General features: G+C 66.4%; 410 protein-coding genes, 11 tRNA genes, 1 other RNA gene, 1 pseudogene and 1 riboswitch (1 of these 424 running past the window's edge). Of the genes and pseudogenes, 258 read left to right on the forward strand and 165 right to left on the reverse strand.

The window, feature by feature from the left end; translation table 11 throughout:
- Positions 1-122 precede the first annotated feature (122 nt).
- From ACZ75I_RS07080 to ACZ75I_RS07095, 4 genes are all read left to right on the forward strand, one after another.
- Positions 123-1,229, forward strand: coding sequence for an NAD(P)/FAD-dependent oxidoreductase (locus ACZ75I_RS07080; protein WP_180870565.1), 1,107 nt, complete (start codon positions 123-125; stop codon positions 1,227-1,229).
- 170 nt (positions 1,230-1,399) lie between these two features.
- Entirely contained in the window at positions 1,400-1,702 is a 303-nt protein-coding gene (locus ACZ75I_RS07085) for a helix-turn-helix domain-containing protein (protein WP_258009546.1), read from the forward strand.
- Positions 1,695-2,978, forward strand: coding sequence for a type II toxin-antitoxin system HipA family toxin (locus ACZ75I_RS07090; protein ID WP_472958870.1), 1,284 nt, complete (start codon positions 1,695-1,697; stop codon positions 2,976-2,978). Before ACZ75I_RS07085 ends, ACZ75I_RS07090 begins: the two co-directional genes overlap by 8 nt.
- Positions 2,979-3,092: 114 nt before the next feature.
- Positions 3,093-3,168 (forward strand) — tRNA-Gly (locus ACZ75I_RS07095).
- A 67-nt stretch (positions 3,169-3,235) separates the two neighbouring features.
- Here ACZ75I_RS07095 and ACZ75I_RS07100 read toward each other — a convergent pair.
- On the reverse strand, positions 3,236-3,583 hold the full coding sequence (locus tag ACZ75I_RS07100) for a hypothetical protein (protein WP_343204186.1): 348 nt from the start codon (positions 3,581-3,583) through the stop codon (positions 3,236-3,238).
- Positions 3,584-3,773: 190 nt separating this feature from the next.
- Here ACZ75I_RS07100 and ACZ75I_RS07105 point away from each other — a divergent pair, with 190 nt between their 5' ends.
- The 4 genes from ACZ75I_RS07105 to ACZ75I_RS07120 are packed head-to-tail and all read left to right on the forward strand — an operon-like array spanning position 3,774 to position 8,029.
- Entirely contained in the window at positions 3,774-5,237 is a 1,464-nt protein-coding gene (locus ACZ75I_RS07105) for an efflux transporter outer membrane subunit (RefSeq protein WP_472958871.1), read from the forward strand.
- Complete coding sequence (locus ACZ75I_RS07110) at positions 5,234-6,373, forward strand: ABC transporter permease (RefSeq protein ID WP_180870572.1); 1,140 nt, start codon at positions 5,234-5,236, stop codon at positions 6,371-6,373. The genes ACZ75I_RS07105 and ACZ75I_RS07110 overlap by 4 nt, the downstream gene beginning before the upstream one ends.
- Positions 6,374-6,383: 10 nt before the next feature.
- Entirely contained in the window at positions 6,384-7,112 is a 729-nt protein-coding gene (locus ACZ75I_RS07115) for an ABC transporter ATP-binding protein (protein ID WP_180870574.1), read from the forward strand.
- Positions 7,109-8,029, forward strand: coding sequence for an HlyD family secretion protein (locus ACZ75I_RS07120; RefSeq protein ID WP_346476750.1), 921 nt, complete (start codon positions 7,109-7,111; stop codon positions 8,027-8,029). Before ACZ75I_RS07115 ends, ACZ75I_RS07120 begins: the two co-directional genes overlap by 4 nt.
- A 4-nt stretch (positions 8,030-8,033) precedes the next feature.
- Here the strand turns inward: ACZ75I_RS07120 and ACZ75I_RS07125 are convergent, their stop codons facing one another.
- Entirely contained in the window at positions 8,034-8,483 is a 450-nt protein-coding gene (locus tag ACZ75I_RS07125) for a hypothetical protein (protein ID WP_134968034.1), read from the reverse strand.
- 131 nt (positions 8,484-8,614) lie between these two features.
- On the opposite strand from ACZ75I_RS07125, the gene ACZ75I_RS07130 reads away from it, so the two are divergent.
- From ACZ75I_RS07130 to ACZ75I_RS07155, 6 genes are all read left to right on the forward strand, one after another.
- A tRNA-Gly gene (locus tag ACZ75I_RS07130) sits at positions 8,615-8,690 on the forward strand.
- Between the two features lie 142 nt (positions 8,691-8,832).
- Positions 8,833-8,908 (forward strand) — tRNA-Gly (locus tag ACZ75I_RS07135).
- 66 nt (positions 8,909-8,974) lie between these two features.
- A tRNA-Cys gene (locus ACZ75I_RS07140) sits at positions 8,975-9,048 on the forward strand.
- 221 nt (positions 9,049-9,269) lie between these two features.
- On the forward strand, positions 9,270-9,695 hold the full coding sequence (locus tag ACZ75I_RS07145; protein ID WP_472958872.1) for a hypothetical protein: 426 nt from the start codon (positions 9,270-9,272) through the stop codon (positions 9,693-9,695).
- Complete coding sequence (locus ACZ75I_RS07150) at positions 9,646-10,098, forward strand: tyrosine-type recombinase/integrase (RefSeq protein WP_472958873.1); 453 nt, start codon at positions 9,646-9,648, stop codon at positions 10,096-10,098. Before ACZ75I_RS07145 ends, ACZ75I_RS07150 begins: the two co-directional genes overlap by 50 nt.
- Entirely contained in the window at positions 10,031-10,624 is a 594-nt protein-coding gene (locus tag ACZ75I_RS07155; protein ID WP_472958874.1) for a hypothetical protein, read from the forward strand. The genes ACZ75I_RS07150 and ACZ75I_RS07155 overlap by 68 nt, the downstream gene beginning before the upstream one ends.
- A gap of 843 nt (positions 10,625-11,467) precedes the next feature.
- Here the strand turns inward: ACZ75I_RS07155 and ACZ75I_RS07160 are convergent.
- The gene (locus ACZ75I_RS07160; RefSeq protein ID WP_346476753.1) at positions 11,468-11,800 is read right to left on the reverse strand and encodes a hypothetical protein; all 333 of its coding nucleotides are present in this window, start codon (positions 11,798-11,800) and stop codon (positions 11,468-11,470) included.
- A 100-nt stretch (positions 11,801-11,900) separates the two neighbouring features.
- On the opposite strand from ACZ75I_RS07160, the gene ACZ75I_RS07165 reads away from it, so the two are divergent.
- From ACZ75I_RS07165 to ACZ75I_RS07185, 5 genes are all read left to right on the forward strand, one after another.
- Entirely contained in the window at positions 11,901-12,062 is a 162-nt protein-coding gene (locus tag ACZ75I_RS07165) for a hypothetical protein (protein ID WP_019658981.1), read from the forward strand.
- A 430-nt stretch (positions 12,063-12,492) separates the two neighbouring features.
- Positions 12,493-12,954 carry a PA2169 family four-helix-bundle protein gene (locus ACZ75I_RS07170; protein WP_180870580.1) on the forward strand — a complete coding sequence of 154 codons (462 nt, stop codon included), beginning with the start codon at positions 12,493-12,495 and terminating at the stop codon, positions 12,952-12,954.
- Between the two features lie 207 nt (positions 12,955-13,161).
- Positions 13,162-13,575, forward strand: a complete 414-nt coding sequence (locus ACZ75I_RS07175; protein ID WP_472958875.1) for a hypothetical protein — start codon at positions 13,162-13,164, stop codon at positions 13,573-13,575.
- 336 nt (positions 13,576-13,911) lie between these two features.
- Positions 13,912-14,826 (forward strand): ADP-ribosylglycohydrolase family protein, encoded by a 915-nt coding sequence (locus tag ACZ75I_RS07180; protein WP_180870585.1) that lies wholly within the window; start codon positions 13,912-13,914, stop codon positions 14,824-14,826.
- 206 nt (positions 14,827-15,032) lie between these two features.
- Positions 15,033-15,302: a hypothetical protein gene (locus ACZ75I_RS07185; RefSeq protein ID WP_005415995.1), complete on the forward strand. Its 270-nt coding sequence runs from the start codon at positions 15,033-15,035 to the stop codon at positions 15,300-15,302.
- A 22-nt stretch (positions 15,303-15,324) separates the two neighbouring features.
- Here ACZ75I_RS07185 and ACZ75I_RS07190 read toward each other — a convergent pair whose 3' ends face one another.
- Complete coding sequence (locus tag ACZ75I_RS07190; protein ID WP_472958876.1) at positions 15,325-16,401, reverse strand: alpha/beta hydrolase family protein; 1,077 nt, start codon at positions 16,399-16,401, stop codon at positions 15,325-15,327.
- Positions 16,402-16,584: 183 nt separating this feature from the next.
- On the opposite strand from ACZ75I_RS07190, the gene ACZ75I_RS07195 reads away from it, so the two are divergent.
- Positions 16,585-17,418, forward strand: a complete 834-nt coding sequence (locus ACZ75I_RS07195; protein WP_005415997.1) for an AraC family transcriptional regulator — start codon at positions 16,585-16,587, stop codon at positions 17,416-17,418.
- 3 nt (positions 17,419-17,421) lie between these two features.
- Here ACZ75I_RS07195 and crcB read toward each other — a convergent pair whose 3' ends face one another.
- Together crcB and ACZ75I_RS07205 are read right to left on the reverse strand one after the other, a co-directional pair.
- Positions 17,422-17,814: a fluoride efflux transporter CrcB gene (gene crcB, locus ACZ75I_RS07200; RefSeq protein WP_061478548.1), complete on the reverse strand. Its 393-nt coding sequence runs from the start codon at positions 17,812-17,814 to the stop codon at positions 17,422-17,424.
- A gap of 81 nt (positions 17,815-17,895) precedes the next feature.
- Positions 17,896-17,959, reverse strand: a riboswitch (Fluoride riboswitch).
- A 22-nt stretch (positions 17,960-17,981) separates the two neighbouring features.
- On the reverse strand, positions 17,982-18,383 hold the full coding sequence (locus ACZ75I_RS07205) for a helix-turn-helix domain-containing protein (protein ID WP_061478466.1): 402 nt from the start codon (positions 18,381-18,383) through the stop codon (positions 17,982-17,984).
- Between the two features lie 111 nt (positions 18,384-18,494).
- Here ACZ75I_RS07205 and ACZ75I_RS07210 point away from each other — a divergent pair, with 111 nt between their 5' ends.
- Positions 18,495-18,698 carry a helix-turn-helix domain-containing protein gene (locus tag ACZ75I_RS07210; RefSeq protein WP_061478465.1) on the forward strand — a complete coding sequence of 68 codons (204 nt, stop codon included), beginning with the start codon at positions 18,495-18,497 and terminating at the stop codon, positions 18,696-18,698.
- Between the two features lie 358 nt (positions 18,699-19,056).
- Entirely contained in the window at positions 19,057-19,293 is a 237-nt protein-coding gene (locus ACZ75I_RS07215) for a hypothetical protein (RefSeq protein ID WP_061478464.1), read from the forward strand.
- 9 nt (positions 19,294-19,302) lie between these two features.
- Here ACZ75I_RS07215 and ACZ75I_RS07220 read toward each other — a convergent pair whose 3' ends face one another.
- Positions 19,303-20,352 (reverse strand): 4Fe-4S dicluster domain-containing protein, encoded by a 1,050-nt coding sequence (locus ACZ75I_RS07220; RefSeq protein ID WP_472958877.1) that lies wholly within the window; start codon positions 20,350-20,352, stop codon positions 19,303-19,305.
- Positions 20,349-20,636 carry a hypothetical protein gene (locus ACZ75I_RS07225; protein ID WP_014036651.1) on the reverse strand — a complete coding sequence of 96 codons (288 nt, stop codon included), beginning with the start codon at positions 20,634-20,636 and terminating at the stop codon, positions 20,349-20,351. Before ACZ75I_RS07225 ends, ACZ75I_RS07220 begins: the two co-directional genes overlap by 4 nt.
- Before the next feature lie 179 nt (positions 20,637-20,815).
- On the opposite strand from ACZ75I_RS07225, the gene ACZ75I_RS07230 reads away from it, so the two are divergent.
- Positions 20,816-21,256 (forward strand): group III truncated hemoglobin, encoded by a 441-nt coding sequence (locus tag ACZ75I_RS07230; protein ID WP_180870591.1) that lies wholly within the window; start codon positions 20,816-20,818, stop codon positions 21,254-21,256.
- A gap of 44 nt (positions 21,257-21,300) precedes the next feature.
- On the forward strand, positions 21,301-22,710 hold the full coding sequence (gene hemN / locus ACZ75I_RS07235; RefSeq protein WP_472958878.1) for an oxygen-independent coproporphyrinogen III oxidase: 1,410 nt from the start codon (positions 21,301-21,303) through the stop codon (positions 22,708-22,710).
- 21 nt (positions 22,711-22,731) lie between these two features.
- Here hemN and ACZ75I_RS07240 read toward each other — a convergent pair.
- Positions 22,732-22,818: transfer RNA gene (locus ACZ75I_RS07240), tRNA-Leu, on the reverse strand.
- 132 nt (positions 22,819-22,950) lie between these two features.
- On the opposite strand from ACZ75I_RS07240, the gene ACZ75I_RS07245 reads away from it, so the two are divergent.
- The 4 genes from ACZ75I_RS07245 (at position 22,951) to ACZ75I_RS07260 (ending at position 27,055) form a co-directional block, all read left to right on the forward strand.
- Positions 22,951-23,385 carry a BLUF domain-containing protein gene (locus ACZ75I_RS07245; protein ID WP_088497736.1) on the forward strand — a complete coding sequence of 145 codons (435 nt, stop codon included), beginning with the start codon at positions 22,951-22,953 and terminating at the stop codon, positions 23,383-23,385.
- A 143-nt stretch (positions 23,386-23,528) separates the two neighbouring features.
- On the forward strand, positions 23,529-24,815 hold the full coding sequence (locus ACZ75I_RS07250; RefSeq protein ID WP_134968039.1) for a nucleotide sugar dehydrogenase: 1,287 nt from the start codon (positions 23,529-23,531) through the stop codon (positions 24,813-24,815).
- A 55-nt stretch (positions 24,816-24,870) separates the two neighbouring features.
- Entirely contained in the window at positions 24,871-26,493 is a 1,623-nt protein-coding gene (locus ACZ75I_RS07255; protein ID WP_061478458.1) for an FMN-binding glutamate synthase family protein, read from the forward strand.
- Between the two features lie 100 nt (positions 26,494-26,593).
- The gene (locus ACZ75I_RS07260) at positions 26,594-27,055 is read left to right on the forward strand and encodes a GNAT family N-acetyltransferase (protein ID WP_472958879.1); all 462 of its coding nucleotides are present in this window, start codon (positions 26,594-26,596) and stop codon (positions 27,053-27,055) included.
- Positions 27,056-27,094: 39 nt separating this feature from the next.
- On the opposite strand, the gene ACZ75I_RS07265 is transcribed toward ACZ75I_RS07260, so the two are convergent.
- A complete protein-coding gene (locus tag ACZ75I_RS07265; protein WP_180870596.1) occupies positions 27,095-28,342 on the reverse strand; it encodes a TIGR03862 family flavoprotein in 1,248 nt (415 codons plus the stop codon).
- Positions 28,329-28,763, reverse strand: a complete 435-nt coding sequence (locus ACZ75I_RS07270; protein WP_049414258.1) for an FKBP-type peptidyl-prolyl cis-trans isomerase — start codon at positions 28,761-28,763, stop codon at positions 28,329-28,331. Before ACZ75I_RS07270 ends, ACZ75I_RS07265 begins: the two co-directional genes overlap by 14 nt.
- 70 nt (positions 28,764-28,833) lie before the next feature.
- Between ACZ75I_RS07270 and ACZ75I_RS07275 the strand changes: the two genes are divergently transcribed.
- The 4 genes from ACZ75I_RS07275 to ACZ75I_RS07290 all read left to right on the forward strand — a co-directional run bounded on the left by ACZ75I_RS07275 (position 28,834) and on the right by ACZ75I_RS07290 (position 31,971).
- The gene (locus ACZ75I_RS07275; RefSeq protein WP_151354700.1) at positions 28,834-29,199 is read left to right on the forward strand and encodes a DUF6164 family protein; all 366 of its coding nucleotides are present in this window, start codon (positions 28,834-28,836) and stop codon (positions 29,197-29,199) included.
- A gap of 251 nt (positions 29,200-29,450) precedes the next feature.
- Positions 29,451-30,218: a sulfurtransferase gene (locus ACZ75I_RS07280; protein ID WP_061478453.1), complete on the forward strand. Its 768-nt coding sequence runs from the start codon at positions 29,451-29,453 to the stop codon at positions 30,216-30,218.
- 190 nt (positions 30,219-30,408) lie between these two features.
- Entirely contained in the window at positions 30,409-31,404 is a 996-nt protein-coding gene (locus tag ACZ75I_RS07285) for an LLM class flavin-dependent oxidoreductase (protein WP_072166700.1), read from the forward strand.
- 69 nt (positions 31,405-31,473) lie between these two features.
- A complete protein-coding gene (locus ACZ75I_RS07290) occupies positions 31,474-31,971 on the forward strand; it encodes a pyridoxamine 5'-phosphate oxidase family protein (protein WP_472958881.1) in 498 nt (165 codons plus the stop codon).
- A gap of 112 nt (positions 31,972-32,083) precedes the next feature.
- Here the strand turns inward: ACZ75I_RS07290 and ACZ75I_RS07295 are convergent, their stop codons facing one another.
- Entirely contained in the window at positions 32,084-32,743 is a 660-nt protein-coding gene (locus tag ACZ75I_RS07295) for an exopolysaccharide biosynthesis protein (RefSeq protein ID WP_053501113.1), read from the reverse strand.
- Positions 32,727-34,031, reverse strand: coding sequence for a hemolysin family protein (locus ACZ75I_RS07300; RefSeq protein WP_005416017.1), 1,305 nt, complete (start codon positions 34,029-34,031; stop codon positions 32,727-32,729). The genes ACZ75I_RS07295 and ACZ75I_RS07300 overlap by 17 nt, the downstream gene beginning before the upstream one ends.
- 292 nt (positions 34,032-34,323) lie before the next feature.
- Here ACZ75I_RS07300 and ACZ75I_RS07305 point away from each other — a divergent pair, with 292 nt between their 5' ends.
- Positions 34,324-34,950, forward strand: coding sequence for a DUF47 domain-containing protein (locus ACZ75I_RS07305; RefSeq protein ID WP_004152833.1), 627 nt, complete (start codon positions 34,324-34,326; stop codon positions 34,948-34,950).
- Between the two features lie 13 nt (positions 34,951-34,963).
- Positions 34,964-36,085, forward strand: coding sequence for an inorganic phosphate transporter (locus ACZ75I_RS07310; RefSeq protein WP_472958883.1), 1,122 nt, complete (start codon positions 34,964-34,966; stop codon positions 36,083-36,085).
- A 381-nt stretch (positions 36,086-36,466) separates the two neighbouring features.
- Here the strand turns inward: ACZ75I_RS07310 and ACZ75I_RS07315 are convergent, their stop codons facing one another.
- The 3 genes from ACZ75I_RS07315 to parE form a co-directional block, all read right to left on the reverse strand.
- On the reverse strand, positions 36,467-37,963 hold the full coding sequence (locus tag ACZ75I_RS07315; RefSeq protein ID WP_252744315.1) for a S10 family peptidase: 1,497 nt from the start codon (positions 37,961-37,963) through the stop codon (positions 36,467-36,469).
- A gap of 111 nt (positions 37,964-38,074) precedes the next feature.
- On the reverse strand, positions 38,075-38,653 hold the full coding sequence (locus ACZ75I_RS07320) for a GNAT family N-acetyltransferase (RefSeq protein ID WP_346476765.1): 579 nt from the start codon (positions 38,651-38,653) through the stop codon (positions 38,075-38,077).
- Between the two features lie 126 nt (positions 38,654-38,779).
- Positions 38,780-40,669 (reverse strand): DNA topoisomerase IV subunit B, encoded by a 1,890-nt coding sequence (gene parE / locus ACZ75I_RS07325; RefSeq protein ID WP_346476766.1) that lies wholly within the window; start codon positions 40,667-40,669, stop codon positions 38,780-38,782.
- A 170-nt stretch (positions 40,670-40,839) separates the two neighbouring features.
- Here parE and ACZ75I_RS07330 point away from each other — a divergent pair, with 170 nt between their 5' ends.
- From ACZ75I_RS07330 to truD, 10 genes are all read left to right on the forward strand, one after another.
- The gene (locus ACZ75I_RS07330; RefSeq protein WP_019658885.1) at positions 40,840-41,073 is read left to right on the forward strand and encodes a hypothetical protein; all 234 of its coding nucleotides are present in this window, start codon (positions 40,840-40,842) and stop codon (positions 41,071-41,073) included.
- Between the two features lie 400 nt (positions 41,074-41,473).
- Complete coding sequence (locus ACZ75I_RS07335; RefSeq protein ID WP_005416023.1) at positions 41,474-43,138, forward strand: CTP synthase; 1,665 nt, start codon at positions 41,474-41,476, stop codon at positions 43,136-43,138.
- 89 nt (positions 43,139-43,227) lie between these two features.
- Complete coding sequence (gene kdsA, locus ACZ75I_RS07340; protein WP_049412800.1) at positions 43,228-44,058, forward strand: 3-deoxy-8-phosphooctulonate synthase; 831 nt, start codon at positions 43,228-43,230, stop codon at positions 44,056-44,058.
- Complete coding sequence (locus ACZ75I_RS07345; protein ID WP_242891890.1) at positions 44,055-44,402, forward strand: hypothetical protein; 348 nt, start codon at positions 44,055-44,057, stop codon at positions 44,400-44,402. The genes kdsA and ACZ75I_RS07345 overlap by 4 nt, the downstream gene beginning before the upstream one ends.
- The gene (locus ACZ75I_RS07350; protein ID WP_061480167.1) at positions 44,402-44,731 is read left to right on the forward strand and encodes a hypothetical protein; all 330 of its coding nucleotides are present in this window, start codon (positions 44,402-44,404) and stop codon (positions 44,729-44,731) included. The genes ACZ75I_RS07345 and ACZ75I_RS07350 overlap by 1 nt, the downstream gene beginning before the upstream one ends.
- A 96-nt stretch (positions 44,732-44,827) precedes the next feature.
- On the forward strand, positions 44,828-46,120 hold the full coding sequence (eno, locus tag ACZ75I_RS07355) for a phosphopyruvate hydratase (protein ID WP_134968047.1): 1,293 nt from the start codon (positions 44,828-44,830) through the stop codon (positions 46,118-46,120).
- Between the two features lie 4 nt (positions 46,121-46,124).
- Positions 46,125-46,478, forward strand: a complete 354-nt coding sequence (gene ftsB / locus ACZ75I_RS07360; RefSeq protein ID WP_472958886.1) for a cell division protein FtsB — start codon at positions 46,125-46,127, stop codon at positions 46,476-46,478.
- On the forward strand, positions 46,475-47,173 hold the full coding sequence (gene ispD, locus ACZ75I_RS07365) for a 2-C-methyl-D-erythritol 4-phosphate cytidylyltransferase (protein WP_005416029.1): 699 nt from the start codon (positions 46,475-46,477) through the stop codon (positions 47,171-47,173). The genes ftsB and ispD overlap by 4 nt, the downstream gene beginning before the upstream one ends.
- Before the next feature lie 34 nt (positions 47,174-47,207).
- Entirely contained in the window at positions 47,208-47,705 is a 498-nt protein-coding gene (gene ispF / locus ACZ75I_RS07370; RefSeq protein ID WP_061480165.1) for a 2-C-methyl-D-erythritol 2,4-cyclodiphosphate synthase, read from the forward strand.
- Positions 47,702-48,733, forward strand: coding sequence for a tRNA pseudouridine(13) synthase TruD (truD, locus tag ACZ75I_RS07375; protein ID WP_072166692.1), 1,032 nt, complete (start codon positions 47,702-47,704; stop codon positions 48,731-48,733). The genes ispF and truD overlap by 4 nt, the downstream gene beginning before the upstream one ends.
- 70 nt (positions 48,734-48,803) lie before the next feature.
- Here truD and ACZ75I_RS07380 read toward each other — a convergent pair whose 3' ends face one another.
- On the reverse strand, positions 48,804-49,343 hold the full coding sequence (locus ACZ75I_RS07380) for a Smr/MutS family protein (RefSeq protein ID WP_072166690.1): 540 nt from the start codon (positions 49,341-49,343) through the stop codon (positions 48,804-48,806).
- 209 nt (positions 49,344-49,552) lie between these two features.
- Between ACZ75I_RS07380 and surE the strand changes: the two genes are divergently transcribed.
- From surE to ACZ75I_RS07400, 4 genes are read left to right on the forward strand one after another with little or no spacing between them, the layout of a single operon-like run.
- Positions 49,553-50,332 (forward strand): 5'/3'-nucleotidase SurE, encoded by a 780-nt coding sequence (gene surE / locus ACZ75I_RS07385; RefSeq protein ID WP_061480162.1) that lies wholly within the window; start codon positions 49,553-49,555, stop codon positions 50,330-50,332.
- On the forward strand, positions 50,329-51,006 hold the full coding sequence (locus ACZ75I_RS07390; RefSeq protein WP_061480161.1) for a protein-L-isoaspartate(D-aspartate) O-methyltransferase: 678 nt from the start codon (positions 50,329-50,331) through the stop codon (positions 51,004-51,006). The genes surE and ACZ75I_RS07390 overlap by 4 nt, the downstream gene beginning before the upstream one ends.
- Positions 51,007-51,024: 18 nt before the next feature.
- A complete protein-coding gene (locus ACZ75I_RS07395; protein WP_005416033.1) occupies positions 51,025-51,639 on the forward strand; it encodes a YqaA family protein in 615 nt (204 codons plus the stop codon).
- Entirely contained in the window at positions 51,636-52,418 is a 783-nt protein-coding gene (locus tag ACZ75I_RS07400) for a peptidoglycan DD-metalloendopeptidase family protein (protein WP_346476767.1), read from the forward strand. Before ACZ75I_RS07395 ends, ACZ75I_RS07400 begins: the two co-directional genes overlap by 4 nt.
- 138 nt (positions 52,419-52,556) lie before the next feature.
- Here ACZ75I_RS07400 and ACZ75I_RS07405 read toward each other — a convergent pair whose 3' ends face one another.
- Positions 52,557-52,931, reverse strand: coding sequence for an Mth938-like domain-containing protein (locus tag ACZ75I_RS07405; RefSeq protein ID WP_061480160.1), 375 nt, complete (start codon positions 52,929-52,931; stop codon positions 52,557-52,559).
- A gap of 13 nt (positions 52,932-52,944) precedes the next feature.
- Positions 52,945-53,250, reverse strand: coding sequence for a ribosome assembly RNA-binding protein YhbY (yhbY, locus tag ACZ75I_RS07410; RefSeq protein ID WP_057495897.1), 306 nt, complete (start codon positions 53,248-53,250; stop codon positions 52,945-52,947).
- A 65-nt stretch (positions 53,251-53,315) separates the two neighbouring features.
- Between yhbY and rlmE the strand changes: the two genes are divergently transcribed.
- The 15 genes from rlmE (at position 53,316) to ACZ75I_RS07485 (ending at position 68,651) form a co-directional block, all read left to right on the forward strand.
- Complete coding sequence (gene rlmE / locus ACZ75I_RS07415; protein WP_006431652.1) at positions 53,316-53,948, forward strand: 23S rRNA (uridine(2552)-2'-O)-methyltransferase RlmE; 633 nt, start codon at positions 53,316-53,318, stop codon at positions 53,946-53,948.
- Positions 53,949-54,017: 69 nt separating this feature from the next.
- Complete coding sequence (ftsH, locus tag ACZ75I_RS07420) at positions 54,018-55,952, forward strand: ATP-dependent zinc metalloprotease FtsH (protein WP_005416038.1); 1,935 nt, start codon at positions 54,018-54,020, stop codon at positions 55,950-55,952.
- A gap of 102 nt (positions 55,953-56,054) precedes the next feature.
- Positions 56,055-56,240, forward strand: coding sequence for a hypothetical protein (locus tag ACZ75I_RS07425; protein ID WP_061480158.1), 186 nt, complete (start codon positions 56,055-56,057; stop codon positions 56,238-56,240).
- A 588-nt stretch (positions 56,241-56,828) separates the two neighbouring features.
- Complete coding sequence (gene folP, locus ACZ75I_RS07430; protein ID WP_134969534.1) at positions 56,829-57,725, forward strand: dihydropteroate synthase; 897 nt, start codon at positions 56,829-56,831, stop codon at positions 57,723-57,725.
- The gene (gene miaA / locus ACZ75I_RS07435) at positions 57,725-58,678 is read left to right on the forward strand and encodes a tRNA (adenosine(37)-N6)-dimethylallyltransferase MiaA (protein ID WP_180871019.1); all 954 of its coding nucleotides are present in this window, start codon (positions 57,725-57,727) and stop codon (positions 58,676-58,678) included. Before folP ends, miaA begins: the two co-directional genes overlap by 1 nt.
- Positions 58,679-58,775: 97 nt before the next feature.
- The gene (hfq, locus tag ACZ75I_RS07440) at positions 58,776-59,051 is read left to right on the forward strand and encodes an RNA chaperone Hfq (protein WP_004152891.1); all 276 of its coding nucleotides are present in this window, start codon (positions 58,776-58,778) and stop codon (positions 59,049-59,051) included.
- A 14-nt stretch (positions 59,052-59,065) separates the two neighbouring features.
- On the forward strand, positions 59,066-60,376 hold the full coding sequence (hflX, locus tag ACZ75I_RS07445) for a ribosome rescue GTPase HflX (protein WP_154350533.1): 1,311 nt from the start codon (positions 59,066-59,068) through the stop codon (positions 60,374-60,376).
- A 121-nt stretch (positions 60,377-60,497) separates the two neighbouring features.
- Positions 60,498-60,992, forward strand: coding sequence for a CinA family protein (locus tag ACZ75I_RS07450; protein WP_061480169.1), 495 nt, complete (start codon positions 60,498-60,500; stop codon positions 60,990-60,992).
- A 34-nt stretch (positions 60,993-61,026) separates the two neighbouring features.
- Positions 61,027-62,709 carry a 2-polyprenylphenol 6-hydroxylase gene (ubiB, locus tag ACZ75I_RS07455; protein ID WP_061480168.1) on the forward strand — a complete coding sequence of 561 codons (1,683 nt, stop codon included), beginning with the start codon at positions 61,027-61,029 and terminating at the stop codon, positions 62,707-62,709.
- A gap of 182 nt (positions 62,710-62,891) precedes the next feature.
- Complete coding sequence (gene lexA / locus ACZ75I_RS07460; RefSeq protein ID WP_005416045.1) at positions 62,892-63,527, forward strand: transcriptional repressor LexA; 636 nt, start codon at positions 62,892-62,894, stop codon at positions 63,525-63,527.
- Positions 63,528-63,731: 204 nt separating this feature from the next.
- The gene (gene recA, locus ACZ75I_RS07465) at positions 63,732-64,769 is read left to right on the forward strand and encodes a recombinase RecA (protein ID WP_005416046.1); all 1,038 of its coding nucleotides are present in this window, start codon (positions 63,732-63,734) and stop codon (positions 64,767-64,769) included.
- A 110-nt stretch (positions 64,770-64,879) separates the two neighbouring features.
- Complete coding sequence (recX, locus tag ACZ75I_RS07470) at positions 64,880-65,371, forward strand: recombination regulator RecX (protein ID WP_061480154.1); 492 nt, start codon at positions 64,880-64,882, stop codon at positions 65,369-65,371.
- Positions 65,372-65,480: 109 nt separating this feature from the next.
- Entirely contained in the window at positions 65,481-68,129 is a 2,649-nt protein-coding gene (alaS, locus tag ACZ75I_RS07475; protein WP_472958889.1) for an alanine--tRNA ligase, read from the forward strand.
- 147 nt (positions 68,130-68,276) lie between these two features.
- Complete coding sequence (gene csrA, locus ACZ75I_RS07480) at positions 68,277-68,480, forward strand: carbon storage regulator CsrA (protein WP_004152909.1); 204 nt, start codon at positions 68,277-68,279, stop codon at positions 68,478-68,480.
- Between the two features lie 78 nt (positions 68,481-68,558).
- Positions 68,559-68,651, forward strand: a tRNA-Ser gene (locus ACZ75I_RS07485).
- Positions 68,652-68,770: 119 nt separating this feature from the next.
- Here ACZ75I_RS07485 and ACZ75I_RS07490 read toward each other — a convergent pair.
- A complete protein-coding gene (locus ACZ75I_RS07490; RefSeq protein WP_472958891.1) occupies positions 68,771-71,101 on the reverse strand; it encodes a TonB-dependent receptor in 2,331 nt (776 codons plus the stop codon).
- 223 nt (positions 71,102-71,324) lie between these two features.
- On the opposite strand from ACZ75I_RS07490, the gene ACZ75I_RS07495 reads away from it, so the two are divergent.
- Positions 71,325-71,807, forward strand: coding sequence for a LuxR family transcriptional regulator (locus tag ACZ75I_RS07495; RefSeq protein WP_472958892.1), 483 nt, complete (start codon positions 71,325-71,327; stop codon positions 71,805-71,807).
- A gap of 68 nt (positions 71,808-71,875) precedes the next feature.
- On the opposite strand, the pseudogene aceE reads toward ACZ75I_RS07495, so the two are convergent.
- Positions 71,876-72,173: pseudogene (gene aceE / locus ACZ75I_RS07500) on the reverse strand (pyruvate dehydrogenase (acetyl-transferring), homodimeric type); the annotation flags it as partial.
- A 327-nt stretch (positions 72,174-72,500) separates the two neighbouring features.
- Between aceE and ACZ75I_RS07505 the strand changes: the two are divergent.
- From ACZ75I_RS07505 to ACZ75I_RS07520, 4 genes are all read left to right on the forward strand, one after another.
- Positions 72,501-73,016 carry an RNA polymerase sigma factor gene (locus tag ACZ75I_RS07505; protein WP_072166673.1) on the forward strand — a complete coding sequence of 172 codons (516 nt, stop codon included), beginning with the start codon at positions 72,501-72,503 and terminating at the stop codon, positions 73,014-73,016.
- Positions 73,013-74,035: a FecR family protein gene (locus tag ACZ75I_RS07510; RefSeq protein ID WP_472958893.1), complete on the forward strand. Its 1,023-nt coding sequence runs from the start codon at positions 73,013-73,015 to the stop codon at positions 74,033-74,035. Before ACZ75I_RS07505 ends, ACZ75I_RS07510 begins: the two co-directional genes overlap by 4 nt.
- A gap of 140 nt (positions 74,036-74,175) precedes the next feature.
- A complete protein-coding gene (locus tag ACZ75I_RS07515; protein ID WP_061480146.1) occupies positions 74,176-77,109 on the forward strand; it encodes a TonB-dependent receptor in 2,934 nt (977 codons plus the stop codon).
- A 10-nt stretch (positions 77,110-77,119) separates the two neighbouring features.
- Positions 77,120-78,715, forward strand: a complete 1,596-nt coding sequence (locus tag ACZ75I_RS07520) for an alkaline phosphatase D family protein (protein WP_180871038.1) — start codon at positions 77,120-77,122, stop codon at positions 78,713-78,715.
- 109 nt (positions 78,716-78,824) lie between these two features.
- On the opposite strand, the gene ACZ75I_RS07525 is transcribed toward ACZ75I_RS07520, so the two are convergent.
- The 4 genes from ACZ75I_RS07525 to ACZ75I_RS07540 form a co-directional block, all read right to left on the reverse strand.
- The gene (locus ACZ75I_RS07525) at positions 78,825-80,933 is read right to left on the reverse strand and encodes a phosphocholine-specific phospholipase C (protein WP_472958894.1); all 2,109 of its coding nucleotides are present in this window, start codon (positions 80,931-80,933) and stop codon (positions 78,825-78,827) included.
- A gap of 8 nt (positions 80,934-80,941) precedes the next feature.
- Positions 80,942-83,320 (reverse strand): TonB-dependent receptor domain-containing protein, encoded by a 2,379-nt coding sequence (locus tag ACZ75I_RS07530; protein WP_180871040.1) that lies wholly within the window; start codon positions 83,318-83,320, stop codon positions 80,942-80,944.
- A gap of 115 nt (positions 83,321-83,435) precedes the next feature.
- Positions 83,436-84,362, reverse strand: coding sequence for a c-type cytochrome (locus tag ACZ75I_RS07535; protein ID WP_472958895.1), 927 nt, complete (start codon positions 84,360-84,362; stop codon positions 83,436-83,438).
- Positions 84,359-85,705, reverse strand: coding sequence for a c-type cytochrome (locus ACZ75I_RS07540; RefSeq protein ID WP_472959049.1), 1,347 nt, complete (start codon positions 85,703-85,705; stop codon positions 84,359-84,361). The genes ACZ75I_RS07535 and ACZ75I_RS07540 overlap by 4 nt, the downstream gene beginning before the upstream one ends.
- A 182-nt stretch (positions 85,706-85,887) precedes the next feature.
- Between ACZ75I_RS07540 and ACZ75I_RS07545 the strand changes: the two genes are divergently transcribed.
- The gene (locus tag ACZ75I_RS07545) at positions 85,888-87,006 is read left to right on the forward strand and encodes an alpha/beta hydrolase (protein ID WP_005416104.1); all 1,119 of its coding nucleotides are present in this window, start codon (positions 85,888-85,890) and stop codon (positions 87,004-87,006) included.
- Positions 87,007-87,087: 81 nt separating this feature from the next.
- Here the strand turns inward: ACZ75I_RS07545 and ACZ75I_RS07550 are convergent, their stop codons facing one another.
- Together ACZ75I_RS07550 and ACZ75I_RS07555 are read right to left on the reverse strand one after the other, a co-directional pair.
- A complete protein-coding gene (locus ACZ75I_RS07550) occupies positions 87,088-88,227 on the reverse strand; it encodes an MFS transporter (RefSeq protein WP_151354883.1) in 1,140 nt (379 codons plus the stop codon).
- A 169-nt stretch (positions 88,228-88,396) separates the two neighbouring features.
- Positions 88,397-89,098 (reverse strand): pirin family protein, encoded by a 702-nt coding sequence (locus ACZ75I_RS07555; RefSeq protein WP_061480138.1) that lies wholly within the window; start codon positions 89,096-89,098, stop codon positions 88,397-88,399.
- 140 nt (positions 89,099-89,238) lie between these two features.
- Here ACZ75I_RS07555 and ACZ75I_RS07560 point away from each other — a divergent pair, with 140 nt between their 5' ends.
- A complete protein-coding gene (locus tag ACZ75I_RS07560; protein WP_188218083.1) occupies positions 89,239-90,159 on the forward strand; it encodes a LysR substrate-binding domain-containing protein in 921 nt (306 codons plus the stop codon).
- 572 nt (positions 90,160-90,731) lie between these two features.
- Here ACZ75I_RS07560 and ACZ75I_RS07565 read toward each other — a convergent pair.
- The 10 genes from ACZ75I_RS07565 to ACZ75I_RS07610 form a co-directional block, all read right to left on the reverse strand.
- Positions 90,732-90,808: transfer RNA gene (locus ACZ75I_RS07565), tRNA-Arg, on the reverse strand.
- A gap of 32 nt (positions 90,809-90,840) precedes the next feature.
- Positions 90,841-90,917, reverse strand: a tRNA-Arg gene (locus ACZ75I_RS07570).
- A 69-nt stretch (positions 90,918-90,986) separates the two neighbouring features.
- Positions 90,987-91,063 (reverse strand) — tRNA-Arg (locus ACZ75I_RS07575).
- Positions 91,054-91,980 carry an alpha/beta hydrolase family protein gene (locus ACZ75I_RS07580; protein ID WP_472958898.1) on the reverse strand — a complete coding sequence of 309 codons (927 nt, stop codon included), beginning with the start codon at positions 91,978-91,980 and terminating at the stop codon, positions 91,054-91,056. Before ACZ75I_RS07580 ends, ACZ75I_RS07575 begins: the two co-directional genes overlap by 10 nt.
- The gene (thiD, locus tag ACZ75I_RS07585) at positions 91,977-92,786 is read right to left on the reverse strand and encodes a bifunctional hydroxymethylpyrimidine kinase/phosphomethylpyrimidine kinase (RefSeq protein WP_180870287.1); all 810 of its coding nucleotides are present in this window, start codon (positions 92,784-92,786) and stop codon (positions 91,977-91,979) included. Before thiD ends, ACZ75I_RS07580 begins: the two co-directional genes overlap by 4 nt.
- A 127-nt stretch (positions 92,787-92,913) precedes the next feature.
- Positions 92,914-93,582: a YoaK family protein gene (locus ACZ75I_RS07590; protein WP_111201580.1), complete on the reverse strand. Its 669-nt coding sequence runs from the start codon at positions 93,580-93,582 to the stop codon at positions 92,914-92,916.
- Between the two features lie 12 nt (positions 93,583-93,594).
- Positions 93,595-94,101 (reverse strand): hypothetical protein, encoded by a 507-nt coding sequence (locus ACZ75I_RS07595; protein ID WP_472958902.1) that lies wholly within the window; start codon positions 94,099-94,101, stop codon positions 93,595-93,597.
- Entirely contained in the window at positions 94,098-95,498 is a 1,401-nt protein-coding gene (locus ACZ75I_RS07600; protein ID WP_005409049.1) for a PhoH family protein, read from the reverse strand. The genes ACZ75I_RS07595 and ACZ75I_RS07600 overlap by 4 nt, the downstream gene beginning before the upstream one ends.
- 84 nt (positions 95,499-95,582) lie before the next feature.
- A complete protein-coding gene (locus ACZ75I_RS07605; protein WP_005416113.1) occupies positions 95,583-96,062 on the reverse strand; it encodes a peroxiredoxin in 480 nt (159 codons plus the stop codon).
- A gap of 79 nt (positions 96,063-96,141) precedes the next feature.
- Entirely contained in the window at positions 96,142-96,702 is a 561-nt protein-coding gene (locus ACZ75I_RS07610; protein ID WP_005409051.1) for a glycine cleavage system transcriptional repressor, read from the reverse strand.
- Positions 96,703-96,866: 164 nt separating this feature from the next.
- Between ACZ75I_RS07610 and dapA the strand changes: the two genes are divergently transcribed.
- Complete coding sequence (gene dapA, locus ACZ75I_RS07615) at positions 96,867-97,760, forward strand: 4-hydroxy-tetrahydrodipicolinate synthase (protein ID WP_061480294.1); 894 nt, start codon at positions 96,867-96,869, stop codon at positions 97,758-97,760.
- 32 nt (positions 97,761-97,792) lie between these two features.
- Entirely contained in the window at positions 97,793-98,308 is a 516-nt protein-coding gene (locus ACZ75I_RS07620; protein ID WP_005416115.1) for a hypothetical protein, read from the forward strand.
- A 169-nt stretch (positions 98,309-98,477) separates the two neighbouring features.
- Here ACZ75I_RS07620 and fdxA read toward each other — a convergent pair whose 3' ends face one another.
- Entirely contained in the window at positions 98,478-98,801 is a 324-nt protein-coding gene (gene fdxA, locus ACZ75I_RS07625) for a ferredoxin FdxA (RefSeq protein WP_005409054.1), read from the reverse strand.
- A gap of 194 nt (positions 98,802-98,995) precedes the next feature.
- Here fdxA and ACZ75I_RS07630 point away from each other — a divergent pair, with 194 nt between their 5' ends.
- On the forward strand, positions 98,996-100,420 hold the full coding sequence (locus ACZ75I_RS07630; protein ID WP_472958907.1) for a sugar porter family MFS transporter: 1,425 nt from the start codon (positions 98,996-98,998) through the stop codon (positions 100,418-100,420).
- Between the two features lie 536 nt (positions 100,421-100,956).
- On the opposite strand, the gene ACZ75I_RS07635 is transcribed toward ACZ75I_RS07630, so the two are convergent.
- Positions 100,957-101,031 (reverse strand) — tRNA-Glu (locus ACZ75I_RS07635).
- Between the two features lie 52 nt (positions 101,032-101,083).
- On the opposite strand from ACZ75I_RS07635, the gene pcnB reads away from it, so the two are divergent.
- The 6 genes from pcnB to pgi all read left to right on the forward strand — a co-directional run bounded on the left by pcnB (position 101,084) and on the right by pgi (position 106,686).
- Positions 101,084-102,457, forward strand: a complete 1,374-nt coding sequence (pcnB, locus tag ACZ75I_RS07640; RefSeq protein ID WP_154350543.1) for a polynucleotide adenylyltransferase PcnB — start codon at positions 101,084-101,086, stop codon at positions 102,455-102,457.
- A gap of 3 nt (positions 102,458-102,460) precedes the next feature.
- Entirely contained in the window at positions 102,461-102,946 is a 486-nt protein-coding gene (folK, locus tag ACZ75I_RS07645; protein WP_061480291.1) for a 2-amino-4-hydroxy-6-hydroxymethyldihydropteridine diphosphokinase, read from the forward strand.
- A 34-nt stretch (positions 102,947-102,980) separates the two neighbouring features.
- Positions 102,981-103,796 carry a 3-methyl-2-oxobutanoate hydroxymethyltransferase gene (gene panB, locus ACZ75I_RS07650; RefSeq protein WP_014646749.1) on the forward strand — a complete coding sequence of 272 codons (816 nt, stop codon included), beginning with the start codon at positions 102,981-102,983 and terminating at the stop codon, positions 103,794-103,796.
- Entirely contained in the window at positions 103,793-104,632 is an 840-nt protein-coding gene (gene panC / locus ACZ75I_RS07655; RefSeq protein ID WP_061480289.1) for a pantoate--beta-alanine ligase, read from the forward strand. The genes panB and panC overlap by 4 nt, the downstream gene beginning before the upstream one ends.
- A gap of 162 nt (positions 104,633-104,794) precedes the next feature.
- Positions 104,795-105,175 (forward strand): aspartate 1-decarboxylase, encoded by a 381-nt coding sequence (gene panD, locus ACZ75I_RS07660; RefSeq protein WP_006432456.1) that lies wholly within the window; start codon positions 104,795-104,797, stop codon positions 105,173-105,175.
- Positions 105,172-106,686, forward strand: coding sequence for a glucose-6-phosphate isomerase (gene pgi / locus ACZ75I_RS07665; protein WP_049439728.1), 1,515 nt, complete (start codon positions 105,172-105,174; stop codon positions 106,684-106,686). The genes panD and pgi overlap by 4 nt, the downstream gene beginning before the upstream one ends.
- Positions 106,687-106,788: 102 nt before the next feature.
- On the opposite strand, the gene ACZ75I_RS07670 is transcribed toward pgi, so the two are convergent.
- Together ACZ75I_RS07670 and ACZ75I_RS07675 are read right to left on the reverse strand one after the other, a co-directional pair.
- Positions 106,789-107,352, reverse strand: coding sequence for a response regulator transcription factor (locus tag ACZ75I_RS07670; RefSeq protein WP_005409063.1), 564 nt, complete (start codon positions 107,350-107,352; stop codon positions 106,789-106,791).
- A complete protein-coding gene (locus ACZ75I_RS07675) occupies positions 107,349-108,575 on the reverse strand; it encodes an ATP-binding protein (RefSeq protein WP_049414674.1) in 1,227 nt (408 codons plus the stop codon). Before ACZ75I_RS07675 ends, ACZ75I_RS07670 begins: the two co-directional genes overlap by 4 nt.
- Before the next feature lie 114 nt (positions 108,576-108,689).
- Between ACZ75I_RS07675 and ispG the strand changes: the two genes are divergently transcribed.
- The 3 genes from ispG (at position 108,690) to ACZ75I_RS07690 (ending at position 111,533) form a co-directional block, all read left to right on the forward strand.
- A complete protein-coding gene (ispG, locus tag ACZ75I_RS07680; protein WP_049423521.1) occupies positions 108,690-109,955 on the forward strand; it encodes a flavodoxin-dependent (E)-4-hydroxy-3-methylbut-2-enyl-diphosphate synthase in 1,266 nt (421 codons plus the stop codon).
- The gene (locus ACZ75I_RS07685; protein ID WP_061480287.1) at positions 109,936-110,715 is read left to right on the forward strand and encodes a phosphatase PAP2 family protein; all 780 of its coding nucleotides are present in this window, start codon (positions 109,936-109,938) and stop codon (positions 110,713-110,715) included. Before ispG ends, ACZ75I_RS07685 begins: the two co-directional genes overlap by 20 nt.
- Before the next feature lie 170 nt (positions 110,716-110,885).
- Positions 110,886-111,533 carry a response regulator gene (locus ACZ75I_RS07690; protein WP_005416124.1) on the forward strand — a complete coding sequence of 216 codons (648 nt, stop codon included), beginning with the start codon at positions 110,886-110,888 and terminating at the stop codon, positions 111,531-111,533.
- A gap of 98 nt (positions 111,534-111,631) precedes the next feature.
- On the opposite strand, the gene ACZ75I_RS07695 is transcribed toward ACZ75I_RS07690, so the two are convergent.
- From ACZ75I_RS07695 to zwf, 5 genes are all read right to left on the reverse strand, one after another.
- Positions 111,632-112,291 carry a bifunctional 4-hydroxy-2-oxoglutarate aldolase/2-dehydro-3-deoxy-phosphogluconate aldolase gene (locus ACZ75I_RS07695; protein ID WP_472958908.1) on the reverse strand — a complete coding sequence of 220 codons (660 nt, stop codon included), beginning with the start codon at positions 112,289-112,291 and terminating at the stop codon, positions 111,632-111,634.
- A gap of 205 nt (positions 112,292-112,496) precedes the next feature.
- Positions 112,497-114,413 carry a phosphogluconate dehydratase gene (gene edd, locus ACZ75I_RS07700; protein ID WP_061480284.1) on the reverse strand — a complete coding sequence of 639 codons (1,917 nt, stop codon included), beginning with the start codon at positions 114,411-114,413 and terminating at the stop codon, positions 112,497-112,499.
- A gap of 58 nt (positions 114,414-114,471) precedes the next feature.
- Entirely contained in the window at positions 114,472-115,194 is a 723-nt protein-coding gene (pgl, locus tag ACZ75I_RS07705) for a 6-phosphogluconolactonase (RefSeq protein ID WP_472958909.1), read from the reverse strand.
- Entirely contained in the window at positions 115,191-116,198 is a 1,008-nt protein-coding gene (gene glk / locus ACZ75I_RS07710; protein WP_061480283.1) for a glucokinase, read from the reverse strand. Before glk ends, pgl begins: the two co-directional genes overlap by 4 nt.
- Positions 116,195-117,631 (reverse strand): glucose-6-phosphate dehydrogenase, encoded by a 1,437-nt coding sequence (zwf, locus tag ACZ75I_RS07715; protein WP_061480282.1) that lies wholly within the window; start codon positions 117,629-117,631, stop codon positions 116,195-116,197. The genes glk and zwf overlap by 4 nt, the downstream gene beginning before the upstream one ends.
- Before the next feature lie 352 nt (positions 117,632-117,983).
- On the opposite strand from zwf, the gene ACZ75I_RS07720 reads away from it, so the two are divergent.
- Positions 117,984-119,066 (forward strand): ABC transporter ATP-binding protein, encoded by a 1,083-nt coding sequence (locus ACZ75I_RS07720; protein WP_346477122.1) that lies wholly within the window; start codon positions 117,984-117,986, stop codon positions 119,064-119,066.
- A gap of 103 nt (positions 119,067-119,169) precedes the next feature.
- On the opposite strand, the gene ygfZ is transcribed toward ACZ75I_RS07720, so the two are convergent.
- A complete protein-coding gene (ygfZ, locus tag ACZ75I_RS07725) occupies positions 119,170-120,045 on the reverse strand; it encodes a CAF17-like 4Fe-4S cluster assembly/insertion protein YgfZ (RefSeq protein ID WP_472958910.1) in 876 nt (291 codons plus the stop codon).
- Between the two features lie 39 nt (positions 120,046-120,084).
- On the opposite strand from ygfZ, the gene ACZ75I_RS07730 reads away from it, so the two are divergent.
- From ACZ75I_RS07730 to ACZ75I_RS07775, 10 genes are all read left to right on the forward strand, one after another.
- Complete coding sequence (locus ACZ75I_RS07730; RefSeq protein WP_005409075.1) at positions 120,085-120,255, forward strand: DUF1674 domain-containing protein; 171 nt, start codon at positions 120,085-120,087, stop codon at positions 120,253-120,255.
- Positions 120,256-120,311: 56 nt separating this feature from the next.
- Entirely contained in the window at positions 120,312-120,704 is a 393-nt protein-coding gene (gene sdhC, locus ACZ75I_RS07735; protein ID WP_005416132.1) for a succinate dehydrogenase, cytochrome b556 subunit, read from the forward strand.
- Positions 120,701-121,087: a succinate dehydrogenase, hydrophobic membrane anchor protein gene (gene sdhD / locus ACZ75I_RS07740; protein ID WP_005409077.1), complete on the forward strand. Its 387-nt coding sequence runs from the start codon at positions 120,701-120,703 to the stop codon at positions 121,085-121,087. Before sdhC ends, sdhD begins: the two co-directional genes overlap by 4 nt.
- Before the next feature lie 31 nt (positions 121,088-121,118).
- Entirely contained in the window at positions 121,119-122,909 is a 1,791-nt protein-coding gene (gene sdhA, locus ACZ75I_RS07745) for a succinate dehydrogenase flavoprotein subunit (protein WP_014036803.1), read from the forward strand.
- Positions 122,910-122,975: 66 nt separating this feature from the next.
- On the forward strand, positions 122,976-123,761 hold the full coding sequence (locus ACZ75I_RS07750) for a succinate dehydrogenase iron-sulfur subunit (RefSeq protein ID WP_005409079.1): 786 nt from the start codon (positions 122,976-122,978) through the stop codon (positions 123,759-123,761).
- Between the two features lie 98 nt (positions 123,762-123,859).
- The gene (locus tag ACZ75I_RS07755; RefSeq protein WP_049413478.1) at positions 123,860-124,108 is read left to right on the forward strand and encodes an FAD assembly factor SdhE; all 249 of its coding nucleotides are present in this window, start codon (positions 123,860-123,862) and stop codon (positions 124,106-124,108) included.
- Complete coding sequence (locus ACZ75I_RS07760) at positions 124,059-124,508, forward strand: hypothetical protein (protein ID WP_061480279.1); 450 nt, start codon at positions 124,059-124,061, stop codon at positions 124,506-124,508. The genes ACZ75I_RS07755 and ACZ75I_RS07760 overlap by 50 nt, the downstream gene beginning before the upstream one ends.
- Before the next feature lie 23 nt (positions 124,509-124,531).
- Positions 124,532-125,773: a lipoprotein-releasing ABC transporter permease subunit gene (locus ACZ75I_RS07765; RefSeq protein WP_005416136.1), complete on the forward strand. Its 1,242-nt coding sequence runs from the start codon at positions 124,532-124,534 to the stop codon at positions 125,771-125,773.
- The gene (gene lolD / locus ACZ75I_RS07770) at positions 125,766-126,479 is read left to right on the forward strand and encodes a lipoprotein-releasing ABC transporter ATP-binding protein LolD (RefSeq protein ID WP_032954095.1); all 714 of its coding nucleotides are present in this window, start codon (positions 125,766-125,768) and stop codon (positions 126,477-126,479) included. The genes ACZ75I_RS07765 and lolD overlap by 8 nt, the downstream gene beginning before the upstream one ends.
- A 187-nt stretch (positions 126,480-126,666) precedes the next feature.
- Positions 126,667-127,116: a DUF6491 family protein gene (locus ACZ75I_RS07775; protein ID WP_053500546.1), complete on the forward strand. Its 450-nt coding sequence runs from the start codon at positions 126,667-126,669 to the stop codon at positions 127,114-127,116.
- A gap of 67 nt (positions 127,117-127,183) precedes the next feature.
- Here ACZ75I_RS07775 and ACZ75I_RS07780 read toward each other — a convergent pair whose 3' ends face one another.
- From ACZ75I_RS07780 to ftsY, 3 genes are all read right to left on the reverse strand, one after another.
- Positions 127,184-127,453: an oxidative damage protection protein gene (locus ACZ75I_RS07780; RefSeq protein WP_019661206.1), complete on the reverse strand. Its 270-nt coding sequence runs from the start codon at positions 127,451-127,453 to the stop codon at positions 127,184-127,186.
- Between the two features lie 5 nt (positions 127,454-127,458).
- On the reverse strand, positions 127,459-128,583 hold the full coding sequence (gene mutY, locus ACZ75I_RS07785; protein ID WP_180870311.1) for an A/G-specific adenine glycosylase: 1,125 nt from the start codon (positions 128,581-128,583) through the stop codon (positions 127,459-127,461).
- Positions 128,584-128,685: 102 nt separating this feature from the next.
- Positions 128,686-129,972, reverse strand: a complete 1,287-nt coding sequence (gene ftsY, locus ACZ75I_RS07790; RefSeq protein WP_180870314.1) for a signal recognition particle-docking protein FtsY — start codon at positions 129,970-129,972, stop codon at positions 128,686-128,688.
- 129 nt (positions 129,973-130,101) lie between these two features.
- On the opposite strand from ftsY, the gene ACZ75I_RS07795 reads away from it, so the two are divergent.
- Positions 130,102-130,401: a hypothetical protein gene (locus tag ACZ75I_RS07795; RefSeq protein WP_061477965.1), complete on the forward strand. Its 300-nt coding sequence runs from the start codon at positions 130,102-130,104 to the stop codon at positions 130,399-130,401.
- Positions 130,402-130,530: 129 nt separating this feature from the next.
- Here the strand turns inward: ACZ75I_RS07795 and htpG are convergent, their stop codons facing one another.
- A complete protein-coding gene (gene htpG / locus ACZ75I_RS07800) occupies positions 130,531-132,420 on the reverse strand; it encodes a molecular chaperone HtpG (RefSeq protein WP_472958911.1) in 1,890 nt (629 codons plus the stop codon).
- A gap of 621 nt (positions 132,421-133,041) precedes the next feature.
- On the opposite strand from htpG, the gene rsmD reads away from it, so the two are divergent.
- The 6 genes from rsmD (at position 133,042) to ACZ75I_RS07830 (ending at position 137,853) form a co-directional block, all read left to right on the forward strand.
- Entirely contained in the window at positions 133,042-133,620 is a 579-nt protein-coding gene (gene rsmD / locus ACZ75I_RS07805) for a 16S rRNA (guanine(966)-N(2))-methyltransferase RsmD (protein WP_242893453.1), read from the forward strand.
- 26 nt (positions 133,621-133,646) lie between these two features.
- Entirely contained in the window at positions 133,647-134,156 is a 510-nt protein-coding gene (coaD, locus tag ACZ75I_RS07810; RefSeq protein ID WP_005416145.1) for a pantetheine-phosphate adenylyltransferase, read from the forward strand.
- 59 nt (positions 134,157-134,215) lie between these two features.
- Positions 134,216-134,707, forward strand: coding sequence for a hypothetical protein (locus ACZ75I_RS07815; RefSeq protein ID WP_004153167.1), 492 nt, complete (start codon positions 134,216-134,218; stop codon positions 134,705-134,707).
- A 132-nt stretch (positions 134,708-134,839) separates the two neighbouring features.
- Positions 134,840-135,121 (forward strand): YfhL family 4Fe-4S dicluster ferredoxin, encoded by a 282-nt coding sequence (locus ACZ75I_RS07820; RefSeq protein ID WP_004153175.1) that lies wholly within the window; start codon positions 134,840-134,842, stop codon positions 135,119-135,121.
- Positions 135,118-136,848, forward strand: a complete 1,731-nt coding sequence (ggt, locus tag ACZ75I_RS07825) for a gamma-glutamyltransferase (protein ID WP_180870322.1) — start codon at positions 135,118-135,120, stop codon at positions 136,846-136,848. Before ACZ75I_RS07820 ends, ggt begins: the two co-directional genes overlap by 4 nt.
- 117 nt (positions 136,849-136,965) lie before the next feature.
- Positions 136,966-137,853, forward strand: a complete 888-nt coding sequence (locus ACZ75I_RS07830; protein WP_346476925.1) for an MBL fold metallo-hydrolase — start codon at positions 136,966-136,968, stop codon at positions 137,851-137,853.
- Positions 137,854-137,894: 41 nt separating this feature from the next.
- Here the strand turns inward: ACZ75I_RS07830 and ACZ75I_RS07835 are convergent, their stop codons facing one another.
- Positions 137,895-138,188, reverse strand: coding sequence for a PsiF family protein (locus tag ACZ75I_RS07835; RefSeq protein WP_061477959.1), 294 nt, complete (start codon positions 138,186-138,188; stop codon positions 137,895-137,897).
- A 185-nt stretch (positions 138,189-138,373) separates the two neighbouring features.
- On the reverse strand, positions 138,374-139,006 hold the full coding sequence (gene upp, locus ACZ75I_RS07840) for a uracil phosphoribosyltransferase (protein WP_005416149.1): 633 nt from the start codon (positions 139,004-139,006) through the stop codon (positions 138,374-138,376).
- Positions 139,007-139,175: 169 nt separating this feature from the next.
- On the opposite strand from upp, the gene ACZ75I_RS07845 reads away from it, so the two are divergent.
- The 6 genes from ACZ75I_RS07845 (at position 139,176) to ACZ75I_RS07870 (ending at position 147,181) form a co-directional block, all read left to right on the forward strand.
- Positions 139,176-141,737: a TonB-dependent receptor gene (locus ACZ75I_RS07845; RefSeq protein ID WP_346476924.1), complete on the forward strand. Its 2,562-nt coding sequence runs from the start codon at positions 139,176-139,178 to the stop codon at positions 141,735-141,737.
- On the forward strand, positions 141,737-142,852 hold the full coding sequence (locus ACZ75I_RS07850) for an NHL repeat-containing protein (RefSeq protein ID WP_180870327.1): 1,116 nt from the start codon (positions 141,737-141,739) through the stop codon (positions 142,850-142,852). Before ACZ75I_RS07845 ends, ACZ75I_RS07850 begins: the two co-directional genes overlap by 1 nt.
- A 14-nt stretch (positions 142,853-142,866) precedes the next feature.
- Positions 142,867-144,216, forward strand: coding sequence for a purple acid phosphatase family protein (locus tag ACZ75I_RS07855; protein WP_258009534.1), 1,350 nt, complete (start codon positions 142,867-142,869; stop codon positions 144,214-144,216).
- 10 nt (positions 144,217-144,226) lie between these two features.
- Positions 144,227-144,841: an inorganic diphosphatase gene (locus ACZ75I_RS07860; RefSeq protein ID WP_472958912.1), complete on the forward strand. Its 615-nt coding sequence runs from the start codon at positions 144,227-144,229 to the stop codon at positions 144,839-144,841.
- Between the two features lie 89 nt (positions 144,842-144,930).
- The gene (locus tag ACZ75I_RS07865; RefSeq protein ID WP_472958913.1) at positions 144,931-146,346 is read left to right on the forward strand and encodes a cryptochrome/photolyase family protein; all 1,416 of its coding nucleotides are present in this window, start codon (positions 144,931-144,933) and stop codon (positions 146,344-146,346) included.
- Between the two features lie 139 nt (positions 146,347-146,485).
- Entirely contained in the window at positions 146,486-147,181 is a 696-nt protein-coding gene (locus ACZ75I_RS07870; RefSeq protein ID WP_005416156.1) for an OmpA family lipoprotein, read from the forward strand.
- A gap of 259 nt (positions 147,182-147,440) precedes the next feature.
- On the opposite strand, the gene ACZ75I_RS07875 is transcribed toward ACZ75I_RS07870, so the two are convergent.
- A complete protein-coding gene (locus tag ACZ75I_RS07875) occupies positions 147,441-148,472 on the reverse strand; it encodes a LysR family transcriptional regulator (protein WP_180870334.1) in 1,032 nt (343 codons plus the stop codon).
- A 147-nt stretch (positions 148,473-148,619) separates the two neighbouring features.
- Here ACZ75I_RS07875 and ACZ75I_RS07880 point away from each other — a divergent pair, with 147 nt between their 5' ends.
- The 6 genes from ACZ75I_RS07880 (at position 148,620) to ACZ75I_RS07905 (ending at position 156,443) form a co-directional block, all read left to right on the forward strand.
- Positions 148,620-148,847, forward strand: a complete 228-nt coding sequence (locus tag ACZ75I_RS07880) for a hypothetical protein (RefSeq protein WP_049414419.1) — start codon at positions 148,620-148,622, stop codon at positions 148,845-148,847.
- The gene (locus tag ACZ75I_RS07885; protein ID WP_099486957.1) at positions 148,844-149,614 is read left to right on the forward strand and encodes an SDR family NAD(P)-dependent oxidoreductase; all 771 of its coding nucleotides are present in this window, start codon (positions 148,844-148,846) and stop codon (positions 149,612-149,614) included. The genes ACZ75I_RS07880 and ACZ75I_RS07885 overlap by 4 nt, the downstream gene beginning before the upstream one ends.
- A 91-nt stretch (positions 149,615-149,705) precedes the next feature.
- Positions 149,706-150,929: an efflux RND transporter periplasmic adaptor subunit gene (locus tag ACZ75I_RS07890; protein ID WP_472958915.1), complete on the forward strand. Its 1,224-nt coding sequence runs from the start codon at positions 149,706-149,708 to the stop codon at positions 150,927-150,929.
- Between the two features lie 127 nt (positions 150,930-151,056).
- Positions 151,057-154,227 (forward strand): efflux RND transporter permease subunit, encoded by a 3,171-nt coding sequence (locus tag ACZ75I_RS07895; protein WP_111201968.1) that lies wholly within the window; start codon positions 151,057-151,059, stop codon positions 154,225-154,227.
- Positions 154,228-154,290: 63 nt separating this feature from the next.
- Positions 154,291-155,028 (forward strand): SDR family oxidoreductase, encoded by a 738-nt coding sequence (locus tag ACZ75I_RS07900; RefSeq protein ID WP_049470334.1) that lies wholly within the window; start codon positions 154,291-154,293, stop codon positions 155,026-155,028.
- The gene (locus ACZ75I_RS07905; protein ID WP_472958916.1) at positions 155,022-156,443 is read left to right on the forward strand and encodes an efflux transporter outer membrane subunit; all 1,422 of its coding nucleotides are present in this window, start codon (positions 155,022-155,024) and stop codon (positions 156,441-156,443) included. The genes ACZ75I_RS07900 and ACZ75I_RS07905 overlap by 7 nt, the downstream gene beginning before the upstream one ends.
- Positions 156,444-156,486: 43 nt before the next feature.
- Here the strand turns inward: ACZ75I_RS07905 and ACZ75I_RS07910 are convergent, their stop codons facing one another.
- Positions 156,487-156,864: a VOC family protein gene (locus ACZ75I_RS07910; protein WP_472958917.1), complete on the reverse strand. Its 378-nt coding sequence runs from the start codon at positions 156,862-156,864 to the stop codon at positions 156,487-156,489.
- A gap of 142 nt (positions 156,865-157,006) precedes the next feature.
- Between ACZ75I_RS07910 and ACZ75I_RS07915 the strand changes: the two genes are divergently transcribed.
- Positions 157,007-157,270 (forward strand): hypothetical protein, encoded by a 264-nt coding sequence (locus ACZ75I_RS07915; RefSeq protein WP_032959134.1) that lies wholly within the window; start codon positions 157,007-157,009, stop codon positions 157,268-157,270.
- A gap of 19 nt (positions 157,271-157,289) precedes the next feature.
- Here the strand turns inward: ACZ75I_RS07915 and ACZ75I_RS07920 are convergent, their stop codons facing one another.
- The 3 genes from ACZ75I_RS07920 to hchA all read right to left on the reverse strand — a co-directional run bounded on the left by ACZ75I_RS07920 (position 157,290) and on the right by hchA (position 159,969).
- The gene (locus tag ACZ75I_RS07920) at positions 157,290-158,147 is read right to left on the reverse strand and encodes an endonuclease/exonuclease/phosphatase family protein (protein WP_346476920.1); all 858 of its coding nucleotides are present in this window, start codon (positions 158,145-158,147) and stop codon (positions 157,290-157,292) included.
- Positions 158,148-158,387: 240 nt separating this feature from the next.
- Complete coding sequence (locus ACZ75I_RS07925) at positions 158,388-159,092, reverse strand: PA1136 family autoinducer-binding transcriptional regulator (RefSeq protein ID WP_346476919.1); 705 nt, start codon at positions 159,090-159,092, stop codon at positions 158,388-158,390.
- A 4-nt stretch (positions 159,093-159,096) separates the two neighbouring features.
- Positions 159,097-159,969, reverse strand: a complete 873-nt coding sequence (gene hchA / locus ACZ75I_RS07930) for a glyoxalase III HchA (protein WP_180870343.1) — start codon at positions 159,967-159,969, stop codon at positions 159,097-159,099.
- 379 nt (positions 159,970-160,348) lie between these two features.
- Here hchA and ACZ75I_RS07935 point away from each other — a divergent pair, with 379 nt between their 5' ends.
- Complete coding sequence (locus ACZ75I_RS07935) at positions 160,349-161,572, forward strand: cytochrome P450 (protein WP_229298538.1); 1,224 nt, start codon at positions 160,349-160,351, stop codon at positions 161,570-161,572.
- Positions 161,573-161,589: 17 nt separating this feature from the next.
- Here ACZ75I_RS07935 and ACZ75I_RS07940 read toward each other — a convergent pair whose 3' ends face one another.
- From ACZ75I_RS07940 to ssrA, 3 genes are all read right to left on the reverse strand, one after another.
- On the reverse strand, positions 161,590-163,611 hold the full coding sequence (locus ACZ75I_RS07940; protein ID WP_180870345.1) for an esterase/lipase family protein: 2,022 nt from the start codon (positions 163,609-163,611) through the stop codon (positions 161,590-161,592).
- A gap of 136 nt (positions 163,612-163,747) precedes the next feature.
- Positions 163,748-164,230 carry a hypothetical protein gene (locus ACZ75I_RS07945; protein WP_061477943.1) on the reverse strand — a complete coding sequence of 161 codons (483 nt, stop codon included), beginning with the start codon at positions 164,228-164,230 and terminating at the stop codon, positions 163,748-163,750.
- Positions 164,231-164,388: 158 nt separating this feature from the next.
- Positions 164,389-164,742: a transfer-messenger RNA gene (gene ssrA / locus ACZ75I_RS07950) on the reverse strand.
- A 220-nt stretch (positions 164,743-164,962) separates the two neighbouring features.
- Here ssrA and ACZ75I_RS07955 point away from each other — a divergent pair.
- Complete coding sequence (locus ACZ75I_RS07955; protein ID WP_061477942.1) at positions 164,963-165,535, forward strand: hypothetical protein; 573 nt, start codon at positions 164,963-164,965, stop codon at positions 165,533-165,535.
- 75 nt (positions 165,536-165,610) lie between these two features.
- Here the strand turns inward: ACZ75I_RS07955 and smpB are convergent, their stop codons facing one another.
- The gene (gene smpB, locus ACZ75I_RS07960; protein WP_005416174.1) at positions 165,611-166,114 is read right to left on the reverse strand and encodes an SsrA-binding protein SmpB; all 504 of its coding nucleotides are present in this window, start codon (positions 166,112-166,114) and stop codon (positions 165,611-165,613) included.
- 57 nt (positions 166,115-166,171) lie between these two features.
- Here smpB and ACZ75I_RS07965 point away from each other — a divergent pair, with 57 nt between their 5' ends.
- Together ACZ75I_RS07965 and ACZ75I_RS07970 are read left to right on the forward strand one after the other, a co-directional pair.
- Positions 166,172-166,597, forward strand: a complete 426-nt coding sequence (locus ACZ75I_RS07965) for a type II toxin-antitoxin system RatA family toxin (RefSeq protein ID WP_061477941.1) — start codon at positions 166,172-166,174, stop codon at positions 166,595-166,597.
- 3 nt (positions 166,598-166,600) lie between these two features.
- Entirely contained in the window at positions 166,601-166,858 is a 258-nt protein-coding gene (locus tag ACZ75I_RS07970) for an RnfH family protein (RefSeq protein WP_180870347.1), read from the forward strand.
- Positions 166,859-166,892: 34 nt separating this feature from the next.
- On the opposite strand, the gene ACZ75I_RS07975 is transcribed toward ACZ75I_RS07970, so the two are convergent.
- Positions 166,893-167,285: an outer membrane protein assembly factor BamE gene (locus tag ACZ75I_RS07975; RefSeq protein ID WP_005409234.1), complete on the reverse strand. Its 393-nt coding sequence runs from the start codon at positions 167,283-167,285 to the stop codon at positions 166,893-166,895.
- 103 nt (positions 167,286-167,388) lie between these two features.
- Here ACZ75I_RS07975 and fur point away from each other — a divergent pair, with 103 nt between their 5' ends.
- A complete protein-coding gene (gene fur, locus ACZ75I_RS07980) occupies positions 167,389-167,796 on the forward strand; it encodes a ferric iron uptake transcriptional regulator (protein WP_005409235.1) in 408 nt (135 codons plus the stop codon).
- 58 nt (positions 167,797-167,854) lie between these two features.
- Here fur and ACZ75I_RS07985 read toward each other — a convergent pair whose 3' ends face one another.
- Positions 167,855-169,099, reverse strand: a complete 1,245-nt coding sequence (locus tag ACZ75I_RS07985) for an SGNH/GDSL hydrolase family protein (protein WP_346476917.1) — start codon at positions 169,097-169,099, stop codon at positions 167,855-167,857.
- 97 nt (positions 169,100-169,196) lie between these two features.
- Here ACZ75I_RS07985 and ACZ75I_RS07990 point away from each other — a divergent pair, with 97 nt between their 5' ends.
- Entirely contained in the window at positions 169,197-170,114 is a 918-nt protein-coding gene (locus ACZ75I_RS07990) for a LysR family transcriptional regulator (RefSeq protein ID WP_134968051.1), read from the forward strand.
- A gap of 122 nt (positions 170,115-170,236) precedes the next feature.
- Here ACZ75I_RS07990 and recN read toward each other — a convergent pair whose 3' ends face one another.
- Positions 170,237-171,898 carry a DNA repair protein RecN gene (gene recN, locus ACZ75I_RS07995; RefSeq protein ID WP_346476916.1) on the reverse strand — a complete coding sequence of 554 codons (1,662 nt, stop codon included), beginning with the start codon at positions 171,896-171,898 and terminating at the stop codon, positions 170,237-170,239.
- A gap of 115 nt (positions 171,899-172,013) precedes the next feature.
- On the opposite strand from recN, the gene hrcA reads away from it, so the two are divergent.
- From hrcA to dnaJ, 4 genes are all read left to right on the forward strand, one after another.
- On the forward strand, positions 172,014-173,078 hold the full coding sequence (hrcA, locus tag ACZ75I_RS08000; protein WP_005416180.1) for a heat-inducible transcriptional repressor HrcA: 1,065 nt from the start codon (positions 172,014-172,016) through the stop codon (positions 173,076-173,078).
- 63 nt (positions 173,079-173,141) lie between these two features.
- The gene (gene grpE / locus ACZ75I_RS08005) at positions 173,142-173,657 is read left to right on the forward strand and encodes a nucleotide exchange factor GrpE (protein ID WP_061477936.1); all 516 of its coding nucleotides are present in this window, start codon (positions 173,142-173,144) and stop codon (positions 173,655-173,657) included.
- Between the two features lie 181 nt (positions 173,658-173,838).
- On the forward strand, positions 173,839-175,761 hold the full coding sequence (gene dnaK / locus ACZ75I_RS08010; RefSeq protein WP_005416183.1) for a molecular chaperone DnaK: 1,923 nt from the start codon (positions 173,839-173,841) through the stop codon (positions 175,759-175,761).
- A gap of 154 nt (positions 175,762-175,915) precedes the next feature.
- Positions 175,916-177,040: a molecular chaperone DnaJ gene (dnaJ, locus tag ACZ75I_RS08015; RefSeq protein ID WP_072168303.1), complete on the forward strand. Its 1,125-nt coding sequence runs from the start codon at positions 175,916-175,918 to the stop codon at positions 177,038-177,040.
- 122 nt (positions 177,041-177,162) lie between these two features.
- Here the strand turns inward: dnaJ and ACZ75I_RS08020 are convergent, their stop codons facing one another.
- Positions 177,163-177,960, reverse strand: a complete 798-nt coding sequence (locus ACZ75I_RS08020; protein WP_061477934.1) for an AraC family transcriptional regulator — start codon at positions 177,958-177,960, stop codon at positions 177,163-177,165.
- Positions 177,961-178,032: 72 nt separating this feature from the next.
- Here ACZ75I_RS08020 and ACZ75I_RS08025 point away from each other — a divergent pair, with 72 nt between their 5' ends.
- The 3 genes from ACZ75I_RS08025 (at position 178,033) to ACZ75I_RS08035 (ending at position 181,831) form a co-directional block, all read left to right on the forward strand.
- Positions 178,033-179,232 carry an MFS transporter gene (locus ACZ75I_RS08025; protein WP_005416188.1) on the forward strand — a complete coding sequence of 400 codons (1,200 nt, stop codon included), beginning with the start codon at positions 178,033-178,035 and terminating at the stop codon, positions 179,230-179,232.
- A gap of 569 nt (positions 179,233-179,801) precedes the next feature.
- A complete protein-coding gene (gene pdxY, locus ACZ75I_RS08030) occupies positions 179,802-180,710 on the forward strand; it encodes a pyridoxal kinase (RefSeq protein WP_472958922.1) in 909 nt (302 codons plus the stop codon).
- Positions 180,707-181,831 (forward strand): prephenate dehydrogenase, encoded by a 1,125-nt coding sequence (locus tag ACZ75I_RS08035; protein ID WP_472958923.1) that lies wholly within the window; start codon positions 180,707-180,709, stop codon positions 181,829-181,831. The genes pdxY and ACZ75I_RS08035 overlap by 4 nt, the downstream gene beginning before the upstream one ends.
- A gap of 259 nt (positions 181,832-182,090) precedes the next feature.
- On the opposite strand, the gene ACZ75I_RS08040 is transcribed toward ACZ75I_RS08035, so the two are convergent.
- From ACZ75I_RS08040 to ACZ75I_RS08060, 5 genes are all read right to left on the reverse strand, one after another.
- A complete protein-coding gene (locus ACZ75I_RS08040) occupies positions 182,091-182,285 on the reverse strand; it encodes a hypothetical protein (RefSeq protein WP_005416191.1) in 195 nt (64 codons plus the stop codon).
- 70 nt (positions 182,286-182,355) lie between these two features.
- The gene (locus ACZ75I_RS08045) at positions 182,356-184,128 is read right to left on the reverse strand and encodes an ABC transporter transmembrane domain-containing protein (RefSeq protein WP_472958924.1); all 1,773 of its coding nucleotides are present in this window, start codon (positions 184,126-184,128) and stop codon (positions 182,356-182,358) included.
- Positions 184,121-184,717 carry an IMPACT family protein gene (locus ACZ75I_RS08050; protein WP_072168299.1) on the reverse strand — a complete coding sequence of 199 codons (597 nt, stop codon included), beginning with the start codon at positions 184,715-184,717 and terminating at the stop codon, positions 184,121-184,123. The genes ACZ75I_RS08045 and ACZ75I_RS08050 overlap by 8 nt, the downstream gene beginning before the upstream one ends.
- A gap of 40 nt (positions 184,718-184,757) precedes the next feature.
- Positions 184,758-185,753 (reverse strand): hypothetical protein, encoded by a 996-nt coding sequence (locus ACZ75I_RS08055; protein ID WP_472958925.1) that lies wholly within the window; start codon positions 185,751-185,753, stop codon positions 184,758-184,760.
- Positions 185,750-186,268, reverse strand: coding sequence for an RNA polymerase sigma factor (locus tag ACZ75I_RS08060; protein WP_229298559.1), 519 nt, complete (start codon positions 186,266-186,268; stop codon positions 185,750-185,752). Before ACZ75I_RS08060 ends, ACZ75I_RS08055 begins: the two co-directional genes overlap by 4 nt.
- A gap of 247 nt (positions 186,269-186,515) precedes the next feature.
- On the opposite strand from ACZ75I_RS08060, the gene ACZ75I_RS08065 reads away from it, so the two are divergent.
- Entirely contained in the window at positions 186,516-189,356 is a 2,841-nt protein-coding gene (locus tag ACZ75I_RS08065) for a bifunctional diguanylate cyclase/phosphodiesterase (RefSeq protein WP_154350569.1), read from the forward strand.
- A gap of 19 nt (positions 189,357-189,375) precedes the next feature.
- Here the strand turns inward: ACZ75I_RS08065 and ACZ75I_RS08070 are convergent, their stop codons facing one another.
- Positions 189,376-189,969 carry an LOG family protein gene (locus ACZ75I_RS08070; RefSeq protein WP_005416197.1) on the reverse strand — a complete coding sequence of 198 codons (594 nt, stop codon included), beginning with the start codon at positions 189,967-189,969 and terminating at the stop codon, positions 189,376-189,378.
- A gap of 255 nt (positions 189,970-190,224) precedes the next feature.
- Positions 190,225-191,721: an aminotransferase class III-fold pyridoxal phosphate-dependent enzyme gene (locus ACZ75I_RS08075; RefSeq protein WP_472958926.1), complete on the reverse strand. Its 1,497-nt coding sequence runs from the start codon at positions 191,719-191,721 to the stop codon at positions 190,225-190,227.
- A gap of 210 nt (positions 191,722-191,931) precedes the next feature.
- Here ACZ75I_RS08075 and queA point away from each other — a divergent pair, with 210 nt between their 5' ends.
- The 6 genes from queA to fabV all read left to right on the forward strand — a co-directional run bounded on the left by queA (position 191,932) and on the right by fabV (position 199,620).
- Positions 191,932-192,999 (forward strand): tRNA preQ1(34) S-adenosylmethionine ribosyltransferase-isomerase QueA, encoded by a 1,068-nt coding sequence (gene queA, locus ACZ75I_RS08080; RefSeq protein WP_472958927.1) that lies wholly within the window; start codon positions 191,932-191,934, stop codon positions 192,997-192,999.
- A 129-nt stretch (positions 193,000-193,128) separates the two neighbouring features.
- Complete coding sequence (gene tgt, locus ACZ75I_RS08085) at positions 193,129-194,259, forward strand: tRNA guanosine(34) transglycosylase Tgt (RefSeq protein ID WP_014646826.1); 1,131 nt, start codon at positions 193,129-193,131, stop codon at positions 194,257-194,259.
- A gap of 134 nt (positions 194,260-194,393) precedes the next feature.
- Complete coding sequence (gene yajC, locus ACZ75I_RS08090; RefSeq protein ID WP_005416201.1) at positions 194,394-194,738, forward strand: preprotein translocase subunit YajC; 345 nt, start codon at positions 194,394-194,396, stop codon at positions 194,736-194,738.
- A gap of 61 nt (positions 194,739-194,799) precedes the next feature.
- A complete protein-coding gene (gene secD, locus ACZ75I_RS08095; RefSeq protein ID WP_072168294.1) occupies positions 194,800-196,656 on the forward strand; it encodes a protein translocase subunit SecD in 1,857 nt (618 codons plus the stop codon).
- 16 nt (positions 196,657-196,672) lie between these two features.
- A complete protein-coding gene (gene secF, locus ACZ75I_RS08100) occupies positions 196,673-197,653 on the forward strand; it encodes a protein translocase subunit SecF (protein WP_049413603.1) in 981 nt (326 codons plus the stop codon).
- Positions 197,654-198,360: 707 nt separating this feature from the next.
- Entirely contained in the window at positions 198,361-199,620 is a 1,260-nt protein-coding gene (gene fabV, locus ACZ75I_RS08105) for an enoyl-ACP reductase FabV (protein ID WP_472958928.1), read from the forward strand.
- Between the two features lie 114 nt (positions 199,621-199,734).
- Here the strand turns inward: fabV and ACZ75I_RS08110 are convergent, their stop codons facing one another.
- From ACZ75I_RS08110 to ACZ75I_RS08120, 3 genes are all read right to left on the reverse strand, one after another.
- Positions 199,735-201,804: an EAL domain-containing response regulator gene (locus ACZ75I_RS08110; protein ID WP_180868553.1), complete on the reverse strand. Its 2,070-nt coding sequence runs from the start codon at positions 201,802-201,804 to the stop codon at positions 199,735-199,737.
- 91 nt (positions 201,805-201,895) lie between these two features.
- Positions 201,896-203,080: a BaiN/RdsA family NAD(P)/FAD-dependent oxidoreductase gene (locus ACZ75I_RS08115; protein WP_180868551.1), complete on the reverse strand. Its 1,185-nt coding sequence runs from the start codon at positions 203,078-203,080 to the stop codon at positions 201,896-201,898.
- Positions 203,077-203,625: a YaeQ family protein gene (locus ACZ75I_RS08120; RefSeq protein WP_180868550.1), complete on the reverse strand. Its 549-nt coding sequence runs from the start codon at positions 203,623-203,625 to the stop codon at positions 203,077-203,079. Before ACZ75I_RS08120 ends, ACZ75I_RS08115 begins: the two co-directional genes overlap by 4 nt.
- Positions 203,626-203,749: 124 nt before the next feature.
- Here ACZ75I_RS08120 and ACZ75I_RS08125 point away from each other — a divergent pair, with 124 nt between their 5' ends.
- On the forward strand, positions 203,750-204,619 hold the full coding sequence (locus ACZ75I_RS08125; protein WP_472958929.1) for a pseudouridine synthase: 870 nt from the start codon (positions 203,750-203,752) through the stop codon (positions 204,617-204,619).
- Positions 204,620-204,632: 13 nt separating this feature from the next.
- Here the strand turns inward: ACZ75I_RS08125 and ACZ75I_RS08130 are convergent, their stop codons facing one another.
- Positions 204,633-205,121, reverse strand: a complete 489-nt coding sequence (locus tag ACZ75I_RS08130; protein ID WP_472958930.1) for a YaiI/YqxD family protein — start codon at positions 205,119-205,121, stop codon at positions 204,633-204,635.
- A 302-nt stretch (positions 205,122-205,423) separates the two neighbouring features.
- On the opposite strand from ACZ75I_RS08130, the gene ACZ75I_RS08135 reads away from it, so the two are divergent.
- The 4 genes from ACZ75I_RS08135 to ACZ75I_RS08150 all read left to right on the forward strand — a co-directional run bounded on the left by ACZ75I_RS08135 (position 205,424) and on the right by ACZ75I_RS08150 (position 208,742).
- On the forward strand, positions 205,424-205,633 hold the full coding sequence (locus ACZ75I_RS08135) for a cold-shock protein (RefSeq protein ID WP_005416210.1): 210 nt from the start codon (positions 205,424-205,426) through the stop codon (positions 205,631-205,633).
- A 186-nt stretch (positions 205,634-205,819) separates the two neighbouring features.
- The gene (locus ACZ75I_RS08140; protein ID WP_057500523.1) at positions 205,820-206,509 is read left to right on the forward strand and encodes a glutathione S-transferase family protein; all 690 of its coding nucleotides are present in this window, start codon (positions 205,820-205,822) and stop codon (positions 206,507-206,509) included.
- Positions 206,510-206,541: 32 nt separating this feature from the next.
- Complete coding sequence (locus ACZ75I_RS08145) at positions 206,542-208,107, forward strand: protein adenylyltransferase SelO (protein WP_472958931.1); 1,566 nt, start codon at positions 206,542-206,544, stop codon at positions 208,105-208,107.
- A gap of 98 nt (positions 208,108-208,205) precedes the next feature.
- A complete protein-coding gene (locus tag ACZ75I_RS08150; RefSeq protein ID WP_346477108.1) occupies positions 208,206-208,742 on the forward strand; it encodes an adenine phosphoribosyltransferase in 537 nt (178 codons plus the stop codon).
- A gap of 92 nt (positions 208,743-208,834) precedes the next feature.
- Here ACZ75I_RS08150 and dbpA read toward each other — a convergent pair whose 3' ends face one another.
- Together dbpA and ACZ75I_RS08160 are read right to left on the reverse strand one after the other, a co-directional pair.
- Positions 208,835-210,211 carry an ATP-dependent RNA helicase DbpA gene (gene dbpA, locus ACZ75I_RS08155; RefSeq protein WP_180868545.1) on the reverse strand — a complete coding sequence of 459 codons (1,377 nt, stop codon included), beginning with the start codon at positions 210,209-210,211 and terminating at the stop codon, positions 208,835-208,837.
- A gap of 84 nt (positions 210,212-210,295) precedes the next feature.
- Positions 210,296-211,375: a YeiH family protein gene (locus ACZ75I_RS08160; protein WP_472958932.1), complete on the reverse strand. Its 1,080-nt coding sequence runs from the start codon at positions 211,373-211,375 to the stop codon at positions 210,296-210,298.
- A 101-nt stretch (positions 211,376-211,476) separates the two neighbouring features.
- Here ACZ75I_RS08160 and ACZ75I_RS08165 point away from each other — a divergent pair, with 101 nt between their 5' ends.
- Together ACZ75I_RS08165 and ACZ75I_RS08170 are read left to right on the forward strand one after the other, a co-directional pair.
- Positions 211,477-212,352: a LysR substrate-binding domain-containing protein gene (locus ACZ75I_RS08165; RefSeq protein ID WP_472958933.1), complete on the forward strand. Its 876-nt coding sequence runs from the start codon at positions 211,477-211,479 to the stop codon at positions 212,350-212,352.
- 165 nt (positions 212,353-212,517) lie between these two features.
- Positions 212,518-214,401 carry an ATP-binding cassette domain-containing protein gene (locus tag ACZ75I_RS08170; protein ID WP_061477914.1) on the forward strand — a complete coding sequence of 628 codons (1,884 nt, stop codon included), beginning with the start codon at positions 212,518-212,520 and terminating at the stop codon, positions 214,399-214,401.
- A 154-nt stretch (positions 214,402-214,555) separates the two neighbouring features.
- Here ACZ75I_RS08170 and ACZ75I_RS08175 read toward each other — a convergent pair whose 3' ends face one another.
- The gene (locus ACZ75I_RS08175; protein WP_005416218.1) at positions 214,556-215,017 is read right to left on the reverse strand and encodes a c-type cytochrome; all 462 of its coding nucleotides are present in this window, start codon (positions 215,015-215,017) and stop codon (positions 214,556-214,558) included.
- Between the two features lie 9 nt (positions 215,018-215,026).
- Positions 215,027-215,410 carry a c-type cytochrome gene (locus ACZ75I_RS08180; protein WP_472958934.1) on the reverse strand — a complete coding sequence of 128 codons (384 nt, stop codon included), beginning with the start codon at positions 215,408-215,410 and terminating at the stop codon, positions 215,027-215,029.
- Positions 215,411-215,615: 205 nt separating this feature from the next.
- Here ACZ75I_RS08180 and ACZ75I_RS08185 point away from each other — a divergent pair, with 205 nt between their 5' ends.
- Genes ACZ75I_RS08185 through ACZ75I_RS08195 form a run of 3 tightly spaced genes read left to right on the forward strand, consistent with a single transcriptional unit; the run spans position 215,616 to position 223,362 of the window.
- A complete protein-coding gene (locus ACZ75I_RS08185; RefSeq protein WP_472958935.1) occupies positions 215,616-216,761 on the forward strand; it encodes an efflux RND transporter periplasmic adaptor subunit in 1,146 nt (381 codons plus the stop codon).
- Complete coding sequence (locus ACZ75I_RS08190; RefSeq protein WP_472958936.1) at positions 216,758-220,279, forward strand: efflux RND transporter permease subunit; 3,522 nt, start codon at positions 216,758-216,760, stop codon at positions 220,277-220,279. Before ACZ75I_RS08185 ends, ACZ75I_RS08190 begins: the two co-directional genes overlap by 4 nt.
- The gene (locus tag ACZ75I_RS08195; protein ID WP_472958937.1) at positions 220,276-223,362 is read left to right on the forward strand and encodes an efflux RND transporter permease subunit; all 3,087 of its coding nucleotides are present in this window, start codon (positions 220,276-220,278) and stop codon (positions 223,360-223,362) included. The genes ACZ75I_RS08190 and ACZ75I_RS08195 overlap by 4 nt, the downstream gene beginning before the upstream one ends.
- A 135-nt stretch (positions 223,363-223,497) precedes the next feature.
- Here the strand turns inward: ACZ75I_RS08195 and ACZ75I_RS08200 are convergent, their stop codons facing one another.
- The 6 genes from ACZ75I_RS08200 to ykgO all read right to left on the reverse strand — a co-directional run bounded on the left by ACZ75I_RS08200 (position 223,498) and on the right by ykgO (position 227,995).
- Positions 223,498-224,718 carry a TraB/GumN family protein gene (locus tag ACZ75I_RS08200; RefSeq protein ID WP_472958938.1) on the reverse strand — a complete coding sequence of 407 codons (1,221 nt, stop codon included), beginning with the start codon at positions 224,716-224,718 and terminating at the stop codon, positions 223,498-223,500.
- 4 nt (positions 224,719-224,722) lie between these two features.
- Positions 224,723-225,253 (reverse strand): GNAT family N-acetyltransferase, encoded by a 531-nt coding sequence (locus tag ACZ75I_RS08205; RefSeq protein ID WP_005416225.1) that lies wholly within the window; start codon positions 225,251-225,253, stop codon positions 224,723-224,725.
- Between the two features lie 14 nt (positions 225,254-225,267).
- Positions 225,268-226,155, reverse strand: a complete 888-nt coding sequence (locus tag ACZ75I_RS08210; RefSeq protein WP_472958939.1) for a carbon-nitrogen hydrolase — start codon at positions 226,153-226,155, stop codon at positions 225,268-225,270.
- 162 nt (positions 226,156-226,317) lie between these two features.
- Positions 226,318-227,355: an agmatine deiminase family protein gene (locus ACZ75I_RS08215; RefSeq protein ID WP_005416227.1), complete on the reverse strand. Its 1,038-nt coding sequence runs from the start codon at positions 227,353-227,355 to the stop codon at positions 226,318-226,320.
- A gap of 39 nt (positions 227,356-227,394) precedes the next feature.
- Positions 227,395-227,694 (reverse strand): hypothetical protein, encoded by a 300-nt coding sequence (locus ACZ75I_RS08220; RefSeq protein ID WP_227837998.1) that lies wholly within the window; start codon positions 227,692-227,694, stop codon positions 227,395-227,397.
- Positions 227,695-227,869: 175 nt separating this feature from the next.
- Positions 227,870-227,995, reverse strand: coding sequence for a type B 50S ribosomal protein L36 (gene ykgO, locus ACZ75I_RS08225; RefSeq protein WP_005409283.1), 126 nt, complete (start codon positions 227,993-227,995; stop codon positions 227,870-227,872).
- Between the two features lie 197 nt (positions 227,996-228,192).
- Between ykgO and cmk the strand changes: the two genes are divergently transcribed.
- From cmk to galU, 8 genes are all read left to right on the forward strand, one after another.
- Positions 228,193-228,870 (forward strand): (d)CMP kinase, encoded by a 678-nt coding sequence (cmk, locus tag ACZ75I_RS08230; protein ID WP_049411481.1) that lies wholly within the window; start codon positions 228,193-228,195, stop codon positions 228,868-228,870.
- A 198-nt stretch (positions 228,871-229,068) separates the two neighbouring features.
- Entirely contained in the window at positions 229,069-230,754 is a 1,686-nt protein-coding gene (rpsA, locus tag ACZ75I_RS08235; RefSeq protein WP_005416230.1) for a 30S ribosomal protein S1, read from the forward strand.
- Positions 230,755-230,841: 87 nt separating this feature from the next.
- Entirely contained in the window at positions 230,842-231,147 is a 306-nt protein-coding gene (locus tag ACZ75I_RS08240) for an integration host factor subunit beta (RefSeq protein WP_005409286.1), read from the forward strand.
- A 77-nt stretch (positions 231,148-231,224) separates the two neighbouring features.
- A complete protein-coding gene (locus tag ACZ75I_RS08245) occupies positions 231,225-231,509 on the forward strand; it encodes a LapA family protein (protein WP_061477908.1) in 285 nt (94 codons plus the stop codon).
- A gap of 6 nt (positions 231,510-231,515) precedes the next feature.
- Positions 231,516-232,694, forward strand: a complete 1,179-nt coding sequence (gene lapB, locus ACZ75I_RS08250; RefSeq protein ID WP_005416232.1) for a lipopolysaccharide assembly protein LapB — start codon at positions 231,516-231,518, stop codon at positions 232,692-232,694.
- A 3-nt stretch (positions 232,695-232,697) separates the two neighbouring features.
- The gene (locus tag ACZ75I_RS08255) at positions 232,698-233,687 is read left to right on the forward strand and encodes an MraY family glycosyltransferase (RefSeq protein ID WP_180868520.1); all 990 of its coding nucleotides are present in this window, start codon (positions 232,698-232,700) and stop codon (positions 233,685-233,687) included.
- Between the two features lie 3 nt (positions 233,688-233,690).
- Complete coding sequence (locus tag ACZ75I_RS08260) at positions 233,691-235,604, forward strand: polysaccharide biosynthesis protein (protein WP_032954120.1); 1,914 nt, start codon at positions 233,691-233,693, stop codon at positions 235,602-235,604.
- Positions 235,601-236,479 (forward strand): UTP--glucose-1-phosphate uridylyltransferase GalU, encoded by an 879-nt coding sequence (galU, locus tag ACZ75I_RS08265; RefSeq protein WP_072168277.1) that lies wholly within the window; start codon positions 235,601-235,603, stop codon positions 236,477-236,479. Before ACZ75I_RS08260 ends, galU begins: the two co-directional genes overlap by 4 nt.
- A 501-nt stretch (positions 236,480-236,980) precedes the next feature.
- On the opposite strand, the gene ACZ75I_RS08270 is transcribed toward galU, so the two are convergent.
- From ACZ75I_RS08270 to ACZ75I_RS08280, 3 genes are all read right to left on the reverse strand, one after another.
- Positions 236,981-238,189: an acetyl-CoA C-acyltransferase gene (locus ACZ75I_RS08270; RefSeq protein WP_005409292.1), complete on the reverse strand. Its 1,209-nt coding sequence runs from the start codon at positions 238,187-238,189 to the stop codon at positions 236,981-236,983.
- A 69-nt stretch (positions 238,190-238,258) separates the two neighbouring features.
- Positions 238,259-240,631, reverse strand: a complete 2,373-nt coding sequence (locus tag ACZ75I_RS08275; protein ID WP_180868518.1) for a 3-hydroxyacyl-CoA dehydrogenase/enoyl-CoA hydratase family protein — start codon at positions 240,629-240,631, stop codon at positions 238,259-238,261.
- Between the two features lie 39 nt (positions 240,632-240,670).
- Positions 240,671-241,324, reverse strand: coding sequence for a TetR/AcrR family transcriptional regulator (locus tag ACZ75I_RS08280; RefSeq protein ID WP_061477903.1), 654 nt, complete (start codon positions 241,322-241,324; stop codon positions 240,671-240,673).
- Positions 241,325-241,669: 345 nt separating this feature from the next.
- Here ACZ75I_RS08280 and ndk point away from each other — a divergent pair, with 345 nt between their 5' ends.
- From ndk to der, 7 genes are all read left to right on the forward strand, one after another.
- Positions 241,670-242,095 carry a nucleoside-diphosphate kinase gene (gene ndk, locus ACZ75I_RS08285; RefSeq protein WP_005409295.1) on the forward strand — a complete coding sequence of 142 codons (426 nt, stop codon included), beginning with the start codon at positions 241,670-241,672 and terminating at the stop codon, positions 242,093-242,095.
- Positions 242,096-242,105: 10 nt separating this feature from the next.
- Entirely contained in the window at positions 242,106-243,311 is a 1,206-nt protein-coding gene (gene rlmN / locus ACZ75I_RS08290) for a dual-specificity RNA methyltransferase RlmN (protein ID WP_472958941.1), read from the forward strand.
- Positions 243,298-244,083: a type IV pilus biogenesis/stability protein PilW gene (gene pilW / locus ACZ75I_RS08295; RefSeq protein WP_472958943.1), complete on the forward strand. Its 786-nt coding sequence runs from the start codon at positions 243,298-243,300 to the stop codon at positions 244,081-244,083. Before rlmN ends, pilW begins: the two co-directional genes overlap by 14 nt.
- An 18-nt stretch (positions 244,084-244,101) precedes the next feature.
- Positions 244,102-244,971, forward strand: a complete 870-nt coding sequence (locus ACZ75I_RS08300; RefSeq protein WP_049413003.1) for a RodZ domain-containing protein — start codon at positions 244,102-244,104, stop codon at positions 244,969-244,971.
- Between the two features lie 65 nt (positions 244,972-245,036).
- Positions 245,037-245,675 carry a YfgM family protein gene (locus ACZ75I_RS08305; protein ID WP_472958945.1) on the forward strand — a complete coding sequence of 213 codons (639 nt, stop codon included), beginning with the start codon at positions 245,037-245,039 and terminating at the stop codon, positions 245,673-245,675.
- The gene (bamB, locus tag ACZ75I_RS08310) at positions 245,675-246,883 is read left to right on the forward strand and encodes an outer membrane protein assembly factor BamB (RefSeq protein WP_111007940.1); all 1,209 of its coding nucleotides are present in this window, start codon (positions 245,675-245,677) and stop codon (positions 246,881-246,883) included. The genes ACZ75I_RS08305 and bamB overlap by 1 nt, the downstream gene beginning before the upstream one ends.
- Before the next feature lie 18 nt (positions 246,884-246,901).
- A complete protein-coding gene (gene der / locus ACZ75I_RS08315; RefSeq protein ID WP_005413118.1) occupies positions 246,902-248,299 on the forward strand; it encodes a ribosome biogenesis GTPase Der in 1,398 nt (465 codons plus the stop codon).
- A gap of 132 nt (positions 248,300-248,431) precedes the next feature.
- Here the strand turns inward: der and ACZ75I_RS08320 are convergent, their stop codons facing one another.
- Complete coding sequence (locus ACZ75I_RS08320) at positions 248,432-248,803, reverse strand: hypothetical protein (RefSeq protein ID WP_472958946.1); 372 nt, start codon at positions 248,801-248,803, stop codon at positions 248,432-248,434.
- Between the two features lie 4 nt (positions 248,804-248,807).
- Here ACZ75I_RS08320 and ACZ75I_RS08325 point away from each other — a divergent pair, with 4 nt between their 5' ends.
- Positions 248,808-249,254: a hypothetical protein gene (locus tag ACZ75I_RS08325; protein WP_472958947.1), complete on the forward strand. Its 447-nt coding sequence runs from the start codon at positions 248,808-248,810 to the stop codon at positions 249,252-249,254.
- A gap of 31 nt (positions 249,255-249,285) precedes the next feature.
- Here the strand turns inward: ACZ75I_RS08325 and ACZ75I_RS08330 are convergent, their stop codons facing one another.
- Together ACZ75I_RS08330 and ACZ75I_RS08335 are read right to left on the reverse strand one after the other, a co-directional pair.
- Entirely contained in the window at positions 249,286-249,921 is a 636-nt protein-coding gene (locus tag ACZ75I_RS08330; protein WP_472958948.1) for a LysE family translocator, read from the reverse strand.
- A gap of 74 nt (positions 249,922-249,995) precedes the next feature.
- Positions 249,996-250,811, reverse strand: a complete 816-nt coding sequence (locus ACZ75I_RS08335; RefSeq protein ID WP_346476465.1) for an AraC family transcriptional regulator — start codon at positions 250,809-250,811, stop codon at positions 249,996-249,998.
- Between the two features lie 89 nt (positions 250,812-250,900).
- Between ACZ75I_RS08335 and moeB the strand changes: the two genes are divergently transcribed.
- The 7 genes from moeB to ACZ75I_RS08370 all read left to right on the forward strand — a co-directional run bounded on the left by moeB (position 250,901) and on the right by ACZ75I_RS08370 (position 262,481).
- Positions 250,901-252,037 carry a molybdopterin-synthase adenylyltransferase MoeB gene (gene moeB / locus ACZ75I_RS08340; RefSeq protein WP_472958949.1) on the forward strand — a complete coding sequence of 379 codons (1,137 nt, stop codon included), beginning with the start codon at positions 250,901-250,903 and terminating at the stop codon, positions 252,035-252,037.
- Between the two features lie 348 nt (positions 252,038-252,385).
- Positions 252,386-254,218: a monovalent cation:proton antiporter-2 (CPA2) family protein gene (locus tag ACZ75I_RS08345; RefSeq protein WP_472958950.1), complete on the forward strand. Its 1,833-nt coding sequence runs from the start codon at positions 252,386-252,388 to the stop codon at positions 254,216-254,218.
- Positions 254,219-254,823: 605 nt separating this feature from the next.
- Complete coding sequence (gene folD, locus ACZ75I_RS08350) at positions 254,824-255,702, forward strand: bifunctional methylenetetrahydrofolate dehydrogenase/methenyltetrahydrofolate cyclohydrolase FolD (protein WP_180868502.1); 879 nt, start codon at positions 254,824-254,826, stop codon at positions 255,700-255,702.
- A gap of 270 nt (positions 255,703-255,972) precedes the next feature.
- The gene (gene guaB / locus ACZ75I_RS08355) at positions 255,973-257,430 is read left to right on the forward strand and encodes an IMP dehydrogenase (protein ID WP_005416248.1); all 1,458 of its coding nucleotides are present in this window, start codon (positions 255,973-255,975) and stop codon (positions 257,428-257,430) included.
- Positions 257,431-257,537: 107 nt separating this feature from the next.
- On the forward strand, positions 257,538-258,014 hold the full coding sequence (locus ACZ75I_RS08360; protein ID WP_472959050.1) for a hypothetical protein: 477 nt from the start codon (positions 257,538-257,540) through the stop codon (positions 258,012-258,014).
- Positions 258,011-259,576 carry a glutamine-hydrolyzing GMP synthase gene (gene guaA / locus ACZ75I_RS08365; RefSeq protein WP_005413109.1) on the forward strand — a complete coding sequence of 522 codons (1,566 nt, stop codon included), beginning with the start codon at positions 258,011-258,013 and terminating at the stop codon, positions 259,574-259,576. The genes ACZ75I_RS08360 and guaA overlap by 4 nt, the downstream gene beginning before the upstream one ends.
- A gap of 409 nt (positions 259,577-259,985) precedes the next feature.
- Positions 259,986-262,481: a DEAD/DEAH box helicase family protein gene (locus tag ACZ75I_RS08370; RefSeq protein WP_472958951.1), complete on the forward strand. Its 2,496-nt coding sequence runs from the start codon at positions 259,986-259,988 to the stop codon at positions 262,479-262,481.
- Between the two features lie 356 nt (positions 262,482-262,837).
- Here ACZ75I_RS08370 and ACZ75I_RS08375 read toward each other — a convergent pair whose 3' ends face one another.
- The 4 genes from ACZ75I_RS08375 to ACZ75I_RS08390 form a co-directional block, all read right to left on the reverse strand.
- Positions 262,838-263,962, reverse strand: coding sequence for a helix-turn-helix domain-containing protein (locus ACZ75I_RS08375; RefSeq protein WP_472958952.1), 1,125 nt, complete (start codon positions 263,960-263,962; stop codon positions 262,838-262,840).
- Positions 263,943-264,647 carry a hypothetical protein gene (locus ACZ75I_RS08380; protein ID WP_154582349.1) on the reverse strand — a complete coding sequence of 235 codons (705 nt, stop codon included), beginning with the start codon at positions 264,645-264,647 and terminating at the stop codon, positions 263,943-263,945. Before ACZ75I_RS08380 ends, ACZ75I_RS08375 begins: the two co-directional genes overlap by 20 nt.
- Before the next feature lie 257 nt (positions 264,648-264,904).
- Positions 264,905-265,261: a hypothetical protein gene (locus ACZ75I_RS08385; protein ID WP_136639449.1), complete on the reverse strand. Its 357-nt coding sequence runs from the start codon at positions 265,259-265,261 to the stop codon at positions 264,905-264,907.
- Positions 265,262-265,790: 529 nt separating this feature from the next.
- Complete coding sequence (locus ACZ75I_RS08390; protein ID WP_472958953.1) at positions 265,791-266,723, reverse strand: LysR family transcriptional regulator; 933 nt, start codon at positions 266,721-266,723, stop codon at positions 265,791-265,793.
- 97 nt (positions 266,724-266,820) lie between these two features.
- On the opposite strand from ACZ75I_RS08390, the gene ACZ75I_RS08395 reads away from it, so the two are divergent.
- Positions 266,821-267,648 (forward strand): type 1 glutamine amidotransferase domain-containing protein, encoded by an 828-nt coding sequence (locus tag ACZ75I_RS08395; protein ID WP_472958954.1) that lies wholly within the window; start codon positions 266,821-266,823, stop codon positions 267,646-267,648.
- Positions 267,649-267,741: 93 nt separating this feature from the next.
- Here ACZ75I_RS08395 and ACZ75I_RS08400 read toward each other — a convergent pair whose 3' ends face one another.
- The gene (locus ACZ75I_RS08400; protein ID WP_472958955.1) at positions 267,742-268,317 is read right to left on the reverse strand and encodes a 5' nucleotidase, NT5C type; all 576 of its coding nucleotides are present in this window, start codon (positions 268,315-268,317) and stop codon (positions 267,742-267,744) included.
- A gap of 549 nt (positions 268,318-268,866) precedes the next feature.
- Between ACZ75I_RS08400 and ACZ75I_RS08405 the strand changes: the two genes are divergently transcribed.
- The 3 genes from ACZ75I_RS08405 (at position 268,867) to ACZ75I_RS08415 (ending at position 271,022) form a co-directional block, all read left to right on the forward strand.
- Entirely contained in the window at positions 268,867-269,598 is a 732-nt protein-coding gene (locus ACZ75I_RS08405) for a hypothetical protein (protein ID WP_472959051.1), read from the forward strand.
- A gap of 78 nt (positions 269,599-269,676) precedes the next feature.
- On the forward strand, positions 269,677-270,156 hold the full coding sequence (locus tag ACZ75I_RS08410) for a hypothetical protein (protein WP_472958956.1): 480 nt from the start codon (positions 269,677-269,679) through the stop codon (positions 270,154-270,156).
- Positions 270,157-270,239: 83 nt separating this feature from the next.
- Positions 270,240-271,022, forward strand: coding sequence for a 3-hydroxybutyrate dehydrogenase (locus ACZ75I_RS08415; RefSeq protein WP_472958957.1), 783 nt, complete (start codon positions 270,240-270,242; stop codon positions 271,020-271,022).
- On the opposite strand, the gene ACZ75I_RS08420 is transcribed toward ACZ75I_RS08415, so the two are convergent.
- Entirely contained in the window at positions 271,019-271,390 is a 372-nt protein-coding gene (locus ACZ75I_RS08420) for a DUF4180 domain-containing protein (protein ID WP_472958958.1), read from the reverse strand. The genes ACZ75I_RS08415 and ACZ75I_RS08420 overlap by 4 nt on opposite strands.
- A gap of 143 nt (positions 271,391-271,533) precedes the next feature.
- On the opposite strand from ACZ75I_RS08420, the gene ACZ75I_RS08425 reads away from it, so the two are divergent.
- Positions 271,534-272,820: an alpha/beta hydrolase family protein gene (locus ACZ75I_RS08425; RefSeq protein ID WP_472958959.1), complete on the forward strand. Its 1,287-nt coding sequence runs from the start codon at positions 271,534-271,536 to the stop codon at positions 272,818-272,820.
- Between the two features lie 53 nt (positions 272,821-272,873).
- On the opposite strand, the gene ACZ75I_RS08430 is transcribed toward ACZ75I_RS08425, so the two are convergent.
- The 3 genes from ACZ75I_RS08430 to ACZ75I_RS08440 are packed head-to-tail and all read right to left on the reverse strand — an operon-like array spanning position 272,874 to position 274,116.
- The gene (locus ACZ75I_RS08430) at positions 272,874-273,332 is read right to left on the reverse strand and encodes an SRPBCC family protein (protein WP_472958960.1); all 459 of its coding nucleotides are present in this window, start codon (positions 273,330-273,332) and stop codon (positions 272,874-272,876) included.
- A gap of 2 nt (positions 273,333-273,334) precedes the next feature.
- Positions 273,335-273,649, reverse strand: a complete 315-nt coding sequence (locus ACZ75I_RS08435) for an ArsR/SmtB family transcription factor (protein ID WP_005416268.1) — start codon at positions 273,647-273,649, stop codon at positions 273,335-273,337.
- A gap of 11 nt (positions 273,650-273,660) precedes the next feature.
- On the reverse strand, positions 273,661-274,116 hold the full coding sequence (locus ACZ75I_RS08440; protein ID WP_472958961.1) for an SRPBCC family protein: 456 nt from the start codon (positions 274,114-274,116) through the stop codon (positions 273,661-273,663).
- Between the two features lie 233 nt (positions 274,117-274,349).
- Between ACZ75I_RS08440 and ACZ75I_RS08445 the strand changes: the two genes are divergently transcribed.
- Both ACZ75I_RS08445 and ACZ75I_RS08450 read left to right on the forward strand, forming a co-directional pair.
- On the forward strand, positions 274,350-274,937 hold the full coding sequence (locus tag ACZ75I_RS08445; RefSeq protein ID WP_065195952.1) for a TetR/AcrR family transcriptional regulator: 588 nt from the start codon (positions 274,350-274,352) through the stop codon (positions 274,935-274,937).
- Positions 274,938-275,029: 92 nt separating this feature from the next.
- Positions 275,030-275,530, forward strand: a complete 501-nt coding sequence (locus ACZ75I_RS08450; protein WP_472958963.1) for a hypothetical protein — start codon at positions 275,030-275,032, stop codon at positions 275,528-275,530.
- An 11-nt stretch (positions 275,531-275,541) separates the two neighbouring features.
- Here ACZ75I_RS08450 and ACZ75I_RS08455 read toward each other — a convergent pair whose 3' ends face one another.
- The 3 genes from ACZ75I_RS08455 to ftrA form a co-directional block, all read right to left on the reverse strand.
- A complete protein-coding gene (locus ACZ75I_RS08455; RefSeq protein WP_472958964.1) occupies positions 275,542-276,225 on the reverse strand; it encodes a chemotaxis protein CheW in 684 nt (227 codons plus the stop codon).
- Positions 276,108-276,551, reverse strand: coding sequence for a BLUF domain-containing protein (locus ACZ75I_RS08460; RefSeq protein WP_472958965.1), 444 nt, complete (start codon positions 276,549-276,551; stop codon positions 276,108-276,110). Before ACZ75I_RS08460 ends, ACZ75I_RS08455 begins: the two co-directional genes overlap by 118 nt.
- Before the next feature lie 95 nt (positions 276,552-276,646).
- Positions 276,647-277,648 (reverse strand): transcriptional regulator FtrA, encoded by a 1,002-nt coding sequence (gene ftrA, locus ACZ75I_RS08465; RefSeq protein ID WP_472958966.1) that lies wholly within the window; start codon positions 277,646-277,648, stop codon positions 276,647-276,649.
- A gap of 337 nt (positions 277,649-277,985) precedes the next feature.
- Between ftrA and ACZ75I_RS08470 the strand changes: the two genes are divergently transcribed.
- The 9 genes from ACZ75I_RS08470 to ACZ75I_RS08510 all read left to right on the forward strand — a co-directional run bounded on the left by ACZ75I_RS08470 (position 277,986) and on the right by ACZ75I_RS08510 (position 288,607).
- On the forward strand, positions 277,986-280,562 hold the full coding sequence (locus ACZ75I_RS08470) for a TonB-dependent receptor plug domain-containing protein (protein ID WP_472958968.1): 2,577 nt from the start codon (positions 277,986-277,988) through the stop codon (positions 280,560-280,562).
- Positions 280,563-280,643: 81 nt separating this feature from the next.
- Positions 280,644-281,225: an FMN reductase gene (gene msuE / locus ACZ75I_RS08475; protein ID WP_472958969.1), complete on the forward strand. Its 582-nt coding sequence runs from the start codon at positions 280,644-280,646 to the stop codon at positions 281,223-281,225.
- A 156-nt stretch (positions 281,226-281,381) separates the two neighbouring features.
- A complete protein-coding gene (locus ACZ75I_RS08480) occupies positions 281,382-281,744 on the forward strand; it encodes a DUF3088 family protein (protein ID WP_053462765.1) in 363 nt (120 codons plus the stop codon).
- 14 nt (positions 281,745-281,758) lie between these two features.
- Positions 281,759-282,736 (forward strand): MsnO8 family LLM class oxidoreductase, encoded by a 978-nt coding sequence (locus ACZ75I_RS08485; protein ID WP_472958970.1) that lies wholly within the window; start codon positions 281,759-281,761, stop codon positions 282,734-282,736.
- Positions 282,737-282,754: 18 nt separating this feature from the next.
- The gene (locus tag ACZ75I_RS08490; protein ID WP_472958971.1) at positions 282,755-284,098 is read left to right on the forward strand and encodes an LLM class flavin-dependent oxidoreductase; all 1,344 of its coding nucleotides are present in this window, start codon (positions 282,755-282,757) and stop codon (positions 284,096-284,098) included.
- Positions 284,099-284,102: 4 nt separating this feature from the next.
- Complete coding sequence (locus ACZ75I_RS08495) at positions 284,103-285,323, forward strand: M20 aminoacylase family protein (RefSeq protein WP_472958973.1); 1,221 nt, start codon at positions 284,103-284,105, stop codon at positions 285,321-285,323.
- The gene (locus ACZ75I_RS08500) at positions 285,320-285,871 is read left to right on the forward strand and encodes a GNAT family N-acetyltransferase (protein WP_180868450.1); all 552 of its coding nucleotides are present in this window, start codon (positions 285,320-285,322) and stop codon (positions 285,869-285,871) included. Before ACZ75I_RS08495 ends, ACZ75I_RS08500 begins: the two co-directional genes overlap by 4 nt.
- A complete protein-coding gene (locus tag ACZ75I_RS08505; RefSeq protein ID WP_180868447.1) occupies positions 285,868-287,613 on the forward strand; it encodes an ABC transporter permease subunit in 1,746 nt (581 codons plus the stop codon). Before ACZ75I_RS08500 ends, ACZ75I_RS08505 begins: the two co-directional genes overlap by 4 nt.
- A 16-nt stretch (positions 287,614-287,629) precedes the next feature.
- Complete coding sequence (locus ACZ75I_RS08510) at positions 287,630-288,607, forward strand: ABC transporter substrate-binding protein (protein WP_472958974.1); 978 nt, start codon at positions 287,630-287,632, stop codon at positions 288,605-288,607.
- 59 nt (positions 288,608-288,666) lie between these two features.
- Here ACZ75I_RS08510 and ACZ75I_RS08515 read toward each other — a convergent pair whose 3' ends face one another.
- Positions 288,667-291,786 carry a galactose-binding domain-containing protein gene (locus tag ACZ75I_RS08515; protein ID WP_472958975.1) on the reverse strand — a complete coding sequence of 1,040 codons (3,120 nt, stop codon included), beginning with the start codon at positions 291,784-291,786 and terminating at the stop codon, positions 288,667-288,669.
- Positions 291,787-292,300: 514 nt separating this feature from the next.
- Here ACZ75I_RS08515 and ACZ75I_RS08520 point away from each other — a divergent pair.
- Positions 292,301-292,798 (forward strand): helix-turn-helix transcriptional regulator, encoded by a 498-nt coding sequence (locus ACZ75I_RS08520; RefSeq protein WP_180868443.1) that lies wholly within the window; start codon positions 292,301-292,303, stop codon positions 292,796-292,798.
- A 27-nt stretch (positions 292,799-292,825) separates the two neighbouring features.
- On the opposite strand, the gene ACZ75I_RS08525 is transcribed toward ACZ75I_RS08520, so the two are convergent.
- Positions 292,826-293,902 carry an MBL fold metallo-hydrolase gene (locus tag ACZ75I_RS08525; protein WP_180884423.1) on the reverse strand — a complete coding sequence of 359 codons (1,077 nt, stop codon included), beginning with the start codon at positions 293,900-293,902 and terminating at the stop codon, positions 292,826-292,828.
- A gap of 104 nt (positions 293,903-294,006) precedes the next feature.
- Here ACZ75I_RS08525 and ACZ75I_RS08530 point away from each other — a divergent pair, with 104 nt between their 5' ends.
- Positions 294,007-294,618 carry a TetR/AcrR family transcriptional regulator gene (locus ACZ75I_RS08530; RefSeq protein ID WP_346476442.1) on the forward strand — a complete coding sequence of 204 codons (612 nt, stop codon included), beginning with the start codon at positions 294,007-294,009 and terminating at the stop codon, positions 294,616-294,618.
- On the opposite strand, the gene ACZ75I_RS08535 is transcribed toward ACZ75I_RS08530, so the two are convergent.
- Both ACZ75I_RS08535 and ACZ75I_RS08540 read right to left on the reverse strand, forming a co-directional pair.
- Entirely contained in the window at positions 294,615-296,561 is a 1,947-nt protein-coding gene (locus ACZ75I_RS08535; protein WP_472958976.1) for an EAL domain-containing protein, read from the reverse strand. The two genes, ACZ75I_RS08530 and ACZ75I_RS08535, sit on opposite strands and share 4 nt — an antisense overlap.
- 96 nt (positions 296,562-296,657) lie before the next feature.
- Complete coding sequence (locus ACZ75I_RS08540) at positions 296,658-297,374, reverse strand: SDR family NAD(P)-dependent oxidoreductase (RefSeq protein ID WP_180868437.1); 717 nt, start codon at positions 297,372-297,374, stop codon at positions 296,658-296,660.
- A gap of 278 nt (positions 297,375-297,652) precedes the next feature.
- On the opposite strand from ACZ75I_RS08540, the gene ACZ75I_RS08545 reads away from it, so the two are divergent.
- Positions 297,653-298,456, forward strand: coding sequence for an APH(3')-II family aminoglycoside O-phosphotransferase (locus ACZ75I_RS08545; protein ID WP_180868435.1), 804 nt, complete (start codon positions 297,653-297,655; stop codon positions 298,454-298,456).
- Here ACZ75I_RS08545 and ACZ75I_RS08550 read toward each other — a convergent pair.
- Positions 298,429-298,854 (reverse strand): DoxX family protein, encoded by a 426-nt coding sequence (locus ACZ75I_RS08550; protein WP_154350658.1) that lies wholly within the window; start codon positions 298,852-298,854, stop codon positions 298,429-298,431. The two genes, ACZ75I_RS08545 and ACZ75I_RS08550, sit on opposite strands and share 28 nt — an antisense overlap.
- 144 nt (positions 298,855-298,998) lie before the next feature.
- Here ACZ75I_RS08550 and ACZ75I_RS08555 point away from each other — a divergent pair, with 144 nt between their 5' ends.
- The 3 genes from ACZ75I_RS08555 to ACZ75I_RS08565 all read left to right on the forward strand — a co-directional run bounded on the left by ACZ75I_RS08555 (position 298,999) and on the right by ACZ75I_RS08565 (position 301,724).
- Positions 298,999-299,589 (forward strand): TetR/AcrR family transcriptional regulator, encoded by a 591-nt coding sequence (locus tag ACZ75I_RS08555; RefSeq protein WP_180868433.1) that lies wholly within the window; start codon positions 298,999-299,001, stop codon positions 299,587-299,589.
- Entirely contained in the window at positions 299,586-300,620 is a 1,035-nt protein-coding gene (locus tag ACZ75I_RS08560; RefSeq protein ID WP_472958977.1) for a heparan-alpha-glucosaminide N-acetyltransferase domain-containing protein, read from the forward strand. Before ACZ75I_RS08555 ends, ACZ75I_RS08560 begins: the two co-directional genes overlap by 4 nt.
- A 99-nt stretch (positions 300,621-300,719) precedes the next feature.
- A complete protein-coding gene (locus ACZ75I_RS08565) occupies positions 300,720-301,724 on the forward strand; it encodes an aminoglycoside phosphotransferase family protein (RefSeq protein WP_061477860.1) in 1,005 nt (334 codons plus the stop codon).
- Between the two features lie 118 nt (positions 301,725-301,842).
- Here ACZ75I_RS08565 and ACZ75I_RS08570 read toward each other — a convergent pair whose 3' ends face one another.
- The 7 genes from ACZ75I_RS08570 to amaB all read right to left on the reverse strand — a co-directional run bounded on the left by ACZ75I_RS08570 (position 301,843) and on the right by amaB (position 308,485).
- On the reverse strand, positions 301,843-302,730 hold the full coding sequence (locus tag ACZ75I_RS08570) for a DMT family transporter (RefSeq protein ID WP_005416295.1): 888 nt from the start codon (positions 302,728-302,730) through the stop codon (positions 301,843-301,845).
- A gap of 29 nt (positions 302,731-302,759) precedes the next feature.
- Complete coding sequence (gene murB, locus ACZ75I_RS08575; RefSeq protein ID WP_472958978.1) at positions 302,760-303,821, reverse strand: UDP-N-acetylmuramate dehydrogenase; 1,062 nt, start codon at positions 303,819-303,821, stop codon at positions 302,760-302,762.
- An 8-nt stretch (positions 303,822-303,829) separates the two neighbouring features.
- Positions 303,830-304,885, reverse strand: a complete 1,056-nt coding sequence (locus ACZ75I_RS08580) for a quinone-dependent dihydroorotate dehydrogenase (protein ID WP_472958979.1) — start codon at positions 304,883-304,885, stop codon at positions 303,830-303,832.
- Between the two features lie 8 nt (positions 304,886-304,893).
- Positions 304,894-305,664, reverse strand: coding sequence for a class I SAM-dependent methyltransferase (locus ACZ75I_RS08585; RefSeq protein ID WP_061477857.1), 771 nt, complete (start codon positions 305,662-305,664; stop codon positions 304,894-304,896).
- A 4-nt stretch (positions 305,665-305,668) separates the two neighbouring features.
- A complete protein-coding gene (locus ACZ75I_RS08590) occupies positions 305,669-305,953 on the reverse strand; it encodes a DUF4190 domain-containing protein (protein ID WP_005413144.1) in 285 nt (94 codons plus the stop codon).
- A 160-nt stretch (positions 305,954-306,113) separates the two neighbouring features.
- Positions 306,114-306,953 (reverse strand): SDR family NAD(P)-dependent oxidoreductase, encoded by an 840-nt coding sequence (locus ACZ75I_RS08595; protein ID WP_472958980.1) that lies wholly within the window; start codon positions 306,951-306,953, stop codon positions 306,114-306,116.
- Positions 306,953-308,485 (reverse strand): L-piperidine-6-carboxylate dehydrogenase, encoded by a 1,533-nt coding sequence (gene amaB, locus ACZ75I_RS08600; protein WP_472958981.1) that lies wholly within the window; start codon positions 308,483-308,485, stop codon positions 306,953-306,955. The genes ACZ75I_RS08595 and amaB overlap by 1 nt, the downstream gene beginning before the upstream one ends.
- 183 nt (positions 308,486-308,668) lie before the next feature.
- Between amaB and ACZ75I_RS08605 the strand changes: the two genes are divergently transcribed.
- Together ACZ75I_RS08605 and ACZ75I_RS08610 are read left to right on the forward strand one after the other, a co-directional pair.
- Positions 308,669-308,745: transfer RNA gene (locus ACZ75I_RS08605), tRNA-Arg, on the forward strand.
- Positions 308,746-308,823: 78 nt separating this feature from the next.
- Positions 308,824-309,288 (forward strand): GNAT family N-acetyltransferase, encoded by a 465-nt coding sequence (locus ACZ75I_RS08610; protein WP_472958983.1) that lies wholly within the window; start codon positions 308,824-308,826, stop codon positions 309,286-309,288.
- 26 nt (positions 309,289-309,314) lie between these two features.
- Here the strand turns inward: ACZ75I_RS08610 and ACZ75I_RS08615 are convergent, their stop codons facing one another.
- Together ACZ75I_RS08615 and ACZ75I_RS08620 are read right to left on the reverse strand one after the other, a co-directional pair.
- On the reverse strand, positions 309,315-309,674 hold the full coding sequence (locus ACZ75I_RS08615; RefSeq protein WP_134967971.1) for a response regulator: 360 nt from the start codon (positions 309,672-309,674) through the stop codon (positions 309,315-309,317).
- Positions 309,664-310,827 carry a two-component system sensor histidine kinase NtrB gene (locus ACZ75I_RS08620; RefSeq protein ID WP_472958985.1) on the reverse strand — a complete coding sequence of 388 codons (1,164 nt, stop codon included), beginning with the start codon at positions 310,825-310,827 and terminating at the stop codon, positions 309,664-309,666. Before ACZ75I_RS08620 ends, ACZ75I_RS08615 begins: the two co-directional genes overlap by 11 nt.
- Before the next feature lie 151 nt (positions 310,828-310,978).
- Between ACZ75I_RS08620 and ACZ75I_RS08625 the strand changes: the two genes are divergently transcribed.
- The 5 genes from ACZ75I_RS08625 to ACZ75I_RS08645 all read left to right on the forward strand — a co-directional run bounded on the left by ACZ75I_RS08625 (position 310,979) and on the right by ACZ75I_RS08645 (position 317,124).
- Positions 310,979-314,086 carry a response regulator gene (locus ACZ75I_RS08625; RefSeq protein WP_061477848.1) on the forward strand — a complete coding sequence of 1,036 codons (3,108 nt, stop codon included), beginning with the start codon at positions 310,979-310,981 and terminating at the stop codon, positions 314,084-314,086.
- Positions 314,083-314,907 (forward strand): CheR family methyltransferase, encoded by an 825-nt coding sequence (locus tag ACZ75I_RS08630; protein WP_005416310.1) that lies wholly within the window; start codon positions 314,083-314,085, stop codon positions 314,905-314,907. Before ACZ75I_RS08625 ends, ACZ75I_RS08630 begins: the two co-directional genes overlap by 4 nt.
- Positions 314,907-315,482 carry a chemotaxis protein CheB gene (locus tag ACZ75I_RS08635; RefSeq protein WP_049413816.1) on the forward strand — a complete coding sequence of 192 codons (576 nt, stop codon included), beginning with the start codon at positions 314,907-314,909 and terminating at the stop codon, positions 315,480-315,482. The genes ACZ75I_RS08630 and ACZ75I_RS08635 overlap by 1 nt, the downstream gene beginning before the upstream one ends.
- Positions 315,479-316,612: a hybrid sensor histidine kinase/response regulator gene (locus tag ACZ75I_RS08640; RefSeq protein ID WP_111201732.1), complete on the forward strand. Its 1,134-nt coding sequence runs from the start codon at positions 315,479-315,481 to the stop codon at positions 316,610-316,612. Before ACZ75I_RS08635 ends, ACZ75I_RS08640 begins: the two co-directional genes overlap by 4 nt.
- 83 nt (positions 316,613-316,695) lie before the next feature.
- Entirely contained in the window at positions 316,696-317,124 is a 429-nt protein-coding gene (locus tag ACZ75I_RS08645) for a BLUF domain-containing protein (RefSeq protein ID WP_005416313.1), read from the forward strand.
- A 15-nt stretch (positions 317,125-317,139) separates the two neighbouring features.
- On the opposite strand, the gene ACZ75I_RS08650 is transcribed toward ACZ75I_RS08645, so the two are convergent.
- Positions 317,140-317,460: an ArsR/SmtB family transcription factor gene (locus ACZ75I_RS08650; RefSeq protein WP_180868413.1), complete on the reverse strand. Its 321-nt coding sequence runs from the start codon at positions 317,458-317,460 to the stop codon at positions 317,140-317,142.
- 86 nt (positions 317,461-317,546) lie between these two features.
- On the opposite strand from ACZ75I_RS08650, the gene ACZ75I_RS08655 reads away from it, so the two are divergent.
- From ACZ75I_RS08655 to ACZ75I_RS08665, 3 genes are read left to right on the forward strand one after another with little or no spacing between them, the layout of a single operon-like run.
- The gene (locus ACZ75I_RS08655; protein WP_180868411.1) at positions 317,547-317,984 is read left to right on the forward strand and encodes a YeeE/YedE family protein; all 438 of its coding nucleotides are present in this window, start codon (positions 317,547-317,549) and stop codon (positions 317,982-317,984) included.
- Positions 317,981-318,418 (forward strand): DUF6691 family protein, encoded by a 438-nt coding sequence (locus tag ACZ75I_RS08660; protein ID WP_180868408.1) that lies wholly within the window; start codon positions 317,981-317,983, stop codon positions 318,416-318,418. The genes ACZ75I_RS08655 and ACZ75I_RS08660 overlap by 4 nt, the downstream gene beginning before the upstream one ends.
- Before the next feature lie 43 nt (positions 318,419-318,461).
- Positions 318,462-319,514: a linear amide C-N hydrolase gene (locus ACZ75I_RS08665; RefSeq protein WP_180868406.1), complete on the forward strand. Its 1,053-nt coding sequence runs from the start codon at positions 318,462-318,464 to the stop codon at positions 319,512-319,514.
- On the opposite strand, the gene ACZ75I_RS08670 is transcribed toward ACZ75I_RS08665, so the two are convergent.
- Entirely contained in the window at positions 319,511-320,290 is a 780-nt protein-coding gene (locus ACZ75I_RS08670; RefSeq protein WP_154350669.1) for a DUF6491 family protein, read from the reverse strand. The two genes, ACZ75I_RS08665 and ACZ75I_RS08670, sit on opposite strands and share 4 nt — an antisense overlap.
- A gap of 81 nt (positions 320,291-320,371) precedes the next feature.
- Between ACZ75I_RS08670 and ACZ75I_RS08675 the strand changes: the two genes are divergently transcribed.
- From ACZ75I_RS08675 to thrC, 6 genes are all read left to right on the forward strand, one after another.
- On the forward strand, positions 320,372-321,067 hold the full coding sequence (locus ACZ75I_RS08675) for a helix-turn-helix transcriptional regulator (RefSeq protein WP_472958986.1): 696 nt from the start codon (positions 320,372-320,374) through the stop codon (positions 321,065-321,067).
- Between the two features lie 173 nt (positions 321,068-321,240).
- Complete coding sequence (locus tag ACZ75I_RS08680; protein WP_134968649.1) at positions 321,241-322,191, forward strand: DMT family transporter; 951 nt, start codon at positions 321,241-321,243, stop codon at positions 322,189-322,191.
- Between the two features lie 138 nt (positions 322,192-322,329).
- A complete protein-coding gene (locus ACZ75I_RS08685; protein ID WP_346476428.1) occupies positions 322,330-322,467 on the forward strand; it encodes a hypothetical protein in 138 nt (45 codons plus the stop codon).
- Between the two features lie 83 nt (positions 322,468-322,550).
- Positions 322,551-325,055 carry a bifunctional aspartate kinase/homoserine dehydrogenase I gene (thrA, locus tag ACZ75I_RS08690; protein ID WP_134968648.1) on the forward strand — a complete coding sequence of 835 codons (2,505 nt, stop codon included), beginning with the start codon at positions 322,551-322,553 and terminating at the stop codon, positions 325,053-325,055.
- Positions 325,052-325,966, forward strand: a complete 915-nt coding sequence (locus tag ACZ75I_RS08695; protein WP_346476427.1) for a homoserine kinase — start codon at positions 325,052-325,054, stop codon at positions 325,964-325,966. The genes thrA and ACZ75I_RS08695 overlap by 4 nt, the downstream gene beginning before the upstream one ends.
- Before the next feature lie 29 nt (positions 325,967-325,995).
- Positions 325,996-327,285 (forward strand): threonine synthase, encoded by a 1,290-nt coding sequence (thrC, locus tag ACZ75I_RS08700; RefSeq protein WP_346476426.1) that lies wholly within the window; start codon positions 325,996-325,998, stop codon positions 327,283-327,285.
- Between the two features lie 129 nt (positions 327,286-327,414).
- Here thrC and ACZ75I_RS08705 read toward each other — a convergent pair whose 3' ends face one another.
- Complete coding sequence (locus ACZ75I_RS08705; RefSeq protein WP_005416324.1) at positions 327,415-328,167, reverse strand: Crp/Fnr family transcriptional regulator; 753 nt, start codon at positions 328,165-328,167, stop codon at positions 327,415-327,417.
- Positions 328,168-328,293: 126 nt separating this feature from the next.
- On the opposite strand from ACZ75I_RS08705, the gene hisS reads away from it, so the two are divergent.
- The 18 genes from hisS (at position 328,294) to cueR (ending at position 348,954) form a co-directional block, all read left to right on the forward strand.
- On the forward strand, positions 328,294-329,688 hold the full coding sequence (gene hisS / locus ACZ75I_RS08710; protein WP_346476425.1) for a histidine--tRNA ligase: 1,395 nt from the start codon (positions 328,294-328,296) through the stop codon (positions 329,686-329,688).
- 439 nt (positions 329,689-330,127) lie between these two features.
- The gene (locus tag ACZ75I_RS08715) at positions 330,128-330,436 is read left to right on the forward strand and encodes a YerC/YecD family TrpR-related protein (RefSeq protein WP_088497315.1); all 309 of its coding nucleotides are present in this window, start codon (positions 330,128-330,130) and stop codon (positions 330,434-330,436) included.
- 34 nt (positions 330,437-330,470) lie between these two features.
- A complete protein-coding gene (gene hisG / locus ACZ75I_RS08720) occupies positions 330,471-331,382 on the forward strand; it encodes an ATP phosphoribosyltransferase (protein WP_472958987.1) in 912 nt (303 codons plus the stop codon).
- Positions 331,379-332,674: a histidinol dehydrogenase gene (hisD, locus tag ACZ75I_RS08725; protein WP_472958988.1), complete on the forward strand. Its 1,296-nt coding sequence runs from the start codon at positions 331,379-331,381 to the stop codon at positions 332,672-332,674. Before hisG ends, hisD begins: the two co-directional genes overlap by 4 nt.
- On the forward strand, positions 332,671-333,765 hold the full coding sequence (gene hisC / locus ACZ75I_RS08730; RefSeq protein ID WP_346476423.1) for a histidinol-phosphate transaminase: 1,095 nt from the start codon (positions 332,671-332,673) through the stop codon (positions 333,763-333,765). The genes hisD and hisC overlap by 4 nt, the downstream gene beginning before the upstream one ends.
- Entirely contained in the window at positions 333,762-334,835 is a 1,074-nt protein-coding gene (gene hisB, locus ACZ75I_RS08735; protein WP_346476422.1) for a bifunctional histidinol-phosphatase/imidazoleglycerol-phosphate dehydratase HisB, read from the forward strand. Before hisC ends, hisB begins: the two co-directional genes overlap by 4 nt.
- Positions 334,832-335,434 carry an imidazole glycerol phosphate synthase subunit HisH gene (gene hisH, locus ACZ75I_RS08740; protein WP_346476421.1) on the forward strand — a complete coding sequence of 201 codons (603 nt, stop codon included), beginning with the start codon at positions 334,832-334,834 and terminating at the stop codon, positions 335,432-335,434. Before hisB ends, hisH begins: the two co-directional genes overlap by 4 nt.
- Positions 335,431-336,165, forward strand: a complete 735-nt coding sequence (gene hisA, locus ACZ75I_RS08745) for a 1-(5-phosphoribosyl)-5-[(5-phosphoribosylamino)methylideneamino]imidazole-4-carboxamide isomerase (protein WP_346476420.1) — start codon at positions 335,431-335,433, stop codon at positions 336,163-336,165. Before hisH ends, hisA begins: the two co-directional genes overlap by 4 nt.
- A complete protein-coding gene (gene hisF / locus ACZ75I_RS08750) occupies positions 336,159-336,935 on the forward strand; it encodes an imidazole glycerol phosphate synthase subunit HisF (protein ID WP_242891565.1) in 777 nt (258 codons plus the stop codon). The genes hisA and hisF overlap by 7 nt, the downstream gene beginning before the upstream one ends.
- Positions 336,925-337,545 (forward strand): bifunctional phosphoribosyl-AMP cyclohydrolase/phosphoribosyl-ATP diphosphatase HisIE, encoded by a 621-nt coding sequence (gene hisIE / locus ACZ75I_RS08755; protein ID WP_242891574.1) that lies wholly within the window; start codon positions 336,925-336,927, stop codon positions 337,543-337,545. The genes hisF and hisIE overlap by 11 nt, the downstream gene beginning before the upstream one ends.
- Positions 337,546-337,672: 127 nt before the next feature.
- The gene (locus tag ACZ75I_RS08760; protein ID WP_346476419.1) at positions 337,673-339,262 is read left to right on the forward strand and encodes a calcineurin-like phosphoesterase family protein; all 1,590 of its coding nucleotides are present in this window, start codon (positions 337,673-337,675) and stop codon (positions 339,260-339,262) included.
- Between the two features lie 35 nt (positions 339,263-339,297).
- Complete coding sequence (locus tag ACZ75I_RS08765; RefSeq protein ID WP_346476418.1) at positions 339,298-339,582, forward strand: hypothetical protein; 285 nt, start codon at positions 339,298-339,300, stop codon at positions 339,580-339,582.
- An 84-nt stretch (positions 339,583-339,666) separates the two neighbouring features.
- Positions 339,667-340,689: a glucokinase gene (locus ACZ75I_RS08770; protein WP_164093008.1), complete on the forward strand. Its 1,023-nt coding sequence runs from the start codon at positions 339,667-339,669 to the stop codon at positions 340,687-340,689.
- Positions 340,690-340,740: 51 nt separating this feature from the next.
- The gene (locus ACZ75I_RS08775; RefSeq protein ID WP_134968760.1) at positions 340,741-341,739 is read left to right on the forward strand and encodes a glycosylasparaginase; all 999 of its coding nucleotides are present in this window, start codon (positions 340,741-340,743) and stop codon (positions 341,737-341,739) included.
- Positions 341,736-342,473, forward strand: coding sequence for a copper homeostasis protein CutC (locus tag ACZ75I_RS08780; protein WP_134968759.1), 738 nt, complete (start codon positions 341,736-341,738; stop codon positions 342,471-342,473). The genes ACZ75I_RS08775 and ACZ75I_RS08780 overlap by 4 nt, the downstream gene beginning before the upstream one ends.
- Before the next feature lie 393 nt (positions 342,474-342,866).
- Complete coding sequence (locus tag ACZ75I_RS08785) at positions 342,867-345,824, forward strand: TonB-dependent receptor plug domain-containing protein (RefSeq protein ID WP_346476416.1); 2,958 nt, start codon at positions 342,867-342,869, stop codon at positions 345,822-345,824.
- A gap of 161 nt (positions 345,825-345,985) precedes the next feature.
- Complete coding sequence (locus tag ACZ75I_RS08790) at positions 345,986-348,487, forward strand: heavy metal translocating P-type ATPase (RefSeq protein WP_346476415.1); 2,502 nt, start codon at positions 345,986-345,988, stop codon at positions 348,485-348,487.
- A gap of 11 nt (positions 348,488-348,498) precedes the next feature.
- Complete coding sequence (gene cueR / locus ACZ75I_RS08795; protein WP_061477821.1) at positions 348,499-348,954, forward strand: Cu(I)-responsive transcriptional regulator; 456 nt, start codon at positions 348,499-348,501, stop codon at positions 348,952-348,954.
- 79 nt (positions 348,955-349,033) lie between these two features.
- On the opposite strand, the gene ACZ75I_RS08800 is transcribed toward cueR, so the two are convergent.
- Complete coding sequence (locus ACZ75I_RS08800) at positions 349,034-349,228, reverse strand: heavy-metal-associated domain-containing protein (protein ID WP_061477820.1); 195 nt, start codon at positions 349,226-349,228, stop codon at positions 349,034-349,036.
- A 189-nt stretch (positions 349,229-349,417) separates the two neighbouring features.
- Positions 349,418-352,492: a TonB-dependent receptor gene (locus ACZ75I_RS08805; protein ID WP_472958989.1), complete on the reverse strand. Its 3,075-nt coding sequence runs from the start codon at positions 352,490-352,492 to the stop codon at positions 349,418-349,420.
- 1,119 nt (positions 352,493-353,611) lie between these two features.
- Between ACZ75I_RS08805 and ACZ75I_RS08810 the strand changes: the two genes are divergently transcribed.
- From ACZ75I_RS08810 to ACZ75I_RS08835, 6 genes are all read left to right on the forward strand, one after another.
- Complete coding sequence (locus tag ACZ75I_RS08810; RefSeq protein ID WP_180870842.1) at positions 353,612-356,077, forward strand: GH92 family glycosyl hydrolase; 2,466 nt, start codon at positions 353,612-353,614, stop codon at positions 356,075-356,077.
- Between the two features lie 96 nt (positions 356,078-356,173).
- Positions 356,174-357,223, forward strand: coding sequence for a LacI family DNA-binding transcriptional regulator (locus tag ACZ75I_RS08815; RefSeq protein ID WP_061479246.1), 1,050 nt, complete (start codon positions 356,174-356,176; stop codon positions 357,221-357,223).
- A 60-nt stretch (positions 357,224-357,283) separates the two neighbouring features.
- Positions 357,284-358,597 carry an L-fucose:H+ symporter permease gene (gene fucP / locus ACZ75I_RS08820; RefSeq protein WP_005416346.1) on the forward strand — a complete coding sequence of 438 codons (1,314 nt, stop codon included), beginning with the start codon at positions 357,284-357,286 and terminating at the stop codon, positions 358,595-358,597.
- 7 nt (positions 358,598-358,604) lie between these two features.
- Positions 358,605-359,600 (forward strand): carbohydrate kinase family protein, encoded by a 996-nt coding sequence (locus tag ACZ75I_RS08825; protein WP_180870840.1) that lies wholly within the window; start codon positions 358,605-358,607, stop codon positions 359,598-359,600.
- Positions 359,597-360,823: an AGE family epimerase/isomerase gene (locus tag ACZ75I_RS08830; protein ID WP_134968971.1), complete on the forward strand. Its 1,227-nt coding sequence runs from the start codon at positions 359,597-359,599 to the stop codon at positions 360,821-360,823. The genes ACZ75I_RS08825 and ACZ75I_RS08830 overlap by 4 nt, the downstream gene beginning before the upstream one ends.
- 90 nt (positions 360,824-360,913) lie before the next feature.
- A complete protein-coding gene (locus tag ACZ75I_RS08835) occupies positions 360,914-363,532 on the forward strand; it encodes a beta-mannosidase (protein ID WP_472958990.1) in 2,619 nt (872 codons plus the stop codon).
- An 86-nt stretch (positions 363,533-363,618) separates the two neighbouring features.
- On the opposite strand, the gene mtnC is transcribed toward ACZ75I_RS08835, so the two are convergent.
- From mtnC to ACZ75I_RS08860, 5 genes are all read right to left on the reverse strand, one after another.
- Positions 363,619-364,314 carry an acireductone synthase gene (gene mtnC, locus ACZ75I_RS08840; protein ID WP_061479251.1) on the reverse strand — a complete coding sequence of 232 codons (696 nt, stop codon included), beginning with the start codon at positions 364,312-364,314 and terminating at the stop codon, positions 363,619-363,621.
- A gap of 3 nt (positions 364,315-364,317) precedes the next feature.
- Positions 364,318-364,875, reverse strand: a complete 558-nt coding sequence (locus tag ACZ75I_RS08845) for a 1,2-dihydroxy-3-keto-5-methylthiopentene dioxygenase (protein ID WP_021204389.1) — start codon at positions 364,873-364,875, stop codon at positions 364,318-364,320.
- A gap of 92 nt (positions 364,876-364,967) precedes the next feature.
- The gene (locus tag ACZ75I_RS08850; RefSeq protein ID WP_472958991.1) at positions 364,968-365,609 is read right to left on the reverse strand and encodes a methylthioribulose 1-phosphate dehydratase; all 642 of its coding nucleotides are present in this window, start codon (positions 365,607-365,609) and stop codon (positions 364,968-364,970) included.
- Between the two features lie 556 nt (positions 365,610-366,165).
- Entirely contained in the window at positions 366,166-367,593 is a 1,428-nt protein-coding gene (locus ACZ75I_RS08855; RefSeq protein WP_472958992.1) for an amino acid permease, read from the reverse strand.
- Between the two features lie 80 nt (positions 367,594-367,673).
- Entirely contained in the window at positions 367,674-369,149 is a 1,476-nt protein-coding gene (locus ACZ75I_RS08860) for an amino acid permease (protein ID WP_005416354.1), read from the reverse strand.
- A 132-nt stretch (positions 369,150-369,281) separates the two neighbouring features.
- On the opposite strand from ACZ75I_RS08860, the gene ACZ75I_RS08865 reads away from it, so the two are divergent.
- Complete coding sequence (locus ACZ75I_RS08865) at positions 369,282-369,896, forward strand: NUDIX hydrolase (RefSeq protein WP_005416355.1); 615 nt, start codon at positions 369,282-369,284, stop codon at positions 369,894-369,896.
- Positions 369,897-369,990: 94 nt separating this feature from the next.
- Here the strand turns inward: ACZ75I_RS08865 and serA are convergent, their stop codons facing one another.
- Positions 369,991-371,232 carry a phosphoglycerate dehydrogenase gene (gene serA, locus ACZ75I_RS08870; protein ID WP_472958993.1) on the reverse strand — a complete coding sequence of 414 codons (1,242 nt, stop codon included), beginning with the start codon at positions 371,230-371,232 and terminating at the stop codon, positions 369,991-369,993.
- A 181-nt stretch (positions 371,233-371,413) separates the two neighbouring features.
- On the opposite strand from serA, the gene ACZ75I_RS08875 reads away from it, so the two are divergent.
- From ACZ75I_RS08875 to ACZ75I_RS08885, 3 genes are all read left to right on the forward strand, one after another.
- On the forward strand, positions 371,414-372,802 hold the full coding sequence (locus ACZ75I_RS08875) for an FAD-binding oxidoreductase (RefSeq protein WP_180870828.1): 1,389 nt from the start codon (positions 371,414-371,416) through the stop codon (positions 372,800-372,802).
- Positions 372,803-372,863: 61 nt separating this feature from the next.
- Positions 372,864-373,163 carry a DUF2388 domain-containing protein gene (locus ACZ75I_RS08880; RefSeq protein ID WP_049447145.1) on the forward strand — a complete coding sequence of 100 codons (300 nt, stop codon included), beginning with the start codon at positions 372,864-372,866 and terminating at the stop codon, positions 373,161-373,163.
- Between the two features lie 70 nt (positions 373,164-373,233).
- Positions 373,234-375,072, forward strand: coding sequence for a DUF7844 domain-containing protein (locus ACZ75I_RS08885; RefSeq protein WP_472958995.1), 1,839 nt, complete (start codon positions 373,234-373,236; stop codon positions 375,070-375,072).
- Here the strand turns inward: ACZ75I_RS08885 and ACZ75I_RS08890 are convergent.
- Positions 375,050-376,126: an ATP-binding protein gene (locus tag ACZ75I_RS08890; RefSeq protein WP_111200475.1), complete on the reverse strand. Its 1,077-nt coding sequence runs from the start codon at positions 376,124-376,126 to the stop codon at positions 375,050-375,052. The two genes, ACZ75I_RS08885 and ACZ75I_RS08890, sit on opposite strands and share 23 nt — an antisense overlap.
- A complete protein-coding gene (locus tag ACZ75I_RS08895) occupies positions 376,126-376,842 on the reverse strand; it encodes a response regulator (protein WP_005416361.1) in 717 nt (238 codons plus the stop codon). Before ACZ75I_RS08895 ends, ACZ75I_RS08890 begins: the two co-directional genes overlap by 1 nt.
- Positions 376,843-376,971: 129 nt before the next feature.
- Here ACZ75I_RS08895 and ACZ75I_RS08900 point away from each other — a divergent pair, with 129 nt between their 5' ends.
- From ACZ75I_RS08900 to ACZ75I_RS08915, 4 genes are all read left to right on the forward strand, one after another.
- The gene (locus tag ACZ75I_RS08900; RefSeq protein ID WP_180870823.1) at positions 376,972-378,120 is read left to right on the forward strand and encodes an efflux RND transporter periplasmic adaptor subunit; all 1,149 of its coding nucleotides are present in this window, start codon (positions 376,972-376,974) and stop codon (positions 378,118-378,120) included.
- Positions 378,121-378,156: 36 nt separating this feature from the next.
- Positions 378,157-381,306 carry a multidrug efflux RND transporter permease subunit gene (locus tag ACZ75I_RS08905; RefSeq protein ID WP_346476407.1) on the forward strand — a complete coding sequence of 1,050 codons (3,150 nt, stop codon included), beginning with the start codon at positions 378,157-378,159 and terminating at the stop codon, positions 381,304-381,306.
- Positions 381,287-381,679: a nuclear transport factor 2 family protein gene (locus ACZ75I_RS08910; protein WP_061479260.1), complete on the forward strand. Its 393-nt coding sequence runs from the start codon at positions 381,287-381,289 to the stop codon at positions 381,677-381,679. Before ACZ75I_RS08905 ends, ACZ75I_RS08910 begins: the two co-directional genes overlap by 20 nt.
- Positions 381,680-381,762: 83 nt before the next feature.
- Positions 381,763-382,455 (forward strand): COG3650 family protein, encoded by a 693-nt coding sequence (locus tag ACZ75I_RS08915; protein WP_180870819.1) that lies wholly within the window; start codon positions 381,763-381,765, stop codon positions 382,453-382,455.
- Positions 382,456-382,619: 164 nt separating this feature from the next.
- Here ACZ75I_RS08915 and yeiP read toward each other — a convergent pair whose 3' ends face one another.
- The 5 genes from yeiP to ACZ75I_RS08940 all read right to left on the reverse strand — a co-directional run bounded on the left by yeiP (position 382,620) and on the right by ACZ75I_RS08940 (position 386,192).
- Positions 382,620-383,186, reverse strand: coding sequence for an elongation factor P-like protein YeiP (gene yeiP / locus ACZ75I_RS08920; RefSeq protein WP_005409468.1), 567 nt, complete (start codon positions 383,184-383,186; stop codon positions 382,620-382,622).
- A gap of 49 nt (positions 383,187-383,235) precedes the next feature.
- Entirely contained in the window at positions 383,236-384,006 is a 771-nt protein-coding gene (locus tag ACZ75I_RS08925) for an SDR family oxidoreductase (RefSeq protein ID WP_180870817.1), read from the reverse strand.
- Positions 384,007-384,106: 100 nt separating this feature from the next.
- Complete coding sequence (locus ACZ75I_RS08930) at positions 384,107-385,003, reverse strand: hydroxymethylglutaryl-CoA lyase (protein WP_180870815.1); 897 nt, start codon at positions 385,001-385,003, stop codon at positions 384,107-384,109.
- A complete protein-coding gene (locus ACZ75I_RS08935; protein WP_072169000.1) occupies positions 385,000-385,401 on the reverse strand; it encodes a VOC family protein in 402 nt (133 codons plus the stop codon). The genes ACZ75I_RS08930 and ACZ75I_RS08935 overlap by 4 nt, the downstream gene beginning before the upstream one ends.
- Positions 385,402-385,403: 2 nt before the next feature.
- On the reverse strand, positions 385,404-386,192 hold the full coding sequence (locus tag ACZ75I_RS08940) for an enoyl-CoA hydratase/isomerase family protein (RefSeq protein WP_061479265.1): 789 nt from the start codon (positions 386,190-386,192) through the stop codon (positions 385,404-385,406).
- Positions 386,193-386,311: 119 nt separating this feature from the next.
- Between ACZ75I_RS08940 and ACZ75I_RS08945 the strand changes: the two genes are divergently transcribed.
- Genes ACZ75I_RS08945 through ACZ75I_RS08955 form a run of 3 tightly spaced genes read left to right on the forward strand, consistent with a single transcriptional unit; the run spans position 386,312 to position 388,673 of the window.
- Entirely contained in the window at positions 386,312-386,566 is a 255-nt protein-coding gene (locus ACZ75I_RS08945) for a FeoA family protein (protein WP_049464336.1), read from the forward strand.
- Positions 386,563-388,428, forward strand: a complete 1,866-nt coding sequence (feoB, locus tag ACZ75I_RS08950; protein ID WP_138953578.1) for a ferrous iron transporter B — start codon at positions 386,563-386,565, stop codon at positions 388,426-388,428. The genes ACZ75I_RS08945 and feoB overlap by 4 nt, the downstream gene beginning before the upstream one ends.
- Complete coding sequence (locus ACZ75I_RS08955) at positions 388,428-388,673, forward strand: DUF6587 family protein (protein ID WP_346476404.1); 246 nt, start codon at positions 388,428-388,430, stop codon at positions 388,671-388,673. Before feoB ends, ACZ75I_RS08955 begins: the two co-directional genes overlap by 1 nt.
- Before the next feature lie 67 nt (positions 388,674-388,740).
- On the opposite strand, the gene ACZ75I_RS08960 is transcribed toward ACZ75I_RS08955, so the two are convergent.
- Complete coding sequence (locus ACZ75I_RS08960) at positions 388,741-389,202, reverse strand: DUF4304 domain-containing protein (protein WP_072168998.1); 462 nt, start codon at positions 389,200-389,202, stop codon at positions 388,741-388,743.
- 191 nt (positions 389,203-389,393) lie between these two features.
- Here ACZ75I_RS08960 and ACZ75I_RS08965 point away from each other — a divergent pair, with 191 nt between their 5' ends.
- From ACZ75I_RS08965 to ACZ75I_RS08985, 5 genes are all read left to right on the forward strand, one after another.
- Complete coding sequence (locus tag ACZ75I_RS08965) at positions 389,394-390,065, forward strand: 4-hydroxy-tetrahydrodipicolinate reductase (protein WP_346476403.1); 672 nt, start codon at positions 389,394-389,396, stop codon at positions 390,063-390,065.
- 307 nt (positions 390,066-390,372) lie between these two features.
- Complete coding sequence (carA, locus tag ACZ75I_RS08970) at positions 390,373-391,500, forward strand: glutamine-hydrolyzing carbamoyl-phosphate synthase small subunit (RefSeq protein WP_061479270.1); 1,128 nt, start codon at positions 390,373-390,375, stop codon at positions 391,498-391,500.
- Positions 391,501-391,649: 149 nt separating this feature from the next.
- Positions 391,650-394,892 carry a carbamoyl-phosphate synthase large subunit gene (carB, locus tag ACZ75I_RS08975; protein ID WP_472958996.1) on the forward strand — a complete coding sequence of 1,081 codons (3,243 nt, stop codon included), beginning with the start codon at positions 391,650-391,652 and terminating at the stop codon, positions 394,890-394,892.
- An 8-nt stretch (positions 394,893-394,900) separates the two neighbouring features.
- Complete coding sequence (gene greA / locus ACZ75I_RS08980; protein WP_181453298.1) at positions 394,901-395,365, forward strand: transcription elongation factor GreA; 465 nt, start codon at positions 394,901-394,903, stop codon at positions 395,363-395,365.
- Positions 395,366-395,369: 4 nt separating this feature from the next.
- Positions 395,370-396,287, forward strand: a complete 918-nt coding sequence (locus tag ACZ75I_RS08985; RefSeq protein WP_180870800.1) for a phosphoglycerate mutase — start codon at positions 395,370-395,372, stop codon at positions 396,285-396,287.
- 99 nt (positions 396,288-396,386) lie between these two features.
- Here the strand turns inward: ACZ75I_RS08985 and ACZ75I_RS08990 are convergent, their stop codons facing one another.
- On the reverse strand, positions 396,387-397,427 hold the full coding sequence (locus tag ACZ75I_RS08990) for a DUF1176 domain-containing protein (RefSeq protein WP_180870798.1): 1,041 nt from the start codon (positions 397,425-397,427) through the stop codon (positions 396,387-396,389).
- Positions 397,428-397,584: 157 nt separating this feature from the next.
- Between ACZ75I_RS08990 and recJ the strand changes: the two genes are divergently transcribed.
- The 10 genes from recJ (at position 397,585) to ACZ75I_RS09040 (ending at position 413,844) form a co-directional block, all read left to right on the forward strand.
- The gene (gene recJ, locus ACZ75I_RS08995) at positions 397,585-399,342 is read left to right on the forward strand and encodes a single-stranded-DNA-specific exonuclease RecJ (protein ID WP_346476402.1); all 1,758 of its coding nucleotides are present in this window, start codon (positions 397,585-397,587) and stop codon (positions 399,340-399,342) included.
- 143 nt (positions 399,343-399,485) lie between these two features.
- Positions 399,486-402,395 carry a VIT domain-containing protein gene (locus ACZ75I_RS09000; protein ID WP_346476401.1) on the forward strand — a complete coding sequence of 970 codons (2,910 nt, stop codon included), beginning with the start codon at positions 399,486-399,488 and terminating at the stop codon, positions 402,393-402,395.
- Between the two features lie 78 nt (positions 402,396-402,473).
- Positions 402,474-402,722 carry a hypothetical protein gene (locus ACZ75I_RS09005; RefSeq protein WP_061479275.1) on the forward strand — a complete coding sequence of 83 codons (249 nt, stop codon included), beginning with the start codon at positions 402,474-402,476 and terminating at the stop codon, positions 402,720-402,722.
- A protein-coding gene (gene prfB, locus ACZ75I_RS09010; protein ID WP_111008336.1) for a peptide chain release factor 2 occupies positions 402,645-403,770 on the forward strand; the annotation gives its coding sequence in 2 pieces (ribosomal slippage) (positions 402,645-402,719 and positions 402,721-403,770; 1,125 coding nt in all). The genes ACZ75I_RS09005 and prfB overlap by 78 nt, the downstream gene beginning before the upstream one ends.
- Before the next feature lie 153 nt (positions 403,771-403,923).
- Positions 403,924-404,706 (forward strand): helix-turn-helix transcriptional regulator, encoded by a 783-nt coding sequence (locus ACZ75I_RS09015; protein WP_019661470.1) that lies wholly within the window; start codon positions 403,924-403,926, stop codon positions 404,704-404,706.
- A gap of 869 nt (positions 404,707-405,575) precedes the next feature.
- Positions 405,576-406,961, forward strand: coding sequence for an NAD-dependent succinate-semialdehyde dehydrogenase (locus ACZ75I_RS09020; protein WP_346477153.1), 1,386 nt, complete (start codon positions 405,576-405,578; stop codon positions 406,959-406,961).
- 63 nt (positions 406,962-407,024) lie between these two features.
- A complete protein-coding gene (locus ACZ75I_RS09025; protein ID WP_061479277.1) occupies positions 407,025-408,665 on the forward strand; it encodes an acetolactate synthase large subunit in 1,641 nt (546 codons plus the stop codon).
- A gap of 146 nt (positions 408,666-408,811) precedes the next feature.
- Positions 408,812-410,323, forward strand: a complete 1,512-nt coding sequence (gene lysS, locus ACZ75I_RS09030) for a lysine--tRNA ligase (RefSeq protein WP_072168989.1) — start codon at positions 408,812-408,814, stop codon at positions 410,321-410,323.
- Positions 410,324-410,527: 204 nt separating this feature from the next.
- Complete coding sequence (rpfG, locus tag ACZ75I_RS09035; protein ID WP_049435901.1) at positions 410,528-411,673, forward strand: cyclic di-GMP phosphodiesterase response regulator RpfG; 1,146 nt, start codon at positions 410,528-410,530, stop codon at positions 411,671-411,673.
- The gene (locus ACZ75I_RS09040) at positions 411,670-413,844 is read left to right on the forward strand and encodes a response regulator (RefSeq protein WP_061479279.1); all 2,175 of its coding nucleotides are present in this window, start codon (positions 411,670-411,672) and stop codon (positions 413,842-413,844) included. The genes rpfG and ACZ75I_RS09040 overlap by 4 nt, the downstream gene beginning before the upstream one ends.
- A gap of 70 nt (positions 413,845-413,914) precedes the next feature.
- Here ACZ75I_RS09040 and ACZ75I_RS09045 read toward each other — a convergent pair whose 3' ends face one another.
- The 5 genes from ACZ75I_RS09045 to betI all read right to left on the reverse strand — a co-directional run bounded on the left by ACZ75I_RS09045 (position 413,915) and on the right by betI (position 420,719).
- Entirely contained in the window at positions 413,915-414,787 is an 873-nt protein-coding gene (locus ACZ75I_RS09045; RefSeq protein WP_014647007.1) for a crotonase/enoyl-CoA hydratase family protein, read from the reverse strand.
- A gap of 161 nt (positions 414,788-414,948) precedes the next feature.
- Positions 414,949-416,625, reverse strand: a complete 1,677-nt coding sequence (locus ACZ75I_RS09050) for a long-chain fatty acid--CoA ligase (RefSeq protein ID WP_061479281.1) — start codon at positions 416,623-416,625, stop codon at positions 414,949-414,951.
- Between the two features lie 208 nt (positions 416,626-416,833).
- A complete protein-coding gene (gene betA / locus ACZ75I_RS09055; RefSeq protein WP_061479282.1) occupies positions 416,834-418,516 on the reverse strand; it encodes a choline dehydrogenase in 1,683 nt (560 codons plus the stop codon).
- 101 nt (positions 418,517-418,617) lie between these two features.
- Positions 418,618-420,090: a betaine-aldehyde dehydrogenase gene (gene betB / locus ACZ75I_RS09060; RefSeq protein WP_472958997.1), complete on the reverse strand. Its 1,473-nt coding sequence runs from the start codon at positions 420,088-420,090 to the stop codon at positions 418,618-418,620.
- A 38-nt stretch (positions 420,091-420,128) separates the two neighbouring features.
- Positions 420,129-420,719, reverse strand: coding sequence for a transcriptional regulator BetI (gene betI, locus ACZ75I_RS09065; RefSeq protein WP_472958998.1), 591 nt, complete (start codon positions 420,717-420,719; stop codon positions 420,129-420,131).
- A 170-nt stretch (positions 420,720-420,889) separates the two neighbouring features.
- On the opposite strand from betI, the gene ACZ75I_RS09070 reads away from it, so the two are divergent.
- Positions 420,890-422,440, forward strand: coding sequence for a BCCT family transporter (locus ACZ75I_RS09070; RefSeq protein ID WP_472958999.1), 1,551 nt, complete (start codon positions 420,890-420,892; stop codon positions 422,438-422,440).
- 125 nt (positions 422,441-422,565) lie between these two features.
- Here ACZ75I_RS09070 and acnA read toward each other — a convergent pair whose 3' ends face one another.
- On the reverse strand, positions 422,566-425,319 hold the full coding sequence (gene acnA / locus ACZ75I_RS09075) for an aconitate hydratase AcnA (protein WP_472959000.1): 2,754 nt from the start codon (positions 425,317-425,319) through the stop codon (positions 422,566-422,568).
- A gap of 301 nt (positions 425,320-425,620) precedes the next feature.
- Here acnA and ACZ75I_RS09080 point away from each other — a divergent pair, with 301 nt between their 5' ends.
- The 3 genes from ACZ75I_RS09080 to acnB are packed head-to-tail and all read left to right on the forward strand — an operon-like array spanning position 425,621 to position 428,886.
- The gene (locus ACZ75I_RS09080; RefSeq protein ID WP_005409505.1) at positions 425,621-425,845 is read left to right on the forward strand and encodes an AbrB/MazE/SpoVT family DNA-binding domain-containing protein; all 225 of its coding nucleotides are present in this window, start codon (positions 425,621-425,623) and stop codon (positions 425,843-425,845) included.
- Between the two features lie 6 nt (positions 425,846-425,851).
- Positions 425,852-426,250 (forward strand): type II toxin-antitoxin system VapC family toxin, encoded by a 399-nt coding sequence (locus ACZ75I_RS09085; protein ID WP_005416402.1) that lies wholly within the window; start codon positions 425,852-425,854, stop codon positions 426,248-426,250.
- A gap of 44 nt (positions 426,251-426,294) precedes the next feature.
- Positions 426,295-428,886 (forward strand): bifunctional aconitate hydratase 2/2-methylisocitrate dehydratase, encoded by a 2,592-nt coding sequence (gene acnB / locus ACZ75I_RS09090; protein WP_072168981.1) that lies wholly within the window; start codon positions 426,295-426,297, stop codon positions 428,884-428,886.
- A 144-nt stretch (positions 428,887-429,030) separates the two neighbouring features.
- On the opposite strand, the gene ACZ75I_RS09095 is transcribed toward acnB, so the two are convergent.
- From ACZ75I_RS09095 to ACZ75I_RS09190, 20 genes are all read right to left on the reverse strand, one after another.
- Positions 429,031-430,506, reverse strand: a complete 1,476-nt coding sequence (locus ACZ75I_RS09095; protein WP_180871127.1) for an XVIPCD domain-containing protein — start codon at positions 430,504-430,506, stop codon at positions 429,031-429,033.
- Entirely contained in the window at positions 430,503-431,141 is a 639-nt protein-coding gene (locus tag ACZ75I_RS09100; protein ID WP_180871125.1) for a hypothetical protein, read from the reverse strand. Before ACZ75I_RS09100 ends, ACZ75I_RS09095 begins: the two co-directional genes overlap by 4 nt.
- Before the next feature lie 414 nt (positions 431,142-431,555).
- Entirely contained in the window at positions 431,556-432,629 is a 1,074-nt protein-coding gene (locus ACZ75I_RS09105; protein WP_180871122.1) for a protein-glutamate methylesterase/protein-glutamine glutaminase, read from the reverse strand.
- On the reverse strand, positions 432,626-433,222 hold the full coding sequence (gene cheD, locus ACZ75I_RS09110) for a chemoreceptor glutamine deamidase CheD (protein ID WP_014037083.1): 597 nt from the start codon (positions 433,220-433,222) through the stop codon (positions 432,626-432,628). Before cheD ends, ACZ75I_RS09105 begins: the two co-directional genes overlap by 4 nt.
- The gene (locus ACZ75I_RS09115; protein WP_032959442.1) at positions 433,219-434,073 is read right to left on the reverse strand and encodes a CheR family methyltransferase; all 855 of its coding nucleotides are present in this window, start codon (positions 434,071-434,073) and stop codon (positions 433,219-433,221) included. Before ACZ75I_RS09115 ends, cheD begins: the two co-directional genes overlap by 4 nt.
- Before the next feature lie 52 nt (positions 434,074-434,125).
- Positions 434,126-436,396: a methyl-accepting chemotaxis protein gene (locus ACZ75I_RS09120; RefSeq protein ID WP_472959001.1), complete on the reverse strand. Its 2,271-nt coding sequence runs from the start codon at positions 436,394-436,396 to the stop codon at positions 434,126-434,128.
- 901 nt (positions 436,397-437,297) lie between these two features.
- The gene (locus tag ACZ75I_RS09125; RefSeq protein WP_472959002.1) at positions 437,298-439,676 is read right to left on the reverse strand and encodes a methyl-accepting chemotaxis protein; all 2,379 of its coding nucleotides are present in this window, start codon (positions 439,674-439,676) and stop codon (positions 437,298-437,300) included.
- Between the two features lie 101 nt (positions 439,677-439,777).
- The gene (locus ACZ75I_RS09130) at positions 439,778-440,161 is read right to left on the reverse strand and encodes a hypothetical protein (RefSeq protein ID WP_061480764.1); all 384 of its coding nucleotides are present in this window, start codon (positions 440,159-440,161) and stop codon (positions 439,778-439,780) included.
- A gap of 135 nt (positions 440,162-440,296) precedes the next feature.
- Positions 440,297-440,788: a chemotaxis protein CheW gene (locus ACZ75I_RS09135; protein ID WP_134969444.1), complete on the reverse strand. Its 492-nt coding sequence runs from the start codon at positions 440,786-440,788 to the stop codon at positions 440,297-440,299.
- A gap of 205 nt (positions 440,789-440,993) precedes the next feature.
- Positions 440,994-441,767: a flagellar brake protein gene (locus ACZ75I_RS09140; protein ID WP_061480762.1), complete on the reverse strand. Its 774-nt coding sequence runs from the start codon at positions 441,765-441,767 to the stop codon at positions 440,994-440,996.
- Between the two features lie 160 nt (positions 441,768-441,927).
- Positions 441,928-444,177 carry a methyl-accepting chemotaxis protein gene (locus ACZ75I_RS09145; protein WP_472959003.1) on the reverse strand — a complete coding sequence of 750 codons (2,250 nt, stop codon included), beginning with the start codon at positions 444,175-444,177 and terminating at the stop codon, positions 441,928-441,930.
- Between the two features lie 371 nt (positions 444,178-444,548).
- The gene (locus ACZ75I_RS09150; RefSeq protein ID WP_134971682.1) at positions 444,549-446,537 is read right to left on the reverse strand and encodes a chemotaxis protein CheA; all 1,989 of its coding nucleotides are present in this window, start codon (positions 446,535-446,537) and stop codon (positions 444,549-444,551) included.
- A gap of 45 nt (positions 446,538-446,582) precedes the next feature.
- Positions 446,583-446,948, reverse strand: a complete 366-nt coding sequence (locus ACZ75I_RS09155) for a response regulator (protein ID WP_005409521.1) — start codon at positions 446,946-446,948, stop codon at positions 446,583-446,585.
- Positions 446,945-447,253 carry an STAS domain-containing protein gene (locus tag ACZ75I_RS09160; RefSeq protein WP_061478730.1) on the reverse strand — a complete coding sequence of 103 codons (309 nt, stop codon included), beginning with the start codon at positions 447,251-447,253 and terminating at the stop codon, positions 446,945-446,947. The genes ACZ75I_RS09155 and ACZ75I_RS09160 overlap by 4 nt, the downstream gene beginning before the upstream one ends.
- Before the next feature lie 289 nt (positions 447,254-447,542).
- Positions 447,543-448,802, reverse strand: coding sequence for a chemotaxis protein CheW (locus tag ACZ75I_RS09165; protein ID WP_472959004.1), 1,260 nt, complete (start codon positions 448,800-448,802; stop codon positions 447,543-447,545).
- Positions 448,799-449,581, reverse strand: a complete 783-nt coding sequence (locus ACZ75I_RS09170; protein WP_069138615.1) for a ParA family protein — start codon at positions 449,579-449,581, stop codon at positions 448,799-448,801. The genes ACZ75I_RS09165 and ACZ75I_RS09170 overlap by 4 nt, the downstream gene beginning before the upstream one ends.
- Before the next feature lie 4 nt (positions 449,582-449,585).
- Complete coding sequence (gene motD, locus ACZ75I_RS09175) at positions 449,586-450,602, reverse strand: flagellar motor protein MotD (RefSeq protein WP_005416419.1); 1,017 nt, start codon at positions 450,600-450,602, stop codon at positions 449,586-449,588.
- A gap of 1 nt (position 450,603) precedes the next feature.
- Complete coding sequence (locus ACZ75I_RS09180; RefSeq protein ID WP_049413360.1) at positions 450,604-451,344, reverse strand: flagellar motor protein; 741 nt, start codon at positions 451,342-451,344, stop codon at positions 450,604-450,606.
- A 90-nt stretch (positions 451,345-451,434) separates the two neighbouring features.
- Entirely contained in the window at positions 451,435-453,294 is a 1,860-nt protein-coding gene (locus tag ACZ75I_RS09185; RefSeq protein WP_180870882.1) for a chemotaxis protein CheA, read from the reverse strand.
- 2 nt (positions 453,295-453,296) lie between these two features.
- On the reverse strand, positions 453,297-453,736 hold the 3' portion of the coding sequence (locus ACZ75I_RS09190) for a protein phosphatase CheZ (protein ID WP_032129220.1). 166 nt of this gene lie beyond the right edge of the window; only the last 440 of its 606 coding nucleotides appear in the window; the start codon falls outside the window, past its right edge; it ends in the stop codon at positions 453,297-453,299.

Raw genomic sequence — 453,736 nt, forward strand, 5'->3', positions numbered from 1 at the left:
TCCCGACAGGGGGCGTTTTTCGTTTGCCTGGCGCCTGCTTCATCCCCACTTCACCGCCACTCCTTCGCCTCGCCACGCGCCAGTTCGAAGCTGCATCTGTGTTCCTCCAGAACGATGCAGCCATGCCCCAAACTCCCTCCGCCTACGACCACGATGTGGTCATCGTCGGCGCCAGCTTCGCCGGTGCCGCCTGCGCGTTGGCTGCTGCTCAATACGGCTTGCGCGTCTGCGTGCTGGAACGCAAGACCGACCCCGGCGAGCGCCCGCACACCACCGGCATCGTGGTGAAGGAAGCGATGGAGCAGACCTGGCTGGGGCGCATGCCCGAACATCTGGTGCAGCGGGTCGCCAACGTGCGCCTCTATGCGCCGAACCTGCGCAGCGTATTGCTGGCCGCACCGGGCTATTACTTCCTCACCACCGATACGCCGAACGTGATGCGTTGGCTGGCCAGCGAACTGCGCGCGAACGGTGTCGACCTGCGCCTGCAGCAGTCCTTCACCGACGCTCGCCGCTGTGGTGACGGCTGGCAGGTCGAAGGGACAGGGCGCTGCGCCTATCTGGTCGGCGCAGATGGCGCACGCTCACGCGTTGCCCAGCGCACCGGGCTTGGCCAGGTGCGTGACAACCTCTACGGCGTCGAGCGTGAGTTCGCCGGCCTGCAGGTGACAGAGGGTGACGCGTTGCATTGCTTCGTCAGCAAGCGCTTTGCACCGGGCTACATCGGCTGGGTCGCGCAGAATCCGACCGGCCTGCAGGTCGGGCTGGCCCTGCGTCATGATCCGCGACAGGCGCGGCCGCTGGATATTGATGGTTTCCTTGAGCATGTGCGCGATGTGGTCGGCATCCCGCCATCTGCGCGTCCCTCGGCCACCCGCGCTGGCCTGGTGCCCTGCGGCCGACCGGATGGGCCGATCACCGGCCAACGCGTGATCCTGACCGGCGACGCGGCGGGCATCGTCTCGCCGCTCTCCGCAGGGGGCATCCACTCCTCGTGGCGGCACGGCTGGGCGGTCGGCGAGGCGATGGCCCGCCATCTGCGTGGGCAGGGGCCGGAAGCGGAACGGGTGGCGCGGCAGGTGGCGCCGGCATTCCATGGCAAGCGCCTGCTGCGCTGGGCGATGGATCATCTGCAGGCGGACTGGCCGTTCAACGCACTGCTGCACACGGCGGCCACGCGGCGCTTTGCCGAGCAGGTCTACTTCCACCGCCGTGGCCTGCGCACGTGACGCGCGCTCTGCCAATTTAATTCCAGAATTTTGTATTTATATAGCTGAATTCGCAAATAAAACACAAGATTCGGGAGTTAAATCAATTGAATGGAGTTGGGGTTAATTCTATAATTTTGTGTGCTAAATGGCATAGATAGGGGATCATGCACGCTATGTTGGATTTAAGCTTGAGCAAGCCCAGCGAGGTCGTCAAGCGACTCTGCGGGCGCTTGCGTACAGAACGCATGGCGTTGGGCATGACACAGTCGGATCTGGCCGGGCGTGCCGGCATTGGTACCAACACCGTGTCCAACCTGGAGGCCGGGCGCAATGTTGGCTTCGAGGCGGTGGTCCGCGTGGCGATGGTCCTTGGTCGGATCAACGAGCTCGAAGGCCTGTTCCAGCCAAAGTTGGACAGCATCGAAGACATTCGGCGCTACGAAGAGGCTGCGAACCGCCTCCGGACGAAGAGGAAGCCCCGTAATGCCTGAACAGGTGAAGGTCTTCTACGAAGGGTGGGGAGAGCGATGGCACTGGGGAACGCTGATCTCCAGCATCGCCCTGACCGGTCGCCCGCTGATCGCGTTCGAGTACAGCAACGAGGCCCGGCGAAGGGGACTGGAACTGTCTTCGTACAAGCTGCCGCTGGCCGGCCCTCCGTTGCGGCGGGATTTTCCGGACCATCAGCTGCAACTGCCCGGGCCTGTGTATGACGCGTTGCCAGACGGCTGGGGCATGCTGCTGATGGACCGCATGTTCAGGCGCCGCGGAATCAACGCAGCACGCATTGGCCCGCTCCAGCGGCTGGCCTATATCGGTGGCAACGCGATGGGGGCCATGACGTTTGAGCCCGTGGCGCCCGAAGGTGAGGCGCCGAAGGTCCATGTACCGCTCGAGCAGCTTTCCGCGGAAGTGCAGCAGGTGCTCCACGGAGAAGGTGGTGAATTCCTGCAGACCTTGCTGCTGGTGGGTGGTTCGCCCCAAGGTGCAAGGCCCAAGGCCCTGGTCTATCGCGATCCGCGATCGGGCGCGTTCACCACGGCCGTCACGCCCGGCTTCGAAGCCTGGTTGATCAAGTTCCCGGCCAGAGAAGAGCATGCCGAGGTGTGCGCCATCGAAATGGTCTACGCCGAGTGCCTGCGCAGGTGTGGCATCGAGACCCCGGACACGCAGTACTTCAGCCTGCCCAACGGGCTGGCCGCGTTCGCCAGCAAGCGCTTTGATCGCCACGATGGGTTGCGTGTGCCGATGCAGAGTCTTGCTGCATTCACGGGCGCCAACTACCAGACGGCGGGGTCGTTGGACTATGTCAACTTCCTGCGCGCGACCCGGTTGTGCACCAATGACGTGCGGCAAATGGCCGTGGCCTTCAAACGTGCGGTCTTCAACGTTGCGTTCAACAACCGGGACGATCATCCGAAAAACTTTGCCTACATCATGTCGCCGGATGGGCAATGGCGTTTGGCTCCGGCCTACGACGTGACCTTCTGCGAAGGACCCAACGGATATCACCAGATGGACGTCATGGGGGAGGCACTGGAGATTTCCCGTGCTGACCTGCTTCGCCTTGCCGAAGAGGCAGAAGTGCAGCGCGGGGACGCCAGTCTGGCGATTGGCAGCATTTGCGACGTGGCCAGCCAATTCACGGAAATCGCCAACAGCATGTACTCAAACGTTATTGCTCAAGACACCTTGATCATGATCCAGGGGCGCATCAACGAGAACGTAGCTCTGTTGCGGGAAGTCCGGCGTGGCCTGCGGACCTGAGGGCCGGGTCCAAGGGCCTGAACGCCGCCCCACAATGCGGCCGAAAATTCCTGTTGACGCCGTGCAGCAATATCGACACAATAGCGCTCCTTCGACGCAGGTCGAACGAAATCTGCGGGAATAGCTCAGTTGGTAGAGCGCAACCTTGCCAAGGTTGAGGTCGCGAGTTCGAGTCTCGTTTCCCGCTCCAGATTCAAGAAGAACGCTCCCGAAAGGGAGCGTTTTTCGTTTGTCACGCCGGTTGCACCACCACCGCGCTAGCGTGCCTTGCCGGGCAGGGCGCTGCACCAGGTCCGGGCATTCTGCCGGTCGAAACCGGGGCAGCGCTTGTCCTGCGGGATGTAGACGTAGGGAACGTCATCCTCGTAGGTGAAGTGGTAGTAGTAGGTGCGGTCCTTCCCATACAACCAGTAGTTCGACGAGCCGTCGTTGATCGCATACGGCTCGAAGGTGAGGATCGAGGATTCGGCGGGAATGAAGTTGCTGCGCTCCATCAGTAGCAGCAGGGCGTTCGAGACCAGTGGGGTGGTCAGGACGAGCACGATCACACCGACAGTCGCTGTCGTGATCGAGCCAATCAGCAGCCAACGGCGAGGGTGTTTCACGGTCGTGCAGCATCGAAGCAAGGAATTGCCGCAATGTGCAATACGCCGTGAAAGTCGTCCAGTGTTCCGTGCCGGGAACGCATTGAAAGCGTAGTGAAAGGCTGGGTCGGCGTTGCCTGAACCGCACGCGTGCTGTGACCTTTTTCGGACGATTTCTCCATGTTCGCTCCACAATCGCGCGGTAGCCTTCATGCTCCTTCTACACGTTGGCGGGCTGGTGGTCAGGCGTATCACTTCAGTGGCAGTGCCCAGGACAGGGCGAGGACTCTCCCTGCAGGCAGTGCTGCGCCCCGGCGTGTTGTTGGCAACCCTGGCCTTGGCGGGTTGCACGTCGGTGTCCGTCCCGGACCTGCCTGATCGCACACCCAGCGCCTGGACCCAGGTACCGCAGGGGCAGGGTGTGGCGGTGGACGCCAGGCAGTGGTGGAAGGTGCTGGCCGACCCGGCGCTGGACGGACTGGTGGACCAGGCCATCGCAGGCAACCTTGATCTGCAGCAGGCCACGTTGCGCCTGCAGGCAGTGCGGATCGTCGCCGGCGCCTCGGATTCGCGCTTCCTGCCGGAGATCTCGGCCAGCGCCAAGCAGGTACAGGACGCCGCCGCGGTCGACACCTACTTCCACGCAGGCATCGAAGCGATCTGGGACCTGGGGCTGTTCGGCGCCGCCGAGAGCGCGCAGCTGAGCGCGCAGGCCTCGGCCGGCAACGCCGAGGCGCTGCGCAATGCCGCACAGGTGGCGGTGATTGCCGACGTGGTGCGCAGCTATCTGGACCTGACCGTGGCACAGGCCCAGCAGGACCTGCTGGCCCGGCAGCAGGCTGTGGACGACCGCGGCGAACAGCTGGCGCTGGTCCGTCAGCGGCTGCGTCTAGATGAGCCGGGCGAGCTGGAACGGCTGCGCGCGCGGCAGGCGGCCACCCGTGCGGCCATCGCGCAGGCGCGGGAAAACGCCGACAACGCCGCCCGTGCGCTGGCATTGCTGCTGGGCCGTGACGGCCCGGATCCGGCCTGGCGCGCGTATCGCACGCCGCCGAAGCTGGGCACGTTCTCGCTGCAGCAGGTTCCCGCGGATCTGCTGCGCCACCGCCCGCAGATCCTGCTGGCCGAGTCGGAAGTGATGCGGGCTGCCGCCAGCAAGGGCTCAGCGCGCGCGGCGATGTATCCGCGGGTCAGCTTGGGTGGCTCCATCCTGTACGCCTACAACCTTACCCAGAACGCGCGCTCCAACTCCGACTCTAGTCCGTCGATCGGCCCGTACATCGATATTCCGCTGTGGGACTGGGGGCAGCGCCGCGCGCGCTTCCATGCCGACGAGAAGCAACTGGACGCCGCCTTGCTCGGCTACCGCAAGGCCGTGCTGGAAGGCGTTAGCGAAGTGGAAGGTGCACTGGGTAGCCTGGCGCGCCAGGACAGCAGCATCCAATCGCTGCGTGCGGCCAATGATGCCGCCAACCAGCAGGTCAAGCGGCAGGCGCGGCAGGTGCAGCTGGGCCTGTCCAGCGAGTTCGACGGGCTGGATACGCAACGCGCCGCACTCGCCTCGCAGGCCGACCTGATCGCTGCGCAGGGCGCGCGCGTGCTGGCCTTTGCATCGCTGTACCGCGCCCTCGGCGGTGCCCCGCTGCCTGCCGAGGGTGAGGGCGAACCGCAATGATCGCACTCGCGCGCAAGACCCTGGCCTATGAGTGGCGCCGTTTCCTGCCGGTGGTGCTGGCGATGTGTTTCGCCGGTGTACTGTTGATCGTGCAGGCGGCACTGGTGCTGGGCATCTTCGGTACCGCTGCGATCTACGTGAAGGCGTCCTCGGCTGATATCTGGGCCGGTTTCCCCGGCACCCAGAGTGTCAATTACGGCCATGCAATCAGCGCGGATGTGGAAAGCCATCTGCGCATGGACCCGGATGTCAGCCGCGTCGAGCCCTACGAGTGGGTCGATGGCGAATGGCGGTCCAGCGCGCAGGGCACCGGCAATGTGTCGGTGTACCTGTCCGGTATCTCCACCCGGGACGACGCGATGATGTTCGCGCGCATCCTCCCTGCCAACCTGCGCGCGCAGCTGCGCGAGCCGGGTGCGGTGATCGTCGACAGCGCCGATCTGGATACGCTGAGCGTGGACCTGCAGAACAACCGTGCCTGGATCAATGGCAAGGCGGTGCGCGTGGTCGCCGCACAACCGGGCCTGCGCGGCCTCGGTGGCGTCAACGTTCTGGCCTCGCTGGACACCGCGCGCGCCATCGCCGGCACTGACCCGCACGAGGGCAGCACCTATTTCGTGGCGGGCCTGCGCTCGCCGGACCTGGCCGACCGCGTGCGTGACCGCTTGGCCGCGTCGATGGGCCAGGCCACACCGGTCGAGTTCTGGACCGCGCCGGCGTTCGCCAGCCGTTCGCAGCAGTATTGGCTGTTCGATACCGGCGCAGGTATCGCCGTGTTGTTCATGGCCGTCATCGTCTGCTTCGTCGGCGCGGTGATCACCAACCAGTCGTTCGCCTCGGTGGTGGCCGGCTCGGTACGCGAGTACGCCACGCTCAATGCACTCGGTGCAGGCCGCTATGCGCTGGCACGGGTGGTATTCGAGCAGGCATTGCTGATCGGTGGCGTGGGCATGCTGCTGGCGGCGGCGTTCAGTACCGTGGTGCTGCTGATCGCGCAGACCCAGCGCGTACCGGTGCAGGTGACGCCGATGGTGGTCCTCGGCTGCGCGGCGCTGGTGGCGGTGATGGCCATGCTCTCCAGCATCATGGCGGTGCGCAGTGTCGTCCGCTCCGATCCATCGTTGCTGCTGCGTTGAGGACCGGCCGATGACTTCCACACATGCCATCGCCCCGACCCTGCAGGCCGACGCATTGGAAAAAGGCTTCATGTCCGGTGATGTGCAGGTGCCGGTGCTGCGTGGCCTGTCGCTGGACATCTATCCCGGCGAGCTGACCCTGGTATCCGGCCCGTCCGGCTGCGGCAAGAGCACGCTGCTGTCGCTGCTGTCCGGCCTGTCCGCACCCGATGGCGGTCGCGTGCACGCGCTGGGCCAGGATGTGGGCCACATGACCCGCAGTGAAGTGGAGCGTTTCCGCCTGCATCATGTCGGCTTCGTGTTCCAGGGCTTCAACCTGTTCCCGGCGCTGACCGCGCTGGAGCAGGTGCAGCTGCCACTGGGCTACCGCGGCATGGGCAATCGCGAAAGCGAACCGCTGGCCCGCAAGGCGCTGGAAGAAGTCGGCCTCAGCCATCGCAGCCACATGCGCCCGGCGCAGCTGTCCGGTGGCGAGAAACAGCGCGTGGCGGTTGCCCGCGCGTTTGCCAAGTCGCCGACCCTGATCTTCGCAGACGAACCCACCAGCGCGCTGGATGCCGAGAACGGCCAGCGCGTGATCGACATCCTGCATCGCTACGCACGTGCGCATGGCGCCACCGTGCTGTGCGTGAGCCACGATCCGCGCCTGATCCGGCATGCCGATCGGGTGATCGCCATGGAAGACGGCATGGTCCGTGATGACCGCCGCCAGAACGAAACCGTAGAGTCCGCCCCATGACCAAGACGTCGCATCTGCTTCCCCTCAGCCTGGCCCTGTCCGCGGCACTGCTGCTCGGCGCCTGTTCCAGGGAAGCGCCCACCGCCGCGTCGGCCCCCTCAGGCAAGGCGGGTACTGCCGCCGACGGCAAGGTCGCCGTGGCGCGGGGCATCATTGACGTCGAAGGTGGCCTGATCGCACTGGCACCGCCGGTGGATGGCTCGATCACTGCAGCGCCGGTGAAGGAAGGCGCCACGGTGAAGACGGGGCAGCTGCTGCTGTCGCTGGATGGCGCCCTGTTGCAGCAGGAAGTGGCAATGGCCACCGCCGATCTGGCCTTGGCCAATGACCGCCTGAAGGGCAGCCAGGCGCAGCTGCGCGAACTGGAGCGCAACGCCACCCGACTGTCCACGGGCGCCAGCGAAGGTGTGTCCTCGAACCAGCAGGCCGATGCGGCCAAACAGCAGCTGGCCGGTGTGCGTGCCGATGTCGAGGTGGCTGGTGCGCAGGTGGACATGGCGCAGCACAAGCTGGAGCACGCGAAGCTGAAACTGCAGCAGATGTCGTTGAGCGCGCCGGAAGCCGGCACCGTGGTCGGCCAGGTGCCGGGCGTCGGTGCCTTCGTGCAGGCGGGCAAGCCGGCGATCTCGTTGTTGCCGGCGCGCCCGCTGCAGGTGCGCGCCGAACTCAGCGCCGCCTACGCCGATGCCGTGCAGGTGGGCATGAAGGCTACTGTCGTGCCGGATAGTGATGGTGCGGAGAACACGGGCACGCTGCCGCCTGCACGCGTGGTGCGCATCAGTCCGGTGTTCGCGCAGGCACGCCTGCCTGAAGATGCAGGGCGTGGCGTGGCCAAAGTGGTGGAGTGCGTGCTGGAGTTCGATGGGCAAGCCAAGGCGCGCTTCGGCCAGCACGTGCGGGTGGAGTTCCGGAAGTAGGTCTCTAGCGCTGCGGCGGGGGAGTCTGTGGTGACCCGCGCCGGCAGAGCGCCCGCCACGCGCTCACCGCCGACACCACACACAGCGCCAGCAGCAATCCCACGTCCAGCAGCAGCAACCACAGCAGGTGCATGCCTTGTACCGGCGGCTGGTGCATCGCCGACAGCATCCACGGTATCGACCACACCAGCAGCAGGGCGAACGCGATAAGCAGGCGCAGCCACAGGCGTTTGAGTTTCCACGGGCGCACGATCAGTGCCGCCACCACCAGTTCAACCGTGCCCAGCAACGCGAACACGATGACGGTGCTGGTCGGGTAGGGCAGCTGGGCGCCTTCCAGGCGATGCAGCAGCCAGTAGTCTGGGGTGAAGCCAGCATTGACAAGTGCGGCGATCAGCGCCAACCAGGTCAGCGCGACCAGCAACCAGAACAGGCGGACGTAGCGTCTAGGCATCGGCGGTGTCCGTGCTTGGGCGGGGCAGCGTACCCCAGCCCGGACGCTCGTGACCGCATGATGTGAAGACTGTTGACGGCGTGAAGGAATTTGGACACAATAGCGCTCCTTCGACGCAGGTCGAAGAATCTGCGGGAATAGCTCAGTTGGTAGAGCGCAACCTTGCCAAGGTTGAGGTCGCGAGTTCGAGTCTCGTTTCCCGCTCCAGATTCTACAGGGCCCCGGTAGGGGCCTTGTTTTTCTCCCGCCCCGGCAAGGCGGGGCACGTTGGGCCACAAGGCTTTACGCGCAGTCAGAAAAGTGAAATCGCTGGTGTGTTTTCCGGATTTCCGGTAGCATGTCGGCTTACGCGGGAATAGCTCAGTTGGTAGAGCGCAACCTTGCCAAGGTTGAGGTCGCGAGTTCGAGTCTCGTTTCCCGCTCCATGTTCCGACAGGCCCCATCTTGGGGTTTTGTCTTGTCAGGGCTAGGTTCCTGGCGCGCAGTACGTTGGCCTCATGGCAGAGTGGCTATGCACCGGATTGCAAATCCGTTTACAGCGGTTCGATTCCGCTTGAGGCCTCCAAATAAAGCCCTGATTTATCAGGGCTTTTTCTTTGCCTGGCGTTTAGCGTTGCTGGCCGAAATCCCCTGATTCGGCCCTGAAATCATCGGTCTGCCACCCGTTTTTGGGTGGCAAACTCGCGTTAACATGTGCCGAGTGCGTTTACGTGAGTTTGAGCAGGGATGGCAACCAAGCGACGCCGGGGCGACTCCTGGTAGTACACGATCAAGCGGGCGGGACTGTTGCCCCAGCCGGTCTACCTGAGCTTTGCGTCGGAGGCGGAGGGCGACGAGTATGTGCGCCGCCTCGAAGCGCTGCTCGACCGTGGGGTGGTGCCGGAGGAGCTGGCCAATACCAAGGCGGCTGCGAAGGATCTACGCAGCCAGGTCAGCGAGTATCGGAGCGCGCAGCACATCTCGGTGGATGATGAGCAACTGCTGCCTGTGCTGCTTTCGCGACTGCCGATCGGCATTACGCTGCCGCAGCTGACCTTCACCTGGGCGACCGAGTGGGTGACCACCATGAAGCGCGAGCAGAACCTTGCGCCTTCAACGATCCGGCACTACGTGGGGGCGCTTTCGTGCCCTGGATTGGCTGGCTGCTCACGGCGCGCTGCCAATGAACCCTCTGCGACTCCTGCCTCGGGGTTATTCGACGTACACGGCTGATGACAAGATCGCCGTGAAGCGCATAGATGGTGAAGCGAAAGCTGACCAGGAGCGTGATCGCCGTCTGGAGCCTGGTGAAGAAGAACGCATCCGCGAGATCCTCGCCGGCGCAAAGCCGCCGGGGCGGCAGCGGCCGCTCGATCTGCCGCAGCGGGAGGCGCTGATTCTAATGTTCGACATGGCGCTGGAAACCGCCATGCGCATGCGGGAGATCTATACGCTAGAGCGCAGCCAACTCGATGTGGCGCGGCGTACGATCTTCTTGGACAAGACAAAGAACGGGAGCAAGCGTCAGGTACCCATGACTTCGGTACTGCTGGCGAAGCTTGCGGCGTATGAGGGTGATTTCGAAGGCCATCTATTCCCGTTCTGGGGAGGCGAGTGGCGCCGTTGTTCAGTCTGATGCGAAGGACCTTGCGCTGCATGTTCGCGCGAGCTATCCGGTCAGCCCTTGGCTCTGGCGCGACACCCAGCCGAACCATGTGTTGCAGGAGGACATCGTGCTGACGGAGAGCCTCCAGATGCGGAGCGCGCCGCTGTACGACGCAGTTATCGTGACCGGCGAGCTGGCCGGCAAGGGCGTGACCTGCAAGGTGAGAAAGGCTGGCGAGGCCGGGCAGCTCTTTGCTCAGCAAGTAAGCAGCCCGCTCATCAGCGTGGCGGCTGCCGGAGCGGAGCGAGGGCGGAATGTTCTATGCGATCGAGGGGAGCAGGCTGCGGTGGACCTGACAGTGCCACTGTTTCCGAAGCCGCTGAAGCCGGGCGAGGTTGGCGCAATCATGCCCTTGGATCTGGTGGAGGTGGTCGGGGCTGAAGGCACCTGGCACGGGCAGTGCGATTCGCTGCGCATTGAGGTCGTGATCGATCAGCAGGCCGTTGTGATTGAACAGACCGCCACTCTGGAGAGGCACTACACCGATGCGGACTGACCTCTGGGATCAATTTGGCGAGTTGGTAAGCAGTAGCCCTCGCTTGCTCGCGACAGTCACCGCTCACAGCAGTGACGGCACCAGCACGTTGACCACTTATGACGGGGGGCAGATGCGGGCCTTTGGCCAGCTCCAGTTGGCCATTCCATACAACGTGTGGGTCAGAGGTGGGCGCCTGATTGAGGCCGCACCCAACATGCCGCTCATCGAAGTGACCATCTAGCAAGACAGGGCGCCGCCCGGATGCCGGCAAGCATCCGGGCAGCGCCGCAACACAGGTGATCTCAGCACCTGGCATTGGCGGTGGCCCCGTCGCCCTCGCGAGAGCGGCGGGATTGTCGGCTTCACCACAAGCTAGCCACGTCATAGGTTCATCTTTCTCGTGAAGCGTCGCGGGGCGGTAACGTGCCAAGGCGCACCATCGTCTGGCGGTGAGTTCATCGCGATGGAGTGATTTATGTATGAACGACGTCGAGGGCTACAGGTACGCATCCAGCACCAACTTGAAGGGCTGCGAGCGATATGGATACGGGTCAAGTATCGGAGTGAAAGGCTTCAAGCGATACGGGTACATGCTCGGCGCAGAAGCGACCGTTCCATTGAGGCTGCTTTCCTGCGAGCAGCAAATCCAGCTCAAGATGTTCAGTGAGGCCTGTGCGCGAATCTAGTGGAACATGATCTAGAGGGCTGAAGTCTCAAAAATGCAAGTAGGAGCAATTAGCGTAAAACTTGAGTGGGCGGCGTAGAACTGCGCCGTCCATCATCGTTCTATTTGCCCGCAGGCGGCTTGGCTTGGGGCGCTCTTGCTTGAGAAATGCAGTGTGAGTGAAGTCGGGTCCTTCATCAGTGGAGGAGGTGGTCCCAGCATCGAGACGCAAATTCTCTGGCGGCGGCCTCATTGCTCATGTCGCGTGATCGCATGTTGAGTCTCCTCACTAGATCGTCAAGCCAGGCTTCACGGCTTCCATGTGGATCTCTTGTGTAGATGTCGCATGCGATTTTGATGATCGGTTGAATATCTAGGCCGAAGCTGGCTCCAGGAAATGCACCGGAGCCGAAGTGCACGCGCCAATAGATGATCTCTCGTTCGACATCAACGAAGCTTGTATCCCTGCTCATGGCATTTTCCTCGAATGCGCCAAGGTCAGTGTACGCCTGTTGGTCGAATGGGCTCATTCATGTGCTCGGTTCAGTCTTCTCTTGGAAAGCGACCTGCAGCTAACGGGGCGGCGCGCATGCTTCCAGTGCGGTGAGTCCACCGCGATGGAGTAAAGCTATGAATGACTTCAAACGTGATGCATCCAATACCAACAAGCCCGCTGTGGCGGAGCCGGATGCAGGGAAGCAGAAGCAACAGCAACAGGAGCAAGAACGCCAGGACAAGGAGTCCAAAGAGCGTAATGCCAATGAAGGCGGAGCTCATAAGTCGAACAAGTAAGATCGACTGTGAGTAGTTGAAAGAGGGTGGCGCAGGTTTGCGCTGCCCCTTTCTGTAGAAGGAGCGAAGTGCATGAACAGGCTGAGAGACAGGAGCACAGACGCAGAGGCTTTGATGGTGCGGGTGGCATATCAACTTCGGAGCCCGTCTGAGACCACGTTGCTGCCATGCAAAAGGTGCCGGAGACCAAGTCCTGGCGGCTATCTATGTGCCAATTGCCTATGCGACGATCTCGCCGTTCTGATTGAGAACTCGGGGGCTGCAAGTAGATGGCTTTCCTCAGTAAAGATTGCTATCAAAGATGAGGAGACTGTCCTTCTATATGCGAGGAGGGCCGCATCCAAATAGCTGTTTCCCCTCCGGCTACAAGTCGGCAGCGTGACGGACACGGCTTCGAAATTTGCGATTGAACCAATTAGGGAGAAGTGCCATGGGCCTTCAAACCATGCAGTCTAGAATTGAGAGCCGCCTCAATGACTTGATAGAGATATCGCGAGACGGGAAGGCGTTCTATGAGGAAGCCTCGGATCGAATAGAGAGCTCGGAGCTTTCTGATCTCTTCATGGGCATTGCAGGGGTTAAAGGCGAGCTGGTCGAAGAGATCAGTAAAATTGTTTCCACAAGTGGTGGTCGCCCCGCAGAGCGAGGCACATTCGTGGGCGCGATGCATCAGTACTATGGGAAGATGCTCGCCGCGTTTGGCGAGACCCAGTACCAATATGTGAAAGAGTTGGAGAAGTCTGAAGCGCGTCTCGTTCAGACATTCAACGAAGTTCTCAATGATCCGGACCTGTCTCAGGACGTGAAGAGGGAGGTCGCGCGGATGATTCCCAAAGTCAGTGAATGCCATTCCGTCATGGTGAATCGGCTGCAATCGATGCATCGGCACTGAGGCTGGATTTTCCGCTGCTAACGGATTTTCCACACATGTCCTGCGCGTAGGCTTGGTTCGCGTGTTCGGCGGTTGGAGCGGTCGAAATGCCTTGCAGAGTCCTAACCTTGGCGCATCGGACTGACTCATCGATCAGGCACAGTCGATTGCTGGCACCATCGTCGCGCCGGCACCCAGTCCGAGCGATTCAGGCAGGTCGCAGCCGAGATGCAGAATCAGCTTTTGGCGTTGCCTGCGGCTATTCTTGTCGCGGGTGCGGCGTTTGAGGCAGGCAAGGTTTATAAGAATGTTGCTATTTTTCTCGGTGTGGCCGTTTTTGTAGTGCTGATGTTCCTCTTGATCAGGAATCAAAGGAATTCCGTAGCTGCTATCGGTGCTGAAATCGCGCTCCGGAGAAGCAATCTCGAAGGGCAGCCGGATGCGGTTGCGGCGATGTACATCCCCGCTTTTTCAGCATTGGAGAAGCGGGTCGACACCCAGCATAGGACGCTGACCGTCTTACTCGTCCTTTCGATAGTTGTTTTCTGCTTCGCCGCATACGCTTCTCTGGACAGCGCATTGGGCGGCCGCGTCAGCGCGAGCGGACTCGCCCTAGTGAAGCTTGCGTTCTGTCTGCACTGAAGTTGCGAGCTCACCCGTGACGATCTGCGACGCCGCGTCATAGGTGCTCTCTGGGGACAGGGCGGAGTGTTGCATTGGCAGAAGTGAGGATCCCTCATCTCGATGATCCTCAAGGATGGCGGGCGGAATGGGTGGAAAGCCTTATTAAACTATTGATTTGGCATGGTTTGAGGTGGATTGCAAATCCGTTTACAGCGGTTCGATTCCGCTTGAGGCCTCCAATTGAAAAGCCCTGACTCCGGTCAGGGCTTTTTTGTTTGGCTGCGATCAGTTCCCCGCTCGCGATCACCGCCCGGCTGTCAGTTATGGCAGATGCGGTGGCGCTACACTCGTGTGATGAGCCAGATTGATCACTTCCGCGGCGCCTTGCTCGGCCTGGCGTGCGGCGATGCCGTCGGTACCACGCTGGAGTTCAAGCCTCGTGGCAGCTTCACCCCGATCACCGACATGGTGGGCGGTGGGCCGTTCCAGCTGCAGCCGGGGCAATGGACCGACGATACCTCCATGGCGATGTGCCTGGCCGAGAGCCTGGTGCGTTGCGACACCTTGGATGTGCACGATCAGATGAACCGCTACGCCAACTGGTACCGGCATGGGTACTGGAGTGCGACCGGCGAGTGCTTCGATATCGGTATGGCAACGCGGGCTGCCATCGACCGGTTCCTGCAGGACGGCCAACCGCTGGCGGGTAGTGACGACCCACGCAGCGCCGGCAATGGCTCGATCATGCGTTTGGCGCCGGTGGCATTGCGCTACGCCGGGACTCCCGACCTGCAGGCAATGGCCGAGCTGAGTTCGCGAACGACGCACGCTGCGCAGGAGTGCCTGGAGGCGTGCCGCCTGCTGGCCGTCGCGCTGGAGCGGGCGTTGGCAGGCGGCACCCGTGACGGGGTGCTGGATCTCAGCAATGTTCCCGTCGAGAGCGTGCGGCTGCAGCAGATCGCGGCGGGCGGCTACCGCGGTGCCGCGCGTGAGCAGATCCGTGGCAATGGCTATGTTGTCGACAGTCTGGAAGCTGCACTCTGGTGCTTTGATCGCCACGACACCTTTGAAGCCGTCGTACTCGAGGCGGCCAATCTTGGCGAGGACGCCGACACCACGGCCGCCATTGCGGGGCAGCTGGCGGGCGCATTCCATGGTGCGCGCGGAATCCCCGGGCGGTGGTTGCAGCGGCTGGCCCTGCGTGCCGAAATCCAGGCGCTGGCCGATGCGCTGCACGCCTTGAACCAGGGCAGCGACCGCGCTGCGTGAGTCGGGTTCCCTGCCTGTGAACTGCGCCGGCAGGGCGCTCCCTGCGGCCGCCATTTCCGACGCCGCGCAGCCGTTCGCCGCGCCCCGGTCGCCAGTCTCAGCCGGCCACGACATGGAAAGGCGCTATGGTCGAGTTCCACGTCTCAGGGAGCCGCAATGGCGAGCAAGGACATCACGCGTCGTTCCAGCCACGGAGCGAAACGGAAATGAGCAAAGTCACGGCAGATGTGCGCTGGTTGACCTTCCGCTTGAAGAACGGGCAATCCATTGGCCCGGATCGGCTGAAGGACGGATGGGTCATCGCCTCGGAAACCGCCCGCTGCGGGGTGCGCCGCGAGCATATCGAAGGGTCGGGCCTGGTGTATGCCCTGTACGCGCCGGCCAACCTGGCCTCACCACGGCGCGCGGAAATGCGCATGCGCGAATTCCTGATGAGCTCGGGCTACACCTTCACGATGGGCACGCTGGGCGGCTGACCTGCGCGTGGGCCGCGATTGCTCAACGCTGCGCGGCCTTCAACGCCTCGATGATCTGCGCGCCGGAGAAGCCACAATGGCCTTCGCCAACGGGCGGCAGCACCTGTGGCAGCGGACGGGCGCCGGCCCGTGCGGCCGTCTGCGGGTACACCGTCTGCATGCGCGGCACGATCGTCGGGTCGTTGTTGTTGAACTGGATCACCAGTGGTCGCCTCAACGCACCGCTCAATGCCAGCTCCCTGCGGACAGCGGCCTGCGCGGCAGGCACGGCATCGACACGTTGCACGCCGGCATTGAACGCCATGTCGTCACCGAAGCCGCTGTAAGCCACACCTCTGTTGCCCACCGGCATGCCGCCACTGCGCGTGGCCAGTTCGTGCAGGACCAGAGCATGCAGGCTGATCGTGCCGGCCAGTGCATCAGCGGACACCTGCAGCCGCTGTGCCAGCAACGCGGCATGCGAGGGGCTGCGTTGCAGCGCATTGGAGATGCCCTGGTACAGTTCGCCCTGTGGCAGCGCAGCCGCGTCGCGTGAGACCAGGCCCGCAGCCGGCAGGCCTTCGGCCTTGGCAAAGAAGTAATCGAAAGCGACCAGCGTGGTCAGCAGATCACTCGCGATCTGTTCGCCACTGAGATTGGCGCCGCATAGCGACACGCCACCAGCGTAGTGTTGCGGGAACCGTTCGAGGCTGGCGAGGGTCACGGCGCCGCCCATCGAAAATCCCAGCATCCAGATATGGCGCACATGCTTGAGTTCAGCCACTGCATGCCGGCGCAGGCGTTCCATGTCGGTGATCGCATCGGCCACCGCCCAGCCCTGGCTGGCATAGGCGCTCTGCGCGACGGCGTAGCCTGCCGCCAGCAGTGGCGCGGTGCCGTCATTGGCAGCCATCGGCGTAGCACGTGGCATGCCTACCGGCTCGTAGCCGTGCGCCAGCATCACCAGGTCACCGTTCCAGTCGGCCGGCACGTCCAAGCGCCACGGCGCGCCCTGCAGCTCGCCACTGAACGTGCGCGGAGATGCAGCGGGTGCGGCCATCACCGGTGTCGCAGGGAATAGCAGGGCGAGGGAGAGGGCATATCGTAGCCAGCGACACATCACGGGCATTCCATCCGGGAATCGCGTCAGCTTAGACGCCGCCAGCAGCCTGCGCGCGCTGCACTGCCGCAGGAAGGGCGGGCTGGGGGGGCGCCCGCTCCCGGAGTTGATCACGTCCGCTACGGGAGGATTCCGATACGATGTGTCGCCTTGATCTCTTTCTACTTTACCCAGGGTCCCGTCATGGTCGACCGGCTCGCCATTCTGCTTGAACGCTTTGCGGTCACTGCCTCGGTGTTCCATGCCGGCGCGCTGTGTGGCATCAACTCGCTGGCGGGCGAGGATGACGCCGGGCAGCTGCACCTGGTGCGACGTGGCCCGCTGCAGGTCAGCCATGGCCAGCAGACCGTCCAGGTCGAGGTGCCGAGCCTGCTGCTGTACCCACGGCCGATGCCGCATCGGTTCAGTACCGATCCGCAGCATGGCGCCGACATGGCCTGCGCCAATCTGCATTTCGAGGGCGGGCGGCTCAACCCGATCAGCGCGGCGTTGCCCGATTTCATCTGCCTGCCGCTGGCCGACCTGTACGGCGGCAACGCAGCGCTGGAGCTGCTGTTCGAAGAAGCCTTCGAGCAGCGCTGTGGGCGTGCGGCGATGGTCAACCGGCTGTTCGAGGTGGTGATGATCCAGGTGCTGCGGCAGCTGATGGAAGGGGGCGAGATGCGTGGTGGCCTGTTTGCCGGGCTGGGGCATCCGCGGCTGCGGCTGGCGCTGGTGGCGATGCATGAAGCGCCCGCACAGTCCTGGACCCTGGAAGACCTGGCCGAGGTCGCCGGCATGTCACGCAGCGTCTTTGCTGCCAGTTTCCGTGAGGCGATGGGCACTACCCCGGGCCAGTACCTGCAGGGCTGGCGGGTGGGCCTGGCGCAGCAGGCGCTGCGCCAGGGGCGCCCATTGAAGCGGATCGCTGACGACGTCGGCTATGGCAGCGAAGCCGCACTGTCGCGTGCATTCAAGGCACATACCGGACAGTCGCCGCGGGAGTGGCGCGGACAGGCCCGCGCCGGCGCGGGCTGAGCCTCAGCCCAGCACCAGCCGGGCCAGTTTCATGCCACCGAACAGGCCAACCAGGCCCAGCGCCACCGAACCGCCGGCGTACAACGCTGCCAGGCCATGCTGGCCGCGCTGCAGCAGCAGACCGATTTCCAGCGCGTAGGTGGAAAATGTGGTGTAGCCGCCGAGGACGCCGGTGGCCAGCAGAAGGCGCAACTGCGGTGAGGCGCCATTGCGCAGGGCGAAGGCTTCGACCAGCACGCCCATCAGCAGTGCACCGCTGATGTTGATCAGGAAGGTCGACCATGGCCACGGGCTGCCGACTGATACCCGCGCACCGATCAGGTTGCAGGCATAGCGAAGGCAGGCGCCGAGCCCGCCGCCGATGAAGACCAGCAGATAATTGTTCAATGCGTGCATCACGTGCCTCGGTTGCGGGTTCGCTGATTCGATGGCGAACGCCGACGGCAGGCACGGCCCGCCATCGACGAACACCGGTTCGTCCTGGCAGGAGCCATCAGCCCTTTCGGGCGGTTATCGGGGGAGCCCCATCCCCATCCGCGACCATGCTACCAGTGGCAGTGCATTCACGTCATCGAGGTCGTCAGCACCCGGATGACCTTGCTGCGGCTGAAGCCGTCCATCAGCAGTTCGAAGGCCAGCAGGTCCAGGGCCGCGTGGCGGCGATGGTCGATCTGCAATCCCTTCTCCTCCACCAGATGGCTGACCAGTTCGTAGGCGTCCTGCCAGACATCCAGGTGGGCCTGGCTGGGGATATAGGTATTGCCCCGCTCACCGACGCCAAGCCCGCTCACGCCGTACAGCAGTTCACGCGCGTCCAGTTTGGCCGCATCGGCGATGCGGAACAGCTGTTCGGCCTTCACATGGGCGGGGCTGACATGGTCGTTGAGCCAGTTGCTGATGGTTGCCGTCGTCGAATCGGCGGCGCGGGCCAGATCGGCCGGGCGAGGATGCCCGGCTTTCTTCATGGCAATGGCGAGTCGTTGGCCGAGAGTATTCATCTATGCAAGCCAGCTTAACGCGTGGATCGCAAAGTGCCCTTGTTCCAAGAATAAGTCTGGTTAACAGAAGGACCGACCGTGACCGAATTCTGGAGCAAGGGGCAGGTACGCGCCCGGCTGGGTTTCCGGACCGATGCCGAACTGGCGCGCTTTTTTGGCATAAGCCGATCTGCAGTGTCGCAATGGCCCAAGAACTTTCCGATTCCTGCGCTACGCCAATACATTCTGCATCAGCGCTACCCCAACCTGTTCCCCGCGACTGAGGCTACGCAGGGCGAGTAAGCCTCAACTACGCCGCCTTTTGTCGCATATAGCACTCTAAACAGTATTTGCTAAGTATGCTTAGCAACATTGGAAACTTCGATGGAACGGGACTGGCTCATCGATGGCGCCTACCAAAGCGGGGCCGGGAAATCGGGGCAGCGTGTCGGGTCCGACCCATCCGGGCACCCCGTCTCCCCGCATGTGGTTTCGTGAACGATTAATAATTTCGATCACGAAAGTCGCGTTATGTAATTGACCTGTCGTGAAATCTATGACTAATTGGGATCAACCGGACGTGAAGCCCGGGAGTCTTTCAGTAGCTCGCAAGTGAGTCGGTAGACCGTCAACGATGCAGAACAAGTCCAACGGAGGTCGTATGGAATACGGCATGCATGGCTTGGCTGAACGGGTACGCCGCGAACTGGAAGCCAGTTATCACAAACACGGATGCGGTCCGGCGTTCTGGGATACCTACCAGCAGGTGCTGGACCGCCTGGTCCCGCAGGGGACCGAGCGTACCGAAGTCACCAATGAAATGGCGCTGATCATCGAGCAGCTGGGCATCGTCCGACGTGCGCAGCTGGTTCCGCCGCACGCCAACGGGCAGCGTTGATCCGTTGATTCAAAGCAGGCGCCAGGCGCCGCAGGCCAACAGCGCCAGCAGCATCGACAGCAGTGCCAGGGTCCGCGGTCGCCACCATTGCCGCGGTTGCCCGGCCATGGCCTGCGGACTGCAGTAGCGTACCAGCCCCGGGCCGAAACCGGCCTGGTGCTGCTGCTGCGAGCAGGCCTCCAGGCAGGCGCCGCAGGCCAGGCAATCGGCCTGAGGTCCCTGGCGGATATCCAGTTGCATCGGGCAGGCGCTGACACAGGCAGCGCAATCGGTGCAGTCGCCCAGGCGGTCGGCGCTGAAGGTAGGCATCGGTCCGGCCAGCAGCGGATGTGCAGCGCGGAACACGTAGTCCTGTGCGGTGGTCGGGTCGAGCAGGCCACGGCCGCGTCCGAGCACGCCCCCCAGCCCAGACGGACGCATGCCGCGCGGTTCGCCGCGGCGCGCGTCGTACAACATGCGCGGTGTATGCGGATCGGTCAGCAGCGGCTGCAGGCGCGCGAACGGGCACAGCGAACGGCACACCTGCTCGCGCAGGAAGCCGGCATTGCCCCAGGTGGCGGCGGCATAGAACAGCACCCAGAACGTTTCCCAGCCGCTCCAGCCGGCATGCGGCGCGGCGGCCACCAGTTCTTCGATCGGGCTGAACAGACCGACGAACGTGATGCCGGTCCACAGCGACAGCAGCCCCCATGCCACCTGGGTGGCAGGGCGCACGGCGGGCGCTGGCAAGGCCCGGGCCATGGCGCGCGCAATCCAGTCGAAGGCGCGGCGCCATAGCGTCTGCGGGCAGGCGTGGCCGCACCAGATGCGGCCGGCGAGGTGGGTGAGCAGCGCGAGGCCGACCGCCAGCACCGCCAGCAACCCGATCAGCACGCCGACATCGCTGGGCCACAATGTCCAGCCAAACAGGTCAAAGCGCCGCGCGTTGATGTCCAGCAGCAGGGCCTGCCGCCCATTCCAGCGCAGCCATGGCAGGGCATAGAACAAGGCCAGCAAGAGCATGCTGAGCGCGCCGCGCCAATGCCAGCGGCGTGGGATTCCGGTGCAGGGCGTGCTCATCCCAGCGGCAGCTCGTCGTCGTCGTCGCTTGGCATCGGTCGCTGCAGGTACCAGGTGACCGCGCTGGACAGTGCGGTCACCGACCAGAACATGAAGAATCCTGCCGTATAGCCCAGTTCGCGGCTGATCGCCGTACCCGGAAAGCTGATCGCCTGCAGACGCAGCGGGTCGACAAAGGCGAAGAACACCACGCTGGCCAGGCCTGCAGCGATGAAGCTGGGCCAGAGGATGGCGCCCCAGTGCTGGATCAGCTGCTGGCGGCGGCTGGGAGAGGGTCTGTTCATGCTGTCCCGGATCGGAATGAGGGCGGCGCGTATACTCCGCCGAGGCTGGCGCAGCATCCGCAGGGCATGCTTCCTGCAGGCGTGCCAGCCTAGGTGCAGCGAACTGCGCCGACATTGATCTGGATCAACGGCGGTGCCGGCCGGCTACGGCACACTGCCGGCAAGCTTTGGGTGCCCCGATGAACGCAATGCCGCCGCCCGTCCTGCCCGTCGCCTCGCCCGGGTTGTGCACCGAGCTGGAAGTGACCCGCCTGGTCCACGACTTCTATGCGCGCGTGCGCGAGGAAGAGCGGTTGGGGCCCGTGTTCGAGGCACACGTCCGCGACTGGCCGGAACACCTGGCGCAGCTGGTCGATTTCTGGTCGGCAATGCTGCGCGGCACGCGCCGCTTCAAGGGCTCGCCGATGTCCAAGCACATGGCCATCGAGCTGGACAAGGACCTGTTCGACCGCTGGCTGGTGCTGTTCCGGATCACCACCGCCGAGTGCGGCAACCCGCCCATGCAGGTGCTGGCCAACGACGTCGCCACGCGCATCGGTGACACCTTCTGGAAGCGCTACCAGATGCTGCGCTGGCCGCAGGTCGGCCTGCCGGTGCTGGGAATCCCCGCCCGCGATTGATCTGGGTCAAGGCGGTCGGGTACGCCCGGCGCGATGCTGGCGGCATGGACACGTTCTCTCCCGCCGCCGGCGGTCTTGCCTGGACCTTCGACCCCGACCTGCTGCGCCGGCATGACCGGCCGGGGCCGCGCTACACCTCGTATCCGACCGCGCCTCATTTCCACGATGGCTTCGATGCGCCGGCACTGCGCCAGGCAATCGCCGACAGCAACCAGCTGGCCCGCGCGCTGTCGCTGTACGTGCATGTGCCGTTCTGCTCCAGCCCCTGCTTCTACTGCGGCTGCAACCGGGTGATCACCCGCGACCGCGGCCGTGGCCACAGCTACGTCGCGCGCGTGCTGGCCGAGGCCGACCTGCTGGCGCCGCAGTTCGAGGACGGCCGTGAGGTCATCCAGCTGCACCTGGGCGGGGGCACGCCGAACTTCCTCGAGGCCGAGGCGATGACCACGCTGGTGGAAGGACTGCGCCGGCGCTTTGATTTCAGCGATTCGCCGCAGCGCGATTTCTCGATCGAACTCGATCCGCGCTTCATCGATACCCGCGATGTCGCCATGCTTGCACGGCTGGGCTTCAACCGGGCCAGCCTGGGCGTGCAGGATTTCGACCCACAGGTACAGGAAGCGATCAACCGCGTGCAGGGCGTGCAGCAGACGCTGGACATCCTGCAGGCCTGCCGCGACAGCGGCATGCGTTCGGTCAACGTCGACCTGATCTATGGGCTGCCGGGACAGAGCCTGGAAGGGTTTGGCCGCACCCTGGAACGGGTGCTGGCATTGCGCCCGGATCGCCTGGCGGTGTACGGCTACGCACACCTGCCGCATCTGTTCCGCGCACAGAAGCAGATCGACGAACGCCGCTTGCCTTCGCCGGAAGACAAGCTGGCGCTGCTGGGCCTGGCGGTGGAGAAACTCTCTGCGGCCGGCTACCAGTACATCGGCATGGATCACTTCGCATTGCCGGAAGAAGATCTGTCACGTGCGCAGCGCGCCGGGCAGCTGCATCGCAATTTCATGGGCTATACCACCCACGCCGACACCGATCTGCTCGGCCTGGGCGTGAGTGCGATCAGCCACATCGGTGCCACCTACAGCCAGAATCCGCGCGACCTGCCGTCGTGGGAGGATGCCGTGGACCAGGGGCAGTTGCCGGTGTGGCGCGGTGTGGCGCTCAGCGCCGACGACCAGCTGCGCGCAGAACTCATCCAGCAGCTGATGTGCCAGGGCGAGGTGGACGGTGCGGTGCTGGGCCAGCGCCATGGCGTGGATTTCGAGCAGTACTTCGCCGAAGACCTGCGTTCGGTACAGCGGCTGCAGGAAGACGGCCTGGCCGAGTACCGTGACGGTGTAGTGCGCGCCAGCGAGCCTGGACGGCCATTGCTGCGGCTGCTGGCGATGTGCTTCGACCCATACCTGCGTGCCGTCTGCGAGCAGCCGCGCTACTCGCGTGCAATCTGACGTTCGTCGTGAAAAGTGCGATGGTGCCCGGAGCCGGAATCGAACCGGCATGGGGTTGCCCCCGGCGGATTTTAAGTCCGATGCGTCTACCAGTTTCGCCATCCGGGCCTGCAGCGCGGCGCCGATTGTAGCCCAGCTGCAGAATCCCGACCGGATTGCAGTGGAGCGGCGGTGTGCTTAACTGTCGCTCCCATTCATGTCATAGTCCAAAGCCTCGTTCCCAGGGGGGGGAGCCACCCGATGTCGCTGCACGCGATTGCCTATGCCAGCGAGGCCCGCGCCGACCTGCAGACAACCGATCTTGACCGCCTGCTGGCCGATGCCACGGCATTCAACCGAGTAGCCGGTGTCACGGGTGTGCTGATGTTCGATGGCAGCCGTTTCCTGCAGTACCTGGAAGGCCCGGAGGATGGCATCGATTCGGTGTACCAGCGCATCGCCAATGCGCGCAGCCATGGACAACTGAAGGTGCTGTGCCGCGCGCCGGTGGCGCAGCGGGCATTCCCGCGCTGGTCGATGGGGACCCGGCGCATTGATACAGAACTGCTGGTACAGATCGTCGACGCCTCATGGCCGGGCTTCGTGCTTGGCGGCGGTGGCTTCGAGCGCCTGCTGCAGGCCTGGACCGGCGCCGATGGCGAACTGGAGCCGGCCGCGGTCGCACTGGGCTCCTGACCCCACCTTGGCGGCCGGGCACCCGGGCCGTTAGGCTGTAGCCTTTCTCGCATGGATCTTCCCGGAGTGGCAAAGCGAATGAGTAGGTCGGCCATGCCCATGGCAGTACGCATGCGATTTCAGCCGTTGCATGGGATGCGGCGTTGAGCGCGCCGCTTGCGGCAGCAGCGTCGCCGCGCTTCGCGGTGATCGGGCTGGGCTACGTGGGCCTGCCACTGGCGGTGGCCTTCGGCCGGCACTGGCCGACGCTCGGCTTCGACATCGATGCTGATCGCATCGCCGAGCTCCGCGACGGCCAGGACCATACGCTGGAAATGGAGGCCGATGAGCTGGCCAGTGCGCAGCAGTTGCAGTACGGCAGCGATCCTGCTTTGCTCGATGCCTGCAATGTCTACATCGTTACCGTGCCGACCCCGATCGATGCCTATGAGCAGCCCGATCTGGAGCCGCTGCGTTCGGCGACGCGGCTGATCGCCAGCCACCTGCGTGCGGGTGACCTGGTGATCTACGAATCCACGGTGTACCCCGGCACCACCGAAGAGGTCTGCGTGCCGCTGCTGGAGCAGCTGTCCGGGCTGCGCTTCAACGAAGACTTCTACTGTGGTTACAGCCCGGAGCGGGTCAGCCCCGGCGACCGACAGCGGCGCCTGGCCGATATCCGCAAGATCACCTCGGGGTCGACACCGGAAGTGGCTGCGGTGATTGATGGCCTGTACCAGCGCATCATCGCCGCCGGTACCTTCCCGGCGCCGTCGATGCGTGTGGCCGAAGCGGCCAAGGTGGTGGAGAACATCCAGCGTGACGTCAACATCGCGCTGGTCAATGAGCTGGCGCTGATCTTCGACCGGCTCGGCATCGACACCCAGGATGTGCTCGACGCCGCCGGCAGCAAGTGGAACTTCCTGCCGTTCCGGCCGGGCCTGGTCGGCGGCCACTGCATCGGCGTGGACCCGTACTACCTGCTGCACAAGTCCGAGAGCGTGGGTTACCACCCGGACCTGATCCACACCGCGCGGCAGGTCAACAACCGCGTCGGTGAGCACGTGGCGTCGCGTGTGCTGGCAATGCTGGCCGAACGCGGCCGCGCACCTGCGCAGTCGCGTATCCTGGTGCTGGGCGTGACCTTCAAGGAGGATTGCCCGGACCTGCGCAACAGCCGCGCGCTGGAACTGGCGCAGCGCCTGCGTGATGCCGGCGCACAGGTGGAGGTCAGCGACCCGTGGGTCGGCCCGGCGGCATTGGCCGACGCGGGCGTGCACTGGCTGGCCGAGCCGTTGGCGGGGAGTTACGACGCCGTAGTTCTGGCAGTGGCCCATGCCCGATTCAAAGCCATGGATGACGCCGCAATCCAGGCGCTGCTGGCGCCCGGCGGCATCGTCTACGACGTGAAATCGGCCTGGCCGCGCAACGTGGTTGACGGTCGCCTGTAAACGCCGGTGATGGCCGGCGCGGTAGACTCGCAGGCAGTTGCAACCAAGGAACGCCATGCACCGGTATATCGTCTACCTGCTTGCCATCCTGATGTTTCCCATCTGCCTGTGGTTGGCCACGATCTGGCCGGCCTGGTACTGGGGCGTCGGCCTGACTGCCGCGATGGTGGCGCTGGGGACCTGGGATCTGCTGCAGAAGCGCAGCACGCTGCGCCGCAACTATCCGGTGATGGCGCATTTCCGCTATGGCCTGGAATCAATCGGCCCGGAAATCCGCCAGTACTTCGTGCAGAGCGACCTGGAGGACGTGCCGTTCTCGCGCCAGCAGCGTGCGCTGATCTACCAGCGCGCAAAGAACGAAATGGACACGGTGCCGTTCGGTACCCTGCGCAGTACCTATGCGGTGGATTACGAGTGGATCAACCATTCGCTGGCTCCCACCTCCATTGCCAAGCATGATTTCCGCGTGCTGATTGGGCCGAACTGCGCCAAGCCTTATTCGGCCAGCGTGTTCAACATCTCGGCGATGAGCTTCGGTTCGCTCTCGGCCAACGCGATCCGCGCACTGAACGAAGGTGCGCGGCGCGGTGGCTTCTACCACGACACCGGCGAAGGTTCGATTTCGCCCTACCACCGCGAGATGGGCGGCGATCTGGTCTGGGAAATCGGCTCGGGCTACTTCGGCTGCCGTGACGAGAAGGGTGGTTTCAGCGAAGAGCGCTTCGTCGCCAACGCTACCCACGACCAGGTCAAGATGATCGAGATCAAGCTGTCGCAGGGTGCCAAGCCGGGCCACGGCGGCGTGCTGCCGGCACCAAAGGTGACCGCCGAAATATCGGTGACCCGTGGTGTTCCGATGGGCGTGGACTGCGTATCGCCGTCGCGTCACTCGGCATTCTCGACGCCGGTCGAACTGTTGCAGTTCGTGGCCCGGCTGCGCGAGCTGTCCGGTGGCAAGCCGGTCGGTTTCAAGCTGGCCATCGGCCACCCCTGGGAATGGTTCGGCATCGCCAAGGCGATGCAGGAAACCGGGCTGCTGCCGGACTTCATCGTGGTTGATGGTGCCGAGGGAGGCACCGGCGCGGCGCCGGCTGAATTCGTCGACCATGTCGGCGTACCGATGCATGAAGCACTGCTGCTGGTGCACAACACCCTGGTCGGCCTGGACCTGCGCGAGCGCATCCGCATCGGCGCCGCTGGCAAGATCACCAGTGCGTTCGACATCGCGCGCACCATCGCGCTGGGTGCCGACTGGTGCAATGCCGGCCGAGGCTTCATGTTCGCGCTGGGCTGCATCCAGTCGTTGAGCTGCCACACCGACAAATGCCCGACCGGCATCGCGACCCAGGACCCTGCGCGCTGGAAGCATCTGGATGCACCGGACAAGGCCACCCGTGTGTACAGCTATCACGAGCACACGCTGCATGCCTTGAAGGAACTGTTGTGCGCGGCGGGCCTGAACGATCCGGCCGAGCTGGGGCCGGAGCACATCCTGCGTCGCGTGTCGCCGGTGGAAATCCGTTCGCTGGCGTCGCTTTACCGCTACCTGGAACCGGGCGAGCTGCTGCACAAGGTGCCCGATCATGCGGTATTCCATGCCTTCTGGGCCGATGCGCGCAGCGACTCGTTCCAGCCGCCGCCGAAGATCCAGGCTCTGCGCGCCAGCAAGTCGCGGTAGCGTGATGTTGTAGAGCCGAGCCCATGCTCGGCTGCTGTTCTCATCGCGAGGTCGGAACGAAGAACAGCCGAGCATGGGCTCGGCTCTACGAGGAGATGTCATGCAGTTCAGGACCGGTACCATCGACGATGTCGCCACGCTGTGGGCGCTGCGCACGCGTTGCGTGCGCGAGACCTGCAGCAGCCATTACCCACCCGAGATCATTGCGCCCTGGTCGGCGTCGCCCCCGCCGTCGCAGTATGCGCGGCTGGTGTCGCAGGGCGGATGCGTAGTGGCGGAGGACGGGCAGGGTGGCCTGCTCGGCTTCGGCGTCTTTGATGTCGATGCCAATGAAGTCGATGCGTTGTTCGTCGATCCGGATCATGGCGGCCTGGGCATTGGCCGGGCGCTGATGCAGCGCCTGCTGGCGATGGCTGATCGTGAGCGCGAGGTGGTGCTGTCGGCCTCGCTCAACGCCGTGCCGTTCTATCAACGGCAGGGCTTTGTCAGCGTGGGTGAGGAAGCCTATGCACATCCCAGCGGTGTGGCGTTGGCCTCGGTGAGCATGCGCAGGCCGTGGTGATGTGCCGTCGAGCATGGGCTCGACGCTACACGGCAGGCGTCACCGCCCGGCCAACCAACCGATCACGCCCTCGGCGGCACGCCGGCCACTGGCGTAGCACGCGGTCAGCAGGTAGCCGCCGGTGGGGGCCTCCCAGTCCAGCATTTCACCGGCGCAGAACACGCCAGGAACGGCCCGCAGCATCAGGCCGTCATCCAGCGCATCCAGGCGCACGCCACCGGCGGTGCTGATCACCTCGGCCATCGGCCTTGGGCGCAGCAGGCGCAGCGGCAGGTGCTTGAGCGTGGCGGCCACAGCCGGCAGGTCGTTGCCGGCCTCCCTGCCAAGAATCTCGAACACGAGTGCGGCCTTCACCGCATCCAGACCCGCCTGGCGGCGCAGGTGCTCGCCGAAGCTTCGGCCCTTGCGCGGACGTGACAGGTCGGCCAGCAGGCGCGCCTCGTCGCGACCCGGCACCAGGTCCAGCCACAGCATAGCGTGGCCATCGCGGTTGATGGTCTCGCGCAGGTCGGCGGCCAACGCGTAGACCAGGCTGCCTTCAATGCCGTATTCGCTGGCCACGCACTCGCCTTGCAGCGACAGCGGTTGTCCAGCCAGGTCGATCCAGTGCGCGACCACCGGCTTCAATGGTGCGCCGGCGTTGCGCTGGGCAAAGAACGGCGTCCAGTCCACGTCGAAGCCACAATTGGCTGACTGCAGCGGCGCGATGTCCACGCCACGCGCCTGCAGTGGCACGACCCAGGCGCCGTCGCTGCCCAGCTGCGGCCAACTGCCGCCGCCCATCGCCAGTACCGTGGCATCGGGGTGCACATCGATTTCCCCCGCCTCGGTGGCAAAGCGCAGGGCGCCGTCGTCGCTCCAGCCGATCCAACGGTGGTTGGCATGCAGGCGCACACCCTGATCCTTCAACCGGCGCACCCAGCCGCGCAGCAGCGGCGCCGCCTTGCGGTCGACCGGGAACACGCGGCCGGAGCTGCCCACATAGGTTTCCACGCCCAGGCCGGCGGCCCAGTCACGCAATGCCTGCGCGTCGAAGCCATCCAGCCAGCTGCCGACCACGGCGGCCTGCTCGCGGTAGCGGCTGTCGAACAACGGCCGCGGATCGGAATGGGTGAGGTTGAGCCCGCCCTTGCCGGCGATCAGGAACTTGCGGCCAGGCGACCCCTTGGCCTCGTACAGGTCGACCTCCAGCCCAGCGGCACGCAGGCGTTCGGCGGCGAACAGGCCGGCCGGGCCGCCGCCAATGACGACGACCCGATGGGGCATGGCGGCATTACGGTTTGACATCGAGCAGCTCGACGTCGAACACCAGCGACGAGCCCGCCGGAATCGGGCCGACCTTGCGGTCCCCGTAACCGTAGTCCGGCGGAATCATCAGCGTGCGCTTGCCGCCGACCTTCATGCCGGCCACGCCCTCGTCCCAGCCGCGGATGACCTGGCCGGCGCCGAGCGCGAAGGTGAACGGCTCGCCGTGCTTGAAGGAGCTGTCAAAGGTCTTGCCGTGCCTGGTCTCGGTACGGTTGTCGTAGATCCAGCCGGTGTAGTGCACCGTGACCTTGCTGCCGGCGATGGCTTCGGCGCCGGTGCCGGGCACGGTATCGATCCGCTCGAAGGTGGTCAGCGTGCCGCCGGGCGGCGGGCCGGATGGTTCGGTCGAGCAGCCAGCGGCGGCGAGGGACAGCAGCAGGGGAAGCAGCAGGCGGCGCATCGGGCGTCTCCAGAAGGGCGCGGGGCGAGGGCGGCAAGGGTAGCGCATCGGCGCCGGGTATCATGGGGCCATGGCAAAACTCCTGCTCAATCTGCGCAATGTCGGCGACGACGAATATGCCGATGTCTGCACGCTGCTCGATCAGCACGGCATCGCCTGGTATCGCACCGAACCCAGCCCGTGGGGCATTTCCAATGGTGGCCTGTGGCTGCGCGACGACGCTGATCATCCGCGTGCGAAGGCGCTGATGGCGGAGTACCAGGCGGCGCGCGGCGTGCGCGTGCGGGCTGAACGCGAGCAGGCATTGCGCGAGGGGACGGCGGAGACATTTGGCAGCCTGTTCCGGCGCCGGCCGGCCTATGTGGTGCTGGTGCTGCTGGCGATGGCCGGCGCGGCGGCGCTGGTGCTGCTGCCGTTCCTGCTGTTGCGGGGGTAACGGGTTTCGGCCGGGTTGCACCCGGCACCCGCAGAGGCAACGGCAACGTCAGAAGCGGTTTCCGTGGGATGGCGCGGCGGTGTGGGCAGGCGGGTCATGCCGTAAACCCATCTTTGGGGGCCAGATCAAACGGTCCCGGCTACCCAAACCGCCACGCTTCTGACAGTTCCCGCGATCTGAAGTTGATCCACGCCATCCGTGGATGAACGGGTAAATCTGACCCTGGGGCGGTCTGGCGCTAAAATGGCGGGATGATCGCCAATACCGCTGCCTATCATTTCGCCGTCATCGACGCTCCCCAGGCCCTGTGCGACCAGCTGCTGGCCCGTGCCGGGACGGCGCAGCTGCGCGGCACGATCCTGGTGGCCGGCGAGGGGCTGAACCTGTTCCTGGCGGGGGCGCCGGAGGCGGTCGAGGGCTTCTATGCAGCGCTGCGTGCCGATGCGCGTTTCGCCGGCATGCGGGTCAAGACCAGCCTGAGCGAGCACCAGCCGTTCGCGCGGCTGAAGGCCAAGGTCAAGGACGAGATCATCAGCTTCCGTCGCGATGACGGCCAGCCGTTGGACTATCCGCGCGCACCGTCGGTCGATCCGGCCACCGTGCAGCGTTGGCTGCGGCAGGGGCATGACGATGCCGGCAAGCCGGTGGTGATGCTCGATACCCGCAACCTGCAGGAAGTGGAGTACGGCACCTTCAAGGATGCGCTGGTGTTGCCCATCCGCAAGTTCACCGACCTGCCCGAGGCGCTGGCGCCACATCGCGATGCGCTGCGGGACAGCACCGTGGTCAGTTTCTGCACCGGCGGCATCCGCTGCGAGAAGGCCGCGCTGTGGATGGTCAATGACGGCATGGACAATGTGCTGCAGCTCGATGGCGGCATCCTCGGCTACTTCGAGGAGGTGGGTGGCGAAGGCTACGAAGGCCGCTGCTTCGTGTTCGATGAGCGCGTGGCGCTGGATGCCGAGCTGAAGCCGATGGTCGACCAGCCGCTGCCCGAACCGCGCCCCAGCGCGTTCTGACTGCATTTCTGTAGAGCCGAGCCCATGCTCGGCCGCTGTTGGTCGACGAAAGGCAGCCGAGCATGGGCTCGGCTCCACGATCCGGTGGGCGCTGAACCTGCCCTACGGGAATCAGCATCCCGCCACCGTCACTGGCCGCTGCGCCCGGCCGCCCCCATGCAAGGGTGATCCTGTGACGGAAAACCGCCTGATGATCCCGTTGTCGATCCTTGACCTGGCCCCGGTCTGCGAGGGCAGTGACACCACCGCCGCCTTCGCCAACATGCTGGAACTGGCGCAGCACGCCGATGCGCTGGGCTACCGCCGCTACTGGCTGGCCGAACACCACAACATGCCCGGCATCGCCAGTGCCGCCACCGCCGTGCTGATCGGCCATGTTGCCGGTGGCACCCGGCGCATCCGTGTCGGCGCCGGCGGCATCATGCTGCCCAATCATGCCCCGCTGCAGGTGGCCGAGCAGTTCGGAACGCTGGCCTCGCTGTATCCGGACCGCATCGACCTTGGCCTGGGCCGTGCGCCGGGCACCGATCAGCCGACCGCGCGTGCACTGCGCCGCTATTTCGACAGCGCCGACCAGTTCCCGCAGGACGTGCGCGAGCTGCTGCACTACTTCGAGCCGGTCCAGCCTGGACAGGCGGTGCAGGCCGTTCCGGGGGGTGGCCTGCGGGTCCCGACCTGGATCCTCGGTTCAAGCCTGTTTGGCGCACGCATGGCCGCCTCGATGGGCCTGCCGTATGCATTCGCCTCGCATTTCGCGCCGGACGTGATGGACGAAGCGCTGGCGGTGTACCGCCGCGAATTCCGCCCCTCGGCCACGTTGAAGCAGCCGCACGCGATGCTGGCCCTGAACGTTGTTGCCAGCGACAGCGAGGCCGAGTCGCGTCGCCTGTTCACCAGCCAACAGCAGAGTTTCGTCAACCTGCGCCGCGGCCGGCCGGGCAAGATCCCGGCGCCGATCGACGACATTGAAGCCTTCTGGGAGCCGCACGAAAAGCTCGGCGTGGAACGGGCCCTGGCCTGCACTGTACTGGGCGATCCGCAGCAGGTGGCCGAGGGTATCGCCGCTTTCGTTGAGCGGCACAAGCCTGACGAGCTGATGCTCACTGCCAACCTGTATGACCACCGTGCGCGCCTGCGTTCCTTCGAGCTGGCGATGAACGCCTGGCATGGCCGCCACGCGGGCTGAACAATCGCGTCACGGCCCGTTGCGGCCGATCCGCGTCTGATGGGAGCTCCCCTTTCTGGAGTTCCCACCATGGCCGAGACCCGTGCCGAACACATTGCCCAGCTGGCTGAACTGATCAAGGACGTGGAGGTGGCGATGTTCACCACCACCGGCGTCGATGGGCGGCTCTACAGCCGGCCGTTGGCCACCCAGCAGGTCGCCTTCGACGGTGACCTGTGGTTCGTGATCACCGCCGACAGCCCGAAGGTGGCCGAGATCGCGCTCAACCCGCGCGTCAATGTGGCCTATGCCTCGCCATCGAAGAACACCTATGTGTCTGTGGCGGGGCGGGCGCGGGTTGTCGATGATCGCGCGAAGATCGAAGAGCTGTGGTCGCCGGCGATGAAGCTGTTCTTCCCCGCCGGCAAGGAAGACCCCAACCTTCGCCTGATCCACGTGCGCGCCGATAGCGCCGAATACTGGGATGGCCCGGGCACCTTGCTGGGCAAGGCATTGAGCTTCGTGCTGTCGGCGGTGCAGGACGATCCGGCACCGCTGGCGGACAACGGATTCGTCGACCTTCGGTGATTGCCGCATCCACGCGTTGCGTGGATCTAGCGGATGCCGGTAGTGCCGGCCGTTGGCCGGCGACCCTGGAAACGTGGCAGCCGGTCATCGGCCGGCTCTACCGGATGCCGCTTCAGAACCAGCGCTGGAAAAGTTCCACTGTATAGCCCACCAGCTGCCCCGAACTGAAGCCGAAGAACGCGATCGCCACCAGCGCTGCGATCCAGTTGAACAGCATCAATGCACCATCGCGCTCCAGCAGCGCCAGCGAGAACAGCAGCAGCTGGAAACCGAACAGGAAGTTGGTGAACGGAATCGGCAATGACAGCAGGATGCCCAGCAGTACCAGCAGCAGGCCGCTGAAGGCGTGCGCGGGCAGCGGTGTCAGCAACTGCGGCAGGCGAGGCTTCAGCATCCTGTCCAGCCGCCGCAACGGGCGATCGATACGGTCCAGGAAGCGGTGCATAGTGCCGCGCTTCGGCCCGCGTCGGGCAATGAAACCGGGCAGCCAGGGCCGGCGCAGGCAACACAGCATCTGCAGTCCGATCAGGACCACGAGTGGGCCGCTGACCGCACCCCCCATGCCCGGGATCGGGATGAACGAGGGCAGGATCGCCACGAACAGGAACACGCCAAACGCGCTCTGCTGCAGGTTGCTGAGGATCTGGCCAAGCGGCATGTGCTCGGCAGGATCGCCGGAGGCGAACATCTCCAGCAGGGTGCGGATGCCCTCGTTGCGGTAGGTCGGGCGCTGCGCGCCCTGGCCCTGGCCGGCCTCAGGCGGTGAGCTCATCGGCCTGCTCGTCGGATAACGTGCGCAGCAGCAGCTTGTCCACCCGCGCGCCGTCCAGGTCGACCACCTCGAAGCGCCAGCCGGCCCAGTCGAAGTACTCGCCTGCGTGCGGGATGCGGCCGAAGTAATGGATGCACATGCCGGCCAGCGTGTAGTAGTCGCCATCCTCGGCATCGGGCAGGTCGTTGCTTCCGATCAGCTCGCGCAGGTCTTCGATCGGCAGCGAGCCGTCGACCAGCAGCGAGCCGTCCTCGCGGGTCACCACCAGTGCGTCTTCATCGGCATTCTCCACCGCCTGCAGGCGGCCAACCACGGCGCCCATCAGGTCGCTGATGGTCACCAGGCCCTGGATCTCGCCGTATTCGTCCACCACCAGCGCCATCGACTGCTGCTCCTCGCGGAAGATCTCCAGGAGCTTCATCGCGTGGGTCGATTCGGAGACGTACAGCGGTTCGCGCAGGGTCTGGAACAGCGCGTTGTCCCCGCGCGCCATGCGCGTGGCCAGCGATTTCAGCTCCAGCACGCCGACCACGTCCATGTCGTTGTCGCGGTACACCGGGTACCGCGAGAACTCGTGCTCGGCCATGATGTCCAGATTGCGCTCCAGCCCGGCCTGGGTGTCGAGCCAGGCAATGCGGTTGCGCGGGGTCATCAGGCTGTCGGCGGTGCGGTCGCCCAGGCGCATGACGCGGTTCATCATGTCGCGCTCGTGGGCGTCGATCACGCCAGCTTCGTGGCTCTCGGCCACCAGCATCCGGATCTCTTCTTCAGTCACCTGCGCGGCCTCGTCCTTGCCCAGGCCCAGCACCTTCAGTACCAGCTGGGTGGTCTTGGACAGGAGCCAGACGAAGGGCAGGGCCAGCCTGGCCAGCCAGCTCATCGGCATCGCGACCAGGCCGGCAATGGCCTCGGAGCGGGTCAGGGCCAGACGCTTGGGCACCAGTTCGCCGAAGATCAGCGTGATGAAGGTGATCAGCGAGACCGCCAGGGCGGTGCCCACTTCGCGCGCGTACGCAAAGCCGGGCATCAGGCCCTGCAGCCAGCCGGCGATCGCGTCGCCGATCGCATCACCACCGAGGTAGCCGGTCAGTACGCCGATCACGGTGATGCCGATCTGCACCGTGGACAGGAAGCTCTCCGGCTTCTCCGAAAGCTCCAGCGCCTTGGCGGCGCGCTTGGAGGTGGCGGCCATCTGCTTCAGGCGGCTCTTGCGCGAGGTCATGACCGACATCTCGGACATGGCGAAGAAGCCGTTCAGCAGAACAAGCGCGAAGACAATCAGGATCATTTCAAACACGGGCGTCGTCCCCGGTTGGTGGCAGGGAGGGCGGGTGCTTGCGATGGCGGCTGGCGCTCAGGAACAGGGTCCGGCGCGGCGCAGGGGGATAAGGGTCGTCGTCCATAAGGTGCGCCCGGAGGCGCGCTGGCATCTTAGCAAAGGGGCGTGGCAGGGTGGCAACCGCCTGTTCAGGTTGGGGGTCCCAGAGCCCGGAAAGGGCGCGGGGATACCCGTGATGGTCATCTAGCCGTCATAATTCGCTCTGGTGCCGTCCTTCCCGCGACGGCTGACAGGTTTCTCAATGTTCTCTCTGCAGACCATTTTCGGTTCCGGCAAACAGTTCTACACCCTGCTCGATGAGGCTGCCGTCGCGGCTTCCGATGCCGCCAAGGCGCTGCATTCCATGCTCCGCGAGGCCGATCGCCAGCCCGCGCTGGACGCCTTCAAGCTGGCCCGCCTGCGCGAACGCGCGGCCTCGGACAAGATCAGCCAGGCGCTGGTGGACAGCTTCATGACCCCGATCGAGCGCGAAGACATCGAAGCGCTGGGTTCGGCCCTGTACAAGATTCCGAAGCAGATCGAGAAGTTCGCCGATCGCTATTCGCTGGCCACGACCCACCTGGAGCACATCGACTTCGCGCCGCGCGCGGCGATGCTGGAACAGGCCGCCGGCGTGGTGGTGGAGATGGTGGCCGACCTGCGCCACATGAACCTGGACCGGATGACCGCGCTGAACGAGAAGCTGCGCTCGCTGGAGAACGAGGCCGACCGCCTGATGCTCGAGCTGTACCGCGACATCTACTCCGGTCGCCTGGACAACCTGCAGATGTTCCTGCTGAAGGAATTCTTCGAGATCCTGGAAAAGGCCATCGACCGTTGCCGCGAGGCCGGCGTGGTGGCGTACCAGATCGTGTTGAAGAACAGCTGACGGACGCCGCCGCATGTTGACCCTTGTCCTGGTGGTGATCCTGGCCGCGCTCGTCTTCGAGTTCATCAACGGCTTCCACGACACTGCCAACTCCATTGCCACCGTAGTGGCGACCAAGGTGCTCTCGCCCGGCTGGGCGGTGATGCTGGCCGCCTTCATGAACCTCATCGGTGCGCTGACCGGTACGGCGGTGGCGCTGACCATCGCCTCGGGCCTGCTCAACACCAACGTGGTCGAGGTTACTCCGCAGGTGATCCTGTGCGCCCTGCTGGGCGGCATCATCTGGAACCTGATCACCTGGTGGAAGGGCCTGCCGTCCTCGTCCTCGCACGCCCTGATCGGTGGCCTCTGTGGTGCCGGCCTGGCCGCGGCCCACAACAACTGGGACGCGCTGATCTGGTCGGAGCGCCTGGGCAGCTGGGCGCAGAACAAGGGCCTGCTGTGGAAGGTGTTCGTACCGATGATCACCTCGCCGATCGCCGGCTTCCTGCTCGGCATCGTGGTGATGGTGCTGCTGTGGGCGTTGATCGCCGGCCTGGCCAAGATCGGTGGCGCCATCGGCCGCCTGGCCCGCCCGCGCATCGTCAATGCCTTCTTCGGCAAGGCGCAGATCGCCTCGGCGGCCTACATGGGCTTCGCCCACGGCCACAACGACGCGCAGAAGACCATGGGCATCATCGCGATGACCCTGATTGGTGCCGAAGCCACCGGCGCACTGAACGATCTGCCGTCCTGGCTGGCCTTCATGCACCCGGACACGCACGCCGGTGACGGCATCGCCATGTGGATCGTACTGACCTGTGCGGTGGTGATGGCTGCCGGTACCGCCTCGGGTGGCTGGAAGATCATCAAGACCCTGGGCCACAAGATGGTCAAGCTGCACCCGATCCACGGCTTCGCCGCGGAGACCAGCTCGGCCACCATCCTGACCCTGGCGGCCCACTTCGGCATGCCGGTCTCGACCACGCACAGCATCTCCACCGCGATCATGGGCGTCGGCTTCGCCAAGAACCCGCGTTCGCTGAAATTCGGCGTGATCGAACGCATCGTCTGGGCCTGGATCCTGACCATCCCGGCCGCAGGCGGCTGTGCGTACCTGATCCTGAAGCTGTTCGAGCTGTTCGGCTGGACCTGATCGCCACGCCAAGGTGCACACGAAAAAGCCCGCCGACTACCGGCGGGCTTTTTTCATGGGCAGTGAATCCTTCCGGACACATCGTGTCGACCAAGGTCGACACCTTGCCAGAGCAGAAACAGGGATCCGATCCCGTGCCGACCAACGGTCGGCACCCACCAACAGCGCACGGAAACTGTCGAAGGCGGGGTGGGATGGGCAGGCGGGGGCGCAGAGCGCCATGGATGGCGCTCTACGAGGCACGCAGGAGCAGTTTTTGCCGTCCCCCGCCTGCCTATCCCACCCCGCCAACCCACGGAAACCCTGCTTTTGCCGTTGCAGTAGCAGTTGCAGTTGCCGTTGATCCGGCGGGTGCCGGGCCGCAGGCCCGGCCGACCGTCCTCAATTGCGTTGGAACAGCGCCTGCACATCCCTGCGGAACGCCGCCTGGCTGTCCGCCCGGCTGTAGAACATGTGCCCGCCCGGATAACTGCGCACCTGCACCCGGTCCGGATTGCTGCCCATCGTCGGCATCTGGTCCACGGTCAGGATCGAACCCATGAACGGGCACGACAGGTCGTTCCAGCCATGCACGATCAGCACCTGCAGGTGCGGGTCGATCGCCACGGCCTGGCGCAGCTGGGTCACCGCGCCATCGCGCAGCTCGCCATTGCGGTCCCACAGCCGGTTCACGTCGTAGTTCAGCGCCTGGTACCGCGCATCCACCTTCCAGCCGACCACGCGCGTCACGAAGTCGACCATCGCCGTGGTGGTCGGCGCGATGATGCTGTCCAGCAGCGGATCGTTGGCGCGCTGCTCCGGATCGTTCGGGAATGGATCGAACGCGGTCACGTTGGAATCGTAGCGGCTGCCCAGCGTGCCCTTGTCGCGGAACACTTCACGCAGGTAGGCCTGGGTTTCCAGCCGACCACCGGCACGGCGCACGAACTGCGGGTCCAGCCCGGTCAGTTCGGTCACCCGGCGCAGCATCGCCTCGGTCGCCTGCGGATCGCTGCGGCCCTTCATCAACGCGGTGGCGTAGTCGCCACGGGTGTACTCCACCACGTCGCGCATCGCTGCATCGGTCAGCTTGCCCTGGCGCTCCAGGTGCGCGGCGGCGATCGACGGCAGGGTCTGCATCCACGCCATCGGCGAGACATCGGCGTTGTCTTCCAGGGTCGGGCTCAGGTACGGCGAGACCAGTACCAGGCCGTTCATCGCAACTCCCAGCCGGGTCTGCAGGTAGTGGGTGATGCGCGGGCCGCGGTAGCCGCCGTAGCTCTCGCCGGTCAGGTACTTGCGCGACGCCATGCGCTGGTTGCGCAGCAGCCAGTCGTAGATCGAGCGTGACAGGTATTCGATGTCGGCGCTGGGGTTGTACAGCGCCTTCTTCGCTTCGTCGTCGCCGATACGCGCGCGGCTGAAGCCGGTGCCGACCGGATCGATGAACACCAGATCGGTGAAGTCCAGCCAGGTGCCGGGGTTGTCGTGCAGCGTCGCCGGCGCCGACGCGCTGTCACCCTCGGAGCCGAAGGTCACCACCTTGGGCCCGATCGCGCCCATGTTGAGGTAGACCGACGATGCCCCGGGGCCGCCATTGAGCGCGAAGGTCACCGGCCGGTCCTTGCCCGGCATCGTGTAGGCGGTGAACACCACGTCGGCAATCACCTTGCCCTTGGCATCGCGTACCGGCAGGGTGCCGACGGTGGCGGTGTAGTCCAGGGTGCGGCCGGCCAGGCGCATGCTCTGGCGGGCCGAGGCGTCTGCGGGCAACGCAGGTGCCTCGGTCTTGTCGTCTTTCGGATCGGGCTTGGCGTCGGCATCAGGCGCGGCCAGCACGCTGGCTGGGGCGATGAGCAGGCCGACGCAGAGCGCGGCAGTGTGCAACAGGGACTTCATGGCACCGGCTGGGCAGCGGAAGGGGATTCTGATGCTAGGCCGGTGGCGGCCCATGCCGTATGTGTCCAAAGGCATGGCCCCGGCGTTGCGGCCGCGATTGGCCAGCTTGGGTCAAGCGGGCAGGGCGCCTGCCGCTTTGTCATCGGCAAGCAGGCCGTAGACGGCCGAGTCGGCCAGTTCCCCCTGGATGCGCCAGCGCTGGCGCAGCACTCCCTCGCGGCGGAAGCCCAGGCGTTCGAGCACGTGCGCGGAGGGTGCGTTGCGCGGGTCGATCTCGGCTTCCACGCGGTGCAGGTGGAGGGTGCCGAACAGGTAGGCCAGTACCTGCTGCAGGGCCTCGTGCATGTAGCCCTGGCCCTGGCGATCCGGTGCCAGCAGGTAGCCGATCTCGGCGCGGGCTGCAGTGCGGTCCACTGCAAACACCACGCAGATGCCCAGCAGTGGACCTTCCAGTGATTCGCGCACGGCCAGCTTCAGCTGGGTACCGATGGCATGGGCTGCGAGATCATCGTCGATCTGCTCGCGCGCCTCGGCCTGTCGCGTCCAGGCCGGATGATTCCACCAGCGCATCACATCGGGATTGGACTGCAGCGTAAACAGCGCGGCGGCGTCGTCACGGCGGATCGGGCTCAGGACCAGCCGTGCACTGTGCAGCGGCAGGTCGGGGAACAGCAGCGAGTGGCTGGCCAATACGGTGGTCCACGCGGATGGACGCGCATTATGGCGCCGCCGGGTTTGCCGATGGGGGCGGAATGCCCGGGGCGGATGGGGTCGGATCCCTTTCCCGGCGGGAAACGGATCCGACCCCGCGAGGGATCAGACTTCCAGCGAAGCCAGGTCGCCCTTCGACTCCAGCCAGCCCTTGCGGTCGGACGCGCGCTTCTTGGCCAGCAGCATGTCCATCAGCGAGCGGGTCTGCTCGCCATCGTCCACGGTCAGCTGTACCAGGCGGCGCGTATCCGGGTGGATGGTCGACTCGCGCAGCTGCGGCGGATTCATCTCGCCCAGGCCCTTGAAGCGGGTCACGTTGATGGCGCCCTTGATCTTCTCGCGTTCGATCTTGTCCAGCATCGAGCGCTTTTCTTCTTCGTCCAAGGCATAGAACACCTGCTTGCCTACGTCGATGCGGAACAGCGGCGGCATCGCCACGAACACGTGGCCGGCATCGACCAGCGCCGGGAAGTGCTTCAGGAACAGCGCGGTCAGCAGCGTTGCGATGTGCAGGCCGTCGGAGTCCGCGTCGGCCAGGATGATCACCTTGCCGTAGCGCAGGCCGCTGATGTCGTCCTTCCCCGGATCGCAGCCGATGGCGATGGCCAGGTTGTGTACTTCCTCCGAGGCCAGCACGCTGTTGGACGAGACTTCCCAGGTGTTCAGGATCTTGCCACGCAGCGGCATGATCGCCTGGAAATCCTTGTCGCGGGCCTGCTTGGCGCTGCCGCCTGCCGAGTCACCTTCCACCAGGAACAGCTCGGTGCGCGACAGGTCCTGGCTGATGCAGTCTGCCAACTTGCCGGGCAGGGCCGGGCCCTGGGTGACCTTCTTGCGGACGACCAGCTTCTCGGTCTTCAGGCGCGCGCTGGCACGCTCGATGGCGATCTGCGCGATCTTCTCGCCCAGCTCCACATTCTGGTTGAGCAGCAGGCTGAAGGCATCATGGGCGGCACCTTCGATGAAGCCGGCCGCCTGGCGCGAGGACAGGCGCTCCTTGGTCTGGCCGCTGAACTGCGGGTCGGTCATCTTCAGCGACAGCACGAACGACACGCGGTCCCACACGTCTTCCGGGGCCAGCTTGACGCCACGCGGCAGCAGGTTGCGGAAGTCGCAGAACTCGCGCAGCGCCTCGGTCAGGCCGGTACGCAGGCCGTTGACGTGGGTGCCGTGCTGGGCGGTGGGGATCAGGTTGACGTAGCTTTCCTGCACCAGCTCGCCTTCCGGCAGCCAGGCCACTGCCCAGTCCACGACCTCGGTGTCCTTCTTCAGGCTGCCGACGAACAGCTCGGCCGGCAGCATCTCGCGATCGCCCAGCTCCAGCTTCAGGTAATCGCGCAGGCCGTCTTCGTAGTACCAGGTATCGAGTTCACCGGTGGCTTCATCGGTCAGCTTCACAGTCAGGCCCGGGCACAGCACGGCCTTGGCGCGCAGCAGGTGCTTGAGCGCGCGCACCGCGAACTTCGGCGTATCGAAGTACTTCGGGTCCGGCCAGAAGCGCACGCGGGTACCGGTGTTCTTCTTGCCGACGCTGCCGACCACTTCCAGCGGCGTGGCACGGTCGCCGTTGCGGAAGGTGATGCGGTGTTCGGCACCGTCGCGCTTGATGTGCACCTCCACCAGGGTCGACAGCGCATTGACCACGCTGACGCCGACGCCGTGCAGGCCGCCGGAGAAGGTGTAGTTGTTGTTGCTGAACTTGCCGCCTGCGTGCAGGCGGGTGAGGATCAGCTCGACACCCGGGATCTTCTCCTCCGGATGGATGTCCACTGGCATGCCGCGGCCGTCATCGCTGACCTCCACGCTGCCGTCCTTGTACAGGGTGATCTCGATCGAACGGGCGTGGCCGGCGAGGGCTTCGTCCACCGAGTTGTCGATCACTTCCTGCGCCAGGTGGTTCGGGCGCGCGGTGTCGGTATACATGCCGGGACGGCGCTTGACCGGGTCAAGGCCGGACAGGACTTCAATATCGGCGGCGTTATAACGGGCGTTCATCTGTCTTCGAAAGCTTGGAGCGACGGGCAAGTGTGGGGTCTGGCACGGGATTTTGCACGCCTGCGGTTCAGTCTCGGCGACGCAGAGGGGGTAAAATGGCAGCCGCTGGAATCTGAACGCCGGCGCTCCGTTGGATCAGAACGTCCAAGCCATACCGCGAGGAGGACTCCATGAAGAAGTTGCTGACCATTGCGATCCTGGCCGCTGCCGCTGTTGCAGTGCCGCTGGTGGTGGCGCAGAACGCCGGCCAGTCGGCCCCGCAACAGGGTGATCAGGCCGACAAGGCCCAGGCCGAGGCCGATGCCAAGGCCAAGCGCCGGGCCCAGGCCAATGCCCAGATGAAGGCGCAGGGCCAGCCGGCCCCGCAGCAGGAAGAGGAAGAGGAAGCGCGCAAGAAGCGCTGATCCCGCAGCCTGCCAGGCGCCCTTGCGACAAGGGTTGCGCTCCGGAACGCCCCGCTCAGCGGGGCGTTTCTTTTTGGGAACGTGGCGTCTGCCCCTTGGGTTGGCGGCCATCAATCTGTAAACTATGGCTTTCCGGGAGTAAGTGCGTGTCCACCCTTTGCGAATGGGCTGGAGCGGCCAAGCGTGGCTTCCAGCATGGCGGGTCGCAGGTGACGGTCGATTTGGCCGGCACGGCCGCCCCGACCTCGCACGATGGTTCCGGTCCGGCGCCTGCCGCCGCACGGATCCGCACCTCCCTCGCTGCCTCAGCGAACCGGAAAACCCCCTCTGAGCACCATGCCCGCCCTCCGGGTGCGCGTGGTGCTGCCGTTTTCCATTTCCAGACAGGATGCTTGCAGCCATGACTCCCTTGATTTTCGTAACCGGCGGCGTGGTGTCCTCGCTCGGCAAAGGCATTGCCGCCGCGTCGCTGGCCGCCATTCTCGAAGCCCGTGGCCTGAAGGTCACGATGATGAAGCTCGACCCGTACATCAACGTCGACCCGGGCACCATGAGCCCGTTCCAGCACGGTGAGGTCTATGTCACCGACGACGGCGCGGAGACCGACCTCGACCTGGGCCACTACGAGCGCTTCGTGCGAACCCGCCTCAGCCGCAAGAACTCGGTCACCACCGGCCGCATCTACGAGAACGTGATCCGCAAGGAGCGCCGCGGCGACTACCTGGGCGCGACCGTGCAGGTCATTCCGCACATCACCGACGAGATCCGTCGCTGCATCGACGAAGCCACCGAAGGCTACGACGTGGCACTGGTCGAGATCGGCGGCACCGTTGGCGACATCGAGTCGCTGCCGTTCCTGGAGGCGATCCGCCAGGTGCGCACCGAACGTGGCCCGGAGAAGGCGCTGTTCATGCACCTCACTCTCGTGCCGTACATCGGCGCCGCCGGTGAGCTGAAGACCAAGCCGACCCAGCACTCGGTGAAGGAGCTGCGTTCGATCGGCATCCAGCCGGATGTGCTGCTGTGCCGCTCCGAGCAGGCGGTGCCGGATTCGGAGCGCCGCAAGATCGCCCAGTTCACCAACGTTTCCGAGCGTGCGGTGATCAGCGTGCCGGACGTGGACGTGCTGTACCGCATCCCGTCCGGCCTGCATGCACAGGGCCTGGACGAAATCGTGGTGAACCAGCTGAAGCTGGCCGACAAGGCCGGTCCGGTCGATCTGTCGATGTGGGAAGACGCGGTCGATGCGACCCTGCACCCGCTGGACGAAGTGACCATCGCCGTGGTCGGCAAGTACGTCGATCACCAGGACGCCTACAAGTCGGTCGGCGAAGCACTGAAGCACGGCGGCCTGCGCCAGCGCACCAAGGTCAACCTGAAGTGGCTGGAAGCACAGGACCTGGAAGGTACCGACATGGCCGCACTGGCCGATGTCGACGGCATCCTGGTTCCGGGTGGCTTCGGTGACCGTGGTTTCGAAGGCAAGGTGCTGACCTCGAAGTTCGCCCGCGAGCAGCAGGTGCCGTACTTCGGCATCTGCTACGGCATGCAGGCGGCGGTGGTCGATTACGCGCGCAACGTGGTTGGGCTGGAAGGTGCCAACAGCACCGAGAACGATCGCCAGTCGCCGAACCCGGTGATCGGCCTGATCACCGAATGGCGCACCGCCAGCGGCGATGTCGAGAAGCGTGACGACAAGAGCGACCTCGGCGGCACCATGCGCCTGGGCCTGCAGGAGCAGCGCCTGAAGCCGGGCACGCTGGCCCGCGAGCTGTACGGCAAGGACGTGGTCGCCGAGCGCCACCGCCACCGCTACGAGTTCAACAACCGCTACCGCACCCAGCTGGAAGATGCGGGCCTGGTGATCGCCGGCAAGTCGATGGACGACACCCTGGTGGAAGTGGTCGAGCTGCCGCGCGACGCCCACCCGTGGTTCCTGGCCTGCCAGGCGCACCCGGAATTCCTGTCCACGCCGCGTGACGGCCATCCGCTGTTCATCGGTTTCATCCGTGCCGCGCGCGAGCGCAAGGCCGGCGGCAAGCTGCTTTCCGAAGCGCGCGCCTGACTTGTGAATGGGGGCTTCGGCCCCCATCCTGCATGCTTCAACCCCCAGCGCACCGGCCTGTCCGGTGCTGCGGACAACAAGGAAACGCCATGAAACTGTGTGGATTCGAGGTCGGGCTGGACCAGCCCCTGTTCCTGATCGCCGGCCCCTGCGTGATCGAGTCGATGCAGCTGCAGCTCGATACCGCCGGCAAGCTGAAGGAGATTACCGACAAGCTCGGCGTCAACTTCATCTTCAAGTCCAGCTTCGACAAGGCCAACCGCACTTCGGGTACCGCCTTCCGCGGCCCGGGCATGGAAGAGGGCCTGAAGGTCCTGGCCGAGGTCAGGAAGCAGATCGGCGTGCCGGTGCTGACCGACGTCCACGAGTACACCCCGATGGACGAAGTGGCCTCGGTGGTGGATGTGCTGCAGACCCCGGCGTTCCTGGTCCGCCAGACCGACTTCATCCGCAAGGTGTGCTCGGCCGGCAAGCCGGTCAACATCAAGAAGGGCCAGTTCCTGGCGCCGTGGGACATGAAGCCGGTCGTGGAGAAGGCCAAGGCCACCGGCAACGAGCAGATCATGGTCTGCGAGCGCGGTGCCAGCTTCGGCTACAACAACCTGGTCAGCGACATGCGTTCGCTGGCGGTGATGCGCGAGACCGGTTGCCCGGTGGTGTTCGACGCCACCCATTCGGTGCAGCTGCCGGGCGGGCAGGGCACCAGTTCCGGTGGCCAGCGTGAGCACGTGCCGGTGCTGGCCCGTGCCGCCGTGGCGGTGGGCATCTCCGGCCTGTTCGCCGAGACTCATCCGGACCCGTCCAAGGCGCTGTCCGATGGTCCCAACGCGTGGCCGCTGGACCAGATGGAGGCCCTGCTCGAGACGCTGATGGAACTCGACGCGGTGACCAAGAAGCACGGTTTCTCGCGCTTCGCGTGAGTCGTGACCCGTGGGTGGCGCTGGAAACCCAGCGTCACCGCCGGCACTGGAGACAGTGGCCGTGGGGCCTGATCGCGCTGGGGCTGTCCGTGGTGTTCACCGTGGGCGTGTTCTGCCTGGTGCTGATCAGTGCTGCATCGGTGCGGCCACCGGGTGATGGCAGCAGCGCGCCCGATCTTCGGGCGTACTTCATTGCGCTGCTGGTGGCAGAGCTGGTCGGCGCCGTGGGGTGCGTCGCTGCCGCCGTACTGGCCTGGCGCCTGAACCGTGGCAAGGTGGCCGCCGGGTTGGCGATCGTCCTGCTGTCGCTGTGGCTTGGTGCCCTGTTCTACGGGCTGTTCTGATGAATGCGACCCTGGCAACCCGTGATCGGCCCTGGGGCCTGATCGCGCTGGCGCTGGCTGTTCTTGCCTGGGCCGGCCTGATGGCAGCTGTATTCGCCTTCGCCGCCAGTTTCGGTTCGCCCGGGGATGGCAGCCATGGCATGCAGGCCATGCAGTACTGGATCCTGGCTGCACTGACCATGCTCGTGCTGTCCTTTGTTGGCAGCCTGGTGGCGATGGTGATGGCCTGGCGTTGCCGCCGCGGCGGCGTATTGGCCGCCATTGCCGGTGGCCTGCTGGTGGTACTGGTGTCGTTGATCCTGATGGTGATCGGGGCCACTCTGGCCTGACGGCGCCTGCGCCATTTGGCAAGTGGCGGGCAGCCGGGGATAATCACGCGGCATTCGTTTTGTCGCCCCCTCTCCAGACAGGTAACCGGCCCGACCATGAGTACGATCCGCAGCATCCACGCCCGTGAAATCCTCGACAGCCGTGGCAATCCCACGCTGGAAGCCGAAGTCATCCTGGAGGACGGTTCGTTCGGTCGCGCCGCGGTTCCCTCCGGCGCCTCGACCGGTACCAAGGAAGCGGTCGAGCTGCGTGACGGCGACAAGACCCGTTACCTGGGCAAGGGCGTGCGCAAGGCCGTGGACAACGTCAACACCACGATTGCCGCCGCGCTGAAGGGCTTCGAAGCCACCGACCAGGCCGGCCTCGACCGTCGCCTGATCGATCTGGACGGCACCGAGAACAAGGGGCGGCTGGGTGCCAACGCGCTGCTGGGTGTTTCGATGGCCGCCGCGCACGCCGCCGCCGCATCCAGCAAGCAGGCGCTGTGGCAGTACCTGGCTGCCCGGACCGGCGTGGCGCCGTCGCTGCCGGTGCCGATGATGAACATCATCAACGGCGGCGCGCATGCCGACAATAACGTCGACTTCCAGGAGTTCATGGTGCTGCCGGTGGGCTTCACCTCGTTCTCCGAAGCATTGCGCGCTGGTACCGAAATCTTCCATTCGCTGAAGTCGGTGCTGAAGGGCCACGGCCTGAGCACGGCGGTGGGCGACGAAGGCGGCTTCGCGCCGGACTTCCGCAGCAACGTCGAAGCGCTGGACACCATCCTCGAAGCGATCGGCAAGGCTGGCTACACCGCCGGTGAAGACGTGCTGCTGGGCCTGGACGTGGCCTCCAGTGAGTTCTTCGAGAACGGCAAGTACAACCTGGTCGGCGAGAACAAGCGCCTGACCTCCGAACAGTTCGTCGACTTCCTCGCCGACTGGGCCGCGCAGTACCCGATCATCACGATCGAAGACGGCCTGGCCGAGAACGACTGGGCGGGCTGGAAGCTGCTGACCGACCGCATCGGCAAGAAGGTGCAGCTGGTCGGTGACGACCTGTTCGTGACCAACCCGAAGATCTTCCAGGAAGGCATCGACTCGGGCACCGCCAACGCGATCCTGATCAAGGTCAACCAGATCGGCACCCTCAGCGAAACCCTGGAAGCGATCGCCATGGCCGACCGCGCCGGCTATGCCGCCGTGGTCTCGCACCGCTCGGGCGAAACCGAAGACACCACCATCGCCGATATCGCGGTGGCCACTACCGCCACCCAGATCAAGACCGGCTCGCTGTGCCGCAGCGATCGCGTGGCCAAGTACAACCAGCTGCTGCGCATCGAGGAAGCCCTCGGCGCCGGCGCGCGTTACGCCGGTCGTGACGCGTTCGTTTCGCTGAAGCGCTGAGCCGATGCGCGACTGGCGCTGGATGCTGCTGGTGCTGGCCCTGTTGCTGGGCTGGCTGCAGTACCGCTTCTGGTTCGGTCCGGGCAATTCGGGTGAAGTGATGATGCTCGAAGCCCAGGTCGCCAACCAGGAGCGGGACAATGAGGGCCTGCAGCAGCGCAACGACGCGCTGGCCGCCGAAGTGAAGGACCTCAAGGAAGGCCAGTCCGCCATCGAGGAACGCGCGCGCAGCGAGCTGGGCATGATCAAGCCCGGCGAGAAGTTCTACCGCGTGGTCGAGGATGCGCCGGTCCGTCCGGCGCAGCCCGCTGCAGGCGTCAATGTCCAGGCCGGCGATCACCCGGCGGACGTGCCATGAGCGCGGCGATCTGGGTGGTGGTTCCGGCTGCCGGCCGTGGCGCCCGCTTTGGTGCGCCGCTGCCCAAGCAGTACCTGCAGGCGGGTGGGCAGATCCTGCTCGCCCATACCCTGGACGCGCTGCTGGCGCATCCGGCCGTGGCCGGCGCAATGGTGGTGATCGGCCAGGACGATGGCGACTGGCCGGGCTGGAGCGAATGGGCCGGCAAACCGGTACTGACCTGCATCGGTGGCGCGACCCGTGCCGCCTCGGTGCTGGCCGGGCTGCAGGCACTGCCGGACTCGGTGCGCGCCGACGAATTCGTGCTGGTCCACGACGCCGCGCGACCCAACCTGTCGCTGGCCGATCTTGGCCGCCTGCTTGAAGTCGGGCGTGCCGATCCGGTCGGGGCGATCCTGGCCGCACCGGTGCGCGACACCCTCAAACGTGCGGGCGACGACGGTGGCATCGATGGCACCGAACCGCGCGAGCGGCTGTGGCGTGCGCTGACACCACAGCTGTTCCGCCGCCACCAGCTCAGCCGCGCGCTGTCTGACGCCGCCGCTGCCGGTGTTGAAGTCACCGACGAGGCCATGGCCATGGAGCGCCAGGGCCAGCGCCCGCTGCTGGTGGAAGGCAGCGAGGACAACTTCAAGGTCACCACCCCGGCCGATCTGGACCGGTTCGAATTCGTACTTTCCCGCCGCGCCGGCTGACTGCCTGCGCGGCCCTGCTGCAAGGGCTGCATCCATGAGCACCGCACCGTTCCCGCCCGTCCGTATCGGCCAGGGCTACGACGTCCATGCCTTCGGTGAAGGCGATCACATCATGCTCGGCGGGGTGAACGTGCCGCACAGCTGCGGCGTGCTGGCGCACAGCGACGGCGACGTGATCCTGCACGCCTTGTGCGATGCGATGCTCGGTGCGCTGGCGCTGGGCGATATCGGCCAGCATTTCCCGCCGAGCGATGATCGCTGGAAGGGCGCCGACAGCAGCGATTTCGTGCGCCATTGCGACAGCCTGCTGCGCGAGCGTGGCTGGCGCGTTGGCAACACCGACATCACCGTGATCTGCGAGCGGCCGAAGGTTGGCCCGCATGCGCTGGCCATGCGTGAGCGCATTGGTGGGTTGCTGCAGCTGCCGCTGGACGCGGTCAGCGTCAAGGCCACCACCTCGGAGAAGCTGGGCTTCACCGGCCGCAGTGAAGGCATCGCCGCGCAGGCGGTCGTGTTGCTGGTGGCGGCATGATCCCGCTGCCGTTGGCGTTTGGTGCGCCGCTGTTGACGGCACGCATCCGCACCACGCCGGACGATTTCCAGGTCGATGAACTGCCGGCCTTCGAGGCCACCGGTGAAGGCGAGCACCTGCTGCTGCACATCCGCAAGCGCGGCGCCAACACCGTGCATGTGGCCAAGCTGCTGGCCAAGTGGGCGGGCCTGCCGGAAATGGCGGTGAGCTACGCCGGCATGAAGGATCGGCATGCGGTCACCACCCAGCGTTTCAGCGTGCACCTGCCCAAGCGCATCGCACCGGACCTGGCCGAGCTGGCCAGTGACGAGATCGAAGTGCTCGAAGCGACCTGGCACAACCGCAAGCTGCAGCGTGGCGCACTGGCCGGCAACCGCTTCAGGCTCGTGCTGCGCGAGGTGCAGGGCGATGCTGCGGCGATCAGCGAGCGCCTGCAGCAGATCGCCGGGCGCGGCCTGCCGAACTGGTTTGGCGAGCAGCGCTTCGGCCGCGACGGCGGCAACGTGCCTGCGGCATTGGCGATGTTCGGTGGCCGCCGCATGCGCAAGGACCAGCGTTCGCTGCTGCTGTCAGCCGCGCGCTCGGCGCTGTTCAATCGTGTGCTCGCCGCGCGCGTGGAGCAGGGCAACTGGGATCAACCGCTGGACGGTGAAGTGTGGATGCTCGATGGCAGCCGCAGCGTGTTCGGCCCCGAACCCTACACCGACGTGCTGGCCGAGCGCCTGGCGCGTTTCGACATCCATCCCAGCGCGCCGCTGTGGGGCGAAGGCGAGCTGCGCAGCGCCGACGCTGCACGTGAGCTGGAGCTGGCCGCGCTGGACGACGAGGAATCGAAGGCGCTGCGCGCTGGCCTGGAAGACGCACGGCTGAAGCAGGAGCGCCGCGCGCTGCGCCTGCGCCCGGCATTGCTGCAGCATCAATGGCTGGCCAGTGATGTACTGGAACTCTCGTTCGCGTTGCCGCCGGGCTGCTACGCCACCGCCGTGCTGCACGAACTCGGCCCCGTCGAAGACGCTGCGCAGGCCTGACAGAAAAAGGGGACGGAGGGAGTCAACTCGTTTGTGGCACAAACGACTTGATTCCCTCCGTCCCTGTTTCTCAACGCCGTGCCAGCAGCACCAGCACCGCGCCGGTGCCGCCTTGCCCGGCCGGCGCCGAATGAAACGCCAGCACGTCGTTGCGCAGCCGCAGCAGACGATCGACCAGGTTCTTCAGCACCGGTGCACCGCCATCGGACTGCAGGCCCTTGCCGTGGATGATGCGCACGCAGCCATACTCGTGTGCATGCGCTTCCAGCAGGAACTGGCGCAGCAGGGTTTCCGCCTGCGCGGCGGTGGCGCCGTGCAGGTCCAGCTCATCCTGCACCGAATACTGGCCGCGCTTGAGACGCTGGAACAGGCGCGGTGGCAGGTTGTCGCGGCGGTAGCTGGCCACGTCGCCCGCTTCCAGCGGCGTACTGTCGCGCAGCAGCCGGGCGAACTCGCCCGCGGCTTCGGCGTCGTCGCGTTCGGCCATGCGTGCGCGCGGCTTCGGCCGGGGCGCAGCAGGTGCCGGTTCGGCATCCTTGCGCAGCGGCGTCACTTCACCGATGGCCGCACGGAACAGCGCGGCCGGATCTTCGTCTTCAGGGTGCGACATGCGCACAGGGTAAACCGCCGGCGCGGGTCTGCCTATGACGGTTCGATGTCGGCCGTGACCGCCGGCAGGGTAGGACCGGCGGCTCGCATGCGGCACAATAGACGATGCCCTTGCAGGGTCGACGGCTTCCGCAGGGGAGTACGACGGTCCCGCCCACACTGCACGGTGACGGAATCGAATTCTTGGAAAATCAAGCGGTTAAATCGAAGATGCGAATCCTGGTCAGTAATGACGATGGTGTCGACGCCGCAGGCATCCGGATGCTTGCTTCGGTGCTGCGCGAGGCTGGACACGAAGTCACGGTGGTCGCGCCTGATCGCGATCGCTCCGGTGCCAGCAACTCGCTGACCCTGGACCTTCCGATCCGGCTCAAGCGCATCGACCATTACACCGTCTCGGTGGCGGGCACGCCGACCGACTGCGTGCATCTGGCGCTGACCGGCCTGCTTGAATTCGAGCCGGACATCGTCGTGTCAGGCATCAACAACGCCGCCAACCTCGGCGACGACGTGATCTATTCCGGCACCGTCTCGGCGGCGATGGAAGGCCGCTTCCTCGGCCTGCCGGCGGTGGCGGTCTCGCTGGTCACCCGCAACCACGATCCGAAGCACTTCGACACCGCCGCGCGTGCCGCAGTGGAGATCGTGGCCCGGCTCAAGGCCGATCCGCTGCCGGCCGACACCATCCTCAACGTCAACGTGCCGGATCTGCCGTGGAGCGAGGTCCAGGGCTTCGAGGTCACCCGCCTTGGCAACCGCCATCGTGCCGAAGGCTGCATCGCGCAGAAGGATCCGCGCGGCAACGACGTGTACTGGATCGGCCCTGCCGGGCGCGAGCAGGACTCCGGCCCGGGCACCGACTTCCACGCGGTGCGTACCGGCCACATCTCGATCACCCCGATCCAGGTGGACCTGACCCGCTACCAGGCGCTGGAGAAAGTGGCCAGCTGGGTGGGTGGCCTCAGCGCCGCGCTGGACCGGCCGGCATGAGTCCACGCCTGCGACTGCAGCCGGAAGCTGTCGGCATCGGCATGACCTCGCAGCGCGTGCGTGACCGTCTGGTCGATCGCCTGCGCGAAGCTGGCATCGTCGACGAGTCCACCTTGAACGCAATCCGGGTAGTGCCGCGCCACCTGTTCATCGATGAAGCACTGGCCTCGCGTGCCTATGAGGACACCGCGCTGCCGATCGGCCATGGCCAGACCATCTCGCAGCCCTGGGTGGTCGCCCGGATGACCGAGGCGGTGCTCCAGGTCGCGCCGAAGCGCGTGCTGGAAGTCGGCACCGGCTCGGGCTACCAGGCCGCCATCCTGGGCGCGCTGGGCCTGGAGGTCTACACCGTGGAGCGAATCGGTGACCTGTTGCGGCAGGCACGCAAGCGCTTCCGCGCACTGGGCATGAACATCCGCACCAAGCATGACGACGGTCGCGCCGGATGGGCCGAGCACGGTCCGTTCGATGCCATCGTGGTCACCGCCGCGGCGCCTGCACTGGTCGATGAACTGGTCGGGCAGCTGGCTGAAGGGGGGCGCCTGGTGGCGCCGGTGGGTGGCCCGGGCGGACAGTCGCTGGTGCAGCTGGACCGCAAGCCCGATGGCAGCATCGAACAACACGTGCTGGCGCCGGTCACGTTCGTGCCGCTGCTGTCTGGCATGCTCGACTAATCCACGGAGCAGGGTTGCATGAAGATTTTCGGGCCGCTGTACGAGCGGGCGATGAAGTGGGCGGCGCACGAACGCGCGCCGACCTATCTGACGGTATTGAGTTTCTTTGAAGCGATCATCTTCCCGGTGATGCCGGAAGTGATGCTGGCACCGATGTGCGTGGCCCAGCCCAAGCGTGGCTGGTGGTTCGCCACCCTCAGCCTGGCGGGCTCGATGGTCGGCGCGCTGGTTGGTTATGCGCTGGGTCATTACGCTTTCGAGGCGATCAAGCCAGTGTTCGAGGCGCTGGGCATGCTTCCAGCGATCGAGCAGGGCATCACCACCGTGCAGGCGAAGATGGCCGAATCACCGTGGGCGGTGTTCACCTTCCTGGTGCTGGGCGGCTTCATGCCGATCCCGATGAAGGTCTTCACGTGGGCATCGGGTATCGTCGGCGTACCGATGCCGCAGTACCTGTTGAGCATGTTGATCGGTCGTGGCAAGCGCGTGTTCGTGCTGGCCGCGGTCATCCGTATCGGTGGTGCGCGTGCCGAAGCGGCGCTGCGTCGCTGGATTGAACCGCTGGGCTGGATCGCCACCGTGCTGGTGGTGGTGCTGATCGCCTGGCTTGTATGGAGGTCGAAGTTCGCATGAATCCTGATCGTCTGAGCAAGGGAGTGCGCGTCGGCGCGCTGGCGTTGCTGGTTTCCACACTGGCCGCCTGCGGTACCGCCACCGTGGTCCGCCCGGGCGGCGGCAACGCTGGTGGCGTGACCACGCCGAAGACCTCGGTACCCAAGCCTGGGCAGACCGTGGTGGTGCGCAAGGGCGACACCATCTATGCGCTGGCCCGCATCCATGACATCACCCCGGCCGACCTGATTGCCTGGAATCGTCTGGACAACCCGTCGACCATCTACCCCGGCCAGGTGATCCGCCTGTATCCGCAGGGGGCCACCAGCGGCCGTGCGCCGACCACGGTGGTCACCCCGCCGCGTTCGGCTGGCAGCAGTGGCGGCAGCACCGCGCCGGCCCCGGCGCCGGTCGGGCCGGTGAAGAGCAACATCGCCTGGCGCTGGCCAGCCGATGGCGCGATCGTCGGCCGCTATGTGGCCGGTGACGCGACCAAGCAGGGCGTGGACATCGCCGGCACCAGCGGCCAGCCGGTCAAGGCAACCGCCAACGGTGTGGTGGTGTACTCCGGTGCCGGCCTGGTCGGCTACGGTGAACTGATCATCATCAAGCACAGCGACCAGTGGCTGTCCGCCTATGGTCACAACCGCAAGCGCCTGGTGAATGAAGGGCAGAGCGTGAAGGCTGGCGAGCAGATCGCCGAAATGGGCCGCACCGGTGCGAACCGCGACATGGTCCACTTCGAGATTCGCTACAACGGCAAGCCGGTCGATCCGCAGCAGTACCTGCCGGCACGCTGATCACCGTGTGATCGGGTAGCGCCGGGTCACGCCCGGCGGCTTTCCGCGCCGCGTCGCGGCGCCGCCCGAGCATGGGCTCGGGCGCTACAGAGTACGTGTGATCCAGGGTACCGCCGGGCCATGCCCGGCGACGCCACGTCAGCCTTCGAGAATGAAGGCGGCGGCGACCTTGCGGCCTTCGCCGGCCAGGATGTTGAAGGTGCGTGCGGCAGCCGGATTGTTCATCACTTCCAGGCCGATGCCGCGGGACAGGCAGGCGGCCATCACCACCGCCGGCGGGAACACCTGGCGGTCACCGGTACCCAGCACGATCAGCGCCGGGTTCAGCGCCAGGATCGGCTCGAGGTCCGCCAGCTGCAACGCAGCGGCACTCGCCACCGGCCAATGCGCGACCAGCTGGTCCGGGGTCAGGAAGAAGCTGCCGTCCAGCACCTGGTCATTGACCTTGGCCGAGCGGCCATCGGCGGCGCGCAGGCTGTAGGCGTAGTCGGGTGGTTCGTGGTTCAGCTGCATGACGGTAGGGCGATCAGCCGCGCGGCAGCACGATCTGGCGCTGTTCCCTGCTCGGGCGGTACAGCACGGCGACGTGGCCGATGCGCTGCACCAGCGCGCTCCCGGTGGCTTCGACGATCTCACCGATCATCACGTCACGGGCGTCGCGATCCTCGGCAGCGACCTTCACCTTGACCAGTTCGTGGCGCTCCAGCACTTCGTTCAGCTCAGCGATGAAGGCCGGGGTCACGCCCTTGCCGCCGGTCTGCAGCAGGGCCTTCAGGTCGTGGGCTTGGCCGCGCAGGAAACGGGTCTGGGAGGCGGTCAGGGCGATGGACATGCAGGAAAACACGGTTGAATGGGGCGATCAGGGTATCATGAGGACCCCATCAGCCCCTATTTTCAATGGCTACCCGCAGCAAAAGCAGCCAGCGCTGGCTCAAGGAACACTTCTCCGACCCCTTCGTGAAGAAGGCGCAGGCCGAAGGCATGCGCTCGCGCGCCGCCTACAAGCTCGAAGAGCTGCTTGAACGTGACCGGCTGCTGAAGCCGCACATGGTGGTGGTCGACCTCGGCGCGGCACCGGGCGGCTGGTCTCAGCAGGTTCGGAGACAGATTGGCGACACCGGCCGCGTGCTGGCCCTGGACATCCTGGACATGCCGCCGCTGGCCGGCGTGGAGTTCCTTCATGGTGACTTCAGGGAAGAAGCCGTCCTATCGCAGTTTGAAGCCATGCTCGGGGATCAGCCGGTAGACCTTGTGCTGTCGGACATGGCCCCCAATAAGAGTGGTGTAGGCGCGGTCGACCAGCCGCGGATGATGCACCTGGCGGAGCTGGCCCTGGATTTTGCCGACAACCATCTGAAGACCGGTGGGGCATTCCTGATCAAGCTGTTCCAGGGCGAGGGCTTTGACGACTACGTGCGCGAGATGCGCCGCCGGTACGACAAGGTCTCCATCCGCAAGCCGGAAGCCTCGCGCAAGCGCTCTCCCGAGGTGTACGCCTTGGGTCAGGGAAAACGCGCCCACATGAAGTAAGCTCGCAATGTACGCAAGTTCGACCCCCACGCAACGCCAGCACTGAGAGGAACACCGGAGCCAATGAGGATGAACGACTTGACCAAGAACCTCCTGCTATGGGTGGTCGTCGCCGTCGTGCTGATGGTGGTCTTCCAGAGCTTCTCGCCGAAGTCCTCCGGAGCCGGCGCGCAGGGTGCGTCGTACTCGCAGTTCCTGGACCAGGTGGACAGCGGCAACGTGCAGAAGGTCGCCTTCGGCGGCGACATGCGCGGCGGCACCAGCCAGCTGACCTACACCACCCGCGGCGGGCAGACATCCACCATCACCGCACCGTTCGATCGCGACCTGATCAACGTGCTGCGCACCAAGAACGTGGAGATCGTGCAGGAGGAGCCGTCCAGCGGCATCTCCCTGGGCGCGATCCTGATGAATTTCCTGCCGGTCATCCTGATCATCGGCTTCTGGTTGTTCATCATGCGGCAGATGCAGGGCGGGGGCGGCGGTGCCAAGGGCGCGATGTCCTTCGGCAAGTCGCGCGCCAAGCTGCAGGGCGAAGACCAGATCAAGGTCACCTTCGCCGACGTCGCCGGCTGCGATGAGGCCAAGGAAGAAGTGGGCGAGCTGGTCGACTTCCTGCGCGACCCGTCCAAGTTCACCAAGCTGGGCGGCAAGATTCCGCGCGGCGTGCTGATGGTGGGCCCGCCGGGTACCGGCAAGACGCTGCTGGCCAAGGCCATTGCCGGCGAAGCCAAGGTGCCGTTCTTCTCGATCTCCGGTTCGGACTTCGTGGAAATGTTCGTGGGCGTCGGCGCCAGCCGCGTGCGTGACATGTTCGAGCAGGCCAAGAAGCATGCCCCGTGCATCATCTTCATCGACGAAATCGACGCCGTCGGTCGCCACCGTGGCGCCGGCCTGGGCGGCGGTCATGACGAGCGCGAGCAGACCCTGAACCAGCTGCTCGTCGAAATGGATGGTTTCGAGGGTGGCGAAGGCGTGATCGTGATCGCCGCGACCAACCGCCCGGACGTGCTGGACCCGGCGCTGCTGCGTCCGGGCCGTTTCGACCGCCAGGTCGTGGTTGGTCTGCCGGACGTGAAGGGCCGTGAGCACATCCTGAAGGTCCACATGCGCAAGCTGCCGCTCGCCGACGATGTCGAGCCGATGGTGATCGCGCGGGGTACCCCGGGCTTCTCCGGTGCTGATCTGGCCAACCTGTGCAACGAGGCGGCCCTGTTCGCCGCGCGTGGCAACGAGAAGGAAGTCCGCATGGACCACTTCGACCGTGCCCGTGACAAGATCCTGATGGGTGCCGAGCGCCGCTCGATGGCCATGAGCGAAGAAGAGAAGACCCTGACCGCCTACCACGAAGCCGGCCACGCCATCGTCGGCCGCCTGGTGCCCGAGCACGACCCTGTCTACAAGGTCACGATCATCCCGCGCGGCCGTGCGCTGGGCGTGACCATGTACCTGCCGGAAGGCGACAAGTATTCGATGAACCGCGTGGCGATCAAGTCGCAGCTGTGCTCGCTGTACGGTGGTCGTGTGGCCGAGGAGCTGATCTTCGGTGCCGACAAGGTCACCACGGGCGCTTCCAACGACATCGAACGCGCCACCAAGATGGCCCGCAACATGGTCACCAAGTGGGGCCTGTCCGACCAGCTCGGCCCGATCGCCTATGGCGAAGAGGATGACGAGGTGTTCCTGGGCCGATCGGTCACCCAGCACAAGAGCGTGTCCAACGACACCGCGCGTCGCATCGATGAGGAAGTGCGCAAGATCCTCGACGAAGCCTACGCGCGCACCACCGAGCTGATGACGGCCAACCTGGACAAGCTGCACGCGATGTCCCAGCTGCTGCTGCAGTACGAGACGATCGACGCGCCGCAGATCGACGCCATCATGGAAGGCCGCGATCCGCCGCCGCCGGCCGGCTGGAGCAAGTCGAACAAGGATGGTGGCAACGACAAGGGCGGCGACGCCCGTCCGCTGCCGCCGATCGCGGGCCCGGCCGAATCGCACTGACGGCCCGCTGTACGTGACACCAGACGAGGCCGGGGCAACCCGGCTTCGTCGTTTCCGGGCTACCGGCCCATTCCGAAGAACCGAACTGACGCTGGAGCCCGCATGTCTGCCCCGAAGCCCGAACCGATTTCCCACACCGCCGAAATGGTCATCGCCACCGTGGTCGGCGTGGGTGTGGGCCTCGGAGCCGACAATCTGCTGCTGGGCTGCGTGGTGGGTATCGCGGTCGGCATCGTGCTGAGCATCGCCAGGACCCTGTACGTGGACCGCAGGCGCCGCCGCCGTTGAAGGGTGTCGGCAGGGCTGCGCCCTGCACCCGTGGTAGTGCCGGCCGCTGGCCGGCAACCTCAATAGCAAAAGCAAAAGCAAAAGCAAAAGCGGGCTTTCCGTGGGATGGCGGGGCGGTGTCGGAGTGCGGGGACGCTGCAAATACGTCCCTGTAAGCTTGGCAGCCGCATCCATGCGGCTGACACCCCGCCCTCCGACACCGCCCCACCTCTGACAGGTTTCTGCTGCTGTTGGTGGGTGTCGACCTTGGTCGACACGGCAGATCCACGCCATGCGTGGATGCATTTCGATTCCAATTCGAAATATTCGATTCCGATGGAGATTCAGCCACGCATGGCGTGGATCTACTGCAGATCGCGGAAATCTGTCGAAGGCGGGGTGGGTCCGGTTGCGGGGGCGTGAGCCGCATGGATGCGGCGACCGAGCTTACATGGACGTACTTGCAGCGGCCCCCGCAACCGGACCCACCCCGCCATTCTTCAGTGAACCCGCTGTTGCTCCGGCTGTTGCTGTCGCTCTGGCCTCTGCGGGTGCAGGGCGCCGCCCTGCCGAACTAAACTACCTTTCGTTGTCCCAGCAGGATTGCCCATGTTCGATACCTCGCCCCAGCTCGACTGCGCCGGCCGCATCCTGCGCCTCGACCGTGCCCAGGTCATGGGCATCGTCAACGTCACCCCGGACTCGTTTTCCGATGGCGGCGCGCACGACACCACCGAGGCCGCAGTCGCTCATGGCCTGAAGCTGGTCGAGGAGGGCGCGGACCTTCTCGATATCGGCGGCGAATCGACCCGCCCGGGCGCCACGCCGGTATCGGTCGAGGAGGAGCTGGGCCGGGTGATTCCGGTGATCGAGCAGCTGGCGGCCCGGACCCACGTGCCGATCAGCATCGACACCTTCAAGCCGGAAGTGATGCGCGCGGCCGTGGCCGCTGGCGCCGGCATGATCAACGACATCTTCGGCCTGCGCCAGGAGGGGGCGCTGGACGCCGCCGCGGAAACCGGCGTGCCGGTAGTGCTGATGCACATGCAGGGCGAACCGGGCCACATGCAGGCCGATCCGCACTACGACGATGTGGTCGCCGAGGTGCACGGCTTCCTGGTGCAGCGCCTGTTCGCTGCCGAGATGGCAGGCATCGCGAAGAAGAACCTGCTGATCGACCTCGGTTTCGGCTTCGGCAAGACCACCGGCCACAACATGACCCTGCTGGCGCGTTCGGAGCGCTTTCTGGAGCTGGGCGTGCCGATGCTGGCCGGCCTGTCGCGCAAGCGCAGTCTCGGTGAACTGACAGGTCGCGATACGCCGTCCGAGCGGGTAGCGGCCTCGGTGGCCGCGCACCTGATCGCAGTCCAGCGTGGCGCGCGCATCGTACGCGTGCATGACGTGGCGGCCACAGTTGATGCGCTGAAGATCTGGCAGGCGGTGCAAGCCGTACCGACGCCGCGCGCCGACGCTGCGCCGACGATCCGCTGGCCGGACGAAGACTGATGGGTATTGATCGGCGGCCACTGGCGATCTCCGTGATGGGGCCGACCGCCAGTGGCAAGACCGCCACTGCGATCGCCCTGGCACGGCAGCTGGATGGGGAAATCGTCAGCGTCGACTCGGCACTGGTATACCGCCACCTGGACATCGGTTCGGCCAAGCCCGATGCGACGGAGCGCGCGCAGGCGCCGCACCATCTGCTGGACCTGCGTGACCCCTGGCAGACCTACTCGGCGGCCGAGTTCGCCGCCGATGCCGGGCGGGTCGTGGCCGACATCGTGGCGCGTGGCAGGACGCCGATCCTGGCCGGTGGCACCGGCCTGTACTTCCGGGCGCTGCTGCAGGGCCTGTCGCCGATGCCGGAGGCCGACCCGGCATTGCGCGAAGCGCTCAGCGCCGAGGCGGCCGAGCGTGGCTGGGCGGCACTGCACGCCGAGCTGGCCAAGGTCGACCCGGCCGCCGCCGCACGCATCCATGCCACCGATCCGCAACGCATCCAGCGGGCGCTGGAGGTCTATCGCCTGACCGGTATCCCCATTACTGAATGGCAGCGCCGGCCGGGCGTAGCGCCATTGCCGGTGCGCACCCTCAAGCTGATCCTCGCCCCACGCGACCGTGCGGTTCTTCACCAGCGCATCGAGGCGCGCTTCGACGCCATGCTGGGGCAGGGGTTTCTCGACGAGGTGCGGGCATTGCGCGCGATGCCGGAAATGGCTGCCGTGGCGGCGCCCCTGGACCTGCCGGCAGTGCGCGCGGTCGGCTATCGGCAGGCCTGGGAGTACCTGGACGGGGAGGGGGATGCCGCCCGTTTCCGTGACAAGGCGATCTTCGCCACCCGGCAACTGGCCAAGCGCCAGCTGACCTGGCTGCGCGGCGAGCTTGATGCGCGCTGGTTCGACCCCCATGTTGATGGGGAGCGCCTGGCCAGCGCGGTGTCGACCTTCGTCGCACGCTGATTCCCTGCCAGCCGTGTAACATCCATCGGTCGGCGGGCGGCTCGGGGGCCGCGGCAACCGTCGGCAACCCAATAAGAACAATAATCAGGAGTGTGCAATGTCCAAGGGGCAATCGCTGCAGGATCCTTTCTTGAACGCACTGCGGCGCGAACGCGTGCCGGTTTCGGTGTACCTGGTGAACGGCATCAAGCTGCAGGGCACGATCGAGTCGTTCGACCAGTTCGTGGTCCTGCTGCGCAACACGGTCAGTCAGATGGTCTACAAGCATGCCATTTCCACCGTCGTTCCGGCACGCAACGTAAAGGTCGGTCCGGGCGGTGGGTACGTGCAGTCGGGTGAAGGTGGTCAGGCAGGTGATGAAGCAGACGAGTAATACCGGAGCGGTGAATGTTTGACCGCTCGAAAAAGGGTGAACACGCCCTGTTGATCCAGCCCCATTTCGGCAAGCTGGAAGACGATGTGCTCGAAGAATTCGGTGATCTGGCCCGCTCGGCCGGGGCCAGCATCGCCGCGACGATCACTGCGCGCCTGGACCGTCCGAATCCGTCGACCCTGATCGGCAGCGGCAAGCTGGACGAGATCAAGGCTGCGGCCGACGCCAGCGGGGCCGACCTGATCCTGGTCAACCATGCATTGAGCCCGGGCCAGGAGCGCAACCTGGAACGTTTCCTCGAGCGCCGGGTGATCGACCGCACCGGCCTGATCCTGGACATCTTCGCCCAGCGTGCGCACAGCCACGAAGGCAAGCTGCAGGTCGAACTGGCACAGCTGCGCCACCTGGCTACGCGGCTGGTGCGCGGCTGGACCCATCTGGAGCGCCAGCGCGGCGGTTCGATCGGCCTGCGCGGCCCGGGTGAAACCCAGCTGGAAACCGACCGCCGCCTGCTGCAGAAGCGGGTGGAGCAGCTGCAGAAGCGCCTGGAAAAGGTCGAAGTGCAGCGCACCCAGATGCGCCGTGCGCGTGTGCGCAGCGAGCTGCCGCGCGTGGCCCTGGTGGGCTACACCAACGCCGGCAAGTCGACTCTGTTCAACGCCATGACCGGCGCTGAGGCCTATGCCGCCGACCAGCTGTTCGCAACGCTGGATCCGACCGTGCGCCGCATCGCGGTGCCGGGGGGCAACGTGGTGCTGGCCGATACCGTCGGCTTCGTCCGCGATCTGCCGCATGATCTGGTCGCGGCGTTCCGCTCGACCCTGTCCGAGGCGCGCGAGGCCGACTTCCTGCTGCATGTGGTCGACGCTGCCGATCCGCACCGCGAGGAGCGCATCGCCCAGGTTGACGAGGTGCTGACCGCAGTCGGTGCCGGTGACCTGCCGCAATTGCTGGTGTTCAACAAGATCGACCGCATCGACGGCGCCGACGTGCGCCACGATGGCCAGGACGGTATCCCGGATGAGTCGCGTCGTGAGCGGGTCTGGATTTCCGCGCGTGACGGGCGGGGGCTGGAGCTGCTGCAGGCGGTGCTGGGCAAGCGCCTGGGCCTGCAGCATGTCTCCGGCGAACTGCGCCTGCCGCCGGATGCCGGCCGCCTGCGCGCGCGCCTGCACCAGCTGGAAGTGATCCGCAGCGAGCAGGCTGATGAAGACGGTTGGCTGTTGCAGGTCGACCTGCCGATCGCCGAAGCTGAAAAGCTGGCCGCCAGTGCCGATGGCGCGCCGATCCGCGCGCTGCTGCCGGAGAAACTGCCGGAGTGGTGAGGTAGCGGCCGATGCCCGGTAGTGCCGGCCGCCGGCCGGCAGCGCAACCATCCGGATGGGCGCGACATCTGGCTGTCATCTGCGGTACAACGTGCAGGTTCTTCACCCCACCGTCATGCCGATGTCCATCCCCACCGACGCTGAACTCAATATCCAGTCCGCCGCGCTTGGGCAGCGCCTGCAGCAGGCCTCGCTGCAGCTGGTGACCGCTGAAAGCTGCAGTGGTGGCTGGATTGCAAAGTGCATGACCGACATCGCAGGTTCGTCGGCATTCTTCGACTGCGGCATGGTGGTCTACAGCTACGAAGCCAAGCAGCGGCTGTTGGGCGTGAGGGCGCAGACCCTGGAGCAGTACGGTGCGGTCAGCCGCGAAACCGTGCTGGAGATGGTGTCGGGTGCGCTGGTCAATTCCGGTGCCGGCATCGCGGTGGCGGTGACCGGCATTGCCGGACCGGGCGGTGGCAGCCCTGGCAAGCCGGTCGGCAGCGTCTGGATCGGCTGGAAGCGGCGCGGCGGCTACGCCCGCGCCGAGCTGTTCCAGTTCGAGGGCGACCGCGAAGCCATCCGCCGGCAAACCGTAGCGGCGGCATTGCGCGGCATCGACGCCCAGCTGTGACATGCTGCTCCGGTAATTGTCCGGAGCACGCATGATGTGGGAAACGCTGGGCACGGTCCGTGACCTGGGCCGACTGCAGGAAATTGCGGTCGTCCTGATCCGCTATGGCTTCGGTGACGTGGTGCGGCGCATCGGCCTGGCCACCACGCTGGAGCGCGCAGGGCGCCTGTTGCACTGGAACGAGGATCGCCAGGAACTGCTGCGGATGACCGCGCCGGTGCGCGTACGCAGCGCGATGCAGGATCTCGGCCCGACCTTCGTCAAGCTCGGGCAGGTGCTGGCGACGCGCGTCGACCTGCTGCCGCCGGAATGGATCGCTGAACTGTCCGAGCTGCAGAACGCGGTACCCGCGCTGCCGTATGCCGATATCCGCGAGCAGCTGGAGGCCGACCTGGGCGCCTCGCCTGCAGACGTGTTCGCCTTCCTCGATGAAATCCCGATGGCCGCCGCCTCGCTGGCGCAGGCCCATCGCGCGCGCCTGCATGACGGCCGCGAGGTGGTGCTGAAGGTGCGGCGCCCCGGTATCCGCGACGTGGTCGAGGCCGACCTGCGGTTGCTGGCGCGCCTGGCCGAAATCGTCGAGGCGCGGCTGCCGGACCTGCGCCGCTATCGTCCAGCCGAGGTCGTGCAGCAGTTCACCGTGTCGCTGCGCCGCGAGCTGGATTTCGCCGCCGAATGCCGCAACGCCGAGCGCATCGCGCGCAACTTCAGTGGTCGTGACGACATCCTGATCCCCAGCGTGCACTGGCAGTGGACCTGCGAAAGCCTGAACGTCCAGGACTTCGTCGACGGCATTCCCGGGCGTGACCTGGCCGGCGTCGATGCGGCGGGCCTGGACCGGCGCGAACTGGCTCGGCGCGGTGCCGGCATCGTGCTCAAGATGGTGCTGGAGGACGGCTGCTTCCACGCCGACCCGCACCCCGGCAACATCCTCTACCTGCGTGACGGCCGCATCGGCGTGATTGACTTCGGCATGGTCGGCGCGCTGTCTGAAGTGCGCCGCTTCCAGGTCGCGCAGCTGCTGCACGGGCTGGTCGAGCAGGACCCGCAGGGCGTGGCCGATGTGCTGCTGGACTGGGCCGGCGGCGTGGAAGTGGACGAGAACCGCCTGCAGCACGACATCAGCCAGTTCGTCGACCAGTATCGCGGCGTGCCGCTGAAGGACCTGCGCATCGGCCTGATGCTGGGTGACATTACCCAGCTGCTGCGCAGCTACAGCCTGACCCTGCCGGCCGATCTGGCGCTGATGATCAAGGCCTTCCTGACCCTGGAAGGCATGGGCCGCCAGCTGGACCCGGATTTCGACATGGCCAGTGCCGCGCGCCCGTTCCTTGAACGGGTGGTGCTGCAGCGCTATGCGCCCAGGGCGCTGCTCAAGCGTGGCCGACGCAGCCTGCTGGGCCTGGTCGACTTCGCCGGGGAATTGCCGCGCGACCTGCGCAAGCTGGTCCAGGCCGCACGCCGCGGCCGCCTCCAGCTGAAGGTGGAAACCACCGCGCTGCAGGGCTTCGGCGAACAGGTGAATCGGGCAGCGAACCGGCTGGTGATGGGTATCGTCACCGCCGCGCTGATCATCGGGTCCTCGATCGTCATGCACAGCGTTGGCGGGGTCTCCAGTCGCTGGCTGCTGGCGCTGGGGGTGTGCGGGTTCATCGGCGCCGGCTTCTGTGGCGTGTGGATCCTGTACTCGATATGGAGGAGCGGCAAGCACACATAGTGTGCTTACCGCAGCGGTTCCCCACTGGAACCGCGGAATCGTTGCGCGATTCCTGTAGGGCCAATCGCTGGTCGGCTGCCTTTTGCCTTTGCCGCCCGGCCATTGGCGCAACTGCCGAGCATGGCTCGGCACTACAGACCCGGCACTTGCAGTTGTGCGCATTAGTAGTAATACTACTAACCATGGACCTGACCGACACCCAGCAGGCGATCCTGCAGTTGATCGCCGAGCGTATCGAGAGCGAAGGCGCACCGCCGTCGCAGACTGAAATCGCACGTGCGTTCGGCTTCAAGGGCGTGCGCGCGGCCCAGTACCACCTGGAAGCCCTGGAGCAGGCCGGTGCGATCCGTCGCATCCCGGGCCAGGCTCGCGGCATCCGTCTGGTGCAGGCACCGCCGGTCGAAAAGCTCGCCGAGCCGGGCCTTCCGGACAGCGTGCTGCGCTTGCCGGTGCTGGGCCGGGTCGCTGCCGGCCTGCCGATCGGTGCCGACATCGGCTCCGACGATTTCGTGGTGCTGGACCGGGTGTTCTTCTCGCCGGCGCCGGACTACCTGCTGAAAGTGCAGGGCGACTCGATGATCGACGAGGGCATCTTCGACGGCGACCTGATCGGCGTACACCGCACTCGCGACGCCCGTTCCGGGCAGATCGTGGTGGCCCGCATCGATGACGAGATCACCGTCAAGCTGCTGAAGATCGCCAAGGACCGCATCCGCCTGCTGCCACGCAATCCCGATTACAAGCCGATCGAGGTGCTGCCGGACCAGGATTTTGCGATCGAAGGCCTCTATTGCGGCCTGCTTCGGCCCAATCGTTGACCCGCTCCATAGTGCATTACCCCGCGGTCTTTTGTGGCGATTCTCTGGTTCCACTGAGGTTGGTACGGATGTCCGATAATTCTTTTCAGAGCGCCGGGCAGAATCTCAGCCTGTGCGATACGTCCGACTTAAAGTGAACCCATGGCAAAGAAGACCCCCAAAGACAGCACCCCCAACGACATGACCTCTGCAAGGACCAATACGATGGACGAGAACAAGAAGCGCGCCTTGGCTGCTGCTCTGGGCCAGATCGAGAAGCAGTTCGGCAAGGGCTCGGTGATGCGCATGGGCGACCGCGTGGTCGAGCCCGTCGAAGCCATCCCGACCGGTTCGCTGATGCTCGACATCGCACTGGGCATTGGCGGTCTGCCGAAGGGCCGTGTCGTTGAGATCTACGGCCCGGAATCCTCGGGCAAGACTACCCTGACCCTGCAGGCCATCGCCGAATGCCAGAAGATGGGCGGTACCGCGGCCTTCATCGACGCCGAGCACGCGCTTGACCCGATCTACGCCGCGAAGCTGGGCGTGAACGTGGACGACCTGCTGCTGTCGCAGCCGGATACCGGTGAGCAGGCGCTGGAAATCGCCGACATGCTGGTCCGTTCGGGCTCGGTCGACATCCTGGTGGTCGACTCGGTCGCCGCGCTGACCCCGAAGGCCGAAATCGAAGGCGAAATGGGTGACCAGCTGCCGGGCCTGCAGGCCCGCCTGATGAGCCAGGCGCTGCGCAAGCTGACCGGCAACATCAAGCGTTCCAACACCCTGGTGATCTTCATCAACCAGCTGCGCATGAAGATCGGCGTGATGATGCCGGGCCAGAGCCCGGAAACCACCACCGGTGGCAACGCGCTGAAGTTCTATGCCTCGGTCCGCCTGGACATCCGCCGTATCGGTGCGATCAAGAAGGGCGATGAGATCATCGGCAACCAGACCAAGATCAAGGTCGTCAAGAACAAGCTGGCGCCTCCGTTCAAGCAGGTCATCACCGAGATCCTGTACGGCGAAGGCATCAGCCGCGAGGGCGAACTGATCGACATGGGCGTGGATGCCAAGCTGGTCGAGAAGGCCGGCGCCTGGTACAGCTATGGTGAAGAGCGCATTGGCCAGGGCAAGGACAATGCCCGCGGCTACCTGCGCGACAACCCGACCGTCGCCGCCAAGCTCGAGGCCGAGCTGCGTGAGAAATTCCAGCCGGCCGAAGCGGCCCGCGAGGAAGGCGACGACGAAGGCGACGACGAGTAAGGCTTGCTGTGGGGCAGGGCGGCGCCGTCAGTGACGTCGCCCTGTCCCGCAGGTTCGAATCGCCCAGGGATGGGCAGGGCGCCAAGGACGGCGCCACCCTTGGAGCACCGATGTCCGACGCCGAAGACATTCCCACCGGCCGCAAGCGCCGGCAGCGTGAGCAGACTCCCGTACAACGGGCGCTGGGCCTGCTGGTCCGCCGCGAGCACTCGCGCAAGGAACTCACCCGCAAGCTGACCGCCCGTGGCATCGAAGACGAAGCCGCGCAGGCCGCTGTCGCCAAGCTGACCGAGGCGGGCTGGCAGGACGACACCCGTTTTGCCGAGAACCTGGTGAGGATGCGCGCCAACACCGGTTATGGGCCGATCCATGTCCGCGCCGAGCTGGGGACCCACGGCCTGGACAGTGCCGCGATTGCTGCAGCGATGGACAGCTACGAAGGCGACTGGCAGGAGAACGCCCGTGATCTGGTCCGCCGACGCTTTGGCGAGGCCGGTCCGCAGGACCTGACGCAGCGGCGCAAGGCCGCCGATCTGCTGGCCCGACGGGGCTTCGACGGCGACAGCATCCGCCGTGCGACCCGCTACGACCCGGATGACTGAGACTGGCGGCGCCGGGCCTGATACCCTTTAGGTTTTCGGCGGTCCCTCGCGACTCTGGCCAACACGGCCGGTGGTCCGGGTCCGCCGGCCCGCAGACTGCCAGCCCCCAATGAACGCATCCGCCAAATTCACGACATCCCAGATCCGCAGCGACTTCCTTGAATTCTTCAAGGGCAAAGGCCACACCATCGTGCCCTCGGCGCCGCTGGTGCCGGGCAATGATCCGACCCTGCTGTTCACCAACTCCGGCATGGTGCAGTTCAAGGACGTGTTCCTCGGCGCGGAGAAGCGTAGCTACGTGCGCGCGGCCGACGTGCAGCGCTGCCTGCGCGCGGGCGGCAAGCACAACGATCTCGACCAGGTCGGCTACACCGCACGCCACCACACCTTCTTCGAAATGCTGGGCAACTGGTCGTTCGGCGACTACTTCAAGAAGGACGCGATCGCCTGGGCCTGGGAACTGCTGACCCAGGTCTGGAAGCTGCCGGCCGAACGCCTGCTGGTCACCGTCTACCAGACCGATGACGAAGCCTATGCGCTGTGGCGCGACATGGTCGGCGTGCCGGAAGAGCGCATTGTGCGCATCGGCGACAACAAGGGTGCGCCGTTCGCTTCGGACAACTTCTGGCAGATGGCCGACACCGGTCCGTGTGGTCCGTGCACCGAGATCTTCTACGACCACGGCGACCATATCGCCGGCGGCCCCCCGGGTTCGCCGGATGAAGACGGCGACCGCTTCATCGAAATCTGGAACCTGGTGTTCATGCAGTTCGACCGCCAGCCCGACGGCACCCTGGTGCCGCTGCCGGCGCCGTGCGTGGATACCGGCATGGGCCTGGAGCGCCTGGCTGCGATCCTGCAGCACGTGCACACCAACTACGAGATCGACCTGTTCCAGGCGCTGATCCGCAAGGCCTCCGAGCTGACCGGCACCGCCGACCTGGAGAACAAGTCGCTGCGCGTGATTGCCGACCACATCCGCGCCTGCTCGTTCCTGATCGTCGACGGCGTGCTGCCGTCCAACGAAGGCCGGGGTTACGTGCTGCGCCGTATCATCCGCCGCGCCCTGCGCCACGGCTGGATGCTGGGCGTGCGCCAGCCGTTCTTCAGCAAGCTGGTGCCGACGCTGGTCGAGCAGATGGGCGAGGCCTATCCGGAACTGCCGGCGGCGGTGGACACTGTCATCCGTGCGCTGCAGGCCGAGGAAGAGCGTTTCGCCGAAACCCTCGATGCCGGCATGAAGATCTTCGAAGACGTGGCCGGCAAGGCCAGCAATGGCGTGATCCCGGGCGTTGACGCCTTCCGCCTGTATGACACCTATGGCTTCCCGCTCGACTTGACCCAGGACATCGCCCGCGAGCGCGACCTGACCGTCGACATCGCCGGCTTCGATGCCGCGATGGAGCAGCAGCGCGAGACCGCGCGCGCGGCCGGCAAGTTCGGTGGCGGCGTGACCCTGCCAGCCGAACTGGTGGCGACCCTCAGCCCGACCCAGTTCCTGGGCTACGACCGCCTGCAGGCCGACGGCCTGAGCGTGCTGGCCCTGCTCAAGGACGGTCGTCCGGTGCAGTCGGCCGATGCGGGTGACGCAGTCATCGTCATCACCAACCAGACCCCGTTCTACGCCGAGTCCGGCGGCCAGGTCGGCGACACCGGCGTGCTGACCGGCAACGGCGTGCGCATGGTCGTGGAAGACACCCAGAAGTTCGCCGGCCAGTTCCATGGCCACGTCGGCACCCTGTCCGACGGCGGCCTGAAGGTCGGCGACGTGCTCTCCGGCCAGGTCGATGGCGACCGCCGCGGCGCCACCATCCTCAACCATTCGGCCACCCACCTGCTGCACGCCGCCCTGCGCGAAGTGCTGGGCACCCACGTGCAGCAGAAGGGCTCGCTGGTCGCCCCGGACCGCCTGCGTTTCGACTTCTCGCACTTCCAGCCGATCAGTGCCGACGAACTGGCGGTGATCGAGCGCAAGGTCAACCAGCAGGTGCGCGCCAACAACGCCGCCGAAGTGCACACCATGGGCATGCAGGAAGCGCTGGACTTCGGCGCGATGGCCCTGTTCGGCGAGAAGTACGGCGAGCACGTGCGCGTGCTGAAGATGGGTGACTACTCCACCGAGCTGTGCGGTGGTACCCACGTCAACCGTACCGGCGACATCGGCCTGTTCAAGATCACCTCCGAGAGCGGCGTCTCCGCGGGCGTGCGCCGCATTGAGGCCGTGACCGGCCAGGGCGCGCTGGACTACGTGGACGCCGAAGAGGCCCGCCTGGCCGAGGCCGCTGAGCTGCTCGGCGGCAGCGCCGCCGACGTGGTCGAGAAGATCCGTGCCCTCGGCCAGCGCCAGAAGCAGCTGGAGCGCGAACTGGAGGCCGTGAAGGCCAAGGTTGCTGCGGGTGCCACGGCCGACCTGTCCGGCCAGGCCGTCGAGGTCGCTGGCGTGAAGGTGCTGGCTGCCCGCCTGGAGGGCTTCGACGCCAAGGCCCTGCGTGACGCCATGGATCGCCTCAAGCAGCAGCTGGGCGACGCGGTGATCGTGCTGGCCGGCGCCCAGGACGGCAAGGCGGCCCTGGTCGCAGGCGTGAACGGCAGCGCAATGGGCAAGGTCAAGGCCGGGGAACTGTTGTCCCATATCGCCGGTCAGATCGGGGGCAAGGGCGGCGGACGCCCGGACCTCGCCCAGGGTGGTGGCGAGGACGGGCCCGCCCTTGCCACTGCGCTGGCTGCAGTCGTCGAATGGGTCAGCCCCCGCCTGTGATGAACCTGGCCGTCCCCCTCCTTGTAGGAGCGGGACGGCTGACGGTACCATTGCGAATCTTTTCCCTTTGTCGTGGTAGCGCTTCTTGACGGAGCGTCAAGCCGGTGGGGGATACCCTTCCACACGGTTCCATGGAGACTTACAAAAATGTTGATCCTGACTCGCCGCGTCGGCGAAACCCTGATGATCGGAGACTCGGTGAGCGTCACCGTGCTTGGCGTCAAGGGTAACCAGGTGCGTATCGGCATCACTGCGCCGAAGGACGTCGCTGTGCATCGCGAAGAGATCTATCAGCGCATCCAGCGTGGTGATGAAGCCGGTGGCACCGGTAGCGAAAATTCTGCCGAATAACGCTTTACCTTCGCACTCGATTAACGTTATGATTCACGCCCCGCTGAGGTGCAACGCACCAGACGCGGAGAAAACCCCGGAGTGATGCCCGAGTGGCCGAAGGGGCTCCCCTGCTAAGGGAGTATAGGGTCAAAAGCTCTATCGAGGGTTCGAATCCCTCTCACTCCGCCAGATACAAAGAAGCGCCTGCAGATCCTCGATCTGCAGGCGTTTTTCTTTGCGCGGATGCAGGGTCCCGGCGTGCCATCCAGCGATCATTGATCGCTGATGGCGACCGAATCAGGCTCTCCTCAGAGCTTTAGCGTCACACCCACCTGGAAGCCCCGCCCCGGCAGCGGCGCGATGTACTTCAGCGGCGAGTTGTGTGGACGCGCTTCCTCATTGAGCAGGTTGCTGCCGTTGACGAACACTTCCATGCCGGCGATGTAGCTGCTGCGCACCGGCAGTTCGCGGCTGACCTGCAGATCAACCAGGTTGAACGCGTCCAGCGGGATTTCCTCGCTGACGTTGCGGCCGAGGTACTTCTGCGTGTCGTAGTAGGTGCTCGACAGCTGCGCCTTCCAACCTTCGCGCTGCCATTGCAGGTTGGCACCGTAGCGGTTGGTCGGCATGTTCGGGAGATACTCGCCATCGTTGTGGGCGCGCAGCGGATCGGGGTGGTCGGCCTTGTTCTTCACCAGATCGGCGAAGGCAGAGATGTTCAACGTGCCATACCGGCCCAAGTCCAGCACCTGAGATGCGTCGATCTCGAAACCCTTCACCGTGGTGTCGGTCTGCTTCCAGTACTTGAGCGGCAGACGGTTGGCGGTCTGCAGGCCGGAATGGCCGAGGTAGAGATAGTTTTCGTACTTCATCCGGTAAGCGGTGGCCGACAGCTCGAAACCGCCGATGTGGAACAGGCCGGTCAGCTCCAGGTTCTTCGCGCGCTCAGGCTTGAGGTTCTGGTTGCCTTCTTCCTGGGTCATCACCGAATAGTGTGCGTTGCTGGCATACAGCTCGTTGATCTCCGGTGCGCGCTGCGAGGATGCGTAGCGCACCTTGGTGGCGAACAAGGGGCCTAGCTCGACATACGATCCGAGGGTGTAGCTGTTGAGCCGGTAGTCGCGGTCCTGCAATTTCGTGTTGGCGGCATTGCGCGCTGTCTTGAAGCGGCTTGGTTGCAGGTCATGGTCAACGCGCTCGTGGCGCACGCCTGCATCGAAACTGGCCCAGCCGAAGTCCAGCGTCTCCTTCAGGAACACCGCGTTGCTGCGGGTGTCGACGTCGGGCAGGTAGCGCAGTGAACCGCTGCCGGTGACCTGGCGCGACTGGTGGCTGAAGCCGAGCAGGCCGCTGAGCGGACCGACGCGCTGATGGCTCAGAAGCAGCTCGGCCTGGGAGCTTTCGAAGTCGTAGTCATTGGCCTTGGATGCACCGAGGCGCTCGCCCGACGTGTTGTCCAGCCTGGAAACTCGCAGCTCCGCGCGCTCGAACCACGGCAGCGGATCGCGCAGCAGGGCGTCCAGCGCGTAGCGTTCCTGCTTGATCACCACGCCCACCGGCAGGCCATCGGCATCGTTCGAACCGAACGACAGGTTCTGCATCGAGAATCCCGGCACGCCGTATTCGCTGTCCTTGGCATCGATGCTGACACCCACGTAGCCACGGTCGAAAAACAGCGTCGAGCCGAAGGCCACCTGCGAGTTGCGTGCGTAGCTGTTGCCCAGCCGGTGATGGTAGTCGGGCGTGACATCGTTGTTGATCTGCTTCTGCACGTACGACGGCGTGCCGGGCACGTAGGCCGGGTTGGCCGGATTGATGTAGGTGCGGCGCTGCCAGACCGAGGTCGGATGGTTGGTGTAGAACGAGAAGTCACCATCGGCCCAGTCCGGATTTTCGCTCATGAACTGGTCGATGTAGGGCTGCGAGGCCTTGTTGTAGATCTGCTGGACGCGCGCCTCTTTCTGGCAGCTGTCGGCCAGCGCCGAGTTGACGCCGCCGGTCGGCGGGAACAGGCGGGTGTTGCAGACGGCGGCCTTGCTGTTGCCCGGGATGTCGTAGTGCGAGATGCGCTGACGCGAGACCTGCAGGTTGGTCGAGAGGTTGCGCTGGTTGTTGAAGTTCATGCGGAAGCCCTGCGCGTCGGCGGCATTGAAGCCCTGGCGAAGGACCAGCTCCATCGACTGCTCCGTGTCTTCCATGCTGCGCGGGATGAGGCCCGAATCGATCTCCACGCTGCCGCCGATCGCATTGCCGCCATAGCGCACGGTATCGGAGGACTTGTTGACGATGACGCTGCGCACGAACAGTGGATCGAACGGAATGTTGATGTCGCCGCTGATCGCGTTCATGCCGAGAATGGACTGGCCATCCTGCAGGATCTGCACGCGGTTGCCGCTGAGGCTGCGGATGACCGGGGCGCCCGCGTTCGGCCCGAAGGCGCTGCTCTGCACGCCGGAGACATGTTCGAGCAGGCTTCCGAGGGTACGGTTCTGTGCCTGTGGATTGTCGACGGTGACCCGGCTGTCGACGCGCGAGGGCGGGGAGGCCTGGACCTGGAGGGTGGGAAGGGCAGGCGCGTCCGCAGCGTGGGCGGTGTGGACAGCGAGCAGGATGGCGGCAGCAAGCAGGTGGCGACGCATGGCAGGACTCGTGAAATAGGAGTGAAATGTTATAACGTAACGCTTTGTATCGACAAGGACGTGATGAGGCCTTGCCGCCAGACCTGAATCGCGGGAGGCGCGAACGAGGTTGCCGCGCGTTCAGCGCCCTGCCTTGTGCGGGGCCCCGATGCTGTGCACGATCCGAAGCGCTGCGCCCCACAACGCGTCACGCAGCACCTTCTTCACTGGAACGGAGCAACGTATGAAGCTGTTGTCCGCTGTGTTGTCGTGTGCGTGTTCGCTGCCGGCCGGGTCGGCGCTGGCGGTGGAAGCATCCCCGTCGCCGCTGCTGGGGCGCTGGTCGCTGGACACCGCGACCTCGGCACTGCCCGAGGCGCAGCGTCCGAAGCGGGTGGTGCTGGAGTTCAAGGACGCCGGTGGTGGCCGCTGGAGCTCGCACGTGGATATCGTCCTGCATGATGGCAATACCATGAAGTCCGACGGTACGCTGGCGCTGGACGGTACGCCGGGCCGTTTGTCCGGCACCTATGGCGCGGACAAGGCCAACCTGAAGCTGCCGGCGCCGAACACCCTGGTGATGCAGCTGGTGGACCACGGTACGCCGGCCTCCACCCGTATCTACACCGTGGCCGATGACCAGGCGACGATGACCGAGACCAAGGCGTTCTACGCTCACGACGGGACGCCGATCCTGCAGACCAACCTGTTCAAACGCATGCCGTAGCGATCCTGCGTTCACCACGCCCGCACAACGGGCGTGGTGAACACCGCCGCCTTACACCGGGGCCGGGTCGCGCTTGCCGGTGTCGATGCCATACCTGCCCATGGCGTCCTGCATCCAGCACGCAGCACCATGACCATCACGTTCCAGCGGATCATCGCGTTCAGGCGGCGCTCGACGGCCAGGTCGCCCGGCCGTCCATGCGCGGGTATGCAGGTCGTCGTGCTGCTGGGTGTCCAGCCCGCTCAGCTGATCGATCAGGTAGTGCGCGCGTGGCCGGCCACCGGCCTGCATCACCGCCTGCAGCGATTCACGCCACTCCCGCGTTTCCAGCGGGTCGGTATCGAAGGGGATCAGAAATTGGTTCATGACTGTCTCCGGAGGGCGCCGGTCGGACGTCTGCCTAGGCGACAACACCATCAGGGCGCACAGCACTGGAGCGGGGTCGCCACGGCAATGCCGGGACGCGAAGGGCGGCCGCGGCAGCCACCGAGGGGGCAAGCCTAGGCCCGTCCTCGCGCCTTTGATAGGCAGGCCCGGCTTCGGTTTCTGGCAAGCAAGAGTTGCAGCAGCGCGCCGTATCGTGCGCCGACGCGCCGGGCGGGGAATGCCTGGTACGTTCGTCTGCTGCAACGCCCCTGTCATCAATGGCCGTCACCCTGCTGGGCTTTCCAGCCTCGGGGTGGTTGGCCGGCCGTGAACAGCGTGAGGATCTGGGAGAAGAGCTACGAACTGCGGCGCCGGCTGCTGCGTGGCTTCTTCCTGCGTCGCGGTTCGGCCAGCGAGGATGCCGAAGACCTGGCGCAGGAGGTCTACCTGCGGCTGCTGCGCAGCACCGGCGAGGATGCCGACGCGGTCGAGAACCCGGAAGCCTACCTGTTCACCGTGGCGGCCAACCTGGCGCGCGAGCATGCACGAGCGCGGTCGTCGCTACCGCCGCTGGAGGACGTCGATCTGCTGGCCGAAGTGCTGAAAAGCGAAGAAGACATCGAGGGCGAATTCGAGCGTGCGCAGCGCTGGAACGATATCCGCAGCACCATCGCGCGGTTGCCGGCGACCACGCGCCGGGTGATGGAGCTGCATTACCGCGACGGGCTGGACTGCCCGGGAATCAGCCAGCAGCTGCAGGTGTCGGTGCACATGGTGCGCAAGCATATCGGCAAGGGGCTGGAGGCCTGCAGGAAGGCGCTGGGCGCCAGGGAGCTCACATGAATCGGTATCCATCACGCAGGCCTGACGACGCGATCGAACGTGAGGCGGCGCACTGGTTCCTGTGCAATCGCGAGGGGGGGCTGGACAAGGCCGGGCGTGTCGCGTTCCTCGACTGGATGAAGCGCTCGCCCGAGCATGTTCGCGCCTACATGCGCGCGCTCGCGTTACACCGGCAGGTGGGCGAGGCGCTGCAATCGCTGTTGGCTGATGCGGCGCTGGTGCCACCGCAGCAGGTCGCCGCCAAGGTGGTGCCGCTGTTCGGTCGTGCGCACGCGCCGCCCCGCGCCGTGCTGCGTCGCGGTCGCGTGCGCTGGTGGACGGTCTCTGCCGCGGCCTGTGTTGCCCTGCTCGGCGTGGGCCTGGTTTCGCAGATGATGCCCACCCAGCAGCTCTACAGTGCCGGGCATGGTGAACTCCGCGACCTGGTGCTGCCCGACCAGACCCAGGTGCGGCTCAACGCGGACAGCCGACTGCGGGTACGCATGAGCTGGTTCAGTCGAAGGGTGGAGCTGCTGCAGGGGGAGGCCACGTTCGACATCGCCCGCGACCGCCGTCCGTTCGAGGTGGAAGTGAACGGCCTGGAGATCCGGGATATCGGCACTGTATTCGATGTATCGCGACGGCTGCAGAGCACCCGCATCGGCGTGGTCTCCGGCGAGGTCGAGGTCTGGAGCCAGGGCGCGGGTGCCCGCCGCCTGGCCCAGCTGGAGCAGGGCCGGGTGGTGCAGGTCGACGCGCGAAGCCATGCCGTCGAGTCAGTGGACATGCCGCTGTCGATGCTGCTGGACTGGCAGCAGCGCAAAGTGTCCTTCCTCGATGAGCGGCTCGATGAGGTGGCAGCTGCCTTCAACCGGCACAACCAGGTGCAGGTGCGCGTACTGGACGAAGGCGCGGCATCGGCACGGTTATCCGGCAGCCTCGACGCGCATCGCATCGGTGCGCTGCAGGCTTTCCTTGAACGCGACCCACGCTTCGTGGTGAGGCGCGAAGGCGACACAGTGCGGGTCGGCAGTCGCTGAGGCCCGCACGGTCGTGAGCTGTCAGAAAAAATTCATCGAATCCGCGTTCTCCACTTCGGTGGATGCGGGCTCTTACTTGGGAGAAGCCGCTGCCAAGTCACGCGGCGACCTCGCAGCCTTTTCTCTTCCAAGGACCCGTGATGCGTAACACGCTCTACCTGTCGATCATCCTCGCCCTGTCTCCCTGCAGTGTGCCAATGGCGGCCGCGGCCACTGCCGATGGCCTTGAAACCCGCGTGTCGGCGGCGATCGCGGCGCAACCGCTGGCACGTGCGCTTGAGCAGTTGTCGCGCAGTTCCGGCGTACAGTTCCTGTACTCGGGCAGCGGCGAAGCGCACATGGCCGGGGCTGTGCCGCGGGGCGCCACCGTCAAGCAGGCGTTGGACGCACTGCTGGCGGGTACCGGTCTGGGCTACACCGTGGTGGATGGCAATGTCATCGCCATCGATCCGGCACCCGCACGCAACGCGCCGAAGCCAGCCGCGCCGATGCCGCGCGAGGCCGGGGCGGTGCTGGCGCCGACCCTGGGCACGGTGAAGGTGATTGCCGCGCATGAGGTCATCGACCAGAAGAAGTCGTCGCCGGTGATCAAGGATTCGGTGGTCTACGACGAGATGGACAGCTACGGCGACGAGACCCTGGCCGAGAGCCTGATGGCCGCTCCAGGCCTGAGTGCGGTGGAGGATGCCGGCGAACCACGCTACGTGACCGTGCGCGGCGTGCAGGCCAACCTCAACTACACCACCATCGATGGCATCGCGATCGCCAGCGTGGGGGGCAGTGGCTCCGGGGAGCGCATGAACAACCTGCAGCTGATTCCCAGCGACATCGGTACCCGAACCGACATCTACAAGAGCTTCAGTGCGGAGCAGGCACCGGATGCGATCGGCGGTGTGATCGACATCATCAGCCGTAGTGCCTTCGACCGGTCCGGCAGGTACGTGTTTGCCGATGTGGCAGGCATCTATTCCACTGCCGAGACCAACGTCGAGCGCAGCGCCGGCGGCAACCACGAGACCCTGGGCCATTTCGGCAAGAGCGCCAAGATGGTGTTCTCCAACCAGTTCGGCGCCGACCAGGAATTCGGCATCGTTGCGGTGGCACGCTATGAGCAGCGTTCACGCAACAGCGTCAAGCGCTGGGTGGAGTCGAACTACTACTACAACGACGCTGGAAAATACCTCACCGACGGCACCACGGGTCCGGACGAGGCCAAGGGCTGGAACGGCCTGCGTGCGCCTGGCAACTTCAGTACCGGCACCTATACCAACTTCATCACCAACTTCGGTGGCTCCGCCAAGCTTGAGTGGAAGCCCTCGGATGATCCGTTCTACGCATCGCTGCTGCTGTACTCGTACCGGTTCTACGAGAACTCGACGATGAACAAGACGGATCTGTATGGCAACGCCAAGTTTCCGATCCGCAACCAGACCGAGGACAGCGGCACCACCCAGATCAACAGCATCTACATCAAGAACCGTCACGACCGCTGGGACCGCAGCAACCGTGGCGCCATCGCCAGCTTCAACTGGGACGTCGGCGACCGTTCGCGCCTGACCCTGCGTGGTGGCCACACCGAAGAGACCTTTCACAACAACCAGGTCTACTGGGGTGTGCGTGCCTATCCAAGCAATCTGTTCGTCGACTACGAGAATGACAGTCACGGGTTCCCAAACGCGGTAGCGGTTTCTGATTCCAGCCTGTTGACCAGCTCCGCGTTCAAGCTCAATCCGGCGCAGGCCTATGTCTCCCCGCGCGATGCCAAGGAGAGCATCGACAACCTGCGCGCGGACTTCAGCTACAACATCGACGCCGATGCGCGTGGCTTCGGCCTGGCCACCGGTGCCGAGTACCGCCACCTGAAGATCTGGCAGGACATCGACTTCGACTACTTCAGGAGCAGTGCCACGCTCAACGACTACCTGTACCCGGGGTCGACGCTGCTGGGCAGCGTGCCGGGCTTCCCTCTGATCGACAACCGCAAGTGGAACGAGGAACTGCTGCCGAAGCTGGGCAACAACAATGCGGCGTATCCGAATGCCAACTTCACCAGCGACTACAAGTACGTGGAGGACATCACCAATGCCTATGTGTCCGCTCACTACGCCTGGGACCGGCTGCTGCTGATCGGCGGCCTGCGTTACGACCACACCCGCTTCGATGCCTACAGCCCGTTCAGCGATGATGGCGGCAGTACGTATACCTCCGCCTTCCGCAACACGAGCGGTGGCTACAACAACCTGCTGCCTTCGTTGAATGCGACGTTCAAGCTGAGCGAGGACCAGCGCCTGCGCTTCTCCGCCAGCCGTACGCTGGGCCGGCCGACGCCGAGCAACATCGCCCAGGCCACCAGCACCAGCTGTGGCGATGACGAGGAGGGCAGGGGCTTCTGCACCATCAAGCAGGGCAATGCCAACCTGCAGCCGCGCCGTTCCACCAACGTCGACCTGGCGTGGGACCTGTATTTCAACGGCAACAATGGCCTGGTCTCGGTGGCGCTGTTCGACAAGGTGATCAAGGACGATATCTACACCCTGACCACGTTCGAGAACGTGGGGGACACCCGCTACCGGGTCACCCAGCCGATGAACACCGACGAGTCGAAGCTGCGTGGCGTTGAGTTCGCGGTGGCCAATCGCAATCTGCAGTGGGGCCGCCAGCGCTTCGACATGTACTTCAACGCGACGCGTCTGGAAGGCCAGACCAACTACCGCATCACCGATGGCACCGAGCGGCGCCTGGACCGCCTGCTGTACCAGCCGGACTGGTCGCTCAATGGGTCGGTGATCTGGCGCATGCCGTGGAAGAGCTCGCAACTGCGCCTGTCCGGAACCTACCGCAGCCGGATGCTGGTCGACTTCGGTGACACCGAATGGCTGGATTCGTACTACGACCCATACATGACGTTCAACATGGCTTTCAGCCACAAGGTCGGCAAGCACGTAACGCTGAAGTACGAGGCCAAGAACCTGTTCAACACCCAGCCAACCTACAGCACCGGTCCGAACGGGCGTTTCCGAACCGAGATCGACGACTACGGCCGCTTCTTCTATTTCCACATCATCTACAACTGAGGGTTCACCCGTGGAGACGATCAATCGCAGGCGATTCCTGGCCTTGGCCGGCTTGTCGGCCGCCGGGGCCTGGATGGGCACGGCGCACGCACTGGCCGCGCAGGCCGATGCCACCGCGCTGAACCCGCGCAACCTGCTGGCCAAGCCGCGCTTTGCCAGCACACCCTTCACCCTGGGCGTGGCCTCGGGTGATCCCTCGGCCGATGGCGTGGTGCTGTGGACGCGCCTGGCGACCGAACCGCTGGTGTTCGGCGGTGGCATGCCGACCCGGCCGATGGCGGTCGAATGGCAACTGGCAGCAGACGATGGCATGCGCAAGGTGGTGCGCCAGGGTTCGGCAATGGCGCATCCCGAACTCGGCCACGCCGTGCACGTGGAGCTGGACGGGTTGGCGCCCGGACGGCCCTACTGGTACCGCTTCACCGTAGGCGGCCACGCCAGTGCGGTCGGTTGTACCCGCACGCTGCCCGCAGCCACGGCCGCAGTGGATCGTGTGCGCTTTGCGGTGGCCGGTTGCCAGCACTACGAAGAAGGCCACTACACCGCGTGGCGGCGCATCGCCGACGAACCGCTGGATTTCGTCTTCCACTACGGTGACTACATCTACGAAGGCGAAAGCCAGCCGGGCCTGCGGAAGATGAACGGCCAGCCGTTCACCAACCTGCGCAACCACGTCGGCCCGCAGATCTACACGCTGGATGATTACCGCCGCCGCTACGCCCAGTACAAGAGCGATCCCGACCTGCAGGCCGCGCATGCGGCGGCACCGTGGTTCGTCACTTTTGACGACCATGAAGTGGACAACAACTGGGCCGGTGCCGAAGACCAGGATGACACGCCCAGCGAAGTGTTCCTGCTGCGTCGCGCACAGGCGTTCCAGGCCTACTACGAGAACATGCCACTGCGCCGCTCGGCATTCCCGCGCGATGGCCACATGCAGATGTACCGGCGCGCACGCTACGGCACGCTGATGGACCTGCACCTGCTCGATACCCGTCAGTACCGCAGCAAGCAGGTGAACATGGCGTTGCGTGAGGAGGTGGAATCGACGGAGCGCAGCATTGTGGGGGCGAAGCAGGAGCGCTGGCTGTTCGACGGCTTGGCCGATGCTGCACCGCGCTGGCACACGATCGCCCACCAGGTGGCGCTGGGCAACTACATGCGCGAGAAGGACGGCGTGGTGCAATCGTCCGACGACCAGTGGTCAGGCTATCTGGACAGCCGCCGGCGCCTGCTTGACCACATCCAGAAGGTGGGCTTCGGCAACGTAGTGACTGCCTGCGGCGACGCGCATCGCCACTATGCGAGTGATCTGGTGCAGGACCACCGTGACTCGGGCGTGATCTCCAGCGAGTTCCTTGCCACTTCGATCACGTCGGGGGCCGATGGCCAGGGCGTTGACGCGTATGCCATGAACCAGCTTGCGCACAGTCCCTACCTGAAGGCGACCACCGACAAGCGTGGCTACGTGCTGTGCGATGTCACCCGCGATGCTTGGATCGGCGACATGAAGACGCTGGATACCGTAATGCAGCCGAATGGCGCGCTGCAGAGCTGGAAGCGCTATGCGGTGGAGCACGGCCGGCCGGGGCTGCAGGAGGCCTGAATCTACCGGTCTGCGCTGTAGAGCCGAGCCCACGCTCGGCTGCTTTTTCGGTGCAATGCGACCAGGGCGAGAAGTAGCCGAGCGTGGGCTCGGCTCTACAGAGGGCTCCTCAATCGTGCTCGAACCGCAATGGCTCGCTGCCCATTGCCGGGTCACTGGTGCCGGGGCGCCCATCCTCGGCGCGGCCGGCCAGTCGCAGTGCACTGTCGCCCGCACCGATGCGCAGGTCGTACCACCCTGCGGTGGGCGCCGCGTCCCACGCCACCGTGGCCTCAGCATGCGCCGGCAGCACCAGCGCCTGCTCCGGCATGTGCCCGGCATAGGCGCCGGCCTGCACCCGCACATTCTGCGCGCTGTTGTGCAGATTGCGCAGGTGCAGCCGTAGCTGGCCGTCCGCGCGCTCGATCGAAGCCTGCACGGCAGGCGCCTTGACCGCACCCTGGAAGTGGCGGTGGAAGCCGTTCGGACCAAGCAGCCAAAGGTCATAGCGGCCCTGGGCGTCCAGCGGCCAGCGCTCGCGCAGTGGCGTACCTGGCAGCAGCGTGTAGCGGCGTGGTACCGCATCCAGCCGCAGCCGATCGTAGACATGCAGCACGGCCGCCGCGCCTTCGCAGGACAGCGTCAGATCCACACCCGAGGCATCGACTGCGGCAATCGATGCCTGCGGACGATAGGGTAGGGCGCGCGCCGGGCGTACACCGCTTTCCTGTTTCGCTGGTTTCAGCCCCTCTGGCAGCGTGGGCACGGTGCGTCCCGGCAAGGCAGCGGCGCGTGCGGCAACCGCACTCACGTCGGGCAGGCCGCGGACGAACGGGCGGGTATCGCGCTGGGCAAAGTCGAACGCAGTGCTGAGGTCGCCGCAGACCGCGCGGCGCCACGGCGAGATGTCCGGTGCGGCCACGCCAAAGCGGCGCTCGATCAGCCGTATGACCGAGGTGTGGTCGTACACCTGCGAATCGACCCAGCCGCCGCGACTCCACGGCGAGATCACGTACAGGGGCACGCGCGGTCCCAGACCGTACGGGCGCCCGCGCAGTTCGGCGAGATCGTACTTTTCGGCACCCGGTGCCGGGTGCCGGTGGTACTCGCCTTCGGTGCTGACCGAGGACACACCCGCCCAGCCACCGTCCACCGGCGAAGGCGGGGCAGGGGGCGGCATGTGGTCGAAGAAGCCATCGTTCTCGTCGAACATCAGCAGCAGGGCGGTGCGGCTCCACACGTCCGGATCGGCGGTCAGCGCATCCAGCACGCGTGCGGTATAGGCCGCGCCCTGTGCCGGGCTGGACGGGCCGGGATGTTCGCTGCCGGCCGCGTCGGCGATGATGAAGCTGACCTGCGGCAGGCGCCCGTCAATGACGTCCTGGCGCAGCTGCGTCAGGCCCCGCGTGCTGACCCCGCGCGCGCGCAGCTGCGGGTCATGCCCTGGCGCCGCGCGGTGGGCCTGACGGAAGGCCTCGAAACCCGCCAGCGGGTTGTCGGTGAAGTTGTCGGCCATGTCCTGGTAGATCTGCCAGGACACGCCGCCCCTCTGCAGGCGCTCGACATAGCTGGTCCAGCGGTACGACGCCGGGTGCCCACCCTGTTCAGGGAAATTGTCGTGCGAGTTGGCGATCACCGGGCCACCAGCGTGGGCCTGCGGATCGTTGTGGCCGGTCCACAGGAACACCCGGTTCGGGTTGGTGCCGGCCTGCATTGCGCAGTGGTAGGCATCGCAGATCGTGAAGGCATCGGCCAGCGCGAACTGGAACGGTAGGTCGCTGCGCTGGAAGTAGCCCATCGAGTGGTTCTGCTTGGCCTTCGGCCATTGCCCCATGCGACCTTGGTCCCAGGCGCGCTGCGCATCGGGCCAGGTATGCGGCGTGCCTTCCACGCGCATGTAGCCGAAGTGCGCGGCGGTATCCAGCGGGAACGGCGCGATCGCGCGCTTGCCGCTGGCATCGGGCTGCAGCCACAGGCTGCGGACGCGGCCACCTGCTTGCAGCGCGGCGGCCGGGGCGACGAACCGATCACCGAAGCCACGTACGCCCGGCAGCGTGCCGAAGTAGTGGTCGAACGAACGGTTCTCCTGCATGAACACCACGATGTGCTGCAGGTCTTCCAGGCTGCGCGTCTGCGCGGCGGGGGCGATCGCTGCGGCCCGGGCGATGCTGGGCAGCAGTGGAGAAAGGCCGGCGGCAACGCCGGCCTGCAACAACCGGCGTCGGCCGATATCGGTCACGGGCTCACTCACAGGTCCACGCGGAAAGAGATCCCGACGGTGCGCGGAGCGCCGATGAAGGCATTGTCGCGGCCGTCCACCCCGGCAAGATACCGCTTATCGGTGAGGTTGCTCACCACCAGGTTGGCGCCCATGCCCTTCAGGCGCGGCGACAGGCCCTGCAGGTCGAAGCCGATGTTGGCGTTGAACACGGTGGCCGACGGCAGCTTGTTGACGTTGGCGGCGTCGAGATAGCGCGTGCCCAGGTAACGGCCGGACAGGCCGAAGTTCCAGTTCTCACCCTGCCAGTCTGCCGACAGGACGAGGGTCTGTTCGGGCTGGCCGATCACCTTGGCGCCGTCGACGATGCCCAGCTGGGTATCACGCGCGGCATCGCCACTGCCCAGGTACTTGGAGCGGTTGTAGGTATAGGCGGCGTTGAGGCGCCAGCCGTTGTCCCAGCCATAGCCGAACGCCGCTTCCAGGCCGTTGCTTTCCACGCCGCCGAAGTTCTCGTAGACACCGTCGGTCTCGCCCAGGTAGTCAATGCCGCTGACGAAGCCGGCCGGCAGGTAGACGATGCGGTTGTCGAACTTGATGTTGTACAGCGTGACCGAGGCGGTCAGCGGCCAGCGGCTGATGCGCATGCCCACTTCAATGTTGTCAGCGGTCTCCGGCTCGACGTTGCGGAAGCGCTGTGGGTCGGTCTCGCCGAGCACGCCGGAAGGAATCGCGGCGAAGTTCTGCGAGAAGCCGGCGAACAGCTCCATGCCTTCCACGCCCGGCGCCCAGGTCAAGCCGGTGGACAGCAGCGGGTCGGACCTGGAATCGGATCTGACGTGCTCGCTGGCACCGATCACGCGGCGGCGCGACTGGTCGACGAAGAACTGCTTCACGCCCAGGCGTGCGCTGAACGGCCCGAACCTCGCCACGTCCTCGACGTAGTACATCTGCTCGTCAACCTTGTACTTGTCCTCGAACTGTACCCAGTACGGTTGATGGTCGAAGGCGATATCCTGGCCGACGTTGAGCAGGCGATGCCAGTCGCGGCGTGCCGATCGGTCCAGCTTCTCCACCCACAGGCCGCCACGGATCGTGTTGTCGACCGTGCCGAAGGTCTGCCGCCACTCGACGTCGGCGGTCACGCCCATGCGGTCGTTGTCGTAGTGCGTGTGGCGATACGACTGCGCGCCCAGCACGTTGCCGGCGTAGCAGTTCGGATCATATTCGGCAGTGAAACCCAGCCGCGGTGTGCAGTTGGCCAGGCGCTGCGCGGCGCTGCCGTCGGGATTGACGAAGAAGATCTGGCCACGGTTGCTGCCGCCGTACACGGTCTTTCCACCGATGTACTCCGATTCGGGGCGGCCGGCACCATCGTCGCTGACCTGTGCCAGGTAAGGTGGCAGCCAGTCGCCACGACCTTCCATGCGGTGCCCGTAAGCCGCCACCGAGGCCTTGAAGCCGTTGCCACCGTCGAAGGCCGCGCGCAGGTAGCCGAAGGTGTTCTCGCGCAGCGCACGCGAGCCGGAACGGTAGTTCTGGTCCAGGTAGGGAATGCCGGTGAGGGTGCCGACCAGGTTGTCACGATCAGGATTGGTGGCGAAACCCCTCGGTGAGACGCTGGTGTATTCCGGCTCGTCCGCATCGTTGTAGGACAGGTAGCCGGTCAGCGTCCAGCGGTCCAGTTCGGTGATGAACTTGCCGGCGATGTGGTCGTTGCTGGCGTGCCCGGTGCCGTCGATCCAGTCGTGCACCTTCGACGAGGAGGCGCTGACCCAGGCGCGGGTGTGGCCGCCGAGCAGGCCGGTGTCGTAGCGCACGTAGTACTTGCGCGCCTCGTTGTCACCGGCGCCGACCACGAAGCGCAGGCGGCTGTCCTGCAGCGGATCGCTGGTGAGGAAATTGAGGGTGCCGCCCAGGGCCTCGTTCGAGCGCGAGGAGATATCGGCAGTGCCCTGGCTGACTTCCACCGTTTCCAGGTCGAGGGTGTCGATGTAGCGGTTGGCCAGCGAGCCGCCGCCGTAACCGGAACCGCCGTTGGGCAGGCCGTCGATGGTAGTGCCGATCTGCTGCGTATCGCGGTTGGTGACGAAGCCGCGCATGCTGATCTGCGTGCCCCACACCGACGAACCGGTGGCATCGGCTTCGCTGACCACCACGCCGGGCACCTCGTTGAGTGCATCGTTGACGCTGCTCATCACGGTCTGCCGGTTCAGCGTTTCCGCGCGCACCGACGTCTTGGCGTAGCTGGTGGCCTGCCCGATCACCTGCACCTGGTCGAGGGTTCGCGCATCGCTGCTGCGCGCTTCGGCCGTCTCGACCTGCGGTGCTTCGGCCAGGGCGTCCAGTGCGGGGGCGATCAGCAGGGCAAGCAGCGAGACACGGGGAAAGCGCGCAGACGTTCGCATCGAGACCGGACCTTCAGGGGAGGGAAGCCCCGGAGTGTCGGCAGTGCCAATGACATCGGCATGACGTGGCGATGCAGGAATCGTGTTGTGCGACGGCCGGCACCTGCTGCCGGCATCAGTACCGCGCGTCCTTGGGTTTCGGGTCGCGCGGCCAGTCCTTGCCCTTGTTGGCGAAGTCCGGCCGCGGCTGGTTGATGAAGTAGCTGGCGATGTCCACCGCATCCTGGTCGGGCATCACCTGCTGCCCCAGCGGAGGTTCGCGGGTCACTGCCGGTGGCATGTTGTGCTTGACGAAACCGGCCGCCTTATACAGGCGCGCCATGCCGGCGCCGATGTTGAAGCTGTGGTCGCCCCATAGCGGCGGGAAGGCGATGTCACCACTGGCGTCGCGCCGGCCTTCGCCGTTGTCGCCGTGGCAGGCAGCGCACTGCGCGGCGTACAGCGCCTGGCCGCGGATCGGATCCGGGGCCAGCGTGCTGTCGATGGGCCCTTCGCTTGGCGCGGCGACTTTTGCACCGTCCGGCACTGCACTGTTTAGCCACGCCATGTAGTCGAGCATCGCGCGCATCTGTGGCGCGTCTTTCGGCAGCGGCTTGCCGTTCATCGAACGCTGCAGGCAGCCATTGATGCGTTCGGTCAACCCGATCACCTTGCCAGGCCGCGGCATGTAACGCGGATAAGCGCCGCCACCGGTGTTGAAGTAGTGGTTTCCGAAGGGACGCTTGCCCTCGGCCATATGGCACGAGTTGCAGTTCAGATCGTTGCCGACATTGTCCGGCAGCAGCCGTGCGGTCTCGTTGAGGAGGCGGCGGCCGAGCATCACCGACTCGGCATTGCCGAGCCCGGCGATTTCTTCGGCGCTGGGCGCGTGGTAGTGGCCGACCACCTTGCCCTGTGCATCGAGGATATCGATCGTGCCGGTCACGGCGGCATCCAGATCCGGGTACAGATGACGGTAAGCGAGGGTACCGGCGCCGGCCAGCAGCACGACGGTGATCGCACTGCCGATCAGCAGGCGGGAACGCGTGCGCGAACGCTTCATTGTGCGGTCTCCTGCGGAACGTAGTGCACCGGCTTGTCGCGCACCACCCGGCGCATGCGCGCCACGTCGACCTCGCTCACTGCGCTGGCCTGATTGCCCCAGCTGCTGCGGATGAAGGTCAGGATCTGTGCCAGCTGCGCATTCGGCAGCTGCTCGAAGCCTGGCATGGTGAAGGCCATGCGGTCGTGCGGGGTCTGTGGCGTGCGGCCGCCGATCAGGGTCACCTGCACCAGCGAGCTGGGATCGTCAGCGAACACGATCGAGTTGCCGGCCAGGGCCGGATAGACGCGAGGCATGCCGCGGCCGTCGGCACGGTGGCAGGCCTGGCAGTGCTCGGCATAGGCCAGCGAACCGGCCACGCGGTAGTCGCCGCTGCGCAGTGCGGCGGTGGTGGTGTCGGTGCCGGGCGACCACTGTGCGCTGCGTCCTTCGCGGGCGGGCAGCTGCTTCAGGTAGCGCGCCATCGCCAGCAGGTCCGCGTCGGACAGGTACTGCGTGCTGTGCTCGACCACGTCGGCCATGCCACCGAAAGCCGCAGAGCGTTCGGTGCGGCCAGTGCGCAGGAAATCGACGATCTCACCTTCGCTCCAGCTGGCCAGGCCGGTCGATTCGCTGCGCAGGTTCTTCGCGTACCAGCCTTCCAGCACCGAACCGGACAGGAACTGGCGGCTGCCATCATCGGCCATCGCCTTTTCCTGGAACGCCAGCCCGCGTGGCGTGTGGCAGGCACCGCAATGCGCCAGGCCTTCTACCAGTTCGGCACCACGCTGCTGGCCGGCGTCCAGCGACGGATCCGGGCTGAAGCTGCGTGGGCGTGCGAACAGCAGTTGCCACCATGCCAGAGGCCAGCGCATATTGGCGGGCCATGGAATCGTGCTGTCGGCGTTGTCCTGCTTCACCGGCTGCACCGAGCCCATGAAATAGGCGTACAGCGCCTTGATCTCGGCGTCGCGGGCAATCACGTACGAGGCGTACGGCATTGCCGGATACAACGGCTGGCCATCGTGACGGATGCCGCGACGTACCGCGCGTTCAAAGTCGGCATAGTCGTAGGCGCCGATGCCGGTTTCCGGATCGGGGGTGATGTTGGTCGAGTAGATCGTCCCCATCGGCGTCTGCATGCCGAGGCCACCGGCGAACGGCTTGCCGCCCGGCGCGGTGTGGCAGGCCGCACAGTCGGCGGCGCGCGACAGGTACTGCCCCTGTGCGATCAGCGCCGGGTCGTGGATGTCGACCTGCGCGGCCTGCCGAGGTGCGAACCAGTAGGGCGTGCTGCGGGCGATGCCATAGGCGGCGGCCAGCGTGGCGGCCAGGGCAATGGCGAGCTTGAACGAGGTGCGCATGGGGGCACTGTGGGCAAGCATGCCGGCGTATTCATTGATCCGGATCAATGCCGAGGTCGATCGCGCCATTGTGACAACCTGAATCGATCCCGCATTGTCATCAAGCCGTCATCCACGCGCGATAGATGGCCCACGCCCGCGTCGTTAACCTGCCACGCTGTCGCATCCTTTCCCGATTGCCCATGAAGCGCCTGCTGCTGTTGTTGCTGGCGTGCGCCGGCCTGTGGCTGGCTGCATGCTCATCCTCGATCAACGCCTCGTCCACCTCGCTTGCCGACCGGCTGATCGCGCCAGGCGGCGTGTCGACCCTGCTCGATCGCCCGCGCATCGCCGCGGCCATTGCCGGGCTGCCCAACCGGCATGGCTTCGCAGCGGGTCGCGATGGCGTGCCGATCTTCTGGCGCGTGTTCGACCCCGGTGACTACGGCGCGCGGTACCACTACCTTCCGCAGCGTCATGAGAACGGCCTGCCTCTTGATACCGGCCTGAGTCTGGCCGTGCCACAGCCGTTCCGCGCGCAGGCGCCACGCGGCACCGTGGTGCTGCTGCATGGGTGGATGATGAATGGTGATTCGATGCTGCCATGGTCGCTGCAGCTGGCCGAGTCCGGCTACCGCGTGGTCACGCTCGACCTGCGCAACCATGGCCAGTCCGGTGCAGGACCGTCCGGCTATGGCACCTATGAATCGGATGACGTGGTCGATGTCATCGGCGAGCTGCGCGCGCGCGGCGAAGTGACCGGCCCGCTGTACCTGTTCGGTGTGTCCTATGGTGCGGCCACGGCGGTGTTCACCGCCGACAAGCTGGGTGACCAGGTAGCCGGTGTGGTGGCGATGGAATCGTTCGCCAATGCCGGTGCGGCGATCCGCACGATGATCCCGCACCTGATGGGACTGCAGCCGGAGGGCCTGAAGGCGCAGGCGGTGGCGTCGTACGCACGCTGGCGCTATGGGGGCCAGGACATCAACCAGGTGATCGCCGCCGCCAGCCGCCGTATCGATGTCGATCTGGACCGCGTCGACGTCGCGCGTGCGCTGGCCGATACCCGCGCCTGCGTGCTGCTGCTGCACGGTCAGGGTGACCAGCACATTCCGGTCAGCCAGGGCCGACAGCTTGCGCAGGCCAACCCGCGCGCGCACTACATCGAAATGCGTGGAGAGGACCACATCACCCTGCCGCTGCGGCTGGACCTGCTGGCCGGCGTGGTCGATGACTGGATGGCGCGCGACGAGCACCACCCGCAGAGCGCGTGCCCAGCCCCACAGCTGCCGGCCCAGGCCGAATGGCTGGCACACGGCTGAAAAATGGGGACGGAGGGGATTAAGTCGTTTGCAGCACACTCGGGGCAGATGCGACTTAATCCCCTCCGTTCCCTTTTTCTGTCAGGCCACGCGTCGGGCCAGTGAGCGGGCGGAGGCGGCTACGCCCAGCAGCAGTACGGCGACGCACAGGAAGGCAAAGCCGAGGCTGGTGGCGTGCGCCACGGCGCCGATCGCAGCCGGGCCAGCGAGGATGCCGGCGTAACCCAGTGTGGTCACGGCAGTGATTGCGATGCTTTCCGGCATCACCCGCTGCTGGCCTGCCATCGAGAACAGCGCCGGCACGATGTTGGCGCAGCCCAGCCCGACCAGTACGTAGCCGGCCAGCGCCACCGGAAACGAGGGCACCAGTGTGGCCAGGGTGAAGCCTGCCGCGGCCGTGATACCGCCAAAGACCAGGGTGCGGGTGCGGCCGAGGTGCTCGACGATGCCGTCACCGAACAGGCGCATTGCCGTCATCGCCAGGGTGAACAACGCGAAGCCGGCGCCGGCCTGGTCACGCGGCACCTGCCGCACTTCGGCCAGGAACACGGCGCTCCAGTCCAGCATCGAGCCTTCGGCGAGGAACACCACGAAGGCCAGTACGCCGATGAACAGCACCACGCCATGCGGCAGTGCCAGCAGCGGGCCTTCGTGCAGGATCCGTTGCGGACGCCAATGCGGCGCCGACAGCATCGCAACCAGCAGCAGTGCCACCACCGAAACCAGCGCGGCCAGCCACAGCGGCGTGCCGAGGATCAGCAGCCCGGTCATGCAGCCAGCACCGACGAATCCACCGATGCTGTAGAAGGCGTGGAAGCCGGACATCATCGCGCGCCCGGCATCGCGCTCGACCGCCACCGCCTGCATGTTCATCGCACAATCCAGTGCACCGACGCCGGCACCGAACACGAACAGCGCCGCGCCCAGCGACACCGGCGAGGGTGCCAGCACCAGCAAGGGCAGGGCGCACAGCATCATCGCGCAGGTGATCACCATCACCCGGCGGCAACCCAACCGCCCCGTCAGTGCACCTGCCAGCGGCATCGCCAGCAGCGAGCCGAGCCCGAGGCACAGCAGCACGGCGCCGAGGCTGGCGTCGGTCAGCCCGGCCTTGGCCTTGGCGTAAGGCACCATCGGCGCCCACGCGGCGGTGGCGAATCCAGGAATGAAGAAGGCGGCACGGGTGGCGTGCTGCTGGGCACGCGGAGATGAAGGCGTCATGCGAGAGCGGATCCGGATAAACACTGCCATGAAAGCGTTTCCAGTCGCATCGGGCAAGGGGCATTCGGGTCACCGAAGGCCGAATACGATTGCGGGCCGTCCATCAGGCGCAGCGGGCCCGGCGATGCCTTTCCGCATCGCCGGGCCACGTCTTCAGGACAGGGCGTGTTTACAGCGGCAGGTCGAACACCAGCACTTCGGCGTCGTTGCCGTTTTCCAGGGTCAGCTGGGCTTCGTCACTGACCTGCAGCGCATCACCGGCTTCCAGGGTGATGCCGTTGACCTGCAGCTGGCCACGCGCCACCTGCACATAGGCGCCACGACCGTTGCCGAGGGCGTGATGCAGCTTCTGGCCGCCATCAAGAATGGTGGCGAAGATGCGGGCATCCTGGTGGATGCGCAGCGAACCGTCGGCGCCGTCCGGCGAAGCGATCAGGCGCAGCTGGCCGCGCTTGCTGTCCGGCGAGAAGTGGGTCTCTTCGTACGACGGCACGATGTTCTCGGTGTCCGGGAAGATCCAGATCTGCAGGAAGTGCACGGTCTCGTCGGCCGAGTGGTTGAACTCGCTGTGGGTGACGCCGCTCCCGGCGCTCATGCGCTGCACGTCGCCGTAGCGCAGCACCGAACCGGTGCCCATCGAGTCCTTGTGTTCCAGTGCACCGCCCAGCACGTAGGAGATGATTTCCATGTTGCTGTGGCCGTGGGTGCCGAAGCCCTGGCCGCCGATCACCTTGTCTTCGTTGATCACCCGCAACGGGCCGAAGCTGACGTAACGGGGGTCGTAGTAGTTGGCGAAGGAGAAGGTATGGCGCGAGGACAGCCAGCCATGCTCGGCCAGGCCACGGGTAGCGCTCTTGCGGATCTGCAGCATGAGGGAATCTCCTTGTTCGATGGTTTCGATGGGGCGGGGTGGGCCAGTGACCGCTGTGTTTCCCCGTTGGAGAGAAGTATCCGCTTGCGTCCGAGGTTTGAAAAACGGATAGTTTTGACGACCATCATCGAAAAATTCGAATGCTCAAGCTCAGCCTCGATGCCCTGCAGATCCTGGATGCCATCGACCGCCGTGGCTCCTTTGCCGCCGCCGGCAAGGCCCTGCACAAGGTGCCCTCGACGATTTCCTATACCGTGGCCAAGCTGGAGGAGGATCTGGGCGTGCAGCTGTTCGACCGGGTCGGCCCACGTGCAGAGCTGACCGAGGCCGGGCGCGCGCTGCTGGACGAAGGCCGACACCTGCTGCGCGCTGCCCGCGAGCTGGAGCTGCGGGTGCGCCGGGTGGCGTCGGGTTGGGAGACCGAACTGACCCTGGCGGTGGACTCGGTGTTCCCGACCTGGCTGCTTGGGCCGGACATCGCCGCATTCCGTGAGGCCGAGGCACCAACCCGGTTGCGGTTGATCGGCGAGGCCCTGTCCGGCACCTGGGAGGCCCTGCTCGACCGCCGTGCCGACCTGTTGGTCGGCGCGCCGGGCGAAGGGCCCAGTGGTGGCGGCTATGTGGTCGAGCCGCTGGGCACGGTGGCGTTCGTGTTCGCGGTGGCACCCGATCATCCGTTGGCCAACGTGCAGGGCGTGCTGGGCCGTGAGCAGCTGGTCGAGCATTGCGCGATCGCCGTTTCCGATTCGGCGCGCAGGCTGCTGCCGCGCACGGTGGGCCTGTTGATGGGGCAGGAGATGCTGACCGTGCCAGACATGGCCAGCAAATTGAAGCTGCAGTGCGAAGGCGTGGGCTTCGGCTTCCTGCCCGAGCCATGCGCGCGCGCTGCGGTGGCGCGTGGCCAGCTGGTGATCCGCGAGGTGGAGGAACACAAGCCGGAGGAAACGTTCTGGCTGGCCTGGCGCACCGGTGAGGATGGCGCGGCACTGCGCTGGTGGCGCGAGCGTCTACGCAGGCCGGAGCTGCTGTCGCAGTGGTGGCAGGCGATGGCCAAGGGGTAGGGGATTGGCAGGGCTGCGCCCTGTACCCGCTACGATCCAGAGCAACAGCAACAGCAACAGCAGAAGCTGGTTTGCTGAGGGATGGCGGGGTGGGTCCGGTTGCGGGAGACGCCGTAGACCCGTCCATGGGGGCTTGGCCGCGGCATCCATGCCGCGGACACTCCCGCAACCGGACCCACCCCGCCTTCGACACATTCCTGGGGCTGTTAGTGTGTGTCGACCTTGGTCGACACGATAGATCCACGCCATGCGTGGATGCTTTTCGATCTTGATTCGAAATATTCGATTCCGACGGAGATTCATCCACGCATGGCGTGGATCCATCAGATCGCTGAAATCTGTCAGAGGTGGGGCGGCATGGGCAGGCAGGACCGTTGGCGGCATGGATGCCGCCATCGAGCCCCCATGGATGGGTTTACGGCGTGTCCTGCCTGTTCATGCCGCCCCGCCATCTCTCGGAATGCCAGCTGTTGCTGTTGCTCCGGCCGTAGCTTCTGCAGGTGCAGGGCGCAGCCCTGCCGAAAAAACACACATAAAAAAACAGCAGGCCGAGGCCTGCTGTTTCGGTGTAATGGTGCGCCCGGAGAGATTCGAACTCCCGACCGCCTGGTTCGTAGCCAGGTACTCTATCCAACTGAGCTACGGGCGCCAATTACATAAACTTGTTGTGCCGACTGTGTATGGTGCGCCCGGAGAGATTCGAACTCCCGACCGCCTGGTTCGTAGCCAGGTACTCTATCCAACTGAGCTACGGGCGCGCGGTACACAATCAACTTATTGCCTAATTTTACTGCATTTTCAGCGGCGGATGCTGAAAACCTGTCGAGTGGTGCGCCCGGAGAGATTCGAACTCCCGACCGCCTGGTTCGTAGCCAGGTACTCTATCCAACTGAGCTACGGGCGCCCTGCGACAGGAGCGGAATTATGCGGATGTCGGCGCACACCGTCAACAGTTTTGTGAAAATTTTCATCCAACTGAATGAAAAAGCTGTCCGCCACGGCATCCGGTGCCTTCAGCCAGGCGAAATGATCGGCGCGCGTGCCCAGTTCCTGCGCCGACAGCACGCGCAGCTTCGCGTCCACATTCGGCAGCTTTGCCAGCAACGCCTGCATCGATCCGGTCGGAGCCAACCAGTCGTGTTCCATCAGTACGGCCTGTGCGCTGCCGTGCACGCGCGTCATCTGTGCGTCGAGGTCTTCACCCATGCCCGCGGCAGCGTAGTGGTTGTTCAGGCCGACGCGCGCCCAGTCGGCGATCAGTCCGCGTGCTTCGGTGCCACCGAAGCCGAGACGACGGCCATGCAGCACGCCCTGGCGCTGCGCGATCCACGGCAGGAAGCGGTAGACCAGTGGCAGCAGCCAGCCGCGCGGTGGCGGGAATCCACGCCAGAACGGTGAGCCGCTGGCCGCCAACCACAAGTGATGGAAGTGCAGAGGGTTGCGGCCGGCGTGCACGCAGGCCAGCTGCCCGCCCAGGCTGTGGCCACCGATGATCCAGGGCAGGGGGCCTGCTTCCTCGTCTGCGGCCGCCATGACCGCTTGGCTGGCCGGCAGATCCTGCTCGAGTACCTCGCGATAGCCCCAGTCCTGCGCGCGCGACGGGCGTAGTGAGCTGCTGCCGTTGCCGCGCCACTCATGCAGGTAGACCGCCACGCCCTTCGCTGCCAGCGCCTGTGCCAGCGGCAGGTAGTGGCGCGCGGCCACACCCAGCGCTGGCAGCCACAACAAGCGGGCGATGGGCTGTGCGGGCATGCAGGCCATCACTTCGTAGCGATGCCCGTCGTTGCACTGCACTGGAAGGAGGGCCGGCGTCAGGTTCATGCGTGCGGTGCCGCGCCGAAGTGGTCGAGCACCAGTACCTCGCTGCGGCCGGGGGCATAGCCCTGCTGCAGGCCGCGCGCAACGTAGTCGATGCCGGCTTCGCAGGCGTTGGCCAGGCTCAGGCCGTTACACAGCTGTGCAGCGATGGCCGAGGCCAGCGTGCAGCCAGTGCCGTGTGCATCCAGCGGCAGGCGGGCGTGGATGAATTCTTCGCTGCTCACGCCGTCGAAGTAGCGGTCGATTACGCGGTTGCCTTCCTGCAGGTGGCCACCTTTCAGCAGCACCGCACCGGCACCCAGGTCGAGCAGGGCGGAGGCCACCTGTTCGGCGTCATCGCCGTTGCCGATCTTCCGTCCGGCCAGCAGCTCCGCTTCCGGCGTGTTCGGCGTGATCAGCGTGGCCAGCGGGATCAGCCGCTCACGCATGGCCTGCAGAGCGCTGTCTTCCAGCAGGCGCGCGCCGCTGGTGGCGACCATCACTGGGTCCAGCACTACGTGTGGCGGGCGATGGCGCTCCAACGCATCTGCGACGGCATTGATCACCTCGGTGTTGGCCAGCATGCCGAGCTTCACCGCATGGATGTCGAAGTCATCGAAGCAGGCATCCAGTTGTGCACGCAGGAAATCGATCGGCGGCACGTGCACGGCGATGACGCCACGGGTGTTCTGTGCGGTCAGTGCGGCGATCGCGGAGAGTCCGTGCACGCGATGTGCTGCAAAGGCCTTCAGGTCGGCCTGGATGCCTGCGCCACCGCCGGAGTCGGAGCCGGCGATGGTGAGGGCGGATACGGGAGTGGTCGGGCTCATCAGGCGATTGTGCCGTGGTCCCGCAGGGGAGGGTAGATCCACGCCATGCGTGGATGCCTTTGATCCGTCAGGCGCGGTCAGATCCCTTTTCCGCAGGAAAAGGGATCTGGCCCCCGCAGCGCGGCCCTCAATGCCGCCAACGCGCCCACTGCTGGTACACCACATAGCCCAGGCCGGTCAGGCCGGTGAGCAGGGCGGGAGCAAGCAGGGCGTCGTACTGCCAGCGCGTGAACAGCCAGGCGCCGATCACGCCGCCGGCGAGGAAGCCACTGATGATCAGGCCGCTGAGGGTCAGTCGTCGTACCTGCAACGGCAGCCCGCGCAGCAGGTGGCCCAGGCCGATGCCGAGATCGGTGAACATGCCGCTGAGATGGGTGGTGCGCACCACCGCGCCGCTGAAGGTCGTGGCCATTGCATTCTGCAGGCCGCAGGCCATGGCGGCGGCCAGTGCGCCCCAGATCTGGTGCTCTTCAAACAGGGGAATGGCCACCAGCAAAAGAGCCGATTCCAGCGCCAGTGCCACGCCGTAGCGCCGGCCCAGCTGCAGGGTGCTGTCCTGGATCAGCAGGCCGCTGAGCATCGCGCCCAGCGAGAACGCGATCAGCAGGCCCCACAGGTGGCCGACCGCGCGCCAGTCGCCCTGGGCCAATGCCATGCCGAGCTGGCTGGTGCTGCCGGTCATATGGCTGACCGCCTGATGCTCGAACCCGAGGAAGCCGACCACGTTGACCATGCCGGCCACGCACGAGAGTGCGACCGCGCCGATCCAGACCCAGGTGGGCAGGCGTATTCCCATCGGCGAGGCCCCTCAGGGCCCGCCGAAGCCGCCGTTGAACTGCAGCTCGCTGAAGGTGTTGCTGGCCGGGTCGAACACGGCGCCCCAGAACTGTGCGCCGCCATCGCAGACGCGGATCGCTTCGCGGGCCGGATTGATGCCGCTGTCGTCGGGCAGGTGGAAGGCGTTGATGTAGATCAGCCGCTTGCCGGCGCTTTCGATGCCGACGTACTGGCGGTCGAAGCCCAGCACCTTCGGTACCTGCGCTTCCAGCGACGACAGCTTCGCCTCCAGCTGGTCGACCTGCTGCCGGCTGGGCGCCCAGTAGCCCGACACCCGCCCGGCCTCGCGGCCGGGGCTGGGGCGCGAGCAGGTGTCGAGCACCTGCGCGGCGATGATCGGGCGAGTGACCACCCAGGACTGGCCGGTGCGCTCGGCGGTGGGCACGCTGGCCGGGCCGCGCGTGGTCGTACAGGCACCGAGCACGGCGGTGAGGGTGATCGCAGCCGTGGGCAACAACAGGCGCGTGCAGCGGTTCACAACACCTCCGAAGCGTAATCGGCCAGGCGCGAACGCTCGCCACGGCGCAGGGTGATGTGCGCACTATGCGGCCAGTTCTTGAAGCGGTCCACCGCGTAGGTCAGGCCCGAAGTGGTCTCGGTCAGGTACGGGGTGTCGATCTGCTCGACGTTGCCCAGGCACACGATCTTGGTGCCCGGGCCGGCGCGGGTGATCAGCGTCTTCATCTGCTTGGGGGTGAGGTTCTGCGCCTCGTCCAGGATCAGGTAGCGCGACAGGAAGGTGCGGCCGCGCATGAAGTTCATCGAGCGGATCTTGATGCGGCTGGCCAGCAGGTCGTTGGTGGCCTGGCGGCCCCATGTGCCGCCTTCCTGGTTGTGCGTGAGCACTTCCAGGTTGTCGGTCAACGCGCCCATCCACGGCGTCATCTTCTCTTCCTCGGTACCGGGCAGGAAGCCGATGTCTTCGCCGACGCTGACCGTGGCGCGGGTCATGATGATCTCGCGGTAGCGCTGCTGGTCCATTGTCTGCGCCAGGCCGGCGGCCAGTGCCAGCAGGGTCTTGCCGGTGCCGGCGGTGCCCAGCAGCGTGACAAAGTCGATCTCCGGGTCCATCAGTGCGTTGAGGGCGAAGTTCTGCTCGCGGTTGCGTGCGCTGATGCCCCACACGGCGTGGCTGCCGTGGCGGAAATCATCGACCAGCGACAGCACCACCTTGCCATCGCCGACCACGCGGCTGACGCGCAGCTCGACTTCATCCTCGCCCGGCAGGTAGACGTACTGGTTCGGATACCACTCCTCGCCGTCCTGCGCCTGGATTTCGTAATGCGAGCGGCCCTTGTCGCTCCAGCTGCGCAGGTCGTCGCCGTGGCGTTTCCAGAAGTCTTCCGGCAGCTCGGTAGCGCCGGTGTAGAGCAGGCTGAAATCGTCCAGCGCGCGATCGTTCTCGTAGTCCTCGGACACGATGCCGGCGATGGCGGCCTTGATCCGCAGATTGATGTCCTTGGAGACGAACACCACCGGCAGGTCGGGGGTTTCTTCCTTCAGGGCCAGGATCGCGCCGAGGATGGCATTGTCCGGAATGACCTTGCCAAAGCTCTTGCCCGCGTCGAAATGGCTGGTCTGGAAGCGCAGCTTGCCGGCGCTCTGCTTGCCGCGCAGCTGCAGGCCGTTGGGGCGCTGCAGCGGAATGCCGTCGGCCAGGTTGTCCAGGCCGGATTCCTGTACCAGCTCGTTGAGGAAGCGGCTCACCTGGCGGGCGTTGCGGCTCGCTTCGGAGGTGCCCTTCTTGCCGTTGTCCAGCTCCTCGATCACCTGCATGGGCAGGTAGATGTCGTGCTCCTCGAATTTGAACAGCGCGGTCGGATCGTGCATCAGCACGTTGGTATCCAGCACGTAGATGCGCTTGCCTCGGGTCATCGTCGATTCCTGGTTACGGACAGGGAAAAACCACCACGGCCTGCTGCGGGGCAGGGTGATGGCAGACACAGTAGGCAGTGGGACTCACTTGGACTGGGAGGCCTTCAGTTCGGCGAGAACGGCATCGGCATGGCCGGCAACCTTGACCTTGCGCCAGGACTGCACGATGCGGCTGTCGGGGGAAATCAGGAAGGTGCTGCGTTCGATGCCACGTACCTGCTTGCCGTACATGTTCTTCATCCTGATCACGTCGAAGGCGGTGCACAGCGCTTCGTCGCCATCGCTGACCAGCGGGAAATTGAAGCCCTGCTTGGCACAGAAGTTGTCGTGCGACTTCACCGAGTCGCGCGAGACGCCCAGCACGACGGCGCCGGCTTTCCTGAACTTCGGCAGCAGGGCGTTGAAGTCGATGCCTTCGGTGGTGCAGCCCGGGGTGCTGTCCTTGGGATAGAAGTACAGCACCAGCCATTGGCCGGCATAGTCGCCGAGGGTGGCCTGGTCGCCGCCGGACAGGGCCAGCGGCAGGGAGAGGGTGGTGCTGTCCAGGGTGTCGCCGTTGTTCATGAGGTCCTTCTGTCGAGCCTGGGTTCTTGCCATTACAGCTACATGAAACGCCACGCGCCCGTGAGAGACGCGCGAAGAATCAGAACTTCATCGGATCCATGATCGCGTCCAGGTTCAGGTGGTCGCAGAACTCGAGGAAATCGTCGCGCAGCGCGGCGATATGCATGTTGGCCGGCACGCCGATGGTGACCTGTGCGCTGAACATTTCCGCGCCGGTCTGCATGGCGCGGTAGCGCGTGCTCTGCAGGTTCTCGATGGTGATGCCCTGGCGGTCGAAGAAGTCGGCCAGCTGGAACAGGATGCCCGGCTTGTCGGCGGCGATCACTTCGACGATGTACGGCAGCAGGTTGGACTGCGCCTGCTTGGCGGCGGTGCGGTACCAGACCAGCTTCAGGCCTTCCTCGCGCTCCAGCCGGGTCAGCATCGCCTCGAGCTTGGCCACCGAGTCCCAGGAGCCGGTGGCCAGGGCGGTGACCGAGACATCGCGGCCGACCGTGGCCAGGCGTGCATCCACCAGATTGCAGCCGCTGTCGGCGATGCGGCGGGTGACGGACAGCAGGGGGGACTCCGGATGCGTCGTATAGGCGTTGATCAGGAGGTGGTTTTCGCTCGGCGCGGGGCGCGGGGTGGTGTCGGTCAAGGCGATTCCGGGTAATGCATGCGTTAGTCTGAATGCCCGCCAGAGGCGGGGATCCACCGGTGTCCAGCATACTTGCCCGTGCTTTCGCGCCGCAAGTAACATTCAAGTCGCCCCCGGCCTTTCGTGGCGGGCGTTTTCCCTTCCCAGCCAAGAGCAGCACGTCCTTGTCCCTTTCCGGTCTCATCACCGCGCTGGCGACCCCGTTCCGGGCCGACGGCGCCCTCGATCCCGACGGTTGGCAGCGCCTGCTGCACCTGCAACTGGAAGGTGGCGTCCATGGTGTTGTCGTAGCCGGCTCTACCGGCGAAGCGGCAACCCTCACCGACGCCGAGTACGACCTGCTGCTGGCCAGCGCGGTCGAGCGCATCGGCGGCCGCATTCCGGTCATGGCCGGTACCGGTCTTTCGGGCACTGCCAAGACCATCGAACAGACCCGTCGTGCCGCCGCCCTCGGCGCCAGCCACGCGCTGGTGGTCACGCCGCCGTACGTGCGCCCCACCCAGGCCGGCCTGATCGCGCACTACCGTGCGGTGGCCGACCAGGGCGGGCTGCCGGTCGTGCTGTACAACGTGCCCGGCCGTACCGGTTGCGACATGCAGCCTGAGACCGTGGCCGAGCTGGCCAGCCACCCCAACATCGTCGGCATCAAGGAGGCGGTGGGTGACACCGGCCGGGTGCAGGCGCTGCTCGCTCTGCGCAGCCCACAGTTCGCCGTGCTCAGCGGTGACGACGGTACGGCCGCGCGTTCGATCCAGGCCGGTATCGACGGCCTGATCTCAGTGGGTTCCAACGTGCTTCCCGGTGCCTACCGCCGGATGTGCGAGCTGGCCGCCGCACACGACCACGAAGCCACCGCGTCGTGGGATGCGCGCCTGCATCCCTTCCATGATTTCTGCGGCGTCGAACCGAACCCGATCCCGGTCAAGGCGCTGCTGCGCCGCATCGGCATCGGTCACGACCTGCGCCTGCCACTGCTGCCGTTGTCGGCAGCGCATCATCCGGCTGCCGACCATCTTGCCGGCGACATCGCCGCCCTCGAAGCCCTTTCCAGCCACTGACCTTCCGTCTTGGTCTGACCCAGGAGATTCACATGCGTCAATCCGTTTCCACCGTCCGCGTGCTGTCCTATGCCCTGCTTGCTGTGGCGGTCGCTGCCGGTACCACCGGCTGCTTCAAGCGCGGCGCCAAGGGCGACTACGCCCTGGCCCCGGAAATGCGTCCGCTGGAAGTGCCGCCGGACCTGAACCTGCCCAATGCCACCACCGACAACAAGGTGCCGACGTTGGCCTCGGCCACCAAGCCGGCGGCGCCGGTTGCTGCGGCTCCGGCAGCCGGCAGCACCGGTTTCACCATTGCCGGTGGCAAGGATGAAGCCTTCGCCAAGGTCGGTACCGCGCTGGAAGGCGTGGAGGGCGTGACCATCGCCAGCCGCGCGCAGTTGCTGGGTTCGTACGACGTGGCCTACGAGGGCAGCAACTTCCTGGTCCGCGTAGTGGCCGTCGATGCCGGCGCCTACATCTCCGCGGTTGACCCGCGTGGCCTGCCGGCCACCGCCGAAGCGCCGGTGAAGCTGATCGCCGCTCTGAAGGCGAAGCTCGCCCAGTAAGGGCTGGTCGGGTGGCTGCGGGCCTTGGTCCGCACCCGCCTTGGGTAGCGCCGGGCCATGCCCGGCGAGCTTGAAGCGCGGCCCAGGATCCGCCGGGCATGGCCCGGCGCTACCGGAAATGGAAAAGGGCGCCCAAGGCGCCCTTTTTCGTTGTCGCAGCAGGCGCTTCTCAGCGCTCCAGCAGCTTCAGCTTGTCCGGCTTGCCATCCCATTCGCCGGCGTCGGCGGGCGGGTCCTTGCGCACGGTCAGCACCGGCCACTCCTTCGCCAGCTCGGCGTTGAGGGCAACGAAGCCTTCCTGTCCGGCAGGAACATCGTCCTCCGGGAAGATCGCATTGACCGGGCACTCCGGCTCGCAGAGGGTGCAGTCGATGCACTCATCCGGGTCGATCACCAGGAAGTTCGGGCCTTCGTGGAAGCAATCCACGGGGCACACTTCCACGCAATCGGTGTGTTTGCACTTGATGCAGTTTTCGGTGACGACAAAGGGCATGGGCTTGGGGGTGGATCGATTCCTGAACCCGCCAATTCTAGAACAGGTTGGCCCCCGCTGTCGGCGCGGGGCGGAAAACGGGCGTCTGGCAGGCGCGACCGTGGGAGTCATTGGCGGCACGGCGGGGGCTGTGCGACGCTGCGGGGCACTCGGTCGCCCACCGTGGCCGGACTCCCTTCCCAGCAGGATCGTCCATGTCCCAAACCCAGCCCAGCACCGCGCCCCAGGGCGGTGAGAACACTGCATTCATCGTCCTGATCAGCTGCGTGGCCACCCTTGGTGGATTCCTGTTCGGTTTCGACAGTGGTGTCATCAATGGCACGGTCGATGGCCTCCGCCAGGCCTTCAACTCCAGTGAGGCGGCGCTCGGTTTCGAAGTCGCCTCGATGCTGCTGGGCTGCGCGATCGGCGCCTTCCTGGCCGGGTGGCTGGGTGATCGCCTGGGGCGCCGCGGTGTCCTGATCGTGTCCGCGCTGATGTTCCTTGTCTCGGCGCTCGGTGCCGGCGCGGCCCACGCGTCCTGGCTGTTCATCGCCGCCCGCGTGCTGGGCGGTTTCGCGGTGGGCGCGGCCAGCGTGATGTCACCGGCCTACATCGCCGAAGTCGCCTCGGCGCGTTACCGCGGCCGGCTGGCCACGGTGCAGCAGATGGCGATCATCTGCGGTTTGTTTGCGGCCTTCCTCAGCAATTACCTGCTGGCGCGTGCCGCCGGCGCCTCGACCGCGCCCCTGTGGCTGGGCCATGAGGCCTGGCGCTGGATGTTCTGGATGCAGGCGCTGCCCTCGGGGCTGTTCCTGCTGTTGTTGCTGGTGATCCCGGAAAGCCCCCGTTTCCTGGTGTTGAAGGGGCGCCAGGGGCAGGCGAGGGCGGTGCTGGCGCGGCTGTACGGCGAGGCCGCGGCCACCGCCAAGCAGGCCGAGATCGAGGCGAGCCTGGCCCAGGACCAGCACAAGCCGCGCTTCGGCGACCTGCGCAACAAGGCCACCGGCAAGCTGCGCCCGATCCTCTGGGTGGGTATCGGCCTGGCCATGTTCCAGCAGCTGGTCGGCATCAACGTGGTGTTCTACTACGGCGCGGTGCTGTGGCAGGCGGTGGGTTTCTCGGAAAGCGACGCGCTGCTGATCAACGTGTTGTCCGGCGCGCTGAGCATCGGTGCCTGCCTGCTGACGGTGCTGCTGATCGACCGCATCGGGCGCAGGCCGCTGCTGTGGGTCGGCTCGGTCGGCATGTCGGTGGCGCTGGTGCTGATGGTGGTGGCGTTTGCCAGCGGCAGCCTTGTCGATGGGCGCCTGCAGCTGTCCGATGGCATGGGGCGGCTGGCGCTGGTGGCAGCCAACGTCTACGTGGTGTTCTTCAACATGTCCTGGGGCCCGGTGATGTGGGTGATGCTGGGCGAGATGTTCCCCAACCAGATCCGCGGCCCGGCGCTGGCGGTGGCGGGTGCGGCGCAATGGACCTCGAACTTCGCGATCACCGTGACGTTCCCGATGCTGCTGGCCGGCATCGGCCTGGCCGGCGCCTATGGCATCTACGCCGTCGCGGCGATCCTCTCGATCGTCTTCGTGGTCCGCTACGTGCGCGAGACCAAGGGCAAGGAGCTGGAGCAGATGGAAGGCTGACGGCCGGCCCGTGTTTCAGCGCCTCCTTTCTCCGTGGGGAGGCTGCAGGCCAGCCGATCCAGGACACGCCGTAAACCCATCCATGGGGCTCGATGGCGCCATCCATGGCGCCAACGGTCCTGGATCGGCTGGCCTGCAGCCTCTCGACACATTGCGGGTGGCGGACGCAGGTCTGCGCGTCGGGATTGAATTGGCTGCGGAGGAGCGAGGCTGTTCGTGCCGCCGTCGCGGGAAACTGTCAGGAGGGGGTGGGTCACCCTTGACCGGACCGTTGGCGCCATGGGTTGGGCGCATGCGCCCGACGGGTTGGGCAGGAGCCCAACCCTGGTCTTGCCGCGTGCGCAGGACAGCGCACGCGAGCAAGGCGCCATCGAGCCCCATGGATGGGCTTTTGCGTGTCCAGGCCAGGGTGGCCCGCCCCCTCCCACGCAGGAACAGGGAGGCGCACAAGCGGCCAATCCGACCGCAATCACTGCAACCCCGGAAAACAGAAAAGCCCGCACAAGGCGGGCTTTTTCGGTTCCTGCTGCGGCGACTGGCGCTCCCTAGGGGACTCGAACCCCTGTTTTAGCCTTGAGAGGGCCACGTCCTAACCACTAGACGAAGGGAGCGTAACTGTGTCGCTGCCGAGGCAGGAGCGCTAGTATATGCACCTCGATGCCATTGGGCAATCCCGAAACTTCAACCGGAAGCGCCAACATCATTTCCCCTGCTACATCACCGTTCAGCCTGCGCGTCATCCCGCGCGACCAGCACACGATCTCCCGCAAGGACATCAGCCCGAACGCCCTGCGCGTGCTTTATCGCCTGCGCGATGCCGGCTTCGGCGCCTACCTTGTCGGCGGCGCGGTGCGCGACCTGCTGGTCAATGGCCAACCCAAGGATTTCGACGTGGCCACCGATGCCACGCCCGAACAGGTCAAGCAGCTGTTCCGCAACTGCCGCCTGATCGGTCGTCGGTTCCGCCTCGCCCACGTAGTGTTCGGCCGCGAAATCATCGAAGTCGCCACCTTCCGTGCCAACAGCGATGACGGCAGCGGCGACCGCGAGATGGAAAACGGCATGCTCGTGCGCGACAACGTGTACGGCACCATCGAAGACGACGCCATCCGCCGCGACTTCACCTGCAACGCCCTGTACTACGCCATCGAGGACTTCTCGGTGCGCGACTACACCGGCGGCTTCGAAGACGTCCAGGCGCGCCTGATGAAACTGATCGGCGATCCCGAGCAGCGTTATCGCGAAGACCCGGTGCGCATGCTGCGTGCGGTGCGCCTGGCGGCCAAGCTCGGCTTCCAGATCGAAGAGGGCACCGCCGCGCCGATCCCGCACCTGGCTGGCCTGCTCAACGAAGCCGCACCGGCACGCCTGTTCGAGGAGGTGCTCAAGCTGTTCCTGTCCGGGCACGGCGTGGCCAGCTTCGAAGGCCTTGAGCGTTACGGCCTGCTCGACGTGCTGTTCCCGGAGAGCGCCAAGGCGCTGAAGTCCAACCGCACCGGCGCGCTGCGCCGCATGCTGGTCGAAGGCCTGGCCAACACCGATGCCCGCGTGGCCAACGACGAGCCGGTCTCGCCGGCGTTCCTGTTCGCGTTGCTGCTGTGGCCGGCGTTCTGCCGCGCACAGGCGACCCTGCTCAAGCAGGGGGTGGCACCGGAAGAAGCGCAGCGCCGCGCCGCCGACCGGGTCACCGTGCAGCAGCTCAGCACCATCGCGCTGCCGCGCCGCTTCTCGCTGCCGATGCAGGAGATCTGGCTGCTGCAGTCGCGCTTCAGCTCGCGCCAGCGCAAGCGCGTGTTCCGTACCCTGACCCACCCGCGCTTCCGCGCCGCGTTCGATTTCCTCAGCCTGCGCCAGGTCGCTTCGTCCGAGCATGCAGTGGATGTCGAGTTCTGGCGCGAAGCACAGGCGCAGTCCGGTCGCGAGCTGGAGTCGTCGCTGGATGCGATGCACAGTGAAGACGGCGATGACGAGAGCGGGGCACCGCGCAAGCGCCGCCGTCGCCGTCGACGTCCCGGTGCTGCTGCGGCGGGCGAGTAAGCGATGACCCTCGCCTGGATCGGCCTCGGCGCCAACCTTGGCGACGCGGCCGCGACCGTCGGCGCGGCGATTGCCGCGCTGGATGGCCTGCCGGGAACGCGCCTGCGACAGGCCTCGCGGCTCTATGCAACGCCGGCCTGGGGCAATGAAGACCAGCCGCCGTTCGTCAATGCCGTGGCTGCGGTCGAAACCACCTTGCCGGCCGATGAGTTGCTGCAGGCGATGCTGGCGCTGGAGCGGGGCTTTGGCCGCGTGCGCGATCCGGCGGTGCACTGGGGGCCGCGCGCGCTGGACCTGGACCTGCTGCTGTATGGCACGCAGGTCCTCGATCAGCCCGGTCTGCAGGTACCCCATCCCTACCTGCACGAGCGCGCCTTCGTGTTGGTGCCGCTGGCCGAAATCGCGCCTGATCTGGCCATTCCCGGTCATGGCAGCGTGCGGGATGCAGTGGTGCGGGTGGATGCCTGCGGGATTGCGCCGATAGGGTGATAATGACCGGGTTATCTCCCCCGGTTATCAGCACATGAGCACCCACGCAGACAGCAAGCCCTGGACCGTTCCCGCCCTGGCCGAGGCCAAGCGCAATGGCCAGAAGCTGGTCATGTTGACCGCCTACGACGCTGGCTTCGCCCGCACTTTCGACGCGAATGGCGTTGATCTGATCCTGATCGGCGATTCGCTGGGCATGGTCGTGCAGGGCCATGATTCGACCTTGCCGGTGACCGTGGCCGACATGGTCTACCACACCCGCGCCGTGGCCCGCGTACTGCAGCGAGCGCTGCTGGTGGCCGACCTGCCGTTCGGCGCCGACGCCACCCCGGAACGCGCGCTGGATGCATCGCTGCAGCTGCTGCAGGCCGGTGCCGAGATGGTCAAGATCGAAGGTGCCGGCTTCAAGGTCGACATCATCCGCTACCTGGTCGAGCGCGAGATTCCGGTCTGCGCGCACCTGGGCCTGACCCCGCAATCGGTGCTGCGCCTGGGCGGCTTCAAGATCCAGGGCCGCGGCGATGCTGCGCGCCAGCTGGTGGAGGATGCCAGGGCGGTGGCCGCCGCAGGCGCCAGCATCATGGTGCTCGAATGCGTGCCGACCCCCGTCGCCGCCGAAGTGACCGCTGCGGTGGATGTGCCGACCATCGGTATCGGTGCTGGCCCGCAGTGCGATGGCCAGGTGCTGGTGCTGCACGATTTCCTCGGCCTGGACAGTGGCCATCGCCGTCCCAAGTTCGTCAAGGATTTCCTTGCCGAAGGCGGCTCGGTGGCCGGTGCCACCCGCGCGTTTGCCGACGCCGTGCGCGATGGCAGCTTCCCCGACGAACAGCACGCCTACGCCCAATGATCCAGACCTTCAACGAGCTCGGCGCGCTGCGCGGGCAGATCGCCCAGTGGAAGCGCGAGGGCCTGCGCGTGGCGCTGGTGCCGACCATGGGCAACCTGCATGGGGGCCACCATTCGCTGGTGGCCCTGGCCCGCCAGTACGCCGACAAGGTGGTGGCGAGCATCTTCGTCAACCCGACCCAGTTCGGGCCGAACGAGGACTTCAGCCGCTACCCGCGCACGCCCGAGGCGGACGTGGCCGGGCTGGAGCAGGCAGGCTGCGATGCGGTGTGGCTGCCCAGCGTCGAGGCGATGTACCCGCTGGGCGTGGACAAGACCACGCGCATGCACGCGCCGGGCGTGAGTGAAGTGCTGGAAGGTGCCAGCCGTCCGGGGCACTTCGATGGCGTCTGCACGGTGGTGGCACGCCTGTTCCTGCAGGTGCAGCCGGACGTGGCCGTGTTCGGTCGCAAGGACTACCAGCAGCTGGCCGTGATCAAGCAGATGGTGGCCGAGCTGTCGTTCCCGGTCCAGATCGTCGGCGCCGAGATCGTGCGCGACGAGGACGGCCTGGCCAAGAGCTCGCGCAACCAGTACCTGAGCGCCGAACAGCGTCCGGTCGCGACCACCATCCACCGGACCCTGCTGGGCATGCGCGAAGGCTACGTGGCCGGGCAGGCACGTGAACGCATCGAGGCCGAGGCCACTGCCGCATTGCAGGCGGCCGGTTTCCAGGTTGACTACGCGGTGCTGCGCACTCCGGAGCTGGCCGAGCCGACCTTCGACGGCGGCGGCCGGGTGGCGCTGATCGCCGCACGGCTGGGTACCACCCGGCTGATCGACAACCTGGAGTTCTGAGTTCCGGCGGTGCCGCGCGATGCATGGGGTCAGATCCCTTTCCCAGGGGAAAAGGGATCCGACCCCGGTTTCACCGCCTACCTGAACAGGTTGCCGGCCGTAATGCCCCGCGCTGTGCGGGTGCTAGAATCCGCTCTTTCCTTTGCCGTTGCAGCGCCCCCCATGCACCTGTCCCTGCTCAAGACCAAGATCCACCGCGCCACCGTCACCCATTCCGAGCTGAACTACGAAGGCTCGATCGCCATCGACGACAACCTGCTGGCTGCCACGGGCATCCGCGAGTTCGAACAGGTGCATATCTGGGACGTGACCAACGGTGCGCGCTTCTCGACCTATGCCATCCGCGCCGAAGCCGGCAGCGGCGTTGTCTCGCTCAACGGTGGCGCCGCGCGCCACGTGCAGGTCGGCGACATCATCATCATCGCCGCGTTCGCCAGCATGACCGAGCAGGAAGCTGACAGCTTCAAGCCGAAGCTGGTGTACGTTGATGGCAACAACCAGATCACCCACACCAACGACACGATCCCGACCCAGGCCGCATGACAACGAACAACGGATTCGACTCGCTGCATTCCCACGCCCAGCGCCTGAAGGGCGCAAGCATTCCCAGCCTGCTCGCCGCCGAACCCGGCCGCGTGCAGGACCTGGCGCTGCGGGTCGGTCCGTTGTACGTCAACTTCGCCCGTCAGAAGTACGATGCCGCGGCGCTGCAGGCGTTGCTGGCGCTGGCTGCCGACCGTGATGTCGGCGGCGCCATCACCCGCCTGTTCCGCGGCGAGCAGGTCAATCTGACCGAAGGCCGCGCCGCGCTGCATACCGCGCTGCGTGGCGACGTGGTCGATGCGCCGGTGGCGGCCGAGGCCTATGCCACCGCGCGCGGCATCCGCCAGCGCATGGGCGTGCTGGTGCGCGCGCTGGAAGACAGTGGCGTGACCGATGTGGTCAGTGTCGGCATCGGGGGGTCCGACCTCGGCCCGCGCCTGGTCGCCGATGCGCTGCGCCCGGTCACCGGTGCGCGCCTGCGTGTGCATTTCGTGTCGAATGTGGACGGCGCCGCCATGCAGCGCACGTTGGCCACGCTGGATCCGGCGAAGACTGCCGGCATCCTGATCTCCAAGACCTTCGGTACCCAGGAAACCCTGCTCAACGGCCAGATCCTGCACGACTGGCTGGGCGGCAGCGAGCGCCTGTATGCGGTCAGCGCCAATCCGGAGCGCGCTGCCAAGGCCTTCGCGATCGCCGCCGATCGCGTGCTGCCGATGTGGGACTGGGTTGGTGGCCGTTATTCGCTGTGGTCGGCGGTTGGTTTCCCGATCGCGCTGGCGATCGGCTTCGAACGTTTTGAACAGCTGCTGGAAGGCGCCGCGCAGATGGATGCGCATGCGCTGGATGCACCGCTGGAGCGCAACCTGCCGGTGCTGCACGGCCTCACCGACATCTGGAACCGCAACCTGCTGGGCCATGCCACGCACGCGGTGATGACCTACGACCAGCGCCTGGCGCTGCTGCCGGCTTACCTGCAGCAGCTGGTGATGGAAAGCCTGGGCAAGCGCGTGCAGCGCGACGGCCAGCCGGTCACCGTCGACACCGTGCCGGTTTGGTGGGGCGGGGCAGGGACCGACGTGCAGCACAGCTTCTTCCAGGCGCTGCACCAGGGCACCAGCATCGTTCCGGCCGATTTCATCGGCTGCGTGCACAACGATGATCCCTACACGATCAATCACCAGGCCCTGCTGGCCAACCTGCTGGCGCAGACCGAAGCGCTGGCCAATGGCCAGGGCAGCGAAGATCCGCACCGCGACTACCCGGGAGGCCGGCCGAGTACGCTGATCCTGCTCGACGCGTTGACCCCGCAGGCGCTGGGTGCACTGATCGCCATGTACGAGCACGCTGTATACGTGCAGTCGGTGATCTGGAACATCAACGCCTTCGACCAGTTCGGTGTCGAGCTGGGCAAGCAGCTGGCCAGTGGCCTGTTGCCGGCGCTGCAGGGCGAGGATGTGGCGGTTGCCGATCCGATGACCCGCGAGATCCTGGCGCAGTTGAAGGGCTGATGCACGGGTAGTGCCGGCCGCTGGCCGGCATCCAGGCGATGCTTCAGTCGTTCACGAGGTTGCCGGCCAGCGGCCGGCACTACCGGTGCACGGCGTGGCGTCTCACCGGCTCGGATCGCGTTCCGGGCTGGGCCGCTTGGCCAGCTTGCGCTGCAGCGAGCGCCGGTGCATGCCGAGCAGGCGTGCGGCCGCTGACACGTTGCCGCCGGTCTCGTGCATTGCCTGCTGGATATGTTCCCACTGCAGGCGGCTGATCGGCGTCATTGCATCGGGCACTTCCATTTCGCCATCGTCGGCCGGGCCGTCGTCCTCCTCACCGAGGGCGCGCAGGATCATCGGCACCGTGGCCGGCTTCGGCAGGTAATCATCCGCGCCCAGCTTGATCGCCTCCACTGCGGTGGCGATGCTGGCATAGCCGGTCACCAGCAGGATGCGCATGTCCGCGCGCAGTGCGCGCAGCGGCTGGATCAGCGCCAGGCCGGAATCGCTGCCCAGCTTCAGGTCGATCAGCGCGAACGCCGGCGGATGCTGGCGGGCCAGTGCCAGGGCACTGGCGGCATCCTGTGCGGTCTGTGTTTCCAGGCCCTTGCGGGCCAGGCTGCGCTGCAGGGTACGCAGGTACAGCTCGTCGTCGTCGACCAGCAGACCAAGGGTTGAGGCGCTCATGGGGTTTCCTCGCGTGGGGCCAGCGGCAGGCGGAAGCCGACGCGGCTGCCGGCCCCCTGGGCCGGGCGCATCCACATCTCGCCGTCGAGGCGTTCGATGGTGGCATGGGACAGGGCCAGGCCGACGCCCATGCCCTCGCTCTTGCTGCTGCCGAACAGCTTGCCCGGCAGCACGGCGGCACGGGCGTCGAAACCATGGCCGTAGTCGCGTACTTCGCCGATCAGGTCGTCGCCCTCGATGCGCAGGTCCAGGTCCACGCGCGGCCGGCCGGCCTTCTCGCCGGCATCGGCGGCATTGTTGAGCAGGACCATCAGCAGATGGCCTACGCCCGGGTCGAGTGGCAGCCGCAGCGGCGCATCGTCGTTGCGATGCAGGTCGATGGTCGGCCGCACCAGGCGCCATTGCTCCAGCACCTGCTGGGCGCTGGAGTGGCTGCGACCCGGTGCATCGGCCGAAGCCGGGGCGGCCAGTGCCAGCACGCGCTCGCGGCACTGAACCAGCAGCTCGCGCAGGGTCTCCATGTCCTCGCGCACTTCCGGCTCTTCGCTGCGCTCGGCGACATCGTCGGCGAGCAGGGTCATGGTCGCCAGCGGCGTGTTCAGTTCATGTGCCACCGAGGCGGCATGGGTGGCCAGGGCGACGATGCCCTCGTTGCGGGCGAAGCGCTCACGCAGCGCCGACAGTTCCAGTTCGCGCTCCCGCAGGGCCAGTGCCAGGCGGGTGGAGAAGGCCAGCACCACTGTGGCGGAAATCAGGAAGTTGGCGACCACGCCCCAGCGATTGAGGTCCTGAGCGCGGAAGTAGCCGTCCGGCAGCGCCTGCCCGAAGATGCCGCTGGCGGCGTAGCCGAGCAGGCAGGCCAGCGCGACCGCCAGTGCCCAGCGCAGGGGCAGGGCGAACGCGGCCAGCGCGATCAGGATCAGGAACAGTGAACTGAACGGGTTGGCCATGCCGCCGCTCCAGCCCACCATCCAGGTCAGGATGATCACGTCCACCAGGATATGGCCGAATGCGGTCAGCGGCGCAGTGTCGGCCGCTTCCGGGCGCAGCTGGGTGTAGACGTTGAACAGGGCCAGCACCGCCACGCCGGCCCACAACGGCAGCTGCGGCAACGGCAGGCCCAGCACCCAGGTCGCGACCAGGATGGTGGCGGCCTGGCCGCCTACGGCAAGCCAGCGCAGGCTGCACAGGGTACGGAGAAACGGGGCGTCGGGACCGGTCATTCACGCTCATCGTATGCGTTCATGCGTGTACATGCCTGCGACAATCGGCCGCAGCCGTGCCGCAGGCTGAATGCGAGTCACCCCGAATGCGGGAGTGGGCGGTAGAATGCGCCCATGCACGACGCCGTCACCCGCCCGACTCCCCCCTCCGATGCCACCGCCTGGCCCCGTCGCCAGACCCATGCCGTCCAGATCGGCGGGGTCACCGTAGGCGGAGGCAAGCCGGTGGTGGTGCAGTCGATGACCAACACCGATACCTCCGACGTGGCCTCCAGCGTGAAGCAGGTGGCCGAGTTGTGGCGTGCCGGCTCGGAGATGGTGCGGTTGACCGTCAACACCGTGGAAGCCGCTGCGGCCATTCCGCGCATCGTCGACAAGCTGGCGATGATGGGTATCGATGTACCGCTGATCGGTGACTTCCACTACAACGGCCACCAGCTGCTCACCGCTGAACCGGCATGTGCGGAAGCGTTGGCCAAGTACCGCATCAACCCGGGCAATGTCGGCTTCGGCAAGAAGAAGGACCTGCAGTTCGCCCAGTTGATCGAGTTCGCGATCCGCTACAACAAGCCGGTGCGCATCGGTGCCAACTGGGGCTCGCTGGACCAGGCCCTGGCGGCCAGGCTGATGGACGAGAACAACCTGCGCGAGCAGCCCTGGGACGCCGGCCGCGTGCTGCGCGAGGCGCTGATCCGTTCGGCGCTGGATTCGGCCGAGCAGGCGGTGGAACTCGGCCTGCCGCGCGATCGCATCGTGCTGTCGGCCAAGGTCAGTGGCGTGCAGGAACTGATCGCGGTGTACCGCGACCTGGCCCAGCGCTCGGACTTCGCCCTGCACCTGGGCCTGACCGAAGCCGGTATCGGTAGCAAGGGCATCGTCGCCTCGTCGGCAGCGCTGAGCGTGCTGCTGCAGGAAGGCATCGGTGACACCATCCGCATCTCGCTGACCCCGGAGCCGGGCCAGTCGCGCACGCAGGAAGTGATCGTCGCCCAGGAACTGCTGCAGACCACCGGCCAGCGCGCCTTCACGCCGCTGGTCACGGCCTGCCCGGGCTGCGGCCGCACCACCTCCGAGTTCTTCCAGGAACTGGCCAAAGTGGTGCAGAACCACGTGCGCGAGAAGATGCCGCTGTGGAAGATCCACCACCCGGGTGCGGAGAACATGACCCTGGCGGTGATGGGCTGCATCGTCAACGGGCCGGGTGAGTCGCGCCATGCCAACATCGGCATCTCCCTGCCGGGCACGGGCGAGACGCCGGCGGCACCGGTATTCGTCGATGGCGAGAAGAAGGTGACCTTGCGTGGCGACAACATCGCCCAGGAGTTCGTCGCCCTGATCGACGATTACGTCGAACACAAATATGTCCGAAGCGCCGGATAAGCCTGCGATCCTCGCCGCACCGGAGTCGGCCTCCGGTTTCCGCCACTGGATGGCGCGCAATGCCTGGCGCCTGGTCCTGCTGTTCGGCGGCGTGCTGCTGCCGCTGGCCGGCTTCGTCGCCCTGGCGGACGAAGTGCACGAATTTGAATCGTTCCATTTCGATGCGCCGCTGCTGTGGCAGATGCATGGCCTGCATTCGCCATGGCTGGACCGCTTCTTCGTGCTCATCTCGAAACTGGGCTACGAGTGGTTCCTGATCCCTGCTGACGTGCTGATCATCGGTGCGCTGCTGGGCTACCGGCGCTGGCGCGAGGCGACCTTCGTCGCGGTCAGTTTCGTGGGATCGGCGTTGCTGAACATGGGCAGCAAGCACTTCTTCCAGCGCCAGCGCCCCAGCCTGTGGGAGTCGATTGCGCCGGAATCGACGTTCAGCTTCCCCAGCGGGCACGCCATGGGCTCGATGACCCTTGCCGCGACCCTGGTGCTGCTGGCCTGGAATACACGCTGGCGCTGGCCCGTACTGCTGCTGGCGCCCCCGTTCAGCCTGCTGGTGAGCGTCTCACGGGTCTATCTGGGCGTGCATTATCCCTCGGACATCCTGGCCGGATGGTGTGCCGCGCTGGTTTGGGTGGTAGGGTGCTATCTGGTCATGTTCAGTCGCCGGCATCCTTGGCGACGTCGGGATTCGCCGCCAGCGACGGCCAGCGAAGCATCATCACAGGGGGGTGACGTGGATGACCCTTCCGCGGCGTCTACGTAATAGATCAGTTGTTTCGTTGCAGCAGGTTCTGCAAGACAGGGGGCAAGCACAACGCGCGTTACTGTGATGCGCAAGGCAGAACGCCCGGATCGCGTCCCGAACGCGCTTGCAGGGGTATCGGCGTCCTGCCTAGCTTGACCTGCAATGGCCGCATTCGAAGAGGTACGTGAATGACGATTCGAGTCTACCTGGTGGATGACCATGCGCTGGTCCGCACCGGGATGAAGATGATCCTGTCGGGGGAGACCGACATCGAGGTGGTGGGCGAAGCCGAGACCGGTGAAGACGCACTGCGCGACGTCCGCCAGCTGCTGCCGGACGTGGTGCTGTGCGACCTGCACCTGCCCGGTGTGAGTGGCATGGAAGTGACCGAGCGCATCGTCCGCAGCCACCGCAACACCCGCGTGGTGATCGTGTCGGTGCTGGAAGACGGGCCGCTGCCGAAGCGCTTGCTGGAGGCGGGGGCCGCGGGCTACATCGGCAAGGGCTGCGATGCACAGGAGCTGCTGCGCGCGGTGCGCGATGTGGCCATGGGCCGTCGCTACCTGGGCACCAGCATCGCGCAGAACCTGGCCTTGTCGACGGTGGAGGGCAATGGTTCGCCGTTCGACAGCCTGTCGCCGCGAGAACTGGAAGTAGCATTGCTGCTGACCCAGGGCCTGCGCCAGGAAGACATCGCGCGGCGCCTGAGCCTGAGTGCCAAGACGGTGAACACGCACAAGGCGCGGTTGTTCGAGAAGATGGGGATCCACGACAACATCGCGCTGGCGCGCATGGCCAGCCAGTACGGGCTGGTGGATCCGGCGCGGCCGTTGTAAGGGTTTCGGTCTTCCGTAGAGCCGAGCCCATGCTCGGCTGCTCTCCATTCCGCTGGAGTGGAGCCGAGCGTGGGCTCGGCTCTACAGCTGCGTTCGGCTCAGTGGCCGCGAACGCGCTGGATGATCTTCGCGGCGTCGGCGGCGCTGGCGCGCACCTTGTCCCATTCGCCGTCGGCGATCCAGTTGCCCGGTACCATCCACGAACCGCCGATGCAGACCACGTTCTTCTGCTCAAGGTACTCGGCGGCGGTGTTCTCGGTGATGCCGCCGGTCGGGCACAGCTTCAGGTCCGCCACCGGGCCGGCCAGTCCCTTGATCATCGCCAGCCCGCCCACGGCCGTGGCCGGGAACAGCTTGCACACGCGGAAGCCGCGGGCGTAGAGCGACAGCAGCTCGGTCGGCGTCGCCGCACCTGGCACCACCGGCAGTGGCACAGCGGCAAGCGCATCAGCCAGCGCCGGCGGCGTACCCGGCGTCACCAGGAAGTCCGCACCCGCATCGATCGACTGCTGCATCTGCTCCACGGTCAGCACCGTGCCTGCACCCACCACCACATCGGGCAGCTCGCGCTTGAGCATTGCCAGCGCTTCCATCGCCACCGGCGTGCGCAGCGTCAGCTCGATCGCCGGCAGACCACCTTCCAGCAGCGCCGCACTCACCGCGCGGGCCTGGTCCAGCGTATGAATCGTCACCACCGGCAGGATGCCCGCCGCATGCAACAGCTCCGCCGCCTTCACCTGATGTTGTTCGATACCCATGCTTTTGCCCTTGCCTTTGCTCTTCTTGATTCAGTGGCCGCAGCGCAAATGACGCGCCGGGAATTGTCCAAGGGCAGTAGAGCGCCCTGGCCGGGACCGTGAGCGGCATGGATGCCGCGATCGAGCCCCCATGGATGGGTTTACGGCGTGTCCCGGCCAGGGCGCTCTACTGCCCAAGCCGGGAAGCCTGCCGCGGCTTTTCGCGTCAGGCGTCTTTCGCCTCGTGCGGTGCCGCCGCAGCCGCCGCATCGTGCCCCAGCTCGTACTCCGCGTCGTAGTCCCACGGCCCGCCATCGGCCGCCGCCGGCCCGCACGAAATCGAAATCGCGCCCTGATCGGCCGGGCCCACCACGCGACGGTTGATCGCGAACAGGTTGCGGCCCAGGTCATGCGCGGCCGGCGCGGTGTTCGGCGCCAGCGGACGTGCTGCCCATTCCGCCGCGTCCACCAGCACTTCCAGCGTGCCGGCCTCGCCGTCGAGGCGGATCATATCGCCCTCGCGGACCTTGGCCAGCGGGCCACCGCGCGCCGCTTCCGGCGTCACATGGATGGCCGCTGGGATCTTGCCCGACGCACCGGACAGGCGGCCGTCGGTGACCAGCGCCACGCGCCGGCCCTGGTTCTGCAGCAGGCCCAGCAGCGGTGCCAGCGAATGCAGTTCGGGCATGCCGTTGGCACGCGGACCCTGGTAACGCACCACCGCCACGAAGTCCTGCGGCAGCAGGCCACCGGCGTGCAGCTTGTTCAATACCTGCGGTGCATCGACCACCACCGCCGGTGCTTCGATCGTCCGGTACTGCGGTTTCACCGCCGACAGCTTGATCAGCGACTTGCCGAGGTTGCCGCGCAGCAGGCGCAGGCCACCCTGGTGCTCGAACGGATTGTCGACCCCACGCACCACTTCGTCATCGGCACTGTGTTCCAGGCCCGGCAGGTAGACCAGCCGGCCGTCACGCAGCTGCGGCTCGCGCGCATAGTCGGCCATGCCGCCACGCGCGACGCTGACCAGGTCGCCGTGCATCAGGCCCGCCTTGATCAGCTCGCCGAACACGAAGGCCGGGCCGCCAGCGGCCGCGAAACGGTTCACGTCGGCCTCGCCGTTCGGATAGACACGGGCCAGCAGCGGAATCAGCTGCGACAGTTCGTCGAAGTCGTCCCAGGTCAGCACGATGCCGGCCGCACGCGCCACCGCGATCCAGTGGATGGTGTGGTTGGTCGAACCACCAGTGGCCATCAGCGCGATGACCGCATTGATGATCGCGCGCTCGTCGATGATCCGGCCCAGCGGGCGGAAGTCGTCGCCCAGTGCGGTGATGTCCAGCGCGCGTTCGGTTGCCTCGCGGGTCAGGGCGTCGCGCAGCGGCGTGCCCGGATTGACGAACGAGGCGCCCGGCAACTGCACGCCCATGGCTTCCAGCAGCACCTGGTTGGAGTTGGCCGTGCCGTAGAAGGTGCAGGTGCCCGCACCGTGGTACGACGCGGACTCGGCTTCCAGCAGCTCTTCGCGGGTGGCCTCACCGGCGGCGTAGCGCTCGCGCACTTCGGCCTTCTGCTTGTTCGGGATGCCCGGGGTCATCGGGCCGGCGGGTACGAACACCGCCGGCAGATGGCCGAAGGCCAGCGCACCGATCAGCAGGCCCGGCACGATCTTGTCGCACACGCCGAGGTAGACGGTGGTATCGAACATGTCATGGCTGAGGCCGATGGCCGTGGCCTGGGCAATGACATCGCGCGAGAACAGCGACAGCTCCATGCCACCACGGCCCTGGGTGACACCGTCGCACATTGCAGGGACGCCGCCGGCGACCTGTGCGGTGGCGCCCAGCTCGCGGGCGATGTCGCGGATCTGTTCGGGATAGGTCTCGAACGGCTGGTGGGCCGACAGCATGTCGTTGTAGGCGGTGATGATGCCCAGGTTCGGCGTCACGCCGCCGCGCAGGCGGCTCTTGTCGGTGCCGCCGCAGGCGGCGAACCCGTGGGCGAGGTTGCCGCAACTCAGGCGGCTGCGGAACGGGCCCTCACGCAGGGAGGCATCGATCGCGGCCAGATAGGCGGCGCGCGAGGCGGCGCTGCGGCGGATGACGCGCTCAGTGATGGCTTGCAGTTGAGGATGGAGGCTCATTGGCTACCGGCGTTCGTGGTGGCGAGAGGCAAGCGGCGGCACGGCGCCGCCGCCGACATCAATCAGCCCAGTGGACGCGCAGGCGCGCGCCTTCCAGGTTGATCGCATTGAGGATCGGATACTGCTGGGCATCGTTGCTGTCCAGCGCCTGGCGCAGTACCTGCAGCTTCTGCTTGCCGCGCAGCAGCAACAGGCGCTGGCGGCACTGGCGCAGGCCGTGCGGGGTCAGCGTGATGCGCAGCGGCCACTGGTTCGCGCCTGGGCAGCCAGTGGCATCCAGCGCGGCGTAGGGCAGGGTGCTTTCCAGTGCGCGTGCGAGGTCTTTCGAGCCCGGGAACAGCGAGGCGGTGTGCCCGTCGTTGCCCATGCCCAGCGCTACCAGGCTCGGCGGCTGGCTGTGCTGCGCCTGCAGGTTGGCGGTGTACACGCATTCGGGCAGTGGCTTGCCGATCCGTACCAGCGGATCGAAGTGGGCGCCCTCGGTACGCTTGAGCAGGTGCTCGCGCACCAGCCAGGCGTTGCTGTCGCGATCCTGCGGCGACAGCCAGCGCTCGTCGGCCAGGCTCACTTCAACCCGGTCCCAGTGCACGTCCAGTTCGGCCAGCGCCTGGTAGACCGGGGCCGGCGTGGTGCCGCCGGACAGCAGGATGCGGGCGCGGCCCACTTCATTGATGTCGTGGTTGAGGGTGCGTGCCATCTCAGCGGACACCGCTTCGATCCAGCCGTCGGCGTCGCCGTGCTGGATGAACTCGATGCGATCGTCGTGGAAGCTGGGGTTCATGCGGCAACTCCTGGTGCGTCACGTTCGGCGTCGGTGGCATAGGCGGCGGCGCCCAGCAATCCGGCGTGGGGATGCATCACTGCCAATGAGGGCACGCGCGCCATGATCGAGGAGAAGCGGCCCTTGTGTTCGAAGCGCTGGCGGAAACCGGAGTGCTGCAGCGAATCGAGCATCTTCGGGGTCAGGCCGCCGGTCAGGAACACGCCATCCCAGGCGCCCTGGGTGAGCACCAGGTCACCGGCGATGGCGCCGAACACGGCGCAGAACACGTCCACGGTGCGCATTGCCTGCGGATCACCGTGCAGGGCGCGGGCGGTCACGTCCACCGGCTGCAGCTGGCCCGGGTCGATACCGGCCATCTCGCACACGGCGCGGTGGATGTTGACCAGGCCGGGGCCACAGATCAGGCGCTCGTTGGAGACGCGGCCGAACTGTTCGGACAGGATCTCGAGGATGCGGATCTCTTCCGGGGTTCCCGGCGGGAAACTGACATGGCCGCCTTCGGTTTCCAGCGGGTAGCAGCGGCCGTGGCGCATGATCAGGCCGCCCACGCCGAGGCCGGTACCCGGCCCGATCACTGCGTAGTTGCGCGGCTGGCCCGGCTTGCCCGGTACCCAGGCGGCACCGCCGACCTGGACCACGTCCTCGGGCTGCAGCAGCGAGATCGCCATCGCCTGTGCGGCAAAGTCGTTGATCAGGTGCAGTTCGTCGAAACCGAGCATCGCTGCGGTGCGGCTGCGCGAGATCACCCACGGATGGTTGGTGATGCGTGCTTCATCACCATCAACGCGACCGGCCACTGCGAACACGCCGCGGCTTGCGGTGGCACCGATCTGTTCCAGATGGTGGCGCGCGGCATCACCCAGCGAAGGGAACTCCGTCACCGCGTACTCGCGGATGCTGTCCTTCTGCAGAGGTGCGTCCTGCGAGGTGTCAGCCAGGGCGAAGCGGGCATTGGTGCCACCGATGTCGGCCACCAGCACCGGCTGCGAACTGGCCCTCATGCCGACGCTCCACTGTCCGGTGCGTCCACGCCCTGCGGCAGGAACTCGCCGGCATTGCTCGGGCCCCATTGGCCGGCGGGGTAGGGTTCCAGCGGCAGCTTGGCGTCCTTCCAGGCGTCGGCCACGCTGTCGATCCAGGCCCACGCTGCACGCACTTCGTCGTCGCGTACGAACAGCGTGTGATTGCCATTGAAGGCGTCCAGGAACAGGCGCTCGTAAGCGATGCGGCGATGCAGGCCGGTTGGCACCGACAGTTCCAGTTCCAGCGGATGCAGTTCCAGCGCGCCCCATTCCGGGCCGGCCAGGCTGCTCATCAGGCCCAGTTCGATGTTTTCCTGCGGCTGCAGCTGGAACACCAGGCGGTTCGGTGCGGCCTGCGCGCGCTGCGGGCGCTCGAACAGCCAATGGGTGACCGGCTTCAGCGTGACCACCACGCGGGTGGTGCGCTCGGGCAGGCGCTTGCCGGTGACCAGATGGAACGGCACGCCGCTCCAGCGCCAGTTGTCGATATGCGCGGTGACACCGGCGAAGGTTTCCACGTCGCTGCCTTCCGGCGGCTGGTAAGCCTGCGCCGGCTGGCCGTTGATGGTGCCGGCGGTGTAGCGGCCGCGGATGCTGTCACGCGCGGCGTGCTTCGCGTCGAGCGGGCGAAGGGCGCGCAGCACCTTGACCTTCTCGTCGCGGATGCGGTCGGCCTCCAGCGACGCCGGCGGCTCCATCGCCACCATGCACAGCAGCTGCAGGATGTGGCTCTGCACCATGTCGCGCAGCGCGCCGGAGCGGGCATAGTAGGCGTCACGGCCATCCACGCCTTCGCTCTCGGCCACCAGGATGTGCACCGATTCGATGTAGTTGCGGTTCCACACCGCTTCCAGCAGCGTATTGCCGAAGCGCAGCGCGATCAGGTTCTGCACTGCCGCCTTGCCCAGGTAGTGGTCGAGGCGGAACACGCGGTCCTCGTCGATCCACTGGCCGATGGTGCTGATGATTTCCTCGGCGCTCTGGCTGTCGCTGCCGATCGGCTTCTCCAGCATCAGGCGTGCCGGCGCGGCGAGGGCGCCGCCCTTGGCCAGGCCTTCGCAGGTGGAAATGTACAGGCCCGGCGGAATGGCGAGGTAGCTGACGCACTTGCGGTGCACCAGGTCGGAGACCGCAGCGGCAACCGAGTCGACGTCGCGCAGGTCCACCGAACGGTAGTCGATGCGGCGCAGCAGGGCAGCGATGTCGTCCTGCGTGGCCATCGGCATGGCCTGCTGCAGGCGCGGCCGCAGGATGTCATGGAAGGCTTCGGTGTCATGCCCGGACAGGGCCAGTGCGCGGATGCGGAAGTCCTCCGGCAGCAGGCCGTCGCCAAGCAGGCGAAGCAGCGAAGGGAACAGGTAGCGCTGGGCCAGATCACCTGTGGCACCGAACAGGAAGAGGGTGTCGTGCATCGCTCGAGTTTCAGATCCGGGTGACATCGTTGTCAATCGCTTCATGGCTGGGTTCGGGGGACATCCGCGCAACTGCCTGTCCGAGGTTCGTCAGGGGCGATCTCCGGGGTAGCGGGAGACCGTTCCATTCGAAACCACTGCCCCGGCGGAAGCTTCGTTCCACCGCCGACGCAGATCGGTGCGCACCGATCATCGGATAGTGCCACGTGAAAACGTTTACATGGCAGAATGGGCAACTGTATTCGATTGCAGTGCTCGCCGTCATGCCGCAAGCGCGCAATCATCACTGCCATCGGGAGGGCCGAGGCAGTCCCAAAAGACAGCCCGGCTTCGGGCGGACCGGATAGGTGATATGGCAAAAGTGCAGTTGCAGGGTGTGCGCAAGGTCTATGACAACGGCCAGGTCGCGGTGAAGGACGCCAGCTTCGAGGTCGCCGATGGCGAGCTGATGGTGCTGGTCGGTCCGTCCGGCTGTGGCAAGTCGACCCTGTTGCGGATGGTGGCGGGCCTGGAAGAGATCAGCGGCGGCACGCTGACCATCGGTGATCGCGTGGTCAACGACGTGGCGCCGAAGGATCGCGACATCGCCATGGTGTTCCAGAGCTACGCGTTGTACCCGCACATGACCGTGGCCGAGAACCTGGCCTTCGGCCTGAAGCTGCGCGGGCATGACAAGGCGACCATCGACAAGCGCATCGCCGAAGCGGCGCAGACGCTGGGCCTGACCGAGATGATGGACAAGCTGCCCAAGGCGATGTCCGGTGGCCAGCGTCAGCGCGTGGCACTGGGCCGGGCGCTGGTGCGCGAGCCGGCGGTGTTCCTGCTCGACGAGCCGCTGTCCAACCTCGACGCCAAGCTGCGGCACAGCGTGCGTACCGAGATCGCGCAGCTGCACCGCAAGCTGGGCACCACCATGATCTACGTGACGCACGACCAGGTCGAAGCGATGACCCTGGGCCAGCGCATCGTGGTGCTGAAGGACGGCATCATCCAGCAGATCGATACGCCGATGGCGCTGTACGATCGCCCGGCCAACCTGTTCGTGGCCGGTTTCCTCGGCAGCCCGGCGATGAACGTGCTGCGTGGCACGCTGCAGGGCGATGCCGGCGGCGTGAGCGTGATCGACGGCGAATGGCGTGCACCGCTGGGCCAGGCCACGATCGATCCGGCATGGCTGCAGAAACCGATCGCGGTGGGCGTGCGCCCGGAGCACCTGCAACCGGCTGCTGCCGATGATGCGCACGCGTTCATCGCGCGCATTGAGGGCATCGAACCGGTCGGCAACGAGATCTTCGTCAACCTCAGCAGTGGCCAGCATGCGCTGACCATGCGCGTGGCACCGCAGTCGCTGCCAGCAGTGGGCGAGCAGATCCGCGTGGCGATCCATCCGCAGGGACTGCACTTCTTCAACCCGGAAACCGGCGAGCGCCTCTGACGCTGTAGAGCCGAGCCCACGCTCGGCTGCTTCGTTGCGGTGCGGACCAACGGTCCGCACCCACCATGGCGGCGGTAGCGCCGGGCCGTGCCCGGCGTGAACCTCAGCGCGCCAATCCATCCAGTAGCGGCACACGCTGCGCCACCGCACCACCCACCTGCAGGTCGGCGTCACTGGCTTCCAGCGGCAGCACCGCCAGCGCCAGGTTGCCGGCCACGCTGGCGACCGTGCCCAGCGTCGCGCCGTCCTGCAGCACGCCATCGCCGGCCTGTGCCGGTGCCGCGGTATGCAGCAGCTGCACCGCGCGCTTGGCCTTGCCGAGGAAATGGGTGCGGGCGACGATTTCCTGGCCCGGGTAGCAGCCTTTCTTCACGCTGTAGCCATTCAGGCGGTCCAGGCCCAGCTGCTGCGGGGTCCACACTTCGCGCTGGCTTTCGTCCAAGCGCGGCAATCCGTAGCGCAGGTCGGCCTGGCGCCAGGCGAGGGCGAAGGCGGCTTCATCGATTTCGCTGCCGGATGCAACGGCATCCGTCGCCCCGATGCGCAGGGTCCGCGGCAAGGCGTCGCTGCCCAGGTCCAGCTCCCAACCGTCACCTGCGGTCTGCGCAATCGCGGCGACACTGGCGGCCTCGGGTGCGGTGAACGCGCCGGCCACCGCCAGATCGCTGCGCACCTGCACCTTCACCTTTCGGCGGAACACGAAGCGCTGCAGTTGCGACGCAATCGCATCGGCATCGCCGTCGGCCAGCACCAGCATCACGTGATCGTCGGCCAGCCGGAGCAGCTGGAACACTGCCAGGGTGCGGCCCTTGGCACTCAGCCAGGTGCTCCACTGCCAGTGCAGCAGGGGCAGCGCGGTGACGTCGCTGCTGAACTGGGCGTGGGCGAAGGTGGCCGCATCCGGGCCCTGCAGGCTCAGCAGCTGGTGGCCGGGCAGGCGCGGATATCCGACGAAAGCAGGGGGCAGGTTGTCAGGCACGTGAACGAGGTCTAAAATTTGTGCGTTGCGAGACCGAACATGATAGGCCAAACAACCCCCACTCCCGACGACGAATCTGAAGCCCCGCTGGTCCCCGCGGCACCCGTGCCCGTGGAACAGGAAAAAGCAGAGGAATTCGGCGGCCGCGGCGGACTTGATCCGGTGCGGTATGGCGATTGGGAGAAAAACGGACGCTGCATCGATTTCTGATCAGCATTGAGCCAACGCGGCCGCGTGCCGCCCAGCCGAGACAACGAGCCCAGCGAATGGCGACCAGACAACGCCCACTTTCCCCGCACCTTCAGGTGTATCGCTGGCAGATTCAGATGGCCACCTCGATCCTGCATCGAGCCACCGGCATCTTTCTGTCTGTTGGTGCCCTCATCATCGCTGCCGGCCTGCTGGCCCTGATGATGGGGCCCGAGTCCTGGAACTGCTTCACCGGCCATGCCGGGGCCTGGTATGGCCGCGTGTTCCTGTTCGCGTGGACATGGTCGTTCGCCTATCACCTGTGCAATGGCATCCGCCATGTGGTGCAGGACTTCGCCATCGGCTTCAGCATCCCTGCCTTCATCCGCAGCAGCTGGCTGTCGGTCATCGGCAGCCTGGTGATCACCCTGCTGGTGTGGGCCTATGTGATGTTCGGAGGTGCCGCGTGAGCAAGTTCCGTACCCCGCTGAAGAACGTGCGCGGCCTGGGCTCGGCCAAGACCGGCACCGAGCACTTCGTGCACCAGCGCCTGACCGCCGCCGCGCTGGTGGTGCTGGGCATCTGGTTCCTGGTCTTCGTGCTGGGCCTGCTGGGCTCGGATTACGCGACCGCCGCCGCCGCCGTGGCCAAGCCGTGGAATGCAGTGCCGTTGATCGGCCTGCTGATCGCCATGTTCTGGCACGCGCAGCTCGGCATGCAGGTCGTGCTGGAAGACTACATCCACGAATCGCTGCTGGCCCTGGTGCTGCAGACCGCGGTGAAGTTCGTCGCCGTGCTCGGCATGATCGTCAGTGTGTTTGCGGTGGGCCGCATCGCCCTCGGCGTTGCCTGAGCCCAGGCACCTACACAGGAATCCAGATTAGATGTCCGCTTACAAGATCACCGAACACAAGTACGACATGGTCGTGGTCGGCGCCGGCGGTGCCGGCCTGCGCGCCACGTTCGGCCTGGCCGCCAAGGGCCTGCAGACCGTGTGCCTGACCAAGGTCTTCCCGACCCGTTCGCACACCGTTGCCGCCCAGGGCGGTATTTCGGCCGCACTCGGCAACATGGGCGAGGACGACTGGCGCTACCACTTCTTCGACACCATCAAGGGGTCGGACTGGCTGGGCGACCAGGACGCCATCGAGTACATGTGCCGTGAGGCCATCCCGGCCATCATCGAACTGGAACACTACGGCGTGCCGTTCTCGCGCACCGCCGAAGGCAAGATCTACCAGCGTCCGTTCGGTGGCATGACCACCAAGTACGGCGAAGGCCCGGCGGCGCAGCGTACCTGCGCGGCGGCCGACCGTACCGGCCACGCGATGCTGCATACCCTGTACCAGCAGTCGCTGAAGCACGATGCGCGCTTCATGATCGAGTACTTCGCGCTCGACCTGATCTTCGACGACGAAGGCGCCTGCCGCGGCGTGCTGGCCCTGGACATGTCCGATGGCACGCTGCACCTGTTCCGCGCCCAGGGCGTGGTGCTGGCCACCGGCGGCTACGGCCGTGCCTACTTCAGCGCCACCTCGGCGCACACCTGCACCGGCGACGGTGGCGGCCTGGCCATGCGTGCCGGCATCGCCATGCAGGACATGGAGTTCGTGCAGTTCCACCCGACCGGCATCTACGGCGCCGGCTGCCTGATCACCGAGGGTGTCCGCGGTGAAGGCGGCATCCTGCGCAACAGCAGCGGCGAGCGCTTCATGGAGCGCTATGCACCGCACTACAAGGATCTGGCCTCGCGCGACGTGGTCAGCCGTTCGATGACCATCGAGATCCGCGAAGGCCGCGGCGTCGGCGAGCACAAGGACCACATCCTGCTCGACCTGACCCACCTCGGCCCGGGCGTGATCGACGAGAAGCTGCCGGGCATCGCCGAGAGCGCCCGCATCTTCGCCGGCGTCGACGTGCACAAGCAGCCGATCCCGGTCATTCCGACCGTGCACTACAACATGGGCGGCATCCCGACCAACTACCACGGTGAAGTGGTGCAGAAGGTCGGCGACAACGACAACGCCGTGGTGCCGGGCCTGTACGCCATCGGCGAAGCGGCCTGCGTGTCCGTGCACGGCGCCAACCGCCTGGGCTCGAACTCGCTGCTCGACCTGGTGGTGTTCGGCCGTGCGGTGGCCAACCGCTGCGCCGAGACCATCAAGCCGGGTGCCGCGCACAAGCCGCTGCCGGCCGATGCCTGCGACAAGGCGCTGGGCCTGCTGGACAAGCTGCGCCACGCCAACGGCGATACCCCGACCTCGGTCATCCGCGATCGCATGCAGCGCACCATGCAGGCCGACGCGGCCGTCTTCCGCACCAGCCAGACGCTGAAGGAAGGCTGCGAGAAGATGGACAAGATCTTCGACTCGTTCCAGGACGTGAAGGTCTCCGACCGTTCGCTGGTCTGGAACTCGGACCTGATCGAGACCTACGAGCTGAACAACCTGCTGCTCAACGCGGTGGCGACGATCAACTCGGCCGAACAGCGCAAGGAAAGCCGTGGTGCGCATGCGCACGAGGACTATCCGGACCGCGACGACGTCAACTGGCAGAAGCACACCCTGGTCAGCGTCGACGAGAAGGGCAAGTGCAGCTTCGACTACCGTCCGGTGCACATGTACACGTTGACCGACGACGTGTCCGTGGTGCCGCCGAAGCCGCGCGTGTACTGATCCGACCCCGCCTACCATGCAATCCGCGCCCACGGGCGCGGGCCGCCTGAGCCAACGAGAGCAGCCATGGCCGAGTTTTCACTCCCCAAGAATTCCAAGATCACGAAGGGCAAGCACTTCCCCGTCAAGAACGGCGGCAAGAATGTGCGCACCTTCAAGATCTACCGCTGGAGTCCGGACGACGACAGCAACCCGCGCACCGATACCTATGAAGTCGATCTGGACGCCTGTGGCCCGATGGTCCTGGACGCCCTGATCAAGATCAAGAACGAGATCGACCCGACCCTGACCTTCCGCCGTTCCTGCCGCGAAGGTATCTGTGGTTCGTGCGCGATGAACATCGACGGCACCAACACCCTGGCCTGCACCCGAGCCATCTCGGACTGCGGCAAGAAGGAAGTGCCGATCTACCCGCTGCCGCACATGAACGTGGTCAAGGATCTGGTTCCGGACCTGACCCACTTCTACGCGCAGTACGCCTCGATCAAGCCGTGGATCCGCACCCAGACCCCGGCACCGCCGGACCGCGAGCGCCTGCAGTCGCCGGAAGACCGCAAGAAGCTCGACGGCCTGTACGAGTGCATCCTGTGCGCCTGCTGCTCGACCAGCTGCCCGAGCTACTGGTGGAACGGCGAGCGTTACCTGGGCCCGGCAATCCTGCTGCAGGCCTACCGCTGGATCATCGACTCGCGCGATGAGGACACCGGTGCGCGCCTGGACGATCTGGAAGATCCGTTCAAGCTGTACCGCTGCCATACCATCATGAACTGCGCCCGGACCTGCCCGAAGGGCCTGAACCCGGCGCTGGCGATCGCCGAGATCAAGAAGCTGATGATGGAGCGCCGCGCCTGATACAGGCCTGGCAGTACCCGGTGGAGCCACGTCACGCGAGGCTGCGCCACTCAGTAGAGCCACGCCATGCGTGGCTTTGCTGTATCTGGAGAAGCACGATGGAAGACGATGTCCTGCTGAAGAAGCTGCGCTGGCGCTGCCGCCGCGGCATGCGCGAACTGGACCAGCTGTTCGGCCGCTACCTGGACCGTGAGTGGAGCACTGCACCGACCGGAGAGCGCGAGGTTTTCCTGTTCCTGCTCGACTGCGAGGACGATAAGTTGTGGCGCTGGTTCATGGGCTATGAGGCCTGCCCGCATGCGCACGCGATCCCCCTCATGCAGAAGATCCTCGCCCTCAAGCCTTGAGTGGCGCCCCTCGCGGCTGCAGGCCGCCGCCCAGTTGGCGGTGCTGCTGGCCTCCCCCTGGTTGTTGCGCGCCTCGGATCTGCCTGCGCGGCTGCTGATGCCCGCGCTGCTGCTGGCCTGGGGCGTCGGCTTGGCCGAACTGGCCTGGCGCCAGCGCAGGCCGCGCGTGCAGGTGCTTCTGCCTCCGCTTCCCGAGGCATTGCAGGTGGCCGGACGGGACGTCGATACGCCACGGCTGGTGGTGCGTGGCCCATGGTTGTTGTTGCTGTGGCGTGAGGATCGGCGCCGCCGGCGCCTGCTGTTCTGGCCGGATGTGCTCGATTCAGGGCAGCGACGTGAACTGCGACTGGCCGTGGCCACACGCAGCGTTTCCCGTCGGCCCCGGTCAATGGCACCATAAGCTGAATTGACCGGCGTGCCTGCATGTTCAAACCCATTCCCGTGGCCATCGGCCTGCGCTACCTGCGCGCCAAGCGCCGCAACGGCTTCATTTCCTTCATCTCGATGGCATCGATCCTGGGCATCGCGCTCGGCGTTACGGTGCTGATCACCACCCTGGCGGTGATGAGCGGTTTCCAGAAGGAAATCCGCAGCCGCCTGCTGCAGATGACCGCCCATACCACCATCAGCCGCGACGGCGAGCCGATGCCGGACTGGATGCGGGTGGTTGATGTTGCCCGCAAGGATCCGCGCGTGGCGGGTGCCGCGCCGTACATCGAGATCCAGTCGATGATCAGCGGCCCGCGCGTGCAGGGCGCGATCATCCAGGGCATCGATCCGGCGCTGGAGCCGAACGTCTCGGTGATCGACAGGAAGGTCACCAAGGGCAGCTATGACAGCCTCAAGCCGGGCAGCTTCAACCTGCTGCTGGGCAAGGAGCTGGCGATCTGGCTGGGCGTGGACGTTGGCGACCAGGTGCTGGTGACCTTTGCCGAAGTGCAGGGCACGCCGGCCGGTGCGGTGCCACGGATGAAGCGCTTCACCGTCAGCGGCATCTTCGAGGCCGGGTACAACGAGGTCGATCGCGGCGTCGGCTTCGCCAACATGCAGGACCTCGAGCGTGTTCTGCGCAGTGACGGCGCCACCGGCGTGCGGCTGAAACTGCACGACATGGACCGTTCGCTGGAAGTGGGCGTGGACCTGGCGCAGAGCCTCGGCGGTGCCTACCGCGTGAGTGACTGGACGCAGCAGAACGCCAACCTCTACCACTCGCTGCGCATGGAGAAGGTGGTGATGGGCATCCTGCTGTCGCTGATCATCGCCATGGGGGCCTTCAACCTGGTGTCCTCGCAGGTGATGCTGGTGACCGACAAGCAGGCCGACATTGCCATCCTGCGCACCCTGGGCCTGACCCCGGGCGGGGTGATGCAGGTGTTCATGGTGCAGGGCTCGTTGATCGGCATCTTCGGCACGCTGGCCGGCCTGATCGGTGGCATCACCCTGACCCTCAACCTGGAGCGCATCCTCGGCGCCATCGAGAGCGTGTTCAACGTCAAGCTGCTGCCGGAGGATGTCTATTACATCACCGGCCTGCCGACCGACATGCAGACCGGCGACGTGGTGGCGATCACCGTGGTCGCGCTGCTGATGAGCTTCCTGGCCACCCTGTATCCCGCCTGGCGGGCAGCACGCACCCAGCCGGCGGAGGCCCTGCGTTATGAATAAGGTCGTCAACCGCGGCGATGAAGTGATCCGCGCCGAAGCGCTGGGCAAGACCTATGCCGAAGGACGCATGCAGACCCCGGTGTTCGATGGGCTGGACCTGACCGTGACTGCTGGCGAGACGGTGGCGATCATCGGTGCCTCCGGTGCCGGCAAGAGCACGCTGCTGCACCTGCTGGGCGGCCTGGACATTCCGACTGCCGGCGAAGTGTATGTGACCGGCCAGCGCATGTCGGCGCTGTCGGATACCGCGCGCGGCCTGCTGCGCAACCAGGCGCTGGGCTTCGTCTACCAGTTCCATCACCTGCTGCCGGAGTTCACCGCGCTGGAGAACGTGATGATGCCGGTGCTGCTGGCCGGCACCGCCGTGGCCGAGGCGAGCAGCCGGGCCACCACGCTGCTGGAAGCGGTCGGCCTCGGCCATCGCCTGGACCACAAGCCGGGCGAGCTGTCCGGCGGCGAACGCCAACGTGCCGCAGTGGCGCGCGCGCTGGTCAATCATCCGGCCTGCGTACTCGGCGACGAGCCGACCGGTAACCTGGATGACCGCACCGCCGGCACCGTGTTCGAGCTGATGCTGGAACTCAACCGCGCGCGTCATACCAGCCTGGTGCTGGTGACCCACGACCGCAGCCTGGCACGGCGCCTGGACCGGGTGCTGGAGCTGCGCGAAGGGCGCCTGCACGCACTGGCCCACGCCGACGTCTGAGCGCTGGGACCGCTTTGGTAGAGGCCGGCCTTGGGTGGCTGCTCCTGCAGGGCAAGCGCCAACCAAGGTTGGCGTCTACCGTGGTCCGGCCAGTAGCCGCCGACCGGCGGCTGAATGGGGCGCGAGCCGTCGCGCCGGCGTTGCCAGCCCGGGCGCATGATGGCGACAGTTCCCCGAGGAGATCGCCATGAAGACCCCGATCCTGATGGCTGGGCTCTGCCTGGCACTGGCCGCCTGTGCGACCACCGGCCGGCTCAGCAGTACCGAGAAACTGGATCTGTACCGTGCCCACGCCGGCGCGCCGCAGAATGACATGCAGTTCTTTGGCAGCCTCAATGGCTGGACCGAGCTGGGCGACAGTGCGCTGGCGGTGTGGACCCGTCCCAGCGAAGCCTATCTGCTGGAGTTGAATGGCCCCTGCCAGGACCTGCCATATGCGACCGCCATCGGCCTGACCAGCAGCATGGGCCGCGTGTCGTCGCGCTTCGACAAGGTGCTGGTGCGCGACCCCACCGGCGGCCCGCGCCTGCCGTGCTTCATCAACAGCATCCGCAAGCTGGACGTGAAGGCCCTGCGTGCGTCCGAACAGGAGCTGCGACAGGCGCAGGTGCAGGAGCGCGAGGAATCCGGGAAATAAACGGGTAGCGCCGGGCCATGCCCGGCGGATGCCTGGACGCCGGGCATGGCCCGGCGCTACCGGCAGGTCAGGCTTCCGGAACGAAGCCAGCCGGCTTCTCTGCGTCCTTCTCGAACAGGAACTTGACCAGTTCGCCTTCAAGGAACGCACGATGTTCCGGCGTGCGCGGCGACAGCCGGTTCTCGTTGATCAGCATGGTCTGGTGGGCCAGCCACGCGGCCCAGGCCTGCTTGCCGATGTTGTTGAAGATGCGCTGGCCCAGCTCGCCGGGGTAGGGCACGAAGTCCAGGCCCTCGGCATCGCGTTGTTCGTACTGGCAGAAGACGGTTCGGGGCATGGCACTCACTCGTGGTTGCGGGGTTTGCTGGAATTTCGTTTCGGCGTCTTGATCGTGGCGCCGTCGAGCAGTTTGCGGATCGGTGCCGGCAGGCCCAATGCGGGTAGCTCGTCGTTGGCGACCCAGCGCAGCGTGGGTTCTTCCACGCGCAGGCCGCGCACCTTCCGTGACAATACCTGCAGGTGCAGCCTGTAGTGGCTGAAGGTGTGCTGCAGCACCGGCAGTTCCTCCGCATCTTCCAGCGAGCCGTCGACATGTGCGTCGAACCAGTCCTGCAGGTCGCTGCCGGTCTCGGCCTGCGGCAGCGTCCACAGCTGCGCCCAGATGCCGGTGTCCGGCCGCTTCTGCAGCAGCACGCGCTGCTGGGCGTCGCGCAGCAGCAGTGCAACTGCTTCGCGTTCGGGCAGGGTCTTGCTGGGCTTGGGCGTGGGCAGTTCAGCGGTGCGGCCTTCGCGCCGCGCCACGCATGCGTCCTGCAGCGGGCAGATCACGCAGGCCGGCTTGGCCCGGCTGCATACCGTCGCGCCCAGGTCCATCTGCGCCTGGGTGTAATCGGCCATGCGCCCGGCCGGCACCTGCGCGACGTGCGCCTCGGCAATCGCCCACAGTTGTTTCTCGATGGCCGGCAGGCCGGGAAAGCCGTCGATGCCGTGGTAGCGGCTGAGCACGCGCTTGACGTTGCCGTCGAGAATCGCGAACCGCTCGTTCCAGGCCTGGCTGAGGATCGCACCGGCGGTGCTGCGGCCGATGCCGGGCAGGGCATGCAATGCATCGAAGTCGCGCGGCAGGTCGCCGTCGTGCAGTTCCACGCAGCGCTTTGCCGCGGCATGCAGATTGCGTGCACGGGCGTAGTAGCCGAGCCCGGCCCACTGCGCCATCACTGCGTCATTGCTGGCGGCAGCGAGGTCGGGCAGGGTCGGGAAGTGCTGCAGGAACCGCTGGAAGTACGGGATGACCGTAGCCACCTGGGTCTGCTGCAGCATGATTTCCGACAGCCAGACCCGATGGGGGCTGCGCGGGTGCTGCCAGGGCAGGTCATGGCGACCGTGGTCGTCGAACCAGTGCAGCAGGCGGGCGACGAAGTCGTCTTCCTGGGTAGTGTCGGCGCTTGCGTGCGGCTGGCGGGGCATGAGTGTTCCGGAAGGAGGCAGCCACCCATGGGGTGGCTCTGATTCGCCCTGGTGGAGCCACCCATGGGTGGCTGCACCAGATTGCGGTGGCTGCGCGATCTATCAGGCGCCCAATGCTTCGGGCAGCAGGGCGTCGACGAAGGCTTCCGGGTCGAACACGCGCAGGTCTTCCGGGCGCTCGCCAATGCCGGCGAAGCGGATCGGAATGCCGAACTCGCGGGCCAGTGCGAACACCACGCCGCCCTTGGCGGTGCCGTCCAGCTTGGTCACCACCAGGCCGGTCACGTTCACTGCGGCATTGAACTGGCGCAGCTGCGACAGCGCGTTCTGGCCGGTGGTGCCGTCGATCACCATCAGCACTTCGTGCGGGGCGGTGGGGTCGATCTTGCCGAGCACGCGGCGGATCTTGCCCAGCTCGTTCATCAGCCCGGACTGGGTGTGCAGGCGGCCGGCGGTATCGGCGATCAGCACCGACGTGCCGCGGGCCTTGCCGGCCTGCAGCGCGTCGAATGCCACCGAAGCGGCATCGGCGTTCTGCCCCTGCGCGACCACGGCCACGCCGTTGCGCTCGCCCCAGGCCTGCAGCTGGGCCACGGCGGCGGCGCGGAAGGTATCGCCGGCAGCCAGCATCAGGCTGTGGCCGTCATCCTTGAAGCGCTTGGCCAGCTTGCCGATGGTGGTGGTCTTGCCGACGCCGTTGACGCCGACGGTGAGCACCACGAAGGGCTTGGCGTTGCGGTCGATCACCAGCGGCTTGGCCACCGGCTGCAGGATCGCGATCAGCTCGGCGCGCAGCGCGGCCAGCAGCGCATTGGCGTCGGCGAACTCGCGCGACTTCATGCGCTTGCGCAGGCCCTCGACCAGATCGGTCGTGGCGCCCACGCCGACGTCGGCGGTGATCAGGGCGGTTTCCAGCTCGTCCAGCAGATCGTCGTCGAGCTTGGGGTTGCGCGAGAACAGGCCGCCGAAGCTGCGCGCGATGACGCTGTTGCGCAGGCGTTCGCGCCAGCCGGGCTTGCCGGCGGGCGCCGGCGGGGCATCCACCAGCGCCGGCAGGTCGGTGGCCGGGGCGGTTGGTTCCTCGACCGGAATGACCGGAGCCAGAGGGGCCAGCACAGCGGCCGCAGCGAGCGCTTCAGCCTGGACGTCCTCGGACGCGGTGGCCTGCTGCGCAGCTGGCACGGCAGGCACTTCGGCGACGGGGGCCTGTACGGCGACGGTGGCCGGTTCCGGTGCCTTGGCTTCGACCACCGCGGCGGTGGGTGCGTCTTCGGCCGGGGCGGCCGACGGGAACGCCGCCGCCAGCTCTTCAGCCGAGTAGTGCTGGGTCTTGGGCGCCTCCGTGGTGGGGGCATCCTGGGGCTTCTTGCGGCGGAAAAAACTGAGCATTGGCAAAAGGCGCTGAAATCAGAGGGATATGCTACCACTCGGGCCTGTCGGGCCGATGTGGACTCAAGGTCGCGGCCGGCCGGCCGCTAACCGGTCCGGAGGGTTGCGCGGAGCGGCCCGGAGACCGCCATGAACAACGTGATGGGAATCGCCCTAGGCGGCATGCGTGCGGCCCAGCAGGGCGTGCAGGTGGCAGCGCACAACGTGGCCAATCTGGCGACCCCCGATGCGCAGCGCCTGCAGTTGCAGCGCGGTGCCACTGGACAGGGCGGGGTGCAGGCCTCGGTGACTGCCGCCGGCGCCGATGTCGGTGCACCGCTGGGAGATCTGCTGGCGGCGAAAGCCGAGGTAGTGGCCTTCGCCGCCAATGCCTCGGTGATCCGCCGCCAGGACCAGATGCTGGGCTCGCTGCTGGATCGCGAAGCCTGAACCCCCTCCGCAGGCGCGAACCGCCGCCCCTGGTGGGTGCCAACCTTGGTTGGCACGCTTTTGGGGCGCCAACCAAGGTTGGCCTCTACCAAGGCACCGCCGGGCCATGCCCGGCGACCACCGCCTCGATCAGGCCGACAGCTCCAGCAGCAGTTTGTTCAGGCGCGCCACGTAGGCGCCCGGGTCCTTCAGGCTGTCACCGGCGGCCAGTGCGGCCTGGTCGAACAGCACCCGGCCGAGGTCGTCGAAGCGCGCGCCATCGGCTTCGGCGTCGAGCTTGGCGATCAGCGGATGGCCCGGGTTGATCTCCAGCACCGGCTTGCTGTCCGGCACCTTCTGCCCGCTGGCTTCCAGGATCTGGCGCATCTGCAGGCCCAGGTCCTGCTCGCCGATGGCCAGCACCGCCGGCGAATCGGTCAGGCGGTGCGACACGCGCACCTCGGCCACTTCGTCACCCAGGACCGTCTTGAGCCGCTCGACCAGGCCCTGCTTGTCCTTTGCTGCAGCTTCCTGTGCCTGCTTGTCCGCATCGGTTTCCAGTGCGCCCAGGTCGAGATCGCCACGGGCGATGTCGACGAAGCCCTTACCGTCGAAATCGGTCAGGTAGCCCATCAGCCACTCGTCGATGCGGTCGGTCAGCAGCAGCACTTCCACGCCCTTCTTGCGGAACACTTCCAGGTGCGGGCTGTTGCGTACCTGGCTGTAGCTCTCGCCGGTGAGGTAGTAGATCTTGTCCTGGCCTTCGGTCATGCGGCCGATGTAATCGGCCAGCGACACGCTCTGCGCATCGCCGTCGCCGCGGGTGGAGGCGAAGCGCAGCAGGCCGGCCACCTTCTCGCGGTTGTTGTAGTCCTCGGCCGGGCCTTCCTTCAGCACCTGGCCGAACTCCTTCCAGAACGTGGCGTATTGCTCGGGCTTGTCGGTGGCCAGCTTCTCCAGCATGTCCAGCGAACGCTTGGTCAGCGCCGATTTCATCGAATCGATGACCGGGCCGGACTGCAGGATCTCGCGCGAGACGTTCAGCGACAGGTCGTTGGAATCGACCACGCCCTTGATGAAGCGCAGGTACAGCGGCAGGAACTGCTCGGCCTGGTCCATCACGAACACGCGCTGCACGTACAGTTTCAGGCCCTTGGGCGCATCGCGGTGGTACAGGTCGAACGGCGCGCGGCCGGGCACGTACAGCAGCGAGGTGTACTCCAGCTTGCCCTCGACCTTGTTGTGGCTCCACGCCAGCGGGTCGCTATGGTCGTGCGCTACGTGCTTGTAGAACTCGGTGTACTCGGCGTCGCTGATCTCGGTGCGCGGGCGGGTCCACAGCGCGCTGGCGCGGTTGACGGTCTCCCACTCGACGGCGGCGCCTTCTTCACCTTCCTTCGGCATCTGGATCGGCAGACCGATATGGTCCGAGTACTTCTTGAGGATGCTGCGCAGGCGCCAGCCATCGGCGAAGTCGTGCTCGCCTTCCTTCAGGTGCAGCACGATGCGGGTACCGCGCTCGCCCTTGTCGACGGTGGCCACTTCGAAATCGCCTTCGCCACGCGAGGTCCAGCGCACGCCTTCGGCTGCAGCCAGGCCGGCGCGGCGCGAGGTCACTTCCACTTCGTCGGCGACGATGAAGGCGCTGTAGAAGCCGACGCCGAACTGGCCGATCAGCTGCGAATCCTTCTTCTGGTCGCCGGACAGCTGCCGCAGGAAGTCGCCGGTGCCGGACTTGGCGATGGTGCCGAGGTGGGCGATGGCTTCGGCGCGGCTCATGCCAATGCCGTTGTCTTCGATGGTGATGGTGTGGGCGGCGGCGTCGAAGCTGACGCGCACGCGCAGCTCGCTGTCGCCTTCCAGCAGCGCCGGCTGGGTCAGGGCCTCGAAGTGCAGCTTGTCGGCGGCGTCGGCAGCGTTGGAGACCAGCTCGCGCAGGAAGATTTCCTTGTTGGAGTACAGCGAGTGGATCATCAGCTGCAGCAGCTGCTTGACTTCGGTCTGGAAGCCAAGGGTTTCGGTCTGGGTGGTCTCGGTCATCGATAGGGCTCCATGTGCAATGCCGCGCCAGCGCGTGCGGCCTCGCCAAGGGGTAGGGATGATTGTCCCGAAATCAAGGGGTTGGTCGGCAGGGCTTGCAGCCCTGCACCTGCAGAGGCCGAAGCAACAGCAACAGCAACAGGCGAAGCAACAGCAACAGCGGGTATTACGTGGGATGGCGGGGTGGTGTGGGTTGGCAGGACACGCCGTAAACCCGTCCATGGGGGCTCGATGGCGCCATCCATGGCGCCAACGGTCCTGCCAACCCACACCGCCCCGCCTCTGACAGGTTCACTCGGCTGTTGGTAGGTGCCGACCGTTGGTCGGCACATCTGTCAGATATCGATACATCCAATGGGGTCAGATCCGTTTTCCGCAGGAAAACGGATCTGACCCCGCCTGCATGTCGAGCATCGGATCGCGTCTGGGGTGGAGCCCCCTGAGTCAGGGGGCGGCCGCGAAGCGGCGGGGGTGTGGAAGCTGGTAACTGGGGCCCGCGTTTCGCGCAGCGAAGCGTGGGAGCGACAGCGCGCATGCGTTGGCGCGTCCCCGGGCGCCGCCCGGCCGAACTACAATCCCGCTCATGCTGAATTTCTCGAATGAACCCCGCCGGGGGCGCCGGTGAGCGGCCGCGGGGGCAATGACGGCCAGGTCCGCATCATCGGCGGTCGCTGGCGCAATACCCGCCTGCCGGTGCCGACCCTGCCGGGACTGCGGCCCAGCAGCGATCGTGTGCGCGAAACCCTGTTCAACTGGCTGATGCCCAAGCTCGGCGGGGCCCGTGTGCTGGACCTGTTCGCCGGCAGCGGCGCATTGGGCCTGGAAGCGGTCTCGCGCGGTGCCGCCCACGCCACCCTGGTCGAGCGCGATGCGCAGCTGGGACGCAACCTGACCGCCGCCGTGGCCAAGCTGCAGGCCAGCGACCAGATCAGCGTCGTGCAGGCCGATGCCCTGCGCTGGCTGCAGGGTGCGCCCGCGCAGCAGGCCGATCTGGTGTTCATCGACCCGCCATTCGCCGATGGCCTGTGGCAGGACGTGCTGGCCCAGCTGCCGCGGCACCTGACCGCCGACGCCTGGCTGTACCTGGAGTCGCCGGCCGGCCACGTGCCGGTGCTGCCGCAGGGCTGGCTGCTCCACCGTGAGGGCGGCACCCGTGAGGTGCGCTTTGCCCTGTACCGCCGTGCCACTGCTACACTTTGACCTCATCTGAACATCTGCTACCGCCCATGACCGTGGCCAACCGCCGCATCGCCGTCTATCCCGGCACGTTCGACCCGATCACCAACGGTCACATCGACCTTGTGAGCCGGGCCGCGCCGCTGTTCGAAAAGGTCGTGGTCGGCGTGGCGCAGAGCCCGTCGAAGGGCCCGGCGCTGCCGCTGGAACAGCGCGTGCAGCTGGCGCGTGGCGCCCTGGCCCACCATGGCAATGTCGAAGTCATCGGCTTCGATACCCTGCTGGCCCATTTCGTACGTTCGGTCCAGGGCGGGGTGCTGCTGCGCGGCCTGCGCGCGGTGTCCGACTTCGAGTACGAATTCCAGATGGCCAGCATGAACCGCCACCTGATTCCCGAGGTCGAGACCCTGTTCCTGACCCCGGCCGAGCAGCACAGCTTCATTTCGTCCTCGCTGGTCCGCGAGATCGCGCGCCTGGGCGGCGACGTGTCCGGTTTCGTGCCGGCCGCGGTGCTCGAAGCCCTGCGCAAGGTCCGCGAAGCGAAGGCGGCACAGTCGTAAGCCCGCCGTACCTGCACCCCATCACGTACAACACCACGCACCATTCCGGGAGGAAATCCATGAACACCACCATGCGCGCGATGCTGATCGCTTCGTTGGCCCTGGCCTTCACCGCCTGCAAGAAGGAAGAGGCCGCTCCGGTCGACGAGGCCAAGCAGGCCCTGGTCGCTCCGTCCAAGGACGACGATGCCGGCTGGAAGAAGTACCTGCAGGAAGTGGCGATCCAGAACATGGGCAACATCACCAACAGCCCGTTCCTGTACTACCTCTCCCCGGAATCGGACCCGGACTTCCAGGCCAAGTACGAGCGCCAGACCGAGAGCGCGACCCAGGCCGTGGCCCGTGGCGTGCAGCCGGGCAACATGCTGGCCTTCGGTTCGTCGGCCTCGGGCAAGATGGCTGACATGATCCAGGCCGTGTTCAAGGACGTGTCGCCGGATTCGATGAAGGGCGTGCGCGTCGTCTTCATCGGCCAGTCGGCCGACAACGCCCGCGTGCAGGCGGCGATCCAGCCGACCGGCGCCGAGTACATTTTCGTCGAAGCCAAGTAATACCGAGCCATGGCGGCCATGCCCCGGCATGGCCCGGGCGGCGCCCCGCAAGGGTGCCGCTGATGACCTGACCGGCCCGCGCGCCCGCGCTGGCCGGTCCTTTGTCCCAAGGCGCGGGCGAGGAGTATCGCCATGTCGCTGAAAATCAACGAGCTCTGCGTCAACTGCGACGTCTGCGAGCCGGCCTGCCCGAACCAGGCCATTGCGATGGGTGAAACCATCTACGTGATCGACCCTGCGCGCTGCACCGAATGCGTGGGTCATTTCGACGAGCCACAGTGCGTGGTCGTCTGCCCGGTCGAGTGCATCGACCCGGATCCGGAGATCGTGGAAACGGAAGACCAGCTGCTGGCCAAGCTGCGCCAACTGCAGCACGATCACCCCGAACTCTATGCGGAGCCCCCATCCGAATGAAGACGCTGATCGTCCGCCCCCTGTTGCTGCTCGGCCTGCTGCTGAGTCCGATCGCCTGGGCCGACAGCCCGGCCCGTGCCGAGCGCCCCGACGGCGCAGCCATTGCCAGCGGCCACGCGCTGGCCACCCAGGCCGGTATCGACATCCTGGCGCAGGGCGGCAACGCCTTCGATGCTGCGGTGGCGGTGTCGTCCACGCTGGCGGTGGTCGAGCCGATCAGTTCCGGTCTGGGCGGTGGGGGCTTCTTCCTGCTGCATGACGCGGCTACCGGCAAGGACGTGATGCTGGACGCGCGCGAGACCGCGCCGGCGGCGGCCACGCCGCAGGCCTTCCTCGACAAGCAGGGCAACCTCGACCGCGACCGCTCGGTCAACGGTGCCTGGTCGGCGGGTATTCCCGGCCTGCCTGCGGCGCTGGTCGAACTGTCGGCCCGGCACGGCAAGCTGCCGTTGTCGGCCTCGCTGCAGCCGGCGATCCGCATCGCACGCGAAGGCTTCCCGGTGTACGACCGCATGGCCAAGGGCTACGCGTCGCGCCGTGAAGTGATGGAGCGCTATCCCGGCACGCGTGAAGTCTATCTGCGCAACGGCAAGCCGATCGCCAGCGGTGACCTGTTCAAGCAGCCGGAGCTGGCGCAGACGCTGGAGCGCCTGGCCGCTGGAGGTTTCGACGGCTTCTACAAGGGCCAGACCGGAAAGCTGTTGCTGGCGGGCGTCAAGCAGGCCGGTGGCAAGTGGACCGCCGAAGAGCTGGCCGGCTATCGCGTGAAGCAGCGCGAGCCGATCGTGTTCAACTACAACGGCTGGAAGATCACCACCGCGCCGCCGCCGTCGTCCGGTGGCATCGCGCTGGCCAGCATGCTGCAGATCCTGGAAGGCTGGGACATCAGGAAGATGGATCCGGCGCACCGTACCCATCTGGTGGTGGAGTCGATGCGCCGTGCCTACCGCGACCGTACGTTCTTCCTCGGCGATCCGGACTTCGTGCAGATCCCGCAGAAGGTGCTGACCAGCAAGGACTACGCACAGGGCCTGCGCGCGACCATCCATCCGGAAAAGGCCACGCCCAGCGACCTGCTGTCGGGCAACCCGACGCCGCTGGAAGACGACGAGACCACGCACTTCTCGATCATCGACCGCGACGGCAACCGCGTCGGCGCCACCCAGACCGTCAACCTGCTGTACGGCTCGGGGCTCATTCCCAAGGGCACCGGCGTGCTGCTGAACAACGAGATGGACGATTTCGCGCTGAAGCCGGGTACGCCCAATGCCTTCGGCGTGATGGGCTACGAGGCCAATGCGCCGAAGCCGGGCAAGCGCATGCTCAGCTCGATGACGCCGACCTTCATGGAAAACAGCGACAAGGTGATCGTGCTGGGCACCCCGGGTGGCAGCCGCATCATCACCATGGTGCTGCTGGGCATCCTCGGCTACGACGCCGGCCTGGACGCGCAGCAGGTTGCCGCGCTGCCGCGCTACCACCACCAGTGGCTGCCGGACCTGATCGAAGCCGAGGACGATGCGTTCGACGCGGCGACGGTGAAGCAGCTGCAGGCGATGGGCCACAGGATCGACCTGCCGGGCAATGTCGCCGCCGGCGGTCGCGGTTCCAGCCACGTGTGGGGCAACCTGCAGACCGTGGAATGGGACCGCAAGGCGAACAAGCTGTTCGGTGGCAGCGACCCGCGCAATCCGGTGGGCAGTGCCCAGGTCGTGCCGGCCCACTGATGTGGTGGTGCCGGCCACTGGCCGGCAATCCGCAGATCACCAGGACCCCGCCAACCGGCGGGGTTTCCTGTTTCCTTTCTAGCGATTATTTAACGGTCCGGCGCCGATAATCGACGCATGAAACTCTGGTCTATTCTTGGAAACTCGCAGCGCCTGGACGGCGGCGCGATGTTCGGCAACGCGCCGCGTGCGTTGTGGGAAAAATGGGCGGCTCCGGACGAGCTCAATCGCATCGAGCTGGCCTGCCGTGCGCTGCTTGCCAGTCCGCTGGAAGGCAAGACGGTACTGTTTGAAACCGGTATCGGTGCGTTCTTCGACCCGCGCATGCGCGAGCGCTACGGCGTGCAGGAAAGCCAGCACGTGCTGATCGATTCACTGCGCGAAGCGGGTTTCGAGCACGAGGACATCGACGTGGTGGTGCTCAGCCACCTGCACTTCGATCATGCCGGTGGCCTGCTTGCCGCATGGAGCGAAGGGCGTGAGCCCGAGCTGCTGTTCCCCAACGCAACCTATGTGGTTGGTGCGCAGCATTGGCAGCGCGCCGTGCAGCCACACCCGCGCGATCGGGCCAGTTTCATTCCTGAGCTGCCCGGCCTGCTGCAGGCCAGTGGCCGCCTGGAAGTGGTGGATGGCAAGTACTCGAAGGCGCTCGGCCGCAGCGTGCGCTTCAGCTACAGCGATGGGCATACGCCGGGGCTGATGCTGGCCGAGATCGTTGGCCACGCGCATGCCGGGGAAGATCCGCACGGTGGCGTGGTGTTCTGTGCCGACCTCATCCCAGGTCGTTCATGGGTGCACGTGCCGATCACCATGGGCTATGACCGCAATGCCGAATTGCTGATCGACGAGAAACGGCAGTTCCTTGAAGACAAGCTGGCGCGCAACGTGCGGCTGTTCTTCACCCACGACCCGCAGGTGGCGCTGGCGCAGCTGGGCCGTGATGACAAGGGACGTTTCGTGACCCTGCACGAACAGGGCGAGCTGAAGGCGCGCGCCCTGGGGTAATGGCAGAGCCGAGCGTGGGCTCGGCTCTGCATCACTCGTCGTTACGACGCCTTCAGGCAGCTGCTCATGAAGGTCTTGCGCGCATCGCCTGCCAGTTTCTTCGCGCCCGCTTCAGCGTTGCACTTGCGCATGCGTTCCTGCTGCGTATTGACCGGCTTGGTTTCGGCGGCCTGGCCACTGAGGCAGGAGCTCTGCGCGGTCTTGTAGGCATCCCCCTTCAAGCCCTTGTTCTTGGCCGAGCATTCGGCCATGCGTTGCTGCTGCGGGGTGGTGGCGTTGGCAGCCAGGGGCAGGCCGGCCAGCAGGACGGCGGCCAGCAGGAATGAGGCCTTCATCGCGAGCTCCAAGGGTGGCGGGTGCGCGGAGCATTCGCCTCCGGCCGGCAAGGCCACGTGAAGAATCACGCGTCGGCCACACCCGCGTCCACGGGCGTTCACGTGCCGCGGCGAAGCGCGCCCGCGAACGGTTGTCGGGTCAGAGCCCTCTCCTGCGGAGAGGGATCCGACCCCGGTTCGCCGGATCAGCCGACGCGGGTGCCGAAGATGCGGTCACCCGCGTCGCCCAGTCCGGGCAGGATGTAGCCCTTGTCGTTGAGCTGGGCATCGATGGCCGCAGTGTAGATTTCCACGTCCGGGTGCACGGCCTTCACTGCTTCGATGCCTTCGGGCGCGGCCACCAGGAAGATGCCCTTGATGCGACGGGCGCCGGCGCGCTTGAGCATGTCGATGGTGGCGATCAGCGTGCCGCCGGTGGCCAGCATCGGGTCGAGGATCAGTGCGTCGCGCTCTTCCAGGCGGCCGGTCAGGCGCTCGAAGTAGGGCACCGGCTGCAGGGTTTCTTCATCGCGCTGCAGGCCGACCACGCTGACACGGGCCGCCGGGATCAGCGACAGCACGCCGCTGAGCATGCCCAGGCCGGCACGCAGGATCGGCACCACGGTGATCTTGGCGCCGGCAATGCGCTGCACCGTCACCGGGCCGGCCCAGCCGGCCAGGGTGTGCGGCTCGGTATCCAGGTCGGCGGTGGCCTCGTAGGCCAGCAGCGTACCCAGCTCGTTGGCCAGTTCGCGGAAATCCTTGGTGCTGAGCGCAGCGTTGCGCATCAGGCCGATCTTGTGCTGCACCAGCGGGTGGCGCACTTCGACGATCTTCATGGTCGGGAAGGGGAATAGGGAGAGAGGCCGCCATTTTGCCGGATTGCCGTGTCGAACCCCAAACCAGGCCCGGGGCCGCTGTACATGAAATGTGCAGACGCATGTCACGGCCATGCAACCTTGCGGACATACCGTGCAGACCCATTCTTAACAGGAATGGGGATTCCCAGTGCATAACAAGACTCCGTTGGCCGTTGCCATTACCCTGACCCTGGCAATGGGGGCTGCGGCACCGCTGCAGGCCGCCGGGCAGCAGGCGGTAGCCGCCACCGGCGCCGTGGCGGCAGACGCGGTCGACCTTGACCGTATCGAGGTGCGCGCCCAGCTCGAATCGCAGATCCGCGCGGTCGACCTCAAGCGCGGCAGCAACGCCATCGAAGACGCGGTGTCCTCCGATGCCCTGGGCCAGTACCCGGACAAGAACGTGGCCGAATCACTGCAGCGCCTGCCGGGCATCAGCGTGACCCGTGACCAGGGCGAGGGCCGTTTCGTGGTCATCCGTGGCCTGGACGCCAATCTCAACAGCGTCAGCGTGGATGGCATCGCCGTGGGCACGCCGGAGGATTCCAGCCGTGCCGCGCCGCTGGACGTGATCCCGTCCGATTCCACCGAACGCCTGCGCGTGGTGAAGTCGCCGACCCCGGACATGCCCGGTGATGCGATCGGCGGTGCCGTGCTGGTGGAATCGGCCTCGGCCTTCGACCGCGACGGTCGCAGCCTGCGTGGCAAGATCGAGGGCAGTCACCAGCAGCTGTCCGGCGAGACCAGCCCGAAGGCGGCCTTCAACTACAGCGAAGTGTTCAACGACACCTTCGGCGTGGCGCTGGGCGTGAACTACCAGAAGCGCAGGTTCGAGTCGGACAACACCGAAGTGGAGTACGACGGCGAGGACGATGCCGCCCCCGGTGACGTGACCGCGATCAACCTGCAGCACCGCAAGTACGAGATCGAGCGCAAGCGCATCGGCGCCAACCTCAACCTCGACTGGCGGCCGGACGAAGACAGCAGGTACTACCTGCGCACGCTGTACAGCCAGTTCGACGATGCGGAGACCCGCCAGCGCGTGATCTTCAACTTCGACGACGCGAAGATGATCAAGACCGGCACCGACCAGTACCGCCTGGATGGCATGCCGAAGGATTCGATCGACAAGCGCATGCGCTACCGCACCAAGAAGGAAAACACCTTCGCGGCCAGCCTGGGCGGCGAGAACAAGTTGACCAACGCCGTGGTCGATTACCGGATCGGCTACACCCGTACCGAAGAGCGCGTGAACGACGAGATGGAGGCGCGTTTCAAGCTCAACGGCAAGGCGTTCAACGGCAGCCTGGACCAGAGCAGCCGGCTGCCCAGCTACAGCTTCGACAACCCGCAGTGGCTGGACAACAGCAACTACGCGTTCGACCGCTTCGTGCTTTCGCCCAAGCAGGTGAACGACAAGGAGCACAGCGCGCAGGTCAACGTGCGCTTCGACGGCGACAGCAGCAGCATCAAATTCGGCCTGCTGGGCCGCTGGCGCGACCGCGACGTCAATGTGGATGAGCGCGAACTGCGTGTCGGCCCGAAGGTGGCGCTGGCGGGCTGGACCACCTCCTCGCCCGAACATCGCCACGGCAACTTCGGCGACGGCATGGATTCGGCTGCGATGCGTGCCTTCTGGGCGGCCAATGGCAGCCAGTACAGCGCCCGCCCGCAGGACGTCGGCGGCAATGCGATGACCTCGCTGGAAGAGGATTACGTGGCCAGCGAGGACATCTTCGCCAGCTACGCCATGGGTACCTGGGATGTGGGTGCGCTGCGCATCATCGGCGGCGTGCGCGTGGAGAACACCCGCTTCAAGGCGATCGGCAACCAGGTGGACGTGGCCGCCAACGGCCGCAGCTTCACCGTCACCCCGCGCGTGGCCAACAGCAGCTACACCAACGTGCTGCCGGGCCTGCACCTGCGCTATGACGCGGCTGATGACTGGGTGCTGCGCGCCTCGGCCAACAAGACCGTATCGCGCCCGTCCTTCGGCGACGTCTCGCCGCGCGTGGGTTACAGCCGCGGTGACGAGGAAGTGCGCCTGGGCAACCCGGAACTGGATCCGTACGAGTCGAAGAACATCGACCTGTCGGTGGAGAAGTACATCGGCAGCAGCGGCATCGTTTCGCTGGGGCTGTTCCACAAGTCGATCGATGGCTACATTGTCGAAACCGTGCGCACCAATGATCCGGCCTACGGTGGATTCGATGTGACGCAGCCGATCAATGGTCGCAAGGCCACCGTGCGTGGTGCGGAGTTCAACTGGCAGCAGCAGCTGGCCTTCCTGCCGGACGGCCTGGATGGCCTGCTGGTCGGCGCCAGTGGCACCTGGCTGGATACGAAGTTCGATGCCGGCATCAAGGACCGTGCGGGCGAGGACTTCACCCTGCCACGCGCCTCCAAGCACGTCTACAGCGCGCACATCGGCTATGAGAAGTACGGCTTGAGCACGCGCCTGGCGGCCGTGTACCGCAGCGAGTACCTGGACAGCATCGGCAAGGGCCGCGCGTTCGATATCTACGTTGCGCCGAATACCCAGCTCGATTTCTCGCTTGACTACAGGTTCACCCCGCGCGTGAGCGTCTACTTCGAAGCGCAGAACCTGCTGGACAAGCCGCTGGAGCTGTACCAGGGCACCCGTTCGCGCACCCTGCAGATGGAAGAGTACGGCCGCACCTATGCGCTGGGCCTGAAGGTGGCGCTGTGATGGTGCGTGGCGTCACCGTCCTGGCCGCCGCGCTGGCAGCTACGCTGGTCGCCGGCTGCACGCCGGCCACCGGCAGCGATCCGGTTGCGGGAGCGGCCGCGCCGGCCGCCGGGGGCGAGCGCGTGGTGACCACCATCGCCGAAGCCTTCCTGTCACCGATGACCCCGGCCGACAACATCGACTCGCCGGCGGCCTGGCGCGCGCCGGACGGCGCACTGTGGCTGATCGCCACCGCCAAGGCTACCGACAAGCTGGTGGTCTACGACGGCAGCACCGGACAGCACCTGCGTGACGTCGGCAGCAGCGGCACCGCACCGGGGCAGTTCGACCGCCCAAATGGTATCGCGGTGATCGACGACCTGCTGTGGATCGTGGAGCGCGACAATCATCGCGTGCAGGTATTGAGCCTGCCGGACTTCGCACCGCTGGCGACGTTCGCTGCGGACGACCTGCGCAAGCCGTACGGGCTGTGGGTAGACCGCCGCGCCGATGGCTACAGCGTCTACGTCACCGACTCCTGGGACAACGGCGAGGATGCGCAGGGCCGTGACATCCTGCCGCCGCTGGCCGAGCTGGACAAGCGCGTGCGCCAGTATCACGTGACCCGCGATGGTGCGAAGGTCGAGGCGAAGCTCGTCGCCAGCATCGGTGACACCAGCGAAGCCGGTGCACTACGCGTAGTCGAATCGATCTGGGGCGACCCGGATAACGACCGCCTGCTGATTGCCGAAGAGGACGAGAGCTACGCCAGCGAGTTCAAGGTCTACACCCTGTCAGGTCGCTTCACCGGTACCACCTTCGGTCGCGACGTGTTCAAGGCCCAGGCCGAAGGCGTGACCCTGCGCACCTGCGGCAAGGATGGCTGGTGGATCACCACCGAACAGGGCAAGCAGCGCAGCGTGTTCCATCTGTTCGACCGGCATACGCTGAAGCCGGTCGGCGCGTTCCAGGGCAATACCGTGGCCAACACCGACGGCATCTGGATGATGCAGCAAGCCAGCGCGCGCTTCCCGCACGGTGCGCTGTATGCCGTGCACGACGACCAGGGCGTGGTTGCGTTCGACTGGGAGAGCATCGCCAAGCAGTTGGCGCTGCCGCTGGAGTGTGGCGCATGAGCGGGCACTGCGTGATGCGTACGCTGGCGCTGAGCTTGCTGCTGGCGCTGCCGTCGCTGTCGTTCGCAGCGGCCGAACCGAATACCCAGGTGCCGGCGGGCAGCCGCCACTACGCAGCAACGACGGTACCTGACCGCATCGTCGCCTCGCCGGCGGTCGATCCCAGCCATGGATTCGCTGTCGCCTGGCGTACCGACGGCAGCGTGCAGGCACCGCTGCTGGAGATTGCCCTCGCCGGAGATTCGCCGGCCATCGAGGGCATCCGCCAGGTGCGCGCAACGACCCGTTCGCTACAGACCGAGAATGGTCTGTCGCATCATCATCGCGCCGACATCAGCGGCCTGCAGCCGGATACCCAGTACGTCTACCGCGTGCAGGGCAACGGCAGCTGGAGCGCCTGGAACCAGTTGCGCACACTGGCCGCGGCCGACCAGCCGCTGACCCTGCTGTACTTCGGTGATACCCAGAACAAGAACGTCAGCCATGTCAGCCGGGTAGTGCGCGCCGCGCAGAAGGCCGCACCGCAGGCGCGCATGAGCCTGTTTGCCGGCGACCTGGTCAGCGGCGGCGACAACATGGATGACAGTGAGTGGGGCGAGTGGTTTGCTGCGACCAGCTGGCTGGCGCAGGAAACCCTGGTGGCCCCGGCCATCGGCAACCACGAGTATTTCGAGGAGTTCGAGGACACCCCGCAGGAACGCCGCGTGCTGGGCAAGCATTGGCCGGTGACGTTTGCGCTGCCGGGCAATGGCGCCAGCGCCGCGCAGCAGACCAGCTACTGGTTCGATGCGCAGGGCGTGCGCGTGGCCGTGGTCGATGGCACTTCGGCACTCGACCTGGGCACCGCCAAGGCACAGGCACAGTGGCTGGACAAGGTACTGGGCGGCAATCCGCAGCCGTGGACCATCGTGCTGCTGCACCAGCCGTTCTACTCGCCGCGCGAAGGACGCGAGAACGCCGCGTTGCGTGACGTGCTGCTGCCGGTGGTACGCCGCCATAACGTCGACCTGGTGCTGCAGGGCCACGATCACACCTATGGTCGCCGTGGTGAAGGGCAGGCCGCGACGCCGCAGTACGTGGTGACCGTGGCGGGGCCGAAGCAGTACCGTCTCTCCGACGAGGCACGGAAGACGATGGATCCGGTGGCCGAAGACACCCAGTTGTTCCAGGTGTTGAACATCGACCCGCAGCGCCTGCGCTATGAAGCACGCACCGTGACCGGCCGTCTCTACGATGCCTTCGAACTGCGCCGCGATGCCAAGGGGGGAAAACAGCGCATGGAGCTGACCGAAGGCCGCATCGCACCGCGCGACTGCCCGCGTGCGCAGACTGCCAAGGGTCGCGCCGATCGCTGCTGGGAATGAGGAAATCCAGATGAAAACCGTACGCCGTCTTGTCCCCATGGCTGCCATCGGCGGGGCCCTGCTCCTGCTCGCGACGGCGGTGACCGCCGCCGATAGCGTGCTGCATCCGTTCCTGGCGGCGCAGCCGAAGCAGGCTCCGCAGGAAGTGAATCTGGCGGTGGAGATTCCGGCCGGCAGCTTCACCAAGTACGAGATCAAGGAAGACGGCCTGGTGCATGTGGACCGCTTCCAGTCGATGCCGGTCGCCTATCCGGCCAACTACGGTTCGATGCCGCGTACCCTGGCCGGTGACAACGATCCGCTGGATGCACTGGTGCTGACCCGCGAACCGCTGCATCCGGGCGTGATCGTGCGCTTCCGGCCGATCGGCTACCTGAAGATGATCGACGGCGGCGAGCACGACGAGAAGATCATCGGGGTGCCCACCGACAAGGTTGATCCGAGCTACGCCAACATCCGCGATCTGGCCGATCTGCCGGAGATCGAACGGCAGCGCATCGAGGCCTTCTTCCGGGTCTACAAGGACCTGCCGGCCGGGCGCAACCCGGTGCAGCTCAACGGTTGGGGCAACGCCGCCGACGCGCGCGGGCTGATCAGTGAAGCGATGGAGCGATTCAAGCAGTAGACCCACGCCATGCCTGGATGGCCGGGCGCGCGCATCTCCTTCACCACCGCTGGCTATCATGTGCGCCTTCCACAACGAAGGCAGTGCATGTGTCGGTAGCGTTGGTATGGTTCCGCCGTGATCTGCGGCTGCAGGACAATCCGGCCCTGCAGGCCGCGCTGGATGCCGGTCACGACGTGGTGCCGGTCTACATCCATGCGCCGCACGAAGAAGGCGGGTGGGCGCCGGGTGCCGCCTCCGATGCGTGGCGCCACCGTTCACTGGCCGCGCTGGATGCGGACCTGCGCACGCGGGGTTCCTCGCTGGTGCTGCGCAGTGGTGACAGCCTGCCGGCCCTGCAGTTGCTGATCGAGCAGACCGGCGCCGGGGCGGTCTACTGGAACCGCAAATACGAACCGGCCACCCAGCCACGCGACGCCACCATCAAGCGCATGCTGCGCGAGCAGGGCATCGACACGCAGAGCTGCAATGGCAGCCTGTTGTTCGAGCCTTGGGACATCGCCACCCAGCAGGGCCAGCCGTACAAGGTATTTACGCCGTACTGGCGCAACGTGCTCAGTCATTGGCGCCTGCCGGCACTGCAGGCCGCACCGGAGGCACTGGCGACGCACGCGGTCGACAGCCTCGCAATTGATGATCTCCAGCTTGCACCGACGCTGGATTGGGATACCGGCTTCTGGGAGCACTGGCAGCCGGGCGAAGCCGGTGCGCTGGAGGCGCTGTCGGTGTTCGAGGACGGCGCCTTGCACGGTTACCGCGAGCAGCGAGACCTGCCCGACCGAGTGGGCACCTCGCGGATGTCGCCGCACCTGCATTTCGGTGAGATCGCACCGTGGCGCATCGCGCATGCGCTGGAAAGACTGCGCAGTGCCGGCACCGATGCCGACATCGACGGCTATCTGCGGCAACTGGGCTGGCGTGATTTCGCCTACCACCTGTTGCATCACTTTCCGAAGACGCCCACGGACAACCTCAATCCGCGTTTTGACCGCTTCCCCTGGGCGGCGCCGACTGCAGCGCAACTGCACGACTGGCAGCGCGGCAACACCGGCGTGCCGATCGTTGATGCCGGACTGCGCGAGCTGTGGCACACCGGCTACATGCATAACCGGGTTCGGATGATCGTGGCCAGTTACCTGTGCAAGCACCTTCGCGCGCACTGGCTGCATGGCGCGCGCTGGTTCTGGGACACCCTGGTCGATGCCGATCTGGCCAACAACACGATGGGCTGGCAATGGGTGGCCGGGACCGGCGCCGATGCCGCGCCGTACTTCCGGGTGTTCAACCCGGTCACCCAGGCCGAGAAGTTCGATCCGCAGGCCCGCTACATCAGCCGCTGGGTGCCCGAGCTGGCGGCGCTGCCGGTGAAGGCGCGGTTTGCGCCGTGGCAGCATCCTCTGCTCCTGGCCGCACACGCGCCTGACTATCCACGCACGCCGATGGTGGACCTGGCTGAGGGCCGCGATGCTGCGCTGGCGGCATACCGCCAGTCGGAGGCGGGGTAAAGGGTGACCCGAGCGATCCAGTCAGTTAGCTGAACGCGGCCCTGTCGGCGCACCGGATCATCATCCCGACATCGCATTCGGCTGTTTATCCTCTCTGCGCCCGCAAGCCGCCGGCCGACCGGAAACCAAGGAGAACCTCATGATCCGCAACACCACCCGCAACGTCGCACTGGCCCTGATGAGTGCGGCCGTCCTGTCGGCCTGCGCCACCGGCGGCTCCTATGTGCAGAGTGACCAGTACGGCAACCCGACCGAACAGCAGAACCGGACCGGCCGCAACGCGCTGATCGGTACCGCCATCGGCGTGGCGGCCGGCCTGCTGACCGGCGACAGTGCTACCGAGCGGCGCCAGCACGCGCTGATCGGTGCCGGTATCGGCGCACTCAGCGGTGCCGCCGTCGGCCAGTACCAGGATCGCCAGGAACGCGCACTGCGCGAGCGCACCGCCAACACCGGCATCGATGTGCAGCGCCAGGGCGACAACATCATGCTGAACCTCCCGGACGGCATTACCTTTGACTTCGGCAAGGCGACCCTGAAGCCGCAGTTCTATGGCTCGCTCAACGGCGTGGCCGGTACGCTGCGTGAGTACAACCAGACCATGATCGAGGTGGTTGGCCACACCGACAGCATCGGCAGCGACGCGGTCAACAACCGCCTGTCGAAGGAACGCGCCGACTCGGTCGCGCAGTACCTGATCGGCCAGGGCGTGCAGAGCGTGCGTATCGAAACGCTGGGCGCCGGCAAGGCGTACCCGATTGCCGACAACAGCACCGATGCCGGCCGCGCCAAGAACCGCCGCGTCGAGATTCGCGTGATTCCGCTCAAGCAATAACGCGTAGCGTTACTGCTTGAGCCGGTCCGGCCATCGGCCGGAGCGAAAATGCCGCCCTTGCAGGCGGCATTTTTGTGGGTGCCGAGCGTTGCTCGGCACACCGATAGCGTTCCCGGTCGCGGCTTCTCCGAACGGCGCCGACCAAGGGCGGCATCTACCGGACGCGAGGCGCAGCCGGAACGAAAATGCCGCCCTTGCAGGCGACATTTTCTGTAGGTGCAGAGCCTGCTCGGCACACCGATTGCGTATGTAGAGCCGGTCATGCCGCCGAAGCGGCCACCTTCTCCAGTATCCGCTTGCCACTGTTCTCCAGCGCGGCATCTTCCTTTGCCTTCTGCTGCTGCGCCAGCTTCGCGCCGGGGCACTGCGCCAGCATGTAGTTGGCATCGAAGTTGAGCTTCTCGACCAGGAAGTCGACAAACGCACGCACCTTCGGCGAGACCAGGCGGCCGCCGGCGAATACGGCATTGAAGTCCACTTCCGGGCCGGTCCAGCCGGCCAGCACGCGGCGCACCATGCCCGATTCGACGAACGGCTTGGCCATCACATCACCGGTCAGCAGCAGGCCTTCGCCACAGACCAATGCACCATTCAACGCAGACATGTCGTTGGCGGTCATCAGCGGGGTGACCGGGAAGTCGCGCAGTTCGCCCCCGTTCTCGCCCAGCTGCCAGGTGAAGCGCGGCGAGTTGCCGGTATGGTACGGCTTGCGCATCGCCAGGATGCGATGGAACTGCAGCTCTTCCGGATGCAGCGGTTCGCCATAGCGCTCAATGTAGGCCGGACTGGCGAACACCTGCGTGCGCAGGCTGCCCAGCTTGCGCGCGACCAGATTGGAATCGGGCAGGGCACCCACGCGCAGCGCCAGGTCCGCTTCACCGGCGATCAGGTCCAGCTTCTCGTTGCCCATGTGCATGTCCAGGCGGATCTCTGGATACTGCGCATGGAACTGGCCCAGCAGCGGCGCAATCCAGGTGATGCCGATCGAGTAGGGCACAGTGAAGCGCAGCCAGCCGCGCGGGCCGGACTGCAGCTGGCTCACCGCGCTCTCGGCTTCTTCCAGCTCGCGCGCGATGCGCTGGCAGTGCTCGTGATAGATCGAACCGGCTTCGGTCAGGCCGAGGCGGCGCGTGGTCCGGTGCAGCAGGCGCGCGCCCAGGCGCGTTTCCAGCTCCTGCACTTTGCGGCTGACCGTGGTCTTGGGCAGGCCGAGCGATTTGGCAGCGGCAATGAAGCTGCCTTGCTCGACCACTTTGACGAAGATCAGCGTCTCGTTGAGATCGTGCGACATGGTCGGGGGTCCTGGACGTCGGGGATGGGACAATCGTGACAGAATGATTGGACCGGGTGCGGGATGATTATTCCCCTTAATCAGGACTAATCAAGTAAAGGTTTGAGGTCTATCGTGGCGCCATTCGTTAATTGGAGCCCGTCCGCCATGAGCCTGCGCAACATTCTTGCCCGACTCCGGAACGCCGGCCAGAACACCCTGGACCTGGCGATGACCGTCGAAGCCCGTCCGAGTTCCTTGGTACACAAGGACTTTCGTGAGTTTACCGCGCCCATGCGTCAGCAGCGTGGCGGTGCCATCCGCCTGGTCCCACACAAGGGCGACCGCCTGCGTCGAATCGGGACTATCCCGGATTTGGGAGGAAATGTCCCGTGAATGGGATACTGACGCCCGAAGTCCTGGTCCTTGGTGGTACCGGTGCCGTCGGCCAGGGCGTGGTCGGCGCGTTGCTGGAAGCCGGCAGCCCGGTGCTGGTGGTGGGCCGCGATCCGGGCCGGCTGGCCGCGCTGCATGAGCAGTTCGCGGATGAGCCCGGACTGGAGACGCTGCTGGGTTCGCTCAGCGATGACGGCTCGGCACGCGCGCTGGCCGAACGCATCGCGCAGCGCCCGCGTCCGCTGGCCGCCGTGATCGCCGCAATGGGAGGTCCTTATCGTCGCGGCCGGGTGACCGACCGCAACGGCGATGAACTGCTGGGCGCGATGCAGGCCGACCTGATGCCGCACGTGCACGCGGTGCGTCACCTGCTCCCGCTGCTGCAGGACAACGTGCATGCGCGCCGCTATGTGATGATCGGCAGCCCGGCCAACGCCAAGCCCTGGGCGGGCTACGGCGAGACCTCGATCACCACCGCCGCACTGCGCATGTACGCGCAGGTGGTGCACCAGGAAGCGCAGGCGCTGGGCGTGCGCGCGCAGATGCTGGAAGTCTGCAGCCCGGTGTGTACCCCGGCCAACGCGGCCAATGCCTGCATCGAGTGGCCCAGCTCGCTGCTGGTCGGTCGTCGCGTGGTCTCCCTGCTTGACGGGTGCCGCGACAACCGCGCCATCGTCCGCTGCGACAGCAGCGATGCCGAATTGCCGCGTGGCCTGCTGCACCTGGAAGTTCCTCCGCTGTGGCGCGACACCGCAGGCATCGCTTGACCTCGACCATGGTTGAGGTCGCAGTATTCGCCGCCGATTTTTGCAACACGTTCTCATATCGCTGTACCACCCCTCCGTACGGATGCATGCCATGACTTCCCCCAATACCACCCCACATCGTTTCGGCCATCGCATTGCGATGGCCGGCGTGTCGATCCTCGCCGCGGCCGTGCTTGCAGCCTGCAGCGGCGGCCATGCCGAAGAAGGCGGTGCACCGCCGCCGCCGCAGGTCAGCGCCGCGCCGGTGCTGGTCAAGCAGGTCAGCCAGTGGGACGAGTTCAGTGGCCGCGTCGAAGCGGTGCAGAGCGTTGAACTGCGTCCGCGCGTGTCCGGCTACATCGACAAGGTCAACTATGTCGAAGGCCAGGAAGTGAAGAAGGGCGAAGTGCTCTTCACCATCGACGCGCGCAGTTACCAGGCCGAGTACGATCGGGCAGCCGCCGAACTGGCCCGCGCCCGTACCCAGGCCACGCTGGCCCGCAGCGAGTCCGAGCGCGCCAAGCGGCTGTCCGAGCAGCAGGCGATCTCCACCGAGACCGCCGAGCAGCGCCGTGCGGCTGCCGACCAGTCCGGCGCCGCCGTGCAGGCCGCGCAGGCAGCATTGGATGCAGCCCGCCTCAATCTTGAGTTCACCAAGGTGCGGGCACCGATCGACGGCCGTGCCGGCCGCGCGATGGTCACCGCCGGCAACCTGGTCACCGCCGGCGACAGCGCCAGCGTGCTGACCACGCTGGTCTCGCTGGACACGGTGTTCGTCTACTTCGATGCCGACGAAAGCACCTTCCTGCGCTACGCCCAGATGGCACGCAAGGGCGAGCGCCCGAGCGAGCGTGACAGCGCGCTGCCGGTGAAGGTCGGCCTGTCCGGTGAAGAAGGCTACCCGCACACGGGCAAGGTCGACTTCCTCGACAACCAGGTCGCCCGCAGTACCGGGACCATCCGCGTCCGTGCGCTGCTGGACAACGCCGATCGCCAGTTCACGCCGGGCTTGTTCGCCCGCGTGCAGCTGCTTGGCAGCGGCCAGTTCCAGGCGCTGCTGATCGACGACAAGGCCGTGCTGACCGACCAGGACCGCAAGTACGTGTACGTGGTCGACAAGGATGGCAAGGCCCAGCGCCGTGACATCCAGCTCGGCCGCACCGCCGACGGCCTGCGTATCGTCGAGCACGGCCTGGCCGCCGGTGACAAGGTGATCATCGATGGCGTGCAGAAGGTCTTCATGCCGGGCATGCCGGTGCAGGCCAAGGCGGTGGCGATGCAGCCACAGCCGGCGCCGGCACCGAGCCGCGATGCCACCGCTGCCCTGATGCACTGATCCGTCGTCTCCTGATCCGCGTTTCCGCTTAGCTGCCGGCGCCAGCGGCAGCCTTCCCTGCCTTCGTCATCCCGGCGAGGGGCGGGGTGGCTGTTGCCCGCCGAATGCCTTTCCCAGGAATTCCTCCATGGACTTTTCCCGCTTCTTCATCGACAGGCCGATCTTCGCGGCGGTGCTGTCGATCGTGATCTTCGCCGCAGGCCTGATCACGATTCCAATCCTGCCGATCAGTGAGTACCCCGAAGTGGTGCCGCCGTCGGTGGTCGTACGCACGGTGTATCCGGGCGCCAACCCCAAAGTCATTGCCGAGACCGTCGCCACGCCGCTTGAAGAGGCGATCAACGGCGTCGAAGGCATGATGTACCTGAAGTCGGTGGCCGGCTCGGACGGCGTGCTGCAGATGACCGTTACCTTCCGCCCGGGCACGGACCCGGACGCAGCGGCGGTGAAGGTGCAGAACCGCGTGGCGCAGGCGCAGGCGCGCCTGCCCGAGGACGTGCGCCGGCAGGGCGTGACCACGCAGAAGCAGTCGCCGACCTTCCTGATGGTGGTGCACCTGACCTCGCCGCAAGGCAAGTACGACACCCTGTACCTGCGCAACTACGCGCGCCTGCACGTCAAGGATGCGCTGGCGCGTATTCCGGGCGTGGGTGACGCGCAGATCTTCGGTGGCGGCGACTACGCCATGCGTGCCTGGCTGGACCCGGACAAGGTGGCCTCGCGCGGCCTGACCGCCAGCGACGTGGTGCGTGCCATGCGCGAGCAGAACGTGCAGGTTTCGGCCGGCCAGCTCGGCGCCGAACCGCTGCCGGACAGCAAGTTCCTGACCCTGATCAATGCCCAGGGCCGTCTGAAGACCGAAAAGGAATTCGGCGACATCGTGCTCAAGAGCGGCACCGATGGCGAGATCGTGCGCCTGGCCGACGTGGCCCGCCTGGAACTGGGTGCGGGCGACTACACCCTGCGCTCTCAGCTGGACGGCAAGAACGCGGTGGGTATCGGTATCTTCCAGTCGCCGGGTGCCAACGCGCTGGAAATCCGCGACCAGGTCATCTCGACGATGGACGAGATGCAGAAGACCATGCCGGCCGATGTGAAGTACGAAGCGGTGTATGACACCACCATCTTCGTGCGCGACTCGATCAAGGCCGTGGTCTCCACGCTGCTGGAAGCGATCGCCCTGGTGGTGCTGGTCGTGATCCTGTTCCTGCAGACCTGGCGTGCGTCGATCATTCCGTTGATCGCGGTGCCGGTGTCGGTGGTGGGTACGTTCGCCGCGCTGTACCTGCTGGGCTTCTCGATCAATACGCTGAGCCTGTTCGGCCTGGTGCTGGCGATCGGCATCGTGGTCGACGACGCGATCGTGGTGGTGGAGAACGTTGAACGCAACATCGAGGAAGGCCTGTCGCCTACTGCCGCTGCACACCAGGCCATGCGTGAAGTGTCCGGCCCGATCGTGGCGATCGCGCTGGTGCTGTGTGCCGTGTTCGTGCCGATGGCCTTCCTGTCCGGTGTCACCGGCCAGTTCTACAAGCAGTTCGCGGTCACCATCGCCATTTCCACGGTGATCTCGGCGATCAATTCGTTGACCCTGTCGCCAGCCCTGGCCGCGCGCCTGCTGAAGGCCCATGGCGCTCCGAAGGACGGCCCGAGCCGCCTGATCGACCGCCTGTTCGGCTGGGTGTTCCGTCCGTTCAACCGCTTCTTCAAGTCCAGCTCGGAGAAGTACGAGCGTGGCGTGGCCCGCATCCTCGGCCGCCGCGGTGCGGTGTTCGTGGTCTACGCGATCCTGCTGGTCGGTACCGGCGTGATCTTCAAGCTGGTACCGCCGGGCTTCATTCCGACCCAGGACAAGCTGTACCTGATCGCCGGTGTGAAGCTGCCGGAAGGTTCGTCGATCGCCCGCACCGATGAAATGCTGCGCAAGGTCGCCAAGATCGCCCAGGAAACCGATGGCGTCGCTCACACCATCTCGTTCCCCGGTCTGAACGCGCTGCAGTTCACCAATACGCCGAACACCGGTGTGGCGTTCATTCCGCTCAAGCCGTTCGCCGAGCGCCATGGCCGCACCGCCGCGCAGATCAATGCCGAGATCAACCAGAAGATTGCCGGCCTGCAGGAAGGCTTCGCGTTCGCGATGATGCCGCCGCCGATCCTCGGCCTGGGCAATGGCAATGGCTACCAGATGTTCATCGAGGACCGTGGCAATCTGGGTTACGGCGCGCTGCAGAATGCGGTGCAGGCCATGCAGGGCACCGTCGCGCAGACGCCGGGCATGGCCTTCCCGATTTCCAGCTACCAGGCCAACGTGCCGCAGCTCGATGCCGAGGTCGACCGCGTCAAGGCCAAGGCACAGGGCGTGCAGCTCACCGAGCTGTTCGACACGTTGCAGACCTACCTGGGTTCGGCCTACGTCAACGACTTCAACCAGTTCGGCCGCACCTGGCAGGTGATCGCCCAGGCAGATGGTCCGTACCGCGAGACGGTCGAGGACATCGGCAAGCTGCGTACCCGCAACGACCGCGGCGAGATGGTGCCGATCGGTTCGATGGTCACCATCAAGCAGACCTTCGGCCCGGACCCGGTGCTGCGCTTCAATGGCTATCCGGCAGCGGACCTGGCCGGTGAAGCCGACCCGCGCCTGCTGTCCTCGGCCGAAGCGATGACCAAGCTGACCGAGATCGCCGGCAAGGTGCTGCCGGTGGGCATGACCACCGAATGGACCGACCTGAGCTACCAGCAGGCAACCCAGGGCAAGGCCGCCTTCATCGTGTTCCCGGTGGCGATCATGCTGGCCTTCCTGGTGCTGGCCGCGCTGTACGAGAGCTGGTCGCTGCCGCTGGCGGTGATCCTGATCGTGCCGATGACCCTGCTGTCCGCGCTGTTCGGCGTGTGGCTGACCGGAGGTGACAACAACGTGTTCGTGCAGGTCGGCCTGGTGGTGCTGATGGGCCTGGCGTGCAAGAACGCGATCCTGATCGTCGAATTCGCCAGAGAGCTGGAGATGGGCGGCAAGGGTATTGTTGAAGCCGCGCTGGAAGCCTGCCGCCTGCGCCTGCGCCCGATCGTGATGACCTCCATCGCCTTCATCGCCGGCACGGTGCCGCTGGTGCTGTCTCACGGTGCAGGCGCCGAAGTGCGCTCGGTGACCGGCATCACCGTGTTTGCTGGCATGCTGGGTGTGACGCTGTTCGGCCTGTTCCTCACCCCCGTGTTCTACGTGGCCCTGCGCAAGTTCGTCACCCGCAACGGTGGTGGCCAGCTGGTGCAGCACGGCGAACCGACCATCCACCACTGATACGGAACTCCGCCGCCGGTCGTTGGCCGGCGGCCACTCTCCCCACAGACAAGGCATGCATCCATGAACACCCATCAGAACAAGATCGCGCTGGTGACCGGCGCCACCCGTGGCATCGGCCTGGAAACCGTGCGCCAGTTGGCAGAGGCCGGCGTGCACACGCTGCTGGCCGGTCGCAAGCGCGATACCGCGGTGGAGCTGGCACTGAAGCTGCAGGCTGAAGGCCTGCCGGTCGAAGCCCTGCAGCTGGACGTGACCGACGCGGCCAGCATCGCCGAAGCGGTCGAGCAGGTGCGCCAGCGCCACGGTCGCCTCGACATCCTGGTCAACAATGCCGGCATCATGATCGAGAACCCGGCGCAGGCGCCGTCCGAGCAGTCGCTGGACACCTGGAAGCGCACCTTCGACACCAACGTCTATGCGCTGGTCGCGGTAACCCAGGCATTCCTGCCGCTGGTCAAGCAGTCCAAGTCCGGACGCATCGTCAATGTGTCCAGCATGCTCGGCTCGCAGACCCTGCACGCGGATCCTTCGTCGGGCATCTACGACTTCAAGATCCCGGCCTACAACGCGTCCAAGGCCGCAGTGAACAGCTGGACCCTGAGCCTGGCCTATGAGCTGCGCAACACGCCGATCAAGGTCAACACCGTCCATCCGGGTTACGTAAAGACCGACATGAACGGCGGCAACGGCGAGATCGAAATCAGCGAAGGCGCGCGTTCCAGCGTGGAAATGGCGCTGATCGGTGAATCCGGTGCCAGCGGCAGCTTCACCTACCTGGGCGAGGTGCTGCCATGGTGATCCGCACGTTGGCGATGGCCGTCTCCAGCCTGGTGCTGGCGGGCTGTGTCAGCGTCGGCCCGAACTACAAGGCCCCGGTGCAGGAACCGGTGGTCCTGCAGGGCGCACAGCAGCCGGTGTTCAGTACCGCTTCGCCGGTCGCCAGCTGGTGGGCGCAGTTCGATGATCCAGTGCTGGAACAGCTGGTGCACGGCGCACTGTCGGACAACCTGGACCTTCGCGTGGCCGTGGCCCGCGTCAGCCAGGCCCGCGCGGTGTTCGTGGAAAGCCGCCTCGACCAGGCTCCGCACGTCACCGCTGGCGGCAGCTACGACCGCCGCAAGCAACCCGATCCGCAGCTGGGTGGGCAGCGGGTGTTCAGTGAAAGCTACCAGCTCGGCTTCGACGCCGGCTGGGAGCTGGATCTGTTCGGCCGCAAGCGCCGTGCTGCTGAAGCCGCGCGCGCCGACCTCGGTGCCGAGCAGGCCAACCTGGCCGATGCGCAGGTCCTGGTCGCCGCTGAAGTGGCACGCAACTACTTCGAGCTGCGTGGTACGCAGAAGCGCATCGCGGTGGCCCAGCACACGCTGGAAAACCTGCGCGATACGCAGAGGCTGACCGAGGCGCGCTGGGAGCTGGGCGCAGGCAGCGAGCTGGATGTGCAGAGCAGCCGTGCCCGCCTGAAGGCGATCGAGGCTGACATCCCGTTGCTGGAAGTGGCCGAGGCGCAGTCGCGCAACCGGCTGGCCGTGCTGCTCGGCCAGCGCCCGGAAGTGCTGACTGACATGCTCGCGCCGCACGACGTACCGGCCTTCGCCAAGGCACTGCCGCTGGGCGATACCCGCGAACTGCTGCGCCAGCGTGCCGACGTGCGCGTGGCCGAGCGTCGCCTGGCGGCTGCGACCGCACGCGTGGGCGTGGCCACGGCGGACCTGTTCCCGCGATTGTCGCTGTCCGGCTTCGTCGGGTTCCTCGGCGGCGATGCCAGCGGCCTGGTCAATGGCAGCAACAAGGCATGGTCGCTGACCCCGTCGCTGAGCTGGGCGGCATTCGACTTCGGCACCGTGCGTGCACGCCTGCGTGCCAGCAAGGCTGAAGCCGAAGGCGTGGCCGCGCAGTATGAGCAGGCGGTACTGCTGGCCCTGGAAGACACCGAGAACGCGCTGACCCGCTATTCCAAGCAGCAGGCACGGTTGGCGATCGTGGTCGAGCAGGCGCAGGCGGCACGGCGTGCCGAATCGCTGGCGCAGATCCGCTATCGCGAGGGCTCGGAGGACTTCCTGACCCTGCTGGATGCGCAGCGCACGCAGCTGGCAGCCGATGATGCGTTGGCGGCGGCCGAGTCCGAGGTCAACGTCAGCGTGGTGGGCGTGTACAAGGCGCTGGGCGGCTGGGGGCAATCACCGCAGCAACCGCGCGTGGCGCAGGTGCAATGACTCCAGGGGGGACGGAGGCCGTGGCTTCCGTCCCTTTGCTCTTTCAGGGCCACTGATTGGCCGGCACCTCGCGCTCGCGCATGCGCACGATGCAGAAGCGATGGCCGGTCGGTGCTTCCATCACCCACCAGCGCTTGACGAAGCCTATCCGTCGCGCGCCGAGCTTCTCCAGGCGGTCGGCCTCGGCATCGATGTCGTCGCTCTCGATGTCCAGATGCACCCGTGACGGGTGATCGACCCGCTGGACCTCAACGTCCAGGCCCGCCGGTGCGCCCAGCAGGTCGGCATACTCGGCGCCCCCATCGGCACGCGCCGCCTGTGCCTGCAGGCGGAGCGCGGCGGCCCAGAAACGGGCGCCTTCGTCGGCGGGAAGGTCCTGGCAGTCGATGATGAATCCAGCCAGCCGGCTCTGGTGTGCCATGTGCTGCTCCGCAGTTCGAGGGGTACGCGGCAGGGTAGCGCGGTGCATTTCGCGTACGTCTTCACCTTGGTGACGCTTCTGACTCTGCCGGATTGCGGGCCCGCCGTGTAACTAGTGGGTCAGGCACTCGGGAGGACAGGTGATGGCGGACGGAAGGCGGGATACCCAACGGATGTTGTTCGGCGATCCGGGTCCACCGGGTGCGGGGCTGTCAGTGGCAGTCGTGGTGCTGCTGGTGCTGGCGACGATGGCCGCAGCGGTCGGTTTCCTGCGCCTGCAGGATTCGATGCTGGGACTGGGCCTGATCGGCGTGGCGGTGTTCCTGGCGATAGGGGCCCGCATCTGCCAGGCGCGCGATCAGCATCAGGCCCTGTATCGCCTGCTGTCGCGGCAGCCGCCGCCGTAGCTGCGGCTGCCGTGCGGGGTCAGTGCTGCGGCCAGTCCAGTTCGACCACCAGCGGGAAATGATCCGATGGCAGCACGCCATCGATGCGGCGGTCATCGGTCAGGAAGCTGCGCGCGTGGAAACCGCGCACAAGCACCCAGTCCAGCTGCGCGGTGGCCTTGCCAGTGAAGTCGTGGAAGGTCAGTCGCGGGCCCTGCGGTGTCTTCACCTGGGTACGGGTGTCGTGCAGTATGCGGGTGAATGCCTTGTAGGTGTCGCCGCCGGGTTCGCTGTTGAAGTCACCGGTCAGCACCACCGGCAGGTCGGCCGGCAGGCCGGCCACGCGCCTGCCGATCAGCTCGGCACCTTTCACCCGTCGTGGTTCGTCCTCGTCGCGGTAGGGCAGGTGGGTATCCATGAAATAGAAGCGGCGGCCGTCATCGATGCGGCGGAACAGCGCCCAGGTGACCATGCGTGGATACAGGTTGCCCCAGGTGATGCTGCCGGGCACATCGGGCGTATCAGACAGCCAGAAGTTGCCTGATTCCTCGATCGCCAGCACCTTGCTGTCGTAGAACACGCCCATGTGCTCGTCGCCGCTGCCGCCGCGGCGGCCCTCGCCGAACCAGCGGTAGCCGGGCAGGTGCTGGGCGAGGTAATCGGCCTGCTCCTGCACCAGCTCCTGGGTACCGATCACCGCCGGGTGCGCATCAAGGATGACCTTCACCATCGCATCGCGACGATCGGGCCAGCGCTTGCCGGGCTCGGTATCGGCCGGGGTGCGCACATTGAACGACATCACCTTCAACGGCGCAGGGGCTGCGGCCCAGGCGCTGGTCAGAGGCAGGGCAAGCGCCAGCAGCGCAGACAGCGCGGGGCGACGGAAACGCGACAACATCGTGGAATCCCTCCATTCCATGAAAACGGTTTCATGGAGCATGCCACGAATGCGCGGACAGCGTTATGCAGGGATGGGTGGCTCGCGGATGCCGGGCGTGCGATGAACGCCCCGCCCGGTGGACCGCGCACCGGCGATCACGGGTCGTAGCTCATCCCGTCGCCTGCCTTCTGCAATCGCGCAGATGCACAGGGCGTATGCAGCACGCTGATCAGGCAGCAGGAAGTGCCTCGATCCTGATCAGTCTTCAATCTCGCCACGGCGGCCTGCCGCGCGCACTGCCTGAGCGGTGGTGGCCACGCCAAGTCGTTGCCGTGCTCGCCGCAGGTGGTTCTCAACGGTGCGCGCAGACAGCCCCAGCGTGGCCGCTATCTCTGCCTGGCGCCGTCCAGCGGCGACCCAGCGCAGCACCTCGCGTTCGCGTGCGCTCAGCGCGCCCGCGGGGATATCCGCAGGCGCTTCGGCAAGCTGGCGCGCCGCACGGAAGGCTGATGTTCCGACCATTTCCAGCAGCAGGCGCGCGCTGGCGGATGCATCAATCGAGGTGCCGGCGAAACTGACCGCACCCTCCAGACCGGTCGGGCCGAACACCGGCACCTGCAACCCATGCAGGCCATCGCCGCGCGGCTGCTTCACCACCTGGTAGCGTTCGCCGCGCACGCCCTGGCGCTTGCTCCAGAAGAACGGCGCAGTGCTGTCCAGTACATGGCGGTTGACCGGGCAGGCGTGCAGGTAGCGGGCGAGCCCGGTGGCGCTGCCGTCGTCGAACCAGTCACCTTCGATCCAGTACACGCGCTGTGCGCCGCGCTCCAGCCCGGTTCCGGTGGCAAACACCAACAGGCGGTCGTAGCCCAAGGGTGAGGCGGCGGCGCGCAGCACGCCGCCCACCGCAGGCAATGACCGAGCCTGTTCCAGTTCCAGCAGCGCGGGCACCAGCGCAGGCATGGGCTCAGCGCCCCGCCAGTGCATCGAGCAGCGTACGCGCGGCCAGCTTGCCCAACGCATTGCCGGCCAGCGGGCTGTCGCCGGTCAGCAGCAGGCGATCCTGCAGCACGCTGCCATCGATGCCCTCATTGACGATCTGCACGCCCTGCTGGGCCAGTCGTTCGCCGAAGAACCAACGCAGCTGCCCCGGCATGTAGCCGATCTCCGGTGTCTGCCGGTCCATTGCGTCGGGGAAGGCACAGATGCGGTAGCCACGGAACAACGAGGCACCCTCGGCTTCGTCGACGCCCGCCGCCAGCAGCGCCGCCGGGCCATGGCAGAGGGTGATGATGTGGCGCTGCTCGGCCATGGCCCATTGCAGCGCGGCCTTCACCGCCGCGCTCTCCGGCAGGCCGATCAACGCGCCGTGCCCACCGGGAATGAAGACGGCGGCGTAGTCCGAATCGGCGCCCAGGCCGGCCACCACCTGGTCCAGCTGCAACGGCTGGCGGAAGCGTGCCTGGTAGCGTTCGTACAGGGCGCCGATCTCGCGGTCCTCGTGTGGAAAGGCCCACCATTCGAACTTGACGGCGTTGCCGGACAGTGTCGCCACGTCGATGTCGAAGGCGGCCTTGTCCAGGTGGTACATCGGCAGCAGGGTTTCCACCGGATGGTTGCCGGTGGAGAACAGGTGGCCATTGGCGGTCGGCAGATAGCGCTCGTCGGCGGCGATCATCAGCACCTTCCAGCGGCCATCGCGGCGCGCATCCGGATAGTCGGCGCCGGACAGGTCGCTCTTGGGCGAGGTGAACTGCGACAGCGAATACGGCGACGGGAAGAAGGCATCGCGCTCGGCCGGATCGGGGCTGGGCTGGCGGCTGGGCTCTTGCGTGTTCATGCAGACCTCCGTTGGGGGAAAGTGAGCCCAGCATAGGAGGCTGCGTGCGCAGGCGCGATGAGGGATTCCCCTCAATCGGCCGCAACCCGGATGCTGCAGCGCGCCACCCGGCCGGTTGGACAGTGGGATTATGTCGTGTTATCTAGCCAGTGCCGGGATAATCCCGGCATAACCACACAGCAAGCAAAGGAATGAAAATGAAAAGATTCGCCCGAGCATTGCGCGTCACTCTGAATATTCATCCGAACGAAAAGAGCAGCGTGTGGAATACCTGGCCTCTGTGGGTCGAATTCTGATCCTGCGGGCCAAACCCGCGATCGAGCGGTAGCAAGACGAAGGGACTCGTCTTTCGAGTCCCTTCCTGCCGGAGACGCACTGCATGCAAGGGATGTCGAATGAAGGCAGCGCCATTGCTGCCGAGCGCCTGGCTGCGCGCGTGGAGCGCGAAGGGCCTGTGCTGAAGCTGGAAACCGGTGGAATCGGGGTGTTCTGCCCGGAGCTTGCCGGCAAGGTCGACAAGGAAAATTCCGAGCAGCTGTACGTCGTCGAGTCGCTGGCCGACCTGTTCCGCCGTCACGAGCGCGTGCGCTGGACCGAAGTGCGCAGCCTGATCGCCGCCTGCAGTGCTGAGCTCACCGGAGCACAGACCCTGGAGGCACTGCAGTCGCGCATGAGGCAGGCTCTGGATGGGGTATGCGGGCACGCGCTGGATGCCACGCCGGCGGTGTGGAAAGTGATGGCCCATCCCTTGATCCCGCTGGTGATCGACGGGCTCGATGCCCGCGGCACCGCAGCCATCGAACGCGCCCTGCATCTGCGCTACACCACCCAGGTCGAGCAGGTCATCCATCGGCGCCACCTGCTGCGCAACTTCCTCATCGGCCGTGCCGAATCACGGGCGATCGCCGCCGAACTCAAGCGCCGGCTCCGCAGTGGACGTTCGGCGCTGGACTACGCGCAGTCATTGCTGAGCCTGCGAGAGCGCATCGGCCTGGACAAGGTCACCTACCTAGTCACCGTGCAGCTGATCGCCATTTCCGGCGTGCCCGGCATGATGGCCGCCTGCCTGCTGTTGGCGATGCAGATGCATCCACACTGGCGCCAGCGCATCGAGGAGGAGTTCGCGCCGCTCTCGGATGAGGAGATCCATGCGCTGCCGATGGCCAGGATTCCCTGCACGATGCGCTTCCTGAAGGAAGTGATGCGGCTGTACTCCACGCCCTTCAACAACCGCCGGGTGGCCGCCTGCGATCTGCAGGTGGAAGGGCAGGCCATCGCCGAAGGCACAGTGTTCGAGTTGAGTTCGTTCATCCAGCACCGCTCGGCAAAGTACTGGGATGACCCGCTGCAGTTCGATCCCGATCGCTGGTTGCCCGAACGGCGCAAGCGTACCGCCGGCATCTATGTGCCTTATGGCTTCCCCACGCGTTCCTGCGTGGGATCGGCGGTCGGCAATGCACAGCTGGTATTGCTGTGCGCGCTGCTGGCACGCGAGTTCCGCTTCACCCCCAGCGCCGACTATCGGCCCGAGGTGCGCATGGAGGGCTTTGCGATTCCGGCGGCGCTGCATGGCACGTTCTCGCGGCGTACGGCCGGTGCCTGATCTGTCGGGACGGCGGCTTACTTTCCCGTTCGCCCGTGTGCCTGCATGTCCTCATGCAGGATCCGCCGCAGCTCGACGATGGCCGGCGTAGCTTCCTGCACGCTGTGCCCGGACACGATCACCTTCTCCGAATCCGCGTGCGGCAGGTGCGAACTCCAGTAGGGCACCAGCCCGTCATCGGTCTTCTCAAGTGGGCCATCGGCCTTGGCGCGGGCGACGATCGAGTGGTAGTGCACCTTCGGTGACATCGGCAGGTCAGCCACGGCGCGGACGAACGGGTCGTCCTTGTCCAGGTTCTGGATGCTGTTCATCTGGTAGCCGTGCTTGCCGTCATTGCGGTCGATCTGGCCGTCGTTGGCAATGGTGGCGACGTCTTCCAGCACGGTCAGTGGCAACCGCACCAGCCGGCCGATCCACCGGCCGAGGCGGGTGCCCGCCACGTCGGTGCCGCGATGCGGCGTGGCGATGAACACCACGCGGGACACTTCCGGTTCCGGCAGGAAGGTCAGCACCGGTGCGCCTTTGGTGCGCAGCAGTTCGCGCTGGGCGGGCGTCATCTGCGCGGTGGCCAGCAGGGTGTCGACCAGGTGGTCGCCGGAGGAGGAGATCATCAACCGTGCGATCACCCCGCCCATGCTGTGCCCCACCAGCACCATGTCATGCGAGGCCTGCGCCTTGCCGCTGGGGTCAAAGTGCTTGAACACTTCAGCCAGCGTGTGGCGCATCGCATCGTGGCTCATCGCGATGGGCATGTTGGTCGGGTAATAGAACTGCCAGACCTGGAACTCCCGGCGGATCTCGTCGTCGCGCAGCAGTTCGTTGGCCACGTTGACCCAGGCTTCCGGACTGCTGGCCAGGCCATGGATCATCAGCAGCACGCGGCGGTTCGGGTCGTAGGGCTGCATCATGTACAGATGCGGCGTGTCGATGCCGCCCTTGCCACCGAACAGCGTGCGCAGCGACTGTCGGCTGAAGTTGGAGCGGGCCAGCCACAGCGCATAGCCGGCAGTGAAATTGGCTGCCAGTGGCACCTGCTGGCCGTGCAGGGTTACTTCCGAAACCTGGTAGGGATCGTGGATCTCCAGCTCCGGCTCGTCATCGTGCAGCACCTCCCACAGGTTTTTCCCCGAGAAGCGCAATAGCACCGTCATCGATGGCGAGGGCATCTCGCTCCAGCTCTGCGTGGCAGAACGTCTTGCCTGCGCCGCCTGCGCCGCCGCCGGAGGCGTGGTGGTCGTGCTGCCGGCCTGGTCATCCATCACTGCCACCAGTTCGGCACCGAAGCCATCGCGGCGATGCACGCTTCGCAGCGTGCCGGTGAACGACAGCGAGGCGGCGGGTACCAGCTCGCTGGGGGTACGCTGGTCCAGCGCCGATGCTTCGTCTGAAGGGGCCAGCACGAAGGTCCAGCGGCCCAGTTGGAAATGGCTGGCCTGGCCGTGCACGCGCCCGGTGGCATAGGCGTTGTAAAGCTGCACCGAGGCTTCCTGCACAGCCAGGTTGTAGTAGTCGCGCACCTGGGTCTGGCGGTCTTCGAAGCCGCGCTGGTTCGCCGTGCGCTCGGTGAAGAACAGATAGGCATAGGCCTGGCGCGCGACCTGCATCCACGCATCGAGGCGTGGCTGGAAGTCGGCATCCAGCTCGGTGACGGCGGTCTTGGCACGGCCGGATGCCGAGTACTCGCGCTTTGGCGCCGGCAGGGTCATCGCATACTGCAGCCACAACTCGGCCAGGCTGGAGCGCTTGTCTTCCTCGCGCACCACGATGCTGCCTTCCATCGCCTCGATGCAGGGCAGGCCGGGCTTGGCACAGACGCCCTCATCGAGCCCGGCCACGCGCAGGGTCTCAATGGTCGCCGCGCTGAGCTTGCCGGAAGTCAGGATGTCACCGCGCTTGAGCGCGATGTACTGGCCGGGCGTGACCGAGGCAACCTGCACCGACGGCCCGAACTGGCGCAGCGTCGCGCAGCCGCCCAGGGTGAGCAGCACGGTGATGATGAGGGTCGTGCGGCCGATGAAGCCCAAACCCGTGGTAGCCATGCGATCCTCCTGCGCGGTGGCGCCACTCTAGCGGTGGGCCTGTCAAAGCGGAATCTACCGGCTGGGTCGGGCTTGGCGGCGAGTGCGGTTGGTAGATTCGGGCAGTTCCGTGCGCCGGCTGCAGGTTCCTAGCCCATCAGCGGCTGATCTGGCACTTCACCGCCGCCGAATAGCCCTCGTAGTCGTCACCCGCGATCACGTGCAGGGTGTGGCGCTTGTCGATGCGCTTCACGTAGGAAGGTTCCTCGGTATTGGCATGCTCGTTGACCTCGGTCACCGACCAAGCCCTGGCCAGGCGCTTGGGATCGACGCCGTTGAAGTACACGAAGAGGCCTTTCTCGCCTTCGGCCACATTCACATCGGCACTGCTGACCGTGCCGCCAAACAGCGCGACCGGCTTGTCCTCCGGCTCGAACGTGCCGCCCGGCTTCTTGGCCAGGCCGGCCGCCTGCAGCGCATCGATGGCGTCGGCCGCACTGAAATCCGAGCCTGCCTTGCAGGCCAGCAGCGCCTCCAGCGTGGCGATGCCGGGCGGCGCGATGGCCGGGGCTGCGGCGTGCGTGGCTGGGGCGGCGGCGAGCGCGGTGAGGAGCAGGGACATCGCGAGGGGGGCTTTCATGGCAGATCCTTCTGGCGGTCGCGGATGAAGGGACTGTTGTGTTGGAGGTGTCATCCCGATTATGCGTCACACGTCCTGCGCGACGGGCAGGCACAAAAAAGCCGGAACCCCAGTTGACGGGAGATCCGGCTTCTTGCGGCCTCGACAGGCCTTACAGATGGTGGAGGTGGGCGGAATTGAACCGCCGTCCGAAGGCACTCCATCCCCAGCACTACATGCTTAGCTCACCGTTGGATCTCGTCCCCGAACAGCACGGTGCGCGAAGCGCATCCGGGAACCAGCCTGTTGTGTTCTAGTGCCGGACTGACAGGCAGCCGTCCAGCGCGATTCCATGATAGTGACTCTACACCGCGAGCATGGACACAAGCGGTTTCGAGGCTTAGGCCTTAAGCGGCCAGAGCGTAGTTGTCGTCGTTGGCAACTAGAGTTTTGCAGCTGGATTTACGAGGAAAGCTACCCCCTCGGCATGCGCCAGGCGACTTCACAACCCCCGTCGAAACCAATGCACCCCCGGTTTCTTCAAGTTCTGCAAGGTACAAGGCCTGTTTCGTGTCGCCACGGTCAGTGCCTGCCCAACAGTGGCAATGCTACGGCAAAACAGCTGAACAGTCACCTTGGCAATCCACAACAAGTTGTAGAGCCTCCGTCATAGCGGATTGGTAACGTCATGGGCACGAATTTGCGACACACTGGCGGCGACCATCCGGGCCAGGACAAACACGGAGACTGTGGGTGACCGAGGCAAGCCAACAACGCAGCCTACGACAGCTGGTCGGGCCCGTCGGGGCCGACTATCAGCGGCGCGCGCTGCCGCCCGGCTGGGTCTGGGCGGTACTGGCGGCGTTGCTTGCGGCCACCGCGCTGACCGAACTGCCGGCCACAGCGGCCGCAGCACTGGTCGCCAGTGCGGTGGTGGTGCATTGGTCGCAGCGCGGTCGCATCCATTGGCTGGGCTGGCGTCTGCCGGGCATGGCGGTGTTGGCGGCCCTGCTGTGGGGGCCGGAAGTGCTGTCGCAGTGGTTCGAGCACGGGCTGGCCGTGGTCCTGATGTCGCTGGCGAGCCTCAGCATCGGCGTGCATGTGTGGCAGTCGCGGCAGCTGGCGCGACAGTTGCAGGGCGCGGCCGATTCGCTGGATGACGCCCAGCTGCTGGCCCTGTTGCCGGCCGATGCGGCCCAGATGGCACAGCAGTGGCGCGCGGGCGATGACCGGCATGCCCCGGAACTGGCGGTCGTAATGCACCTGGCCGTGATGCACGCGGCGCTGGCACCGCGCATGCGCGGGCAGGGCATGCTGGCGGGGTGACCCGCCTTTTGTAGAGCCGAGCCTGCGCTCGGCTGCCCTTCTTGCCGAAGCCGAGCATGGCTCGGCGCTACAGCCTTACGCGTCGCGGTTGCCGCGACGCATCACACGCTGCTTCTCGATCGCCCAGTCGCGGTCCTTGGCGGCATCGCGCTTGTCATGGGTCTGCTTGCCCTTGGCCAGCGCGACTTCGAGCTTGATCTTGTTCTTGCTCCAGTACATCGCAGTGGGCACGATCGTGTAGCCATCGCGCTCGACCTTGCCGATCAGCTTGTCGATCTCGTTCCGGTGCAGCAGCAGCTTGCGCTCGCGCCGGTCATTGGCCACCACGTGGGTGGAGGCCTGGATCAACGGGGTGATCTGTGCGCCGATCAGGTAGATCTCGCCGCGCTTCACATAGGCGTAGGCGTCGATGATGTTGCCGCGGCCTGCGCGGATCGACTTGACCTCCCAGCCCTGCAGGGCGAGGCCGGCCTCGAAGCGCTCTTCGATGTGGTACTCGTGGCGGGCACGCTTGTTCAACGCGATGGTTTTGTTGGCCGTCGCGCTCTTTGCTTTATCCTTGCCGCTGTTCTTGCTCATTTCCGTATTGTCTCCGATTCGGGCCCGCCCGGTCGATTGCCGAAACGTCCTGTATTCATGCCTACTATCCGCCGCAGCGCCCTGGTCGAACATTCGGCCGCGCGCATGTTCGACCTGGTCAATGATGTCCAGGCCTATCCGAGCCGTTTCCGCTGGTGCTCGGCTGCCCAGATCATGGAACAGGGCGAGGACCGCCTGGTGGCGCGCCTGGACCTGGGCCTGGGTTCGTTCAGCACCTGGTTCCAGACCGAAAACACCCTGCGGCGACCGCACAGCATCGATATGCAGCTGCGCGATGGCCCGTTCAAGCAGCTGCACGGCCGCTGGGAATTCCATGCGCTGGCCGAGGATGCCTGCAAGGTCACCCTGACCCTGGAGTTCGAACCCAGCTCGCGCCTGCTCGGTCCGGCGCTGGCGATCGGCTTCCAGGGGCTGGCCGATCGCATGGTCAACGATTTCGTCCGCGTCGCCGACGAGGGCTGAGCGATGATCGAGGTCGAGGTGGTACTGGCCTGGCCGCAGCAGGTGCTGTCGTGCCGCCTGCAGCTGGAAGAGGGGGCCACCGTCGCCGATGCTGTCGCGGCGGCCGCACTGGAAGGCAGTGCCGATTGTCCCGCCGTCGCCGTGCATGGCGTACTGGCACGCCCGCACCAGGTTCTGCTGGACGGCGACCGCATCGAACTGCTGCGCCCGCTGCTGGCAGATCCGAAGGATAACCGCCGGCGTCGCGCGCTCGGCGGTTGATTCCAGCAGCCGCACCTGCGGACGGGCAGGGGGCTCAGCGGCCCTTCTTCTTCTTGTCCTTCGGCAGATTGCGGCCGAACTGGCGCACGGTCTGCTGGGCCAGGGCCTTGTCGTTGCCCGGGAAGTAATCGCCTTCCCAGCGGGTCACGGTGTCATTCTCGAAGAACACCACGAAGTTCTTCACTTCGGTACGGCCCAGGCGGTTCACGCGCTGGCTGGAGGTGTAGTCCCAGCGCTGGGCGTGGAACGGGTCGGGAATGGACGGGGTGCCCAGCAGCGCGGTGACCTGCTGCTTGCTCTGCCCGACCTGCAGCTTGGCCACGGCATCTTCCCGGATCAGGTTGCCCTGATAGATGGGTTGCTTGTAGATGATGCCGCACCCGGTGGTGGACAGGGCGACGGCGGCGACCAACAGGAGATTGCGCATCGGGACTGGCGGTTGGGGAAATCAAACCGATGATACACTCCCGGCGTGCCACCGCGACCCAATCCGAGGCAGCTGGCGCTAAATCGCCAATGAACGGAGACCTATGGAAACCCACGACCTGCGTAAAGTCGGCCTGAAGGTGACCCATCCGCGGATGCGGATCCTGGCGCTGCTCGAGCAGCGCAATGCCCAGCACCACATGACCGCCGAAGACATCTACCGCCAGCTGCTGGAGCATGGCGACGAGATCGGCCTGGCCACGGTGTACCGGGTGCTGACCCAGTTCGAGGCCGCCGGCCTCGTGCTCAAGCACAATTTCGAGGGCGGCCAGGCGGTCTACGAACTGGACCGTGGCGGCCACCACGACCACATGGTCGACGTGGACAGTGGCAAGATCATCGAGTTCGAAAGCCACGAGATCGAGGAGCTGCAGCGCAAGATCGCCGCAGACCATGGCTACGAGCTGGAAGAGCACTCGCTGGTGCTGTACGTGCGCAAGAAGCGCAAGTAAGCCGTTCCGGCCAGCTGGATGCGACGAAACCCCGGGCCTGCCCGGGGTTTTTCGTTGCTTACGGTAGATCCACGCCATGCGTGGATGGCCCCATGAGCACCTCAAGATCGACCGCCTCAGCCATGGCCCGGTTGCCGGCATCACCCGGGTGGAGGTGGTCGCCGGAGTCGTAGGCGGCGGCCATCCGTGAGGGATCGGCCGGGTCGCGCAGCGCCGCGTCCAGGTCGATCACTGCGTCGAACGGGCTGTCCGTGCGCAGCCAGGCATTGATCCGCTGGCGCAGGCCATCCTTGTCCGGGTGGTAGTAGTCGTCCATTGGCGTGCCGGGCAGGGCGTCGGCAAACGGCGGCAGGGTGGCGCCAATGATCCGCACGCCACGATGGCGGGCCTGTTCTGCCAGCGCGCGATACCCCGCCTGCAGTTCGGCCAGCGTGGGCCGGGCCTGGTTCCGGGCGAATGCGGTACCTGGCCAGCTGATGTCATTGATGCCGATCAGCACGATCACACTGGATACCGCAGGCTGGTCCAGCGCGTCGCGCCGGAAGCGGACCAGGGCGGATTCACCCATGCCGTCGCGCAGCAGCCGCCCCCCGGAAATGCCGGCGTTCACCACGGCTGTGCCCCGCGCTGCCAGGCGCGCGGCCAGATGATCGGTCCAGCGCTGGTCCTGGTCGAGGCTGGCGGTGGCACCGTCGGTGATCGAATCCCCGATCACCACCACGCTGCGCGCGTCGGCGCCGGCCTCGACGTCAATTCCGGTCAGCAGCAGGCGGGCGGTGGTGCTGCTGGCTGCGCTCAGGTCCTGGGCCCGGCTCTGGTCGCCGGGGGCGATCCAACTGGTCTGGCGGCCTTCCCAATGGAACGTCTGAACGGTTGCCGGCCCCGGCACAAAGACGCTGACCTGCACTGCCTGGCGGTCATCCGTGGCCAGCGGGAGCGGATCGCTCAGCTGTTCCTGACCGGGCCCGATCAACACCCCGGGCTGGCCGCCGAAGCTGAGCGGTTGCGGGATGGCGCCCGCGCGTGCGGCCACGCTGGCTGCTCCGATCCGCAGCGGCTGGGTGCCGTAGGCATTGCTCAGCCGCACCCGCAGCCGCGGGCCGCCCAGGCTGATGCGCGCCGTTTGGCGGAAGGTATGGTCCTGCAGTGTGGCCGGGACCAGGGTCGGGAACAGGAAATCCGCGTTCCAGACCGGCTGCGGGCTGGCCTGCCAGCTGGCGACCCAGTGCGGGGCGGATGCGGCACTGGCGGCGCCGGACACGGCGAGCAGGGCGGTGGCGGTGAGCTGGCTCAAGCGGTTCATCGGGCAGTCCCGAGTGGAGGGACCGCCATGGTGATTCCGTGCTTATCTGTGAACTAGACTGCGCATGGACAATCATCTGTGAACTGGATTCATTGCCATGGCGCGACCTGACATCAACCGATCCGGCGAACTGGAAGTGTTCGTGCGCGTGATCGAGACCGGTGGCTTCTCCGCCGCCGCCCGAACGCTGGACATGACCCCGTCGGCGGTGAGCAAGCTGGTGGCGCGGCTGGAGCAACGGTTGGGCACGCGCCTGCTGCAACGCTCCACCCGCCAGCTGCAGCTGACCCCGGAAGGCTGCGCGTTCTACGAGCGTGGCCTGCGCGTGCTGGCCGACCTGGAGGAGGCCGAGCGTTGTGCCAGCGCCCATGCCGAGCCGCGCGGGCGGCTGCGGGTCAACTCCAACGTGCCGTTTGGCCGCCATTTCCTGTTGCCGCTGCTGCCGGCGTTCCTTGAGCGTAACCCGCAGGTGGGCGTGGACCTGACCCTCAACGACGAGGTGATCGACCTGCTGGAGCAGCGCACCGACGTGGCAGTGCGGGCCGGGCCGCTGAAGAGCTCCAGTCTGGTGGCGCGACGGCTGGGCGCGACGCGGATGATGATCGTGGCTGCACCGGCCTACGCGCAGCGGCACGGGCTGCCACGCACTGCCGAGGAGCTGCAGTCGCACAACCGGCTGGACATCGGCCACGCGCGTGCGATGCAGGGGTGGCCGTTGCTGCAGGAGGGGCGCGAGCGGATGCTGCTGCCCAGTGGCAATGCCCGCGCCAGCAACGGCGATGCGCTGCGCCAGCTGGTGCTGGGCGGGCTGGGCATGGCGCGGCTGGCGGCATTCCAGGTGCAGGAGGACATTGCTGCCGGGCGCTTGCTGCCGGTGCTGGAAGAGGCCAATCCCGGCGACCTGGAAGAGGTGCACGCGGTGTTCCTGGGGCAGGGCGGTTACCTGCCGCTGCGGGTGCGCGCGTTCCTCGATTTCCTGGTGGAGAACGTCGACCTGACGCAGCCACGGGGGTAATGCCGGCCGCTGGGGTGAGCTGTGCCACGCTGGTGCGCGGAAGCCGAGCATGGGCTCGGCGCTACACGTCGGTTCGTTCGGGAAATCCTGTAGAGCCGAGCCCGCGCTCGGCTCCGCCGGCCTCAGGCCTGCAGCAGCTTGCGGGCGGCGGCGCGCGCTTCCTTGCTCACTTCCACACCGCCGAGCATGCGCGCCAGCTCTTCCTCGCGCGCCTTGTTGTCCAGCTTTTCCACTGCGCTCTGGGTCATGCCTTCCACCGGGGCCTTGCTGACCCGGTAATGGGCATGGCCCTTGGAAGCGACCTGCGGCAGGTGGGTCACGCACAGTACCTGGCGCTTCTCGCCGAGCGCGCGCAGCTTCTGGCCGACGATGTCAGCCACCGCGCCGCCGATGCCGGAGTCGACCTCGTCAAACACCATGGTTGGCACTGCATCCAGGTCCAGCGCGGCCACTTCAATGGCCAGCGAGATGCGTGACAGTTCACCGCCCGAGGCCACCTTGCGCAGGGCGCGCGGCGGCTGGCCGGCGTTGGCCGCCACCAGGAACTCGACGCGCTCGGCACCCTGCGGGTCGGGCTTGCCGTTGTCCTGTGGCTCCAGTTCGATCAGGAACTGGCCGCCGCCCATGCCGAGCTCGGCGATGATGCCGGTGGTGGTGGCCGACAGTTCGGCAGCGGCGCTGCGGCGGCTGGCAGTCAGCACTTCAGCCTGCACGCGCCAGGCGGCGGCGGCCTTGTCGATCTCGCCGGCCAGGCGCTGCAGGCGCTCGTCGGCGCCACGCAGCTGCTCCACTTCGGCATGCATGCGCTCGCGCTGCGCGCCCAGTTCGTCCATCGGCACGCGGTGCTTGCGGGCCAGGTCGTGCAGGCGGCCGAGGCGGCGCTCGTTCTCCTCGAACTGTTCCGGGTCGGCATCCAGATCGTCGTGCACGCGATCAAGCAGCGACAGGGCTTCGTGCAGCTGGATCGAGGCGTTCTCGATCAGGCCGTCCACTTCGCCCAGGCGCGGGTCGTGCTCGACCAGCCGCGACAGCTCGTGGCGCACCTGCTGCAGCAGGTCCAGCGCAGAGCTGCCGTCATCGCCGTTGAGCTGGTTGCTGGCCGCCTGGCAGGCGCTCAGCAGGGCGCTGGCGTGGGCCTGGCGACGGTGGCTGGCGCTAAGCGCGGCAATCGATTCCGGTTCCAGGTCCTCGCGGTCCAGTTCGCGCAGCTGGTGCTCCAGGAAGCCGATCCGGTCACTGACGTCGCCCTGTTGCGACAACGCCAGCGATTCATCGACCAGTGCCTGCCAGGCCGCGGCGGCGTGGCGCACCTGGCGGCGCTCGTTCTCGTTGCCGGCATAGGCATCCAGCAGGGCCAGCTGCGACGGGCGCGCCAGCAGCGCCTGCTGTTCATGCTGGCCGTGGATCTCCACCAGCAGCGAGGCCAGATCGCCCAGCTGTGCCAGCGTCACCGGGCGGCCATTGATCCAGGCCCGCGAGCCGCCGTCGGCGCGGATCACGCGGCGCAGCTGGCATTGGTCCTCGTCGTCCAGCTCGTTGTCGGCCAGCCACTGGCGGGCGGCCTGCAGCTGCTCCAGCGCGAACTCGGCGGAAAGCTCGGCGCGTGCGGCGCCATGGCGGACCACGCCGCTGTCGGCGCGCAGGCCGGACAGGAAGCCCAGTGCGTCGACCATCAGCGACTTGCCGGCGCCAGTCTCGCCTGAAACCACGGTCATGCCTGGCCCGAACTCCAGTTCGGTGGCGCGGACGACGGCGAAATCCTTGATCGAAAGATGTCTGAGCATGGGTAAGGGGGTGTCAGCAGCCGCGCAACGCTAGCACGCGGGCGCGGGAGGTCCAATGACTTGCCAAGGCGATGCGCCGCCATTATCTAGTGTCCGTGTCTCACAGGTTGATTCCATGCACGGTTCTCCCGACCAGCTTGCCCCGCGTGCGCGCCACCTGCTGCGCACGCTGATCGCGCGATACATCCAGGACGGCGAGCCGGTCGGCTCGCAGACGCTGGCGCGCGTGGCCGGCCTGGAGGTCAGCCCGGCCACCATCCGCAACATCCTGGGCGACCTGGAGGATCTGGGCCTGCTGGCCTCGCCACATACCTCGGCCGGCCGCGTCCCGACCGCGCATGGCTATCGGGTGTTCGTCGACAGCCTGCTGCAGATGCAGCCGCCGGGCGAGGGCGAGCTGGCCCGGTTGCGCCAGGAGCTGGCCGGCGGCGGCAGTACCCAGGCCCTGCTCGGCAGCGCCTCGGAGCTGCTGTCGGCGATGAGCCACTTCGTCGGCGTGGTCAGCGCACCGCGGCGCGAGCAGTTCGCCTTCCGCCAGATCGATTTCGTGGCGCTGGACGGGCGCCGGGTGCTGGCGATCCTGGTATTTGCCGACAACGAGGTGCAGAACCGGGTGATCGAGACCCGGCAGGAGTTTGCGCCGGGCCAGCTGGAGCAGGTCGCCAACTACCTCAATGCGCATTTCGCCGGCCTGCCGATGGCCGAGATCCGTACCCGCCTGCTGCTGGAGCTGCGCGACGCCCGGTCCGAACTGGAGCAGTTGCTGGCCCACAGCATCGAACTGGCCGAGCAGGCCCTGCAGCCGGCGGCCGACGACATGCTGGTGGCCGGGCAGACCCGCTTGATGGGCGTGCAGGACCTGTCCGACCTGGAGCGCCTGCGCGAACTGTTCGAGCTGTTCTCCAGCAAGCGCGAGATCCTGCAGCTGCTGGAGCGGACCATCCAGGCGCCGGGGGTGCGCATCTTCATCGGCGAAGAGACCGGAATGATGCCGCTGCAGGGCGTCTCGCTGGTCACCGCCCCGTATACCGCCAATGGCCAGGTGCTGGGCGTGCTGGGCGTGATCGGTCCCAAGCGGATGGCCTACGACCGGGTGATCCCGCTGGTCCAGGCCACCGCCGATGTGCTTGGCGCGGCCTTTTCGCCGGCCGGACGCACGCCGGGAACATCCGACGCTTGAAACGCAGCATCCCGCCCACACTAGGGTGGGTGGAGGCGGGGAGTGACCGCCAGGGACCCAGACATGAACCACGAACATCCAGATATCGAATCCCAGCAGAGTGCCGCCGATGCGGCTGCCACCGCCGGCGTCAACGACGAAGTCGAGCGTCTGCGCGCCGAAGTCGAGCAGGTCAAGGCCGATGCGCTGCGTGAGCGCGCCGACCTGGAAAACCAGCGCAAGCGCGTTGCCCGTGACATCGAGCAGGCCCGCAAGTTCGCCAACGAGAAGCTGCTGGGCGAGCTGTTGCCGGTGTTCGACAGCCTGGATGCCGGCCTGAAGGCCGCCGGCGACGACCCGCACCCGCTGCGCGAAGGCCTGGAGCTGACCTACAAGCAGCTGCTCAAGGTCGCTGCCGACAACGGTCTGGTCCTGCTGGACCCGATCGGCCAGCCGTTCAACCCGGAGCACCACCAGGCCATCAGCCAGGCGCCGACCCCGGGCGCTGCCCCGGGCAGCGTGGTGACCGTGTTCCAGAAGGGCTACCTGCTCAACGAGCGCCTGCTGCGGCCGGCGCTGGTGGTGGTGGCCGCCGACTGACCCTGCCGGGCCGGGCGGCGGGAATGACCTGCGACCCGGCCCGACGCTGAACGCGCCGGGCGACCGGAAACACAGCGTTCGGGAGGTGGCTTGAATGTTCCACGGGCCTCCCCCACATCGTATTCATCCACCGGTCGAACGGCCGGACTGACCCCAACAAGCATCCTCAGGAGTCTCCCCCATGGGCAAGATCATTGGTATCGACCTCGGCACCACCAACTCGTGCGTGGCGATCATGGACGGCGGCAAGGCCCGCGTCATCGAGAATTCGGAAGGCGATCGCACCACCCCGTCGATCGTCGCCTACACCAAGGACGGCGAAGTCCTGGTCGGTGCCTCGGCCAAGCGCCAGGCCGTGACCAACCCGAAGAACACCTTCTACGCGGTGAAGCGCCTGATCGGCCGCAAGTTCACCGACGGTGAGGTGCAGAAGGACATCGCCCACGTCCCGTACAGCATCCTGGCCCATGACAATGGCGATGCCTGGGTCGCCACCAGCGACGGCAAGAAGATGGCCCCGCAGGAAATCTCGGCCAAGGTGCTGGAGAAGATGAAGAAGACCGCCGAGGACTTCCTCGGTGAGAAGGTCACCGAAGCGGTCATCACCGTGCCGGCCTACTTCAACGACAGCCAGCGCCAGGCGACCAAGGACGCCGGTCGCATCGCCGGCCTGGACGTCAAGCGCATCATCAACGAGCCGACCGCGGCTGCGCTGGCCTACGGCCTGGACAAGGGCGACAACAAGGATCGCAAGATCGTGGTGTACGACCTGGGCGGCGGCACCTTCGACGTCTCGGTGATCGAGATCGCCAATGTCGACGGCGAGAAGCAGTTCGAAGTGCTGGCCACCAACGGCGACACCTTCCTGGGTGGCGAAGACTTCGACAACCGCGTCATCGAGTACCTGGTTGAAGAATTCAACAAGGACCAGGGCATCGACCTGCGCAAGGATCCGCTGGCCCTGCAGCGCCTGAAGGATGCTGCCGAGCGCGCCAAGATCGAGCTGTCCAGCGCCCAGCAGACCGAAGTGAACCTGCCGTACGTCACCGCTGACGCGTCGGGTCCGAAGCACCTGAACATCAAGCTGACCCGCGCCAAGCTGGAAGCACTGGTGGACGACCTGATCAAGAAGTCGATCGAGCCGTGCCGCGTCGCCCTGAACGATGCCGGCCTGCGTTCGAGCGACATCAGCGAAGTGATCCTGGTCGGCGGCCAGACCCGCATGCCGAAGGTGCAGCAGGCGGTGACCGAGTTCTTCGGCAAGGAACCGCGCAAGGACGTCAACCCGGACGAAGCCGTGGCACTGGGTGCGGCGATCCAGGGCGGCGTGCTGGGCGGCGACGTCAAGGACGTGCTGCTGCTGGACGTGACCCCGCTGTCGCTGGGTATCGAAACCATGGGTGGCGTGTTCACCAAGATCATCGAGAAGAACACCACCATCCCGACCAAGGCCTCGCAGGTGTTCTCCACCGCCGAGGACAACCAGTCGGCCGTGACCGTGCACGTGCTGCAGGGTGAGCGCGAACAGGCCCGCTTCAACAAGTCGCTGGCCAAGTTCGACCTGTCCGGCATCGAGCCGGCCCCGCGTGGCCTGCCGCAGGTGGAAGTGTCCTTCGACATCGACGCCAACGGCATCCTGCACGTGTCGGCCAAGGACAAGAAGACCAACAAGGAACAGAAGGTCGAGATCAAGGCCGGTTCGGGCCTGTCCGAGGAAGAGATCGCGCGCATGGTCGCCGACGCGGAAGCCAACCGCGAAGAAGACAAGAAGTTCCAGGAACTGGTGCAGGCCCGCAACCAGGCCGACGCCCTGATCCACGGCACCCGCAGCGCCATCACCGAGCACGGCAGCAAGGTCGGCGGCGATGTCATCGGCAAGGTCGAGGCGGCGCTGGCCGACCTGGAAACCGCGATGAAGGGCGACGACAAGGCACAGATCGAAGCCAAGTCGAAGGCACTGGAAGAAGCTGGCCAGTCGCTGTTCGCCGCTGCTTCGGCCGACCAGGGCGGTGCCCCGGGGGCCGACGCCGGCAATGCCGGCAAGGCGCAGGATGACGTGGTCGACGCTGAGTTCACCGAAGTCAAGGACGACAAGAAGTCCTGATCCGGACCGACGCGGGACGCTGGCCACCAGCGTCCCGTTGTCGCATCAGGGTCCTGACCGCCCACCGGCGTGTCGGGGCGCCCGACGCAAGAGCGGACCTGGTTCCGCTCTTCCGCTTTGACGAATCCCGACTTTCCGGAACCCGATTCACGATATGAGCAAGCGCGATTACTACGAAGTGCTGGGCGTTGCCCGCACCGCCACCGACGACGAGCTGAAGAAGGCCTACCGTCGCTGCGCGATGAAGTTCCACCCGGACCGCAACCCGGGTGATGCGGCGGCCGAGGCCTCCTTCAAGGAGTGCAAGGAAGCCTACGAAGTGCTGTCCGACGGCAACAAGCGCCGCATGTACGACAGCCACGGCCACGCCGCGTTCGAGCACGGCATGGGCGGCGGCGGTCCGGGTGGTCCGGACATGAACGATATCTTCGGCGATATCTTCGGCAACATCTTTGGCGGGGGCGGCGGTGGCCCACGCCAGGCCCGTCGCGGCGCCGACATCGGCTACGTGATGGAGCTGGATCTGGAAGAGGCCGTGCGCGGCGTCGAGCGCCGCATCGAGATTCCGACCCTGGCCGAGTGCGGCGACTGCGATGGCAGTGGCTCCGAGGACGGCAAGGTCGAGACCTGCAATGTGTGCCATGGCCGCGGCCAGGTGCGCATCCAGCGCGGCATCTTCGCCATGCAGCAGGCCTGCCACAACTGCGGCGGCCGTGGCCAGATCATCGCCAAGCCCTGCAAGACCTGCCACGGCAACGGCCGCGTCGAGGAAGACAAGGTGCTGTCGGTGAAGGTGCCGGCGGGCGTCGATACCGGTGACCGCATCCGCCTGCAGGGCGAGGGTGAAGCCGGGCCGGCCGGTACGCCGCCGGGCGACCTGTACGTGGAAGTGCGCGTGCGCGAGCATGCGATCTTCCAGCGCGATGGCGACGACCTGCACTGCGAAGTGCCAATCCGCATCTCGCAGGCGGCACTGGGTGACACCGTGCGCGTGGCTACCCTCGGCGGCGAAGCGGAGATCCGCATTCCGGCCGAGACCCAGACTGGCAAGCTGTTCCGCCTGCGCGGCAAGGGTGTGCGTTCGGTGCGCAGCCGCAGCGAAGGCGACCTGTATTGCCGCGTGGTGGTGGAGACGCCGGTCAACCTCACCACCGAACAGCGCAAGCTGCTGGAGCAGTTCGAAGCCACCTTCGTCGGCGAGGAAGCGCGAAAGCATTCGCCGAAGTCGGCCACCTTCATCGACGGCGTGAAAGGCTTCTGGGACCGGATGACGTCCTGAGTTTTTCAACCGGAGCGTTGAGCGGAAGCGCCGGGCCATGCCCGGCGTTCTCGTTTGCGATCCGCGATGGTTTCCGCCGGGCATGCGCCGCGATGGTGGATCCACGCCATGCGTGGATGCCGTTACCGGAAAAACGCCGCAGGTGTCTGCCCCAGCTGGCGCTTGAACATGCTGGTGAACGCGCTGGGGCTGTCGTAGCCCGTCGCCAGCGCGACATCGATGACCTTGTCGCCGACCGCCAGCCGTTCCATCGCGGCCAGCAGCCGTGCCTGCTGCCGCCACTGGCCGAAGGTCATGCCCAGCTCGTTGGCGAAATGCCGCTGGATGGTTTTCACGTCCACCTCCAGCGCCTGCGCCCAGTCCTGCAGCGTGGCGTCATCGCCCGGGTGCTTCTGCAGGTGCAGGCAGATCCGCTGCAGGCGCGGGTCGGTTGGCGCGGGCAGGTGCAACGGCAGCACGTCCATGCGGTGCAGCTCATCCAGCAGCAGGCGGACCACGCGGCCATCGCGGCTGTCCTCGATGTGCTCGCCCTTGACCAACGTGGCGGCCTGCAGCAGCTCGCGCAGCAGGGGCGAGACCTGCACCGCGAACGGTTCGGCGGGCAACTGCGGGGCGAACGACGGGTCGATGTACAGGCTGCGCATGTGCACGGCGGCGATGCAGTCCACCGCGTGCACCATCCCGGCCGGCATCCAGATCGCGCGGTTCGAGGGCACCACCCAGCGGCCGACTTCCGAGCGCACCACCATCAGGCCGGAGATGGCGTAGACCAGCTGGTGGCGCTGGTGCTTGTGCCCCGGAATGTGGGTACCTACCGGGTACTGGGTAACCCGATAGGTGACCGGGCGATGCAGTGGAACCTCCCGCCAGGGCGCGGCCGGATCGACGTCACTGGCAATGTCCTTTTTGCGATAGGGCATGACCTGAACGCGGCAGAAGGGAGGGAAGGGCAACCGTAGCATGCGGGGCTCGCCCCCAACCTGACTGCGTCCATGTCGACCCTGGCTTCTCCCGCAACGACCTCACGCCCGGCGGCCCCCGGCGTGCTGGCCGCCATCTCCACCTCGCACGTCGTCAACGACATGATGCAGTCGCTGATCCTGGCCATCTATCCGGTGATCAAGGGCGGCTTCAATCTCAGCTTCACCCAGATCGGCCTGATCACGTTGACCTACCAGCTCACTGCGTCGATCTTCCAGCCGTTGATCGGTGTAGCCACCGACCGCCGCCCGGCACCGTATTCGCTGCCGATCGGCATGGCTTCGACCCTGTGCGGGATGCTGTTGCTCGGCTTCGCACCGAACTACGCGATGGTGCTGCTGGCAGCGGCAATGGTCGGCATCGGCTCGGCGATCTTCCATCCGGAGGCCTCGCGCATCGCGCGGCTCGCCTCGGGCGGCCGTCATGGCTTCGCGCAGTCGGTGTTCCAGGTGGGGGGCAATTTCGGTACCGCGTTGGGCCCCCTGATTGCGGCGGCAGTGATCGTGCCGTACGGCCAGCATGCCGCGTCGTGGTTCGCAGGCGCGGCCCTGATCGGCATCGCGCTGCTGACCTATGTCGGCCGCTGGTACGCGCTGCATCTGGGCACGCCGCGCCCAGCCAGTACCGCCTCGATGGCGCCGCGCCATCCACCACGCACGGTGGCCAAGGTGCTGGCGATCCTGCTGGTGCTGATCTTCAGCAAGTACTTCTACATGGCCAGCATCGGCAGCTACTTCACCTTCTACCTGATCCACCATTTCGGCATTCCGGTGGCGCAGGCGCAGCTGCACCTGTTCGCGTTCCTGGTGGCGTCCGCCGCTGGCGGCTTCCTCGGCGGCCCGTTGGGTGACCGGATCGGCCGCAAGCCGATCATCTGGACCTCGATCCTCGGCGTGGCGCCGTTCGCGCTGATGCTGCCGCATGCCGACCTGTTGTGGACGACGGTGCTCGCGGTGCTGATCGGCTTCGTGCTGTCTTCGGCGTTCTCGGCGATCGTGGTCTATGCGCAGGAGATGATGCCGCACCGCATCGGCATGGTGTCCGGCCTGTTCTTCGGTTTCGCGTTCGGTATGGGCGGGCTGGGTGCCGCCGTGCTCGGCCTGTTGGCGGACAGGACCAGCATCGAGTACGTCTACCAGTTGACCGCGTTCCTGCCGTTGCTGGGCATCGTGGCGGCGTGGCTGCCGCCGTCGCGGCCTGCTGCTCACTGAGGGGGTTTGGTTTGCAGGGCTTGCAGCCCTGCACCCGCAGAGGCAACGGCAACAGCCGAAGCGCGCTATCCGTGGATTGGCGGGGTGGGTCCGGTTGCGGGGGACGCCGTGAATACGTCCCTGTAGGCTCGGTCGCGCCATCCATGGCGCTCACGCCCCCGCAACCGGACCCACCCCGCCTTCGACAGTTTCCTGCGATTTGTCGGAACGGTGTACTGCTCTGGTAGGTGTCGACCTTGGTCGACACGGTAGACCCATGCCATGCGTGGATGAATTCATTCGATATCTGACAGATGTGTCGACCAAGGTCGACACCCACCAACAGCCGCAGTTACCAACAGCCGCGTGAACCTGTCGAAGGCGGGGCGGTGTCGGAATGCGGGGACGCAGCAAGTACGTCCGTGTAGGCTTGGCAGCCGCATCCATGCGGCTGACACCCCGCACTCCGACACCGCCCCGCCACCCCACGGATAGCTCGCTTTTGCCGTTGCCGTTGCCGTTGCTTGCAGCTTCGGCAGGTGCAGGGCTGCAAGCCCTGCCGAAAATCCCCTTGGGCGTAGAATGCGGCCATGAGCGAATCCCTTGATAATCACCTGGTCCACGGCCGCCGCCAGCGGCCGGATGGCCCGTCGCCGATCGATGTCATCTCGGTCCAGTCGCAACTTGTCTACGGCCACGCCGGCAACAGCGCTGCCGTACCGCCGATGCGCGCGCTGGGCGTGCGTGTGGCAAGCATTCCGACGGTGCTTCTCAGCAACGCGCCGTTCTACGACACCACGCGTGGCCGCGTGCTGCCGGCCGACTGGTTCGCCGACCTGCTGCTGGGCACCCACGAACGCGGCCTGCCGCAGCGGGCGAAGATGCTGGTCTCCGGCTACTTCGGCAGCACCGCCAACGGTGCTGCCTTCGCAGACTGGCTGGACGACATCCTGCCGGGCTGCCCGCAGCTGCGCTATTGCCTGGACCCGGTGATTGGCGACACGCACACCGGCCCCTACGTGGAACCCGGGCTGGAAGCGATCTTCGCCGAGCGCCTGCTGCCGCATGCCTGGCTGGTGACGCCGAACGCTTTCGAACTGAATCGCCTGACCGGCATGCCGGCGCTGGCCGAGGCCGATGCCCTCGCCGCCGCGCGCACGCTGCTGGATAGCGGCCCGCATTGGGTGATCGCGCACAGCGTGGGCGGCACCCCGGGTGAACTGGTGACCCTGGCCGTCGGCCGCGAGGAAACCTGGCGCTGGACCTCGCCGCTGCTACCGGTGGACGTGGCGGGTACCGGCGATGTGCTGATGTCGCTGGTGGTGTCGTTCCTGCTGCGCGGCGAATCGATGCAGCAGGCGATTTCGCGTGCGATTGCCGGCACCCATGCGGCGCTGGAGGCGACCCTGGACAACGGCTTCGAGGAATTCGACGTGGTCGCCGCCGCGCCGGCGGCGCTGGCCGAAGGAATGCGCTTCCGCGCCGAACGCGTGGCATGAGCGGCCTGGACCCACGCACGCCGCGCACGGTCGGCATCATCGGCAGCGCTGGCGCCTACGGGCGCTGGCTGACCCGCTTCTTCCAGCAGCACCTGCAGCTGCAGGTGATCGGCCACGATCCGGCCGACCCAGGTTCGCACACGCCGGAACACCTACTGGCGCAGGCCGATGTGCTGGTGTTCTCGGCACCGATCCGGCACACCCCGGCGTTGATCGCCGAGTACGTGCGGCAATCGGCGGGCCGCGAGCAGGGCAGGCTGTGGCTGGATGTGACCTCGGTAAAGGAGGCGCCGGTGCAGGCGATGCTGGCGTCGCAGGCCGAAGTGGTCGGCCTGCACCCGATGACCGCGCCACCCAAGGCGCCGACCCTGAAGGGGCGGGTGATGGTGGTCTGCGAAGCGCGGCTGCAGCTCTGGCAGGCGTGGGTCGATACGCTGTGCGCCGCGCTGCAGGCCGAGTGCGTGCGGGCCACGCCGCAGCACCACGACCAGATGATGGCGCTGGTGCAGGCGATGGTGCATGCCACCCATCTGGCCCAGGCCGGCGTGTTGCGCCAGTACCAGCCGCAGCTGGGCGATCTGGCTGCGATGATGCCGTACCGTTCGGCATCGTTCGAGCTGGATACGGCGATCATTTCGCGCATCCTGTCGCTCAACCCGGCGATCTACGAAGACATCCAGTTCGGCAACCCGTATGTGGCGCCGATGCTGGAGCGGCTGGTGGGCCAGCTGCAGGCCCTGCAGGCGCAGGTCGGGCAGGGCGACGACCGTGCACGTGGTGCCTTCCGCGAGCAGCTCCTGTCGGCCAATCGCAGCGCTTTCGGTGAGCAGGCGCTGGCGGACGGCAACTATACGTTCGAACGCGTGGGCTATCTGCTGGCTGACCTGACCGAGCGCAATGCGCTGTCGGTGCACCTGCCGGAAGACCGGCCCGGGTCGCTGCGTGAGCTGCTGAATGTATTCGAGCAGCATCGCATCAGCCTGGCCTCGATCCATTCCTCACGTACGCCCGGCGGCGAAGTGCACTTCCGCATCGGGTTCATCGCCGGCAGTGATCCGGCCGCGATCACCCGGGCGGCCGCGGAAGTGGATGCCAGCGGCATCGGGCGGGTGCTCGGCTGACCACATTCATCCACAGGTGGTGTGGATGGATCCTGAGCAAATGTGTGGATAACCTCGCTCAGCCCTTGCTGGCAAAGGCTGTCAAGATACCTGGCGAAAAATTGGCCACGCTTCTTTGTAGGGTCGAGCCATGCTCGACTGCTTTTGGCGACAAGCGTGTCGACCCAGGTCGACACCTACCAGAGCGGAGGATGGAGATCCGGTAGCGCGAGCGCGGAGCAGCACGAATGCGGTAGCGCCGGGCCATGCCCGGCGAACCTCAAATCGTCAACCGCAGTTCACCACCACTGGTGGTGAACTCGCGCCCATTGCGCACCAGCTGGCGCCCGTCATCCAGCTCATAGCGCGGCGTGGCTTCGGAGTGGTGCCCGCTGCCGTTCGCCTCGGGCTTGAATTCGATGATGATGTGGCTTTCGCCATTACTGTCCACGGCGGGGAACTGACGGAACGACATCGCGTACCTCCTTCAGCGGATGCTGCGGGTGCGCGGCCAGCTTGGTCTTGCCGATGTTAGCCGACCGTCATCAATCGATGAACTGCAGTCGTGCCAGTTCAGCGTACAGTCCGCCTTCGGCCAGCAGCTGCGCATGGGTACCTTCGGCGACGATACGGCCCTGGTCCATCACCACGATGCGGTCGGCCTTGAGCACGGTGGCCAGGCGGTGGGCGATGACCAGCGTGGTGCGACCGGCCATCAGCCGCTCAAGTGCCTGCTGCACGCCATGCTCGCTCTGCGCATCCAGCGCGCTGGTGGCTTCGTCCAGCAGCAGGATCGGCGCATTCTTCAGCAACGCGCGGGCGATCGCCACGCGCTGTTGCTGGCCACCGGACAGGCGCGCACCGCGTTCGCCCAGCTCACTGTCGTAGCCTTGCGGCAATGCCCGCAGGAAGCTATCGGCCTCTGCTGCACGTGCGGCGTCCTCGACCTCGGCGTCGCTGGCCTGCAGCCTGCCGTAGCGGATGTTGTCGCGTGCACTGGCTGCGAACAGCGTCGGCTGCTGCGGTACCAGTGCCAGCTGCGCGCGCAGCTCGGCCGGATCGACCTGGCGCACGTCGATGCCATCCACGCAGATGCGGCCGCCGGCCGGATCGTGGAAGCGCAGCAGCATCGACAGCACCGTGCTCTTGCCTGCGCCCGACGGGCCGACCAGGGCCACGGTCTCACCCGGGCGCACATGCAGATTGAAGTGGTCCAGCGCGGCCTGGTCCGGGCGCTGCGGGTAGTGGAACACCACGTCGTCGAACTGGATTTCGCCGCGTAGCGGTTGCGGCAGTGCGTGCGGCTGCGCCGGCGCACGGATCTCGATGTCTTCCTGCAGCAGCTCGCCGATACGGCCCATGCCACCGGCCGCACGCTGCAGCTCGTTCCACACTTCGGCCAGGGCGCCTACCGAGCCGCCGCCGATCAGCGCGTACAACACGAACTGGCCCAGCGTGCCGGCACTGAGGCGGCCGTCGATGACATCGTGCGCGCCCAGCCACAGCACGCCAACGATGGCGCCAAATACCAGCAGGATGGCGCTGGCAGTAACCAGCGATTGCGCACCGATGCGCCGGCGTGCGGCACTGATGGCATCGCCCAGCGCCTTGTCAAAGCGCCCGCGCTCATAGGGCTCGCGCGCATGCGCCTGCACCGTGCGCACGGCGCCCAGCGTCTCGCTGGCCAGGCTGTTGGCATCGGCGATGCGGTCCTGGCTGCTGCGCGCAACCGTGCGCAGCTTGCGCGCGCCGATGATGATCGGCAGCACCGCCAGCGGGATGCCGAGCAGTGACCACGCGGCCAGCCGCGGGCTGGTGACGAAGAGCATCGCCAGGCTGCCGACCACGGTGACGCTGCTGCGCAGGGCGACTGACATGGTCGAGCCGACCACGCTGCGCAGCAGTTCGCTGTCGGCGGTCAGGCGCGAGACCAGTTCGCCGCTGCGGCTGCGGTCGTGGAAACCGGCGCCGAGCTGGATCAGGTGTGCGTACAGGCGGCTGCGCAGGTCGGCGACGACCTTCTCGCCCAGCAGCGACACGAAGAAGAACCGTGCGGCCGTCGCCAGTGCCAGCACCACCGCCACCAGCATCAGCAGGGCGAAGGCACGGTTGATCTGGCCACCGCTGGTGAAGCCGTGGTCGATCATCTGCTTCACGGCGGGGGGCAGGCTCAGCGTGGCGGCCGAAGAGACCGCCAGGGCCAGCAGCCAGGCGGTGAACAACCCGCTATGGCGGCGCACGAACGGCCACAACGTCCGCAGGCTGCCGAGGCGGCGCAGCGGCGGGGTCGAGGCAGGGGCGTCGTCCTTGTCAGTCATCCTGGGTGTCGTCTTGTATGCGGATACGGTCACGGGTGGCGTCGCGCAGGCGGATTTTCAATGCATCGACCTGATCGGCCGGCAATTCGGCCCGCAGGCACACGCCGTTGGCATCGAACCGTTCATCGAGCTTCCCGGCACCGAAGGCGGGCAGGGTGGCGTGCAGGGTGCCCAGGTCCTCGAAGCCGGCCAGCAGCTGCAGCCGGGCCATCGCCACCAGGGGCAGGCGGGGGGCGGTGCGCAGGCACTCGGCGGCAGCGCCACCGTAGGCGCGCACCAGTCCACCGGCGCCCAGCTTGATGCCGCCGAACCAGCGCGTCACCACCACCATCACGCGGTCGAACCCCTGGCCATCGATCGCCGCCAGAATCGGTCGTCCGGCCGTTCCAGCGGGCTCGCCGTCGTCGCTGGAGCGGTAGTCCTGGCCGTACCGGTAGGCCCAGCAGTTGTGGGTCGCGTCGGCTGCTGCAACCTGCTGCAGGATCGCCATCGCCGCTGCGGCGCTGTCGATCGGCGCAGCATGGGCGATGAAACGACTGTGTTTGACTTCCAGCGTGTGGCTGACAGGCTGGGCGAGGGTATCGAGCATTCCCGTCATTCTACGGGGTCGCCGGAGGTCACGTTCTGCTTCAGTCGTCCAGCAACGGGCGCAGGTCGCGCGGCAGGCGGGCTTCCGGATACTGCTGCACGTAGCGCTCCAGGCTGGCGCGGGCCAGATCGCGCTGGCCGTCGTCGCGACGCGCGCGGATTTTCTGCAGCCACTGCCGGCGCGGCAGTCGCGCGTCGGCGTCCACCTCGGCCTGCACGGCATCCGCGCTCAGGCCCGCATCGCTGCTGCGGCGCATGATGCCCGGTGCGGAACGGCTGGGCGCCTCACGCTTCATCGAGGTGATCTCCACCCGATCCAGCGCCTGCGCCCGCTCGGCCGAGGCCTCGGCGGCATTGGCTGCCGAGGCCTCGGCCGTGCGTGCTTTCATTGCCCCGGACGCTGCCGGCGCGAATGCCGGTGCGGGTGCCGAGTAGGCGGTCGGTGCAGGTGGCGCTGGCGGTGCTGCAGCCGGAGCGGGCGGGAGCGTCGCAAAGGAGGTGTCGGCGGCCGCATCCGCAGCCATGGATCGTGCGGCCTGGGCCGGCACTTCAGCGGTCTTGGCCGGCGCAGGCTTGTGCGCACGCGCGATGGCCGGTGCCGGGGCAGCGGAAACAGGGGCGGACTCGGGTGCTGCCGGCGCAGCGGCTGGTTCCGCAACCGCCACTGCGCTGTGGGCCGAACCACTTCCAGCGGCCTGATCGGCAGCCGCGACGTCTTCTGCCGCAGCCGGTGCTGCGGCAACAGCAGTCCCGCCCGCCGGAACCGGCGGCGGTTCAGGACGCAGCTGCCAGGCGATGCCGATGGCGAACACCATCGAAGCGGCGATGCCGAACACCGCTGGCCAACGCGGGCCTGTGCGCTGCTTGCGCGGCGCCTCGGGAGAGGCGGCAACATCGGTACCCGGAGCGTCCACGGCGGCACGCGCCGCGGCCAGGATGGCGGCGTCCAGTGCGGCCGGTGGTGCCTGCTCGGCGCGACGGCCGAGCAGCCGGGCCAGCTCGCGTTCTTCCGGCGTCAGCGGTTCGTCTCGGTTCATGCGTTCAATCCCGCACGCAGCTTGTCCATCGCATAGCGCAGCCGCGATTTCACGGTTTCCCGGCCTACGCCGGTGATCTGGCCGATCTCCTCCAGGCTCAGTTCCTGATCCAGCCGCAGTTGCAGCACTTCGCGCTGCTCCGGCGGCAATTGCTCCATCGCCAGCTGGATGCGGCGACGTTGTTCGAATTCGGAAAGTTCGGCTTCCGGGGTCTGCCCGTCCTCAATCGCGGCCAGGCGCAGGTCCGCGTCGGCCGGCGCGGCAGGGCGATGGCGGGCGGCGCGCCAATGGTCGTTCAGGCGGTTGTGGGCGATGCGGAACAGCCAGGTGCTGAACGCCGCTTCGGGCTGCCACCCGGCACGGGCGCTGATCACCCGCTGCCAGACGTCCTGGAAGATCTCCTCGGCCAGCGCGTTGTCGCGCAGTTGGCGCAGCAGGAAGCCGAACAGTCGTTTGCGATGGCGCGCATACAGGCTTTCGAACGCGTGCAGGTCGCCGCCGGCCCAGGCCAGCATCAAGGCTTCATCGGTTGGCAGTGCGCTGGCTTCCACGGCGTACAGGGTAAGGCCTGCAGGCGATGGCGCATAGCCGGTGGCAGGGGCGGGCAGGGCGAGGGTCATGGCTCGGAAGGGGCTGCAGACGGCAGGAAAAACGTACGGGCGCACGATTCGGGGTTTACGGGCTTCCATTGCCCCCCGGGTGGCGCGCTATGCTCGTCGGCTCAGGGGAGGCGACGCATAGACGGCGCCAAGAGATTGTCATTTGTCCACGCATGCTGAACCGGCGGAAGAGCCACCACACGAGGCCGTGCTGAGCACGGCGCTGGTGCGCGCGTTGCATGCGCTTTTGCCGGAAACGGCTGTGGTCCGCGTCGGCTGGGACGACCCGCAGCTCGGGCGTGGTCAGGACGGGTGGCCGGCCGACGGGGCGGCAGGCGCGTTCACTGCGCCGGGCATCGGCGACGGCTGCCATGGCTGGAAACATGACGGTGCACGCCTGCAGCTGTCGGTGGAAGGCGCCGTGCCTTCCGCGGCGTGGTGGGGGCTGGCCCGTCAGGCCATGGAACTGGCACTGCAGCGTGGCCGCCAGGCCGGGCAGATCAAGGCGCTGGAAGAGGCTGAACGGTTGCAGCAGGCGCTGTTCCAGATCGCCGATCTGGCCGGCGCCGATCTGGAGATGTCGGAGATGCTGCGTCACGTGCACGGCGTGCTCGGCACGCTGATGTATGCGGAGAACTGCTACATCGTTGAATACGATGATGTGCGTGACCAGATCCGCTTCCTGTACTTCGCCGACCAGGTCGACGATTTCGTCGCCGACCCGTCGCAGAGCCATGACGCCGCCGAGATGCCGCGCAGCCTGACCGTCGCGCTGCTGCGCCACGGCAAGCCGCTCAGCGGACCCTCGCGCGAACTTCTGGCACGCGTGGTCGAGCAGGAGCACGACCCGCAGCGTGGCCCCGAGAGCCTGGACTGGCTGGGTGTGCCGATGCTGCGCGATGGCCGGGTATGCGGCGCAATCGTGGTGCAGAGCTATGAGCTGGCGGCCCGTTATGGCGAGGCCGAGCGGGCGTTGCTGGGCTTTGTCGCGCAGCACGTGCAGACTGCGATGGATCGGCGCCAGGCGCAGGTCCGGCTGGAGCAACAGGTGGAGCGGCGCACGCTGGAACTGCAGCGTGCCAACCGCAGCCTGCAGGATGAAGTGGCGGAGCGCCGGCGCGCCGAGCAACTGCAGACCGCGCTGTACAACATTGCCGAAATGGCGATGTCGGCCGACAGCCTGGCCCAGTTCTACGGGCAGGTGCATGGCGTGGTCGGGCGCCTGCTCGATGCGCGCAACTTCTATATCGCGCTGGTGAACGGAAGCGGCAACGGCCTGGACTTCGTCTATTCGGTGGACGAGCACAATGCCAGCCGTGCACCTCGTCCGTTCAGTCGCGGCCTGACCGAATACGTGGTGCGCAACCGGCGGCCCCTACTGGCCTCACGCGCCCAGATCGATGCGCTGCTGGCCAGTGGCGAGGTGCGTGAATCCGGCGCGCGCTCGCATTGCTGGCTGGGCGTGCCGCTGCTGCGCGATGACGAGGTGGTCGGTGCGATCGTGGTGCAGAGTTACAGCGAGAACAGTACGTTCAGCGTGCACGATCAGCGGCTGCTGACGTTCGTTGCGCAGAACATCGGAACCGGGTTGGCGCGCCAGCGCGACCAGCAACGGCTGCGTTTGGCGCATGCCGAACTGGAAAAGCGCGTGGAGGAACGCACGCGTGAGCTGGCCGAGGTCAACGAGAAGCTGCTCGGCCAGATCGGCGAGCGCCTGCGGGCCGAGCAACGCCTGACCCATCAGGCCATGCACGATGCGCTGACCGGCCTGCCCAACCGGCTGCACCTGCTCGATCGCCTGCAGGATGCGCTGGCGCTGGCCAAGCGCGAGGGTGGGCCGGTGTTCGCCGTGCTGTTCCTCGACCTGGATCGCTTCAAGCTGGTCAACGACAGCATCGGCCACGCCGCGGGTGACCGCATGCTGGTGGAGGTGGCAAAGCGCATCGTATCGATGGCCGGTGCCGATGATGTGGTGGCACGGCTGGGTGGTGATGAATTCGCGGTACTGCTGCAATGCCCGCAGGGCCTGGCACAGGCGCTGGATTTCGGCCAGCGCTTGTTGCTGGCATTGCAGGAATCGATATGGATCGCCGGCCGCGAGTTGTTCCCATCCGGCAGCCTGGGCATCGCGTTGTGGAATCCGCGCTACCGTACCGGCGAGGAACTGCTGCGTGATGCGGATGCGGCGATGTACCGGGCCAAGGCACAGGGCCATGACCGCTGCGCGATCTTCGACGAGGACATGCGTGAACAGGCCATGCGCAGCCTCGACCTGGAAGCCGATCTGCGCCGCGCGATCAACAACCGTGATTTCGTTCCGTTCTTCCAGCCGATCGTGCGCCTGTCCGATGGCGAAGTGGTGGGACATGAGGCATTGCTCCGCTGGCAGCACGAGCGTCGTGGCCTGCTGTTGCCCGGCGCGTTCCTGGAGCTCGGAGAGGAAAGTGGCCTGATCGAACAGGTCGACTGGCTGATCTACGAGCAGGTCATCGCGCGCCTGGCCGAAGGTGGGCAGAGCTATGTCTCGGTGAACGTTTCGCCGCGCCATTTCCGCTCGGCCGAGTTCAGCGACCGCCTGTTCGGCCTGCTCGACGCGTGTGGCGCCGATCCGCGCCGGCTGCGGCTGGAGATTACCGAGGTCGCGCTGCTGGACGATGCGCCGCACACGCTGCGCATCCTGCAGGGCCTGCGCGAGCGTGGCATCCAGGTGCAGCTGGACGACTTTGGTACCGGCTTCTCTGCGCTGTCCTACCTGCACCGATTCCCGATCAGTACATTGAAGATCGACCAGAGTTTCATCGCCGGCCTGCACGGGCCGGAAGTGCAGAGCACGCGCGCGCTGGTCGAAGGCGTGCTGTCACTGGCCCGCACCCTGGGCATCGAAACCATTGGCGAAGGCATCGAGACCGAGGCGCAGCGGCAGACACTGCGCGAACTCGGTTGCGACTATGGCCAGGGCTACCTGCTGGGCCGTCCCGCACCGTGGGCACGGACGCTGGCGTGAGCCACCGCGACGGTTCACTTCAGCGCAGAGCCGAGCGACGTTTCTCGTCGATCCACTTCGAGGCCTGCGCCGGCTGGTAGTTCTGCATCCACACCAGCATTTCCTCGATGTCCGAGCCGTACCAGAGGTCCTGGCGCTGGTCCGGATGCAGGAAACGCTCTTCCACCATGCGGTCGATCATGCCGATCAGCGGCGCGTAGAAACCTTCCACATCGAGGAACGCGCACGGCTTGTTGCCGATGCCCAGCTGGCGCCAGGTCAGCATCTCGAAGATCTCTTCCATGGTGCCGAAGCCACCGGGCAGGGCAACGAAGCCATCGGCGAGGTCGAACATGCGCGACTTGCGCTCATGCATCGAGCCGACGATCTCCAGTTCGGTCAGGCCGCGGTGGGCCACTTCCCAGTCGGCCAGCTGGCGCGGGATCACGCCGGTCACCTCGCCGCCAGCGGCGAGCACGGCGTTGGCCACGGTGCCCATCAGGCCAACGTTGCCGCCGCCATACACCAGGCGCAGGCCATCGCGGGCGATGCGATCACCCAGGGCAATGGCGCGTTCGGTGTAGGCCGGCTTGCTGCCAGCGTTGGAACCACAGTACACACAGATCGATTTCATGGATCTTCTGTCTCTTGACCGGAAACGAAAACGCCCCGTCACCGACCGCAAGGCGGTCAGAGACGGGGTGTCCTTGGATTATGAGCCCTTCTGTAGAGCCGAGCCATGCTCGGCTGCTCTTCGTTCAGATCGCGGCAAAGGCCAGCCGAGCATGGGCTATGCCGGTCGTCCTGACCGGCACCCTTCGGGCCGTCGCCAGCGACGTTGGCAGCGGCTCCTGCCGCTGCCTTCGGCTCTACGTACGTAAGCGGCGGCTTACGCCGCCGCGGCCTGCTCGCGGCGCGGGCCTTCACGCAGGGCACGTCCCACCATGCCGACCAGCAGGTCCAGCTCCTGGCTGTCCATGCCGAAGTGCGGGGTGAAGCGCAGCGAGTTCTCACCACCGTGAATCACGTTGATGCCGTGCTGGCGCAGCCATTCCTCGGTGGAGTTGGCGCCGTAACACTTGAACTGCGGCGCCAGCTCGCACGAGAACAGCAGCCCGGTGCCCTGCACCTTGGTGATCAGGCCACCCAGCTCGCTCTTGAGCTGTTCCAGTTTGCGCACGGCCTCGGCGCCACGTTCGGCGATGTTGGCGCGTACCTGTGGGGTCAGCTGGACCAGGGTGGCGCAGGCCACGTCCAGCGCACGCGGATTGCTGGTCATGGTGTTGCCGTAGATGCCCTTGCGGTACAGCTGCGCGGCATGCTCGGTCACCGCCAGCACCGACAGCGGGTACTGCGCGGCGTTGAGCGCCTTGGAATAGGTCTCCATGTCCGGCGGGTCGAGGCCTTCGAAGCCCGGGTAATCGACCACCGACAGCACGCCATGCGCGCGCAGGCCGGCCTGGATCGAGTCGAGCAGCAGCAGGCTGCCGTGGGCACGGGTCAGTTCGCGGGCCACGGCATAGAACGACGGCGGCACCGAACGGCCCGGATCGCCTTCGCCCATCACCGGCTCCAGGAACACCGCCTCGATGAACCACTGGTTGCGCGCGGCATCCTCGAACACCTTGCGCAGGCCGGCCTCGTCGTAAGGCGCCACGGTGATCACCGAGTCCTCGCCGCGGTAGCTGGCCAAGTGCTGCATGTAGCTCTTGCGACTGGAATCCGAATAGAGGGCAGGGCGGTCGGTACGGCCATGGAAGCTGCCCTTGACCACCACGCGCTTGATCGCAGCGCCAGCGTGGCGCGCACCCGGGTCTGTCTGCAGCTTGGCGTTGACGTCGGCGATGCGCGCGGCCAGGCCGACCGCTTCAGAACCGGAATTCAGGCACATGAAACGGGCGAACGGGCAGCCGCCACGGCGGTGGCCGATCTCGGCGCGCAGGGCGGTGATGAAGCGCTGCTGCGACAGGCTGGGGGTCATGATGTTGGCCATCACCTGTGGGCGCGCCATGGCTTCCAGCACAGCGTCCGGGGTGTGCCCGAAGCCGAGCATGCCGTAGCCGCCGGCGTCGTACAGCACGGCGCCCTTCAGGGTGACCACCCATGGGCCGCGCGCGGCCAGCGCCACGTACGGGGTCACCGCGTCATCGGCATAGAAATTGACGAATCCGTCCTGCATCGCGTCGATCTGTGCCTGTTCGTCCTGCGCCAGCAGCGGTCCCAGGTCGGCCTGCACGCGCGCGAATTCCTCGGCGGCGGCGTCCACTGCGGCGATCAGCTGCGGGTGGTTGGCGGACAGGGCGGTCAGGGTGGCATCGTCCAGGCCGGTGGTGAGGCGGGTGCCGGGCTGGTTGCGCAGGGGGGCGAGGCGTTCGATGAAGCTCATTGCAGATCTCCTGAAACAATGGGTCGCACGGGCCATCAAAAGCAAAACGCGCGTCATCACGCGCGCTTGGGGCAGGCTCGTGCAGCGGACTTCCGGTTCGATGCTAGCACTTGTTTTTTTGCGCGATAACCCCGCAGAAACCTGCTGCATAGCAGCATTTTGCGCGACGTTCGCCGCGAAGTGCGCCGGCTCGCAGACGCTGGACGTACAATGCGCGCCATTGTCGACCTGTTGCCGCCCACCGCCTTGAAGAAGTCCGATTTCCATTACGACCTGCCGGCTGAACTGATCGCGCAGGCTCCCCTGGCCGAACGCTCCGCCAGCCGCCTGCTGCTGGTACCGCCGGCGCCCGGTGCCTTCACCGACCTGCAGGTGCGCGACCTGCCGTCGCTGCTGCAGCCGGGCGACCTGCTGGTGTTCAACGACACCCGGGTGATTCCGGCGCGCCTGTTCGGGCGGAAGGCCAGCGGCGGACGCGTGGAGATCCTGATCGAGCGCCTGCTCGGCGCTCAGCAGGCGCGTGCGCAGGTCGGCGCCAGCAAGTCGCCGAAGGCCGGCAGCCGCATCGCGCTGGATGCCGGTGGCGAAGCCGAGGTGCTGGGCCGCGATGGCGAGTTCTACGTGCTGCAGTTCCATGTGCCGGAATCGCTGGAACAGTGGCTGCTGCGCGCCGGCCGCCTGCCGCTGCCGCCCTACATCCAGCGCGAACCGGGCGTGGACGACCGCGAGCGCTACCAGACCGTGTTCGCGCGCGAAGTGGGCGCGGTGGCGGCGCCGACCGCCGGCCTGCATTTCGACGAGCCACTGCTGGCGGCGCTGAAAAACAAGGGCGTGGAGTTCGGCCACGTCACCCTGCACGTGGGCGCGGGCACCTTCCAGCCGGTACGCGCCGATGACCTGAAGGACCACGTGATGCACCGCGAGTGGCTGAACGTCGGCGCCGAACTGGTGCAGCAGGTGCGGCGCACGCGCGCCGCCGGCGGCCGGGTGATCGGCGTCGGCACCACCGTCGTGCGCGCGCTGGAAAGCGCGATGCGCGATGGCGAACTGCTGCCGTTCGCCGGCGAGACCCAGATCTTCATCACCCCGGGCTACCGCATCCGCAGCGTCGACGCGATGGTGACCAATTTCCACCTGCCCGAAAGCACGCTGCTGATGATGATCTCGGCGTTTGCAGGCAAGGACCGCGTGTTCGAGGCCTACCAGCACGCGATCGAGCAGCGCTACCGCTTCTTCAGCTACGGCGACGCGATGCTGCTGTTCCCGCAGGCGGGCTGAGCGGGCAGGGCACCTTGGGAGGGCAGAGCGCCTGGGAAGCCGGGGTACTTATGGGTGCGTGGGTGCGCACCTTGGTGCGTACGCCTTCTTGGGAGACAATAGACAACTATTTGCCCGAATGACCGCTCCATGTCCCGACTGCAGTTCCAGCTCCAGACCCGCGACGGCCGTGCCCGCCGTGGCCGCCTGACCTTCCCGCGTGGCACGGTGGAAACGCCGGCCTTCATGCCGGTGGGGACCTATGGCTCGGTCAAGGGCATCCTGCCGGACCAGGTGCGGGCGCTGGGCGCCGAGATCATCCTCGGCAACACCTTCCACCTGTACCTGCGCCCGGGCCTGGACATCATCGCCGACCACGGCGGGCTGCACGGCTTCTGCCGCTGGGATGGCCCGATCCTGACCGACTCCGGTGGTTTCCAGGTGTTCTCGCTGGCCCATCGACGCAAGATCACCGAGCAGGGCGTGACCTTTGCCTCGCCCACCGACGGCGCCCGCGTGTTCCTCGGTCCCGAGGAGAGCATGAAGATCCAGAAGGTGCTCGATTCGGACATCGTGATGATCTTCGACGAGTGCACCCCGTACCCGGCCACCGAAGACGTTGCCCGCCGTTCCATGGAGCTGAGCCTGCGCTGGGCCCAGCGCAGCCGCAACGCGCATGACGAGCTGGGCAACGACGCGGCCTTGTTCGGCATCGTCCAGGGGGGCGTGCACACCGACCTGCGCAGCCGCTCGGCCGACGCCCTGCAGGCGATCGGCTTCGACGGCTACGCCATCGGCGGCCTGGCCGTGGGCGAGCCGGAGCACGAGCGCAATGCCATGCTCGACCACCTGGATCCGGAGCTGCCGGGCGACCGGCCGCGTTACCTGATGGGCGTGGGCCGGCCGGAGGACCTGGTCGAGGGCGTGGCGCGCGGCGTGGACATGTTCGACTGCGTGATGCCGACCCGTAATGCGCGCAACGGCCACTATTTCACCTCGTTCGGCACCGTTCGCATCCGCAATTCCCAGTACGCGCGGGACATGGACCCGATCGAGCCGGGCTGCGGCTGCGTGGCCTGCACCGGCGGTTACACCCGGTCCTACCTGCGCCACCTGGACCGCTGCAACGAGATGCTGGCGCCGATGCTGGGCACCCTGCACAACCTGTTCTATTACGAAAAGCTCATGGCCGACATCCGTGCCGCGATCGAGGCGGGAACCTTCCTGGCCTTCCGCGAGTCCTTCTACGCGGCACGCGGAGCGGTGGCCCCGCCGCTGTAACCCCGACGCCCCCCTGCCGAACGTCCCAAGGACGAACGCCCGGGGCCGTGGCATACTTCAAGGCTGACCCAGATCCGCGGTCGACACCCCCGCCCCTCAAGGGACGGGAGCGCCGCCCAACCAAAGGACCAACGATGAACCTGCTTGCTTTCCTGATTCCCGCCGCCCACGCCCAGGCCGCCGGCGGCCAACCGCAGGGCATGGGCCTGACCACGCTGCTGTTCCCGATCATCCTGATCGCCATCATGTACTTCCTGATGATCCGCCCGCAGATGAAGCGGCAGAAGGAGCACAAGGCCATGCTGGAGAAGATCAAGCGCGGCGATGAAGTGCTGACCAACGGCGGCATCGCCGGCAAGGTCACCGACATTGGCGACCACTTCATCACCGTCGAAGTGGCCGACAACGTGCGCATCCGCGTGCAGAAGGGCGCTGTCGGCAGCGTGCTGCCGACCGGCACCCTGGATTCGGCCAAGTAAGCCACTCCCTTTCCGAAGCACAACCGCGGCGCCGGGGATGGCGCCGCGCGGGACCCAAGCAATGCTCGAATTTCCACGCTGGAAGTACGTCGTCATCCTGATCGTACTGGCGCTCAGCGCGCTGTACGCGCTGCCCAACATCTACCAGAAGGACCCGGCCATCCAGATCACCGCCAACCGTGGCGGGCAGATCGACGATGCGCTGCGCGACCGTGTGCTGGCCGATCTGAAAAAGGCCGGCATCGCCACCATCGGTGCCGAAAAGGAGGGGGAAAGCCTGATCGTCCGCCTGTCGGACCTGAAGTCGCAGTCCGCTGCCAGCGACGTCCTGCGTGACACCGTCGGCGAGAAGTACACCGTGGCGCTGAACCTGGCTTCGACCGTGCCCGACTGGCTGGCCAACCTCGGCGGTCGCCCGATGGTGCTGGGCCTGGACCTGCAGGGCGGCGTGCATTTCGTGCTGCAGGTCGATCAGAAGGCTGCCCTCGACAAGCGCCTGGATGCCTATACCGAAGACGTGCGCAGCACCCTGCGTGACGCGCGCATCGCCTACCAGTCGGTGGAACGCCGCGCCGACAACAGCATCGTGGCCAACCTGAGCCCATCCGCCGGCGATGACGCGGCGCAGCGTGCCCGCGCCGCGCTGGTCAAGGCACAGCCGACCCTCGGCTATGACGTCAGCGGCAACCGCATCACGGTCACCGTGCCGGAGACCGAGATCACGCAGATCGCCAACGGCGCCATCGAGCAGAACATCAACACCCTGCGCAACCGCGTGAACCAGCTCGGCGTGGCCGAGCCGATCATCCAGCGCCAGGGTGCCGACCGTGTGGTCGTGCAGCTGCCCGGCGTGCAGGACACCGCCGAAGCCAAGCGCATGATCGGTGCCACCGCCACCCTGGAGTACCGTGCGGTGGTTGAAGGCAATGCGCAGGACGCCATCAACTCCGGCCGCATTCCGCCGGAAGCGAAGGTCTACCAGCAGCGTGACGGCCGCGGCCCGATCCTGCTGAACAAGCGCGTGATCGTCACCGGCGACCAGATGGTCGGTGCGCAGGCGGTGACCGATTCGAACAGCGGCTCGCCGGCCGTCAGCGTGACGCTGAACAACGTCGGTGGCCAGCGCATGTTCGACTTCACCAGCGCCAACGTGAACAAGCCGATGGCGGTGGTCTACACCGAGCGCGTGCCGACCGTAACCGTCGTCGACGGCCAGGAAGTGCGTGGCTTCAAGGTCAACGAGGAAGTGATCTCGGTGGCCAACATCAACGGCGTGTTCGGCAAGAACTTCCAGACCACCGGCCTGCAGAAGAAGGAAGCCGAAGACCTGGCCAAGCTGCTGAAGTCGGGTTCGCTGGCTGCGCCGATGGACTTCGTCGAGGAGCGCGTGGTCGGCCCGAGCCTCGGCGCCGAGAACGTCAAGAACGGCATGCGCGCGGTGGTGTTCGCGTTCCTGTTCACCCTGGTGTTCTTCAGCGTGTACTACCGCATGTTCGGTGTGATCACCTCGGCAGCGATGCTGTTCAACCTGCTGATCGTAGTGGCGGTAATGTCGCTGTTCGGTGCCACCATGACCCTGCCGGGCTTTGCCGGCCTGGCATTGTCGGTCGGCCTGTCGGTGGACGCCAACGTGCTGATCAACGAGCGTATCCGTGAAGAGCTGCGAGCCGGCGTGCCGGGCAAGACGGCGATCGTGACCGGTTACGAGCGTGCCTCGGGCACCATCCTCGACGCCAACCTGACCGGCCTGATCGTCGGCGTGGCGCTGTTTGCATTCGGTACCGGTCCGCTGAAGGGCTTCGCGCTGACCATGATCATCGGTATTTTCGCCTCCATGTTCACCGCGATCACCGTGTCGCGCGCGCTGGCGACGCTGATCTACGGCCGCCGCAAGAAGCTCCAGAACGTGGCCATCTGACGGGACGACACGCACAATGAAACTGTTTCCGCTGCACATCCTCCCGAACGACACCAAGATCGACTTCATGCGTTGGCGCCATGTCGCCATGGCAGTCACCATCGTGGTGTTCCTGGCCTCGGTCGCCATCATCGGCATCAAAGGCTTCAACTACGCACTGGACTTCACCGGCGGCACCCTGATCGAAGCCCGCTTCGACAAGGCGGTGGATGTTGAGCAGGTCCGCACCAAGCTCGAGCAGAGTGGCTTCGAAGGCGCCCAGGTGCAGAGCGTCGGTGGCAACACCGACCTGCTGATCCGCCTGGCCCCGCACGGCGAGCATGCTCCGGGTACCGGCGATGCCGCCCACGAGGACAAGGCCACGGCCGCTGCCGTGGTGAAGGCGTTGTCCACTGCCGACAATCAGGCCACCGTGCTCCGCAACGAGTTCGTGGGCCCGCAGATCGGCAAGGACCTGGCGATGAATGGCCTGTATGCCACCATCTTCATGCTGGCCGGCTTCCTGATCTACATCGCGGTGCGCTTCGAGTGGAAGTTCGCGGTCACCGCCAGCATCGTGGCGATGTTCGACCTGATCGTGACGGTCGCTTACGTGTCCCTGCTGGGCCGTGAGTTCGACCTGACCGTGCTGGCCGGCCTGCTGTCGGTGATGGGCTTTGCGATCAACGACATCATCGTGGTCTTCGACCGCGTTCGTGAGAACTTCCGCAGCCTGCGCGTGGACTCGATGGAAGTGCTGAACCGTTCGATCAACCAGACGCTGTCGCGTACGGTGATCACTGCCGTGATGTTCTTCCTGTCGGCGCTTGCCCTGTACCTGTACGGTGGCAGCTCGATGGAAGGGCTGGCCGAGACGCACATGATCGGCGCGGTGATCGTGGTGCTGTCCTCGATCCTGGTGGCGGTGCCGATGCTGACGATTGGTGTGCTGCGCGTGAGCAAGCAGGACCTGCTGCCGAAGGCGAAGGACGTCGAGGCCCTGGCCCGTCGCCCGTAAGCGTTCGCGCTGCACGCAACACACAGAGAACCCCGCGCAAGCGGGGTTTTTTGTGTGCAGGGCTTGCAGCCCTGCACCCACGGTAGTGCCGGCCGCTGGCCGGCAACAGCAACAGCAACAGCAACAGCGTGCCTTCCGTGGGTGGGCGGGGCGGTGTCGGAGTGCGGGGACGCCGCAAGTACGTCCGTGTAGGCTTGGCAGCCGCATCCATGCGGCTGACACCCCGCACTCCGACACCGCCCCACCTTCGACGGGTTCACGCGGCTGTCGGTAGGTGTCGACCTTGGTCGACACATCTGTCAGATATCGAATGAATTTAACCGTGTCGACCAAGGTCGACACCTACCAGGGCCGCACGCCGTTCCAACAGATCGCGGAAGTCTGTCGAAGGCGGGGTGGGTCCGGTTGGGGGGGCGTGAGCCGCATGGATGCGGCGACCGAGCTTACATGGACGTACTTGCAGCGTCCCCCTCAACCGGACCCACCCCGCCCACCCCCAGGAACCCAGCTTTTGACGTTGCTCTGGCTCTGGCCGTTGCTCAGGCCTCTGCGGGTGCAGGGTGCAACCCTGCAAAAGAAACACCACCCTACGCCAGCGTCGGTTGTGCATTCGGCCCCCGCGCACTACGATCCTGCGGTTCGCGCGCGTGCGCGCCCGTACTCCTGCTGAGCGCCACGTGCGCCGCATCTGCCAACCTGAGGTATCCATGGTCATCAAACCGCGCGTCCGCGGCTTCATCTGCGTCACCACCCACCCGACCGGCTGCGAGGCCGCGGTCAAGCAGCAGATCGACTACATCCGCGCGCGTCCGCCGATCCAGAACGGTCCCAAGCGTGTGCTGGTGATCGGCGCCTCCACCGGCTACGGCCTGGCCGCACGCATCACCGCTGCCTTCGGCAGTGGCGCTGCCACCCTCGGCATCTTCTTCGAACGCCCGGGCAGTGAAACCAAGCCGGGTACCGCAGGCTGGTACAACTCGGCCGCGTTCCACAAGTACGCCGACGAAGCCGGCCTGTACGCCAAGAGCATCAATGGCGATGCCTTCTCCGATGAAGTGAAGGCGAAGACCATCGAAATGATCAAGGCCGATCTGGGCCAGGTCGACCAGGTTGTCTACAGCCTGGCCGCGCCGCGCCGCAAGCACCCGAAGACCGGCGAGATCATCAGCTCCACGCTGAAGCCGATCGGCGAGCCGATCACCCTGCGCGGGCTGGATACCGACAAGGAAGTGATCACCGAGACCATCCTGCAGCCGGCCACCCCGGAAGAAATCGCCGGCACCGTCGCGGTGATGGGCGGCGAGGACTGGCAGATGTGGATCGATGCGCTGGCCGATGCCGGCGTGCTGGCCAATGGTTGTACCACCACGGCCTTCACCTACGTGGGCGAAGAAATCACCCAGGCAATCTACTGGAATGGCTCGATCGGCGCGGCCAAGAAGGACCTGGACACCAAGGTGCTGGGCCTGCGCGAAAAGCTGGCGAAAATCGGCGGCGACGCGCGCGTGTCGGTGCTGAAGGCCGTGGTGACCCAGGCCAGCTCGGCCATTCCGACCATGCCGCTGTACCTGTCGCTGCTGTTCAAGGTGATGAAGGAAAAGGGCACTCACGAAGGCTGCATCGAGCAGCTCGACGTGCTGTACGACATCCTTTACGGCGGCAAGGCTGATGGCGTGGCGGTTGATCGCCTGCGCCATGACCTGGTCGATGGCGACGGCCACACCGTCGCGCTGGTCGATGAGGAAGGCCGCCTGCGTGCGGACTACAAGGAAATGGCCGCAGACGTGCAGGGCAAGGTGGTCGCGCTGTGGCCGCAGGTGACCAACGAGAACCTGTACGAAATCAGCGACCTGGCCGGTTACAAGGCCGACTTCCTGCGTCTGTTCGGTTTTGGCGTGGAGGGCGTCGACTACGAGGCCGACGTCAACCCGGACGTGAAGATCGGCAACCTGGTCGACATGACCTGATCAAGCAGAAGGCCGGCGAAAGCCGGCCTTCTCGTATGTGTAGAGCCGAGCCATGCTCGGCTCCTCTTCGCTTGAGTCCCGCAGCCGAGCATGGCTCGGCTCTACAGAGAGGCGTTACCCGAACTCGAACCCCATCTCCGGCAACGCCGGACCGACGAAGTCGCCCTGCACGTAATCCACGCCGGCACTGAACAGCAGCGTCATCGAGTTGGCATCGCTGACGAACTCGGCAATGGTGCGGATGCCCGCTTCCTGAGCACGCGCGGTGATCTGGCTGATGCGGTCGATGTTCTCGCGGGTGGCGGCCAGGTCGCTGGTGAAGCCCCGGTCCAGCTTGAGGAACTGCGGCTGGAAGTGGGCCAGCAGCTGGAACGAGTCCAGCCCGGAACCGAACTGCTCCAGGCCGATGCGGCAGCCCAGTGGCGCCACTTCGGCAAGGAACTGCTGTGCACTGCGCAGGTGGGTGAACACCTTCGCTTCCGGTGCATGCAGCCACAGCCGTTCGCCGGGCACGCCCTGTGCCTGCAGCTCGCGGCGCAGGGTGGCAATCATCTGTGGGTCATCGAACGATTCCGGCGTGACCTTCACCAGCACCTGGGTGGCATGACCCGCACGTGCGCGTTCACCCAGCACCGCGATCGCCTGCGAGACCACCCAGCGGTTGATGTCGGCCAGCAGGCCGTGTTCCTCGGCGATGCCCAGGAACGCGGTCGGGCTCAGCAGCTCGCCATTGTTTTCCAGGCGCAGATAGGCTTCGTACAGCTCCAGTGGTTCGCCCTGCAGGTTCAGCACCGGCTGGTAGTGAAGCTGGAAACCGTCGCCGGCCAGCGCCTCGCGGATGCGCGCCACCCAGCGCTGCACACGCTCTTCCTCGACGCGGTCAGCGGCAGCCGGGTCGAAGATGCGGCAGGTGTTACCCAGCTCGGCTGCAGCCTGGGTGCATTCGCTGGCGCGCGCCAGCACCTGGCCGATGCTGGCGATCTTCTCACCGACCTGCACGCCACCGATGCTGACCGTCACCGTGGCCGAGCGTGCGCCGATGCTGAAGACGTGTGCGGCGTAGGCTTCTCGGATGCGCTCGGCCAGCGCCACGGTCTGTGCGTAGGGCCCGGCCTGCAGCACGGCGAAATTGTGCTCGCCGAAACGGGCCAGTTGCGCGTCCTCGCCAACCACTTCGGCCAGCAGGGCGGCGAGGGCGCCGATCAGGGTGTCGGCCGAGGCCAGGCCGATATCCGGCAGCAGGCGCGCGTAGTGGTCCGGCTCGATCAGCAGCAGGCCGAACTGGCCCTCGCTGCGCCCGGCCTGGGCCACCGCGCTTTCCAGCTGTAGCATGAAGGTCGGGCGATTGAGCAGGCCGGTGACCTGGTCGCGCTGGCGCAGGTCCTCGACCTCGCGTGCCAGTTCGGGGTCGAACTCCATGCGGCGGCGGAGAACCACCTGCAGGCAGGACTCGCCCTCGTAGGTGGCCGCCGCAAATTCCATCGTCGCCGGGAACGCACTGCCGTCCTGGTGGCGCGCGTCGAGCTGGTACTGGGGCGGCGGCGCCTCGCCACGGCTGAGGCCCTTCAGCAGCTGCTTGAAGCCCTCCACGTGCTGGGCGGCGACCATGTCCAGCAGCGAAATGCCTTCGATGTCGTCGAAATGCTCGTAGCCGAACATCTCCAGGTAGGCGTCGTTGGCGCGGATGTGCATGCCTTCATGCACGTAGGCGATGGGGTCGCGCGAGGAGGCGATCAGCGCGTCGCAGCGGCGCTCGGTCTCGCGCATTTGCGCCTCGATGCGGCGCAGGCCGCGGCGCGCCTGCAGGTCCACCCACTGGTCGCGGACCACGGCGAGCAGGTGCTCGGGGCGCTGGCGCAGGGCGAGGGCACGGATGCCATGGCTGCTGGCCTGCACCAGTTCGTCCTCGTCGATGCGCTCGGCCAGCAGCACCAGCGGGATGTCCTTGCCGCTGGCGGCGATGTGCTGGGCTGCCAGCTGCAGCGGAATGCCCTGCGACGGCGAGGCCAGCACCAGGTCGATGGCCTGGCTGGTCAGCACCTGGGCCAGCTCGGCTGCATCCTGTGGGCGCCACGGGCGTACCGCGATGCCGCTGTTGCGCAGGGTGCTGACGATGGCTTCGGCATTCTCGCCGCTGTCATCGACGATCAGCAGCCGGATGGTGATGTCGTTCGCGTTCTGCATGCACTGCTCCCCAATCTGCGAATCTAGATACACGATGCGCGGCGAACCGTCCATGCGCGTCCCCCTTGCGCGCATGGAACGGCGAAGTGGTTCACACCACGCCGCCCGCTGCGTGCCCGCTTGCCCAGGCCCATTGGAAGTTGTAGCCGCCCAGCCAGCCGGTCACGTCCAGCACCTCGCCAACGAAGTGCAGGCCGGGGACGCGCTTGGATTCCATCGTTGAGGATGACACTTCGGCGGTGTCCACACCGCCCAGGGTGACCTCGGCGGTGCGGTAGCCTTCGGTGCCGCTGGCCACCAGCGGGAATGCGCCCAGCAGCTGCGCAGCCTGGCGCAGCACCGGCTCGTCCAGCTGGCGCACGGGGCGGTCGGGCAGCCAGTGCTCGCACAGCCGCTGTGCCAGCCGCTTCGGCAGTACCTCGCCCAGCACCGTGCGCAGCTCGGCGGCGGGGCGGTCGCGCTTCATCTGGCGCAGCCACTCGCCCGCATCCTGGCCCGGCAACAGGTCCAGCTCCAGCGCATCGCCGGGCTGCCAGAACGAAGAGATCTGCAGGATGGCCGGGCCGCTCACGCCACGGTGGGTCAGCAGCATGAAGTTCTGGAAGCTCTTGCCGTTGCAGCGCGCCTCGATCGGCAGTGCGACGCCGCTGAGGTCGGCCAGCCGCTCCTGGTGCTTGCCGCTGAGGGTCAGCGGTACCAGCCCGGCGCGGGTCGGCAGCACCTGGTGGCCGAACTGGCGGGCCACTTCATAGCCAAAGCCGCTGGCCCCCATGCTGGGAATCGACAGGCCGCCGGTGGCAACCACCAGCGAGGCGCAGTGGAACAGGCCCTGCGTGGTGTGCACGCGGAACCCGTCGCTGCCGTGCTCGATGCGCTGCACGCTGCATTCGGTGCGGATCTGGGCACCGGCCGCCTGGCATTCGTCCACCAGCATCTTCACGATCTGCTTGGACGAGATGTCGCAGAACAGCTGCCCCAGTTCCTTTTCGTGATACGCGATGCCGTGTTTGTGCACCAGCTCGATGAAGTGCCAGGGCGTGTAGCGGGCCAGCGCCGACTTGCAGAAGTGCGGGTTGGCCGACAGGAAGTTGGCCGGGGTGGTGCCGGTGTTGGTGAAGTTGCAGCGGCCACCGCCGGACATCAGGATCTTCTTGCCGACCTTGTTGGCATGGTCGATCACCTGCACCTGGCGGCCGCGCTGGCCGGCAGTGATCGCGGTCATCAGCCCGGCTGCGCCGGCGCCGATGACCACCACATCGCAACGGATGGCGCTCATGCGTTGGAGCGCTTGCGCCAGTTCGGGATCACGTCGAGCTGGATCTGGTCGTTGAGCAGCTGCACTTCACCGTCCTGGATCAGCACGCTCCAGCGCATCGCGCGCTGGATCTGCTGGCCCCACAGCTCTACGAAGGCACCGTCGAGGTCGACCACCGAAAGATTGTCGAAGCGCGCCAAGCCCTTGCTCTGCTTGCCCCACCAGATCTCCGAGGCGTTGCCGCCATAGTTGACCACCTGCACCTGGCGGCTGCGGTTGCTGGCCTTGCGGATGCGCGATTCGTCCGGATGGCCCAGATCGATCCACTGCAGGATGTCGCCGGTGTAGTCGTGTTCCCACAGGTCGGGTTCGTCATCGGTGCTCAGGCCGCGGCCGAACTCCAGGCGGTCGCCGGCGTTCAGCGCGAAGGCGAGCAGGCGCACCATCAGGCGCTCGTCGGTCTCGGACGGATGCTGGGCCAGGGTCAGGTTGTGGGTCGCGTAGTAGCCGCGATCCATGTCGCTGATCTGCAGTTCGGCCTTGCGGATGGTGGCGGTAAGAGCCATGGGGGATCCGTGGACTAAAGAGGACAATGATAGAGGTTTGCTCCGGGGGTGTCCGTGGCCGGGCTGTCTGCGCAGCGTCAACGGTGGCACGCTTGCGTTCTTTCCTGTGGCCGGAGTGGACGCCATGACCTTGCCCAGCCGACTGCAGTTGCCGCCCGGGCCCTGGGCCACCCTGCTGGATGGCCTGTGTGCACGTTTCCCGCGCATCGCGCGCGCGCAATGGCAGGATCGCTTCGCGCGTGGCCGTGTGCTGGATGCGCAGGGCAGGGCGCTCACTGCGGACATGCCCTGGCAGGTCGGGCGGGAGATCCAGTACTTCCGCGAGGTGGCCGACGAACCGGTGATTCCCTTTGTCGAGACCATCGTCCATCTGGATGCGCACCTGCTGGTAGCCGACAAGCCGCATTTCCTGCCGGTGACACCTGCGGGTGGGCATGTGCGCGAGACGCTGCTGGCGCGGCTGGTCGCCCGCACCGGCAATGCCGATCTGGTGCCGCTGCACCGGCTGGATCGGCTGACGGCCGGGCTGGTGCTGTTCTCGACCCAGCGAGGGTCGCGCGATGCTTACCAGCGCCTGTTCCGTGAGCGGCGCATCGAGAAGACCTATGAGGCCCTGGCACCGGCGCTGCCGGGGCTGGCGTTTCCGTTGCAGCGGGACAGCCGGTTGGTGCCGGGCGAGCCGTTCTTCCGCATGTTCGAAGTGCCCGGTGAACCCAATGCGCGCAGCCGGATCGAGCTGATCGAGGCCGAAGGGGCGATCTGGCGCTACCGGCTGCTGCCGGAGACCGGCCGCAAGCATCAGTTGCGCGTGCACATGGCCATGCTGGGGGTGCCGATCTTGGGTGACGACCTGTACCCGCAGCTTCGGCAACGGCCACTGGATGTGGCCGAGTCACCGCTGCAGCTGCTGGCGCGGGCCCTGGCCTTCGACGACCCGTTGAGTGGCGCACGACGGATGTTCAGCAGCGGCCGCAGCCTGAGCCTTCCGGCTTAGGGCGGCCAGGCGCTCAGCCGGCCGGGCGTCGCGCCAGCCAGCGGTCCAGCTCGGCGGCGAACAGCTGCCGGTCGCGGGGTCCCAGGGGCGGCGGTCCGCCGGTCTGGACCCCGGCACCGCGCAGTTCCTCCATGAAATTGCGCATCGACAGCCGCTCGGCCATGTTGTTTGGGGTGTACAGCTGGCCGCGCGGGTTCAGCGCCACGGCCTTTTTCTCCAGCACCAGCGCAGCCAGTGGGATGTCCTGGGTGACGACCAGGTCTCCGGCGGCGACCCGCTCGACGATGGCGCTGTCGGCCACGTCCAGGCCCTGCGGCACCTGGATCGAGCGCAGCCAGCGTGAGGGCGGGGTGCGGATCCACTGGTTGGCGACCAGGGTCAGTTCGATCCCCACCCGTTCAGCCGCACGAAACAGGATGTCGCGAATGACAGTGGGACAGGCGTCCGCGTCCACCCAGATGCGAGGGGGCGCGTATTCAGCGGGGGTTTCAGCTTCAGTCATTTCCCCAGTGTAGGGTAGGAAAAACCTGAATGGGGGCTCGGGGTTAGCCGCGAACGGCTGCCAACCCTTGTCACGCCTAGCGGGTGACCTGGTCCCATGAACGTCGGGACTATCGCTTTTTGCGGAAAACACGCGTATCGTGCGACCCACTGTGTTTGCTAGGGTCACCGTGAATCGTGGCCTGGTGCAGTTGATCTCACGATCCGCTCATCGATCCGCTTTACCAACGCCTGCAACTCAGTCTCGGCCCCGATACCCGGTGGCTGCGATTTTTTTCAACATGTGTTTCAGGAGTTAGTAAAATGTCTGAACGTCAGACCGGCACCGTCAAGTGGTTCAACGACGCCAAGGGCTTCGGCTTCATCACCCCGGAAAGCGGCCCGGACCTGTTCGTGCACTTCCGCGCGATCCAGGGCACCGGCTTCAAGACCCTGCAGGAAGGCCAGAAGGTTACCTTCATCGCCGTCCAGGGTCAGAAGGGTATGCAGGCTGACCAGGTGCAGGCGGTCTAATCCGTCTGCTACCGTTGGGTAGCCAGAACGCCGGAAGCGAGAGCTTCCGGCGTTTTTTATTGCCCGCTGTTTTTTGTAGAGTCGAGCCACGCTCGACTGGTTTCAAAGACAGTGGAGCATGGCTCGACTCTACAAAGGGCATGCAGCCGGCGCGGTAGGATGGAGGCCTTCCCAAGGATCGTCCCCATGCGCATCGTTCATCACCTGGAAAACTCCCGTTCGCTGCGCGTGCTGTGGATGCTGGAGGAGCTGGGGCTGGACTACGAACTGCGCCGCTATCCGCGTGACCCGAAGACGCTGCTGGCGCCGCCGGAACTGCGCAACGTGCATCCGCTCGGCAAGTCGCCGGTGCTGCAGGATGGCGAGCTGGTACTGGCCGAGTCCGGTGCGATCCTCGACTACCTCGCTGACCGTTACGACACGCAACGCCAGCTGTCGCCGTCACCGATGCCGGCCGACGGGGCCGAACGCATCGCTTACCGCTACTGGCTGCACTACGCCGAAGGCTCGGCGATGCCGCCGCTGCTGCTGACCCTGGTGATGGGCCGCATACGCAACGCGCCGATGCCGTTCTTTGCGCGCCCGATCGCACGCAGCATTGCCGACAAGGCCGAGCGCGGCTTCATCGGCCCGCAGCGGCGGCTGCATCTGGACTGGATGGAGCGCCGCCTGGCTGAAAGCCCGTGGTTTGCCGGTGAGCGCTTCAGTGCGGCCGACATCCAGATGAGCTTCCCGATCCAGGCTGCGGCCGCACGGGGTGGTGGCCTGGACGACAAGCCGGCGCTCCGTGGCTTCCTCAAGCGCATCAGCGAGCGCCCGGCCTACCAGCGTGCCGAGGCCCACGGTGGCCACCTGCAGGCGCTCAGCGGCAATTGAGGCGGGCGGCCGTCGCCCCCATCTTCAGCACCATGGATACCGACAGCCTCCGTTTCGACAACCGCCTGCTGCACACCCTGCCGGGCGACCCCGAATCCGGCCCGCGCAGGCGTGAAGTGCTGGGCGCGGCCTGGTCGCCGGTGATGCCGACCCCGGTGGTGGCGCCCACGTTGCTGGCGTGGTCGCCTGAGGTTGCCACGATGCTCGGCTTCGATGCTGCCGAGATCGAGAGCGAAGGCTTCGCCGATGTATTCGGCGGCAACGCGCTGTACGCCGGCATGCAGCCATGGGCCGCCAATTACGGTGGCCATCAGTTCGGCCATTGGGCCGGCCAGCTCGGCGACGGACGTGCGATCTCGCTGGGCGAGCTGGTGGCACCCGATGGCCGCCACTGGGAGCTGCAGCTGAAGGGGGCCGGGCCGACGCCTTACTCGCGCGGTGCCGATGGACGGGCAGTGCTGCGCTCGTCGATCCGCGAGTTCCTGTGCAGCGAAGCGATGCACCACCTGGGCGTGCCGACCACGCGCGCGTTGTCGCTGGTCGGTACCGGCGAGGAGGTGGTGCGCGACATGTTCTATGACGGCCACCCGCGTGCCGAGCCTGGCGCCATTGTGTGCCGGGTCTCGCCGTCGTTCCTGCGTTTCGGTTCGTTTGAGCTGCCGGCCTCGCGTGGCGAGACTGCCTTGCTGCAACAGCTGGTGGACACCTGCATCGCCCGTGATTTCCCCGGGCTGGAGGAGCAGGGCGAGGCACTGTATGGCGACTGGTTCGCGCAGATCGCGGTGCGCACCGCCGAGATGATCGCGCACTGGATGCGTGTCGGCTTCGTGCATGGTGTGATGAACACCGACAACCTGTCCGTGCTCGGTCTCACACTTGATTACGGCCCCTATGGCTGGGTCGAGGATTTCGATCCGGAGTGGACGCCGAACACCACCGACGCCCAGGGGCGCCGCTACCGCTTCGGCACCCAGCCTCAGGTGGCGTACTGGAACCTGAGCCGATTGGCGCAGGCGTTGTCGCCACTGTTCGCCGATGTCGCACCGCTGCAGGCGGGCCTGGCGGCCTACCAGTCCACCTTCGTGGCCTGCACGCGTCGCGATGCTGCATCGAAGCTGGGGCTGGCTGCTGCCAACGATGACGACCTGCAGCTCTACCAGCGCTGGCAGCAGCTGATGCAGGAGGGCGCCATGGACATGACCCTGGCCTGGCGTGCACTGATGCGCATCGACCCGTCGGCAGCGGACGCTACGGTTCTGGACGCGGTGTACTACGACGAGGCGCGCAAGCATGCGGTGCAGGCGCCGTTGCAGCAATGGCTGCAGGACTACGCAGCGCGCCTGCATAGCGATCCGCTGTCGGCCCGCGAACGCTTGGCGAAGATGGCAGCGGCCAACCCGCTGTACGTGCTGCGCAACTGGCTGGCCCAGGAGGCGATCGACCGCGCAGAGCAGGGTGACCTCGGCGGTGTGCATGCGCTGCAGGACGTGCTGCGCGACCCATATACCGAACGCCCGGGGCTCGAGCACTTCGCTGGCAAGCGCCCGGCGTGGGCCGACAACCGCGCCGGCTGCTCGATGCTGTCCTGCAGTTCCTGAGGCTGGGTTTCGGCAGGGCTGCGCCCTGCCGACACCCCCAACAGGCAGCCGGCGCCCGGAACAGGTACCCTATGCCGCCATCAGATAGCCAATGTGACATGACCGACGCCATTGTCGTTCCGCAGTGGGCCTCCCGCCTGCGCGACATCGCCGACTTCCCCAAGCCCGGCATCCTGTTCAAGGACATCATGCCGCTGCTCGCCCACGGCGAGGACTTCCGCGGCGCGATCACCGCGATGGCCGACCGTTGGCGCGACCAGAAGCTGGACGCGGTGGTCGGCATCGAATCGCGTGGTTTCATCCTCGGCGCCGCGATGGCACTGGAGCTGGGCGTGGGCTTCGTGCCGGTGCGCAAGCCGGGCAAGCTGCCGGGCGAGGTGCTGCGCGAGGAATACACGCTGGAGTACCGCAGCGACTGCATCGAAGTGCACGCCGACGCGTTGCCGTCCGGTGCCCGCGTCGCGATCATCGATGACGTGCTGGCCACCGGCGGCACGCTGGTCGCTGCGTTGTCGCTGGTTCGCCGCCTGGGTGTTGAAGTGGTCGGTGCAGGCGTGCTGGTCGAGCTCGACGGCCTGGGCGGGCGGGCCCGCTGGGAGGCGGGCTTGCCACTGCACACCGAACTGGTGTTCTGATCGAAGGGTGAATGCCAACCAGGGTTGGCATCTACCAGAGCGAAGGGCCGGGAGCCGGTCGTTGCCAACCGTGGTTGGCAACGCGGCTTCAATCACATCATCCGTACGCGGAAACGACGGCCCTTGATCTTGCCGGCTTCCAGCCTGGCGACGGCCTTGTTGGCCTGTTCACGCGCGATCGCCACATAGGAGCGGGTCGGGAAGATCGCGATCTTCCCGATGAACTTGCTCGACAGGCCGGCATCGCCGGTCAGTGCGCCGAGGATGTCGCCCGGGCGCAGCTTGTCGGTCTTGCCGCCGTCGATGCGCAGAGTGCGCATCGCCGCCTGCGGCAACTCGGCCGGGCGCGAGGTCGCCAGTGGCGTCTTCTGCCAGTCCAGCGGCTGACCCATCTGCGCTTCGATGGCTTCGGCGCGGGTCTTCTCGCGGCCGGCCACCAGGCTGATCGCCAGGCCGCTGGCACCGGCACGGCCGGTACGGCCCACGCGGTGCTGGTAGCTCTCCACGTCGGTCGGCAGCTCGTAATTGATCACCGCCGCCAGCTCTTCCACGTCCAGTCCGCGCGCGGCGACGTCGCTGGCGACCAGCACGTTGCAGCTGCGGTTGGCCAGCCGCAACAGCACTTCCTCACGGTCGCGCTGCTCCATGTCGCCGTGCAGGGCCAGTGCGGAGAAGCCGAACTGCTGCAGCGAGTTGGCCACTTCGTCCACGTCCTTGCGGGTATTGCAGAACACCACCGCCGATTCCGGCGTGTACTTCAACAGCAGGCCGGCCAGCGCCTTCTGGCGATGCGCCGGTTCCACCTCGCAGAACAGGTGGCGGATGGCCGGTGCCTGGTCGGCACCTTCCACGGTCACCTCCACCGCGTCGCGCAGCAGGTCACGCGCCATGGCGCGGATGCTGTCGGGGAAGGTGGCGGAGAACAGCAGGCTCTGGCGATCCCTGTGGGTGCGGCCGGCGATCTCGCGGATGGGCTCCTCAAAACCCATGTCGAGCATGCGGTCGGCCTCGTCCAGCACCAGCGTGCGCACCGCGCCAAGATTCAGCGCGCGCTTGCGTGCCAGCTCCTGCACGCGGCCGGGCGTACCGACCACCACGTGCGGATCGTGGCCTTCCAGCGAGGCCAGCTGCGGGCCCAGCGGCACGCCACCCACCAGCAGCAACAGCTTCAGGTTGGGAATGCCGGTGGCCAGCTTGCGGATCTGCTTGCCGACCTGGTCGGCGAGTTCGCGGGTCGGGCACAGGACCAGCGCCTGCACGCGGATCAGGCTGGGGTCGATGGACTGCAGCAGGCCCAGTCCAAAGGCGGCGGTCTTGCCGCTGCCGGTCGGCGCCTGTGCGATCACATCGCGGCCATCCAGGATGGCCGGCAGGCTCTGCGCCTGCACGGGGGTGAGGGTGGTGTAGCCGAGGGCGTCCAGGCCGGGCTGCAGGGCCGGGCTCAGCGGCAGGGTCGAGAAATCAGTCATGGCGCATTGTACCCGCCCGCGTGGCCGGTCCCGTCTAATGGGGTGGGGTCGGGTGGGCGCCGACCCTGGTCGGTACGCTCCTGCTCAGCCCAGCACCGCCAACACACCCTGGTGGATCGCCAGGCCACCGAACAGCAGCCAGGCGAACAGGATCAGCGCCAGCAGCAGTGGCTTCAGGCCGGCCTGGCGCAGCGCCGAGACATGGGTGGTCAGGCCCAGTGCGGCCATCGCCATCGCCAGCAGCACAGTATCCAGCTGCACCAGCCCGGCCTGCAGGCCGGCCGGCAGCAGGTGCAGTGAATTGAAACCGGCCACTGCCACGAAACCGAACGCGAACCACGGCACTACGATGCGCGCCTTGCTGCCGTCGGCGCTGGCCTTGCCGCCACGCGCCAGCCACAACGACAACACGACCAGGAACGGCGCCAGCAGCATCACCCGCACCATCTTGGTGATCACCGCGGTATCGGCGGCGGCTTCGCTGACCGCGCGGCCGGCGGCCACCACCTGCGCCACTTCATGCACCGTCGCACCAGTGAACAGGCCGTACTGCCGTGCGTCCATCGCCAGCCAGCCGTGCGATTGCACCAGCGCATACAGGGCGGGGTACAGGAACATCGCCAGCGTGCCGAACACCACCACCGTAGAGACCGCGACGGTGACCTGCGCAGCGCGGCCGCGCACCACCGGTTCGGCGGCCATCACCGCTGCCGCACCGCAGATCGCGCTGCCAGCACCGATCAGCATTGCCGCCTCGCGTTCCATCTTGAACACACGTACGCCCAGCCAGCCGGCCAGGCCGAAGGTGCTGGCGACCACCAGCACGTCCATCAGCACGCCGCTGACGCCGACATGGCCGATGTCCTGGAAGGTCAGGCGCAGGCCGTACAGCACAATGCCGGCACGCAGCAGCCAGTGCTTGGAGAAACCGACACCGGCCGCGCTGCTCGGCGCCAGCCGAGGGTAGAGCGTGTTGCCGACCACGATGCCGGCCACGATGGCGACGGTCAGTGCACTCAGGCCATGCGCCTGCAACCAGGGAAGCTCGGCCAGGTACAGCGATGCCGCCGCGATCAGGCCCACCAGCAGAAGGCCGGGCAGGCGCGGCTGCCAGCGCTGGCGCAGGGCGGGCAGGGACCAGGAGGAGAGAGCGGGGGCGTTCATGGCAGGGCAGGGCTGTGGTGACGAGGCAAGCGTGCGCCTTCGTTCATGACCTGTAAAACGAATAATATGGGTGAAATCTACCTGTCCAGAAGGTAACGGTAATGCGCCTGACGTTGCGCCAGCTCCAAGTCTTCGTTGCCATCGCCGACCACGGCAGCACCATCGCCGCCGGCCAGGCCATCGCGCTCTCGCAATCGGCCAGCAGTGCCGCCCTGCAGGAACTGGAGGCGCATTTCGGTACTCCGCTGTTTGACCGCATCGGTCGTCGCCTGGCCCTGAACGGCCATGGCCGCGCACTGCTGGAGCCGGCGCGCACCCTGCTGGTCAATGCCGCCGATCTGGAGCGGCAGCTGGCCGCCGGCGGCGACCCATCGCAGGGAGCACCGCTGCGATTGGTGCTGGCCGCCAGTACCACCATCGGCAACTACCTGCTGCCGCCGCGCATTGCGGAACTGCTGCGGCAGGCGCCACACGCCGAGGTCGATCTGCGCATCGACAACAGTGCTGGCGTAGTCGCCGCCGTGCAGCGCCTGGATGTGGACGCGGGCCTGATCGAAGGCCCGTGCCATGAACGCGGTTTGCAGGTCACGGCCTGGCAGCAGGATCCGCTGGTGATCGTCGCCGCCGTCGACGCGCCGCCGCGCTGGACGCTGGACGAACTGCGCCGCGCACGCTGGCTGCTGCGTGAGCCGGGCTCCGGCACCCGCGAAGCGGTGGAGCAGGCGCTGTTGCCGCATCTGCGAGGTTTCGCGCAGACCCTGCAGCTGGGCAATACCGAAGCGATCAAGCAGGCTGCGATCGCCGGCCTCGGATTGGCCTGCCTTTCGCGTCACGCGCTGGAAGAGCCGCTGGCGCTGGGCCGCCTGCGCGTGCTCGAGACGCCGCTGCCCGGCCTGCAGCGCACCCTGTGGCTGGTGCGCCACCCCGGCAAGCAATGGCTGCCAGGGTTGCAGGCGTTGCTGGGGGAGGTGGGGTAGCCGGGATCCATCCGCACAGCGCGAATTCCACGACGGGATCCGCGCCCCGCCGCCCCACAGGAAACCAGCTTTTGACGTTGCCGTTGAGGTTGCCGGCCAGCGGCCGGCACTACCGCGGGTGCCGGGTGCAACCCGGCCGACGCCCCCAACCCGTACAATATCCGGATGCCTCTGATTACTCTGCAGAACGTCGACTTCAGCGTCGGCGGCCCGTTGTTGCTGGAAAAGGCCGAACTGTCGATCGAGCCGGGCGAACGCATCGCCCTGATCGGCCGGAACGGCGCCGGCAAATCCACCTTGCTCAAGCTGCTGTCCGGCGACCACAAGCCCGATGACGGCGAAGTCCGTGTGCAGCAGGGCGTGCGCGTCACCCGCCTGGAGCAGGAAGTGCCACATGGCGCCGCCGGCTCGGTGTTCGACGTCGTCGCCGATGGCCTCGGTGAACTGGGCCAGTGGCTGGCCGAGTTCCACCATCTCAGCCATGCCGAGGTCTTCGATGGCGAAGCCCTGGGCAACGTGCAGGCCAAGATCGACGCCGCCAACGGCTGGGGCCTCGATCAGCGCGTCAGCGAAACCCTGACCAAGCTCGACCTGGACGGCGAGGCCGAGTTCGGCCGCCTGTCCGGCGGCATGAAGCGCCGCGTGCTGCTCGCCCGCGCGCTGGTGTCCAGCCCTGACGTGCTGCTGCTGGACGAACCGACCAACCACCTCGATATCGAAGCCATCGACTGGCTCGAAGCGTTCCTGAAGGGTTGGAGCGGCAGCGTGGTGTTCGTTACCCATGACCGCCGCTTCCTGCGTGCACTGGCCACCCGCATCGTCGAGATCGACCGCGGCCAGGTCACCAGCTGGCCGGGCGACTGGGCCAACTACGAACGTCGCCGGGAGGAACGCCTCAACGCGCAGGCGCAGGAAAACGCGCGCTTCGACAAGCTGCTGGCGCAGGAAGAGGTCTGGATCCGCCAAGGCATCAAGGCGCGCCGCACCCGCGATGAGGGCCGCGTGCGCCGCCTGAAGGCGATGCGCGTGGAGCGTTCGCAGCGCCGTGATCTCAGCGGCAACGTCAAGATGGAAGCCGCGCAGGGCATCAGCTCCGGCAAGAAGGTCATCGACGTCAAGGATATTTCGTTCGCCTTCGGTGAGCGCACCATGGTCCGCGACTTCACCACCACCATCATGCGCGGCGACCGCATCGGCCTGATCGGCCCCAACGGCAGCGGCAAGACGACGCTGCTGAAGCTGCTGCTGGGCGAGCTGCAGCCGGCCAAGGGCGAAGTCAACGCCGGCACCAACCTGCAGATCGCCTATTTCGACCAGTACCGCGCGGTGCTGCGCGAAGACTGGAGCGCGATCGAGAACGTGGCCGAAGGCCGCGATTTCCTCGAGTTCAACGGCAAGCGCAAGCACGTGCATGCCTACCTGCAGGACTTCATGTTCACCCCCGAGCGCGCGCGCGCGCCGATCACCCGCCTGTCCGGTGGCGAGCGCAACCGCCTGCTGCTGGCCAAGCTGTTCGCGCAGCCGTCCAACCTGCTGGTGATGGACGAACCGACCAACGACCTGGACGTGGAAACCCTGGAGCTGCTGGAAGAGCTGCTGGGCGAGTACACCGGTACGCTGCTGCTGGTCAGCCACGACCGTGACTTCATCGACAACGTGGTGACCTCCACGCTGGTGATGGAAGGCGACGGCGTGATCGGCGAGTACGTCGGTGGCTACAGCGACTGGCAGCGTTATGCGGCCAGCGTGGCAGCACCTGCCGCGACCCCCGCCGCCAAGCCGGCAGCCGCAGCACCTGCCGCACCGGCTGCTGCCACCCCGGCTGCGCCCAAGCGCAAGCTGGCCTACAAGGAAGCGCGCGAGCTGGAGCAGCTGCCGAAGACCATCGAGAAGCTGGAAAGCGATGTCGAAGGGCTGACCTCGGCGATGAACGATCCGTCGTTCTACACCCGCAGCAGTGCCGAAGTGACCGCGCACACCCAGCAGCTGGCCAAGGTGCAGGCCGAGCTGGATGCCGCGTACGCGCGCTGGGAAGAGCTGGAAGGCTGAGCGTTGACCGGCGCCAGCGGTTGCGCCGATTGATGTAGAGCCGAGCCCACGCTCGGCTCAGCAGATCCACGCCATGCGTGGATATCCGGAATCTGTGCGGACCAACGGTCCGCGCCTACCAACCGACGGTCCGCACTGGCCGGGGGGGCGACCGTCATTTGACCCCGTGCAGATCCCGCAACTGGCTCGGCCGGCTGCCGAAATACGCGGCCAGATCGGCGATGTCCTGATCGCTCAGGTCCTTCGCCTGCGGCGTCATCAGCGCATGCTGGCGGTCGCCGGCGCGGTAGGCCTGCAGCGCATGCGCCAGATAGTCGCCGTACTGGCCACCCAGTTTCGGATAGGTCGGATCGATCGGCGCATTGCCGTCGGCCCCATGGCAGTCGATGCAGCTCTGGTTGGTGGCCTTGCCCTTCACCTTGGCGCGGGCTTCACCGGCGGCCTCGCGGCCTGCCGGCAGGCCGGCGGAGGACGAAGAGCCGTGTTCGCCGCTGGCATGGCCCGGGTCGGCGGCGGATTTCTCGCTGTTTTCCACCTGCGACTGCGAACAGGCCGCCAGCAGCAGGGCAACGGACAGGGCGATGGCGTGACGCATCGGATGCGCGGCTTTCGACATGGGCGGGCCTTACTTGACGGTGGACAGGTAAACAGAGAGATCGGCGATCTCCTGTTCGCTGAAACTCATCGACTGCGCCTGCATCGTCGGATGCCGGCGCTTGCCCTGGCGGTACTCGGTCAGGGCCTGGGCCAGGTACTGCTGGGTCTGGCCGCCGATCTTCGGCACCCGGTAGCTGGGGTAGGCGTTCTTGTAGCCGGTGATGCCGTGGCACCCCTGGCAGGTGTAGGCCAGGACACGGCCATTGTCGAAGTTGCCGGTGGGCTTGGCAGGCGCCGGCGCGGCGGCAGGCGCCGGGGCGGGTGTGGCAGGAGCGGGAGCGGGCTGTGCGGCGGCCCCAAGGGGCAGGAGGACGGCCAGAGCGAGACAAGCGGCGAGCGGCTGCGGGCGCATGGTGTCGTTTCCGGGGATTCGGGTCTGGTCGTTCCGGCGTGGGGTACGGAACGACCCGAGTATAGCCTCAGGTTTCATCTAGCTGAAATGGGGGCGGGCCGACCAGCGGCGTGAAGACACCATGACCTTTGGGATATGGTGTTGCCGTGAAGTGGTGCATTACTTTGCTACCACACCTGCCCACGCATCCTCCAGGGAACTGACGATGTCGCACCTAACCTTCCTGTCCGGCCGTCGCAGCGGAATCTGCGCTGCCGCACTGCTGATCTCCACCTCCCTGCTGCTGGGCGGTTGCGCCGCAGGGCCCAATTCCGAAGCCAAGGCTGCCGAGACCAAGGAGGAGAAGAAGGTCGACGCTGTCCCGGTCGAAGTGGCGGTGGCCAGCCATCGTGCCGTCGCAGCCAGCTACACCGGCACCGCGGCGCTGGAGCCACGTGCCGAGTCGCAGGTGGTCGCCAAGACCTCCGGCGTAGCCCTGGCGGTGCTGGTCGAGGAAGGGCAGCGGGTCACCGCCGGCCAGCCGCTGGTGCGGCTGGACCCGGACCGCGCGCGCCTGGCCGTGGCGCAGAGCGAAGCGCAGATGCGCAAGCTGGAAAACAACTACCAGCGCGCACAGAAGCTGGTCGGCCAGCAGATGGTCAGCGCCGCCGATGTCGACCAGCTGCGCTACGACCTGGAGAACGTCCGTGCGCAGTACCGCCTGGCCACGCTGGAGCTGTCCTACACCACGGTCGTGGCACCGATCTCCGGTGTGATCGCCTCACGCTCGATCAAGACCGGCAACTTCGTGCAGATCAATACACCGATCTTCCGCATCGTCGACAACTCGCGGCTGGAGGCCACCCTCAACGTACCCGAACGTGAGCTGGCCACCCTGCGCGCCGGCCAGCCGGTGACGCTGGCGGCCGACGCACTGCCGGGCCAGAGCTTCACCGGCACCGTTGACCGCATCGCGCCGGTGGTGGACTCGGGCAGCGGCACGTTTCGCGTGGTCAGTGCCTTCGATGGCGCCGCCCACGCGCTGCAGCCCGGCATGTTCGGCCGCATCCGCATCGATTACGACCAGCGTGCCGATGCGCTGGTGGTGCCGCGCCTGGCGTTGCTCGATGACGGTGAACCTGCGGTGTTCCGCGTGCGCGAAGGCAAGGTCGCACGCGTTCCGGTCAAGCTGGGTTACGCCGAGGGCCCTTGGGTGGAGATCCGTGATGGCCTGGCGGCCGGTGATCAGGTGGTCACCGCCGGCAAGGTCGCGCTGCGCGACGGCACCGCAGTGCAGGTGATCGCCGATCCGAAGGCGAAGGCGGTCGCGGCGGCCGCCAAGCCCGCAGACAAGGCCGGGAGCAAGCAATGACCGCCCCGGGCCACGACCACGGTGCCTCGCCGGCGAGCGACGGCGCCGCCGCCGGCATGCGCGGCGGCCTGGTGGAATTCGCCACGCGCCGCCGCGTGACCATCGCCATGTGCACGGTCACCCTGCTGCTGTTCGGCCTGATCGCGCTCGGCAACCTCAAGGTCAACCTGCTGCCCGACCTGAGCTACCCGACGCTGACCGTGCGCACCGAATACACCGGTGCGGCGCCGACCGAAATCGAAACCCTGATCACCCAGCCGGTTGAAGAAGCGGTGGGCGTGGTCAAGAACCTGCGCAAGCTGAAGTCGGTCTCGCGCACCGGCCAGAGCGATGTGGTGCTGGAGTTCGCCTGGGGCACCAACATGGACCAGGCCAGCCTGGAGGTGCGTGACAAGATGGAAGCGCTGAACCTGCCGCTGGAGGCCAAGGCTCCGGTGCTGCTGCGCTTCAATCCGTCCACCGAGCCGATCATGCGCCTGGTGCTGTCGAACAGGACGGCGCCGACCAGCGATGCCGATGCGGTCCGCGAGCTGACCGGCCTGCGCCGCTATGCCGATGAAGACCTGAAGAAGAAGCTGGAGCCGGTCACCGGCGTGGCAGCAGTGAAGGTGGGCGGTGGACTGGAGGACGAGATCCAGGTCGACATCGACCAGCAGAAGCTGGCGCAGCTGAACCTGCCGATCGACACCGTCATCAAGCGCCTGAAAGACGAGAACATCAACATCTCCGGCGGCCGCCTGGAGGAAGGCTCGCAGCGCTTCCTGGTGCGTACCGTCAACCAGTTCGCCGACCTCGAGGAAATCCGCAACCTGCTGGTCACCACCCAGGCCGCCAACGGCAGCGCAGCCGACTCGGCGCTGCAGCAGATGTTCAACATCGCCGCGTCGACCGGTTCGGCTGCAGCCATCGCGGCGGCGTCGGCGGCACAGAGCGCATCATCCGGCGGCGGCTCCAGCGTGGTCGCCAACGGCGTGCCGGTGCGCCTGAAGGACGTGGCCACCGTGCGCCAGGGCTACAAGGAGCGCGAAGCGATCATCCGCCTGGGCGGCAAGGAGGCGGTCGAGCTGGCCATCTACAAGGAAGGCGACGCCAACACCGTGTCGACCGCCGAAGCGCTGCGCAAGCGCCTGGAGCAGATCAAGGGCACGTTCCCGTCCGATGTCGAGCTGACCACCATCGAGGACCAGTCGCGCTTCATCGAGCACGCCATCGCCGACGTCAAGAAGGACGCGGTGATCGGTGGCCTGCTGGCGATCCTGATCATCTTCCTGTTCCTGCGCGATGGCTGGAGCACGTTCGTGATCAGCCTGTCGTTGCCGGTATCGATCATCGCCACGTTCTTCTTCATGGGCCAGCTCGGCCTGAGTCTGAACGTGATGTCGCTGGGCGGCCTGGCCTTGGCCACCGGCCTGGTAGTGGATGACTCGATCGTGGTGCTGGAGAGCATCGCCAAGGCCCGCGAGCGTGGCCTGGGCGTCCTGCAGGCGGCCATTGCCGGCACCCGCGAAGTGAGCATGGCGGTGGTTGCCTCAACCCTGACCACCATCGCCGTGTTCCTGCCGCTGGTGTTCGTAGACGGGATTGCCGGACAGCTGTTCCGCGACCAGGCGCTGACCGTGGCGATCGCCATCGCGATCTCGCTGCTGGTGTCGATGACCCTGATCCCCATGCTGAGCTCGCTGAAGGGGCGGCCACCGCTGGCGTTCCCGGAAGAGGCGCCGAACGCAGCATGGCAGCCGCAGAAGCGCTGGCAGAAGCCGGTCGCGCTGGGCCGCCGTGGCGTGGTTGCCAGCGTGCGCTGGAGCTTCTATGCGCTGGCCTGGCTTGTCGTGCGCGTGTGGCGTGGCGTGGTGGCAGTGGTCGGCCCGGTAATGCGCAAGGCCAGCGACCTGGCGATGAAACCCTATGCAGGCGCCGAGCGAGGCTACCTGCGCCTGCTGCCGAGTGCGCTGGCGCATCCCGGCAAGGTGCTGGGCGTGGCAGCCATCATCTTCGTGGCGACCATGGCGCTGGTACCGATGCTTGGCGCGGACCTGATTCCGCAGCTGGCGCAGGACCGGTTCGAAATGACGGTGAAGCTGCCGGCCGGCACGCCGCTGAAGCAGACCGATGCGCTGGTGCGCGAGCTGCAGCTGGCGCACGGCAAGGGGGAGGGCGTGGCCTCGCTGTATGGCGTCAGTGGCAGCGGCACCCGGCTGGATGCCAGTCCGACCGAAAGCGGTGAGAACATCGGCAAGCTGACTGTGGTGATGGAAGGTGGTGGCAACGCGCGCACCGAAGCAGCAATCACCGAGCGCCTGCGCGGCACCATGAGCCAGCACCCGGGCGCCCAGGTCGACTTCGCGCGGCCGGCATTGTTCAGCTTCTCCACGCCGTTGGAAATCGAACTGCGCGGGCAGGATATGGCCACCCTGGAAGTGGCCGGGCAACGCCTGGCGGCGATGCTACGCGGCAATGCGCACTACGCCGACGTGAAATCGACGGTGGAAGAGGGCTTCCCGGAAATCCAGATCCGCTTCGACCAGGAGCGCGCGGGTGCGCTGGGCCTGACCACCCGCCAGATCGCCGACGTGGTGGTGAAGAAGGTGCGCGGCGACGTCGCCACCCGCTACAGCTTCCGTGATCGCAAGATCGACGTGCTGGTGCGTGCCCAGGAAGGTGACCGCGCCAGCGTCGAGAGCATCCGCCGGCTGATCGTCAATCCGGGCAGCAGCCGCCCGGTCACCCTGGACGCGGTGGCCGACGTGGTCGCCACCACCGGCCCCAGCGAGATCCATCGTGCCGACCAGACCCGGGTAGCGGTGGTATCGGCCAACCTGCGCGACATCGACCTCGGCGCAGCCATGCGCGAAGTGCAGCAGATGGTGGCCGAGCAGCCGCTGGGCGCGGGCGTTGGCCTGCACATCGGTGGCCAGGGCGAGGAGCTGGCGCAGGCGGCGAAGTCGCTGATCTTCGCCTTTGGACTGGCGATCTTCCTGGTCTACCTGGTGATGGCCTCGCAGTTCGAGTCGCTGTTGCACCCGTTCGTGATCCTGTTCACCATCCCGCTGGCGCTGGTCGGCGCGATCCTGGCGCTGATGCTGACCGGAAAGCCCATCTCGGTGGTGGTGTTCATCGGCCTGATCCTGCTGGTCGGCCTGGTCACCAAGAACGCGATCATCCTGATCGACAAGGTCAACCAGCTGCGCGAAGCCGGCGTGGCCAAGCATGAGGCGCTGGTGGAAGGTGCGCGTTCGCGCCTGCGCCCGATCATCATGACCACGCTGTGCACGTTGTTCGGCTTCCTGCCGCTGGCGGTGGCAATGGGCGAGGGCGCCGAAGTGCGTGCACCGATGGCGATCACCGTGATCGGTGGCCTGCTGGTGTCGACGCTGCTGACGCTGCTGGTGATCCCGGTGGTGTACGACCTGATGGATCGTCGCGGCGACGCCTACTACCGTGAGCGCGGCCGCAAGCATGCCGGTGAAGGCCTGCATGGCGACGAGGGCGGCACGGCAGGTGTGGAGGAGCCGGCATGAGCGTTGCCGAGTTCTCCATCCGCCGCCCGGTCACCACCATCATGTGCTTCGTGTCGCTGGTGGTGATCGGCCTGATCGCTTCGTTCCGGCTGCCGTTGGAGGCGCTGCCGGACATCTCCGCGCCGTTCCTGTTCGTGCAGATCCCATACACCGGTTCGACGCCCGAGGAAGTGGAGCGGACCATCATCCGCCCGGTCGAGGAGTCGCTGGCGACGATGACCGGCATCAAACGCATGCGCTCATCGGCCACCTCCGAGGCGGCGCTGATCTACATCGAGTTCAGCGACTGGGACCGCGACATCGCCATTGCCGCGTCCGACGCGCGCGAGCGTATCGATGCGATCCGCAGCGACCTGCCCGACGACCTGCAGCGCTACAACGTGTTCAAGTGGTCCAGCAGTGACCAGCCGGTACTGAAGGTGCGCCTGGCCAGCACCACCGACCTGACCACTGCCTATGACATGCTCGACCGTGAGTTCAAGCGGCGCATCGAGCGTATTCCCGGTGTGGCCCGCGTCGATATCACCGGTGCACCGCCGAACGAGGTGGAGATCGCCATCGATCCGAACCGGCTCAACGCGCATGGGTTGAGCATCAACGAGCTGAGCGAGCGCCTGCGCACGCTGAACTTCTCGATCTCGGCCGGGCAGATCGACGACAACGGCCAGCGCGTGCGCGTGCAGCCGGTGGGCGAGATCACCGACCTGCAGGAAATGCGCGACCTGGTGATCAACGCCAAGGGCCTGCGCCTGGGCGATATCGCCGACGTGCGCCTGAAGCCGGCACGGATGAACTACGGGCGCCGCCTGGACGGCAACCCGGCGGTGGGCCTGGATATCTTCAAGGAGCGCAGTGCCAACCTGGTGGACGTCTCGCGTGCGGCGCTGGCCGAAGTCGAGGCGATCCGCGCGCAGCCGTCGATGCGCGACGTGCAGATCAAGGTGATCGACAACCAGGGCAAGGCAGTGACCTCGTCACTGCTGGAGCTGGCCGAAGCCGGTGCGGTCGGCCTGATCCTGTCGGTGACGGTGCTGTTCTTCTTCCTGCGCCATTGGCCGTCGACGCTGATGGTGACCCTGGCCATTCCGATCTGCTTCACCATCACCCTGGGCTTCATGTACTTCGTCGGGGTGACGCTGAACATCCTGACCATGATGGGCCTGCTGCTGGCCGTGGGCATGCTGGTCGACAACGCCGTGGTGGTGGTGGAGAGCATCTACCAGGAGCGCGAGCGCATGCCGGGGCAGCCACGGCTGGCATCGATCATCGGCACCCGCAACGTGGCCATCGCGCTCAGCGCCGGTACGCTGTGCCACTGCATCGTGTTCGTGCCGAACCTGTTCGGCGAAACCAACAACATCAGCATCTTCATGGCGCAGATCGCGATCACCATCTCGGTCTCGCTGCTGGCCTCGTGGCTGGTCGCGGTCAGCCTGATCCCAATGCTGTCCGCACGCATGGCCACACCCAAGCTGGTGCACTCGCAGACCGGCCTGATCGCGCGCCTGCAGCGGCGCTATGCACAGCTGCTGGACTGGTCACTGCATCACCGCGGTTGGAGCCTGCTCGGCATCCTGCTGGTGGTGCTGGTCAGCCTGGTGCCGATGAAGCTGACCAAGGTCGACATGTTCGGTGGCGAGGGCGGCAAGGACATCTTCATCGGCTACATGTGGAAGGGCGCCTACACCTACCGGCAGATGTCCGAGGAAGTGGCGCGCGTGGAGAGCTGGATCGACCAGAACCGCGAGCGCCTGCACGTCAAGCAGGTGTACTCCTGGTACAGCGAGCAGGAAGGCAGCTCCACGGTGGTCACCCTGGACGAGAAGTACGCCAAGGACATCAAGGCGCTGCAGGAAGAATTGCGCAAGGGCCTGCCGAAGTCCGCCCGCACCGACTATTTCGTCGGCAACCAGGGTGGCGATGGCGGGGGTGGCGGCAACCAGGGCGTGCAGGTGCAGCTGGTCGGCGATTCCAGCTCGATGCTGCAGGAGATCGGCCAGGAAGTGGTGCCGTTGCTGGCGCAGCGTGCCGAACTGCGGGACGTGCGCATCGACAATGGCGAGAAGGGCGGCGAGCTGAAGGTGCGCGTCGACCGTGAGCGTGCCGCAGCATTCGGCTTCAACGCCGAACAAGTGGCCAGCTTCGTCGGCCTGGCGCTGCGCGGCGCACCGATGCGCGAGTTCCGCCGCGGTGACAATGAAGTGCCGGTGTGGGTGCGCTTTGCCGGCGCCGAGCAGAGCAGCCCGGAAGACCTGGCCGGTTTCAGCGTGCGTACCGGCGATGGCCGCAGCGTGCCGCTGCTGAGTCTGGTCACCGTGGACGTTGGTTCGTCGGCCACCCAGATCGGCCGTACCAACCGTCAGACGACATTGACCATCAAGGCCAACCTGGCCGGGAAGGTCACCGCACCGGACGGGCGCAAGGCGATAGAGGCCGTGCTCAAGCCGATGAACTTCCCGGCGGGCTACGGCTTCACCTTCGATGGCGGCGACTACGGCAACGATGACGAAGCGATGCAGCAGATGGTGTTCAACCTGCTGATCGCGCTGGTGATGATCTACGTGGTGATGGCGGCGGTGTTCGAGTCGCTGCTGTTCCCGGCGGCAATCATGAGTGGCGTGCTGTTCTCGATCTTCGGCGTGTTCTGGCTGTTCTGGATCACCGGCACCTCGTTCGGAATCATGTCCTTCATCGGCATCCTGGTGCTGATGGGCGTGGTGGTGAACAACGGCATCGTGATGATCGAGCACATCAACAACCTGCGGCGCAGCGGCATGGGCCGTACCCAGGCGCTGGTGGAAGGCTCACGCGAACGCCTGCGCCCGATCATGATGACCATGGGCACGGCGATCCTGGCGATGGTGCCGATCTCGCTGACCGACACGCAGATGTTCGGCAATGGCCCGGAGTATTCGCCGATGGCGCGCGCGATTGCGGGCGGCCTGGCGTTCTCGACGGTGGTCAGCCTGCTGTTCCTGCCGACGATCTATGCGGTGCTCGATGACCTGCGCTCGGCCGTGACGCGGTTGATCCGCCGTGCACGCGGGCTGGAGAGGATGGAGCCGGGCGCTGCCCGGCTGTAATGCGCGCCAACGTGTTGTGGTGTGGGGGAGGCCGGTCGTAGTGGGGCGGTCTCCCCCTTTTTTTCTGCTCGCCGCGTCGCGGCGTCGCCCGAGCATGGGCTCGGGCGCTACAGATTCTGTGGCCGGTTGAGAGGCTTACCCCGCCACCTTGCCCCACACCTTGAAGGTGGTCAGCCACAGGCCGAGCATGCTGCCGATGTTGGTCAGCATGAAGGTCAGCACCACGCGGGTAACGCGATTGCGGTACCAGCCCTTCAGGCTCTGCGCATCGTCGCGCAGCTTCAGGAAGTCCTCGTAGGTCGGCTTGCGCAGGCGCGCTTCCACCAGCGCCGAGAATGCGCCGGTCGGGATGCTCAGGCGGAACGGCTTGAACGGGGCCACCGCGATCGCGGTGAGGATGCTCAGCGGGTGACCGCCTGCCAGCAGGCAGCCCAGGCCCGCCAGGCCGCCGGTATACATTGCCCAGGTCGCCAGCAGCTCGGTGCCCACGCCCAGGCCGCCGCGGTAGAAGCCCACACCGATGCCGGTCGCCACGATCGCCAGGATGCCGAGCGTGAACCACGGGATGTTGCGCTTCTTCGGCACCGCCTCCAGCTCGGCGCGCAGCGGCGCCGGTGCCTCGGTATCGGTTTCCAGATAGCGCGCCAGCCCGGCCAGGTGACCGGCACCGACCACCGCCAGCACTTCTCGCTGCTGCGGGTCGTGCGCTTCGCGCAGGCGCGTGGCCATGTAGCGGTCGCGCTCACCGATGATGGTCTCGTACAGCGCCGGGCTCTCGCTGGCGAACTCACCGAAGCTCGATTCCAGCATGTCGCCCTGCTTGAGCTTCTCGATCTCGTTCTCGCCCACTTCTTCGGACGAGAACAGGCCGGCGCCGAGGCCGGCAACCAGCTTCAGCTTGCCGAAGAAGCCCAGCCGTTGCGACGCGCGGCGGAAGGTCAAGCCGACCTCGCGGTCGATCAGGTGCACCGGCAGGTTGCGTTCGCGGGCGAGTTCCACCGCACGTTTCAGCTCGGCACCGGGCTCGATGTCGAGTTGCTCGGCCAGGCGACGCTGATAGGCGGACAGAGCCAGGTTGGCGGCGAACAGGGCGACGCGGCCCTTGCGGATCACCTCGACCAGGTCGAGCTTGGCGAGTGTGTCGGGGTCGCTCAGCGCCTGCAGGCGCTGCGGGTCCAGCTCGACGGCAACGGCATCGAAGCGGCCGCTGTCGATGGCTTTTTCAACGGCCTCGACGCTGGCGCGGGAGACGTGGGCGGTGCCCAGCAGGGTGTAGCGCACGCCGTCGCGTTCGACGACGCGCACCGGCTGGCCGGCGAACAGGTCGTCGCCGGTCTCGGGAAGGGTTTCGGTCATGGGTTCATTCATTGGAGGGTGCGGTGTCGGCGCCATCGCCGAGCGCGCGCTGCATCTGCACGGTGTCGAGCCAGCGGCCATGCTTGCGGCCGAGGCCGCGGAACACGCCCACCAGCTCGAAGCCGAAGCGTTCGTGCAGCTTGATCGAGGCGGTGTTGGTCGGTTCGCCGATCACCGCCACCATCTGCCGGTAGCCACGTGCCACGCAGGCGTCGATCAAGGCCTGCAGCAGGCCGGTGCCGACACCCTTGCCCTGGAACGCGGCATCGACGTAGACCGAGTTCTCCACGGTCCACTGGTAGGCAATGCGGGTGCGATAGGTGTTGGCATAGGCATAGCCAGCCACCTGGCCGTCGATCTCGGCGACCAGGTAGGGGAAGCCACGATCGATGATGTCGCGCATGCGGCGCAGCATCTCGGTCGCGTCCGGGATGTCGTACTCGTAGGTGTTGACGAAATCGGTCACTTCCACCGCATAGATGGCGGTGATTGCGTCGATGTCGGCCGGACCGGCATCACGGATGAGGACGGCCATGCGCGGGCTCCGGCTCAGTCGATGTAGCGCTTGAGCAGGTCGCCGTATGCATCGATGCGGCGATCACGCAGGAACGGCCAGATGCGGCGCACATGCTCGCTGCGCTGCAGGTCGACGTCGCACAGCAGCACGGTGGCCTCGGTGCCGGCCTCGGCCAGGAACTCGCCCTGCGGGCCGAGCACGTGGCTGTTGCCCCAGAACTGGATGCCCGACGCGCCCAGCGGCGACGCCTCGTGGCCGACGCGGTTGCAGCTCAGCACCGGCAGGCCGTTGGCCACGGCGTGGCCACGGTGGCTCAGCACCCAGGCGTCGCGCTGGCGGGTCTTATCGTCCTGCACGTCGTCCGGGTCCCAGCCGATCGCGGTCGGGTACAGCAGCAGCTCGGCGCCGGCCAGCGCCATCAGGCGTGCCGCTTCCGGGTACCACTGGTCCCAGCACACCAGCACGCCCAGGCGGCCCACCGAAGTATCGATCGGCTTGAAGCCGATGTCGCCTGGGGTGAAGTAGAACTTCTCGTAGAAGCCCGGGTCGTCCGGGATGTGCATCTTGCGGTACTTGCCGAGCAGGCTGCCGTCCTTTTCAAACACCACCGCGGTGTTGTGGTACAGGCCGGCAGCGCGGCGCTCGAACAGCGAGCCGACCAGCACTACGCCATGCTTCTTCGCCAGTGCGCCCAAGCGCTCGGTGCTCGGGCCCGGAATGGATTCGGCCAGGTCGAATTCATCCACCGATTCGTGCTGGCAGAAATACGGGCCGTTGTGCAGTTCCTGCAGCAGCACCAGCTTGGCACCCTGCGCAGCCGCCTCGGCCACGCGTGCTTCGATCACCGCCAGGTTGGCGGCGGCATCACCGTGGTTGCGCTCCTGGATCAGGGCGACGGTAAGGGGGCTGCGCGAGTTCATGCGGGGCGTTCCTGCGGGGGAAAACCTGCATGTTAGCGCGGATGGGCGGCGACGGCGTGTTGCGCGCTGAATGGGTGATGGTAGTGCCGGCCGCTGGCCGGCATCCCCATCAATCCGTCAGGCATTGCCTGGTTGCCGGCCAGCGGCCGGCACTCCCTTTTCTCAAACCTTCAACAACCCGGCCGGCAGCTGCATGGTGATGCAGTGCAGGCTGCCGTTCTGCCAGATCAGCGAGCGGCAAGGCACCTGCACGATCTCGCGACCCGGATGCGCCTGGGCCAGCACATCACGGGCCAGGTCGTCGGCCGGGTCGCCATAGGCCGGCATCAGCACCGCGCCGTTGACGATCAGGTAGTTGGCGTACGACGCAGCAAGACGGCGGCCTTCGTCGATCACCGGCCGCGCCCACGGCAGCGGGAACAGGCGATACGGCTGGCCGTCCTTGGTGCGCAGCGCGGCCAGCTCGTTGCCCATCGCCTGCAGCTCGGCGTAGTGCGAATCGCTCTCGTCGTCGCAGGCCTGGTAGACGATGCTGTCAGCGGAGGCGAAGCGGGCGAGGGTGTCGATGTGGGCGTCGGTGTCGTCGCCTTCCAGGTAGCCGTGGTCCAGCCACAGCACGCGGTCCTGCTGCAGCCAGTCGGCCAGGTCGGCGCTCAGGCTGGCGCGGTCGCGGTCCGGGTGGCGTTCGTGCAGGCACTTCCAGGTGGTCAGCAGGGTGCCTTCGCCGTCGGTCTCGATGCCACCGCCTTCCAACGCGAACGGAATGCTGCGCACCGGGGCGTCGTTGAACACGCCAGCCTGGTCGAGCACGCCCACCAGCTGATCATCCAGGGTGGCGTCGAACTTGCCGCCCCAGCCAGTGAAGCGGAAGTCCAGCAGCTGGAAACCGCCGTCGGCGCGGCGCAGGGTGATCGGGCCGGAGTCGCGCAGCCAGGTATCGTCGTAGGCGGCCGTGGTGAAGTGGACCTTGTCCATGTCGATGCGGTTGGAGCGCAGCCGCATTTCGGCATAGGTCTCCACATCGTCGTCGGCCACGCAGATCAGCACCGGCTGGAAGCGGGTGATGGCCGCGACCAGGGCGATGTAGGTCTCTTCCACCTGGCCCAGGCGGTCGGCCCAGTCGGTGTCGGCGGTAGGCCAGGCAATCAGGACGCCGCTCTGGGCTTCCCACTCGGCAGGAAAACGAAGGGTCTGGTTCATGGTCTCGCTACACAGGCCCGCCCACGGCGGGTAAAGGGATCAACGGATCGGTGGTTTCGGGCCGATTTCGTTCGGGTCCGCCTGGTTGGCCACCACGTCGATCACCTTCTGCTTCTCGAAGTAGACGGTGAACTGCGGGTACACCCAGCGGTTGATGGTCGGCCACTGCCGCTTCTGCCCGCCACGCGGCTGCAGTTGTTCGCTGGGCGCGCCGAACTGCGCCTGCACCTGCTGCATGCTCTGGCCGCGCACGGGCAGGGCACCGGCCGGCTTCTCGCGGGCACGGTCGACAAGCAGGGTATCGGCCAGTGCCGGTGTGGCGGCGGCCAGGGTGGCCATTACGGCCAGGGCGGACAGGTAACGCTTCATCTCGATCTACTCCCCAGTGGTCAAGAAAGGCGATTACAGCAAAAACGGCAGGAAAAAGCCGCATAAACAAAAAACCGCCCGAAGGCGGTTTCTTGCATCGGGTCGGCCCCGCGTAGGGCCAGCCGCAGCCGGAAGGCTGTGAGGCTTAGCGCTGACGCGCCTTGAAACGCGGGTTCGACTTGCAGATGACGAAGATCTTGCCACGACGACGCACGACCTTGCAGTCACGGTGACGGGCCTTCGCCGACTTCAGGGAGGACAGGACTTTCATGGCATACCTCGGCGTAAACAGTAGTTGTTCGGGTGGAGCGTGGCCGCGATATGCGAAAGACAATCGGCAGTTGACGCTCGTTCAAGCCCGCCATTCTACCGGGCTTTTCCTCATGGTTTCAAGTGGTTGCACAAAAGATCCCGCTGGGGGCGTCTGGCAGGGGCTAGAATGGCCTCTTCACACGCTCTGGGACCCCCATGAATCCACTCGCTCCCGTCCTGACCATCGACGGCCCATCCGGGGCCGGCAAGGGTACCATCAGCCGCATCATCGCGCGCAGGATGGGCTGGCATTACCTGGATTCGGGCGCGCTGTACCGGGCGGTGGGCGTGGCCGCAAGCTGGGCCGACATCGACACCTCCGACGCCTCCGCGCTGGTCCGCTGCACCTTCGACACCCACGTTCAGTTTGTCGAGCAGGGCGATGCCATGCGGGTCATGGTCAACGGCACCGATGCCACCGACGAGCTGCGCCTGGAGACCACCGGGGCGCTGGCCTCGGCCATTGCCGCCATCCCGGAGGTCCGGGCCGCCCTGAAGGAGCGCCAGCGCGCATTCAGGGAACTGCCAGGCCTGGTCGCCGACGGCCGCGACATGGGCACGGTGATCTTTCCGGACGCCCCCTACAAGGTCTTCCTGACCGCCAGTGCCGAGGAGCGCGCCGAGCGCCGGCATAAGCAGTTGAAAGACAAGGGGGTTTCTGTTAACTTTGATGACCTCCTGCGCGAGATCATGGCCCGCGACGCCCGTGATGCTCAGCGTACCGTGGCGCCCCTGAAGCCGGCAGACGATGCTGTCCTCATCGACACCACAGGCATCGGCATCGATGATGTCGTTGCCCGAGTGATGGATCTGCTTCCGGTTCCGGCTGCCTGATCCGTTCGCGCGGGAGCACTGCCAGCCGCATCGGCAGTGGTCGCGCATAGCAGTGCTGTACCAGCCCCGTCGCGCAATGATGCGTGGCGGTTTTCCTACTACACACGACCTGCGTTTCCGGGGTCGACCAACAGGCGGGCGGTCGCCATTCCCCTGAAGGGGACGCCACCGACCCATGTGTCCAACAGAGTAAATCTAATGACCGAATCATTTGCCGAACTGTTTGAAGCCAGCCAGGCCAACCTGGCCAAGCTGAAGCCGGGCGCCATCGTCAGCGGTACCGTTGTTGAAGTCCGCGGCGACGTCGTGGTGATCAACGCTGGCCTGAAGTCCGAAGGCATCGTGCCGATCGAACAGTTCCGTAACGACGCTGGCGAAATCGACGTCGCCGAAGGCGACATCGTCAAGGTCGCCCTCGACTCGATCGAGAACGGCTTCGGCGAAACCGTCCTGTCGCGCGAGAAGGCCAAGCGCGCGATGGTGTGGGACGAGCTGGAAGAAGCGTTGGAAAAGAACGAAACCATCACCGGCCGCATCAGCGGCAAGGTCAAGGGTGGTTTCACCGTGGACATCAAGGATGTCCGCGCCTTCCTGCCGGGTTCCCTGGTCGATGTGCGCCCGGTGCGCGATCCGGCCTACCTGGAAGGCAAGGAACTCGAGTTCAAGCTCATCAAGCTGGACCGCAAGCGTAACAACGTCGTGGTCTCGCGCCGCGCTGTCGTCGAAAGCGAGCACTCGGAAGAGCGCGAGCAGCTGATGGACAAGCTGCAGGAAGGCGCGATCCTGAAGGGTGTCGTCAAGAACCTGACCGATTACGGCGCGTTCGTGGATCTGGGCGGTATCGACGGCCTGCTGCACATCACCGACATGGCGTGGAAGCGCGTGCGTCACCCGTCGGAAGTCGTGAACGTCGGCGACGAGCTGGACGTCCGCGTGCTGAAGTTCGACCGCGAGCGCAACCGCGTTTCGCTGGGCCTGAAGCAGCTGGGCGAGGATCCGTGGGACAACATCGGCCGTCGTTACCCGGCCAACAGCCGCGTCTTCGGCAAGGTCTCCAACGTCACCGATTACGGTGCGTTCGTTGAGATCGAGCCGGGCGTCGAAGGCCTGGTGCACGTCTCCGAGATGGATTGGACCAACAAGAACGTCAACCCGTCCAAGGTTGTCCAGGTGGGTGATGAAGTCGAAGTGATGGTGCTGGACGTCGATGAAGAGCGTCGCCGCATCTCGCTGGGCATGAAGCAGGTTGCCGCCAATCCGTGGGAAACCTTCGCTGCCACCCACAAGAAGGGTGACAAGGTGTCGGGCCAGATCAAGTCGATCACCGACTTCGGCATCTTCATCGGCCTGGACGGCGGCATCGACGGCCTGGTCCACCTGTCCGACATCAGCTGGAACACCACCGGCGAAGACGTCGTTCGCAACTTCAAGAAGGGCGATACCCTGGACGCCGTCGTCCTGGCCGTCGATCCGGAGCGCGAGCGCATCTCCCTGGGCGTGAAGCAGCTGGAGCAGGATCCGTTCGGCCAGTACATGGCTGCCAATCCGAAGGGCTCCAAGGTCGAAGGCGTGGTGAAGGAAGTCGACGCCAAGGGCGCGATCATCGAGCTGGCTGACGGCATCGAAGGTTACGTCTCGGCCCGCGACATCGCCAACGAGCGCGTTGACGACGCCACCCAGCACCTGAAGGTCGGCGACAAGGTCGAAGCCAAGTTCGTGGGCATGGACCGCAAGGGCCGTACCCTGCAGCTGTCGATCAAGGCCAAGGACGACGCTGAAATGCGCGAAGTGCTGGAGGAATACCAGTCCTCTTCGGCTTCCAGCGGCACCACCCAGCTGGGCGCGCTGCTGCGTGCACAGCTGAACGGCAACAAGTCCGAGTAATCGGCCTTAGGCTGTTCGTTGTTTCCTGGACGGCCCGGGCATTGCCCGGGCCGTTTCAGGCTGAGATGCCCCTGATGTGAGCCGGTAATGACCAAATCCGAACTGATCGAAATCCTTGCGCGCCGCCAGGCGCACCTGAAGGCCGATGATGTCGATCTGGCGGTGAAGTCGTTGCTGGAAATGATGGGCGGATCGCTGTCCGCCGGGGATCGCATCGAAATCCGTGGATTTGGCAGCTTCTCGCTGCACTATCGTCCGCCGCGCTTGGGTCGCAACCCGAAGACCGGCGAATCGGTTGCCCTGCCGGGCAAGCATGTCCCCCACTTCAAGCCGGGCAAGGAACTGCGCGAGCGGGTCAGCAGTGTGCTGCCGCTGGACGCCGATCCGGCCTGAGCCTGCCGTCGCGCCACCGCGTGCGAATCCAGCCGCGAGTCGGATAAGCTACGGACTCCTGCCACTGGAGCTGTCGCATGAAGGTTTTTCGTCTGCTGGTCCTGCTGGCGGTACTCATTCTTGGGTTGATCATCGGTGCCATGAACATGGACGAGATGACCATCAACCTTGTTTTCACCCAACTGAAGACCTCGGTCGGCGTGGCAATCATTGCCGCATTGCTGATCGGCGTCATCGTCGGTGCTGGCCTGGTGCTGGTGAGCGTGGTCATTCCGCTCTACGGCCAGCTGCGTCGCGCCAACAAGTCCGCTGCCGCTTCGCCGGCACCGGTTGCTTCCCCCCAATCTTTTGATGGACGTTGATCGAAGATGGATTTCGTCACCGAGTGGTTCTGGTTCTTCCTGTTCGTACCGCTGGCCGCACTGGCCGGCTGGGTGATCGGGCGGCGTGGTGGCCAACGCCACGGTGACAGCCAGGTCAGCCGCCTGTCGAGCACCTATTTCCGTGGCCTGAACTACCTGCTCAACGAGCAGCCGGACAAGGCCATCGAGCTGTTCCTGCACATCGCCGAGCTGGACAAGGAAACCTTCGAGACCCAGGTCGCGCTGGGCCATCTGTTCCGCCGTCGTGGCGAGGTCGACCGCGCCATCCGCCTGCACCAGGGCCTGGTCAATCGCCATGACCTGAGTGACGCACAACGCGTGCAGGCCCTGCTGGCCCTGGGCGAGGACTACATGAAGTCCGGCCTGCTGGACCGTGCCGAGACCGTGTTCACCGAGCTGGCCCAGCTGGATCAGCGCGCACCGCAGGCGCTCAAGCACCTGATCGGCATCTACCAGGCCGAGCGTGACTGGGAAAAGGCCATCGACAACGCCACCCGTTTCGAGGATGTCACCGGCGAGCCGATGGGCAAGCTGATCGGGCAGTTCGAGTGCGAACTGGCCGAGCGATTCCGTGGCGCCGGCAAGCTGGAAGAGGCGAGGGCAGCGATCGCCCGCGCCTATCAGGCCGATGCGATGTCGGTGCGCGCCGGCATCATCGAGGGCCGGTTGGAAACCGACGCAGGCAATCCTGAGGCCGCCGTGCGCGCCTTCGAGCGCGCCGCGCGCAACGATCCCGAATACCTGCCGGAACTGCTGCCGGCGTTGATGCAGAACTATCGCAAGGTGGGCGATCTGGCAGGTGCGCGCGCGTTCCTGTCGGAGATGACCGAGCATTACCGTGGCATTGCCCCGGTGCTGGCGCTGACCCGCCTGATGGAAGAACAGGAGGGCGTGGCCCCGGCGCGTGCCTACCTCGGCCGCCAGCTGAAGGATCGTCCGTCGGTGCGTGGCGAGTCCGCGCTGATCGACCTCACCCTCGCCGAGGGCGCCGATTCCACCGCCACCCTGCATGACCTCAAGCACATCACTGACCAGCTGCTGGTGCGCAACCCGGCCTATCGCTGCACCCGCTGCGGCTTCGGTGCGCGTACCCACCACTGGCAGTGCCCGAGCTGCAAGGAGTGGGGAACGGTCAAGCCACTGCTGAACTACGCGGTGCTCTGATCCATGCCCTGGCTTGTGATGGGCGCGCTGCTGGGGCTCGCCCTGCTGAGTGCGGTGCTGACCTGGGCTGCACGTGGCTATGCGCTGCGCCAGCAGTTGATGGACCAGCCCGGCGAACGTCGCAGCCATAGCGTCGCTACCCCGCGCGGTGGCGGCATCGCCATCGTCATCAGCCTGCTGGTGACTGCAGCCGTGGCCATCTGGGCTTGGCCCGAAAGCACGCCGACAGTGCTGGTGGCCAGCCTTGGGCTGGTGCTGGTGGCCGGTATCGGCTGGTGGGACGACCACAGGCCCCTGCCAGCGATGCGTCGCCTGCTGGTGCATTTCATCGCCGCAACGCTGCTGGCCGGCCTGGTCAAGGTGAATGGTGGCAGCTGGCTGTTGGCGGCGCTGGTGCTGCTGTTCACCGCCTCACTGATCAACATCTGGAATTTCATGGACGGCATCAACGGCATTGCCGCCAGCCAGGCCGTCGTGGCGATGCTGGGGCTGGCGCCGGTGCTGCCGTGGCCGTACTCGCTGGCTGCCGTGGCCCTGGGCCTGGCCTGCCTTGGATTCCTGCCGTTCAACTTCCCTCGGGCCCGGATCTTCATGGGCGATGTCGGAAGCGGCGCGTTGGGGTATGCGGTCGCAGCGGTACTGGCGCTCGCCAGCGTGCGTACCGATATCAACTGGATCCTGCTGCTGGTCCCGGTTTCGCCGTTCCTCGTGGACGCGGGCTTCACACTGCTGGCGCGCATCATTTCAGGACAACGCTGGATGGAACCCCATACCCAGCACGTCTACCAGCGCGCGGTGCAGGCAGGAGCCAGTCACCCCCAGGTGACAGGGATGTACTTTGCTTTGGGCCTGTTCAGTATTACAGTGTTCAATGTCTGCTCCAATTTGCAGCCGAGGTGGGAGGCTGCCGTGGCGATCGCGTGGTTCACCGCGCTGAGCGTCCTCTGGCTCCTCCTGCGCAATGGAATGCGCTACCGACAAGGAAATACCTGACTTATGGCTTCACCCTGGCGGGACAGAATCCTCGGCCTGATGCCGCGTTCGGCCATCGTCTGCCACGACCTCTTCATGGTCTGGGCATGCTGGCAGTTGCTCCATGCAGGGCGTTACTCGATCCTGCCCAACGCTCCGGCGCTGCCCCTGTGGAACGTCGATACCACCCTGGTCCTGCTGCTGCAGGGCTTGGTGTTCTGGCGCGTGGGCCTGTATCGCGGGCTGTGGCGGTTCGCCAGCGTCAGCGACCTGCTGAACATCTTCAAGGCCAGCTTCATCGGCATGGTCGCCATCGTTCTGGTGCTGATGTGGAAGCGCTTCGACGGCGTGCCGATGTCGGTGCTGGTGATCTACCCGTTCGCGCTGTCGGCCCTGCTGGGCGCACCGCGCCTGCTGTACCGGGCCTGGAAGGATTACCAGGCACTGCAGTCCGATTCCAGCGCCCGCCGCGTGCTGATCCTCGGCGCCGGCCAGGCGGCGGAAACACTGGTGCGCGACCTGCGTCGTTCCGGCAACTTCGAGCCGGTCGGCCTGCTCGACGATGCACCGCACCTGCGAGGTGCCAAGCTGCAGGGCCTGCCGATCCTCGGCACCCTGGATGACGCCCCGACGGTGGTCCGCGAGACCGCTGCCAAGCTGCTGGTCATTGCCATGCCGTCACTGGACGCCGCAGGCATGCAGCGCGTTGTCGCGATCTGCGAAAGCACCGGTGTGCCGTTCCGTACCGTTCCCAAGCTCAGCGACATCCTGCAGGGCCAGTCGCTACCGGGCCAGCTGAAGGAAGTGGCGATCGAGGACCTGCTGGGCCGCAAGCCGATCATGCCGGACTGGAACCTGATCCGCGGCTGGTTGGGTGGGCGCACTGTGATGGTTACCGGCGCCGGTGGTTCGATCGGCTCGGAGCTGTGCCGCCAGTGCGCGCGGCATGGTGCCGGTCGCATCATCCTGCTGGAGATCAGCGAGCTGCTGTTGCTGACCATCGAAGGCGAGCTGCGGCGTAGCTTCCCCGATGTCGAGATCGAGGCGGTGCTGGGCGACTGTGGCGACCCTGCCGTGATCCGCCACGCGCTGTCGCTGCACCCGGTCGATACCGCCTTCCATGCCGCCGCCTACAAGCACGTGCCCGTGCTGGAGCGGCAGCTGCGCGAAGCGGTGCGCAACAACATCCTGGCGACCGAGAACGTCGCCCGCGCGTGCCTGGAAGCCCGCGTGGAGCATTTCGTGTTCATTTCCACGGACAAGGCGGTCGACCCGGTCAATGCGCTGGGTGCGAGCAAGCGCTACGCCGAGATGATCTGCCAGAGCCTGGACCAGAAGTCCACGCACACCCGTTTCGTCACGGTGCGCTTCGGCAACGTGCTGGCGTCGGCCGGCAGCGTGGTGCCGCTGTTCCGCGAGCAGATCCTGCGCGGTGGTCCGGTCACGGTCACCGACCCGGAAGTCAGCCGTTACTTCATGACCATCCCCGAGGCCTGCCAGCTGATCCTGCAGGCGGCCGCGTCGGCGTCGCATGGTGCGATCTACACCCTGGACATGGGCGAGCCGGTGCCGATCCGCGTGCTGGCCGAGCAGATGATCCGCCTGACCGGCAAGCAGCCGTACAAGGACATCCAGATCATCTACACCGGCTTGCGCCCGGGCGAGAAGCTGCACGAGACCCTGTTCTATTCGGACGAAGACTACCGTTCGACCGCGCACCCGAAGATTCTCGAGGCCGGCGTGCGTACGTTCTCGCGCGACCTGGTGCTGGGCAATGTTCCGCGCCTGCGCGAGGCGATTGCCAGCTACGACACTGCCAGCATCCAGGAAATCCTGTTTGCGACGATGCCGGAATTCTCGCCAATCGAACAGGATGCTTACATTTCATCCGCTAAAGTCGTGCCCTTTCCGGCACGTGAGGCGAACAGGCACCAATGAGCAAGCGAATTCGCAAGGCAGTTTTCCCGGTGGCAGGACTGGGAACGCGTTTCTTGCCAGCAACCAAGACTGTGCCGAAGGAGATGCTGCCGATCATTGACCGGCCGCTGATCCAGTACGCCGTTGATGAAGCCATCGAAGCCGGCTGCGACACGCTGGTGTTCATCACCAACCGCTACAAGCATGCGGTCGCCGATTATTTCGACAAGGCCTACGAACTGGAGCAGAAGCTCGAGCGCGCCGGCAAGCAGGAGCAGCTGGAGCTGATCCGGCATGTGCTGCCCAATGGCGTGCGCGCGATCTTCGTGACCCAGGCCGAGGCGCTGGGCCTCGGGCACGCAGTACTGTGTGCCAAGGCTGTGATCGGTGACGAGCCGTTCGCGGTGCTGCTGCCCGACGATCTGATCTGGAACCGCGGTGCCGGTGCGCTGAAGCAGATGGCCGACCTCAATGAGGCCAGCGGTGCCAGCGTGATCGCGGTCGAAGACGTCCCGCACGAAAAGACCGCCAGCTACGGCATCGTCGCCACTGAGGCGTTCGATGGCCGCAAGGGCCGCATTTCGCAGATCGTCGAGAAGCCGAAGCCGGAGGACGCGCCGAGTGACCTGGCGGTGGTCGGCCGCTACGTGCTGAGCCCGAAGATCTTCGAACTACTGGAACAGACCCGGACTGGTGCCGGTGGCGAGATCCAGCTGACCGATGCGATTGCCGAGCTGCTGAAGACCGAAGAAGTCGATGCCTATCGTTTCGAGGGCACCCGCTTCGACTGCGGCACGCACTTGGGGCTGGTGGAGGCGACGATCCGCTTCGCGCTGGACAACCCGAAGCTGGCCGGCCCCGCGCGGGAGAAGCTGGCGGCGATGCTGGCGGAATAAGGGTTCTATCAAGCGCTCCGTGCAGCGCCTTGATCGATACGTGATGGGCGGGACGGGTGGGCCTTTGCAGGACACGCCGTAAACCCGTCCATGGGGGCTCGATGGCGCCATCCATGGCGCCAACGGTCCTGCAAAGGCCCACCCGTCCCGCCTGCCAAGTTTCCTGCGGGCGCGGACGGGAAGGGCGGAATCAAAGGCGAGAGCAACAAGCAAAAAAGAGAGCAACAAGCAAAAAAGGCAGCCAATGGCTGCCTTTTTTGCTTGTTGGGGTCAGATCCCCTTGCGCAGCAAAGGGCTCTGACCCCGGCTCTTGCCTTGCCTTTGCTCACCCTTCCGCCGAGCGGAATGCCGGGTGGCGCGGGTGGGTGAGGCTGACCGGGACTGTCAGCGGCATGGATGCCGCTGACAAGCCCCCACGGACGGGTTTACGGCGTGTCCCGGGCAGCCTCACCCACCCGGGCCCCACAGCCAACCAACAATCAGCCGGCAACGCTTTGAACCTTACAGCGCCTCGAAAATACCCGCCGCACCCATGCCGGTGCCGATGCACATCGTCACCATGCCGTACTTCTGCTGGCGACGACGCAGGCCGTGCAGCAGGGTCGCGGTACGGATCGCGCCGGTCGCGCCCAGCGGATGGCCCAGGGCGATCGCGCCGCCCAGCGGGTTGACCTTGCTCGGGTCCAGGCCGCAATCGCGGATCACTGCCAGCGACTGCGCGGCGAAGGCTTCGTTCAGTTCAATCCAGTCCAGCTGGTCCTGGGTCAGGCCGGCCTGCTTCAGGGCCTTCGGGATCGCGGCGATCGGGCCGATGCCCATCACTTCCGGGCGCACGCCGGCCACCGAGAAGCTGACGAAACGGGCCAGCGGGGTCAGGCCGTAGTCCTTGATCGCCTGCTCCGAGGCCAGCAGCACGGCACCGGCGCCATCGCTCATCTGCGACGAGTTGCCGGCGGTGACGGTGCCGCCGAACTGGCCGTTGCGGAACACCGGGCGCAGCTTGGCCAGGCCTTCAGCGGAGGAATCCGGGCGCGGGCCCTCGTCGGTGTCGGCGATCTTGTTGCGGGTGATGATGCGCTGGCCATCGGCCAGGTCCGGCAGGTGCGAGACGATCTCGTACGGGCTGATTTCGTCCTTGAACTCGCCGTTCTGGATCGCGGCCATGGCCTTCTGGTGCGAGGCCAGGGCGAACGCGTCCTGGTCTTCGCGCGAGACCTTCCACTCTTCGGCCACCTTCTCGGCGGTGATGCCCATGCCGTAGGCGATGGCGACGTGGTCGTTGTCGAACACGCTCGGTGCCATGGCGATCTTGTTGCCCATCATCGGCACCATCGACATCGACTCGGTGCCGCCGGCCAGCATCAGGTCGGCGTTGCCCAGGCGGATCGCGTCGGCGGCCTGCGCCACGGCCTGCAGGCCAGAGGAGCAGAAGCGGTTCACGGTCTGTGCGGCGATGGTGTTCGGCAGACCGGCCAGCAGCACGCCGATGCGCGCCACGTTCATGCCCTGCTCGGCTTCCGGCATGGCGCAGCCGATGATGGCGTCATCGATGCGGTTGACGTCCACGCCCGGGGCCTGGGCGACGACGCTGCGCAGCACGTGCGCAAGCATGTCGTCGGGGCGGGTGTTGCGGAACATGCCCTTGGGCGCCTTGCCAACCGGGGTACGGGTGGCGGCGACGATGTAGGCGTCCTGGATTTGCTTGGTCATTGCAGTGATCTCTTGAATAGGGGTTGGAAGAGGTTGCCGGCCAGCGGCCGGCACTACCGATGTCTTCCGTCAGTTCCGCAGCGGCTTGCCGGTCTTGAGCATGTGCGCGATGCGGGCCTGGGTCTTTTCCTGCTGGGCCAGTTCGACGAAGTGCTTGCGCTCCAGGGTCAGCAGCCACTCTTCGTCGACCAGGGTGCCGCGGTCGACCTTGCCGCCGCACAGCACGGTGGCGATGCGCTCGGCGATCTCGTAGTCGTACGGGCTGATGAAGCGGCCTTCCAGCATGTTGACCAGCATCATCTTGAAGGTGGCGATACCCACGTCACCGGCGACCTGGATGCGGCGTGCCGGCAGCGGCGGACGGTAGCCGGCTTCGGCCAGGGCGCGTGCTTCGGCCTTGGCGATGTGCAGGGCCTCGTAGCTGTTGAACACCACCTTGTCGGTGCTGCGCAGCAGGCCCAGCTCCTTGGCGTTGACCGCCGAGTTGGACACCTTGGCCATCGCCACGGTCTCGAAGGTCTTCTTCAGTTCGGCGAACACGTCGCCACCCGGGCCCGCAGCCTGCGAAGCGCGCACCGCCAGTTCCTTCAGGCCGCCACCGGCCGGCAGCAGGCCGACACCGGCCTCGACCAGGCCGATGTAGCTTTCCAGGAAGGCCACGGTCTTGGCGCTGTGCATCTGGAACTCACAGCCACCACCCAGGGCCAGACCGCGCACGGCAGCCACCACCGGCACCAGCGAGTACTTGATGCGCTGGCTGGTGCGCTGGAAGTTGGCGACCATCTCTTCGAACTGGTCGACCTTGCCGGCCTGCAGCAGGCCCAGTGCACCGGCCAGGTCGGCACCGGCGGAGAAGGGTTCCTTCTGCTGCCAGATCACCAGGCCCTGGAAGTCCTTCTCGGCGCGGCTGACGCATTCCTGCAGGCCATCCAGCACCTGGTCGGACACGGTGTTCATCTTGGTCTTGAAGCTGACCACGGCGATGCCATCACCGTCGTGCCACATGCGCAGGCCGTCGTTCTCGAACACGGTTTCGCCCGGCGCGAACTGTTCGCCCAGCAGCGGATCCGGGAAGCGCTGGCGCTGGTACACCGGCAGCGACGAACGCGGCAGCTTGGCGTTGCGCGACGGGCTGTAGCTGCCCTCGGCGGCGTGCACGCCGTCGCGGCCATCGAACACCCAGTCCGGCAGCGGTGCGTTGCTCATGCTCTTGCCGGCCACGATGTCATCGGCGATCCACTGCGCGACCTGCTTCCAGCCGGCGGCCTGCCAGGTCTCGAACGGGCCCAGCGACCAGCCGTAGCCCCAGCGGATGGCCAGGTCGACGTCGCGCGCAGTCTCGGCGATGTCGGCCAGGTGGTAGGCGCTGTAGTGGAACAGGTCGCGGAAGGTCGCCCACAGGAACTGCGCTTGCGGGTGCTGGCTTTCGCGCAGCTTGGCGAACTTCTCGGCCGGGTTCTTGATCTTCAGGATCTCGACCACTTCCGGGGCGGCGGTGCGGTCGGCCGGGCGGTAGTCCTGCTTCTCCAGGTCCAGCACCACGATGTCCTTGCCGACCTTGCGGAAGATGCCGGCGCCGGTCTTCTGGCCCAGCGCGCCCTTGGCAATCAGCGCGTCCAGCCACTTCGGCGACTTGAAGAATTCATGCCACGGGTCATTCGGCAGGGTGTCGCCCATGGTCTTGATGACGTGCGCCATGGTGTCCAGGCCGACCACGTCCGAGGTGCGGTAGGTGGCCGACTTCGGGCGGCCGACCAGCGGGCCGGTCAGGCCGTCCACTTCGTCGAAGCCCAGGCCGAACTGCTGGGTATGGTGGATGGTCGACAGGATCGAGAACACGCCGATGCGGTTGCCGATGAAGTTCGGGGTGTCCTTGGCGTACACCACGCCCTTGCCCAGGGTGGTGACCAGGAAAGCTTCCAGGCCTTCCAGCACGGCGGCATCGGTGGTGGTGGCCGGGATCAGCTCGGCCAGGTGCATGTAGCGCGGCGGATTGAAGAAGTGCACGCCGCAGAAGCGGTGGCGCAGCTGCTCGGGCAGCACGTCGGCGAGCTTGTTGATGCCCAGGCCCGAGGTGTTGGAGGCCAGCACCGCGTGGTCGGCCACGAACGGGGCGATCTTCTTGTACAGGTCCTGTTTCCAGTCCATGCGCTCGGCGATGGCCTCGATGATCAGGTCGCAGTCCTTCAGCTGCTCCAGGCCGGACTCGTAGTTTGCCGGGGTGATGGCTTCGGCAAGCGACTTGCTGGCCAGCGGCGCGGGACTCAGCTTGCCCAGGTTGGCGATCGCCTTCAGCACGATGCCGTCGGCCGGACCTTCCTTCGCAGGCAGGTCGAACAGCACGGTGTCGACGCCGGCGTTGGTGAGGTGGGCGGCGATCTGGGCACCCATGACGCCGGCACCCAGCACGGCGGCGCGGCGGACTAGCAGGGAATTGGACATGGTGTAGGGCCTTTGTTGGTCAGCAGTTACTGGGTGGAATCAGACGGAAGCGGGCAGGGCGCTGGCGCGTGCGGCGGCGCGGAACCCGGCTTCGGCGAAATGGATCAGTTCGTGGGCGGCATGGGCACGATGCGCCGCTTCGGTGACACCGGCGGGACGCTTGATCAGCCCGAAGTCGGCCATGGCATAGGTGAGCGAGCCGGCCAGGAAGTCCAGGCGCCAGTACAACTCTTCCTTGCTCAGGCCGGGCACGCACTCGCCGATGGCCTTGCCGAATGCACGCAGCACGTGGCCGTAGTGGTCGGACAGGAACTTGCGCAGGTTGTCGTTCTTCTCAGCGTAGGCGCGGGCAATCACGCGCACGAAGGCGCCGCCGTTCTGGCGGTCCTGGGCCAGTGCCAGGGCCGGTTCGACGAAGGCGGCCAGCACCGGGCGCAGTTCGCCCGGATGCTCGGCGCGGGCGCGTTCGAGCTGAGACAGGCGGGCGCCGGTCATCTCGTCCATGCGGCGGCGGAATACCTCGTTGACCAGGTTTTCCTTGGAACCGAAGTGGTAGTTGACCGCTGCGATGTTGACGTCGGCCTGGCTGGTGACCTGGCGCAGCGACGTGCCGGCGAAGCCGTGCTGTGCGAACAGCTCCTCGGCCGCGCCGAGGATCCGGTCCTTGGTCGAGAAGTGTGCGGGCTTGGCCATCGGTGGGCGGACCTTAATCAAACGATTGTTTGATACTAGAACCAGACGGTAGCGTATGGCATTTTGCAGTGCAGCAAAATCGGCCGGCTCGGTCAGATTTCACTCAGGTGGGTGAATGGGTGGACCTGAACCTGTAGAGCCGAGCCCATGCTCGGCTGCTCTTCGGCCCAAGGGCCAGCCGAGCATGGGCTCGGCTCTACAGGAGGGCCGCAGGCCCTCTACCACCCAGCCGCTTTATCTTTTACAATTCGCCTACGTTTATCAGGCTAAGCCCGCGTCCCGACGCGGGTTTTTTTCATGTTACCCTTCGGGCCATCAGCGGCCCGATTCCATTGGAGACATCCCATGGCGCTGGAGCGCACCCTTTCGATCATCAAGCCGGACGCCGTTGCCAAGAACGTCATCGGCGAAATCTACGCCCGCTTCGAGAAGGCCGGCCTGAAGGTCGTGGCCGCCAAGTACAAGCAGCTGTCCCGTCGTGAAGCCGAAGGCTTCTACGCCGTGCACCGCGAGCGTCCGTTCTTCAACGCGCTGGTCGAATTCATGATCTCCGGCCCGGTGATGATCCAGGCCTTGGAAGGCGAGAACGCCGTCCTGGCCCACCGCGATCTGCTGGGCGCCACCAACCCGAAGGAAGCCGCGCCGGGCACCATCCGCGCCGACTTCGCCGAATCCATCGATGCCAATGCCGCCCACGGCTCGGACTCGGTCGAGAATGCCGCGATTGAGATCGCCTACTTCTTCGCCGCCACCGAAGTCGTCTCGCGCTGAGAGTAATGCCGTGAACGAGGTCGTACAGTCCCCCGCCATCCAGCCGCTGCCGAAGTCGGCACCCACGGCTGGCAAGCAGAACCTGCTCGACCTCGATCGCGCGGGCCTGGAGAAGTTTTTCGTCGAGGTCCTCGGCGAAAAGAAGTTCCGTGCCCATCAGGTGATGAAGTGGATCCACCATCGCTACGTCACCGATTTCGATGAAATGACCGACCTCGGCAAGGTCCTGCGCGCCAAGCTGCAGGCCCATGCCGAGGTGCTGGTTCCCAACATCGTGTTCGACAAGCCCTCCGCCGACGGCACCCACAAGTGGCTGCTGGCGATGGGCGTGGATGGCAAGAACGCCATCGAGACCGTGTACATCCCGGACAAGACCCGCGGCACGCTGTGCGTGTCCTCGCAGGTCGGTTGCGGCCTGAACTGCACGTTCTGCTCCACCGCCACCCAGGGCTTCAACCGCAACCTGACCACCGCCGAGATCATCGGCCAGGTGTGGGTTGCCGCACGCCACCTGGGCAACGTGCCGCACCAGATGCGCCGCCTCACCAACGTGGTGATGATGGGCATGGGCGAGCCGCTGATGAATTTCGACAACGTCGTGCGCGCCATGAGCGTGATGCGCGACGACCTGGGCTACGGCCTGGCCAACAAGCGCGTGACCCTGTCGACCTCTGGCCTGGTGCCGCAGATCGACCGCCTGTCTGCCGAAAGCGACGTGTCGCTGGCGGTGTCGCTGCATGCGCCGAACGACGCGCTGCGCGAGACGCTGGTGCCGCTCAACAAGAAGTACCCGATCGCCGAGCTGATGGCCTCGTGTGCACGCTACCTGCGCGCCAACAAGCGCCGCGAATCGGTCACCTTCGAATACACCCTGATGAAGGGCATCAACGACAAGCCCGAGCATGCCCGCGAGCTGGCCCGCCTGATGCGCCAGTTCGACAACGCGGTGCAGGCCAAGGATTCGGGCAAGGTCAACCTGATCCCGTTCAACCCGTTCCCGGGCACCCGCTACGAGCGTTCGGAAGAAGCACACATCCGCGCCTTCCAGAAGATCCTGCTCGACAGCAACGTGCTGACCATGGTCCGCCGCACCCGTGGCGACGACATCGACGCCGCCTGTGGCCAGCTCAAGGGCCAGGTGATGGACCGCACCCGCCGCCAGGCGGAATTCAACAAGACGCTGCAGGCGGGGAAGGGGAGCGATGCCGTGGCCTGACCGCCTCTGGCTGGTTCTGTTCGCAGGCGTGCTGGCCGTTGCGGTCGGCGGCTGTAAATCCCATCCCAAGGCCAAGCTCGGGCCGAGCCAGGCGCCGGTCTATTCGGTGGCTGACCCGGAAAGCGTGCGGCGCGAAGTGCGCTGGCGCGACCTGTTGACCCTGGCGACCCGTGACATGCAGGTCGGCAATCTCGACGCCGCCGAGCGCAAGGTGCGCGAAGCGCTGAAGCTGGCGCCCGAGGCGCCCGACGCGCTGGTGCTGCAGGCCGGCATCGATGACCGTCGTGGCCGCACCCGCCAGGCGGGCGAGAATTTCCGCAAGGCCGCCGAGCTGGCGCCGCAGCGCGGAGACGTGCTCAACAACTACGGTGCCTGGTTGTGCCAGCAGGGCCAGCCGGCCGAATCGCTGGTCTGGTTCGACCGCGCGCTGCAGGCGCCGGGTTATGCCACCCCGGGCGAAGCGCAGGCCAATGCCGGCAGCTGCGCACTGGATGCGGGCCAGCTTGAACGTGCCGAACGCGACCTGCGCGCGGCACTCGTCGCGGCGCCGGCCAACCCGGTGGCGCTGGAGTCGATGGCCCAGCTGAGCTTCCGCCAGGGCCGCTACATGGAGGCCCGGGCCTTCGCCGAACGTAGGATTGCGGCTGCACCCGCAACGCGTTCCGTGTTACAACTTGCGTCTCAAATCGAAGCGAGGCTGGGCGATCGGGCGGCATCTGATCGTTATCTGCAGCGGATTCGACAGGAATTTCCGCAGGAAGCGGGCTCCTAACTCCAGGGTTGATGCATTGTGATTGATGACCAGACTGTGAGCGCTCTCGAGACTGCGGCCGGCTGCGGCACCCGCCTGCGCCAGGCCCGTGAAGCGGCCGGACTGACCCTCGAAGATGTCGGCTCGCGCCTGCGCATGCCGGTCCAGGTGGTCAAGTCCCTGGAAGAGGAACAATGGCAGAAGCTGGGGGCGCCGGTGTTCGTGCGCGGCCAGCTGCGCAGCTATGCGCGCCTGCTCGACGTGGACGTGGGCGAGCTGCTGGAGCAGGCCCAGGTCGGCCCGGTGGTTCCGCCCACCCTGGTCAGCCATACCCATACCCCGCGTGCGCGCCGTATTGCCGAGAACCTCGGCCGGCGCGTGCTGTATGTCGGCATCACCGCCGTGCTGGCGGTGCCGGTGTGGTTCGCCACCCGTGGCCACTTCGACGGCAGCGCGACCCCGTCGCCGAGCACCGCCTCGCTGGACGTGATCCCGGCCGCCGTGCCGGTCACGCCGTCCGCAGCCGGTAGCGAGACGGCCGCCCCGGCCGAAGCGGCCACGGCCCCGGCCAGCAAGCCGGCGGCCACCCCTTACGTCGCCTCGCTGGCCCCGGTGCCGCGCCCGGCGCCGGCCCCGGCTGCCGGCAATGCGCTGGAAATGCAGTTCAGCGGCGACAGCTGGGTCGACATTGGCGGCCCGGACGGCAGCACCGTCGAGAAGGCACTGATCAAGTCCGGCGAGACCCGCAGCTTCACGCCGGGCCAGGTGACCCGGGTGACCCTGGGCAACGCCTCGGCGGTCCAGGTTCAGCAGAACGGCGCTATCGTCGATCTGACCCCCTACCAGCGAGCCAACGTGGCACGCTTTCAGGTATCCTCTGAAGGCTCCGTAGTCCCGGTTTCGCACTGAGGCGCGGTTTCACCACCTTCGATTAAACCCAATGGTCCCTCCCGACGGGCGGGGCGAGAGTACGCATGGCGATCGACGATCTGCTCGACGAGCACGAACAAAGTGAACGCGTCCGCAGCTGGCTGCGGAAGAATGGCGCCAGCATCCTCGGTGGCGTAGTCATCGCCATCGGTGCCATTGCCGGCTGGCAGTGGTACCAGAAGGATCAAGGCAGCAAGCTGGCCTCGGCCAATGTCGAGTACCAGAAGGCCCTGCAGGGCCTGCAGCAGAACAAGCTTGACGACGCCGCCAAGGCGGTCAAGGCGCTCGAAGCCGGCCCGTCCAGCATCTACGGCGACCTCGCGGCGCTGCAGCTGGCCAAGGCCCAGGTCGACGCCGGCAAGAACGAAGACGCACTGGCCACCCTGCGCAACGTGAAGGTCGAAGGTGACCTGCAGCGCGTGGTCGACCAGCGTGTGGCGCGCCTGCTGGTGGCCACTGGCAAGAGCGACGAGGCCATCAAGCTGCTGGGCAGCGCCACCGACAGCAGCAGCCTGGAAATCCATGGCGATGCGCTGATGGCGCAGGGCAAGCGCGATGAGGCCCGCGTACAGTACGAGAAGGCGCTGAAGACGCTGGACGTGGCAGCGCCGCAGCGGCGCCTGCTGGAAACCAAGGTTATGGATGCCGGCGGCACCGTTGCCGCCCCTGCGGAGTCGGTTTGATGAGTCAGAAGGTCATGATCACCCGCGTCGCCACCGTGCTCCTGATGGGCATGGCCCTGACCGGCTGCGGCACCATGAAGGGCTGGTTCGCCGGCAAGGACGCGGCGGCGAAGAAGGCACAGGAACCGGCTGAGCTGGTCAAGTTCGAGCCGACCGTGAAGGTCAGCAAGATCTGGTCGGTCAACCTCGGCAAGGGCGAGCGTCGCATCGGTGTGCGCCAGGGCCCGGCGGTGGCCAACGGCCACGTGTTCGCTGCGGCGATCACCGGTGGCGTGCACGCCATCGACCTGCAGACCGGCAAGAAGGTCTGGACCTGGGAGCCGAAGAAGGAAAAGAAGAAGGCCAAGCTGCGCCTGTCCGGCGGCCCGGGTGTCGGTGAGAACCTGGTTGTGATCGGCACGCTGGATGGTCAGGTCATCGCGCTGGACATCAACGACGGCAGCGAGAAGTGGCGTGCCCGTGTTCCGGGTGAAGTGATCGCCGCGCCGGCCGTTGCCCAGGGCATGGTCTACGTGCGCAGCAACGACGGTCGTGTGACCGCCTTCGATGTCGGCAACGGCACCCAGAAGTGGTTCAACCCGAGCGAGCTGCCGGCGCTGACCGTGCGCGGCAACGCGCCGGTGGTGACCGGCCCGGGCGTGTTGTTCATCGGCAAGGACGAGGGTGCGGTCGCGGCCCTGGCCCAGCAGGATGGCCGCACGCTGTGGGAACAGAACCTCGGCAACGGCGAAGGCCGCACCGAGCTGGAGCGCATGGCGGACGTCGACGGCGCACCGGTGCTCGACGGCAACACCCTGTACGTGAGCAGCTTCAAGAACCAGACCATGGCCATCGAAGGCCCGACCGGTCGCCCGCTGTGGGCGCGCGACCATGGCGGCGCAGGTGGCGTGGCGGTATCGTCCGGCAATGTGTTCGTGACCGACAACAAGGGCGGCGTGTTCGGCCTGGACAAGGCCAGCGGCGCAGCCATGTGGTCGCAGACGGCACTGGCCCGTCGCTCCCTGACCGGCCCGGCACTGCACGGCGACTACGTCGTGGTCGGTGACTACAAGGGATACGTGCACTGGTTGCAGACCTCCGATGGTGCGATGGCGGCACGGGCAAAAAGTGGCGGCGACGCCCTGCTGGCCCAGCCGGTCGTCGTAGACGGGGTGCTGCTGGTGCAGAACGTGGATGGCAAGCTGACCGCCTTCCGGTTGGCAAACTAAAAAATTGGAGTAATCGCGATGCTGCCTCTGGTCGCCCTGGTTGGACGGCCGAATGTCGGCAAGTCGACTATTTTCAATGCGCTTACGCGCACCCGTGACGCGCTGGTCCATGACCAGCCTGGCGTCACCCGCGACCGCAACTACGGTGTCTGCCGCCTCGACGAGGACAACCATTTCCTCGTCGTGGATACCGGCGGTATCGCCGGGGAAGACGAAGGCCTGGCCGGCGCCACCACGCGCCAGGCCCGTGCGGCCGCGGCCGAAGCCGACCTGATCCTGTTCGTCGTCGACGCGCGCGAGGGCACCTCGGCGCTCGACGACGAGATCCTGGCCTGGCTGCGCAAGCTGTCGCGCCCGACGCTGCTGCTGATCAACAAGATCGACGGCACCGACGAGGACAGCGTGCGTTCCGAGTTCGCCCGTTACGGCTTCGGCGAGATGCTGACCGTCTCGGCCGCGCATCGCCAGGGCCTGGACGACCTGCTGGACGAAGTGATCCAGCGCCTGCCGGAAGAAGGCAGCGGCGAAGAGCTGGACAACGACCCGAACCGCATCCGCATCGCCTTCGTCGGCCGCCCGAACGTGGGCAAGTCGACCCTGGTCAATCGCATCCTCGGCGAGGAGCGCATGATCGCCTCCGACGTGCCGGGTACCACCCGCGACTCGATCGCGGTGGACCTGGAGCGCGACGGCCGTGAGTACCGCCTGATCGACACCGCCGGCCTGCGCCGTCGTTCGCGCGTGGACGAGGTCGTCGAGAAGTTCTCGGTGGTCAAGACCATGCAGTCGATCGAACAGTGCCAGGTGGCCGTGCTGATGCTGGACGCCACCGAAGGCGTGACCGACCAGGACGCCACCGTGCTCGGTGCGGTGCTCGACGCCGGCCGCGCGCTGGTGATCGCCATCAACAAGTGGGATGGCCTGACCGAGTACCAGCGCGAGCAGGCCGAAACCATGCTGTCGCTGAAGCTGGGCTTCGTGCCGTGGGCCGAATCGGTGCGCATCTCGGCCAAGCACGGCTCGGGCCTGCGCGAGCTGTTCCGCGCGGTGCATCGTGCGCACGAATCGGCGAACAAGACCTTCACCACCAGCGAAGTGAACAAGGCGCTGGAAGTGGCCTACGAGACCAACCCGCCGCCGACCATCCGCGGCCATGTCTCCAAGCTGCGCTACGTGCACCCGGCCGGTTCCAACCCGCCGACCTTCATCGTGCACGGCACGCGCCTGAAGGAGCTGCAGGAGTCGTACAAGCGCTACCTGGAGAACTTCTTCCGCAAGCGCTTCAAGCTGATCGGCACGCCGGTGAGCTTCATCTTCCGCGAGGGGACCAACCCGTACGAGGGCAAGAAGAACGTCCTCACCGAACGGCAGGTCAAGGCCAAGCGGCGCTTGATGAAGCACGTCAAGGGCAAGTGATTCACGGGAAGGCGGCTGCAGGGCCGCCTTTTTCGTTGCGGCGAACCGGTCTGTAGAGCCGAGCCCATGCTCGGCTGCTTTTCGCGGATTGACGAGGCGCGCTGCGTGCGTCAGCCGAGCATGGGCTCGGCTCTACAGATCTCGATCTGGGCGACCGCCGCGACGTGCGCGGCAATGTGGCAAGGCGCATGGGATGCTGCGGGGTGCGGCCATCATCGATTCCGGCAGCCGCGCCTGCCCCGTGATGCTTGCCCAGACCAGGGTGGTACCCAATGCTCCTGCCAGGTACGCCACCGACACCGCCCCGGTCACCAGGCCTGCGGCATGCTCCAGCCACGGAAGGAGTCGGCAATACCTCCGTGCCCAGCGCAGATGGCCGCCGAGCCATGCCATCAGCAGGCCGAGCGACAGCGCGACGCCGCTCAGGCCGGCCACGTAAGCGGCCTTGGTGCCAGTGTCGGCAACGAGGCCGGTAAGCAGGGCAGCCACCGCGAACTGCAGCATCCAGTTGCTGGTGCTGGCGAGCGCCAACAGGCATCCAGCCTCGGCGTGCGGCCAACGGGAGCGGGCCCTCAGGCCAGGGCATCTGCAGGGAAAGCGGAGAGAGGGTGGTCAGCCCGGCATCGCGCAGGCACATGCCCGCCAGGCGCAACAGCAGGAGGCAGCCCGTGCACTGCATCGCCAGCGTCCACAGGCCGCGGTTTCCCAGCATGGCCGCTGCAACGAAAGCCATGGCGCAGATGACGCCCGTACCGATGGCGATACCGAACGACGCGGCCATGGCGGCGTGCCCGCCCGCGCCCATTGCGGTGCGCAGGATCTTCGCGTGATTGGAAGCAGGCAGGAGCATGGCGAAGCCGTACAGCACCGCGACGATGAAGAACTGCTGCACGTAAACCTGCCACCGACCTACAGAAAGTGCCGAGTGTGGGCTGGTGCGGACGCGCCGTATTGAACGCTATTGCGACAGGCGCGAATCGCCGGTATCAGCCCACCCACAGCGACACGACGATCCATAGCGCCAGCGCAATCATCAGGAGCCCTGCGGCGCGCTCCAGCCAGGGCAGGGCGCGTGCGAATCGGCCCAGCACCCACGGGTGGCCGACCAGCGCGGCTACCAGCAGATCCCATAGCAGGACGATGCCGAACATCCACGCGCCATAGAAGAACTTCGTTGCGGTGCTGGCCTGCGGACCGTTGAGCATTGCCGCCAACGTTGCGTAGAACAGCGCATTCTTCGGGTTCAGCAGCGCAGACAGGGCGCCCAGCCCTGCCGCCTTCCACCATCCGTGGGCACCGTCCGCTCGCGATCCGGCGGCAGCGTCAGATGCCTGCAGCGTCGTCGAACCCGCATGGCGCAGGAACAGCGTGCCGAGGTACAGCAGGAACCCGCAGCCCGCCAACTGCACCGCAATGAACCCTGCGCTACCTACGCGCAGCATGGCCATTCCGGTGAAGGCGGCCACGATGAAGACGCCATTTCCGAGGGCGATGCCTGCGCAGGCGCCACTGGCGGTGCGCCAGCCAGAGGTGATCGCAGTGCGCGCAACAAGGAAGAAGTCGGGGCCGGGTGAGAGCAGGGCGAGAAAATGTACGGTGGCGATGACCAGGAACTGTTCCATCGGGTCCGGCGGCGGCTGGCGGGGGCGCCAGTGTGGGGATGCGCCGCGCGATGGTATTGAACGTTATTGCAGGCTCAGCGCCGGTACTGGCCCGGGGTCGCACCGGCGTGGGCCTTGAAGACCCGCTGGAAATGGCTCTGGTCGGCGAACCCCAATGCATGGGCGACCACGGCCAGGGCCTGCCCTTCGCACAGCCGCCGCCGGGCCTCCTGGATGCGCTGGTCGATCTGCCAGGCGTGAGGGGTCAGGCCCGTGGCACGCCGGAAGGCGCGGATCAGCTGGTAGCGGCTCATGCCTGCCAGCGATGCCAGCTCCTGCAGGGCCGGGGTGTGTTCGAGCCGCTGGCGCAGAATGTCCATCACCGGCTGCAGCCGCTGCTGTAATGCGGCATCTTCGGGCGGGCCGGTGACGGCTACACCATCGTGTTCATCCAGATCGCCGACGAACGCGATCAGGGCAGCTTCCTTGACGCTGACCGGATCGTCGGAGAACAGCGTCCGGTTGAGCTGGCAGTACTGTTGGTAGCGCGCGCGATGGTTGGAAATCCGGATCGGTTCCTGCTGCCAGTCGGGTTCGGGCAGGTCGTCATACTCGTTGCGGACCTCGGCCATCCAGCGCGCGTCCAGATGCAGCATCTGGTAGCTCCAGACCTGGCCGGGCAGGGGGTTGCAGGCGTGCACGCGGCCTGCAGGTACGCCGACCAGGCTGCCAGGCTGCAGCAGGCGCGGTCCCTCCACGGCACCGGTGAACAGGCTGCTGCCGGCGTCCACGGCGCCGATCGAGAAGGTGTCATGGCTGTGCGGGCGATGGCAGGCGCGGCTGTCGCAGGCCCGCCGGCTTTCGACGAAGGGCATGCGCGGGTCACGCCAGAATTCGGTGGCAGAGCGCATGCAGCGGTTCCGGGATGCAGGGGGCAACGCCCGCATGGTGCCATGTTCGGGGCAAGGCGCGGCGAAGGTGTCTGCGCGATAATGCGGCCATGAGCATCCAAGAGCTTTCCCCCGCGCAGGCGTGCGAGCGCCTGGCCCACGGCGCCGTGCTGATCGATGTGCGCGAGGCGCACGAACGGGCCGGCGGGATGGCCGAGGGCGCGCGCGGCGTGGCCAAGGGCGAGCTGCAGGCCGACCCGGCCGCGCATCTGTCGCGGCGCGACCAGGAGATCCTGCTGATCTGCCAGAGCGGCAAGCGCTCGGCCGATGCCGTGCAGTTCCTGCTGGAGGCCGGCTACACCCGCGTCGCTTCCGTGACGGGCGGCACCGTGGCCTGGCGCGAGCAGTCGCTGCCACTGGTGCAGCCGTTGGCCAGTGCCGCCGATCGCGACTTCTTTGATCGTTATTCGCGCCACCTGCTGCTGCCGCAGGTGGGCGAGGTCGGCCAGCGCCGGCTGCAGCAGTCGCGCGTGCTAGTGCTGGGCGCGGGCGGCTTGGGTGCGCCGGCCGGCTTCTATCTGGCCGCCGCCGGGGTAGGGCACCTGCGCTTCGCCGACCACGACCGCGTGGAGCGCAGCAACCTGCACCGGCAGATCGTGCATACCGAAGCCAGCGTCGGCCAGCTCAAGGTCGATTCCGCGCGCGAGCGGCTGCTGGCGTTGAATCCGTCGATCGCGGTCGAGGCGGTGCCGGAGCGGGTGACCTCTGAGAACGTGGATGCGCTGCTCGAGGGCGTGGACGTGGTGCTGGATGGCTCGGACAACTTCCCGCTGCGCTACCTGCTCAACGACGCCTGCATCAAGCACGCCAAGCCCCTGGTCTACGCCGCCATCGAGCGCTTTGACGGCCAGGTAAGCGTGTTTGATGCCGGCCGTCAGCGAGGCGTGGCGCCGTGCTACCGCTGTTTGTTCCCGGAGCCGCCGCCGCCGGAGTTTGCGCCGAACTGTTCCGAGGCCGGTGTGCTGGGTGTGCTGCCCGGCCTGGCCGGGGTGCTGCAGGCCACCGAGGTGCTGAAGCTGCTGCTGGGCATCGGCGAGCCGCTGGTCGGCCGCCTGCTGCGCTTCGACGCGCTGGGCATGCGCTTCCGCGAGACCGGCATCCGGCCGGACCCGCATTGCCCGGTATGTGCGCCGGGTGTGCCGTTCCCGGGGTATATCGATTACGCCGCGTTCTGCCGAGGTGGTTGAACCCGGCCGGGGCATCATCCACGCATGGCGTGGATCTACGGGGCGCGGCGGCTGTGCGTCTTCCACGCGTGGCGTGGATCTACTGTGGAGCCGAGCCCATGCTCGGCTGCTTCTGGCCTCGGCACGAAGAGCAGCCGAGCGTAGGCTCGGCTCTACAGGTTGTGGTTTCGGATTGTGCCAACCAAGGTTGGCACCCACCGACGCACGTGCATGGTTTCGGGATGATGTTGGGGGTCACTCCCTGCATCGTTCCATCGCCAAGACAATCCGGCGCAACATGCGTGCTATTGCCGACATCGGCATTGCTCTATTGTTGAACCCGATTCTGGATCTTGGGGAAAACACCGCATGGCGGTAGAAGCAGCGACCAGCGAGCTGGTCAAGGTCGTCGCCCTGTTGGGCGCGGCGGTGGTGATGGTGCCTTTGTTCCGCCGGGCCGGCCTGGGCTCGGTGCTGGGCTACTTCGCCGCTGGCCTGGCGATCGGACCGTTCGGGCTGGGCTGGTTCTCCGACCCGCAGGCGATCCTGCATACCGCCGAACTCGGTGTGGTGATGTTCCTGTTCGTGATCGGCCTTGAAATGCGGCCCTCGCACCTGTGGAGCCTGCGTAAGGAGATCTTCGGGCTGGGCACGCTGCAGATCGTCACCTGTGCGCTGGTGCTGACCAGCATCGCCAAGCTGTTCGGCCTGCCGTGGCAGGTGGCCTTCATCGGCGCCACCGGCTTCGTGCTCACCTCCACTGCGGTGGTGATGCAGCTGCTGGCCGAGCGCGGTGACATCGCGCTGCCGTCGGGGCAGAAGATCGTCTCCATCCTGCTGTTCGAAGACCTGCTGATCGTCCCGTTGCTGGCGCTGGTGGCCTGGATGGCGCCGGGCGCGGGCAGTGCCGATGGCGAGGGTTCGCGCTGGCTGTCGGTGGCGATCGGCGTCGGTGCCATCGTCGGCCTGGTGCTGGTCGGCCGCTTCCTGCTCAACCCGTTGTTCCGCGTACTGGCCGAATCGAAGGCGCGCGAGGTGATGACCGCCGCCGCGCTGCTGGTGGTGCTGGGCGCGGCGCTGCTGATGCAGCTGTCCGGCCTGTCGATGGCGATGGGCGCGTTCCTGGCCGGCGTGCTGCTGAGCGAATCGACCTTCCGCCACCAGATCGAAGCGGACATCGAACCGTTCCGCGGCATCCTGCTCGGCTTGTTCTTCCTCAGCGTCGGCATGGCGCTGGACCTGGGCGTGGTGGCTGGCAATTGGCAGCTGATCCTCGGCCTGGTGCTGGCGTTGATGGCGGCCAAGGCGCTGTGCATCTACGTGGTCGCGCGCATCATGGGCAGCGACCACGCGCAGGCGCTGGACCGCGGCGTGCTGATGGCGCAGGGCGGCGAGTTCGCCTTCGTGCTGTTCTCCGCTGCCGCCTCAGCCGGCGTGATCAACCTGGAGATCAATGCCAACTTCACCGCCGTGGTGGTGCTGTCGATGGCGCTGACCCCGCTGGTAGTGCTGGTCTACAAGCGCATCGCACCGAAGCCGACGGTGAACATGGACGGCGTGGACGAGGCCGAGGGCCTGTCCGGCAGCGTGCTGCTGATCGGCTTCGGCCGCTTTGGCCAGGTTGCCAGCCAGTCGCTGCTGGCGCGCGACGTGGACGTGACCATCATCGACAACGATGTGGAGATGATCCAGAGCGCGGCGCGCTTCGGTTTCAAGATCTACTACGGCGACGGTACGCGACTGGACGTGCTGCATGCCTCGGGCGCGGCGACCGCGCGTGCGATTGCGGTGTGCGTGGACAAGGCCGAGGCCGCCGACCGCATCGTCGAACTGGTGTCGCACGAGTTCCCGCAGGCCAAGCTGATGGTGCGCTCGTTCGACCGCGAGCATTCGCTGCGGTTGATCCATGCCGGTGTCGATTTCCAGATCCGCGAGACGTTTGAATCGGCGGTGCTGTTTGGCCAGGCCGCGCTGGTGGAACTGGGTGCGGATGAGGATGACGCGGTGGAGATTGCCGAGCAGATCCGGCGCCGCGATGCCGAGCGTTTCGAGTTGGAAATTGCTGGTGGTGGTTTGAATGCCGGCGCGCGGATGATCTATGGCAACAGCCCGCAGGGCGTGCCGACGCCGACGCCGTTCACCGCGCCGAAGCGGGAGAGCAAGACACTGAACCCGCAGGATGTGCCGGAAGAGGAAGAGTAGAGCCGAGCCCATGCTCGGCTTGCTCTTCGGCCGGGTTGCGATAAAGCCGCGCTGCGCGCGTGAGCCGAGCGTTGGCTCGGCTCTACAAGGGCGGGTCGGACGGTTGTAGAGCCGAGCCCATGCTCGGCTGCTCTTCGGTCAGGTTGCGAAAAAGCCGCGCTGCGCGCGTGAGCCGAGCGTAGGCTTGGCTCTACAAGGGCGGGTCGGACGGTTGTAGAGCCGAGCCCATGCTCGGCTGCTCTTCGGTCAGGTTGCGAAAAAGCCGCGCTGCGCGCGTGAGCCGAGCGTAGGCTCGGCTCTACAAGGGCGGGTCGGACGGTTGTAGAGCCGAGCCCATGCTCGGCTGCTCTTCGGCCGGGTTGCGAAAAAGCCGCGCTGCGCGCGTGAGCCGAGCGTAGGCTCGGCTCTACAAGGGCGGGTCGGTCGGCTGCAGAGCCGAGCCCATGCTCGGCTGCTCTTCGGCCGGGTTGCGAAAAAGCCGCGCTGCGCGCGTGAGCCGAGCGTAGGCTCGGCTCTACAAGGGCGGGCGGATCGGTGCCGTGGCGGTGGGCGAGGGGGCCTGAATCAGGGACAATAGCGTCCCCGCCGTCCCACGCCTGCCCCCGATGACCGATTCTGCCCCCCAGCATCCTGCCCGCATCCTTGATGGCCGCCGCATCGCCGAGGACCTGCTCGACAGCCTGAAGGTGCGCGTCGACGCCCGCGTGGCCGCCGGCGGCAGCCGCCCGGGCCTGGCCGTGGTGCTGGTGGGGGGCGATCCGGCCTCGACCGTGTACGTGCGCAACAAGCGTCGTGCCGCCGAGAAGGTCGGCATCGAAGCACATGACTACGACTTGCCGGCCGGCACCACTGAAGCCGAGCTGCTCGAGCTGATCGACCAGCTCAATGCTGACCCGAAGATCCACGGCATCCTGATCCAGCTGCCGCTGCCGGGGATCCCCGACGCGCGCCGGCTGATCCAGCGCATCGACCCGCGCAAGGACGTGGACGGCTTCCACCCGGAAAACGTCGGCCACCTGGCCCTGCGCGAGTTCGGCCTGCGCCCGTGCACCCCGCGTGGCATCACCACGCTGCTGGGCCACACCGACCAGCCGGTGCGCGGCCGCAACGCCACCATCGTGGGCGTGAGCAACCATGTCGGCCGGCCGATGGGCCTGGAGCTGCTGATCGCCGGCTGCACCGTGACCAGCTGCCACAAGTTCACCCCCAAGGACGTGCTGGAACAGGCCGTGCGCAACGCCGACATCCTGGTGGTGGCGGTCGGTCGCCCGGGCATCGTGCCGGGAGAGTGGGTGAAGCCGGGCGCGGTGGTGATCGACGTCGGTATCAACCGGTTGGATGACGGCCGCCTGGTGGGCGACGTCGGGTTTGAGGCGGCCGCCCAGCGGGCCAGCTGGATCACCCCGGTGCCGGGTGGCGTGGGCCCGATGACCGTGGCTACGCTGATGCAGAACACCCTGGAAGCGGCGGAAGCGCTGAGCTGACCTTTTGGGGGTGGGAGCCGACCGTTGGTCGGCACAATGCCGGGGCAGGCCGAACCAAAGGCGTCGCCGGGCCTCGGGCCTCCTGTAGAGCCGAGCCCATGCTCGGCTCATCGCGGTCTGGCGGAAAGCAGCCGAGCGTGGGCTCGGCTCTACAGGTGAGCGGGTGCGACACTGTGTCGCGCGAAGTTCCAATTCTGGCTACCCAAAATGCTGTTCTTGGCCCCTGAAAAGGGGTAAAATGTCGCGCTTCCCCACATCTCGGGTATGCCGATGCTGCGCATCCAGGCTGAAGCACTCACTTATGACGACGTCTCGCTCGTCCCCGCCCACTCGACCATCCTGCCCAAGGACGTCAACCTCGAAACGCGGTTGACCCGAGACCTGAAGCTGAAGCTTCCGATCCTGTCTGCCGCGATGGACACCGTCACCGAAGCCCGCCTGGCCATCGCCATGGCCCAGCTCGGCGGCATGGGCATCATCCACAAGAATCTCAGCCTGGAACAGCAGGCCGCGGAAGTGGCCAAGGTCAAGAAGTTCGAGGCCGGTGTCATCCGCGACCCGATCACCGTCGGCCCGGAAACCACCATCCGCGACGTGCTGGCCCTGACCCAGGCGCACAACATCTCCGGCGTGCCGGTGGTGGGCAGCGACGGCCAGCTGGCCGGCATCGTGACCCACCGCGACATGCGCTTCGAGACCGAGCTGGACGATCCGGTCCGCCACATCATGACCAAGAAGGATCGCCTGATCACGGTCAAGGAAGGCGCCGCGTCTGACGAAGTGCTGCAGCTGCTGCACCGCAACCGCATCGAGAAGGTGCTGGTGGTCAATGATTCGTTCGAACTGCGTGGCCTGATCACCGTCAAGGACATCCAGAAGAACACCGACTTCCCGAACGCTGCCAAGGATCTGTCGACCCGCCTGCTGGTCGGCGCTGCCGTCGGCGTGGGTGGCGATACCGATCGCCGCGTGGAAGCGCTGGTCGCCGCCGGCGTGGACGTGATCGTGGTCGATACCGCGCACGGCCACTCGCAGGGCGTGCTGGACCGCGTCAGCTGGGTCAAGAAGAACTTCCCGAACGTGCAGGTCATCGGCGGCAACATCTGCACCGGCGAAGCGGCACTGGCGCTGCTGGACAGCGGCGCGGACGCAGTGAAGGTCGGCATCGGCCCGGGCTCGATCTGCACCACCCGCGTCGTCGCCGGCGTCGGCGTGCCGCAGGTCACCGCTATTGATCTGGTGGCCGAAGCCCTGCAGGACCGCATCCCGCTGATCGCCGACGGTGGCATCCGCTACTCGGGCGACATCGGCAAGGCGCTGGCCGCCGGTGCCTCGACCATCATGGTCGGTGGCCTGCTGGCTGGTACCGAGGAATCGCCGGGCGAGACCGAGCTGTACCAGGGCCGTTCGTACAAGAGCTACCGCGGCATGGGTTCGCTGGCTGCCATGGAAAAGGGGTCGAAGGACCGCTACTTCCAGGACGCCGCCACCGCCGACAAGCTGGTGCCGGAAGGCATCGAAGGCCGCGTGCCGTACCGCGGCCCGGTGGGCGGCATCATCCACCAGCTGATGGGCGGCCTGCGCGCCACCATGGGCTACGTGGGCTGCGCCACCATCGAAGACATGCGCAGCAAGCCCAAGTTCGTGAAGATCAGCGGCGCCGGCCAGCGTGAGAGCCACGTCCATGACGTGACCATCACCAAAGAGCCGCCGAACTACCGCGCCTGATGCGCTTGCGAACTGCTCTTGCGATCACGGGCAGCCTGCTGATGGCAGGCTGTTCGTTGTCCGAACCGCCGCCGCGCTCCGGGTCTCCGGGCGCGGCGGTTTCGCAATTGCAGGACGTGCAGGCGTGCCAGAACGCGTTTTCGCTGCCGGAGGGCTGGCAGATGCAGGCCGCTGGCGAACAGCGCTGGCTGCTGAAAGGCACCGGCGAGCGTCCGCTGCAGGTCACGCTGCAGTGCATAACCGAGCTGCTGCACGGGCCGGATGATCCGGTGCTGACGCCGGTACTGGGCGCGCTGGAGCCCGCACGGATGAGCGTGCAATGGGCGTCCTGGGGCGCTGCGGAGTCGGGCTTCTCGATGGCCGCGCTGCAACGGCGCATCGTGCCCGGCACCGAAGTGCAGGAAATCGCCGAGCTGCCGCGCGCCGACCGCGCCAACCCCAACGCACCGCACGGCCTGCTGATGCTGCGCTGGGACGAGGAAGACCCCTCACATATTCAACAACGCGAGGCGTTCATCGCCACGCTGACGCAGAGCCTAGAAGCGCCGGGCGCTGCGAAAAACACCACTGGAACGGCACCATGACCAACATCCATAACGACAAGATCCTCATCCTCGATTTCGGCGCGCAGTACACGCAGCTGATCGCCCGCCGCATCCGTGAGCTGGGCGTCTACTGCGAAATCTGGGCGTGGGACCACAACCCGGCCGAGATCGCCGCGTTCGGCGCCAAGGGCATCATCCTGTCCGGTGGCCCGGAATCGACCACGCTGCCGGGTGCACCGGCCGCGCCGCAGGAAGTGTTCGACAGCGGCCTGCCGATCTTCGGCATCTGCTACGGCATGCAGACCCTGGCCGCGCAGCTGGGCGGTGCCACCGAAGCGGCGGACCAGCGCGAGTTCGGCCACGCCGAAGTGAACGTGATCAACCCGGATGCACTGTTCAAGGGCCTGAGCGACCACGGCGGCGAGCCAAAGCTGAATGTCTGGATGAGCCACGGCGACCACGTCTCCGTTGCGCCACCGGGCTTCACCATCACCGCCACCACCGACCGCATTCCGGTGGCCGCCATGGCCAACGAAGAAAAGCGCTGGTACGGCGTGCAGTTCCACCCGGAAGTGACCCACACCCTGCAGGGCCAGGCGCTGCTGCGCCGCTTCGTGGTGGATGTGTGCGGCTGCCAGACCCTGTGGACCGCCGCCAACATCATCGACGACCAGATCGCCCGCGTGCGCGAACAGGTGGGCGATGACGAAGTGATCCTGGGCCTGTCCGGCGGCGTCGACTCGTCCGTGGTGGCTGCGCTGCTGCACAAGGCCATCGGCGAGAAGCTGACCTGCGTGTTCGTGGATACCGGCCTGCTGCGCTGGCAGGAAGGCGACCAGGTGATGGCGATGTTCGCCGAGCACATGGGCGTAAAGGTCGTTCGTGTGAACGCCGCCGACCGTTACTTCGCCGCGCTGGAAGGCGTGAGCGACCCGGAAGCCAAGCGCAAGATCATCGGCAACCTGTTCGTTGAGATCTTCGACGAAGAGTCGAACAAGCTGAAGAACGCCAAGTGGCTGGCGCAGGGCACCATCTACCCGGACGTGATCGAGTCGGCCGGCAGCAAGACCGGCAAGGCGCATGTGATCAAGAGCCACCACAACGTGGGCGGCCTGCCGGAACACATGAAGCTGGGCCTGGTGGAGCCGCTGCGCGAGCTGTTCAAGGACGAAGTGCGCCGCCTGGGCGTCGAGCTGGGCCTGCCGCGCACCATGGTCTACCGCCATCCGTTCCCGGGCCCGGGCCTGGGCGTGCGTATCCTGGGCGAAGTGAAGCGCGAATACGCCGAGCTGCTGGCCAAGGCCGATGCCATCTTCATCGATGAGCTGCGCAAGGCGGACCTGTACGACAAGACCAGCCAGGCGTTTGCCGTGTTCCTGCCGGTGAAGTCGGTGGGCGTGGTGGGTGATGCGCGCGCTTATGAGTGGGTGATTGCGCTGCGGGCGGTGGAGACGATTGATTTCATGACCGCGCATTGGGCGCATCTGCCGTATGAGTTCCTGGGGACGGTGAGCAACCGGATCATCAATGAGTTGCGGGGGGTGTCGCGGGTGGTTTATGACATTTCGGGGAAGCCGCCGGCTACTATTGAGTGGGAATGAGTTGAAAGAACGAGGGCGCCGAGAGGCGCCCTTTTTTGTCTCTCAGTAGACAAGATTTGGCCTTCCTCGCTTAATTGTAATGCTGGGGAGGGCGCGTACTCGACCTTATGATAAGGGTCGTTAGTTGCGGAGTGCGCTAACTTGGAAATATGAGGTGGCACTAGTCATTTGCTGATCGTCCGCCTCCCAGTGCAATCATTCACGCTTGTCGCCACTAAGTCGTGGGGCGATACAATAACGGGCAAGGCTCCTGGAGGATTTGCGGTGGTTTGGCTGCCTATGCGTTTAGGGAGGGCGACTTCCTTGGCAGCTGACATTGGCTTGTGGCATTCCTCAGGCTATCGTGTGGTGGGTTTGACTGAGATCTTTAAGGTAACTGGATCTTACGTTTTAACTATCAGGGGGTGTTATGGTTGACTTCTCTGTCTTAAATAGATCTCCAGCGAAAGGTAAATCAAAATCGCTAATTGAGACGTTCTCCAGGCTGGATCGGAAGGTATCTCATGTGGAGCTCAGGTCGTCTCAGGTGGAGCTCTTCAAGAAGATTGACGCAAGGATAGATGAGAGGGATCTTGTCCTAAAGCTAACCACGGGTGGCGGTAAGACTACGACCGGTCTCATCTATTTGAAGCAAAAAATGGATGATTACTGCGAGCCAGTTGTCTTTCTCGTACCCACTCTCCAGCTCGCTGAGCAGGTTATAGAGGAAGGAGAACGCATTGGCGTACCTGTCGTCAGCTGGCCGGCTAACGTAAGCTACCCGCCTGATGCGGCGGTTAAGTGCACGGCGGTCATGGTGTGCACTTATGACAAGTTTTTCAATGGGAAGTCAACGTTCGCCAGGTCTGATGTGCGATTAATACCTTGCGCGATCGTCCTTGATGACGTTCATGCAGGAATTGAGTCGCTTCGCAAGTCATTTAGTGCTGAGCTTTCTTCAGAATGTCGTGCCGAGCTGATCGAGCTTTTGGAGGATTCTCTGAAGATCCTCGAGCCCGCCAATTGGACGAGGATTGAGTATAATGACCCTGATGGGCTGTTAGAGGTTCCACACTGGATAATTTCGGAGAACGAAGCCTCCATTCGAGCGGTCCTTCAGAAGCATAGTTCCGAGTCGCCTCTCCTATTCGCGTGGCCATACTTGTCTAGGGAGGTTGGCCTTTCACGCATCGTGATTTCGGGAGAGGCAGCCGCAATTTCACTCGATCCCCCAGTCACCGGGTTTATTGATCACTATACGAAGGCAAAACATCGCCTTTTTATGTCCGCTTCTGTGCATGATGGCGCTTCTCTTATCCGAGAGCTCTCCTGTGATGCGAATGCGGCTGCAAATCCCATTGAAGTGGAAGGGGAGGTGCCTGTTGGTGAGAGAATGGTGCTGGTACCAACACTTATCGATCCAGAATTTGACAGAGAGGCGGTGTTGGAAGTGGCAAGGGCAATTCTGCGCGACGCTAATGTCGTGGTCCTTGTTTCGTCAGAAGCCGCTGCGAAATTCTGGACTGATGGCGGCGCAACGATGGGCCTCAGGGATGAGTTCAGCAGTTCTGTCGCTCGTCTTAAGGCGACTGCAAAAGGAACGTTTGTAGTTTTTGTAAACAGATACGACGGAATAGATCTGCCTGACTCTGCTTGCAGACTGCTTGTGATTGATGGTCTACCTTCTGGGGACAGTTTGATTGATCTCCTTGATGCAGAGAATGCTGGGGGGGTAGTTGGAATGCGTGGTAAAGTTGCTAACAGAGTCGAACAGGGTCTCGGGCGCGCGGTTCGTTCCAACTCAGATTACTGTGCGGTTATTCTCTCTGGAGCGGATTTGGCGACTTTCGTATCAAGGAAGGTCGTTCTAAATAGCTTCTCTCCTGCTACTGTCCGGCAGATTGACATTGGCAGGGAGATTTCTCAGGCTATCTCTCTTGAATCAGACAGGGCTGCTGGAGTTGTGTCGACGGTATCGCAGCTTCTATCAAGAAATGCCGAATGGAGAGGGTATTACGAGTCGCGAATGTCAAGTCGTGCAGAAACGGAGCATGAAATAGTTAGTGAAGCTCGGCTTCGCAGAGAAGTCGCGACGAGCGAAAGAAGAGCGGCTGATCTCGCAGCAGCGATGGATTACGCTGGTGGCGCGCAGGAGTTGAGAATTGCTGCGAATCTGCTGGGTGCTGATAAGTTTAGACGTGGAATTGTAAAGCAAGCTGCCTCGAAGCTTCTCTACAAGATAGATAAGACCGCTGCATTGGCTTTGCAGAGCTCTGTCTATGCTGACAACTGTAACCTGTCGCGTCCTCCAGTGATGCCGACGGTCGCAGTCCGTAGAATTTCTAGTCAGGCTGAGAGGTTGTCTGAGTGGCTGAAGGGCTTTGCCGACAGGAATGGTGCGGTGGTCTTTTTAGATGCTCTGCGGGAGTCGGTGAAGTACAGCAATAGTCCCGGAATTGTGGAGGCCGCAATGCAGGAGCTCGGTGTATGTCTTGGGGCGGACTCATCTCGGCCTGATAAGGAGTATGGGCGTGGCCCAGACAATCTCTGGATTTTCGGTGACAGGGCTATTTGCTTGGAGATGAAAAGTGATAAAACATCCAAGCTTTGGAAAGATGACGCTGGTCAGATTGTGCTCAGTGAGTCATGGGTTCGAGAGCATAATCCAGGTCTGGCGGAAATCTATCCGCTGATTGGGAGTGATATTGCGACCGCTGACAGGGCTGAGGATTTTCCGGAGCGCGTGCGAGTACTTGATCTTGATGCAGTACTTTCCATCATTTCGAAACTTAGGGGCCTCGTGGTCACGGTCGTGGGCCAAGGGCCACTCTTTCTTGGGGAGGCCGCAAACATACAAGGTCTGCTAGGTAGCCATGAGCTCCTTCCTCAGCAGATTGTGCAACTGGGACTCAAGATTCGTCGATAAGGCGAACTTTCCACACTGGCAGGGAGCGCATTGGACAATGCGCTCCCTGCCTCAACTCCTGTAGCTAGCGTAAGCCACACAACCTGTGAGTTTGCAAGTCGGCTTCTCTCGACAGCAGGCGATCAGTGTGGAGATCCTGGGTTCAAAAAACTCCTAGTTTGCACCGTACCGCAACAGCCTGCTCAGCCGCTGTGCCTAGAGGGCAGCTCAGATTTACTTGGCGGCAAGGACGGTTCCTGAAACACGGTGATTGAATCCTTTGGGTGACGGGCGCTCTTCGAGCAGTCAGACTGATTCTTGATTAACCTGTGCAATTCTGGCGCTTGCTGAGTTAACCCGGAAGGCAGCAGAGGAAGTCAATGTACGACCCCAAAGGCAGGTCTTCTTGACTCCAATTCTTCGTTGGGGCGCGTCACGATCTGTTTGAGGAAATCGGGAGAGATTAAAAGAGCTTGGGCCAGATCCGCGAAGCTAATCCCATGAGCATTTCGCAATACGTCCAGCGACTTGGGGATGAGTTCACTGAGTTCGTTCGCGACCAGCCCATCCTCCGCCTCTTCAATTGCTTCCCCCCGGTTTTTCAAGGTGATGATCGCACTGCGATACTGATTTTCGTCGATAAGATCCAAGGAACGAGCACGGTAAAGGATCGCAGCCTTGCTCGTACCAAAGGTCAGCTTAAGTTGCCGGATGCCAGCCCAGTCCAAGCGTGTTCCCTTTCTGGGAAAGGCTTTTGCAAAAGTCGATCTAGGCAGAAGGAATGCAGACGCAAAGCGATTTGCCTCTGCTTCAGTCTTTCGGTCGCCGGTCACCTGCCCCTCATGGAGAATCAAGTGGCCTAGCTCGTGAGCAATGTCAAATCGCTGCCTGAAGGGGCTCTTCTTCGCATCGTTTCGAACGATGATCGGCCGCCTCGAGGCAATCGAAAGAGCATCCACCTGCGCGGAGGCTTCATTGAAGAATGCAACAACGATCCCAGCGCGCTCGACTACCCGAACCATGTGAGCAATCGGACCGAGTCCGAGCCCCCAATGCATCCGTGTGAGTTCGGCAGCGCGTTCAATCTGCTCGGCGCTCCTGCTGTCCGAATGGTCGGGGATGTTCACCTCTGGAAGCCGAACCCGTTTGGTGATGAAGTCAACGACCTGGCCAAAAATGGTTCCTCTGGCCAGCACCATTTGGCGCGTACTTGCCTTGGTGGCGGCAAGCTTGCGGAAGTGGGCTTGCTCCTCGTGGACTTGGTGGCGCTCGCTGCGAAACAAGAACTCTGGATGTACTTCGACGGCGTTGGCCAAGGCTTGGACGATGGCGTCGGATCGGCCTGGCTTGGCTTTTCCAGTTTCCAACTGAGAGACAAACTGTCGGGTGGTGGATATCGCGTCTGCGATCTCCTGCAATGTCATGCCCCAGAAGTGTCGAGCAGTACGCAATTGAGCGCCATTGAACTCAGGTTGCTGGCGATTAGGAAACAGGGCGTTCATTCAAATTGGTTCGAGCAGGCACTTCTGGGAGCAGTTCATAATTGGCCGAGTCATGCTCGGCGTCCAGTTGGTCTTCCATCGGATCGTAGATGGCATCCAGGTCAATGGGAGCCAGCTCGGTAGCACGAGGGATGTCGGCATCGGTGGAATGGAAAGCACGAACCGATTCAGTGAACTGCCATTTGGCTAGGATGTTCCCATAGCCGTCATAGCCTACGAAAAAGACCTTGCTCTCATCATCTTCGGATTTGGAGCGCTCCACGATGAAGCGCCACAATGTGGGCATCCCGGATACGGTGAAACCTTCGCCGGCAAATGAACTCTGGCTCATTTCGGATAGCTGGATTGCTTCAGCTTCGGTCGGACTCAAGATTCGTCGTTTCGACGGCTTGCTGTGATCTGCGATGATGAAGAAGCGCACAGGCACAGACCCCACGCCCACAATGAGATCGTTGCCGGTGTGGCGAATGGTTAACCAGTCATGGGTGCGAGAGCCGGCCAAGCGAAGTAGCGCGTTCTTGATCCAGCCCCAAGAGAGAACGGCACGGGTCCAAGCGCAGTCCAACTCAGTGCTGGTAGCTTCTGCGGCCTTCGCCAGAACTTCAAGCATGAGGCCGGCCACCACTTCTAAGCGTGAGTCGGACAGATCAGGCGAAGCGGCGCTGGGGCTTGTCGGATCACTCATTTAAATGTTCCATCTGGATGATTTGTAATTGCAAGTATGTTCCATTGCGGGTGTTTGTCAACCCTGTTTGGGCGGCGTCAGCCTTGAGGGCTGAGCAGCGTGCGACGTGCTTTGCGCCTGTGCGGGCAGGGCGCGGCCGGAGAAGGTCGAAAGTTGTTACCGGAATAGGGAGAAGGGACTGATCGGCGGGAGTTTTGGGGTGTATTTGGGCGATGAGGCTGGGGGTATTGCGAGGTTGCTGGTGAACTTTGAGTTCGTCACTCCGGCCGAACCTCCCGACAAGCCCACTCAACCAATCCCCGGCAAGCCAGAAACAACCCATCCACCACCCCTTCATCCAAATGCCGCTCCGGGTCAGCAGCTACCCGGCAGCGATCCGCGGCGTGCAGTAGCTCCAGCACCGTCAGCGCGCCCACCATCGCGCGCTCACTCCTGGCCAGGCTCACGCGGCGGCCGGGTGACACGTCGTTCTCCGGCCATGGGTGACCATCCGCCCCCTCGCAGCCACGCATGCGCTTGAGGATGCCGAGCAGGGAGTTCAGGTCGGGCAGGGGAGTGTCGTCGTTGATGGGTTCAACAACGGTGTATGAGGAGAAGGTGTCGGATTCGTTCATGGCGTCGGCTTCCGTGGCTGTGCTTAACAGCGCCACCGCGAAGAGGTGGCGGACGGTGCGGGTTCCAAACCGGGACAGACAGTTGTCAATAACCGGCGGGTCCGAAGACCCCCACGCACCGCCCGCCATAAAGGCCGACGGATTGCCCGCCGGCACCGGTTAATGACGGTGCCGACGGGCAAGCGTAAACAACTATCTGTCTCGGGTTTGGACGCCCGCTGCCACCCGTTGTCGGTGGCGCGCCATGGTGTTTACGCCGCCGCTTCGAATACCAATAGAAATTCGCGAAGGAATCGCGGAATCCGAGAGCGAAGAACTATTGTTGCACGCACCATTCGTGCAGCACGCGACGCCAGGAGACGCATTCGCGCAGCCGCTCTGTTGATAGCGAACCAAACTGGCGCAATCGCCCACGCCACAAGCGAACTGCGCGACAGCCTTCTTTGCAACAGTTCTTAGTCCGCCTCGCTAAGCAACGGCGCCTGAGCAGCGGCACAGCCCGAAAATCGGTTCAAACCCGACACCACCATCAAGCCTTGCAGCTTCGACCTGTGCCATCCTCAGCCGCATTCCCCACCAGCAACTCAATCATCGCCCTTGCCGCCGCAGACTGCCGCCGATGCGGCGCATAGATCACCGAGAACGGCCGCGACCGCCCACGCAACTGCGGCAGCACTTCCACCAGTTGCCCACGCTGCAACCGCTCGCGCACGATGAATTCATAGCTCTGGCAGATGCCGATGCCCTGTTCCGCCAGCGACACCACGCCCAGCACATCGTCGGAGGTCTCGATGGACGAGCGCGGCAGCCAGTCCACATCGCGCCCGCCGTCGCGGAAGATCCACGGCGCCAGCCGCCCGGTACGCGGCATCACAAAGGGCAGGCACAGGTGCTGCTGCAGGTCGTCCAGCGTCTGCGGCGTGCCGCAGCGTTGCAGGTAGTCCGGCGCGGCCACCAGCAGCAGCGGTGCGTCTTCCAGCTTTCGCCCCACCAGCCCGCTGTCCGGCAGCTGGCCCAGGCGGATGGCCAGGTCGAAGCCTTCGGCCACCAGGTCCACGTTGCGGTTGGTGATGTTCAGTTCCACCTGCACCTGCGGGTACTGCTGCGCAAAGCGCGCCAGCACGGGCGGCAGCCGGTAGTGGCCATAGGTGGTGGGCACGCTCAGGCGCACGCGTCCGGCCAGCGCACCGTCCTGGGCCAGTACGTCGCGCTCGGCGTCGTCCAGCAGGCTGAAGGCGGTGCGCACCTGTTCCAGATAGAGCCGCCCGGCGTCGGTCAGGCCCACGCGGCGGGTGGTCCGCTGCAGCAGCTGTCGGCCCAGCCGCGCTTCCAGACGGGTGACCGCGCGGCTCAGCACCGACGGCGTGGTGGACAGCGCGACCGCGCCGGCCGTGAACGAGCCGTGCTCGACCACCGCCAGGAACACCTCCACATCGCCCAGGTAGTCGAACTTGCGGCTCATTTGGCTCTCCGGCGAACAGATGTTTTGCGATGGGGCCAATTTATCGCCGCTGGGGCGATGAATAAAGTGGCCGTCATTCCCTAATAGGAGCTACCCCATGAACCTGATGACCCGGCTGGCCGCAGCGCTGGCCCTGACCCTGGCCGCCAGCGGCGCGCAGGCCGCCAATGTGCTGGTGGTGCTGTCCGACGAAAACCACCTGGACCTGAAGGACGGCAAGGTGCTGTCCACCGGCTTCTATCTCAACGAGCTCATGCAGCCGGTCAAGCTGCTGCTGGACGCGGGCCACGAGGTGACCTTCGCCACGCCGCAGGGGCGGGCGCCGACGGTGGATGCGTCCTCGGTGACGCCAGCGTACTTCGGCAACGATGCCGCGCAGCTGACGCTGCACAAGAATCTGCTGGAGAAACTGGCGCTGACCTCGCCGGTGGTCAGCCTGGCGCGCGTTGAGCAACAGGGCTACGCGCGTTTCGATGCGGTCTACATTCCCGGTGGCCACGCGCCGATGCAGGACCTGCTGAAGAGCCCGGCGCTGGGCCGGCTGCTGGCCGACTTCCACCAGCGCAACAAGACCACCGCGCTGGTCTGCCACGGGCCGATCGCGCTGCTGTCCACGCTGCCGGATGCGGGTGGTTTCGTGGCGAAGCTGGAGGCCGGGGCGATGCCGGCCACGCCGAAGTGGATCTACAGCGGCTACCGGATGACGGTGATCAGCAACCAGGAAGAAGAGCAGGCCAAGCCGCTGCTGGGCGGCGGTGAGATGAAGTTCTACCCACAGACGGCGTTGCAGCGGGCGGGTGCGACGTTCAGCAGCAACACCACGCCGTGGACCGGGCATGTGGTGGTGGACCGCGAGCTGATTACCGGGCAGAACCCGGCCTCGGCGTTGGAGGTGGGGCAGCGGTTGGTGGAGCGGTTGAAGTAGGGCGGGGCTGCACAGCACGTTGCCAGCCTTGGGGCCGAGGGGCCAGCGCCTCGGCCTGTCTGTGGAAGCGCCAGTCGGTCGGCAGAGAGGGCATCAGCCCTTCGCGAGCGCAGCTCCTGACAGATCTTCAATCTGGGAAAGCGCGTGACGCGTCGCGGTCCAATCGCCGGCGTGCCTGATCGCCACGCCTCCGGCCGCTGTCCAGGCATCACAGTTCGTTTCGAAATCGTCGATCAGAACATCGCCTGGCTGGTGCATGAAAAGAGGCTTGTGCCTGCCGCCGAGCACAGGCAACACCAGGCAGGTTGCTGACAGGTGCTCGCGGACCCACTGCCGCTTCTGCATGGCAGCGAGTGGATAGTTCGATTTCGGGCAGGCCGTGAGAATCACCGGGTTCAAGTGGTGGATGCTGTGGAAGAACTCCACTGCACCTTGCATCGGCGGAAGGTCGCGGAAGAATGACGGGTGGTTGTTGATGTGGCCCCACATTTCATCGTCGGCGAGCACGCGGTGGTCCAGGCCAAACAGGGCGGGAAATGCCGCGTCGAAGTCGGCCATTACGCCATCAAGATCTACGTAGATGGTGCGTCTGGATGCACTTGATCCACGTGTGTGCTTGTTCACGAGCGGGTCCATCATCGGTATTGACTTCACATCATCAGCGTTCATTTACGCGCTCTCCTCTCAAGAGTGGGCTTTCTTCTTCATCGGTTCCCCAGTAGCGGGGCAAAGTGCTTGGCGATTGCGACAGACATGGCGGCAATCGCGATGCCGACTGCGCCGGCATGGCTGAAGGGGCTGGCGACCCACGAATGCCGTAATCGGCATGCTGGAAATGCGGCTTATGTCGCGGCGCTTCTTCAAAGGCCTGCCGGGTGGCTGACCTGGCCCCTGGCCAAGACGCACGGCCCGCAGCGGCTGGCTCATTTCGCCAACCAAGGAGCAATCTGGTGCGCTGGTGGTTGGATAATCCCCAAGCGCTACGGAAAGGCCGAACGGGGATGTACCTGTTGCGCTCGTTCCAGACTGATCCAGGAACGTCACTGAACATGGATGTCCAGGCGCACTCAATATATCACGCCGACCAGCGCCAGCGGCTTGAACCCGCTCGATCTCCAGCAGTTTGATTGGGCATGGCAAGCCCGGCATGGCACCATGACGGGCTGGCCTCGTCCCTCCGGGCGGGGCCGTTTTCCCAGGGAAGCCCTCGAACACGACATGCGAACGTCCTTCTTCATTCTCTCCGCCCTGTGCCTTGGCTTGCTTTCCGGCTGTGCCAGTGGCCCGGAGGAGCACGCTTCTAGCCGCGAGATCACCAGTGCGTTCGTCGCCGACGACGGCCAGCTGTACCTGTTGCCGCGCTATGACGAGCCGATGCGCTTCAATGCCGCGCCGTTCCGCGAGTACCGTGCGCTGATGGACAGCCCGCTGCGCGAGGCGGTGGTCTGCGCGCAGATGTACTTCCATGAAGACTGGCGCGACCCGGCCAACAAGGCCAAGGTGCATGGCAGCTATGCGCTGCTGCTGCGGCCGGAGCAGGTGACGGCGGAGCAGGCCGCGCAGTTCAAGCTGGAGCGGATTGAGGTCACCCCGCGTGAGGCCAAGGCCGTGGAGGAGCGGGCGCGCTACTACCTGCCGATGGACCGGACCCGATATGCGCTGGCGTTTGATCGCGCCTGCAATCTTTCAAGGAAGGGCGGCAGCTATTACAGCGCGCTGTTCGAGGGCGACGGCGAGCGGGTGAAGTTGCCGGATGCTGCGGCGCTGGCGGAGAAGGGAAAGCTGGCACAGCCGATCAATGCACGGGCGCAGCGGATCCTGCCGGAGCGGGAGGACAAGCCGGGTGTGGGTTCGGCGGCGGGCAAGGTGCTGGGGGCGGCGCTGATCCCTGTGGCGGTTCCGGTGTTTGTGTTGAGCCTGCCGTTCCTGGGGCCGGATCATTGGAAGTGATGGGGCGCTGAGGGAGAGCATCCACGCATGGCGTGGATCTACTTGGGCATCGCCTGAACGTTCATCCTGGAGATCTGTGTGCCCAGCACGCTGGAAACTGTTTTGAAGACCGTAGGTTTCATTCTCCTCGCGGCACTTCCGTTGGTGATCCTCTGGTTCACCCTTCGGCGAATGTCGGCAACTGCTCGCTCGTCCGTGAAATCGGGGCTGCGTTTGGATCCTCCTCGCCGGATCTCCGGCAGGTCCATGACCTTGGTGATGGTGGATGGCAAAGAGGATCGCGAGCACTACTTCTTCGATGCGGCGTCCTTTTACCTGCAGCGTGGGCCGGTGCCCACGGCGGTTCCGCTTTCGCAGATCACTTCAGTCACACGAACGTCCGACAGGATCTACGGGCGCTATGTCTGGCAGGTGTGCTTCAGCAAAGCATCGGGCAGAAAGTGTGTGACGTTCACCAACAACCTGACGCTGTTCAATCGGGATTTCCTGCTGTTCCTGGAGGCGGTACGGAAGGCCAGCCCGCTGGCGACCGTTGATCGGGCGGGCATCCGCTTCTAATGGTGGGCTGAGATAGGTCGTCAGTTAAAGAGGGTTGGCTCGTGTAGGTACACTGGCGGCCCACCCCCAATGGAAGCTCGCCCATGTTCTCTGGAAAGGTTGCGGTGGTCACCGGCTCCACCAGCGGTATTGGCCTTGGCATTGCCACGGCGCTGGCGCGGAAGGGCGCCGATATCGTGCTGAATGGCTTCGGCGATGCGGCGGAGATCGAACGCATCCGTTCCAAACTGGAAGCCGAGTTCGGTGTACGGATGGCGCACGATGGCGCGGACCTTTCCCGGGGCGAGGCGGTGCGCGCGATGATCGACCGCGTCGTGACGACGATGGGCCGCATCGACATCCTGGTGAATAATGCTGGCATCCAGTACACCGCGTCGATCGAGGAATTCCCGGTCGACAAGTGGGATGCGATCCTGGCGCTGAACCTGTCGGCGGTGTTCCATGCAACGGCGGCGGCGTTGCCGCACATGAAGCAGCAGGGCGCCGGTCGCATCATCAACATCGCGTCGGTGCACGGCCTGGTTGGCTCGGTGAACAAGTCGGCCTATGTGGCGGCCAAGCATGGCGTGGTGGGCTTCACCAAGGTGACCGCGCTGGAGAATGCGGGCACCGGCATCACCGCCAATGCCATCTGCCCGGGCTGGGTGCGGACCGCGCTGGTCGAGCAGCAGATCACCGCGTTGGCGGAGAAGGACGGCACGGATCAGGAGGCCGCTGCCCGCGCGCTGTTGGCCGAGAAGCAGCCTTCGCTGCAGTTCGTGACGCCCGATCAGCTGGGCGGGATGGTGGTGTTCCTGGCCTCGGATGCCGCTGCCCAGATCACCGGCACGGCGCTGCCGGTGGACGGGGGCTGGACGGCGCGCTAGCTGGCCGACACGGGAAGACGTGCCAGCAGGGCATCCCAATCGGCGACAAAGCAGCCGTCGCGGCCGCGGTTGCACTCGGTGATCCATGCATCCAGCGACGCGCTTTGTGCGCGGTAGGCGCTGACGTCGCCCAGTACGGCGAAGCGCAGGCGGTAGTTCATCAGCATCTGCAGCCATTGCCCGGCCATGCCGGAGCGCAGCTCGAAGAAGTCCGCCGAAAGGCGTTGCACCGGCACGGCGATCCACTCGGCCTGGTGCCCGAGGGCATCGCCGACCAGGTTGCGTAGGGCGCCGGCATCGAGCATCGGGCCTTGCGGCTCCACGCGCAGGATGCGGGTGGTGCCGATGTGTTCCAAGTGAGGGTGCATGGCGTTCTGAAGTCCGTATCGTCCTTCCAGTATGGCTATGGCAGAAGGCGACGGCGAGCGGGTGCAGCATGAATCTGGCGAACGAACGCGCTAGGCTGCGCCCGGCGCCTGCGCGACGCGGGTTCACTGTAATGGGGACGGGCATGGAAGGGTGGAAGAGTCGTTCGTTGTTGAGCGCGGTGCTGGTGTGTTCGGGCCTGCCGGTTGCAGCCGCCGAGCTGTGCACGGTCAGTGCCTACGGTGACGGGCAGGGCAACATCGTGGTGCTGGGCGCACCCGCCGCGGCACCGGCCACGGGGCAGCGTTATCTGATGCTGGACGGGCGACGTGGCGCCACCGGCGATGCCAACGCGCCGGTGAGCTGCAGCGGCGATGTGGTCAGCTTCAGGTCGCCTGCGGGGGCCACGCAGCGCTGGCAGCGACTGCCCACCCGCGATACCGATGCAACTTTCACCAGTGCCGGAACCAAGCTGGTCGGGCAGTTGATCGAACCCGCCGGTCCGGCCGATCCCAAGCGGCCGCTGGTGGTGCTGGTCCATGGCTCGGAACGCACGATGGCGGTGGCGGCGATCTACCAACGCATGCTGGTGGCGCAGGGAATCTCGGTGTTCGCCTACCAGAAGCGTGGCACCGGCGATTCGGAAGGCGAGTACACGCAGAACTTCGAGCTGCTGGCCGACGACGCGGCGGCGGCGCTGGCGAAGGCGCGTGAACTGGCCAAAGGCCGCTTCGGCCGTGCCGGCTACTTCGGCGGCAGCCAGGGCGGTTGGATCGCGCCGCTGGCGGCCACGCGTTCGCAGGCGGATTTCGTGGCGATCGGTTTCGGGCTGGTGGTCTCGCCCATCGAGGAGGACCGCGAGCAGCTGTTCGATGAGGCACGGCGCATGCAGCTGGATGCGGCGGCGTTGGCGCAGGTCGGGCAGCTGTCAGAGGCCACCGCGCAGCTGATGCGCACGCATTTCAGTGAAGGTTTCGAGGCGCTGGCGAAGGTGCGTGCGCAGGTGGGTGCCGCGCCGTGGGCAAAGACCATCAGTGGCGAATACAGCGGCGATATGCTGCGCATGAGCGACGCCGACCTGCGCAGGATCGGTCGCGCGCGCTTCGATAACCTGGAGCTGATCTGGGACTACGACGCCGAGGCTGCGCTGCGCCGCCTGAAGGTGCCGTTGCTATGGGTGCTGGCCGAGCAGGACCGGGCCGCACCGATTGCGGCCACGCGCACCATCCTGGGGCGCCTACGCGCGTCAGGACAGCCGATTGAGACCTACCTGTTCCCCGACACCGACCATGGCATGGTCGAGTTCCGCACCGATGCCGAGGGCAACCGCGTGTCGACGAGGATCACCGACGGCTATCTGCGCCTGCTGGCGGATTGGATCAAGCAGGATGTGCACGGACAATACGGGCGCGCGCGCACAGTGAGCGATTGAGCGGATGGTGGCGCAGGCGGCGGATGGCGCTCCGCCGCCGATAGCGGCACGACTCAGCTCGGCTTCGCAAACACATCCAATCCCTTGCCGGTCTCCAGCAGCGACTTCAGGCTCGACAGCACGATCGGCCAGCCCTGGCGGATGCCGGTATCCATGCCGCTGCCGGGTTCCAATTCGTCGTGGGTGACGGTCAGCCGCACCATGTCCTGGTAGGGCACGATCTCGAAGGTGACCCGGCTGTAGGCATCGGGATTGTCGGCCTGCGAGGCGGCGGCCCAGGTGATGACCAGCCGCAAGGGCGGGGTGCTTTCCACCACTTCGCCGACCAGCTCGACCGAGCGCGTTTCGTCGGCGCGCACGTGCTGCCAGCGCGAGCCGGGTTTCCAGTCCGAGACGTTCTCGTGGCCCCAGTAACGGCGGGCGATCTCGGGCCGGGTGATGGCCTCGAACACCTTCTGTGGCGTGGAGGCGATGTAGATCACGTGGATGAAGCGGGTGGTCTCTGCGGACATCGTCATTCTCCTTCCAGTTCGCGTTTCAGGTCATGCAGCAGGCTCAGGCGCTGCTGCTCGAACTTGCGTACCCAGCGCTCGTAGACTTCATGCAGCGGCACCGGGTTGATGAAGTGCAGCTTCTCGCGGCCACGGCGCACCGTGCTGATCAGGTTGGCGTCTTCCAGAAGGCCAAGGTGCTGGGTGACCGATTGCCGGGCCATGTCCAGGTGTTCGCAGAGCTGGCCCAGGGTCTGGCCGTTGTCTTCGCAAAGCAGGTCCAGCAGCGTTCTACGCGTGGGGTCGGCCAGTGCCTTGAACACCTTGTCTGCATTCATGCGGGGCGTCTTCAGTTCCAGTTGTCGATGCTGATGTCGTGTGGATTGGGCTGACCCTTGCCGGTTTCCAGCAGGGCCTTGAGGCTCAGCAGGAAGACCGCCCACTTGGTGCTGCAGTGGGAGGTGAACTCGACGCGTTCCTTCCAGCCTTCGTGGGTGAACAGGACGATGCAGTAGTCGCCTTCCTGCTTCAGCGCGAAGCGCACGTGGGTGCCGATCCATTCGGCAGGGCCGACCAGGAACTTCCAGAGCACGAGTTCGCCGGGAATGAGCTGTTCGAGCTGCATTTCCATGGCGCCTATTTCCTGGTCGTTGTTCGTGAAGCGCACCCTGACCGTGCCGCCGGTATCGCGGTCGCCATGGGTGTCTTCGGCCCACCAGGCGGCGACGCCTTCAGGGGTGGCCAGTGCTTGATACACCTGGCTTGCGGGGGCCTTGATGCCGACCCGGTGTGCGATATCCGCCATTGCAAGTTCCTCGCATGGGCCGGCAGGCGCCGCCCTTGAGTGGACTATATGCAGGTAAACACCTGCATGTCAAAACCGGCCACGAACGCCCGGATGTGGTAGTGCCGGCCGCTGGCCGGCATCCCGGTGGAGTTGGGTGCGTGCAGTTGCCGGCCAGCGGCCGGCACTACCAGATGCTGCCCACCCGGCTGCGGGGAGTTGACAGCGCTTCAACCTACTAGTAGGTTGGCTGCATGAAAGAGTCGCTCTCGCCCAAAGCCCAGGAGATCCTGGCCCACGCCCGTTCGCTGCTGGAGGCCGGTGGCTACAACGGTTTCAGCTACGCCGATGTGTCGGCGCGGGTGAACATCAGCAAGGCCAGCATCCATCACCACTTCCCCAGCAAGGCGGACCTGGTGCGCACGGTGGTTGAGCTGTACCGGGCCGAGGCGCGCGAAGGCCTGGCGCTGCTGGACCGGCAGCTGGACGACCCGCTGCAGGAGCTCAACGCCTATGTGGACTACTGGTCGAGCTGTATTGCCGGTGGCACGTCTTCGTTCTGCATCTGCGCGATGCTGGCGGCAGAGGCGCCGATGATCCCTGCGGAGATTGCCGAAGAAGTACGCGGGCATTTCGAGGATTTGAGTGGCTGGTTGGCGCTCACGTTGGAAAAGGGCGCGGCGCTGGGTCAACTGCGCCTGCAGGGTCCGGTGGCCGATGAGGCCAGGGCGTTCATGTCATCGGTGCATGGCGCGATGCTGGCCGCGCGCGGTTTCGGCGATGCGGCGACGTTTGCTGCGCTGGCACGGCTGGCCATCGCGCGGGTGAGCGCGGCTGCCTGATAGATGTGTGGTGGGCCTGCGGCAACGTAGGCCTTTTCTTTGATTCAGAAGTCTACCTACTAGTAGGTTCAATCAACCCTTGGAGATGTTCCATGTCGCACTCGCTGTCCACGCTGGGCGTGATCCACACGGCCGTCAGCCTTGTACCGGTGTTCGCCGGCCTGTATGCCTTCATTCGCCATCGCGCGATCGACCCCGCGACACGCTCCGGCAAGCTGTACCTGCTCGGGCTGGTGCTGTCGGTGGCAACGTCGTTCACCGTCTCCAGTACGGGTGGGATCAACCCGGGCCACGCATTCGGGGTGATCGTGCTGCTGGTCGCCTTCGGCGGCGTGCTGGCCGGCCGGCTGCGCTGGCTGGGGCGCGCAGCGCGTTACCTGTCGACCTTCGCGCTGTCGTTCAGCTTCCTGCTGTCGCTGGTGCCAGGCGTGAATGAAACGCTGACACGGTTGCCGGCAGCGCATCCGATTGCTGCGGCGCCGATGGCGCCGGTGGTGCTGCACACGTTGCTGGGATTGGCGGTGGTGTTTGTGATCGGCTTTGCCGCGCAGTGCTGGCGCATGCGGGTTCAACCGGTTCGCAGGCGCCCTTGAGCAGAGGCGCCTTAGTCCCGCACCGCGAGCGCGGCCAGCAGCAACTGCGGTTCGATCAGCGCAGCCGAACGTGTGGCATCCACCCGAACGTGCCGGCTGCAGAAGTTGAACGGTCGACCCTGCGCCGGCGAGGCTGCGTCTGGAGATGCGTCCGGTGTTTCGATTTCCAGCACTTCATCTACTGCCAGCGCCAGGGTTGCGGTGCCGGCGCTGATCAACAGCATGGCTGGGCTGCCGCCATCGAATGCCGGTTGCCCGCTGAGCCTGCGCAGGTCGGCCACCGGCAACGGCTGCCCCCGTACCTCCAGGCTCCGCCTGCCATGCTGGTCCGCAGGGCCGAAGGTCTCGGGGCCGCGTATTTCCACGGCCACCTGTACGTCGATCGCGAACAGGGCGGTGCCTGCACGCAGGACGACAACCTCGAACAACTCGGCGGGCGAGGGACGTGTTTCCGTTGAAGGTTGAGCAGGTACAGGCATGCTGTGGATCTGGCAGGAACGATGGGTAACGCGGCTTGAATGATGACGTGCGCAGGGGAGCACGCGGCCGCGTGGGACTACGCGCGCAAGGCGGCGGTTCAGCTGGATCCGGCGGGCGCATGGTCGATACCGAGCGGGCCGATGCGCGGAAAGTGCGGACGCAGCAGGCCGACGAGCTGATCCATGCCCGGAACGGCATGGCCAAATTCGTCCCATCGCGCATTGACCAGGCCGGACACCATGATCTGCCCGGTGTCGATGCGGGTCATGGCCCAATAGGGAACAGCACGCGCGCTGATGGCCATGTCCAGTACCGGCACGACGGCAGCATGCGATCGACTGTCATGGATGCGGTGCTTGACCGCCTCCAGGCCGTCGGGCGGACCTTCGACGTACTGGAAAAACCGCTGCCCGTCGACGAGCAGCGCTCCGGTGACGTCCACGCGACGGTTGAACGTGGCAGAGCGGGAGACGATCTGCCGGAGCATTTCATCGGAAAGCCCAGCCGACATGTGGCTGGAGTAGGCAAATGCGTGGAGCATGGAAGGGGCTTCTTGTGACGCCCATCACTATACGTGGGGCGCCGTAGCCTGCCGTGAGCCTTTCCTCACGCATCACCGGGGAGTGATGCGTTGGATCAGCAGCCCACCAGCCGGTCCGCGCCAATTCCGCCGCGATGCTGGCTGCGGTATTCGGTAGGACTGGCGTCCACCTGGCCGCGGAAGTGCCGGCGGAACGACTCCTGCGAACCAAAGCCGGCCTGCTCGGCAATCCACTGCAGCGGCCGGTCGGTGGTTTCCAGCAGCTCGCGCGCGAATGCCACGCGCTCGCGGATCAGCCAGTCGATGGGTGACAGGCCGGTGGCTTCCAGGAACTGCCGCTGCAGCGTGCGCTGGCTGAGGGCCGCCTGCTCGGCGAGGCTGCCGAGCGAGTGCGGCTCGCGCAGGTTGCGGCGCATCCATTCCATCAGTTTTGCCAGACGCGAGGGCTCGCCATGGGGAATGGCGCGGCTGACGCGCTGGCTGCGCCCGGCATCACGCCATGGCGCCAGTACCAGCCGCTCGGCCACCAGGTTGGCCACGCGCGCGCCGTAGTCCTTGCGCACCATGTGCAGCATCATGTCCATGCCGGTGGCCGAGCCGGCCGAGGTGATGACGTTGCCGGTATCGACGTACAGCACGTCTTCGCGCACATCGATGCGTGGGAAGTCGCGCGCCAGCGCTTCGGTGAGGCGCCAGTGGGTGGTGGCCTGGCGGCCATCGAGCAGCCCGGCCCAGGCCAGCACGAAGGCGCCAGAGCAGATCGAGGCGATGCGCGCACCACGCGCGTGGGCGCGGACGAGTGCATCGAGCAGCGCCTGTGGCGGACGCTCGCTGGGTTCGCGCCAGCCGGGAATGACGATGATGTCGGCGTCATCAACAGTGCTGAGATCGTAGGGCAGCTGCACCTGTGCATTGCCGAGCATGCGCAGTGCACCGGGTTCACCCGCGCACAGCTGGGTGCGGTACCAGGCCACGCCCAGTTCTGGCCGCACCGGTGCGAACAGGCCAACCGCGCAGCCGAATTCGAACAGCCCCTGGCCGTGGCAGGCGACGATGGTGACGAGCGGCGCGGTGGGATCGGCGGGTGGGCTGGGCATGGCTTGATGCTACGGGTGCAGATGCGTGGCGCTGCGTGGTGCGCGGGCATGAGGTGATGCCGGGCAGGTATATGGAGCGGTCGCTCCCTTCCTGTAGACCCGCGCCCACGCTCGGTTCAGTGCCGGCGGGGTGGATGCATCTGACGCCGTCGCGAGGAGCAGCCGAGCGTGGGCTCGGCTCTACAGGCAGCCGCGCACCGTTGCGGCCGCCTAACGTCATTACCAGCGGTCATGTGGGTGGCCGGATGTTACGGCTGGGTGACGCGATCGCGCCTGTCGCGGTGGGTGAACAGGCCCTTGAATGGAAGCGTGTTTCCGACCCACCCCCACGAGCCCCATGCCTGCTGCCCACGCCCCTGTGCTGAACACTCTCGCCGTCCTGATCGCCAGCGTTCTGGCCGCATCGCCTGGCCATGCGGCTGATGCCGATGCGGATCCTGCTGCCACCGCTGCAACGGCCAACGTGGCAGCGTCCACGCTGGATGCGGTGGTCGTCACCGGGTCGCGCACCAGCACGCGCACGGTGAAGAACAGTTCCACCCCGATCGATGTGATTTCCGCAGAGGACCTTGCTGCAACTGGCCAGGGCAACCTGCTGGAAGCGTTGCAACGTTCGCTGCCGTCGCTGAGCCAGATCGGCGGCTACCAGAGCGACCAGGAGAGCCTGATCCGTGGCTACCAGCTGCGCAATCTCTCGCCGGGTTACACGCTGGTGCTGGTGAACGGCAAGCGCCGCAATGCCAGTGCCTATGTGAGTGGTGCCAACGGCGGCGGTTTCCCCGGCCATGCCTGGGCTGACCTGGCGTTGATTCCAGTCTCGGCGATCGACCATGTGGAAGTGCTGCGCGATGGCGCGTCGGCCATCTATGGTTCGGACGCGATCACCGGCGTGGTCAACGTGATCCTGAAGTCGCAGGCGCATGGCGGTGACCTGTCGGTTGAGAGCGGGCAGAGCATTGATGGCGATGGCTCGCGCACCAGCGTGCGTGCCAACGTGGGCCTGCCATGGGGCGCCGATGGCTTCGTCAACCTGTCCGGTGAAACCACCCGCCAGCATCATGCCATCCGCAGCCGCCGCTACATCGACGGCTACCTGAGCTACCCGGCGGTGGATGCCAATGGCAATCGGGTAGCGTTGCGCCCGAACAACCGGTTGCCCGCGGGTGCGTCGCCGAACCCGGCCGAGGCCGACCGCGATGCCGAGGCCAACATCATCCTCAGTTCGCCATCGTATGCGCTGAAGGCGTTTGCGGTGAACGTGGGCCATGGCCTGGGCGAGAGCGCGCAGTTCTATGCCAATGCCACCGCCAGTGATCGCACCGCGCAGGCGATCCAGAACTTCCGCCTGCCGGCGACCATCTTCACCACCTACAAGGCGCCGGGTGTGCTGAGCGTGTTTCCCGATGGGTTCCTGCCCGTGCTGGAGACCAAGGAGAAGCAGTACACCGGTACCGCGGGCGTGAAGGGCCAGATCGCGGGCTGGGACTACGACGCAAGCCTGACCGGCAACCGCAGCACGGTACGCACCTATACCCGCAATTCGGTGAACTACTCGCTGCCGTACCCCGGTTCGCCCACCGACTTCTATGACGGCAAGCTGGACTACCAGCAGGGCATCGCCAACCTGGACCTGCGCCGTGGCTTCGAGGTGGCCGCCTTTGCGTCACCGCTGGAAGTGAGCGCCGGCGCCGAGTACCAGCATGAACAGTATGAGCGCGGGGCAGGGCAGTGGGAGTCCTACACCGGCTTCGGTGCCGCCGCGTTCGTGGGCTACTCCACCGCCGATGCGGTGAAGGCGACGCGCAACAGCAAGGCGGTCTATGTGGGTGCGGCCAGCAACATCACCGCGCGCTGGTATCTGGATGCCGCTGCACGCTGGGAAGATCATTCCGACTTCGGCAGCGTGTCCACGGGCCGACTGACCACGCGCTTCGACTTCACCGACGCGTTGGGTGTACGCGCGACGGTCAGTAACGGCTTCCATGCCCCCAGCTTGGGCGCGCAGTTCTACCAGGCCACCGGCAGCTGCCCGTGCGGCACCACGCTGGTGGCACAGGTGTCTTCGCCGGCGGCGATTGCGTTGGGTGCCACACCGCTGAAGCCGGAAAAGGCCACCAACTACAGCCTGGGCGTGACCTGGGACCCGAGCCCGGCGTTCCACCTGGCCGTGGATGCCTACCAGATCGACATCCGCGGCCAGCTCGGCCAGTCCAGCCAGATCGGTTACAACGCGCAGGACCCGGCGCGCATCACCGACAACAGCGGTACGGTGTTGAGTGCGGCGCAGAAGAACACCATCGATGCGCTGCTGGGTTCAGCCGGCATCAGCATCCTGCCGGGTGATGCGTTCTACGCCAGTTACTTCACCAATGTGGGCGATACCCGCACACGCGGTGTGGAGCTGACCCTGGAAGCAAACCAGGAAACGGCGTGGGGCAAGCTGCGCTGGAGCTATGCGGCCAACGTCGGCCGCACCACGATCCGGAAAGTCAGTGATATTCCGGCGGCGCTGCAGGGGCTGCCCAACATCAACCTGCTGACCAAATCCAGCGAGTACGCACTGCGCTTCCGCACGCCCAGCTACACCCAGGTGGCGGGCTTGGGCTGGCAGAACGGGCGCTGGCGCTCGAATGTCGACTTCACCTACTACGGCCCGATCAAGCGCCTGAACAACGGCGTGGAATACAGGCAGCCGCCGGTGCTGGTGACCAACCTTTCAGGTGCGGTGGAGCTGGGTGCGGGCTGGAGCGCGGCGCTGGGCGTCAACAACGTGTTCGACAAGCGCACGCGCAAGGTGCCGGAGTACGCGCGCAGTGCTACCGATGTGGCCAGCATCGAGACGACGTGGGATTCGGGCGATGTGCTGAGCCGGATCGGGACGTTCTGGTACGGGCGGATCAATTACCGGTTCTGAGGTGGAGCAGCCGAGCATGGCTCGGCTCTACAGAACGCGAAAGGCGGCCGGACGGGGTTCGGCATCATCGAGGAGCAGCTCATGTCTTCTGCATTGAGGGTGGTTGCAGTGGTAGGGTCACCGACCAGCTCGGCGACGTCGCGCACGTTGCTGCTGGTGCGGCACCTGTTGGCGTCGTTGCAGCAGCGGGTACACGCCAGCGTGGAGGTGGTGGAGCTGGCGCCGATCGCGCGCTCGCTGGGGCAGTCGTTGTCGCGCGATGAGGCGGAGCCTGCGGTGGAGCAGGCGCTGCAGACGATCGAGGTGGCCGAGCTGCTGGTGGTGGCCGCGCCGGTGTATCGGGGGTCGTATCCGGGGCTGTTCAAGCACCTGGTCGACTTCATCGAGCTGGAGGCGCTGGTGGATACACCGGTGCTGCTGGCGGCGACCGGTGGCAGCGAGCGTCATGCACTGGTGATCGACCACCAGTTGCGGCCGTTGTTCAGTTTCCTGCAGGCGCACACGCTGCCGATCGGGGTGTATGCCACGCCGGCTGACTTCGACGGCGAGCACGTCAGCAGCGCGGCCCTGCAGGCGCGTATCGCGCTGGCGACCGAGCGTGCCGCCGCGCATCTGGCCACGCAGGGACTGGCGCCGCCGACGCCGCTGCGGCGCATTGCCTGAGGCCATAACCGGCGGCGCTTTTCTTATGGCGAAGGCGCATCTGCATGGCCGGATCTGACCGCCGATTGTCGCCAGGCATCGCCGCCGCAACCGCTGGCATCTCTAGCATCGATATCGAAGCGGCATCGCATGGCCGCCCAAGATGAGGACACCCCAGTGACGCTCGACGCAGCAAGCAAACCCATCCTGTTCCTGCTGGACCGCGAGTTCGAGGACGGTCAGATTCCCGGCCAGCGTTTCTTCTGCCGGCACAGCCTGCTGCTGGAAGGTGCGCTGTCGAGCATCGAAGGCCTCGACGCGCAGCTGGACGTACGTCGCATCGGCTTCGCACGGCCGCGTCGCGAGGTGATCGCGGAGATTGGCGAGCAGGACCAGTCGCTGCCGAAGCTGGTGCTGCCGCAGGGCGTGCACAGCGCGCTGGCCAGTGGCGCCCACGAGGATCGCCAGTACGTCTCCGGTGCCGAGCCGATCCTGGCGGCGCTGAACGGGTTGCTCGGCATCCCCGTGGCCCATCCCTGAGCGAGGACGCGTCAATGAGCTACCTGATCAGCGTATTGGACAAGAGCCCGGTGGCCGACGGGGCCTCGCCGGAGCAGGCACTGCGCAACAGCCTGCTGCTGGCGCAGCGCGCCGAGCAGCTGGGCTATCACCGTTACTGGTTTGCCGAACACCACGCCGCGCCGACGCTGGCCAGCCCTGCGCCGGAGGTGCTGGCCGCCTGGGTGCTGGCGCAGACCCGGCGCATCCGCATCGGCAGCGGCGGGGTCATGCTGCGCCACTACGCGCCTTACAAGGTGGCCGAGAACTTCAACCTGCTGGCGGCGTTGGCGCCGGGACGTGTGGACCTGGGCGTGGGCAAGGCACCCGGCGGCCTGCCGGCATCGACCGCCGCGCTGGCGGCAGGGCGCCCGGCGTTTGCCGACTTCGACCAGCAACTGCGCGATCTGGAAGGCTATCTTTCCGGTGCCGAAAGCGAGGTGCTGGCGCGGCCGGTTCCACAACAGGCACCGGAGCGGTTCCTGCTGGGTGCCAGTCCGCAGAGCGCGCGGCAGGCGGCCGCGCTGGGCTGGCGCTTCGTGTACGCCGCGCACTTCGATGGTGACCCGAAGCACATCGAGGCCGCGTTCGATGCCTATCGCAGTGCCGCTACGCAGCCGCCGCTGCTGGCCACAGTGGCCTTTGCTGCCCCGACGGCCGAAGCCGCTGTACGTCACATCGGCGCACTGCGCGTCTACAAGCTGCACCTTGGCCCGGGGCAGACGGTGAACCTGCCCAGCCCCGAGGCGGCTGCCGAGTACGCGCGCCAGGTGGGCGTGGCCGACTTCCGCATCGAGGAAACACGGCCCAGCGTGCTGTCCGGCGACGCGCAACAGGTACGCGACGAACTGGATGCGCTGCACCGACGCTTCGGCGTGGGCGAGTTCATCCTCGATGCGCCGGTGGCCGACCTCGATGCACGCCTGACATCCCTCGAACTGCTGTCGCCTGCGCCACGCGCGGCGGTGGCCTGACCCGCAGGAGCGATTCCCATGAGCACGACCCCGCGCCACATTCCGTTCGGCATCATGCTGCAGGGCCCAGGCAGCCACATGCACGCCTGGAAGCACCCGTCCAACCCGGCCGATGCCAGCGTCAACCTGCAGTTCTACATCGACATTGCGCGCACCGCCGAAGACAACGGCATCGCCTTCGGCTTCGTGGCCGACGGCCTGTACATCAACGAAAAGTCGATCCCGCACTTCCTCAACCGCTTCGAGCCGATCTCGCTGCTGTCGGCGTTGGCCACGGCGACGAAGAAGATCGGCCTGGCCGGTACGCTGTCGACGTCCTACAGCGATCCGTTCACCGTCGCCCGTCAATTCGCCTCACTGGACCTGCTCAGCGGCGGCCGCGCCGGCTGGAACGTGGTGACCTCGCCACTGGAGGGTTCGGGCCGCAACTATGGCCGGCCACACCCGGAACATGCGCTGCGCTACCAGATCGCCGACGAGTATCTGGAGGTGGTGCAGGGGCTGTGGGATTCCTGGGACGACGACGCCTTCGTGCGCGAGCGCGACAGCGGTATCTTCTTCGCGCCGGAAAAGTTCCGCCGCCTCGACCACAAGGGCCGCTTCTTCCAGGTGGAAGGGCCGCTCAACATCCAGCGTTCGCCGCAGGGCCAGCCGGTGATCTTCCAGGCCGGTTCGTCCGACGACGGCATCGCGCTGGCCGGCAAGTACGCCGACGCGGTGTTCACCCACTCGCCGTCGCTGGAGGAAACCCGCGCGTTCACCCAGAAGGTGAAGAATTCGGCGATCGCGCATGGCCGCAGCGGCAATGACGTGAAGATCTTTCCGGGCATCGGCCCCATCGTCGGCCGTACTGCCGGGGAGGCTGAAGCCAAGTACCAGGCGATTGCCGCACTGGCAACGCTGGAGGATGCGCTGGCCTATCTCGGCCGGTTCTTCGACCACCACGATTTCAGCCAGTACGATCCGGACGCGCCCTTCCCGGAGCTGGGTGACATTGGCAGCAATTCGTTCCGCTCCACCACCGACCGCATCAAGCAGGATGCGCGTGAGAAGGGCCTGAGCCTGCGCCAGGTGGCATTGGAGGCAGTGAGCCCGCGACCAAACTTCATCGGTACACCCGAGCAGGTGGCCGATGAGCTGATCCGCTGGTTCGATGCCGGTGCCAGCGATGGCTTCATTCTCGGCTTTGCCGCGCAGCGCGAGGGCCTGGACGATTTCGTGACCCAGGTATTGCCGATCCTGCAGGCGCGGGGCTACCACCAGCGCGCGCTGGAAGGGCAGACGCTGCGCGAGCATCTGGGCCTGCCGTACAAGGCCAGCCGGTATGCGACCGACGCCGAAGCGGCGCGGAAGGTGGGGTAGGGCAATGAGCGGAGAAACCGCAGTAGCACCGGGCCAGGCCCGGCGGAGTTCCCCAGCGACTGGCGTGTTGCCCGAAATCGCAGCACGCGCCGAGGCCGCCATTGCGATTCGCCATGACCTGCACCGGCACCCGGAGCTGGCCTTCGAGGAGCATCGCACCAGCGCACGTGTGGCCGAACTCCTGCAGCAATGGGGTTATGAAGTGACCACTGGCCTCGGCGGCACCGGCGTGGTCGGTACGTTGCAGCGCGGGCAGGGCAGTCGTCGGCTGGGGCTGCGTGCGGACATCGATGCCTTGCCGATCCACGAAGACTCCGGGCTGGCCTACGCCAGCCAGGCCGACGGCCTGATGCATGCCTGCGGTCACGATGGTCACACCGCCATCCTGCTGTCGGCCGCGCATTACCTGGCCCTTCACGGCCGTATCGATGGCACCCTGCAGCTGGTGTTCCAGCCTGCGGAGGAAACCGGCTCGGGTGCATCGAGGATGATTGCCGATGGCCTGTTCGACCGTTTCCCGGTGGATGTGATCTATGGGCTGCACAACTGGCCGGGCGTGCCGGTGGGGCACTTCGGCTTTGTCGACGGGCCGGCGATGGCGTCGGTCGACTGGGCGCGGCTGAAGGTGATCGGCAAGGGCGGCCACGGTGCGGAGCCGCAGGGCAGCGTCGACCCGATCCTGGTGGCTGCACACATCATCACCGCGCTGCAGAGCGTGGTCTCGCGCAATGTCGACCCGCGGCAGATGGGCGTGGTGACCGTCGGATCGATCCACGGTGGGCAGGCCGCCAATGTGATTCCGGACGTGGTCGAGCTGAAGCTGACCGTGCGCGCCTACCTGCCCGAGGTGCGCGACACGCTGCGACGCCGGGTCACGGAACTTGCCGAGCAGACCGCCGCTGCATTCGGCGCGCGCGCCGAGATTGAATTCCCGCGCGGCTTCCCCAGCGTGATCAACCACCCGCAGCAGACTGCATACATCCGCGAGGTGGCGCTGCAGGGCTTCGGCTCCGGACAGGTAGTGCCGGACTTCGCACCGCGCACCGCCAGCGAGGATTTCGCCTTCCTGTTACAGGCGCGCCCGGGCAGCTTCGTGTTCGTCGGCAACGGCGACAGCGCACCCCTGCACAGCCCGCGCTATGTGTTCAACGACGCGGCCATCGCACCCGCCGCCAGCCTGTGGGCACGGCTGGCCGAAGACTATCTGGTGAAGGACGTGGCATGAGCAACAGCGAACGCTTCCTCTATACCTCGGTCGATGACCCGCTGGCGCGGCCGCTGTTCGATGGCCTGGAACAGGAGTACGACCGCCGTTACGCCGACGTGCGTCGACGCATCGGTGGCAGCGCCCGCGAGGAGCTGCAGCGCTATCCTGCGCAGGCCTTCGCGGCCCCGGTGGGCGCCTTCGTGCTGCTGCTGCGCGACGGGCTGGCGATTTCCGGCGGTGCGTTCATGCCGCACCGTGATCCGGATACCGCCGAATTCAAGCGCATCTGGACGCTGCCCGGGCTGCGTCGCCAGGGCATTGCGCGGCGCGTGCTGCAGGAGCTGGAAGAGCAGGCGGCGCGGCAAGGGTATCGGCGGGTGTTCCTGACGACGGGCTTCCGCCAGCCTGAAGCTGTTGGCCTGTACCTCAGCCATGGTTACACCGCGCTGTTCGATCTGGATGCGGATCCCGAAACCATTGCGCACCTGCCGTTCGAAAAGCACCTGCGGGCACCGGCGCCCCCCATCGTGCCTGCGCAGACCCAGCTGCAAGGAGCCCACGCGTGAGCACGCCTTCGACCGCACTGGATGGCATTGCAACCCGGTCGGCGCCAGCGCCGGCGCTGAAGATCGTGCCGGCCCGGCATCCGCTGCAGGTCTTCGGCACGGTGCTGGCACTGGCGCTGATCCTGATCGGGCTGCAGTCCGTGCTGGGCAATCCGCGCTGGGGCTGGGGCACCTTCGCCGAATGGTTCTTCGCGCGCCCGGTGCTGGAGGGGCTGGGCCGTACGCTGCTGCTGACCGCGCTTGGCACTGCGCTCGGCTTCGCGCTGGGTACGCTGCTCGCGCTGGCCCGGGTGTCCGGCTCGCCGCTGCTGTCGGCGGTGTCGTGGGGCTATGTGTGGTTGTTCCGTTCGATCCCGCTGCTGGTACTGCTGCTGCTGCTGAACAATCTGGGCTACCTGTACAGCACCATCGAGCTGGGCGTGCCGTTCACCGGCATCAACCTGTTCTCGTACCCGACCACGCAGCTGATCGGTGTGTTCACTGCCGCGGTGCTGGGCCTGACCCTGAACCAAGCCGCGTTCTCGGCCGAAGTGATCCGCGGCGGCATTCTGTCGGTTGACCACGGCCAGTACGAGGCCGCGGCCGCGCTGGGCCTGCCACGTGGCCGCCAGGTGCGCCGCATCATCCTGCCGCAGGCGATGCGCTCGATCCTGCCGGCCGCGTTCAACGATGTGATCGGCCTGGCCAAGAGCACGTCGGTGGTCTACGTGCTGGCGCTGCCTGAGCTGTTCTACACGGTGCAGGTGATCTACCGCCGCAACCTGGAGGTGGTGCCGCTGCTGATGGTGGCCACGGTCTGGTACCTGGTGATCCTGACCGTACTTTCACTGCTGCAGCGGCGCGTGGAGCAGCGTTTCGCGCGCGGCCAGCTGCAGCGCGAGCGCTCGGCATCGCACGTGTCATCGCTGCTGCGCGTGCAGAGTGATGCTGCGCCGCGCGTGATCCACCGACCGCGCATCGCCACCCAGGTCGAAGCGGGCGAGGGCGCGGCGGTGTCGCTGCACGGCGTAGGCAAGGTGTTTGGCGACCAGCCGGTGCTGGAGGATGTGAACCTGGACCTGCGCGCCGGCAGCGTGACGGTGCTGATCGGCCCATCGGGCGCCGGCAAGTCCACGCTGCTGCGGCTGATCAACCACCTCGAGCGTGCCGACAGCGGCTACGTGACCGTCGGCGGCCAGTTGATCGGCTACCGCCGTGACGGTGACACCCTGTACGAACTGCCCGAGCGTGAGATCCGCCGTCGGCGTGCCGAAGTGGGCATGGTGTTCCAGGGCTTCAACCTGTTCCCGCACCTGACCGCGCTGGAGAACATCATCGAAGCGCCGATCGCAGTACGCGGTGTGCCGCGCGCGCAGGCCGAGCAGCAGGCGCGCACGCTGCTGGAACGGGTCGGCCTGGCCGACAAGGCCGATGCCTTCCCGCGCCAGCTGTCCGGTGGCCAGCAGCAGCGCATCGCGATCGCCCGCGCGCTGGCGTTGCAGCCAAAGGTACTGCTGTTCGATGAGCCGACCTCGGCGCTGGACCCGGAGCTGGTGGCCGAAGTGCTCAGCGTGATCGAAGAGCTGGCCCGTTCCGGCACCACGCTGGTGATCGTCACCCATGAGCTGGGCTTCGCCCGCCGCGTGGCCGACCACGTGGTGATGATGGACCAGGGACGGGTGATCGAGCAGGGCACGCCCGAGGCCCTGTTCGAGCGCCCGCGCCAGCAACGCACCGCCGATTTCCTGGCCAAGACCCTGTAACCCCGGAAGGAACACCATGAGCCCTGCAGCACCGCGTCGCCCCTCGCGCAGCACCCTGTTGATCGTGGCGGTGCTGGTCATCGGCATTGCCGGCATCGTCTATTCGCGCGTACGCCAGGCACCGGATGCCGGCACCGTGGCCGCGACCAGCCTGGCCGGTGCGAACACGGCCGTGCTGAAGGGCACGTTTGACCCGAAGGCGCAGGCGTTGATCCCCGCCGGCTATCAGTTCGTCACCCCTGGTGCGTTTACCGTAGCCACCCATCCGGGGCAGCTACCGCTGGCCGACTACGGCGCGGACAGCAAGGACGTGGTCGGCATCGAGCCCGACATCGCGCGGCTGATTGCCGATGCGTTGGGCCTGAAGCTGGTGATCGTGCCGGTCGCGTGGGCGGACTGGCCGCTGGGGCTGGAATCGGGCAAGTACGATGCGGTGCTGTCGAACGTGACGGTGACCGAAGAGCGCAAGAAGAAGTTCGACTTCTCCAGCTACCGCTACGATCTTCTGGGCATCTACACGCGCAGCGATGGGCCCATCCAGAAGATCGAGAAGCCCGCTGATGTGGCCGGGCTGAAGGTGGTGGTGGGCGCCAGTACCAACCAGGACCAGATCCTGCGCCAGTGGGACCAGCAGAACATCGCCGCGGGCCTGAAACCGGTGGAGTACCAGTACTTCGATGACGCCGTGGTCGGCCGCTTGGCGGTGATCACTGGCCGCGCCGATGTCTCGTTCGAGCCCAATGCCACCGGCGCCTACTCGGCACGCGATGGCAAGGTGCGGCGTGTGGGCCTGTTCCCCGGGGGCTGGCCGAACGCTGCGGCGATCTCGGTGACCACGCGCAAGGGCAGCGGCCTGGCCGATGCGGTGACGCAGGCGTTGAACACCCAGATCGGCAGCGGCACCTATGCGCAGGCATTGAAGCGCTGGAACGTGGCCGAGGAGGCGGTGCCGCAATCGCAGACCAATCCGCCGGGGTTGCCGACGCTGCAATGACACCGGGCGTGGCCCGGCGCTACCGCTGCTTCTGTAGAGCCGAGCCATGCTCGGCTGCTCTACCAACGCGCCTCCAGCGTTCTGAATGGTCTTGCCAGGCGCACGCCCTCTGCATCGAACGCGGTAACGTCGCGCCCATCCACACGCACGGTCTTCGGCATCGTCCGCGCCGGCCACCAGACCTTCACCGCCGTCCCACTGCGCAGGCCCTTGCCCAGCGTGATCGATAGCGTGCCGTCGCGTTGCCGTGCCTGCATCTGCAACGTGCCATACGCGGTGGGCAGGCCTTCCACCGCCAATCCATCGCCCGCCACCCACGAGGGCGGCGTGCCCGGCAGCAGCGAGAGCACATCATCGTCTTCGCGCATCAGCATGCCGAACAGCGTGCGGCCGTATTCGGCACCGATCCAGGTGTGCGGCATGTCGCCCAGGTAGCGAGGAAAGCGCAGGCGTGAGTGCACGACCTCGGCCAGCACCTGCCACTGAAGCGGGCGCCGGTCATGCAGCAGCCCCTGCAGCAGCTCATCGGCCACCTGCGGCTGGCCCAGGTGCACATAGCTCAGCACGTTGCGGATCTCGTACGGGGTGTACGCATACAGCGCACCGGGCTGGCTGCGCTTGCGCACATCGTCCAGATAGCGCGCGAAGGTGGTCCGCAGCGCCTCGGCGGGCAACACGCTCTGTGCGCCGGTCGGGTCCAGTGCGATCGAAACGCCGGTGGGATCGCCATCGCCCAGGTCGGCCGAGGAGGGAATGAAGTCGATGCCCTTCCACGCCATCGTCGCCCGGATCGAGGCATGCAGTGCGTCGTAGAGCAGCTTGTATTGTTCGCGCGCCCAGGCTGCGGTCTGGTGGTCGCCGAGCGATTCGGCCAGCCAAGCGCCGTCGTGCCAGCCCTTCAGGCCCCAGTAGTCGTCCCAGTAGCTGTGGGTGGGCGAGGGGTAGCCCTCATGGCTGATCGACGGCGCAAGAATGCCCGCGAACCGTTCCGGCGAAGGCTGGTCAGCCTTGTAACCGGGCACCAGCGTACGTTCGCGCAGTTCCTGCAGGAAGCGCAGCGCTGCTTTCACTTTCGGCAGATAGCCACGCACCGACTCGGGGCCGCCGTCCAGGCGCGCGACATCGGCCACCAGCGCGACGTACTGGCCCTGACTGTCGTACTCGATGTCCGATCCAAAGCCGGTGTTGACGCTGCCATCGTCGTTGAGGATCGGTGAGACCAGGCCGTTGGCATGCACGCCGTGTTCGCTGTACCAGGCCAGGTAGTCGCGCGCCACGCGGGCTTCACCCATCCGCAGCAGCACCGCCGAGGTGGCCATGCCGTCGCGGATGAAGGACCGGTTGTAGTTGCGCGGGCCGGGCTGCATGGCTGGACCGGTCTGGTTGATCAGCATGTAGGCGGCCTGCGCGCGCAGCATGTCCACCAGCGACGGATCGGGCAGGCGCAGGCCGACCTGGCCCAGCCGTGCCTGCCAGTCCGCAGACGCCTGCGTGGCCAGTGAATCAAACGCCGCATTGGCATCGCGGGGCAGCGTGGCCAGATCCAGCGCAGGCGCTTCGGGCGGCACGCCATTGGCATCGGCGGCGGCGGTGCCCAACGGGAACGCGACCACGATGGCATCACTGGTTCCCGGCGCCAACGAGACGCGGTAGTTCAACGCAGCCGAGGCAAGCCCCTGGTCATCACGCGCCTGTTGCGTGGAAGGCAGCTGGCCGGCAGCGAGGGTCGCGGTGATCTCCGTTGCGCCATCCTTGCCGAATGGCGCCGCGCCCGACGCAGCCACCGGCGTGAGCGACTGCAGCAGCGTGCGGCCATTGATACGCAGGGCTTGCCCGTCGATGGTCACCTCGCGGATCGGGGACAGCCCGCCGTTCTGCCACGGTGGATTCATCTGCATCGGGCGCACCACGAGGCTGAGCGTGCCTTCGATCTTCGTGCTTCCCGTGTTCTGCAGCCGATGCCGCAGGAAGGTCACCGGCTGGCCATCGCGCTCGATGGCGAACACTTCACTGCGCAGCTGCAGGCCGGGTTGCGGTGACCAGGTGGCGGAGGGCATCGGCTTCCAGCCGTCGCGCAAGGCATGCTGCATGGCCTGCCCGGCGGCGCCGGCGGTTTGGCCATCGGCATTGCGCCAGATGGGCTGCACCAGCGGTGCGCCCTTGAAGGCTTCCAGGTTGCCGTACTCGTCGAAGATCGATTTCTGTCGTCCTGCATGCACACCCACGGCCGTCCAGTAGGTCTGCTGCATCTGCAGCGAGGCCGGGAACAACGCGCGTTGGGCGCCGCTGGCGACGATCTGATACTGCTTCATCGGCGTCATCACGGCTTTCGGACCGAGCAGGCGCAGGCGTGCGATCTGCGGCGCAGCGCCGTCCACGCTCAGGCGGAAAGCACGCAATGGTTGTGCTGCAGTGGCGGCCAGCCAGCTTTGCCGGTGACTGGCCGCCTGTGCATCGTGTGCGAGGTCCTGCCAACGGCCCTGTGCATCCTGCGCCTGTAGTCGGGCGGCGCCTCGTGCGCCATCGGCCCAGTCGACCACCAGGCCAGCCGTTGATTGGGCCTGCGGCAGCGTGATCTCGAACGTATGGGATCCATTTGCCCCGGCCGGCATCGCGACGGTGCCGCCGCCTTGCCAGAGCGTCGCCGCCTGCGCTGCATCGATACCGCTGACGCGTGCGCTGAGCGTGCTGTCCAGCGGCTCCATCTCGAAGATCGACACGCCCCAGTCGGAAGTGCGCTGCGGGCTGGCCAGCCGCAGGTAGCGCGCCTGGCGCGGCGCGAAGTACAGCGTTTCCACATCGCCCAGCGAATCGGCCATTGTGAACGCGGTCTGCCACTGCCTGCCGTCCAGTGAGGTCTGCAGCGAATAGCCTTCCGGATTGGAGACATCCCAGGTGAGGCGCGCGCCGGCCAGCGTTGCAGGCGTGCCGAGATCGATCTGGAACCAGTGGCCCGGACTGAATGCACCGCCGGTAACGGTCTTCGGGTTGCCGTCGATCAGGTGGCTGATCGCCATCGCCGGCACCTGCTGCGAGGAACTGCTGGCCTGCCATTGGCTGCGCGGGGGAAGGGTCTGTGCCTGTGCGCTGGAGGCCAGGGCGGCCAACAGCAGGGCCGCAGCGGGGCGCAATGGGAAAAACGGTGTGGAGACCTTGAAGCGTTCGGCGCGCAACGTCATTTCGGACAGCCTCGCAGGTTCGGCCGGAATCGGGCGAGCGCTACGCTAGCAAGGGATGTAATCGGTTACATGACGCACTGCAGCGCCGCTGGACGCTGGCGCTGCCATCACAGGAGGGCTAACGGAGGTGGCTCAGGACGTGCAGCGCGGATTGGCTAGGGTCACGTCGAAAGCCCTTTTAAGTGGGTTGTCATTTGACAACCATTGAGGGCCGTGTGCAGACTATGGAGAACAAGGAATGTCTCGAGCGCGTCATCCAGACAGGGACATCGAAGCGGCGTTGCAGTTCGCGGACGATCGTGGGTGGAGGCTCCGGATGGCGGGCGGCCATGCGTGGGGCCGGATGTATTGCCCTTACAACGACACCGATTGCCGATGCGGGGAGTTCTGCATCGTGAGCATCTGGAGCACACCGCGTAGCGGCAGCCATCATGCAAGGGCCTTGCGGCGTGTGGTCGAGAACTACAGTCGTGAGCAATGAGATCACGCTTCGTCAGAAGCGAAGGGGTCAATCATGGAGTTCAACTTCACCCTGAAGTACCGCTTGCCGGACACAGGTATTGAAATCGGCGTCCTCGAGCAGCGCCTGGCCGAAGGCGGCTGTGACGACGCGCTCGTGGGCCTTGGGCTGCCGGGACGGCTGGCCTTGGCGTTCTGCCGCGAAGCAGATAGCGCAGGGGCTGCCCTGCGTTCGGCGCTGGACGACGTGCAGCGGGCCGTGCCCGGTGCCGAACTGGTTGAAGTGAGCCCCGATCTGGTGGGGCTCACTGACGTCGCAGACCTGCTCGGAATGTCGCGCCAGAACATGCGGAAGCTAATGCTGGCCAACCCACAGTCGTTTCCGCCCCCCGTGCATGACGGCTCGACCTCGATCTGGCATCTCGTCGACATTCTCGGTTGGCTGCGAGCGCGCGGCAGCGGGAAAGTCACGACGGAAATGACCGAGCTCGCCGCCGCTGCGCTACAGATCAATCTGGCCCGGGAAGGGCGCAGGCTTCACCCGAAGACGTAGCGGCGACCAGAATCGGAGCCCACCGCATTACAGCTCCACCGTCTCCCACCAGCGCGTACCCGCCTGCGGCGCCTGCATGTCCAGTGCTTCGCCCATCATCGGCGTAGCCACTGGAACATTGTTTGCAGCGGCCAGCGCGGTGATGCGCTCGAACGGCTGCTGCCATGCATGCAGGGCCAGATCGAAGGTGCCGTTGTGGATCGGCAGCAGCCACTTGCCGCGCAGGTCCAGGTGCGCCTGCAGCGTCTGTTCCGGTTGCATGTGCACGAATGCCCAGCGCGGATCATAGGCGCCGGTCTCGATCATGGTCAGGTCGAACGGACCGTATTTCTCGCCGATGGCCTTGAAGCCGTCGAAGTAGCCGGTGTCGCCGCTGAAGAAAATGCGGAAGTCACCGTCCTGGATCACCCATGAAGCCCACAGGCTGCGGTCGCTGTCACCCAGCCCGCGGCCGGAGAAGTGCTGGCCCGGGGTCGCGGTCAGGCGCAGGCCGTTGGCTTCGGTGGATTGCCACCAGTCCAGCTGCTCGACCTTGCGCGCATCCACCCCCCACGCGACCAGCTGGTCGCCGACGCCGAGCGGTGCAATGAAGCGCGCGGTCTTGCCGGCCAGCTGCATGACCGCGGCATGGTCCAGGTGGTCATAGTGGTTGTGCGAGAGGATCACACCGGCGATCGGCGGCAGCGCGTCGATGCTGATCGGCGGTGCATGGAAGCGTGCCGGCCCCATCCACTGCACCGGCGAGGCGCGCTCGGAGAACACCGGATCGGTCAGCCAGTACTGGCCACGCAGCTTCAGCAGGATCGTGGAGTGCCCCAGCCGGAACAGGCTGCGATCCGGTGCGGCGTCCAGCGTGGCGCGGTCCAGCGGCTTCACCGGAATCGGGTGCGCGGGCACGGTGCCCTTGGGCTTGTTGAACAGGAACGTCCACCAGATCTCCGCGCCGTCGCGCAGGCCCATCGCCGGACGGGGCAGGGCATTGCGGAACCTGCCATCACGGTACTGCGGCGAATCGGGGAAGTCGGGAAGGGACCAGGACTTGCAGAAGGTGTAGGCGGTCACGGCGAGAATTCCGAGCAGGAGGACAAGGAGCAGGCGCTTCATGGGTGACGTCCGCTGAGTACACTGCACAGTGTAGTTTCGTGTTTTTCAAAAGTATACTGCCAAGTGTAAAATGGAGGCATCCGTTCAGTTATCCGGTTTCCGCCATGTCCCGTGCCCTGCAACGCCTGACCGACCGCAAACGTGACGCCATCGTGCGCGCGGCGGTGGAGGAGTTCCGTGCATCGGGCTACGAGGCGACCAGCATGGACCGCATCGCCGAGGCGGCGGGGGTCTCCAAGCGCACCGTCTACAACCATTTCCCGAGCAAGGAAGCACTGTTCTCGATGATCCTGGAGGAGCTGTGGGAGCGCAGCGTGGCCAGCGACGCACTGCCATACCGCGCCGACCAGCCGCTGCAGACGCAGTTGCTGCAGTTGCTGGGCCAGAAGCTGGACCTGCTCAGCGATGGGAATTTCATCGATCTGGCGCGGGTCGCGATGGCCGAGATCATCCATTCACCGGAGCGCGCGCAGGCCATCGTCTGCCGCATGGGCGAGAAGGAAAGCGGCGAGAGTGCCTGGATCCGCGCAGCAATTGCCGATGGCCGCCTGCGCGAGGTGGATCCGGACTTTGCCGGCGCCCAGTTGCATGGGCTGGTGAAGAGCTTCGCGTTCTGGCCGCAGGTCACGATGGGGCAGCCACCGTTGACCGCGCAGGAACGTGCGCGCGTGGCCGAATCGGCGGTGGCGATGTTCCTGGGGTTCTACGCGGTCTAGCCGGCTGCGAAGCGACGGAACTCGTCGGCCGGCAGCGCCGCCGAGTACAGGTAGCCCTGGCCGACATCCACCCCGAGTGCGCGCAGCTTCTGTTCCTGGGCCAGGGTCTCGGTACCCTCGGCCACCACGATCGCGCCGCAGCGGTGCGCGACCTCGACGATGAAGCGCACGATCGACTGCGACTTGGCGTCGGACAGCGTGGCGATCAGCGCCTGCTCGATCTTGACCTCGGCGATGGCCAGCTGCGAAAGCAGGATCAGGGTTGAATAGCCGGCGCCGAAATCATCCAGCGACAGGGTGACCCCGGCTGCCAGCAGCTGTGCGATGTTGGCATCGACCACGTCGCGCTCGACGATTTCGGTCCATTCGACGATCTCCAGGCGCAGCATCGCACCGGGGATGTCATGCAGCTGCAGCAACTCCTGCAGGCGCAGGCCGAAGTCGGGCAGGCGCAGCGATTCGGCTGAAACATTGACTGCAATGGTCAGCGCCGCGCCGTCCCGTCGGCAGTGCTGCAGGAAGTGCACCGCCGACAGCAGCGTGGCCCATTCCAGGTCTGCCAGCCGCCCCTGCCGGCGCAGCAGCGAGATCACCCGCATCGGGGCAATCGGCCGGCCTTCGCCGTCGCGCATGCGCAGCAGTGCTTCGGCGCCGACCAGTTGGCGGTCCTGCAGGCGATGCTTGGGCTGGTAGCACAGCGGCGCATTGCCCTGCTGCAGCCAGTGCTCAAGGGCAACCTCGATCAGGGCGTCGATCTCGCTGTCGCGCTGGATCGGGTCATCGAAAAACACCACGCCCGACTCGATCGCGCTCAGTGCCACGGTGATGGCGCGGAACGGAAGATGTCCTTCATCGGCATCAGCAGGGGGCTTCAATTCAACCACTGCACAGCGGAACAGCGGCCGGAAGCCCGGCCAATCGCGGCCGACCCGATCAGCCAGGTTGCTGGCCAGCTCGGTGATCTGCGGTTGCGTGCGCAGTGTGGACAAGGTCAGGCCGCGCACCAGGATCGCCAGCGCGGCATCACCGAACTGGTAGATCTCCAGCTGCGCAGCCGGCAGCGAGGGCAGCAACCGATGCACCTCTTCGGTGCTGTCGCGCTGCCACAGGCCGTTGTCCTGCAACGGCCCGTAGCGCAGGCGCAGATCGCGCAGGTTGCCCATCTCGGCCACGATCAGGCAGGCCTTGCCGGTGCCGTCGTTATCCCGCCAGTACTGCTGCAGGCGTTCACCGAGCGCACGCATGTTGGGCAGCCCGCTGATCGGATCGATGCGCAGCCAGGCCTGTTCGCGCTGGCGTTGCGCATCGATCTGGGCATCGTTGTAGACCAGCGCGAATACGGCGCCAAGCACGAGCAGCGAGACCGGCAGTGCCAGCACGCGCTGGATCGCCAGCTCGGCCACCGGCAGTTGATCGGCGCCAATGATCGCCACACCCAGCGCCAAACCCAGAGCGGTTACCCCGATACGCACGGACCATGCCTGCAGGATCATGCGCGGCGAGAGCTCGTTGAGCATGCGCGGGTACAGGTGCCTGCGCAGCCAGACGCCCGCCACCATCTGCAACACGGCCTCAAGGCTGGCAGGCAGGAAGAACGGGATACCGACGAACTGGTAGCGGGCCAGCAGGGCGGCAGCCAGGCAGGCCAGGCCGCCGCGCCAGCCGCCCAGCAGGCCACTGACCAGCAGGATGTCGAAGCCCAGGTGCAGTTTGACGACACCCTGGGAATAACGGGCCACGAACCAGGAATTGAACAGGTAGATCAGGCCCAGCGCTACGCCGACATACAGGCGACGGCCTTCTATGGCGTGCCCGGCGCGACGGGTGGCGATCAGCAGCACGCCGATCATGCCGATCACTGCCGTGGCCTGCAGCAGATACAGCGGTAGGCTGGGCAGGGCGCTGTCCAGGACCTGGGCCCAGACCCGTGAAAGCGCATCCATAGCAGGTTCCCGCCTGTGACCGACGGCCAGTGACGAGCAGGGTAAACCACGACCGCGCGCGCGGCCACTGAGGGTGCTCTGCGGCGGCCGGCAAGGTCAGTAGCGCGGGTCGGCGATGGCGGGCAGCACCAGTTCACGCACGAAGCCGGAGGATGACAGCTGCAACAGGGCGCTTACCATGGCCACGACATCGTGGACCGGCACCTGCTCACCGTCGCCGCGCGCTGCGGCCTCGGCCACCGGCACCGACAAGGCGTCATCGGTGTTGAGGTAGCCCAACTGCAGGCTGGTCACCGCCAGCCGGCGATCGCGGAAGCCCTCGCGCAGCGCATCGGCGATGCCGTTGAGGGCGAACTTCGAGGCGCCGAACGCCACTTCCGGGCGGCCACTGCGAGGCAGGGCCGAGGTCGAACCGGTCAGCACCAGCTGCGGGCGCGCTGCGCTCAGTACGCGGGGCAGCAGGCGTTGCAGCAGTACAAGGGTCGCGGTGATGTTGACGTCGACCAGCTTCGTGAGTGCAGCGTCGCTTTCATCGAGGAAGGCGTACTCGCCGCTGAAGGCCTTGTCTTCCCAGATACCCAGGTTGTGGATCAGCACATCGATATCGGTCGGTGCCTGCGCTGCGATGTGGTCGGCAGCCAAGGTCGGCCGGGACAGGTCTGCTTCGATCCACTGCAGGGTGACGCCGTCAGGGCAGGCGATGCCGCACGGGCGGTGGCGCGAGACGCCAATCACAGTGTCACCCTTGGCACAGAGGCCTTCCACGAACGCGCGTCCCAGGCCCTTGCTGGCGCCGATGACCATCAATTTCATATTGCTTCCTCGTTGTACTGCGGCAGCCACGATCGGCTGCCAGAACGGTGCTCCACTTGGCGAACGCGCGCAGGCCGCCGCGTTCGGCGGTAAGGGTCGAGGCCGTGTCGTCGAACTGGCACCGGTACCGTGGCAGCAGCCGTCGCTGCTGCATGCGCTGGGACGCAGTGGCCGCCGACGGCCCGGTCAGCTCGCTCAGGCTGCCTCCCGCACGGGGGGCGATGTGCGCCAGGATGAGCGAGAATGCGCAGGGTCACCGGCAACAGGAATCTCCTGGCATGGACGAGCACAACGCCACCCCTGATGGCATGCCGCTGCCGTTGGCGTGGCAGAAGGCGTTGGCCGATGCGCGCATCGAGCGGCAGTCGATGGGTGTTTCGCGGGCCGACGTTGCCCGCGTGCTGCGGCAGGGCCGCCCCGATGCCTTTCTCAAGTCGGAACTGATCGACGCCTTCAGTGAGCTGGGCGATGAGATCGCGCGGCTGCGCTGGTTGCAGGCACAGGGACAACCGGCGCCAACGGTGATTGCCACGGCCGAAGAAGCGGGCCGGCGCTGGTTGCTGATGAGCGCGCTGCCTGGCCGCGATCTGGCCTCGTCGCCGGAACTCGCGCCGCAGCAACGGGTGGAGATACTGGCCGACGCGCTGCGCGGGCTGCATGCGTTGCCGGTAGCAGCCTGTCCGTTCGATCAGCGGCTGGCCTCGCGCCTGCCGGCCGCGCAGGCACGGGTCGAGGCGGGACGCGTGGACGCCGATGACTTCGATGACGAACGCCTGGGACAGAGTACACAGCAGGTCTTCGCCCAACTGTGCAGCACACGGCCCGATCATGAAGATCTGGTGGTCAGTCATGGCGATGCCTGCCTTCCGAATCTGATGGTGGCCGAGGGGCGTTTCAGCGGGTTCATCGACTGTGGGCGACTGGGCGTGGCCGACCGCTACCAGGACCTGGCGCTGGCCGCGCGCAGCCTGGTCCACAACTTCGATGATACGCGCTGGGTCACACCGTTGTTCCAACGCTACGGCGCTGTGGCCGACGAGCGCCGGTTGGCTTTCTACCGGCTGCTCGACGAGTTCTTCTGAGCCCGCGCGCGGCTGGCGATGGCCGCGCAGATCAGGCCACCGACCACGCTCAGGTGTTCCAGTGCGAAGAACAGGGCCAGCTGCTGTTCCGTGCCGTGCTTGGTCCAGAAGGCATGCACGATGGCGATGGTCAGCAGCATGAATACCGCCAGCGCGCCGCTGCCCAGCCAGAGCAGGCGATCAAGCAGCAGGCACAGTGAGCCACCCAGCAGCACCACGGCGCTGGCGAGGTTGAACAGCACAGGCGGTTGCAGCCCGGCCGCCTGCATTTCGGCCACGCTGTTGTCCCACGCCAGCAGCTTGGCCAGACCCGATGACAGGAACACCACCGCCAGCAGCAGTCGGGCCAGGAACCACAGCAGGCGGCTGTCGAGCAGGGCGGTGATCATCCGTGGCATGAGGTCTCTCCGGTTTGGGCTTGGAACGGGCCGCGCAGCATCGGGCCTCAACCGCAGTTGAGGTCAAGGGCCGGCTGAACGGAGCTCGCTGATGAACGGGTTGCCATCTTCAAGTTGGACGAACGTTCGTTCACTATTGACGCCATGAACCGAGCCGACCGCAACGCGCAACGCATCGAGCAGATCCTGCAGGCCGCCCTGCAGTGCTTCCTCGCCAAGGGATTCCACCAGACCAGCATGCGTGACATCGCGCAGGCGGCCGGCGTCAGCCTGGGCAATCTCTACAACCACTTCCCCGGCAAGGAAGCGATCATCCTTGCAGTGGCCGTGGCCGAAAGCGAGGAACTGGCGCCGTTGCTACAGCGGCTGGCCGCGGCCGACGGTGATCGCACGCAGGTGCTGGCGTTCCTGCAGGACTTCCACGCACTGTGCAGCCAGCCGGAATGGGCGGCGCTCGCCGTCGAAGTGCTGGCCGAGAGCGCACGCAATCGGGCCGTGGCCGAGGCATTTGCGGCCAATCGCAGGCAATTGCAGGCTGTACTGGCCGAAGCCCTGCAGCAGGTGGCACAGCGTGAACGCCGGCGTCCCGTACTGGCCCCGGCACTGCAGGCGCAGGTGCTGCTGGATGCCATTGAAAGCGATGCGCTGCGCCGGGGGCTGGGCGAAGCCGGTGGCGCCGATGAGGCTCCGCTGGACCCTGGCCTGCTCGCGCTGCTGCTCGGTGCACACGCATGAGCGCGGTTGAGCGGCGATTGCACGGCGTTGATCTGGCGCGTTACCTGGCCTTGGCCGGCATGGTGCTGGTCAACTTCCGCCTGGCGATGGCCGTGCCGGCAGAGGGTGAGGGTTGGCTGGCCGGCTTCTTCCATCTGCTGGAAGGCAAGGCCTCTGCGACCTTCGTCACCCTGGCCGGACTTGGCCTGGTACTGGCCACGCAGCGCCTTGGCTGGATGCCGGCCAGCGCGCAGACCTGGCGGCGCGCGCTGTTCCTGCTGGCGCTGGGCCTGCTCAACCTGACCCTGTTCCCGGCCGACATCCTGCACTACTACGCGGTGTATTTCGCGCTGGCGGTGCTGTGGCTGCGTGCGTCGCCACGGGTGCTGCTGGCCAGCATCGCCGGCCTCGCGGCCGGGTCGTTCTGGGCACTGCTGCACTGGAATTACAGCCAGGGCTGGAACTGGCAGACGCTGGAGTATGCCGGTCTCTGGCAATGGCCGGGTGCCGCGCGCAACCTGTTGTTCAACGGCTTCCATCCCTTGCTGCCCTGGATGTGCTTCTTCCTGCTGGGCATGCTGCTGGCGCACCTGCCGTTGTCACAACCGCGGGTGCAGCGTGCGTTGCTGCTGGTGGGCCTGCTGCTGATCGGCGCAGGCCAGGCCGTGCAGCACCTTGCACAGGGAACGCCCTGGCAGCCGTGGCTGGGAACGCAGCCGATGCCGCCGGGACCGGCCTACGTGTTGACCGGTGCGGGCGCAGCCTGCAGCGCGATTGCCGCATGCCTCTGGGTCAGCCGCCGGTATCCGGGGGATTGGCTGGAACCGCTGGCTGCAGCAGGGCGAATGACCCTGACCCTGTACGTCGGCCACATCCTGCTGGGCATGGGGACGCTGGAATGGTTGGGCCTGCTCGATGGCAGCGCGTCGCTACCGACCGTGCTGCTGTGGGCGCTGTTGTTCCTGATGCTGGCCACGGGCGCAGCGTGGCTGTGGTCGTGGCGGTTCACGCGGGGGCCATTGGAAGCGGTGATGCGACGCGTCGCCGGCTAGCACGTTGGTCGCGCGGGCACGATGTTGTGACGGACATGTCTGTGTCGTGGCGGGCACATCTGCGATAGTTGTCGCAGATAACACTTTCCGCTTGCATCCATGTCATCCGCTTCGGCGCAGCATCTCGGCGAAGTCCTCCAGCAGTCCTATGGCATCACCGCGACCGCTGTGGTGCCACGCCCGGTTGGCGCCGATGCCAACGCCAGCGTGTATCGCATCGATGCACGGCGCGGGCAGTGGTGGTTGAAATGCCGCAGCTACCAGGTGGCCCCAGCCGTCTGGGACACCCTGCATTGGCTGCGCGGCACGCTGGGGATCGAGGAAATCGTTGCGCCCTGGCCGGCGCTGGCCGGCGGGGCATCGGTGCAGCGCTGGGGCCTGCAGTTCACCCTGTTCCCGTATGTGGAAGGCCAGTCCGGTTTCGAGGCGGCATTGAGCCGCACGCAATGGCAACGGTTGGGCGAGGTGCTGCGGCGCCTGCACGAGGCGTGCCCGCCACCGGCGCTGCAGGAAGCGCTGCCGAGCATCCGGATGGAAACCGCGGCGCTGGAGACCGTCGGGCAGTGGCTGGCCGGCGAAGGCCTGGCGGCTGCCAAGGATGGGCTGGGCCGTGCCTTCGTCTCCGTCTGGGACCAGCAGCACGCGCGCATCGCGGCGCTGCACGCGCAGGCACTGCAGCTGCACGCGGCGTTGCAGGATGTGCCGGTGCGGCTGCACCTGTGCCACACCGACCTTCATGCCGGCAATCTGCTGATGGGCAACGACGGTGGCCTGCACCTGATCGACTGGGATGGCCTGTCGCTGGCACCGCGCGAGCGCGACCTGATGTTCATCGGCGGCGCGGTCGGCGGGCGCTGGGGCCGCGAGAACCCGGTGGGATTCGAGGAGGGCTATGGCGGTGACCGCGGCGACCCTCGCTGGATCGCCTGGTACCGTCACTGGCGCATCCTGCAGGACCTGATCGAGTTCCAGCAGGTCCTGCTGGGCAGCGATGGAGAGGACCGGTCGCCGCAGCTGCGCCGGCAGTCGCTGCATTTCCTCAGCGAACAGTTCGCCCCGGGCAATGTGTTCGACGCGGCCGAGCGGGTGTATCGCGCGCTGTAGATCCACGCCATGCGTGGATGAACCCTACGCGCTCAGTCAACGGTGGAGGCGAGAAGAGCAGCCGAGCGTAGGCTCGGCTCTACAGAGGAGTGCAGCGTCATCCACGCGTGGCGCGGATCTACTCGGCGGGCTTCGCCGCTGACGAGGCGGCTGCGCTGGCGGCGCGGCGCGAAAGTACGGCCTCGCGGTGGGCAATGTAGGCGTTGGCGGCGAGGATGATGCCGGCGCCGATGATCGTCCAGCGGTCCACGCTTTCGTTGAACAGCAGCCAGCCGAACAGCGTTACCAGCGGCAGCTGCAGGAAGCTGATCGGGGTCAGCGCCGAGACTTCACCCAGGCGCAGCGCCCGCGTCCACAACAGCTGGCCGATGGTGCCGAGCACGCCGGTGGCCAGCAGCCACAGCCAGGCCATGCCGCTCGGCCAGACCCAGACGAACAGCGCCGGAACCAGCGACAGCGGCACCCAGAACACGTAGGTGTAGAGCACCACGGTATCGGCGCTGTCGACGCGGGTCAGCTGCTTGATCTGGATCGCCACCAGCGAACTGAGCACCGCTGCGGCCACGGCGACCAGGCTGCCCGCGGTGAAGCCGGCGGTACCGGGTCGCACGATCACCAGCACACCGATGAAGCCGACCACGACCGCGGCCCAGCGGCGCACGCGCACGGTTTCACCCAGCCACAGCACGGCGGCAATCGTGACGAACAGCGGCGTGGAGTACGACAGCGACACCGCCTGCGCCAACGGCAGGTGGCCCAGTGCCCAGAACGCGCACAGCATCGAGCCCAGGCCAATCGCACTGCGCACGAAATAGCGCGGCAGCTGTTGCGTCTTCAGCGGAGCACGGCCCGGCCGCAGCAGCATCGGCAGCAACGCCAGCAAGCCGAAGGCATTGCGGAAGAACGCCACTTCCTGGGTTGGCACGTACCGGGTGGCGTAGCGGATCGCGACCGCCATCAGGCCGAATGCCATCGTGCTGCCAAGCATCAGCAGCGCCGCCCGCATCGGGGCGCTTGGGGAAAGGGCGGGGGTGTTCACCACTGTGCGCCGAGCAGGCGGGGCTCCGGTTCGATCGGCACGCCGAACTTCTCCAGCACCGAGGCCGAAATGCGGCGCGCCAGCGCCAGCAGCTCAGCACCGCTGGCATTGCCGTGGTTGACCAGCACCAGCGCGTGGCTTGGCGCCACGCCGGCATCACCTTCGCGGAAGCCCTTCCAGCCGCAGGATTCGATCATCCAGGCAGCGGAGACCTTGCGCTTGTCGTCCAGCTCGGCCGGGAACACCGGCAGGTCGGGGAAATGCTGCAGCAGCACGTCGACCTGTTCCAGCGGCAGTACCGGGTTCTTGAAGAAGCTGCCGGCGTTTCCCAGTACATCCGGGTCGGGCAGCTTGCGGCGGCGGATCGCGATCACGGCATTGGCCACGTCCACTGCGCTCGGCAGCTCCACGCCCTGTGCCTGCAATTCCTCGCGGATGCCGGCGTAGTCCATGCGCAGATCATGCAGCAGTGGCAGCTTCAGTTCGATGGCGGTGATCAGATAGCGATCGGGTTGCTGCTTGAACACGCTGTCGCGGTAGGCGAAGCCACACTGTTCGTTGTCCAGCCGCACCCAGGCCTGCTCCTGGCAGTCCCACGCTTCGACCGCCTGGATGAACTCGCCGACCTGCGCGCCATAGGCACCGATGTTCTGGATCGGCGCGGCACCGGCCGTGCCGGGAATCAGGGCCAGGTTTTCGAGGCCAGACAGGCCTTCCTGCAGCGACCACATCACCAGGCCATGCCACGGCACGCCGGCACCGGCACGGATCACCGCATGGTCGGCGCGGTGTTCAAGGAAACTGATGTCACGGTTGCCGAACACCAGCACGGTGCCGGGCAGGTCCTCGGCGATCAGAACGTTGCTGCCGCTGCCCAGCACCAGCAGCGGGCCGCTGGCCACCTCGGGCAATGCCAGCACGTCCGGCAGCAGCGCGGCATCGTGCAGTTCCAGCAGCTGCGCGGCGCTGGCCTGCACATGGAAGGTATTCAGCGCCTGCAGCGGCGCATTGCGGGTGAGCGTCCAGCGCAGCGGGGCGTTGCCGTCGATGGTATCCATGGGCGCGCTCACAGCGGAGCCACCGCGCCGCGGCTCGGCGCTTCACGGCGGCGACGGATCGCCTCCACGCATTCGGAAACCAGCGCCGGTCCATGGAAGATCAGGCCGCTGTAGCACTGCACCAGTGCGGCACCGGCCGCCATCTTGGCTACCGCATCGGCGCCGGACAGGATGCCGCCGACGCCGACCAGCGGCACCGATTCGGGCAGGCGCGCGCGCAGGCGGCGCAGCACCAGGGTGGACTGCTCCAGCACCGGTGCACCGGACAGGCCGCCAGCCTCATTGGCCAGCGGGTCGCCGGCCACCTTGCTGTGGTCGATGGTGGTGTTGGTGGCGATCACGCCGTCCACCTGCAGTTCGCCCAGCACGCGGGCGGCGGCGTCGATATCGCGTTCGCTGAGGTCCGGCGCCACCTTCACCAGCATCGGCACGCGTCGGCCGTGGCGGGCAGCAAGGTCTTCCTGGCGGTCGCGCAGCTGGCTGACCAGCTGGCGCAGCGCGGTCTCTTCCTGCAGCTCACGCAGGCCGGCGGTGTTGGGCGAGGAGATGTTGACGGTGATGTAATCGGCCAGCGGGTACACCTTGTCCAGGCAGGCGATGTAATCGTCCACGGCCTGTTCGTTGGGGGTGTCCTTGTTCTTGCCGATGTTGATGCCGAGCAGGCCGCGGCGGTTGCGCGCGCGCTCAACGTTGCGCACCAGCGCGTCCACGCCCGCATTGTTGAAGCCCATGCGGTTGATGATCGCGTTGTGTTCCGGCAGGCGGAACAGGCGCGGTTGCGGATTGCCGGCCTGCGGGCGCGGGGTGATGGTGCCGATTTCGACGAAGCCGAAGCCGAGCGCGAACAGTGCATCGATGTGCTCGCCGTTCTTGTCCAGGCCGGCGGCCAGGCCGACCGGATTGGGGAAGGTCAGCCCGAACACCGTGCTGGGCATCGGCGCGATGCGTGCGGCCAGCAGCGGCGTGGTGCCGGTGCGATAGGCCAGGTCCAGTGCGGACAGGCCGAGGCCGTGGGCGCGCTCGGCGTCGAGCGAGAACAGGAAGGGGCGGGCAAGCGAATACATGCGTCGGTTCAGTCCAGCGTGCCGAGGAAGGCTCGGGTTCGATATTCAAAAGCGACCTGGCCGTCCACCGCATGGGCGGCGAACAGGTCCTGCAGAGCGTCGATCATCGCCGCGTGGCGAGGATGACCGGATTGGGGTGCGTAGGAGGAGGACAGCAGGCGCCCGCGCAGGGCGTCGAAGTCCAGATGCTGCACGTTCGGCAGCTCCACCCTGCCGCGCAGGCCGGGGCCGAACCAGGCCTGCATGGTGGCATCGTCCTGGTAGCGCTCGGCCACAGCGGTGTAGTCGGTGCCGTAGTCCAGCAGCAACTGTTCGTAGCCGATCAGGAACGGGCTGGCATCGAGCAGGCGCGAGTTCCAGTAGATCAGTGCCTGGCCACCGGGGCGCAGGATGCGCTGCCACTCGGCGCGCACCGCGACGGTGTCGAACCAGTGGAAGGCCTGCGCGACGCTGACCAGATCGATGCTGGCATCGTCCAGTGTGGTGGCCTCGGCGCGGCCGTCCACCGCACGGAACTGCGGGTACTGCGGTGCCAGCCATTCCGCGGCCGCGCCCCGCATGGCGGCGTTGGGTTCAACCGCGACTACTGGATGGCCGCTGGCCAGGAACAGGCGACTGGAAATACCGGTGCCGGCGCCGATGTCGGCGACCACGGCCTTGCGGCTGACGCCCATCGGGCCATGCAGCCACTCCAACAGGGCGGGCGGATAATCGGGCCGGTAGCGGACGTAGTCGGCGACGCGGCTGCTGAAGCGTTCAGTGCTGTCGGAGGCGGTCATGGCGTCAGTTCGACACCGCCGCCAGCCATGCCAGGCCGCCGAAGAACAGGATGAAGACCAGGATGGCGGCAAGCACGGCGCCGACCATGACCCAGCCCAGCACCAGGCCGGTAACGGCCAGGCCGTCGCCTTCCAGTTCATGCGGGCGGCGGCGGATCTCGGCGCGGGCCATGTGGCCGGTGATGATGGCGACGATGCTGGCCACGAAGGGCAGGACGGTCCAGCTGGCGATGCCCATGACCAGGCTGACCACGGCCAGGGCGCTTGTCTGTCGGGGTGCCACGCTCATCGGGTCCTCCTTGGCAGTGTGCACATGATAGTGCCTCTGCCCGGGCAATCCCATGGGCAGTGCCCTGTAGAGCCAAGCCCATGCTCGGCTGCCCCCTTGGGCTGATGCGGGATCGACCGCGTCTTGCGTGCAAGCCCAGCATGGGCTCGGCTTTACAAATTCAGCCCATCAACACCTGGCCGCCATCCACGTTGAGCACGCTGCCGGTAACCCAGCGCGCCAGTGGCGAGCACAGGAACAGGGCGGCGTCGGCAATCTCGCGCGGATGGCCGAAGCGGCCGAACGGGATCTTCGCCAGGGTGCCGTGGTACAGCGCTGGATCCTCGATGCGGCGACGGTCCCAGAGCCCGTCATCGAACTCGATCGAGCCCGGTGCGATGGCGTTGACCCGGATCCGGTCCTTGACCAGCGCCAGCGCCTGCGAGGTGGTGTAGTGCGAAAGCGCGGCCTTGGCAGCGGCGTAGGGCGCGCCGCCGGGACGCGGCTGCTGCGCGGCAATCGACGACAGATTGAGGATGCAGGCATCGCCGGACGCGCGCAGCCAGGGCAGGGCCAGGCGCGAGGCACGCACGGCCGCCATCAGGTCGATCTGCAGGCTGGCGGCCCAGCCCTCCTCATTGTCGGCCATGCCGTAGCCGGTGGCATTGTTGACGAGCACATCGATGCCGCCGAAGGCATCGGCGGCGGCCTGCAGCCAGGCCTGGATCTGGCCGATGTCGGCCAGATCGGTGGAAAACGCATGCAATGGCGTTCCCTGCGCCTGTGCGTCAGCGCACAGGGCCTCCAGGCCGGCCTGGCCGCGCGCGCAGACCGAGACCTGCGCACCGGCACCAGCAAAGGCCAGTGCCATTTCACGACCAATGCCCTTGCTGCCGCCGGCAACGAGCACGCGGCGGCCGCTGAAATCGAGGATCGGAGCCCCTGCGGGGATCCGACCCTGGGCATGGGTCAGATCCCCGAAGGGACTCTGACCCACAGACGTGTCCGCGTCGTTTGCCATCACAGGTCGAACTTGATGCCCTGCGCCAGCGGCAGCGAATCCGAATAGTTGATGGTGTTGGTCTGGCGGCGCATGTAGACCTTCCAGGCATCCGAACCGGACTCGCGGCCACCGCCGGTGTCCTTCTCGCCACCGAAGGCGCCGCCGATCTCCGCACCGGACGTGCCGATGTTGATGTTGGCGATGCCGCAGTCGCTGCCGGCGGCCGACAGGAACTTCTCGGCGGTCTTCAGGTTCTGGGTGAAGATCGAGGACGACAGGCCCTGCGGCACGCCGTTCTGCATGTCGATGGCTTCGTCGAGGGTGTCGTACGGCATCACGTACAGGATCGGTGCGAAGGTCTCGTGCTGGACCACGGCGTCGCTGTTCTTCAGGCCCGTGACGATTGCAGGCAGCACGAAGTTGCCGGCGCGGTCGATGCGGGTGCCGCCGGTCTCGATGGTGCCGCCAGCCGCCTTGGCCTGGGCGATGGCATCGAGGAACTGCTGCACGGCGCCTTCGCTGTTCAGCGGGCCCATCAGGTTGGCGGCATCGGTCGGGTCGCCGATCTTGCCCTCGACCTGCTTGTAGGCCTTGACCAGGGTGGCCAGCACGTCGGCGTAGATCGAGCGGTGCACGATCAGGCGGCGGGTGGTGGTGCAGCGCTGGCCGGCGGTGCCGACAGCGCCGAACACGATGCCCGGCACGGCCAGCTTCAGGTCGGCGGTTTCGTCCAGGATGATCGCGTTGTTGCCGCCGAGCTCCAGCAGGCAGCGGCCGAGGCGGCGTGCGACCTTTTCGTTGACGGTGCGGCCGACCTGGGTCGAGCCGGTGAAGCTGATCAGCGGCACGCGGCGGTCATCGACCATCTTTTCCGACAGCGCGGTGCCGGCATCGTTGATCAGGTAGAAGATGTCCGGGAAGCCCGCTTCGCGCAGGGCGTCGTTGCAGATCTTCAGCGAGGCGATGGCGGTCAGCGGCGTCTTGTTGGACGGCTTCCAGATGCACACGTCGCCACAGATCGCCGCCAGGAACGAATTCCAGCTCCACACCGCAACCGGGAAGTTGAAGGCCGAGATGATGCCGACCAGGCCCAGCGGATGGTACTGCTCGTACATGCGGTGGCCGGGGCGCTCGGAATGCATGGTGTAGCCGTACAGCATGCGGCTCTGGCCCACGGCGAAATCGGCGATGTCGATCATCTCCTGCACCTCGCCATCGCCTTCCGGCTTGCTCTTGCCCATTTCCAGGGCAACCAGCGAACCCAGAGCGTCCTTGTGCCTGCGCAGTGCTTCACCGCACAGGCGCACGGCTTCACCGCGGCGAGGGGCCGGCGTGGTACGCCAGACCTTGAAGGCTTCCTGGGCGCGGGCGACGACGGTCTCGTACTCGGCCTCGGTGGTGGCGCGGACCTGCGCGATCGGCTCGCCGGTGGTCGGGTTGACCGGGGTGATCAGCTCACCGCTGGTCGCGCTCGACCACTCCCCGTTGCCCAGGTACGTGCCAGCGTTGATCGCGTCCAGGCCAAGGGACTTGAGCAGCTCGGAAGACATGCAGACTCCTGTGTTTCGTTACGTTGTTTGGTGCCATCGCGGGCAGGTGGGGGACGCGATGAACTGAATCGCCGATGGTAGCAGAGCGCCCCGACCGGCCATGGTGCAACGCGCCAGCGGAACCGGGTGGAACATGAATGCTTGGAGGGCAGGGCACGTTGCCTGTAAACTTCCCTGCTGCATGGCCCCGTAGCTCAGCTGGATAGAGCGTCCCCCTCCTAAGGGGAAGGTCGCCCGTTCGAATCGGGCCGGGGTCACCATGTTCGCGGCGCCACGTCCGCGCGCTGCCCGCGAGGCCACTCGGATATGCTGGCGCCTCACCCTGCGATCCGGCCGCCATGGATCACCGCCTGCAGCCCGTGCAACCCCACGACTACGCGCTCATCGCCGGGTGGCTGGATTCGGCCGCAGCCACGTTGCGCTGGGCCGGGCCGGGCGTGCCCTATCCACTGCCACCCGATCAGTTCGAGAACGTATTGCAGCTGCGCGAACGCCCGGGATGGCTGCTGCTGGCAGAAAACGGCATGCGCGTGGGTTTCGGCCAGGCCTGGCGCACCCAGCCGGGTACGATGCATCTGGGCCGTCTGCTGGTTGCCCCGCAGGCGCGGGGCTGCGGTCTCGGGCGGAGGTTGGTACACGCGCTGATCGAGCAGGCGTTCCAGTCTGATGCCGTTGAACGGCTGACCTTGCGGGTCTATCGGGACAATGCCGCCGCAGTTGCGTTGTACCGGTCCCTCGGCTTCGAGCCGGTGGACACTGCATCCACGCCAGCGCTGCTGTTCATGCAGCGGGCCTGGCGCTGAGCATGACCACGCAGGCCGGTACGCCTTCAGTCCTGCTTGAGCAGTTCAACCAGCTGGCGCAGGCGATAGGGCTTGGGCAGGAACTCCACCTGCTCCGGAAGCGGCGGCAGCTGCGAACGTGCGTAGCCGGACGACAGGATCATCCGCGCCTGTGGTTGTTCGCGGGCGACGTGCTCGCTCAACTCGATTCCGGACATGCCATTGGGCATGCTGACATCGCTGAACACCACGTCGAAGCGTGCGTCGCCCTTCAGCAACGCAGCGGCTTCATGCCCGTCGGCGGTGGTGGACACCTCGATGCCGAAATCGCGCAGGGCCATGCCGATCATCTCGCGCAGATCGTTCTGGTCCTCCACCATCAGTACGCGGATCGGGTCATCGGTCATGGGCAAATTCCTCGGTTGCGGGTAGCAGCAGGCTGACCGTGGTGCCGACACCGGGCGTGGTGGACACATCGACGAAGCCGCCGCTCTGGGTAGTGAATCCGAACACCTGGCTCAGGCCCAGGCCGCTGCCCTTGCCGATGTCCTTGGTGGTGAAGAAGGGCTCGCTGGCCCGCTCGGCGATGTCGGCGGCCATGCCGTGGCCTTCGTCGCAGACGCTGAGGGTGACATAGCCGCGTTGCAGCGTGGTGTCCGCATCCGGGTCGAGGCGATGTTCCAACGCGGTGCCGATCAGGATGCGGCCACCATCGGCGGTGGCCTCCACGGCATTGGCCACCAGGTTCGCCAGGGCGGTCTGGAGCTGCATCGCATCGGTGCTCACCTGCGGCAGGCCCGGGGTGAGATCGGCATCCAGTACCACCGTGGGCGGGCAGGCGCGTTGCAGGTCCGGCAGCCACTGCCGTACCAGCGCATTGATGTCCACCGATTCCCGGATCAGGGTCTGGCCGGTGCTGAAGGCCAGCAGCTGGCGGGTCAGCAGCGCGCCGCGGTCGGTGGCTGCCTGCGCTGCATCCAGCAGCTCGGCTGCGCGTGCATCGTCACTGCTGACACGCAGCGACAGCAGGTCCAGGGCGTTGCCGATGGTGGTCAGCAGGTTGTTGAACTCATGTGAGAGGCCGCGGCTGAGCCGGCCAACCGTCTCGAACTGCTGGGTATTGCGCAGCGCACGCTGGGCATCGCGCAGCAGCCGCTGCGCTTGCCACTGCTCGGTGATGTCACGGGTGATCTTGACGAAGCCGAGCAGTTCGCCGGCTTCCACGACCGGTTCGATGACCACGCTGGCGCGGAACGACGAGCCATCGCGGCGAACGCGCCAGCCCTCACTGGCGACATGCCCCTGCTGCGCTGCGACGCGAAGCAGGCGCTGGGGTTCGCCGGCCTCGCGGTCGGCGGCCAGGTAGAAGCGGCTGAAGTGCGTTCCCACCACTTCATCGGCTGAATAGCCTTTGATACGTTCGGCGCCCGGGTTCCAGCTGCACACGATGCCTTCAGGATCAAGCAGGTACAGCGCATGGTCGCGCACGCTGTCGATCAGCAGTCGCAGTTGTCGGGAAGGGTCCGTCAGCACGGACGTCGTAGAGGCGGCTGCGTCCACGTGTAAATAAGTGTTACCCCTGTGAGGGACGTGAAGCTAGGCACTCAAGTGTGAAGGATGCGTGCACACCTGACACGTGCCATTTGTCCTGTGCGGCTGAATGCGACACGGAGTACCATCTTCCACCCTTTGCCTTCTGGAACCGACCTGCATGCGTCCTGGTGCGACTACGCGTGACCGCTGGATCTGGATGACGTCCGCCGTGCTGCTGGCCGCGACCATCGCGTTGGAACTGGTCGTTCCGCTCGGCTACGCGGTATGGCTGGCCTACTTCCTCGCGGTCGGCGTGACGGTATTCCAGCGCAGTGCACGCGCGCCGTTCGTGGTCGCGGTGATCGCCTGTGTCCTGCTGGTGATCGGCTTCAACGTTGCGCCAGCCAGCAACAATTCGTCGTTCTCGCTTGTCAACCGTACCGTCGGTGGCTGCGCCTTCCTGATGATCGCACTGATCGTCTCGCGCGCGATCCAGGCCCGGCGCCAGGCGATGCGCGCGCTCTGGCTGCAGGAGGCCGAGAACGCCGTGGCGATGAGCCTGCGCGGTGACCTCGGGCCGGAGCAGATCGCCGAGGCGGCAGCAGTAAGCCTGGCCGGGCAGCTGGATGCAGAGGTCGGTGCGGTCTATCGCCTGGACGGCGGCCGCCTGCAGCTGACCGGTGGCGTGGCGCTGCCCTCCGGGACGCCGGCCTCCCTGGCCCTGCACGAAGGACTTGCCGGGCAGGTTGCCCGGGACGAACGCATCCGCCACCTGCACGGCGAAGACGCTGCCGTGCTCGAACTGCAGACCAGCCTGGGCCGGCTGCCGGTGCGCGAGCGCATCCTGGCGCCGATCAACAGCGATGGTGCGGTGGTCGGTGTGATCGAGCTGGGCCGCGCTCGGGCGGGTGAACAGCGTGATCTGGATCGCGAGCTGCTTGAGCGCTGCGCAGACACCATCGGCATGGCACTGCGCGCATCGCTGCTGCGGGCGCAGCTGGTGGTGCTGCTGGAAGAGTCGCAGCGCCAGGGCGAGGAGCTGCAGGCCCAGCAGGAAGAGCTGCGCGTGGCCAACGAGGAACTGGAAGAGCAGAGCCGCAGCCTGCTGCAGTCGCAGAGCCATCTGGAAGAACAGCAGGCCGAGCTGGAACAGAGCAACGTCCAGCTGGAAGAGCGCACCCACGAGCTGGAGGCGCAGAAGCAGGCGCTGCTGGTCGCGCAGAGCCAGCTGGTGCGCAACAGCAACGAACTGGCCGCCACCTCGCGCTACAAGTCCGAATTCCTGGCCAACATGTCGCATGAACTGCGTACGCCGCTGAACAGCTCGCTGATCCTGGCCAAGCTGCTGGCCGACAACAAGGACGGCACGCTGACCGAGGAACAGGTGAAGTACGCGCGTGCGATCCTGTCGTCCAACAACGACCTGCTGGCGCTGATCAACGACATCCTCGACCTGTCGCGCATCGAGGCCGGCCATGTCGAACTGTCCGATGAAGTGGTGGTGGTCGAGAGCGCGCTGCAGCGCCTGCGCGAGACGTTCGAGCCGATGGCGCGGCAGAAGGGCCTGGCCCTGCAGATCGAAGCCGACGCCCTGGCACCGACCCAGATGGTGGTTGACAGCCAGCGGCTGCAGCAGATCCTGAAGAACCTGCTGGCCAACGCGGTGAAGTTCACCGAGCATGGCAAGGTCAGCCTGCACGTGCGTGCCGGCGGCAACGGCCGCATCCGGTTCGAGGTCTGTGACACCGGCATCGGCATTGCCCGCGAGCAGCTGGACGTCATCTTCGAAGCGTTCCGCCAGGCCGATGGCAGCACCCGCCGTCGTTACGGCGGCACCGGCCTGGGCCTGTCGATCTCGCGCGATCTGGCCGAGCGCATGGGCGGCGGCATCCAGGTCGACAGTGAGCCCGGGCGCGGCAGCTGCTTCATCCTGGAGCTGCCGTTGCAGGGGGCGCCCGCGGCGAGCGCAGCCGACGCTGCCGAGGTCCCCGTGGCGGCGCCGCCGACGGCGCCGGCCGTGCTGCCGGCCGCGCCCGTACGCGCTGCGACCGCGGCAGCGCCGGTTACTGCGATGGCCGGCGTAGCCGACGACCGCGGTCGCCGCCAGCGTGCCGGGCGCCTCATCCTGGCGGTCGAGGACGATGCCACGTTCGCCGAAGCGCTGGTGGCGCTGGCCCATGAACTGGACTTCGACTGCGTGGTGGCGGGCACGGCGGAAGAGGCGCTGGCCCTGGCCAGCGAACTGCGCCCGAACGGCATCCTGCTCGATATCGGCCTGCCGGACGTGTCGGGCCTGAGCGTGCTGGAACGCCTGAAGCGCAACCCGGACACCCGCCACATCCCGGTGCATGTGGTCTCGGCCACGGACCGCAGCCAGGTAGCGCGCGAGCTCGGCGCGATCGGTTTTGCGATCAAGCCGACCACGCGCGAGCGGCTGGTGACGGCCATCGAACAGCTGGAACAGACCAGCCAGCGCGACATGCGGCGGCTGCTGATCGTGGAGGACGACAACGAGCTGCGCCACAACCTGGAACTGTTGCTGGGCCGCGACCAGCTGCAGATCGTCGCCGTAGGCACCCTGGCCGGCGCACTGGAACAGCTCAGTACGGTCACGTTCGACTGCATGGTGATGGACCTGTCGCTGCCCGACGGCAGTGGCTACGACCTGCTCGAGCACATGGCCGGCAACGACGATGTCGGTTTCCCGCCGGTGATCGTCTATACCGGCCGCGCACTCAGTCGCGAGGAAGAGCAGCGCCTGCGCCGCTATTCCAAGAGCATCATCATCAAGGGCGCACGTTCGCCCGAGCGCCTGCTGGACGAGGTGACCCTGTTCCTGCACAGCGTTGAGGCCAGCCTGCCCAGCGACCAGCAGCGCCTGCTGCGCGAGGCCCGCCGTCGCGACACCGTGCTCGACGGTCGGACGGTGCTGCTGGCCGAGGACGACGTGCGCAACATCTTCGCACTGTCCAGCGTGCTCGAACCCCTCGGCGTCACGCTGGAGATCGCGCGCAATGGCCAGGAAGCGGTGGATCGGCTGGCTGAGCGCGAGGTCGACCTGGTGCTGATGGACATCATGATGCCGGAGAAGGATGGCCTTGCTGCGATGCGCGAAATCCGCGCGCAGCGCCACCTGCAGGACCTGCCGATCATCGCGCTGACCGCCAAGGCCATGCCGGACGACCGTGAGCGCTGCCTGCAGGCCGGCGCCAACGACTACATCGCCAAACCCATCGACGTCGACAAGCTGGTTTCGCTGTGCCGGGTCTGGTGCTCGCGGCAATGAACGAGCAGGCCCTGTTCGACCTGGAGCTGAAGGTGCTGCTGGAAGCGCTGTACCAGCGCTACCACTACGATTTCCGCAGTTATGCGGTGTCGTCGCTGCGCCGGCGGATCCGCCAGGCCATGCAGCGCTATGAGTGCGAGCGGCTGGCCGACCTGCAGCACCGCCTGCTGCACGAGCCGGACCTGTTCGCGCAGGCGATGCAGTTCTTCACCGTGCAGGTCTCGGAGATGTTCCGTGACCCGGCCTATTTCCGCGAGCTGCGCGAGCAGGTGGTGCCGGTGCTGCGCACCTACCCGTCGGTGAAGCTGTGGGTGGCCGGTTGCAGTACCGGCGAGGAAGTGTGGTCGCTGGCGATCCTGTTGCACGAGGAAGGCCTGCTGGAGCGCAGCATCGTCTACGCCACCGACATCAATCCGGCAGCCCTGGCCACCGCCGAGGCCGGCGCCTATGGCATCGACCGGATGGCCCAGTTCAGCCGGAACTACCTGGCGGCCGGTGGCACCGCCTCGCTGTCCGACTACTACGCCACGGCCTACGATGGCGCGGTGTTCGATCGCCAGCTGCGCCGCAACGTGGTGTTCGCCGACCACAGCCTGGCCACCGACACCGTGTTCTCCGAAGTGCATCTGGTGTCGTGCCGCAACGTGCTGATCTATTTCAACCGCGATCTGCAGGACCGCGCGGTAGGCCTGTTCCGTGAAGCGCTGGTGCATCGCGGCTTCCTTGGCCTGGGCAGCAAGGAGTCGCTGCAGTTCGGGCGCCACCACGGCGCGTTCGAGACCTGCTCGCGGGAGCATCGCCTGTACCGGAAGGTTGCCTGATGGCACTGCCGACACGACCGGCGGTGCTGGTGATCGGGGCCTCGGCGGGTGGGGTCGCGGCGCTGCAGGCGGTGCTCGGCGCGCTGCCCGCGGCTCTACCGGCGCCGGTGCTGGCGGTGCTGCACCTTCCGCGCGATCGCAGCAGCCGCATCGCCGAAGTGCTGGCGCCGTACTGTGCGCTGCCGGTGCGCGAGGCCGAAGACAAGCAGCCGCTGCAGCCTGGCACGGTGACCTTTGCGCCACCGGACTATCACCTGCTGGTGGAAGACGCCGGTTCGCTGGCGCTGTCGGTGGACGCACCGGTGCTGTTTTCACGCCCGGCGATCGATCCATTGTTCGAGTCGGCTGCGGCCGTGTTCGGCGCGCAGGTGCTGGCCCTGCTGCTGACCGGTGCCAGCAGCGATGGTAGTGAAGGGGTGGCCGCGGTGCGCGCCGCCGGCGGCCGCGCCTGGCTGCAATGTCCCGAGGAGGCCGAGGCATCGATGATGCCGGCCTCCGCCCTGCAGCACGCCGGCGCCGATGCCGTGCTGCCCCTCGAACTGATGTGCCGTCGCCTGAAGGAGCTGTTTGCATGAACCTGTTGCCGCCGGACCCTGCGCAGTCGCAGACCCCGGTCAACCTGCTGATCGTCGATGACGTGCCGCAGAACCTGGTGGCCATGCAGGCGCTGCTGCAGCGCGAGGGCGTGAACCTGCTGCTGGCCGGCTCGGGCGCACAGGCGCTGGAACTGCTGCTCGAGCATGAGGTGGCGCTGGCCCTGCTGGACGTGCACATGCCGGAGATCGATGGCTTCACCCTTGCCGAGCTGATGCGCGGTTCACACCGCAGCCGGGATGTGCCGATCATCTTCCTGACCGCCTCGCCGGACGACCCGCTGCGCGCGTTCAAGGGGTACGAAACCGGCGCGGTCGACTTCCTGCACAAGCCGGTGGCGCCGCAGGTGATCCTGAGCAAGGTCAATGTCTTCATCGAGCTGTACCAGCAGCGGCAGCTGCTGAAGGCGCGCAACGAGGCGCTGGAGCGCTCGCTCAAGCTCAACGAGACGATGGCGGCGGTGCTCACCCACGATCTGCGCACGCCGCTGTCGGCGATCCTGCTGTGTGCCGACAAGCTGGCGCTGGAGCTTCCTGCGGGCAATGACGGCGCGCAGCAGACCTTGAAGCACCTGGAGGCCAGCACGCTGCGCATGGCGCGCATGGTCGAGCAGCTGCTGGACTTTTCGCGGATCCGCAGCGGCGGGCTGCGCCTGCAGGCCAGCGCCTGTGATCTTGCCGAGGTCACGCGTGCGGTGGTGGCCGAAGCGGGCAGCGCCCACGGCCACGCACGGCTGCATCTGGATATGCAGGGCGATACCCGCCTGCAGGGTGATCTGGATCGGCTGGGTCAGGTTGCCGCCAACCTGATCGGCAATGCGCTCACCCATGGCAGCGAGGCGAGGGTGGAGGTGGACGGCCGTGATCCGTGCAGCGTGCTGCTGCGGGTGAGCAACGCGGGACGGATCGACGACGCGCTGCTGCCGCGCCTGTTCGAGCCGTTCAAGGCCAGCTTCCATCCCAGCAATGGCCTGGGGTTGGGCCTGTATATCGTCGATCAGTTCGTGCGCGCGCACGGCGGGCACATCGCAGCGCGCAATGAAGCCGGTCAGGTGGTGTTCGAAGCCCGGTTGCCGAGGCGCACAGAGGGGCTGCCGGCGGCCGCTACCTGAATTCTTCAGGAAACACCCGCGGGCACTGAGACGGACTCGTCCGTAGCTGCTACCGTGGGTGTACATCTTGTCAAGGAAGCGCCATGCCACTGCGTGCCATCGCCTACGTCAGCCAGGCGCTGCCGGATCTTTCCGCTGAACGGCTGCGGGCGCTGGTCGATGATGCAGCCCGTTTCAACAAGATGGCGGGCGTGACCGGTGTGCTGCTGCATGACGGTGGGCGATTCCTGCAGTACATCGAAGGGCCGCCGGATGGTATCGATTCGGTGTACGAACGCATCCTGCAGGCCGGTAGCCATATCGACATCATCGAACTGGCGCGTGGCCGCCTCGGCCAGCGCCAGTTTCCGTACTGGTCGATGCGCGCGTTGCCGGTGGAGGAGGCGCTGCTGCGGCAACTGTCTTCCAGCGACTGGTCAGGTTTCACCCGCGCGTTGCATGGTGACCTGTCGGCGCCGACCCCGGTGGATCTGCTCGATCAGGTCGTGCAACCGGTGCTGCACGCAGGTTGAACCTGCGTGGAAGGTTCAGCGCGCTGCACTTCCGCAGTACGCGGCGTGCAACGCCTGCAATACGCCCAGCGCCGGCCCTTCCACCACCCGGTAGTGGATCGACTGCGCTTCGCGCCGGGTCGCGACGATGCCAAGTCCGCGCAGCACCGCCAGATGCTGGGACAGCGCTGATGCGCTGAGCCCGGTCAGTGCCTGCAGTTCCGGTACTGGCGCCTCGCCTTCGACCAGCCGGCACAGTACGCGCAGCCGTGCAGGATGGGCCAGGCTTCTGAGCAGCGCAGCGGCCTGGGCGGCATGCCCGGCCATCGCGGCACTGTCGAACTCGATGCGGGCCATGGTTGACCTTTTGATTTAGAAGACGCTAATTTAGAAAAATCTAATTCAAAAGGCAAGCGAATGAACGGGACAACTGGAGGCAGGTCATGACCGTGCCGTGGGCCGCCGTCGCGGGGGGCGCGTTGATCGGTGCGGCGGCGGTGGTGTTGCTGGCAACCACGGGCCGGGTAGCCGGCATCAGCGGCATCGCCGCTGGCAGCCTGCGCGCAACGCCGGGCGAGCGCGGCTGGCGCTGGGCATTCCTGCTGGGATTGCTGGCAGCAGCGGGGCTGGTGCTGTGGTGGCAGGCCGTGCCAGGCCAAGCGCCCCGCAACCTGTTGCGTGACGCCTTGCCGGCGTGGCAGCTGATCGGTGCCGGCCTGCTGGTCGGCTTCGGTACGCGGTTGGGCAATGGCTGCACCAGCGGTCACGGAGTCTGCGGCCTGGCCCGCGGCTCAAAGCGGTCGCTGCTGGCGGTGCTGGTGTTCATGGCCTGCGCCATGCTGACCACGTTCCTGATCCGTCACGGCGGAGGTTTCGCATGAGCCGCGCGATGGTGGCCGCCGGTGCGGCAGGCGCGCTTTTCGGCGCAGGCCTGGCGTTGGCCGGCATGACCGATCCGCGCCGCATCCTCGGTTTCCTCGATATCGCTGGCGATTTCGATCCCACCCTGGCCTGGGTGCTGGCCTCTGCATTGCTGGTCAGCGCGGTTGGCCAGCGCTGGGTGCTGCGGCGCCCGCAGCCGTCATGCGCAACGCGCTTCCAATTGCCCGCCGCGCGCGCTGTCGATGTGCGCCTGGTGCTGGGCGCGGCATTGTTCGGAATGGGTTGGGGCTGGGCAGGCTATTGCCCGGGCCCTGCCATCGCCGGGCTGGCGGTGGGATCGCGCGAAGCGCTTTGGTTCGTGCCGGCGATGATTGCAGGTTTCTGGCTGCACGATCGCCTGGTTCGCCGGGGCTTCACCGCTGTATCACCCTGAATCGCGTCATATCCACGGATCACGGGGAAAGGAGCGCAACGACATGGCACGGATGAAGTGGAAGGAAAGGGCACTGCTGGCGCTCGCGCTGGCTGCCGCAGTGGCACCGGCGCTGGCCTGCACGCGCGCGGTCTACCTGGGCGACAACGGTGATGTGATCACCGCTCGCTCCATGGACTGGAAGGTCGATGTGGCGACCAACCTCTACGTGCTGCCGCGCGGCATCGCGCGCACCGGCCAGGCCGGGCCGAAGTCGCTGGCCTGGACGGCGCGCTACGGCTCGGTGGTGGCCACCGGTTATGACGTATCGACCACCGATGGCATGAACGAGAAAGGCCTGGTGGCCAACCTGCTGTGGCTGGTCGAATCGGAGTATCCGAAGCAGCGCGGCAACAAGCCGGGCCTGGCCATCTCACTATGGGCGCAGTATGTGCTGGACAACTTCGCCACCGTAGACGAGGCGGTCGCGGCGCTGCAGCGCGAGCCGTACGCGATCGTCACCGACAAGGTGCCGGGCGAAGACCGCCAGGCCACGCTGCATCTGTCGCTGTCAGATGCCAGTGGCGACAGCGCCATCGTCGAATACATCGGCGGTCGCCAGGTGATCCACCATGACCGGCGCTACCAGGTGATGACCAATTCACCGATCTTCGAGCAGCAGCTGGCACTCAACAGCTACTGGCAGCAGATCGGCGGCACGGTGATGCTGCCGGGCACCAACCGCTCAGCCGACCGTTTCGCGCGCGCCTCGTTCTACATCAACGCCATTCCCAAGGCGGAAGACCCGGTGGTGGCGCTGGCCAGTGTGTTCAGCGTGATCCGCAACGCCTCGGTACCGTATGGCATCACCACCCCGGGCGAACCGAATATTTCATCCACGCGCTGGCGCACCGTGGCCGACCACAAGCGGCGGTTGTACTTCTTCGAATCGGCACTGACACCGAACACCTTCTGGGTCGACCTGAACAAGGTCGATTTCGGCGGCAAGGTGCTCAAGCTTGATCTCGGTCCGGACCAGCGCAATACCTTTTCCGGCGACGCGCTGGGCCACTTCGTGCCCAGCGCACCGTTTGCGTTCCTCGGCGTCGACGGTTAGTTCGACGCCTGGCTGGACGCCGGATAGACCGCCTGGATCGTGCAGCCGCCGCGGGTGTACTGCGGCAGCGGCGCCAGCGCGTCGTTGCGCAGGTCACCATTCTCGAATCCGGCGGTGAGGATGCGATCGCCCGGATTGCCACAGATCAGGCCGTTCTGCATGCCGGAGTGGAAGCTCAGCTGCGGCGCACGGTCGAGCTGGCGGCAGTGGCTGCCAAGCTCCACGCGATAGTAGCGGTGACCCCCATTGCGATGCGGATTGGTCTCCACCAGCATGCCCTGCGGGTCGGACGACCACGCGCGCACGTTGCGCGTGGCAAAGCAGTACGACGGCGAACCACCGAAACTGCGGCGGATGTCCCTGCGCTCGCGGATGGTCAGGGCGGGCAGGGTGGCCATGCGCAGGCGGTCGCTGTCGCGGGCCACGCTGGCGTAGTCGCGATCCTGCACGGGGGTCACCGCGCTGATCGCGCAGCTGCGGCCATCGACCACCACACGCTCGCTGGGGCGACCGCAGGCCCAGCCGGCGGGTGCTTCAAGTTTCAGCGTGGTAGCACTGCGGACGCCGGGACACTCTTCGCTGAAGTCGATCCGATAGGCCTGGCCGGAGGCGGCTCGCAGGGCGATTGAACGCGATGACGCCTGCTCCACTTCCTGGACGCCGACCGCGTCCATGCAGTGCGGGGCCGGTGGCGTACGTTCCTGCGCGGAGGCCGAGGCGGTGAGCGCCAGGCCGAGGCTGGTGGCAAGCACCAGGGACAGCCGCTGATGGGTCATGACCTGCACTCCCTGCGTTGGATGACGGATCGACTATAGCAGCGGTTTGCACGGCCGTTGTTACACGCGCACACTGCCCGGATGGGCGCCATCTTCCATCTGCGGCACTACGGGCAGGCCACCGGCCTGGACCGCCATGACTACGCGCAGTGGGTGCTGCCGCTGCAGGGCGAACTGCAGTTCGAGATGGAAGGGCGCGGCGGCCGGCTGGACCTGCTGCAGGGGGCATTTGTCGCCGCCGGCGAAGCACATGACCAGATGGCGGACGGCCCCAATGGTTTCGTGATCGTTGATTGTCCTCCAGGCGTGCTTGATGACGGCACGCAGGAGCATCTGTGCCGCCAGCGCTCGCTGCATCTGCCGCTGGCATTGCGTCAGCGTCTGGCCGAGGTGCAGGCAGGGCAGCCGATGCCGGCGCTGCTGCCGCAGTTGCTGCAGGTATTTGCACCGGCGGGCAGTGGGGCGCGCATGCAGGGCCTGTGCGCGGCGGTGCAGGCCGATCCCGGCCGGGCCTGGCCGGTTGCCCGGATGGCCGGATTTGTCGGTGTCAGCGAGGGCCGGTTGCATGCATTGTTCCAGCGCGAGTTCGGGCTGAGCCCGCAGGCCTGGCTCAGTGCGTGCCGCTTGCGTTGGGCCAAGCATCAGCTGCGCACCACTGCCGCGCCGATCAGCGATATCGCACTGGCTGCAGGTTATTCCGAGCAGAGCGCACTGACCCGTGCGCTGCGCCGCGAATGTGGCCAGACCCCCGCTGCGTGGCGCAAGGGTGCCGGCTGAGTTGTAGAGCCGAGCCGATGCTCGGCTGCCCTTGTCTGCACAACGGCGAATCGCAGCCGAGCATGGGTTCGGCTCTACACTACAGAGGTGACAAGGCAGTAGCCTCGGTCAAGAGTGCCCACCGGCCAGCGCTTACACTGCGCGGCCCGTTCCATCCCCCCCGGACAACCCGAATGCGCAACAACCCGATGGCCGTGGGCATCGCCAATGGCGTGGCCGCTGGCGCACTATGGGGCGTGGTCTTTCTCGCGCCTGCCGTGCTTCAGTCGTTCAATGCGCTGCAACTGTCCGCCGGCCGCTACCTGGTCTATGGCCTGATGGCAGTCGCCCTGCTGCTGCCGCGATGGAAGCGGCTGGCACCGCGGCTGGGCCGTGCCGAATGGATCGGCCTGCTGTGGCTGAGCCTGGCAGGCAACCTGGTGTATTTCCTGCTGCTGGCGACCGCCGTGCAGTGGGCCGGTGGCGCTGCGGCATCGCTGATCGTCGGCCTGATTCCTGTGGTGGTCACCCTGGTTGGCGTGCGCGAGCAGGGGGCGGTGCCGCTGAGGCAGCTGCTGCCGGCGCTGGGCCTTTGCGTGCTCGGCGTGGGACTGGTTGGCTGGGAAGCGCTGATGTCCGAGCACCTGGCCACCCCGTGGCGGCAGCGCCTGATCGGGCTGCTGTGCGCGTTCGGTGCGCTGTTCTCATGGGCGCTGTATTCGATCGGCAACAGCCGCTGGCTGGCGCGCCGACCGGATCTGTCCAGCCACGACTGGTCGCTGCTGACCGGCGTCACCACCGGCGGCCTGGCCCTGCTGCTGGTGCCGATGGCCTTCATCGGGCACACCGGCAGCCATACGGCGGCGCAATGGAGCGGGTTCTGGGCGATCAGCGCCGGCGTGGCAGTGGTGGCCTCGATCCTCGGCAACGCGTTCTGGAACCGTGCCAGCCGTCTGCTGCCACTGACCCTGACTGGCCAGATGATCGTGTTCGAGACCCTGTTCGCGTTGCTGTACGCCTTTGCATGGCAGCAGCGCTGGCCCTCGCTGCTGGAAGCCCTGGCAATCGTGTTCCTGGTGGCCGGTGTGATGCTGTGCGCGCATGCCCACCGCACACCACGGGCGATCGCCGAACATGCCGGCTGAATGCAGTCGTCAAGCGTGCTGATGCCGGCTTGGTCTCAGATGCAACCAAATGCCCGCACGTTGGCCGATGATCGCTGCATCGATTTTCTGCATCGCAGCACTTGACAGCGGCCGGGCGCACGGTGTTTTCTGTGCGCCATGGTCCTTGATGCCGCCCACGCCAGCCTGATCGCCCCCGCCATTGCGGGCACTACGACTGCGCCGGTCGCGACCATCACCACCATTACCACCACCACCGTCACCACTGCCCTGGTGCGGCCCGTCGTCTTCGTGTAACTCCCGAAAACCACGGCCCCGCACCTACAGGTGGCGGGGAAACTCGACACCTGCATGCGACGGGGCCTCCTACCGAGGTCTGCATGTCTTCCCACGCTCCCGCTCATTCCGTTGCCCCGGCCGACCTGGCTGCACCGTCCACCGTCGTGCACAAGTTCGGCGGCACCTCGGTGGCCGATGCCGAACGCTATCGCCATGTGGGCGGCCTGCTGCTGGCCCGCCCCGAATCGCTGCAGGTCACTGTCGTCTCGGCGATGAAGGGCGTCACCGACGCGCTGATCGAACTGGCCCAGCTGGCGGCCAAGGGCGATCAAGGCTGGCGTGAGGCCTGGCATGCCCTGCGCGCACGCCATCGCGGCGCTGCCGTGGCGCTGCTGGGCGAGCAGGTGGGCGAGACGGTTGAATGGATCGACGCCCGCTTCGATCAGTTGGCCGAAGTGCTGGCCGCGCTGGCAGTGATCGGCGAGCTGCCGCGCGAGGTGCTGGACCGTGTGCAGGGCTTGGGCGAAGTGTTTTCCGCACAGCTGCTTGGTACCCACCTGCGCGCGCTGGGCGAAGACTGCGCGGTACTCGACGCGCGCGATGTGCTTGTGGTCGGGCATGGCGAACTCGGCGTGGATGTCGACTGGGAAGCCAGTGCCGACCGACTGGCCAAGTGGCGCCTGCAGCATCCGCAGCCGCGCCTGGTTGCCACCGGATTCGTCGCACGCGATCGCGATGACCGCATCACCACCCTCGGTCGCAACGGCAGCGACTATTCCGGTGCGATCTTTGCCGCGCTGTTCAACGCTGACGAGCTGCACATCTGGACCGATGTCGATGGCGTGCTGTCGGCGGACCCGCGGCTGGTGCCCGAGGCGGTGCAGCTGGAAGCGCTGAGCTACGACGAGGCCTGCGAACTGGCGTACTTCGGCGCCAAGGTGGTGCACCCGCAGACGATGTCGCCGGCGATCCGCCTCGGCCTGCCGATCTTCATCCGCAATACGTTCCAGCCGGCGCATCCGGGTACGCGGATCAGCGCCGAGCGCTCACCGCGCGGGCCGGTGAAGGGCCTGACCCTGAGTCCCGGCCTGGCCCTGCTGAACCTGGAAGGCACCGGCCTGATCGGCGTGCCGGGTACCGCCGAGCGCGTGTTTGCCGCCCTGCGCCAGGCGCAGGTGTCGGTGGTGATGATCTCGCAGGGTTCCTCGGAACATTCAATCTGCTGCGTGGTGCGTGCTGCCGAAGCCGGCCGTGGCCGTGATGCACTGCTGCACGCCTTTGCGCACGAGTTGTCAGCGGGACAGGTGCAGCGCGTGCAGGTCAGTGAGGGCGTCAGCGTACTGGCTGCGGTCGGTGACGGCATGGCCGGGCAGCCAGGTGTGGCGGCGCGCCTGTTCGAGGCACTGGGGCGTGCGCAGGTGAACATCCTGGCGATCGCGCAGGGCTCGTCCGAGCGCAACATCTCGGTCGCCGTGGATAGTGCCGATGCCACCCGTGCGTTGCGCGCGGCGCATGCAGGCTTCTGGCTGTCGCCGCAGACCTTCGCGGTCGGTGTGATCGGGCCCGGCAACGTTGGCGCCGCACTGCTGGATCAGTTGCTGGCCGCGCGCCCGCAGCTGCTGGCCAAGGCCAATGTGGATCTTCGCCTGCGTGCGCTGGCCTCGCGTTCGCGCATGCGCCTGGAAGTGGACGGCCTGCATGCGGACTGGCGTGAGGCCCTGCGGGACGCGGGTGAATCCAGCGACCTTGATCGTTTCACCGAGCACCTGCTGGCTGCGCACCTGCCGCATGCGGTGGTGATCGACTGCAGTGGCAGTGCCGAGGTGGCCGAGCGCTACGAGGGCTGGCTGGCGGCGGGCATCCATGTGGTCACCCCGAACAAACAGGCGGGTGCCGGGCCGCTGCCACGCTACCAGCGCATCCGCGCCGCCGCAGCGGCCAGTGGCGCGCGCTTCCGCTACGAGGCCACGGTGGGCGCGGGCCTGCCGGTGATCACCACGCTGCGCGATCTGGTCGATACCGGTGACGAGGTGCTGGCCATCGAGGGCATCTTCTCCGGCACGCTGGCCTGGCTGTTCAACCGCTTCGATGGCAGCCAGCCGTTCTCGCAGCTGGTCGCGCAGGCGCGGTCGATGGGCTATACCGAGCCGGACCCGCGCGATGATCTGTCCGGTGTGGACGTGGCACGCAAGCTGGTGATCCTTGCACGCGAGGCCGGCCACGCGCTCAGCCTGGAACAGGTACAGGTGGAAAGCCTGGTGCCGGCACTGCTGCGCGACGGCAGCGTGGATGACTTCATGGCGCGGCTGGGCGAGTCCGACGCCAGCCTGCTGCAGCGCCTGCAGGATGCACGGGCGCGTGGCGCGGTGCTGCGCTACGTGGCACGGCTGGGCACCGACGGCGCCTCGGTGGGCCTGCAGGAACTGCCGGCCGACCATGCCTTCGCCAACCTGCGGCTGACCGACAACGTGGTGCAGTTCCGTACCCGCCGCTACTGCGACAACCCGCTGGTGGTGCAGGGACCGGGCGCTGGACCGGAAGTGACGGCGGCGGGCGTGTTCGCCGACCTGCTGCGGGTAGCCGCTGGCGAGGGAGCACGCCTGTGATCGCACGTGCATTTGCGCCCGCCTCGGTGGCCAATGTGGCGGTGGGCTTCGACATTCTGGGGCATGCCATTGCAGGCGTTGGCGATACGGTGAGCGTGCGGCGTATCGATGAGCCGGTGGTGCGCATCGAGGCCATCCGTGGCAGTGCGGTCGAACTTCCACTGGAGGCGGCCGGAAACACGGCAGGTGCGGCGTTGATGTCGCTGCGCGCAGGGCTGGGCCTGCACTTCGGCTTCGCGGTGGAGATCGACAAGGGCATTCCATTCGGCTCCGGCATGGGGGGCTCGGCAGCGTCGTGCGTCGCTGCGCTGGTTGCTGCCAATGCATTGCTGGATGCGCCGCTCTCGCGCGAGGCGCTGTACCCGTTTGCCCTGGATGGCGAGGCCGTGGCCAGTGGAGGCCGCCATGGTGACAACGTGGGGCCGCTGCTGCTCGGCGGGCTGGCGTTGTGCACGGCTGACCGCCTGCTGCCGATCCCTGTGCCAGCCAGTTGGCACAGCCTGCTGGTGCACCCGCACGCGGTGCTGGAAACCCGTCTGGCACGCCAGGCGCTGCAAGGCAGCTATGCGCTGGGTGAATTCGTGGCGCAGAGTGCGAATCTTGCGCTGGTGCTCAGCGGCTGCCATCGCAGCGACGCGGCGCTGGTGCGCGCTGGCCTGCGCGATGTGCTGGTGGAGCCGCGACGGGCGGGTCTGATCGGCGGCTTCGAGGTGGCTCGCGATGCGGCGTTGTCAGCCCGTGCCATGGGCGCGGGCATCTCCGGTGCCGGCCCCAGCGTGTTCGCCTGGTTCGAAGATGCCGACCAGGCCCACGCTGCCGCGGCGCCGGTGCAGGCCGCATTCGCTGCTGCCGGCTTTGACAGCGATGCCTGGGTGTCGCCTCTGGATACGCCGGGAGCCCGGCTGTGCTGAATCCTTCTCCCTCTTTGGATACTGAACCCATGCAATTCGTTTCGACCCGCGGCCGGTCCCCGGCCGTTGGCCTCAGCGCGGCCATTGCTGCAGGCTTGGCACCCGATGGTGGCCTGTACGTGCCCCAGGCACTGCCGGCGCCACGTGAGCTGGAAGCCGGTGCGACCCTGGCCGATACCGCTGCAGACCTGCTGGCACCGTTCTTCGCCGGGGATGCGCTGGAGGCCGGATTACCGTCGATCTGCCGCGAGGCGTTCGACTTCCCGGTGCCGCTGCGCGCGCTCGGCGACGGTGACCACGTGCTGGAACTGTTCCATGGACCGACGGCGGCGTTCAAGGACATTGGTGCGCGTTTCCTGGCCGGTACGCTGTCGCGGCTGCAGGCCGGCAAGGACCGCGATCTGACCATCGTCGTCGCCACTTCCGGCGATACCGGCGCCGCCGTTGCCGCGGCCTTCCATCGCCAGCCAGGCGTACGCGTGGTGGTGCTGTATCCCGATGGCCGCGTGTCACCGCGCCAGGCGCACCAGCTCGGCTGCTTCGGTGACAACATCCAGGCGCTGTGCGTGGCCGGTGCCTTCGACGACTGCCAGGCCATGGTCAAGCAGGCGCTGGCCGACCGCGAACTGCAGGCACGGGTGCCGCTGAGCTCGGCCAACAGCATCAGCCTCGGTCGCCTGCTGCCGCAGATGAGTTACTACGCACATACAGCACTGAGCCACTACGCCTTGCATCGTCGCCGGCTCAACCTGGTGGTGCCGACTGGCAACCTGGGCAACGCAATGGCCGCAGTGCTGGCGCGCGCGCTGGGCGTGCCGATCGGACAGATCGTGCTGGCCACCAATGCCAACGCCGTATTGCCGGCGTACTTCAACGGTGGCGAGTACCACCCCCAGGCCAGCGTGGCGACCGTGGCCAATGCCATGGATGTGGGGGCGCCCAGCAACTTCGAGCGCCTGCGCTGGCTCTACCAGGGCGACGATGCCGAACTGCGTGCTGCCTTCCGGGCGTTTGCGGTGGATGACGTGACCATCCGGGCCACCATTGCCGCCGCGCATGCCAGCAGGGGCGAGCTGTTCTGCCCGCATACGGCTACGGCGGTGAAGGTGCTGCAGGACCTGCGCGCCCGTGGTGCCAAGGGCGACTGGGCGGTGGTGGCCACCGCGCATCCGGCCAAGTTCGAGGCCGTGGTCGAGCCGTTGATCGGCGAACCTGTGGCCGTGCCGCCGGCATTGGATGCGTTGTTGCAGCGGCCGGCACACGCCGAACCGTTGGCCGCCGATTACGCGGCGTTGCGTGAGGTGTTGGCTCCCATGTAGAGCCGAGCCATGCTCGGCTGCTGTTCGCGCACGGCGCGATGAGTCGAGCATGGCTCGACTCTACAATGCGCTTCGCGCAACACGGGTAGTGCCGGCCGCTGGCCGGCAACCCCATGAACTGCGAAACCCTCAGATCAACCCTTCACCCGCCAGCGTGCGCAGCCCGTCCTCGTCGAGGATCTCCACCACGTTCAGGTGGGGCAGGGCAATCAGCCCTTGCTGGCGCAGCTTGGTGAAGGTGCGGCTGACCGTTTCCATGGTCAGGCCCAGATGGTCGGCGATGTCGCCTCGGCCCATCGGCAGCGACACGCGCAGGCCGTCGCCGCCCAGCCTGGCTTCACGCGCGGCCAGGCGCAGCAGGAAATCAGCCAGCTTCTCGGCCGGCTGCAGGCGTGCCAGCGCCAGTGCAGCGTCCTGCGCGGCATCCAGTTCCTGGCAGGCACGCTGCAGCAGCTTGCGCTCCAGGTGCGGGAAGCGGCTGCGGAGCGCCTTCATCTGTGGCAGCGCGACGCGGCAGACACGGCTGTCGGCGATGGCTTCGATGTCGTAGCGGTGATGGTCGCTGCCGCTCAGGCCCAGGTAGTCGCCGGGCAGCACGAAGCCGTTGATCTGGCGGCGGCCGTCGGCCAGGGTGCGTACCAGGCGCAGTGCGCCGGCAGTCAATGTATAGACATGGTCGCGTTCTTCACCCGTGCGGGCCAGCGTGCTGCCCATGCTGACCTGCTGCGAAACGGTGACCTGTTCCAGCGCCTGCACTTCATCGGGCGACAGCGCCGAGCACACCGCAAGGTGGCGAACCGAGCAGTGCAGGCAGTCCAGCGTGGTGCAGGACGGCGAGGCGGGATCGTTGGTGGCGGGCGGAGCGCCGGAAGGCCGTGACATGTTGCGGGGGCGTATCGCGGGCGGGGAGGGCCTTATGATACTTCAAGCGGCCGTTCGACCCTGCCCGAGGCGGGGGCGCTAGAATGTCGCCCCCTCCCACGTCCCGTTCCAGCAGGAGTTCCGCCCGTGATCAAGCCCCGTACCCCGCCCGGCACCCTTGAACTGCTGCCGCGCGAGCAGATTGCGTTCCAGCGCATGCTGGACGTGATCCGCCGCAACTACGAGCGCTTCGGGTTCCTGCCGGTGGAGACGCCGGTGTTCGAGCTGTCCGACGTGCTGCTGACCAAGTCCGGCGGCGAGACCGAGCGCCAGGTGTACTTCGTGCAGTCCACCGGTGCGCTGGCCAATGCGGCCGAATCGGGCGACCGTTCGCTGCCGGAGATGGCGCTGCGCTTCGACCTGACCGTGCCGCTGGCACGCTACGTGGCCGAGCACGAACACGAACTCACCTTCCCGTTCCGTCGCTACCAGATGCAGCGCGTTTACCGCGGCGAGCGTGCCCAGCGCGGCCGTTTCCGCGAGTTCTACCAGTGCGACATCGACGTGATCGGCAAGGACAGCCTGAGCGTTCGCTATGATGCCGAAGTGCTGGCGGTCATCCACGCCGTGTTCTCGGAACTGCGCATCGGTGACTTCAGCATCCAGCTGAACAACCGCAAGCTCATGCGCGGCTTCTTCGAGAGCCTGGGCGTGGCCGAAGGCGAGCGCCAGCTGGCGGTGCTGCGTGAAGTGGACAAGCTGGACAAGCGCGGCGCCGATTACGTGCGCGAGACGCTGGTGGGCGAGGGCTTCAACATCCCGGCCGAGCAGGTCGAGAAGATCCTGGCCTTTGTGGCCGTGCGTTCGCAGGGCCATGCCGATGCGCTGGCGCAGCTGGCCACGCTTGAAGCCGACGGCGGCTCTTCGGAAATCCTGCGTACCGGCGTGGCCGAACTGCGCGAAGTGCTGCAGCTGGTGCAGGCGCTGGGCGTGCCGGAAACCGCGTACTGCCTGAACTTCTCCATTGCGCGCGGCCTGGACTACTACACCGGCACCGTCTACGAGACAACGTTGACCGACCACCCGCAGATCGGCTCGATCTGCTCGGGCGGCCGCTACGAAGACCTGGCCAGCCACTACAGCAAGTCCAAGTTGCCGGGCGTGGGCATTTCCATCGGCCTGTCGCGCCTGTTCTGGCAGCTGCGCGAGGCCGGCCTGATCGATGGCATCGAGGCCAGCAGCGTGCAGGCACTGGTGGCGCTGATGGACGAGCAGGGCATGCCGCAGTCGCTGGACATCGCCCGCCGCCTGCGCGCCGGTGGCATCAATACCGAAGTGCAGATGGAGCCGAAGAAGATCGGCAAGCAGTTCCAGTATGCCGCCAAGGCCGGCATCCGCTTCGTGGTGCTGGCCGGTGAGGACGAGCTGGCGCGCGGCGTGGTGGCGGTGAAGGACCTGGTGCGCGAGCAGCAGTTCGAAGTCTCCCGCGACGAGCTGGCCAGCACCCTGCAGGTCGAGCTGGAGCAGTCCAAGGTGATGTAACGGCCACTGGCAGCATGCAACGCTTCAAGGAAACGCCCACCAACCGGTGGGCGTTTTCGTTTCCGGGCCCCGGCCGTCCCGACAGCTCGCGGCCAACTGTTGAAGGCGGGGTGGGTCCGGTTGAGGGGGCGTGAGCCGCATAAATGCGGCGACCGAGCTTACATGGGTGAGGGCGCTTTGCTTGCGAAGCACTGCTTCGCAAGCGCCCGAACGCACAGCCGCCAGCGGCTGGGCCGGGCCCCGGAGGGGTACTTGCAGCACCCCCTCAAGTGGATCCATCCCGCCAACCCTCGGAAACCAGCTCTGCTGTTGCTCTGGCTCTTGCCTCTGCGGGTGCAGGGCAGCAGCCCTGCCGTACCCCAACTGACGATTTGACGCACTGCGCAAGAATGCGCTAATGTACTAACGCGCTATTACATTGATGCATGGAAACAGCCCCGTGAAAGCCCGCCCCGAGATTGCCGCCAAAGACCCGAAGGCCGACCTGGAAGCCCTGGCCCTGGCCTTTGCCGCCCTGCGCGAGCCGGAGCAGGTGGAAGCCTTCCTGCGCGATCTGTGCACGCCGGCCGAACTGGAAGCCATGGCCGACCGCTGGAAAGTGGTGCCGTTGCTGCAGCAGGGCGTGCCGTATCGCGAGATCCACGAGCGCACCGGCGTGAGCGTGACCACCACCGGACGGGTGGCGCGCACGCTCGAGCATGGCCATCGAGGCTATGCCGCTGCCATCGACCGCCTTGCTTCGCGCTGATCCGCGCCCCGTTCCGAACTTCGAGACCTCCCCCATGAGTGCAACCCAGGCAGCGCCGGCAAGAGACCGGCTGCGTATCGCCATCCAGAAGAGTGGCCGGCTGGCCGAGCCCGCCCGCAACCTGCTCAGCGCCTGTGGCCTGAGCTGGCGCGAAAGCCGTGACAAGTTGTTCTGCTACGGTGAATCGCTGCCGGTAGACCTCCTGCTGGTGCGCGACGACGACATCCCCGGCCTGATCGCTGACGGCGTCTGCGACCTCGGCATCGTCGGCCGCAATGAACTGGACGAGCAGGCCGCGGCACGCCGCCAGATCGGCCTGCCTGACGCCTATCAGGCGCTGCGCGGGCTGGGCTTCGGCCAGTGCCGGCTGATGCTGGCGGTGCCGGAGGAATGGCAGTGGCAGGGTCCGGCGCAGCTGGCCGGTACCCGCATCGCCACCAGCTACCCGGCCATCCTCACGCAGTGGCTGGCGGAGCAGGGCGTGGACGCGCAGGTGGTCGAATTGTCCGGTTCGGTGGAAATCGCCCCACGCCTGGGCACTGCCGACCTGATCTGTGATCTGGTGTCCAGTGGCGCTACGCTGCGCGCCAACCAGTTGACCCCGGTACACAACCTGCTCGACAGCGAGGCGGTGCTGGCCGGTGCAGTAAGGGTGCCGGATGATGCACGCGCTTCGCTGCGCGCGATGCTGCTGCGCCGCCTCGATGGCGTGGTGCAGCGCCAGGACAGCAAGCTGCTGATGTTCCGCGCCAGCGAGGACCGCGTCGACGCGCTGGCGCAGTTGCTGGCCGATGCCGAGCCGCTGGTGCGGTTGCCGGCCGATGGCGGTGCGCTGCGCCTGCAGACCATGTGCCCTGGCCCGCTGAGCTGGCAGCGCATGGAGGAACTCGAGCGCGCGGGTGCGCAGGGCCTGATGGTACTGAGCGTGGAGCGGTCGCTGGCATGAACCGTCTGATCTGGGCCCGACTTGATGAGGCCGCGCGCAGCGCGGCATTGACCCGCCCGGTGCAGACCGTGGCGCAGCAGACCCGCGACGCGGTGGCGACGCTGATCGCACAGGTACGCACGCAGGGCGACGACGCGCTGCGTGCGATCACCGCACGCTTCGATGGTGTCGAACTGTCGTCCTTTGAAGTGAGCGAAGCCGAGTTCGCGGCGGCCGAGGCCGCTGTCCCCGCCGAACTGCGCCAGGCCATGGTGGACGCGGCCGAGCGCATCGCCCGCTTCCACGCCGCCGGCATGGGCAAGGGGTACGCGGTTGAAACCGCGCCGGGCGTTGTCTGCGAACGCATGCTGCGCCCGATCGGTCGGGTGGGCCTGTACGTGCCGGCCGGCAGCGCGCCGCTGCCGTCTACCGCGCTGATGCTGGGCGTTCCGGCACAGCTGGCCGGCTGCCCGCAGGTGGTGCTGTGCACGCCGCCGCGAGCCGATGGCAGCGCAGACCCGGCCGTACTGGTGGCGGCGCGGCTGACCGGCGTGCAGCGCGTGTTCAAGCTGGGCGGCGCGCAGGCGATCGCTGCCATGGCCTATGGCACCGCAAGCATTCCCGCCTGCGACAAGCTGTTCGGGCCGGGCAACAGCTTCGTGACCGAAGCGAAGCAGCAGGTCGCACAGGAGGGCGCCGCCGCCATCGACATGCCGGCCGGTCCTTCGGAGGTGCTGGTGATTGCCGATGCCGGTGCCAATCCGGCGTTCGTGGCCGCCGACCTGCTGTCGCAGGCCGAACACGGCCCGGATTCGCAGGTGCTGCTGCTGACCGACGATGCCGGGATGCTGGCGGCGGTCGAGGCTGAGGTCGAGCGCCAGGTGGCCCTGCTGCCGCGCGAGCAGATTGCGCGCCAGGCGCTGTCAGCGTCGCGCCTGATCCAGGTTGGTTCGTTGGACGAGGCCTTCGCGATCAGCAACCGCTATGCACCGGAGCACCTGATCCTGGCGCTGCGTGATCCGCGTGCGTGGCTGGACAAGGTGCAGGTGGCCGGCTCGGTGTTCCTGGGTGATTACACCCCCGAAGCACTGGGTGACTACTGCAGCGGCACCAACCACGTACTGCCCACCGCCGGTGCCGCACGTGCCTACAGCGGCGTGAGTGTTGCCAGCTTCCAGAATCTGATCAGCGTGCAGAGCGCCAGTGCCGCCGGCCTGGCCGCGATTGGCGGCTGCGCGCGCATCATCGCCAGCGCCGAAGGCCTGGATGCCCACGAGCGTGCGGTTGCATTGCGCATGGAGGCCGCCGCATGAGCGCCGCTATTGATGACGTGCTGGCACTGGTGCGCCCGGATCTGCAGGCCTTCGCCGGCTACAGCTCGGCGCGCAGTGCGGTGGTGCAGGGCGAGGTCTGGTTGAATGCCAACGAGGCGGCCTGGGCCAATCCGGCCGATGCGGCTGGCAGCAGCCGGCGCTATCCCGAACCGCAACCGCTGGCGCTGCGTGAGGAACTGGCGGCGCTGTACGGCGTGACGCCACAGCAGCTGCTGGTCGGCCGCGGCAGTGACGAGGCCATTGATCTGCTGGTGCGCGCGCTGTGTGTGCCGGGTCGCGATGGCGTGCTGGTCACGCCGCCGGTGTTCGGCATGTACGCCGTCTGCGCGCGCCTGCAGGGTGCCGCATTGATTGAAGTGCCGCTGGTGGACAGCGAGGATGGCCTGCGCGCCGATCTGGATGCGGTGATCGATGCGGCCAAGGCGCAGGGTGCCAAGCTGGTGTTCCTGTGCGCACCGTCGAACCCGGCCGGCAGTGACATCGCCTTGGAAGAGGTCGAGCGTGTGGCGGTTGCGCTGCGCGGGCAGGCGCTGGTGGTGGTGGACGAGGCCTATGTGGAGTACGCGCAGCGCCCGTCGGCGACCACGCTGCTGGCCGCGAACCCGAATCTGGCGGTGCTGCGCACGCTGTCGAAGGCGCACGCTCTTGCTGCCGCGCGCATTGGAACCCTGATCGCCGCACCGGAACTGATTGCTGTGCTGCGCCGCTGCCAGGCGCCGTACCCGGTGCCGACGCCGTGCGCGGAACTGGCGGTACAGGCGCTGCAACCCGCCGCGCTGGCCAGGACCGCCGAACGCGTAGCCACGGTGATTGCCGAGCGCGAACGCCTGCGCGTGGCGCTGCTGGGCCTGCCCGGCGTGCCTCGCGTCTACCGCTCATCCGGCAACTACCTGCTGGTCCGCTTCGCCGATGCCCAGGCCGCGTTCGATACGCTGCTGGCTGCGGGCGTGGTGGTGCGTGACCAGCGCGCCGCGCCGCAGTTGGGTGATGCGCTGCGCATCAGCATCGGCAGCCCCGAAGAGAATGACCGCGTGCTTGCGACCCTGTCGGCGCGGAGGGCCGCAGCATGACCCCGATCCTGTTCATCGACCGCGACGGCACCCTCATCGAGGAGCCGTCCGATTTCCAGATCGATGCCTACGAGAAGCTGCGCTTCGTGCCGCAGGTGATCCCGGCGCTGCTGAAGCTGCGTGATGCCGGCTACCAGTTCGTGATTGTCACCAACCAGGACGGCCTGGGCAGCGACAGCTACCCGCGCGCCAGCTTCGATGGCCCGAACGACCTGATGCTGCAGATCTTCGAGAGCCAGGGCATCACCTTCCGTGACGTGCTGATCGACTGCAGCTGGCCGCAGGACAATGCGCCGACCCGCAAGCCGGGCATCGGCCTGATGACTGGCTACCTGCAGGACCGCAGCATCGACTGGGCACGCTCGGCCATGGTTGGCGACCGCATCACCGACCTGCAGTTCGCCGACAACCTCAACATCCGGGGCTTCCAGTTGCGTACCGAACAGTTCGGTGGCGAGTGGGACTGGCCGGGCATCGCGCACGCGCTGGCCGACGCGCCGCGCACCGCCGTGGTCCAGCGCAACACCAAAGAAACGAATATCCGCGTTGAGCTGGACCTGGATCGCGCCGGTGATGCGCGCATCTCCACCGGCCTGCCGTTCTTCGACCACATGCTGGAGCAGATCGGCAAGCATGGTGGCTTCGCGCTGGACATCCAGGCCGAGGGTGACCTGCACATCGACGAGCACCACACCATCGAGGACACCGGGCTCGCATTGGGCCAGGCGCTGCGCGAGGCGCTGGGCGACAAGCGCGGCATTGGCCGCTACGGCTTCACCCTGCCGATGGACGAGACGCTGGCCAGCGCCGCACTGGATTTCAGCGGCCGGCCGTACTTCGTGTTCGAAGGTGAGTTCAAGCGTGAGCGCGTGGGCGATATGCCGACCGAACTGGTGCCGCACTTCTTCCGTTCGCTGTGCGATGCCAGTGGCCTGAACCTCAACCTGCAGGTACGCGGCGACAACGATCACCACAAGGTGGAGGCCTGCTTCAAGGCGCTGGCGCGCGCACTGCGCCCGGCGCTGGCCCGGCAGGGCACGGCACTGCCGAGCACCAAGGGGGCATTGTGAGCGACGTCGCGCTGATCGATGCCGGAGGTGCCAACCTGGGCTCGGTGCGCTACGCACTGGAGCGCCTGGGCGCGACGGTGCGGCTGGTGCGCGACGCGGACGGCCTGGTGGGGGCGCGGCGGGTGATGCTGCCCGGCGTCGGCGCCGCCAGTCCCGGCATGCAGCGATTGCACGCGCAGGGCCTGGTGGAGCCGTTGCAGCGGCTGGAGGTGCCGCTGATGGGCATTTGTCTTGGCATGCAGTTGCTGTTCGAACGCTCCGAGGAAGCGGGTGTGGAGACACTGGGGCTGATTCCCGGCGTGGTGCGCAAGCTGGTGCCGGCCTGCGGCATCCGCGTGCCACACATGGGCTGGAACCGGCTGCTGCCACTGCGCGAATCGCTGCTGCTGCGCGGCGTGCCGGAGCGTGCCAGCGCCTACTTCGTGCACAGCTATGCGGCGCCGCTCAATACCCACACCGTCGCTGCCTGCGACCACGGCGGCCTGTTCACTGCCGTGGTGGAGCAGGGGCGTTACTACGGCGCACAGTTCCACCCCGAGCGTTCCGGCGAAACCGGCTCGCTGATGCTGCGCAATTTCCTCGAGGGCACTGCTGCATGAGTTTCATCGTCTACCCCGCGCTGGATATCCGCGATGGCCGCGTGGTGCGGCTGCGCCAGGGCGACTACGCGCAGGAAACCTCCTACGGCGACGATCCGCTGCCGCGCGCGCAGGCGTTCGCCGCGCAGGGGGCGCAGTGGATGCATCTGGTCGACCTGGATGCTGCACGCGCCGGTGGCTATACGCTGGCGCCGCTGCTGGCGGCGATCCGCGCGCACACGCCGCTGCAGGTGCAGACCGGCGGTGGCGTGCGCGGCCGCGACGACGTGGCGCGCATCCTCGATGCCGGCGCCGGCCGCGTGGTGGTCGGTTCGCTGGCGGTGCGCCGCCCCGATGAAGTGGTGGGCTGGCTGGAGGAATTTGGCGCCGAGCGCATCACGATTGCGCTGGACGCGCGCCAGGACGCACAGGGGCAGTGGCAGCTGCCGGTGCACGGCTGGACCGAGAACGCCGGGGTGACCCTGGATGACCTGGCCCAGCGCTACGCGCGCGCTGGCATGCGCCACCTCTTGTGCACCGACATCGCCCGCGACGGCATGCTGGCCGGGCCCAATATCGGCCTCTACCAGCACCTGTCGGCATTGCTGCCAGGGGTGGCGGTGCAGGCGTCCGGCGGCATCCGTGACGTGGCCGATGTGGCCGCGGCGCGTGCCGCTGGCTGCGGCGGTGCGATCCTCGGCAAGGCGCTGCTGGAACAGCGCATGGACCTGGCGGAGGCACTGGCATGTTGAGCCGGCGCATCATTCCGTGCCTGGACGTGCGCGATGGCCGCGTGGTCAAGGGCGTGCGTTTCCGCGACCATGTCGACATGGGCGATATCGCCGAGCTGGCGCAGCGCTATCGCGACCAAGGGGCGGACGAGCTGGTGTTCTATGACATCGGCGCCAGCCCCGAGGCGCGTTCGGTCGACGTTGCCTGGATCGAGCGCATCGCGCGGCTGATCGACATTCCGTTCTGCGTGGCCGGGGGCATCGACAGCGTGGAAACCGCGCGTCGCGTGTTGTTCGCCGGTGCCGACAAGGTGTCGATCAACTCCCCCGCGCTGGGCCGCCCGGAACTGATCACTGAACTGGCCGACGAGTTCGGCGTGCAATGCGTGGTGGTCGGTGTCGATTCGGTGCGCGAAGCGGATGGCCAATGGCGGGTGCGCCGCTTCAGCGGAGACCCGGACAAGACCCAGGCGGTGCCACTGCGCACCCTGGACTGGATTGTCGAGGTGCAACGTCGGGGCGCCGGTGAGATCGTGCTGAACTGCATGGACAGCGATGGCGTGCGCCGCGGCTACGATGTCGCACAGTTGCAGCAGGCGCGGGCCCTGTGCCAGGTGCCGCTGATCGCCTCCGGTGGCGCCGGTGCGATGGAGCACTTCGCCGAAGCCTTTGACCAGGCCGACGTCGATGGTGCGCTGGCGGCGAGCGTGTTCCACAGCGGCGCCATCGCCATTCCAGAATTGAAGCGCTACCTGCGCGGACAGCAGATCGAGGTGCGGGATGTCTATTGAAGTCAGGCCTTCGTTGGACGCATTGCAGGCACTGGACTGGGGCAAGGGTGACGGCTTGCTGCCGGCCGTGGTGCAGGATGCCGATACCCTGCAGGTGCTGATGCTGGGCTATGTCAGCGCAGAATCGCTGGCGGCCACGGTGGCCATCGGCCACATGACTTTCTTCAGCCGCAGCAAGCAGCGGTTGTGGACCAAGGGCGAGCAGTCCGGCAACGTGCTGGTGGTGCAATCGATCAGCGTCGACTGTGACGCCGACACGCTGCTGGTGATGGCACGCCCGGCGGGGCCGACCTGCCACACGGGTGCGGAGAGCTGTTTCGACCAGGCGCCGAAGGACTTCCTGGGCGGGCTGGGCCAGTTGGTCGCGATGCGTGAGGCGCAGCGCCCGCCGGGCAGCTATACGACCCGCCTGTTCGAGGGCGGCATCCGCCGCATCGCACAGAAGGTGGGTGAGGAGGGGGTGGAGACCGCGCTGGCGGCGGTTGCGCAGGATGACGAGGCACTGCTCGGTGAGGCTTCGGACCTGCTGTACCACCTGCTGGTATTGCTGCGCGCGCGCGGTCTGTCGCTGGACGATGCGCGGGCGGTGCTGGAAAAACGCCATCGTTGAAGAAGGCGTGCGGAGCAGCGCTCCGCACCTACCTGTAGAGCCGAGCCATGCTCGGCTGTTTTTCTTGAATGCAGCCGGGCATGGCTCGGCTCTACAATACCGCGTCTCTTTCTGCCGGATGCCTCCCATGAAACTGCCTGCCGCCTGGCTGTGCTGCCTGTTGCTGACCTCGCCGGCCTGGGCTGCGGACACCGTGGTCACCGGCAAGGTCTATCTGGAGCGTGACGGCAAGCCGGGCCGCGGTGCGACCGATCCGGGCCTGGCCGGGGTGCAGGTCTCCAACGGCGAGGCCATCGTCAAGACCGCCGCCGACGGCAGCTACAGCCTGCCGGTGCGTGATGGCCAGACCGTGTTCGTGATCAAGCCCGATGCGTATTCGTTCCCGAAGGCGGCAGACGGCCTGCCTTCGTTCTGGCGCCATTTCCGCCCGAACGGCTCGCCGGCGCTGAAGTACGGCGGCATCGCCGCCACCAGCGATGTCACCCGCAACTGGGATTTCGCGCTGCAGCCGGATCGCCATGACAGCCGTCGCGGCTTCCAGATGCTGGTCTTCACCGACTCCCAGACCGCCAGCCTGAAGGACATCGGCTACTACCAGCAGTCGATCGTGTCGCCGCTGGTCGGCCAGACCAAGGCGCGCATGGGCACCACCCTGGGTGACATCGTCAACGACGATCTGACCCTGTATCCGGCAATCAACAAGGTCACTACGTCGCTGGGCGTGCCGTGGTTCCATGTGCCGGGCAATCACGACCTCGATTTGGATGCAGCCAGCGACGAGCATTCGCTGGACAGCTGGCGCAACATCTACGGCCCGGACACCTACGCGGTGGAAGAGGGCGGTGCCAGTTTCGTGTTCCTCGACGACGTGGTGTATGACCCCAACGCAAGGCCGAAGTATGTCGGTGGCCTGCGCGAAGACCAGTTCGCTTTCCTTGCCGGCTACCTGAAGGGCCTGCACAAGGACCGCCTGCTGGTGCTGGGCATGCACATCCCGCTGTTCGACGCCGCGCCGGGACGCGAGACCTTCCGTCATGCTGACCGCCAGCGCCTGTTCGACCTGCTGAAGGACTTCCGCAACGTGCTGGTGCTCAGTGGCCACAGCCACACCCAGCAGCACGTCTACCACGGCAAGGCCGACGGCTGGAACGGTGACAAGCCGCTGCACGAATACAACGTCGGTGCCAACTGCGGCGCGTTCTGGTCGGGGGTGAAGGACGCCGCCGGAGTGCCGGACAGCACCATGAGTGATGGCACGCCAAAGGGCTACGCGTTGCTGGACATCGCCGCCAATGGCAGCTACAGACTGCAGTACCGGGTGGCCGGCAAGCCGGCCAGCGAGCAGATCGGCCTGCATGCGCCGAAGGTGCTGCGCCAGGGGGCCTATCCGGCGTGGGGCGTGTACGCCAACGTGTACATGGGCGAAGATGCCAGCGTGGTCGAGTACCGCGTCGATGGCGGTGCCTGGCAGACGATGAAGCAGGTCAGCCAGCCCGATCCGCGCCTGATGGTGGAGAACGTGGCCGATGATCTGGCAAGCAGCCTGCGCGGCTACGACCGTTCGCCGGAGGCCACCGCGTCGCCGCACCTGTGGCGTGGCGCGCTGCCGACCGACCTGGCCGTGGGCAGCCACAAGGTCGAAGTACGCTCTACCCAGCCTGATGGTGCAGTGTTCACCGCCACCACCCGCTACAGCCTGCAGACGGCCCAGCCCTGATCCCCCGCATCGCCGCTCCAGCGAAAGGACCCCGCATGGATATCCGCTTCATGGCCGGCACCACACCAGTCACCCTCAGCCGCCACTGGTTCACTGGTGCGATGCTGCTGCAGAGCGCCACCGAGAAGGTCTGGGTGCAGCATCCGCTGCATCCGGGCACCCACTTCTCGTTCTCGCTGGTACAGTCGTGGCTGCGCCACATCGCCGGCCATGAGGTGCTGGTCGAGCGCACCCGGCCGCTGTTGTTCGCCGGCCTCCGCCCGCAGCGCCTGCGCGTGCTGGTGGATGGCGTGCAGGTGGCCGAACAGGAAGGCATGTAGGCCAACCTGAACCGCCGGCGCGCTAGGCAAAGCCGCCCCGATGCCTGAGAATCGGGGCGATTCAATCGATCCAAGCAGGCCAGCGTGACCATCGCAGCAGCGTCCCCGGTTTCCACCGACTCCGCCCGCGGCGGTCTTCCGCGCAGTCTCGTTGTCGCCGATGTCGGCGGCACCTTCGCCCGTTTGGCGCTGGCTGAAACGCAAGCCGGCCAGGCACCACTGCTGGGCAGCCATCGCACCTACGCCTGCGCCGAGCATCCCAGCCTGGCCGCGATCCTGGCCGATTTCACCGCTGGCCTCGGCCAGCCGGTACAGGCCGCGGTGGTCGCCATCGCCGGACTGCTCGATGGCGATGTGTTGATCAATTCCAACCTGCCGTGGACGGTCTCGCTGTCGGCCACGCGGCTGCAGTCCGGGCTGCATGAGTTGCAGCTGATCAATGATTTTGAAGCGGTGGCGTTGGCCATTCCCTACCTGCAGCCTGACACCCTGGTGCCGCTCAATGGCGATGCTGACCCGGCGCAGGCGTTCCCGGCGCTGGTGCTGGGCGCCGGTACCGGTCTGGGTGCAGCATTGCGCTTTGCCGACGGCGAGCGTCCGGTGCTGGCCAGCGAGATCGGCCATGCCGCGCTCGGCGCCGGCAACGCGCTGGAACTGCAGGTGCTGGACAAGCTGCTGCAGCGCTGGCCGCACGTGGACAACGAGCGCGTGCTGTCCGGCAGTGGCCTGATGAACCTGTATCCGTGCCTGTGCGAACTGCGTGGCGTCACTCCGGTGTGGAGCAGTACCGAGGCACTGATCGGTGCCGCACGCAGCGGTGAGGATGCGCTGGCGGTGGAAACGCTGCAGGTGTTCTGTGCCTGGCTGGGCAGCCTGGCCGGCGACGCAGCGATCGCGGTGGGTGCGCGTTCGGTGTACCTGGCCGGGGGCATTTCTGCGCATGTGCAGGATTTCCTGGCCGATGGTCGCTTCCGTGAGCGCTTCCTCAACAAGGGCGTGCTGACCGAGGTGCTGCGCCAGGTGCCGGTATGGCGCGTGGAGCATGGCCAGCTGGGCGTTCTCGGCGCAGCGGTCTGGTACGCCGCACGGCAGCCCACGCACGACTGATCGGCGTGGCCGGCATCGGGCCGGCCGTGCATTGCAGACTGGGAGGGGAAGATGGTGGATCGCAGGCAGTTCCTGCAGGCCGGCGCACTGGCCGCAGGCATGGTGGCCTTGCCGGGCGTGCAGGCGCGCACGCAGGGTGGGGCCAGGGTGGTTTCGACCTGGGACTTCGGCGTGCCGGCCAACCAGGCCGCATGGAAGGTGCTGTCGCAGGGTGGCAGCGCACTGGATGCAGTTGAAGCCGGTGCACGCTGGGCCGAGAGCGAGCTGTGCAACCCCACCGTCGGCCATTGCGGCAACCCGGATCGCGACGGCGTGCTGAGCCTGGATGCGAGCATCATGGATGGCGATGGCCGTTGTGGCGCGGTGGCCGCGCTGGTCGACATCCTGCATCCGGTGTCGGTGGCCCGCAAAGTGATGGAAAACAGCCCGCACGTGCTGCTGGTGGGCGAGGGCGCGCAGCAGTTCGCGGTGCAGCAGGGTTTCGAGCGCAGGCACCTGCTCACGCCGCAGGCCGAAGCGGCCTGGCGCGAGTGGCTGAAGACCGAGAAGTATCAGCCGCAGATCAATGCCGAGCGCCGTGGTATTCCCGGCAACAGCGACAACCACGACACCATCGGCATGCTGGCGTTGGATGCCAAGGGCCATCTTGCAGGTGCCTGCACCACCAGCGGCATGGCCTGGAAGCTGCACGGCCGGGTCGGCGACAGCCCGATCATCGGTGCCGGCCTGTATGTCGACAACGAAGTGGGTGCGGCCACCGCGTCGGGCGTGGGTGAGGAGATGATCCGCAACGCCGCCTCATTCCTGGTGGTCGAGCTGATGCGCCAGGGGCGCTCGCCGGCCCAGGCCTGCCGCGAGGCAATCGACCGTGTGGTGCGCAAGCGGCCGGAGGCGAGCAAGACCCTGCAGGTGTGCTTCCTGGCCATGAACAAGCAGGGCGAGGTGGGCGCCTACGCGTTGCATCGCGGCTTCGTCTACGCCGTGTGCGATGCGCAGCGCCAGGATGACCTGCGCGATTCGCCGTCGATCTATGCGAGCACTCAGGCGTGAGCACGCGGCTGACCCTGGAGATCGCCAGCAACTCGCTGGCCTCGGCGCTGGCCGCGCAGGCCGGCGGTGCCGACCGCATCGAACTGTTCGAGAACCTGGCCGAGGGTGGCACCACGCCGTCGTTTGCCACCATCGCGATCGCCCGCGAACGCCTGTCGATTCCGCTGTTCGTGCTGGTGCGCCCGCGCCCGGGCGACTTCCACTACGACGCATTGGAAACCGAACTGATGCTGCGTGACATCGCGCAGTGCCGCGCGCTGGGCTGCGATGGCGTGGTGATCGGTGCGCTGGATGTGCAGGGCGGTATCGACCTGGCGTTGTGCCGTGAACTGGTGCAGGCCGCCGGGCCGCTGCAGGTGACTTTCCATCGTGCCTTCGACGCGGCCCGCGACCTGTCGGCGGCGCTGGAGCAGGTGATCGGACTGGGTTGCCAGCGCGTGCTGACCTCGGGCGGCCAGGTCAGCGCCGAGGCCGGTGCCGATCTGCTGGCGGCGCTGGTCACCCAAGCGGCCGGGCGTATCACGGTGATGGCAGGTGCCGGATTGGCCCCGGGCAACATCGCAACCGTCGCGCGGCAGACGGGCTGTACCGAACTGCACGCGTCCGCAAAAGGCCTGCGCCGCTCGGCCATGCAGTTCCAGAACCCGGCCCTGCGCGGCCTGGACCCGGACTGGAGCCAGACCGCCACCGCGACCGTGGCCGCGCTGCGGCAGGCGCTGGACGGCGCAAGGTAGCCCGCTTCTGCTGTAGAGCCGAGCCAACGCTCGGCTGCGCTTTGCGGCAAACGACATCAGCCGAGCACGGGCTCGGCTCTACAGTCGCACGCGACGACGCGGACAAAACCGTTCCGCGCGCGGTTGTCGCGATCGTGTCATTGACGTGTGCGCTGTTCTCTCAGCGATGTTTCGCAACCCTTTGATTGTTCTTGATACCTGCGGCTGATAGCGGCATTGCGTAGGGTGTTGCTGCATCGCCGCATGCCCGGCGCGGTTCAGCTGTGCTTTAGTTTGGATCGATCCACAGGGGAGGGGGCTGGGACGGTCGTGAACCGATCCCGGCACCCGGATCAGCCGTCGTGCTACGCCACCACCTGTCCGCGCGTCCACACTTTCCAAGAGCAACCACCCATGGCTCAGTCCGTTCGCAAGCGTCGTCACCTGCTGTCCCAGGCACTGGTCCTGGCCCTGTTGCCCCTGGCCGCGGGTGCACAGGAAGCGGCCAGTTCGTCCACCAAGGACTTGGACGCGGTCACCGTTACCGGTTCGCGCATCAAGCGCGCCGCGGTCGAAGGCCCGGCCCCGGTCAACGTGATCACCGCGCAGCAGATCCAGAAAGAGGGCTTCGTCAGCGTGTATGACGCGCTGAAGACGCTCACCGAAGCAACCGGTACCGTCGAAGCCGCCTCGCAATGGGGTTCGCACACGCCCAACGCCAGTGGCCTGAACCTGCGCGGCATGGGCCCGAACCGCTCGCTGCTGCTGGTGAACGGCCGTCGCGTGGCCGATTACCCGCTGCCGTATGGCGGTGAAACCAACTTCTCCAACTACGGCAACATTCCCGCTGCCGCGGTCGAGCGCATCGAAGTACTGACCGGCGGCGCCTCGGCCATCTACGGTTCGGATGCGATCGCCGGCGTGGTCAATGTCATCCTCAAGACCAACTACGACGGCGACGAAGTGCGCGTGCGCGGCGGTACTTCCACCGAAGGCGGGCGCGACACCTGGGACCTGTCATGGGCCGGCGGCAAGACGGGTGACAACTGGAGCGTGACCTATGCGCTGCAATACACCAAGCGCGATCCGTTGTTCGGCCGCGACCGCCCGCAGATGGACGATGCCGATGATGCGCCGTATGCGTCCTGGAACATGGAGCAGCGCAAGGTCGGCTTCCGCCCCACCTCGGGCCTGGCGTTGATCGATCCGACGACGGGCCAGCGCTTGGCGCCACCCACTGGCACCTGCGAGAAGTTCGACGGCGAGTACTACACGGCCGACCGACTGGTCTACAACTACGCCGCCAACCGCATCACCAACACCGGCCGCCTGTGCGGCATGAGCGCCGACTACGCCAACTGGCTGCTGACCGGTGGTGCCGAGAACGTGTCCGGCAACCTGTATGCCACCTTCGATTTCAGCAGCGACCTGCAGGCCTGGACCAACCTGGCGGTGTACCGCTCCGAAGCGATCTGGGGCACCAACCCGCCCAGCGTCTCGCTGATCGACGACGACAACGGCTATTACTGGGATGCCAACCGCAACCGCCCGATCCTGGGCGTGCGCCAGTTCACCCCGAACGAAGTCGGCGGCCTGGACACCCTGCGCAACACCAACCGCGAGCTGTCATGGGACTGGAGCGCGGGCCTGCGTGGCCGCCTTGCCGACCGCTTCGACTGGAGCGCCACGGTGGGGCGTTCCTACTATCGCGTGGAAGAACGGCAGAACGTGGTGGACGAGCAGAAGTCGTACGACTTCTTCCTCGGCCCGCGCCTGGGCACCACCGCTGACGGCGAGGCGATCTATGCGTTGAACGAATCGCGCTGGTGGAACCCGCTGACGCCTGACCAGTACTGGCAGATGGGCACGGTGGCCAGGAACCGCGCGTCATCGTGGGTCAACCAGGCCTCGGCGGACATCACCGGCGAGCTGTTCCAGGGCTGGGCCGGCCCGATCTCGTTCGCCGCCGTGGCCGAAGTCGCGCAGCAGGGCTATCACCTCAGCCCGGACCCGCGCGCCGGCATCGACTTCGATCTGCAGAACGTCGATCGCGGTGGCGGCGAGCGCACCCGTTACTCGGCCGGCGTCGAGTTCAAGATCCCGCTGCTGGAGAGCGTGACGGCCACCGCGGCGGCCCGCTACGACCGCTACGGCAACTACAAGGCCGATGACAGCAGTGAAGCGCTGGATATCGGCAGCCAGAAGGAGACCACCTGGAACGTCGGCCTGGAATGGCGCCCGGTCGAATCGCTGCTGGTGCGTGGCTCGTACGCCACCAGTTTCCACGCGCCGGACATGCACTACCTGCTGGGCCAGCCGAGCAGTTCCGAAGTGCAGACCTATGACCGCCTGCGCTGCATCCAGAGCGGTGCCTACCTGGTCAACAACTGTGGCGTGGGCAACACCGATGTCTGGTACACCTTCGACGTGAACCGGCGTGGCACGCCGCTGCTGCGTTCGGAAACCGGCGATTCGTGGACGGTCGGCTTCGTCTGGGACGTGATGCCCAACCTGTCGGTCAGCGCCGATTACTGGGCGATCAAGCTGGAAGACATGATCGTCGACGTCGGCGCCGACGAGGTGCTGGCCAGCGAGGCCGGCTGCCTGACCGGCAAGAACATTGATGGCACGCCGTGGGCCAATCCGGCCGGTGGCGACTATTGCGCCGGCATCCTGGCCCGCGTGAACCGCGACAGCAGCGGCCGCCTGGTATCGATCGAGCGCGGCCCGTTCAACCTGGCCAGCCGGGAAGTGCGCGGCATCGACCTGACTGCACGCTATCGCCTGGAAACCGCGCAGTGGGGCAGCTTCCAGCTGGGCCTGAACTACACCAACCAGATCTCGACCAAGGAACAGCGCTACGCCAACGACCCGAACCCGGAACGGCGCGACCGGGACCTGCGCAGCAAGCTGCGCGCGAGCCTGGCCTGGCAGCGCGGCAACTGGAACGCCAACGTCTATGCCGACCGCGTGGGCTCGGTGCCGGGCGTGCGCTATCACTGGGGCACCGACCGCCTGGACAATCCCGGCGGCTGCCTGCCGTTCGCCGACGGCTACGTGCCCAGTGACAGCCCGTCGCTGAACTGCCTGGAACCGGCACAGCTGCCGGATGGCTCGGTGAACCCGAACCCCAACGCGGGCCAGCAGACCTCGCGCTACTTCGGCCGGGTCGGGCCGTTCATCACCTGGAACGTCAACGTGGGTTACCAGGTGACCGAGCACGCCAAGGTCAATGTCTACGTCAACAACGTGTTCAATTCGGCCAGCTGGAACCACAAGGACCCGTACAAGCTGGACTATGACTTCGCCCCGACCCGGTTGCTGAGCGCGGTCGGCCGCGAGTTCGCATTGGAGTATGTGTTCACCTTCTGAGGAGACCGACCTCCGCCGCTAGATCCACGCCATGCGTGGATGCGGAAACGGGACGCCGGGGGCGGCGCTCCCTTCAGGCATGCGGACAGGCTGGATTTGACCTTCCCACGATGGCAAGGTTTAGCCTGTCCGCATCCAGAAGGAAACCCGGGAATCCGATCATGAGCACGCCGCGCGCCGCTGCCGCCCCCGCCAGCCCCTCCACCATCAGCCTGCCCATCGAGGGCATGACCTGCGCCAGCTGCGTGGGCCGGGTCGAGGCAGCACTGTCCAAGGTCGAGGGCGTGGGCAGTGTCTCGGTGAACCTGACCACCGAGCGGGCGGACATTCGTCCGTCGGGCCCGGTTGATCGCGCGGCGCTTGTCCAGGCAGTGGAGCGGGTGGGCTATGACGTGCCCGCGGCGACCACCGAACTGGCGGTCGAAGGCATGACCTGCGCTTCCTGCGTGGGCCGTGTCGAACGCGCGTTGTTGGCCGTGCCCGGCGTCAGCCAGGCCAGCGTCAACCTGGCCACCGAGCGCGCCACGGTGCGTGGCATGGCGGACGTGGCTGCGCTGGTCGCCGCGATCGACAAGGCCGGCTATGACGCACGTGTGATCGAGGCGGGTGTGCAGTCCGATGATCAGGCTGCGGAAAAGAAGGATGCCGAGCTCGCCGGACTGAAGCGCGACCTGATCGTGGCCACCGCGCTGGCACTGCCGGTGTTCGTACTGGAAATGGGTTCGCACCTGATTCCCGGCATGCACGCATGGGTGATGTCCACCCTCGGCATGCAGGCCAGCGGGTACCTGCAGTTCGCACTGACGCTCCTGGTGCTGGCCATCCCCGGGCGCCGCTTCTACCAGAAGGGCTTCCCGGCGCTGCTGCGGTTGGCGCCGGACATGAATTCACTGGTGGCGGTGGGCACCGCCGCGGCGTTCGGCTATTCGGTGGTAGCGACCTTTGCACCGCGGCTGCTGCCGCCGGGCACGGTGAACGTCTACTACGAAGCGGCGGCGGTGATCGTCGCGCTGATCCTGCTCGGTCGCTTCCTGGAGGCCCGGGCCAAAGGCCGCACCTCCGAAGCGATCAAGCGCCTGGTCAACCTGCAGGCCAAGGTGGCCCATGTGGTCCGTGACGGCCGCGCGGTCGACATCCCGGTCAATGAAGTGCAGAGCGGCGACCTGGTGGAAGTGCGCCCGGGCGAGCGCGTGCCGGTGGATGGCGAGGTGGTTGAAGGCCGCAGCTACATCGATGAATCGATGATCAGCGGCGAGCCGATTCCGGTCGAGAAGCTGCCGGGCAGCAGCGTGGTGGGTGGCACGGTCAACCAGAAGGGCGCACTGACGGTGCGAGCCACGGCCGTGGGCGCGCAGACCCTGCTGGCGCAGATCATCCGCATGGTCGAACAGGCGCAGGGCTCGAAGCTGCCGATCCAGGCGGTGGTCGACAAGGTCACGTTGTGGTTTGTGCCGGCGGTGATGCTGGCCGCGCTGGCGACCTTCGCAGTCTGGCTGATCTTCGGTCCATCGCCGGCACTGAGCTTCGCACTGGTCAATGCGGTGGCGGTGCTGATCATTGCCTGCCCGTGCGCGATGGGCCTGGCCACGCCGACCTCGATCATGGTCGGAACCGGTCGTGGCGCCGAAATGGGCGTGCTGTTCCGCAAGGGCGAGGCCCTGCAGCTGCTGAAGGACGCGCAGGTGGTGGCGGTGGACAAGACCGGCACGCTGACCGAAGGCCGCCCGCGCCTGACCGATCTGGAGATTGCCGCTGGCTTCGATCGCAACAGGGTTCTGGCGGCAGTGGCCGCGGTGGAGTCGCGCTCGGAGCATCCCATCGCCCGCGCGATTGTTGATGCCGCGACCGGGCAGGGCATCACGTTGCCGGGCATGGTCGGCTTCGAATCGGTCACCGGCATGGGCGTGCGGGCCAGTGTCGAGGGTGCACGCGTGGAGGTCGGTGCCGATCGCTTCATGCGCGACCTGGGCGTGGACATCACTGCATTCGCAGCATTGGCGGCGGAACTCGGCACGCAGGGCAAGTCACCGATGTACGTGGCCATCGATGGACGCCTGGCCGCGATCATCGCGGTATCCGATCCGATCAAGCCGAGCACCCCGGCAGCGATCGCGGCACTGCATCGGTTGGGCCTGAAGGTGGCGATGATCACCGGCGACAACGCCGGGACCGCACAGGCGATCGCGCGCCAGCTCGGCATCGATGAAGTGGTGGCCGAGGTGCTGCCGGAAGGCAAGGTCGAGGCAGTGCGCCGGCTGAAGGCCACGCATGGCCACGTCGCCTTCGTCGGCGACGGCATCAACGATGCCCCTGCGTTGGCTGAAGCCGATGTCGGCCTGGCCATTGGTACCGGCGCCGACATCGCGGTGGAGTCGGCCGATGTGGTGCTGATGTCGGGTAACCTGCAGGGCGTGCCCAATGCCATTGCGCTGTCCAAGGCGACGCTGGGCAACATCCGGCAGAACCTGTTCTGGGCGTTCGCCTACAACACCGCATTGATTCCCGTCGCTGCCGGCGTGCTGTACCCGGCCTGGGGCGTGCTGCTGTCGCCGGTGTTCGCGGCCGGTGCGATGGCGCTGTCCAGTGTGTTCGTGCTGGGCAACGCGCTGCGCCTGCGCCGCTTCCAGCCGCCGGTGGCCGATGCCGCCGCTGCCGCCCACTGAAGGAGATCCGCATGAACATCGGTGACGCCGCCAAGGCCTCCAGCGTGTCGGCGAAGATGATCCGCTACTACGAACAGATCGGCCTGATCCCCGCGGCCGATCGCACCGAATCGGGCTACCGGGCGTATTCGCAGGCGGACATCCATCGCCTGCGCTTCATCCGCCGCGCGCGCGATCTCGGCTTCCAGGTGGCCGAAATCAGTGACCTGCTGGGCCTTTGGAACGACACCGCGCGGCACAGTGCCGACGTCAAGCACCTGGCCGAGCAGCACATTGCCGACCTGGAACAACGCATCCAGAGCATGCGGCAGATGGCCGACACGTTGAAATCGCTGATCCGTTGCTGTGCGGGCGACGAGCGCCCGGAGTGCCCGATCCTGGAGCGGTTGGGTGAAGACGATGAGGCCCCGCTGCCGGTCGATGCAGCGAAGACCGGCGCGGTGCGGCGGCGCGCGCGCAAGCGCTGAGTTTCCATGTCGCATGCAAAAAAGCCCGCTCGGTGACAGTGTGCACGGGGCGGGCTCCGCGGTGGCAGAAGGCAGGGGATCAGGCAGTGCGCGGCGGGAAACCCGCATCGTTCAGCGCGGCGAACACCTGCTCCTGTGATGCGGTGGTCTGCACCTTGAGCAGGCCGGTCGGCGGATCGGCCACCACACTGGCGTTCGGATCGATCTGCTGGATCGCGCGGGTCACGCTGCGCGCGCAGCCGCCGCAGGTCATGCCGTCAACATGGAATTCCATCTGTAGCTCCTTCGGTGCTCGTGAGGTGAAACCAGTGTGCACCTTCCAACGATGGCAGGGTCAAGCAGGTGGCTGAACGGCGGCGCAGGCACCCATGAAAACGGCAGCCGCCTGTACCAGCGCGGCTGCCGTGGAGGACCATTCCCGCCGGGGCGGGCAAGACGGCGCCGGGCCAGGCCCGGCGCTGCCTCAGAACTTCCAGTTCACGCCGAAGTACAGCTGGCGGCCGGCGTACAGGTTGGACAGCAGGCGGGCCTGGCTGTCGTTGCCGATGTAGCTGCGCAGCTCGGACTTGGTGGCGTTCAGTACGGCGGCGGTCACCGTCCAGTCCGGAGTGAGGTTGTAGGCCACGTTCAGGTCAAGCTGGCTGTAAGGCTTGGTGTAGGTGGTCATGCCATTGTTCAGGCCGCCGACCACTTCACCACGACGGTTGTACGAGGCGCGCGCCAGGAACTTGTCGTTCTCGTAGAACACCGTAACGTTGGCCTGGTTCTTGGCACTGCCGACCAGCGGCGAGGAGCCGATTTCCTCGCCATCCAGCACGATCGAGGCCAGGTTGGTGTCGTTGTAGGTGTAGTTGGCCTGCACGCCCAGTCCGAAGTCGAACGTGTACTGGCCATACAGTTCCACGCCCTGCGACACGCCATCGCGGCCGTTGGCCTGAGTCTCGTACTTCTGCACGGTGACCGACTGCCCGCCGACGTTCATCTGCTGGTCGCGCACCACCGGCACGGTGAAGTTGTCCACGTTCTTGCGGAACAGCGAAACACCTGCGACCGCGCCCGGCTTGAAGTACCACTCCAGGCCCAGGTCGAACTGCACCGCCTTGAACGGTTCCAGCGCCTTGTTGCTGCCCGAGCCGTACCAGCCGGGCGTGTCGGTGCCGCCGGTGACGCGGCGGTCGTTCGCGTACTCTTCGCTGATGTAACGCAGGCCACCGGGATAGGCGATGCTGGTGTAGCTCGGGCGCGCGACCACCTTCGATGCCGCGCCACGCAGCACCAGGTTGTCGGTGATGTCCCAGGCAATGTTGAAGCTGGGCAGCACGTCGGTATAGGTCTTTTCCAGCGACGACAGGGCGTACACCTTGTCGCGCACCTGCGGGTCGGGCAGGCGGACGAAGCCACCCTGGCAGCGCAGGTTCGGGTCGGCGGCCGGATCATCGCAGCTCATCGGCGCGCCGCTGGCGTTGTCGACGAAATAGTCGTTGAAGCGCTCGACCGAATCGCTGGACTGGGCGAACTGCTTGGTCCGCACCACGCGCACGCCGATGTTGCCGCGTACCCGCTCAGTGCGGACGTTGGCCTGGAAGTAGCCGGAATGGATCTTCTCGTTGACGTCGTAGACGAAGTCTTCTTCGGTGCGGTTGTGCGAGCCACCGTAGGTCTTGTTCAGGTAGTCGATGTAGGCCGGGTAGTTGATGCCCGGGAACACGTTGGCGTTGAACGCGCCGGTGATGTTGCTGATCGGGTTGGACAGGAAGAAGCCCGGTTGCGCATCGCCTGCGGTCGGATCGCAACCGGCCTGGTAGCGATTGTTGTCATAGTCGGACGGATCCAGGCCCGGGCACACCCAATAGGTGTTGCCGGTGTTGCGGTGGACCTTGCCATCGCGGTACTTGGCGCCGAACTGGATCGAATCCAGCCAGCCGGCCTCGAACAGCTTGGTGACGTCGGCCTGGAAGTAGTTCTGCTTGACCTCGGTCTGCATCCACGACGAATCGGTCGAGCCGGTATCGACTTCGGCCACGCCCGCCATCAACTGCTGCTGCAGGTCCGGCGAGAACTGCACCGACGGCGTGCCGGTCAGGTCCCAGGCGGTGTACTGGTTGCCGGACTGCCACTGGTTGCCCACCTTGCGGCGCGGCTTGGCCGACATGCGGAAATTCATCGACGGACCACCTTCGGACCAGGTGCGGCCGCCGGTGAACGAGGCCTTCCACAGCGGGCTGATATCCCAGTCGATGGTCAGGTCGGCGGTCTGCGACAGTGCCTTTTCCTTGCTGTATCCACCGGTGAGCTGCGGAGTGGGGATGGTGCAGTCGTCCGGGCCCCAGCCACCGGGTTCCAGGCCGGCTGCCGCTGCTTCTTCCTCACTGCAGTAATAGGTCTTTCCGGCCAGCTTCTGGTACTGCGCACCGGTGACGATGCTGCCACTCGGGTCGAAATCCAGGCCGTTGAGCAGGCGGCCGCCGGCCCAGTTGCCGTCCTGGTTGTAGCGGGCCAGGTTCCACTCCGGCACCTTCAGCATGTTCTGGGTGTAGTCACCCTGCAGCTCGAAGCGGAAGTAGTTCGCGGTCATCGTGACGTTGTCGACCGGCTTGAACTGGAAGGTCAGCTGGCCGCCCTTGCGCTCGCGCTTCTCTTCCTTCACCGCGAAGTTCACCGAGGTCGGCATGAAGAATTCGCTGTAGTTCTTGCCAGCCTGGTTGTTGAAGCCGGACTGGCCCCACCAGTAGTGGATGCCATCCTGCTCCAGCAGGTTGCCGTTGGCATCGCGGGCCGTGGTGCCATTGCCGTACCACTGGTAGTCCTCGGTGCTGGCTTCCATGGTGCGGGTGGTGCGCTTCTGCTGGGTCACGCCGACGAGGACGCCGAAGCGCTCATCCTTGCTGTGCCACGAGTACAGCGCTGACGCCTGCGGATCGACATCGTGGCTGGTATCGGAGGTGGTGCCCTCCAGGTTCACGTAGCCGGAGTTGGATTCCATGTCCAGCGGGCGACGGGTATGCAGGATGACCGTGCCGCCGATGCCGCCTTCGTCGATGCGTGCTTCCGGCGACTTGAACAGCTCCGCGCTGGACAACATGTTCGATGGCAGCAGGGTGTAGTTGAAGGAGCGCGTCGCTTCGTTGTTGGTCTCTGACGAGGCGACGAAGTTGCCGTTCAACTGGGTCAGGGTCAGGTCCGGCGCAAGGCCGCGCACACTGACACTCTTGCCTTCGCCACCGCTGCGGGTGATGACCACGCCGGGCACGCGCTGCAGTGCGTCGGCCACGTTCTTGTCGGGGAACTTGCCGACGTCCTCGGCGGTGATCACCTCGACCACCGCGTTGGCGTCGCGCTTCTGCTCGAGGCTCTTTTCAATGGCGTAGCGGTAGCCGGTGACCTGGACGCTGTCCAGGGTGGTGGCGTCCTGCGCGCCGGTGGACGTGGTCTGTTGCGCGGCGGCGCCAGCCGGAATGACGGCGGCGGCCAAGGCCAGCGCGATGGCCAGCGACAATGCGTCCTGGCCGTGCGTACGTGTTGAATGCTTCATTCCCATCTCTCCCTCTCTCCTGGATTGATCCGGTGACGTGGCTCGGACAACTTGAATCGATCTAATTTGAAGTGACATTACGGGTGTCGCCATGTGGGTGGCAGAGCACCGCGCGTGGTGGCCTGGTACGTCCTGTTGCTGCTCCCCCAACTCCCGGCCATCGCAGTGTCGTTCTTGGATCGATCTAAGCGATGGGCGGGCGATTTTTAGCATGGGTCGCCCTTGGGCGCATGCTGCTCCGCAATATGGTACTGGCGTGGCGAAGGGATGACGGTTTGCTGAAAACAGTGAAATCGTTTTCGTGCGCAGGGGAGGGGGGCCGGCAGGGCTGCGCCCTGCACCTGCGGGTAGTGCCGGCCGCTGGCCGGCAACAGCAAAAGCCAAAGCCAAGGCCAAAGCGGCTCTGGTTTTCTGCTGGTTTGGTGGGGCGGTGTGGGCTGGCAGGACACGCCGTAAACCCCGCTCCGCGGTCCGGCCCAGCCGCTGGCGGCTGGGCGTTCGGGCGCTTGCGAAGCAGTGCTTCGCAAGCAAAGCGCCCTCACCCCTGGGGGCTCGATGGTGCCATCCATGGCGCCAACGGTCCTGCCAGCCCACACCGCCCCACCTTTGACAGTTTCCTGGTGACGGTGGGATGGGTCCTGGGAACGGCATGGGGTCAGATCCGTTTTCCTCTGGAAAACGGATCTGACCCCGGATCGATTTCGTTATCCGTCAGAGATTCGTTGCAGATCGCGGGAATCTGTCGAAGGCGGGGTGGGTCCGGTTGCGGGGGCGTGAGCCGCATGGATGCGGCGACCGAGCTTACATGGACGTACTTGCAGCGTCCCCCGCAACCGGACCCACCCCGACTCCCCGCAGGAAACTGGCTTCTGCTGTTGCTGTTGCTGTTGCTCCAGCTCGTAGCAGGTGCAGGGCGCAGCCCTGCGGAACACCCCCTCTCATGCTGCGCCGCAGAATGCATTCGGCCGAACCTGCATGCTCTACTTGAATCGATCTAAATTCACGGTCTGGTGGGTCGGGCGTCATTCCAGGGGGAGCTCTCTGCAGGTCAGGGCAGGGCTCAGCGGAACGGTGCCGAACGCCCCCGGCCGTCTGCCTCCGCGTCATCGACTACAGGAACCCGACATGCGCCCAGTGCCGTCCGCTCCCGCCGTCCCATTGTCCTCGCACCCGCTGGTGCGCCTGGCCTGCCTGCTCGCGCTGTCGTCAGTGCCGGTGCTGCTGCAGGCTGCCCCGGCAGCGCTGGAGCGCGAGGTCAACACCTTCATCGGCAGCAAGGACGACGGCAACACGTTCCCGGGTGCGTCGGCACCGTTCGGCCTGATACAGGTCAGTCCGATCGGCAGCCACTACTCGGGCTGGCGCTATGACGACCAGAAGATCCGCGGGTTCGGCCACTCCTTCCTGTCCGGCGCGGGTTGCTGGGAACAGGGCGGCCAGGTGTCGGTGCTGCCGGTGACCGGCTCGATCGGTCCGGGTGGCGATTTCGATACCGGCAATGCCAAGCAGTTCGACCACAAGGCCTATGCCTCGGCTTACACCCACGATGGCGAGGTCGGCCAGGCCGGCTACTACAAGGTGCGCCTGACCAGCTACGGCGGCATCGATGCCGAGGCGACCGCACGTACCCGTGCCGCGGCCGAGCGCTACACCTTCAGCCAGCGCAGCGGCGATGGCCACGTCCTCGTCAATGTCGGCCAAGCCAACGAGCGCCATTCGGTGATCGGCAGCGTGGTCGATGTGGTCGGCGATCGTGTGGTGGAAGGCAAGCTGGTCACCAAGAGCTTCTGTGGTGGCCACCAGTACACCACCTGGTTCCGCATCGAGTTCGACCGTCCCTTCAAGGCGCATGGCACCTGGGGTGAGGGCGGTGGCCTGCCGGGCGCGCGCCACAGCATGGAAGGCGAGCAGAAGCCCAACGGCGCCTGGCTCAGTTTCGACCTGGCCAAGGGCCAGTCGGTGACGGCGGTCAGCGCGATCTCGCATGTGGACGCCGAAGGCGCGCGCACCAACCTGCGCGCAGAAGGCATGCAGAATGGGGCGCTGCTCGGCTTCGACCGCATGCGCGCGCTGTCCCAGCAGGCCTGGCGTGAGCAGTTGGGCCGGGTGCGCGTGCAGGGCGGCACCGCCGATGACCGCACCGTGTTCTACAGCGCGGTCTACCACGCGCTGCTGCAGCCGATGACCGGCAACGACGCCGATGGCCGCTACCGCGGCTATGACGATGGCATCCACCGTGCCGATGGCTGGACCTACTACGAGTACTTCTCGCTGTGGGATACCTATCGCGCGCAGAACCAGTGGCTGGCGCTGACCCGCCCGGACGTAGCGCGCGACATCGGCCGTACCCTGCTGGCGATCGACGAACAGGTCGGTTGGCTGCCGCGCTGGGGCTATGCCAACTTCGAGACCAACATCATGACCGGCGATCCGGTCACGCCGTTCATGGTCGACCTGTGGCGCTTCGGCGCGCTCAAGGGCCGTGAATCGCAAGCCTGGGATGCACTGCGCCGCAATGCCTTCGGCACGCCACCACTGAACTCGCGCATGGCCGGACGCTCCGGCAACCCGACCTACCTGGACAAGGGCTATGTGGCCTACGACCGCGCGTTCCCGTCCAAGGGCATGGATGTCGATCCGCACCATGGTGGTTCGGCCACGCTGGAATATGCGCTGGCCGACTGCGCGCTCTCGCAGATGGCCGATGGCCTGGGCCATGCGCAGGATGCGGCGACACTCCGTGAGCGTGGCCGCAACTGGCGCAAGGTGTGGGACCCGCAGGTGCGCGATGCCGAGACGGGTTTCACCGGCTTCCCGCGCCCGCGCACCGAAGATGGCCAGTGGTACACGCCGGCCGATGGCCACTACAGTCCGCGTTCGCACCACGGTTTCCATGAGGGCACGGCGTGGCAGTACCAGTGGCTGGCGCAGCAGGACGTGCCGGGCCTGGTCGAAGCGATGGACGGCCGCGAACAGGCCGGTCGCCGCCTGGATGCATTCTTCGCGATGGACGCGCTGCAGGCCGATCCGCTCAATGCCGCCCGCAAGGCGTGGGTGGTCGGGCCGTACAGCTACTACAACCAGTTCCGCTACAACCCCAACAACGAGCCGGACCTGCACTCGCCGTGGCTGTACACGCTGATCGGCCAGCCGTGGAAGACCGCCGCCGTGGTGCGTGCCGCGCAGCAGTTGTTCACCAATGCCCCCAATGGCGTGACCGGCAACGATGACCTCGGCACGATGTCGGCCTGGTACCTGTTCAGCGCCATCGGCGTGTACCCGGCGGTGCCGGGCAGCGGCCAGTTCCTGCTGCACACGCCGCGCTTCAGCAAGGTCGAAGTGGACATGGGCAATGGCCGGACCCTGCGCATCGACGCGCCGGGTGCCGATGGCCGCCGCCTGCAGTACGTGCAGGGTGTGCGGGTCGACGGCCAGCCGCATGCGCCGGTTTGGCTGGACTGGAACCAGCTGCAGCAGGGCCCGCGCCTGCAGTTCGCGCTCGACGCGAAGGCGCCGGAGCAGGGCTGGGGCACCGCAGTGAAGGACCTACCGGTGTCCTGGTGCGCGGCACCGGGCAGCCAGCTGCGCTGAGCCGGACTGTGCCGTTCGCGCTGACCCAGCGAACGGCACGGCACGACACGGCCCTGATCCATTAGGCTTGAGCCTCCAGCGGAGTCCGGGAAGACGATGAACGACAACGGCAACAGTCCCAGCAAGCGCGCCGGCAAGGCGGTGACGGTGACCGACATCGCGCGCGCGATCGGCGTGTCACGGGCAACCGTGTCGCTGGTGCTGCGTGGCAGCCCGCTGGTCAATGTCGATACCCGGGCCAAGGTCGAGGCCGAACTGCGCCGACAGCGTTATGTCTACAACCGCGCGGCGGCCAACCTGCGTCGTCGTACGTCGTCAAGCATCGCGTTGGTGATCAACGATCTGTCCAACCCGTTCTTCGCCGAATTTGCCTCCGGCGTGGACGAGGCGTTGGGCGGGCGCGGCTACGTGACCCTGCTGGGCAGTACCGGTGAATCGCCGGAGCGCCAGCAGGCGGTGCTGTCCACGCTGATGGAACACACCCCGGCCGGCCTGATCCTGTCGCCGGCCGAGGGCAGCGATACCGCACAGCTGCGGCAGGCACTGGGTGCCAATGCCAACGTGCTGCTGTTCAACCGCGAACTGGCCGGGGCTGACTGGGACTTCCTGACCCTGGACAACCAGCACGGCGCCTATCTGGCCACGCGCCACCTGATCGAGCGCGGCCACCGCCAGATTGCCTTCTTCGGCGGCCATGCTGCATCGAGCTCGTGCCACCAGCGCCGCGCCGGTTTCCAGCAGGCGCTGGCCGAAGCGGGCCTGTCACTGCCGCCGGGTTGGATGATCGAGTCGGCGCCGAACCGCCTGGAAGCCGCGGCGCGTACCGATGAGTTGTTTGCCGACGGCCATCGCCCGAGTGCAGCGGTCTGCTACAACGACACCGTCGCGCTGGGCCTGATGCTGGGCTTGAACTCGCGCGGTATCCGTCCGGGCGGTGATTTTGCCGTGACCGGCTTCGACGATATTTCCGAGGCGTCGGTCGCGGTGCCGCCATTGACCACGCTCACCGCCGACCCGCGCGAGCGTGGCCGCCAGGCTGCCGCGCTGCTGCTGCAGCGGCTGGACGAACCGGACGCGCCACCACGGCGCACGGTCGCGCCGGTGCAGCTGCGCATCCGCGAAAGCAGCGCCGCACGACCGAACTGATTTCTTCCATATACCCCTTCCACGCAACAACGACCTTCCGCGCATCGAGGCGCGTACCGCATGCCGATCTCCGCAACGCCCCGTCCATCGGGTTCTTCGGGCAACGCACCCGCCGTCACCAACGGCAAGGCGTTGGCTGTCGTCACCACGATCTTCTTCATGTGGGGCTTCCTGACCTGCCTCAATGACATCCTGATCCCGCACCTGAAGGCGGTGTTCGAACTGAACTACGCCAAGGCGATGCTGGTGCAGTTCACCTTCTTCGGTACTTACTTCCTGATGTCGCTGCCGGCGGGCCGCCTGGTGGCGGCGCTGGGCTACAAGAAGGGCATCGTGGCTGGCCTGGTGATCGCCGGCATTGGCGCGCTGGGCTTCTGGCCGGCGGCCGAGCTGCGCGTTTACGGCGCCTTCCTCGGTGCGTTGTTCGTGCTGGCCACGGGCATTACCGTGCTGCAGGTCGCCGCCAACCCGTACGTTGCGTTGCTGGGCCCGGAACAGACCAGTTCCAGCCGCCTGACCCTGGCGCAGGCGCTGAACTCGCTGGGCACGGCCATCGCCCCGATTTTCGGCGGCATGCTGATCCTGTCCAACACAGTCAAGAGCGCTGACGACATCGCGGCGCTGCCGGCCGCCGAGCAGCTGGCCTACCGTGCCGCCGAGGCGCAGGCCGTGCAGGGACCGTACGTGGGCCTGGCCGTGGCGCTGGTGCTGCTGGCGCTGTTCGTGTTCCTGTTCCGCCTGCCGGCGCTGAGCGACGCCACCGAGCAGGCCGACCAGGGCCACCACCACAGCTACCTGGACGCGCTGCGCAAGCGCCACCTGCTGCTGGGCGTGCTGGGCATCTTCTTCTACGTCGGCGCTGAGGTGTCGATCGGCAGCTTCCTGGTCAACTACCTGTCGATGCCCAACATCGGTGGCTTCAGCGAACAGGAAGCCACGCACTACGTGTCGGCCTACTGGACGATGGCGATGATCGGCCGCTTCGCCGGCTCCGCGCTGCTGGCGCGCTTCTCGCCCAGCCGCCTGCTGGCGATCTTCGCGCTGGTCAACGTGGCGCTGCTGGTCACGACCATGCTGAGCTCCGGCAACATCGCGCTGTACTCGGTGGTGGCGATCGGCCTGTTCAACTCGATCATGTTCCCGACCATCTTCGCGCTGAGCATCGAGCGCCTGGGGCCGCTGACCAACAAGGGCTCCAGCCTGCTGATCATGGCCATCGTCGGCGGTGCCGTGGTGCCGTACCTGCAGGGCGTCCTGGCCGACCACATCGGTGTGCAGGCCAGCTTCATCCTGCCGCTGCTGTGCTACGGCTACATCATTTTCTACGGACTGGTCGGCGCGCGTACGCCGGCCTCCGCAACGCAGGGAGGCTGAGTCCGGAATGGGTGCCATCGTTTGCTTCGGCGAAATTTTGATCGATCTACTGGCGCAGCCGCCGGCCTCGGCCGACACCCCGCGCGCCTTCCTGCAGTACGCCGGTGGTGCACCGGCCAACGTTGCCGTTGCGGCCGCCCGGCTGGGTGCGAAGACCCAGTTCGTCGGCATGCTCGGCCGCGACATGTTCGGTGACTTCCTGGCCGACAGCCTGGTCTCGCAAGGCGTTGGCACGGATTACATCGTGCGTACCGACGCGGCCAAGACCGCACTGGCCTTCGTCGCACTGGATGCCAGCGGCGAACGCAGCTTCAGCTTCTATCGCCCGCCGGCAGCCGACCTGCTGTTCCGTGACAGCGACTTCCAGGCCGCGTGCTTCGACAGCGCGCAGTGCTTCCACGTCTGCTCCAACAGCCTGACCGAGCCGGCCATCGCCGAGGCCACCTTCGCCGGCATGGCCCGTGCTCGCGCCGCCGGTGCGACGGTCAGCCTCGACCTCAATCTGCGTCCCGCGCTGTGGCCGGCGAACGAGGACCCGACACCGCGCCTGTGGCAGGCGCTGGAACGCGCCGACCTGGTCAAGCTGTCGCGCGAGGAGCTGGACTACCTGGCCGCGCCGCTGGGTACCGATGGCGAGGCAGCGGTACTGCGGCGCCTGCTCGCTGCGCGCGCGCGCTGGGTGATCGTCACCGACGGTGCGGCCACGCTGCACTGGTACACGCGCGACAACCACGGCACGGTCACCAGCTTCCGCGTGGCTGCCGTCGATACCACCGCGGCCGGTGATGCCTTCGTCGGCGGCGTGCTGGTCGGCTTGCTGGAGCGCGGCGGAGCCGGTGCCGGTTTTGCCGCCTTCTGCCAGGACCCGGAGGCGATCACCGCCACGCTGCGCTTCGGCGCCGCGGTCGGCGCGCTGGCTGTTACCCGCAAGGGCGCGTTCGCCGCGATGCCCTCGCTCGATGAAGTGCAGCAGCTGCTGCAGGCCCAGGACATTACCGCATGAGCACCTCGCCCGATTTCCGTTCGCCCGCGTTCCTGCGCGCGCATATCGCCGACACGATGGCGTTCTACCACCCGCGCTGCATCGACCCGAACGGTGGCTTCTTCCACTACTTCCGTGACGACGGCAGCATCTACGACGCCAACCATCGCCATCTGGTGAGCAGCACGCGTTTCGTCTTCAACTATGCGATGGCCTACCGCGAATTCGGCAACGCCGAGTACCGTGAGGCGGTCGAGCACGGCGTGCGCTACCTGCGCGAGGTGCACCGCAACCCGGCCACCGGCGGTTACGCCTGGACCCTGCGTGATGGCAAGGTCGAGGATGACATGAACCACTGCTACGGCGTGGCGTTCGTGCTGCTGGCCTACAGCTGCGCACTGAAGGCCGGTCTCGAACAGGCCCGCGCATGGATGGACGAGACCTGGCAGCTGCTGGAAGCGCGCTTCTGGGAGCCGCAGCACGGCCTCTACAAGGACGAAGCCGATGGGCAGTGGAACTTCACCGGCTACCGTGGCCAGAACGCCAACATGCACATGTGCGAGGCGATGCTGGCCGCCTTCGAGGCCAGCGGCGAACAGCGCTATGTGGAGCGCGCGCTTCAGCTGGCCGACAACATGACCCGTCGCCAGGCCGCCAAGGCCGGTGGCCTGGTGTGGGAGCACTACGATTCCAACTGGGAGATCGACTGGGATTACAACCTGGACGACCCCAAGCACCTGTTCCGCCCGTGGGGCTTCCAGCCGGGCCACCAGACCGAATGGGCCAAGCTGCTGTTGATCCTGGACCGCCATGTGCAGGCCGATTGGCTGGTGCCGACCGCGCAGCACCTGTTCGACGTGGCCGTGGCGCGCAGCTGGGACGAGGCGCGGGGTGGCCTGTACTACGGTTTCGCGCCGGAGTCGCGCCGGCAGCCGGGCATGGATGGCGCCCCGATCGGTGGCGACAGTTTCGTCTGCGACGACGACAAGTATTTCTGGGTGCAGGCCGAAACGCTGGCGACCGCCGCACTGATGGCCAAGCGTACCGGCGACGACCGCTATTGGCAGTGGTATGAGCGTATCTGGGCGTATTCGTGGGAACACTTCGTCGATCACCGGTACGGCGCCTGGTTCCGCATCCTCGATGCCGACAATCGCAAGTACAGCGACGAGAAGAGCCCGGCCGGCAAGGTGGATTACCACACCATGGGTGCGTGCTACGAAGTGTTGAACGTGGTGCGTTGAGGCTGGCGCGCCGGGCATGGCCCGGCGCTGCCGTGAACTGGACTTGCAGGTAGCGCCGGGCCAAGCCCGGCGGAATAACAGGAGCATCCCGTGCATCGCCTTCCCCTCGTTGTCCGCCTGCTCCTGCTGCTGATCGCGGCGTCCGCCTTCCCGATCGCTGCCACGCCGCTGCAGGCACAGTGGGAGTTCCGTATGCTGCCCGGCGACGCGCAGGGCGCCGCTCACCCAGGTCTGCAGCAATGGCGGGCGGCGACGGTGCCGGGCAGCGTGCACACCGACCTGCTGGCTCACGGACTGATCCGTGATCCGTATGTCGGTGCGCCCGAGGCCGAACTGCAGTGGATCGGCCTGGCCGCCTGGGAGTACCGCGGCCGCTTCGACGTGGATGCGGCGACGCTGGCCAAGCCCAATGCCGAGCTGCGCTTCGACGGTCTGGATACCTACGCCGACGTCAGCCTCAACGGCAAGCCGCTGCTGCGTGCGGACAACGCGCACCGGACCTGGCGCGCGCGCGTGAATGGGCGCCTGCGGGCCAGGGACAATGAACTGCAGATCGTGTTCCGTTCGCCGATCCGCACCCTGCTGCCGGGCGTGCAGGCAATGCCGCACAAGATCGCTGGCAACTACCCGTCGCCGTATGGCGATGAGCCGAAGGACGCGATGGTCGGCAACTTCGCGCGCAAGCCGGCCTACCACTTCGGCTGGGACTGGGGTCCGCGCTATGTCACCGCCGGCGTCTGGCGCGGAATCGATCTGCAGGCTTGGGACGCGCACCGCCTGACCGATCTTGCGGTGCGCACGGATGCATTGAGAGCGGAGCAGGCGAAACTGGCCGTGCTGCTGCAGGTGGAGCAGGGCGCGGCGGCGGGCTCGGCCGTGGTGAATGTGGATGTGCGCGATCCGCAGGGCCGCAACGTGGCCCAGGTGCAGCGCACGGTGCTGCTGAAGCCCGGCCAGAACAGCATCGAGGTTCCGGTTGAACTGGCCGATCCGCGGCGCTGGTGGCCAGTCGGCCACGGTGCGCAGGACCGCTACATGGTGCAGGCCCGCCTGGACCAAGGTGGCACGCCGGAGCTGGCGCGCGAACAGCGCATCGGCCTGCGCACGGTCGAACTGCGCCGCGAGGAAGACCGCAAGGGCGGGCAGGGCTTTGCCTTCGTCATCAACGGCGTGGAGATCTTCGCCAAGGGCGCGAACGTCATTCCGTTCGATGCCTTCCCCGCGCGCGTCGATACCGCACGCCTGCGCCAGGTGCTGACGGCCGCGCGCGACGCCAACATGAACATGCTGCGCAACTGGGGCGGCGGCTACTACGAGGAGGACGCGTTCTTCGACATCGCCGACGAACTGGGCCTGCTGGTATGGCAGGACTTCATGTTCGGCGGCGGCATGCAGCCGGGCTACGATCCGGCGTTTCGTGCCAACGTGGTGGCCGAAGCACGCGACAACGTACGTCGTCTGCGCCATCACCCCAGCATCGTGCTGTGGTGTGGCAACAACGAGGAAGAAACCGCCTGGAAGGACTGGGGCCACGGCCGCGACCTGAAGGCGGCCGACCCGGCATTTGCGGCGAAGGTCTGGCAGGGCTACGTCGACCTGTTCGGCAACGACCTGCGCCAGGTTGTGGGCGAGGAGGGGCTGGGCGTGCCGTACTGGTCCAGCTCGCCCAGCAACGACCTTGACGAGAAGGCCAACGATTCAACGCGTGGCGACAAGCACTACTGGCAGGTCTGGGGCAATCCGGCGCTGCCGGTGCAGGCCTACCTGCGTGAGACGCCGCGCTTCATGTCCGAGTACGGGCTGCAAGCGTGGCCGTCGGTGGCGACGGTGGACCAGATCGCCACCCGCGCCGAGCAGCGCATCGACAGCCCGGTGATCCGCGCGCACCAGAAATTCATGGCGGGCGAGGGCAACAGCCGCCTGCTGCACTACATCGAACTGGGCTACGGCACGCCGAAGGACTTCGAGGACTTCGTCTACCTCAGCCAGGTGATGCAGGCCGATGGCATCGCACTGGCGGCGCTGCATCATCGCGCCTCGCGGCCATACACAATGGGTTCGCTGTACTGGCAGCTTAACGATGTCTGGCCCGGCGCCTCCTGGTCCAGCGTGGACTATTTCGGCCGCTGGAAGGCGCTGCACTTCGCCGCGCGGCGTTTCTTCGCGCCAGTGACGGTGGCAGCGCTGCGCGATGAGGGCAGCACGCGGGTGCGCCTGATCAATGATGGCGCCTCACTGGAAGCGCGCTGGCGTCTGCGGGTGATGGACGTGGAGGGGAAGGTGCTGCGTCGTCGCGAGGAAACGGTGACGTTGGCGGCGGCGGGTGTCACCCCGATGGGCGATTTCAGCGATGCAGAGCTGCTGGCCGGTGCCGACCCGATGCGTACGGTGGCGGTGTTCGAGTTGCTGCAGGACGGCAACGTGAGTGCGCGGCAGGTGGTCGGTTTCGTTGAAGCCAAGGACCAGGTGTTGCCGCGGCAGAAACTCAAGGCCACGTTGTCCATCGAAGGGGACCACTATCGTCTGCGGCTGGAAAGCGCGGCGTATGTGCGCGCGGCGTGGATCGACTTCGGCGCGCTGGATGTGCAGGTCGAAGACAACCTGCTGGACCTGCTGCCGGGTGAAACCCGCGATATCGCGGTGCGCGGCCCGGTGGATCTGGTTACCCTGCGCGAAGCGCTGAAGGTGAAGACCCTCAACGACCGTTGAGCAAAAAAGGGGACGGAGGGGATTAAGTCGTTTGTGGCCCATGTGTGCCACAAACGACTTAATCCCCTCCGTCCCCTTTTTCTTGCTTACAGCTGGATCTGCTGGAAATTCTCGACCCGTTCGTGGCCGTTGGCGGCCTGCCCGGTACGCGGCATCGGGTAATCATCCAGGCGATCGATCAGGCGGGTCTGCAGCCCGGCTTCGCGGGCGGCATCCAGTTCTTCCACCACATCGGACAGGAACAGGATCTCGCCGGCCGGTACGCCGATGGCCTGCACGATGCGGCGGTAGCTGTCGGCCTCGCGCTTGCCGCCGACTTCGGTGTCGAACCAGCCCGACACCAGCGGGCTGAGGTCCCCGGCATCGCTGAAGCCGAAGAACAGCTTCTGCGCCGGCACCGAGCCGGAGGAGTACACGTACAGCGGCAGCCCGGAGGCGTGCCAGCCCTTCAGCACCGGCGCTACTTCCGGGTAGAAGTGCGCGGTGTAGTCGCCACGGCGGTAGCCTTCGTCCCAGATCAGTCCCTGCAGTGCCTTCAGTGCGGTGTGCTTGCGGTCCTGGTCGATCCAGCCCTGCAGCGTCTCGGCCACCAGGCTGTCCTGGCAGGCACCGCCGATCTCGGTAGCCACCGCGTCCAGCCAGCGGCGGACGTCCGGCTGCTGGCCATGCTCGGCGACAAACGCGGGCAACGCCTTGCGCGCATAGGGGAACAGCACGTTCTTGACGAACGAGATGCTGCTGGTGGTGCCTTCGATGTCAGTCAGGATGACGCGGGCTTGCATGGATCAGGACGCCTGGGTGGGTACGTAACGAGGGAACTTCTGCGCGATGTCGGTGCCGGTGAAATGACCGACCCAGCCGTCCGGCTCGGTGAAGAAGCGGATCGCCACGAAGCTGGGTTCCTCGCCCATGTCGAACCAGTGGGTGGTGCCATCGGGCACGGCGATCAGGTCGTCCTTCACGCACTCGATCTCATAGACCTTGTCACCCACGTGCAGGGTGAACAGGCCGGAGCCGGCGACGAAGAAGCGCACCTCGTCTTCCTTGTGGAAGTGCTCGTCGAGGAACTTTTTCCGAAGCTCGGCGCGGTTCGGGTTGTCCGGGGCGATCGAGGCCACGTCCACGCTCTTGAAACCGCGCTCGGCCACCAGGCGGTCGATGTCGGCGCGGTACGCGGCGAACACTTCCTCCTGGCTGGCGCCCGGTGCGACCGGCGCGGTGGCCTGCCAGCGTTCGAAGGTGACGCCGATCTTCTGCAGCTCGGCAGCGATGACCGCGCCGTCCTGGGTGTCCAGCAGCGGCGATTCGGGGCGGGTGTCGTCGTAGATGCGCAGTCGGCTCATGGCGGCAGCTTGAACGTCTCGGGGGGAAGACAGGGTAGCAGGGTGGGCGCAGGATGCAGATTCCGGATCGGCATCTGCACCTGCGCGCCGGTTCAGCCGCGCAGCTTGCGCAGTTCGAGCTCGCAGTGGAACAGGAATTCGAAGGCTTCGAGGTGACGGCGTGCCTCGGCCATGTCGCGGCCCCAGGCGTACAGGCCGTGGCCATCGATCAGATAGCCCCACAGGTTCTGCCGGTCGAGCAGGTCATCGACCTGCTTCGACAGCACGTTCATGTCCTGGGTGTTGGCGAATACCGGCACATCGATGGCCATTTCATGGGTGCTGTTGCCAGCGAAGGCCTTCAACAGCTCGTAGCCTTCCAGGCGGATATGACCCTGCGGCGCGTACAGGCGCGAGGCGATGGTCTGCACCGGAGAGTGCGTATGCAGCACGCAGCCGACCTCCGGGAAGCGGCGGTACAACTGGGTGTGCAGCAGGGTCTCGGCGGACGGGCGCAGCGGACGGCCGACGGCCTGGCCGTCGAAGTCCACCACCATGATGTCGTCCTCGATCAGGTGGCCCTTGTCCTTGCCGGACACCGTGATCGCGGCGTGGCGATCGTCCAGGCGGTGGGAGAAGTTGCTGCTGGTGGCCGGGGTCCAGCCGGCGCGGGCCAGTTCGCGGACGTTGTCGATCAGCAGCTGGGCCAGTTCGCTCAGGCGCGCGGTGTCGTAGGGGAAGGTGGGGGCGTTCATGCGGGCGATTTTACTGGATTCGGCCAACGGCTGAGCCCCTCGTGGCGGGTCGTGTAAAGCCGTTCATGGGGTTGGCGGGGCGGGTGGGCCGTGCAGGGACGCTGCAAGTACGTCCCTGTAAGCTCGATGGCGCCATCCATGGCGCCAACGCCCCTGCACGGCCCACCCGCCCCGCCTCGGACAGGTTCCGGCGTGCGGCCGGCCACGGAGTGAAGAAGGAAGAGCGAAAGCGGGTCGCTTCGCTGCGCTTGCTCGGAGCGGAGCATGGCTCCGCTCTACAGAATCATTCATTCCGGAACATTCGTTCATGAGAACGTTTCATCCACGCATGGCGTGGATCCACCGGACGCACCGGGATACTGTCAGGGGCGGGGAGGCATGGGTTCGCGGGGGTGTCCGCGGCATGGATGCCGCGGCCAAGCCTCCAGGGATGGATTCACGGCGTCCCCCGCGAACCCATGCCTCCCCGCCAAGCCCTCAGCCCAGCTGTTGCTGCTGCCGTTGCTCCGGCTTCAAAGGCGGGTGCAGGGCCGCAGGCCCTGCAATGCAGAAAACCTCACTTACCCCGCAGACGGCTGTGCCTGAAGCCGTAGCAGAAATAGATCACGAAACCGACGAAGGTCCAGACGCCCATCAGCATCCAGTTGTGCATCGTCATCGCCGACAGCAGGGCCAGGCAACTCAGCACGCCCAGGCTGCAGATCAGCCAGGCCATCGGCATGCGGAACGGGCGCGGCAGGTCCGGCTGGGTACGGCGCAGGATCAGCACGCCGGCACACACCGCCGCGAACGCGATCAGCGTGCCCATCGAGGTCAGCTCGCCAAGGATGTCCAGCGGGAACAGCGCCGCCAGCAGCGCGATGCCGATGCCGGTGATCACCGTGTTGATGTGCGGGGTGCGGTATTTGGGGTGGATCCTGGTGAAAACCGGCGGCAGCAGGCCGTCGCGGCCCATGATCATGAAGATGCGCGGCTGGCCGATGATCATCACCAGTACCACCGAGGACAGGCCGACCAGCGCGCCGACCTCGACCACCCAGCGCAGCCAGCCCAGCTGCGGATGCGCCGCGACCGCGGTCACCACCGGCTCGTCGGTGCCCAGCAGCTGGAATGGCACCAGGCCGGTCATCACCGCCGCCATCGCGATGTAGAGCACGGTGCAGACCACCAGCGACAGCATCATGCCGATCGGCATGTCGCGCTGCGGATTCTTCGATTCCTGCGCCGCCACCGACACCGCCTCGAAGCCGATGTAGGCGAAGAACACCATCGCCGCGCCACGCAGCACGCCTTCCATGCCGTACTTGCCGGGGCCTTCGTTGGCGGGAATGAACGGGGTCCAGTTGCTGGTGTCCACATACTTCCAGCCGACCACGATGACCAGCAGGATCAGGCCGGTCTTGAGCACGACCATCGCCATGTTCATCGCCGATGACTTGCTGATGCCGACGTAGCACAGCCAGGTCAGCAGCAGTACCAGCGCAGCGGCCGGCAGGTTGGCGATCGCGCCGGTGGGGCGCAGCTGTGCATCGAGTGGCGCACTGACCAGCGCCGCCGGTAGATGAATGTCGAACTGGCTGAGCAGGCTGAGGAAATAGCCGGTCCAGCTGACCGCCACCGCCGACGCAGAGACGCCGTACTCGAGCACCAGCATCCAGCCGATGAACCAGGCCGACAGTTCGCCGAAGGTGGCATAGGTGTAGGTATAGGCGCTGCCGGAGACCGGCACCATCGAGGCGAACTCGGCGTAGGCCAGCGCGCAGAAGGCGCAGCAGATGGCGGCCAGCACGAACGACAGCATGATCGCGGGGCCGGCGTGGTTGGCGGCGGCCTGGCCGGTGATGACGAAGATGCCGCCGCCAATCACGGCACCGATGCCGAGGGCGGTCAGGCCCCAGGGGCCGAGGTGGCGGCGCAGGCTCAGGCCGTTGGCGTCTGCGTGGGCGGCATGCGGGTGCTTGGTGGCCCACAGTTGCTTGAACATGTCTGGTGGTCTTGTCGAAGCGCGCCATGTCTGGCGCGGGGAAAACGGACGGGCCGGCACAGGGCCGGCCCGTAGGCGGATCAGGGTGACTTGGCCAGCTTGCTGTTGCGCATGCCATAGCCGAGATAGATCAGCATGCCCAGCACGGTCCAGCCGACGAACAGGTGCCAGTGCACCACGAACGCCTGCCAGAACAGGAACAGGCAGGCCGCAGCGCCAAGCGGGCAGATGATCCACACCGCTGGCACGCGGAACGGGCGGTGGATCTCCGGCTTGGTATAGCGCAGCACCAGCACGCCGATGCAGACCGTGGCGAAGGCCAACAGGGTGCCCATCGACACCAGTTCGCCCAGCACGTTCAGCGGCACCAGGCCGGCCAGTGCGGCGGCGATCACCCCGACCACGATCGTGGCCCAATAGGGGGTGCGGAAACGAGCGTGGACCTTGCCGAAGAACTTCGGCAGCAGGCCGTCGCGGGAAATGGTGTAGGCGATGCGGGTCTGGCCCATCATCATCACCAGCACCACCGAGGACAGGCCGGCGATGGCGCCGATCTCGACCAGGGTCTTCAGCCAGGACAGGGTCGGGTAGGGCTCCAGCGCGGTCGCCACCGGCTTGTCGGTGCCCAGCAGGTGGTACGGCATCATGCCGGTCAGCACCGCGCAGACGATGATATAGACGATGGTGCACACGGCCAGCGAGCCGAGCAGGCCGATCGGCATGTTGCGCTGCGGGTCCTTGGTTTCGCCGGCGGCGGTGGAGACCGCATCGAAACCAATGTAGGCGAAGAACACGATGGTGGCCGCGCGGAAGATGCCGCTCCAGCCGAACTCACCCGGCACGCCGGTGTTTTCCGGAATGAAGGGCTGCCAGTTGGCCGGATCGATGTGGGCCGCGCCGATGCCGATGAACAGGCAGATGACGGTGACCTTGATCGCCACGATGATGGCGTTGACGAATGCCGACTGGGTCACGCCCACGTACAGCAGGCCGGACACCGCCGCCACGATCAGCACCGCCGGCAGGTTGAACAGCTTGCCGGAAGAGACGAACTCGCTGCCGGTCCAGGCGATGGGGGCGGCGCTGAGCAGGTCCGGGAAGGGCATGTGCAGCGTGGTGGTGATGAAGCTGATCAGGTAGGCCGACCAGCCCACCGCGACCGACGCCGAGGCGAACAGGTACTCCAGCACCAGGCACCAGCCGATGAACCAAGCCATGCCTTCGCCGAGGGTGGCATAGGAATAGGAGTAGGCACTGCCGGAGACCGGCATCATCGCCGCGAACTCGGCGTAGCACAGGCCCGCCAAGGCACAGGCGAAACCGGCCAGCACGAACGACAGCATCACCGCCGGGCCGGCGTGGTTGGCCGCGGCCTGGCCGGTCAGCACGAAGATACCAGCGCCGATCACCGCACCCACGCCCAGCAGGATGAGGTGTTTAGCCGTGAGGGTCCGTTTCAGCGTGGCTTCGCCGTCCAGGCTGCCTTCGATGGGTTCGCCGGCATCGACGTGCCCGGCCGGCTGGACCGGCTTGACCCTCAACAGAGCTTTCAGCATGCAGTACTTCCTAATGATCGGATGGGGTGGGCCGCCGATACGTTGCCGGCAACCTTGAATGGTGAAGGCCGTGCGAACGACCCGCTGTACCTTAGCCAAAGCTGAAGCCAACGCACAAGCGCAATCGCAACAATGAACGGCGATAATGAGCAGTATTTTTCCGAACCGCCCCCATTCATGCGCCAGACCGCCGAAACCCTTGCCGTGCTTGACGATCGCCTGCGTGGCCTGTTGCGTGACTATGCCCGCCGCGAGCCCGCCCACGACGCACTGGCTGCCGAATTCGGCACATTGCTGGACGATCCAGAAGATCCGTTCCGTCGCGAACGGCTGGCCGGGCATTTCACCGCCAGCTGCTGGCTGGTCAGTGCCGACGGCCAGCGCCTGCTGCTCACCCATCACCGAAAGCTGCAGCGCTGGCTGCAGCTGGGCGGTCACGCCGACGGCGACCGTGATCTGGCGCAGGTGGCGCTGAAGGAAGCCGAGGAGGAGTCCGGCCTGAGCGGCCTGGTGCTGGAAGACCCGGCCATCTTCGATCTGGACAAGCACTGGATTCCCGAGCGCAAGGACGTGCCGGGGCACTGGCACTACGACGTGCGTTTCGTGATCCGGGCGCTGGGGGGAGAGGCCTTCGTGCTCAGCGAGGAATCGCTGGACCTGGCCTGGCGGCCGGTGACCGAAGTCGCGGCCGACCCCGAATCGGATGAATCCATGCAGCGCATGGCGCGCCGGTGGTTGGCGCGCTAGCAACCTGTAGAGCCGAGCCGATGCTCGGCTCGATGCAGGCCGGAACCGCAGCCGAGCAAGGGCTCGGCTCTACACGTGCAAGGCGGGACGCGCGTCAATACAGGATGCGCGTACGCAACGTCCCTGGAATGGCGGCCAGTTCGTCGCGGACGGCGGCGGCCTGTTCCTCGCTGGCGGTGATGTCGATCACCACGTAACCCACCTTCGGGTCGGTGCGCAGGAACTGGCCGTCGATGTTGACGTTGTGGCGCGAGAAGATCTCGTTGACCTTGGACAGCACGCCCGGCACGTTCTGATGGATGTGCAGCAGGCGCAGGCTGTCTTCGTGTTCGGGCAGGGTCACTTCCGGGAAGTTGACCGCCGACAGGGTGCTACCGTTGTCGCTGTAACGCACCAGCTTGGCCGCCACCTCCACACCAATGTTGTCCTGCGCCTCCAGCGTGCTGCCGCCCACGTGCGGGGTGAGGATGACGTTGTCGTGGCGGGTCAGCGGCGATTCGAAGATATCGCCGTTGCCCTTCGGCTCGACCGGGAACACATCCAGCGCGGCACCACCGACGTGGCCGCTGGCCAGCGCAGCGTCCAGCGCATCGATGTCGACCACGGTGCCGCGCGCGGCGTTGATCAGGTGCGCGCCCTTGCGCATCTTCGCCAGCTCGGTGCTGCCGATCATCCACTGCGTGGCCGGCGTCTCCGGCACGTGCAGGGTGACGATGTCGGCGCGTGTCAGCAGGTCGTCCAGGCTGGCCGCTGCACGGGCATTACCCAGTGCCAGCTTGGTTTCCACGTCGTGGAAGATCACCTGCATGCCCAGCGATTCGGCGAGCACGCCGACCTGGGTGCCGATGTGGCCATAACCGATGATGCCCAGTGTCTTGCCACGCACTTCATGGCTGCCGCTGGCTGACTTCGACCAGCCGCCGCGATGGCATTCGGCGTTCTTCTGCGGGATGCCGCGGGTCAGCATGATCGCCTCGGCGATCACCAGCTCGGCCACGCTGCGGGTGTTGGAATAGGGCGCATTGAACACCGGGATGCCGGCCAGTTCGGCCGCATCCAGGTCGACCTGGTTGGTGCCGATGCAGAAGCAGCCCACCGCGATCAGGCGCTTGGCCTCGGCCAGCACCTCGGCGTTGAGCTGGGTGCGCGAACGGATGCCGACAATATGTGCCTCGGCGATGCGCGCCTTCAGTTCGTCCTCGGGCAGCGCCTTGGTATGTGCCTCGATCTGGCTGTAGCCGGCGGCGCTGAACACCTCCACGGCGGTCTGGCTGACCCCCTCCAGCAACAGCACGCGGATATCCTGCTTCGGGAACGAGGTCTTCTTCGGCGACATGGGGCAACACGGCCAGTGGGACAGGGGCTGACCACTATGCCAGATCGCAGCGCCCATGGTGCAGTGCGCAATTGGTTGCATCCGTAGCTATCTGCACGGCTGCCTGCACGGCTGCGGGGCTGGACGCTGGCGCGTGCCGCTGGCACGCTTGCCCGTTCTTCACGCCCCGCGCTGGACCGTCATGACCGATTCCCGCATTGCCTCGCTGCAGCAGGCCTGTCCCGGCCTGAAGCTGAAGACCGACCCGGCCGACCTGGAGCATTACGGGCGCGACTGGACCCGGCGCTGGACGCCTGCGCCGTTGGCGGTCGCACTGCCGGCCATGGTCGAGGAGGTACAGGCGGTGATGCGCTGGAGTGCCGCCGAGGGCGTGGCGGTGGTGCCGTCGGGCGGCCGCACCGGCCTCTCGGGTGGCGCGGTGGCGGCCAACGGCGAGCTGGTGCTCAGCCTGGAGAGGATGAACAGGGCACTGGCCTACGACACGGTCGATCGCACCCTGGTGGTGCAGGCCGGCATGCCGCTGGAAGCCGTGCACAACGCCGCGCTGGACCACGGCCTGATCTACCCGGTGGATTTCGCCGCGCGCGGCTCGTGCACGATCGGCGGCAACATCGCCACCAATGCCGGCGGCATCCGCGTGATCCGCTACGGCAACACCCGCGAGTGGATCGCCGGGCTGAAGGTGGTCACCGCCAGTGGCGAACTGCTCGAGCTCAACAAGGGCCTGATCAAGAACTCCAGCGGCTATGACTTCCGCCAGCTGCTGATTGGTTCGGAAGGTACGTTGGGGGTGATCGTCGAGGCGACGGTGAAGCTGACCGATCCGCCGCCGGCCAGCAACGTGATGCTGCTGGCCGTACCCAGCTTCGAAGTGCTGATGCAGGTGTTCGCCGCGTTCCGCGCGCGCCTGCAGCTGCAGGCCTTCGAGTTCTTCACCGACCGCGCGCTGGAACATGTGCTGGCGCACGGTGCGCAGGCGCCGTTCGACGAAGTGCACCCGTACTACGTGGTCACCGAGTTCGCCGCCAACGACGAAGCGCAGGAAGCGGCGGCGATGGCGGCCTTCGAGGACTGCATGGGCAACGGCTGGGTCAGCGACGGGGTGATCAGTGCCAGCGACGCCCAGGCCGCCCAGCTGTGGCGCCTGCGCGAAGGCATCACCGAATCGCTGGCGCGCTACAAACCCTACAAAAACGACGTCTCGGTGCGGATCTCGGCGATGCCGGCGTTCCTGGCCGAGACCCAGGCACTGATCGGGCAAGCCTACCCGCACTTCGACGTGGTCTGGTTCGGCCACATCGGCGACGGCAACCTGCACATCAACGTGCTCAAGCCTGACGACACCAGTGACGCCGATTTCGTGGCGCAGTGCGAGCACGTCACCAAGCTGCTGGCGCAGGTGCTGGCGCGTTTCGATGGCAGCATCTCGGCCGAGCATGGCATCGGCCTGGTCAAGAAGGGCTACCTGGACAGCACCCGCGGCCCGGCCGAAATCGCGCTTATGAAGGCGGTCAAACGCGCGTTCGATCCCCAAGCGCGGCTGAATCCCGGCAAGCTGTTCGACGCCTGAGCCGGGCAAATCCTTCACGCACCCGTTACGCTCCACGCATCCTTACAACCGGCTTCGAACGATGACCCGTCCGCTTCTGCTGCTCGCCCTGCTGTCCCTGCCGCTGGCCGGCTTCGCTTCCAGCTTTGCCGGCACCTCGGCCGGTTCGGCCACCGGTGCTTCCTCCGGCTCCTCGGGCAGCAGCTCGGGTGATGACAAGGTGGTGCTGGCGGCGCGCGACGACGCTGCGGCGTTCGTCGCCAGCGACGGCCAGATCCGTGGCGCCCGCCTGCAGGCCGCGCTGGTCCACCTGCGTGAGCAGAGTGCCGCCGCACAGCAGCAGAGCGACCTGGAACTGGCCCGCGCGCTGCTGGCCCGTTGATCCGGGCTGCATGACCCCGGCGACATCGCGTTCTGTAGAGCCGAGCCATGCTCGGCTGAATGCCTGGCGCATGCGGATCGCAACAGTAGCCGAGCATGGCTCGGCTCTACAGAGGCTTGGTCGGTGGAACGCAGCCACGCATGGCGTGGCTCTACTGCTGATCGCCCACGTCGCGCACGCAGCTGATCGCCTGCAGCTGGACCCGGCAGGGTTAAGCCCTGCACAGCAGCAGGTGGCGACGCAGACCCTGGCCGACGTGCAGTCACTATTGCCGGACGGCCTGCTGGCTGCGTTGCCGGCGCAGGTACGGGTGCGCTGGACGGATGACCTGCCGGCCGATGTGCATGGCCGCACCTTCGCTGGCCATATCGCGTTGCGCCGGAGTCTGCTGGGCGACAGTGCGCCGGGCGCCCGTCGCGCACGCCGCAGCGCGCTGGTACACGAACTGACCCATGTTGCTGACCGTACGGGGGCGAACTGGTCACGCAGTGTGCGCTGGCGTGATCTGGCAGGATGGCAGCGCAAGCCCTGGCATCTGGGCCGTGGCGACAACGAGTTCCGTGACCGCAGCCCCGATGCGTATGAACTGAAGGACCCGGCCGAGTACCTGGCAGTGAACGCCGAGCATTTCGTGCTCGACAGCGAGTTCGCCTGCCGGCGCCCGGCACTGGCGCGGTGGTACCAGGCTCATTTCGGAACGCCGCCATCGCTGCCGCAGTCGCACTGCGCGACCGCGTTGCCCTTGCTGCAGGCCGAATCGGAAGAGGGGGCGGCATCGCTGCTGCAGCTCGACCCCGCGCGTGTCTACGCCGTGGATTACCTGTTCGCCGAAGGCAGCGCGCAGCCGATGAGCCGCTGGGGCCACAGCATGCTGCGATTGGTGATCTGCAGGCCCGGGCGCGCGCCGGGACCGGACTGCCGGCTGGATCTTGAATACCATCGCGTGCTGTCCTTCCGCGCGTTCGTGGGCGACGTACAGATATCCAACTGGCGCGGCTTGACCGGCGGCTACCCGTCGCGGTTGTTCGTGCTGCCGCTGCAGCAGGTGGTGGACGAGTACACCAAGGTCGAACTGCGCGGCCTGCAGTCGCTGCCATTGCGGCTGCAGCGCGATGAGATCGCCAGCCTGCTCGAGCGCACCGCCCAGGTGCACTGGAGCTATGACGGGCGCTACTACTTCGTCAGCAACAACTGTGCGGTGGAGACCGCCAAGCTGCTGCAGGCCGGAGTGCCGCGGCTGGGCGAGGCCGGGCTGGCCCAGCTGAGCCCGCGCGGCCTCAAGCGCCGGCTGGCGCGGCTGGGCATGCTCGACGAGCGGGTACTCACGGACCGCAACGCCGCGCAGTCACAGGGCTATTACTTCGCTTCCGCGCGCGACCACTACCAGCAGTTGTTCACAGTGGCGGCGACCCAGCTGAGCTTGCCCGCGCGCGATGTGCGCGGCTGGTTGAAGCTGCCGGCAGAACAACGGGCACCGTGGCTGCTGAAGGGCGACCTGCGCGCCAGTGCCGGCCTGCTGTTGCTGGAACAGGCCGCGCAGCGGCGTGCCGAGCTGCGGGCACGCGATGTGCTCAAGCGGCAGCTGCTGGCTGCTGCCAACAGCGCGGAAACCCGCAGCCTGCGCGGCCTGCTGGCGCAGAGTGGGCAGTGGTTGCGCCCGGGGACGCTGCTGCAGGACGGCGGCTATGGGTTGCCGCTGGGCGACGAGCAGGTACTGCTGTCTGCGGCCGTGGCCACTGCCAGTGCGCAGGCGGTACCGGCATGGCAGGCATTGCGTGTGCAGCTTCGCCAGCAGTTGCCGGCGCAGCAGCGTGAGGAAATGGATGCGATCGACGCCAATCTGGCCGCGCTGGGAGCACACCTGCGCACGCAGGCCGCTGGTCCGGCTACTGGCGCGGCAGTTCGATGACGAAACGGCTGCCGCCGCAGCTGCCGGGCGTGCAGCAGGCACGGCCACCATGTGCATCGGCGATGGCCTTGACCACCGCCAGGCCGAGCCCGCTACCACCGCCCTGGCGCGAACGTGAGCCGTCGGCGCGCATGAACGGAGTGAAGATGTCGGCATGCAGTCCGGGATCGATGCCCGGGCCTTCATCCTCAATGGCCACCTGCACATGGCCCGGCGTGTCATGCACGGCGATCCGCACCTTGCCTGGGCTGGCATAGCGACGCGCGTTTTCCAGCAGCGCCAGCAGCGCCTGGCGCAGGCGCGTGGGATCACAGTGCGCGTTGTGTTCCTCGCGGCTGGTTTCCAGTTCCAGCACGAAGCCCGCAGCGCGGAACTGCGGGTCGACCAGCGTCATCACCGAATGCACCTCGGCCACCACGTCGGTGCGTGCGCGACGCACGTCCAGCCGCGCATTGTCGGACAGGCTCAGCACGCGCAGATCTTCGATCAGTCGCGACAGCCCTTCGACCTGGGCGAGCAGGCTGCGGAACTGCGACTCGTCCGGCTGGAACACGCCCTCAGCCAGTCCCTGCAGGCGGCCGCGCAGGATCGTCACCGGAGTACGCAGCTCATGTGCGATGGCCGCATGCCACATCGCGCGCTCGCTCTCCATGTGCTGCAGGCGGCGCGCCATCGCGTTGAAGTCCTCAACCAGGGTTGCCACTTCGCCCGGCGAATTCTCCTCGACGCTGGCGCGCGCCCCAAGGTCACCGCTGGCGAGCGCACGCACGCTGTCCACCAGCGAATTCAACGGCGACAGGATGCGGTGGGCGAGGCGGAACGAGGCGGCGATGGCCAGCGCCAGGCCGGTCAGGATCACGCCCACCATCCATGCCAGCTCCGGCCCGGTCGGCAGCCAGCTTTCCGGCTCTTCGGTACTTCCGGGGAAGAACTCGACCAGCACCGCGTACAGCAGCCACGACGACAGGATCATCATCACGATGACGCCGATCACCATCAGCGACATCGAGACGATGATGTGGCGGCTGAGCCCGGAACGGCGCAGTCGGGCCATCAGCGGTCAGCCATCAACCGGTAGCCGACGCCGCGCACACTGGCCGGAACATTGACCATGCCCACTTCGTCCAGCTTGCGGCGCAGCTTGCTGACATGGCTGTCGACAGTGCGCTCCAGCGCTTCGCTTTCCGGCAGGCATTCGTGCATCAGCTCGCTGCGGCTGAAGATGCGGGTCGGTGCCAGCGCCATGCAGTGCAGCAGCTTGAACTCGGTGAGCGTGAGCAGCACTTCGTGACTATAGCCTTCGCCCTCCACGTGCACGGCGTGGGTGGCCGAGTCGATCAGCAGCGGGCCGACGCGCAGCGCAGTGGGCGCGTCCACGCGCGAGGCGCGCAGCGTACGCCGCAGCACCGCGCGCACGCGCGCCGCCACCTCGGCCGGGTTGAACGGCTTGACCACGTAGTCGTCGGCACCCATGCGCAGCGCGGTCAGCTTGTCGAGGTCCTGGTCCAGCGCGGTCAGCATGATCACCGGCGTCTCACCACGCTGGCGCAGCTGGGTCAGCACGCTCCAGCCATCCAGGCGTGGCAGCTGTACATCGAGCAGGACCAGGTCGGGGCGGGCGCTGCGATGCAGGTCCAGTGCGCTATGGCCATCGGCCGCGCGCAGCGTGCGCAGTCCTTCGCGTTCCAGGTAGGCGCTGAGAATATCGGCGATCTCGGCCTCATCCTCGACGATCAGGACGAGGGCGGCGAGGGCGGGGGAGGCATGCATGCAGGGGCGGGGCCGTAAGGTGCTTGCCTCCATCGTATCTCCACAGTTCCTCCATCGAAACCCCATCATTGCCACGCACACTGCGCGCTTCAGAACCTATCCGCCGCCTGCGCGGCATTGTGCACAGCAATGAGAACCTTCAGGACACCGGTCGCGTTGATCGCGGCCCTCGCCCTGGCCATGACGGCCTGCTCCACCCCCGAAGCCACTCCCGAAGCCGCACCGCGTGTCAGCGTGGTCACCGTCGGCCCGCAGGTGGTGCAGCGTGACGACGAACTGCCCGGCCGCGTGGCCGCCGTGCGCACCGCGCAGATCCGTGCGCAGGTGGGCGGCATCGTGCAGCGCCGGCTGTTCGACCAGGGGGCCGAAGTGAGCGCCGGCCAGGCCCTGTTCCAGATCGACCCGGCCGCGTTCCGGGCCGATGTCGATTCGGCACTGGCTGCCCTGCAGCGCAGTGAGGCCGCGCTTGGCCGCAGCCGCGTGCAGTCGCAGCGCCTGCATGCGCTGGCCGCCGCGCAGGCGGTCAGCCAACAGCATCGCGACGACGCCAGCGCCGAGTACGAACAGGCCCGCGCCGCGGTCAACGAAGCGCGCGCGATCCTGTCCCGTCGCCAGCTCGATCTGCGTTACGCGACGGTCAGTGCACCCATTGCTGGCCGTATCGACCAGGCGCTGGTGACCGAAGGTGCGCTGGTCGGCGCGGCCGATGCCGAGCCGATGGCGGTGGTGCAGCAGATCGACCAGGTCTACGTCGATGTGCGCCAACCGGCGGCGCAGCTGGAGTCTCTGCAGCGCAGTGCTGCCGGTGGCGGCGAGCTGCCGGTGACGATCATCGGTGCCAGCGGCAAGCCACTGCCCGAACGCGGCCAGCTGCTGTTCTCCGGCATCAATGTCGATGCGCGAACCGGTGATGTCATCCTGCGCATCCTGGTCGACAACCCGCAGCGGCAGCTGCTGCCCGGCATGTACGTGCGCGCGAGGGTGCCACGTGGCGCGCCCGCCAGTGCATTGACCGTGCCACAGCAGGCGGTGCTGCGCAGCGCCGGTGGCCAGGCCTATGCCTGGGTGATCGGCGCCGACGGCAAGGCGGTGATCCGCACGCTGGAAGTGGACGGCAGTGTCGCTCGCCAGTGGCTGGTGCGCACGGGCCTGAAGGCCGGCGAGAAGGTGGTGGTCGAAGGCCAGGAGCGCCTGCAGGAAGGCGTGGTGGTCGATGCGCGCGACTGGCAGATGCCGGTCGCCAGCGCCGGTGCAGTGCAGGCCGGCAGCAAGGGCTGAGCCTTTCCGGGGCCGGTCCCTCCAGGGAAATCCAACATGGCACGTTTCTTCATCGATCGCCCGGTGTTCGCCTGGGTGCTGGCGATCTTCATCATCCTGGCCGGCGTGCTGGCGATCCCGCGGCTGGCGGTGGAGCGCTATCCAGCAGTCGCCCCGCCCAGCGTCAGCATCTATGCCAGCTACCCGGGTGCCAGCCCGCAGACGCTGAATGATGCCGTGGTTGGCCTGATCGAGCGCGAGCTGTCCAGCGTCAAGCACCTGCTGTACTTCGAGTCGTCGGTGGACACGTCCGGCGAAGCGTCAATCACTGCCACCTTCAAGCCCGGCACCAATCCGGAGCTGGCGCAGGTGGACGTGCAGAACCGGATCAAGGCGATCGAACCGCGGCTGCCGCGCAGCGTGCGCCAGAACGGCCTGTTCGTGGAGGCCGCTGATTCCGGCTTCCTGATGCTGGTCGGCCTGCGTTCGCCCGATGCCAGCGTCAGCGAGGCCGCGCTGGGCGATTTCATGGCGCGCAACATCATCGAAGAGCTGCGCCGTATCGATGGCGTCGGCCGCGTGCAGTTGTTCGGTGCCGAGCAGGCGATGCGCGTGTGGCTGGACCCGACCCGGTTGACCGGCTACGGCCTGACCATGGGCGATGTGGCAACCGCAATCGAGCAGCAGAACCTGGAGATTTCGCCAGGACGCATTGGTGATTCGCCGGGTGTTCCAGGCCAGCGCATCACCGTGCCGCTCAGTGCCGACGGCCAGTTGTCCACGCCGGAACAGTTCGCGGCGATCGTACTGCGTGCCGGCGCCGACGGTTCACGGGTGGTGCTGGGTGATGTCGCCCGCGTCGAGCTGGGCGCGCAGAGCTATGCCTGGGGCACCCGCGAGGACGGCCATCCAGCCACCGCCGCCGGCGTGCAGCTGCGCCCGGGCGCGAACGCGGTGCGTACCGCCGCGGCGGTCCGTGAGCGCATGGCTGAGCTGGCGCCGCTGCTGCCACGCGGGGTGGAAGCGAGCATCCCGTTCGACACCGCGCCGTTCGTGAAGATCTCGATCCAGAAGGTAGTGCAGACCCTGCTGGAGGCGATGCTGCTGGTGTTCGCGGTGATGTACCTGTTCCTGCAGAACTGGCGTTACACGCTGATCCCGGCGCTGGTCGCACCGATCGCGCTGCTGGGTACGTTCGCGGTGATGCTGGCGCTGGGCTTCTCGATCAACGTGCTGACCATGTTCGGCATGGTGCTGGCGATCGGCATCATCGTCGACGACGCGATCGTGGTGGTCGAGGGCGTGGAACGGATCATGGCCGAGGAGGGCCTGCCGCCGCGCGAGGCCACCATCAAGGCGATGCGTGAACTGACCGGCGCAGTGATCGGCATTACCCTGGTGCTGACCGCGGTGTTCATCCCGATGGCGTTCGCCAGCGGTTCGGTGGGCGCGATCTACCGTCAGTTCACCGTGGCGATGGCAGTGTCGATCCTGTTCTCGGCGCTGCTGGCCCTGAGCCTGACGCCGGCGCTGTGCGCGACCCTGCTGCGCCAGGCCAACCACGGCCATCACGGTCGCGGCGGGCTGTTCGGCGCCTTCAACCGGGGCTTCGAGCGGATGACCGGGCATTACCAGCGTGGTGTGGCGACGGTGCTGCAGCGGAGCGGGCGGGTGATGGGCGTGTTCGCCGCACTGGTGGCGGCGTTGCTGCTGGGCCTGCACTGGCTGCCGGGCGCATTCCTGCCGGAAGAAGACCAGGGCTATTTCATGACCTCGATCCAGCTGCCGGCCGAGGCGACGGCCGAGCGTACGCTGGCCGTGGTCGAAGCCTACGAACGGCACGTGGCCTCGCGTCCGGGCATCGGCTCCAACCAGTCGATCCTCGGCTACAGCTTTTCCGGTTCCGGCCCGAGTGCGGCGCTGACCTACACCATGCTGAAGGACTGGGGTGAGCGCGCAGGCGCAACCGCGGCCGGTGAGGTGGAGGCCGCGCAGCAGGCGATGGCCACGATTGCCGAGGGCGAGGTGATGAGCGTGATGCCGCCGGCCATCGACAGCCTGGGACGTTCGTCCGGCTTCTCGCTGGCGCTGCAGGCGCGCACCGGGCAGGGCCAGGCCGAACTGCGCGCGGCCCTGCAGCAGCTGCTGAAGCTGGCCGAAGCCAGCCCGCTGCTGTCGGAGGTGCATGCCGATGGCCTGCCGGCCGGCACCAGCGTGCGGCTGGACATCGACCGGGCCAAGGCCGAGGCAATGGGCGTGGGCTTCGAGCACATCAGCAGCACGCTGTCGGCGGCCATGGGCTCGCAGTACGTCAACGACTTCCCCAACAAGGGACGGCTGCAGCAGGTGATCCTGCAGGCCGATGCGCCGCACCGGATGGAGCTGGAAGACGTGCTGAAGCTGTACGTGCGCAACAGCGAGGGCGGCATGGTGGCGTTGTCCGAGCTGGTCACCCCGCACTGGACCGAAGCGCCGTTGCAGCTGCAACGCTATCTTGGTTTCCCCGCGCTGAACCTGTCCGGCGCCCCGGCCTCTGGCGTGTCCACCGGCCAGGCCATGGCGGAGATGGAGCGGTTGGCCGCAAAGCTGCCGTCCGGCTTCGCCCTGCAGTGGACCAGCCAGTCGCTGCAGGAGCGTGAGTCGGGGGCGCAGGCGCCGTGGCTGCTGTTGTTGTCGATGCTGGTGGTGTTCCTGGTGCTTGCCGCGCTGTACGAGAGCTGGTCGATTCCGTTGGCGGTGCTGCTGGTGGTGCCACTGGGCCTGCTCGGCGCGGTCGCCGCGGTGCTGTTGCGCGGCATGCCCAACGACGTGTTCTTCAAGGTCGGCATGATCACCGTGATCGGGCTGTCGGCGAAGAACGCGATCCTCATCATCGAATTCGCGCGCCAGCTGCAGCAGCAGGGGCGCGGTTTGGTTGAAGCAGTGCTGGAGGCGGCGCGGCTGCGCCTGCGCCCGATCGTGATGACCTCGCTGGCGTTCGCGCTGGGCGTGGTGCCGCTGATGCTGGCGCAGGGCGCGTCGAAGGAAACCCAGCAGGCGATTGGAACCGGTGTGTTCGGCGGCATGGTCAGTGCGACCGTGCTGGCGGTGTTCTTCGTGCCGGTCTTCTATGTAGTGGTGCAGGGCGCGCGGCAGTGGATCGCGCAGCGCCTGCGCAGGCGCCGGCCGATGCCGGGAGGAACCGTGGATGGAACGAAACATCGTTGAAGATCTGCATGAGCAGCAGTTGCTGGCGCTGGAACAGCGCCTGTGCGCAGCGCTGCTGGAGAACAATCACGATGCGTTGAACGCGCTGGTATCGCCGGCCCTGTTCCTGATGGACGGCCACGGTGGCCGCATGCTCGATCTGCCGTGGCTGGGTGATTGGTTGGCCGGAGACCTGCAGGTACGAAGCCTGCAGCTGCACGCGGTGGAAACGCTGCTGTGTGGCCGTCTGGCGTTGCTGTCCAGCGACGTGCGGATGTCGGTGTGGCGGCAGGGCCGGGAGCGCGAACTGAAGCTGCGCCTGTTGCGGGTCTGGACCTGCAGTTCCGGCGGCAGTGGCGCGCAGCTGCTGTCGATGGCGGTGCTGGCCGCATGAGTGCGGTCAGGCCGTTTTCAGGCCCCGCTCACCCCGAGGTGGTAGGGTCGAGCATTCCTGTAGTGTCGACAAGGAGTCGAGCCATGCGTGTAGTCCCCAGTCTGTTGGCAGCCTCCCTGGGGTTGGTCCTGGCCGCGTGCCAGCCGGCCCAGGCACCCGCGGCGGGCAGCAATGACGCCTCGCCTGCCACGCCGCAGCCGAGCGCCAACACGGAAGGTGGCAGCGAGACCGCCTACCAGTGTGGTGATCTGAGTGTGGTCGCGACATTCAATGGCGAGGATGCTGCCACGCTGGTAATCGGCGAGCGTCGCTTCGCCATGACCTCCGAGCGCGCGGCATCGGGCGCCAAATACAACGATGGCCTTGGCAACAGCTTCTGGACCAAGGGCAGCGATGATGGCCTGCTGAGCCTGAAGGGCGAGCCGGATCGCGAGTGCCATGCGGTGGAAGCTGCCGAAGGCGATGGCAGCGCCGGCAATGCCGCGTTCCGTGCCACCGGCAATGAACCCGGATGGCTTGCAGTCGTCGATGGCGATATGCCGGGCCTGCAGGTGGAAGTTGACTACGGCGAGCGCCGCTTTGACGTGGCCAAGCCCACCCAGGGCGCTGATGGATGGAGCGGGAAGGCGTCCGACGGCACCGACGTCAAGCTCAGCTTCCAGCGCACCACCTGCCAGGATGACATGAGCGGCGAGGCATTCGAGGCCAAGGCGATGCTGACCGTCGGTACCCGCCAGTACCACGGCTGCGGCAATTTCGGCGCGAAGCAGCCGTAGGCCCTCTGTAGAGCCGAGCCCACGCTCGGCTGCGTTGTGCTCTGCACAGGCACTGCAGCCGAGCGCGGGCTCGGCTCTACACAACTGCTGTCAGCGATGCGCTGCTTGCTGCCTGCGGCGAACTTGCCGCAGGCAGTGATCGGCAGGCGATCGGCGCAGGATGCTTAGTCGGCACGGCCGGCGAATTCGCCGGTGGCGGTGTTCACCAGCACGCGCTCGCCGTTGACGATGTACTCCGGCACCATGATCTCGATGCCGGTGTTGAGCTTGGCCGGCTTCGGGCGCTTGGTGGCGGTGCCACCCTTCAGTTCCGGCGGCGTCTCGATCACTTCCAGCACCACGGAGGCCGGCAGCTGGATCGCCACCGGCTGCTCGTCGATCACCTGCACGTAGATGCCGGTCAGGCCGTCGGTGATGTAACCGGCGTCATCGCCGATCACGTCCGCGTCCAGGGTGTACGGGGTGTAGTCCTCGTCATCGAGGAACACGAAGGCATCGCCGTCCTTGTACGAATAGGTGGACTGGCGGCGCAGCAGTTCGACCTCGACCAGGTTGTCGTCGGCATCGAAGCTGGCGTCGAGCTTGTTGCCGCCCGGCACGCTGTACATGATGAAGCGGAAGCGGACGTTGCCGCCGCGACCCTGCGGCGAGCTGCGCTCGATGTCGCGGATCTGGTACACGCCGTTGTTGTACTCGACGACGTTGCCCTTCTTGATGTCGTTGGCTTTCATGGTGATCTAGGTCGTTGGGGGAGGGCGCCGTCCCGGCGCCCGTGGGGAATCACTTCGGAGCGAGGCGGGTAGCGCCGTCCAGGCGGATGGTCTCGCCGTTGAGGTAGGTGTTGCCGAGGATGAAGCCGACCAGGCTGGCGAAGTCTTCCGGCTTGCCCAGGCGCGACGGGAACGGAATCGAGGCGGCCAGCGACTGCTGCACGGCTTCGGGCATGCCGTCCACCATCGGCGTCCAAAACACGCCGGGAGCAATCGTATTGACGCGGATGCCGAAGCGCGACAGTTCGCGTGCCATCGGCAGCGTCATCGACACCACGCCGCCCTTGCTGGCGGCATAGGCGGCCTGTCCGATCTGGCCTTCATAGGCGGCGATGCTGGCGGTGTTGATGATCACCCCGCGCTCGCCATCGATGCCGGCCTCGTTGTGCTGCATGCGGTTGGCCGCGGCCTTGGCCACGTTGAAGCTGCCGACCAGGTTGACCATCACCGTGCCCTGGAAGCCGGCCAGCGGCATCGGGCCTTCCTTGCCCAGCACGCGGCCGGCGCCGAGGATGCCGGCGCAGTTCATCGCCACGTTCAGGCCGCCGAGGAAATCGTGGGCCTGGTCGATGGCCGCAGCCACGGCGGCCTCATCGCTGACGTTGACGTTGAAATAGCGGGCGTTGTCGGCACCCAGATCGGCAACGGCGGCGGCGCCCTTGGCGTCGTTGAGGTCGAACAGGGCCACCTTGCCGCCCTGGGCGACGAGGTGCTGGGCCACGGCCAGGCCGAGGCCGGAGACGCCGCCAGTGATCACGGCACGTACGGAAGACAGCTGCATTGAACGGTCCTGCAGGTTCGAGAACCGCCGATTCTAACGGAAGCTGCGACCGTCGCTGTTGTGCACTGCGCCGCCGCAGCAGGGCGGCGCAGTGCGGCGGTCAACCTGCGGCGGCCAGCGCCTGCCCGGTGCGGCTGGCGGTAGCGCGACCGAGCAGGCCGGCCAGCCAGCGGCCGGTCTCGGCCAGTGCCGGCAGGTCCACGCCGCTGTCCAGGCCCAGGCCCTGCAGCAGATAGACCACGTCCTCGCTGGCGACGTTGCCGCTGGCGCCCTTCGCATACGGGCAGCCACCGGCGCCGGAGACGGCACTGTCGACCACGCGCACGCCTTCTTCCAGGCAGGTGGCGATGTTGGCGATGGCCTGGCCGTAGGTGTCGTGGAAGTGCACGGCCAATGCGTCCATCGGAATCTCGGCCGCCACCGCCTGCAGCATCGCCCGTGCCTTGCGCGGGGTGCCGACGCCGATGGTGTCGCCCAGCGAGATTTCGTAACAGCCCATCTGGTGCAGCGCGCGCGCCACGCGCACCACGTCGGCCAGCGGGACCTCGCCCTGGTAGGGGCAGCCGAGCACGGTGGAGACGTAGCCGCGCACGCGCACGCCATCGGCGGCGGCGCGGCGCAGGATGGGCTCGAACCGGGCGAGCGACTCGTCGATGCCGGCATTGGTATTGGTGCGGTTGAACGCCTCGGACGCGGCAGTGAATACCGCCACCTCCTCGACGCCGACCGCACGGGCGCGGTCGTAGCCCTGTTCGTTCGGTACCAGCACCGGGTAGTGGACACCCGGCCTGCGCTGGATGCCGGCATAGACCTTGGCGGCGTCGGCCAGTTGCGGGATCCACTTCGGGCTGACGAAGCTGGTCGCCTCGATGCTGCGCAGGCCGGTGGCCGACAGGCGGTTGATCAGTTCGATCTTGTCGGCGGTGGACACCGACTGCTTTTCGTTCTGCAGGCCGTCACGCGGGCCGACCTCGACGATGCGGACGTAATCGCTCATGCGGCTGCCCCATCGGCGGGGCGGTGGCAGACCGCTTCGATGTTGTTGCCGTCCGGGTCGAGCACGAAGGCCGCGTAGTAATCCGGGTGATACCACGGGCGCAGGCCCGGCGCGCCGTTGTCGCGGCCGCCGGCGGCGAGCGCGGCGGCATGGAAGGCATCCACCTGCGCACGGCTGGCGCAGGCGAAGGCCACGTGTACGCCGTGACTGGCGGTGCCGCCATTGCCGAGCCAGAAGAACGGCTTGCCGTCGCTGCCGAAGCCGACGTGGTCGTGGTCGCCGGTCTGTTCGGCGGTCACTTCCATCACCACGCCGATCTGCAGCGGCGCCAGTGCCTGCAGGAAGAAGGTCCTGCTGCGCGCCAGGTCGGCGCTGGTCAAACCAAGATGATCGAGCATGTTCAGGCTTCCGTGACCCAGTGGGGGGCGCGCTTGTCGAGGAAGGCGCCCAGGCCTTCCTGGCCCTCGGCGGAGACCCGCAGGCGCGCGATCAGGGCCGCATTATCGCGATCCAGTGCGTCGCGGTCATGGCTGTCGCGGACCTGCCGCACCAGCTGCTTGGCGGTGGACGAGGCGATCGGGCCGGCCTTGTCGAGCAGCGCCAGCTGGCGTTCGAGCGCCTCGTCCAGGCGCTCGGGTTCGACCAGTTGATGGACCAGGCCGATGCGCAGCGCGGTGTCGGCATCGAAGTGCTCGCCGGTGGCGAACCAGCGACGGGCCTGGCGCGGGCCGATGGCCTCGATCACGTAGGGCGAGATGACGGCGGGCAGCAGGCCCAGGCGGCTTTCGGTCAGGCCGAAGCGGGCCGCAGTGCTGGCGATGGCAATGTCGCAGCAGGCAACCAGGCCGACGCCGCCACCGAAGGCCGCGCCGTGGACCCGGGCCAGGGTCGGCTTGGGCAGCTCGTCCAGGGTGCGCATCAGCCGCGCCAGGGCAAGCGAGTCCTCGCGGTTGTCGGCCTCGCTGGCGGCGGCCATGCCGCGCATCCACTGCATGTCGGCACCGGCCGAGAAGGAAGCGCCGTGACCGGCGACCACCACGGCCCGGACCGAATCATCGCCGCCGGCGGCTTCCAGTGCGGCAGTCAGCCGGGCGATCAGGCTGGCGTCAAAGGCGTTGTGCAGCTCCGGCCGGTTCAGCCAGAGGGTGAGGACAGCGCCACGGCGCTCGATCTGCAAAGCATCGTTCATGGGATTCCAGGGTCACTCCATACCTGTATGGATCATAGCGGGCCATTGGTCATGGGCCATGACGCGACGCGGGAATGTTAGAATCGAGAACCATTTACATCCAGCAGAGAACACGCTAGATGACGCTGTCCGAACTGCCGCTGCACACCTCGGCCGTGGTCGAGTCCGTGCAGGACCTGCATGCCAACGATGCCATTGCCCGCCGCCTGCGCGAGCTGGGTTTCGTGAATGGCGAGGAAGTACGCCTGGTGGCCAAGGGCCCGGTGGGGGGCGAGCCGCTGCTGGTGCAGGTCGGGTTCACCCGGTTCGCGCTGCGGATCAGTGAAGCCAAGCGCGTCGTGGTCGACGCCGTCAGTCAGGAACGACGCGCATGACCGCCACTGTCTCCGCCTCACCGCTGCGCATCGCGCTGGTCGGCAACCCCAACAGCGGCAAGACCGCGCTGTTCAACCAGCTGACCGGCAGCCGGCAGAAGGTCGCCAACTACACCGGCGTCACCGTCGAGCGCAAGGAAGGCCGCCTGCGTGCGCCGTCCGGCCGCGAATTCGCCGTGCTCGACCTGCCGGGCGCCTACAGCCTGCATCCGGCCAGCCTGGACGAGGCGATCACCCGTGACCTGTGCCGGGGCTTCTACCCGGGCGAAGCTGCGCCGGACGTGCTGCTGTGCGTGATCGACGCCACCAACCTGCGCCTGCACCTGCGCTTCGCGCTGGAGCTGCGTGAGCTGGGCAAGCCGATGGTGGTCGCCCTGAACATGGTCGATGCGGCCCAGCGCCGTGGCATCCAGGTGGACGTGGCCGCGCTGGAGCGCGAGCTGGGCGTACCGGTGGTGGAGACCGTGGCGGTGCGCAAGCAGGGTGCCAAGGCCCTGGTCGAGCGCCTCGATGCGATGGTGCCGCACCTGGATGCGCCGGTGCCCGGCCCGGAAGGTGGCATCGACTACCACGCCAAGGTGCGCGAGATCCTGTCGGTCGCCGTGCGGATGCCGGCGCGGACCGCGAAGATCGACGACGCGCTGGACCGCTGGCTGCTGCACCCGGTGTTCGGGCTGATCAGCCTTGCAGTGGTGATGTTCCTGATCTTCCAGGCGGTGTACGCCTGGGCGACGCCGTTGATGGATGGCATCGAGGCTGGCTTCGCCTGGCTCGGTGCTCTCGTTGGCAGCGTGTTGCCGGAGGGTCCGCTGGCCAGCCTGCTGACCGACGGCATCATCGCCGGCGTCGGTGGCGTGGTGGTGTTCCTGCCGCAGATCCTGATCCTGTTCTTCTTCATCCTGGTGCTGGAGGAATCCGGCTACCTGCCACGTGCGGCGTTCCTGCTCGACCGCATGATGGCCGCCGCCGGCCTGTCCGGCCGCTCGTTCATCCCGCTGCTGTCCAGCTTCGCCTGCGCGGTGCCGGGCATCATGTCCACGCGCAGCATCCAGGACCCGCGTGACCGCCTGGCCACCATCCTGGTCGCACCGCTGATGACCTGCTCGGCGCGCCTGCCGGTGTACGCCCTGCTGATCGGTGCATTCATTCCGCAGAAGACGGTGTGGGGGGTATTCAACCAGCAGGGCCTGGTCCTGTTCGGCCTGTACGCCGCCGGCATCCTCAGTGCGCTGGCGATGTCGTGGATCATGAAGAAGTGGCGCCGCGACAAGAGCGAGCATCCGCTGATGCTGGAGCTGCCGTCGTACCGCCTGCCACATGTGCGTGACCTGGCGGTTGGCCTGTATGAGCGCGGCATGATCTTCCTCAAGCGTGTCGGTGGCATCATCCTGGCGCTGACCATCCTGCTGTGGGTGCTGCTGTCGTTCCCGGCGGCCCCGGCCGATGCCACGATGCCGGCCATCGACTACAGCTACGCCGGCCGGATCGGCCATGCGATGGCGGTGTTCTTCGCACCGCTGGGCTTCAACTGGCAGATCTGCATCGCGCTGATCCCGGGCCTGGCCGCGCGTGAGGTGGCGGTATCGTCGCTGGCCACCGTGTATGCGCTGTCGGCCGCCGATGACGATGCCGCCAGCCAGGCGCTGACCCCGTTGATCAGCGATGGCTGGTCGCTGGCCACGGCCCTGTCGCTGCTGGTCTGGTACATCTACGCCCCGATGTGCATCTCGACGCTGGCGACCATCAAGCGCGAGACCAACTCGTGGAAGCAGATGGGCTTTGCCGCGTTCTACCTGTTTGCCGCGGCTTACGTGGCCGCGCTGATCACCTACCAGGTGACCAAGGCGCTGGGAGGCGGCTGATGGATACCGGGCTGCTGATCCAGTACCTGATCATCGCGGTGGCCGTGCTGGTCAGTGCCTGGGTGGTGCTGAAGAAGCAGTTCCCGGGCACCGTGCGCACGCTGCGCGGGGCCTTGGCGCTGGCCCTGCTGAAGCCGGGTCGCGCGGCCTGGCTGCAGGCGCTGGGGCGGAAGATCGCGCCGCCGGCCAGCGGTGGTAACGGTGCCTGTGGGGGGTGCGACAGCTGCGGGCCGACCAAGAAGTAGCGTCCAGCCATGCTGGACCGCGGCTGTCCGGAGGGTGCGAACTTTCGACCCGCACGCTTTCCAGGGTTCAGACCTCTCTGCGGATGATCGCGCGGAAGTTCCCGTCCTGATTCAATCGCCGCACCGATTCGCGGTTTCCATGGGCTGCTGCGAAACCCGCCACGTCGGCCAGGGCATCGAGCAGCAGGGCCTTCAACGCGTCGCGGTTGCCGGCCTCCAGCAGATCTTCAAGGTCCTGCTGGATGAAGGTCCGGCGCAGGCCTGGCGTTTCTTCGATCCGCCAGTCGACATGGGGCGTGGGAATGCTGGAGCGGTACCGGAAAGCCGTTTCAAGATCGTCAGGCGCGAGGGGATATGCGAGCAGCTCTGGAAAGTAGAGTCCAGCATTCACATAGAAGCCCCGGCTTTCGCTGGCGCGCTGGTGATTAACGACAAGCAGGGCGGCATCCAGCAAGCGGTAGCGCGTGGTCGATGTCCCGGCATAACCGGTCTTCCTGGCGCATTTGCTGAAGACGGTCGAGGATTTCATGGGTTTTGACCGGGCTGAGGGAAGGGCCACAGACTTGAAGGGGAGCGTTGCCGCGTCCAGTGGCAAACCCGTCACCGCAGGGGCAAGCAGCATCGCAGCGATGGCGCTTGCCGGAGCGGGCGTGCTGCCGCTAGCCTGCAGGCATGAACCAGACTCCCCTGCGATTGCTCATTCACGGTGCCTCCGGGCGCATGGGCCAAGCCCTGCTGCGGCTGGCCGCCGAACATTCCGAAACCCTGCAGATCGTGGCCGCCGTGACCGGCCGCGCGCCGGCCCAGCGCGTAATCGACGGTGTGCCGTTCTTCGCGGCCAGCGAACTGCCCGGTGCGCCGGTGTTCGACGTGGCCATTGACTTCAGCCTGCCGGAGGGCTTCGACCCGCTGCTGGCGCTGTGCGTGGATCGCGGGGCAGGGCTGGTGTCGGGTACCACCGGTATTTCCAGCACGCAGCGCCAGGCGTTGGATGCGGCAGCGGCGAAGATCCCGCTGGTATGGGCCTCGAACTTCAGCCTGGGCGTGGCGGTACTGGACGAGCTGGTCGAGCGCGCGGCACAGGCGCTGGCTGGCTGGGACTGCGACATCGTCGAATCGCACCACACCCAGAAGAAGGACGCGCCATCGGGCACTGCACTGACCCTGGGCGCGGCCGCGCAGCGGGGCGGGGCGGAGCCGCATTACGCCAGCCTGCGCGCCGGCGACATCGTCGGCGAGCACCTGGTGCAGTTCACCGGGCTGGGCGAGCGCATCGAGCTGGTACACCGGGCCACCAACCGCGACATCTTCGCCCGCGGCGCCCTGTTCGCCGCCCGCCGGCTGCGGGGCCGGGCCCCGGGCAGCTACCGGGTGCGGGACCTGCTGGCTTAAGGCGGTAGTGCCGGCCGCTGGCCGGCAACCTTGGGTGACGGGACGCCATGGATTGCCGGCCAGCGGCCGGCACTACCGGGTAGCGGGTGCCGCATACCGAGCCGGATTGAAATGAATGCGCAATTGCCTGTTCATGAAGCGCGATAACCGCTGGCGCGAGCGCCCCGGCAGCGCTACAATTCGCACTCGCCGAATCACGAAAGCCGGACCGGTCCCAGACCGTACGTCCGCGCTTTTTTGCAACCGGATTTCCGTGAAGCGCAGGCGTGACTTCGGCAGCCCCCTCGGTAGCCAAAGTGAGATTCCCGTGACCCAAGCCGCAATCCTCGTCCTCGAAGACGGCACCGTATTCGAGGGCGAATCCGTAGGCGCGCCCGGCCTGTCCGTCGGTGAAGTGGTGTTCAACACCGCCATGACCGGCTATCAGGAAGTGTTGACCGACCCGTCCTACGCCCGGCAGATGGTCACGCTGACCTATCCGCATATCGGCAACACCGGCATGACCGACCAGGACGATGAAGCGTCCAAGGTGTGGTCGGCCGGCCTGATCGTGCGCGACGTTCCGCGCCGTCCCAGCAACTGGCGCAGCCAGGTGTCGCTGCAGGACTGGCTCATCCAGCGTGGCGTGGTCGCCATCGCCGGCATCGACACCCGCAAGCTGACCCGCATCCTGCGCGAGAAGGGCGCGCAGAACGGTGCGCTGATGGCCGGCGACATCGACGTGGAAAAGGCACTGGAAGCCGCCCGCAAGTTCCCGGGGCTGAAGGGCATGGATCTGGCCAAGGTCGTCACTACCGAGAAGACCTACACCTGGACCGAGGGCCAGCTGGACCTGGATGCCAACGCCTTCGTCAGCGTGCCGGCCCGGTTCAAGGTCGTGGCCTACGACTTCGGCGTGAAGACCAACATCCTGCGCATGCTGGCCGAGCGCGGTTGCGAAGTGACCGTGGTGCCGGCGCAGACCCCGGCCGCCGAAGTGCTGGCGCTGAAGCCGGACGGCGTGTTCCTGTCCAACGGCCCGGGTGACCCGGAACCGTGCGACTACGCCATCGAAGCGATCAGGACCTTCATCGACGTGAAGATCCCGACCTTCGGCATCTGCCTGGGCCACCAGCTGCTGGGCCTGGCCTCGGGCGCGCAGACCATGAAGATGGGCCACGGCCACCACGGTGCCAACCACCCGGTGCAGGACCTGGACAGCGGCCGGGTGATGATCACCTCGCAGAACCACGGTTTCGCGATCGACGAAGCAACCCTGCCGCCGACCCTGCGCGTGACCCACCGTTCGCTGTTCGACGGCACCAACCAGGGCGTCGCCCGCACCGACGTGCCGGCGTTCTCGTTCCAGGGCCACCCGGAAGCATCGCCGGGCCCGCACGACGTCGGTCCGCTGTTCGACCGTTTCGTGGCGCTGATGGAGCAGGCCAAGGCGTGATCAGTACGCCGCCGGCCCCCCGGTGGCGTCGCGATGGACCGTAAACCCCGCATCGCTGCTGCCACTGGCGCGGCGCTGCGGATCAAGATTCCTGATCGACAGCGTGCGATCACTCCCCCTTGTCACGCTGTACTGACTTAGAGAAGAAAATGCCCAAGCGCACTGACCTCAAGACCATCCTCATCATCGGTGCTGGCCCGATCGTCATCGGCCAGGCCTGCGAGTTCGACTACTCCGGTGCCCAGGCCTGCAAGGCCCTGCGTGACGAGGGTTACCGCGTGGTGCTGGTCAACAGCAACCCGGCCACGATCATGACCGACCCGGAGATGGCCGACGCCGTCTACATCGAGCCGATCAACTGGCAGACGGTCGAGAAGATCATCGCCAAGGAAAAGCCCGATGCGCTGCTGCCGACCATGGGTGGCCAGACCGCGCTGAACTGCGCGCTGGACCTGGCCGATAACGGCGTGCTGGAGAAGTACAACGTCGAGCTGATCGGCGCCAAGCGCGAAGCGATCCGCATGGCCGAAGACCGCGAGCTGTTCCGCGTGGCCATGGGTGAGATCGGCCTGGAGTGCCCGACCGCCGCCGTCGCCCACACCCTGGACGAAGCGCTGGAAATCCAGACCCGCGTCGGCTATCCGACCATCATCCGCCCCAGCTTCACCCTGGGCGGCAGCGGTGGCGGCATCGCCTACAACCGCGAAGAGCTGGTCGAGATCGTCAGCCGCGGCCTGGAGCTGTCGCCGACCACCGAAGTGCTGGTGGAAGAGTCGGTGCTGGGCTGGAAGGAATTCGAGATGGAAGTGGTCCGCGATACCGCGGACAACTGCATCATCGTCTGCTCGATCGAGAACCTGGACCCGATGGGCGTGCACACCGGTGACTCGATCACCGTGGCGCCGGCGCAGACCCTGACCGACAAGGAGTACCAGCGCCTGCGCGATGCCTCCATCGCCGTGCTGCGCAAGATCGGCGTCGATACCGGTGGCTCGAACGTGCAGTTCGGCATCAACCCGAAGACCGGCCGCGTGGTCGTCATCGAGATGAACCCGCGCGTGTCGCGTTCGTCGGCGCTGGCTTCCAAGGCCACCGGCTTCCCGATCGCCAAGGTCGCCGCCAAGCTGGCCGTGGGCTACACCCTGGACGAACTGAAGAACGAAATCACCGGCGGCCTGACCCCAGCCTCGTTCGAGCCGTCCATCGACTACGTCGTCACCAAGATCCCGCGCTTCGCCTTCGAGAAGTTCCCGGCCGCCGATGCCCGCCTGACCACCCAGATGAAGTCGGTGGGCGAGGTGATGGCGATGGGCCGCACCTTCCAGGAGTCGGTGCAGAAGGCCCTGCGTGGCTTGGAAACCGGCAAGGTCGGCTTCGACCCGACCGGTCTGGACCTGGGCAACGAAGACGACCTGCAGACCCTGCGTCGCGAGCTGAAGGCGCCGGGCCCGGAGCGCCTGTTCTATGTGGCCGATGCGTTCCGCGCCGGCATGAGCGTGGAAGAGATCTACGCACTGTCATTCATCGATCACTGGTTCCTGGACCAGATCGAGGAAATCATCGCGGCGGAAGGCGAAGTCGCCGCCGGTGGCATCGATGCGCTGGATGCCGCACGCCTGCGCAAGCTGAAGCGCGCTGGCTTCTCCGACGCGCGCCTGGCGCAGCTGACCGGCACCAACGAAGCCGCCATCCGCGCGCTGCGTCGTGCGCACAAGGTGCGCCCGGTCTACAAGCGCGTGGACTCCTGTGCCGGTGAATTCTCCACCGGTACCGCCTACCTGTACTCGACCTACGAGGACGAGTGCGAGGCCGCGCCGAGCAACCGCGACAAGATCATGATCCTGGGCGGTGGCCCGAACCGCATCGGCCAGGGCATCGAGTTCGACTACTGCTGCGTGCACGCGGCGCTGGCGCTGCGCGAGGATGGCTATGAAACCATCATGGTCAACTGCAACCCGGAAACCGTGTCGACCGACTACGACACCTCCGACCGCCTGTACTTCGAGCCGCTGACCCTGGAAGACGTGCTGGAGATCGTCGAACTGGAACAGCCGAAGGGCGTGATCGTGCAGTACGGCGGCCAGACCCCGCTGAAGCTGGCGCGCGCGCTGGAAGCCAACGGCGTGCCGGTGATCGGCACCAGCCCGGACTCGATCGACCTGGCCGAAGACCGCGAGCGCTTCCAGCAGCTGGTCGACAGGCTGGGGCTGAAGCAGCCGCCGAACCGCATCGCCCGCAATGATCAGGAAGCCCTGCTGCTGGCCCGCGAGATCGGCTACCCGCTGGTGGTGCGCCCGAGCTACGTGCTGGGCGGCCGTGCCATGGAAATCGTCTACGGCGAAGCCGACCTGGCCCGCTACGTGCGCGACGCGGTGAAGGTGTCCAACGATTCGCCGGTGCTGCTGGACCGCTTCCTCGACAACGCGGTGGAGTGCGATGTCGACATCATCGCCGATGCCCAGGGCAACGTCCTGATCGGCGGCGTAATGGAGCACATCGAAGAAGCCGGCGTGCACTCGGGCGATTCCTCGTGCTCGCTGCCGCCGTACTCGCTGTCGGCTGAAACCCAGGCCGAACTGCGCCGCCAGGTGGTGGAGCTGGCGAAGGCCCTGAACGTGGTCGGCCTGATGAACACCCAGTTCGCGATCCAGACCAGTGACGAGGGTGCCGACACCATCTATCTGCTGGAAGTGAACCCGCGTGCCTCGCGCACCGTGCCGTTCGTGTCCAAGGCCACCGGCATGCCGCTGGCGAAGATCGCTGCCCGTTGCATGGCGGGCAAGAGCCTGGCCGAGCAGGGCGCGACCAAGGAAATCGTGCCGGACTACTACTCGGTGAAGGAAGCGATCTTCCCGTTCGCCAAGTTCCAGGGCGTCGACCCGATCCTCGGGCCGGAGATGCGCTCCACCGGTGAGGTGATGGGCGTGGGCCGCACCTTCAACGCCGCCTTCGCGCGTGCGCAGGAAGCCGGTGGCATCAAGGCACCGCCGGTCGGCAAGGCCTTCGTTTCGGTGCGCGACCCGGACAAGAAGCGCGTGCTGCCGGTGGCCAAGGCGCTGCTGGCGCGTGGCTACAGCCTGATCGCGACCCGTGGCACCGCCGCGTGGCTGCAGCAGCACGGCATGGACTGCGAGATCATCAACAAGGTGGTGGAAGGCCGTCCGCACATCGTCGACTCGATCAAGAACGGCGAGATTGTCTACATCGTCAACACGACCGAAGGTCGCTCGGCGATCAACGACTCGTTCTCGATCCGTCGCGAGGCGCTGCAGCATCGCGTCACCTACTCGACCACCATTGCCGGCGCCAAGGCGCTGGTGGATTCACTGGAATTCCGCGGCACCGGCCCCGTCTGGTCGCTGCAGGAGCTGCACAAGGAGTTGAATGCATGAGAGCCCCGATCACGATGAAGGGCGCGCAGAAGCTGCGCGACGAACTGGATCACCTGAAGTCGGTCAAGCGCCCGAAGGTCATTGCGGCCATCGCCGAAGCGCGTGAGCACGGTGACCTGAAGGAGAATGCCGAGTACCACGCCGCGCGCGAGGAACAGGGCTTCATCGAAGGCCGCATCAAGCAGCTGGAGGGCGAGCTGTCGCACGCCGAGATCATCGACGTGAGCAAGCTCAATGCCGGCTCCAAGGTGGTGTTCGGCGCCAGCGTGACGCTGGCCGACGTGGAAACCGACGAAGAGAAGAAGTACCAGATCGTCGGCGACCTGGAAGCGGACATCAAGCAGGGCCTGATCGCGATTTCCTCACCAGTGGCGCGCGCGATGATCGGCAAGCTGGAAGGTGATTCGATTGTGATCGACGCCCCGGCCGGCCAACGCGAGTACGAGATCGTCAGCGTCAGCTACGTGGACTGACCACGTGGCGACGGCGACCCTGCTGTTGCCTGCTCGCAGCCGCTTTGCCGCGGCTGCGTTGCCGGACGATGTGGCACGTGCGCTCGGCCGTGCCACCACGGTGCAGGTCGCGCCAGGCGAACGCGCGCAGCTGACACGCCATTTCTCGGTTGCCGCGTCGCACTGGCCGGTGGCCGCGCTGACCCGTCAGCGCGACGTCGGCGATGCCGCCGGCGCCAGCTGGCTGCGTGCCGATCCGGCCTGCATGGTGCCGGACATGCATGGCGCGCGGATGATGGCCTACGGCGAAACGCTGCGGCCTACGCTGGCCGACAGCCTGGCGTTGCTGCCGGTGCTGCAGCCGCTGTTTGCAGATGCCGGCTTCGTGCTCGACGCACCCGATCCCTCGCGCTGGTACCTGCGGCTGCCGATCGACAGCGAGCTGCCGGACTTCGACAGCCCCGACGAGGTGCTGGGTGATGACCTGTTCTCGCACCTGCCGGAAGGCGAGGGCGGCCGCCGCTGGCGGGCGCTGATGACCGAGGCGCAGGTGCTGCTGCACAACCATTCCTGGAACCAGCAGCGCGCCGCGCAGGGACAACAGCCGATCAATTCGCTGTGGTTCTGGGGCGGTGGCGTGATGCCGGTGTCGGTCAGCACCCCACACGCGCAGGTGCGCAGCCGCGACGCGCTGCTGCAGGGCCTGGCCCTGGCGGCCGGTGTGGCCGTGGATGGCGAACAAGCGGTGGATGCACTGGTTGATCTGCGCCAGCTGCGTTCGCTGCAGCAGCTCGGCAACGATGCGATCCGGCCGCTGCTGGCCGCGCTCAAGCGTGGCGAACTGCAGCGGCTGGTGCTGGATTTCGAGGACGGCCTGCAGTTCCAGCTGGACCGTGGTCAGCGCTGGCAGTTCTGGAAGAAGCCGCGCCAGCTGCACGACTGACCGGGGTCGGATCCGTTTTCCATCGGAAAACGGCTCTGACCCCCCAGGGTTTGTCGGGGTTGCCGGCCAGCGGCCGGCACTACCGCAGATAGCGGCGCCTCAACGGACCTCGCTCACCACCGTTGGCAGCGTCCAGTGCCCGCCCGCGACGCCCCGGCACTGCCCGGTAGTGAACTCGCTGCTCTTTACGAATCGTGCGCCATCCCAGGCCCAGTCGTGGCCGGAGAAGCAGTCACCGATGCCGCGCCCACGGAAGCGCCCGCGCAGCGTCGCGTCATCGCGATCAAAGTCCTCCGCGTTGGAGGTCACGAACTTCGCTTGGTACGGCGCTTTGTCCTGCACCACCCAGTAGCCGCTGCTGAAGTTGTAGGCACCCACGAAGCAGCTGGTGCTTGCCAGCACATGCTGGGCGTCCAGTCGCTGGATCTCGATCTCATCTGTCCCGCCATCGCTCAGGCGGCCGCACTCATCCGGCTTCGGCAGGCTGGCGATCAGTGCCTTGCGCAGGCCCGGTGCTTTCGCCAGTGCCGCGTCCGAGGCGCGCGGTGCCACCAGTGTGCCGCGCATGATCACTGGCACCGGCAACGCCGCAGGTACGCTCGTTTCGGGCTTGTCGCCACGCCGCACCAGCGCCCCCGGCGTGTCCAGCCGGCCCTGGGCCTCGTCCATCTTCAGTAGTACGGCCGCCGCACCGCGGTCGGAGATCGGCCACGCCTTGCCCTCGCCGTCGATGATCTCGATGCGTGCCTGGCGCGGCAGTGCGGCGACCAGTGCATCGGTCTGTGCCTGCTGCAACAACACTTTGTCCCCGTCGCCGGTGTCGCGCACCGGGCCCAGGTCCTTGCCGTTCAGGTGCAGGCGCAGCGCCCCGGTCGGCGTCGGGCTTTCGCCATCCTCGCCATTGCGCAGCCGCGCGATCACCTTCGCACCCGGGCCGCCGGCGCGCTCCAGCATCAGGCTGAGCAGGTTGCCCGCAGCTTGCGGGCTGTAGCCAGCCGCGCGGCAGGTGCGGGTGTTGTCACAGGCCAGCGACCAGTCATTGTGTTCGAATTCGACCCCGGGCCTGAGCTCAGGCGTCGCGGAGTGGGCGGCCGAGGCCACGGTGAGTGCCATCAGCGCGGTCAGCAGGGTGCGGGTCATGGATGGAAGTCCGTTCCAGGGCAGGCAAGCATGGAAGATGCGGTCGTGAAATCCAAATGCTGCTGGCCGAAGAGCCAAGGGGCCTCGTCAGCAGCGGCAGCCGACCGGGGAGCGGTGCACGTTATGATGTGCGGGTCTTTTGTAACCGGCGATGCCGATGTCCCTTGCCGCCGATGCTGCGCAGCAGCCCTCTGATACACCGCTGATCCGCCGCCGCGATGCGGTCGTGCCCGGCAGCTGGCCAGAGGGCACGCTGCCATTGCTGGCGCGACTCTATGCCAGCCGCGGTGCGGGAACGCCAGAGCTGGCGCTGCCGAAACTGGGCAGCCTCCACGCGCCCGAGCTGCTGACCGGTATCGATGATGCAGTGGGCCTGCTGATCGAAGCCATCGCCAACGACAAGCGCATTCTGGTGGTCGGCGATTTCGATTGCGATGGCGCCACCGCCTGTGCGGTCGGCGTGCGTGGCCTGCGCATGCTCGGCGCGCAACACGTCTTCCACGCGGTGCCGAACCGCATGGTGCACGGCTACGGCCTGTCACCTTCTCTGGTGGAGGAGCTGGCCGAGCTGCAGCCGGACCTGCTGGTTACGGTCGACCACGGCATTGCCTGCCATGCGGGCGTGACCGCGGCCAAGGCGCGCGGCTGGCAGGTGCTGGTCACCGACCATCACCTTCCCGGGCCGCAGTTGCCGCCGGCCGATGTCATCGTCGATCCCAATCTCGACGGTGATGCCTTCCCCAGCAAGTCACTGGCCGGCGTCGGCGTGATCTTCTACGTGCTGATGGCGCTGCGCCGGCAGATGCGCGAGGCCGGCGTCTTTGCCGATGGCAAGGGACCGGACCTGACCACGCTGCTGGACTTGGTGGCGGTGGGCACCGTTGCGGACCTGGTAGCGCTGGACCCGAACAACCGTGCGCTGGTCAGCGCAGGCCTACGCCGTCTGCGCGCGGGGCAGGGCTGTGTCGGCCTGCGTGCGCTGATCGAAGCCAGCGGCCGTGATGCTGCGCGGCTGACCGCTACCGACATCGGCTTTGCACTCGGCCCGCGCCTGAATGCCGCAGGCCGGCTGGAAGACATGGCGCTGGGTATCGCGCTGTTGCTGACCGAAGACCCGCGCCAGGCACGTGAGATCGCGCAGACGCTGGAGCAGATCAACTCAGAACGCCGCGCGGTGCAGCAGTCGATGACCGATGACGCCGAGCAGGCGTTGACCCGGGTGGTGCTGGACATGGCCGGGCAGCGCCCGGTGGCCGCCTGCCTGTTCGATGCCGACTGGCATCCGGGTGTGGTCGGCCTGGTCGCGTCGAAGATGAAGGATCGCCTGCATCGCCCGGTGATCGCCTTCGCCCCGGCCGAACCCGGCGCCGACACCCTGCGAGGCTCGGCGCGCTCCATTCCCGGCCTGCACATCCGTGACGCCCTGGCGCTGGTCGATGCGCGCCACCCGGGCCTGATCGAACGCTTCGGTGGCCACGCCATGGCGGCCGGCCTCAGCCTGCGGCGTGACCACGTTGATGACTTCAAGGCCGCCTTCGTCGCGGTGGTGCTGGAGATGCTCGATCCGGCGGCACTGCAGCAGCAGGTGCTCAGTGACGGCGAGCTGGCGGCGGACGAGCTGGACCATCGCCACGCCGATGCGTTGCGCCTGGCCGGGCCGTGGGGCCAGGGTTTCCCCGAGCCACTGTTCGATGGCCGCTTCGAAGTGGCCAACTGGCGCGTGCTGAAGGAGCGTCACCTGAAGCTGGAACTGCGCCTGCCCGGCGTACCCGGCACCATCAACGCCATCCATTTCGGCGGCTGGCACGGCAACGCGCCGAGTCGCCACGTGCATCTCGCCTATCGGCTCGCCTGCGACGACTATCGCGGCGGCAGCGCCATCCAGCTGATCGTCGAGCACTGCCTGCCCGCCTGAGAAAAAGGGGACGGAGGGGATTAAGTCGCTTGTGCCTTGTTTGCCAGTTGCGACTTAATCCCCTCCGTCCCCTTTTTTGGTCTCCCAACCCCGTTACGACTGCTGGTGCGTTCAACGATCCACGATCCCACTGGAGTCCGGTCATGGTCTTCGCCCGTTGCTGCATTGTGTTGTTGCTGGCCCTTGCGGCCTGGCCCGCTGGCGCGCAGTCGCCGCCGATCTCCCGGCCGCAGGCCGCCACCCCGCTGCTGATCGCACCGGCGGCTGAGCAGGCGGTCCAACTGCGACACGCCCGCATCGAGGGCGAGATCCAGGCCGGCATCGCCCAGACCCGGATCACGCTGGAATTCCACAACCCCAACCGGCGGGTACTGGAGGGCGAGCTGCAGTTCCCGCTGGCCGATGGCCAGCAGATCAGCGGCTTCGCGCTGGATATCAACGGCGAGATGCGTGACGCGGTGCCGGTGCCCAAGGACCGCGGCCGCCAGGTGTTCGAGGAGATCGCCCGTCGTGGCGTCGACCCTGGGCTGCTGGAACAGACCGCCGGCAACCAGTTCCGGCTGCGCATCTATCCGCTGCCGGCCGGCGGCAGCCGGCGCGTGCAGCTGGTGATCCGCGAGCCGTTGGCCTTCGCCGGCCAAGGCTGGCAGTGGACGCTGCCGCTGCAGTTTGCTGCCGGTGCAGCCTCGGTTGAACTGAAACTGCAGGCACCTGGCACGACCACCGTAGGTACGGCGCCATTCCGCATCAGCGCGGGCCACCTGCAGTGGCAGGGCAGGGGTGCGCAGCTGCCGCAACAGCTGCAGTGGCAGCTGCCGGCAGCCCGCCAGGCACAGGTGCAGGTGGCGCCCTGGCAGGACGGCCATTACCTGCTGGCGCAGCTGCCGGTGGCGGCCAGCAGCACGCCGCGCAGACTGCCGAGCGAAATCGGCCTGCTGTGGGACGGCTCCGGTTCGGCGGGACAGCGCGAACGCACGCGTGAGTTCGCACTGCTGGATCACTACTTCGCCGCGATGGGCGACGGCACCGTGGCCTTGACCGTGCTGCGCGATCGCGCCGAGCCGGTAAGGCGCTTCCGCATCCGCGCCGGTAACTGGAGCGAGCTGCGTGCAGCGCTGCAGGCCGTGCGCCCGGACGGTGCCAGCGCGCTGGCGCAGTGGCAGCCGCAATCGAGCGTGAAGGAATACCTGCTGTTTAGCGATGGCCTGCTGACCTATGGGCCGGAACAGCTGTCGGCGATGGCGCCGGATCAACGCCTGTTTGCCGTCAGCAGCGCCGGCGCGCGCACCGATGCCGTGCGACTGCGGGGTTGGAGTGAGGCGCATGGCGGTCGCTTCGTCGCGCTGGGCAAGGATGTCGATGCGGCGGTGCACGCGTTGCTGGCATCGCCGCTGGATGTGCAGGTCGATGCGGGACGCGGCGTGCAGGAAGTAGTGATCGATCGCCGCAGTGAAGCCGACGGCTGGCTGTGGCTGCACGCACGACTGGCAGCCGACGGTGTGCCGATGCGGGTGCGCGTGGGTGGCGGCGAATGGCAGGCGTTGCCCGCCACGCAGAAGAGCAAGGACGGTGAACTGCTGGCCGGTTTGTGGGCGCAGGCGCGTCTGCAGCAGCTGGCCGCCGACCGCCGTGGCAACCGCGAGGCGATGCAGCGCCTGTCACAACAGTTTGGCCTGGTGGGGCCGGATACCTCGCTGATCGTGCTGGAGACGTTGGAGGACTACCTGCGCTATGCGATCCGCCCTTCGGGCACGCTGCGCGCCGAGTACGACGCCAGGTTTGCCGTGCAGGTAAGAGATCGCGCCGCTGCTGATCGCCAGCGCCTGGATGAAGTGGCGGCACGCTGGAAGGAGCGCCAGCAGTGGTGGAGCCGCAGCTGGCCGAAGGGTGTGCCGCCGCAGGCGAAGGGCGGGGCACTGGAAGTGGCCTCGGCGGACTACGCGATGGAATCGGCCCCGATGGCGATGCTCGCCGCGCCTGCCCCCGCCGCTCCGCCCGCCCCCACGCCGATGGCGGCGACCGAGCAGCGCATGGAAGCCAGCAGCGCGCGTGCACGTCGCTCAGCGCCTGCATCGAACAAGGCCCTGGACTCAATCACGGTCACTGGTGGTCGTGTCGCTGCGCCCGCTGCCGCCAACGAGGGCGAGCTCGGTATCCAGCTGGCGGCCTGGCAGCCGGACTCGACCATCGCCCGGCGCCTGCGCCAGGGGCCGCCGTCGCAGCTCTATGACCGCTATCTGGCCGAGCGCGATGCCCACGCCGACAGCAGCGCGTTCTTCCTCGATGTGGCCGACCTGCTGCTGGAGCAGGGCCAGCGCGAGCTGGCACTGCGGGTGCTGTCGAACCTGGCCGAAATGGATCTGGACAACCGCCACCTGCTGCGCGTGCTCGGTTACCGACTGATGCAGGCCGATGCTCCCGCACTGGCGGTGCCGGTGTTCGAGCAGGTGCTGGCGATGGGCCAGGAAGAACCGCAGAGCTTCCGCGACCTGGGCCTGGCGCTGGCAGCGGCCGGCAAGCCACAGCAGGCGCTGGCGCCGCTGTACCAGGTGGTGGTGCGGCCGTGGGACAGCCGCTTCGATGGCATCGCCCTGATCGCACTGGATGAGCTGACCAACCTGGTGGCCGGCAGCACGCCCCGGCTGGATACCACCGGCATCGACCCGCGCCTGTTGCAGGCGATGCCGCTGGACCTGCGCGTGGTGCTGTCGTGGGACGCCGACAACAGCGACATGGACCTGTGGGTAACCGACCCGAACGGCGAGCGCGCCTACTACGGCAACCGGCTGACCTACCAGGGCGGGCAGATGTCGCAGGACTTTACCGGCGGCTATGGCCCCGAGCAGTTCTCGCTGCGCAACGCCAAGCCGGGCAGGTACAAGGTGGAGGCGAACTACTTTGGCAGCCGCCAGCAGCTGGTGACCGGTGCGACAACCCTGATGCTGCGGCTGACCACCCACTGGGGCACGCCGAAGCAGAAGGATCAGATGGTGACGATGCGACTGAAGGACCGTGCCGAGACCGTGCTGGTGGGCGAGTTCGAGGTTAAATAGTCAACTGCCCCAAGTGGCCGTCCGAGGGGGGGCAAGGAAGACCCTCGTCGACGCCGCTCTGGGGCAAGGAGGCCCTGTGTGGGGTCGGCCGCAGCCCGGCCGGCTCCCCGCGCCAAGGCGGACATCGCCCGCCTGAATGCAGCGCCAGTGCATCATGCTGGAGCCCCGGCGCAGGCCCAGGCCCTCATTCCGGGCATCCCCGGCCTGCGGTATCATTACCAGTCATCTTTTGAATGCATAACCGCCGACATGATCGAACTGAATCCTGTCCGCCAGCGCATCACCGATCTGACCGATCGCGTGCTGTCGCTTCGGGGGTATCTTTGACTACGACGCCAAGAAAGAGCGTCTTGAAGAAGTAACACGGGAGCTGGAAAGCCCCGACGTCTGGAACAACGCCGAGTACGCCCAGAACCTGGGCCGCGAGCGTTCCAGCCTGGAAAAGACCGTGGGCGGCATCGCCTCGGTGCTCGATGGCCTGAACGACGCCACTGAACTGCTGGAGCTGGCCGAGTCCGAGCAGGACGAGGAGACCGCGCTGGCGGTGGTCGCCGACCTCGACAAGCACCAGGCGCACGTGGAGAAGCTGGAGTTCCAGCGCATGTTCTCCGGCGAGATGGACAATGCGGCCGCGTTCGTCGACATCCAGGCCGGTGCCGGTGGCACCGAAGCCCAGGACTGGGCCGAGATCCTGCTGCGCATGTACCTGCGCTGGTGCGAGTCGCGCGGCTGGAAGACCGAACTGATGGAAGTCTCCGGTGGCGACGTCGCCGGCATCAAGTCGGCCACGCTGCGCGTGGAAGGCGATTACGCCTACGGCTGGCTGAAGACCGAGACCGGCGTGCACCGCCTGGTGCGCAAGTCGCCGTTCGACTCGGACAACCGCCGCCACACCAGCTTCACCTCGGTGTTCGTGTCGCCGGAAATCGATGACAACATCGACATTACCATCAACCCGGCCGACCTGCGTACCGACGTGTACCGTTCGTCCGGTGCCGGTGGTCAGCACGTGAACAAGACCGAGTCGGCGGTGCGTATCACCCACATCCCGACCAACATCGTTGTGGCCTGCCAGACCGGCCGCAGCCAGCACCAGAACCGCGACAACGCGATGAAGATGCTGGCCGCCAAGCTGTATGAACTGGAGATCCAGAAGCGCAACGCCGAGAAGGACGCGGTGGAAGCCACCAAGTCCGACATCGGCTGGGGCAGCCAGATCCGCAACTACGTGCTGGACCAGAGCCGTATCAAGGACCTGCGTACCGGCATCGAGCGTTCAGATACGCAGAAGGTGCTGGACGGCGACCTGGACGAGTTCGTCGAGGCCAGCCTGAAGGCCGGTTTGGCCGTGGGCTCCAAGCGCGCCGATGCCTGATCGACGCGCCTGCGCGGATTTCGTCACCCTTGTGCGCAACGCCGAGGGTGGCTGATCACGCTTCCGGTAGAGCCGAGCCCATGCTCGGCTGCTGTTGGCGCAGTAGCAGACGCGTCGAGCATGGCTCGACGCTACAAAGGGTAGGACGGGCCGATGATGCGCAGCGAAAGTGAACGCAAGGAACTCGGTGGCTTCCTCAAGGCCTGCCGCGCCCGTGTCGACCCCGCCACGCTCGGCCTCCCGGCCGGGCGCCGGCGCACCCCGGGCCTGAAGCGCGAGGAAGTGGCGCTGGCGATCGGGGTCAGCGTCAGCTGGTACACCTGGATCGAGCAGGGCCGTGAAGTGCGCGCCTCGCCCGAAGTGCTGGAGCGCCTGGCGCAGGTGCTGCGCATGAGCGACGACGAGCGCGCCTACGCGTTCGCGCTGTCCGGCTACGGCGTGCCGCTGGAATCACCGGACGAGAGCGTGACCGATGGCCTACGCCAGCTGGTGGAGGCGATGCAGCCGATCCCGGCCTACGTACGCAATACCCGCTTCGACATCCTGGCCTGGAACCCGGCCATCGCCGATCTTTTCGTGGACTACAGCCAGCTGGCGCCGCATGAGCGCAACACGCTGCGGCTGATGTTCCTGTACCCGCCGTATCGCACGCTGATCCTCAACTGGGAAGAAATGACCCGCGGGCTGCTGGCGGGCTTCCGCGCGGCGATGGCGCAGGCCCCGGACAAGGCCCCGTTCCTGGCGCTGGTGGAAGACATCGCCGCGCACAGCGAAGAGTTTCGCCAATGGTGGCCGGAGCACGACGTGCGTCGGTTCGATGAAGGTGCGAAGAAGCTCAACCATCCCACGCGGGGGTTGCTGGACCTGCAGTACGTGGCGCTGGTGCCGGAGAGCCGGCACGACCTTTCCCTGGTGACCTACCTGCCGCGGAAGTAGGTTGATCGGCAGGGCTTGCAGCCCTGCACCTGCTCAATGCAACGGCCAAAGCCAGAGCCAGAGCCAGAGCTAGGTTCCGTGGTTTGGCGGGGCGGTGTCGGAGTGCGGGGACGCCGCAAGTACGTCCGTGTAGGCTTGGCAGCCGCTTGTTCGTGTGCGCTTTCCTGCGCACACGGCAAGACCGGGGTTGGGCGTCCTGCCCAACCCGCCCGAGGCATGCCTCGGGCCCATGCGGCTGACACCCCGCACTCCGACACCGCCCCACCTTCGACAGGTTCACGCGGCTGTTGGCAACTGCGGCTTTGTTCCGCGCGGCTGTTGGTAGGTGTCGACCTTGGTCGACACGATTTTTCTCTCAGATATCGAATGAGTCATCCACGCATGGCGTGGATCTACTGTGTCGACCAAGGTCGACACCCACCAACAGCAACGCAGAGCGCCGTCCCGACAGATCGCAGAACTCTGTCGAAGGCGGGGTGGGTCCGGTTGCGGGGGCGTGAGCCGCATGGATGCGGCGACCGAGCTTACATGGGTAAGGGCGCTTTGCTTGCGAAGCACTGCTTCGCAAGCGCCCGAACGCACAGCCGCCAGCGGCTGGGCCGGGCCCCGGAGGGGTACTTGCAGCGTCCCCCTCAACCGGACCCACCCCGCCAACCCACGGAATGCCAGCTTCTGCCGTTGCCGTTGCCTTGGCTTGGCTTGGCTTGAAGCCTCTGCGGGTGCAGGGCGCAGCCCTGCCAAGAGCCCCATTCAGGCAGGTAAGTGCAAGTCACAGGATAAGCAGACGCCTTGTTGCCTCCGCCAATCGGGTCCACATTTCTGGGCAGAAGACGGGCCGCTGCCCGTTGCCGAGACAACAGGAGCCCTGCATGTCCGCTGCCCCCACCACCGCCATTTCCCGCGATCCGGCCACCGGCCAGCAGATCGCCAGCCATCCCTTCGCCACCGATGCCGAGCTGGAAACAATCCTCGATCGCGGCCAGGTCGGCTTTGCGGCCTGGAGCGTCAAGAGCCTCGAACAGCGCGCAGACGTACTGCGTGCGATGGCCGCCGTACTGCGGCGTGACCGCGAAAAGCTGGCCGCGCTGGCTACCGCCGAGATGGGCAAGGTACAGGCCGAATCGCTGGCCGAGATCGAGAAGTGTGCCGTGCTGTGCGACTGGTACGCCGACCACGGCGCGCAGTTCCTGCGCGACGAACCGACCCAGGTGCCCGACGACAAGGCTTACGTGTCCTACCTGCCGCTGGGCGTGGTGCTGGGCATCATGCCGTGGAACTTCCCGTACTGGCAGGTGATGCGTGCGGCGGTGCCGATCCTGATGGGCGGCAACGGCTTCCTGCTGAAGCCGGCCGAGAACATCGTCGGTACCGCGCAGCTGCTCGACGCGGCCTGGCGCGATGCCGGCCTGCCGGAAGGCACCTTCATCGCCGCCAACATCAGCCGCGAGGGCACCAGCCGCGCGATCGCCGATGATCGCATCGCCGCAGTGACCCTGACCGGCAGCGTGGCCGCAGGCCGCAGCATCGCCGCCCAGGCCGGGCAGGCGCTGAAGAAGGTGGTGCTGGAGCTGGGGGGCTCGGATCCGTTCATCGTACTGGCCGACGCCGATCTGGACGCCGCCGCTGATGCGGCGGTAGCCTCGCGCTTCCAGAACACCGGGCAGGTCTGCATCGCCGGAAAGCGCATCATCGTCGAAGACGCGGTCTACGACCGTTTCGTGGCGCAGTTCTGCCAGAAGGTGCAGGCACTGAGCATCGGCGATGGCCGCGACCCGGCCAACCGCATCGGCCCGATGGCCCGCCAGGACTTGCTGGAACAGCTGGATGCGCAGGTACGCGCCTCGGTGGAGGCCGGCGCGAAGCTGCTGGTCGGCGGCCATCAGCTGGATCGCCCGGGCGCGTTCTACGCCCCCACCGTGCTGGCCGACGTGGAGCCGGGCATGCAGGCCTTCGATACCGAGACCTTCGGGCCGGTGGCCTCGATCAGCCGCGCCCGCGATGCCGACCATGCAGTGGAACTGGCCAACCAGAGCGAGTTCGGCCTGAGCGGCAACCTGTGGACCGGCGACCGCGCGCGGGCCATGCAGCTGGCGCGCCGGCTGCAGACCGGCGGCGTGTTCGTCAACGGCTTCTCCGCCTCAGACCCGCGTGTGCCGATCGGCGGCGTGAAAAAGAGTGGCTTCGGTCGTGAGCTCTCGCACTTCGGCATCCGCGAATTCGTCAACGCGCAGACGGTGTGGTTCGACAAGCGTTGACGCGCAGCTTCCCTCCTTCCTGCAACGATCCACCATCAGTCCAGCCAAAAGGACGGCATTCCAATGTCCAAGGGTTCAGATCTGCTTGTCGCCGCGCTTGAGAACGAAGGCGTCGAGCGCATTTTCGGTATCCCCGGCGAGGAAAACCTCGACGTGGTCGAGTCGCTTCGTCATTCCAGCATCGAGCTGGTCATCACCCGTCACGAGCAGGCAGCGGTGTTCATGGCCGCCACCTATGGCCGCCTGACCGGCAAGCCCGGCGTGTGCCTGGCCACGCTCGGTCCGGGCGCGCTCAACTTCACCACCGGCGCCGCCTATGCGCTGCTCGGTGCGTGGCCGGTGATCATGATCACTGGCCAGAAGGGCATCGTCGCCAGCAAGCAGGCGCGCTTCCAGATCGTCGACATCGTCGGCACGATGAAGCCGCTGACCAAGCAGGCGCGGCAGATCGTCTCTGCGCGCACGATCCCGACCATCGTCCGCGAAGCGTTCCGTGTGGCCCAGGAGGAGCGCCCGGGCCCGGTGCTGCTGGAGCTGCCCGAAGACATCGCGGCCGATGAGGTGGAGGGCGTGGCGCTGGTGCCGCCGCACGCGGTGGATCGTCCCATCGCCAGCCCGGAAGCGTTGGATCGGGCGGCAGAGACCATCCGCAGTGCCAAGCGACCGTTGCTGATGATCGCTTCGGCGGCGTCGCGGCCGCAGTCCAGCGAGGCGCTGTCGGCGTTCGTGCTGCGCGCCGGCATTCCGTTCTTCACCACGCAGATGGGCAAGGGCGCGGTGGCCGGCGGCTCGGGCCTGTACATGGGCACCGCAGCGCTGACCGAGCGTGATTACGTGCACATGGCGATCGACCAGGCCGACGTGATCGTGACCATCGGCCACGAGGTCACCGAGAAGCCGCCGTTCGTGATGCGCCCGGGTGGGCCGACCGTGATCCATATCGGCTACTCGCAGGCGGCGGTGGAACAGGTGTACTTCCCGCAGGTGGAGGTGATCGGCGACATCGGCCGTTCGCTGACCCAGCTGGCCGACCGCATCGAAGGCGCGGTGCCGAATGCCGCCGCGCTGCTGCCGCTGCGCGCGACCATCCTCGAGCATCTGGCCGACCGTGCCGAGGAGGCCCGTTTCACCCCGCAGCGGCTGGTGCACGACGTGCGCCAGGTGATGCCGCCGGACGGCATCGTGGCGCTGGACAACGGCATGTACAAGATCTGGTTCGCTCGCAACTACCGTACCCAGGTCGCCAACACATTGCTGCTGGACAACGCGCTGGCGACCATGGGCGCGGGCCTGCCATCGGCGATCATGGCCTCGATCCTGTATCCACAGCGGCGGGTGCTGGCGGTGTGTGGCGATGGTGGTTTCATGATGAACAGCCAGGAGCTGGAGACAGCGCGCCGGCTGGGGCTGAACCTGGTGGTGCTGATCCTCAACGACGGCGCCTACGGCATGATCCGCTGGAAGCAGGCGGTGGATGGCTTCACCGACTACGGCATGACCTTCAGCAACCCGGATTTCGTGAAGTACGCCGAGGCCTATGGCTGCAAGGGGCATGAGGTGACCGCCATCGAGCAGTTCATCCCGACCCTGCAGGCGGCGTTCAACGAGGGCGGGGTGCACCTGGTGTCGGTACCGGTCGATTACTCGGAGAACCAGCGGGTGCTGGTGGACGAGCTGCGGCAGGCGTTCCCCGGGAACGCGTAGGCGCCGATCCGCTGATGGGGTCAGATCCCTTTGCTGCGCAAAGGGATCTGACCCCTCTCCAGGCCGGGGCAGGGCGGTTTTGGTATGCTGTGGAGCCGGCCGCGCCGGGCGCAAGATCCCCCTCACTACACGATTCCCGCAGATCCATGAGCGAAGCTACCGATACCCCCCCCGTCGACGAGAACAAGTTGATCGCCGAGCGCCGTGAGAAACTCAAAGCGCTGCGTGGGCAGGGCATCGCGTATCCGAACGATTTCCGTCGTGAGGACTTCGCCGGCCGCCTGCAGGAAGAATTCGCCGATGCCGAACAGTGGACCGCCGAGGCGCTGGAAGGCAACGGCCGCCAGGTGAAGATGGCCGGCCGCCTGATGGCCAAGCGCATCATGGGCAAGGCGAGCTTCGCGCAGATCCAGGACGAGTCCGGCCGCATCCAGCTGTTCCTGCAGGGGGCCGTGCTGGGCGATGCCTACACCGCGTTCAAGGGCTGGGACGTGGGCGACATCATCGCCGTCGAAGGCGGCCTGACCCGGACCAAGACCGGCGAGCTGTCGGTCAAGGCCGAGTCGATCCGCCTGCTGACCAAGTCGCTGCGTCCGTTGCCGGACAAGTGGCATGGCCTGGCCGACGTCGAGCAGCGTTACCGCCAGCGTTACGTCGACCTGATCGTCACCCCGGAGTCGCGCGCGGTCTTCATCAAGCGCTCGAAGATCATCCGCGCCATGCGTGCGTGGCTGGACAACCGCGACTTCCTGGAAGTCGAAACGCCGATGATGCACTACATCCCCGGCGGCGCGGCGGCCAAGCCGTTCACCACCCACCACAACGCGCTGGACCTGGACCTGTACCTGCGCGTGGCGCCGGAGCTGTACCTCAAGCGACTGACCGTGGGCGGCTTGGAGCGCGTGTACGAGATCAACCGCAACTTCCGCAACGAAGGCGTCAGCACCCGCCACAATCCGGAATTCACCATGATGGAGCTGTACGAGGCCTATGCCACGTACAACGAGATCATGGACCTGACCGAAGGCGTGATCCGTGACGTGGCCAGGACGGTCAACGGCAGCACCGAGGTCGAGTGGGACGGGGCGAAGATCGACCTGGGCCCGGCGTTCCGCCGCTGGCGCATGGACGAAGCCGTGCGCCACCACAACCCGGAAATCTCGGTTGCCGACTGCACCGACCGTGACGCGCTGCTGCGTCATTGCGAGCGCTTGAACATCCGCGTCAAGCCGTCCTACGGCTGGGGCAAGCTGCTGCTTGAGATCTTCGAGGCCACCGTCGAGCACACCCTGATCCAGCCGACCTTCATCACCGACCATCCGGTGGAAGTCTCGCCGCTGGCCCGTGCCAACGACAATGATCCGGGCTACACCGACCGCTTCGAGCTGTTCGTCAACGGCAAGGAGCTGGCCAATGGCTTCTCCGAGTTGAACGACCCGGAAGACCAGGCCCAGCGCTTCCAGGCCCAGGTGGCCGCGAAGGAAGGTGGCGACGATGAGGCCATGCACTACGACGCCGACTACATCCGTGCGCTGGAGTACGGCATGGCCCCGACCGGCGGCCTCGGCATCGGCGTCGATCGTCTGGTGATGCTGCTGACCGGCAGCAGCTCGATCCGCGATGTGCTGCTGTTCCCGTACATGCGTCCGGAGCAGTAAGTCGCGTTTTTAACTCCCGATTGTGCGCGCCGTCCCGAAACGAGACGGCGCGATTGACGCGTCCCGCACTCGGCGTATCGTAATTGCACTACCTTGACGCCTGTTATGTCTTGATCGGCGTCAGGGGAGGGCACGGTGTGGGGAGTCCGCTTCACATTGTGATGACGATCATGAATCGGGACGCATGACACGGGAGTCAGGCCGATGCAGGGTGCGAGCGTTCGCAGCGGCAGAGTATCCTCGCCTGCTGATGATCCAGCGTGGTCGAAAAACCAGGCAGAGTACGCGTTGAATATCGTCATCGTTGATGACCAGACTTCCGCCCGGACGATGCTGCGTCACGTCATCGAAGACATCGCGCCGGAACTGAGCGTGTATGACTTCGGCGATCCGCTGACCGCATTGGCCTGGTGCGAAGCCCATCCGGTCGACCTGTTGCTGCTCGATTACCGTATGCCGGAGATGGATGGGCTGGAGTTCGCCCGTCGTTTCCGTCGCCTGCCCAAGCACCGCGACATTCCGGTGATCCTGATCACCGTGGTCGGTGACGAGCCGATCCGCCAGGCGGCACTGGAAGCCGGCGTCATCGACTTCCTGGTCAAGCCGATCCGCCCACGCGAACTGCGTGCTCGCTGCTACAACCTGCTGCAGCTGCGCCAGCAGACCGAGAACGTGAAGCAACGGGCGCTGTCGCTGGAGCAGCGCCTGCTGGCCAGCATGCATGAGGTCGAAGAGCGGGAGCGCGAAACGCTGTCGCGGCTGGCGCGCGCGATCGAGTTCCGTGATGCCGGCACCAGCGCCTACCTGGAGCGCATGGCACGCGTGGCCGGCCTGATTGCCGAACAGCTCGGGCTGCCCGAGGAGGAGGTGCGCCTGATCGAAATGGCTGCGCCGCTGCATGACATGGGCAAGATCGCCATTCCCGATGCGGTGCTGCTCAAGCAGGGCAAGCTCAACGAGGAGGAGCTGGCGATCATGCGCCGGCACCCGCGGATTGGCCATGAACTGCTGAGCGGCAGCCAGAATCGTTTCATCCAGGTTGGCGCGTTGATCGCACTGCGTCATCATGAGCGCTACGACGGCAGCGGCTATCCCGATGGGCTGGTCGGCGATGCGATTCCGCTGGAAGCGCGCATCGTGGCTGTCGCCGATGTCTTCGACGCCCTGATTTCGCCCCGTCCGTACAAGGAAGCATGGACCATGGAAGCCACCCTGGCTTATCTCTACGCCCAGCGTGGCCGGCTGTTCGATCCCCGATGCGTGGACGCGCTGCTGCGCGGCCGCGAACAGCTGGACCAGATCTGCGCCGAGCATTCGATGGCGTCCGCGCGCCCGGGGCTTGGCGCGTGAAACGGCTGTTGTCGCAGCTGCGGCTGCGCCTGTCCCAGCGCCAGGACAGCGAACACGGCCAGCAGATCGTCCGTATTGTCCTGATCAGCCTGATCCTGGTCTACGTGCTCTTGCCGGCGCCGCGCCACGACCTGCCGCACACGCAGTACGTGGGCGTGCTGGCGATCGTATTGACCGGCCTGAGCCTGTCGCTGCTGTTGTTCGGCTGGCTGCTGTGGCGGCCGGCGCGTTCCGATCCCCGCCGCGTGCTGGGCATGCTCGCCGACTATGGCCTGATCGCTGCCGGCATGGTGCAGATGGGCGAGCCCCTGGCCTGGGTCTACATCGTGGTGATGTGGGTGACGGTCGGCAACGGCATGCGCTTCGGCAACCACTACCTGTACGTGGCGGTGGCGATGGCGATGGTGAGCTTCGGTTGCACGGTGCTGCTGACGCCTTACTGGCAACAGAATTTCCGTCTGGCCATCGGCCTCTGGCTCGGCCTGGCGGCGGTGCCGCTGTACTTCTCGACGCTGCTGCGGCAGCTGACCGAAGCGATGGCCGAGGCGCGCCGTGCCAGCGAGGCCAAGAGCCGTTTCCTGGCCAACATGAGCCACGAGTTCCGCACGCCGTTGAACGGCCTCAACGGCATGACCGAAGTGCTGGCGACCACGCGCCTGGACGATGAGCAGCGCGAGTGCCTCAACACCATCCAGGCGTCGTCGCGCAGCCTGCTGGCGCTGGTGGAGGAAGTGCTGGACATCTCGGCCATCGAGGCCGGCAAGCTGCGCGTGGTGGCCGAAGACTTCGCCGTGGCCGACGTGATCCAGGCAATCGGGCTGATCCTGTTGCCGCAGGCCAAGGCCAAGCGCCTGGATTACCGGGTGAAGGTCGCCGATGGTGTGCCGCCACGCGTGCGCGGAGACGTCGGGCACCTGCGGCAGATCCTGCTGAACCTGGCCGGCAACGCGGTCAAGTTCACCGATCACGGCCGGGTCGAAATCCGTGTCAGCGTGGTGCAGGCCGATACCAGTGGCGCGGTGCGGCTGCGCTTCGACATCCTCGACACCGGCATCGGCGTGGCCCCGGCCATGCGTGCGCGGCTGTTCGATGCCTTCGAGCAGGCTGACGTCAGCATGGCGCGTCGCCATGAGGGTACCGGGCTGGGCACAACCATCGCCAAGGGCCTGGTCGAGGCGATGGACGGTGACATCGGCTATCTGGAAAACCCGCCGCGCGGCAGCCACTTCTGGGTCGAGCTGCCGTTCGCGCCGCCGCAGCCGCAGGTGCCGGGTGCGGTGCCGAGCCTGACCGGCGACGACGACGTGGGGCCGGGCGGCAACGTGATCGCATTTGCCGACCCGTTCCTGCGCCATCGCGCCCGCGTGCGCAGCATGCAGATCCTGGTGGCCGACGACCATGAGGCCAACCGCATGGTCCTGCAGCGCCTGCTGCAGAAGGCCGGGCATCGCGTGCTGTGCGTGGATGGCGGTGAGGCGGTGCTGGATGCGCTGGCCGACAGTGAATTCGACGCGGTCATTGTCGACCTGCACATGCCGGGCATGAGCGGGCTGGACATGCTGAAGGAGTTGCGGGTGATGCAGGCCGGCGGCGGTCCGCGCACGCCGGTGCTGGTGCTCAGCGCCGATGTCACGCCCGAGGCGATCCAGCGCTGTACCCAGGCTGGGGCGCATGCGTTCCTGGCCAAGCCCGTGGTGGCGGTGCGCCTGCTCGATACCCTGGCCGAGATCGCCAGCAACGCCCAGCTGAAGACCATGGCCGCACCGGTGGTGCGACCGATGGCGCTGCAGGATGGGGTGCTCGACAGCAGCGTGCTGGACGAGCTGGCCTCGCTGGGCATGGGCGAGGGCTTCGAACGTGAGTTCATCCGCCAATGCCTGGAGGACGTGGCGGGCTGCATGGGCAAGGCCGAGCAGGCCGGTGAGGCCACGCAGTGGGATGTGTTCCGCGAACAATCCCACGCGATCAAGGGCGTGGCCAGCAACCTCGGCCTGATGCGCGCGTCCAACCGTGCCGGCGAGCTGATGCGGATGGCCGACTGGCAGCTGAAGACCGAATGGCGCCAGCGCCTGGGCATCCTGCAGGAGGCGATCAAGGAAGGCCGGCGCGCGCTGGAGGCACGGGCCGAACGCCGGCTGCGCGGCGCTGCCGACGATGGCGAGGCGCGTTGAACCACGGCAGGGTGCATAAAAAAAGCCCGGTGGCCAACCGGGCTTGAACCCATCCTGGGGGAGGGATGAATCAGGCCGCGTCGAGGCTGGCGCGACGGGTCTGGGCCTTGATCAGGCGGTCCATGGTACGCAGCGAACGGTCGCCGAGTGCGAGGGCGGAATCGACCCATACCTTGGTGATCTCCAGCAGTTCGTCGTAGCTGACCGGCTGGGCGATGGCGCGTGCGGCGTTCATCGCCAGATAGGACTGCGGCGTGCGCTGCTGCTGGCGGATCAGTTCTTCCACCGCCGCCCGGCCTTCGCCCTTCTTCACCAGCACGTCGACCACGCCCATCGCGTGCATCTCCTCGGCGCTGTAGACCCGGCCGTCGAGGATGATCTTCTCGGCCAGGTGGGGGGACACGCGCCGGCACAGGAAGGAGTACGCACCCATGCCCGGGAACAGGCCGAACAGCACCTCCGGCAGGCCCAGTCCGCTGCCTTCCTCGGCGACGATGGTGTGGCAGGCCAGGGCCATTTCCAGGCCGCCGCCGAGGGCGTCACCCTGGATCAGCGCGATCGAACGGACGTCGCCGCCGAACCCGGTGTGCAGGTGGTGCACGCCCTCCACGCAGCGCTGGGCATAGTTCAGCAGGAGGTCGCGGTTGCCTTCGCGGATCAGGCGGGTGAACAGGTCCAGGTCGCCGCCCAGGTTGTAGGCGACGGCATCGGAGGCCAGCACGAAATGCCGCAATGTTCCGTTGTGGCGTTCGGCAGGGCTGCGGGTGATTGCCGCCATGTAGCTCCACATTTCGTCGAGCATGTCCTTGCGGCAGCAGGGGCGGATCCCGGTGGCGGCATCGGCGTGCATGAACAGCCAGTGGGCAGCGCCGTCGGCGCTGTCTTCGGTACGGATGGTGGCGAACGGTGAGCCGCTTGAAGGCAGCTTTTCGATGGTACTCATGGAAGGGTCCTCGGCATGCGGCCCGCAGTGTCAGGTGGGTGGCCGGCGGGCCGAACGGTCCACACACGCGGCGATGCTACACCGCCCCAGGGGCCTCGCATGCGAAAGGGCCCGGGACGTTTCCGCCCCGGGCCCTGCATCGTTCAAATTGCCGCAAACCCTTACTGGGCGGGCGTATCGCGGAGTTCGCGACGGAGGATCTTGCCGACATTGGTCTTCGGCAGCTCCTTTCGGAATTCAACGATTTTGGGGTGCTTGTAGCCGGTCAGGTTGGCCCGGGCATGCTCCTTGACCATTTCGGCGGTCAGGTTCGGATCCTTCTTCACGATGACCACCTTCACCACCTCGCCGGACTTGTCGTCCGGGACGCCGACCGCGGCCACTTCCAGCACGCCCGGCATCATCGCGATCACGTCCTCGACTTCATTCGGGTACACGTTGAAGCCGGACACCAGGATCATGTCCTTCTTGCGGTCGACGATGTAGAAGAAGCCGTGTTCGTCCATCTTCGCCATGTCGCCGGTATGCAGCCAGCCGTCGGCATCGATCGCCTTGGCGGTTTCCTCCGGGCGCTGCCAGTAGCCCTTCATCACCTGCGGGCCCTTGATGCAGAGCTCGCCGACCTCGCCCAGCGGCAGGATGGCGCTGTTGTCGTCCTTGATGCAGGCATCGGTGGACGGGATCGGCAAGCCGATCGAGCCGTTGTATTCGGTCAGGGTGAGCGGGTTGATGCAGGCTGCCGGCGAGGTCTCGGTCAGGCCATACGCCTCCACCAGGGTCACCCCGGTGACCTTCTTCCAGCGCTCGGCCACGGCGCGTTGCACCGCCATGCCGCCGCCCAGGGTGACCTTCAGCGAGGAAAAGTCGACCGTGTCGAAGCCGGGGGTGTTGAGCAGGCCATTGAACAGCGTGTTGACGCCGGTGATGGCGGTGAAGCGCACCGACTTGAGCTCCTTGACGAAGCCCTTCATGTCACGCGGATTGGTGATCAGGTGGTTGCAGCCACCGAACTTCATGAAGACCAGCCCGTTCGCGGTCAGTGCGAAGATGTGGTACAGCGGCAGGGCGGTGATGATCCACTCCTTGCCCATCTCGATGCCCGACGCACTGATCCAGGCCGAGGCCTGCTGCATGTTGGCGATCAGGTTGCGGTTGGTCAGCATCGCGCCCTTGGCCACGCCGGTGGTGCCGCCGGTGTACTGCAGGAACGCAATGTCGTCGTGGTCGATCTCGACCTGGGGCAGGCTGTGGCGGCTGCCGATCTTCAGCGCCTGGCGGAAGCGCACCGCGCCCTTGAGATGGTAGTTGGGCACCATCTTCTTGATGTACTTCAGCACGAAGTTGACGATCACGCCCTTGGCGCCAAGCAGGTCGCCCAGGCCGGTGGTGATCACGTGCTTGACCGGCGTATCGGCGATGACCTGCTCGACGGTGTCGCCGAAGTTGTCGACCACCACCAGTGCGGTCACGCCGGCATCGATCAGCTGGTGCTTGAGCTCGCGCGCGGTGTACAACGGATTGACATTGACCACGGTCAGGCCGGCGCGCAGCACGCCGAAGGTGGCCACCGGGTACTGCAGGCAGTTGGGCATCATCAGGGCGACGCGGTCACCCTTCTTGAGCTTGAGCTCTCCCAGCAGGTAGGCCGCGAACTGATTGACCAGCGCGTCGGTCTCGCCATAGGTGAGGACCTTGCCGAAGCTGGAGTAGGCGGGACGGTCGCGGAATTTCGCGACGGAAGCGTCGAAGACCGAAGCTACCGAATGGAACTCGTTGACGTCGATCTCGGCGGGAACACCTTTCGGATAGCTCTGCAGCCAGGGACGATCCAGACTCATATTCCCCCTCCAGGAATCGTGATGTATTAGGTTCCGGCCCTGAGCGTATCGACAACGGCCGGTCATTGCAGCATACCCCGCCGTAGGGAAAACGCGAAGAGGCCCCGAAGGGCCTCTTTGCTGGGTCGTGCCGGCCGCTGGCCGGCATCTGCGCTGGACAGGCGATCCGGCGGATGCCGGACCGCGCCCCACAGGCGGGCCGCTTGCGTCAGCCCTGCTTGCGCACCGGCGCGCCGTTGGCCTTGTAGTACGGCGCAGTGCTGCGGGCCAGCGGGGTGCGGCCGCGGATCACGTCGGCCAGCTTCTCGGCCATCATGATGGTCGGCGCGTTGAGGTTGCCGGTCACCACCTGCGGCATGATCGAGGCATCGACGATGCGCAGGCCTTCCAGGCCGTGCACGCGACCCTGGCCATCGACCACCGCCATCGGGTCGTCGGCATGGCCCATCTTGTTCGAGCACGACGGGTGGTAGGCGGTCTCGGCATGCTCGCGCACGAACGCATCGATCTGCGCGTCGGTCTGCAGTGCACTGCCCGGCGAGATCTCGCGGCCGCTGTACGGGGCAAGCGCCGGCTGCGCGAAGATCTCGCGGGTGATGCGGATCGCCGCGCGGAATTCGCGCCAGTCCTGCTCGTGCGACATGTAGTTGAACAGGATGCTCGGATGTTCGCGCGGGTCCTTCGAGCGCACATGGATGCGGCCACGGCTGGGCGAGCGCATCGAGCCGACGTGCATCTGGAAGCTGTGCGCCTTGATCGGGTTGGAGCCGTTGTAGTTGATCGCCACCGGCAGGAAGTGGTACTGCAGGTTCGGCCAGTCGAACTCGGCGTCGCTGCGGATGAAGCCGCCGGCCTCGAACTGGTTGCTGGCGCCGATGCCGGTGCCCAGGAACAGCCACTCGGCACCGATCGCCGGCTGGTTGTACAGCTTCAGCGCCGGCGCCAGCGACACCGGCTTCTTGCATTCGTACTGCAGGTACATCTCCAGGTGATCCTGCAGGTTGGCGCCGACGCCCGGCAGGTGGTGCACCAGGTCGATGTCGAGGCTGCGCAGCAGGTCGGCCGGGCCGACACCGGAGCGCTGCAGGATCTGCGGCGAGGCGATGGCGCCGCCGCACAGCAGCACCTCGCGGCGGGCGGTGGCACGCTGCGGCTGGTCGTGGTGCAGCCACTGCACGCCCACCGCGCGCTTGCCTGAGAACAGGATGCGGTCGGTCAGCGCGTGGGTGACGATGGTCAGGTTCGGGCGTGGCTTGGCCAGGTCCAGGTAGCCGCGGGCGGTGCTGGAACGACGGCCCTTCGGGGTCACCGTGCGGTCCATCGGGCCGAAGCCTTCCTGCTGGTAGCCGTTGAGGTCGTCGGTGCGCGGGTAGCCGGCCTGCACGCCGGCCTCGACCATCGCAGCGAACAGCTCGTTGTTGCCGGCCTTGGGCGTGGTCACGCGCAGCGGGCCGTCACCGCCGTGGTAGTCATTGGGGCCGATGTCGCGGGTTTCGGCCTTGCGGAAGTAGGGCAGGCAGTCCAGGTAGGTCCAGTCTTCCAGGCCCGGCATGCTGGCCCAGTTGTCGTAGTCCATTGCGTTGCCGCGGATGTAGCACATGCCGTTGATCAGCGACGAGCCGCCCAGGCCCTTGCCGCGGCCGCAGTCCATGCGCCGGTTGTTCATGAAGGGCTCCGGATCGGTCTTGTACGCCCAGTTGTAGCGCTTGCCCTGCAGCGGGAAGGCCAGCGCCGCCGGCATCTGGGTACGGAAGTCGAGCCGGTAGTCCGGGCCACCGGCTTCCAGCAGCAGCACGCTGACATCGGCATCTTCGGTGAGGCGGGTCGCCAGCACGTTGCCGGCCGAACCGGCGCCGATGATGATGTAGTCGTACTCGTTATGGGTGCTCATGGGTGTCTCCTGCAGGCCGGGGCGCGCTGCATGCAGGCGTCCCGGCGGAATGTCGGATCGGCGCGGTGGCCGGACGATGGGGCGTGCTCGGGGCGCGCCGGTCAGAACACGCTGGCGTAGTCGCCCAGCTCGACCTGCACCGACTTGATGCGGGTGTAGTGGCCGAGGGTGGAGATGCCGTTCTCGCGGCCGACGCCGGATTCCTTGTAGCCACCGACCGGCATTTCGGCCGGCGATTCACCCCAGGTGTTGATCCAGCAGATGCCGGCTTCCAGGCGATGGATGATGCGGTGGGCGCGGCTGATGTCCTTGCTGACCACGCCGGCGGCGAGGCCGAAGGTGGTGTCGTTGGCGCGATGCACCACTTCGTCTTCGTCGTCATAGGCGAGGATGCTCATCACCGGCCCGAAGATCTCTTCCTTGACGATGGTCATGTCATCGCGGCAGTCGGAGAACACGGTCGGCAGCACGTAGGCGCCGTTGGCCAGCGCGCCTTCGGTGGCACGGCCGCCGCCGGTCAGCAGGCGGGCACCTTCGGCCTTGCCACTCTCGATGTAGCGCAGCACATTTTCCATGTGCGGGAAGCTGGTCAGCGGGCCGAAGTTGGTCTCGGCGGCCATCGGGTCGCCGATGCGGATGCGCTTGACGCGCTCGACAACAGCGGCTTCGAACGCGGCCAGCATGCTGCGCGGCACGAACACGCGGGTGCCGTTGGTGCAGACCTGGCCGGAGCTGAAGAAGTTGGCCATCACCGCGATGTCGGCGGCGCGGTCCAGGTCGGCGTCGTCGCAGATCACCAGCGGCGACTTGCCGCCCAGCTCCATGGTCACTTCCTTCAGCGACGAGGACGCGGCGCTGGCCATGACCTTCTTGCCGGTGGCGACGCCGCCGGTGAAGGAGATCTTCTCGATCACCGGGTGCTCGGTCAGCCACTGGCCGATCTCGCGGCCCGGGCCCTGCACGACGTTGAACACGCCGGCCGGCACGCCGGCTTCGGTGTAGATCTCGGCCAGCCGGATCGCGGTCAGCGGGGTCACCTCGGACGGCTTGAACACCATCGCGTTGCCCGCGGCCAGCGCCGGGGCCGACTTCCACATGGCGATCTGGATCGGGTAGTTCCAGGCGCCGATGCCGGCGACCACGCCCAGCGGCTCGCGGCGGGTGTAGAAGAAGCTCGATTCGCGCAGCGGCAGTTGGATGCCTTCGATGGCGGTGGCCAGGCCGGCGTAGTACTCGACCACGTCGGCGCCGGTGACGATGTCGACGGTGGTGGTTTCGGCCAGCGCCTTGCCGGTGTCCAGGGTTTCCAGGTGCGCCAGTTCGTCGTTGCGCTCACGCAGGATCTCGACGGCGCGGCGCAGGATGCGCGAGCGCTCCATGGCGGTCATCGCGGCCCACGCCTTCTGGCCTTCGGCTGCGCTCTGCACGGCGCGTTCGACGTCGGCCTGGCTGGCGACCTGCACTTCAGCGATCACCTCACCGGTGGCCGGGTTGACGGTCTTGAAGGTCTTGCCGCTGGTGGCATCGACGCGCTGGCCATGGATGTAGAGCTGTTGGACGGGCAGGGTGGTCATGGGGCGTACTCCTTGGAAGGGGGCGGGTGCTGAAGCGCTTATAGCGCGACAGCCTGCAACTGGAAGTCGATGTAGCCGTAAGCGATGCGCCGGGACTTCTCGGCGTTGAACTGGCCGCCGACCAGGCTGCCGCGCAGCCACAGGCCATCGATCATCGCGGCCAGACCGCGGGCGGCCAGGCGGGCCTGCGGGTGGGGCAGCAGGCGGTTGAACTGGTGGCACAGGTTCGAGAACAGGCGCTGGTCGTTGGCGCGCTGCAGCCGGGCCAGTTCCGGCTGGTGCATGCTGGCGGCCCAGAAGGTGAGCCAGACGCGCATCGCGGTGCCGTTGATCTGGCTGTCGTCGAAGTTGCCGTCGACGATGGCGCGCAGCTGCTCGCGCGGGTCGTCGCTGGCGTCGGCGCGGCAGCGGGCGACCGCGTCCTTCAGCTCACGCAGGATCTGCCGCATTGCAGCATTGAGCAGGCCGTCCTTGTCGCCGAAGTAGTGGGCGACGATGCCGCTGGACAGCCCTGCCTTCTTCGCGATGGTGGCGACGGTCGCATCGGCCATGCCGATCTCGTCGATGGTCTGGAAAGTGGCCCGGATCAGCTGCTCGCGCCTTACCGGTTCCACGCCTTTCTTCGGCATTGTCTCTCCACGGATTGCGACCCGAAGGATCGGGCTGCCCGCCATTATGCTTTTTATTGATTGAACGTTCAATCAATAAACCCTAGGATGCGCTCGCGCCCCACGCCATGGGCCCGGTTTACCGGTCCGGCCCCGCCCATGTGCTCCCTCGGACTTGATGAGACGACCCCATGTCTTCCCTGGCTCATCCCAAGCGTTCGCCCCTGCGCTTGAACCGTTTTGTCTTCCTCAGCTCCTCAGTGTCGATCGGCATCCTCGGGCTGCTCACCGTGCTCTATCCCGAAGGCAGCGAGCACTGGCTGCAATGGGCGCAGGCCGAGGTCTCGGCCGCGTTCGGCTGGTGGTACATGCTGCTGATCGTGCTGTGCCTGGGCTTCGTGCTGTGGCTGGCGTTCTCGCCGTACGGCCGCATCCGCCTGGGCCACAACGAGGAATCACCGGCCTTTGGCTACGTTGCCTGGGTCTCGATGCTGTTCTCGGCCGGCATCGGCATCGCGCTGCTGTACTACGGCGCCTACGAGCCGCTGGATCATTTCCTCAATCCGCCCGGGCAGCCCGGCGGCACCGTGGCCGCCGGCCGCGAGGCGATGGTGCTGACCTTCCTGCACTGGGGCCTGCATGGCTGGGCGCTGTATGCGCTGGTCGGCGTGGCACTGGGCTATTTCGCCTATCGCCGGGACCTGCCGCTGGCGCTGCGCTCTGCGTTGTACCCGGTCTTCGGTGAGCGCATTCATGGCCGCATCGGCGACATGGTCGATGGCTTCGGCATCCTGGCCACGCTGATCTCGATGGTGACCAACCTCGGCATCGGCGCGCTGGTGGTGCAGTCCGGCCTGGTCTACCTGTTCCACATCCCGGATACGCCGCAGGTGCTGGTGGCGATCGTGCTGGTGATGATGGTGGTGGCCACCATCGGCGTGGTCGCCGGCGTGGAAAAAGGCATTGCCTGGCTGTCCAACCTCAACGTGCGCCTGCTGTGCGGCCTGCTGCTGTTCGTGCTGGTCACCGGCCCGACCCTGCACCTGTTCGACGGCCTGATCCAGAACACCGGCGACTACCTCGGCGCGTTCGTGCGCAAGAGCTTTGACATGTACCTCAACGACCCCCAGGGCCGCGAGTGGATGGGGTCGTGGACGCTGTTCTACTGGGCGTGGTGGATCGCCTGGGCGCCGTTCGTCGGCCTTTTCGTGGCGCGCATCTCGCGCGGCCGCACCATCCGCGAAGTGATCTTGGGCGTGTTGCTGATCCCGCTCGGCTTCACCCTGGCCTGGCTGTCGATCTTCGGCAACACCGCCATTGACCTGGTGCTCAACCATGGCCAGGCGATCCTGGGTGACGTGGCCCAGCACGATGCAGCGATGACCTTGTTCAAGCTGCTGGAATACCTGCCTGCGGCGCCGTACGTGGCCGGTGCTGCGGTGGTGATCGGCTTCGTGCTGTTCCTGACCCCGGTCGACTCGGGCACGCTGATGATCGCCAACCTGTGCACCCGTCGTGTTGACGATGGCGTGGAAGATGGCCATGACGCGCCGATCTGGCTGCGCGTGTTCTGGGCCGTCGGTATCACCGTGGCCAGCGTCGGGCTGCTGCTGGCCGGCAATTTCAGCGCAATGCAGACGGCGGTGGTGCTGTGCGGCCTGCCGTTCTCGTTCACCCTGGCGTTCTACATGTGGGGCCTGTTGAAGGCCCTGCGCACCGACCCGGATGCGCCGCGCCGCTGAGCGCTTCTGTAGAGCCCAGCCATGCTCGGCTGCTGTTGGCGCAGAAGCAGCCGAGCGCAGGCTCGGCTCTACAAGGGCATCGCAAACGCAAAGGGCCGGATCCGTGCGGATCCGGCCCTTTGTCGTTACTTGCTGGCCAACTGGCGCAGCACGTACTGCAGCAGGCCACCGTGGCGGAAGTACTCGACTTCCTTCGGGGTCAGCAGCATCACCGACACCTCAAAGGTCTTCTTCGTGCCATCAGCCCTGGTGGCGGTGACCGTGGCGCGCTTGCTGGCACCGTCCTGCAGGCCGGTGATGTCGATCACTTCCGAGCCGTCCAGGCCCAGCGTCTGTGCGTTCTCGCCGTTGCGGAACTGCAGCGGCAGCACGCCCATGCCGACCAGGTTGGAGCGGTGGATGCGCTCGAAGCTCTCGGCGATGACCGCCTTCACCCCCAGCAGCAGGGTGCCCTTGGCCGCCCAGTCACGCGACGAGCCGGTGCCGTATTCCTTGCCGGCCAGCACCACCAGCGGCACCTTGTCGGCCTTGTACTTCATGGCCGCATCGTAGATCGCCAGCTTCTCCGGCTGGCCACCACCGGCCGGGTAGTACAGGGTGTTGCCGCCTTCCTCGCCACCGAACATCAGGTTCTTGATGCGGATGTTGGCGAAGGTGCCGCGGACCATTACGTCATCGTTGCCGCGACGGCTGCCGTAGCTGTTGAAGTCGGCCGGCTGCACGCCGCGCTCCTGCAGGAAGCGGCCTGCCGGCGAGTCCTTCTTGATGTTGCCGGCCGGGGAAATGTGGTCGGTGGTGATCGAGTCGCCGAACAGGCCCATCACGCGTGCGCCGTGCACGTCGTCGATGCTGCCGGTCTGCATGGTCATGCCATCGAAGTAGGGCGGGTTCTTGATGTAGGTGGAGGCGTCGCTCCACGCGTACAGGTTGCCGTCCGGCGAGGCGATGGTGTTCCAGCGGGTATCGCCCTTGAACACATCGGCGTAGTTCTGCTTGAACATCTCCGGGCCAATGGTGGCGGCGATGACGTCGCCGATTTCCTTGTTGCTCGGCCAGATGTCGCGCAGGAACACGGGCTGGCCGTCGCTGCCGGTGCCGAGCGGCTGGGTGGTCAGGTCGATGTCGGTGGTGCCGGCGATGGCATAGGCCACCACCAGCGGCGGGCTGGCCAGGTAGTTCATCTTCACTTCGGGGTGCACGCGGCCCTCGAAGTTGCGGTTGCCTGACAGCACCGAGGTCACCACCAGGTCGCCGGCGGCGATGCCGGCGCTGACTTCGGTCGGCAGCGGGCCGGAGTTGCCGATGCAGGTGGTGCAGCCGTAGCCGACCACGTAGAAGCCGATCTTCTCCAGCTCCTTCAGCACACCGGCCTTTTCCAGGTAGTCGGTGACCACGCGCGAGCCCGGGCCGAGCGAGGTCTTGACCCACGGCTGGCGGTTCAGGCCCTTGGCGGCCGCATTGCGGGCCAGCAGGCCGGCACCGATCATCACCGCCGGGTTGGAGGTGTTGGTGCACGAGGTGATGGCCGCGATCACCACCGCGCCATCCTTCAGCCGCACCTTGCGGCCTTCGATCTCGATGTCGGCGAAGCCCTTGGCCAGCTGCTCGTTGCCGACCGCGGCGCCGCCGCCTTCGTTGACGAAGGTGGCAACGTCCTCGCTGCGCTTGTCACGGTTGGCGGTCATGCCGACCAGCGCTTCGCGGTAGTTCTTCTGCACGTCTTCCAGCAGGACGCGGTCCTGCGGACGCTTCGGGCCGGCCAGCGACGGCTTCACCGTGCCCATGTCCAGTTCCAGCGTGGTGCTGTACTGGGCGTGCGGGCTGCCCGGTTCGTGCCACAGGCCCTGCGCCTTGGCATAGGCCTCGACCAGATCGATCTGCTCTTCGCTGCGGCCCGACAGGCGCAGGTAGTTCAGCGATTCGGCGTCGATCGGGAAGATGCCGCAGGTGGCGCCGTATTCCGGGGCCATGTTGCCGATGGTGGCGCGGTCGGCCAGTGGCAGGTGCTGCAGGCCGTCACCGTAGAACTCGACGAACTTGCCGACCACGCCCAGCTTGCGCAGCATCTGGGTGACGGTCAGCACCAGGTCGGTGGCGGTGGCGCCTTCGGGCAGCTTGCCGGTCAGCTTGAAGCCGACGACCTGCGGAATCAGCATCGACGATGGCTGGCCGAGCATGGCGGCCTCGGCTTCGATGCCACCCACGCCCCAGCCGAGCACGCCGATGCCGTTGATCATGGTGGTATGGCTGTCGGTACCGAACACGGTGTCGGGGTAGGCAATGTCCTTGCCATCCTTCTGCGCGGTCATCACCACGCGGGCCAGGTTCTCCAGGTTCACCTGGTGGACGATGCCGGTGTTGGGCGGCACCACCTTGAAGTTGTCGAAGGCCTTCTGGCCCCAGCGCAGGAAGCCGTAGCGTTCCTGGTTGCGCTGGAATTCGATCTTGCCGTTGAGGTCCAGCGCGTCGGGCTTGCCGAACACATCGACCTGCACCGAGTGGTCGATGACCAGTTCGGAGGGAATCTGCGGATTGATCTGCTCCGGCTTGCCGCCGAGCTTGACGACGGCATCGCGCATCGCGGCCAGGTCGACCACGCAAGGCACGCCAGTGAAGTCCTGCAGGACCACGCGCGCCGGCATGAAGGCGATCTCGGTGTCCGGCTCGGACGCCGGGTTCCAGCGGGCCACGGCTTCGATGTGGTCCTTGCCGACAGTGATGCCGCCGTCCTCGTGCCGGAGCAGGTTCTCCAGCAGGATCTTCATCGAGTAGGGCAGGTGGGAGATATCGAAGCGCTGGCCCAGCGTGGGCAGGCTGAAGTAGTCGTAGGTCTTGCCACCGACGTTCAGCTGGCTGCGGGTGGAGAACGAATCGCTCATGCGGGGTAACTCCTTCTTGCGGATGGCTTGCAGTGGTGCATGCACGGACGCACCTGCTTGCGGTCGCCGCGGGTCTGGTGGCCCGGAGGTTCCAGTATGAACCCGAAACTGAATCGGTTCACCCGGGGCCGGGTCCGGCCTGCGGCATCGGTTCCAGACTACAGGGGAGGGTGTATGGCGTATGTCACGTTTGTGGCCGATCCTTTGCGTGGCAAGGGCTGGCGGGTCGCCGGTCCGGTTCAGGGTGGAAGTATGCCCGGAGAAGTATGTATAATTTGTGCATACTCTGGAGGGCCTACCGATGGAAGCCACTGTTGCAGAGCGCGGACAGATCACCCTGCCCAAGGCGGTGCGTGATGCCCTCGGCCTGACCAAGGGCACGCTGCTGAAGGTCGAGCTGGACGGCAGCCGCATCATCCTGCGCAAGAGTGTTGACGATGCCATTTCACGGGCGCGCGGCAAGTTCGCGCTGGACGGCTTCGAGTCGTCCGATGCGGCAGTACGCGCGGTGCGCGACGAGGAATAAGCCGTGATGATCGCCGTCGATTCACCGGTACTGGTCGAGCTGCTCAGCAATGGCCCGCAGGCCGATGCCGTGGAAGCCATCCTCCGGCAGAGCCTGGTCGGTGGCCGCGTGGTGGTCTGTGGCGCAACCCTCGCCGAAGTGTGCGCATCGCTGCGCGGTGGTGCCGAAGTGCTCGAAGCACTGGAAGAGATGGGCGTGCACTTCAACCCGATGGAGGCCAAGTCGGCGCTGCGCGCCGGCGAGATGCACCGCCGTCACCGTCAGCGCGGCGGCAGCCGTCGCAGCCTGGACGAATTCATGGTCGGCGCCCACGCACTGCTGCAGTGCGATGGCCTGATCACCTGGAACGACACGTTTTACCGCGACTACTTCAAGGGCCTGAAGCTGATCGTGCCGCACGCCTGAGCCCACTTTTGATTTTTCAACCTACGCATTACCCGGGAGTTGTCATGTTGGAAGCCTACCGCCACCACGTCGCCGAGCGCGCTGCGCTTGGCATCCCGCCGCTGCCGCTGAGCGCGCAGCAGACGGCCGATGTCATCGAACTGCTGAAGAACCCGCCGCAGGGCGAGGCCGAGTTCCTGCTCGACCTGCTGACCCACCGCGTGCCGGCCGGCGTCGATGACGCAGCCAAGGTCAAGGCGTCGTACCTGGCGGCGATCGCCCTGGGCAGCGAGCAGAACCCGCTGATCAGCCGCGAGCGCGCCACCGAACTGCTGGGCACCATGCTTGGCGGTTACAACGTGGCCCCGCTGGTGCAGCTGCTGGACGACGCCAGCGTCGGCACCATCGCTGCCAACGGCCTGAAGAAGACCCTGCTGGTGTTCGATGCGTTCCATGACGTGCAGGAGAAGGCCAAGGCCGGCAACGCCAACGCCCAGGCCGTGTTGCAGAGCTGGGCCGAGGCCGAGTGGTTCACCAGCAACCCGGAAGTGCCGCAGAGCCTGACCGTCACCGTGTTCAAGGTGCCGGGCGAAACCAACACCGATGACCTGTCGCCGGCACCGGACGCGACCACCCGCCCGGACATTCCGATGCACGCCCTGGCGATGCTGAAGAACAAGCGCGACGACGCGCCGTTCACCCCGGAAGAAGACGGCAAGCGCGGCCCGATCCAGCAGATCCTGTCACTGAAGGACAAGGGCCACCTGGTCGCCTACGTCGGCGACGTGGTCGGCACCGGTTCCTCGCGCAAGTCGGCCACCAACAGCGTGCTGTGGTGGACCGGCGATGACATTCCGTACATCCCGAACAAGCGCGCCGGTGGCGTGTGCCTGGGCGGCAAGATCGCCCCGATCTTCTACAACACCATGGAAGATGCCGGCGCGCTGCCGATCGAGCTGGACGTGTCGAAGATGGAGCACGGCGATGTCATCGAGCTGCGTCCGTACGAAGGCAAGGCGCTGAAGAACGGCGAAGTGATCGCCGAGTTCCAGGTCAAGTCCGACGTGCTGTTCGACGAAGTGCGTGCCGGTGGCCGCATCCCGCTGATCATCGGTCGTGGCCTGACCGGCAAGGCGCGCGAAGCGCTGGGCCTGGCCCCGACCGACCTGTTCCGCCTGCCGGTGCAGCCGGCCGATACCGGCAAGGGCTTCTCGCTGGCGCAGAAGATGGTCGGCCGCGCCTGTGGCCTGCCGGAAGGCCAGGGCATGCGCCCGGGCACCTACTGCGAACCGAAGATGACCTCGGTCGGCTCGCAGGACACTACCGGCCCGATGACCCGTGACGAGCTGAAGGACTTGGCCTGCCTGGGCTTCTCGGCCGACCTGGTGATGCAGTCGTTCTGCCACACTGCCGCTTACCCGAAGCCGGTGGACGTGAAGACCCACCACACCCTGCCGGAGTTCATCTCCACCCGTGGCGGCGTTTCGCTGCGCCCGGGCGACGGCGTGATCCACAGCTGGCTCAACCGCATGCTGCTGCCGGACACCGTCGGTACCGGTGGTGATTCGCACACCCGTTTCCCGGTGGGTATTTCGTTCCCGGCCGGCTCGGGCCTAGTCGCCTTCGCCGCTGCCACCGGCGTGATGCCGCTGGACATGCCGGAGTCGGTGCTGGTGCGCTTCAAGGGCAAGATGCAGCCGGGCGTGACCCTGCGTGACCTGGTCAATGCGATCCCGCTGTACGCGATCAAGTCGGGCCTGCTGACCGTGGCCAAGGCGGGCAAGAAGAACATCTTCTCCGGCCGTATCCTGGAAATCGAAGGCCTGCCGGATCTGAAGGTCGAACAGGCGTTCGAACTGTCCGACGCCTCGGCCGAGCGTTCGGCGGCCGGTTGCTCGGTGCGCCTGAACAAGGAACCGATCATCGAGTACCTGACCAGCAACATCACCCTGCTGAAGTGGATGATTGCCGAGGGTTACCAGGATCCGCGCTCGCTGCAGCGTCGCATCGAGAAGATGGAAGCGTGGCTGGCCAACCCGCAGCTGCTGGAGCCGGATGCGGACGCCGAGTACGCCGCCGTCATCGAGATCGACCTGGCCGACATCCACGAGCCGATCGTGGCCTGCCCGAACGACCCGGACGACGTGAAGACCCTGTCCGAAGTGGCCGGTGCCAAGATCGACGAGGTGTTCATCGGTTCGTGCATGACCAACATCGGCCACTTCCGCGCCGCTGCCAAGCTGCTGGAAGGCAAGCGTGACCTGCCGACCCGCCTGTGGGTGGCCCCGCCAACCAAGATGGACGCCTCGGAACTGACCAAGGAAGGCGTGTACGGCACCTTCGGTGCTACCGGCGCTCGTATGGAAATGCCGGGCTGCTCGCTGTGCATGGGCAACCAGGCGCAGATCCGCGAAGGTTCCACCGCGATGTCGACCTCGACCCGCAACTTCCCGAACCGTCTGGGCCGCAACACCAACGTGTACCTGGGTTCGGCGGAACTGGCGGCGATCTGCTCGCGTCTGGGCCGCATCCCGACCAAGGAGGAGTACATGGCGGACATCGGCGTGATCAACGCCAATGGTGCGGAGATCTACCGCTACATGAACTTCGACCAGATCGAGGAATACCAGGACGTGGCCAGCACGGTCGCTGCCTGATGCGGTAACGGAAAACCCCCGGCTCGCGCCGGGGGTTTTTTGTGAGCGGACGACGCATGGTAGTGCCGGCCGCTGGCCGGCATCCCGTTGAAATGAAAAACCCCCGGTGAGAGCCGGGTTTTTCATTGTGCCCGGCCAGCTGGCCTAGCCCATCCGCCTCGCGGTGAGGGCCTGCTCCTGGGCGAGGTCCTGCTGGGCGACCTGCTGTGCCTGCGAAATCTGCTCGGCCTTGGCGAGCGACTGTTCTACGGGCGTATTGACGGCCTCACTGATTGGAACCGACGCCCGCAGGTGTGCTGGATTGTCGAGCGCTCCCTGCACAACGAACATGCGAGAGGCTGAGCCATCGCTGGGTGAATTGCCCAGTACAACATGATCGACGTGTTCCAGGCCGCTGCCCTTGGCCGCCGCAAGCAGGCCGGCCGTCACGCGCTCACTGGTTTCATCGAAGCTGCGCCCGTGCCTGGCATCCACGGTGGATACACCATCGCGAATCTGCCGGTAGAGCGCATGGTCTGGATGGCCTTCCTTCCTGGGATCCAGGCCTGCCTTGTCCAAGGTTGATTCAATGCTCTCCTGTAAAGGGTTCTTGGGAGAGAAAGCGGGATTGCTGAGAGAGGGCGAGCCCTTGCCGGTTGCATTCTGGATCAGTTGCTCCCCCGGCTTGAGCGCATTCTGGGCCCGCTGCTCCGCTTCAGCCTCGCGGCGGGCGTATGCACCGGCTTCCTCGACACCGCGCAGGAAATTGATACCGTCGCGCAGCAGACCGGGCCCGCCGCCGACAAGCACGGTCGCACCCGCACGCAGTTGATGAACATCACTGCGGTAGTCGGCAATCCGGCGCAGGTCCTCAGGATCCGTGACCCGCGCCTGTGGGTTGTCCAGTACAGATTGCACCGGACCCTTGTCGGTCATGCGATCAAGGAAATGAACCAATCGATGGGAATCGCCCAACTGGACCGCCACCGCGGCGGACATGACATGGCCGCTCTTCATCCCGGGTGTTCCGATCGAGGCGATGCGCTGGCCGTGCTCGGCGTTGCGCAGGATCTCCAGTTCCCTGGGCAGCGCATACATCTCGACCTTGCCGTAATGGGGACCGCCGGCACTGACCAGGTCGCCTGCCATCACATGGTTGGTGAAGGGTGCCGCGTTGGCTGGCTGGCCTTCAGGAAGGCGATATGCCAGCCCGGCGGCACCGTAGGGATTGAACGCGTCGCCGGGGAGGTTGTAGTGGTGTGCAGTGATCTGCGCGAGCGTGCCGCCGAGGGAGTGGCCGGTGACGTGTACTGGCCCGGCTCCCCTTTCTTCGGCCAGCCTGAGGGCTTGCTTTGTCAGCGCCAGCGCGTCAGTCAGTTGCGCGTTGACTCTGGCGGTGACCTTCGCGGCGTCGATGCCGCCATCAAGCATGGGCTGACGATCAAACTCGGTACCGCGATGGGCGACGATGACTTCCTTTGTATTGATGTTGAGGTAGACAATACCCTGATATCCGCTCCCAGAGTCACGACAAGCGAGGACCTCATACTTTGTTCCGCCGACGGTGATGTCGGAACTGACGGGCGGAAGCGGGTCCTTATAGACATCGTCCGAAAGCGCCGCGCTTTCTCTAGGATTCATTGCGATGCTCCTTCAATCCGTGTGGAGACTTCGATTGGAAAGTATTCCTCGCGCTTCTCTGGGGGCATCTTTTCGTACCAACTTGAAGGCTCGGTTGGCGTCCGCTCTGTCGACTGTCCTGTGGTCAAGGGCGGCAATGCGCGCTTTACGTAAGCAGTGAAGGTTCTCCCGCCCTCGATTTCCGTGAATAGTGCTGCGACGGACGCTCGGATTGGGCGACCATCAATGATGAAGGCGAATGAAGCTTCCACAAGCACGGGTGTCCAAGTGCACGGGCCACGACCGTAATAGTCGGCAACTTCCATACCGTCGTTGAAAACAGCACTGCTGAATTCAGTTGCACTGAGGCGCTGTGCCTGAACCTCAACCTTGTGCTGGTTCGGCTCGTACTGCACCCCCTCCCAATTGTTGACCGGAGGGAGACAGAGTGGGTCTATCTCATACGTGACGAAGACCGAAGGAACGGGGACAACCACGGGTGCATCGTGGACCCGAATCACAATCGGCAGCGCATCCTTGGGCGCAGGATTCTCGCGATAGACCGGGTACGTGCGTTCCTTGCTGCAGCCCGGGATGGCCAATGTGATCGAGGCGATCAACGCACCGTGAGCGAGTGTCGGGAGAATTTTCAGCATGAGCGGTCCATGTCGCTGCAGGATTGTCCTTGATCCTTGGAACATGCGGTCTCATCACGAACGACGGCGCCACATCCGGGCAAATGCGACAGGTTGCGCAGCGGGTATTGTCCGTTACCCGGACTTCCCACCCTGTGTACCCGAGCAGCGCGGCCTTGCGGGGTAACGTTCATCGGCGTTCCATTGCTGTGCGATACCTGACTATACGACCCGCTCCAGCCGCGCTCCAAGTCGGTGTCCTGCGGGCCTCCCGTTTGGCGCGCATGGCTTGCGGCAGGATCAAACCTCGATCAGCGTCGTTGAAACATCAATGGTCGAAAGTGCTGGCGGCGGATCGGCAATGGAGCCTGACGTCTCTTGGAGGTGTCCAGCAGGGAGCGGAGCCGAGCGTGGGCTCCGCTCTACAGGGGCCTGTCAGCCGCGGGCGAGGGCGAGCAACCGCTCGGCGACCCGCTCCAGCGGCACCTGTTCCTCGGCAGCGCCCAGCTTGAACGCGGCACCGGGCATGCCCCAGACCACGCTGGTCGCTTCGTCCTGCACCAGCGTTGGGGCGCCGGCCTGGCGCATTTCCAGCAGGCCGCGCGCGCCGTCGTCACCCATGCCGGTGAGGATGGCACCGATGGCATTGCCACCGGCGCTCTGCGCGACCGAGCGGAACAGCACGTCCACCGCGGGCTTGTGCCGGTTCACCGCCGGGCCGTCGTCGATGCGGCAGCGCCAGCGCGCACCGTCGCGGATGATGCGCAGGTGCTTGCCGCCGGGTGGCAGGTAGGCGTGGCCGGGCAGTACTGCTTCGCCGTCGCTGGCCTCGCGCACGGCCATTGCCGAGTGGCGGTCCAGTCGCTCGGCGAAGGCGCTGCTGAAGCTGGCCGGCAGGTGCTGGGTCATCACCACGGCGGGTGCATCGGCAGGCATGCCTTCCAGCACCACGCGCAGCGCTTCGGTGCCACCGGCTGACGAGCCGATCGCGATCAGGCGGTCGGTGGTGCGGAACTGCGGCGAGGCAGCACGCATCGCCGGCGCTGCGTCCAGCGTGAGCTTGGGGGCGCTGGCACGCACCAGCGGGCGCACGCGCGAGCGCGCCGCCATCTTGACCTTGGCGATGATCTCCTCGGCATAGCCCTGCAGGCCACGGGCCACGTCCAGCTTGGGCTTGGAGACGAAATCCACGGCGCCCAGCGCCAGTGCCTGCAGGGTGGTGTCGGCGCCTCGCTCGGTCAGCGAGGAAATCATCACCACCGGCAGCGGATGCAGGCGCATCAGGTTTTCCAGGAACGCCAGCCCGTCCATGCGCGGCATTTCCACGTCAAGGGTGATCACGTCCGGGAGCAGGCGCTTGATCTTCTCGCGCGCCAACAGCGGGTCAGCCGCAGTGCCGACCACGTCGATGGCCGGGTCGCTGGACAGGATTTCCGTAAGCATCTGCCGCACGACGGCGGAGTCGTCGACGATCAGGACCCGGCAGGGGGCGTTGCCGGTGAAGGTCATTCGAACAGCTCCACGCCACCGGTGACCGGCGCCTTGGACAGGCGCGCACGCACCGCCGATTCGGTGGCGGCCACCTCGGCCTCATGCGCATGCGGCAGGCGCTGCACCACCACGCGGCCGGTATCGGCGAAGAACCAGATCTTGCGCGGATGGATGCCGCACAGGTCCTCGGCAATGATCGGAATGTGCTCGGCCTGAAGGTACTGGCGGACAAACTCGGCGTTGCGGGTGCCAACCGGGTTGCTGGTGAAGCCCTTCAGCACGTTGGCGCCACCGAACACCTTGGCCTCGATGCGCTTGCGGTGGGCACCACGCTTGAGCATGTCGTTGATCAGCAGTTCCATCGCGTAGCTGCCGTAGCGCGCGGGCGCGCCGTCACCGGCGTTGCCCTCGGGCAGCAGGAAGTGGTTCATGCCGCCGATCTTCAGCACCGGGTCGCGCAGGCAGGCGGCTACGCACGAGCCCAGCGTGGTGGTCAGCGCGGTGGTGTCATCGACCACCAGGTACTGGGTGGGCAGCAGCTTGGCGGCGATGGTCTGGAAGCGCGCATCCTGGTAGCGCATCACATCGTCGGTACGCAGTGAAGCATTCATGCGCCGGCCTTCGCCGCACGGCGGTACAGGGTGCGGCCGCAGGGCTGGATCAGGTCGGCGGCGTGCAGATAGTTCTCCGAATGGCCGGTGTAGAGCAGGCCGTCATCGGCCAGGTGCTGCACCAGACGGCCGAGGATCGCGCGCTGGGTCGGCTTGTCGAAGTAGATCATCACGTTGCGGCAGAACAGTGCGTCGAACGGGCCACCGACGTCGTAGCGCGGGGCGAGCAGGTTCAACGGGCGGAATTCGATCAGCTCGCGCAGCGCAGGCAGTACGCGGCACTGGCCCTCGTTGGGGCCGCTGCCACGCTGGAAGTAGCGGCGGCGCAGGTCCGGATCGAGGCTGGCGACGCGATCGATGTTGTAGACGCCGCGGCCGGCGGTGGCCAGCACCTGGGTATCGACGTCGGTGGCAATGATGCGCACCGGCGGCTTCAGGGTGCCAAAGGCCTCGCACGCGGTGATCGCCATCGAATAGGGCTCTTCGCCGGTGGACGCCGCGCACGACCACAGCAGCAACGGCGTGCGGCTGGAGCGCTGCTGCAGTTCTTCGCGCAGCTTGTCGAAGTGGTGCGGTTCGCGGAAGAACGAGGTCAGGTTGGTGGTCAGGGCGTTGGTGAACGCCTGCCACTCGTCGCCGTCTTCCTGTTCCAGATGGTCCAGGTACTGCTGGAAGCTGCGCATGCCCAGCGTGCGCAGGCGGCGCGACAGGCGGCCATAGACCATGTCGCGCTTTGCCGGCGCAAGCGCAATGCCCACGCGCTGGTAGATCAGGTCGCAGACGCGGCGGAAATCACGGTCGGCGAACTCGAATTCGCGTGGGCCGGTAACGATGGGAGTAGGACTTTGCACGGGAGACGTGTCCGTCGGCGGGGGCGGCGGCCGAAGCCGCCACGGGTGGGTCTCAGAATTCCTGCCAGTCGCTGTCGCTGGCGACGAAGGTGCCGGCGTTGCTGCTACGACGTACCGGCGCGGGGGTGCTGGTCGGCTGCGGACGTGCCACGGTGGTGATGCACGCCGGTTCCACGCGTTCGGCGACAGCCTTCACTGCGGCGGAGACCTGGTTGTCGAGGCGGAAGATCGCCACGGCATCGGCCAGCTGCGCCGCCTGTTCCTCCATCGCACGTGCGGCGGCGGTGGCTTCCTCCACCAGTGCGGCGTTCTGCTGGGTGGTCTCGTCCATCTGCACCACGGTCTGGTTGACCTGCTCGATGCCGGCGCTCTGTTCCTGCGAGGCCGCAGAGATCTCGGCCATGATGTCGGTCACACGCTGCACCGAGGCGACGATCTCGCCCATGGTGCTGCCGGCCTGGTGGACCAGGCTGGAGCCCTCGGCAACCTTGCCGACCGAGTCGTCGATCAGGCCCTTGATCTCCTTGGCGGCGGCGGCCGAGCGCTGGGCGAGGGTGCGCACTTCGCTGGCAACCACGGCGAAGCCGCGGCCCTGTTCACCGGCACGCGCGGCTTCCACGGCGGCGTTCAGTGCCAGGATGTTGGTCTGGAACGCGATGCCGTCGATCACCGAGATGATCTCGGCAATCTTCTTCGACGAGGCTTCGATGGCGGACATGGTGGTGACCACCTGGCCGACGACCTCGCCACCCTGCGAGGCGACGCCATGGGCGCCGATGGCCAGCTGGTTGGCCTGGCGAGCGTGCTCGGCGTTCTGGCGCACGGTGGAGGTCAGTTCCTCCATCGAGGCCGCGGTTTCCTCCAGGTTGGCGGCCTGCTGCTCGGTCCGGCGCGACAGGTCGCTGTTGCCCGAGGCGATCTCGCCGGCGGCCAGGGTGATGCTGGAGGCGCTGGCCTGGATCTGGCCGACGATCTGGGTCAGCTGCGCGACCGTGGCGTTGGCATCGTCGCGCATGCGGGCGAACACGCCCTGGTAGTCGCCGTGCATGCGCGCGGTCAAGTCACCTTCGGCGATGGCCGACAGCAGCTGCGAGAGCTTGCCGAGGTTGTCATCGCTGACCGCCATCATCGCGTTGAGGTTTTCCAGCATCAGGCGGAAATCGTGGTCGAAGCGCTGCGCATCGCCACGGCGGCTGAAGTCGCCGGCAGCAGCGGCGCTGGCCAACTGCTTGATCTCGGCGTTGATGCGGCCGAGGTTGGCCTTGACGGTGTCGACGGTGGTGGTCATCGCCGCCTTCTCGCCCGGGTAGCGGGCGATGTCGCGGCTCAGGTCACCGACCGCGTACTGCTGCACCACGTCCAGCACATCGTGCAGGGTCTGCACGTGGCTACCCACCAGGGCGTTGGTTTCCTGCACCATCAGCCCGTATTCGCCGGGGAAGGCGCTGGCGTCGATGCGGTAGCTGAGTTCGCCACCGTCGTGGCGGCGGGCCATTTCGCGCTGGCCGGTGATGACCGCATGCAACTGCTGCTGCATGCCGGCCATGGCGTCCAGCAGGCGGCCGGTTTCATCGTGCGGCTGCGGGCCGATGTGGCTGTCGAGCTTGCCGGCGGCGATGCCTTCGGCGACGGCTGTGGCCTGCTTCAGCGGTACCGCGATGCGGTTGCCGATGACCCAGCTCAGGGCCAGCACGATCAGCACCAGCACGCCGCCGGCAACGGCCATGATGGCGGTGAACACCAGCGCCTGCTTCTGCACGTCGTCCATGTAGACGCCACTGCTGACCACCCAGTTCCACGGCGCGAACAGTCCGGCGTAGGCAACCTTCTCGACGTCGCCCTTGCTGCCCGGCTTCGCCCAGCGATAATTGACGAAGCCACCACCGGCCTTGGCCGCTTCGACCTGGTCGTAGTAGATGCGCACACCATCGTCGGTGCGGAAGTCCTTCATGTCCTTGCCGACCAGGTCCTTGCGGAACGGGTGCATCAGCAGCCGGTAGCCGGTGTCGTAGACGTTGAAATAGTAGGTATCGTTCTCTGCACGCATCACTTCCAGTGCCTGCAGCGCGGCGCGCTTGGCAGCCTCTTCGCTGAGTTCGCCGGTACCGGCCAGGCGGTGGTAGTGCTGGAGGATGCCGTAGCTCAGTTCGACCTGGGTCTTCAGTGCGGTCTTGCGGGTCTCGGTGAGATCCAGGTACTGCATGCGGGCGGCGATCACCGAGAGCGCGATCACGCCGAGCGCGATGAGCAGCGTCAGCAGGTTGAGCTTGCGCCGGACGGAAAGATTGCGGAAGTAGTGTTGCCAGCGATGCAGGAGATTCATCGAGCAGGACCAGGTCGAAGCGGGCGGGCGGCGCCGTGCCGGTCAGCGGCGGGATACGCCGTGACAACCCCGTTATCGGCCGCGGAGGCGGGGGATTGAGGTGCGGTGTCGGAACGTATTCAGGTTTTTCCTGCAGCGGCGGCTGCGGCGCTGCCTGCGGCAGGCTGGTTTTGAAGCAACAGCAACAGCAACAGCGGCTGGTCGGCGCTGGATTGTCAGTAAGTGGCTGGGCCGGGGTGGGCAGGCAGGACACGCCGTAAACCCCCCTCCGGGGTCCGGCCCAGCCGCTGGCGGCTGGGCGTTCGGCCGCTTGCGAAGCAGTGCTTCGCAAGCAAAGCGCCCTCACCCTTGGGGGCTCGATGGCGCCTTGCTCGTGTGCGCAGTCCTGCGCACGCGGCAAGACCGGGGTTGGGCGTCCTGCCCAACCCGCCCGAGGCATGCCTCGGGCCCATGGCGCCAACGGTCCTGCCTGCCCACCCCGGCCCAGGCCCGCCAGCGCTTCACTTCGGCGGACGGCAAGAGCGTTGGGTTTCCAAGTGGAAAGAGGGGTCAGATTCGTTTTCCTGCGGAAAACGGATCTGACCCCGGTAGCAAGGCGGCTGTTGCCCTTGCTCTTGCTCTTCTTTCTTCAATCCGGGGTGGACGCGCACGGGAAGTGTCCGTGGCCGGGAGGGTGGGTTGCGCAGGGGTGTCCGCGGCATGGATGCCGCGGCCAAGCCCCCAAGGACGGGTTAACGGCGTCCCCTGCGCAACCCACCCTCTCGGCCCAAACGAAGGAAATCCGCAGCGCTTCGCGACCCACCCCGAGGGGCTTCGCCGTTGGCTGGATACCCGATACCCCGTAAACGAAAACGCCCCAGCACAGGGCCAGGGCGTTCTCGCAGATCAGGTCAGGCAGGCATCAGAATTCCTGCCAGTCCCCATCGGCCAGTTCGGTGGCCATCGGGCGACCACCCGCCGTGCGTCGGGCGGGAGGGGCAGCCGGAGCCGGTGCTGCCGGTGCAGCCGGACGCGGGGCCGGGGCAGCGGTGCGCGGCGGGGCAACCACGGTATCGGCTTCGTCCACCACGAAGATCGACACGGCCTCGCTGAGGTGACCGGCCTGTTCTTCCATCGCACGCGCGGCAGCAGTGGCTTCCTCCACCAGCGCAGCGTTCTGCTGGGTGGTCTCGTCCATCTGCACCACGGTCTGGTTGACCTGCTCGATGCCGGCGCTCTGTTCCTGCGAGGCCGCGGAGATTTCGGCCATGATGTCGGTCACGCGCTGCACCGAGGCGACAATCTCGCCCATGGTGGCGCCGGCCCTGTGCACCAGCGCCGAGCCATCGTTGACCTTGCCGACCGAGTCGTCGATCAGGCCCTTGATCTCCTTGGCGGCGGCGGCCGAGCGCTGGGCGAGGGTGCGCACTTCGCTGGCAACCACGGCGAAGCCGCGGCCCTGTTCACCGGCACGCGCGGCTTCCACGGCGGCGTTCAGTGCCAGGATGTTGGTCTGGAACGCAATGCCGTCGATGACGCTGATGATCTCGGCGATCTTCTTCGACGAGGCTTCGATGGCGGACATGGTGGTGACCACCTGGCCGACGACCTCGCCACCCTGCGAGGCGACGCCATGGGCGCCGATGGCGAGCTGGTTGGCCTGGCGGGCGTGTTCGGCGTTCTGGCGCACGGTGGAGGTCAGTTCCTCCATCGAGGCCGCGGTTTCCTCCAGGTTGGCGGCCTGCTGCTCGGTACGGCGCGACAGGTCGCTGTTGCCCGAGGCGATCTCGCCGGCGGCCGAACTGATCGCGCGGCTGGATTGCTTGATGCGGGTGACGATCTCGCTCAGCTGCGCGGCGGTGGCGTTGGCATCGTCACGCATGCGCGCGAACACGCCCTGGTAGTCGCCGTGCATGCGCACGGTCAGGTCGCCCTGCGACAGTGCCGCAAGCAGGCCAGAGATCTGCTCGATGCTGCCGGCGTTGGCGTCCAGCAGGCCGTTGATCTGCTGCGCCAGCTGCAGGAAGAAGCCTTCCTTGTCGGTGGCGTCAATGCGGCCGGACAGGTCGCCGGCGGCGGCCTGGGCGATCACGCGGGCCACTTCCGCTTCAACCTGCGCTTCCTGGGTACGGTCGCGCCATTCCACCACGTAGCCGACGGTGTCGCCGCCTTCATTGCGGATGGTCGACACCACCTGGGCGAACTGGGCATCGCCGTACTGCATCGGGCGACGCGCGACACCGTGCGCCTTCAGGTTGCCCAGCAGGGTCTGGTCCATCTCGCCACGGTGCTCGAGCACGGTGACCGGCTTGCCGATCAGCGAGGCCTGGGCGTCGAAGTCCGGCAGGTCGCGGCGCACTTCGTCCTGGTACTGGCTCAGGGTCTGCTGCAGGGCGCGGTTGCTGTAGACGATGGTGTTGCTGGTGTCGGTCAGGTACACGCCGGTCGAGCTGTAGTCCAGCGCGGTGCGGATGCGCAGGTTCTCGCGGGCGACGGCCTGGTCGGTTTCGATGCGCTCGCGCAGGTCGCGCTGCATGCGCTGCATGGCCTGCATCAGTTCGCCCACTTCGTCCTGGCGGCTGACGTCGATATGGCCATCGAGCTTGCCACCGGCGACGTCGTTGGCGACCGAGACGGCGCCACGCACGCTGCCGACCAGTGCGCGTGCGAACAGCCACACCAGCACCAGGCCGAGCGCGGCGCCGCCCAGCAGGGCGATCACGGTCAGCACGGCCGAGGCGGAATAGGTGGAAGCGGCCTCTTCGCGCGAGGCGCGGGCGAGGCGGTTGTCTTCGGCGATCAGCGCTTCCAGCGCCGATGCAGCCTTGCGGTGCTTGGTACGGGTTTCGCCGACGAAGGTATCGATGGCGTCGTCCGGCAGGTCCAGTTCCAGCATTTCGGTGACGCTGTCATAGGAAGCCAGGGCATCCTTCCATTCCTTGGCGAAGGTGTCGAACAGCTTCTTCTGTTGTGCGTTATCGACCAGCTTCGGATAGTCCTTGATCGACTTGTCCATGCTGGTGCGCAGGTCGACGGCCTGCTTGCGCGCATCGGACTTGACGTCATCGCTGGCGCGGATCAACTGCTGGTAGGCGGCATTGCGGTACTCGCCCAGCATGCCGCGCATCTCGCCGGCGAGGCGGATGCTTTCCATGCGTGAACCGGCCAGCTCGGTGGTGACGTTGTTCAGCGAATGCAGGCCGCGATAGGCGACGATGCCCTGCAGCAGCATCACCAGCAGGAGGACGCCGAAGGTCAGCAGCAGCTTCGGCATCAGTTTCAGGTTGTTGATCCACGGCATGGGCGTTGCGAGCTCCTAAGGCAGACGCGCCCGGGCATCGGGCCCGGTTGCAGCAGAAACCACGCCGGCACCAGGTCCGGCGTAGTTCGACGGACAGCGGATTACTTGATGTTGGCCAGCTTCAGCCCAGCCGGCGAGCTGACTTCGATTTCCGCGCGCGAGGCGTCGCGCTGGATCTTGCCGATCACGCAGACGGTCTTGCCTTCCAGGGTTTCCAGCGGGAAGGAGAACTTGCCGCGGTTCTCGCCGGCGATGCGGGCCGAGAAGGTGTGGCGCGGGAAGGCACCGCCCATGTACAGGAAGGTCGGCTGGCCTTCGGAACCTTCTGCGTAGCGGGCCTTTTCAACCTTGCCACAGACCATGCCGTCCTTGCCGACCGAACGCGGCGCCATTTCCGGCGGGATCATGTCGGCCGACTGGGCGAAAGCGGAGGTGGCGGTGGTGGCCAGGACAGCGGCCGAGACGAACGCAAACAGGGACTTCATCGAGGGTATCTCCGGGGATGGTAACGATCGGGCCGGTCCTGCGCGCTCCTGCGCGGCCGGCTTCTGTCCCCCTATCGGCACCGCCGAAGGGAACTGAAGGGTTTTGTGACTGGAACGTGAAGCAGTTCCGGTTGCTCAGGCGGCGACGTCTTCGGCGAGGCTGGCCTGGCCCATGTCGGCGCTGTCGAGCAGGGTCTCGATGTCCAGCAGGATCAGCATGCGGTCGTCATGGGTACCGATGCCGGAGATGAAGCGGGTATCGACGGCGGCACCGAATTCCGGGGTCGGCCGGATCTGCTCGGCCGACAGCGGGATCACGTCGGAGACGCTGTCGACGACGATGCCGACCACGCGGTCGTCGACGTTCAGCACGATCATCACGGTGAAGGCGTCGTAGCGGGCGTTGTCCAGGCGCAGCTTCAGGCGCAGGTCGATGACCGGGACGATGGTGCCGCGCAGGTTGATCACGCCCTTGATGTAGTCCGGGGCATCCGGCACGCGGGTAACCGCATCATAGCCACGGATTTCCTGCACCTTGAGGATGTCCACGCCGTAGTGCTCGTCACCAAGCGTGAAGCTGAGGAATTCGCCACCGGTGCTGGCGGCGGAGCTGGTCTTGTCGTTCATCGAGGGGTCCTGGTTCTGCCGGAAGTCCCGGTGTCAGGCTCGATATCGGCCCCGCTGGGGGGGACTTTAGGTGCCCGGGGAAAGGCATTCACGCATGGCGTGGATCCACCGGAGATCGGTAGTGCCGGCCGCTGGCCGGCAATGGCCGTACCCGCATTGTCGCGACGTTGCCGGCCAGCGGCCGGCACTACCTGTTGGCCGGGCCTTAGAGCTCGCCGTTGCGGCGTGCCTTGCGTTGGCGGTCGATGCGGAAGATGTAGCGCTGGATGGCGCTGTCGGCGCCGCGCGGCAGGCTGTCGAAGCGCATGCCCACGCGCTTGACCTCGATGCCGTTGGGCTGGCGCTGGGGCAACAGGTTGCAGACCACCAGCGCGATGTCCAGGTCGGGGCCGTCCGGCAGCGACAGCTGCGCCGGATAGCGCTTCTGCAGACCAAATACCGCGCAGTCATTGGGCACCACCACGGCCAGGCCGCCACCGCTGATGTCCACCACCCGCATCGACAGCGCTTCGGCCCGCGCTTCGCCGGGGGGCAGCAGCAGCTGCGGTGAATCAGTGACTGGCGTCTCCAGCCGGTATAGTTCGCGGCGCTGCAGGTGCACCAGTTCGTCAGGCAGCGGCGCACGGAAGGCCACGTGGCCGTCGTTGTCCACGCGCTGCAGTTCGTGCAGGCGGAAGCGCACCAGCACCCGTTCGAGCTGGGCGAAGCACAGCAGGTGATCGGCCTGCTCGGCGGCGCGGTTGGAAGCTTCCTGCGGGCTGCCATCGAGCAGCAGGTAGTCCTCGTCTTCGTCGAGGTCGAGCAGCGCAGTGGGGAACGAACGGTCGCGGCCGTCGATGTGCGCGTTGATCAATGATCGCTGGTCGATCAGCGAGCGCAGCAGCTGCCGCAGCTGACGCGGGTTGCGGACCAGGAAGCGCTCGTCAGCGGCGTCGGCCGCGTGGACATCATGCACTGCAGTGTCGTTGCCGTCGGACATGGAATCTACGGTCAGGGGCGGGCGCCAGCACGCATTGGCGCGAGGCTCGATGGGGATATCGGCCTCTGCACCGGATTATGAAGTGGGATTTGCATCACTTTCCACGCGTAAGGGGTCAGATCCCTTTCCCACGGGAAAGGGATCTGACCCCGTGGTTCTGTCAGAACTCCTGCCAGTCGCCGTCGGCGGCCAGTACCGGCTGCGCCGTCGAGCTGCGCAGGGGGCGCGCGGAAGCCGGCTTTGCCGAAGGCGCGGCGGCTGCGACCTGGCGCGGTACCGGTGCCGTCAGCGGGCGTGCCGGAATGGCCGTCGTGCCGTGCGATGCCAGCCGGAAGCGGGCCACGGCTTCACCCAGCTGCACGGCCTGATCCTCCATCGCACGTGCGGCGGCGGTGGCTTCCTCCACCAGTGCGGCGTTCTGCTGGGTGGTCTCGTCCATCTGCACCACCGTCTGGTTGACCTGCTCGATGCCCGCGCTCTGTTCCTGCGAGGCAGCGGAGATCTCGGCCATGATGTCGGTCACGCGCTGCACCGAGGCGACGATCTCGCCCATGGTGCTGCCGGCCTGGTGCACCAAGCTGGAGCCCTCGGCGACCTTGCCGACCGAGTCGTCGATCAGGCCCTTGATTTCCTTGGCGGCAGCGGCCGAGCGCTGGGCGAGGGTGCGTACTTCGCTGGCGACCACGGCGAATCCGCGACCCTGTTCACCGGCACGCGCGGCTTCCACGGCGGCGTTCAGCGCCAGGATGTTGGTCTGGAACGCGATGCCGTCGATCACCGAGATGATCTCGGCAATCTTCTTCGACGAGGCTTCGATGGCGGACATGGTGGTGACCACCTGGCCGACGACCTCGCCACCCTGCGAGGCGACGCCATGGGCGCCGATGGCCAGCTGGTTGGCCTGGCGAGCGTGCTCGGCGTTCTGGCGCACGGTGGAGGTCAGTTCCTCCATCGAGGCCGCGGTTTCTTCCAGGTTGGCGGCCTGCTGTTCGGTCCGGCGCGACAGGTCGCTGTTGCCCGAGGCGATCTCGCCGGCGGCCAGGGTGATGCTGGAAGCGCTGGCCTGGATCTGGCCGACGATCTGGGTCAGCTGCGCGACCGTGGTGTTGGCATCATCCCGCATGCGGGCGAACACGCCATTGAACTGGCCTTCCATGCGTGCGGTCAGGTCGCCGGTGGCGATCGACTGCAGCAGCTGCGAGAGCTGGCCGAGGTTGCCGTCAGCCACCTGCATCATGGTGTTGAGGTGCTCGATCATCACCTTGAAGTCGTGCTGGAACCGCTGTGCGTCGCCGCGCTGGCTGAAGTCACCGGCGGCGGCCGCCGCAGCCAGGTGCTGGATCTGCGAATTGATCGCCAGCAGGCTGGCCTTGGCCGCGTCCATGGATTCGTGCAGGATCGCGCGGCTGTCGGGCAGGCGGCGTGCATCCGGGCTCAGATTGCCGATGGCGTACTGGTTGAGTACTTCAATGGCATCGACGATCGCATCGAGGTGCTCGAAGATCACCGTGTTGATGCCATTGGCCAGCTGGCCGTAGACACCCGGGAAATCTTCCGGGATGCGATGGCTGATGTCCGGGCCAGCGTGCATCTGTGCCATCAGCTGTGTCTGCTCGCTGAAGCGTCGCAGCATCGCCGTCATCTCGGCGGTGGCAGCGAGCATCCTGCCGGCTTCGTCACTGCTGGTGGCCTGGGTGCTGACGCTGAGATCACCGCGGGCAACGGCTTGGATGGCATGCACGGCCTTGCCGAGTGGGCCGGTCACTGCACGCGAGATGACGATGGCCAGCGCGGCAGCGACCAGCGACAGCAGCACGATGCAGCCGATGATGGCAATCATGCTGGTGCGGTGGGTGGCGTTGGCGTCGGCGATCTTGTGGTCCATCTGGCCGGCGATGTGGGTGCCCAGTGCCTTCATCGCAGCGAACAGGTCGCGGCGCGCCGGGCGTGACTGTTCGTCGGAGATCTGCCGCGCCAGGACGCCGTCACCGGCGGTCACGGCGTCGCGCATCGCCTTGTTGGCGGCGAAGTAGCGGTCGAGCTGTGCGCTGGCTGCGCGATACAGTTCACGCTCCTTGTCCAGCGCCGGCAACGCCGCGTACGCCGCCAGTTCGTCATGCACGGCCTTGGCGGTGTCGTTCATGCGCTTGTTGTAGTCGGCCACCTTTTCCGGCTGGTCGAGCATGCTCAGCTGGGCCAGTTCGTAGGTGCGGAACTCGCCGAGCTGCGAGCGCGCCTCGCCCAGGTGCTGGACCGAGGGGATATCGTTACCGGCCATGTCGCGCAACTGCGCGTTGGCCTCGGACAGGCGGATCAGGGCAAAGGCACCCAGTACGACGGTCATCAGGGTGGTGAGGGTGAACCCCACGGCCAGCTTGCGGGCGATGGGCAGATCTTGGAACCACTTCATGCAGGGTGCTCCAGGTGGGCAGAGTGCCGGCGTCTGTGCGCCGGTTTGGGGGTGGTTGCAGAGCGAACGGGGGTGCCCGGTGGGGTTCGGTGACGACCGTCAAAGCGAAATAACGGCGCCGTCCGCGCGGACTTTATGGACGCAGATCACATTCGGTTGCGTAGGGATGACGGCGCGAAAGTGCTGGCCTGGCGGGGCTTGCGCTCGGATGACGTGGTTGCGCGCGAAACCATCGCCTCGACGGAGTTCACAGAAGGGATGGGGTCAGATCCCTTTCCCTGAAAAGGGATCTGACCCCGGCTGGAATGGAGCACACAAACAAAAACCGCCGCCCCGAAGGGCGGCGGTCCATGACCCGCATGCGGCGTGGATCAGGCGGCCTGCGGCATCCGCAGCGAGCGCACCAGTCCGCCGATGTCAACGATCAACGCGACGCGGCCGTCGCCAAGGATGGTGGCACCGGACACTCCGCCGATACGGCGGTAGTTGTTCTCGATGTTCTTCACCACCACCTGCTGCTGGCCGACCAGTTCGTCCACTTCCAGCGCGATTTTCTGGCCATCGCCTTCCACCACCACCACCAGCGATTCGCTGCCCGGTGCGCGGTTGCCGTAGCCGTAGTACTCGCTCAACGACAGGATCGGCAGGTACTCGCCGCGCACGCGCAGCACGCGGCCCTCGCCGGCCATGCTGCGGATATCCTCGGGCTGCGGCTGCAATGCCTCAAGCACGTAGGCCAGCGGCAGGATCAGGGTTTCGCCGGCCACGGCCACAGTCATGCCATCGAGGATGGCCAGGGTCAGCGGCAGGCGGATCAGCGTGCGGGTGCCGGTACCGAGGCTGCTTTCGATCTGCACCTCGCCGCCCAGTGCCTGGATGTTGCGGCGGACCACGTCCATGCCGACGCCGCGCCCGGACAGGTCGGTGACCGCATCGGCGGTGGAGAAGCCAGGCTGGAAGATCAGGTCCCAGACCTGCGAATCGGTCGGGTTGTCCGGCACGGCCAGGCCGCGTTCGTGGGCCTTGGCGAGGATCTTGGCGCGGTCCAGGCCACGGCCATCGTCGCTGACTTCGATGACGATATGGCCGCCTTGATGCGAGGCCGCCAGCGTGATCGTGCCGGTCTCATCCTTGCCTGCACCGCGACGTACGTCGGGCATTTCCAGGCCGTGGTCGATCGAGTTGCGCACCAGGTGCACCAGCGGATCGGCGATCTTTTCGATCAGGCCCTTGTCCAGTTCGGTGCCTTCGCCGACGGTGCGCAGGCGCACCTGCTTGCCGAGGCGGCTGGACAGGTCGCGGACCAGGCGCGGGAAGCGGCGGAACACCGCATCAACCGGCAGCATGCGCACGCCGATCACCGCTTCCTGCAGGTCGCGGGTGTTGCGTTCAAGCTGGTCCAGCCCGGCGAACAGGCTCTCGGCGTGGACCGGGTCCAGCGCATGCGAGACCTGCTTGAGCATGGCCTGGGTGATGACCAGCTCGCCGACCAGGTTGATCAGCGCATCGACCTTGTCGACGCTGACGCGGATCGAGGTTTCCGCTTCCTGGCTGGCACCACCGCTGGCGGCAGGCGCGGCAGGTGCAGACGGTGCCGCTGCGACCGGAGCGGGAGCCGCAGCGGCCGGCGCCTGGGTGGCCAGGCTCGGCGGCGCGGCGGGACGGATGTCCAGCTCGCAATCGTCCAGCACCCAGGCGAAGGTGTCTTCGATCTTGCTGCGCGGCACCTTGCCGACCAGGCCCAGATCCCACGCAAGATGGGCTTCGAGCGGATCAAGCTGGGCGAAGCCCGGCAGGCGTTCCATGCGCGCAGCGACCTGCAGCGAACCGAGGTGTTCCAGTTCGCGGATGATGCGCAATGGATCGTTGCCGCTCATGAACAGCGACGGCGCCGGGGTGAAGCCGATCTGCCAGGCTTCCGGCGTATCGTCCACCTTGGCTGCCGCGGCCGCCGGGGCGCTCGCTGCGGCCTGGCCGGAAAGAACCGCTTCCAGGCGCGCTTTCACCGCAGCGACTGCGGCGGGATCTGCGGCTTGGCCGTGTTCGGCTTCGCGCAGCAGGGCGCGCAGCACGTCCACCGAGGACAGCATGGCGTCGACGGCGTGGCCTTCCAGGGCCCGCTTGCCGGCGCGCAGCTCATCGAGCAGCGTTTCCAGCACGTGGGTCAGGCCGGCGATCGCGTCGAAGCCGAAGGTGCCGGCGCCGCCCTTGATCGAGTGGGCGGCGCGGAACACCGAATTGATGATCTCCGCGTCCTGCTGCCCCGATTCCAGGGCCAGCAGGCCAGCCTCCATCGCATCGAGGCCTTCGCGGCTCTCCTCGAAGAAGGTGGCGTGGAAGCGTTGCAGGTCCATGCTCATGGCAGTGGTGATCCGGAAGCGAGGAGGGGGAGCGGCGCCGGGCGATCAGCCCAGCACTTTCTGCACGGTGGCGACCAGCTGTTCGGGATTGAACGGCTTGACCAGCCAGCCGGTGGCACCGGCGGCCTTGCCTTCGGACTTCTTGTCGGCGGCCGATTCGGTGGTCAGCATCAGCAGCGGGGTGAACTTGTAGTCCGGCAGCTGGCGCAGTTCGCGGATCAGCGCGATGCCGTCCATGTTCGGCATGTTGACGTCGGTCACCACCGCATTGAAGCGCTGGCCCTTGGCGCGACCGAGCGCGACCGCGCCGTCTTCAGCTTCTTCGACGGCAAAACCGGCCGAGGTGAGGGCGAAGGACACCATCTGGCGCATCGACGCCGAATCGTCCACCACCAAGATACGTGCGCTCATGCAGCGTTCTCCACAGATTTCAGGTTGTCATGGGTTACGTCCAGGCCCAGGGCCTGGGTGACGCCCAGCAGGCGCGCGGCGTCACTGAAGGTTGCAGTGCAACCGTGGAAGCCGGTGCCCAGGCCTGCCTCGCGGCGGGCCTGCACGAACGCACACAGCACCTGCACGGCGGCCGTGTGGATGCGGGCGACCTGGCTGGCATCCAGGGTCAGCTCGCCAGCCTGCTCCACGAGGGGGGCGAGGCGGTTCTTGAGCTCGGTAGTGCTCTCGATGCCGAGATCCCCACCCAGTTCGACAGTGCTCATCGTTGCTCCGGACAAACGGTTCCGTGATCCATAACGGCACCCCGGTGGGGTTCTTTAGAAGAATCGACGCGGTACGTCGATGCGGTCGCTGTCCAAAAGGGGACGGAGGGGATCAAGTCGCAAGCGAGCTGGCTCTACTGCAGTCCCCTCGGCAACGGTGACCGCGCAGTGGGGACGTAAGGTGTTGATCCAACGGATCAACTCCTTGCGTCCCCGACAGGCACCGCTTCGGTGCAAAGCGCCGAGCCACTTGCGACTTAATCCCCTCCGTCCCCTTTTTCCTGGTGGCTCAGCTCAACAGCCGGGTGGCGTCGAGCAGGATCATCGGCCGCTGGCTGACCCGGGCCACGCCGCGGAACAGGTCGTTTGAGATCTGGCAGATGCGCGCGGTATCGGGCGGTTCGATCTGCGAATCGGTGAGGTTGGCGACATCTTCGACCGCTGACACGCGCAGGCCGATGGTCTCGCCGTCCTCCTCCAGGACCACGATGCGGGTCTGCGCGTCGTCCTCGGCGGCGGCGGCGCCCAGGTGCAGGCCCAGATCCATCACCGGGACCACCTGGCCGCGCAGGTTCATGATGCCGAGCATGGCCGCTGCAGTGCCACGCAGCGGCAGCAGGGGCACCGGCAGCACCACTTCCTGTACCTTCAGCAGTTCCAGCGCATAGGCCTGGGTGCCGCAGCGAAGGCGCAGCCAGCGCGAAGTGCGTTCACCGGCGCGACGGTTCTGCGGGTGCGGGCTGCGGGCCGGTTGGTGGGCCTGCGCCTGCAGCTCCTGCCAGGTGCCGGGACGGTTGCCTGCCGGGGCATCGGCGGCGACGCGCGGCGGCGGAGTGGCGGTGCGCGCCGCCGGGGCCGGGGCTGCAGGTGCAACCGTCGGGGCCACCGGTGCTGCGACCACGGCCGGCGGTGGCGTGGCTACGTCTTCGCCACCGGCGGCCGCCTCGAACGCGGCCTGCAGGCCGGGGCTGTCGGTGTGGGCGAGGCGATGGCTGTCGGCCGGATCGGTCTCGTAGATCACCTCGTCCGGCAGGTCGTCCCAGGTAGGTTCCGGACCGGCGTTTGCAACGACGGCGGGTGCCGACGCGGTTTCGTGGATGACTTCCTCAGGCAGGTCATCCCAGGTCGGCTCGCGTTCGGAAACCGCTTCTCCCGCCGGACCCGGCCCAGCGCTAGCGGAAGCGGCAGCGCTCTCGAAGGCCGCTTCCAGCACCGCGTCGTCCGGGCTTGGCGCGGCGGCGACGGATTCTGTTTCGTAGATCACCTCGGCGGGCAGGTCATCCCAGGTGGGTTCGCGCGTGGGTGGTGCGGCGCTCTCGAAGGCGGCTTCCAGCGCAGCGCTGTCCCCGCTCGGCGCGGCGGCGATGGTTTCGGTTTCGTAGATCACTTCGGCCGGCAGGTCGTCCCAGGTCGGTTCGCGTTCGGCGACTGCTTCGATCGCCGGGCCTGGCCCGGCGCCTGCGGGCGGCAGAACGGCAGGCGGCGGCGCGACCATCGCCTCGCCCAGCAGTTCGTCCAGGTAGTCGTCAAGGATGCCGGTACTGTTCATGCGGCCTGCTCCAGGGCGCGGGCATCCTCGCCGAGGATCCAGTTCAAGGCGCGCCGGTAGGCGGCCAGGCCACGGCCCGGGTAGTCCTCGCCAGCGCTCGGCAGGGTCAGCCCGGCGGCGTTGCTGATGCGGGTATCGATCGGAATGGCGTCTTCCCACACGCGGTTGCCGTGGCGATCCTGCATGGTGCGCAGCGACTCGTTGCCGGCGCGGGTGCGGCGGTCGAACAGGGTCGGCAGGATCGAGATCGGCAGCGGGCGGCGGCGCGAGCGCTCGACCATCTCGCCGGTGCGGACCATGCCATCCAGGCCGTGCAGGGCCAGTGGCTCGGCCTGGGTGGGAATGATGAGACGGTCGGCTGCGGCCAGCGCATTGATCATCAGCAGGCCGAGGGTCGGTGCGCAGTCCAGTAGGATGTAGTCGTGCTGGCCCTGGTGGCGCGCCAGCGCGTTCTGCAGGGCCAGGCCGAGGCCGGGCTGGTTGGCGCTGCGGCGTTCCAGCGTGGCCAGCGCCGACTGTGCGCAGACGTAGTCCAGGCCATGGATGTTGCTGGCATGGCACAGGCCGGACAGGTCCGCTGGCGGTGTGCCGAACAGTTCCAGTACGCCGGCCGGCGGCGGGTCCACCGGCACGCCGAAGGCGCGGCTGAGCGAGGCATGCGGATCGAGGTCGATCAGCAGCACGCGATGGCCGAGCGCGGCCAGGCCGCGGCCGAGGGCGAGGGTGGTGGTGGTCTTGCCGACTCCGCCCTTCTGGTTGGCGACTGCCCAGATGCGCATCGGATTACTCCTTCATTGCCGGGGGAACGGCGGCGCCGACGCGGCTGCCAGCCGGCACCGGCGGCAACTTCACCGGTGCGATGGGGGAGGTGGGGGCGCTGGCCGGAGTTGCGGCGGCCTGTTCGGTGACGGTGCTGTCGGTGGCGCCGGTGGCTGCGTTCAGGCGCTGGCCGAGCGGATCCACCGAGTGCGACGTGTCGGCCAGGATGATGACCATCACCCGGCGGTTGCGGTTGCGGCCCTGCGCGCTGTCGTTCTCTTCGCGCGGGCGGAACTGGCCATAGCCGACCATCGCCAGCCGCGACGGCTGCACGCCCTGGTCGGCGAAGAGGTGCACCACGCTTGCGGCGCGCCCGGCCGACAGTTCCCAGTTCGACGGGAAAGTGGCGGTGGCGATCGGCACGTTGTCGGTGTGGCCTTCCACGCGCACGCTGTTGGGCACGTCGCGCAGCACCTCGGCCAGGCTGGCCAGGGTCTGCCGCGCATGCACGTCCAGCGCGGCCGAGCCGGTAGGGAACAGGATATCGCTGTTGATCTCGACTTCGATCCACAGTTCGGTGCGGCGCACGCTGATCATGCCGCGGTCGATCAGCGGCGCCAGTGCGGCGGTGAGGCGATCGGCAATCGTGTTGAGCTGGCGCTCGGCACGGGCGATCTGCTCCTGGTTGTGCACTGACACCGGCATGCGCATCTGCGAGGCCATCGACGGCAGCAGGGTCGGGTCGTGCGAGGGCGCCGGCGCGGAGGGACCGATCTTGGTGCCGGACTTGATCACCGAGGGGCTGTCCCAGCCGCCGCCCTGCACCTGCTTGTTGCCCACCTGCACCGGGTTGATGGTGCGCGGTGCGCCACCGAAGGCATCGGTCAGCGCGTCGGCCATGATCCGGTACTTGCCCTCGTTCACCGAGGAGATCGCATACATGACCACGAAGAAGGCGAGCAGCAGCGTCATCAAGTCCGCATAGGGGATCGCCCATGCTTCGTGGTTGGCGTGCTCTTCGTGGTGCTTGCGGCGGGCCATGTCAGTGCAGGAAGCCGGAGAGGTTGGTTTCGATGTTGCGCGGGTTCTCGCCCTGGGCGATCGAGATCAGGCCTTCGATGACCATTTCGCGGTCGCGCGTGTTGTGCGAGATCACACTCTTGAGCTTGGCGGCGATCGGCAGGAACAGCAGGTTGGCCGAAGCGATGCCGTAGATGGTGGCGGTGAACGCGGCGGCGATGCCGTGGCCGAGCTTGCTCGGGTCGGCCAGGTTCTTCATCACTGCGATCAGGCCCAGCACGGCACCGATGATGCCCAGCGTCGGTGCATAGATGCCCATTGCTTCGAACACCTTGGCGCCGGCCTGGTCCTGGTGCTCCTGGCTGCCCAGTTCGATTTCCAGCATGTGCCGCATCGATTCGGGCTCGACGCCGTCCACCAGCAGCTGCAGGCCCTTGCGCAGGAACGGGTCCTGCTGTGCTTCCACCTGCGATTCCAGGCCAAGCAGGCCCTGGCGGCGGGCGATGTTGCTCCACTCGACGATCTGCTGGATCAGCTCGCGGCGGTCGCTGTGCGGTGGACGCACGACCCAGCGCACGATGCTGAACGCATGCTTGAACACCGCCGGCGAGGTGTGCAGCAGGATCGCAGCGACGGTGCCGACGATGACGATCACGAACGCCGCAGGCGACCACAGCGACGCCAGGCCGGCGCCCTTGAGGATGCTGCCGCCGACCAGCGAGGCCAGGGCGAGAAAGAGTCCAATGAGGCTGAGTCTATCCATGGATCCGGTATCGGCTTGTATGAATGGGACTTGAGACACCGGTACGGGCTACTGGTGCGACTTCACGGTTTTACGGGTTCAGCAAGTGGGTCAGTCGTGCGGGCTGCGCAGGCCGTCCACATCCAGGATCAGCGCCATGCGACCATCGCCGATCAGGGTTGCACCGGCGTAACCGCGCAGGCCGCGCAGGGCCTTCGGCAATGGCTTGATGACCACTTCCTCGCGCCCGCGGACCTGGTCCACGACCAGGCCGAAGCGCGCTTCACCGGCCTGCAGCACGACGATGGTCAGCAGGGTCGACGTGGCGGGCGTCACATCCAGCCACTGGCGCAGATCGACCAGCGGCAGCGTATGCGAACGACGGTCGAGCACGGCGCGGCCATCGAACCAGCCCAGCGAGGTGCGCGGCGCGTGCAGCACTTCCATCACGCGCGCCAGCGGCAGTGCATAGACGTCCTCGCCGGCCTGCACCAGCAGGGTCGGCAGGATCGCCAGGGTGAGCGGCACGCGGATCAGGAAGCGGCTGCCACGGCCCAGCTCGGACTGGATCTGGATCTGGCCACTCAGTTCGCGGATGCGCGACTGCACCACATCCATGCCAACGCCACGGCCGGAGATATCCGTGACCTGCTGCTTGGTCGAGAAGCCAGGCAGGAACACCAGGTGCAGGCACTCCTCGCTGCTCAGGCGGGCGGCAGCTTCCGGATCGATCAGGCCCTTCTCACGCGCCTTCGCGCGCAGCTTCTCCGGATCGATGCCGGCACCGTCGTCCTGCACTTCAATGCTGACGTAGTCGCCTTCCTGCTGGGCCGACAGGCGTACATGGCCCATCCGCGGCTTGCCCTGTGCTTCGCGCAGATCGGGCATTTCCACGCCATGGTCGATGGCGTTGCGGACCAGGTGCACCAGCGGGTCGGCCAGCGCTTCGACCAGGTTGCGGTCGAGCTCGGTCTCGGCGCCGATCAGCTCCAGGTCCACTTCCTTCTTCAGCGAGCGGGCAACGTCTCGGGCGACCTTGGGGAAGCGCGAGAAGACCTTGCCCACCGGCTGCATGCGGGTACGCATCACCGCCGACTGCAGGCGCGCGGTGGCGATGTCCAGGGTCGACACGGCGCGGTCCAGTTCCTCGTCGCGCAGGCGCGCACGCAGGGTCTTGAGCCGGTTGCGTGACAGCACCAGTTCGCCGATCAGATTGACAATCGCGTCCAGGCGCTTGGTGTCCACGCGCACGGTATGTTCGGCTTCGGCCAGCGGCTTGGCGGCCGGCTTGGTCGCCGCTGCAGTTGCCGGTGCGGCCGGTGCGGCCAGTGGGCGTGGTGCCGCGATCGGTGCGGGCGCTACCGCAGCGATGGGCTTGGCGCCGGGTGCGGCGCCACCGTGCAGCTGGTCGAGCAGGGCTTCGAACTCGTCTTCGCTGATCAGGCCGTCGTCAGCCTTCTTTGCCGGCGCGACCGCAGTCGGCGCGTTACCACCGTGCAGCTGGTCGAGCAGGGCCTCGAATTCGTCGTCGGTGATCAGGTCGCCGCTACCGGCCGCCGCTACGGCGGTCGGGGCGGCCGGCGCGGTGGCGCCTCCGTGCATGTCGAACTGGGCGATCAGCTCCGGCGGCGCATAGCCCGGCTCGGTGCCGGAGGAAACTGCATCCAGCATCGCTTGCAGGTAGTCCAGCGATTGCTGGGCGGCATCGAAGTGATGGGCCTGCAGCACGGCCTGGCCCGCGCGCGCGATGCCCAGCGCTTCTTCGGCGGCGTGGCACAACTCGACCATGGCGGTGACGCCGAGGAAGCCGGCGCCGCCCTTGAGCGTGTGGTAGCCCCGGAACACCGCGTTGAGCTGCTCGGTGTCCTGTGGTGCCTGCTCCAGCGACACCAGCTGTTCGCCCAGGCGATCCAGGATTTCCTGCGCCTCGATGATGAAATCGGCAGTGATGTCGTCGGATACCGCGCTCATGCTTACAGCCCCAGGTCCGACAGCAGGTCGTCGGCGTCGTTCTGCGAGACCGCGTGGCGGTCCAGTCCCTTCAGTGCCGGCCCGGCCAGTTCCGGATCGGTGCGATGCTGTTCCGGCGGCAGGCCGAGCGCGCCGAAGCCCTCGTGCACGCGGCGGACGATGCCGACCACGCGACGGATGATCTGCCCGGTCAGGTCCTGGTAGCTCTGGGTCAGGGCGATCTCGGTGAGGTTGTGGCGGATGCGCTCGAGCTGCGCATCCTGGCCCGGCTGCAGGCCTTCGGCGCGCAGCTGTTCGGTCAGGCTGCGGCATTCCTCGGCCAGGTCCAGGGTGCGGTGCGTCGCCTGTTCGGTCATCGCCACCACGTGGTCCAGGCGTGCGCAGGCATCGTCCAGTTCGCCGGCCTCGCTGGGTACGGTCGGCAGTTCACCCAGGGCCTGCC

The organism is Stenotrophomonas sp. X (genome assembly GCF_055721025.1).

Coding starts and splice junctions, on each gene's coding strand:
- ACZ75I_RS07080 (WP_180870565.1), top strand. CDS start 123: ATGCCCCAAACTCCCTCCGCCTACGACCACGATGTGGTCATCGTCGGC.
- ACZ75I_RS07090 (WP_472958870.1), top strand. CDS start 1,695: ATGCCTGAACAGGTGAAGGTCTTCTACGAAGGGTGGGGAGAGCGATGG.
- ACZ75I_RS07105 (WP_472958871.1), top strand. CDS start 3,774: ATGCTCCTTCTACACGTTGGCGGGCTGGTGGTCAGGCGTATCACTTCA.
- ACZ75I_RS07110 (WP_180870572.1), top strand. CDS start 5,234: ATGATCGCACTCGCGCGCAAGACCCTGGCCTATGAGTGGCGCCGTTTC.
- ACZ75I_RS07115 (WP_180870574.1), top strand. CDS start 6,384: ATGACTTCCACACATGCCATCGCCCCGACCCTGCAGGCCGACGCATTG.
- ACZ75I_RS07120 (WP_346476750.1), top strand. CDS start 7,109: ATGACCAAGACGTCGCATCTGCTTCCCCTCAGCCTGGCCCTGTCCGCG.
- ACZ75I_RS07125 (WP_134968034.1), bottom strand. CDS start 8,483: ATGCCTAGACGCTACGTCCGCCTGTTCTGGTTGCTGGTCGCGCTGACC.
- ACZ75I_RS07150 (WP_472958873.1), top strand. CDS start 9,646: ATGAACCCTCTGCGACTCCTGCCTCGGGGTTATTCGACGTACACGGCT.
- ACZ75I_RS07155 (WP_472958874.1), top strand. CDS start 10,031: ATGAGGGTGATTTCGAAGGCCATCTATTCCCGTTCTGGGGAGGCGAGT.
- ACZ75I_RS07160 (WP_346476753.1), bottom strand. CDS start 11,800: ATGAGCCCATTCGACCAACAGGCGTACACTGACCTTGGCGCATTCGAG.
- ACZ75I_RS07165 (WP_019658981.1), top strand. CDS start 11,901: ATGAATGACTTCAAACGTGATGCATCCAATACCAACAAGCCCGCTGTG.
- ACZ75I_RS07170 (WP_180870580.1), top strand. CDS start 12,493: ATGGGCCTTCAAACCATGCAGTCTAGAATTGAGAGCCGCCTCAATGAC.
- ACZ75I_RS07175 (WP_472958875.1), top strand. CDS start 13,162: ATGCAGAATCAGCTTTTGGCGTTGCCTGCGGCTATTCTTGTCGCGGGT.
- ACZ75I_RS07180 (WP_180870585.1), top strand. CDS start 13,912: ATGAGCCAGATTGATCACTTCCGCGGCGCCTTGCTCGGCCTGGCGTGC.
- ACZ75I_RS07185 (WP_005415995.1), top strand. CDS start 15,033: ATGAGCAAAGTCACGGCAGATGTGCGCTGGTTGACCTTCCGCTTGAAG.
- ACZ75I_RS07190 (WP_472958876.1), bottom strand. CDS start 16,401: ATGTGTCGCTGGCTACGATATGCCCTCTCCCTCGCCCTGCTATTCCCT.
- ACZ75I_RS07195 (WP_005415997.1), top strand. CDS start 16,585: ATGGTCGACCGGCTCGCCATTCTGCTTGAACGCTTTGCGGTCACTGCC.
- crcB (WP_061478548.1), bottom strand. CDS start 17,814: ATGCACGCATTGAACAATTATCTGCTGGTCTTCATCGGCGGCGGGCTC.
- ACZ75I_RS07205 (WP_061478466.1), bottom strand. CDS start 18,383: ATGAAGAAAGCCGGGCATCCTCGCCCGGCCGATCTGGCCCGCGCCGCC.
- ACZ75I_RS07215 (WP_061478464.1), top strand. CDS start 19,057: ATGGAATACGGCATGCATGGCTTGGCTGAACGGGTACGCCGCGAACTG.
- ACZ75I_RS07220 (WP_472958877.1), bottom strand. CDS start 20,352: ATGAGCACGCCCTGCACCGGAATCCCACGCCGCTGGCATTGGCGCGGC.
- ACZ75I_RS07225 (WP_014036651.1), bottom strand. CDS start 20,636: ATGAACAGACCCTCTCCCAGCCGCCGCCAGCAGCTGATCCAGCACTGG.
- ACZ75I_RS07230 (WP_180870591.1), top strand. CDS start 20,816: ATGAACGCAATGCCGCCGCCCGTCCTGCCCGTCGCCTCGCCCGGGTTG.
- hemN (WP_472958878.1), top strand. CDS start 21,301: ATGGACACGTTCTCTCCCGCCGCCGGCGGTCTTGCCTGGACCTTCGAC.
- ACZ75I_RS07245 (WP_088497736.1), top strand. CDS start 22,951: ATGTCGCTGCACGCGATTGCCTATGCCAGCGAGGCCCGCGCCGACCTG.
- ACZ75I_RS07255 (WP_061478458.1), top strand. CDS start 24,871: ATGCACCGGTATATCGTCTACCTGCTTGCCATCCTGATGTTTCCCATC.
- ACZ75I_RS07260 (WP_472958879.1), top strand. CDS start 26,594: ATGCAGTTCAGGACCGGTACCATCGACGATGTCGCCACGCTGTGGGCG.
- ACZ75I_RS07265 (WP_180870596.1), bottom strand. CDS start 28,342: ATGTCAAACCGTAATGCCGCCATGCCCCATCGGGTCGTCGTCATTGGC.
- ACZ75I_RS07270 (WP_049414258.1), bottom strand. CDS start 28,763: ATGCGCCGCCTGCTGCTTCCCCTGCTGCTGTCCCTCGCCGCCGCTGGC.
- ACZ75I_RS07275 (WP_151354700.1), top strand. CDS start 28,834: ATGGCAAAACTCCTGCTCAATCTGCGCAATGTCGGCGACGACGAATAT.
- ACZ75I_RS07280 (WP_061478453.1), top strand. CDS start 29,451: ATGATCGCCAATACCGCTGCCTATCATTTCGCCGTCATCGACGCTCCC.
- ACZ75I_RS07285 (WP_072166700.1), top strand. CDS start 30,409: ATGATCCCGTTGTCGATCCTTGACCTGGCCCCGGTCTGCGAGGGCAGT.
- ACZ75I_RS07290 (WP_472958881.1), top strand. CDS start 31,474: ATGGCCGAGACCCGTGCCGAACACATTGCCCAGCTGGCTGAACTGATC.
- ACZ75I_RS07295 (WP_053501113.1), bottom strand. CDS start 32,743: ATGAGCTCACCGCCTGAGGCCGGCCAGGGCCAGGGCGCGCAGCGCCCG.
- ACZ75I_RS07300 (WP_005416017.1), bottom strand. CDS start 34,031: ATGATCCTGATTGTCTTCGCGCTTGTTCTGCTGAACGGCTTCTTCGCC.
- ACZ75I_RS07305 (WP_004152833.1), top strand. CDS start 34,324: ATGTTCTCTCTGCAGACCATTTTCGGTTCCGGCAAACAGTTCTACACC.
- ACZ75I_RS07310 (WP_472958883.1), top strand. CDS start 34,964: ATGTTGACCCTTGTCCTGGTGGTGATCCTGGCCGCGCTCGTCTTCGAG.
- ACZ75I_RS07315 (WP_252744315.1), bottom strand. CDS start 37,963: ATGAAGTCCCTGTTGCACACTGCCGCGCTCTGCGTCGGCCTGCTCATC.
- parE (WP_346476766.1), bottom strand. CDS start 40,669: ATGAACGCCCGTTATAACGCCGCCGATATTGAAGTCCTGTCCGGCCTT.
- ACZ75I_RS07330 (WP_019658885.1), top strand. CDS start 40,840: ATGAAGAAGTTGCTGACCATTGCGATCCTGGCCGCTGCCGCTGTTGCA.
- ACZ75I_RS07335 (WP_005416023.1), top strand. CDS start 41,474: ATGACTCCCTTGATTTTCGTAACCGGCGGCGTGGTGTCCTCGCTCGGC.
- kdsA (WP_049412800.1), top strand. CDS start 43,228: ATGAAACTGTGTGGATTCGAGGTCGGGCTGGACCAGCCCCTGTTCCTG.
- ACZ75I_RS07350 (WP_061480167.1), top strand. CDS start 44,402: ATGAATGCGACCCTGGCAACCCGTGATCGGCCCTGGGGCCTGATCGCG.
- eno (WP_134968047.1), top strand. CDS start 44,828: ATGAGTACGATCCGCAGCATCCACGCCCGTGAAATCCTCGACAGCCGT.
- ftsB (WP_472958886.1), top strand. CDS start 46,125: ATGCGCGACTGGCGCTGGATGCTGCTGGTGCTGGCCCTGTTGCTGGGC.
- ispD (WP_005416029.1), top strand. CDS start 46,475: ATGAGCGCGGCGATCTGGGTGGTGGTTCCGGCTGCCGGCCGTGGCGCC.
- ispF (WP_061480165.1), top strand. CDS start 47,208: ATGAGCACCGCACCGTTCCCGCCCGTCCGTATCGGCCAGGGCTACGAC.
- truD (WP_072166692.1), top strand. CDS start 47,702: ATGATCCCGCTGCCGTTGGCGTTTGGTGCGCCGCTGTTGACGGCACGC.
- ACZ75I_RS07380 (WP_072166690.1), bottom strand. CDS start 49,343: ATGTCGCACCCTGAAGACGAAGATCCGGCCGCGCTGTTCCGTGCGGCC.
- surE (WP_061480162.1), top strand. CDS start 49,553: ATGCGAATCCTGGTCAGTAATGACGATGGTGTCGACGCCGCAGGCATC.
- ACZ75I_RS07390 (WP_061480161.1), top strand. CDS start 50,329: ATGAGTCCACGCCTGCGACTGCAGCCGGAAGCTGTCGGCATCGGCATG.
- ACZ75I_RS07395 (WP_005416033.1), top strand. CDS start 51,025: ATGAAGATTTTCGGGCCGCTGTACGAGCGGGCGATGAAGTGGGCGGCG.
- ACZ75I_RS07400 (WP_346476767.1), top strand. CDS start 51,636: ATGAATCCTGATCGTCTGAGCAAGGGAGTGCGCGTCGGCGCGCTGGCG.
- ACZ75I_RS07405 (WP_061480160.1), bottom strand. CDS start 52,931: ATGCAGCTGAACCACGAACCACCCGACTACGCCTACAGCCTGCGCGCC.
- yhbY (WP_057495897.1), bottom strand. CDS start 53,250: ATGTCCATCGCCCTGACCGCCTCCCAGACCCGTTTCCTGCGCGGCCAA.
- rlmE (WP_006431652.1), top strand. CDS start 53,316: ATGGCTACCCGCAGCAAAAGCAGCCAGCGCTGGCTCAAGGAACACTTC.
- ftsH (WP_005416038.1), top strand. CDS start 54,018: ATGAACGACTTGACCAAGAACCTCCTGCTATGGGTGGTCGTCGCCGTC.
- ACZ75I_RS07425 (WP_061480158.1), top strand. CDS start 56,055: ATGTCTGCCCCGAAGCCCGAACCGATTTCCCACACCGCCGAAATGGTC.
- folP (WP_134969534.1), top strand. CDS start 56,829: ATGTTCGATACCTCGCCCCAGCTCGACTGCGCCGGCCGCATCCTGCGC.
- miaA (WP_180871019.1), top strand. CDS start 57,725: ATGGGTATTGATCGGCGGCCACTGGCGATCTCCGTGATGGGGCCGACC.
- hfq (WP_004152891.1), top strand. CDS start 58,776: ATGTCCAAGGGGCAATCGCTGCAGGATCCTTTCTTGAACGCACTGCGG.
- hflX (WP_154350533.1), top strand. CDS start 59,066: ATGTTTGACCGCTCGAAAAAGGGTGAACACGCCCTGTTGATCCAGCCC.
- ACZ75I_RS07450 (WP_061480169.1), top strand. CDS start 60,498: ATGTCCATCCCCACCGACGCTGAACTCAATATCCAGTCCGCCGCGCTT.
- ubiB (WP_061480168.1), top strand. CDS start 61,027: ATGTGGGAAACGCTGGGCACGGTCCGTGACCTGGGCCGACTGCAGGAA.
- lexA (WP_005416045.1), top strand. CDS start 62,892: ATGGACCTGACCGACACCCAGCAGGCGATCCTGCAGTTGATCGCCGAG.
- recA (WP_005416046.1), top strand. CDS start 63,732: ATGGACGAGAACAAGAAGCGCGCCTTGGCTGCTGCTCTGGGCCAGATC.
- recX (WP_061480154.1), top strand. CDS start 64,880: ATGTCCGACGCCGAAGACATTCCCACCGGCCGCAAGCGCCGGCAGCGT.
- alaS (WP_472958889.1), top strand. CDS start 65,481: ATGAACGCATCCGCCAAATTCACGACATCCCAGATCCGCAGCGACTTC.
- csrA (WP_004152909.1), top strand. CDS start 68,277: ATGTTGATCCTGACTCGCCGCGTCGGCGAAACCCTGATGATCGGAGAC.
- ACZ75I_RS07490 (WP_472958891.1), bottom strand. CDS start 71,101: ATGCGTCGCCACCTGCTTGCTGCCGCCATCCTGCTCGCTGTCCACACC.
- ACZ75I_RS07495 (WP_472958892.1), top strand. CDS start 71,325: ATGAAGCTGTTGTCCGCTGTGTTGTCGTGTGCGTGTTCGCTGCCGGCC.
- ACZ75I_RS07510 (WP_472958893.1), top strand. CDS start 73,013: ATGAATCGGTATCCATCACGCAGGCCTGACGACGCGATCGAACGTGAG.
- ACZ75I_RS07515 (WP_061480146.1), top strand. CDS start 74,176: ATGCGTAACACGCTCTACCTGTCGATCATCCTCGCCCTGTCTCCCTGC.
- ACZ75I_RS07530 (WP_180871040.1), bottom strand. CDS start 83,320: ATGCGAACGTCTGCGCGCTTTCCCCGTGTCTCGCTGCTTGCCCTGCTG.
- ACZ75I_RS07535 (WP_472958895.1), bottom strand. CDS start 84,362: ATGAAGCGTTCGCGCACGCGTTCCCGCCTGCTGATCGGCAGTGCGATC.
- ACZ75I_RS07540 (WP_472959049.1), bottom strand. CDS start 85,705: ATGCGCACCTCGTTCAAGCTCGCCATTGCCCTGGCCGCCACGCTGGCC.
- ACZ75I_RS07545 (WP_005416104.1), top strand. CDS start 85,888: ATGAAGCGCCTGCTGCTGTTGTTGCTGGCGTGCGCCGGCCTGTGGCTG.
- ACZ75I_RS07550 (WP_151354883.1), bottom strand. CDS start 88,227: ATGACGCCTTCATCTCCGCGTGCCCAGCAGCACGCCACCCGTGCCGCC.
- ACZ75I_RS07555 (WP_061480138.1), bottom strand. CDS start 89,098: ATGCTGCAGATCCGCAAGAGCGCTACCCGTGGCCTGGCCGAGCATGGC.
- ACZ75I_RS07560 (WP_188218083.1), top strand. CDS start 89,239: ATGCTCAAGCTCAGCCTCGATGCCCTGCAGATCCTGGATGCCATCGAC.
- ACZ75I_RS07580 (WP_472958898.1), bottom strand. CDS start 91,980: ATGAACCTGACGCCGGCCCTCCTTCCAGTGCAGTGCAACGACGGGCAT.
- thiD (WP_180870287.1), bottom strand. CDS start 92,786: ATGAGCCCGACCACTCCCGTATCCGCCCTCACCATCGCCGGCTCCGAC.
- ACZ75I_RS07590 (WP_111201580.1), bottom strand. CDS start 93,582: ATGGGAATACGCCTGCCCACCTGGGTCTGGATCGGCGCGGTCGCACTC.
- ACZ75I_RS07600 (WP_005409049.1), bottom strand. CDS start 95,498: ATGACCCGAGGCAAGCGCATCTACGTGCTGGATACCAACGTGCTGATG.
- ACZ75I_RS07605 (WP_005416113.1), bottom strand. CDS start 96,062: ATGAACAACGGCGACACCCTGGACAGCACCACCCTCTCCCTGCCGCTG.
- ACZ75I_RS07620 (WP_005416115.1), top strand. CDS start 97,793: ATGCGTCAATCCGTTTCCACCGTCCGCGTGCTGTCCTATGCCCTGCTT.
- fdxA (WP_005409054.1), bottom strand. CDS start 98,801: ATGCCCTTTGTCGTCACCGAAAACTGCATCAAGTGCAAACACACCGAT.
- ACZ75I_RS07630 (WP_472958907.1), top strand. CDS start 98,996: ATGTCCCAAACCCAGCCCAGCACCGCGCCCCAGGGCGGTGAGAACACT.
- folK (WP_061480291.1), top strand. CDS start 102,461: ATGACCCTCGCCTGGATCGGCCTCGGCGCCAACCTTGGCGACGCGGCC.
- panB (WP_014646749.1), top strand. CDS start 102,981: ATGAGCACCCACGCAGACAGCAAGCCCTGGACCGTTCCCGCCCTGGCC.
- panC (WP_061480289.1), top strand. CDS start 103,793: ATGATCCAGACCTTCAACGAGCTCGGCGCGCTGCGCGGGCAGATCGCC.
- panD (WP_006432456.1), top strand. CDS start 104,795: ATGCACCTGTCCCTGCTCAAGACCAAGATCCACCGCGCCACCGTCACC.
- pgi (WP_049439728.1), top strand. CDS start 105,172: ATGACAACGAACAACGGATTCGACTCGCTGCATTCCCACGCCCAGCGC.
- ACZ75I_RS07670 (WP_005409063.1), bottom strand. CDS start 107,352: ATGAGCGCCTCAACCCTTGGTCTGCTGGTCGACGACGACGAGCTGTAC.
- ACZ75I_RS07675 (WP_049414674.1), bottom strand. CDS start 108,575: ATGACCGGTCCCGACGCCCCGTTTCTCCGTACCCTGTGCAGCCTGCGC.
- ispG (WP_049423521.1), top strand. CDS start 108,690: ATGCACGACGCCGTCACCCGCCCGACTCCCCCCTCCGATGCCACCGCC.
- ACZ75I_RS07685 (WP_061480287.1), top strand. CDS start 109,936: ATGTCCGAAGCGCCGGATAAGCCTGCGATCCTCGCCGCACCGGAGTCG.
- ACZ75I_RS07690 (WP_005416124.1), top strand. CDS start 110,886: ATGACGATTCGAGTCTACCTGGTGGATGACCATGCGCTGGTCCGCACC.
- ACZ75I_RS07695 (WP_472958908.1), bottom strand. CDS start 112,291: ATGGGTATCGAACAACATCAGGTGAAGGCGGCGGAGCTGTTGCATGCG.
- edd (WP_061480284.1), bottom strand. CDS start 114,413: ATGAGCCTCCATCCTCAACTGCAAGCCATCACTGAGCGCGTCATCCGC.
- pgl (WP_472958909.1), bottom strand. CDS start 115,194: ATGAACCCCAGCTTCCACGACGATCGCATCGAGTTCATCCAGCACGGC.
- glk (WP_061480283.1), bottom strand. CDS start 116,198: ATGAGGGCCAGTTCGCAGCCGGTGCTGGTGGCCGACATCGGTGGCACC.
- zwf (WP_061480282.1), bottom strand. CDS start 117,631: ATGCACGACACCCTCTTCCTGTTCGGTGCCACAGGTGATCTGGCCCAG.
- ACZ75I_RS07720 (WP_346477122.1), top strand. CDS start 117,984: ATGGCAAAAGTGCAGTTGCAGGGTGTGCGCAAGGTCTATGACAACGGC.
- ACZ75I_RS07730 (WP_005409075.1), top strand. CDS start 120,085: ATGATAGGCCAAACAACCCCCACTCCCGACGACGAATCTGAAGCCCCG.
- sdhC (WP_005416132.1), top strand. CDS start 120,312: ATGGCGACCAGACAACGCCCACTTTCCCCGCACCTTCAGGTGTATCGC.
- sdhA (WP_014036803.1), top strand. CDS start 121,119: ATGTCCGCTTACAAGATCACCGAACACAAGTACGACATGGTCGTGGTC.
- ACZ75I_RS07750 (WP_005409079.1), top strand. CDS start 122,976: ATGGCCGAGTTTTCACTCCCCAAGAATTCCAAGATCACGAAGGGCAAG.
- ACZ75I_RS07755 (WP_049413478.1), top strand. CDS start 123,860: ATGGAAGACGATGTCCTGCTGAAGAAGCTGCGCTGGCGCTGCCGCCGC.
- ACZ75I_RS07760 (WP_061480279.1), top strand. CDS start 124,059: ATGCGCACGCGATCCCCCTCATGCAGAAGATCCTCGCCCTCAAGCCTT.
- ACZ75I_RS07765 (WP_005416136.1), top strand. CDS start 124,532: ATGTTCAAACCCATTCCCGTGGCCATCGGCCTGCGCTACCTGCGCGCC.
- lolD (WP_032954095.1), top strand. CDS start 125,766: ATGAATAAGGTCGTCAACCGCGGCGATGAAGTGATCCGCGCCGAAGCG.
- ACZ75I_RS07775 (WP_053500546.1), top strand. CDS start 126,667: ATGAAGACCCCGATCCTGATGGCTGGGCTCTGCCTGGCACTGGCCGCC.
- ACZ75I_RS07780 (WP_019661206.1), bottom strand. CDS start 127,453: ATGCCCCGAACCGTCTTCTGCCAGTACGAACAACGCGATGCCGAGGGC.
- mutY (WP_180870311.1), bottom strand. CDS start 128,583: ATGCCCCGCCAGCCGCACGCAAGCGCCGACACTACCCAGGAAGACGAC.
- ftsY (WP_180870314.1), bottom strand. CDS start 129,972: ATGCTCAGTTTTTTCCGCCGCAAGAAGCCCCAGGATGCCCCCACCACG.
- ACZ75I_RS07795 (WP_061477965.1), top strand. CDS start 130,102: ATGAACAACGTGATGGGAATCGCCCTAGGCGGCATGCGTGCGGCCCAG.
- htpG (WP_472958911.1), bottom strand. CDS start 132,420: ATGACCGAGACCACCCAGACCGAAACCCTTGGCTTCCAGACCGAAGTC.
- coaD (WP_005416145.1), top strand. CDS start 133,647: ATGACCGTGGCCAACCGCCGCATCGCCGTCTATCCCGGCACGTTCGAC.
- ACZ75I_RS07815 (WP_004153167.1), top strand. CDS start 134,216: ATGAACACCACCATGCGCGCGATGCTGATCGCTTCGTTGGCCCTGGCC.
- ACZ75I_RS07820 (WP_004153175.1), top strand. CDS start 134,840: ATGTCGCTGAAAATCAACGAGCTCTGCGTCAACTGCGACGTCTGCGAG.
- ggt (WP_180870322.1), top strand. CDS start 135,118: ATGAAGACGCTGATCGTCCGCCCCCTGTTGCTGCTCGGCCTGCTGCTG.
- ACZ75I_RS07830 (WP_346476925.1), top strand. CDS start 136,966: ATGAAACTCTGGTCTATTCTTGGAAACTCGCAGCGCCTGGACGGCGGC.
- ACZ75I_RS07835 (WP_061477959.1), bottom strand. CDS start 138,188: ATGAAGGCCTCATTCCTGCTGGCCGCCGTCCTGCTGGCCGGCCTGCCC.
- upp (WP_005416149.1), bottom strand. CDS start 139,006: ATGAAGATCGTCGAAGTGCGCCACCCGCTGGTGCAGCACAAGATCGGC.
- ACZ75I_RS07850 (WP_180870327.1), top strand. CDS start 141,737: ATGGTGCGTGGCGTCACCGTCCTGGCCGCCGCGCTGGCAGCTACGCTG.
- ACZ75I_RS07855 (WP_258009534.1), top strand. CDS start 142,867: ATGCGTACGCTGGCGCTGAGCTTGCTGCTGGCGCTGCCGTCGCTGTCG.
- ACZ75I_RS07860 (WP_472958912.1), top strand. CDS start 144,227: ATGAAAACCGTACGCCGTCTTGTCCCCATGGCTGCCATCGGCGGGGCC.
- ACZ75I_RS07870 (WP_005416156.1), top strand. CDS start 146,486: ATGATCCGCAACACCACCCGCAACGTCGCACTGGCCCTGATGAGTGCG.
- ACZ75I_RS07875 (WP_180870334.1), bottom strand. CDS start 148,472: ATGTCGCACGATCTCAACGAGACGCTGATCTTCGTCAAAGTGGTCGAG.
- ACZ75I_RS07880 (WP_049414419.1), top strand. CDS start 148,620: ATGAGCCTGCGCAACATTCTTGCCCGACTCCGGAACGCCGGCCAGAAC.
- ACZ75I_RS07890 (WP_472958915.1), top strand. CDS start 149,706: ATGACTTCCCCCAATACCACCCCACATCGTTTCGGCCATCGCATTGCG.
- ACZ75I_RS07895 (WP_111201968.1), top strand. CDS start 151,057: ATGGACTTTTCCCGCTTCTTCATCGACAGGCCGATCTTCGCGGCGGTG.
- ACZ75I_RS07900 (WP_049470334.1), top strand. CDS start 154,291: ATGAACACCCATCAGAACAAGATCGCGCTGGTGACCGGCGCCACCCGT.
- ACZ75I_RS07905 (WP_472958916.1), top strand. CDS start 155,022: ATGGTGATCCGCACGTTGGCGATGGCCGTCTCCAGCCTGGTGCTGGCG.
- ACZ75I_RS07910 (WP_472958917.1), bottom strand. CDS start 156,864: ATGGCACACCAGAGCCGGCTGGCTGGATTCATCATCGACTGCCAGGAC.
- ACZ75I_RS07915 (WP_032959134.1), top strand. CDS start 157,007: ATGGCGGACGGAAGGCGGGATACCCAACGGATGTTGTTCGGCGATCCG.
- ACZ75I_RS07920 (WP_346476920.1), bottom strand. CDS start 158,147: ATGTTGTCGCGTTTCCGTCGCCCCGCGCTGTCTGCGCTGCTGGCGCTT.
- ACZ75I_RS07925 (WP_346476919.1), bottom strand. CDS start 159,092: ATGCCTGCGCTGGTGCCCGCGCTGCTGGAACTGGAACAGGCTCGGTCA.
- hchA (WP_180870343.1), bottom strand. CDS start 159,969: ATGAACACGCAAGAGCCCAGCCGCCAGCCCAGCCCCGATCCGGCCGAG.
- ACZ75I_RS07935 (WP_229298538.1), top strand. CDS start 160,349: ATGCAAGGGATGTCGAATGAAGGCAGCGCCATTGCTGCCGAGCGCCTG.
- ACZ75I_RS07940 (WP_180870345.1), bottom strand. CDS start 163,611: ATGGCTACCACGGGTTTGGGCTTCATCGGCCGCACGACCCTCATCATC.
- ACZ75I_RS07945 (WP_061477943.1), bottom strand. CDS start 164,230: ATGAAAGCCCCCCTCGCGATGTCCCTGCTCCTCACCGCGCTCGCCGCC.
- smpB (WP_005416174.1), bottom strand. CDS start 166,114: ATGAGCAAGAACAGCGGCAAGGATAAAGCAAAGAGCGCGACGGCCAAC.
- ACZ75I_RS07965 (WP_061477941.1), top strand. CDS start 166,172: ATGCCTACTATCCGCCGCAGCGCCCTGGTCGAACATTCGGCCGCGCGC.
- ACZ75I_RS07970 (WP_180870347.1), top strand. CDS start 166,601: ATGATCGAGGTCGAGGTGGTACTGGCCTGGCCGCAGCAGGTGCTGTCG.
- ACZ75I_RS07975 (WP_005409234.1), bottom strand. CDS start 167,285: ATGCGCAATCTCCTGTTGGTCGCCGCCGTCGCCCTGTCCACCACCGGG.
- fur (WP_005409235.1), top strand. CDS start 167,389: ATGGAAACCCACGACCTGCGTAAAGTCGGCCTGAAGGTGACCCATCCG.
- ACZ75I_RS07985 (WP_346476917.1), bottom strand. CDS start 169,099: ATGAACCGCTTGAGCCAGCTCACCGCCACCGCCCTGCTCGCCGTGTCC.
- ACZ75I_RS07990 (WP_134968051.1), top strand. CDS start 169,197: ATGGCGCGACCTGACATCAACCGATCCGGCGAACTGGAAGTGTTCGTG.
- recN (WP_346476916.1), bottom strand. CDS start 171,898: ATGCTCAGACATCTTTCGATCAAGGATTTCGCCGTCGTCCGCGCCACC.
- hrcA (WP_005416180.1), top strand. CDS start 172,014: ATGCACGGTTCTCCCGACCAGCTTGCCCCGCGTGCGCGCCACCTGCTG.
- grpE (WP_061477936.1), top strand. CDS start 173,142: ATGAACCACGAACATCCAGATATCGAATCCCAGCAGAGTGCCGCCGAT.
- dnaK (WP_005416183.1), top strand. CDS start 173,839: ATGGGCAAGATCATTGGTATCGACCTCGGCACCACCAACTCGTGCGTG.
- dnaJ (WP_072168303.1), top strand. CDS start 175,916: ATGAGCAAGCGCGATTACTACGAAGTGCTGGGCGTTGCCCGCACCGCC.
- ACZ75I_RS08020 (WP_061477934.1), bottom strand. CDS start 177,960: ATGCCCTATCGCAAAAAGGACATTGCCAGTGACGTCGATCCGGCCGCG.
- ACZ75I_RS08025 (WP_005416188.1), top strand. CDS start 178,033: ATGTCGACCCTGGCTTCTCCCGCAACGACCTCACGCCCGGCGGCCCCC.
- pdxY (WP_472958922.1), top strand. CDS start 179,802: ATGAGCGAATCCCTTGATAATCACCTGGTCCACGGCCGCCGCCAGCGG.
- ACZ75I_RS08035 (WP_472958923.1), top strand. CDS start 180,707: ATGAGCGGCCTGGACCCACGCACGCCGCGCACGGTCGGCATCATCGGC.
- ACZ75I_RS08040 (WP_005416191.1), bottom strand. CDS start 182,285: ATGTCGTTCCGTCAGTTCCCCGCCGTGGACAGTAATGGCGAAAGCCAC.
- ACZ75I_RS08045 (WP_472958924.1), bottom strand. CDS start 184,128: ATGACTGACAAGGACGACGCCCCTGCCTCGACCCCGCCGCTGCGCCGC.
- ACZ75I_RS08050 (WP_072168299.1), bottom strand. CDS start 184,717: ATGCTCGATACCCTCGCCCAGCCTGTCAGCCACACGCTGGAAGTCAAA.
- ACZ75I_RS08055 (WP_472958925.1), bottom strand. CDS start 185,753: ATGAACCGAGACGAACCGCTGACGCCGGAAGAACGCGAGCTGGCCCGG.
- ACZ75I_RS08060 (WP_229298559.1), bottom strand. CDS start 186,268: ATGCTGGCCTGGGCCGGCGGCGACCTGCACGCGTTCGAAAGCCTGTAT.
- ACZ75I_RS08070 (WP_005416197.1), bottom strand. CDS start 189,969: ATGAAATCGATCTGTGTGTACTGTGGTTCCAACGCTGGCAGCAAGCCG.
- ACZ75I_RS08075 (WP_472958926.1), bottom strand. CDS start 191,721: ATGAGCTTCATCGAACGCCTCGCCCCCCTGCGCAACCAGCCCGGCACC.
- queA (WP_472958927.1), top strand. CDS start 191,932: ATGCGCGCCATTGTCGACCTGTTGCCGCCCACCGCCTTGAAGAAGTCC.
- tgt (WP_014646826.1), top strand. CDS start 193,129: ATGTCCCGACTGCAGTTCCAGCTCCAGACCCGCGACGGCCGTGCCCGC.
- yajC (WP_005416201.1), top strand. CDS start 194,394: ATGAACCTGCTTGCTTTCCTGATTCCCGCCGCCCACGCCCAGGCCGCC.
- secD (WP_072168294.1), top strand. CDS start 194,800: ATGCTCGAATTTCCACGCTGGAAGTACGTCGTCATCCTGATCGTACTG.
- secF (WP_049413603.1), top strand. CDS start 196,673: ATGAAACTGTTTCCGCTGCACATCCTCCCGAACGACACCAAGATCGAC.
- fabV (WP_472958928.1), top strand. CDS start 198,361: ATGGTCATCAAACCGCGCGTCCGCGGCTTCATCTGCGTCACCACCCAC.
- ACZ75I_RS08110 (WP_180868553.1), bottom strand. CDS start 201,804: ATGCAGAACGCGAACGACATCACCATCCGGCTGCTGATCGTCGATGAC.
- ACZ75I_RS08115 (WP_180868551.1), bottom strand. CDS start 203,080: ATGAGCGCCATCCGTTGCGATGTGGTGGTCATCGGCGCCGGCGCAGCC.
- ACZ75I_RS08120 (WP_180868550.1), bottom strand. CDS start 203,625: ATGGCTCTTACCGCCACCATCCGCAAGGCCGAACTGCAGATCAGCGAC.
- ACZ75I_RS08125 (WP_472958929.1), top strand. CDS start 203,750: ATGACCTTGCCCAGCCGACTGCAGTTGCCGCCCGGGCCCTGGGCCACC.
- ACZ75I_RS08130 (WP_472958930.1), bottom strand. CDS start 205,121: ATGACTGAAGCTGAAACCCCCGCTGAATACGCGCCCCCTCGCATCTGG.
- ACZ75I_RS08135 (WP_005416210.1), top strand. CDS start 205,424: ATGTCTGAACGTCAGACCGGCACCGTCAAGTGGTTCAACGACGCCAAG.
- ACZ75I_RS08140 (WP_057500523.1), top strand. CDS start 205,820: ATGCGCATCGTTCATCACCTGGAAAACTCCCGTTCGCTGCGCGTGCTG.
- ACZ75I_RS08145 (WP_472958931.1), top strand. CDS start 206,542: ATGGATACCGACAGCCTCCGTTTCGACAACCGCCTGCTGCACACCCTG.
- ACZ75I_RS08150 (WP_346477108.1), top strand. CDS start 208,206: ATGACCGACGCCATTGTCGTTCCGCAGTGGGCCTCCCGCCTGCGCGAC.
- dbpA (WP_180868545.1), bottom strand. CDS start 210,211: ATGACTGATTTCTCGACCCTGCCGCTGAGCCCGGCCCTGCAGCCCGGC.
- ACZ75I_RS08160 (WP_472958932.1), bottom strand. CDS start 211,375: ATGAACGCCCCCGCTCTCTCCTCCTGGTCCCTGCCCGCCCTGCGCCAG.
- ACZ75I_RS08165 (WP_472958933.1), top strand. CDS start 211,477: ATGCGCCTGACGTTGCGCCAGCTCCAAGTCTTCGTTGCCATCGCCGAC.
- ACZ75I_RS08170 (WP_061477914.1), top strand. CDS start 212,518: ATGCCTCTGATTACTCTGCAGAACGTCGACTTCAGCGTCGGCGGCCCG.
- ACZ75I_RS08175 (WP_005416218.1), bottom strand. CDS start 215,017: ATGTCGAAAGCCGCGCATCCGATGCGTCACGCCATCGCCCTGTCCGTT.
- ACZ75I_RS08180 (WP_472958934.1), bottom strand. CDS start 215,410: ATGCGCCCGCAGCCGCTCGCCGCTTGTCTCGCTCTGGCCGTCCTCCTG.
- ACZ75I_RS08185 (WP_472958935.1), top strand. CDS start 215,616: ATGTCGCACCTAACCTTCCTGTCCGGCCGTCGCAGCGGAATCTGCGCT.
- ACZ75I_RS08190 (WP_472958936.1), top strand. CDS start 216,758: ATGACCGCCCCGGGCCACGACCACGGTGCCTCGCCGGCGAGCGACGGC.
- ACZ75I_RS08195 (WP_472958937.1), top strand. CDS start 220,276: ATGAGCGTTGCCGAGTTCTCCATCCGCCGCCCGGTCACCACCATCATG.
- ACZ75I_RS08200 (WP_472958938.1), bottom strand. CDS start 224,718: ATGACCGAAACCCTTCCCGAGACCGGCGACGACCTGTTCGCCGGCCAG.
- ACZ75I_RS08205 (WP_005416225.1), bottom strand. CDS start 225,253: ATGGCCGTCCTCATCCGTGATGCCGGTCCGGCCGACATCGACGCAATC.
- ACZ75I_RS08210 (WP_472958939.1), bottom strand. CDS start 226,155: ATGAACTCGCGCAGCCCCCTTACCGTCGCCCTGATCCAGGAGCGCAAC.
- ACZ75I_RS08215 (WP_005416227.1), bottom strand. CDS start 227,355: ATGAACCAGACCCTTCGTTTTCCTGCCGAGTGGGAAGCCCAGAGCGGC.
- ACZ75I_RS08220 (WP_227837998.1), bottom strand. CDS start 227,694: ATGGCCACCCTGGCCGCCGCCACACCGGCACTGGCCGATACCCTGCTT.
- ykgO (WP_005409283.1), bottom strand. CDS start 227,995: ATGAAAGTCCTGTCCTCCCTGAAGTCGGCGAAGGCCCGTCACCGTGAC.
- cmk (WP_049411481.1), top strand. CDS start 228,193: ATGAATCCACTCGCTCCCGTCCTGACCATCGACGGCCCATCCGGGGCC.
- rpsA (WP_005416230.1), top strand. CDS start 229,069: ATGACCGAATCATTTGCCGAACTGTTTGAAGCCAGCCAGGCCAACCTG.
- ACZ75I_RS08240 (WP_005409286.1), top strand. CDS start 230,842: ATGACCAAATCCGAACTGATCGAAATCCTTGCGCGCCGCCAGGCGCAC.
- ACZ75I_RS08245 (WP_061477908.1), top strand. CDS start 231,225: ATGAAGGTTTTTCGTCTGCTGGTCCTGCTGGCGGTACTCATTCTTGGG.
- lapB (WP_005416232.1), top strand. CDS start 231,516: ATGGATTTCGTCACCGAGTGGTTCTGGTTCTTCCTGTTCGTACCGCTG.
- ACZ75I_RS08255 (WP_180868520.1), top strand. CDS start 232,698: ATGCCCTGGCTTGTGATGGGCGCGCTGCTGGGGCTCGCCCTGCTGAGT.
- ACZ75I_RS08260 (WP_032954120.1), top strand. CDS start 233,691: ATGGCTTCACCCTGGCGGGACAGAATCCTCGGCCTGATGCCGCGTTCG.
- galU (WP_072168277.1), top strand. CDS start 235,601: ATGAGCAAGCGAATTCGCAAGGCAGTTTTCCCGGTGGCAGGACTGGGA.
- ACZ75I_RS08270 (WP_005409292.1), bottom strand. CDS start 238,189: ATGACCAAGCAAATCCAGGACGCCTACATCGTCGCCGCCACCCGTACC.
- ACZ75I_RS08275 (WP_180868518.1), bottom strand. CDS start 240,631: ATGTCCAATTCCCTGCTAGTCCGCCGCGCCGCCGTGCTGGGTGCCGGC.
- ACZ75I_RS08280 (WP_061477903.1), bottom strand. CDS start 241,324: ATGGCCAAGCCCGCACACTTCTCGACCAAGGACCGGATCCTCGGCGCG.
- ndk (WP_005409295.1), top strand. CDS start 241,670: ATGGCGCTGGAGCGCACCCTTTCGATCATCAAGCCGGACGCCGTTGCC.
- pilW (WP_472958943.1), top strand. CDS start 243,298: ATGCCGTGGCCTGACCGCCTCTGGCTGGTTCTGTTCGCAGGCGTGCTG.
- ACZ75I_RS08305 (WP_472958945.1), top strand. CDS start 245,037: ATGGCGATCGACGATCTGCTCGACGAGCACGAACAAAGTGAACGCGTC.
- bamB (WP_111007940.1), top strand. CDS start 245,675: ATGAGTCAGAAGGTCATGATCACCCGCGTCGCCACCGTGCTCCTGATG.
- der (WP_005413118.1), top strand. CDS start 246,902: ATGCTGCCTCTGGTCGCCCTGGTTGGACGGCCGAATGTCGGCAAGTCG.
- ACZ75I_RS08320 (WP_472958946.1), bottom strand. CDS start 248,803: ATGCTGCAGTTCGCGGTGGCTGCCCTGCTTACCGGCCTCGTTGCCGAC.
- ACZ75I_RS08330 (WP_472958948.1), bottom strand. CDS start 249,921: ATGGAACAGTTCCTGGTCATCGCCACCGTACATTTTCTCGCCCTGCTC.
- ACZ75I_RS08335 (WP_346476465.1), bottom strand. CDS start 250,811: ATGCGCTCTGCCACCGAATTCTGGCGTGACCCGCGCATGCCCTTCGTC.
- moeB (WP_472958949.1), top strand. CDS start 250,901: ATGAGCATCCAAGAGCTTTCCCCCGCGCAGGCGTGCGAGCGCCTGGCC.
- ACZ75I_RS08345 (WP_472958950.1), top strand. CDS start 252,386: ATGGCGGTAGAAGCAGCGACCAGCGAGCTGGTCAAGGTCGTCGCCCTG.
- folD (WP_180868502.1), top strand. CDS start 254,824: ATGACCGATTCTGCCCCCCAGCATCCTGCCCGCATCCTTGATGGCCGC.
- guaB (WP_005416248.1), top strand. CDS start 255,973: ATGCTGCGCATCCAGGCTGAAGCACTCACTTATGACGACGTCTCGCTC.
- guaA (WP_005413109.1), top strand. CDS start 258,011: ATGACCAACATCCATAACGACAAGATCCTCATCCTCGATTTCGGCGCG.
- ACZ75I_RS08370 (WP_472958951.1), top strand. CDS start 259,986: ATGGTTGACTTCTCTGTCTTAAATAGATCTCCAGCGAAAGGTAAATCA.
- ACZ75I_RS08375 (WP_472958952.1), bottom strand. CDS start 263,962: ATGAACGCCCTGTTTCCTAATCGCCAGCAACCTGAGTTCAATGGCGCT.
- ACZ75I_RS08380 (WP_154582349.1), bottom strand. CDS start 264,647: ATGAGTGATCCGACAAGCCCCAGCGCCGCTTCGCCTGATCTGTCCGAC.
- ACZ75I_RS08385 (WP_136639449.1), bottom strand. CDS start 265,261: ATGAACGAATCCGACACCTTCTCCTCATACACCGTTGTTGAACCCATC.
- ACZ75I_RS08390 (WP_472958953.1), bottom strand. CDS start 266,723: ATGAGCCGCAAGTTCGACTACCTGGGCGATGTGGAGGTGTTCCTGGCG.
- ACZ75I_RS08395 (WP_472958954.1), top strand. CDS start 266,821: ATGAACCTGATGACCCGGCTGGCCGCAGCGCTGGCCCTGACCCTGGCC.
- ACZ75I_RS08400 (WP_472958955.1), bottom strand. CDS start 268,317: ATGAACGCTGATGATGTGAAGTCAATACCGATGATGGACCCGCTCGTG.
- ACZ75I_RS08405 (WP_472959051.1), top strand. CDS start 268,867: ATGCGAACGTCCTTCTTCATTCTCTCCGCCCTGTGCCTTGGCTTGCTT.
- ACZ75I_RS08415 (WP_472958957.1), top strand. CDS start 270,240: ATGTTCTCTGGAAAGGTTGCGGTGGTCACCGGCTCCACCAGCGGTATT.
- ACZ75I_RS08420 (WP_472958958.1), bottom strand. CDS start 271,390: ATGCACCCTCACTTGGAACACATCGGCACCACCCGCATCCTGCGCGTG.
- ACZ75I_RS08425 (WP_472958959.1), top strand. CDS start 271,534: ATGGAAGGGTGGAAGAGTCGTTCGTTGTTGAGCGCGGTGCTGGTGTGT.
- ACZ75I_RS08430 (WP_472958960.1), bottom strand. CDS start 273,332: ATGTCCGCAGAGACCACCCGCTTCATCCACGTGATCTACATCGCCTCC.
- ACZ75I_RS08435 (WP_005416268.1), bottom strand. CDS start 273,649: ATGAATGCAGACAAGGTGTTCAAGGCACTGGCCGACCCCACGCGTAGA.
- ACZ75I_RS08440 (WP_472958961.1), bottom strand. CDS start 274,116: ATGGCGGATATCGCACACCGGGTCGGCATCAAGGCCCCCGCAAGCCAG.
- ACZ75I_RS08445 (WP_065195952.1), top strand. CDS start 274,350: ATGAAAGAGTCGCTCTCGCCCAAAGCCCAGGAGATCCTGGCCCACGCC.
- ACZ75I_RS08450 (WP_472958963.1), top strand. CDS start 275,030: ATGTCGCACTCGCTGTCCACGCTGGGCGTGATCCACACGGCCGTCAGC.
- ACZ75I_RS08455 (WP_472958964.1), bottom strand. CDS start 276,225: ATGGGACGAATTTGGCCATGCCGTTCCGGGCATGGATCAGCTCGTCGG.
- ACZ75I_RS08460 (WP_472958965.1), bottom strand. CDS start 276,551: ATGCTCCACGCATTTGCCTACTCCAGCCACATGTCGGCTGGGCTTTCC.
- ftrA (WP_472958966.1), bottom strand. CDS start 277,648: ATGCCCAGCCCACCCGCCGATCCCACCGCGCCGCTCGTCACCATCGTC.
- ACZ75I_RS08470 (WP_472958968.1), top strand. CDS start 277,986: ATGCCTGCTGCCCACGCCCCTGTGCTGAACACTCTCGCCGTCCTGATC.
- msuE (WP_472958969.1), top strand. CDS start 280,644: ATGTCTTCTGCATTGAGGGTGGTTGCAGTGGTAGGGTCACCGACCAGC.
- ACZ75I_RS08485 (WP_472958970.1), top strand. CDS start 281,759: ATGAGCTACCTGATCAGCGTATTGGACAAGAGCCCGGTGGCCGACGGG.
- ACZ75I_RS08490 (WP_472958971.1), top strand. CDS start 282,755: ATGAGCACGACCCCGCGCCACATTCCGTTCGGCATCATGCTGCAGGGC.
- ACZ75I_RS08495 (WP_472958973.1), top strand. CDS start 284,103: ATGAGCGGAGAAACCGCAGTAGCACCGGGCCAGGCCCGGCGGAGTTCC.
- ACZ75I_RS08500 (WP_180868450.1), top strand. CDS start 285,320: ATGAGCAACAGCGAACGCTTCCTCTATACCTCGGTCGATGACCCGCTG.
- ACZ75I_RS08510 (WP_472958974.1), top strand. CDS start 287,630: ATGAGCCCTGCAGCACCGCGTCGCCCCTCGCGCAGCACCCTGTTGATC.
- ACZ75I_RS08515 (WP_472958975.1), bottom strand. CDS start 291,786: ATGACGTTGCGCGCCGAACGCTTCAAGGTCTCCACACCGTTTTTCCCA.
- ACZ75I_RS08520 (WP_180868443.1), top strand. CDS start 292,301: ATGGAGTTCAACTTCACCCTGAAGTACCGCTTGCCGGACACAGGTATT.
- ACZ75I_RS08525 (WP_180884423.1), bottom strand. CDS start 293,902: ATGAAGCGCCTGCTCCTTGTCCTCCTGCTCGGAATTCTCGCCGTGACC.
- ACZ75I_RS08530 (WP_346476442.1), top strand. CDS start 294,007: ATGTCCCGTGCCCTGCAACGCCTGACCGACCGCAAACGTGACGCCATC.
- ACZ75I_RS08535 (WP_472958976.1), bottom strand. CDS start 296,561: ATGGATGCGCTTTCACGGGTCTGGGCCCAGGTCCTGGACAGCGCCCTG.
- ACZ75I_RS08540 (WP_180868437.1), bottom strand. CDS start 297,374: ATGAAATTGATGGTCATCGGCGCCAGCAAGGGCCTGGGACGCGCGTTC.
- ACZ75I_RS08545 (WP_180868435.1), top strand. CDS start 297,653: ATGGACGAGCACAACGCCACCCCTGATGGCATGCCGCTGCCGTTGGCG.
- ACZ75I_RS08550 (WP_154350658.1), bottom strand. CDS start 298,854: ATGCCACGGATGATCACCGCCCTGCTCGACAGCCGCCTGCTGTGGTTC.
- ACZ75I_RS08555 (WP_180868433.1), top strand. CDS start 298,999: ATGAACCGAGCCGACCGCAACGCGCAACGCATCGAGCAGATCCTGCAG.
- ACZ75I_RS08560 (WP_472958977.1), top strand. CDS start 299,586: ATGAGCGCGGTTGAGCGGCGATTGCACGGCGTTGATCTGGCGCGTTAC.
- ACZ75I_RS08565 (WP_061477860.1), top strand. CDS start 300,720: ATGTCATCCGCTTCGGCGCAGCATCTCGGCGAAGTCCTCCAGCAGTCC.
- ACZ75I_RS08570 (WP_005416295.1), bottom strand. CDS start 302,730: ATGCGGGCGGCGCTGCTGATGCTTGGCAGCACGATGGCATTCGGCCTG.
- murB (WP_472958978.1), bottom strand. CDS start 303,821: ATGGATACCATCGACGGCAACGCCCCGCTGCGCTGGACGCTCACCCGC.
- ACZ75I_RS08580 (WP_472958979.1), bottom strand. CDS start 304,885: ATGTATTCGCTTGCCCGCCCCTTCCTGTTCTCGCTCGACGCCGAGCGC.
- ACZ75I_RS08585 (WP_061477857.1), bottom strand. CDS start 305,664: ATGACCGCCTCCGACAGCACTGAACGCTTCAGCAGCCGCGTCGCCGAC.
- ACZ75I_RS08590 (WP_005413144.1), bottom strand. CDS start 305,953: ATGAGCGTGGCACCCCGACAGACAAGCGCCCTGGCCGTGGTCAGCCTG.
- ACZ75I_RS08595 (WP_472958980.1), bottom strand. CDS start 306,953: ATGGCAAACGACGCGGACACGTCTGTGGGTCAGAGTCCCTTCGGGGAT.
- amaB (WP_472958981.1), bottom strand. CDS start 308,485: ATGTCTTCCGAGCTGCTCAAGTCCCTTGGCCTGGACGCGATCAACGCT.
- ACZ75I_RS08610 (WP_472958983.1), top strand. CDS start 308,824: ATGGATCACCGCCTGCAGCCCGTGCAACCCCACGACTACGCGCTCATC.
- ACZ75I_RS08615 (WP_134967971.1), bottom strand. CDS start 309,674: ATGACCGATGACCCGATCCGCGTACTGATGGTGGAGGACCAGAACGAT.
- ACZ75I_RS08625 (WP_061477848.1), top strand. CDS start 310,979: ATGCGTCCTGGTGCGACTACGCGTGACCGCTGGATCTGGATGACGTCC.
- ACZ75I_RS08630 (WP_005416310.1), top strand. CDS start 314,083: ATGAACGAGCAGGCCCTGTTCGACCTGGAGCTGAAGGTGCTGCTGGAA.
- ACZ75I_RS08635 (WP_049413816.1), top strand. CDS start 314,907: ATGGCACTGCCGACACGACCGGCGGTGCTGGTGATCGGGGCCTCGGCG.
- ACZ75I_RS08640 (WP_111201732.1), top strand. CDS start 315,479: ATGAACCTGTTGCCGCCGGACCCTGCGCAGTCGCAGACCCCGGTCAAC.
- ACZ75I_RS08645 (WP_005416313.1), top strand. CDS start 316,696: ATGCCACTGCGTGCCATCGCCTACGTCAGCCAGGCGCTGCCGGATCTT.
- ACZ75I_RS08650 (WP_180868413.1), bottom strand. CDS start 317,460: ATGGCCCGCATCGAGTTCGACAGTGCCGCGATGGCCGGGCATGCCGCC.
- ACZ75I_RS08655 (WP_180868411.1), top strand. CDS start 317,547: ATGACCGTGCCGTGGGCCGCCGTCGCGGGGGGCGCGTTGATCGGTGCG.
- ACZ75I_RS08660 (WP_180868408.1), top strand. CDS start 317,981: ATGAGCCGCGCGATGGTGGCCGCCGGTGCGGCAGGCGCGCTTTTCGGC.
- ACZ75I_RS08665 (WP_180868406.1), top strand. CDS start 318,462: ATGGCACGGATGAAGTGGAAGGAAAGGGCACTGCTGGCGCTCGCGCTG.
- ACZ75I_RS08670 (WP_154350669.1), bottom strand. CDS start 320,290: ATGACCCATCAGCGGCTGTCCCTGGTGCTTGCCACCAGCCTCGGCCTG.
- ACZ75I_RS08675 (WP_472958986.1), top strand. CDS start 320,372: ATGGGCGCCATCTTCCATCTGCGGCACTACGGGCAGGCCACCGGCCTG.
- ACZ75I_RS08680 (WP_134968649.1), top strand. CDS start 321,241: ATGCGCAACAACCCGATGGCCGTGGGCATCGCCAATGGCGTGGCCGCT.
- ACZ75I_RS08685 (WP_346476428.1), top strand. CDS start 322,330: ATGGTCCTTGATGCCGCCCACGCCAGCCTGATCGCCCCCGCCATTGCG.
- thrA (WP_134968648.1), top strand. CDS start 322,551: ATGTCTTCCCACGCTCCCGCTCATTCCGTTGCCCCGGCCGACCTGGCT.
- thrC (WP_346476426.1), top strand. CDS start 325,996: ATGCAATTCGTTTCGACCCGCGGCCGGTCCCCGGCCGTTGGCCTCAGC.
- ACZ75I_RS08705 (WP_005416324.1), bottom strand. CDS start 328,167: ATGTCACGGCCTTCCGGCGCTCCGCCCGCCACCAACGATCCCGCCTCG.
- hisG (WP_472958987.1), top strand. CDS start 330,471: ATGAGTGCAACCCAGGCAGCGCCGGCAAGAGACCGGCTGCGTATCGCC.
- hisD (WP_472958988.1), top strand. CDS start 331,379: ATGAACCGTCTGATCTGGGCCCGACTTGATGAGGCCGCGCGCAGCGCG.
- hisC (WP_346476423.1), top strand. CDS start 332,671: ATGAGCGCCGCTATTGATGACGTGCTGGCACTGGTGCGCCCGGATCTG.
- hisB (WP_346476422.1), top strand. CDS start 333,762: ATGACCCCGATCCTGTTCATCGACCGCGACGGCACCCTCATCGAGGAG.
- hisA (WP_346476420.1), top strand. CDS start 335,431: ATGAGTTTCATCGTCTACCCCGCGCTGGATATCCGCGATGGCCGCGTG.
- hisF (WP_242891565.1), top strand. CDS start 336,159: ATGTTGAGCCGGCGCATCATTCCGTGCCTGGACGTGCGCGATGGCCGC.
- hisIE (WP_242891574.1), top strand. CDS start 336,925: ATGTCTATTGAAGTCAGGCCTTCGTTGGACGCATTGCAGGCACTGGAC.
- ACZ75I_RS08760 (WP_346476419.1), top strand. CDS start 337,673: ATGAAACTGCCTGCCGCCTGGCTGTGCTGCCTGTTGCTGACCTCGCCG.
- ACZ75I_RS08765 (WP_346476418.1), top strand. CDS start 339,298: ATGGATATCCGCTTCATGGCCGGCACCACACCAGTCACCCTCAGCCGC.
- ACZ75I_RS08775 (WP_134968760.1), top strand. CDS start 340,741: ATGGTGGATCGCAGGCAGTTCCTGCAGGCCGGCGCACTGGCCGCAGGC.
- ACZ75I_RS08785 (WP_346476416.1), top strand. CDS start 342,867: ATGGCTCAGTCCGTTCGCAAGCGTCGTCACCTGCTGTCCCAGGCACTG.
- ACZ75I_RS08790 (WP_346476415.1), top strand. CDS start 345,986: ATGAGCACGCCGCGCGCCGCTGCCGCCCCCGCCAGCCCCTCCACCATC.
- cueR (WP_061477821.1), top strand. CDS start 348,499: ATGAACATCGGTGACGCCGCCAAGGCCTCCAGCGTGTCGGCGAAGATG.
- ACZ75I_RS08800 (WP_061477820.1), bottom strand. CDS start 349,228: ATGGAATTCCATGTTGACGGCATGACCTGCGGCGGCTGCGCGCGCAGC.
- ACZ75I_RS08805 (WP_472958989.1), bottom strand. CDS start 352,492: ATGGGAATGAAGCATTCAACACGTACGCACGGCCAGGACGCATTGTCG.
- ACZ75I_RS08810 (WP_180870842.1), top strand. CDS start 353,612: ATGCGCCCAGTGCCGTCCGCTCCCGCCGTCCCATTGTCCTCGCACCCG.
- ACZ75I_RS08815 (WP_061479246.1), top strand. CDS start 356,174: ATGAACGACAACGGCAACAGTCCCAGCAAGCGCGCCGGCAAGGCGGTG.
- fucP (WP_005416346.1), top strand. CDS start 357,284: ATGCCGATCTCCGCAACGCCCCGTCCATCGGGTTCTTCGGGCAACGCA.
- ACZ75I_RS08825 (WP_180870840.1), top strand. CDS start 358,605: ATGGGTGCCATCGTTTGCTTCGGCGAAATTTTGATCGATCTACTGGCG.
- ACZ75I_RS08830 (WP_134968971.1), top strand. CDS start 359,597: ATGAGCACCTCGCCCGATTTCCGTTCGCCCGCGTTCCTGCGCGCGCAT.
- mtnC (WP_061479251.1), bottom strand. CDS start 364,314: ATGCAAGCCCGCGTCATCCTGACTGACATCGAAGGCACCACCAGCAGC.
- ACZ75I_RS08845 (WP_021204389.1), bottom strand. CDS start 364,875: ATGAGCCGACTGCGCATCTACGACGACACCCGCCCCGAATCGCCGCTG.
- ACZ75I_RS08850 (WP_472958991.1), bottom strand. CDS start 365,609: ATGAACGCCCCCACCTTCCCCTACGACACCGCGCGCCTGAGCGAACTG.
- ACZ75I_RS08855 (WP_472958992.1), bottom strand. CDS start 367,593: ATGTTCAAGCAACTGTGGGCCACCAAGCACCCGCATGCCGCCCACGCA.
- ACZ75I_RS08860 (WP_005416354.1), bottom strand. CDS start 369,149: ATGCTGAAAGCTCTGTTGAGGGTCAAGCCGGTCCAGCCGGCCGGGCAC.
- ACZ75I_RS08865 (WP_005416355.1), top strand. CDS start 369,282: ATGAACGGCGATAATGAGCAGTATTTTTCCGAACCGCCCCCATTCATG.
- serA (WP_472958993.1), bottom strand. CDS start 371,232: ATGTCGCCGAAGAAGACCTCGTTCCCGAAGCAGGATATCCGCGTGCTG.
- ACZ75I_RS08875 (WP_180870828.1), top strand. CDS start 371,414: ATGACCGATTCCCGCATTGCCTCGCTGCAGCAGGCCTGTCCCGGCCTG.
- ACZ75I_RS08880 (WP_049447145.1), top strand. CDS start 372,864: ATGACCCGTCCGCTTCTGCTGCTCGCCCTGCTGTCCCTGCCGCTGGCC.
- ACZ75I_RS08885 (WP_472958995.1), top strand. CDS start 373,234: ATGCGGATCGCAACAGTAGCCGAGCATGGCTCGGCTCTACAGAGGCTT.
- ACZ75I_RS08890 (WP_111200475.1), bottom strand. CDS start 376,126: ATGGCCCGACTGCGCCGTTCCGGGCTCAGCCGCCACATCATCGTCTCG.
- ACZ75I_RS08895 (WP_005416361.1), bottom strand. CDS start 376,842: ATGCATGCCTCCCCCGCCCTCGCCGCCCTCGTCCTGATCGTCGAGGAT.
- ACZ75I_RS08900 (WP_180870823.1), top strand. CDS start 376,972: ATGAGAACCTTCAGGACACCGGTCGCGTTGATCGCGGCCCTCGCCCTG.
- ACZ75I_RS08905 (WP_346476407.1), top strand. CDS start 378,157: ATGGCACGTTTCTTCATCGATCGCCCGGTGTTCGCCTGGGTGCTGGCG.
- ACZ75I_RS08910 (WP_061479260.1), top strand. CDS start 381,287: ATGGAACGAAACATCGTTGAAGATCTGCATGAGCAGCAGTTGCTGGCG.
- ACZ75I_RS08915 (WP_180870819.1), top strand. CDS start 381,763: ATGCGTGTAGTCCCCAGTCTGTTGGCAGCCTCCCTGGGGTTGGTCCTG.
- yeiP (WP_005409468.1), bottom strand. CDS start 383,186: ATGAAAGCCAACGACATCAAGAAGGGCAACGTCGTCGAGTACAACAAC.
- ACZ75I_RS08925 (WP_180870817.1), bottom strand. CDS start 384,006: ATGCAGCTGTCTTCCGTACGTGCCGTGATCACTGGCGGCGTCTCCGGC.
- ACZ75I_RS08930 (WP_180870815.1), bottom strand. CDS start 385,003: ATGAGCGATTACGTCCGCATCGTCGAGGTCGGCCCGCGTGACGGCCTG.
- ACZ75I_RS08935 (WP_072169000.1), bottom strand. CDS start 385,401: ATGCTCGATCATCTTGGTTTGACCAGCGCCGACCTGGCGCGCAGCAGG.
- ACZ75I_RS08940 (WP_061479265.1), bottom strand. CDS start 386,192: ATGAACGATGCTTTGCAGATCGAGCGCCGTGGCGCTGTCCTCACCCTC.
- ACZ75I_RS08945 (WP_049464336.1), top strand. CDS start 386,312: ATGACGCTGTCCGAACTGCCGCTGCACACCTCGGCCGTGGTCGAGTCC.
- feoB (WP_138953578.1), top strand. CDS start 386,563: ATGACCGCCACTGTCTCCGCCTCACCGCTGCGCATCGCGCTGGTCGGC.
- ACZ75I_RS08955 (WP_346476404.1), top strand. CDS start 388,428: ATGGATACCGGGCTGCTGATCCAGTACCTGATCATCGCGGTGGCCGTG.
- ACZ75I_RS08960 (WP_072168998.1), bottom strand. CDS start 389,202: ATGAAATCCTCGACCGTCTTCAGCAAATGCGCCAGGAAGACCGGTTAT.
- ACZ75I_RS08965 (WP_346476403.1), top strand. CDS start 389,394: ATGGGCCAAGCCCTGCTGCGGCTGGCCGCCGAACATTCCGAAACCCTG.
- carB (WP_472958996.1), top strand. CDS start 391,650: ATGCCCAAGCGCACTGACCTCAAGACCATCCTCATCATCGGTGCTGGC.
- ACZ75I_RS08990 (WP_180870798.1), bottom strand. CDS start 397,427: ATGACCCGCACCCTGCTGACCGCGCTGATGGCACTCACCGTGGCCTCG.
- recJ (WP_346476402.1), top strand. CDS start 397,585: ATGTCCCTTGCCGCCGATGCTGCGCAGCAGCCCTCTGATACACCGCTG.
- ACZ75I_RS09000 (WP_346476401.1), top strand. CDS start 399,486: ATGGTCTTCGCCCGTTGCTGCATTGTGTTGTTGCTGGCCCTTGCGGCC.
- ACZ75I_RS09015 (WP_019661470.1), top strand. CDS start 403,924: ATGATGCGCAGCGAAAGTGAACGCAAGGAACTCGGTGGCTTCCTCAAG.
- ACZ75I_RS09020 (WP_346477153.1), top strand. CDS start 405,576: ATGTCCGCTGCCCCCACCACCGCCATTTCCCGCGATCCGGCCACCGGC.
- ACZ75I_RS09025 (WP_061479277.1), top strand. CDS start 407,025: ATGTCCAAGGGTTCAGATCTGCTTGTCGCCGCGCTTGAGAACGAAGGC.
- lysS (WP_072168989.1), top strand. CDS start 408,812: ATGAGCGAAGCTACCGATACCCCCCCCGTCGACGAGAACAAGTTGATC.
- rpfG (WP_049435901.1), top strand. CDS start 410,528: ATGCAGGGTGCGAGCGTTCGCAGCGGCAGAGTATCCTCGCCTGCTGAT.
- ACZ75I_RS09045 (WP_014647007.1), bottom strand. CDS start 414,787: ATGAGTACCATCGAAAAGCTGCCTTCAAGCGGCTCACCGTTCGCCACC.
- ACZ75I_RS09050 (WP_061479281.1), bottom strand. CDS start 416,625: ATGAGTCTGGATCGTCCCTGGCTGCAGAGCTATCCGAAAGGTGTTCCC.
- betA (WP_061479282.1), bottom strand. CDS start 418,516: ATGAGCACCCATAACGAGTACGACTACATCATCATCGGCGCCGGTTCG.
- betB (WP_472958997.1), bottom strand. CDS start 420,090: ATGACCACCCTGCCCGTCCAACAGCTCTACATCCATGGCCAGCGCGTC.
- betI (WP_472958998.1), bottom strand. CDS start 420,719: ATGCCGAAGAAAGGCGTGGAACCGGTAAGGCGCGAGCAGCTGATCCGG.
- ACZ75I_RS09070 (WP_472958999.1), top strand. CDS start 420,890: ATGTCTTCCCTGGCTCATCCCAAGCGTTCGCCCCTGCGCTTGAACCGT.
- acnA (WP_472959000.1), bottom strand. CDS start 425,319: ATGAGCGATTCGTTCTCCACCCGCAGCCAGCTGAACGTCGGTGGCAAG.
- ACZ75I_RS09080 (WP_005409505.1), top strand. CDS start 425,621: ATGGAAGCCACTGTTGCAGAGCGCGGACAGATCACCCTGCCCAAGGCG.
- ACZ75I_RS09085 (WP_005416402.1), top strand. CDS start 425,852: ATGATCGCCGTCGATTCACCGGTACTGGTCGAGCTGCTCAGCAATGGC.
- acnB (WP_072168981.1), top strand. CDS start 426,295: ATGTTGGAAGCCTACCGCCACCACGTCGCCGAGCGCGCTGCGCTTGGC.
- ACZ75I_RS09095 (WP_180871127.1), bottom strand. CDS start 430,506: ATGAATCCTAGAGAAAGCGCGGCGCTTTCGGACGATGTCTATAAGGAC.
- ACZ75I_RS09100 (WP_180871125.1), bottom strand. CDS start 431,141: ATGCTGAAAATTCTCCCGACACTCGCTCACGGTGCGTTGATCGCCTCG.
- ACZ75I_RS09105 (WP_180871122.1), bottom strand. CDS start 432,629: ATGACCTTCACCGGCAACGCCCCCTGCCGGGTCCTGATCGTCGACGAC.
- cheD (WP_014037083.1), bottom strand. CDS start 433,222: ATGAATGCTTCACTGCGTACCGACGATGTGATGCGCTACCAGGATGCG.
- ACZ75I_RS09120 (WP_472959001.1), bottom strand. CDS start 436,396: ATGAATCTCCTGCATCGCTGGCAACACTACTTCCGCAATCTTTCCGTC.
- ACZ75I_RS09125 (WP_472959002.1), bottom strand. CDS start 439,676: ATGCCGTGGATCAACAACCTGAAACTGATGCCGAAGCTGCTGCTGACC.
- ACZ75I_RS09130 (WP_061480764.1), bottom strand. CDS start 440,161: ATGAAGTCCCTGTTTGCGTTCGTCTCGGCCGCTGTCCTGGCCACCACC.
- ACZ75I_RS09135 (WP_134969444.1), bottom strand. CDS start 440,788: ATGAACGACAAGACCAGCTCCGCCGCCAGCACCGGTGGCGAATTCCTC.
- ACZ75I_RS09140 (WP_061480762.1), bottom strand. CDS start 441,767: ATGTCCGACGGCAACGACACTGCAGTGCATGATGTCCACGCGGCCGAC.
- ACZ75I_RS09145 (WP_472959003.1), bottom strand. CDS start 444,177: ATGAAGTGGTTCCAAGATCTGCCCATCGCCCGCAAGCTGGCCGTGGGG.
- ACZ75I_RS09150 (WP_134971682.1), bottom strand. CDS start 446,537: ATGAGCATGGACCTGCAACGCTTCCACGCCACCTTCTTCGAGGAGAGC.
- ACZ75I_RS09155 (WP_005409521.1), bottom strand. CDS start 446,948: ATGAGCGCACGTATCTTGGTGGTGGACGATTCGGCGTCGATGCGCCAG.
- ACZ75I_RS09160 (WP_061478730.1), bottom strand. CDS start 447,253: ATGAGCACTGTCGAACTGGGTGGGGATCTCGGCATCGAGAGCACTACC.
- ACZ75I_RS09165 (WP_472959004.1), bottom strand. CDS start 448,802: ATGAACAGTACCGGCATCCTTGACGACTACCTGGACGAACTGCTGGGC.
- ACZ75I_RS09170 (WP_069138615.1), bottom strand. CDS start 449,581: ATGCGCATCTGGGCAGTCGCCAACCAGAAGGGCGGAGTCGGCAAGACC.
- motD (WP_005416419.1), bottom strand. CDS start 450,602: ATGGCCCGCCGCAAGCACCACGAAGAGCACGCCAACCACGAAGCATGG.
- ACZ75I_RS09180 (WP_049413360.1), bottom strand. CDS start 451,344: ATGGATAGACTCAGCCTCATTGGACTCTTTCTCGCCCTGGCCTCGCTG.
- ACZ75I_RS09185 (WP_180870882.1), bottom strand. CDS start 453,294: ATGAGCGCGGTATCCGACGACATCACTGCCGATTTCATCATCGAGGCG.